Source organism: Variovorax paradoxus (genome assembly GCA_016806145.1).
In the GTDB taxonomy this organism is placed as follows: Bacteria; Pseudomonadota; Gammaproteobacteria; order Burkholderiales; family Burkholderiaceae_C; genus Variovorax.
Map to the genome: position 1 here is coordinate 2,101,485 of CP063166.1, position 449,748 is coordinate 2,551,232.

A 449,748-nucleotide genomic window follows, 5' to 3' on the forward strand; every position below is an offset into this window, starting at 1 on the left:
GCTCGAATCGGGCCTGTCGCGCAAGGACTCGCTCTACGAGGTGGGCCGCGCCTCCGACGTGCTGCTGTTCGCGGCCAACCAGGCGCTGGTCGACGATGGCCAGGTGTTCTCGTGCGACCTCACGCACCACGGCAAGAGCCGCAAGGTCTACACGCTGCGCGAGCCGCTGCAGGGCGCGATCACGGCCATCACGCCGTTCAACCATCCGCTCAACCAGGTGATCCACAAGGTGGCGCCGGCCATCGCCACCAACAACCGCATCGTGCTCAAGCCCAGCGAGAAGACGCCGCTGGCGGCCTTCCTGCTGGCCGACATCCTCTACGAGGCCGGCCTGCCGCCGCCGATGCTGTCGGTGCTCACCGGCGACCCGCGCGAGATCGCCGACGAGCTGCTGACCAACGCCGACGTCGACCTCGTCACCTTCACCGGCGGCGTGCCGATCGGCAAGTACATCGCGGCCAAGGCGGTCTACAAGCGCCAGATCCTCGAGCTCGGCGGCAACGACCCGATCATCGTGATGGACGATGCCGACATCGAGGAGGCGGCCACGCTCGCGGCCAGCGGCTCGTACAAGAACTCGGGCCAGCGCTGCACCGCGATCAAGCGCATGCTGGTGCACGAATCGGTGGCCGACCAGTTCGTCGAGCTGCTGGTGGCCAAGACCCGCGCATTGAAGTACGGCGACCCGATGGATCCCGACACCGACATGGGCACGGTGATCGACGAGGCCGCCGCGAAGCAGTTCGAGGGCGTGGTCAACGAGGCCATCGCGGCCGGCGCGAAGCTGCTGTACGGCAACGAGCGCCGCGGCGCGCTGTATTCGCCGACGGTGCTCGACCGCGTCGACCCCGGGATGACGGTGGCCAAGCACGAGACTTTCGGTCCCGTGTCGCCGGTGATCCGCTTCAAGACCATCGACGAGGCGATCCGCATCTCGAACGGCACGGCCTACGGCCTGTCGTCGTCGATCTGCACCAACCGGCTCGACCACATCACGCGCTTCATCCGCGAGCTCAACGTCGGCAGCGTCAACGTGCGCGAGGTGCCGGGCTACCGGCTCGAACTCACGCCCTTCGGCGGCATCAAGGACTCCGGCCTGGGCTACAAGGAAGGCGTGCTCGAGGCGATGAAGAGCTTCACCAACACCAAGACCTACTCGCTGCCCTGGTAACCATGAGCCTGAGCCTTCCCGACATCGTCGGCCTGTTCGAAACCAAGGGCCATGCCCAGTACGACGGCGAGCCCGTCACCCAGCTCGAGCATGCGCTGCAATCCGCGCACCTGGCCGAGCAGGAGGGGGCGGACAGCGCGCTGATCGCCGCCTCGCTGCTGCACGACCTGGGCCACCTGCTGCACGACTTCGGCGGCACGCCGACGCAGCAAAGGCTCGACGACCTGCACCAGTACCGCTGCCTGCCGTTCCTGCGCGCGCTGTTCGACGTGGCCACGCTGGAACCGATCCGGCTGCACGTGGACGCCAAGCGCTTCCTGTGCGCGCGCGAGCCCGGCCACCTCGAGGCACTGTCGCCCGATTCGCAGCGCAGCCTGCAGCTGCAGGGCGGCGTGTTCGATTCGGCGCAGGCCAGTGCCTTCGAGGCGCTGCCCTACGCGAAGGACGCGGTGCGGCTGCGGCGCTGGGACGACACGGCCAAGTGCGCCGACGCGAAGACGCCGGACCTCGCGCATTACGTGCGGCACCTCGAGGCCGCGTTGAAGCCCACCGCCATCGCCGCATGAGCGGTACGCCACCGGTCGTGCTGGCGCGCCGCCCGGCGACGCGGGAAGACATCCCCTTCCTGCTCGCGCTGCGGCAGCGCACGATGAACGGCCACGTGGTGGCCTCGGGCGCCGAGGTCAGCGATGCGCACCACATGGCGCGGCTGATGCACCGCTTCGAATGCGCCGAGGTGCTGCTGCACGAGGGCGAGCCGGTCGGCCTGCTCAAGGTGTCGCGCGATCCGCACGAATGGGTGCTGATCCAGATCCAGCTCGCGCCGCGCTATCAGGGCGGCGGCATCGGCACCGGGCTGCTGGCCGAGGTCGTCGCCGAGGCCGAACGCGCCGGCGTGGACCTCACGCTCAGCGTGCTCAAGGCGAATCCGGCCCGCGCGCTCTACGCGCGCTTCGGCTTCCTCGTCGAGCGCGAGTCCGAGTTTTCCTACGAGATGCGGCGCAAGCCCTGACCACCTACGAAGCCGCCATGCGCCCCTTCTGGATCGAACAGGCCCTCTTCAACGACGGCGACCTCGCGCCCGCGCTGCAGGGCGAATGCGAGGCCGACCTCTGCATCGTCGGCGGCGGCTTCACCGGACTGTGGACCGCGATCCAGGCCAGGCAGCAGGCGCCCGCGCTCGACATCGTCATCCTCGAGAGCGACCTCTGCGGCGCCGGCGCGAGCGGCCGCAACGGCGGCTGCCTGCTCACCTGGTCGGCCAAGTTCCTGACCCTGCGCCGGCTGTTCGGCGAGGACGAGGCGGTGCGCCTGGTCAAGGCCTCGGAGGCGGCGGTGCAGCACATCGCCGACTTCTGCGCCGCCCACGGCATCGACGCCGAGCTGCGCCAGGACGGCACGCTCTACACCGCCACCTCGCCGGCCCAGGTCGGCACGCTCGATCCGATGATGCGCGCGCTCGAAGCGCGCGGCATCCATTCCTATCGCACCTTGCCGCCCGAGGAAGTGGCGCGGCGCTCGGGCTCGGCGCGCAACCTCGCGGGCGTGTACTCGCCGATCGCGGCCACCGTGCATCCGGGCAAGCTGGTGCGCGGGCTGCGGCGCGTGGCGCTGGCGATGGGCATCCGCATCCACGAGCGCACGCCGATGCTCGATTTCTCCACCGGCCATCCGGTCGTGGTGCGCACGCCGGCCGGCAGCGTGCGCGCGAAGAAGCTGGTGCTCGCGATGAATGCCTGGATGGCCAGCCGCTTCGCGCAGTTCGAGCGCACCATCGCCATCGTGTCGAGCGACATGGTGATCACCGAACGCTGCCCCGAGCTGCTCGAGCGCAGCGGCCTGACCGACGGCGTGTCGGTGCTCGATTCGCGCACCTTCGTCTACTACTACCGCGGCACGGCCGATGGCCGCCTCATGCTGGGCAAGGGCGGCAATACCTTCGCCTGGGGAGGGCGCATGGCCAAGGTGTTCTACGAGCGCTCGCCCTACGAGGCCGAGCTCACGCAGGCGCTGCGTTCCTTCTTCCCGGCCCTGAGCGAAACGCCCATCACCGCGAGCTGGAACGGCCCGTCCGACCGCTCGGTCACGGGCTTCCCGTTCTTCGGCCGGCTCGACGGCGCGCCGCACATCTACTACGGCTTCGGCTACTCGGGCAACGGCGTCGGGCCGACCTACATGGGCGGGCAGATCCTGTCGTCGCTGGTGCTCGACCAGGACAACGCCTGGACGCGCAGCCCGATCACAAAGGGGCCGCTCGGCTACTTTCCGCCCGAGCCGGTGCGCTACGTGGGATCGATCGTGGTGCGCAATGCGATCCGCCGCAAGGAACTCGCCGAGGACGAGAACCGGCAACCGTGGCTGGTGGACCGCATGCTCAGCAAGCTCGCCAACGCCGCGGGCAAGGCCGACAAGGCCTGACCCGAGGCGGCGGGCCGGGCGGGCCCGCACGTCATGGCACCCGTCTATGATCCGCGCGCCGCATGGGAGCGGCAGGCATCACAACACGAAGACGAGGAGAAGGCATGACATATTTCAAGGCCGTGCGCCGCCGCACGTTCTGGCTGGGCGCGTTGCTGGCCGTCGCGAGTCTTGTCGGCTGCGGAACGCCGCCGACCTACAAGCTTCGCCCCGTCACCGGGCAGTCGCCGGGGACTTTCTCGCTGGCCCATTCCAAGGTGGTCGAGGACGAGCGCCATGGGACGCGTCATCTGGATGCGGCCAAGAGCATCGTCTACTCCCAGAACTTCGGCGGTGGCGGCGCGGCCCTTGGCCTGCTGCTTGGCCCGTTGGGCGTGGCGGCCAACATCAGCATGATCGACAGCAACACCGAGGCGGACGCCGTGCGCCTGCGAGGCAAGCTGACGCTGGCGCCACGGGAACTGTTCCTCGCGGCCGCGACGCAACAGGGCCTGGAGGTCGTGGACGATGCCGCGGCCGGCGCGACCGGCGCGGCGAGCCGCACGCTGGCCACGCCCTACCTGTTCGTGAGCAAGACCGACAACGACCGCCTGCTGACCGCGGCGGCGGTGCGGCTGGAGTACGGGCAGGGCGCCGACCAGTGGTCGGGCGTCTACATGTACCAGCTGCCTTCGTCGTACCAGCTGGACGACCTGGCCCGCCTCACGCCCGAGATGCAGGCCCGCCTGGGCACGGAGGCGGCCCAGGGCTTCTCGGCGCTCGCGGCCTTCATCGCGAAGGAAGCGCCGCAGCAGGACGGCCAAGCCAAGGGCGGGACCGAGAGAGACTTCAGCTACAAGTCGGATCTGCTGACGCCCCGCATCGAGATCGAGATGAATGGCCGGTTCATCGCGCGGTCCGGCGACCTGATCTGGTTCAGGAGCTTCGGCGGCGTGTATGCCGTGCGCACCTCGAACATCAAGGTCATGTCGGGCGGAGTCTGATCAGTTGGTTTCCGCCAGCGCGTCGCCCAGCGCATTGATCATGCGATCGATCTCCGCCTTCTCCGAGATGAACGGCGGCGCGAGCTGGATGGTGTCGCCGCCGTAGCGCACGTAGAAGCCCTTCTTCCAGCAGTTCATCGCGATCTCGTAGGGGCGGCGCGCCGGTTCGCCGGGCAGCGCGGCGATGGTGAGGCCGGCCGCGAGGCCGAAGTTGCGGATGTCGGTGACGTGCTTGCTGCCCTTGAGGCTGTGCACGGCGTTCTCGAAATGCGGGGCCAGCGCCTTCACGCGCGCGGGCATGTCTTCCTTCTGCAGCACGTCGAGCGCGGCGATGCCGGCGGCGCAGGCCACCGGGTGGGCCGAGTAGGTGTAGCCGTGCGGGAACTCGAGCATGTAGTCGGGACCGCCCGCGGCCATGAAGGTGTCGTAGATCTCCTTGCTGGCGATCACGGCGCCCAGCGGCTGCGCGCCGTTGGTGATCTGCTTGGCGGCATTCATGATGTCGGGCACCACGCCGAAGGCATCGGCGCCGGTGAGGGTGCCGCAGCGGCCGAAACCGGTGATGACCTCGTCGAAGATCAGCAGGATGTTGTGCGCGGTGCAGATGTCGCGCAGGCGCTTGAGGTAGCCCTGCGGCGGGATCACCACGCCGGCCGAACCGGCAAAGGGCTCGACGATGACGGCCGCGATGTTCGAGGCGTCGTGCAGCGCGATCAGGTCGAGCAGACGGTCGGCCAGCTCGGCGCCGTTCTCGGGCATGCCGCGCGTGAAGGCATTGGCCGCGAGCTGGGTGTGGGGCAGGTGGTCGGCCTCGACGCCCTGGCCGAACAGCTTGCGGTTGGCGCCGATGCCGCCGACCGAGATGCCGCCGAAGTTGACGCCGTGGTAGCCCTTCTCGCGGCCGATCAGCCGGGTCTTGCTCGCCTGGCCCTTGGCGCGCCAGTAGGCGCGCGCCATCTTGAGCGAGGTGTCGGCGGCCTCGGAGCCCGAGCCGGTGAAGAAGACGTAGTCGAGGCCGGCGGGCGTGAGTTCCTTGAGCCGGTTGGCGAGCTCGAAGGACAGCGGATGGCCGAACTGGAAGGCCGGCGAATAGTCGAGCTTCGCGATCTGGCGGCTCACCGCCTCGGTGATCTCGGGGCGGCCGTGGCCCAGGCCCGAGCACCACAGGCCCGAAAGGCCGTCGAAGATCTTGCGGCCTTCGTGGTCGGTGAAGTAGGCGCCCTTGGCCTCGACGATCAGGCGCGGGTCGGCCTTGAACTGGCGGTTGGCGGTGTAGGGCATCCAGTGCGCCTCGAGCCAGGCGGCATCGGTGCGCGGGGCCGGGTGGGCGAGTTCGGGCGTGGCGAGGGTCATGGGTGCGTCCAGGTTGGGGTGGTAAAGGTGACGCGCCGATTGTTGGCAAGCCATTCAGTGTGGAGAATGGCGCAATATCAATGTTCACTTGACGATCCATGCAAGTAAAAGAAGGCGCCTCCACGGCCCGCAGCCGTGCCGTGCTGGGCCAGCTCAGCGACATGGACCTGCGCCTGCTCAAGGTGTTCAAGAGCGTGGTCGACTGCGGCGGCATGGCGGCGGCCGAGCTCGAGCTCAACATCGGCACCTCGACCGTGAGCCGCCACGTGAAGGACCTCGAGACCCGGCTCGGTCTGGTGCTGTGCCGGCGCGGCCGGGCCGGCTTCGCGCTCACGGCCGAGGGCCAGCGCGTGTACGACGAGACGCTGCGGCTCCTCGCTTCGGTCGATGCCTTCCGCGGCAGCATCGACGACATCCACAACCGCATGGGCGGCCAGCTCGAGGTGGCGCTGTTCGACAAGACCGCGACCAATCCGCAGGCACGCATCGGCGAGGCGATCGCGCGTTTTGCCGAGGTGGCGCCCGAGGTCAGCCTGGCGGTGCACGTGGGTTCGATCAACGCGATCGAGCAGGGCGTGCTCGAGGGCAACTTCCAGATCGGCATCATCCCGGCGCACCGCAGCTCGAAGAGCCTGGTCTATGAGGAGCTCTTCGGCGAGACCATGCTGCTGTACTGCGGCCGCGGCCATCCGCTCTTCGAGGCCAGCCATGCGAAGCTCACCTGGCTAAAGCTGCGCGAGCACCATTTCGCGGGCCTGGGCTACCACTCGCCCAACATGGAGCTGAGCCACCGCGCGCAGCTCTCGCGCAAGGCCACGGGCTTCGACCAGGAGGCGATCGCCACGCTCATCCTGTCGGGGCGCTTCCTGGGCTTCCTGCCCGACCACTATGCGCAGGTGTTCGAGCAGCGCGGACTGATGCGCCCGGTGCTGCCCGAGCGCTTCCATTACGAATGCCGCTTCGTGAGCCTGCTGCGGCGTTCGCCGAAGCCTTCGCGCGCGGTGCTGGCGTTCCAGGCCTGCCTCACGGCGGCGCACCGCGGGCGCTAGCCGAACCGTTCAGGCTGAGCTTGTCGAAGCCCTGCGCGGCGCTTCGATCCTTCGACAAGCTCAGGACAGGCCGAGCTCAGCGCGAACGGATTCCCGTCGACGCTCAGCGCTGCGCGTTGGGCACCAGAAGATGCTTGGCGCCGATGTGCGCCTCCATCTCGTGCATGTGCTGCTCGGCATCGACCATGTGCTCGCTCATCAGCCGGTGCACCGTCGCGGCGTCCTCCTTGCGGTAGGCCGCCAGCAACTGCGTGTGGTAGTCGACGTTGGCCTCGCCGAAGTGGTGATGGTCGAGCGCCTTCTTGTAGACCACGAGGTCGCGCAGCAGGTCGTTGAGGAAGCGGCACATGAAGGACAGCACCGGGTTGGGGCAGGCCTCGGCCAGGATGGTGTGGAAGGCCAGCTCGGCCTCGCGCTGGATGCGCAGCTCGTCCTCGGAGGTCGGCTCCTTGGTGCACAGGCGCACGTTCTCCTCGAGCCGCTCGAGCATTTCGGGCGTGAGCCGGCCCACCACGCTGACCGCGAGCTCGGGCTCGAGCGCCTTGCGCAGCTGGTAGATATGGTGGCCGTCGAGGTGGTGGAAGTGCAAGAAGTTGCGCAGCGGCTCCGACGCATGCTCGACCGACACCTGCTGCAGGTAGGCGCCGCCGCCGGGCCCGGTGCGGATCGAGATCAGGCCGCTGACCTCGAGCGCCTTGAGCGCCTCGCGCACCGTGCTCTTCGAATAGCCGAACAGCTCGATCAGTTCCTTCTCGTTCGGCAGCCGGTCGCCGGGCTGCTTGCGCTCGGCCACGATCCAGCGCTTCACGTCCTCGACGATGACGTCCGAGAGCTTTTGTCGCTTCGGGCGGTGTTGCCCCACTGTCATGCCCACGCTCGATGTCCCTCGGGAGATGCGCGGAATGCGCAACAGCGGGCGATCTTACCCAGGGCCTCCGCGCGCATCGGCGTGGTGCGCGCGGGCGGGGCCGGGGGCCTGCGGAGTCGGTGTTTTCTGGGCACGGGGATTGCTAACGGGTTTTTACCAGCATATTAATCCTATTTATCCGCTTAAATTCGCCGCGACCGCGGACGCCCATCCCTCTCCACCCTCACCACGACGGAGTTCCTCTTGCAACGCAGACACCTTCTCCAACTGGCCGCCCTGTCGGCCGCTCCCGCTTCCCTGCTGGCCGGCCGCTCGGCCTTCGCGCAATCGGCCGAGGCGATCCGCTTCGGTTGCCCGGTGCCGATGTCGGGCGCCTTCGCGGCCAACGGCAAGTTCGCCGACCTCGGCATGAAGCTGGCGATCGAGCAGTACGGCAGCGTGCTCAAGCGCCCGCTGGCCTACACGGTGCTCGACACCGAGGGCAAGCCCGCGACCGCGGTGCGCAAGGTGCAGGAAGCCTCGCAGCAGCAGGGCGCCAAGTTCTTCGCGGGCGGCATCCTGTCGTCGGAAGCGCTGGCCATGGGCAAGGAGGCCGAGAAGGCCGGCGGCCTGTTCATCACCACCGCGGGCGCCGACGAGATCACCGGCAAGGACTGCAACCCCGCCACCTTCCGCTGGTCGGTGCCCACCTTCGGCGCCATCGAGCAGACGGTGCGCCCGCTGGTCGCGCAGATGCCCAAGGCCAAGCGCTGGTACACGATCACGCCGCAGTACGTGTTCGGCGACGGGCTCCTGAGCGCGGCCAAGACCATCTTCCAGGAGAAGGGCATCGAGCACGTGGGCAACAGCTACCACTCGCTCAACGAGAAGGAGTTCAGCGGCTACCTCACCAATGCGATGGCGGCCAAGCCCGACGTGCTGCTGCTCTTGAACTTCGGCGCGCAGTCCTCGGCCGCGCTGCGCCAGGCGGTGAGCTTCGGCATGCACAAGAACATGACGATCCTGATGGCCTGGGCCTCGGGGCTCGAGCAGTTCGACGAGCTCGGCGCCGACCTCTGCGACGGCGTGTACTTCGGCGCGCAGTACTGGCACACGGTGGATGCGCCGCTCAACAAGGAGCTGGTCAAGCGCACCGCCGACAAGCTCAAGATCGTGCCCAACTACAGCCTCGCGGGCTCGTACATCTGCACCAAGATCCTGATCGACGGCATCGTGAAGGCCGGCACGGTCGACCAGAAGGCCGTGATCGCCGCGCTCGAGGGCATGAAGTTCGACGGGCTCACGGGCGGTGAGGAGATCCGCAAGGCCGACCACCAGGTGGTGAAGGACTACTACCTGCTCAAGGGCAAGGCCAAGTCGAAGATGAAGGACGCGGCGGACTATGTCGACGTCGTGAGTTCGGGCAAGTCCTTCCTGCCCGTCGACAAGACGGGCTGCAAGCTGGCCTGACGCCGCTTCCGTTCGCACACCTTCTCCACCGTTCGCCCTGAGCCTGTCGAAGGGCTGTTCGCGCCTGCGCCAGGCTTCGACAGGCTCAGCCCGAACGGTGGTGGGGAATGCAGCCTGCACGGTCGTCGTGCGGGATCGAACGGATCCTGAAAACCGGAACCCCCATGTCCGTCTACCTGCTCCAGACCATCAACGGCATCGGCATCGGCATGCTGTACTTCCTGCTGGCCGTCGGCCTGTCGATCGTGTTCGGCCTGCTGCGCTTCGTGAACTTCGCGCACGGCGCCTTCTACCTGCTGGGCGCCTACCTGTGCTTCCAGGCGCTGCAGTGGGGCCTGAACTTCTGGGCCGCGCTGGTGCTGGTGCCGCTGGCCGTCGGCGCGCTCGGCTGGCTGGCCGAGAAGCTGCTGCTGCGCCGCGTCTACGCGAAGGCGCATGAATTCCACATCCTCGTCACCGTGGGCCTGGCGCTCGCGGTGCAGGAGATCGTGATCGTCTTCTGGGGCCCGCTGGGCAACAGCGTGCCCACGCCCGACCTGCTGCAGGGCGTGGTGATGTGGGGCAGCTTCATCTATCCGAAGTACCGGCTGTTCGTGATCGGCTTCACCGCCGTGCTCGCGGTGCTGCTGTGGTGGGTGCTCGAGGGCACGCGCCTGGGCAGCGCGGTGCGCGCGGGCAGCGAGTCGACCGAGATGGTCTCGCTGCTCGGCATCAACGTGTTCCGCGTCTTCAGCCTGGTGTTCGCGCTCGGCGCGGCCACGGCGGCGCTGGCCGGCGTGCTGGCCGCGCCGATCCGCGGCGCCGAGCCCTTCATGGGCGTGGAGGCGCTCGGCGTGGCCTTCGTGGTGGTGGTGATCGGCGGGCTCGGCAGCTTCGGCGGCGCGCTGGTCGGCGGCCTGCTGATCGGCATCGTGCAGAGCCTGATGAGCACCCTGTGGCCGCCCGGTGCGAGCCTGATGATCTACATCGCGATGGCGGCCGTGCTGCTGCTGCGCCCGCATGGCCTGCTCGGCCGCAGAGGATGAACGCCATGCCCAGAAAAATCACTTTCCTGCTGGCACTGGTCGTCACGCTGGCGCTGCCACTGTTCATGCGCTCGGGCTCGCTCGCGAGCGAGGTGCTGATCTACGCGCTCGCCGCGCTCGGCTGCAACCTGCTGCTGGGCTACACGGGCCTGCTGTCCTTCGGCCAGGGCATCTTCTTCGGCCTGGGCAGCTACACCATCGCGATCCTGCTCACGCGGCTTTCGCTGCCGATGCCGCTGGCGCTGCTCGCGGCCATCGGCATGGGCGCGCTCGGCGCGGCGCTGGTCGGCTGGGTCGCGATCCGCCAGCGCGGCACCTACTTCGTGATGCTCACGCTGGCCTTCGCGCAGATGTTCTATTTCGTGGCCTACACGGCCTCGGGCCTGACCGGCGGCGACAACGGCCTGCTCGACGTGCCGCGCCCGGCCTTCATGGACACGCCGTGGAAGTACTACGCCTTCGTGGCCGTGATGTTCCTGATCGCCTTCGGCCTGCTGCTGCGCGTGACCGACTCGGTGTTCGGCCGCACGCTGCTGGCGATCCGCGACAACGGCGACCGCGCCGCCGCGGTGGGCTACGACCTGCGGCGCTTCAAGCTGCTGGCCTTCGTGATCTCGGGCGCCGTGACCGGCCTCGCGGGCGGGCTGCACGCCATGATGACCGGCATCGCGCCGCTGTCGAACGCCGAGTACCACACGAGCGAGATGATCCTGGTCATCACCGTGATCGGCGGCACCGGCAACCTGTTCGCCTCGGTGCTCGGTTCGGCCTTCTACGTGCTGCTGGCCGACTGGCTCTCCACGCTGTGGCCGCGCTGGCTGCTGCTGCTGGGGCTGCTGCTGATCGGCGTGAGCATCGGCATGCAGCGCGGCCTCTGGGGGCTGGGCGAGAGCGCCTGGCGACGCATCTTCGGGAAGGGCGCGCAAGGCGCCGGCGCCTCCGGCGCGCAGGGAGAAAAAGCATGAGCGACGTCCTCATCGAAGCCGCCGGCGTCACCAAGCACTACGGCAAGTTCGCCGCGCTCGGCGGCGTCGACCTCCAGATCCGCCGCAACACCGTGCACTCGGTGATCGGCCCGAACGGCGCGGGCAAGACCACGCTGTTCCACATGCTCACGGGCACCGGCACCACCACCGGCGGGCGCATCCTGTTCGACGGCCACGACGTGACGCGCGAGCCCGACCATCGCCGCGTGCAGCGCGGCATGGCGCGCTCGTTCCAGGTCACGAGCCTGTTCGGCAGCCTCGCGGTGCGCGAGAACCTGCGCGTGGCGGCGCAGGGCATCGCGCCGCGCCAGGCCATGAACTGCTGGCGCGCGCCGGTCGGCGAGCTGGCCTGCAAGGCGATCGTGGACGAGGTGCTGCAGCGCGTGGGCCTCGAGCGCTTCGCCCACGTGCCGGCGGCCGAGCTGTCGCACGGCCAGCAGCGGCGCCTCGAGGTCGGCATGGCGCTGGCCGCGCGGCCGAAGGCGATCTTCCTCGACGAGCCGACCTCGGGCATGGGCATCGACGACCTCGACGACATGAAGCAGCTGATCCGCGGCCTGCGCGAGGAACACACCGTGGTGCTGATCGAACACAACATGAACATCGTGATGGACATCTCCGACACCGTGACCGTGATGCAGCTGGGCCGCGTGCTGGCCGAGGGGCTGCCGGGCGACATCCGCGCCGATGCGCGCGTGCGCAGTGCCTACCTTGGCAACATGATCACGGGAGGCAAGGCATGAGCGGCGCGAACATCCTCGAGGTCGAGGGCCTGCATGCGCACTACGGCAAGAGCCATGTGCTGCAGGGCGTGTCGCTGCGCGTGGGCGAGGCCGAGCTGGTGACGCTGCTGGGCCGCAACGGCGCGGGCAAGTCGACCACGCTCAAGAGCATCGCGGGCGCGGTCACGCCCACGGCCGGGCGCGTGCGCTTCCAGGGCGCCGACATCGCGGGCCAGCCCGCGCACCGCATCGCCGCGCGCGGCGTCTGCCTGGTGCCCGAGCATCGCGGCATCTTCAAGCTGCTCACGGTCGAGGAGAACCTGCTGCTCGGCCAGCGGCGCGAATCGCCGTGGCAGCTCGACGACATCTACCGCATCTTTCCGCGCCTGAAGGAGCGGCGCCGCAACGGCGGCGGCCAGCTCTCGGGCGGCGAGCAGCAGATGCTGGCGATCGGCCGCGCGCTGATGAACCATCCGCGCCTGCTGATCCTCGACGAGCCGGTCGAGGGCCTGGCGCCGGTGATCGTGGAGGAGATCGTCGCGCAGCTCCAGACCATCAAGGCCGCGGGCGTCGCGATCCTGCTGGTGGAACAGAACCTCGAGGTCTGCGTGCAGCTCGCCGACCGCCACTACATCGTCGAACAGGGCCGGATCGTGCACGAGGCCGGCAATGCCGCCTTCATGGCCGACCACGACGTGAAAGACCGCTACCTGGGCGTGGGCCTCGCCTGAGGCGCATTCATCGATTCAGAGAAAACCATGACATCACACACCGAACTGCGTATCGACGGCCAGCGCCTCTGGCGCTCGCTGATGGAACTGGCGCGCCTGGGCGCCACCGAGAAGGGCGGCGTCTGCCGCATCGCGCTGACCGAACTCGACCGCCAGGGCCGCGACCTGTTCGTGCGCTGGGTGCGCGAGGCGGGCTGCGAGGTGCGCGTCGACGCCATCGGCAACATCTTCGCGCGCCGCGCCGGCCGCAACGCCGCGCTGCCGCCGGTCACCACCGGCAGCCACATCGACACCCAGCCCACGGGCGGCAAGTTCGACGGCAACTACGGCGTGCTGGCCGGGCTGGAGGTGATCCGCTGCCTCAACGACGCCGGCGTGCAGACCGAGGCGCCGATCGAGGTGGCCGTGTGGACCAACGAGGAGGGCTCGCGCTTCGTGCCCGTGATGATGGGCTCGGGCGTGTTCGCCGATGCCTTCACGCTCGAGCATGCGCTCGCGCAGCGCGACACCGAGGGCGTGAGCGTGGCCGAGGCGCTCGCGGCCATCGGCTACGCGGGCGGCGTGCCGGCTTCGGCGGCTTCGTCGCCGGTCGGCGCCTACTTCGAAGCGCACATCGAGCAGGGCCCGGTGCTCGAGGCGCACGAGCGCGTCATCGGCGTGGTCGAGGGCGCGCTGGGCCAGCGCTGGTACGACGTGGTGCTGCAGGGCATGGAGGCCCATGCCGGTCCCACGCCGATGGAACTGCGCAAGGACGCGCTGCTCGCGGCTGCCGAGCTGGTGACCGAGGTCAACCGCATCGCGCTGGCGCATGCGCCGCACGGGCGCGGCACGGTCGGCTGGATCGATGCCTATCCGAACTCGCGCAACGTGATCCCGGGCCGCGTCAAGCTCAGCGTGGACCTGCGCGCGGCCGACGACGTGGTGCTGTCGGCGATGGACGCCGCGCTCAAGGCGGCGGTGCAGCGCATCGCGGGCACGTCGAAGGTCGAGGCGACGCTCGAGCAGGTCGTGTACTTCCCGCCGCAGCCCTTCACGCCGGCGCTGGTGTCCGCCGTGCGCGAAGCGGCCGAGGCGCAGGGCCTGGGCTGGATGAACGTGATCAGCGGCGCCGGCCACGACGCGGTGTACCTCGCGCGCGTGTGCCCCACGGCGATGATCTTCGTGCCCTGCCGCGACGGCATCAGCCACAACGAGATCGAGGACGCGCAGCCCGATCACCTGGAGGCCGGCTGCAACGTGCTGCTGCAGGCGATGCTTCGCAGCGCCGGGGTGGCCGCATGAAGGTGCTGATCGCGCGTCTCAACCACGAGACCAACACCTTCTCGCCCGTGCCCACGCCGCTCGCGGCCTTCGGGCCCGACGGCCCGACCGTCGGCCAGCAGGCCTACCGCGACAACAAGGGCATGCGCACCGCGATGTCGGCCTTCATCGACCTGGCCGAGGCGGCCGGCGCCGAGCTGGTCACGCCGGTGTCGGCCTCGGCCAACCCGAGCGGGCCGGTCGATGCGCACGCCTACGACCTGCTCACGCAGTGCATCGTCGACGCGGCGCCGGGCTGCGACGCGATCCTGCTCGACCTGCATGGCGCGATGGTGGCCCACAACAGCGCGGACGGCGAGGGCGGCCTGCTGCTGCGGCTGCGCGCGGCCGCGCCCGGCGTGCCGATCGGCGTGGCGCTCGACCTGCATGCCAACGTCACGCCCGCGATGGTGGAGAACGCCGACGTGATCGTCGGCTTCAAGACCTATCCGCACGTCGACATGTACGAGACCGGCGAGCACGCGGGCCGGCTGCTGCTCGACCTGCTGGCGGGGCGCGCGCGGCCCGCGATGCGCTGGCATTCGCTGCCGCTGATGGCCCACACGCTGCGCAGCGCCTCGTACACCGGCGCGATGCAGCGTGCCATCGATGCCGCGCGCGCGGCCGAGGCCGCGGGCGAATCGCTCGCGGTCTCGATCCTCGCGGGCTTCTCGCTGTCGGACATCGAGGCGCCGTGCATGAGCGTGATCGTGGTCGACGCGCAATCGGGCGAGCGCGCGCAGGCCACGGCCGACCGCATCGCGGCGCAGATCTGGCGCGAGCGCGAGGCCTTCGTCTACGACAGCGAGCCGCTGGCCGACTCGGTTGCGCGCGCGAAGCAGCTGGCCGAAGGCGCCGAGCGTCCGGTGCTGCTGCTCGACCATGGCGACAACTGCATGTCGGGCGGCAGCTGCGACACCATGGACGTGCTGCAGGAAGCGCTGGCGCAGGGGCTCGATGGCATCGGCGTCGGGCCGCTGTGCGATCCCGAGGCGGTGGCCGAACTGATCGCGGCGGGCGAGGGCGCGCGCGCGACGGTGGCGCTGGGCAACAAGGTCTCGCTGGCCGGCATCGGCCGCGAGAACGCGCCGGTGCGGCTCACGGGCACGGTGCGCACCATCTGCGACGGCGAGTACGTCATCACCGGACCGACCTACACCGGCCAGCGCGCCAGCATGGGTCGCACCGTGCTGTTCGACATCGGCGCCGCGCGCATCGTGGTCACCGAGCGCACGCAGGAGCCGTGGGACATCGGCGTGTTCGAATGCGTGGGGCTCGACCCGCGCCAGGAGCGCTTCCTGCTGCTGAAGTCGCGCATGTACTGCCGGCCGGTGTTCGAGCCGCTCGCGGCCGCGCTGGTGGAGTGCGACAGCCGTGGCGTGACCAGTTCGGACTACGGGCTGTTCCCGTTCGGCAAGGTGCGGCGGCCGGTGTTTCCGCTCGACCCGATCTGAAGGCTTTCATGACCTCCCACGTCATGGACCCCAGGCGCCGCTGAAACGACCATTCCTTCACCCCGCAACGTCGCGGGCATCCACCGAAGGAATCGTTGCCATGAACACCGCCGCACACGACCCCGCCGCCATCGCCCAGGGCTACATCGCCGTCTGGAACGAGACCGATCCCGCGCGCCGCGCCGCGCTGCTCGAAGCCGGCTGGTCGGCCGACGCGCAGTACGTCGACCCGATCATGCAGGGCAGCGGCCATGCGCAGATCAGCGCGCTGGTCGGCGCCGTGCACCAGCGCTACCCGGGCTTCCGCTTCAACCTGCTGGGCAAGGCCGACGCGCACGGCGACCATGTGCGTTTCTCGTGGACGCTCGGGCCGAGCGGCGCCGAGGACCTGATCCAGGGCACCGACTTCGTGCGGCTGGACGCGGGCAAGCTGCGCTCGGTGACGGGCTTTCTCGACAAGGTGCCGGTCGGCGCCTGAGCGGCGCGGGTATCGAGTCTCCCTCCCCCGCTGGGGGGAGGGTCGGGGTGGGGGCACCGGGCGGTCGAAACGGCCTCGGCGCTGCCACCGCTGCGTGCCCCCATCCCGGCCTTCCCCCAGAGGGGGAAGGGGCAAGACCCAATTCAGTCGGCGCCGCCGCTCCCTCGGCCGCGCCAGAGCTTGCGGTAGACCGTGGCGCGGCTGATGCCCAGCGCGCGCGCCGCCTCGGCCACGTTGCCTCGGGCATCGGCCACGGCCTTGCGGATCAGCGCGGTTTCCACGTCGCGCAGCCGCGGGCGGGCCTCGGGCGCGGCGGCACTGGCACGGCTGCCGTCGCCGCGCTGGGGCCGCACCTGCACCCGCAGGCCCGACCACAGCGGCACCTCGAGCACCGCGTCGCCGCGCCGCGCGGCATCGAACAGCATGTCGAGCGGCAGCGCGAACAGGTCATTGCAATGCAGGCCGCTCTGGCTGCGCGCCAGCGGCTGATGCAGCATTTGCCGCGCCGCAGCATTGGCGCCCGTGACGTTGCCGCCGCCGTCGATGCACAGCAGGCCCTCGGCCGCCTCGCTGGTGGGGCAGCCGGGCCAGGCCAGGCGCAGCAGCATCTCGCAGGGCGCGCGCAGCACCAGCGCGTTCTCGATGCTGCGCGCCGACAGGGTTGCGAGGTGGCGCAGCTCGGGCCGCTCGGCCACCTGCACCCCGGTCAGGTCGAGCATGCCGATGCAGTCGCCCTGGGGACCGAACAGCGGCGCGCCGGCGCAGCTGTAGACGCTGGTGTCGTCGAAGAAATGCTCGCCGCCATGCAGCCAGACCGATTCCTGCTCGGCCAGCGCGGTGCCGATCGCGCTGGTGCCGATGGCGCGTTCCGACAGGTCGACGCCGATGCGTGCGATGTTGCGCGCGTAGCGGCTGGCGTCGTCGGTGCCGTCGGGCAGCACGCCGACGTCGACCACGATGCCCTCGGCATCGGTCAGCACGGCGAAATAGCGGGTGTCGGCGATGGCGCGCGACAGGCGATCGATCACCGGACGCGCGGCCGACACCAGCGCGCGGTTGCGTTCCGCCACCGCGCGCTGGGCGCCGCGGCCCACCGGCTCGAAGCTCACGCGCTGCTGCGGCTGCTGGCCGGCCTCGATGCAGCGCTGCCAGGAGCGGGCGATCCAGGGTTCGATGCGGGTACCGGGCGGGATGCGCAGATCGGCGGCGTCGCCATGGATCAGGGCCTGTCGGGCCTGGGCGATGGCCAGCGAGCGCTCGGGTGTCGGCAGGGCGTTGGAAGCGAGCATCGGTTTGCGGGGCGCGTGGGACGCCCGTTTTTTAGGACCTGCCGAACGGCAAGCTGTTTCATTTTGAGAATTTCAGGCCCCCGGCGCAAGCGCCGAGGGTTTTGCCTAGGATAGTGCAGGGGGTCGGCATCCAAGATGCCCTCGGGGCCCGCCCGTGCCGCCACGCGGCAGCGAGGTTCGGGCCTGTCAGCCATCACCCTTCACGGAGACAGCCACATGCAGGTAGCCCTCAAGGTCAACGGCCGCTCGGTCACCGTCGACGCGCCACCCAACACCCTTCTCGTGCACGCGATCCGCGAGCACCTCCACCTCACCGGCACCCACGTCGGCTGCGACACCGCCCAGTGCGGCGCCTGCACCGTCCACGTCGACGGCCGGGCCGTCAAGTCGTGCAACATCCTGGCCGCCCAGGTGGCCGGCGCCGAGATCACCACCATCGAGGGCGTGGCCCAGCCCGACGGCACCATGCATCCGATGCAGGCCGCGTTCAAGGAATGCCACGGCCTGCAATGCGGCTTCTGCACCCCGGGCATGGTCATGAGCGCCATCGACCTGTGCACGCACCACCCGAAGTCGAGCGAATCCGAGATCCGCGAGCTGCTCGACGGCAACCTGTGCCGCTGCACCGGCTACCAGAACATCGTCAAGGCGGTGCAGATGGGCGGCGAGGCCATGGCCTCGGGCAACCCGGTTCCGGTCAAAGCCACGGCCGCGGCCTGAGGAGAGCGACATGGGTGCCTCCGACTTCGCGAACCTGCCGCACATCGGCGACGCGCTCCGGCGCAAGGAAGACTACCGGTTCCTGACCGGGGCGGGCAACTACACCGACGACATCACGCTGGCCAACCAGTCGCACGCGGTGTTCGTCCGTTCTCCGCACGCGCATGCGCGTGTCGTCTCGGTCGACATCGCCGACGCGCTCACGATGCCCGGCGTGGTCGGCATCTTCAGCGGCAAGGACATCGAGGGCAAGATGGGCGGGCTGCCCTGCGGCTGGCTGATCAACAACCCCGACGGCACGCCGATGAAGGAGCCGATGCACCCGATCCTCGCGATCAACAAGGTGCGCTACGTCGGCGACCACGTCGCGATGGTGGTGGCCGAGACGGTCGAGCAGGCGAAGAACGCCGCCGAGGCCGTGGTGGTCGAGTACGAGGTGCTGCCCGCCCTCGTCGGCGTGGCCGACGCGGCGAAGAAGTCCGGCGGCGTCACGATCCACGACGAGGCGCCCGACAACCAGTGCTACAAGTGGGCGCTGGGCGACAAGGCGGCGGTCGATGCCGCCTTCGCGGGCGCCGCGCACGTCACGAAGCTCGACCTGGTCAACAACCGGCTGATTCCCAACCCGATCGAGCCGCGCGTGGCCATCGGCAGCTACAGCCGCGGCACCGACGACTACACGCTCTACGTGTCGAACCAGAACCCGCACGTCGAGCGCCTGCTGATGACGGCCTTCGTGCTGGGCCTGCCCGAGCACAAGGTGCGCGTGATCGCGCCCGACGTGGGCGGCGGCTTCGGCTCGAAGATCTTCCTCTACGCCGAGGACGTGTGCCTGACCTGGGCCGCCAAGCAACTCAACCGCAACATCAAGTGGACGGCCGAGCGCTCGGAATGCTTCCTGTCGGACGCGCACGGCCGCGACCACGTGAGCCATGCCGAGATGGCGATGGACAAGGACGGCAAGTTCCTCGCGATGCGGGTCCACACCGACGCCAACCTCGGCGCCTACCTGTCGACCTTCTCGACCGCGGTGCCGACCATCCTCTACGCCACCCTGCTCGCGGGCCAGTACACCACGCCGCAGATCTACGTCGAGGTCGATGCCTGGTTCACCAACACGGCACCGGTCGACGCCTACCGCGGCGCCGGCCGGCCCGAGGCCACCTACCTGCTCGAGCGGCTGGTCTCGCGCTGCGCCTGGGAGATGAACCTGGGCCAGGACGAGATCCGCAAGCGCAACTTCATCACCGCCTTCCCGTACCAGACGCCGGTGGCGCTGCAGTACGACACCGGCGACTTCCATGCCTGCATGGACAAGGCGCGCAAGCTGGCCGAGGTCGAGGGCTATGCCCAGCGCAAGTCGGCCAGCGAGGCGGCCGGCAAGCTGCGCGGCATCGGCTACTCGAGCTACATCGAGGCCTGCGGCATCGCGCCGTCGAACATCGCGGGCGCGCTCGGCGCGCGCGCGGGCCTGTTCGAGTGCGGCGAGATCCGCGTGCATCCGACCGGCAGCGTGACCGTGTTCACCGGCTCGCACAGCCATGGCCAGGGCCACGAGACCACCTTCGCGCAGGTGGTGGCGGCGCGCCTGGGCATCGCGGTCGACGCGGTCGACGTGGTGCACGGCGACACCGGCCGCGTGCCCTTCGGCATGGGCACCTACGGTTCGCGCTCGATCTCGGTCGGCGGCGCGGCCATCATGAAGGCGCTCGACAAGATCGAGGCCAAGGCCAAGAAGATCGCCGCGCACCTGATGGAGGCGAGCGACGCCGACATCGAGTTCGCCAACGGCGAGTTCACGGTCAAGGGCACCGACAAGAAGATCCCGTTCGGCCAGGTGGCGCTGACGGCCTACGTGCCGCACAACTACCCGCTCGACAAGCTCGAGCCGGGCCTCAACGAAACCGCCTTCTACGACCCGACCAACTTCACCTTCCCGGGCGGCACCTACATCTGCGAGGTCGAGGTCGACCGGCAGACCGGCGAGGTGCGCGTGGACCGCTTCACCGCGGTCGACGACTTCGGCACGATCATCAATCCGATGATCGTCGAGGGCCAGGTGCATGGCGGACTGGTGCAGGGCATCGGCCAGGCGCTGCTCGAGAACTGCGTCTACGACAACGAGACCGGCCAGCTGCTGACCGGCAGCTTCATGGACTACGCCATGCCGCGCGCCGCCGAGTTCCCGCAGTTCAAGCTCGACACCGTCTGCACGCCCTGCACCCACAACCCGCTGGGCACCAAGGGCTGCGGCGAGGCGGGCGCGATCGGCTCGCCGCCGGCGGTCATCAACGCCGTGCTCGATGCGCTGGCGCCGCTGGGCGTGAAGGACTTCGACATGCCGGCCTCGTCGAGCCGCGTCTGGGAAGCGATGCAGAAGGGCAGCGGCAGCGCCGCCAGCGACCCGGTGGCGCCGCAGCCCGCGCTGGCCGCCAGCACGCAGGGCCGTCCGGCCGCCTGACCCACCCCCTCCCTACAAATAAAGAAGGAACCACCCCATGTACGCCTTCACGTTCGAACGGCCCGCGGCCCTGGCCGACGCCGTCAAGCTGGCCGAAGCCGGCGGCAAGCCCCTGGCGGGCGGCCAGACCCTGCTGGCCTCGATGAAGCTGCGCCTGTCGGCGCCCGAACAGCTCGTCGACCTCGGCGGCATCAAGGAACTCACCGGCATCCGCAAGGACGGCGACGCCATCGTCATCGCTGCCATGTCGCGCCACCTCGACGTGGCCAACAACGCCGAGGTGAAAGCCGCCTTCCCGGCGCTGGCCGACCTGGCCTCGCGCATCGGCGACCGGCAGGTGCGCGCGATGGGCACCCTCGGCGGCTCGGTGGCCAACAACGATCCGGCCGCCTGCTATCCGAGCGCGGTGCTGGCAACCGGCGCGACCGTGGTCACGAGCAAGCGCGAGATCGCGGCCGACGATTTCTTCCAGGGCCTGTTCACCACGGCGCTCGAAGAGGGCGAGCTGATCACCGCGATCCGCTTCCCGATCCCCAAGCGTGCGGTCTACGAGAAGCTGCGCCAGAAGGCCTCGCATTTCCCGCTGGTCGGCGTGTTCCTCGCGCAGTACGAAAGCGGTGTGCGCGTGGCCATCACCGGCGCGGGCAACGGCGTGTTCCGGCACGCGGGGCTCGAGGATGCGCTCAACAAGAGCTTCACCGCGGCCGCCGCGGCCGGCGTGAAGATCGACGCCGGCGAGCTCAACACCGACCTGCACGCCACGGCGGCCTACCGCGCCAACCTGATCAACGTGCTGACGCAGCGCGCGGTGACGAAGGCGCTGGGCTGATCCAGCAGCCGTCGAACACGGGCTGACCGGACGCGAAGAACGCGAAGGTTTCGCGAAGGGCGCAAAAGAACATCCGAAGAAGTTTTTCGGTTTCCCTTTCGCGCCCTTCGCGAAACCTTCGCGTCCTCTGCGTCCGGATGTCCGCTTCCCGGCGTCCTCCCTGCGGCCGTGCATTACCCTAGGCCATGACCTTCGAGACCATCGACTCCCTCACCGACGGCCTGCTGCGCGCCGGCTACTACGCCGACCGCCGGCTCGCGACCGCCGTGTTCCTCGCGCTGAAGCTGCAGCGTCCGCTGCTGCTCGAGGGCGAGCCCGGCGTGGGCAAGACCGAACTCGCGAAGGCGCTGGCCAAGGCGCTGCAGCGCGAGCTGCTGCGGCTGCAGTGCTACGACGGCCTCGAGCAGCGCGAGGCGCTCTACGAATGGAACTACGCGGCGCAGCTCTTGCACATGCGCGCGGTCGAGGCCTCGGGCGCGGTGCGCGACGTCGAGGCCGAGGTCTACCAGCCGCACTACCTGATCCGCCGCCCGCTGCTGCAGGCGCTGCAGGCGCCGGCCCCGGGCGCGGTGCTGCTGATCGACGAGGTCGACCGCGCCGACGAGCCCTTCGAGGCCTTCCTGCTCGAGTACCTCGGCGAGTACCAGGTCAGCATTCCCGAGCTCGGCACCATCCGCGCCGAGGTGGCGCCGGTCACCATCCTCACGAGCAACCGCACGCGCGAACTCAACGACGCCGTGAAGCGGCGCTGCCTCTACCACTGGCTCGACTATCCCGAGCGCGAACGCGAACTGGCCATCGTGCGCGCCCAGGTGCCGGGCGTGGGCGAGAAGCTGTCGGCGCAGGTGGCCGACTTCGCCGCCCGCCTGCGCAGCGCGCCCTTCGTCAACGCCTTCCAGCGCGCGCCCGGCATTGCCGAGAGCGTGGAGTGGGCGCGCGCGCTGATCGCGCTCGACACGGTCGAGCTCGATCCCGAGGTGGTGTCCGACACCGCCGGCATCCTGTTCAAGCAGCGCGACGACGTGGCGGCGCTGACGCGCGAGCTGGCGAGCGAGCTGCTGAAGCCGGAACCGGAGCAGGCCGGCGCGTGAGATGAGGCCGCGATGCAGCAACTAGGCGACGCCCGCACCGGCAAGCTGGCCGGCAACATCGCCGCCTTCGGCCGGGCGCTGCGTCGCGCGGGCGTGCGCACCGACGCCGCGCGCATCGCGCTGGCCGAGGAGGCCGCCACGCTGGTCGGCGTGGAGCGCAGGATCGACCTGAGCGCCGCGCTCGAGGCCGTGATGGTCAGCCGTGAGCAGGACCGGCTGGTGTTCCGCGAACTGTTCGACGCCTGGTTCCGCGACCCCGAGCTCGCCAACAAGCTGCTCGCGCAGATGCTGCCGAGCGCCGAGGGCAAGGCCGAGCCCTCGAAGCGCCGGCCGCGCGTGCGCGAGGCGCTGGCCGCGCCGCGCGATCCGCACAAGCCGCCACTGGCCGCCTTGCCCGACAAGGAAGTCGAGTTCGACGCCGCCATAACCGCGAGCGACCGCCAGCGGCTTCACCATGCCGACTTCAATGCGCTGGGCGCGGCCGAGTACCGGCTGGTCGAGCGGCTCGCGCGCGACATCTCGCTGCCCGTGCCGCGGCTGCCGACGCGGCGCCTGCGCCCGGCCGGCGAGAGCGGCCGCCATGCGCGCATGCACTGGCCCGGCGTGCTGCACGAGGCGGCGCGCACCGGCGGCGAGATGCTGCGGCTGCCGCGGCTGGCGCGGCGCGAACAGCCGCTGCCGCTCTTGGTGCTGGTCGACGTGTCGGGCTCGATGGAGCGCTATGCGCGGCTGCTGCTGGCCTTCCTGCACGCGGCCACGCGGCGCGCGGGTCGGCGCGACGTGTTCGCCTTCGGCACCGGGCTGACCGACCTCACGCCGGCCTTCCGGCTGGCCGACACCGACGACATGCTGGCCACGGCCAGCCTCGCCATCGACGATTTCGCGGGCGGCACGCGGCTCGGCAGCTCGCTGGCCGAGCTGCGCCAGCGCCATGCGCGCCGGCTGACCGGCCGCCGCACGCTGGTGCTGGTCATCAGCGACGGGCTCGACACCGGCGAGCCGGCCCAGCTCGCGCAGGAACTGCAGTGGCTCAAGCGCCATTCGCGCCGGCTGCTGTGGCTCAACCCGCTGCTGCGCTTCGAGGGCTACGCCCCTTTGGCGCGTGGGGCCGGCGTGCTGCACCGCCATGCGGACGCGATGCTCGCGGTTCACAATCTCAGCGCGCTCGAACAGCTGGCCGCGAGTCTCGCGGCGCTGATGCGGTCGGGGCGCTAGCGTTCTCCCGGCCGCGACGCGACAGGATCACAAGAAGGAAAGACCACCATGGAAATGCTCGGTAACCGCCGGCTCGCCATCACCCAGCAGCAGGCCTGGGAGGCGCTCAACGACCCGGAAACGCTCAAGAAGTGCATTCCCGGCTGCGACAAGTTCGAGCTGACGGGCGAGAACACCTACAGCGTGGGCCTCGCGGTCAAGATCGGCCCGGTGTCGGCCAAGTTCAGCGGCAAGGTGATGCTCTCGGACATCGTCGCGCCCGACGGCTACAAGCTCAGCTTCGAAGGGCAGGGCGGCGTGGCCGGCTTCGCCAAGGGCTCGTCGAGCGTGACCTTGCGGCCGCTGGCCGATGCCGCGCCGGCGGCGGCGCCCGCGGACGCCCCGGTGGCCGAGGGCGCGGAGAGCGCGCCCGCCGCCGCCCCGGTCGGCTGCGAGCTCGACTACACCGTGCAGGCCCAGGTCGGCGGCAAGATCGCCCAGCTCGGCCAGCGCCTGATCGACGGCGCGGCCAAGTCCACGGCCGACGATTTCTTCAAGCGCTTCGAAGCCGAAATGCAAAGCCGCTACGGCCCGCCGCCGGCGGCAGCGCCCGAGAATGCGGAGGCGCAGGCCGAGAAGACCGGCGCGGTGGCCGGCTTCATGAAGAAGATCGGCCTCGGCAAGAAATCGGACAAGGACGCCGAGCCCGGCACGGGCGGCGATTCCTCCAGCGGCGGCTGAGGCGGCCGCAGGATCCGGCTCCCAGGAAAGAAGACGCGATGGAAAACCTCGACGTGATGGTGCTGCGCACGCTGCGCGACTGGCGGCGTGCCGGCAAGCGCGCGCTGCTGACCACGGTGGTGCGCACCTGGGGCTCGTCGCCGCGGCCCGTGGGCTCGATCATGGCGCTGGCCGAGGACGGCGCGGTGGTCGGGTCGGTCTCGGGCGGCTGCATCGAGGACGACCTGATCGCGCGCTACAGCCATGCCCACGGCCAGGCCGAGGAGGTGCCGCTGGGCGCGCCGCCCGCGCTGGTGAAGTACGGCATCACGGCCGACGAGGCGCATCGCTTCGGCCTGCCCTGCGGCGGCACGCTCGAGCTGCTGCTCGAGTACGCGCCCGACGCGGGGGCGCTCGACACGCTGGTGTCGCAGCTCGAGCAGGGCCGGCTGATGCGGCGCACCGTCGAGCTGGCCACGGGCGTGGTGCGGCTCGAGGAGGCCAAGGCGCCCGACGAACTCACGGTCAACGACACCGAACTCGCCAACACCTTCGGCCCCGAGTACCGCATGCTGCTGATCGGCGCCGGCCAGCTCGCCGAGTACCTCGCGACTATGGCCAAGTTCAGCGGCTTCGCGGTCACGCTGTGCGATCCGCGCGCCGAGTACCGCACCGCCTGGTCGCTGCCCGGCGTGCAGATCACCACCGAGATGCCCGACGACGCGGTGCTGGCCTTCCGGCCCGACCGCCGCAGCTGCGTGGTGGCGCTCACGCACGACCCCAAGCTCGACGACCTCGCGCTGCTCGAGGCGCTGCAGAGCGACGCCTTCTACGTCGGCGCCATCGGTTCGCGCCGCAATGCCGACGCGCGGCGCGACCGCATGATCGAGCACTTCGACCAGACCGCCGAATCGCTGGCGCGGCTGCGCGGGCCGATCGGCATCTACATCGGCAGCAAGACGCCGCCCGAGATCGCGGTCAGCGTGATGGCGGAAATTCTCGCGGTGAAGAACGCCGTGCCGTTGCCGCGCGAGATGGAAGTGGCGCGCGCCAAGGAACGGCTGCTGCCGGCCTGAGCCGCAGGGGTCTATTCGACGCCGAGCAGGTCGTAGATGCGCCGCACGTAGAGGCCGAACTCGGCGCTGGTCTTGATGTGCAGCGTGCGCGGCGCGGGCAGCTCGATCGGAAAGAAGTCGGCCATGCGCGCCGGCCCCGCGGTGAGCACCGCGCAGTGCGAGCCGAGGAACACCGCCTCCTGGATGCTGTGCGTGACCACCACGAAGGTGGTGCGGCTGCGCTCCCAGATCCGCAGCATTTCGAGGTTCATCTTCTCGCGCGTGAGCGCATCGAGCGCGCCGAAGGGCTCGTCCATCAGCACCAGCTTGGGTTCGTGGATCAGCGCGCGCGCGATCGCGGCGCGCTGCTGCATGCCGCCCGAGAGTTCGTAGGGCCGCTTGTCGGCGAAGCCCGCGAGGCCGACCATCTCGAGCAGCTCGTGCGCGCGTTGCGTCGCGGCCTTGCGGTCGAGGCCGAGGATGTCGGCCGGCAGCAGCACGTTCTCGAGGATGGTGCGCCACTTCAAGAGCAGCGGCTGCTGGAACACCATGCCCACGTCGCGGCCCGGCTCGAAGGCCTGGCCGCCGCCGATCTCCAGCGTGCCGCCGTCGTGGCCGTGCAGTCCGGCGAGGATCTTCAGCAGCGTCGACTTGCCGCAGCCCGAGGGGCCGACCAGCGACACCATGTCGCCCGCGTGGATGTCCATCGTGACGTCGGAGACCGCGAGGAACTCCTGGTCGCGGCGGCGATAAACCTTGCGCAGGCCGCGCATGCGGATTAACGGCACTTCGACCTCCGCGCGAGCGTCCGAGCGAACGGCGGCCTCGGTCATGCCAACCACCGTGCGAGGTTGTCGCGCACGAAGGCATCGTCGGCGAGGTCGCCGTGCGCGGCGTACACGCGGTCGATCTCGGCCGATTGGCCCGCGCCCAGGCCCTCGGCCGGATCGAGGCACCAGATGCCCTCGAGCAGGCCCTGGCGCCGCAGCACCTCGTGGCAGCCCGCGATGCAGCCGTGGAAGTTGTTCGCCACGTCGAAGAAGGCGGCGTTGCAGTCGGTCACGCGCGCATCGAGCGCGAGCAGCTCGGGGCCCAGCGTGCCCTGGCCGGCCGCCAGCTCGGCCTGGATGCGTGCGAGCAGCTGCACCGCGCCCGCGGTCCACACCGACCAGTGGCCCAGCAGCCCGCCGCGAAAGCGCACCTGCACCGGCGCGCCGTCGCGCATGGCCGCGAAGGGCAGGGCGAGGTCGAGCACGATGTGGTCGTCGTTGCCGGTGTAGAGGAACACGCGCTCCTCGGCGCGCGCCTCGATCACGCCGCGCACCACGTCGATGGTGCGGTAGCGGTTGAAGGGCGCGACCTTGATCGCGAGCACGTTCGGGATCGAGGCGAAGCGGCGCCAGAAACCGCTCGACAGCACCGGGCCGCCGACCACGGTCTGCAGGTAGAAGCCGATCAGCGGGATCTCCTGCGCCACCGCCTCGCAGTGGGCGATCAGCGCGTCTTCCGAGGCGCCGGCCAGCGCGGCCAGGCTCAAGAGGCCCGCGTGGTAGCCGAGCGAGACGGCGGTGCGCGCCTCGGCGCTCGCCTGCGCGGTCGGGCCGCAGAGGCCGGCGATCATCGCCATCGGGCGCTCGCTCCAGGCCAGGCGGTCGGCCATCGCGGCCTCGAGCACCTCGGCATAGAGGCCGCGCTCGCGGATCGCGAACTGCGTGGTGTGCACGCCGACCGCGAGCCCGCCCGCGCCTGCATCGACGTAGTAGCGCGTGAGCGCGCGCTGCCGCCGGCGGTCGAAGCGGCGTTCGGCATCGAGCGCGAGCGGATGGGCCGGGATCACGGTGCCCTTGGCGAGCAGCGCGAGCACGTCGGCGGGCAGGTCGGAGCGGTTCAATGGCATGTGCGAAGTCCTCAGCCGAACTCGGGGCCGGCAATGGCGTGGATGAACGAGGGATGACCGGCCGGCGCCGCCGTGCCCGCGGGCGGCAGCGCCATGCGCGCGAAGCCGCGCTGGGGCTCGAAACCGGCGGCGCGCAGTGCCTGCGCGAGTTGCGCGCGGCCGTCGGGCACGTCGATCAGCACCGGGCCGGCGATACCGGCGAGCGCGCGCGGCAGCAGCGCGCGGGCATGGGCTTCGTCGGCCGCGAGCAGCGGGCCGACGTGATGGGCGACGCGGCCCTCTCGCACGACGGCGAAGGCGCGGCCATCGCGCACGCAGCGGCTGCCGGTGCGCGCGAGCAGGTCGGCGAGCACCTGGGGGCGGGCGAGGCCCAGGGCCTCGGTGTCGAGCGCGGCAAGCGGTGCGGCATCGGGCCGGTCGACCGGCGCCGCATCGGCCGCCTGCGCGAGCGCCTCGCGGCGCCAGCGCGTGAGCCGCCACAGCGGTGCGAAACCGAAGCTCGCATAGAGCGGCTCGCCCTGCGGCGTGGCATCGAGCATCGCGACGCGGCCCTGCGCGCGCACGCGCTCGAGGCAGTGCGCGAACACCGCGCGGCCCAGGCCCTGCCCGCGCGCGGCGGGCGTCACGAGGATCATGCTGATCCAGGCGGCGCCGGGCTGGTTGCGCGGCGCGTCGGCCGCGCGCTCCAGTGGCAGCACCGCGCCGCTCGCGACGATCGCGCCTGCGCCATCGCGTATCGCATGCACGCTGCCGAGCCGCTCGAACAGCCGCCAGTCCGCCGCGAGCTGGTTCCAGCCGCTGGCCGCGACCAGCGCGTCCAGCTGCGGCAGGTCGCGCGGCGAGAGCGCGTCCAGCGTTTCGACGGGGGCGGTGGCGGGCACGGTGTCTTCCCTCAGTATTTGCCGTCGCGCGATTCGAACTTGGTCGGCTTGCCGTACTGGCGCTGCTCGCGCGCGATCCAGTCGGCGACCCAGCCCACGAGCTGCGACAGCGGCACGCGCGGATAGCCGAACAGCCGCTCGGCCTCGCCGGTGTTCATGAGCCAGGCGGTGGGCGCCTCGCTGCCCGCGATCTGCACCGGCTTGCCGAAGCGGCGGCCGAACTCCTCGGCCAGCCAGCGGATCGAGGTGGTCTCGGGGCCGCTCACGTTGAGCGGCGAGGTCGGCACCGTCGCGGCCGCGAGGCAGCGCAGCGCCTGCGCGTTGGCGTCGCCCTGCCAGATCACGTTGACGTGGCCCATGGTCACGTCCACCGGCTCGCCGCGCCAGACCTTGCCGGCCACGTCGGCCAGCACGCCGTAGCGCAGGTCGATGGCGTAGCTCAGGCGGAACAGCCGGCCCGGCGTGCCGTGGCGCTGCGAGAAGTACTCGAACATGCGCTCGCGGCCCACGCAGGAGTTGGCGTATTCGCCGGGCGGATTGGGCGCCTCGCTCTCGTGCGCGCCCTGGCCGATCACCGGCACGAAGGGATAGACGCAGGCGGTGGAGAAGGCCACGATGCGCGAGCCGCTGAAGTGCTGCGCCACCAGCGCCGGCACGTGCGCGTTCATGGCCCAGGTCAGCGGGTTGTCCGCATCGGCGCCGAACTTGCGCCCGGCCATGAAGACCACGTTGGGCGTGCGCGGCAGCTTCGCGATCGCCTCGGCGTCGAGCAGGTCGCAGGCCAGGGTCTCGATGCCGTGCGCCTCGAGCGCCTCGCGCACGCCGGCCTCGCTGAAGCGCGCCACCGCGATCACGCGCCGGCCCGGCATCGCGTTCTTCGCCAGTCGCGCGAGCGTCGGGCCCATCTTGCCGCCGACGCCGAGCACCATCAGGTCGCCGTCGATGCGCGCCATGTCGCGCAGCAGGTCGCGCGAGGGCGTGGCGAGGTAGTCCTCGAGCGCGGCCTCGGTGTCGAAGCGTTCGGGGAAGGGGAGGTCGTCGAGCACGGGCGTGGTGGTGTTCATTGGATTCGGGCGTCCTGGGTGATGAAGAGGCGCTCCAGCAGCAGCACCAGCAGGTAGAGCAGCACGCCCAGGCCGGTGATGAGGAGCACGGCCATGAAGACCGCGGGGGTGTCGAGCGAGGCCTGCACCTGGATCATCAGGTAGCCCAGGCCGCGCTCCGACGCGATGAACTCGCCCACCACCGCACCCGCGACCGCGAGGATGGTGGCGACCTTCATGCCCGAGAACACGTAGGGCAGCGAGCCCGGCAGCTGGATGTAGCGGAACAGCTGCCAGCGCGAGCCCTTGAGCGCGCGCACCAGGTCGAGCAGCTCGGGCTCGGTCTCGTTGAGGCCGCGGATCGTGGTCAGCAGGATCGGGAAGAAGCACAGGCTGAAGGTGATCAGGATGTTCGGCCCGATGCCGTAGCTGAACCACACGATCACCAGCGGGCCCATCGCCACCTTCGGGATCATGTTGAGCGTGACCAGCAGCGGGAAGGCCACCAGCATCAGCCGCCGGCTGGTGACGAACAGCAGCGCGCAGAGGATGCCGAGCACCAGGCCCAGCACGTAGCCGCCGAACACCTCGAGCGCGGTGACGCCGGTGTTCATGAGCCAGGCGTGCTGCGGATTGGCCAGGGTGGCGAGCACCTTCGACGGCGCCGGCAGCACGAAGGGCTGGATCTGGAAGGCGCGCACCGCGAACTCCCACAGCAGCACCGCCGCGACGTGCACCGCGACCACCACGGCCCAGCGCTGCCAGGCGGGGCGTTCGCCGGACAGCGGCGCGGAGCTTGCAGTGGGCGGGGAGGCGCCGTCGGATGCCGTCATCTCAATTCCTGTGGAAGGAAACAATGCGGCGGATCATAGGCAGGCTGGCCGATCGAGTCAACCAACCAGTTGATAAAAAGCGGCGCGAGGGCCGCGGGCGCTCAGGGGCGCAGCGCGTTGAGCGCGAACTCGATCACGTGGCGGCGGCGCTTGAGCAGTGCGCCGCGTGCGTCCAGCGGCGTGCCGAAGATGGCCGACAGCGTGTGGTTGTTCGAGAAGAAGAAGTAGGAGATGCCGGCGATCGAGATGTAGAGGTTGATCGCGTCGAAGTCGGCGCGGAACACGCCCGCGGCCACGCCGCGCTCGAGCGTGGCCTCGAGCATCTCGATGAAGGGCGAGTGCATCTTCTGCAGCCGCTCCGACTCGTGCAGGTGCTCGCCGCGGTTGCGGTTCTCGTCGGCCAGCATGGCGATGAACTCGGGATGCTCGGCCAGGTAGTCGAAGGAGAAGGCCACCAGCTGCGCCATCGCCTCGCGCGGCTCGAGCGCACCGAGCTCGAGCTTCTGTTCCTTCTCGCGGATCTCGGCATAGACCGATTCGAGCGCCACCAGGTACAGCCCCTGCTTGCTCTCGAAGTAGTGGTAGACGAGCTGCTTGTTCACGCCCGCGGCGGAGGCGATCTCGTCGACGCGCGCGCCCGCGAAGCCCTTGGTCGCGAACTCGGCGACCGCGGCGGCGATCAGCGCCTGCTTGGCGGCGACGGGGTCGCGCTCGCGGCGCGTGGCGACGGGGGCTGCTGGTGTGGCGGCGGGTGCGGCGGCGGACTTGCGGGAGGTGGCGGAAGGCATGGTCGGATTCTGTCTCCAGGGCGGGAAGGCTTCGATTGCCTATCAACCAAACAGTTGGTAATATGAATTTCAGGATCTGTTTGTACCTTCTTTTGGAGTGAGCTGCATGAAAAAGCTGTTGTCGGTGGCTGGCGCCGCCGCCGTTCTCGCGCTGCAGGGCCCCGCGGCATTCGCCGCCGATTCCATGAGCCTGATGCTCAACTGGACGCCCACGGCGGACCATGCGCCGCTCTACTACGCGAAGTCCAAGGGCTGGTATTCGGAGGCCGGCATCGACCTCAACATCGAGGCCGGCAAGGGCTCGGCCGTGTCGGCGCAGCGCGTGGGCACGGGCGGCAGCGAGCTCGGCATCTCCGACCTGCCCACCACCATCCAGGCCCGCGGCAAGGGCGCCGACGTGAAGGCGCTGATGGTGATCTACGCCAACAGCCCGCAGGGCTTCTACTGGCTCAAGTCCTCGGGCATCCAGGGGCCGAAGGACTTCGCGGGCCGCAAGATCGGCAATCCGCCGGGCGACGCCGCGCGCCTGATGTGGCCGGCCTTCGCGAAGAAGACCGGGCTCGATCCGGCCAGCGTGAGCTTCGTCAACGTGAGCCCGCAGGCCAAGGTGGCGGCGCTCAAGAGCAAGTCGGTCGACATCATCAGCGACTTCTACAACGAGCACGACCTCAAGGTGCGCGAGTTCGGCGACGACCTCGGCTTCCAGCCCTGGCGCACGGCCGGCGTGAACGTCTACGGCAACTCGCTGATCGTCAACGGCGCCTATCTTGCGAAGAAGCCCGAGCAGGTGAAGAAGTTCGTCGCCGTCACGCAGCGCGCCTACGAGGCCTGCGTGAAGGACTTCGCGCCCTGCCTGCAGGCGCTGACCGCGAGCGTGAGCGGCCTGTCGCCCGACAACCAGCGCGACCAGTGGGAGCGCATCAAGCAGCTGATGCGCGACGACACCACCACCAAGGTGGCGCTCGGCGCCTTCGACGGCGCGCGCGTGAAGGCCGACTACGAGCTGGTCTCGTCGCTGATCGGCATCGAGAAGCCCTACGACCCCGCGCTGCTGTTCAGCAACGACTTCCTCGACAAGAACGTGCGCATGGCGCCCTGAGCGCCTTGCGCGCCCGCGGGCCTTCAGCCTTGGTAGGGCGGAATCGGCGCCTGGTCCGAGGGCGCGGGCGGCGGCACGTCGCCGTGCTTCTGCCGTTCGCGGAACAGCGCGGCGCGCATCAGGAAGATGGTGGTGACGGGCGTGGTGAGCGCCACGAACAGCGCGATCAGGGTCGCGTGCAGGAACAGGCTGTGGCTCTGCACCGAGAAGTAGACGATGGTCGCGACCATCATCGACCACACGCCGCCGGTGGCGCCCAGGGTGGGCGCGTGGATGCGGCGGAAGAAGCTCGGCAGCCGCACCAGGCCGAAGGAGCCGATGGCCGCGAAGGCCGCGCCCAGCACCGCGAACACGCCGGTGACGACCTCGGCCCACAGCGGCAGCGGGCCCACGATGAAATCGCTCATTCGATCACCTCCCCGCGCAGCAGGAACTTGGCCATCGCCGTCGAGCTGACGAAGCCGAACAGCGCGATCAGCATCGCGGCGCCGAAGTAGACGTCGCTCGCGTAGACGATGCCCAGCGTCAGCATCATCAGCATGCCGTTGATGTAGAGGCAGTCGAGCGCCATCACGCGGTCCTGGGCGGTGGGGCCGATCAAGAGGCGCGCGACGGCGCACAGCATCGCCACCGCGAGCAGGAACAGCGCGAACTTGAGCGACCAGAAGAGGATGGGCGTCATGATTCGAAGATCTCCATCAGCGGACGTTCGTAGCGGCTCTTGATCTGGGCGATGAAGGCCGCCTCGTCGTCGAGGTCAAAGACGTGGATCAGCAGGGTGCTGCGGTCGAAGGCCACCTCGCCCCAGGCGGTGCCGGGCGTGAGGCACATGATCATCGCGAGCACGGCGAGGCCGTTGGGGTCGCGCAGGTCGAGCGGTATGCGCAGGAAGTTCGAATGGATCTGGTCGCTGCGGCGCGTGAGCAGCGCGCGCGCCACCGCGAACACCGACAGCGACATGTCGTAGAGCACGACGCCGGCCAGCCGCAACGCCACGCCGGGCCGGCGCATGCGCACGGTGGCGGGCCGCAGGCCCTTGGTCAGCAGCGGCACGGCGACGGCCAGCAGCAGGCCCGACACCAGCGTGCTGGCCTCGAGCGACTGGTTGAGCAGCAGCCAGACGACGAGCAGCGCGACCGACAGCGGCGGGGAGGGGATCAGGCGCTTCATGGCGTGCCGGCCTTCGCATCGCCCTTGGGCGCCGGGTTCGGCACCTGCCGCGCGCCCATCACCGCCTCGCGGTAGGCGCTCGGCGTGCGCAGGCCCTCGGCGGTGGCCATCGCGTGGCGCAGCACCGGCTCGGACCAGACGGTGAGCGCGATGCAGGCCGCGATCAGCCCGGCCACCGGCAGCACCTCGAGCGCGGGCAGCGAGGGCAGGTTGGCATGCGGCTGGGTCCAGAAATGGCGGATGCCGGTGCGGGTCAGCGCGATCAGCGCGAGGAAGCCCGAGGTGATCAGCAGCACGAGGAAGGTCCAGTCGGCAACGGTGAGCGCGGCGCTGTTGCCCATCAGCCCCGAGAGCATCGCGAACTTGCCGACGAAGCCCGACAGCGGCGGCAGGCCGGTGAGCAGCAGCGTGCAGATCATGAAGCTCAGGCCCAGGAAGGCCACGCCGGCCGGGATGGCTCGGCCGTAGAGCGCCTGCGCGTTGTCGTCGAGGTTCACGTCGTCGAGCGCGCGCAGGTCCTCGGCCAGGAAGGGCGCATTGCCCGCGGCCTCGTGCGGCGCCACGCTCATGCCGGCGTTGCGCCAGCGCTCGATCATGTCGATCAAGAGGAAGAAGGCGGCCACCGCGAGCGTGGAGCTCAGCAGGTAGAACAGCGCGCCGGCCCAGACATCGGGCTGGCCCAGCCCGACCGCGGTGAGCAGCGTGCCGGCCGAGATCAGCACGCTGAAGCCCGCGAGGTTCGACAGCCGCTGCGTGCCGACGATGCCGATGGCCGCGACGAACAGGGTGGCGAGGCCGGCGCCGATCAGCACCACCTGGCCGAACTCGGCCGAGGCGCCGGTGTCGGGCGCGAACAGCACGGTCCACAGCCGCAGCACGGTGTAGACGCCGAGCTTGGTGAGCAGCGCGAACACCGCGCCCACCGGCGACACCGCCGCGCTGTAGGCCGGCACCAGCCAGAAGTTGAGCGGCCAGGCCCCGGCCTTGGCGAAGAAGGCGGTGAACAGAATGGCCGCGGCCGCGTGCACCAGGCCGCGGTCGCCGGGCGCGAGCTGGGCGATGCGCAGCCCCAGGTCGGCCATGTTGAGCGTGCCGGTGGCGCCATACAGCATGGCCGCGCCGATCAGGAACAGCGAGGAGGCGGCGAGGTTGATCGCGATGTAGTGCAGCCCGGCCTGCACCCGCAGCCGGCCCGAGCCGTGCAGCAGCAGGCCGTAGGAGGCGGCCAGCATGACCTCGAAGAACACGAACAGGTTGAACAGGTCGCCGGTGAGGAAGGCGCCGTTCAGGCCCATGAGCTGCAGCTGCAGCAGCGGATGGAAGTGCACGCCCGCGCGGTCCCAGCGCGAGGTGGAGTAGATCGAGGCGGCGAAGGCGATCACGCCGGTCAGCGCCACCATCATGGTCGAGAGCCGGTCGGCCACCAGCACGATGCCGAAGGGCGCGCGCCAGTTGCCCGGCAGATAGACGCCGATCGAGCCCGGGCCGCCGCCGGTGTCGGCCGCGTTGACCCAGCGCAGCAGCGCGAGCGCGGCCATGAGGCCCACCAGGCCCGAGACGACGCTGAGGAAGGACTTGGTGCGGCGGCGCTGCTCGCCCAAGAGCAGCATCAGCGCGGCCGTGAGCATCGGCACCAGGATCGGCACCGCCACCAGGTGCGGCATGCTGATCTCGAGCAGCTGGTCGAGCAGGCGGAAGAGCTCGGTCATTCGCGCGCCTCTTCCTGTTCCTGGCGTTCCTCGCCGTCCACGTGGTCGGTGCCGGTCAGGCCGCGCGAGGCCAGCAGCACCACCAGGAACAGCGCGGTCATCGCGAAGCCGATCACGATCGCGGTGAGCACCAGCGCCTGCGGCATCGGGTCGGCCGTGTTGGCCAGCGTGGCCGCGAAGCCGGGGATCAGCACCGGCTCGCTGTCGACCTTGAGCCGGCCCATGCTGAAGATGAAGAGATTGACCGCGTACGAGATGAGCGTGAGGCCCATGATGACCTGGAAGGTGCGCGGACGCAGCAGCAGGTAGACACCCGAGCCGGTCAGCACGCCGATCGCGAGGGCAAGCACGATTTCCATACTAGGCTCCCCCCCAGGCTGCGCGCACTTCGTGTCGCTTCGCCAACCCCCTACCGGGGGCGGCATCGATCGCCCGGCAAAGCCGGATCGATGATGCCCCGCGCAACACGGCCTTCCGCTTTTTGCGGGGAACACCGCGGAACCGGCTTTGCCGGGCCGCTGGTGTTGCCCCCTTGAGGGGGGAGGCGGCTACACGAAGTGAGCAAGCAACGGGGGTGGTCATTGTTCGGCCTGCTCGTCGGCCCAGCGATGGCTGCGCACCGACTGGTGCGCGAGCGCGGTGAGGATCAGCATGGTGGCACCGAGCACCAGCGCGAACACGCCGATGTCGAAGAACAGGGCACTGGGCACGTGGATGTCGCCGAGCACCGGCAGGTGCAGGTGGGCGGTGTGCGTGGTCAGGAAGGGGTAGCCGAAGAAGACCGCGCCGCTGCCGGTACCGAGCGCGAACAGCAGGCCGATGGCGATCCAGCGGCGCGGGTAGATGCGCAGGTGCTCTTCCACCCACTCGGTGCCGGAGACGATGAACTGCAGCACCAGCGCCACCGACATCACCAGCCCCGCGACGAAGCCGCCGCCGGGCGCGTTGTGGCCGCGCATGAAGAGATAGACCGCCACCAGCACCGACAGCGGCAGCAGCAGGCGCACCAGCACCGCGGGCACCATCAGGTAGCCGACGGCGGTGTCCTTGGCGCGGCGCGGGTTCAGCAGGTCGCTGCTGCCGTCGTCGGCCTGGGCGCGCTGCTGCGGCGGCAGCGCCATCGATTCGACCGCGGGCCGGAAGCGGCGCAGCAGCGCATAGACGGTGAGCGCCACCACGCCGAGCACGGTGATCTCGCCGAAGGTGTCGAAGCCGCGGAAGTCGACCAGCATCACGTTGACCACGTTGGTGCCGCCGCCCTCGCTGAGCGCGCGCTCGAGGAAGAAGGGCGAGATGCTCTGCGGGAAGGTGCGCGTCATCATGGCCCAGGCCAGCGCCGCCATGCCGCAGCCCGCGACGGTGGCCACCAGCAGGTCGCGGCCGCGCCGGCCCCAGGGGCGCAGCCGCGCGCTCGCGGTCTGCACCGCGTCCTTGCTGCGCATCGGCAGCCAGCGCAGCCCGAGCAGGATCAGCACCGTGGTCACGGCCTCGACCACCAATTGCGTGAGCGCGAGGTCGGGCGCCGAGAACCAGATGTAGGTGACGCACGAGACCAGGCCCGCGCCCGCGGCCAGCATCAATGCGGCGAGCCGGTGGAACTTGGCCTGCCAGGCGGCGGCCAGCGCGCAGACGCCGCCGATCAGCCAGGTCATGGCGAACATCGGCGAGAAGGGCAGCAGCTCGCGCGTGCCGGCGGCCGCGGGTGTCTGCTTGAGCGCGGCGAAGGCGCCGGCCACGGCCACCACCACGAGCAGCAGCAACTGGGTCTGCATGCGGCGCGTGCCGAACAGGCGGCGGCTGCGCCGGCCGGCCTCGCTCAGCAGCGCGATCAGGTGCTCGAAGATCACCTGGCCGTCGAAGCGGTGCAAGAGCGGCGTGTTCTCGAGGCCGCCGGCCGCGCGCTGGCGGCGCTGCAGCAGGTACAGCCCGGCGCCGCCCGCCAGGGCGACGAAGCTCATCAGCAGCGGCAGGTTGAAGCCGTGCCACACGGCCAGGCTGTACTCGGGCAGGATGCCGCCGACCACGGGCGCCGCCGCGGCCGCGAGCATCGGGCCGACCGACCAGGCCGGCGCCACGCCCACCACCAGGCAGATCAGCACCAGCAGCTCGACCGGCACGCGCATCCAGTGCGGCGGCTCGTGCGGCGGCTTGGGCACCTCGTTGCCGCAGGGCGCGCCGAAGAACACGTCGAACACGAAGCGCGCCGAGTAGGCCACGCTGAAGATGCCGGCCAGCGTGGCGATCAGCGGCAGGCTGAGGTCGACCCAGGGCGTGGCCTGGATGAACACCGTCTCGGCGAAGAACATCTCCTTCGAGAGGAAGCCGTTGAGCAGCGGCACGCCGGCCATCGAGGCGCTCGCGATGATGGCCAGCGTGCCGGTGATCGGCATCAGCTTCATCAGGCCGCTGAGCTTGCGGATGTCGCGCGTGCCGGTCTCGTGGTCGATGATGCCGGCGGCCATGAAGAGCGAGGCCTTGAAGGTCGCGTGGTTCATGACGTGGAACACCGCCGCCACCGCCGCGAGCGGGCTGTTGAGGCCCAGCAGCAGGGTGATGAGGCCGAGGTGCGAGATGGTCGAGTAGGCCAGCAGCGCCTTCAGGTCGCGCTGGAACATCGCGATGAAGCCGCCGAGCAGCAGCGTGATGGCGCCCGCGCCGCCCACCAGCCAGAACCACTGCTCGGTGCCCGAGAGCACGGGCCACAGCCGCGCCATCAGGAACACGCCGAGCTTCACCATGGTGGCCGAGTGCAGGTAGGCCGACACCGGCGTGGGCGCGGCCATGGCGCGCGGCAGCCAGAAGTGGAACGGGAACTGCGCGCTCTTGGTGAAGGCGCCCAGCAGGATCAGCACCAGCGCCACCGGGTACAGCGCATGGGCGCGGATCACGTCGCCCGAGGCCAGCACCACGTCGAGCTCGTAGCTGCCGACGATGCGGCCCAGCACCAGCACGCCGGCCAGCAGGCACAGCCCGCCCGCGCCGGTGACCGTGAGCGCCATGCGCGCGCCGCGCCGGGCATCGCGCCGGTGGTGCCAGTAGCCGATCAGCAGGAAGGAGAACAGGCTGGTGAGCTCCCAGAACAGCACCATCTGGATCAGGTTGCCCGAAAGCACCACGCCCATCATCGCGCCCATGAACGCGAGGAAGAAAGAGAAGAAGCGCGGCACCGGGTCGGAGGCCGACATGTAGTAGCGCGCGTAGAGCACCACCAGCGTGCCGATGCCCAGCACCAGCATGCAGAACAGCCAGGCGAAGCCGTCCATGCGGAACACGAGGTTCAGGCCCAGCGCGGGCAGCCATTCGATCTCGTGGCGCAGCACGTTGCCGTTGGCGAGCCGCGGGAAGAGCCACGCCGTCTGCACCGCGCAGCCCAGCGCGACCAGCCCCGCGAGCGTGGACTCCCGGTTGCGCGCGTTCGACGGCATCAAGGCCGCCAGTACGCTGGCAAGGAACGGGAGTGCGACGAGCAGGACGAGGGGCATTGCGGTCGATTCTATCGGCCGCCTCTATGGAGGACCCTATCTATAACCGCAGGACATAAGGCGGTTTTTGGGCCGGCGATCAGGCCGAGAAGGCCTGCACGGTGCGCAGTCCAAGCCAGGTCATGCACAGCGAGCCGCCCAGGTGCAGGGCGATGGTGCCCATGGCGAGCCCGACGCGGCCGGCGGTCAGCATGCCCACCACTTCGGCCGAGAAGCTCGAGAAGGTGGTGAGGGTGCCGAGGAAGCCGGTGATCACCATCAGGCGCCAGGCCGGGTTGATGTCCGGCAGGCCGCTGAACACGCCGATGGCCACGCCGATCAGGTAACCGCCGATCAGGTTCACCGCCAGCGTGCCCCAGGGCAGGACGCCGCCGGGGTTGAGCCACAGGGCGAAGCCCCAGCGCAGGAGGGCGCCGACACAGGCGGCGAGGCAGATGACGACGGCGTTCAGCAGCATGGCGGCGATTATCCGCAGGCCGCCGCGGGCGCTGCTAGCGCTCCTTGCCCATCACGACGTCGGGCAGGATGGTGACGATGCTCGGGAACAGCGTGATCAGCGCGATGCACAGCACGAGGCAGAAGAAGAACGGGATCGCCGCCTTGGCGATCACGTTGCTGTCCTTGCCCGTCATGTTCTGCAGCACGAAGAGGTTGAAGCCCACCGGCGGCGTGACCTCGGCGATCTCGACCAGCAGCACGATGAAGATGCCGAACCACACGAGGTCGAAGCCCGCCTTCTGGATCATCGGCAGCACCACCGCGCTGGTCAGCACGATCATCGAGATGCCGTCGAGCGCCGTGCCCAGCACCAGGTAGACCACGACCAGCGCCCCGATCAGCGCGTAGGGCGACAGGTGCATGCTGTCGACCCATTCGGCGAGTTCGCGCGGGATGCCGGTGAAGGCCATGGTCTTGGTGAGGAAGGCCGCGCCCGCGAGGATGAACATGATCATGCAGCTGGTGCGCGTGGCACCCATGAGTCCGTCCTTGAAGTTCTTCCAGGTCAGGCTGCGGCCCCAGGCCGCGATGGCCAGCGAACCGAGCACGCCGAAGGCCGCGCATTCGGTGGCCGTGGCCCAGCCCGCGACCAGCACCCAGACGATGAAGACGATCAGCAGCGCGCAGGGAATCAGGTTGCCCGAGAGGCGGATCTTCTCCATGAAGGTGGTCGGCGGATCGGCCGGCGGCACCTTGTCGGGATTGCGCAGGCTCCACCAGCCGATGTAGCCCGAGAACAGCAGCATCAGCAGGAAGCCCGGCAGGAAGCCGGCGAGGAAGATGCGGATGATCGACGCGTCGGCCGCCACGGCATAGACCACCATCGTGATCGAAGGCGGGATCAGGATGCCGAGCGTGCCGGCCGTGGCGAGCGAGCCGATCGCGAGCTTCTCGTTGTAGCCGCGGCGCTTGAGCTCGGGCAGCGCGACCTTGGCGATGGTGGCGCAGGTCGCGGCCGAGGAGCCCGAGACCGAGCCGAACACGCCGCAGCCCAGGATGGTGGTGTGCATCAGCCGGCCCGGCACGCGATTGAGCCAGGGGCGCAGGCCCTCGAACATCTCCTCGCTGAGCTTGGTTCGAAAGAGGATCTCGCCCATCCAGATGAACAGCGGCAGCGCCGCGAGCTCCCAGCTCGCATTGCTTTCCCAGAAGGCAGAGAACAGGTTCTTGCCCGGCAGCGTGTTGGTGAAGAAGGCCTGGCCGACCCAGCCGACGATGGCCAGCGTCATCGCGATCCAGACGCCGCCCGCGAGCAGCAGCAGCATGATCCCGAGCAGCAGGGCGCCCATCCAGAGGTTTTCGAACATCGGGTGTCTTGGGTGTTGTTGTGGGTGTTCGAAGACTCAGACGTCGGAGGAGAAGTCGCCCGCGGCGTGGCGTTCTTCTATGGCGCGCTGGTAGCTGGGCTTCTCGCCGCGCAGCACGCCCACGAGCTCGTCGATCATCGCGATCAGCAGCAGCCAGCAGCCGATCACGAAGGTCGACTGCGGAATCCAGATCGGAATCACGACCAGGCCCGTGGCCATCTCGGCGAACTCGTAGCTCTCCCAGGTGAAGCTGGTGGCCCAGTAGGTGAGATAGGACACCGAGACCGCCGCGATCAGCAGGCAGGTGACGTCGAGCACGCGCCGCGTCTTCGGCGGCACGGCCTCGAGCAGCAGCGTGACGCGCACGAAGTCGCCGTGGCGGAACGCATGGGCCATCGCGAAGAAGGCCGCGGCCGCGCAGAGCCACGCCACCACGTCGTTGAGCCCGCTCACGTGCCAGTTCATCTGCCGGCCCACGCCGGCCAGGATCATCAGCACGAAGATCAGGAACACGCAGAACGCGCCGAGCGCGCCGGCGCCGTCGTAGAGGCGGTCCAGGAATTTGCGCACGGGCTACTTTTTCTTGTACGCGTCGACGATGGCTTGACCGTCGGGCCCGGCCGCCTTGAGCCAGTCGGCCTGCATGATGCCGCCGACCTGGCGCATGTCGGCATCGAGCTTGGCCGAGGGCTTGTGGATCTTCATGCCGCGCTCGGCGAGCAGGCGCTTGTACTCGTCGTTCTTCTCGATCGCGACCTTCCAGCCGCGGGCTTCCGCATCGGCCGCGGCCTTGGTGACGGCGGCCTTGGTGGTGGCGTCGAGCGCGTCGAAGGCCTTGGCATTGACGAGGATCGCGTTCTTCGGGATCCAGGCCTGCGTGTCGTAGAAGTTCTTGATGTGCTCGAAGGTCTTGGTGTCGTAGCCGGTCGAGCCCGAGCTCATGTAGCTTTCGATCACGCCGGTGGCCATGGCGGCGCTGAGCTCGGCCTGCTGGATCTGCACCGGCTGCGCGCCGATCAGTTCGGCGATCTTGGCGGTGGCCGGGCTGTAGGCGCGCCACTTGATGCCGCGCAGGTCGGCCACCGAGCTCACTTCCTTCTTCGAATAGATGCCCTGCGGCGCCCACGGCACCACGAACAGCACCTTGATGCCCTGCGCGGCCAGCAGCTTCTCCATCGCGGGCTTGGAGGCTTCATAGAGCTTCTTCGCCTCGGGGTAGGTGGTGGCGAGGAAGGGCACACCGTCGAGCGCATAGATCGGGTTCTCGTTGGCGAAGTTGGCCAGCAGGATCTCGCCGGCCTGCGCCTGGCCGCTTTGCACCGCGCGCTTGATCTCGGGCGCCTTGAACAGCGAGGCGTTCGCATGCACGGTGACCTTGAGCTTGCCGCCGGTGGCCGCATCCACGTCCTTCGCGAACTGCGTGATGTTCTCGGTGTGGTAGTTGGTGGCCGGGTAGGCCGTGGGCAGATCCCACTTGGTTTGCGCGAAGGCCGCGGCGCCGAGGGTGAGGCCTGCGAGGGCCAGGCCGAACTTGTGATTCATGTGCGCGCTCCGGATGTAGTGAAAGCAAAACGAAAGAAAAGCATACGTGCAAATTCCGGGCCACTTGCTGAGGCCTTTCCCTGCGTGTTGCGCGGTGGCGGCACCGTGGCGGCATGGGTTGACGCCCATGAAAAAGCCGCCCCGGAGGGCGGCTCGTTCGCGGGACTAAGACCCCGTCATTCCTTGGCCGCGACCTTCGCGGGCTTGCCGGCCTTGGGCGCGGCGGCCGGTGCGTCGCCGCCCGCGTAGGCCTTGCCGTTGACCGTCAGCCCTTCGGCCGAGAGCTTGGCCGCGGCCTTCTCCTTCACGCCCTTCACGCGCTGCATGAGATCGGCCCAGTCCTTGAACTCGCCCTGCTTGCGCGCGTCGAGGATGCGTTTGGAAAGCGCGGGTCCCACGCCCTTCAACCCGTCGAGATCGGCTTCGCTGCCCTTGTTGACATCGACCGCCGCGAACGATGCGGCAGCGAACAGCAGGGCGGCCGTGGCCACGATTTTCTTGAACATGTTTGAACTCCCTCGTTGATACTTTTGATGCGCCGACAAGACGTCGGCTTCGGCTCAACGAGGGCTCGGAACGGGGCGTTGACGGCTGGGCGCCAGCGGCCACCATTGTTCAGCAAGGTGATCGAAGGTCTCGCCTCCGAGGTCGATCAGAGCTCTTCGACGCGGCGCGGTGGATAGCTGTCCCAGGCCTGGCAGCCGGGGCAGTGCCAGAAGTACTGGTGCGCCTCGAAGCCGCAGGCCGCGCAGCGGTAGCGCATCAGCGGCCGCGTGGCCTGGTCGAGCGCGCGCTGCACCTGCGGATGGAACTGCTCGTGCTCGAAGCGTTCGCCCGCGAGCCAGCGCGAGGCCGCGACCAGCGAGGGCTGGTGCGCGAGGTGCGCGATGTAGCCGTCGCGTGGCACGGGTGCTTCGCCCTCGGCCTCGGGCGTGGTGCCGGCGGGCGCGCCGCCGAGCGCGATCAGTGCTTCGAGCACGTCGATCGACGGCGATTCGGCATAGCGGCGCTGCAGCAGCGCGAGCGCCTCGGGTTCGCGGTGGGCGGCCACGGCCGCCTGCTGCAGCGCGGCGGCATACAGCGGCAGCGCGAGCGGCGCGGTGTCGCTCAGCGCCACCAGGGTGTCGAAGGCGGCGCCGGCTTCGCCGCTGCGCAGTTGCAGGGTCGCGGTGTCGATCGCCGGGCGCGGCGCCTGCGGCGCCTGGGCCACGGCCTGTTCGAGCAGGCGGCGCGCGGCCGCGAGGTCGCCCATGCCGACCTGTTCGGCGGCCTGCTCGCACAGGTGGTGCGCGCGGCGCGTGCCGTAGCTGGCCTGGTCGGATTCGTCGAGCTTGCGCGCCACGTCGGCGGCCTGGCTCCATTCGCGCGAGCGCTCGTAGATGGCCAGCAGCGCGAGCCGCGCCTCGTTCTCGTAGCGCGTGCTCTCGAGCTTCTGCAGCGCGGCCTCGGCGCGGTCGAGCAGGCCGGCGCGCAGGAAGTCCTGCGCCAGCGCATGCTGGGCACGCTCGCGGTCGCTGCGGCTCAGGTCGCCGCGGCCGAGCAGGTGCTCGTGCACGCGCACCGCGCGCTGGTATTCGCCGCGGCGGCGGAACAGGTTGCCGAGCGCGAAGTGCAGCTCCTGCGTGTCGGGGTCGTTCTGCACCGCCTCGATGAAGGCGTCGATGGCCTGGTCCTGCTGCTCGTTGAGCAGGAAGTTGAGCCCGCGGAAGTAGGCCTTGGGGGCCTGGCGGTTCTCGAGCTTGAGCTGGCGGATGTCGAAGCGGGAGGCCAGCCAGCCGAGGACGAAGGCGACGGGCAGGCTGATCAGCAACCAGCTGGGATCAAAGTCCATGTTGGCGTACGGCGGGAAGGTCGGTGGCGGCGATGGTCGGCGCCGGGGTTGCCGCCGGCGCGGCGGCCGGGGCGGAGGAGGCGGCGGCATTGCCCGCGGAGACGGCCGGCAGCTGGGCCGCGGCGCTGCGGTGCTTCCACCAGCCCGGCAGCATGCCGAGCGCGCCCACCACGAGGCCGCCCGCGAAGGCGGCCAGCACGACCAGCACCAGCGGCGCGCGCCAGTAGGTGCCGAAGAAGAAATAGACGGTCGCGTCGTGCTGGTTGTTCAGCGCGAAGGCGAAGAGCGTAAAAAAAATGGCTGCCTTGAGCAGCCACAGGAGGTATTTCATGCGCGGTCCCGTTGGCGGGACGATTCTACGTTTGCACCTGCGCCGAACGGTCCGCGCCGATGGAGGGGCCGTCGGCGGCTGGACTCAGGCCTTCGGCGTCGTCTTGATGCCGAGTTCGGCGCTGCGGGCGTCGACCGCCTCGCGCAAGGCCTTGCCGGGCTTGAAGTGCGGCACGCGCTTCTCGGGAATCTGCACGCTCTCGCCCGAGCGCGGGTTGCGGCCGATGCGCGGCGGACGCCGGTTGACCGAGAAGCTGCCGAAGCCGCGGATCTCGATCCGGTGCCCGCGCACCAGGGCATCGCTCATCGCGTCGAGGATGGTCTTGACGGCGTATTCGGCATCCCGGTGGGTGAGTTGCGCAAAGCGCGCTGCGAGTTCTTCGACGAGGTCAGAGCGGGTCATAGGTCAAAGCAAAAAGCAGGGGCGAAAAAAAAGACAGAGAGGCCACCAGGGCCTGCTCTGTCTTCGGGCGACGGCTTACTTGTCGCTGTTGTCCAGCTTGGCGCGCAGCAGGGCGCCCAGGCTCGTCGTGCCCGCGTTCTCGCGTGCCGACTGCTGGCTCAGGCTGGCCATGGCGCCTTGCTCGTCGACCATGTCCTTCTGCTTGATCGACAGCTGGATGTTGCGGGTCTTGCGATCCACGTTCACGACGATGGCCGTGACTTCGTCGCCTTCCTTCAGCACGTTGCGGGCATCTTCGACGCGGTCGCGCGAGATTTCCGAAGCACGGAGGTAGCCGATGATGTCCTCACCCAGGTCGATCTCGGCGCCGCGGGCGTCGACCGTCTTGACCTTGCCGGTCACGATCTGGCCCTTGTCGTTGACCGTGGTGAAGGTGGTGAACGGGTCGCTGTCGAGCTGCTTGATGCCCAGCGAGATGCGCTCGCGGTCCACGTCGACGGCCAGCACGATCGCTTCGACTTCCTGGCCCTTCTTGTAGTTGCGAACGGCGGTCTCGCCGGCTTCGTTCCACGAGAGGTCCGAGAGGTGAACCAGGCCGTCGATGCCGGCAGCCAGACCCACGAACACGCCGAAGTCGGTGATCGACTTGATCGGGCCCTTGACGCGGTCGCCACGCTTCGTGTTCTGAGCGAACTCTTGCCACGGGTTGGCCTTGCACTGCTTCATGCCCAGGCTGATGCGGCGCTTGTCTTCGTCGATCTCGAGGACCATGACTTCGACTTCGTCGCCCAGCGAGACGATCTTGTTCGGAGCGATGTTCTTGTTGGTCCAGTCCATTTCCGAGACGTGCACCAGGCCTTCGATGCCGGGTTCGAGCTCGACGAACGCGCCGTAGTCGGCAATGTTCGTGACCTTGCCGAACAGGCGGGTCGATTGCGGGTAGCGGCGCGAAACGCCCATCCACGGGTCGTCGCCCATTTGCTTCAGACCCAGCGAGACACGGTTCTTCTCGGTGTCGAACTTGAGGATCTTGGCGGTGATTTCCTGGCCGGCCTGAACGACTTCGCTCGGGTGGCGGACGCGGCGCCATGCCATGTCGGTGATGTGCAGCAGGCCGTCGATGCCGCCGAGGTCCACGAACGCACCGTATTCGGTGATGTTCTTGACCACGCCGCGGACAACAGCGCCTTCCTTCAGGGTTTCCATCAGCTTGGCGCGTTCTTCGCCCATGCTGGCTTCGACCACGGCACGGCGCGACAGCACGACGTTGTTGCGCTTGCGGTCGAGCTTGATGACCTTGAATTCGAGGGTCTTGTTCTCGTACGGGGTCAGGTCCTTGATCGGACGCGTGTCGATCAGCGAGCCCGGCAGGAACGCGCGGATGCCGTTGACGAGCACCGTGAGGCCGCCCTTGACCTTGCCGCTGGTGGTGCCGGTGACGAAGTCGCCCGATTCCAGCGCCTTCTCGAGGGCCAGCCACGAAGCGAGACGCTTGGCGGTGTCGCGCGAGAGGATGGTGTCGCCGTAGCCGTTTTCAACGCTGCCGATGGCAACGGAAACGAAATCGCCGGCCTGGACTTCGAGCTCGCCCTTGTCGTTCTTGAACTCTTCGATCGGCACATACGCTTCGGACTTCAGACCGGCGTTGACGACGACGTGGTTGTGTTCGACACGCACGACTTCGGCCGTGATGACCTCGCCGGTGCGCATTTCGGAACGCTTCAGGGACTCTTCGAATAAGTCGGCAAAAGATTCAGACATTTATGGTTCCTTCCGTCAGGCAGGGTTGGCAGGCGCTCTTGCGACATTGCATGCGACTGCGCTGGATCTGGAGACGGCGGTTGGTTGTGGGCGGAAGCCCGGTTGGTTGAACAACCAGAAGGCCGGTGCGCTGTCGCGCGAAGGGAGCCTTCTGGAGCGGTAGGCGCCCCCCGGAACACCCGGTGGGCGCGAGCCCTTCAAGCGGACTTGAAAGGCTGCACTTGTTGCCACCAGTCCAACACCGTGTCGATCGATTGCTCGATCGAGAGCTGGGAGTTGTCGAGGTGGCGCGCGTCCTGCGCCGGCTTCAAGGGGGCGACGCTGCGGGACGAGTCCCTGGCGTCGCGCGCCTCCAGGTCGGAGCGAAGACTGTCGAGTGTAGTCGAAATACCCTTTGAAATCAACTGCTTATGGCGCCGTTCGGCACGCTGGGCGGCGCTCGCGGTCAGGAACACCTTGAGCGCGGCGTCGGGGAAGATCACCGTGCCCATGTCGCGGCCGTCGGCCACCAGGCCCGGCAGCCGGCGAAAGCGCTGCTGCAGGCCCAGCAGGGCCTCGCGCACGGCCGGCAGCGTGGAGACGCGCGAGGCGTCCATGCCGGCGGCCTCGGAGCGGATCAGCTCGCTGACGTCCTCGCCATCCAGCAGTACCTTGCCCTCGACGAACTGCAGCGGCAGGGCGGCGGCCAGGGAGGCGATCCGTGCCTCGTGCGCGGCATCGGCGCTCAGGCCTGCGCGGCGCATGGCGAGGCCGGTCACGCGGTAGAGCGAGCCCGAGTCGAGGTAGTGGTAGCCCAGCAGGCGCGCCACTTCGGAGGCCAGGGTGCCCTTGCCCGAGGCGGTCGGCCCGTCGATGCTGATCACCGGGATGTCGGCGGCCGTGGAGACCGAGAACAGGGTCTCGAAGTAGTCGGGGAAGGTCTTGGCGACGCAGTGCGGCTCGAGGATGCGCACCGGCACCCGCGCCGGGTTGAAGGCGGCGAGCGAGAAGCACATGGCGACCCGGTGGTCGTCGTAGGTGCGGATGCTCGCGGGTCGCCAGCCGGCCGGCGCCAGCGGATGCACGCGGATGAAGTCGGGCCCGGCCTCGACCGTGGCGCCGAGCTTGCGCAGCTCGTTGGCCATGGCGTCGATGCGATCGGTTTCCTTGACGCGCCAGCTCGCGATGTTGCGCAGGGTGCTGGGGCCGTCGGCGTAGAGCGCCATCACGGCCAAGGTCATCGCCGCGTCGGGAATGTGGTTGGCGTCGAGGTCGATGGCCTTGAGCGGCCAGGCGCCGCGGCGCACCGCGAGCCAGTTCGGGCCGCTGTCGACCTCGGCGCCCATCTGGCGCGCGGCGTCGACGAAGCGGATGTCGCCCTGGATCGAGTCGGCGCCCACGCCCTCGATCCGGATGCCGTCGGGCCCGGACGCGGCCGTCGCGATGGCGCCCAGCGCGATGAAATAGCTGGCCGACGAGGCGTCGGCCTCGACATGGATGTCGCCCGGCGAGCGGTAGCTGCTGCCGGCGGGAATCGTGAAGCGCTCCCAGCCGTCGCGCCGCACCGCGATGCCGAAGCGCGCCAGCAGGTTCAGCGTGATCTCGATGTAGGGCTTGGAGATCAGCTCGCCGACCACCTCGATCGTGATGTCGCTTGCCGCTGCGAGGGGCAGCGCGAGCAGCAGGGCGGTCAGGAACTGGCTCGAGACGTCGCCGCGCACGCGGATCGGGGCGTCGAGCACCAGCTCGCCGTGCGGCACCGGGTGGATGCGCAGCGGCGGATAGCCGGGGTTGCCGAGGTAGTCGATGCGGCAGCCCAGCTGGGTGAGGGCGTCGACCAGGTCGCCGATCGGGCGCTCGTGCATGCGCGGCACGCCGCGCAGTTCGAACTCGCCGCCCAGCAGCGACAGCGCCGCCGTCAGCGGCCGCATCGCGGTGCCGGCATTGCCGAGGAACAGCGACAGCAGCTCGGTGTTGCCGATCTCCCGGCCGCCGATGCCGGTGATGCGCACCAGCGTGCCGGCCGGCTCGACGCCGCAGCCCAGCGCGCGCAGCGCATTGAGCATGACGCGGGTGTCGTCGGAATCGAGCACGTCGTGCAGGGTGGTGGTGCCGCTCGCGAGCGCGGCCAGCAGCAGCACGCGGTTCGAGATGCTCTTGGAGCCGGGCAGCTGCACCGTGCCCGAGGCGCCGGTCAGCGCGGGGAGATCGAGGAAGGCCGAGGCGTACATCTCAAGCGTCCTGCTGCGAATCGGGCGACGACGAGGCGCCGGGCTGCCAGGCGGCCCGCACGCGGCGGGCGCGCTCGATCGATTGCTCCAGGGCCTGCGACTCGCCCCCGGCCATGGCGTTCTCCATCTCGAGCAGCGCGGCGCGGAAGGCGCGCGACTGCGCCAGCACCTGCTCGCGGTTGGCCAGCAGCACGTCGCGCCACATCACGGGATCGCTCGCGGCGATGCGCGAGAAATCGCGAAAGCCCGGACCCGCCAGGCCCAGGAAGCGATCGCCCTGCGGCTGGCCGGCGAGGCCGTTGACGTAGGCGAAGGCCAGCAGGTGCGGCAGGTGGCTCACGGCGGCGAAGGCGCCGTCGTGCTCCTCGTGGGTCATGGTGAGCACGTTCGCGCCGATGCCGCTCCAGACCTGCGAGGCACGCTGCACGTTGGAGCGCAGCGTCGACTTGATCGGGGTGAGCACCACGTGGCGCCCGGTGAACAGCGAGGCCTCGGCATGTTCGATGCCCGAGACCTCCTTGCCCGCGATCGGGTGCGCCGGCACGAAGTTGCCGAGCTGCCCCTGCAGGCCGCGGCGCGCGGCCTCGATCACGTCGCCCTTGGTCGAGCCGACGTCCATCACCAGCGCGTCGCTGCCGATGCCGTGGCGGATCGCCTTGAAGGTGGCTTCCGAGGCCGCCACCGGCACGGCCAGCAGCACGATGTCGGCGCCCGACACCGCCAGCAGCGCCGAGGGCGCGGCGACGTCGATCACGCCGAGCTGCCTGGCCTTCTCGGTGGTGGAGGGCGACTTGCTGTAGCCCACCACCCGTTTCACCAGCCTGGCGCGTTTCAGCGCCAGCGCGAAGGAGCCGCCCATCAGGCCGCAGCCGATCAATCCCAGTTGCTCGAACATGTGCTTGCTTGCGACGGACTCAGGCCTTGACGGGGTAGGCGCCGAGCACCTTGTAGAACGCGCAGAGACCGCGCAGTTCGGCCAGCGCCGCGGCCACGTTCGGCTGCGAGGGATGGCCGTCGAGGTCGATGTAGAAGTAGTACTCCCACTGCCCGGTGCGCGCGGGGCGCGACTCGAAGCGGGTCATCGACACGTTGTTGAGCTTCAGCGGCACCAGCAGGTCGTGCACCGCGCCCGGCCGGTTGGGCACCGACACGATCAGGCTGGTGCAGTCGCGGCCCGAGGCGGGCGGCATCGCGAGCGTCTGCGGCAGGCAGATCACCGAGAAGCGGGTGCGGTTGTAGGAGTCGTCCTGAATCGCGTGGGCCACGATGTGCAGCCCGAAGCGGGTGGCGGCGCGTTCGCCGGCCAGCGCCGCGAAGGCCGGGTTGGCGGCCGCGAGGCGCGCGCCTTCGGCATTGCTCGACACGGCGCGGCGCTCGGCATGCGGCAGGTGCTTGGCCAGCCAGCTCTGGCACTGGGCCAGGGCCTGCGGATGGGCCAGCACGGCCTCGACGCCCTCGAGCGAATTGCTGCTGCGCAGCAGGTGGTGGCGCACCAGCAGGCTGACCTCGCCGACCACGTGGGTGGGCGAGTGCAGGAACAGGTCGAGCGAGCGCGTGACCACGCCCTCGGTCGAGTTCTCGACGCCGACCACGCCGTACTGGGCGCTGCCGGCGGCGGTGGCGTGGAAGACCTCGTCGAAGTTGGCGCAGTAGATCAGGTCGGCCGCGCCGCCGAAATACTCGATGGCGGCCTGCTCGCAGAAGGTGCCTTCGGGGCCGAGCACCGCCACGCGCTGCGGCGACTCGAGCGCCAGGCAGGCTGACATGATCTCGCGCCAGATGGCCGCCACGTGCAGGTCCTTGAGCGGACCGCCGTTGGTCTTCTGCATCTTGTCGATGACCTGGGCCACCCGGTCGGGGCGGAAGAAGGGCGTGCCTTCGCGTTTCTTCACTTCGCCGACCAGCTCCGCCACATGGGCCCGCTCGTTGAGCAGGCGCAGCAGTTGCTGGTCGAGCGAATCGATCTGCACGCGCAGATCGGCGAGGCTTTCGGAGTTGTCGGGGGAGGAGGGCTGGGTAGGAGCTGGAGCGGTCATCGGTGAGGTTCGCGCGCGTCTAGGCGTGCGACCGCTCGAATTCTCGCATGTAGCTCACCAGGGCCTGCACGCCTTCCAGGGGCATGGCGTTGTAGATGCTGGCGCGCATGCCGCCCACCGACTTGTGGCCCTTGAGCTGCAGCAACCCCGCAGCGCGGGCGCCCGACAGGAAGGCCTCGTTGCGGGCTTCGTCGTGCAGGAAGAACGGGATGTTCATGCGCGAGCGGCAGCCCGGGTCGATCTTGTTCAGGTAGAAGGACGACGCGTCGATGAAGTCGTACAGCAGCTTCGCCTTGGCGATGTTGCGCTGCTCCATCGCGGCCACGCCCGTCAGCGCGCCTTCGGTCTGCTCGCGCAGCCACTGGAACGTGAGCCCCGCCATGTAGATGCCCCAGGTCGGCGGGGTGTTGTACATGGACTGGTTGTCGGCCACGGTCTTGTAGTTGAACGCGCTCGGGCAGATCTCGAGGGCATGGCCCAGCAGGTCCTCGCGCACGACGACGATCGTGAGCCCGGCCGGGCCGAGGTTCTTCTGCGCACCGCCGAAGGCCAGGCCGACGCGGCTCCAGTCGACGCCGCGCGAGGCGACGTGCGAGGAGAAGTCGATCACCAGCGGCGCCTTGCTGCCGAGGGCGGCGAGGTCGGGCAGCTCGTGGAATTCGATGCCGTTGATCGTCTCGTTGCTGCACAGGTGCACGTACGCGGCATCGCCGGACAGCTGCCAGCTCGCGGGATCGGGCAGGCGCGTGTGCTGGTCGTCGGCGTTGCTCGCGGCCACGCGCGCGCTGCAGTAACGCTGCGCTTCCTTGTGCGACTTGATGCTCCAGCTGCCGGTGACCACGAAGTCGACCGTGCTGCCGCGCGACAGGTTCAGCGGCACAATGGCGTTCTCGCCGAGGCCGCCGCCCTGCATGAACAGGATCCGGAAGTTGGCGGGTACCGCCAGCAGCGCGCGCAGGTCGGCTTCGGCCTGCGCGTAGATCTCGCCGAACTCCTTGCCGCGATGGCTCATCTCCATCACGCTCATGCCGCTGCCGTGCCAGTCGAGCATTTCGGCGGCGGCGCGTTGCAGCACCGCCTCGGGCATGGCGGCGGGGCCCGCGGAGAAGTTGTAGGGGCGCGAGCCGGCCGGGGTCTGCAGGGCGTGCGGGGCGTTCACGTCACTTCTTGGCGGGAGCCTTGGCCGGTGCCTTGGCGGGTGCCGCTCCTTCGGTCGGAGCGCCCAGCGCCTTGGCGACGCTGGTGTCGAGCGCCTGCATCTTCGGTTCGATGGAGGCGCGGGTCTCGGCCACCAGCTTTTCCGTCAGCGCGGTCTGCATCTTGGGGTTCAGGTCCTGGTACTTCTTGCTCAGCGGCGAGTTGATCCAGGCCAGCAGCTGCTTGAGTTCGTCTTCGGTGAAGGACTGCTCGAGCAGCGGCGTCAGCGTGGTCGGGGCCAGTTGCACGGCCTTGTCGCGCACGATCGGATAGGCGTCGTCGTAGTACTTCTTGAGCTCGGCATCGGCGGCCTTGGCGGCGGCTTCGCGCTTGGCTTCGGGCACCTGGGTCTGCAGGTACTGCGAACCGGCCTGCGCGATCGGGGCGCTCGACTGCTCGACCAGGCCGCGGGCCAGGGCTTCGATGCCGGGGCGCTGCAGATCGAGGAACTGCTTGATGAGCGTGGCCTTGTCCTGCGCCAGGGCGCCCATCGAACTGCCGGCCAGGGCGACGGTCAGGAGTGCGAGCTTGATTTGTTTTTTCACTGAGGATTCTCCGTTGAAGATGTGGAAGTGTCGTCTGCGCCGGGCTCGGGTTCGCCATTGGCATCGTTTTCGACGATACGTTGCAGCCCGCTGAGTTTGGCACCTTCGTCGAGCCCGATCAGCGTAACGCCTTGCGTCGCGCGACCCAGTTCACGAATCTCGGCGACCCGGGTGCGCACCAGCACGCCCTTGTCGGTGATGAGCATGATCTCATCGTCCGAATGCACGAGTGTGGCGGCAACGACCTTGCCGTTTCGCTCACTCTGTTGAATAGCGATCATGCCTTTGGTTCCACGGCCGTGGCGCGTGTATTCGGTAATGCTTGTTCGCTTTCCGTAACCATTTTCGGTGGCTGTGAGCACGCTCTGCTGCTCGTCCTCGGCCACCAGCATGGCGATCACCCCCTGGCCTTCCTCGAGCATCATGCCGCGCACGCCGCGCGCGTTGCGGCCCATCGGGCGCACGTCGTTCTCGTCGAAGCGCACCGCCTTGCCGCCGTCGCTGAACAGCATCACGTCGTGCTTGCCGTCGGTGAGGGCGGCGCCGATCAGGTAGTCGCCCGCATCGAGGTCGACCGCGATGATGCCGGCCTTGCGCGGGTTGTTGAACTCGTCGAGCGTGGTCTTCTTGACCGTGCCCATCGAGGTCGACATGAACACGTACTGGTCGGCCGGGAAGTTGCGCTTCTCGCCCGTGAGCGGCAGCGCGACGTTGATCTTCTCGCCCTCGGCCAGCGGGAACATGTTGACGATCGGGCGGCCGCGCGAGCCGCGCGAGCCCGCCGGCACTTCCCACACCTTGAGCCAGTAGAGCCGGCCGCGGTTCGAGAAGCACAGGATGTAGTCGTGCGTGTTCGCGATGAAGAGCTGGTCGATCCAGTCGTCTTCCTTGGTGGTGGTGGCCTGCTTGCCGCGGCCGCCGCGCTTCTGCGCCCGGTATTCGCCGAGCGGCTGGCTCTTGATGTAGCCGCTGTGCGAGAGCGTCACCACCATGTCGGTGGGGGTGATCAGGTCTTCGGTCGAGAGGTCGAAGGCGCTGTGCTCGACGAGGCTGCGGCGCGCGCCGACCTTCGACTGGCCGAACTCCTGCTTGAGGGCGCCGAGCTCGTCGCCGATGATGGTCGAGACGCGTTCCGGCTTGGCCAGGATGTCGAGCAGGTCGTCGATCTCGGCCATGACTTCCTTGTACTCGGCGACGATCTTGTCCTGCTCCAGGCCGGTCAGGCGCTGCAGGCGCATCTGCAGGATTTCCTGGGCCTGCGTCTCCGAGAGGCGGTAGAGGCCGTCGTTGCCCATGCCGAACTCGCGCTCGAGGCCTTCGGGGCGGTAGTCGTCGGCACTGATCACGCCGCCGTCGGCGCGCGTGCGCGTGAGCATCTCGCGCACCAGCTTGCTGTCCCAGCTGCGCGCCATCAGCTCGGCCTTGGCGACCGGCGGGGTCGGGGCGTTGCGGATGATGGCGATGAAATCGTCGATGTTCGCCAGCGCCACCGCCAGGCCTTCGAGCACGTGGCCGCGGTCGCGGGCCTTGCGCAGGTTGAAGACCGTGCGGCGCGTCACCACTTCGCGGCGGTGCTGCAGGAAGACCTCGATCAGGTCCTTGAGGTTGCACAGCTTCGGCTGGCCATCGACCAGCGCCACCATGTTGATGCCGAAGGTGTCCTGCAGCTGGGTCTGCTTGTAGAGGTTGTTGAGCACCACCTCGGGCACTTCGCCGCGCTTGAGTTCGATGACGAGGCGCATGCCCGACTTGTCGGACTCGTCCTGGATGTGGCTGATGCCCTCGATCTTCTTCTCGTGGACCAGCTCGGCCATGCGTTCCTGCAGCGTCTTCTTGTTGACCTGGTAGGGGAGCTCGTCGACGATGATCGCCTGGCGCTGGCCGCGGTCGATGTCCTCGAAGTGGCACTTGGCGCGCATCACGACCTTGCCGCGGCCGGTGCGGTAGCCGTCCTTCACGCCGTTGATGCCGTAGATGATGCCGGCCGTGGGGAAGTCGGGCGCGGGCACGATCTCCATCAGCTCGTCGATGCTGGCCTGCGGGTTGCGCAGCAGGTGCAGGCAGGCGTCCACCACTTCATTGAGGTTGTGCGGCGGAATATTGGTGGCCATGCCGACCGCAATACCGCCGGAGCCATTGACCAGCAAATTCGGCAGCCGGCTCGGCAGCACGGCCGGTTCTTTTTCGGAGCCGTCGTAATTGTCCTGGAAATCGATCGTTTCCTTGTCGATATCGGCCAGCATTTCATGCGCGATTTTGGCCAGCCGGATTTCCGTATACCGCATTGCGGCCGCGTTGTCGCCATCCACGGACCCGAAGTTGCCCTGGCCGTCGACCAGCATGTGGCGCATCGAGAAGTCCTGGGCCAGCCGCACGATGGTGTCGTAGACCGACTGGTCGCCGTGCGGGTGGTACTTGCCGATCACGTCGCCGACGATACGGGCCGACTTCTTGTACGGCCGGTTCCAGTCGTTGTTGAGCTCGTGCATCGCGTAGAGCACGCGGCGATGCACCGGCTTGAGGCCGTCCCTCGCGTCGGGAAGGGCGCGGCCCACGATCACGCTCATGGCGTAATCGAGATAACTGCGGCGCATTTCCTCTTCGAGACTGATGGGCAGGGTTTCTTTGGCGAAGGACGTCATTGAGCGAGAGGCTGGCGGCAGGAAGGCGAAATTTTACGCTGTGAGGGGTGTCGCACCGCCGCAACACAAGGACTCTATTCCGCCTCCGTCCTACGCTTCGTGGCCGCCGTGCGGCCTGTTTGCCAAAGACCCTATGGCACAATCGCCTCAACGTTTTGGGTGGTGGTCACTTAAAGCGTCCTTGATTCGCAGCGCGGCTGCGGCTTTTTCCCCAAGAGGAGAACCATGAAGAAACTGAATAAAGTGGCGATGATGTTTGCAGTCGCTGCGCTCGCCACTGCCGCCGGCGCGCAGACCCGTGTCACCGCTGCGAATGGCGGTCCTACGATCGACAACTGGCAGAACGGCACCGGCGAACTGGTTTGGAAGAACGGCACGAACGAACTGTGCTGGCGCGATGCCAACTGGACGCCCGCCACGGCTGCTGCCGGTTGCGACGGCGCTCTGGTTCCCCCGGCTGCCGCCGTTCCCACGGCTCCTGGCGTGGTTCCCCCGCCCGTCGCTCCCGCTCAACCCCCGGCCGTTGCCGCTTCGAAGGTGACCTTCGCTGCCGACGCATTCTTCGACTTCGACAAGTCGGTGCTGAAGCCTGAAGGCCGCGCGAAGCTGACCGACCTGGTCGAGAAGATTCGTGGCGTGAACCTCGAAGTGATCATCGCCGTCGGCCACACCGACTCGATCGGTTCGGACGCCTACAACCAGCGTCTGTCGGTGCGTCGCGCCGAAGCCGTCAAGGCCTTCCTGGTCTCGAAGGGCATCGAACGCAACCGCGTCTACACCGAAGGCAAGGGCGAGAAGCAGCCTGTGGCTGACAACCGCACCAAGGAAGGCCGCGCCAAGAACCGTCGCGTGGAAATCGAAGTGGTCGGCACCCGCGCCAACTGATAGCTCGATTCCATCGACCATGAAACCCCGCCTCGGCGGGGTTTTTTTATGCCTGAATCAATGCAGGCAGAAAGCTTTCAAACGGGCCCATTCGTCATGGGCCGGTCATCGTCCGTTTCATAATCCGTCATATGACAGAAAACGTGAATGCCGATCCCGCCGAACTCGCCAAATTTTCGGAGCTGGCCCACAAGTGGTGGGATATGGAGGGCGAATTTCGCCCTTTGCACGAAATCAATCCTTTGCGCCTGGAATGGATTGAAGGTATTGCGCCGATTTCCCAGCGGCGCGTCGTCGATATAGGCTGCGGTGGCGGAATTCTTTCGGATTCGATGGCCCGCAAGGGCGCCGACGTGCTCGGTGCCGACCTCGCGGGCAAGGCGCTGAAGGTGGCGCAGCTGCACGCGCTCGAGGCCGGCACGCGCGGCGTGAAGTACCGCGAGGTCAGCGCCGAGGCGCTCGCGGCGGAGCAGCCCGGCAGCTTCGATGTCGTCACCTGCATGGAGATGCTCGAGCACGTGCCGGACCCGGCGTCGGTCATCCGGGCCTGCGCCACGCTGGTCAAGCCCGGCGGCTGGGTCTTCTTCTCGACGATCAACCGCAACCTCAAGTCCTTCATGCTCGCGATCGTCGGCGCCGAGTACGTGATGGGCATGCTGCCGCGCGGCACCCACGAGTACGCGAAGCTGATCCGGCCCAGCGAGCTGGCGGCCTATTGCCGCGCCGCGGGTCTCGACGTGCGGCACACGCGCGGCCTCGAGCACAACCCGATCACGCGGCGTTACTGGCTCAGCGCCGACACCAGCGTCAACTACATGTTCGCCACGCAGAAGCCGGCGGAGGCCCAGGCATGAAGGGCGTGCCGACCCGTGCCGTGCTGTTCGACCTCGACGGCACGCTGATCGACAGCGCGCCCGACCTGGGCGCCGCCGCCGACCAGATGCGCACCGCCCGCGGACTGGCGTCGTACCCGCTCGAGCGCTACCGCCCCATGGCCGGCGCGGGCGCGCGCGGCATGCTCGGCGTGGCCTTCGGCATCACGCCCGATGCGCCCGAGTTCGATGCGCTGCGCGAGGAGTTCTTCGTGACCTACGAGCGCTGCATGTTCAACACGCAGGCCTTCGATGGCGTTCCGCCGCTGATCGAGGCGCTGGTCGCGCGCGGGCTGCGCTGGGGCGTGGTCACGAACAAGTCGAAGCGCTTCACCGAGCCGCTCACGCAGGCGATGCCGCTGTTCGCGAGCGCGGGCGCGGTGGTGAGCGGCGACACCACGCCGCATGCCAAGCCGCATCCCGAGCCGCTGCACGAAGCGGCCCGGCGGCTGGGCATCCCGTCCGAGCATTGCATCTACGTCGGAGACGACGAGCGCGACATCATCGCGGGCCGCGCGGCGGGCATGCGGACCGTGGCCGCGGCCTACGGCTACATGGGCGCGCAGGCCGATGCGACCCGCTGGGAAGCCGATGCCTTGATAACTTCTCCGGGCGAACTCTTGAAACTGCTGGATAGCGCCTAAAATAGGCCCCTTGGGGCTGCACTGGTTTCGACGCGGGTTCGGAGTCGCAGCGGGGCATGTCGAGCTGAATGCGCTCGTGAAACAGATTCAAACAAACTAACTGCAAACGACGAACGTTTCGCACTCGCTGCTTAATTGCCAGTGAGCCTTGCAACAGCAGGCCGATGGGCTGGGCAAGGGGGTTCTGAGCAATCAGTGCCTCCCGGCTGCAAGGATAATTACATCGGCTGGCTTCGATCCGGGTACCTTGGGTCGGGGCAAGAAAATAGGGTGCTGGCGTCCGGTGTAGCGTGCGACTGCGCGACTCCGGAAGCGAGACTTAAATCAGATCGCTAAACATGTAGAACTGCGCGATGAAGGCTTGCGGACGGGGGTTCAAATCCCCCCAGCTCCACCACATTGCCTGAGGCTGGCCCGGACCGATCCGGGCATGGCGACCCGGGAGGCCTTCCCGGGTCGGCCACACGGCCAAACCTTACCTTCCATGGATCCGACATGCGCTTCACCTGCGTGAAGCGCGCGTACGTGCCTGATCAAAGAGCGCAAGGGGAGGCGGCAATGCCGCATGCCCGGTCTCGACGGTGCCGAGCCCAGGTGGCCGTCGGCCAGGCGTGTTATCGCGCCAGTCGGTCGCCGTCGCTGCCCGGCTTGGGCATCGGGCCGTTCGGCCCGCGTTCGGCGCGGATGGCCGACATGACGGCAACCAGCATCGCCCCGACGGCGACACCGGCCAAAAAGACCGACAGAACGAAGGATGGATCGGAGAGCTGCATGGTGTCAGAACGCCGATTTGTACACCCAAAGACCGCATAGGGCGCCGCTGGCGCGGAAGGTCGCGGCATTGTCTTACAGGCGGCCCTCGCAGCACGAGCGCCCTCCTGGACAACCCGACCCGGGCTCTTTTCGCCGTCGTGCAGGGCTATATTCGGCGGGCACCGACGCGCGCCGATCGCGCGTTCTTCCCTCGCATCTTCATCTAAAAGGCTGCCCGTGCCCGATTCCCTGACTTCGGTTCTGACGAGCTACTACGACGCGGTGCCCTACGACTCGCACCCGTTCCCGCAGACGGCGGTGGAGCACCTGGAAGCCACGGCATTTCTCTTCGGCCTCGAAACGCCTCCGCCCGCCGGCGCGCGCGTGCTCGAGCTGGGCTGCGCGGCGGGCAACAACCTCATTCCCTTCGCCGAGCGCCATCCGGGCGCGCGCGCGCTCGGCCTCGACCTGTCGTCGGTGCAGATCGCGCAGGGCGTGAGCGCGATCGAGCGGCTGGGCCTGTCGAACGTCGAGGTGAAGACCTTCGACATCGCCGAGGTCGACGCCTCGCTCGGCCAGTTCGACTACATCGTCTGCCACGGCGTCTACAGCTGGGTGCCGGGCCCGGTGCAGGATGCGATCCTGCGCGTGTGCTCCGAGAACCTCGCGCCGAACGGCGTGGCCTACGTGAGCTACAACGTCTACCCGGGCTGGAAGGCGCGCGAGATCGTGCGCGACGCGATGATCCTGCGCGGCGGCCCGCGCGACACGCCCGAGGAGAAGCTCTCCTATGCCCGCGGGATGATCGAGTTCCTCGCGCAGTCGGCGCGCCCCGACAGCGTGCTCAAGAAGACGCTCGACGAAACCGCGCCGATCGTGCGCGACGGCGCCACCTCGTACCTGCTGCACGAGTTCCTCGAGCCCTGCAACGCGCCGTGCTACTTCAAGGAGTTCGTCGCGCGCGCCGAGAGCCATGGCCTGGCCTACCTGGCCGAGGCCGAGCCCTCGACGATGTTCGTGCAGAACTATGGCACCCAGGTGCGCGATCCGCTGCTGCGCGAATGCGGTGGCAGCCAGGTGCTGATGGAGCAGTACCTCGACTTCCTGGTCAACCGCACCTTCCGCCAGACGCTGCTGGTGAAGCAGGACCGGGCGCGTCACATCCGCTACCGGCTCGACGCCACGCGCATCCGCGGCCTGCTGTTCGCGGGCGTGTTCCATGGCGAGAACGGCGCGCCGCTCACGCTCGACACGCGCGAGCAGAACTGCACCGGGATCCGCAACGTCACGGTCACCCTGCGCCAGCCGCTGCACAAGGCGGTGGCGCATGCGCTCGACAGCCATTACCCGCAGGCGCTGAGCGCCGACGCGCTGATCGCCTGCGTGCTGCCGCTGCTCGGCCAGCCGCGCGAGGCGGTCGAGCCCGCGGTGATGGCGATGCTCGAGGAGATGCTGATCCTCGGCGCGCTGCGCATCCGCCGTACGCCCGTGCCCTCGGTGGCGCAGGTACCCGCGCGGCCGCAGGCCCCGGCCTCGGTGCGCAATGCGCCGGGCCTGGCGCCGGGCCAGGCGCCTTCGGTCACTGTCTGCAATGGCTGGCACGAGACGGTGGCCCTGTCGCTGCTCGAGCGCGCGCTGCTGCCGCTGCTCGACGGCACCCGATCGCACGAGGCGCTGGTCGAGCACCTCGAGACCGAGGTGCGAGCCGACCGCCTGCGCTTCGTGCGCAACGACGAGCAGATGACCGATCCCGAGGCGCTGAGCGCCTTCGCCCGCGAGCAGGTGGCGCTGGCGCTGCGCGACCTGCGGCGCAAGGCACTGCTCGCCGGCTGAACCCTCCCAGACACTCCCAGGCTCCACAACCAACCACATCTCAAGAGGAGACTTCCAGATGCATCGACTTCCATCGACCCCTCAACTGCGCGCGGCGATCGTCGCCGTGCTCGCGCTGGCCGCCGGCGCTTCCCAGGCCGCGTCGCAGGCGCCGGTCGCGGCCGAACACGGCATGGTGGTGAGCGCCCAGCACCTCGCGTCCAAGGTCGGCGTCGACGTGCTCCAGCGCGGCGGCAATGCCGTCGACGCGGCCGTGGCCGTGGGCTACGCGCTCGCGGTGGTCTACCCGGCCGCGGGCAACCTCGGCGGCGGCGGCTTCATGACCGTGCAGCTGGCCGACGGCCGCAAGACCTTCCTCGACTTCCGCGAGAAGGCGCCGCTGGCCGCCACGGCCAACATGTACCTCGACAAGGACGGCAACGTCATCAAGGGCCTGAGCACCAACGGCCACCTGGCCGTGGGCGTGCCCGGCACGGTGTCGGGCATGGAGTACGCACGCGAGAAGTACGGCACGAAGAAGCGCGCCGAGCTGATCGCGCCGTCGATCCAGCTCGCCGAGAAGGGCTTCGCGCTCGAGCAGGGCGACATCGACATGCTCTGGACCTCGACCGCCGACTTCCAGAAGGACCCGGTGTCCGGCGCGATCTTCCTGAACAAGGGCGAGCCGTTCCAGGTCGGCCAGAAGCTGGTGCAGAAGGACCTGGGCAAGACGCTGCGCGCGATCAGCCAGAACGGCACCGACGGTTTCTACAAGGGCTGGGTGGGCCAGGCGATCGTGGCGTCCAGCCAGGCCGGCAAGGGCATCATCACCCAGGCCGACCTCGACCAGTACAAGACGCGCGAGCTGGCGCCGGTCGAGTGCGACTACCGCGGCTACCGCGTGGTGTCGGCACCGCCGCCGAGCTCGGGCGGCGTGATCATCTGCGAGATGCTCAACATCCTCGAGGGCTACCCGCTCAAGGACCTGGGCTTCCGTTCGGCCCAGTCGGTGCACTACCAGATCGAGGCCATGCGCCATGCCTACGTCGACCGCAACAGCTACCTGGGCGACCCCGACTTCGTGAAGAACCCGCTCGACCGCCTGCTCGACAAGGGCTACGCCGAGAAGATCCGCGCTGCCATCGATCCGAAGAAGGCCGGCGTCTCCAAGGACATCAAGCCCGGCGTCGCGCCGCACGAGGGCAGCAACACCACCCACTACTCGATCACCGACCAGTGGGGCAACGCGGTCTCGGTCACCTACACGCTCAACGACTGGTTCGGCGCCAAGGTCACGGCCGCCAAGACCGGCGTGCTGCTCAACAACGAGATGGACGACTTCACCTCGAAGGTCGGCGTGCCCAACATGTACGGCCTGGTGCAGGGCGAAGCCAATGCCATCGCCCCGGGCAAGCGCCCGCTGAGCTCGATGAGCCCGACCATCGTGTCCAAGGACGGCAAGCCGGTGTTCGTGGTCGGCACGCCGGGCGGCAGCCGCATCATCACGGCCGTGCTGCACACCATCCTCAACGTGGTCGACTACGGCATGAACGTGCAGGAAGCCGTCGATGCGCCGCGCTTCCACCAGCAATGGCTGCCCGACGTGACCAACGTCGAGACCTTCGCGCTGAGCCCCGACACCCGCAAGATCCTGACCGACATGGGCCACAACCTCGGCGTGCCGCAGCCGGCCAACCACCTGGCGGCGATCATCGTGGGCGCGCCCACGCTGGGCGGCAAGCCGGTGGGCAACAACCGCTTCTACGGTGCCAACGACCCGCGCCGCAACACCGGGCTGGCCGCGGGCTACTGACCGCCGCGAGGAGGGTGGCGGGCCGGTCCGCGCCTTCTGAGACACTCCAGGGCGGCCGCGCGCGAAGCGCGGCCGCCTTTTCTTTTCGCCATGCAACTGCAAGACATCCTCTATTCCCAGGGCTTCGGCACGCGGCGCGTGTGCGCGGGCCTGGTCCAACAGGGCCTCGTGACCGTCGCCGGCGCGGTGGTCGACGATCCCGCCACCGATCTGGACGCGGAAGGCCTGCAGTTCACCGTGCAGGGCACCGCCTGGGCCTACCACGAGAAGGCCTACCTGATGCTGCACAAGCCGGCCGGCACCGAGTGCTCGCAAAAGCCCTCGACCTACCCGAGCATCTACACGCTGCTGCCGTCGCCGCTGCGGCTGCGGCCCAACAAGGGCGCGGTGCAGGGCGTGCAGGCCATCGGCCGGCTCGACCAGGACACGACCGGCCTGCTGCTTTTGACCGACGACGGCCAGTTCATCCACAAGATGGGCTCGCCCAAGCACCATGTGCCCAAGGTCTACGAAGTGACGGCCAAGCACCCGATCGACGACAAGCAGATCGCCCGCCTGCTGGCCGGCGTGGTGCTCGACGACGATCCGAAGCCGGTGCGCGCGGCCGCCTGCGAGTCCGACAGCCCGCTGCACCTGCGGCTGACGCTGACCGAGGGCAAGTACCACCAGGTCAAGCGCATGCTGGCCGCGGTGGGCAACCGCGTGGAGGCGCTGCACCGCTCGCGCATCGGCACTGTGGCGCTGCCGGCCGACCTCGCGCCCGGCCAGTGGCGCTGGCTGGCGGCCGACGAGGTCGCCGCCCTGCGCGCGCCGACGAAATAACTGCCGACCGACCGCCTTTTCGGCGGCTGGCGGTCAGCCAGCGGTCGGTTCGGATCGTTAACATTCGAAGCCCTTTTCCGGAACTTCCCTTGCGTCTTCCTGCCCCGACCGGCCGCGCCGCGGCCCTGTTGCTTGCCTGCCTGACCAGCGCGATCGCCTTCATGGCTCCCGTCGCCGCCTCCGCAGCCCCGCCAGAACCTCCGCCGATCTTCGTGCTCAACTCGCTCGACGCCAGCGTCAGCGTGATCAATCCGCTCGACTGGACCGAGAAGCAGCGCATCGCCACCGGCAAGGAGCCGCACCACATCTACATGACGCCCGACGAGAAGTCGGTCATCGTGGCGAATTCGGCCGGCGACTCGCTGACTTTCGTGAATCCGCGCACGGCCGAGGTCCAGCGCGTGGTCTACGGGATCATCGATCCCTACCAGCTGCAGTTCTCGCGCGACATGAAATGGTTCGTGACCGCGGCCAACCGGCTCAACCACGTCGACATCTACCGCTGGGACGGCAAGGACCTGAAGCTCGCCAAGCGCATCGCCACCGGCAAGACGCCCAGCCACATCTGGATCGACAACACTAGCACCATCGCCTACGTGACGATGCAGGACAGCGACGAGCTGATCGCCGTCGACCTGCCGACGCAGACCGTCCGCTGGCGCATGGCCACCGGTCCGATGCCGGCCGACATCTACGGCGTGCACAACGACAAGACGCTGCTCGTGGGCCTGACCGGCAGCGACGGCGTGCAGGTGTTCGACGTGGCGGGCGCACAGCCGAAGCTGGTGGGCAAGATCCCGACCGGCAAGGGCGCGCACGCCTTCCGCTCGGCCGGCGACGGCAAGAGCGTGTTCGTGAGCAACCGGGTGGCCAATTCCATCAGCCGCATCGACCTCGCCACGCTCAAGGTCACCGACACCTACCCGGTGCCCGGCGGCCCGGACTGCATGGACGTGTCGGCCGACGGCAAGACCCTGTACGTGACCTCGCGCTGGGCCAAGAAGCTCAGCGTGGTCGACCTGGCCAGCGGCAAGGTGGTGCGGCAGGTGAATGTCGGCCGTTCGCCGCACGGCGTCTGGACGCTCGATCATGCGAAGCGCCTCTAAGCTGCGCCGGCGTACGGCCACGGGGCTCGTCGCGCTGCTGGCCACCGCCATCGCGATGCCCGCGGCCTGGGCCCAGGCGCCGGCGAGCTGCGAGAAACCCGTCTACCTGACCTTCGACACCGGCCACATGGGCATCGCGCCGCTGGTGGCCGAGGTGCTCAAGCGCCAGCAGGTGCACGTCACCTTCTTTGCCGCCGCCGAGCGCACCCAGACCGAGGGCGACAGCCTCGACAACCACTGGGCCGCCTGGTGGAAGGCGAGGGCGGCCGAGGGCCATGAATTCGGCTCGCACACCTACGACCACGTCTACTGGCGCGGCGACCTCAAGGGCGTGACGCCGAGCTTCCGCGTCAAGCCCTCCGCGGGCGCGTTGGCCGGGCGCGAATTCACCTGGAGCGCGGCCGAGTACTGCGCCAACATCCGCAAGGCCTCCGAGCGGCTCGAGCTGATCACCGGCAAGAAGCCGCTGCCGCTGTACCGCGCGCCCGGCGGCAAGACCTCGCCCAAGCTGCTGGCCGCCGCGCGCGACTGCGGCTATGCGCACGTGGGCTGGGCGCCGGCGGGTTTTCTCGGCGACGAGCTGCCGAGCGAGAAGTTCAGCAACGAGAAGCTGCTCACGCAGGCACTCGACACCATCCGCCCCGGCGACATCCTGCTCGCGCACCTGGGCATCTGGTCGCGCAAGGATCCGTGGGCGCCGGCGAACCTCGAGCCGCTGATCGTCGGCCTGAAGGCCAAGGGCTTCTGCTTCCAGACGCTGCGCCAGCATCCCGACTACCGCGCCTGGATCGCATCGCACCCCTGAGGCGGTTTTCGTGATCGACTGGCTGACGGATCTCTTCTCCTCGCTGCAGGGCTGGTTCTTCGAAACCGTCGTGCAGCCCTTCGTCTATGCGATCGGCCTCGGCGGCTGGACCGAGGACGCCTTCGACGCCACCGGCTGGCTGCTCGTCGGCCTGATCCAGATCGTGGTGCTGGTCGCGCTGATCGGCCCGCTGCAGCGCTGGCGCGCCGTGGAGCCGGTGACCGACCGGCGCGCGATCCGCATCGACGTGCTCTACACGCTGATCCACCGGCTGGGGCTGTTCCGGCTCGCGATGTTCTTCACGCTGCAGCCGGTGTTCGACGACCTCATGGGCAGCCTGCGCGCGGCCGGCTGGGGCACCTTGCACCTCGACGAACTCTGGCCCGGCGTGACCGACGTGCCGGTGGTCGCGTTCGCGATCTACCTGGTGGTGCTCGACTTCGTCGGCTACTGGATCCACCGTGGCCAGCACCAGTTCAACTGGTGGTGGGGGCTGCATTCGCTGCATCACTCGCAGCGCCAGATGACCATGTGGAGCGACGACCGCAACCACCTGCTCGACGACATCCTGCACGACACCCTGATCGTGATCGTGGCGCAGTTGATCGGCGTGGTGCCGGGCCAGTTCATCGCCTTCGTCGCCTTCACCCAGTTGAGCGAGAGCCTGCAGCACGCCAACCTGCGCCTGAGTTTCGGCGCCCTCGGCGAGCGGCTGTGGATCAGTCCGCGCTTCCACCGGCTGCACCACAGCATCGGGCTGGGCCACGAGTCGCACGGCAAGAGCACGCTCGGCGGCCACAACTTCGGCGTGCTGCTGCCCTGGTGGGACATGATGTTCGGTACCGCCAACTTCGAGAACCGCTACGACCCGACCGGCGTGCGCGACCAGGTCGAGCCCGATGCCGCGGGCAAGCTGCGCGACTACGGCCAGGGTTTCTGGACCCAGCAGTGGCTGGGACTGAAACGCATGGTCGGGCGCGGTTGAGCGCGGCTTCTCTCCAGCTGGCTCACCCGCGCGCGGCGTGCGCGCGAACCGGCGAATCGCCCGGCCGCCGGCTCTGGCTTCACGGCCGCGCGGGGCGCGCCGGGTTATCCTCCCGCCCGATGCGCCTGCTCCTCGACTCCTTCTGGCGCGCGGTGGCCTATTGCATGCTGCCGCGCGTGATCGTGCTGTCGTTGCTGCCGCTGGGCCTAATGGTGGTGCTGGCCGCCGTCTTCGGCTACTTCTATTGGGATGCCGCGGTCGCGTGGACGCGCGGCGCGCTCGAATCCTGGCCGCTGCTGGCCAGCTTCTGGAGCTGGATCGGGCGGCTGTTCTCGGGCGATGTCACCTCGATGCTGGCGCCGCTGGTGGTGGTGTTCGCCGCCACGCCGCTGATCGTGGTGCTGGCGCTGGTGATCGTGGCCGGCTTCATGGCGCCCGCGCTCACGCGGCTGGTGGCCGAGCGCCGCTTTCCCTCGCTCGAGCGCAAGAAGGGCGCCTCCTTCTTCGGCAGCGTGGCGCGCTCCATCGGCCTGACCGTGCTGGCGCTGCTCGCGCTGGTGGTCTCGATGCCGCTGTGGCTGATTCCCCCGCTGGTGCTGATCCTGCCGCCGCTGATCTGGGGCTGGCTCACCTACCGCGTGATGAGCTTCGACGCGCTGGCCGAGCATGCCAGCGCCGAGGAGCGCGCCACCTTGCTGCGCGCGCACCGGCTGCCGCTGCTGTGCATCGGCGTGCTCTGCGGCTACCTGGGCGCGGCGCCCAGCATCGTCTGGGCCTCGGGCCTGTTGTTCGCGGCCGCCTTCTTCGTGCTGGTGCCGCTCGCGATCTGGATCTACACCCTGGTCTTCGCCTTCTCGGCCCTGTGGTTCGGCCACTACTGCCTCGATGCGCTGGCGCAGCTGCGCGGTCAGCGCGCGGCCGCCATTCCGGGCGACCCCACCGCCATCGAGGCCGACCAGGCCGTTCTCTCCCAATGGAAATCCCCATGACCCGTGAATTCGGCCTGATCGTCGTCGGCGACGAGATCCTTTCGGGCAAGCGCCTCGACAAGCACATGCCCAAGGTGATCGAGCTGCTCGCGGCGCGCGGCCTGCAGTTGGGCTGGGCCGAGTACGTGGGCGACGTGCCCGAGCGCATCACCGCCGCGCTGGCGCGCGCCTTCGCCTCGGGCGACGTCGTCTTCTCGACCGGCGGCATCGGCGCCACGCCCGACGACCACACCCGCCAGTGCGCCGCCAAGGCGCTGGGCGTGCCGCTGGCGCTGCATCCCGAGGCCGAACTGCTGATCCGCGAGCGCATGCAGGACACGGCGCGCGAGCAAGGCGTGCCCTACGAGCCCGACCGGCCTGACAACATCCACCGGCTCAACATGGGCGTGTTTCCCGAGGGCGCCCGGATCATCGCCAACCCCTACAACAAGATCCCGGGCTTCAGCGTCGGCGACGTCCATTTCGTGCCCGGCTTCCCGGTCATGGCCTGGCCGATGATCGAGTCGGTGCTCGACGGGCTTTATGCCGATCTTTTCGTCCAGACCCGGGTCATGGAGAAGTCCGTGATCGTTTTCGGTGCCATGGAAGCCACCCTCACGCCCCTGATGCAGGCGATCGAGGCACGCCATGCGCGCATCAAGGTTTTCAGCCTGCCGAGCGTCGATCACCCCCAGTACGGCCGTCATATCGAGCTCGGCGTCAAGGGCGACCCGGAACTGCTCGACGCGGCCTATGGCCAGCTCATCGAAGGTCTGCACACTTTTAATGCGCAACTTGGCCCAGAATTGGTGCGTTGATTTCGATGGCACCAATTTGGTGAATTCGGCCGAGTTTCAGGCCTCCAAAGTGCCCGCCGCCGGCTGTTGATCGCAGGCGACAATGGCACAGAAACTGCATCCCGCATCCCTGTATTCCCAACCACCCATCCAACTCAGGAGAAATTGATGGCAAAGACCGTCGCCGACGTCATGAAGCTCGTGAAGGAAAACGAGGTCAAGTTCGTCGACTTCCGTTTCACCGACACCCGCGGTAAAGAACAACACGTGACCGTGCCCGTGTCGCACTTCGACGAAGACAAGTTCAGCTCGGGCCACGCGTTCGACGGCTCGTCCATCGCCGGCTGGAAGGGGATCGAAGCCTCGGACATGCAGCTCATGCCCGACCCGAACACCGCCAACATCGATCCCTTCTTCGAAGAGACCACGATGATCCTGACCTGCGACGTGATCGACCCGACCGACGGCAAGCCGTACGAGCGCGATCCCCGTTCGCTGGCCAAGCGCGCCGAAGCCTACATGAAGGCTTCGGGCCTGGGCGACACGGCCTACTTCGGTCCGGAACCCGAATTCTTCGTGTTCGACGGCGTGCGCTGGAAGAACGACATGTCGGGCTGCTTCGTGAAGATCGATTCCGAAGAAGCCTCGTGGAACACCGACAAGGAATACGAGCACGGCAACACCGGCCACCGTCCCGCGGTCAAGGGCGGCTACTTCCCGGTTCCCCCGGTCGACAGCTTCCAGGACATGCGTTCGGAAATGTGCCTGGTGCTCGAATCGCTGGGCATCCCGGTCGAAGTGCATCACCATGAAGTGGCCAACGCCGGCCAGATGGAACTCGGCACCAAGTTCAGCACGCTGATCCAGCGCGCCGACTGGGTCCAGCTGCAGAAGTACGTGATCCACAACGTGGCCCACGCCTACGGCAAGACCGCCACCTTCATGCCCAAGCCCATCGTCGGCGACAACGGCTCGGGCATGCACGTGCACCAGTCGGTCTGGAAGGACGGCAAGAACCTGTTCGCCGGCGACGGCTACGCAGGTCTCTCGGACTTCGCGCTGCACTACATCGGCGGCATCATCAAGCACGCCCGTGCCCTGAACGCCATCACGAACCCCGGCACCAACAGCTACAAGCGCCTGGTGCCCGGCTTCGAAGCCCCGGTGAAGCTGGCCTACTCGGCCAAGAACCGCTCGGCCTCGATCCGCATCCCGTTCGTGGCGAATCCGAAGGGCCGCCGCGTCGAAGCGCGCTTCCCCGATCCGCTGATGAACCCGTACCTCGGTTTCGCCGCGCTGCTGATGGCCGGTCTCGACGGCGTGGAAAACAAGATCCACCCGGGCGAAGCCGCGAGCAAGGACCTCTACCATCTGCCGCCGGAAGAAGACGCGCTGATCCCGACCGTCTGCCACAGCCTCGACCAGGCCCTGGAATACCTGGACAAGGACCGTGCATTCCTGACCAAGGGCGGCGTGTTCACCGATGCCTACATCGACGCGTACATCGAGCTGAAGATGCAGGAAGTCACGCGCTTCCGCATGGCCACGCACCCGGTCGAATTCGACATGTACTACTCGCTCTGATCGCGGTTTCCCCGCTCGGAGTAACACGAAAGGACGGCCTCGGCCGTCCTTTTCATTGGGGCCGGAACATCCTGGCATCGGAGGCGTCGAATTGCATGAAAATGCGCCTTTTCGCGCTCTCCCGGACCCTCGAGGCCCCCAAGATCCCATGAAGACCGCCGCACCACTTCTCCTGCTGACCGCCTCCCTGTTCGCCCTGTCGGCGCTCGCGCAGGAGCGCGTCTGGCGTTGCGGGAACGAATACACCAACAACGCCACCGTCGCGCAGCAGCGCGGCTGCAAGGTGATGGAGGGCGGCAACGTCACCGTCGTGCAGGGCGCCTCGCGCGCCGCGCTCGGCGGTGCCGCGGGCTCGACCTCCGCGGCCCGTTCGCCGGCCGGCAGCCCGCGCGTCGAGGGCGCCGACCAGCGCGCGCGCGACGGCGAGGCGCGCTCGGTGCTCGAGTCCGAACTGCGCAAGGCCGAATCGCGCCAGGCCGAGCTGCAGAAGGAATACAACAACGGCGAGCCCGAGAAGCAGGGCAGCGAAGGCCGCAACTACCAGAAGTACCTCGACCGCGTGGCCGAGATGAAGGCCGAACTGGCCCGCAACGAAAGCGACATCGCCGGCATCCGCCGCGAGATCAGCCGGCTGCCGGCTCCCAAGAACTAACCCGTTCCTGCATCGGCAGGACGAACACCACAGGATTTCCATGGCTTTCGGAAAGAAGGCGGCAAGCGCCAGTCCGCGCTTTCAGGCCTTCGACCTGCTGTCGACCCTGATCGCGGTCGTCAACAGCAAGGGCTCGGTGCTGTTCGCCAATGCCGGTCTCGAAGACGCGCTCGGCACCTCGCGCCGCACGCTCGAGGGCTCGCAGTTCGGCGCCTGCTTCCACGAACCCCAGGTGCTGCGCACCGCCATCGACGGCGCCAGCGCCAACGACTTCGCCACCCTGCGCTACGAGGCCTTCCTGCGCCGCGTCAACCACGAGCTGATGCCGGTGCAGGTCACGCTGGCCAAGGGCGAGAAGGCCGGCGAACTCATCGTCGAGATGCTGCCGCTCGAGCACCAGGTGCGGCAGGACCGCGAGGAGCGGCTGCTCGACCAGGCGCAGGCCAACAAGGAGCTGATCCGCAACCTCGCCCACGAGATCAAGAACCCGCTCGGCGGCATCCGCGGCGCGGCGCAGCTGCTGCAGATGGAGGTCGAGTCGCGCGACCTCATCGAATACACCCAGGTCATCATCCACGAGGCCGACCGGCTGCAGACGCTGGTCGACCGCCTGCTGGCGCCGCACCGCCGGCCGCACGTGGTGGGCGACGTGAACATCCACGAGGTCTGCGAGCGCGTGCGCTCGGTGATCCTGGCGGAATTCCCGCGCGACCTGCACATCGAGCGCGACTTCGACGTCTCGATCCCCGAGTTCCGCGGCGACCGCGAGCAGCTGATCCAGGCCACGCTCAACATCGTCCACAACGCCGCGCAGGCCCTGGCCGAGCGTCGCGCGGCGGGCGATGCATGCATCACTTTCAAGACCCGGGTCGCGCGCCAGGTGATCTTCAACAAGCAGTGGTATCGATTGGCACTGGAATTGCATGTCATCGACAATGGACCGGGCGTGCCGGACGCGATCAAGGACCGAATCTTCTATCCGCTGGTGTCGGGCAGAGAGGGTGGTACAGGGCTGGGTTTGACGCTCGCACAGACTTTTGTGCAACAGCATCACGGCGTGATCGAGTGCGACAGTGTCCCGGGCCGAACCGATTTCAAGATATTGATTCCGCTGCCCTAGCAGCCACCGGCAACAAGGAGATGCATGAAGCCGATCTGGATAGTTGATGACGACCAATCGATCCGCTTCGTGCTGGAGAAGGCCCTGCTTCGGGAGGACCTCCCGACCCGCAGTTTCACCAACACGCGCGAAGTGCTGGCGGCCCTCGAACAGGCCGCCGAGGACGAGCAGCAGGGCCCGCAGGTCCTGGTGAGCGACATCCGCATGCCCGGCGGTTCCGGGCTCGAGCTGCTCGACAAGATCAAGGCCAAGCATCCGGGCCTGCCGGTCATCATCATGACGGCCTTCTCCGACTTGGACAGCGCCGTCTCGGCGTTCCAGGGCGGCGCCTTCGAATACCTGCCCAAGCCCTTCGACCTGCCGCGCGCGGTCGAGCTGATCCGCCGCGCCGTCGACGAGAGCCAGCGCGAGGAAGTGGCCGAGGAACGCATGGTCGCCGCGCCCGAGATGCTCGGCCAGGCGCCCGCGATGCAGGACGTGTTCCGCGCCATCGGCCGGCTCTCGCAGAGCAACGTCACGGTGCTGATCACCGGCGAATCGGGTTCGGGCAAGGAGCTCGTGGCGCGCGCGCTGCACAAGCACTCGCCGCGCGCCAACGGCCCCTTCGTCGCCATCAACACCGCGGCCATCCCGAAGGACTTGCTCGAGAGCGAACTCTTCGGCCACGAGCGCGGCGCCTTCACGGGCGCGCAGACCATGCGGCGCGGCCGCTTCGAGCAGGCCGAGGGCGGCACGCTGTTCCTCGACGAAATCGGCGACATGCCCTTCGACCTGCAGACGCGCCTGTTGCGCGTGCTCAGCGACGGCCACTTCTACCGCGTGGGCGGCCACAACTCGGTCAAGGCCAACGTGCGCGTCATCGCGGCCACCCACCAGGACCTCGAGCAGCGCGTGAAGCTCGGCGGCTTCCGCGAAGACCTGTTCCACCGCCTCAACGTCATCCGCCTGCGCCTGCCCGCGCTGCGCGAACGCGGCGAGGACGTGCCCGCGCTCACGCGCCACTTCCTGCAACAGAGCGCGCGGCAGCTCGGCGTCGAGCCCAAGCGCATCTCCGATGCGGCGCTGGCCAAGCTCGCGGGCTTCAACTTCCCCGGCAACGTCCGCCAGCTCGAGAACATCTGCCACTGGCTGACCGTGATGGCGCCGGCGCAGCTGATCGAGGCCAAGGACCTGCCGCCCGAGGTGCTCGCGACCGGCGGCGCGCCAATGCTGTCGCCCGACAGCCATGCGGGCGAGCCCGTGGCCCATGCGACAGCCGCCGTGCCCGTGGCGCCGCATGCGTCCACGCCTTTCGCGGGAGCGGCGGTCGACAGCGTGGTGCCGGCACCCGCCGTCGCGGCGCACGCGCCGGCCGACGCTTCCGGCAACTGGGAGAGCGGCCTCGAGGCCGAGGCCCAGGCGCTGCTCGCGGCCGGCCGCACCGACGTGTGGGACGTGCTGTCGCGCCGCTTCGAATCGCGCCTGATCCTCACGGCGCTGTCGAGCACGCGCGGCCGCCGCATCGAGGCCGCGCAGAAGCTCGGCATCGGGCGCAACACCATCACGCGCAAGATCCAGGAACTCGGCATCGAGTGATGCCGGTCGAGCCCGCGGCCTCGGCGCCGCGCGGCTCGTCTTCCCGCCGAAAGACTCAGCGGCTTCGTTGTCCCTGCGTCAGCGAATCGAGCTGGAACTTTCCGCTCTTGTCCCAGAGCCAGGTGTCGATGTAGGTGTGGCCGCCCAGCTTGCCCGGGTTGGGCAGCGGCGAGGCCGCCTTGATCAGCTCCTCGATCATCGGCGGCACCTCGGGCGCATGGCTCGGGATGCGGCTGAAGGTGACGCCCGTGACCTTGCCGCTCGCGTCGATGTCCGTCTCGACCACCACCACCGCATACACCAGCGGCGGGATCTTGCCCTTGTAGATGCGCTGCGCGTACTTCGTGTAGATGTGGCGCGCGCCGATCTTGCGGTAGGCGCGCACCACCGGCGTCTGCGTCGTGATGAGGCGCACCGTGGGCACCTCGGACTTCGCGGGCGGGCCGTCGTCGGGCGCGGTGGCGGTGCCGCCGGGGCTCGCGGGCGTCTCGCCGCCGCTCGCGGTCTTCTTGTCGAACACCCCGCAGGCCGCGAGCGACAGCGCCAGCAAGGCGACGGTCGCGGTCCTGGCGATCGCCACGCCGGGCTTCCTTGCCTCAGCCACCGAGATCCACATCGAGCACCACCGGCGCATGGTCGCTGGGTTTTTCCCATTTGCGCGGCACGCGGTCGATCACGCAGCCCCTGACCTGCGGCTTGAGCGCGTCGCTCACCAGCACGTGGTCGATGCGCAGTCCGCGGTTCTTCTGGTAGCCGAGCATGCGGTAGTCCCACCACGAGTAGCTCTTCTCGGGCTGTTCGAACATCCGGAAGCTGTCGGTCAGGCCCAGGCCGAGCAACTGCTTGAAATGGTCGCGCTCCTCGGTCGTGTGGTGGATGGTTTCCTTCAGGCCCACCGGGTCGAAGCTGTCGCGGTCCTCGGGCGTGATGTTGAAGTCGCCCAGCAGCACCAGGTTCGGATTCGCGGCCAGTTCGGCGCGCAGCCATTCGCGCAGCGCGTCGAGCCACTTCATCTTGTAGGCGAACTTGTCGCAGCCCGGCGCCTGGCCGTTGACGAAGTAGCCGTTGACCACGCGCACCGGCCCGCGCGGCGTGTCGATGGTGGCGGCGATCACGCGCGACTGGTCGTCGGTGAAGCCGCCGATGTTCTTCACCACGTCGCGCAACGGCGCGAGGCTCAGGATCGCGACCCCGTTGTAGGTCTTCTGGCCGAACACCGCCGCGTCATAGCCGGCCGACTTGAGGATCTCGAGCGGGAACTTGTCGTCGCTCATCTTGAGTTCCTGCAGGCACAGCACGTCGACCGGGTTGGCGATCAGCCAGTCGAGCACGTGCTGCAGGCGGGCGGTGAGGGAGTTAACGTTCCAGGTGGCGATCTTCATGGGGTGGGTGAGCTGTCGTTGATCGACAACTGCTGAAGTGTGGGGTGGGCCTCGCGGCCGGCGTGTCCGTGGTTATACCGAAACGCGCGGGCGCCACCGCCCGATCGACTAAGATGAGAACCATTCGTATTCATGAGGCCGCGATCCCCGCACGCCGTTCGGAAGAATTAACGCCGATTCCGCCCTTCACCCGCACCCCCATGCACATGTCCAAGCCCTCTACCGCGGCCACCACGGCTGGCTGCTGGGCTGGCTGCGCGGCAGGCTGGGCAATTCCTTCGACGCCGCGGACCTGGCGCAGGACACCTTCCTTCGCATCCTCACGGCGCCCGACCACACGCCCGAGAAGCAGGGCGACTGGCAGCTGCGCGAGCCGCGTGCCTACCTGACGGTCGTCGCCAAGCGCCTGCTCGCGAACCTGTATCGGCGGCGCTCGCTCGAGCAGGCCTACCTCGATGCGCTGGGCGCAATGCCCGAGCCGCTGGCGCCGTCGCCCGAGCAGCAGGCGATCATTCTCGAAACGCTGCAGGAGATCGATGCGATGCTCGACGGCCTCGCGCTACCGGTGCGGCAGGCCTTCCTGATGGCGCAGCTCGAAGGGCTGGGCTATGCCGAGATCGCGATGCGGCTGGGCGTGAGCGAGCGCACGGTGAAGCGCTACATGGCCGAGGCGATGGCGCACTGCATCGTGCTGGCGGTATGAGCGCGGCGAGTATGCCGCGCGTGGTGGTCGACAAGGCCGTGGCCACGCAGGCCGCCCAGGGCTTCCTGCTGCTGCAGTCGGGCGAGGCCACGGCCGCCGACCGCACGCGCTGGATGCAGTGGCGCGCGGCCGATCCGGCCCATGAGGATGCCTGGCAGCGCGCCGAGCAGGTGAGCCGCAAGTTCGGCCTGCTGCCGGGCGCGCTGGCGATGCCCGCGCTGGGACGCACGGTGCGGGCCGACCGCCGCGCCGCGGTCAAGGCGCTCGCGCTGCTGCTGGCCGCGGTGCCCGCCGGCTGGGTCGCATGGCGCGCCTCGCCGGCGCGCGAATGGCTGGCCGACCACCGCACTGCCACGGGCGAGCGGCGCGAAGTGCGCCTGCCCGACGGCACGGGCATGCAGCTCAACACCGCGACGGCCATCGACGTGGCCTACGACGCCACGCTGCGGCGGGTGCGCCTGCGCGCGGGCGAGATCCTCGTCGACACCGCACCCGACCGCGTGCCCGCCGGCGACACCGCCTACCGCCCCTTCGTGGTCGACACCGCGCAGGGACGGCTGCGTGCGCTGGGCACGCGCTTCGTGGTGCGGCAGCACGAGGACCGGCGCAGCCACGTGGGCGTGCTCGAGGGCGCGGTCGAGGTCCGGCCCGACGATGCCCACGGCCTCGCGGTGGTGCTGCGCGCCGGCGAGCAGGCCGGCTTCTCCGCCTCGGCGGTCGATGCGCCGCGCGCGCTCGATGCCGGGGCCGACGATTGGTCGCGCGGCGTGCTGCGCGTGAAGAACATGCGCCTGCACGACTTCCTCGCCGAGCTCGGCCGCTACCGGCCCGGGGTGCTGCATTGCGATCCCGCGGTGGCCGAGCTGCGCGTCTCCGGCGTCTTCCAGCTGCGCGACACCACGCCCGTGCTCGACAGCCTGCCGCAGGCCTTGCCGGTACAGGTGCTGTCGCGCACGCGCTATTGGGTGACGGTGGCTGCGGCCGGCGGCTGAGGGCGCGCAAGCGCGCCGGGCCGGCCGGCGAAAAAAAATCCGCCGCGCCGTGTCCCTTTTCTTCTTCTCGCGTGTGAAGCCTTGAGGAACAGCCACTTCACACCTTCTTGCGAGAGATCTCCCCATGGCCCGTCGCCCTCCGTTCTTCTTCGATTCCCGCATCGCGCGCGCGGTGCATGGCGCCTTGCTCGCCATGGCCTGCGCCGCCGGCGGCAGCGCGGCCCAGGCGCAAGGCGCCGACGCCGCGGCCCAGGCCGAGCAACCCAGGAGCTACAGCATCGCCGCCGGCCCGCTCGACGACGCGCTCGCCAGCTTCGCCGCCGCCGCGGGCCTGAGCCTCACGATGCCGCCGGCCCTGGTGCGGGACAAGCGATCGCCAGGCCTGCAGGGCAGCCATGGCGTGCGCGAAGCCTTCGCGCGCCTGCTCGCGGGCTCGGGGCTCGAGGCGGCCGGCGGCGCGGGCGGTGCCTACGTGCTGCGCCCCGCCGCGGCCGGCACCGGGAGCGATGCCGCGGGCGCCACGCTCGCGCCGATCACCGTCACCGCGGCCCCGGTGCGCAGCGCCACCAGCGAGGGCACGCACTCCTATGCCGCGCCGCTGCTGACGATCGGCAAGGGTGAGCAGGCGGCGAAGGACATCCCGCAGTCGGTCAGCGTGCTCACGCGCCAGCGGCTCGACGACCAGGGCCTCGTCGACCTGCGCGACGCGGCCAATGCCGTCACCGGCGTGGTCGGCGTGAAGGGCGTGGGGCCGGGCATGGTGCTGTCGTCGCGCGGCTTCCAGATCGATGCCTGGCAGTACGACGGCGTGCCGGTACCGCGCAACTGGTATTCGCTGGGCAACTGGGCCACCGAGGCGCTGGTGTTCCACGACCGCCTCGAGGTGCTGCGCGGTGCCGCGGGCCTGCTGCAGGGCACGGGCAGCCCGGGCGGCGCCGTCAACCTGGTGCGCAAGCGCGGCCAGTCCGAGAAGACGCTGGTGCTGACCGGCAAGGCCGGCAGCTGGAACCACTACGGCGCACAGCTCGACGCGGGCGGGCCGCTCAATGCCGAGGGCACGCTGCGCGGGCGCGTGGTGCTCGACGAGGATCGCAGCCACTCGTTCACCGATTTCGTCTGGAGCCGCACGCGTTCGCTCTACGGCGCGATCGACTACGACCTCTCGCCCGACACCACCCTCGGCCTCGGCATCAGCCAGGTGAAGGGCAGCGGCCGCCCGATGCTGCGCGGCTTCCCGCGCTATCCCGACGGCAGCGACATCGGGCTGCCGCGCTCGGTGTACACGGGCGCCTGGTGGAATCGCCACGACAGCGAGCAGACCACCCTGTATGCCGACCTGGAGCATCGCTTCAACGCGAACTGGAAGCTCAAGGCCTCGGCGCTGCGCATGAACGAGCGCAATGCCTCGCAGCACCAGCGCATGCACGGCAACGTGCAGCCCGACGGCAGCGGATTGAGCTTCGCCGACTGGGACAACCTGTTCGATTCGAAGAAGGCCGGGCTCGACGTCTACGTGCGCGGCCGCTTCGAGGCGCTGTCGCTGGAGCACGACCTGACGGTCGGCGCGAACTACGCCAAGTACACCTCGAAGGACCGCTTCGGCCGCCGCTTCACGAGCGGCGGCAACATCTTCGCGCCCGACCACTACCGGCCGGCGCAGAACTACGAGACCATCCTCGCGGCGGGCGGCACCCAGAGCCACACCGCGTACGACATCAGCCAGTCGGGCCTGTACGGCAGCTGGCGCGTGAAGCTCGCGGAGCCGCTGACGGCCATCCTCGGCGCGCGCGCGAGCTGGTACGACTACCTCTACGCCGACCGCACCCGCGACACCCGCAGCACCGTGAGCACCAACGCCAGGATCACGCCCTATGTCGGCCTGGTGTTCGCGCTCGACCGGCAGTGGTCGGCCTACGGCAGCGTCACCGAGGTGTTCGAACCGCAGTCCGAGCGCGCGCTGAACAACGAGCCGCTCAAGCCGATCACCGGCCGCAACTACGAGCTGGGCCTGAAGGGCGAGCTGATGGACGGCCGGCTCAATGCCTCGCTGGCCGTGTTCCGCTACGACCACCGCAACCGCGCCGTGACCGATTACGACAACGGCTACGCCTGCGACGACTGGTACTGCTACAAGTCCTCGGGCAAGGTGCGCAGCCAAGGCTTCGAGGCCGAGCTCAGCGGCGAGATCGCGCCACGGCTGCAGCTCACTGCCGGCTACACCTACAACACGACGAAATTCCTCGAGGACCCCGACAACCAGGGCCAGGTCTTCAGCCAGTGGACGCCGCGCCACATGCTGCGCGTGTGGAGCGACTACCGGCTGCCGGGCGCATGGAGCCGGCTCAGCGTGGGCGGTGGCTTCACGGTGCAGAGCAGCACGCTGGGCTACGACCGCTCGTTCAAGGTGCCGGGCTTCATGGTGTGGAGCGCGCGCGTGGCCTACCAGGCGACGCCCGAGCTGAGCCTGGCGCTCAACGTCTACAACGTGTTCGACAAGCGCTACTACATCCCGGCCTTCAACGAGACCAACGGCAACAACAACTACGGCGACCCGCGCAACCTGATGTTCACGGTGAAGTACACGCCCAGGCTCTGAGCTGCGGGCGATGAGGCGGCTCAGCGGGCGCTGAACATCGAGAAGCGTTCGCGGATCTGCTCCAGCAGGTAGGCCGCCGCCGCCGACAGCGGCCGCCCGTCGCGCACGACCAGCCGCACCTTCGCCTTGCGGCACAGTGCATGCGCGAGCGGCAGCGCGACCAGCTGGCCGGCCTCGATCTCGGCCGCGGCCGCGAGGCCCGCGCCGACGAAGCTCACGCCGTCGGTGGCGCGCACGAAACGCTTGAGGCCGGCCACCGAGTTGCTGCAGAAGGTGGGATGCAGCTTCACGTGCTCGGCGTAGGCGAGCAGCTCCAGCAGCCGGCCGACGCCGTAGCCCGGCGGCATCAGGCCGAGCGGATAGTCCATCACCTGCCGGATGTTCAGCGGGCCCGCGAGCCCGGCGAGCGGATGGCCGTGGCGCACCAGCAGCTTCATCGGCGCGGCGGCGCTCGCCGCGAACCGCAGCCGCGCATCCGACTCGGGGTTGTAGGCCACGCCGATGTGCGCGGCATCGTCGGCCAGCGCCTCCATGAGATCGCTGACCGGCAGCGCGTCGACCGTCACCGACAGCCCGGGATGCGCGGCGCAGAAGGGCGCGACCACCTGGTCGAGCAGCCCGTCGATGAAGCCCTCGCTCGCGACGATGCGCACGCTGCCCGCATCCATCGACTCGATGGCGCGCAGCCGTTCGCCCAACTGCTCCTGGTGCGCCTGGCAGCCGCGCCAGTAGTCGACCAGGTGCGTGGCCGCATCGGTCGGCGCGACGCCGCGCGCCTGCCGCTCGAACAGCACCACGCCGATCTCCTCCTCGAGCAGCGCGATCTGCCGCGTGATGACCGACGGCGCCGTGTTGAGCGCATCGGCCGCGCCGCGGATCGAGCGCTGAACGAAGACCTCGCGGAAGTAGCGCAGGCGTTTCTGGTTGATCTCGCGCATGGCGGCGGCTCCTTTGTGCGTTGCTCGATGGGCAACGAAGTGCGTCGGAAATTGCTGTTGCTCGAACTCATGCTAGCCCAAACAATTTGCCGCATGCATCGCGTGGATGCAGCGAGGCGGTACCGGGCGAGCCGCTTCCTCGATGACGTTCCCGAGCCCGCTTCGAACCCACCGGAGAATCCATGAAAGACACCTGTTCGCGTGGCGGGGCCCATCGCCCGGCCCGTGCCATCTCACGCTCCATGGCCCGCGTCGTGCTCCTCGCCGCGGCGGCCGTCGCGTCCGTCGCCTCGGCCTGGGCCGAGACCTTTCCCTCGCGTCCCGTGACGATGCTGGTGGCGTTCCCGCCCGGCGGGCCGGCCGACGTGCTGGCGCGCGCCATGCAGCCGGCGATGGCCAAGGCGCTGGGCCAGCCGATGGTGATCGAGAACCTGCCGGGCGCGGGCGGCGCGCTCGCGGTGCAGCGCATGCTGAGCCGGCCCGCCGATGGCTACACGCTGATCATGGGCTCGCCCAACGAGGCGATCCTCGCGCCGCTGTCGAACGCATCGGCGAAGTACAAGCCCGAGGAGCTCGCGCTGCTGGCGCCGATCTCCAGCCATCCGCTGGTGGTGATGGCGCGCAACGACCTGCCCTACGGCTCGCTCGAGGAGCTCATCGCGGCCACCCGCAAGCCCGGCGCGCAGAGCCTGAGCTTCGGCAGCCCGGGCCACGGCTCGATGTACCACATCGTCTCGGAGTACCTGGCGCAGGCGACCGGCGCGCGCCTGCTGCAGGTGCCCTACAAGGGCGCGACGCCGATGCTGCAGGACCTCGTCGGGCAGCAGATCGACATCACCATCCTGCCGAACCTCGGCGCCTCGATCCAGCTGCTCGAGAGCCGCAAGATCAAGGCCCTCGAGGTGCTCGACACCCGGCGCATGCCCACGCTGCCCGAGGTGCCCGCCATCACCGAGAGCGGCATCGCGCGCAAGAGCGAATTCGTCCATTCGGTCTGGCTCGCGGTGATGGCGCGCGCCGGCCTGCCCGACGACCGGGCGCGTGTGTTGCTGGCCGCCTCGCAGCAGGCGATCCAGTCGCCCGAGATGGCGAAGGCGCTGGCGCAATCGGGCGTGCAGCCGATGAAGCCGCAGCCGCTGGCCGAGTCGGCGCGCTTCTATGCCGACGAGACCGCGAAGTTCAAGAAGATGGCGCGCTCGATCCAGCTCGCCGCGCAGTGAGCACACCAGCCATCGAAGCACAAGCACCGAAAGCCTCCCGTGAGAATCCTCGTCGCCGGTTTCCAGCACGAAACCAACACCTTCGCTCCCACCGTCGCGTCCTACCGCAGCTTCGTGAACGGGGAGGACTTCCCCGCCATGGCGCGCGGCGGCGCCATCCTCGATCTGCTCGGGGTCAACCTGCCGGTCAGCGGCTTCATCCACCACGTGCGCGATGAGGGCCACGAGGTGCTGCCGGTGATCTGGGCCGGCGCCGGCGCCTCCGCGCACGTCACGACCGATGCCTACGAACGCATCGCGGGCGAGATCGTCGAGGCCGCGAAGATGGCGCGCTTCGACGCCATCTACCTCGACCTGCATGGCGCGATGGTCGCGCAGCACCTCGACGACGGCGAAGGCGAGCTGCTGGCGCGCGTGCGCGCCGTGGTGGGGCCGCGCATGAAGATCGCGGTGTCGCTCGATTCGCATGCCAACGTCACGCGGCAGATGCTGGCGCTGGCCGACGGCGTCGTGGCCTACCGCACCTATCCGCATGTCGACATGGCCGACACCGGCCGCCGTGCCGGCGAACTGCTGCTGGCGCTGTGCGCCGCGGACCGGCCGGCGCATTGCGCGGTGCGGCGGCTGCCGTTCCTGATCCCGGTCAACAGCATGTCGACCATGATGCAGCCCGCGCGCGGCGTCTACGACCTGCTCGAGACGCTGGAGCAACGCGACGGCGTGCTCTCGCTGTCCTTCGCGCCGGGCTTCCCCGCGTCCGACTTTCCCGAATGCGGGCCGGTGGTCTGGGGCCATGGCTTCGATGCCGAACGCACCGAGCGCGCGGTCGATGCGCTGTTCGACCGCATCGCGCATCCCGAGGCGCAGTGGGCCGTGCGCTTCGAGACGCCCGAGGCCGCCGTGGCGCGCGCGATGGCGCTGGCCGCCACGGCTTCGCGCCCGGTGATCCTGGCCGACACGCAGGACAACCCGGGCGTGGGCGGCGATTCGAACACCACCGGGCTGCTGCGCGCGTTGCTCGCGCTGGGCGCGCGGGAGGCCGCCATCGGCCTGATCTGCGACCCCGCCGCGGCCGCCGCCGCCCACGCGGCCGGCATCGGTGCCCGCATCGACATCGCGCTGGGCGGATGCCCGCAGGTGCCGGGCGATGCGCCACTGCGCGCGCGCTTCGAGGTCGAGGCGCTGGCCGACGGGCGGCTGGTGTATGGCGGGCCGATGTTCCATGGCAAGCAGGCCGAGCTCGGGCCGATGGCATGCCTGCGCATCGACGGCGTGCGCGTGGTCGTGAGTTCGGCCAAGGCGCAGCTGCTGGACCGCAACATGTACCGCGCCGTCGGCATCGAGCCGGCCGCGATGAAGATCCTGGTCAACAAGAGCTCGGTGCATTTCCGCGCCGACTTCGCGGCGATCGCGCACGAGATCCTCGTGGTGCGCGCGCCCGGTCCCTTCATCGCCGATCCCGCCGACCTGCCGTGGACCCGGCTCGGCCCCGGCATGCGGCTGCGGCCCGAGGGACCGGTCTTCGGTGGCGCGCCACCGGCGCAGGCCTGAGCGCCGGGGTGGAGGAGGGGAGCGGGGGCGGCGCGATCGGACATTCGTCCAATGGCGCGAAAGGACGCCGCGGCCGACAGTAGCGGCTCCCGTCACTTCCTTCCAGAGACCCTCCCATGAAGCACTTCCAACGCCTCCAGCTCGCCGCCGCCCTCGCCGTCGGCCTCTCGTTCTCCGTCACGGCCGCCAGCGCGGCGGGCCCGGCCGCGGCCGCCGCCACCAGCGCATCGCCCAGCGTGGTGCTGGTGCACGGCGCCTTCGCCGACGGCTCCGACTGGGCCAAGGTGATCCCGCTGCTGCAGGCCAAGGGCGTCAACGTCGTCTCGGTGCAGAACCCGCTGACCTCGCTCGAGGACGACGTGGCCGCGGCCAAGCGCGCCATCGATGCCCAGCCCGGCAAGGTGGTGCTGGTCGGCCACTCGTGGGGCGGCACCGTGATCACCGAGGCCGGCGGCAACGACAAGGTCGCCTCGCTGGTCTACGTGGCGGCCTTCGCGCCCGACGCGGGCCAGAACTCGGGCGAGCTCGGCAAGGACTATCCGGCGCCGCCCGGCTTCGCGCACATCGCGGCCGATGCCTCGGGCTTCCTGCGCCTCACGCCCGAGGGCATGAGCAAGCATTTCGCGCAGGACCTGCCGGCCGCGACCACGCGCGTGATGGCCGTGACGCAGGGCGCGATCCAGGCCAAGGCCTTCGAGCAGAAGGTGTCGGCCGCCGCCTGGAAGACCAGGCCCTCCTGGTACATCGTCAGCAGCGCCGACCACATGATCCAGCCCGCGCTGCAGCGCGACATGGCAAAGCGCATCGGCGCGCACGTGACCACGCTGAACACCAGCCACGTGCCGCAGCAGTCGCAGCCCGCGAAGGTGGCCGAGGTGATCCTGGACGCGGTGCGCCAGTCGAAGTAAGGTGCCGGCGCCCGCCGCCTACCGGACCCATTGCCTTGCAGCCCATCGCCCACGTCCCGCTCTTCGATGCCATCAAAGCGCTCGCCTTCGTCGGCGACCTCAGCATGGGCCAGCCCATCGACCATTCGGCGCGCGTGGCGTGGATCGCCGCGAGGCTGGCGCAGGCAATGGGCCGGGACGAGGCGGCGCAGGGACACGCGGCCTGCGTCGCGCTGCTGCGCTGGTCGGGCTGCACCGCCAACGCGCCCGAGTTCTCCGACCTGCTCGGCGACGATGTCGGCGGGCGCCGCGCGATGCTCGCGACCGCTTCGGCGCGCGAAGCGGCGGCGTTCGCGGGCACGGTCGGCTCGTTGGCCGAGATCCATTGCGAGGTGTCGGGCGAGATCGCGCGCTTCCTCGGCCTGCCCGAGGCGGTCGAGCGGCCGCTGCGCCACATGTTCGAGAACTTCGATGGCAGCGGCAAACCGGCGGGCCTGGCCGCGCCGCACATTCCGGAGGCGGTGTACCTGGCCACGCTCGCGGGCGATCTCGAGATCTTCTCGCGCACGCACGGCCTGCAGAGCGCGCTGCGCCAGATCGACGAGCGCGCCGACGGGCGCTATCCCGCGGCGCTGGTGCAGGTGGCGCGGCAGCACGCGGTCGACTGGCTGCATGCGCTCGACCAGGGTGCCGCGGCCGACCTGCAGGCGCCCGAGGGCGCGCTGCGCGAGGCGCTCGCGCCGCTCGAGCTGATCGCCGACGTGATCGATCTCAAGCTGCCGTGGATGACCGGCTTCTCGCGCCGCGTGGCCGAGGCGGCCGCCGCCTGCGCCGCGGGCCTGGGGCTCGATGCCGCGGCCTGCGAGCAGGTGCGGCGCGCGGCGCTGATCCACGGCATCGGCCGCGCCTCGGTGCCGAACGCGGTCTGGGATTCGCCCAAGCTGCGCAGCGAGGCCGACAAGGAGCGGCTGCGCCTCGTGCCCTACTGGACCGAACGCGCCGCGCGCCGCATCGAGACCTTGCGCTCCGAGGCCGAGATCGCTTCCTTCGTCGACGAGCGGCTCGATGGCTCGGGCTTCTTCCGCGGCGTGAAGGGCGCGGCGATCGGTACGGCCGAACGCGTGCTGGCCGCGGCGGTGCACTGGGTGCTGCTGCACACGGCCGCGCCGGGCCGGCCCGCGCTGGCGGCCGAGGAGGCGCAGGCGCAATTGCGTTGCGAGGCGGAGCAGGGCCGGCTCGATGCGGCCGCCGTCGCCGCGTTGACCGGGCACGCATCGGTGGCAGCGAAGACGCCCGTCGCGGAAAGCGATGCCAGCGCCTTGCTCTCGTCGCGCGAGGTCGAGGTGCTGGGCCGCATCAGCCTCGGCGAGAGCAACAAGGAGGCGGCGCGCACGCTCGGCATCAGCCCGAGCACGGTGCGCGCGCATCTCGAGAACATCTTCCGCAAGCTCGGCTGCACCACGCGCGCGGCCGCGACGCTCAAGGCGATGACGCTCGGGCTGCTCTGAGCTTTCAGCCCGGCTCGGGGCCGGTCTCGGGCGCGTTGCCCGTCATCATCTGGCTCAGCAGGCCGCCGAGGGCCTCGCGCTGGGCGGTATCGAACATGCGCAGCAGATGCAACTCGGCGGCGGCATGCTTGGGCATCGCCTCGTCGGCCAGCCGCATGCCCTTGGCCGTGAGCTTCACCAGCACGCCGCGGCCGTCGTCGGGATGGATCGAGCGCTTGACCAGCCCTTCCTGCTCGAGCCGCTTGAGCAGGTTCGACAGCCCGCCCGAGGTGAACAGCAGCGTGCTCTGCAGCCGCGAGGGCGACAGCCGGTAGGGCGCGCCGGCCACGCGCAGGGTCGCGAGCACCGCGTACTCCTGGTACTTGATGCCGAAGGGCTGCAGCACCGCGTTGATGGTGCGCAGCACCACTTCCTCGAGCCGCAGCAGCCGGCCGACCACCGCCTTGCCGCTGCTGTCGATGTCGGGCCGCTCGGTGCGCCATTGCCGGATGCCGCGCTCGACGAGGTCGGCGCCGGTCGCGGGTTGCAAGGCCTCGGGCGCGGCAACCTCGAGCGCTTCGCGCGCCTTGGCACCGCGGGATCGCGGCGGGCTCTTCGATGCATCGTCCTTGTGCTGCATGGCGTCCTTTCGATGGCGATTTCCGTGCGTTCGCGATGCGTCTTGGTGCATCGCGCGGCAGCGGGTTGGTACCTATCTTAAATGCCTTGCGTTTATCTTTTGCAAAAGATAAAGTGAATCGCATCGCGCTTCGATCCCCTCCAGCCTTCGCTCTCACAGGAGTCGCCTCCATGAAAACCGCGCTCGCACGTTGCCTGTCCCTGGGCTTTGCCTCCTTGCTGATGTCGGGTGCGCTGCACGCCGAGGAGCTGGTGGTCGGCATCTTCGGCGGCTCCTTCGCCGACGACTCGAAGACCTGCCACATCGCCTCGTTCGAGAAGAAGACCGGCGCCAAGGTGGCGCTCAAGCTCGGCAGTTCCTCGCAGTTCGCCGCGGCCATCCGCGCGACCGGCGGCAAGTCCGACTTCGACGTGGTCTACATCGACAACTCGCTCGCCGCGCAGCTCAAGAACGAGAAGCTGCTCGAGACCATCGACAAGTCGAAGCTCGCGAACGCCGCCGACATCTCGCCGCGCGCGCTCGACAAGGACGGCCAGTACATCGTGTTCATGACGGGCGCCACCGTCATCGTCTACGACACCAAACAGATCAAGACCCCGCCCACTTCCTGGGCCGACCTCGCCAGGCCCGAGTACGACGGCCGCCTCGCCATCGGCGACATCAGCGGCACCTCGGGCTCGCAGTTCCTGATGGCGCTCAACCGCATGAAGGGCGGCGAGCTGGGCAACATGGATGCCGGCTTCGCGGCCGTGAAGCCGATCGCCAAGGCCTCGGTCACGCTCTACACCCAGGCCGACCAGATCGTCTCGCTGTTCGAGCGCCAGGAGATCGCCGCCGCCGTCTGGTACCCCGACCGCGCGGGCTCGGCCATCGACAAGGGCCTGCCGCTCGCGATCGTCTATCCGAAGGAAGGCGCGGTCGGCATCCTGCCCGCGCTCGTGATTCCCAAGGGCGCGAAGTCGCCGGCGCTCGCGCTCAAGTACATCGACGAGGTGCTGTCGAAGGAAGGCCAGGCCTGCTTCGCCGAGCGCAAGTACGCGGGCCCGGTCAACACGCAGGTCAAGCTCAGCGACAAGGCCGCGAAGATCGTTCCGTACAAGGAGACCTTCGACAAGCTCTGGCTGCCCGATCCCGAGCAGGTCGCGAAGTCCATGCCCGAGTGGACCCGCCGCTGGCAGCGCGAAGTCGCGCGCTGAGCGCCGCCGCCGTCCCTACGATTCCGTAAGCCCAATGCCCGCACTCACGCTGGAGCGCCTCGAGAAGCGCTACCCCGGACACGTCGCCGCCTCCTCGGTCTCGCTGTCGGTCAACGACGGCGAATTCATCTCGCTGCTCGGCCCCTCGGGCTGCGGCAAGACCACGGTGCTGCGCATGGTGGCGGGCCTGATCGAGCCCACGGGCGGCCGCATCCTGATCGACGGCCGCGACGTCACCGCGCTGCCCACCAACAAGCGCAACATCGGCCTGGTGTTCCAGTCCTATGCGCTGTTCCCGCACATGAGCGTGGTCGAGAACGTCGCCTTCGGCCTGCGCCGCCAGGGCGTGCAGGGCGCGGAGCTTACGCGCCGCGTCGAGCAGGCGCTGGCCAGCGTGCGTCTCTCGGCGCTGGGCGACCGGCTGCCGCGCCAGCTCTCGGGCGGCCAGCAGCAGCGCGTGGCGGTGGCGCGCTCGATCGCGCCGCGCCCGAGCATCCTGCTGTTCGACGAGCCGCTGTCCAACCTCGATGCCGCGCTGCGCGACGAGATGCAGATCGAGCTCAAGCGGCTGCAGCGCGAGGTCGGCATCACCACGCTGTTCGTCACCCACGACCAGGGCGAGGCCATGTCGATGTCCGACCGGGTCTGCGTGCTGGCCCACGGGGTGGTGCAGCAGTTCGACACGCCCGAGGCCATCTACCACCGCCCGGCCACCGGCTTCGTCGCGAGCTTCATGGGGCGGCCCAACCGGCTCGGCGGCAAGCTCGCGCGCGCTGGCGGCGCCGCGGCCACGGTGCAGCTGCGCGACGGCCCGGTGCTCGCCGTGGCCCAGGCCGAGGGCATCGCCGATGGCGCCGCGGTCGACGTGGTCGTGCGCCAGGAGGACATCCGCTTCCTCGGCGCGCAGGACGTCTCCGACGCCGCGAACCTGCCGCGCTACGAGGCCCGCGTCGCGATGCGCTCCTTCGTCGGCTCACGCGTGCAGTACCTGCTGGCCCTCGGCGGCATCGAGCTGATCGCCGAGGCCGCCACCAACGGCCCGCATGCCGGCCTCGAGGTCGGCGCGCCGGTCGGCGTGGCGATCGATCCGCGCCACGTCTACGTGAACGCCGCGGCATGACATCGCGCCACACCGCCGGCGCCTTGCTGGCCTCGCCCCTGCTGCTGGTGCTGCTGCTGGCCTTCGTCGCGCCGGTGCTGCTGATGGTGCCGCTGAGCCTGCATCCCTACGTGCCCGGCAGCGGCATCGCCAGCGGCTGGACGCTGGCCAACTACACCAGCATCCTCACCGACGAGTACTACCGCGAGGTGGTGCTGCGCACGCTGGTGCTGGGCTTCGGCGTCACCGCGATCTGCCTCGTGCTCGGCTATCCGCTGGCCTACTACATCGCCAACGCGGGCCCGCGCATGCGGCTCGCGCTGACCATGCTCGTGATCTTCCCGATGCTGCTCAACCTCGTGGTGCGCTCCTTCGGCTGGATCGCGCTGCTGGCCAACCGCGGCCTCATCAACAACCTGCTGATCGACGTCGGCCTGATCGAGCGCCCGATCCGCATGATGTTCAACCTGTTCGGGCTGCTGGTCGGCATGTCGCACATCTTCCTGCCCTTCATGGTGCTGATGCTGGTGCCCGCGATCCAGGCGATCCCGAAGGACGTGCAGTCGGCCGCCTACACCCTGGCCGCGAGCCGGCTGCGCGTGTTCTGGTCGATCACGCTGCCGATGAGCGCGCCCGGCATCCTCTCGGGCTCGATCCTGGTGTTCGTGCTGACCATCAGCGCGCTGGTCACGCCGCGCATGCTCGGCGGCGCCACCTACAAGGTGATGGCCACCTTGATCTACGACGACTTCCTGCAGACGCTCGACTGGCCGGCCGGTGCCGCCATGTCCTTCGTGCTGACCGCGCTCACGCTGGCCGTGATCGCGCTGTCGAGCCGCCTGCTCAAGCGCTGGGGAGGCCAGGCATGAGCACCTCGACCGAAACGCAGCGCCAGGGCCTGGGTCTCGCCGCCACCGCGATCGCGGTGGTCGTGTTCCTGCAGATCCCGGTGCTGGTGGTGGTGCTCGCGGCCCTCAGCAAGACTGCCTACCTCACGATCCCGCCCAAGGGCCTGACCCTGCACTGGTTCGAGGTGGTGCTGCGCGATCCCGAATACCTCTCGGCCGCCTGGACCAGCCTCTGGCTCGCCACCGCCTCGACCGCCGCCGCGCTGGTGCTCGGCCTGATCGCCGCCTATGCGATCCACCGCCGCATGGTGCCGGGCGCGGCCGCGCTGACCTCGCTGTTCATGGCGCCGCTGGTGCTGCCCTCGGTGGTGCTCGGCGTGGCGCTGTTGCAGTACTACACGATGACCGGCCTGCGCGGCAACTCGCTGGGCCTGTGGCTCGCGCACGTGGTCATCACCGTGCCCTACGTGGTGCGCGCCAGCCTCGGCAGCCTGGCGGCGGTCGACGAGTCGCTGGAAGACGCGGCGCGCGTGCTCGGCGCCGATGGCTTCACGAGCTTCCGGCTGGTCACCCTGCCGCTGGTCAAGCCCGGCCTGGTGGCCGGCGGCCTGTTCGCCTTCATCACCTCGCTCGACAACGTGCCGGTGTCGGTGTTCCTGCTCTCGGCGAGCCAGACCACCCTGCCGGTGAAGATCTTCACCTCGGTGGAGCAGGGCGTCGACCCCAGCGTCGCCGCGGTCTCCACCCTGCTGATCGTGGCCACCGGCATCGTGCTGCTGCTGGCCGAACGCTGGACCGGCTTCCACAAGCACGTCTAGACCCTTCTTCCTCTTCTTCCCCAGGACTTCGCGATGCCCACCACGAGCAAAGGCTTCCCGCTCATGCTGACCTTCGACCTCGACGCCGAGACCATGTGGACCGGCCGCGATCCCGCGAACGCGCAGCGGCCGATCCTGATGTCGCAGGGCGCCTACGGCTGGAAGGTCGGCATGCCGCGCATCCTGAAGCTGCTGGAGCGCTACGGCATCCACTCGACCTTCTTCGTGCCGGGCGAGGTGGCCGAGAAGCATCCCGAGCTGATGCGCGAGGTGATCGACCGCGGCCACGAGGTGGCGCACCACAGCTACCGCCACCGCTGGATCGTCGGCCTCACGCCCGAGGAGGAGCGCGAGGAGATGGAGAAGGGCCTCGAGGTGCTGACCCGCCTGACCGGCAGCCGCCCGCGCGGCTGGCGTTCGCCCGCGGCCGAGTTCAGCGCCATCACGCTCGACCTCATCAAGGAGTACGGCTTCGACTACTCCTCGAACTTCTTCGACGACGACTCGCCCTACCTGCTCGAGATCGGCGGCCAGCGCACCGACATCGTCGAGCTGCCGTTCCGCTGGGTGCTCGACGACGCACCCTTCTTCCAGTACTCGATCACGCTGCCCGGCCGCACCCTGCAGGCGCCCTCGGCCGCGCTCGAGGCCTGGAAGAGCGAGTTCGACGTGCTGCATGCCGAGGACCGCATGATGATGGTCGGCATGCATCCGCAGATCATCGGCCAGCCCTCGCGGCTCAAGGTGCTCGAGGGCCTGATCGAGCATGCGCTCGCGCATTCCGACGTGTGGATCGACCGCTGCGACCGCATCTCCGACGACATGCGCCCGCGCCTGCGGGCCGCGGTGGCCGCATGAACGCCGCCGCCACCCCGGCGCCGCGCCACCTGATCGTGAGCGGCGGTGCCAGCGGCATCGGCCTCGCGGTCGCGCGCATGGCGGTGGCGCGCGGCGCGCGCGTGGCGCTGCTCGACCGCGACACCGCCGCGCTCGCCGACGCCGTGCGCCGGCTCGGCGAGGCGGCGCTGGCACTCGAATGCGACGTGAGCGACGCGCCGGCCGTGCGCACCGCGGTGGACCGCGCCGCGCAATGGCTGGGCGGCGTCGACGCGCTGGTCAACTCGGCCGGCATCGATGCGCTCAAATCGCTCGAGGCCACCAGCGACGAGGAATGGGCGCGCGTGCTGGCCGTCAACCTCACCGGGCCGATGCTGGTGTGCCGCGCCGCGCTGCCGCACCTGCGCGCGGCCGGGGGCGGCAGCATCGTCAACATCGCCTCGGGCGCCGGCCTGCGGCCGCTGCCCAACCGCACCGCCTATTGCGCGAGCAAGGCCGCGGTCATCATGTTCGGCAAATCGCTCGCCATCGAGACCGCGGCCGACGGCATCCGCGTCAACGCGGTCTGCCCGGGCGCGATCGACACGCCGCTGTTCCGCACCAGCTACGAGAACGCCGACGATCCCGAGCGCGCGCTGGCCGAGATCCGGGAACGCTATGCGCTCGGCCGCATCGCCGCGCCCGAGGAGGTGGCCGAGGCCGTGCTCTACCTCAGCGGCCCCGGCGCCAGCTACATCACCGGCACCGCGCTCGCCGTCGATGGCGGCCGCACCTTCCACTGAAAGGCCCGCGATGACGTTCGACAGGCGCGTGGCGGTGGTCACCGGGGGCGGGCAGGGCATCGGCGCCGCCGCGGTGATGGAGTTCCTGGGGCGCGGCGCGCGCGTCGCGGTGCTCGACCTCGATTGCGCGCCGCTCGACGCGCAACTGGCCGGCGACGGCGTCGCGCCCGGCCTGGCCTCGCGCTGCCTGCGCGTGAGCGGCGACTGCACCGACGCGGCGGTGGTCTCGGCTTTCTTCGACCGCGTGGAATCGGCCTTCGGCCCGGTCGACATCCTCTTCAACAACGTCGGCCAGAGCGCGCGCGAACGCGGCGCGCCCTTCGTCGAGTCGCGGGAGGAGGTCTGGCGCTTCGTGCTCGAGGTCTCGCTGCTCACGGCCATGCGCGCCTCGCGCCGCGTGGCGCCCGGCATGAAGGCACGCGGTTTCGGCCGGATCGTCAACATGAGCACCGACGCGGCCTTCGTCGGCGACGTGGGCCTGGCCGACTATGCGGCCGCCAAGATGGGCGTGGTGGGCTTCACGCGCTCGCTGGCGCGCGAGCTCGCGCCGCACGGCGTCACGGTCAATGCCGTGTGCCCCGGCGCGATCCGCACCCGCGCGCACGACCAGCTGAACCCCGAGGTGCTCGCGCGCATCGTGGCCGACACGCCCGCGGGCTTCATCGGCACGCCACGCGACGTGGCCACGGCCGTGGCCTTCCTGGCGGGCGACGACGCCCGCTTCATCACCGGCCAGACGCTGCTGATCGACGGCGGCCGCTGGATGCTCTGACTTCCGACTTCGAGGAACGACCATGGATCTGATGGACCACGGCGCCGTGGCGCTGGCCGCGCTGGTGCGGCGCAAGGAGGCCTCGCCGGTGGAGATCGTGCAGGCCGCGCTCGCGCGCATCGAGGCGCGCCGCGAGATCAACGCCTTCATCACCGTGACCGCCGACCAGGCACTGGGCGCCGCGCGCCGCGCCGAGGCCGCCGTGATGGCCGGCGAGCCGCTGGGCCCGCTGCATGGCATTCCCTATTCCGTGAAGGACCTGACGCTCACGGCCGGCGTGCGCACCACCATGGGCTCGGCGATCCACGAGGACTTCGTGCCCAAGGACGACGCGGTGGCCGTGGCACGCGCCAAGGCCGCGGGCGCGATCCTGATCGGCAAGACCCTCACGCCCGAGTTCGGCCACAAGCAGGTGCCGACGGCGCCGCTGTTCGGCCGCACGCTCAACCCCATCAACCCGGCCTACACCCCCGGCGCCTCGAGCAGCGGCGCCGCGGCCGCGGTGGCGGCCGGCATGGGACCGCTGGCGCTGGGCACCGACGGCGGCGGCTCGATCCGCATTCCCGCCGCCTGCTGCGGCATCGTCGGCCTCAAGGCCACGCTCGGCGTGGTGCCGCATCTGCAGGCGCCCGACCTCTATTCGGCCAACTCCTTCACCGGGCCGATGGCGCGCGACGTGGCCGACACCCGGCTGCTGTTCGAGGCCATCGCGGGCTTCGACGCGCGCGATCCCTGGGGCGCGGGCTGCGCGCCGCCGTGCCGTGTCGCGCCGGTCTCGCTGCGCGGCCTGCGCGTGGCCTGGCTGCCGAGCGCGGGCAACCGCGTCGATCCCGAGGTGGAGGCCATCGCGGGCGCGGCCGTGCAGGCGATGGCGCGCGAGGGCGCCAGCGTCGAGACCGTGCAGCTCGATTTCGTTTCGCTCGAGAAGCATTTCCTGGTCGTGCTGCAGTCGCTGCTGGCCGCGCGCGTGGGCGCCAACCTCGAGCGTTTCGGCAATCGGCTCGATGCCTCGCTGATCGACGCGGTGCAAAAGGGCCGCCGCCACACGGCCGTCGACCTGCACGAGGCCACCTTCGCCAAGACCCGCTGCTTCAACGAGCTGCAGGCGCTGTTCGAACGCTTCGACGTGCTGGTGTCGCCCACGCTGTCGGCGCCGCCGCTGCCCATCGACAAGGACGTGAGCGGCGAGATCGAGATCGCCGGCCGGCCCGCGGGCACGGTGCGCGGCGCCTGGTATCCCTACACCTACCCGATGAACCTCACGGGCCATCCCGCGCTGTCGATGCCCTGCGGTCGCAGCGCCATCGGCCTGCCGATCGGGCTGCAGCTCGTGGGCCGCTGGTACGACGACCACTATCTGCTCGATGTCGCAGCGCTGGTCGAGCAGGCGCTCGGTTGAGCGATCCCCTTTCTTCTTTCACCGCGAGGTCTTCCATGCCGTCCTTCCTCCGCCGATCCCTTGCCGTCGCGGCCTTCGCGGCCTGCGTCCTTCCGGCTGCCCAGGCCCAGTTGCCACCGGGCCTCGCGGGCGGCAACCTGCGCATCGTCGTGGGCTATGCCGCCGGCGGCGCGGCCGACACGGTCGCGCGCCTGTATGCCGAGCAGCTCAAGGACGCGGGCTTCGGCAGCATCGTGGTCGACAACAAGCCCGGCGCCTCGGCGCGCCTGGCCTGGGACACGGTGAAGAAGGCCAAGCCCGACGGCCTCACGCTCTACCTAGCGCCGTCGCCGCTGCTCACCATCCTGCCGCTGACCTACAAGACGCCGGGCTACGACGCCGACAAGGACCTGGTGCCGGTCGCGCTGCTGGTCGAGATTCCCACCGCGGTCGTCACCGGCGCCGGTCAGCCCTACAGCTCGATGAAACAGTACGTCGAATGGGCGAAGAAGAACCCGAGCAAGGCGACGCTGGGCCTCGCCACCATCGGCAGCTCGGGCCACCTGGGTGCCTTCGCGCTCGCCAAGGCACAGGGCTTCGAGCTCACGCCCGTGGCCTACCGCGGCGCCTCGCCGATGCTGATCGACGTGGTCGGTGGCGAGCTGTCGATGGGCTGGGATGCGGCCGCCAGCATGATGCCGCTCTACAAGGGCGGCAAGATCAAGTTCCTGGGCTTGAGCGGCGACAAGCGGCTGCCGGCCTTGCCCGACGTGCCCACGGCCAAGGAGCAGGGCTTCGGCGAGTTCGTCGCGGCCACGAGCTGGTATGCGGTCTATGCGCCTGCGGGCACGCCGGCCGCCGTGCTGTCGGCACTGGAGCGCGGCTTCCTCGCGGCGGCGGCCAAGCCCGAGCTCGCGCGCAGCCTCGAGGCGGCCGGGCTGGTCGCCCATGCCGAGGGCCGCGCCGAACTCGCGCAGCGGGCGCAGCGCGAGCGCAGGAACTGGGAGCCGATCGTCAAGGCGGCCGGCATCGTCATCGACGAATAGCACGCACGAAGGCTCGATGTCCATGTCCACGATCTCAGACGATTCGCTCTTCTTCACGCCCGCGACCGAGCTGGCCGGCCTGATCCGCGCGCGCCAGCTCTCGCCGGTCGAGCTGGTGACGGCGGTGCTCGCGCGCGCCGAGCGCCTGCAGCCCACGCTCAATTGCTTCATCACCCTGACGCCCGAGCGCGCCCTGGCCGAGGCCCGCCGCGCCGAGGACGCCATCGTGGCCGGCCGGCCGCTGGGCGCGCTGCACGGCCTTCCGTTCACCGTGAAGGACCTGGTCAACACCGAGGGCGTTGCGACCACCTTCGGCACCGTGATCCACCGCGCCAACGTGCCCGCCGAAGACGCCGTGAGCGTGGCGCGGCTGCGTGCCGAGGGCGCGATCCTGATCGGCAAGACCACCACGCCGGAGTTCGGCTCGGGCCCGCTGACCAACTCGCCGCTGTTCGGCAGCACGCGCAACCCGTGGAACCTCGCGCGCACCTGCGGCGGCTCGAGCGGCGGCGCGGCAGCCGCGGTCGCGGCCGGCATCGCGCCGCTCGCGGTCGCCACCGACGGTGGCGGCTCCACGCGCATCCCGGCCGCCTGCAACGGCGTGGTCGGCATCAAGCAGTCGGTCGGCGTGATCCCGCACAGCCAGGCGCAGGACCTCTACGGCAACCAGACCTACGTCACGCCGATGACCCGCACCGTGGGCGACACCGCGCTGATGCTGCAGGCGATGGCCGGGCCGTCGCCGGTCGATCCCTGGTCGATCGGCCTGCGTTCGCACGACTACGTGGCGGCCGCGGCGAATACCGGCGACCTGCGCGGCCGGCGCGTGCTGTGCTGCGCCGCGCCGCCGGGACGGCCGGTGTCGGCCGATGTGGCGCGCAACTTCGAGGCCGCGCTGCGCACGCTGAAGGACCTGGGCGCGCGCATCGAGCACTTCGACGGCGAAGGCTTCGAGGTCGAGCCGATCTGGCGCGCGATCAACCACACGGTGTGGCGCGCGCGCTTCGGCCCGCTGGTCGAGCGGCATCCCGACAGCTTCAGCGAGACCTTCCGGCGCCAGGTCGAGTCGGCGGCCGGCGTGAGCGGCGTCGAATACCAGGAGGCGATGTTCGCGCGCTCGCAGCTGTTCAAGCGCGTGCAGGCGCTGTTCGAGCGCGCCGACCTGCTCGCGATGCCCACGCTCACGCGCTCGGCGGTGGCGCTCGAGCAAGACCTGTTCGCGCCGCTCGACATCGATGGCCAGCCCTACGAGAACGTGCGCGCGCACTGGTATCCATGGACCATGCCGTTCAACATGACCGGCCATCCAGCGATCAGCCTGCCGAGCGGTTTCGGCGGCGACGGCATGCCGCTGGGCCTGCAACTCGTGGGCCGCTTCCAGGACGACGCGGCGCTGCTGGGCGCGTCGGCGGCCTTCGAGGCCGCCACGGGATACGCCGCGCGGCGGCCCGAACTTCCTTGAGGAGGGCCGCCGATATCATCGGCGCATGAAGCAACACACCCGCTGCAGCTGGGCCGAGGGCGATGCCCTGATGAGCGCCTACCACGACGCCGAATGGGGCGTGCCCGAGCGCGATCCGCGCATGCTCTGGGAGACGCTGATGCTCGAGGGCTTCCAGGCCGGCCTGGCCTGGATCACCGTGCTGCGCAAGCGCGACACCTTCCGCGAGGCCTTCGCGGGCTTCGATCCGAAGAAGGTCGCGCGCTTCGACGAGAAGGACATCGAGCGGCTGATGGGCAACCCCGGCATCATCCGCGCGCGCGCCAAGATCGAGGCCACCATCCGCGGCGCCCAGATCTACAACGAGATGGCGGCGCGCGGCGAGAGCTTCACCGACTTCTGCTGGTCCTTCACCGATGGCAAGGTCATCAAGAACGACGGCAAGACGCGCACCGTGTCGTCCGAGCTGTCCGAGCGCGTGTCGAAGGAGCTCAAGAAGCGCGGCTTCAAGTTCGTCGGCCCGACCATCGTCTATGCCTGGCTGCAGGCGGTGGGCATCGTCAACGACCACGACGCGGCCTGCTTCCGGCGCGCGCAGGTCGCCAAGGCGGGCTGAGCGGCTTTTCTCGTCGCCTCTATCGTCTCTTCCGACGATGCGGCACCCACCGGGCCGCGACAAGATCGTTCTCCACACAGACCAGGCCGCCCGCGGCCAAGGAGACGGACGATGCCGGGCCCATTGCAAGGATTGCGCGTGATCGAGATGGCCGGCCTCGGCCCCGGTCCCTTCTGCGCGATGCTGTTCGCCGACATGGGCGCCGAGGTGCTGCGCATCGAGCGGCCCGGCACGCCGCGCAACCCCCACGACATCCTCGCGCGCGGCCGCAGCCTGCTGCAGATCGACCTGCGCGCCGAGGGCGCGGCCGCCACCGTGCGCGACGCCATCGCGCGCGCCGACGTGCTGATCGAGGGCTTCCGCCCCGGCGTGATGGAGCGCCTGAGCCTCGGTCCGGCCGACTGCCTCGCGCTCAACCCGCGCCTGGTCTACGGCCGCATGACCGGCTGGGGCCAGCATGGCCCGCTCGCGCAGGCGGCCGGCCACGACATCAACTACATCGCGCTGAGCGGCGCGCTGCACGCGGTCGGCCGCGCGGGCGAGCCGCCGGTGCCGCCGCTCAACTACGTCGGCGACTTCGGCGGCGGCGCCATGTTCCTGGCCTTCGGCATCCTCGCGGCGCTGCACGAGGCCAAGGCCTCGGGCCAGGGCCAGGTGGTCGATGCCGCCATGACCGACGGCGCGGCGCTGCTGTCGGCCATGATGTACGGCTTCAAGGCGGCCGGCCAGTGGAGCAACCAGCGCGGCGAGAACATGCTCGACGGCGGCGCGCCCTTCTACGACACCTATGCCTGCGCCGACGGAAAGTACGTGGCCATCGGCGCCATCGAGCCGCAGTTCTATGCGCTGCTGCGCGAGCGCTGCGGCATCGCCGACGACCCGGTGTTCGACGCCCAGATGGACACCGCGCGCTGGCCGCTGCTCAAGCTGCGCATGGCCGACCTGTTCCGCACCCGCACGCGCGACGAATGGTGCGCGCTGCTCGAGGGCAGCGATGCCTGCTTCGCGCCGGTGCTCGACTGGGACGAGGCGCCCGCGCATCCGCACAACGTGGCGCGCGGCACCTTCGTCGAGGTCGACGGCATGGTGCAGCCCGCGCCCGCGCCGCGCTTCAGCCGCAGCGCGCCCAGCGCGCCTTCGGCCGCGCCGCGCGAGGAGGGCGCGGCGCTGCTGCGGCGCTGGGGCGTGGGCGAGGCTGCCGCGCCGTCGCTGCGCGCGGCCTGAGCGCCGCCCGCGCACGCATCGGCAAGACGCAGGAGGGCCCATGTACCTGACCCAGTCGCTTCACAAGGGTCGCCGCGAGAAGGGCGAGGCCACCGCCATCGTCAGCGGCGCGCACCGCCTCGGCTTCGGCGAATTCGTCGACCGCGTCGCGCGGCTCGGTGCCGCGCTGCGGCAGCTCGGCATGGGGCGCGGCGACCGCGTGGGCATGATGAGCCTCAACTCGCACCGCTTCGTCGAATACTTCTTCGGCACCTGGTGGGGCGGCGGCGTCGTCAACCCCGTCAACATCCGCTGGAACCCGAAGGAGGTCGCCTACTCGCTCGACGACTGCGACACCCGCATCCTGCTGGTGGACGACCTGTTCGCGCCGCTGGTCGGCGAGTTGCGCCGGCTCTCCACGTCGCTGCGCACCGTGGTCTATTGCGGCGAGCGCGAGGTGCCCGAGGGCATGGTCGGCTACGAGGCGCTGATGGCCGGCACCGCGGCCATCGACGACGCGCCGCACACCGGCGACGAGCTCGCGGCCGTGATGTACACCGGCGGCACCACCGGCCGGCCCAAGGGCGTGATGCTGAGCCATGGCAGCCTCTGCATCGATGCGCTGGCCACCGTCGCGGCCCTGCCGCGCGATGGGCACGAGGCGGTCTCGATCGTCGCCGCGCCGATGTTCCACGTCGCCGGCTGCGGCATCGCGATCCAGAACCTGCTGCGGCTGGTGCCCATGCACGTGGTGCCGATGTTCGACGAGCTGGCGGTGCTCGACACCCTGCAGCAGGCGCGCGTCACCGAGATGTTCCTGGTGCCGACCATGATCAAGCGCGTGATCGAGCATCCGCGCTTCGGCGAGTTCGACCTGTCGCGGCTGAAGCTGCTGTTCTACGGCGCCGCGCCCATCGACGCCGCGCTGCTCGACCAGGCCATGCGCGCGCTGCCGGCCACCGCCTTCGCGCAGGTCTACGGCATGACCGAGCTGTCGCCCGTGGTCACGGCGCTGCCGCCGCGCTGCCATCTGCCGGGCCCCGACCGCGAGCGCCTGTTGCGTTCGGCCGGCACGCCGATCGCCATCGCCGAGGTGCGCATCGTCGACGGCGAGGACCGCGAGCTGCCCGCGGGCCAGGTCGGCGAGATCGTCGCGCGCGGGCCGATGGTGATGCAGGGCTACTGGAACAAGCCGGCCGAGACCAAGGCCGCGCTGCGCGGCGGCTGGATGCACACCGGCGACGGCGGCTACATGGATACGCAGGGCTTCGTCTTCGTGGTCGACCGCATGAAGGACATGATCGTGAGCGGCGGCGAGAACGTCTACTCGGCCGAGGTCGAGAATGCCATCGCGCAGCTGCCGCAGGTGCTGATGTCGGCCGTGATCGGGGTGCCCGACGATAAGTGGGGCGAACGCGTGCATGCCGTGATCGTGCGGCGCGAGGGCATGGCGCTCGAGGCCGAGGCCGTGATCGCACACTGCCGCGCGCAGATCGCGAGCTACAAGTGCCCGCGCAGCGTGGAGTTCCGCGATGCGCTGCCGCTGTCGGCCGCGGGCAAGCTGCAGAAATTCCAGCTGCGCGATCCGTACTGGGCCGGCAAGCAGCGCCGCGTGGGTTGAAGCCACGCACAGAACATCAACGAAGAGACGAACGAGGACACGCCGAACATGACGATCGATTTCCGCCGCTCCTGGAGCGATGAGGACCTGGAGCGCTACCGCGACACCGTGGTGCGCTTCATCGAGACCGAGATGGTTCCGAACGACGAGGAGGCGCGCAAGCGCGGCCACGTCGGCCACGAGATCTGGCGCAAGGCCGGCGCGCTCGGCCTGCTGTGCGCCGACATCCCGGACGAGTACGGCGGCGCCGGCGGCGACTTCCGCCACGAGGCCGTGTTCTACGAGGAGGCCGCGCGCCGCGGCCTCAGCGGCATGGCGACCTCGGTGCACAGCATCGTTGCGCACTACTTCCTCAACCACGGCACCGAGGCGCAGAAGCAGCACTACCTGCCGCGCATGGCGCGCGGCGAACTGGTCGGCGCGGTGGCCATGACCGAGCCCGGCGCCGGCTCCGACCTGCAGGGCGTGCGCACGCGCGCCGAGAAGAAGGACGGCGGCTACGTCATCAACGGTTCCAAGACCTTCATCACCAATGGCTTCCTCGCCGGCGTGGTGCTGGTGGTCGCCAAGACCGATCCCGCGCAGGCCGCCAAGGGCACCTCGATCCTGATCGTCGAGACCGAGGGCTGCGAGGGTTTCCGCGTCGGCCGCGTGCTCGACAAGATCGGCATGAAGGCGCAGGACACCTCCGAGCTCTTCTTCGACGACGTGCGCGTGGCGGCCGATGCCGTGCTCGGCGGCGTCGAGGGGCAGGGCTTCTTCCAGCTCATGGGCGACCTGCCCTACGAGCGCACCATCATCGGCGTCAGCGCGCTCGCCACCATGGAGGGCGCCTACCAGGCCACGCTCGACTACGTGCGCGACCGCAAGGCCTTCGGCAAGCCCATCGCCGAGTTCCAGAACACCAAGTTCAAGCTCGCCGAGATCGCGACCCAGATCAAGGTCGGTCGCGCGTTCATCGACCGCTGCGTCGAGGAGCTCGTCGCCGGCACGCTCGACACCGCCACCGCCTCCATGGCCAAGCTCTGGGGCTCGGAGGCGCAGGGCCGGGTGGTCGACGAATGCCTGCAGCTGTTCGGTGGCTATGGCTTCATGAACGAGTACGTGGTGGCGCGCATGTATGCGGATGCGCGGGTGCAGCGGATCTACGGCGGGACCAACGAGATCATGAAGGAGGTGATCTCGCGGGCGTTGTGAGCGGGCCCTAGCGGATCACTCCCAGCCGCCGCGCGATCGCCACCGCCTGCGTCCTGCTCTTCGCATCGAGCTTCATGTTGATGTTGCGCAGGTGCGTGCGCACCGTGCTGTCCGACACGAACAGCTTCTCGGCCATCGCGCCGTTCGAATAGCCCTCGGCCAGCAGCTGCAGCACGCGGATCTCCTTGCGCGTCAGCGGCTCGCAGGCCGCCAGGGCGTCGGTGCCCGCGGCCTCGGCGCTCTCCGCCTCGCCGCCATCGGGCAGCACGACCGGCCCGGCCGCCTGCAGCAGCCGCTGCACGTACTCGCCGAGGATCGGGTCGCTGCTGCCGCGCGCGGTGGCGCTGTCTTGCAGCGCGTTCGCGAAGCGCTGCACCAGCAGCGCGGCGGCCGGGCCCTCGTCGAGGATCAGGCGCATGTAGCCCTCGTGGCTCGCGGTCTGCAGCACCTCGGCGGCTTCGGCGATGGCCTCGGCGATGCTGCCCGCGCGCTGCAGCGCCAGGGCGCGCAGCAGCCGCAGCTTGAGCACGCGCCGCAGCCGCGCGGCGGCGAGGGCCGCATGCAGCTCGGCGTCGATGGTGTCGAGGGCCGCGCGCGCGTCGCCGAACGCGATCTCCCAGCGCGCGCGGGCCAGGGTCAGGTAGTCGAGGTCGTGCGCGGGCAGGCGCTGGATCTTCTCGCGCGCCCACAGGGCCGGGTCGTCGGCGCGCGCGAGTTCGTCGTGCGCGGCGGGACCGTTGCCCTGCAGCAGCAGCATGCGCGAGCGCTCGAGCTTGGCGCCGGCCACCACGCGCGGCAGCTGGCGCTGGTGGCCCAGGTACTCGAGCTCGGTCAGGGCCTGGAACGCGGCATCGATGTCGCCGGCATGGAAGGCGATGCGCGAGCGCATCGCGTGGCTCAGGATCATGTGGTCGGGCAGGCCCACGTCGCGCGCCAGCGGCAGGTAGACGTTGAGCAGGTGCTCGGCCTGCAGCAGCTGGTTCGACTCGTAGACCGAGCCCGCGTAGAGCACGCCGGCCCAGGCGTTGCCGTGGCTGTGGTTGTACGAGACCGCATGCGTCGAGTCGACCGCCATGCGAAAGCGCGCGGTGGCCTGGCGCAGCCGGCCCTCGTGCAGGTCGAACAGGCCGGCCAGCGACTCGGTGTACATGCGGTTGAAGGTGCTGCTGCCCTGCTGGCGCCGCGCGGCGTCGAGCAGGCGCTGCGCCTCGTGCTGGTCGCCGCGCACCGCGAGGATGTGCGCCATCGCGTTGAGCAGCACGCTGTCGGCGAAGGGCAGGCCGGTGGGCAGCCGCGCCAGGCTCAGGCGGCCGGCCTCGTAGGCCTCGTCGTGCCGGTCCTGCATCGCCAGCAGCAGCGGGATCAGCGTCTGCGCGCTCGCGCGCACCGCGGGCGTGGGGCTGTCGAGGCAGCCCGAGCTCTCGAGCTGCTGCATCGCCTGCCAGGGGCCGTGCGTGAAGCAGGTGGCCCACAGCGCGATCGGCTGCAGCGCGGGATGCTCGCGCAGCTGGTGCTCGGGAATGGCCGAGAACCAGCGCGCGAGCATGCGCATGCGGCCCTGCTCGAGGAAGCGGCCGGCATAGCTGTCGAGCAGGGTCAGCGCATGCGGATGGTCGCCGCCCTCGATCGCATGGTCGATCGCGGGCACCGGCCGCTGGCGCGATTCGTACCAGCCCGAGGCCGCCAGGTGCAGCCGCGCGATCTCGCCGGGCATCTCGCGCGCGAGCCGCGCGCGCAGGAAATCGGCGAACAGGCTGTGGTAGCGCCAGGCGCCGTCGCCGTCCGCGGCGCCGCTCACGGGCGTCAGGAACAGGTTCGCCGCGGCCAGTTGCTCGAGGATGGCCGCGCTGTCGGCGCGCGGGTTGAGCGCCTGGCACACCGAGGCATCGAGCTGGCGCAGGATGCTGGTGCGCAGCAGGAATTCGCGCACCTCGGCGGGCTGCTGCGCGAGCACGTCCTCGGCCAGGTAGTCGGCCACCGCGCGGTCGGAGCCCGAGAAGCGCTCGATGAAGCCGCTTGCGCTGCCATGGCGCTCGAGCGCCATCGAGGCCAGCCAGAGCGCGGCGATCCAGCCCTCGGTCTTGCGGTGCAGCTGCGCGAGCAGTTCGTGCGGCAGCGCCGGTGCCGCGGCGTCGCCGGCGTGCGGGCGCAGGCCGAAGAAGGCGCCGGTCTCCTCGAGGCTGAAGCGCAGCCGGTCGGTGTCGATCTCCTCGAGCTGGCCGCGCGCGCGCAGCCGGCCCACGCCGAGGTCGGGCAGGCCGCGCGAGCCGATCACCAGCTTGCCGCCGCGCGGCAGGTGCTCGACGATCTCGCGCACCAGTCCGATCACCGCGGGTTCCTGCACCACCTCGAAGTCGTCGAGGAACAGCACGAAGGGCGCGTCGTGCGCGGCCAGCGCGGCCACCGCGTCGAAGGGCGTGTGGGCGCGCGGCTCCTCCACGCCGAGGCGCTGCACGGCCTCGCCGAGGCCGGCGAGGAAGCGCGAGACGTCGTTGTCGGCGCGGTCCAGCGTGATCCAGGCGGTGGCGGTGCCGCGCGCCTCGATGCGCTCGCGGCTTTGCGCCATCGCGGTGGTCTTGCCGAAGCCCGCGGGCGCGCGCACCAGCACCAGCTTGACCGCGCTGGCCGCGATGCGTTCGGAGATCGCGTCGCGCAGCACCTGCGTGGCGGCGAAGGCCGGCGGGCTGAGCTTGGTCTCGAGGATGCGGGCGGAAGGAGCGGACGACATCGCGAACGGCGGAGTGGGGCGCGGGCCGTGCGGTCGCCGCGGGGGAAAGCGGATACCGTCGGTTCCGACGATGCCCGCGTCGATTCTGCTTCCTAAACTGGCCGGCGCCAAACCATCCAGCAAGGACCTCCGAAGATGCAACTCGATTCCCGCATTGCCGCCGTCGTCACCGGCGGCGCCTCCGGCCTCGGCGCGGCCACCGCGCGGCGCCTGGCCGGGCATGGCGTGAAGGTCGCGCTGTTCGATCTCAACGCGGCGCAGGGCGAGGCGCTCGCGGCCGAGATCGGCGGCGTGTTCTGCCAGGTCGATGTCACCTCCGAGACGCAGGTCGACGCGGCCTTCTTCCGGGCGCGCGCCGCGCACGGCCAGGAGCGCGTGCTCGTCAACTGCGCGGGCACCGGCAACGCGGTGAAGACCGCGAGCCGCGACAAGGCCACGGGCGAGATCAAGCACTTTCCGCTCGCCAACTTCGACCGCATCATCCAGATCAACCTGGTGGGCACCTTCCGCTGCATCGCCAAGTCGGCCGCCGGCATGCTCGCGCTCGACATGCTCGAGGACGGCGAGCGCGGCGCCATCGTCAACACCGCCTCGGTGGCCGCGCAGGACGGCCAGATGGGGCAGGCCGCCTACACCGCCTCGAAGGCCGGCATCGTCGGCATGACCCTGCCGATCGCGCGCGACCTCATGAGCGAGGGCATCCGCGTCAACACCATCCTGCCGGGCATCTTCGACACGCCGCTGCTGCAGGGCGCGCCCGACAACGTGAAGGCCGCGCTGGCGGCCTCGGTGCCGTTCCCGAAGCGGCTGGGCAACCCGGCCGAGTACGCGGCGCTGGCCGAGCTGATGATCACCAACGGCTACTTCAACGGCGAGAGCGTGCGGCTCGACGGCGCGATCCGCATGGCGCCGCGCTGAGGCCGCGCGGCTTCACGCTTCCTCGGCCGGCTCCTCGGCCCCGCCCTGGCGGTCGTCCACCTTCTGCATGTTGTCGAGGATCTTCAGCAGGTAGTGCAGGGTGTGGGTCACGTCGTTGACCGAGAAGCCCTCGAGCACCTGCTCGTAGTAGGCGTAGATCTTCGGCTGCGCCTCGACCACCCACACATGCTGTCCCGACTCGCTCATCGTCACCAGGCGTGAGCGCCGGTCGCGCCCGTCGGGCGCGGTCTTCACATGGCCGTCGCGCTCCATGCGGCTCAGCAGGCCCGAGAGGTTCTGCCGGCTCACCTTCAGGTAGCGCGCCAGGTCGCCCACGCTCATCCCCCCCTTCGCCTCGTCGCGCGACAACGCGCCGAGCACCGCCCATTGCTGCGTGGTCAGGCCTTCGTTCTCGACCGCGCGGGTGCCTGTTTTATGCAACATGTTGGCACATTGGTAGAGGCGAAAGAAAACCCTGTTGGCCAGCGCCATGCGGGCGGAAGCGTCATTTTCATTAGGGGAAACCATAGATATCTTCGTGAACTGGGTTGCACGGCGAAGCTATGCCAACGCATAATACGTCAACATCTTTACCTAAATGCCGATTGGAAGCCGGCGCGACCGGCCAACGATAGCAAGCCCGCGGATCCAAGGAGAACCTGATGCAACGATTCGAAGACAAGACAGTGGTCGTCACCGGCGGCGGTGGCGGCATCGGCGGCGCGACCTGCCGCCGTTTCGCGCGCGAAGGCGCGCGGGTGGCGGTGCTCGACCTGAACCCCGGCGCCGCCAAAACGGTCGCCGCGCGCATCGAGGCCGAGGGCGGCCGCGCGCTCGCGCTGCGCTGCGACATCACCGAGCGCGCGAGCGTCGATGCCGCGGTGGCCGCGGTGCTCGAGCGCTTCGGCGCGATCGACGTGCTGGTCAACAACGCGGGCTGGGACGTGTTCCGGCCCTTCACGAAGACCGAGCCCGCGCAGTGGGAGAAGCTGATCGCCATCAACCTCACGGGCGCGCTGCACATGCACCACGCGGTGCTGCCGGGCATGGCGGCGCGGAAGGCGGGCCGCATCGTCAACATCGCTTCTGACGCGGCGCGCGTGGGCTCCTCGGGCGAGGCCGTGTACGCGGCCTGCAAGGGCGGGCTGGTCGCGTTCACCAAGACCATCGCGCGCGAGCATGCGCGCCACGGCATCACCGCGAACGTGGTGTGCCCGGGCCCGACCGACACCGCGCTGTTCGCCGACTACAAGGAAGGCGCGGGCAATCCGGAGAAGCTGATGGAGGCCTTCACGCGCTCCATCCCGCTGGGCCGCATCGGCCAGCCCGACGACCTGCCGGGCGCGATCCTGTTCTTCGCGAGCGACGACGCGGCCTTCGTCACCGGCCAGGTGCTCAGCGTCTCGGGCGGCCTGACGATGAACGGCTGACCCCGGCCCATACGGATTCCCAAGGAGCAAGACATGCAGTTCGAAGACATCCTCTACGACGTGCGCAACCGCGTGGCGTGGATCACCATCAATCGGCCCGAGAAGATGAATGCCTTCCGCGGCCAGACCTGCGACGAGATCATCCGCGCGCTCAACCGCGCGGGCTACGACCGCGAGATCGGCGCCATCGTGCTGGCCGGTGCCGGCGAGAAGGCCTTCTGCACCGGCGGCGACCAGTCGGCGCACGACGGCAACTACGACGGCCGCGGCACCATCGGCCTGCCGATGGAGGAGCTGCACGATGCGATCCGCAACGTGCCCAAGCCCGTGATCGCGCGCGTGCAGGGCTTCGCCATCGGCGGCGGCAACGTGCTGTGCACCATTTGTGACCTGACCATCGCCTCCGAGAAGGCCGTCTTCGGCCAGGTCGGCCCGAAGATGGGCTCGGTCGACCCGGGCTACGGCACCGCCTTCCTGGCGCGCGTGGTCGGCGAGAAGAAGGCGCGCGAGATCTGGTATCTGAACCGCCGCTACAGCGGCGCCGAGGCCGTGGCCATGGGCCTGGCCAACGCGGTGGTGCCGCACGAGCAGCTCGATGCCGAGGTGCAGCGGTGGGCCGAGGAGATCTGCGAGCGCAGCCCCACGGCGATCGCGATCGCCAAGCGCAGCTTCAACGCCGACACCGCGCACCAGGCCGGCATCGCGGGCATGGGCATGTACGCGCTCAAGCTCTACTACGACACCGAGGAGTCGCGCGAGGGCGTGAAGGCGCTGCAGGAACGGCGCAAGCCCGAGTTCCGCAAGTACGCGAAGTAGCCGCGCAGCGAAGAACACCGCGATGAACCCCTACATCGACGACGACCTCGCCGCGCTGGCCGAGCATGCGCGCCGCTTCGCCACCGGCCGCGTGGCGCCGGGCTTCCTCGAGCGCGACGCCACGCGCGTGCTCGACCGCGCGCTGATGCGCGAGATGGGCGAGATGGGTTTCATCGCGCCCGAGCTCGCGGAGGAACACGGCGGCCAGGGCATGGGCTGCCTCGCTGCCGGCGTGATCCACGAGGAGATCGCGCGCGCCGACCTGAGCCTGAGCTACATCAACCTGCTGGCCTCGCTCAACGGCCAGATCCTGGCCGAGCACGGCCGCCCCGAGGTGGCGGGGCCGTGGCTCCAGAAGCTCACGCGCGGCGAAGCGCTGTTCGCGATCGCGCTGACCGAGCCGCGCGGCGGTTCGGACGCGGCCAACCTGCGGCTGCGCGTGGAGCGCGCGGGCGACCACTACGTGATCAATGGCGAGAAGACCTCGATCTCGGCGGCCGACCAGGCCGACGCGGTGGTGGTGTTCGGCCGCACCGGCCCGGTGGAGTCGGGCGCGCACGGCGTGACCGCGCTGCTGGTGCCCGCCGACGCGCCCGGCCTCACGCGCAACCGCTTCGACTGCCACGGCCAGCGCGCCATCGGCCGCGGCTCGCTGTTCTTCGAGAACGTGCGCGTGCCGCTCGACCACCGCCTGGGCGAGGAGAACCAGGGCTTCGTGCAGGTGATGCAGGGCTTCGACTTCTCGCGCGCGCTGATCGGCCTGCAGGTGCTGGCGGTGGCGCGCGTGGCGCTCGAGGAGACCTGGGACCACGTGGCGCAGCGCGAGGCCTTCGGCAAGCCGCTGTCGGCCTTCCAGGGCGTGTCGCATCCGCTCGCCGACTTCGACACCCAGGTCGAGGCCGCGCGCCTGCTGTGCCTGCAGACGCTGTGGCTCAAGGACCGCGGCGCGCCGCACACGGCCGAGGCCGCCATGTGCAAGTGGTGGGCACCGAAGCTGGCCTACGACGCGATCCACCAGTGCCTGCTGATGTTCGGCCATGGCGGCTACGACCGCGGGCCGATGGAGCAGCGGCTGCGCGACGTGCTGGGCTTCCAGATCGGCGACGGCACGGCCCAGATCATGAAGACCATCGTGGCGCGCACGCGCGCCGGGCGCTCGGCCGTGCCGGCCTGAGCCTGGTCTTGCCCCGGTTTCGCACGACAACGAGGAGACACGACATCATGGAATTCGACGCCGTACTGCTGCCGCCGCGCCGCGCGCGCATGATCGCCGAGGGCCTGTGGCACGACCGCACCATCAACGACGCGCTCGATGCCTGCATCGCGGCCACGCCCGACAAGTTGGCGCTGAGCGCGATGCGCATCGAGGACGGTTCCATCCAGCGCTTCAGCTACCGCGAGCTCGACCGCATGGCCGACCGCATCGCGGTGGGCCTGTCGCGCCTGGGCGTGGGGCGCGACGACGTGGTGGCCTGCCAGCTGCCCAACTGGTGGCAGTTCACGCTGACCTACCTGGCCTGCTCGCGCATCGGCGCGGTGATCAATCCGCTGATGCACATCTTCCGCGAACGCGAGCTCTCGTTCATGCTGAAGCACGGCGCGGCCAAGGTGATGATCGCGCCGGCGCGCTTCCGCGGCTTCGACTTCGAGGCCATGGTCACGGGCCTGCAGCCCGCGCTGCCCGCGCTGCGGCAGGTGGTGATCGTGGGCGGCGCGGGGCCGAACAGCTTCGACGCCTTGCTCTCGGGACCGGCCTGGGAAGAGGCGCCCGATGCCGCGGAGATCCTCTCGCGCGGCCGGCCCGGGCCCGACGACATCATGCAGCTGATCTACACCTCGGGCACCACCGGCGAGCCCAAGGGCGTGATGCACTCGGCCAACACCACCATGGCCAACATCGTGCCCTATGCGCAGCGCCTGGGCCTGGGCGCGGACGACGTGGTGCTGATGGCCTCGCCGATGGCGCACCAGACCGGCTTCATGTATGGCCTCATGATGCCGATCATGCTCGGCGCCTCGGCCGTGCTGCAGGACCTCTGGGACCCGAAGCAGGCCATCGCCGCGATCAACGCCGAGCGCGCGAGCTTCACGATGGCTTCCACGCCCTTCCTCTCGGACCTCGCGAAGACGGTGGCCGAGACCGGCACCGAGGTGCCGTCGCTCGAGGTCTTCCTCTGCGCGGGCGCGCCGATTCCGGGCGCGCTGGTGGAGCAGGCGCGGCGCGCGCTCGGCGCCAAGATCGTCTCGGCCTGGGGCATGAGCGAGAACGGCGCGGTCACGCTGACACGGCTGGACGACGACGACGAGCGTTCGATCCAGACCGACGGCTGCCCGCTGCCCGGCGTGGAGATCCAGGTGGTCGACGTCGACGGCCAGCGCCTGCCTCCGGGCGAGGTCGGCCGGCTGCTGCTGCGCGCCTGCTCCAACTTCGGCGGCTACCTGAAGCGCCCGCAGCTCAACGGCACCGATGCCGACGACTGGTTCGACACCGGCGACCTCGCGCGCATCGACGAGCGCGGCTATGTGCGCATCGCGGGCCGCACCAAGGACGTGATCATCCGCGGCGGCGAGAACATCCCGGTGGTCGAGATCGAGTCGCTGCTCTACCGCCACCCGGGCATCGCGATGGCCGCGATCGTGGCCTATCCCGACGAGCGCCTGGGCGAGCGCGCCTGCGCGGTGGTGGTGCCGCGGCCCGGCTGCCGGGTCGACCTGCCGTCGATCTCGGACTTCCTCAAGGCGCAGAAGGTGGCGCTGCAGTACATCCCCGAGCGGCTGGTGCTGCGCGAGACCATGCCCTCGACGCCCTCGGGAAAGATCCAGAAATTCAGGTTGCGCGAGCTGTTGCGCGCGGACGAGGCGGGCGCGGTGGGCTGAGCCCGGCGCGGACCCGAGAACGACAGCACCCTTCAAAACACAACGGAGACAAGACATGGCCATTTCGTTCCTGGCCCCGGCGCGCCTGCGCCGGGCCTTCGTCGCGCTCGGCTGCCTCGCGCTCGCGGGCGCCGCCTTCGCGCAGTCGCCCGCGGCCTGGCCCAGCAAGCCGATCCGCGTGGTCGTGGGCTTCGCGCCCGGCGGCAGCACCGACGTGATGGCGCGCATCCTTGCGCAGTCGCTGACCGAGTCGCTGGGCCAGACCGTGCTGATCGACAACAAGCCCGGCGCCAGCGGCAACATCTCGGCCGCCGAGGTGGTGCGCGCCGCACCCGACGGCCACACCTTCCTGATCGCGCCGACCTCGGTCGAGACCGCGAACCCGTCGCTGTTCAAGTCGACCCTGCTGCCCTCGCGCGACCTGTCGCCGGTGGCGACCGTGGGCCGCACGCAGATGTACCTGGTGGCCAAGCCGCAGATGAACGCGAAGGACGCGCGCGAGCTGGTCGCGCTCGCGCGCGCCAAGCCCGGCACCTTCTCGTACGCCTCGGCCGGCACCGGCACGCCGCCGCACCTGGCCTGCGAGCTGTTCAAGCAGGCCACCGAGGTCTCGGCCACCCACGTGCCGTACCGCGGCGCCGCGCCCGCGCTGCAGGACGTGCTCTCGGGCCAGGCCGACTTCGTCTGCGATCCGGGCATCGCCTTCCCGCACATCCGCACCGGCAAGGCCAAGCTGCTGGGCATCGTGAGCGCCAAGCGCTCGCCGTTCTTCCCCGAGGTGCCGACCATCGGCGAGCAGGGCTTCCCGGGCGCCGACCTCGACATCTGGTTCGGCATGTGGGCGCCCAACGGCACGCCGCCCGAGGTGCTGGCGCGCATGAGCCGCGAGATCGGCAAGGCGCTCGCGCAGCCCGCGCTGAAGTCGCGCTATGCCGACCTGGGCGCGGAACCGGTGGCGATGGACACGCCCGAGTTCCGCAAGCTGCTGGCCGAGGAGGGCGCGGTGCTGTCCGCGCTGATCGCCCGGCAGAAGATCGTGGTCGACTGAACGGGAGCCGCCCCGCATGCAGCCGGAAGCACCGATCCTCGTGCGCACCGAGGGCCGCGTCGGCGTCGTGACGCTGAACCGCCCGCGGCAGATGAATGCGCTCAACGACGCGCTGATGGACGCGCTCGGTGCCGCGCTGCTGGCCTTCGATGCCGATCCCGGCATCGGGGCCATCGTGCTGACGGGCGACGAGCGCGCCTTCGCGGCCGGCGCCGACATCGCGGCGATGGCCGAATGGGACCATGCCGAGGTGGTCGCGCGGGAGTTCATCACGCGCAACTGGGAAACCATCCGCCGCGTGCGCAAGCCCGTGATCGCCGCGGTGGCCGGCTTCGCCTATGGCGGCGGCTGCGAGCTCGCGCTGGCCTGCGACATCGTGCTGGCGGCCGAGTCGGCGCGCTTCGCGCTGCCCGAGGTCAGGCTCGCGATGCTGCCGGGCGCGGGCGGCACGCAGCGGCTGCCGCGCGCCATCGGCAAGGCCAAGGCGATGGAGATGTGCCTGGGCGCGCGCGTGCTCGATGCGCACGAGGCCGACCGCTACGGCCTGGTGTCGCGCGTCGTGCCCTCCGCCTCGCTGCTCGACGAGGCGCTGGCGCTGGCCGCGCGCATCGCCGGCTTCTCGCTGCCGGCGCTGGTCGCGATCAAGGAGTCGGTCAACCGCGCCTGGGAGTCCTCGCTGTCCGAGGGCATCCTGTTCGAGCGCCGGCAGCTGCATGCGCGCTTCGCGACCGAGGATGCGCGCGAGGGCATGCGGGCCTTTCTCGCCAAGCGCGAACCGGTGTTCCGCCACCGCTGAGCCGCGCCCAAAATCGTCCGATCCGACGACGCCCGCCGTATCCTGGGGGCCAACAATTCCCAGAGTCCCATCGAAGCCCCAGGAGAACCCATGCCCGAAGCCTATATCGTCGCCGCCGCCCGCACCGCCGGAGGCCGCCGCAACGGCCGCCTGGCCGGCTGGCATCCCGCCGACCTCGCCGCCCAGGTGCTCGACGCGCTGGTCGCGCGCACCGACGTCGATCCCGCCGCCATCGAGGACGTCATCATGGGCTGCGTCGGCCAGGCCGGCGAGCAGGCCTCGAACATCGCGCGCAACGCGGTGCTGGCCTCGCGCCTGCCCGAGTCGGTGCCGGCGACCTCGGTCGACCGCCAGTGCGGTTCGTCACAGCAGGCGCTGCACTTCGCGGCCCAGGCCGTGATGTCGGGCAGCATGGACGTGGCGATCGCGGCCGGCGTCGAGAGCATGACGCGCGTGCCCATGGGCCTGCCGACCACCTTGCCGCTGAAGAACGGGCTGGGCTTCTACGTCAGCCCCGGCATGCAGAAACGCTATCCCGGCGTCGAGTTCAGCCAGTTCACGGGTGCCGAGATGATCGCCGCCAACTACGGCATCGCGCGCGCCGAGCTCGATGCCTATGCGCTGCGCAGCCACCAGCTCGCGGCCGCGGCCACGCGCGCCGGCCATTTCGAGCGCGAGATCGTGCCGGTGGCGGTGCGGCTGGCCGACGGCGGCGAGCCCGGCGAGATGCATGTGGCCGACGAAGGCATCCGCGGCGACGCGACGCTCGAGAGCATCGGCGCGGTCAAGCTGATCGCCGAGGGCGGGCGCGTGACGGCCGCCACCGCGAGCCAGATCTGCGACGGCGCCAGCGGCGTGATGGTGGTCAACGAGCGCGGGCTCAAGACCCTCGGGCTGAAGCCGCTCGCGCGCATCCACCACATGAGCGTGATGGGCCACGACCCGGTGATCATGCTCGAGGCACCGATCCCGGCCACGCAGCGCGCGTTGCAGAAGGCCGGCATGAAGATCTCCGACATCGACCTGTTCGAGGTCAACGAGGCCTTCGCGCCGGTGCCGCTGGCCTGGCTGCAGGTGACGGGCGCCGATCCAGAGCGGCTCAACGTCCACGGCGGCGCCATCGCGCTCGGCCATCCGCTGGGCGCCTCGGGCACCAAGCTCATGACCACGCTGGTGCATGCACTGGGCCAGCGCGGCAAGCGCTACGGGCTGCAGACCATGTGCGAGGGCGGCGGCATGGCGAACGTGACGATCGTCGAGCGACTCTGAACGCGGGGCGCTTCAGCCCAGTCCGTTCCAGTCGCAGCGCAGGCGGTGGCGCTGGCCCGCGAGGGTCAGCGTGCCGCGCTCGTCGGCGATGCGCAGCGTTGCGGTGCGAGACGGCCGGTCGACGCTGGTGCCGCTCGCCTGCACGGTGCGGCGTGTGTAGTCGATGGACCGGCGCCGCGGCGTGAATCGTTCGGACGAAAGCTCGCCGTGCTGCTCGCGCGCGACGATCAGCGCCGTCAGTTCGCCCGTCGACAGGCTGAACTGCACCTCGACCGCGTAAGGCCGTCCTTCGCAGGACAGGCTGCCGTTGGCGAAGGCCGGCGCGGCGCAGGCCAGCCAGGCGGCCGCGCAGAGGATCGAGGCACGCGGCCTCGCGATGGTCGGCTTCCGCATTTCAGGCAGACAGACAGGGCAACTGCATCGGCCCGATGTGGCGCGCGTGCGGGTCGGTGATCTGGGCGATGAGCATGGACATGGGGCGGGCATCCGGTGGTTGCGCATCATCACGCAGATTCCGTTCCCACGGTGCGCCCTCAATCGTCCGTTCCGACGATGCCGCCCTGGCGCGCTGCTGCCACGATGCGGCGGCCCCAGCACAGGAGACGCCCCCATGTTCGGATTGATGCAGGACCGCCCGCTCTTGATCTCGTCGCTGATCGAGCATGCCGCCACCTTCCACCCGCGCACCGAGATCGTGGTGCGCAGCGTCGAAGGGCCGATCGTGCGCACCGACTACGACGCGCTGCACCGCCGCGCGAAGCAGGTGGCCCACGCGATGGCGCAGCTGGGCATCGCGAGCGGCGACCGCGTGGGCACGCTGGCCTGGAACACGCACCGGCACCTGGCGCTGTACTTCGGCGTCTCGGGCGCGGGCGCGGTGCTGCACACCGTCAACCCGCGGCTCTTTCCCGAGCAGATCGACTACATCGTGAACCACGCCGAAGACCAGGTGCTGTTCTTCGACATCGGTTTCGCGTCGCTGGTCGAGAAGCTCGCGCCGGGCCTGCGCTCGGTGCGCGCCTTCATCGCGATGACAGACCGCGCCCACATGCCGGCCATCGACGTGCCGAACCTGCTGTGCTTCGACGAGCTGATCGATGCGCAGAGCGAGGACTACGAGTGGCCCGAGTTCGACGAGCGCACCGCTTCGTCGCTGTGCTACACCTCGGGCACCACGGGCAACCCCAAGGGCGTGCTCTATTCGCACCGCTCGACCGTGCTGCACTCGCTGATGGAGTGCACGCCCGACACCTTCGGCGTGAACTCGGGCATGACCCTGCTGCTCGCGGTGCCGATGTTCCATGCCAATGCCTGGGGCATGCCGTACGCGGCGGCGATGGCCGGCGTCAAGCTGGTGATGCCCGGCCCGCACCTCGACGCGCAGAACCTCTACGAGCTGATGCGCGACGAGAAGGTCAGCATCTCGCAGGCCGTGCCCACGGTGTGGCTGATGCTGTTCCAGTATTTCGATGCCCATCCCGAACTCGATCCGCGCGCGCTGGGCTTGAAGCGCATCGGCCTCGGTGGTGCCGCCACGCCGCGCAGCATGATCGAGCGCTTCGAGCGCGACTTCGGCGCCGACTTCGTGCAGGGCTGGGGCATGACCGAGACCAGTCCGATCGGCGTGATCGGCAACCTGCTGCCCAAGCACGCGGCCTTGAGCGAGGACGAGAAGATCGGCATCAAGATGAAGCAGGGCCGCGGCGTCTGGGGCGTGGCGCTCAAGATCGTCGGCGAGGACGGCCGGCGCCTGCCGCACGACGGCAAGGCCTTCGGCCACCTGCATGTGCGCGGGCCCTGGATCGCGAGCGGCTACTTCCGCGGCGAGGGCGGCAGCGTGCTCGATGCCGACGGCTTCTTCCCGACCGGCGACGTGGCCACCATCGATGCCGACGGCTATGTGCAGCTGGTCGACCGCGCGAAGGACGTGATCAAGTCGGGCGGCGAATGGATCTCCTCGATCGACCTCGAGAACGCGGCCAGCGCCCATCCGGCGGTGGCCGAGGCCGCGGTCATCGGCATCCCGCATCCGAAGTGGACCGAGCGGCCGCTGCTCATCGTGGTGAAGCGCCCCGGCAGCGAAGTGACCGCTTCGCAGCTGCGAGATTTCCTCGCGCAGCGCGTTGTCAAGTGGTGGCTGCCCGAGGATGTGGTCTTCGTCGACAGCCTGCCGCATACGGCCACCGGAAAGCTGCTCAAGACCCGCCTGCGGGAAATGTTCAAGGGATATGTCGCGACCAAGTCGGTTTGATGACTTGTTCGATTTTTCTGTGGACAACTCTGTGGGTTGTGCGGGGAGCGGATTCGCGAAGCGAGGATTGGCGGGGCTTCCCGCCACATTGCCTGTTGAATAGGCAGGGGCTCGCGAGGGTGCAAAAAAGAGGGCGAGGCCCCGGCTTCGCGTCCAAAAAATCGTGGTAAGGCGGCGGAGATCCGGGGACGGTTTCAGCGCTGCAGTGCATCGCGCAAAAAGGCGAGCATGCGTGGCCACGATGCACTGCGTGCCCGCGCATTGCCCTCGGGCGTGCCGCCCATGTCCATCGTTTCGCCGGATATCGCATGGGTCGAGCGCGTCATGGTGGTCGGCGCGTTCGGCCAAGCGATCGAATGGCCGGCGCGCGGATAGCTCAGGTGCTCGGCGCGGTGCGGGAATCTTTTTTCGAGCAGCCGCTGCAGCGCGAAGTCGGCGAGGTCGGTCGACGGCCACAGGCCATCGGCCTCGCCCGAGATCAGCAGCACCGGGCCGTTGATGTTCTCGACCCGTATCGAGGTCTGCTCCAGCAGCGCTTGATCGCGCAGCGGGATCAGATACCAGTCGAAGCTGTCTTCTCGCGCGAGACCCCTGGCGACGGCCTCGTCCCACTGCGCATGCGTGAGCGTCGAGGCGAAGGCGATCTCCTGGCCGCCGAGCGTCCACGCGCCATGGCCGCTCGCGGGATAGGCGGGCCACACGATGCCGCTGGGCACATAGCCGATCACGCAGCCGATGGCGGGAAAGTGCGCGCCGAGCAGCAGCGCGAGTTCGCCACCGCGCGACACGCCCACGGTGCCGATGCGATCGGCCATCACGCCGGGCTGTTGGGCCAGCCATTCGAGCGCCGTGCCGAAGTACTCGAGCGGTATGCGGTCGAGCGTGGGTGGCAGGCCGTCGGCCGCGAAGTAGGCGAGTGCGAGCGCCGCGAAGCCGTGCGAGGCGAGCAGCGCGGCCATCTCCTGCGACCACGCCAGGCTGCCGTTCGATCCGCCGAGCACGAGCACGGCCGGATGCGGGCCCGTGCCCGCGGGTTCGAACAGCTTGCCGACGAGGCCGCGTTCCCTGACCTCGCGTTGCCGCACGCCGTCGCCGACATACACGCGGCGGATCGAGGCCGCGGTCGACGCCTCATCGTTGCCGCGCACTGCGCGCAGCGTGGCGGTCAGCGGATCGTCGCTCAGGCCCGCGATGCCGCCGACGCGTTCGGGCGGCACCGGCGCGCGCGACCAGAACAGGCCCATCGCGTCGACGCCGTGGTAGCTGCCCGCGACCGGCGATTGGCGCGTGGCATCGACCGTGCCGTTGGCATCGGCCACGAAGAAGGCTTCGGACTGCAGCACCTCGTGGCCGAAGCGGCTGCACAGTTGGAGCGCGACGCGCTCGCCGGGTGCGAGACCGCGCAGGCGGATCTCCAGCGACTGGTCGACGAGGCACTGCGACGGCAGGGAATCGAATTTCATGCCCGCATTGTCCCCGCGCCACCTTCGGCGCACCTTCAGAAGAACTCGTCGAGCAGGCAGTAGAACGCGATGCGCTCGGCATCCGGCGCGATGCCGTAGCGTTCGAAGAAGGGCGCGGTCCAGGCCTCGCCGAGGTTGAAGCCGATGCTGCGCGCGGCCAGCGCGAGGTCCTGCCAGCGGTCGGCCACGCCGACGCGGCCGCAATCGATGAAGCCCGTGAAGCCCTCGGCGGTCGCCATCAGGTTCGGCAGGCAGGCGTCGCCATGGGTCACGACGAGGTCCTCGTTCGCGGGCCGTGTCGCGCGCAGTTGCTCGAACAGATCGATGGCGGTCCAGCCCGCGCGCTCGTCGTCGAAATCGCTCTCGTCGACCTGGCCTGCCACGGCGCGCACGTGCGCGTCCTCGATCCGGTGCGCCAGGCGATGGTCGAAGGGGCAGGTGGCGATCGGCACCCGGTGCAGCAGGCGCAGCGCATCGGCCAGGCGCGAGACGATCTCGGCCGGGCCGAACGGGCCCGACGCGAGATCGCGGCCTGGCACGGCGCGCATCAGCAGCCAGTGGCGATCGTGTTCGAGTGCGTGGTCGACGACCGCGGGCGCGGGCAGGTCATGGCGCGCGAGCCATTCGAGCCGCGCGATCTCGCCCGGCAGCTCGGCAAAGGGACCGGCGGGTTCGGACTTGAGGAACAGGACCTCGGCGTTGGCGGCTTCGATGCGGAACACATCGGCGCCCGATTCGCCGATCGTCTGGCGCTGCCAGCGGGCGTCGGCCAGGCGGGCGCGCCAAGCGTGAGGAACAGGGGGAAGGGGATTCAAGCGCAAAGGACTCCAGGCGTGGCGCGGATGGCGCGGCACGCATCGTCGTCGCTCGCGCCCGGCTTTTCAAGCAAGCCACCAACGGCCCCCAGGCCGTTGCGCGCTAGTCCTTCTTCGACGCGTCGGCGGCTTCTTCTTCCGCGTGGCCCAGCACGATCTGGCCTTCGGTGACGAAGCGGTCGAACTCGATGCGCGGGATCGCGGCGGTCAGCGGATTGCTGTCCTCGGTCCAGGTCAGCACCACGCTGTCGTCGGCGACCAGCGCCTGGCAGACGCCTTCGGGAATGCGGATCTGCGGGCCATCGCCCGCGCGGAACTCGACCACGCCGACGATGCGGGCGTCGAGGCGTGAAGTGGCGGTGGTGTTCATGTCGTGGAGGTCCTCGGTTGGGAAGACCGAAGCCTCGACGAAGGGCTGGCGGGCCGGCGTGGGACGACATCGCCGGTGCGCGCAGGAGCGGCATGGCGAGGCCTTTGGTGTTGTAGGCGCATTCCTTCAAGGGGATGCGAAATCGTCCTCGCAAAGGCGACGGCACGGCGCGCTCTAGTCGGCGCGACGAAACAAGATGCAACCCGCTGGAGACAAGAGAGATGAACTTCGAAGGAATCTATTGCTTCGACACCGCCACGGTGCGCTTCGCGTTCTACCCGCACGGTCCGCAGGGCCAGCGCGTGCTGGCGGAGATCACGGAAGACGCGCTGCACGATGAATTCGGCGTGCGCGAGGGTGGTCCCCAGCTGCTCGAGGCCTGCCGCGCCTACTTCGACGCGATCGAGGCCAAGGCCCGCGAACGCTATCGCGACGAGCCGCACTGCCTGATCTCGCTGACCTCGGAAGACTTCGTCCGCATTCCCCGCTGAGGCGGGTTGCTCAGGCCGCGATCAGCGGCATCCATTGCATCGCCGCCGCGCCGATCGCGGTCTGCGCGCTGACGCAATGCCACAGCGGCTGCGTGTTGTCGATCGTCGCGCGCGCATCGGTGCGCAGCCGTCCGCGCCACGAGCGCGCGAGCACATAACCCCCCATCAGCAGCAGCACCGCGAGGTGGAAGCCCTGGTAGCCCAGCAGCATCGCCACGCTCGCACTCCAGGCCTGCGCGCGCGGATCGAGGCCGGACCCCGCATGGCTCCAGAGGTCGACGCCATAGCCCGCGGCCGCGCAGGCCATCGCGAGCGCGACCAGCCAGCGCAGGCCGCGCTGCCGCGCCGCATCGTCATGGCGCAGGCCGCGCGCCGCGAACACCAGCGCGAGCGAGCCCGCGAGCATCAGCAGCACGGCCGCGGCGGGCCAGCGCAGCGCCGGCAGCGCGGCACCGGGCGGCGGGCAGACCTCGGCCGCCATCGACACATGCACGTGCGCCCACAGCAGCGACGCGAAGATGCTCATGTCGACCGCGACCAGCACCACCATGCCCCACCATGAATGCGAGGCCCGGCCGATCGCGCCGACCGGCAGCCGTCGGCCGTGGCCCACATCGGCCATGGGCACGGGCGGCGGGCGGTCCGACCCCCAGAGCCAGAACACGATGGCCGCCACCGCGAGCACGCCGCACAGCCCCGCGACCAGCACCTGCTCGACCGTCAGCAGCAGGAAGAAGCCGGCCGTGCCCGCGGCCGCCACCAGCGGCGACCAGCCGTCGGTGGGCAGGCGCAGCAGGTGCAGCGGGCGCGCATCGCGCGGGCTTGTGACCAGCGTCTCGCGGCCGCCGAAGACCGTGCCCGGCAGCCAGTGGCGGCCTTCCTCGACCTCGCGCGCCAGCGTGAGCCGGCGCCACAGCGGATAGCGCGAGGCGATTTCGGGAATGCTGCGCACCGCGTACTCGCGCGCGGGCAGCCATTCGAGCGTGCCGGCGTTCCAGGGGTTGCCGTGTTCGCGCTCGGGCTTGCGCAGCGTGCGCGCCACGTCGACGACGAACAGCAGCACGCCCGCGGCGAACACGAAGGCGCCGATGGTCGACAGCAGGTTGAGCTCGTTCCATCCGAGGTCGCCCGGGTAGGTGTAGATGCGCCGCGGCATGCCCATCAGCCCCGCGATGTGCATCGGGAAGAAGGCGAGGTTGAAGCCGCCGAACATCAGGCCGGAGACCCAGCGCCCGCAGCGTTCCGAAAGCCGGTGGCCGTTGAACAGCGGCGCCCAGTGGTAGAGGCCCGCGAACACCGGGAACACCATGCCGCCGATCAGCACGTAGTGCAGGTGCGCGACGATGAAGTAGCTGTCGTGCGCCTGCCAGTCGAAGGGCAGCACCGCCACCATCACGCCGGTGAGCCCGCCCAGCACGAAGATGAAGTGGAAGCCCAGCAGGAACAGGGTGGGCGCATCGAGCCGGATGCGGCCGCTCCAGAAGGTGGCGATCCACGAGAACACCTGCAGGCCGCTGGGCAGCGCCACCGCGAAGCTCGCGGCCGACACCAGCCGCAGCGACCAGGTGCCCAGGCCGGCGGTGAACATGTGGTGCACCCACAGCAGGAAGCTCAGGGCGCCCACGGCCATCAGCGCGATCACCACCGCGCGGTGGCCCACCAGCGGCGTGCCCGCGAGCGTGGCGGCCATCATCGAGACCAGGCCCGCGGCCGGCAGGAAGATGATGTAGACCTCGGGATGGCCGAAGAACCAGAACAGGTGCTGCCACAGCACGGGATCGCCGCCGCGCGCGGCGATGAAGAAGGGCCAGTCGAAGGCGCGCTCCATCTCGAGCAGCAGCGTGGCCGCGATCACGGCCGGGAACGCGAACACGATCATCAGCGCGCTGACCAGCATCGCCCACGCGAAGATCGGCATGCGCGCGAGCGTCATGCCCGGCGCGCGCGTGAACAGGATGCCGATGATCAGCTCGATCGCGCCCGCGATCGCCGAGATCTCGATGAAGCCGATGCCCAGCAGCCACCAGTCGGCGCCGCGCCCCGGCGAGAACTCCTTGCCCGTGAGCGGCGGGTACATGAACCAGCCGCCGTCGGGCGCCTCGCCGAAGAACAGCGTGCCGAAGAACACCAGGCCGCCGATCGCATAGGCCCAGAACGCATAGGCCGACAGGCGCGGAAAGGGCAGGTCGCGCGCGCCCAGCATGCCCGGCAGCAGGTAGACCGCGATCGCCTCGACGATCGGTACCGCGAACAGGAACATCATCACCGTGCCGTGCATGGTGAAGAGCTGGTTGTAGGTCCTGGGGTCGACCAGGTCGTTGTCGGGCACGGCGAGCTGCGCGCGCATCACCAGCGCGAGCACGCCGGCGAGCACGAAGAACAGCATCGCGGTCGCGATGTAGAACACGCCGATCTGCGTGTTGTTGACGGCCGAGAGCCGGCGCCAGCCCGAGGGCGGGCGCCAGGCGCGCTCGAGCGCGTCGCGCCCGGCATCGGGTTGCGGCGCGTTGGCGGCAGGGTCCAGGGGCGTGTTCATGGCGGTGCTCATTGCAGCTGCGCGAGCCAGCGCGCGATCGATTGCAGCGTGGGCTCGTCGATCCGTTCGTGCGAGGAGGGCATGCGCGCGCCGGGCTTGGCCTCTTGCGTGTGCGCGACCCAGGCCGCGAGCTGGTCGGGCGTGTTGGGCACGGTGCCGGCGCCGAGGTAGAGCCGGCTGCCGACATGCGTGAGGTCGGGGCCGAGCCGGCTCTCCTCGCTCACGCCGCGCACCGTGTGGCAGGCGTTGCAGCGGTTCGCGAGGAAGGCGTCGCGCCCGCGCGCCAGATCGGGTGCGAGGGGGGCGCTCGCGGGCCGCGCCTGCGCCGCGAGCCAGGCCTCGAAGGCCGCGGGTTCCTCGGCCACCACGTGCAGCGCCATGCGCGCATGCTGCTCGCCGCAGTATTCGGCGCACTGGCCGCGCCAGGCGCCGGGCCGGTCGGCCTGCAGCAGCAGGTGCTGCACGCGGCCCGGCAGCATGTCCATCTTGCCGCCGAGCGCGGGCACCCAGAAGCTGTGGATCACGTCGGCGCTCGTGAGGCCGAAGTACACCGGCCGGCCCGCGGGAATGCGCACCTCGTTCGCGGTGCGGATCTCGGCGCCGCTGGCCGGGTCGCGGTAGCGCACCTCCCACCACCACATGTGGCCCGTGATGCCGATCACCAGCGCGTCGGCCGGCGGCACCGGGCGCCACGCGGGGCGATGGCGCTCGCCGTAGAAGAACAGCGCCACCAGCACCACGGCCGGGAACGCGAGGCCGCCGCCATAGAGCCACCAGCGCGCCTGCGCGCGCGGCATCGCGCGCGGCGCGTGCCGGCGCGCGCGCCGCACCGCGAGCGCGAGCAGCGCCATCACGAGCAAGAAGATCGCGGCGGCGCCGCCGATCAGCACCCAACTGACCTCGAGCAGCATGTCGGCCACCGGTCCCGCGGCATCGAAGGCCGAAGGCGAGGGCGGCGCGGTGGTGGGCCGGCTCATTCGAGCGCCAGCAGGTAGGCCGCCATGTCGCGCGCATCGCGCGGCGACACGCCCATCGACGGCATCGTGGTGCCCGGCACCAGCGCGGCCGGTGCCTCGATCCAGCGCGCCAGTGTCTCGGGCCCGTTCGGCAGATGGCCCGCGATGTAGCTGCGGCGACCGAAGGCATCGAGCGGCGGCGCGAGGCTGGCGCGCGCCGCCGGCACCTGCGGGATCGCATGGCAGCTGCCGCACTGGTATTGCGCGAGCAGTTCGCGCCCGCGCGCCAGTTGGGCCGCGGGCGCATCGCCGTACGGAAGCGGCGCCGCCGGCCCGAACGCGGGCGGGCCGCGGCCCGAAAGCTCGCAGCCGCCCGCGAGCCCGACGGCCGCCATCGAGAGCGCGGCCAGTGCGGCGCGGCCGCGGCGTGCGCGGGGCGGCGGGCGAGCGTGCGGCGCGAGGGGCATGGCCGATTCTTGCGGGGTCGGACGCGGTTTGCGCCGACAGGGCGGCCCGCACCCGCGTCGGACAATGCCGCCACATGAATGCGCCCAAGACCGTCGCGCTGACCCTGGCCGCGCTGGCCGGCGGCGCCGCGATCGGCGCGGCGGTGATGGTGTGGGGCGGCGTCTACGACGTGGCTTCGAACGTGCAGCACACGCAGCCCGTGTATTCGCTGCTCGAGACCGCGATGCGCCAGTCGGTGCGCTGGCGCGCGCGCGGCATCGAGGCGCCGCCACTGGGCGATGCGCGGCAGCTCCAGCAGGGCGCCGCCTGCTATCGCGCGCGCTGCGTGCAATGCCATGGCGCGCCGGGCGTGGCGCAGGACGACATCGGCAAGAGCATGCAGCCGCTGCCCGGCCCGCTGGTCGATGCGCGCCAGCGCTGGAGCGCGCGCGAGCTCTACTGGCTCACGCGCAACGGCATCAAGATGAGCGGCATGCCGGCGTGGGAATACCGGCTCTCGGACCAGGAGCTGTGGGCCGTGGTGGCCTTCGTCGAGCGGCTGCCCGACATGACGCCGCAGGCCTACGCGCAGGCCACGGCCTTCGAGCCCGTGCCCGGCACGCCGCGCAGCGGGGCGACTGGCACCGCGATCGGCTGCAACGCGCTGGCCGCGCAGCCCGCCACGCGGCCCGGCGATGCATTGCGCGGCCGCACCGCGCTGACGCAGTACGCCTGCAACGCCTGCCATGCGATTCCCGGCGTGACCAGCTCGCATCCCCACGTCGGCACGCCGCTGGCCGGCATCGGCGGGCGCGGCCTGATCGCGGGCCGGCTCGCGAACACGCCCGAGAACATGGTGCGCTGGCTGCGCCACACGCGCGAGGTCGATCCGCTCACGGCCATGCCCGAGATGGGCGTGACCGAGCAGGACGCGCGCGACATCGCGGCCTACCTGGGCACGCTCGACTGAAGCGCGGGAGCGCTCCCGGCGACGGGCCAGGCCGGGCCTTGTCCTACGCGCGCGCGCCGGCGGCTTTCCAGAATGGGTCCGACCATCCGATCCCTCCCGGAAGGAGAACCCCATGACATCGAAGACCGCCGCCAAAGACCCCAAGGACACCAGCAAGGCTTTTCCGTTCCCCACCGCCGAGTCGCACGGCAAGCCCGCGCCCGAGCACGACAAGCCCACGCACGAGGCACCGAGCGAGGACGCACTCGACAGCGGCGTGGAGGAATCCTTTCCCGCCAGCGACCCGGTGTCGGTGACCGTCACCAAGGTCAAGCTGCCGCCGGGCAAGGCCAAGGCCGATTCCTGATCGGCCCGGCGCGCAGTTCCCGCGGCATGGCCCCCGGACTACGCGCACAAGCGCTCGCGGCGACTGTCGCTCGCGCTGGCCGGTTCCGATGATCGGTCCACGATGCCACAGACCGCCGCCACAGCCACACTCCCTGCCGAGGCGGACCACACCGACGCCGCCTCCGTTCCCCAAAGTCTCTGGCGCCGCTGCAAGCGCTGGGCGTTGCCCGTGCTCGGCATCGTGGTGCTGGGCCTCTTGCTCTCGCACGCGCACAAGGTCGACTGGGCCGGTGCGTGGCAGGCGCTGCAGCGCTATCCGTTGTGGCTGCTGCTCGGCGTGCTCGCGCTCTCGACCGCCAGCCATGCGCTCTATGGCTGCTTCGACCTGCTCGGCCGGCTGCACACGCGGCACAAGCTCGCCGCCTGGCGCACCTGGGCCATCGCGGTCACGAGCTATGCCTTCAACCTGAACCTCGGCTCGCTGGTGGGCGGCGTCGCGATGCGCGCGCGGCTCTATGCGCGCGCCGGGCTCGACGAGGCCACGGTGGCGCAGATCGTCGGCCTCAGCCTTGCGACCAACTGGCTGGGCTACGGCCTGCTGGCCGGCGGTCTGTTCGCCGCGGGCGCGATCGACCCGCCGCGTCAGGCGCACCTGGGCGTGGTGGCCTTCCGTGCCATCGGCGTGCTGATGATCGCGCTCGCAATCGGCTACGTGATCGCCTGCGGCCTGACGCGCGGCAAGCGCTGGACCCTGCGCGGGCGCAGCGTGCAGCTGCCCTCGGCGCGGCTCGCGCTGTTGCAGATCTCGCTGTCGGCCTGCAACTGGGCGCTGATGGGCGCGGCGATGTACCTGCTGCTCGGGCAGAAGGTGCCGTACGCGACCACGCTGTCGGTGCTGATGGCGGCCTCGATCGTGGGCGTGTTCACGCCCATTCCGGCCGGGCTCGGCGTGCTCGAGGCGGTGTACCTCGCGCTGCTGTCGGGCAGCGTGCGGCAGGGCACCCTGATGGGCGCGGTGCTGGCCTATCGCGCGCTCTACTACCTGCTGCCGCTGGGCGGTGGGGTGCTGATGTACCTGCTGCTCGAGCGCCATGCGTCGACGCATCCGGATACCGCCGCGGCCGATGCCGCCGCTACTTGACGGCCTCGCTGCCGGTCCGCGGCGGCGGCTGCCGAGGCTTGTCCTGCTTGTCGTCGGCATAGGTCGAGACGCTGAGCTGGCCATCGCTCTCCATGCGCGCGACCCGCACCTTCGCGATGTCCTCCACGCCCTGTTCGCGCAGCTTGGCCCCGAGCTCCTCGAGCGTGATCATCTGCCGGCGCAGCGCGCGATGAACGGGCCGGCCATGCTTCACGATCACCTCGGCCGGCGGATCGAGGAAGCGCGACACCGCCTTCACGTGGTAGCCGAGCCAGTCGAGTCCGAAGTTCCAGGCGATCAGCGTGCTCAGCAGCACGAAGCCGTCGCCCAGGGTCTTGTAGTCGCCCTGCATGCCGTTGCTCGCCGCGTCGGCCACCAGCACGACGAACAGCAGGTCGGCCACGCCGAGCGAGCCGACGTCGCGTCGCAACACGAAGCGGAACACGACCAGCAGGAACCAGTAGACGGCGCTGCCGCGCAGCACCATTTCCCACAGGGGCAGTTCGGGCGTGAGGAGGGCGGCGAGTTCGGACATGCGGGCACTGTGGGCAAGGTGCGCGCGCGCGGGGCGTCGGCGGGACGCGCGATCGCTTGCAGGCGGCGACGAAAAGGCTTCGGCTTGTGCGAGCAAGGGGCCGCTTCCTACGCCGTGGGCCGCAGGGCGGGTGCAGCGTGGCCACAGGCGGCCGTCGCTGGCCCGTGGTGCCTTGGCGATGCCCGCGTTCTCCCGTTGCAGATTGCGAGGTCCGGCATGCATTGCGTTTCGACTCCCAGCCACTCCCTCCGAGCGCGTAACCGCGCGATCGCTTGCGCCCTCGTGCTCGGTGGCGCGGCCGTCGCCGTCCCCACGGCCATCGCGGCCGAACCCGCGGTGCGGCTCGCCCAGGCCGCCCAGGCGCCCGCGAACCCCGCGCCCGTCGGCGCCTTGAGCGCACCCGACCGCAGCCTGATGACGCTGGCCGCGGGCGCCGGTCTCTACGAGGTGGAGGTCTCGAAGCTCGCCGCCGCCAAGGCCGTGAGCTCCGAAGTGAAGGACTACGCGCTGATGCTGGCGAAGCACCACGGCGAATCGAACCAGGCGCTGCGCCAGCTGGCCGCGCGCAAATCGGTGCCGCTGGTGGCCGAGATCCCGGCCGACAAGAAGGCGCGCGTCGAGGCGCTGCAGGGCCTCTCGGGCGAGGGCTTCGACCGGGCCTATGTGGACCGTGTCGGCATCCAGGACCACGAGGCCGACATCCGCCTGTTCGAGAACATGGCGCGCGACGCCAGCGATCCCGACCTGCGTGCCTTCGCCGAGAAGACGCTGCCGGTGCTCAGGACGCACCTGGACGCCGCGAAGACGATGGCGAGCAATCGGCGCCCGGCGCAGACGCCGGCGTCGCAGTGACACTCGTCCCCGCATGGCGCGCACCGCCGCACTGAAGCGCTACAAGGAAAAGCGCAATTTCGCCATCACGCCCGAGCCCGCCGAGGGCGGCGAGTCGCTGCCCGGCGCATTGCAGTTCGTGGTGCAGAAGCACTGGGCGCGCAGCCTGCACTACGACTTCCGCATCGAGATCGACGGCACCATGAAGAGCTGGGCCGTGCCCAAGGGCCCGAGTTACGACCCGCACGACAAGCGCATGGCGATGCATGTGGAAGACCATCCGGTGTCGTACAACGCCTTCGAGGGCGAGATTCCCGCGAAGCAGTACGGCGCGGGCAAGGTGATCGTCTGGGACAAGGGCTTCTGGGTGCCGCTGGGCGATGTGCGCAAGGACTACCGCGCGGGCCACATCAAGTTCGAGCTGCATGGCCACAAGCTGCGCGGGCGCTGGGCGCTGGTGCGCATGAAGGCGCGCAAGGAGGGCAGCGGCGATCCGTGGCTCTTGATCAAGGAGCGCGACGAGCTCGCGCGCGAGGCCGCGGACTTCAGCGTGGTCGACCAGTTCCCCGACAGCGTGGCCGCGCTCGCGATGCCGCAGGCGAGCACGGTGTCGAAGCCCGTCGCGAAGAAGGCGGCGCGAACACGCGCCGGGTGGCCCGAAGAAGCCGTCGAGGCCGAGCCGCCAGCCAGGCTCGCGCCGTTGCTCGCCACGCTGGTCGACGGGCCGCCGCCGAATCCAGGCGACTGGCTCTACGAGATCAAGTTCGACGGCTACCGGCTGCTCGCGCGCATCGAGGGCAAGCAGGTGCGCCTGTTCACGCGCAACGGCCATGACTGGAGCGATCGCATGCCGCACCTGGTGCGCGCGATCCAGCGCATGAAGCTGAAGCCGGGCTGGCTCGACGGCGAGATCGTCGTGCTCGACGAGGCCGGCCGCACCGACTTCCAGGCGCTGCAGAGCGCCTTCGACAGCACGCGCACCCAGGACATCGTCTATTTCCTGTTCGACCTGCCGTACTACGGCGGCCACGACCTGCGCGCCGTGCCGCTGGTCGAGCGGCGCGCGCTGCTCGAGCGGCTGCTCGCCGATCCGCCGCCCGAGATCCGCTTCAGCGCGGTGTTCGACGCACCGCCCGAGGACATCGTGGCCTCGGCCTGCCGCATCGGGCTCGAGGGCGTGATCGGCAAGCGGCGCGACAGCGCCTACCGCTCGCGCCGTTCGCCCGACTGGATCAAGCTCAAGTGCGCGCGCAGGCAGGAGTTCGTGGTCGTCGGCTACACCGACCCGCAGGGTTCGCGCACGGGCTTCGGCTCGCTGCTGCTCGGCGTGCACGACGACCACGGCGAGTTGGTGTTCTCGGGCGGCGTGGGCACGGGCTTCAACGAACGCATGCTGGGCGAGATCTTCGCGCGGCTCCAGCCGCTCGCGGTCGACAAGAGTCCGTTCAAGCAGCGCATCGAGAACGAGCGCCGCGCGCACTGGGTCAAGCCGGTGCTGGTGGCCGAGGTCGCGTTCTCGGAATGGACGCAGGATGGCCATGTGCGCCACCCGGTGTTCCATGCGCTGCGCAGCGACAAGCCCGCGAAGCAGATCGTGCGCGAGGCGCCGGTGGCCACGCGCGCGGCGGACCGGGCGCCGGCGAAGACCCAGGCGAAGACCCCGACGAAAGGCCCGGCCGCCACCTTGCCCGCCAACTTCAAGGTCTCGCATGCCGACCGCGTGGTCGATACCTCGACCGGCATCACCAAGGTCGAGGTGGTGCGCTTCTACGGCCTGGTCGCGCCGCTGATGATGGAGCATTTGCGCGGCCGGCCGGTGTCGCTGGTGCGCGCGCCGCGCGGCATCGGCGGGCAGCTGTTCTTCCAGAAGCATCTCGAGGACGGCAGCATCGAGGGCATCCGCCAGCTCGACCCCGCGCTGTGGCCCGCGCATCCCGCGCTGATCGAGGTGGCGGCGGCGCTCGGCCTGCCGGGCGCGGCGCAGATGAACGTGATCGAGCTGCACACCTTGAACGCCGTCAAGTCCGCGATCGACAAGCCCGACCGGATGACCTTCGACCTCGACCCCGGCGAAGGCGTCGACTGGCCCGTGATGCTGCAGGCCGTGGAGCTGATGCGCGTGATCCTGGTCGAGCTCGGGCTCGTGCCCTTCTGCAAGACCAGCGGCGGCAAGGGCCTGCACGTGGTGGTGCCGCTGCGCCGCGTGCACGGCTGGGACGCGGTGAAGGATTTCTCGCAGGCCATCGTGCGCCACATGGCGCGCACCCTGCCGCAACTCTTCGTGGCGAAGAGCGGACCCTCGAACCGCGTGGGCCGCATCTTCATCGACTACCTGCGCAACGGCTTCGGCGCGACCACGGTCAGCGCCTGGTCGGTGCGCGCGCGGCCGGGCATGGGCGTGTCGGTGCCGGTGGCATGGGACGAGGTGCCCGACCTGCGCGGCGGCGCGCACTGGACCTTGCGCGACATCCACACGCGGCTCGATCGCGGCAATGCGCCGTGGGAGGGCTATGCGAAGGGGGCGCGCAGTCCGAATGCGGCGATGAAGATGCTCGGCTTCGACGCGAAGAAGGCCGGCGGCCGCGGCCGCTGACCCGGGGCCCCCGGCGCGGTCAGAAGGCGTGCCGGATGCCGACGTCGTAGCCGGTCGCGCCGCGCGGCTCCATGCCGCCCTTGGTCACGTAGGCCGCCTGCGGAAAGATCGCCGGCAGGCTCAGCACCAGCGGGGTGACACCCATCACGCCCGGATTGTTGTGGCCGTCGCGGATGCCGATGCGCGCCACCGTCGCATAGAGCGCGGTGCGCCGGGACAGGTTGTGCACGTAGCCCAGCGCCAGCTTGTCGACCGAGGCGTTGCCGCCGGGCATGCCGTTGCCGTTGCTGAAATTCACGCGCGCGAACGAGGCGCGCACGACGCCCGGCCCCACCGGCATGTTGAGTCCGGCGACGAAGCCGTCGTAGCGGTCGGTGACCCGGCTGCCGAACGGGCCGGCGTCGTCGCGCGCATTCCGCACGCGGGACCATTCGCCGAACAGCTTCACCGCGCCGAAGTCGTAGGAGCCGCCGAGGTTCAGGCTCCTGATCTTCTCGCCGCCGGGCGCGGCGCTCACGAGCGTGCTCTCGCCGTAGCCCAGCGCCACGTCGGCCGGACCGCCGGTCCATCCCACGCGCGCGCCGGCATAGCGGCCGCGGCCGGACGGGCTGTCGCTCGCGTCGCTCGCCTTCACGTTCTCGTGCAAGGCGTACTGCACCTGGCCGTAGAAGCCGCCGAGCCCCGGCGGCAGGAAGTAGCTGAGGGCGTTGCTGGTGCGCAGGTAGCTGTCGGTGCCGGCCGAGAGCGCGCCGTTGAGCAGGCCGCCGGTGGCGAGCGCCCGCGAGGCGGCGAGGTTGCTGTTGACCACGGCGATCAGGTTGGTGCCGACGCCGTTGACGCCGAAGGGATCGAACACGCCGTCGTTCCAGAACGAGGCGGTGTAGTCGCGGCCCAGGCGCAGTTCGCCGAACGGTCCCGAGAGGCTCAGGGTGGAGCGGCGGCCGAAGTTGCCGATGCCGCCGCCGTTGTCGTTGGCCAGCGGCGCCTCGAGCCAGAAGCCGGCCGCGAGGCCGCCGCCCAGGTCCTCGGTGCCGCGAAAGCCCAGCCGGCTGGACGCGTAGCCCGAGGGCGAGAGCGCGGTCTGGCTCTGCGTGATCTGGCGCGGCGCCGCGAGGCCCCAGGACCGGCTGCGGGTGCTGTAGTGGCTGATGCCGGCGTCGATGACGCCGAACACGGTGAGGGCGGATTGCGCGGCGGCACCGCCCGTGGCGGCCAGCAGCGACAGGGCCAGCGTGGTGGTCTTCATGGCGGGCCTGCTCAGGGAACCAGCACGGTCGATCCGGCCGTCTGGCGTGACTCGAGCGCGCGATGGGCCTGCGCCGCATCGGCGAGCGCGAAGCTGCGTTGCGGCTCGCTGACGATGCGCCCGGCCAGCACGTGGTCGAACAGCTCGCGCGCCATCCCGAGCATGTGGGCGCGCGGCTGGATATAGTGCGCCATCGCCGGCCGCGTCATCCACAGCGAGCCCTTGGCCGCGAGCAGCTGCGAGTCGATCACCACCGAGCCCGAGGAGGTGCCGTTGCTGACCAGCGTGCCGCGCGGCTGCAGGCAGTCCAGCGAATCCATCAGCGTGTCCTTGCCCACCGAGTCGTAGACCACCGGCACGCCGCGGCCGCCGGTGATCTCGCGCACGCGCTCGACGGTGTTCTCGCGCGCGGTCACGATGACGTGGGCGCAGCCGGCGGCCCGGGCGAGCGCCGCCTTCTCGTCGGTGCCGACGGTGCCGATCATCGTGACGCCCAGGGCGCGCGCCCACTGGCAGGCGATCAGGCCGACGCCGCCGGCGGCCGCGTGGTAGAGGATGGTCTCGCCGGCCTGCAGCGGACGGACCTGGCGGAACAGGTACTGCGCCGTCATGCCCTTCATCATCAGCGTGGCGGCGGTGCGGTCGGGGAGGCCTTCGGGCAGCGGGATCAGCACCGCGGCGGGCATCACGCGGACCTGCGAGTAGGCGCCCTGCGGACCCGTGAGGTAGCCCACGCGGTCCCCGGCCTTGACCTCCGTCACGCCGGGACCGACGGCCTCCACCACGCCGACCGCGTCCGAGCCCAGCCCGTCGGGCAGCGCCAGCGGATAGCGGCCGGTGCGGAAGTAGATGTCGATGAAGTTGACCGCGATGAAGCTGTGGCGCACGCGCGCCTGGCCGGGGCCGGGGTCCGCGACCTCGACGTTCTCGAGCCGCAGGACTTCGGGACCGCCGGTCTCGTGGAAGCGGATGGCTTGGGGCATGGCGATGTCTCCTCGTTGTTCTGGATGGTCTTCAGTTCAGGCGGATGTCGTAGCGCTTGACGATGCCGGCGTTGCGGGTGAACTCCTCGCGCAGTTCGTCGCGGGCCTGCGCGGGGGTGCGGTCGGCCATCGGCTCGAAGCCGGCGTTGGCCACGCTCGCACGCACCGCCGGGTTGGCCGCGACCTTGCGCAGCACCGCGTGGATCTTCTCGACCAGCGGCGCCGGCATCTGCGAGGACGCGATCACGCCGGTCCAGTTGGCGAAGTCGAGCGCCGGGTAGCCGAGTTCGGCGAAGGTGGGCACGGCGGGAAATTCGGGCAGCCGGGCCTGGGTCGCGACCGCCAGCAGCCGCACCCGGTTGGCGGCGATCAGCGGCCGGGCCGTGACCGAGCCGTCGAACATCAGCGGCACCTGGCCGCCCATGACCTGCGCCAGCGCGGGCGCGGAACCGGGGTAGGGCACATGCTGCATGTCGAGCCCGGCCGCCTGGTTGAGGATGGCGCCCGCGTACTGCGAAGCCGTGCCGGCGCTGTAGGAGGCATAGGAGACCTGGTCCGGATGGGCCTTCACATAGGCGATCACCTCCTTCGCGTCCCTGGCCGGGAATTGCGGCGAGGCGATCAGCAGCAGCGAGGAGCGCGCCATCAGCGCGACCGGCTGCACGTCCTTGAGCGGATCGAAGCCGCCCCTGAGCACGTGCGGTACCTCGGTGAGCACGTTGCTCGCGGTCATCATCAGCGTCTGGCCGTCGGCCGGCTGGGACAGCAGGTACTTCACGGCGATCGCCCCGCCGGCGCCCGGCCTGTTCTCGACCACCACCGGCTGGCCGATGTCGCGCGCGAGCTGGTCGCCCACGATGCGCGCGAGCACGTCGATGGTGCCGCCGGGCGGCGCGGGGACGATCATCTTCACCGGCTTGTCGGTGTAGGCATGGGTCCAGGGCGAGCCCAGCGCCGACGCGGCGGCGACGAGCAGGGCGGCGAGATGCATGAGGCGCGGCATGGCTGCTCCGGTGCGTGAAGCTTCAGGCGGCCTTGCGCAGGAAGCCCTGCTGGCCGCCGTTGCGGTTGGGCGCGAAGCCGTTGGCCCGCAGCGTCTCTTCCACCGTGTCGTGGAAAACGCCGATCTGCGAGATCTCGCGCGCCTGTTGCGCGGTGGCGATCGGGCGGCCGAATTCGCGCGCGATGCGCACCAGCTGCTCGACCTGCGCGGCGGTGCCGATCTTGGCGGTGCGCGACTGGTTCCAGAGGTTGTCCTCGGTGCCGCAGCGCACGTGCAGGCCCATGGCGATGCCCATCATGTTGACCGGCAGCACGTTGAGCACCGAGCTCTCCACCGTGAGCACCGCGCCGTCGGGCACCGCGCGCACGAAGTTGGCGAGGTTGTAGATGTTCGGCGCGTCCATGCCGCCGCCGATCGCGACCCAGTTGAGCACCAGCGGACCCTTGTAGACGCCGCGGCGCATCAGCCGCTCGACCGACTCGAAGCTGTTGATGTTGTAGCACTGGAAGGCGCTCTGGATGCCCGCGGCCGTCAGGCGGCGGATGTGCTCCTCGGCCCAGCCCGGTTGCGCCGGCACCGTCATCTCCTTGTAGGCATTGAAGACGACCGGGTCCTCCATCGAGGTGCCGCGGATGTCGCGCAGGTCGAACTGCTCGAGGATGTTCATCTGCGAGGTGTTGACCGTCACCGTGACCTGGTCCGGCTTGGGGTCGAGCTCGGCCAGCATGTGGCGCGTGTCGTCCGACAGCCACTTGGCGGCCGCTCCTTCGCTCTCGGGCGCGAACGAGATCGAGCCGCCGACCTGGATGATCATCTCGGGCACGCGCGCCCGCACGCCGGCGATCAGCTCGTTGAACTTGGACAGGCGCTTGGAGCCCTTGCCGTCGAGTTCGCGCACATGCAGGTGCAGCACGGTGGCGCCGGCTTCGTAGCAGTCCACCGCCTTCTGGATCTGCTCGTCCATCGTCACGGCGATCTCGCCGGGAAAGTCCGAAGGCAGCCAGGACGGCGCGTAGGGGGCGGCGGTGATGATCAGCGGCTGCTGGTTTTCGGGGAACAGGTGACCGTCGAGGAAGTTCATCGGGGGCTCCGGGGATGCGGGTGGTTCGAAGGGGAGGGGAGGCTCAGGCGGTCGGCGTGCCGACGATGCCGGCGCGTTCCATCTTGCGGTGGCAGGGCGGGTAGTCCATCACCGCGTAGTGCTGCGTGGCGCGGTTGTCCCAGATCGCCACGCTGTCGGGCTGCCAGCGCCAGCGCACCTGGTACTCGGGGATGGCGGCCTGGTTGATCAGGTACTGCAGCAGCGCCGACGCGCCCTGCGTGAAGTCCTGGCCGTAGCGCACGTTGGCGGGCGTGTGGAAGTTGGTGAAGTGCGTCGTGAAGCCGTTGACGTACAGCACCCGCTCGCCGGTCTCGGGATGGATGCGCACCACCGGGTGCTCCGCATCGGGATAGCGGGCCTTGAGCGCGAGGCGCTGCGCGATCGGCATCGCCGCGCCGAAGGTGCACTCGATGCCGTGGCGGGCGCGCAGCGGCGCGATCAGCTCCTTCACCTGCTCGGGCAGGCGCTCGTAGGCCAGCGCCATGTTGGCCCACATCGTGTCGCCGCCGACGGGCGGGCACTCGACGCAGCGCAGCACGCAGCCCATCGGCGGTGCCTCGCGCCAGCTGGCGTCGGAATGCCAGCTGTTCTCGTAGCGGTCGTTGGGCGCGTCCGGCGTCTTGTAGATGCGCACCAGCCCCGGGTGCTCCGGGTCGCTGCCGGCGACCGGATGGTCCTCCAGTTCGCCGAAGCGCCGCGCGAAGGCCACGTGCTCGGCCCGGCTGATCTTCTGGTCGCGCAGGAACAGCACCTTGTGCCGCAGCAGCAGCGCCCGGATTTCCTCGAACAGGCCATCGTCCCGGGCCGCGTCGGCCAGGCTGACGCCGCTGAGCTGGGCGCCGATGGCGCAGGTCAACGCTTCGATGCGCATGTCTTGTCTCCGTTCTTTGTGGCGGTCCGACCGTCCCGGCCTCCGGGGTGCGGGCATGGGGCAACTGTAGGAGCCGGCCCCCCGCGGCGCTTTGCATTCGGTGCCAATCGCTGTGCATTTGGTGCCAGAATTCCCGCCACCCTGGAAAGGCTCGGCATGACGGCACTCGTGCGCGCGGCGGCGCTGACGAACTTCTCGGAGCTCGCGCAGGAGCTCGGCCACGACCCCGGCGCGGCGCTGCGCCGGGCTGGGCTGCGCGCCAGGATGCTGCGCGAGCCGGACCAGTTGATCGAGGCCGACCGCGTGGCCCGCCTGTTCGAGGACGCGGCGCGCGACACGGGCTGCGAGTCCTTCGGACTGCGCATCGCCGCTCGGCGCCAGCTATCGAACTTCGGTGTGCTGAGCCTGCTGCTGATGCACCAGCCGACCTTGCGCCAGGTGCTGCTCACGCTGATCGAGCATCTGCACCTGCTCAACGAAAGGCTGGCGATCCAGGTCGAGGACGTCGGCAAGCTGGTGCTGCTGCGCGAGGAGCTGGCCGTGTCGGTGCCGGCGCGGCAGTCGATCGAACTCGCGATCGGCGTGCTCTATCGGATGTGCGCGGCCTTGCTGGGCGACCGGTGGCATCCGGCCAGCGTGAGCTTCAGCCATGGGCCGCCGGCCGATGCGTCCTTTCATCGCCGCTTCTTCCAGTGCCCGGTCGAGTTCGACGGCAGCTTCAACGGACTGGTGTGCCGCGCGGCGGACCTCGACGTGCCCAATCCGGGCGGCGATCCGGTGCTGGCGGCCTATGCGCGCAAGCTGATCGACACCGTCCCCGGCGAGCGCGAGCGCGCGATCGACCAGGAGGTGCGCAAGGCCATCTACCTGATGCTGCCGGCGGGGCGGGCCACCTGCAAGTCGGTGGCGCAGGGCCTGGGGCTCAGCATGCGCACCTTGCAGCGCCAGCTCGATGCGCGTGAACTGACCTTCAAGCAGCTGGTCAACGACGTCCGCCAGGAACTCGCGCGGCGCTACGTGGCCAATGGCCGCCACAGCCTGGGCGAGGTGGCGGCGATGCTGGGCTACAGCACGCACAGTGCCTTCACCCGCTGGTTCGGCACCCAGTTCGGTTGTTCGCCCGAAGCCTGGCGTGCTACAGCTCGATGAACGCCGACGTTGCCTTGTTGAGCGCCAGCATGCCCTTGGCCGTGATGCTCTCGACCTGGGCCAGCTGGCGGATCGCGCGGCCCTGGGGATGGCGCTCGGACGGGGGAATGAAGGCGGTCACGAGGTCCGCGGCGCGCAGCACGCGCAGCTTGTCGATCTCGGCGGGCGCGTGCACGACGTATGGCAATTTCTGCTCGGCGATGGTCCGAAGAAACTCCATGGGCATATGCCGTCTCCTTGAACGTTGATGGCAATGGGTTCGTGACATTGTGCGCAGAAACTCTTAGGACAGCCTAAACCCTGCGCCGGTCGTGCCTATGTCAGGTGGGGTCCGGCAGTACGGAAGCACTCTTTTTCATGAAGCGTCGCGCGTGGCGCGGCGCTTGGTTTCCAGCGGTGTCGCGAGCGCCCGTCAGAACATGCCGTTCGAATTGGCGCGCTGGATGTTCGGTGCGAGCCAGGGGACCGAATTCTTCGGATCGCCCACGGGCTGCAGCGTGTCCCAATGCTCGACCGCCTTGCCGTCGGCATCCATTTTGTAGATGTCGACGCCGGCGATCCCGCGGTCTTCGGGATCGTCGTTGAACAGGTTCAGGAACTCCACGTGGGCCCACACGTGGTCGCCGATGGCGGCGATCTTGTGGACCACGACGCGGGCCAGCACGCGCTCCCGGGTGAGCTTGCCGAAGAATTCACCCAGGGCCTGCGCGCCATCTCCGATCAGGGGGTTGTGCTGGATGTAGGCGGCGCTGACGAAGCGGTGCACCGACTCTTCGGCCTTCTTCTGGTTGATCACCAGTTCGTAGAAGCCCAGGATGTTGTTCTTGTTGCGCACGGCGCGGCTGTCGCTCGGGTCGACGAGTTCGATCATGTTTGTTTCTCCCTGCATATGAAGCGTTGATCCATGGAAGGAATCCGGAAAAACTCGTTTCGAAAGTTTTTCTGGAGACCGCCAAGGAAGCTATCACCGCGGTTGGCTGGAAGAGAGGGAGCATCGGCCCCGTGCACGCATCGATCGTGCGGGCCGTCACGCTCGGGGCCGGGAATTCTTGTGCACCGCGGCGCGAGCGCGCCGCGCGCGGCGTCTCAGCGCGCGGCCTGGGTCTGGGCCTGCATCGGCCACGCCGTCGTATCGGGCGCGATGAGGTGCCACAGCACCGGATCGATGCCCTCGAAGGTGGCGCGGTAGCGTTCCGACAGCCGGCCTTCGCCGGTGACGTCGCGGATCACGATGCCGTCGATGCGCCCGGGGTTGTCGCGCAACACCCTGGCGTAGATCTCGGGATCGGCCTCGCCCGAATCGCCGACCAGCACGAAGCGGCGCTGCGGGAAGTCGGCCAGCAGGCGCGCGATCACGCCGAGCTTGTGGGCGCGCGAATCCTCGTCGCCCGGGATCAGCGTGCGCCAGGTCGTGCTCTCGCGCAGGTGCATGCTGCCGGGCGGAAAGCCCGCCTCGCGCACGAACTCCGCGAGCGGCGGATAGAGCTGGATCGGGCTGGCCGACAGGTAGTGGAAGCGCGTGTCGGGCGCCTGCGCGAGCGCGCGGTACCAGCCGGCCATGTGCGGCGCGGGCTCGAAGCGGCGCGCGAAGGTGTTGAGCAGCATCTCGCGCCGCTCGCGCACCTGGGTGCGCTTGATGGTGTCGTCGATGTCCGAGATCACCGACAGGCCCTGCGCCGGCACGATCAGCGCGCGGCCGCGGAAGCGGTGCAGCAGCTCGCCGGGGCCGGTGACCGCGTGGAACTCGAGCCACTGCTGCGCGGGCGACAGCCGCGGCACCTCGATCACCTGCCGCACGTTGACGCGGCCGTCGGCGCCGGAGGGCGGCATGGTCTTGCGCCCGGGGCTGCCATCGAACTCCACGTCGAACACCTTGCCGTCTTCCGACTCGGCATGGAACAGCGCGGTGCGCTGGTTGAAACGCAGCTGCGCGGCCGGCGAGAGCTTCTTGAGATTGAGCCCGAGGTAGCGAGCGAACGCGGCATTGAGCCCCCAGCGGCGCTCGCGCTCGTAGACCCAGGCGTGGATGTCGACCTCGAGCCGGCCGTCGTCGGTGGGCCGCGCGGTGCCGTTCATGAACAGCGCCTCCTCGTCGGGCTCCAGCGGCTCGGCCGCCAGCGCAGGCGTGAGGCCGCCGGCCGCCAGCGCCGCGCCGGCCAGCAGCAGCGTGCGGCGGCGCGGCGCCAGCGTCATGCGCCGGCCGTGACGCGCTCGTACGTCACGAAGCTGAAGGCCAGGCCGTCCTTGGCCGACACGTGCGACTCGCGCTGCGTCTCGCGCCAGGCGCTGGCGTCGAGCACCGGCGCGAAGGCATCGCCCTCGTAGTCGCGTGCGATCTCGGTGACCAGCGCGCGCCGGGCGAAGGGCTCGGCCTCGGCGTAGATCTGCGCGCCGCCGATGACCCAGACATCGGGCGCCTCGAGCCGCTCGCAGACCTCGAGCGCCTCGCGCAGGCTGCCCGCGCGCTGCGCGCCCTCGGCCTGCCAGCCGGCCTGGCGCGTGACCACGATGTTGCGGCGCCCCGGCAGCGGCCGGAAGCGCGGCGGCAGCGAGTCCCAGGTCTTGCGGCCCATGATCACCGGCGCGCCCAGCGTGCGCGCCTTGAAGTGCGCCATGTCCTCGGGCAGGTGCCAGGGGATGGTGTTGCCGGCGCCGATGACGCCGTTGGCGGCGCGGGCGAAGATGAGATTGAGGTTCATGGGGCGCGAAGCAGGTTCGAAACCGGCCGATTCTGACCGCATCCGCGCCCGCCCGGCCCCGAACGGCTCAGACCGCCACCGGCGCCTTGATCGGATCGTGGTGCCGGTAGTCCTCGAACTCGAAGTCCTCGTACCGGTAGTCGAAGATCGAGTCGGGCCGGCGCTTGATGCGCAGCGTGGGATAGGGGTAGGGCTCGCGGCTCAGTTGCAGCGCGACCTGCTCGGCATGGTTGCTGTAGATGTGGCAGTCGCCGCCGGTCCAGATGAAGTCGCCGACGTCGAGGTCGCACTGCTGCGCCATCATGTGCGTGAGCAGCGCGTAGCTCGCGATGTTGAAGGGCACGCCGAGGAAGATGTCGGCGCTGCGCTGGTAGAGCTGGCAGCTGAGCCGGCCGCGTTCGCCGTCGTTCTGCGGCGGCGCCACGTAGAACTGGAAGAAGGCGTGGCAGGGCATCAGCGCCATCTTCGAGAGCTCGGCCACGTTCCAGGCGCTCACGATGATGCGGCGCGAATCGGGGTTGGACTTGAGCGTCTTCACGACCTCGGCGATCTGGTCGATGTGGCCGCCGTCGGGCGTGGGCCAGCTGCGCCACTGCACGCCGTACACCGGGCCCAGGTCGCCGTCCTCGCGTGCCCACTCGTCCCAGATGGTGACGCCGCGTTCCTTGAGCCAGTTGTTGTTGCTCGAGCCGGTCAGGAACCACAGCAGTTCCTGGATGATGGACTTCACGTGCACCTTCTTCGTGGTGACCAGCGGGAAGCCCTCGTTGAGGTCGAAGCGCATCTGGTGGCCGAACACGCTCTTGGTGCCGGTGCCGGTGCGGTCGCTCTTGTACACGCCGTGGGTGTCGACGTGGCGCATGAAGTCTTCGTACTGGGAGCGGATGGGGCGTTGGGTCATGGCGGTGGAGGGCGGCGGCAACGGCGCGCCCGGGACGGCGGGGCTGGAGCCCCGAATCTTATTCGGATGAGGGGCCGGCGGCTGGCCGGGCAGGCCAAGACTATAAGATGAGAACTATTCTCAACATTCCGCAAGCGCAACCCGTGTCCGCCCCGGCCCTCGACGACAGCCTCCAGGTGCTCTACCGCAGCCATCACGGCTGGCTGCAGGCCTGGCTGCGGCGCCGGCTCGGTTGCGCCGAGGATGCCGCCGACCTCGCGCACGATGCCTTCGTGCGGCTGCTGGCCGCGCGGCCGCCGCAGGCGGTGCCGGTCGAGATGAAGGAGCCGCGGGCCTACCTGACGACGGTGGCGCGCGGCCTGCTGATCGACCGCTTCCGCCGCGCCGACCTGGAGCGCGCCTACCTCGCCGACCTCGCGGCGCTGCCGCCGGCCCTCTATCCCTCGCCCGAGGAGCAGCTGCAGGCGGTGCAGGCGCTGCGCGCTCTCGATGCGCTGCTCGCGAGCCTCACGCCGAAGACCCGCGCCGCCTGGCTGCACAGCCGGCTCGACGGCATGACCCATGCCGAGATCGCGGCGCAGCTCGGCGTGTCGGTGCCGCGCGTGCGGCAGTACCTGGCGACGGCCGCGCGCCGCGGCTACGAACTGCGTTTCGGCGTCGCGCTGCCGGCAGCGTCGGCATGAGCGCGCAGGCCTCGGCGTCGCTGCCGGTCTCCGCGGCCGTGCTCGACGAGGCAATCGGCTGGCAACTGCGCATGGGCTCGGGCGAAGCCGACACGCGCGATGCCGAAGGCCTGCGCCGCTGGCTCGACGCCCACGCCGACCACCGGCGTGCCTGGGCCCAGCTCGGCGAACTCGATGCACAACTGGCGCCCGCGCGCAGCGAGGCCGTGCGTTCGGCGCTGGTGCGCCGCGGCGCCGCGCGGCGCTGGAAGCAGTCGGTGGGTGTGCTGGGGCTGCTGGCCGCGCTGCTGCTGGGGCTCGGGGCCGTCGACCGCTTCGAACCGCTGGCCACCCTGAGCGCCGACTACCGCACCGGCACCGGCGAGCGGCTCACCGTGGTGCTGCCCGACCGCAGCGTGCTGCACCTCGACACCCGCAGCGCGGTCGACCTGGCCTTCGATGGCAGCCGGCGCGCGATCGTGCTGCGCGCGGGCGAGATCGCCATCGAGACCGCCCATGGCGACGCGGCCGAGCAGCGCCCCTTCGTCGTGCTGACGCCCGAGGGAAGCCTGCGCGCGCTGGGCACGCGCTTCGTCGTGCGCCGGCTCGACGACGGTGCCGGCACCCGGCTCACGGTCACGCAGTCCGCGGTGGCGGCCCGGCCGGCCGCCTGCGCCGCCGATCCGGCCCGGGCCTGCGAAGGCGAACGCGTCGTGCAGCAGGGCCAGAGCCTGGAACTGCACGCCGATGGCGTCGGCACTCCCGGCCCCGCGCGCCCCGACGCCGATGCCTGGAAGGACGGCATGCTGGTGGTCGACGACCAGCCGCTGGCCGAGGTGGTGGCCGAACTCGCGCGCTACCGGCCCGGCCATCTCGCGGTCGACCCGCGCGTGGCCGGCCTGCGCGTGACCGGCACGCTGCCGCTGGACGACACCGACAAGGCGCTGCTGGCGCTCACCGCCGCGCTGCCGGTCGAACTCGTGGGCGGCACGCGCTGGTGGCTGCGCATCGAGCCGAGGCAGGCGCCGCGCTGAAGCCTGGATCGGGCGGCGCCGGCTTTTTTTCGGCCACCCCCTCTCACTTTTCGAAGCTCGTCCGGCAAGCAGGAAGAGAACCCTCGTCCTTCCCCTGCCTGGAGTCCCGCCTTGTCCTCGTCCTTCCCGTTCCGTCCGACCCCGCTCGTCGCCGCGCTGCTCTTCGCCACCGCCGCGCCGGCCCTGCTGCCGACCGTGGCCCGCGCGCAGGCGCAGGCCGCACCCGTGCTGCGCGACTACGACCTGCCGTCCGGCCCGCTCGGCGCCACGCTCAACCGCATCGCGCGCGAGGCCGGGCTGGCGCTCACGGTCGATGCCGCGCTGGTCGGCCAGCGCGCCTCGGCGCCGGTGCGCGGCCGCTACGACGCGCCGCAGGCGCTGCGCCGCGCGCTGGCCGACAGCGGCCTCGAGCTGCTGCCGACCGACGCGGGCGGCTACACCGTGCGCGCGGGCGCGCCGGCCGCGTCCACCGCGCCGCAGGTGGTGGCGCCCGCGCCGTCGGCCATGCTCGCCGAGGTGCGCGTGAATGCCGAACGCGCCGCCGGCGGGCCGGCCGATGGCTACATCGCGCGCCGCAGCTCGGCCGGCACCAAGACCGACACGCCGGTCCTCGAGACGCCGCAATCGATCTCGGTGGTCACGGCCGAGCAGATCGAGGCCCAGCAGCCCACCAGCCTGGTCGACGCCTTCAACTACACGGCCGGCGTGAGGCGCTCGGAAGGCGCCGACCGCACCACCGACTCGTTCGTGATCCGCGGCTTCCAGGCCGGCGCCGGCACGGGCAGCCTCTACCGCGACGGCTCGAAGTTCATGGTCAACGCCTACGACGGCCAGCAGGAGCTCTACGGGCTCGAGCGCGCCGAGGTGCTCAAGGGCGCGGCCTCGCTGCTCTACGGCACGGCCGCGCCCGGCGGCGTGGTCAACACCGTGACCAAGCAGCCCACGGCGGAGCCGCTGCGCGAGCTCGGCGTGGAGCTCGGCAACCGCGACCGCCGCCAGATCAAGGGCGACTTCGGCGGCAAGCTCGATGAGCAGGGCACGCTGAGCTACCGGCTCACGGGCCTGGTGCGCGACAGCAACACCTTCATCGACCACGTGCCCGATGACCGGCGCTTCCTGTCGGGCGCGATCCGCTGGCAGCCGAGCGCGGCGACCTCGCTCACGCTGCAGGCGGAGTACCTGCGCAACCGCACCGACTACGTGTACGGGCTGGCCGGCGGCATCACGATCCTGCCGAACATCCACGGACCGGTGCCGAGCAGCCGCTACACCGGCACGCCGGGGCGCGACCGCTACGCCGGCACCAACACCGCCGTCGGCTACCGCTTCGAGCATGCCTTCAGCGATCGCCTGAAGCTGCGCCACAGCGCGCATGCCTTCCGTTCGGAGGTCGACTTCCCGAGCACCTCCGCCTCCGGCGTGAGTCCCGACGGCGCCAGCTCCACCTCGCACGAGTCCTACGACCGCCGCGACCGCTCGCGTGCGCGCACCACCGACACCTCGCTCGAGTACCGCGTCGACAGCGGCCCGGTCGCGCACACGCTGCTGGCCGGCGTGGACACCACCTACCAGTCCTACACCACGCGGCGCGCGTCGCGCGAGATCGCGACCCAGTTCAATTACTACGCGCCGAACTACGTCTACGTCGCGGGCGCGCCGGTGCCGAACACCTACTTCCCCGACATGGCCGGCAACGCCACCGGGCTGTACCTGCAGGACCAGATGAAGATCGCCGGGCGCTGGGTGGTGGTGCTCGGCGCGCGGCACGACCGCGTCACCGACCGCCAGGTGCCGGTCGACGGCGAGACCGCGAACTCGAAGGAGAAGACCTCGGCCACCACCGGCCGCGCCGGCCTGGTCTACCTGGCCGACAACGGGCTCGCGCCGTTCGCGAGCTTCAGCCAGTCGTTCCAGCCGCAGAGCGGCGTCGACCGCATGGGCGCGCGCTTCGAGCCCACGCGCGGCGAGCAGTACGAGCTCGGCCTGCGCTACCAGCCGCCGGGCAGCGACACCCTGCTGAGCGCCGCCGTCTACCAGCTCCGGCAGCAGAACGTGCTGTCGACCGACCCCGTCGACACCGGCTTCTCGGTGCAGACCGGCGAGGTGCGTTCGCGCGGGCTGGAGATCGAGCTGCGCACGCGCATCGGCCGCTCGGCCAGCCTGATCGCCGCCTATGCCTACACCGACGCGCGCGTCACCGCCGACACCACCGCCGCCAACGTCGGCAAGCGGCGCGGCAACGTGCCCTACAACACCTTCTCGGCCTGGGGCGAGTACGACTTCGGCGCGGCCGGCGCGCCGGGCCTGCGCGCGGGGCTGGGCGTGCGCTACGTGGGCGCCTCCACCGGGCTCTACGTGAACGGCATCGTGCCCTCGTACACCGTGTTCGACGCGATGGTGTCGTACGACACCGGCCACTGGCGCTACGCGTTCAACCTCACCAACCTGGCCGACAAGGCCTACATCGCCTCGTGCACCTACGGCTGCTTCTACGGCGAGCGGCGCAAGGCGGTGGCCTCGGCCACCTACCGCTGGTAGGGCGCAGCGCTTAGCATCGTGGGCATGAGCGAACACACCCATGCCCACGGCGATGACCACAGCGAGCTCGACGAGATGGACTTGCGCGTGCGCGCGCTCGAGAGCGTGCTCACCGAGAAGGGCTACATCGAGCCGGCCGCGCTCGACGCGCTGATCGACACCTACCAGACCCGCATCGGCCCGCGCAACGGCGCGCGCGTGGTGGCCAAAGCCTGGGTCGACCCGGCCTTTCGCGACTGGCTGCTGGCCGACGCCACCGCGGCCATCGCCTCGCTGGGCTATACCGGCCGCCAGGGCGAGCACATGGTGGCGGTGGCCAACAGCGACGATCAGCACCACATGGTGGTCTGCACCCTGTGCAGCTGCTATCCGTGGCCGGTGCTGGGCCTGCCGCCCACCTGGTACAAGAGCGCGCCCTACCGCTCGCGCGCGGTGCGCGACCCGCGCGGCGTGCTCGCGGATTTCGGCACGGTGCTGCCCGAGACCACGCGCATCCGCATCTGGGACTCGACCGCAGAGGTGCGCTACCTCGTGATTCCGCAGCGGCCTGCGGGCACAGAGCAGCTGGGCGAGGAGGAGCTCGCGGCGCTGGTGTCGCGCGATTCGATGATCGGCACCCGGCTCGCCGATGCGCCGGGGCAGGGGAGCCAGCCATGAGCTACCAGACCCAGGCCGACCTCGGCGGCCGCACCGGCTTCGGCGCGGTGCAGCCCGAGCCTGAGGGCGAGCTGTTCCATGCCGACTGGGAGCCGCGCGCGCTGGCGCTGGTGCTCGCGATGGGCGCCACCGGCTCGTGGAACATCGATGCGAGCCGCGCCGTGCGCGAGACCTTGCCGCACTACCTGCAGCTGAGCTATTACCGGATCTGGCTCGCGGCGCTCGAGCGTCTGATGATCGAGCGCGGTCAGCTGTTCGAGGACGAGATCGCGCAGGGCCGCATGCTGCATGCGCCCGCGCCCGTCAAGCGCGTGCTGCATGCGGCCGACGTGGCCGCGGTGCTGGCCCGGGGTTCGCCCACCGAGCGGCCGGCCGCGGCGCCCGCGCGCTTCGCGATCGGCCAGGCGGTGCGCATGCGCGCGGGCCGCGTCGACCATCACACGCGGCTGCCGGGCTATGTGCAGGGGCGGCGCGGCACCGTCGAGCGGCTGCATGGCGCGCACGTGTTCGCCGACAGCAATGCGCAGGGCGCGGGCGAGGCGCCGCAGTGGCTCTACACGGTGGTGTTCGAGGAGGCCGAGCTCTGGGGCTCGCGGGCGCAGCAGCTCTCGGTGTCGGTCGATGCCTGGGAAAGCTACCTGGAGGCGGCCGAATGACGCAGTACCCCGACGGGATGCTGGCCCCCGGCATGCCGCGCGACGCCGACGGCCCGGTCTTCGGCGCGCCCTGGCAGGCCCAGGCCTTCGCGATGACGCTGGCGCTGCACCAGAAGGGCCTGTTCAGCTGGAGCGAGTGGGCCGAGACCCTGGCCGCGCAGATCCAGGCCGCGCAGGCCGCGGGCGACCCCGATGCGGGCGACACCTACTACCGGCACTGGCTCGCCGCGCTCGAGACGCTGGTGGCGCGCAAGGGCGCGAGTTCGCACGACGAGCTGGCGCGCTACCGCGAGGCCTGGGACCACGCGGCCGATCGCACGCCGCATGGGCAGGCGATCGAGCTGCGGCCTGGCGACTTCGGGCATTGACGTCGCGTGTCGCCAGCTTGATCGGCGGGGCCACGTCAATAGTCCAACAGCTGTTGGACAAATGCCGCGCCCGACAGGGCGTCGGCGTCAGACCCGGATCACCCGCCCCGGATTCAGGATGTTCTTCGGATCGAGCCCGCGCTTGATCGCGCGCATCATCTCCAGCGCCACCGGCGACTTGTGCTTCTCGAGCGTCTCGACCTTGAGCGAACCCACGCCGTGCTCGGCCGAGAACGAGCCGCCGAACTTCTCGACCGCCTCGTAGACCAGCGTGTTGATGCGGTCTTCCTCGTTCTTCAGGAAGGCCTTGGTATCGACGTTCTCGGGCGCCTGCACGTTGTAGTGCAGGTTGCCGTCGCCGAGGTGGCCGAAGTTCACCAGCCGCACGCCGGCGATCTCGCGCGCCAGCAGCGCGTCGGTCTCGGCCACGAAGGCCGGGATGCGCGAGACGGGGATCGAGATGTCGTGCTTGATGTTCAAGCCTTCCTCGGCCTGCGCGAGCGGGATGCTCTCGCGGATGTGCCAGAGCTGGTGCGCCTGCGCGAGGTTCTCGGCCACCACCGCGTCGATCACGCAGCCGTCCTCGAAGGCGGTTTCGAGCAGGGCCTCGAAGCGCGCGCGCGCATGGTCTTCCGATTCGCTGTCGGAGTTCTCGAGCAGCACGCAGTAGGGCACGTTCTCGTCGCCGATGAAGGGCACGCGCAGCTGCGGCATGTGCTTGTCGACCAGGCTCAGCGCGAACTTGCCCATCACCTCGAAGCCCGTGAGGCCCGGGCCCAGCTGCTTGTGGGCCAGGCCCAGCAGCGTGACCGCGTGGTCGAGCGAGGGCACGGCGGCCCAGGCCGTGAGCTGCGCGGCCGGCAGCGGGTAGAGCTTCATGGTCGCGGCCGTGATCACGCCCAGCGTGCCCTCGCTGCCGACGAACAGGTCGCGCAGGTCGTAGCCGGTGTTGTCCTTGCGCAGGCCGCTGGTGCCGTGCCAGATCTCGCCCTGCGGCGTAACCACTTCCAGGCCCAGGCAGAGCTCGCGCGTGTTGCCGTAGCGCACGACCTGCGTGCCGCCGGCGTTGGTCGCGAGGTTGCCGCCGATGGTGCAGCTGCCCTCGGCCGCGAGGCTCAGCGGGAACAGGTAGCCGGCCTTCTCGGCGGTCTCCTGCAGGGTCTGCAGGATGCAGCCCGACTCCACCGTCATCGTGAGGTTGGCCGCGTCGATGTTGCGGATGGCATTGAGTCGCTGCAGGCTCAGCACCACCTGGGTGCCGCTGTCGTCGGGAATGGAGCCGACCGCCAGGCCGGTGTTGCCGCCCTGCGGGATGACGGCGGTGCCGGCCTCGGCGCAGGCCTTGACCACCTCGGCCACCTGCTGCGCATCGGCCGGGCGCACCACGGCCAGCGCCTTGCCGCGCGAGCGCTTGCGCCAGTCCTGTTCGTAGGCCGTGAGGTCGCCCTCGTTGAGCAGGTGGTTGGCGCCGACGATGGCGCGCAGCCGCTCGAGCAGGGCGGCGGAAGAAGCGGACGTGGTCATGGGGTGGAAGCCTCCAGGGGACGGGCGGCGGCCTTGGCGTGGCGCAGCCGCAGGCGGACGTGCCAGGCGCAGGCGACGAAGAGCACGAGGCACAGCAGCACCTCGGCCAGCGCGAGCAGCTGGCTGATGCCGTTGGTGTCGCTCCAGGCGCGCACCACGCCCTCGGTGAAATAGAGCCAGACCATCAGGCTGACCCAGCGGTAGGTGTACATGCGGTTCTTCAGCAGGCCGGCGAGCGGGATCGCGAGCGGCAGCACCTTGAGCGCCATCAACGAGCCGCCGGGGCGCAGCGGTGCCAGCCAGAGTTCCCAGGCCAGGCCCAGCACGATCAGCCCGGCGAGGCTGCCGACCGCGAGCCAGCGGGTGGTCGCGACGGAGGAGGGCGGGGGCGGGGAGATGGACACGGGCTGGCGACGGTGAAGAGAGGAAAGGGGAGCGATCCCGGCGAGCGCCGCGTGGCGAAACGGAAAAGGCGGATGGCATGATACCGGCCATGAATCGTCGTCAGCTCTGGAGGGATCTCTCCCGTTTCCCCTGGCGAAACACCGCCGCGGTGCTCGGGGAGCGTTTTCGCGAGGACCGCCTCGGCCTCACGGCCAGCAGCCTGACCTTCACCACGACCATCGCGATGGTGCCGTTCTTCACGGTGGCGCTCGCGCTGTTCACCGTGTTCCCGATGTTCGCCAAGATGCAGGGCCGCCTGCAGCGCTGGCTGATCGAGAGCCTGATCCCCGAGAACATCGCGCGCCAGGTGCTGGGCTACCTCAACCAGTTCGCGAGCAAGGCCAGCGGCCTGGGGATCGCGGGCCTGATCGTGCTGCTGATCACCGCCATCGCGCTGATCCTCACCATCGACAAGACGCTCAACAACATCTGGCGCGTGCGCTCGCCGCGGCCGTTCGCGCAGCGGGTGCTGATCTACTGGGCCACGATCACGCTCGGGCCGCTGATCCTGGCGGTGAGCCTGTCCACCACCTCCTACGTGTTCGCGGCCTCGCGCGACGTCGTGGGCGTGAGCGTGGTCAAGCTGTTCTTCGACGCCTTCGAGTTCGTGCTGCTGGCCGCCGGCATGGCCTCGCTCTACCACTACGTGCCCAACACCAACGTGCGCTGGTCGCATGCCTGGGCCGGCGGCGTGTTCGTGGCGGCGGCGATCGAGATCGCCAAGCGGGTGCTGGGCTACTACCTGAGCCTGGTGCCGACCTACTCGGTGCTCTACGGCGCCTTCGCCACCTTCCCGATCCTGCTGGTGTGGATCTACGTGGCCTGGGTCATCGTGCTGCTGGGCGCGGTGATCGCGGCCTACCTGCCGAGCATCCTGACCGGCGTGGCCCGGCGCGGCGGCGGTGCCGGCTGGCCGATGCAGCTGGCGCTCGAGGTGCTGCAGCAGCTCGCCCGGGCCCGCGCGACGCCCGACAAGGGCGTGGGCGCGGCGCGGCTGGTGGCCTCGATGCGCGTCGACGCGCTGCAGTTGGTGCCGGTGCTCGAGACCCTGGTGGCGCTCGACTGGATCGCGCCGCTGGCCGAGGACGGCGATGGCGGCGACCCGCGCTACGTGCTGCTGGCCGACCCGTCGACGCCGATCGAGCCGCTGCTCGAGGCGTTGCTGATGCCCAAGGCCGAGCCGCTCGAGGACCTGTGGCAGAAGGGGCCGCTGCGCTCGCTGCGGCTGGGTGACGTGCTATTGATCTAGGAGCAAGGCTCAGATCTTCACGCGGCCCAGCCAGATGTCGCGGTACATCGCCCAGTCGCCCATGAAGCTGTAGAGCGGCCGCTTGAACGAGGCCGGCTTGTTCTTCTCGAAGCCGAAATGCCCGACCCAGGCGAAGCCGTAGCCGACCAGCAGCCCGGCCAGCAGCCACAGCGGATGGAGCGTCAGCACCAGCATCGCGAGGCAGGCCAGCGACAGCGTGGAGCCCGCGAAATGCAGCCGCCGGCAGGTGCGGTTGGCGTGTTCGGTCAGGTAGAAGGGATAGAACTCCGCGAAGCTCTTGAACTGGCGCGGATCGACGCTCGCGGGCGCGGCGCTGCCAGGGGTGGTGGCGGTGGAGGTGTTCATCGTGCGTCTCCTGCGCCCCGGAGGGGCTTTGTCCATAATAGCCACGACCTTCCGGGCGCACCACCCGGGTCTTTCTTCTCCTTTCTGCCCACGTACGAGCCTTGAGCGCCCTGCCTTCCACCCCCGATTCCGCCGCGCCGGCCGGCGGCGCGCCCTGGGTCGTGTGCCTGTGCGCCGAATGGTGCGGCACCTGCCGCGACTACCGGCCGCTGTTCGAGCAGGTGGCGCGCGCGCATCCCGGGCTGCGCTTCGCCTGGGTCGACATCGAGGACCATGCCGACATCGCCGACGAGTTTGACGTCGAGACCTTCCCGACCCTCCTGGTGGCCGATTCCGCGGGCACGCGCTTCCTCGGTCCGCTGCTGCCGCATGCCGAGACGCTGTCGCGCATGCTGACCGCGCTGCCGGCGCCCCAGCCCTCGAGCCTGCATGCCGAGCTGATGGTGGCGGTGCTCGAGAAGAAGCCCGCGCTCTTTGCAGTGCCGCGGGCGGCCTGATTGCGCGATCTCGTGCTGAGCGACATGTACGACTACACGGCGGTCGAGCCGCAACTCACGGGCTTCGACGCCTGCTTCTTCTGCCTCGGCGTGTCCTCGGTCGGCATGAAGGAGGACGCGTACCGGCGCGTGACCTACGACCTCACGCTGGCCGCCGCCACCGTGCTCGCGCGGCTCAACCCGCGGATGACCTTCGCCTACGTGACCGGCTCGGGCACCGACAGCAGCGAGCGCGGCCGCAGCATGTGGGCGCGCGTGAAGGGCGCGACCGAGAACGCGCTGCTGAAGCTGCCGTTCAGGGCCGCCTACATGTTCAGGCCCGGTGCGATCCAGCCGCTGCACGGCGCCAACACGAAGACGCCGCTGTACAAGGCGGGCATCGTGCTGCTGACGCCGGTGTTCGGGCTCGCGCGGCGGCTGTGGCCGCACCTGGTGACCACCACCGAGAACATGGGGCTCGCGATGCTGGCGGTGGCGCGGCACGGGGCGCCCAGGCAGGTGCTCGACCCCGTCGACATCAACGAGCTGGCCGCGCGCGGCTGAGGCCGACCCCGACCCCGACCCCGACCCCGACCCGTTCAGGCTGAGCTTGTCGAAGCCCCGCGCGAGGCTTCGACAAGCTCAGCCTGAACGGATGGGGCGGCGTCTCTTTCAGCGCGACACGAAATCCCGCAGCGCGAACAGCACCGCGTCGGGCGCCTCGCTCATCAGCGCGTGCCCCGCGTGCACCGTCACCGTCCGTCCGTCGCGTGCCTTGGCGGCCAGCGCCTTCACGGCGCGCGGCGGCGTCATCTGGTCGGCGTCGCCGAGCAGGAACAGCACCGGGCACTGCAGCTTCTCCATCGCCGCCTCGCCGCCCGCATAGTCGTTGCAGGCCTTGAAGCCGACATGGAACACGTTGACCTCGCGGTTGCTCGCGAGCACGCGGCGCATCAGCGCGCGCGAGCTGCCGTAGAGCCAGGTGCCGGGGCCGAGCGCCGAGGGCGGCGGCGCCAGCAGCGCATGCGAGAAGGTGTTGACCATCGCGATCGCGCGCTGCGGGTCGTTGAGCGAGCTCTCGAGCAGCGCCGGCGACACCACCATCGGGTAGGCGCTGCCGACCATCGCCAGGTGCGTCACGCGCTCGGGCGCGCGCGCGGCCGCCTCCAGCGCGATCAAAGAGCCGAAGCTGTGGCCGATCAGCGCCGCCTTCCGCACGCCCGCCGCGTCGAGCAGCGCGTGCACGAACTGCGCGGCCTCCTCGACGCTGGCCGGCGGCGGGCCCTCGCTCTTGCAATGGCCCGGCAGGTCGACCGCGAGCACGTTCCAGCCGTGGTTGGCGAACCAGCGGCTCTGCAGGATCCAGACGCTGTGGTCGTTGAGCACGCCGTGGATGAAGACCACGGTGGGCTTGGCGGCATCGAAGGGCTTGCCGCCCGTGTAGCAGTAGGTGGCGTGGCCGTTGACGGTGTAGTGCATGGTGTCAGGCCCCCGCTTTCTCGGCCGCCTTCAGGGCGCGCTTCAGGTCGTCGATCAGGTCGGCCGGATCCTCGAGGCCGATCGACAGCCGGATCGTGCCCTGCGAGATGCCCGCGCCCGCGAGCGCCTCGTCGGTCATGCGGAAGTGGGTGGTGCTGGCCGGATGGATCACCAGGCTGCGGCAGTCGCCCACGTTGGCCAGGTGGCTGAAGAGCTTGAGCGATTCGATGAAGGCCTTGCCCTGGGCGCGGCTGCCCTTGATGTCGAAGCTGAACACGGCGCCCGCGCCGCGCGCGCCGTGGCGCAGCAGCTTCTGCGCCAGCGCGTGGCTCGGGTGCGACTCGATCAGCGGATGGCCGACGCGCGAGACGAAGGGATGGGTGGCGAGGAACTCGACGATCTTCTGCGTGTTGTCGATGTGGCGCTCCATGCGCAGCGGCAGGGTCTCGATGCCCTGCAGGATCAGCCAGGCGGTGTGCGGGCTCATCGCGGCGCCGAAGTCGCGCAGGCCTTCGCGGCGCGCGCGCAGCAGGAAGGCGCCGACCGTGCTCTCCTCGCTGAACACCATGTTGTGGAAGCCGTCGTAGGCCTGGGTCAGCTCGGCGAATCTGCCGGACTTCTCCCAGTCGAAGCTGCCGCCATCGACCACCACGCCGCCGATCACCGTGCCGTGGCCCGAGAGGAACTTGGTGGCCGAGTGGTAGACCAGGTCGGCGCCGAAGTCCAGCGGCTTGATCAGGTAGGGCGAGGTCAGGGTGGAGTCGACCAGCAGCGGCACGCCGGCCTCGTGCGCGATCTCGGCCACGGCCGGGATGTCGAGCACGTCGAGGCCGGGGTTGCCCACGGTCTCGCCGAAGAACAGCTTGGTTTCGGGCCGCACCGCGGCGCGCCAGCCGTCGAGGTCGTTGGGCTTCACGAAGGTGGTCTCGATGCCGAAGCGGCGCATCGTGTAGTGCAGCAGGTTCTGCGAGCCGCCGTACAGCGCGGTGCTGGCCACGATGTGCGAGCCCGCGCCCATCAGCGTGGCGATGGAAAGGTGCAGCGCCGCCTGGCCGCTGGCGGTGGTGATCGCGCCGATGCCACCCTCGAGCGCCGACACCCGCTGTTCGAGCACCGCGTTGGTCGGGTTGCTGATGCGCGAGTAGACGTGGCCCGAGCGCTCGAGGTTGAAGAGGGCGGCCGCATGGTCGCTCGACTCGAAGACGAAGGAGGTGGTCAGGTGGATCGGCACCGCGCGCGCGCCGGTCGTGGGGTCGGGCGAGGCGCCCGCGTGCAGCGCGAGGGTGTCGAAACCGGGGTCGGAATAGCCGGGCATGGGGTCCTTTCTGGAGAGGCGCTTTGGACCGGTGGCGTCCGCTGCGTGACAGCGACAAACCGGGCCGTGGAGGTCGGCGCCGATTGTGGGCTATATTCAAAAAAGGCAGGCCGCCAGGAAAGACAGAGTCCGAGAGGAGCACACGATGAAAGTCACCGACATCCTTCGCGTCAAGGGCAACACGCTCTTCACCATCACGCCAGACGATCTGCTGGCCGAAGCCGTCAAGACGATGGCGGACAAGGACATCGGTTCGCTGGTCGTCATGGAGCATGGCGACCTCGTGGGCATGCTCACCTTCCGTGAAGTGATCGTGACCATCGTCGCCAACGGCGGCCAGGTCGGCGGCACGCTGGTGCGCAAGGCCATGGACGACGCCCCCGTCACCTGCACCCTCGAAACCGACCTCGACGAAATCCGCCGCATCATGCTCGAGCGCCATGCCCGCTACATGCCGGTGATGGACAAGCGCATGCTGATGGGCGTGATCAGCTTCTACGACGTGGCCAAGGCCGTGGTCGACGCGCAGAATTTCGAGAACAAGATGCTCAAGGCCTACATCCGCGACTGGCCGGCGGAAGACGAGAAGAACTGAAGCGCCGCAACGCGGCGATCGGCGCGGTCAGTGGATGGCCGCGTACATGATCGCTTCCTGCGTCGCCTCGGTGGCCGAGAATTCCGTCACCACCTTGCCCTGCTTGGCCACGAGGATGCGGTCCGACAGCGCCATCACCTCGGGCAGGTAGGAAGAGATCACCACCACCGCCTTGCCGGCATCGGCCAGCCGGTTGATCTCGGCATGGATCTCGGCGATGGCGCCCACATCGACCCCGCGCGTGGGTTCGTCGAAGATCACGATGTCGGGCTCCTGCACCAGCGACTTGGCGATCACCACCTTCTGCTGGTTGCCGCCCGACAGCTCGATCACCTTCACGTCCTTGCCGATGGCGCGCACATTGAGCAGCCGGCTCCAGTGCTCGCCCACCGAACGCGCCTTCGCGCCCGACACCAGCCCGCGCGCGCCGGCCAGCTTGCCCTGCAGCCCCATGTAGATGTTCTGCGCGATCGACATGGTCTCGAAGAAGCCCTCGAACTTGCGGTCCTCGGTGATGTAGGCGATGCCGTCGCGCACCGCCTGGCGCGCGACGCGGTAGCGCACCGGCCGGCCGCGCAGCAGGATCTCGCCGCCATGGAAGAAGTCGCGCTTGATCAGCCCGGCCACCACCTTGAAGGTCTCGGTGCGGCCCGCGCCCACCAGGCCGAACACGCCGGTGATCTGGCCCGCGAACACCGACAGCGAGTTGTTCTTGACCATCGCCGCCATGCGCAGGTTGCGCACCGACAGCAGGCAGTCGCCCTGCGGTCGCACCTGGGTCTTCTTCTGCCCGTAGAGCGTCTGCGAGAGATCGCGCCCCACCATCGCCTGCACGATGCGCTCGCGATCGAAATTCACCTTGTCGTCGGTCACCACGTGGCGGCCGTCGCGCAGCACCGTGATGCGGTCGGCCAGCAGCAGCGCCTCCTCGAGCGCGTGCGAGATGAAGATCACCGACACGCCGCGCGCCTTGAGGTCGAACACCAGGTCGAAGAAGTACTTCTTCTCCTCGGGCGTGAGGCTGGCCGTGGGCTCGTCGAAGATGATGATGCGCGCCTTGTGCAGCACCGCGCGCGCGATCTCCACCATCTGCTTCTTGGCCGCGCCGAGCATGCCCACGGTGGCGGTCGGGTCGACGTAGAAATTGAGCGACTGCAGGAACTGCTGCGCCGAGATGTAGACGCCGCGCAGCCGGTTGAAGAAGGACTCCTGGCCCAGGAACAGGTTCTGCGCCACCGTCATCGTCGGCACCAGGCTGGTTTCCTGGAACACCATCGCGATGCCCTCGTGGCGAGCCTCCAGCGGCGTGCGCAGCTGCACCGGCCGCCCTTCCACCAGCATCTGGCCCGCGCTCAGCGGCACCACGCCGGCCATCACCTTGGTCAGCGTCGACTTGCCGGCGCCGTTCTCGCCGAGCAGCGCATGGATCTCGCCGCGGCGCAGCGTGAAGTCGACGTCCTCGATGGCGGGCACGCCCGCGTATTTCTTGGTGGCCTGGCGCAGCTCGAGCATGGTCTCGTGCGCGGCCGGCGCGCCCGTTTCAACGGCCACGGTGTCGGCGCTGGTATCGCGGGCATTCATCGCGCGGCTCCCTGTTCCTCGGCGGTCATGCGCACCCGCAGCAGCCGGCCGCCGCCTTTCGAGGCCGCGAACAGCGCCCCCCCATGCTCGGCCACCGCGGTGATGCCGTGGTGGCGGCCGTCGACCTGGCTGTGCAGCGAGGACACGACCTGGCCCTGCGCATTCACGCGCACCACCAGCCCGTAGGAGCGCGGCGGCGCCCAGGGCTTGAGCACGCCCATCTGCTTGACGCCCGCGCCCTGCAGCGGCTCGAGGAAGCTGTGGCCCGACGAGAGCGCCGGCGCGATCCAGTAGCGCGGATCGATCTCGGCCACCATGCGGCGGCGGTAGGCCTCCTCGCGCAGCACGAATTCCACCAGCTGCGTGCGGCAGACGAAACAGCTGAGCCAGAAGCCGCCGCCGGCCGCCGCAGCCATGCGCGAGGGATAGCCGGGCAGGTCGGCCACGCGCGGCGCGGTGCCGCCCGATCCGAGCGCGAGCACGCGATGCGCCCAGCTCTCGCCGACCAGCACCGTGCCGCCCGCCTGCGGCAGCACGCCGAAGGCATGGCGCAGCCCGGCCGATAGCTGCTGCGCGGCACCGCCGCCCGGCGCCCAGGCGCAGACGCGGCCGCTCGCGCCATGCGCCATCAGGTCGTGGCACCAGCGTTCGGGTGCATGCTCGGCCGATCCCTCGGTGAAGAGCCAGCGCCGGCCGGCCTCGTCCCAGGCCAGCGCATTGACGCAGCGCAGCGCGCGGCCGCCGGCCTCCGTGAGCGTGTGGGCGGTGGCGCCGTCGGGTGCGAGCAGCAGCACCTGCGTGCCGCCGAGCGCCAGCGCGAGCCGTCCACCCGGCGCCGCGGCCAGCGCCGTGATCGGGCGCTCGAAGCGCCGCAGCTCGACGGGCACGCCTCCGTCGAGCCGGTACAGCGCATGTCCGGCCGCAATCCACAGCACGCCGTCGGCCACGGCGAGGTCGTCGATGTCGGCGAGCTCGGCCACCACCTCGGCGTTGTCGAGCGCGCGGTTGGGCTTGAGCACGCCGTCCATCACCGGCACCGTGATGGCGGCGCTGCCGCGCCCGAGCAGGCGGTCGGTGAAACCGCGAAGGGTGTCGAGCATCAGGCTGCCCTCCAGCGCCGTTCGTACTGCACGAAGTCGGGGTCGGCGCCCTCGAGCTTGTAGCGGCCGATGCGGTTGTTCGAGATGCCGCCCAGGTAGAGGTGGCCGCGGTGCTCGCGCATCGAGGTGATCATCGGGTGGTTCTCGCCGCCCAGGTCCCACAGCGTCTCGAGGATCTCGCCGGCCTCGCTGAACTTGAGCACGCAGCCGGTGTTGATGTTGGGGAACAGCCATTCGTCCACCGGCACGCGCGTGGCCATGCGGCGGCGAAAGCCCGGCATGCGCATCGCGAGGTCGTAGGCCGGGCAGCGCATGCCCACCAGCGCGAGCCAGTAGTGGCCGTCGGAGGCGAGGTTGATGTTGTCGGGATAGCCGGGCAGGTTGTCGATCACCATCTGCACCTGGCCGGCCTTCGGCCCGTCGAACCAGTAGCGCTTGATGCAGCAGCCCCAGGTCTCGGCGAACAGGATCGACTGGCCGTCGCTCGCGATCGCGATGCCGTTCGGGAAGCGCAGCCCGCGCAGCACGGTGCGCGTCGAGCCGTCGCGCGGATCGAAGCAGACGATGCGCCCGTTGCCGCGCGCCTCCAGCCCGTCGACCGGCCACTCGTGCATCTCGTAGCGCACCGTGGCCTCGCTGAAGAAGATGCGGCCGTCGTCGGCGATGTCGAGATCGTCGGCCAGCCGCAGCCGGCTGTCGTCGTTGATCGAGGTCCAGCTGCGGTTGGTCTCGTCGGTCACGCGCTCGACCTTGCGCTCGGGCGTGACGCGGTACAGGCCCATGCCGCCCACGCACACGTGCAGGTTGTCCTCGCGGTCGAAGGCCAGGCCCAGCGGCTGGCCGCCGATGTGGGCATAGACCTCCATGCGCTCGTAATCGGGCGCGAGGAAGCGGATCACGTCGCCATGGCGCGAGCCCGCATAGAGGTTGTCGTCGCGGTCGAGGATCACGTCCTCGGGCGACTCGATGCGGCCCAGGCCGATCAGCGTGACGTCGCGCAGCTTGTTGTTGACCGCGTAGACGCTCGCGCCGTCGCCGCTGCTGGCCGGTGCCGGCGGCAGCGCGAAGTAGGTCGGGCTCACGTAGACCTTGCTGATGATGCGCTGGCGGTTCTTGAGCCAGCGCACGTCGATCACGGCCGCCAGCACCAGGATCGCGGCCAGCACCATGCGGATCACACCGCCGGGCGCCGACATCGAGGTCAGGCCGTTGGTGATCAAGAGCACCAGCAGCGTGCCGACCAGCGCCTTGGCGACCGAGCCGCGCCCGCCGCCCAGGCTGATGCCGCCGAGCACCGCGGCCGTGAGCACCAGCACCTCCATGCCCACGCCGATGTCGGCGCCGGCCGTGGCCAGCCGCGAGGCGAAGAAGCAGCCGGCCGCGCCGCACAGCGTGCCCGAGGCCACGTAGCACAGCGCGACCGTGCGCCGCACCGCGATGCCGCTGTTGTAGGCCGAGCGGCGCGAGCCGCCGATGGCCATGATGTGCCAGCCCGCGCGCAGCCGCGTGAGCAGCACATGGCCGGCGATCGCCACCGCCGCGTAGGCCCAGGCCACCGTCGGCAGGCCCAGCAAGGTGCCGTTGCCCAGGAAGTCCCAGGCCGGCGAGTCGGGCAGCGAGCCCGCGATCGCGGTCGAGTACTGCAGGCTCAGGATCTCGTAGAACGAGCGGAAGATGATCAGCGTGATGAGGGTGGTGAGGAAGGCGCGCAGCCGCAGGTAGCCGATCAACACGCCATTGACCGCGCCCAGCAGCGCGCCGACGGCCAGCGTGGCCAGCACCGACGCGCCCATCGGCCACTTCAGCACGTGCATGCACATCAGCGCGCAGAAGTTGGTGAGCGCGAAGATGGAACCCACCGACAGGTCGATGCCGCCGACGATCATCACCAGCGCCAGGCCGAGCACGATGAAGCCGATCTCGCCGGCCTGCCGCAGCGTGTCGGCCAGCACCACCGGCGACCAGAAGTTGCCGATGAGCTGGCCCGAGGCCAGCAGCACCGCCACCAGCAGCAGCACCGGGATCGCGGTCTCGGTCCAGCGCTTGGACAGGATCTCGCCGACCCAGTGGTCGGGCCACCAGCGGTAGCGCAGGCGCGTGAGGGTCTCGTTCATCGGTGCGGCTCCGGCGTCGGCGTCACTTGGCGGCGGTGAGCTTCCAGCAGGTGCCGTCGGCACCCGCGTTCTCCTTCGTGATCGGGATCAGCGTGGTGTAGATGTTCTGCTTGGCCGCGCCGGGCTTCATGCCGCCCTGCACCAGCCACTTGATCATCGCGGCCATGTTGGCGGCCTGCGTCGGCACGTCGTAGCTCACGTCGAGGTCGAAGGCGCCCGACTTTACCTGGTCGCAGGCACCTTTCTGCTCGCCGCCGCCCGAGGTCGCGAGGTAGACCTTGCCGGTCAGGCCCGCTTCCTTGATGGCGGCCGCGGTACCGATGTCCATGCCGTCCCAGAAGCCGACGATGCCGCACAGGTCGGGGTTCTGCTTGAGCACCGTCTGCGTCAGGCCCTTGGCCTTGGCCGCGTCCCAGTCGGCGGCCTGGTTCGACACCACCTTGATCTGCGGGTTCTTCGCCAGCACGTTCTCCACGCCCTTGAGCGTGTAGGCGCTGGTGGCCGCGGTCGGCGCGCCCTGCACGATGGCGATCTTGTTCGACTTGCCCTTGCAGGCCTGCACCACCGCCTCGGCATTGCGCTCGCCCACGTCGACCCAGTCGGCGCCCACGAACACGGTCGAGGGCTGCACCGAGCGCATGTTGATCTGCACCACGTAGATGCCGTCTTCCTCGGCCTTCTTGATCAGCTTGGCGTAGGTCTGCACGTCGGGGTTGTGGATCACGATCACCGCGGGCTTCTCGGCCATCAGCGCGGTGAAGGCCTGCGCGCCGGCGTTGGTGTTCCAGTTGGGATCGCGCGCCACCACCTTCATGCCGGCGGGCTCGAGCTCCTTCTTGAGGCCGTTGTACCAGCCCTGCGCGAGGTCGAAGCCCATGGCCACCGGGATGTAGCCCACGGTCTTGCCGGCCAGCGACTTCTTGTAGCCGTCGCGGAAGGGCTCGTCGAGGCCCTTGCCCTGGGCGGCCGCGTGCTGCGATACGGCAACCAGTGCCAGCGCGATGCCCGCGAGCTTCGCGGATGCGGCGAGTGTGCGAACGAAGTGCATTGCATGTCTCCTTTTTTCGGTGGTCTCGGATGACGCCAAAATCGCCTGGCGCCCGGCTTCGGAAAACAGGTGGATCCGCGCGCGGACCCCGGGGATCAGATGTCGCCCTGCTGCGCGGTCTCTTCGTTGCGCGGGTTGAGCATGGAGTCGATCAGGATCGCGGCCAGCAGCACCACGCCCTTGACGATGTTCTGCACGGAATAGGAGAGGTCCATGATCGTCATGCCGTTGAGCATGGTGCCGATCAGGAGCGTGCCGATCACGACGTTGAACACGCCGCCGCGTCCGCCCGACAGGCCGATGCCGCCGAGCACGACCACCAGCACCACGTCGTAGATCATGGTGGAGTTGAAGATCCGCGTCGGCATGCTGCTGACCGAGGCCGCCATCACCACGCCCGCGAACAGCCCGATCAGCGCCGCCAGCACGTACTGCAGCAGCACCATCGGCCGCGTCGGCAGGCCGGTGGCGCGCGCGGCGAAGGGGTTGTCGCCGATCGCGTAGACGAAGGCGCCCGCGCGCATGCGGCGCAGGAAGAAGGCCATGGCCGCGGCCGCCACGCCGAACATCACGACCGGTGTCGGCACGCCGGCCAGGGTGCCGCGGCCCAGCCAGGCGGCCGGGTCGAGCGCGGCCGGCCACTGGACCACCTCGAGCTGGAAGAAGTAGGCCTGGCCCAGTCCCGCGAGAAAGAGGCCCGAGGCCAGCGTGGTGAAGAGCGACGGCACCTCGGCATAGGCGATCAGCCAGCCGTTGACCAGCCCGAAGGCCAGCGCCAGGCCCAGCGCGATCGGGAAGGCCGAGCCGAGCGAATGGCCGTTCTGCACCAGCTGCAAGAGCAGGCCCGAGGGCACGGCCAGCGCGGCGATCATCGAGATGTCGATGCCGCGGCCGATCACCACCACCGCCATGCCCAGCCCCAGGATGCCGAGGAAGGCCACGTTCTGCACCAGCGTGAGCAGGTTGTCGATCTGCGCGAAGCCCGGCAGGAACGCCGCGAAGCCCGCGAACAGCAGCGCGAACAGCGCCGACACGATGCCCTGCTGCGTGGCCTTGAATTTCTTCGTCGTCATGGTGTGGCGCCCCGCTTCAGCTCAATGCCGCGTGCAGCGACTGGCGCAGCTCGCGCTTCATGACCTTGCCGTTGAGGTTGCGCGGCAGTGCCTCGGTGCCGACGGTCCAGGTCTCGGGCACGGCGTAGTCCGACAGCCGCTCGGCGCAGAAGGCCTGCAGGGCCGCGGCCTGGGTGCGCTCGTCGAGCTCGCTCACGCAGACGAAGGCATGCACGCGCTCGCCGAGCACCGCGCAGGGCACGCCCACCAGCGCGGCCTCGACGATCTGCGGATGCTCCATCAGCGTGTTCTCGACCGTGGCGCAGAAGATCTTGTAGCCGCCGCGGTTGATCACGTCCTTCTTGCGGTCGAGGATGCGCACGTAGCCGTCGGCGTCCATGCTGCCGATGTCGCCCGAGCGCCAGTAGCCGCCGCGGAATTCGCTGGCCGTGGCCTGCGGGTTGCGCCAGTAGCCGGGCACCACCATCGGGCCCGCGATCCAGATCTCGCCGACCTCGCCGCGCGCCACCTCGTTGCCGTTCTCGTCGACCACGCAGATCTCGCCGCAGGGCACGGCCAGGCCCACGCTGTCGCGGTGCTCGGCCGTCATGCCGGGCGGCATGATGGTCGCGGGCGAGCAGGTCTCGGTGGCGCCGTAGGCGTTCATCAGCGTGAGGCCCGGCAGCCGCGCCGCGATGCCCTCGATGGTGGCGGTGGGCATCGAGGCGCCGCCGTAGGCACCGATGCGCCAGGCCGAGAGGTCGTGCGCCTGCAGGTCCGGCAGCAGCAGGCACAGGTTGTACATGGCCGGCACCATGATCGTGTGCGTGATGCGCTCGGCCGCGGCCAGCCGCGCGAACTCGGCCGCCTTGAACTGCGTCATCAGCACCGCGCAGCCGCGCGCATGCAGCATGGTGTAGAGCTGCGCCACCAGCCCGGTGACGTGGCTCAGCGGCACCGCCACGATGCTGCGGTCCGATTCGCCCAGGCTCATCGCGTGCACGAAGTGCATCACCGAGTGCGCGATGTTCAGGTGCGTGAGCATCGCGCCCTTGGGCTTGCCGGTGGTGCCCGAGGTGTAGAGCAGCACCGCGAGGTCTTCCTCGGCGGCCGCGTGCGCGCTGGCCAGCGGCTCGGCCTGCATCAGCGCCGTGAAGGATTCGAAGCCAGCCTGCGCGGCGCCGGTGCAAAAGCGCAGGCGCAGCAGCGGCAGCGCCTCGGGCGAGGGCACCAGCGCCTGCAGCTCCTGCGAGCAGACGATCGCCACCGCCTCGGCGTCGGCCAGCGAGAACTCGAGCTCGGCCGTGCGCGCCCGAGCGCTCACCGGCATCGCCACCGCGCCGAGCCAGGCGCAGGCGAACACCGCGATCGCGAACTCGGGGCCGTTCGAGAGGTAGAGCGCCACCCGGTCGCCCGGCCGCACGCCGCGCTGCGCGAGGCCGCCCGCGCACTTGGTGGTGGCATGGTGCAGCTCGCGCCAGCTCAGGCGCAGCGTGTCGCAGACCAGCGCCTCGCCCTCGGGCGAGAGCCGCACCGCGTCGGCCAGCATCTGGGCCACGTTGGCGGGCCGCTCGGCGAAGCAGCGCACCACGCGCTCGTTGAAGTGCACTTCACGTCGCATCTTGGGCATGGAATCTCCCCACTGGGACCACGAGGACGCGGAGGTCTGCGAGGGCCGCAGCTCCGTCGGGGCGCTGAGCACGCCGTGCATGAGCATCTCGATGCAGTGCCGCACGGCATCCTGCAGGCTGCGCGCCGGATGGCTGTCGGGCCGGTACCAGCGGCCGATGCCGCTGAGCGCACCGACCACCGTGTACGAGGCCATCGCCGCGTCGCCGCGCGCGATCCAGCCCTCGGCCATGCCGGCCTCGATCAGCGCGCGGAACTCGGTGTCGATCTCGCCCTTTAGCGCGCGCAGCTCGCGTCGCCGCGGTTCGGCCAGCGGGTCCTCGCCGACGCGGATCACGCACAGGCCGAAGTCGCTGGTCACGATGCCCGCGTAGTTCTCCATCGCCACGCGCAGCCGCTCGCGCGGCGGCAGCCCGCGCCGTGCCGCCTCGAGGATGCCCGCGCGCAGCGCCTCAAGCCCGCGCTGCACGCACTCGAACAGGATCTGTTCCTTGTTCTCGACGTAGTGGTAGACGGTCGGCTTGGTCACGCGCAGGGCGCGCGCGATGTCGTCGAGCGAGGTGCCCTGGAAGCCCTTGGTCGTGAACAGGCGCGCCGCCGCCAGCAGCACCGCGTCCTTCTTGGCATGGCGGTCCTGCTGCCGCTCTCCGCGGCTTTGCCAAGGCGATTCGACCAGCTCGGTAGACATTCGACTCCTGCGGCGACGACCAGGGACCGATGCCGCGCGGAGGCCGCGTGGCGCCTTGAAAACCGGGGGTTACTCGAAAGTACCCTGGTTGACTGGCGCGATTATTCGGAGCGTCGGAGGAGGGCGGTTCGGGGAATTTCCCTTAGCTGCGGCGCACCAAAAAATCCGCGGGGTTCAGGCGCGCGCAACGGACAGGCGCCCTCGCAGCCAGCGGTTCATGGGCTCGCTGTAGCAGCGCGCAATGGCGTCGCACAGGGCCATCGACAGCAGCAGGTAGCCGCCGAGCAGCCACATCCTGTCGCCGCCGATCGCGAGCGCGGGCGGGAACAGGGTCCGCAGCAGGCCGAGCACGATCAGGTGGAACAGGTAGAGCTCGTAGCTGCGGCGGCCGAACCATCCGAAGGCGGTGGAGAGCCAGCGAAGGCGTGCGGGCGCGGTGCCGTGCGTGGATCGATCGCGCATCGTCGCCAGCAGCACGGCCGTGCCCAGCGCCATCGCCGTGACGCCGAGCACATGGCTCTGCGCGATCGGCCACCGCAGGTAGAGGAACGCCATGGCGATCGCCACGGCCCATTGCAGCAAGGTCTTGAGCCGCGCGGAGAGCGCGATCGAGTCCGCGAGCAGCGCGGTGCAGCAGCCGATCGCAATGCCGTCGAAGGCCGCGAAGTAGGCATAGAGGTAGCCGCCTTCGTCGTCCTGGCGATGGAAGCGGTAGACCGGCGCCAGCACCGCGATCGCGAGCCAGAAGGCGATCAGCCGGCGCTCCCGGCGCAGCAGCGCGCAGAGGATCGGGAAGAAGAGATAGAAGACCTCCTCGACCGACAACGACCACAGCACGCCGAGCGCGTAGTTGGTCCAGCCGTACTTGTCGACCACCACGTTCATCCAGAAGGTCAGCGAGGCGAGGTTGACCAACCACAGCGGCAACGCGGTCGCACCTGCCGGCGCCCGGTTTTGGAAGATGACCACGCCCGCCCAGGCCAGCAGGTTGACCGCGACCAGCAGGAGCAGCAGGCACGGCACGATGCGCGCCACGCGCAGGCCGTAGAAGGCGCGCGCCTTCACGTCCCGCAGCGCGCCCCAGCGGCGCCGCGCGTTCGAGGTGATCAGGAAGCCCGAGATCACGAAGAACATCGTGACGCCGTAGTTGCCGTTGCGCGCCACCGCGCGCACCGCTTCCCAGCCGAGGAGTTGCGACAGCACGGTGCCGTCGAGACGGTAGGCGATGTTGAAGTGGTGGAACAGCACCAGCAGGATCGCGATGCCGCGCAGCACGTCGATGCGCGTGCTGCGTGGTCCGGTGCTCGGCGCCGCCGTCATCTCGCGGCGGAACCGATCAGCGCGGGCAGGGCCGGCAGCAGCGCGTCGCGCGTGCGGACGCCCGGTGTGGTCGCCTGCTTCCGGTCGTCCTGCGTCAGCCGCGCGAACACCACGGTGCGCTCGCCGCGCGTGGCCCAGCCGACATACCAGCCATAGCCATGGGCTTCGTCGAGCGAGCCGTCGGCCTTCTTCGGGTAGGCCGCGCCGGTCTTGCCCTGCACGGTCCAGCCCTCGGGCAGCTCGGTCGTCTCCATCGAACGCCGCGTCAGCTCGATCGCGCGCGGCGACACCGGCAGCCGGTTCGACAGCAGCTTGCGCAGGAACTCGACCTGCTCGCGCGGCGAGATGCGCAGCGACGACGCGACCCACGAACGCTCGAGCCCGTTGTTCTTTCCCGGGTCGCCCGACACGTTGGCGTTGCCGTAGTCGAAGTCCTTCGCATAGCGCGCGAAGCGTTCGGCACCCAGCGATTCGGTCACCCGCTGCGAGAACCAGAACACCGAGAGCTTGAGCCAGCGTTGCGGGTCGGTCGGCTGCTTCCAGCCTTCGACCCAGGCCGGATAGCCTTCCTTGAACGGCAGCACGGGGTCGTGTTCGTTCTGGAGGAAGCCCGCGTCGAAGCCCATCAGCGCGATCGCGATCTTGAAGGTGGAGGCAGGGGTGACGCGTTCGTCGCAGCGGCCTTGCTTCACGATGAACTGGCCGGTGGTCGCGTCGGCGATGGCGGTGCAGAGGGTGCGGGCGTGGGTGGTGGCGGCGAGGGTGGCGAGCAGGGCTGCGGACAGGAGGCGAAGCGGTCTTTTCATGGGAGGGACGGGGATTGGTCCGTGATCGTAGAAAAGGCCGGGCTTCGTGTCCTCCGACTGGCAAGCGAGGGACGTCTCGGCCGTAACGCGTGTAACGCCGAAGGGCCCTCGCTAGCTCGCGGGCCTCGAAAACACATTCACCAGACTCCCATCCGGATCGCGAAGCAGCAGCGACAGGTTGCCCCACGGCATCGTGGTCGGCCGCATCACGACCTCGGCCGTTTCCTCCATGCGCGCCAGCGTCCCTTCGACATCGGCGACCTCGAACTCGAGGATCGCCGAACGGTTCGATGCGGCCGTGGCGGCCCCGGCGTTGAAGCGCTGCACGAGCTGCTCTTCGGAGATGGCCAGCGTCGCGCCCGCCAGCCGGATCTCCGCGAAGCCGTCGGCCAGGCGGGTGGCCTCGGTGCCCGAGAGGCGCGCGTAGAACGCAACGAGGGCTTCGAATTGTTGGGTGACTAGACGCACGGATGCAAACTTCACGCCGATCTCCTGATGAATGAACGATGGCGCGATCTTAGGAAGAGGGCATGTCAGATTCCGGCAGTATCGTGCGGCCGCTTTCCTTCACGCGCTGCTGCCAGGCCTTGAGCAGCGCCTGGCGACGCTGCGGGTAGCGCACATCGAGCATCTCGGCGGCGACGATGCGGTCGGCGCGGAAGTTGCGGAAGTCGTTGCGCAGTTCGCACCAGGCGCTGAGCACGCGCGACTGTTCGAAGTACACGAGCGCGAAGGGCCAGATGACGCGTTTCGACGCGGTTCCGTCGGGATCGCTGTAGCCGATCCGCAGCTTGTGCTCGGCACGGATGGCGGCGCGCAGCAGGTCGGGCTCGACCGCGGCCGGTGCGCGCTTCGCACCCGCGGCCACGAGCAGCGCGGAGGCCTCGAGTTCGCGCTTCAGTTCGGGCGGCAGCACGGCGGCGATCTTCGCGAGCGCATCGTGCGCGCCGCCCGACAGGGCCTTGTCGCCGCGGTCCGCCACCCAGCGCAGGCCCAGCGCGAGCGCCTCGATCTCCTCGGGGCCGAACATCAGCGGCGGCAGCACGTAGCCCGGCTTGAGCACATAGCCCAGGCCGGGCGAACCTTCGATCAGCGCGCCCTGCGACTGCAGGCTCGCGATGTCGCGGTACAGCGTGCGCAGGCTGATGCCGAGCTGCTCGGCCAGGGCCTGGCCGCTGAGGGGCCGGCGATGGCGGCGCAGGGTCTGGACCAGGGCGAGCAGGCGTTCGGAGCGGGACATGCGTGCGGCCCTCTAGAGCTGGCTCTGCGGAATCAACGGCCCCAGCAGCCTCAGCTTGAAGCGCTGCCACGCCGTCGTCTCGGGCGGCACGTCGAACACGCGCGTGTCGTCGTCCTGGTCCACCCATTCGACGTTGCGGCCCTTCGCATCGAGCCGCAGCCGGTAGAAGCTGCGCGTGTCGGCGAAGCTCTCGAGCTGGCGCGCCATGTCGGGGCTGTCGATGATCAGGCCGAGCTCGGTGTTGAGCCGTGCCGAGCGCGGGTCGAGGTTCATCGAGCCGAGGAAGACCTGGCGATGGTCGACGATGCCGTTCTTCATGTGCAGCGCGCCGGTGCCATGGCCGAACAGGCCGAGCTTGCCGCGGTGCACGCTCAGCGAGGGGCTCAGTTCGTAGATCTCGACGCCGGCCTCGAGCAGCCGATGGATGTGCGGCCAGTAGCCGACGTAGACCCAGGGCTCGTCGGTGGAGGCCAGCGAGTTGGTGACGAGCTCGACCTGCAGGCCCGCGGCCCGCGCCTCGGCGAGGCTGGCGACGGCGGCGTCCGAAGGCACGAAATAGGGCGAGACCATCTTGATGGTCCGCTGCGCGGTGCGGAACCAGCGGATCACGGCCTCGGTGACGGTGCCCTTGTTCGAGTTCTCGCGCTCGTTCCAGCCTTGGGTCTTGGTCAGCGGATCGAACAGCACGCGCGCATCGGCCGCGAGCAGCGGACTGAGCCTGCGCTCGGCCAGCTCGAAGGGCAGGTTCATCATCGGCACCATCTCGAGCGGGATCGAGGCCGGCTCGCCCTCGGTCGCGTTGGGGATGATGCCGTCGGCCGGGATGCGCGGCGCCTGCGGCGGCCTGGCCGTGGCGGTGCGCTCCTCGAAGGCTTGCCGCAGCTGCGCCGGCGACAGGCTGCTGCGCGCGATGCGCTGCACGGGATAGACGGCCTCGCTGTTCCAGTAGTGGTCGAAGGCGTCGGAGAGTTCGCGCACCACCGAGCCCGCGGCGAACACGTCCATGTCGATGAAGTTGCTGGCGCTGGCGTTCATCACGTACTCGTCGGCCATGTTGCGCCCGCCGGCCACGGCGGCGGCGTTGTCGGCCACGAACAGCTTGTTGTGCATGCGCCGGTTGATGCGCTCGAAATCCATCGCCGAGGCGGCGAAGCGCGTGAGGTCGCTGCCGCGGCCGGCCGGGAAGGGATTGAACAGGCGCACCTCCACGTTCGGATGGCTGGCCAGGCCGAGCAGCAGCTCGTCCTCGCCGGTGGTGTAGAGATCGTCCACCAGCAATCGCACGCGCACGCCGCGCGCGGCGGCATCGCGCAGCGCGCGCATCAGGGCGCGGCCGGTGTTGTCGCCGGCCAGCAGGTAGTACTGCACGTCGAGGCTGCGGGTGGCGAGCTTCGCGAGCTCGATGCGGCTGGCGAAGGAGGTCGGGCCGTAGGGCAGCAGGCGAAAGCCCGATGCGTTGCCCGGTGCCAGTGCCTGCTGCGCGATGGCGTTCAGCGGCGTGGCGGCGTAGTCGGCGATCGCGGCGACGGGCGCCTGTGCGACGGGCGGCGGCAGGCTGGCGCAGGCGCCGAGCAGGGCGGGCAGCAGCAGGGCGGCGAGCAGCAGGCGAAGGCGCGGGAGCGGGGACGCGGTCGGCATGGGGTCGATCTCCGAAGGCCGGTGACGGTGCGGCGATCGATCATGCGCCATGGCGGCCGCGCCGCGCTCATTCCTTGATGTTGGCCGTCTGCACGATCTTCTGGTTGCGCGCGTACTCGGCCTGCACGAAGCGGCCGAAGGCTTCGGGCGTGCCGCTGCCCGGCAGCGCGCCCTGCTCGGCGAGCTTGGTTCGCACGCCTTCCTCCTGCAGCACGGCCTCGAGTTCCTGGTGGAGGCGCGCGACGATGGCGGGGGGCGTCTTCGCGGGCGCGAAGATGCCGGTCCAGCTCACCATGTCGAAGCCCTTGAGGCCGGGCATCTCGTCGAAGGTGGGCACGCCGGGCAGCGAGGGCAGGCGCTTGGTGCCGGTGATGCCCAGCGCCTGCAGCCGCTTGCCGCTGACGTGCGGGATGGCGCTGGTGCTCACGAGCATCGCGAGGTCGACCTGGTCGCCGATCACGTCGGTGGCGATCTGCGCGCCGCCGCGGTAGGGCACGTGGGTCACGAAGATGCCGCTGCGCTGCTTGAGCAGTTCCATCGCGAGCTGCAGCACGGTACCCACGCCCGAGGTGGCGTAGTTGTATTTGCCGGGCGCGGCCTTGGCGAGCTGCACGAAGTCGGCGTAGCTCTTCGCGGGCAGGCCGGGGCGCGCCACCAGCACCATCGGCGCGGTGTTGAGCAGGCCGACCGGCGCCAGGTCCTTGAGCGGATCGAAGCGGAAGGCCGAGGGGTTGACCAGCCGGCCGATGGCGATCGCGCTGTCGGGGCCGACCACCAGGGTGTAGCCGTCGGGCGCGGCGGCCACGGCCTTGGCCACGCCGATGGCGCCCCCGGCACCGGCCACGTTGTCGATCACCACCGCCTGCTTGAGCCGCTCGGCCAGCCGCGTGGCGACCAGGCGCGCATTGACGTCGACGCTGCCGCCCGCGGTGTAGGGAACGATCAGCGTGATCGGCATGGCCGCGGGCCAGGCCGGCTGGGCCGAGGCCAGGGTGGGCAGCAGGGCGGGCAGCGCGGCGCAGAGCGTCGCGGCCACGAGCAGGGGACGGCGGAGGTGGTTCATGGCGGGCTTCAGGCGTGGGCTGGGGAAGAGGGTGGCGCATCGCCGAGGCGGCTGCGCAGGTGGTCGAAGGCATCGCTCCATTGCGCGTGCCAGTCGCGGCGCTGCGTCTCGTCGATCCAGGCGCCGTCGAGGCCGTTGAGCATGAAGCCGCGCAGGTCGTCGAGGCCGAAGCCGAAGTCGCGCACCATCATCAGCCAGGCCTGCGTGGGCGTGACCTTGTGCAGGGTCGGGTCGTCGGTGTTGGGATGGATGCGCAGGCCCAGGCCCGGCATGCGGCGGATCGGATGGTCGAGCGCCCAGCGCTCGGGCGGCAGGGTGCGCAGGTAGTAGGAGTTGGTCGGCACCACGGTGAACAGCACGCCGCGCTCGGCGCATTCGCGCGCGAACTCGGGCGCGTCGACCACGGTGTAGCCATGGTCGATGCGGTCCACGCGCAGCACGTCGAGCGCGGTGCGCACGTTGGTCCAGGGCATGCCGAACTCGCCGGCATGCGCGGTGGTGCGCAGGCCGACCTGCCGCGCGCGCGCATAGGCCTCGGTGAAGAGCTCGGGCGGGCGGTCGACCTCGCGGTAGTCGATGCCGATGCCGATCGCTTCGTCGCAGCGGTTCGCGGCCATCCACTCGACCATCTCGAGCGCGGCCGCGGGCGAGGCCTCGCGGTCGATGGCGCCGATCAGCCGGCCGTCGATGCCGAACTGCTGCTTCGCGTCGCGGATCGCGCGCACGATCGCGCCTTGCGCGAGCGCATAGGGGATGCCCGACACCTGCACCGTGCCGGTCGGGTTCCACGAGAACTCGGCATGGCGCACGTTGTGCTGCGCCGCGTCCTGCAGGTATTCGAACGTGAGCTGGTGCAGGTCGTCGGGGCTGCGCACCAGCTCGGCGTCGAGCGCGCGCAGCACGCGCAGCACGCCCACGGGCTTCTCGCCGCGCGTGTAGAAGCCCTCGATCTCGTCGGCCGCCAGCGGCGAGCCGGCGCGCAGGTTGAGCTGCTTGAAGGTCTCGTGGCGCACGGTGCCGAACAGGTGGCAGTGCAGCTCGACCTTGGGAATGGCGCGCAGCAGGGCTTCGAGGTCGAAGCCCGGGGCGGCGGAAGACGGGCTGGCGGAGGGGCTGGCGGTCATGCGGGCCAGTCTAGTGAGGGCGAGGCGATAAGGAAAATTTTGAATTTCTATAATTTGATTCGCCCGATCTATAAGCATGGCCACCTCTTCGCGCGTTCCCAAGCCCTTGCCGGCGCCCGAACCGGCCGCGTCCTCGCTGCCGCTGCGCGCGCTCACGTTGCGCCAGCTGCAGTGCTTCTCGGTGCTGGTCGAGGAGGCGCACTTCGGCCGTGCCGCGCGGCGGCTGGCCATCACGCAGCCCGCGCTCAGCAATGCGATCAAGCAGGTCGAGAAGCTGCTGGGCGCGCAACTGCTCACGCGCTCCACGCACCGCGTCGAGCTCACGCCGCTGGGCGCCGAGGTGCTGGCGCGCACCGACTTCCTGGTCCACACGGTCGAGGTGGCGCTGCGCGACATCGAGAGCACGGTGCGGCGCGGCCGTGCCTTCGTGCGCATCGGCGTGATCCCCTCGGCCGCCGCGCGCGTGGCCGCGGCCGCGAGCGAGTTCGCGGCGGCGCATGCCGAGCGCCTCGGCGAAGTCGAACTGTCGTGGCGCGACGCGCCCTCGACAGCGTTGCTCGCCGAGCTGCGCAACGGCCAGCTCGACATGGCCGTGGCCGCCATCACCGAGCCGCCGGGTGGGCTCGAATGCGTGGACCTGTTCCGCGACCCACTGGTGCTGGTGGTGCGGCGCGACCATGCGCTGGCCGCGGCCGGTGAGACCGAATGGGAGCGGATCGGCCGCGAGCGGCTGGTGCTGTTCGAGAGCGGCAGCATGCCGGCGCTCGGCAATCCCGCGCGCGCCCAGTTCGCGCAGGGGCTCGAGCCCTTGCGCGTGAGCTATTCCGAAACCCTCTATGCGCTGGTGCGCGGCGGCCAGGCGCTCGGGCTGATGCCGCGCCTGTACACGGCCTCGCTGCGCGATCCCGAACTGGTCGTGCTGGCGCTGTCGAAGCCGCGCATCGAACGCCGCGTGGTGCTGGCCTATCTGCCCGGGCCGATGCGCAACGTGGCGGCGCAGGCGCTGATCGACTTCCTGCGCGAGCGCCTGCCGCAGGCCGGCGAAAGGCCGGTTCGGCGGGTCGCGAAAGCTTCGCGTGCCCACCGAAAACCGTAGTGCTCAGTGCTCGGAATATCGTTGTAAAGGTTAACGAATTGTCTCCCGCGTGAGGTATCTGCCGCTAAGATTTCCCGGTCATGTCTCGCCCGCTCATCGCGCTCGTCCTCGCGGTCCTTCTGTGCTGTCAGGCCGTGGTGGTGTTCGCGCAGATCCTCGTCGAGGCAGGCATGCATCGCGACCTCGTGGCGCAGACGCTGTGGTCCGATGCCTCGGCCTCCCCCGATGACTATCAGCGCGGCGCGGGCACGTCCGTCTCCGCTTCGGCCGCCGCCGACGACACGGACATCGGCCACGGCATCGAGATCCTGTTCGAGGGCTACGTGCTCGAACTGATCGTGTTGCCCGTGGCGCTGCCGCGCTCCTTCGCCTTCTTCTCCTCCAAGACCTTCTTCGCGCCGCCCAAGCGGCCGCCGCGCCTTTCCTCCGTCCTCGCCTAGGTCCGGCTTCGTGCCCGGACCGCGCTGCCGCTTCGGCGTGCAGCGCCCGCGCAGCCATTGCGCATCGCCCGCCGCGCGCGGGCCGGCGCCACCGTTCGCGGTGGCCATCCATCCAGAGGAACCGAGGAGAGAGAGCCGTGAAGCATTCCAAGGACGTCATGTTCGCCCGGCTGGCGAACTTCAAGATCGACATCGACGCGCTGCGCGCGCATTTCCTGGACCATGTGAAGACGCTGCCGTCGACGCCCTACCGCGACAACCGCGTCGACTACATCGGTTGGGCGGTGACCAGCCGCGATGGCACGCTGATCGACGGCATCCGCCGCATCAATCCCAATGCCGCCATGCCCAGCCGCGGCACGCAACCCACCGATGCCTGCTCGGGCAGCCTCGCCGAGGTGATGGGCGCGCTGTCCGCGCTCGGCCTCAAGCCCTTTCGCGCGCGCATCATGCAGCTCGAGAGCGAAGGCGACGAGATGCCGCTGCACACCGACGCCGTGCGCGAGGCCTGGCGCCTGCACGTGCCGATCGTCACCAACCCCAACTGCTTCTTCGAATGGCAGCGCGCCGACGGCAGCATCGAGAGCGTGCACCTGCCGGCCGACGGTTCGGCCTGGCTGGTGCGCGTGGACGTGCACCACCGCGCCGTCAACCGCAGCAACCAGCCCTCGAGCCGGGCCCACCTGCTGATGAGCCTGGAGACGCCGCCGCCGATCGGCATGCTGACCACCCCCTGGCTGCCGGTGGTGCGCGAGGCCGAAGCCGTCGCGCTGGCGGCTTGAGCGATGTGGCGGGAAGAAGCGCCCTCCGAAGCGATCGCCACCGAGGCATGGAGCTCGGTCGCCGACATGGACGCCACGCTGGCGGCCTTCGCGCGCGCGGACCAGCATGAGCTGAGCCTGTATCGGCTGCGCCGCGCCCTCGGCGAGGGCCATGCGTTCGAGAAGGACATCGCGCTGCGCTACCACGAGGCGCTCGTGCTGTCGGGCAACGTCGCGGCGGCGCTCGAGCTGCGCGCCGGCGAGGTCTGGGCGCGCCACTTTCCCGCCCAGGGCGTGATGGATGCGAGCGCGGTGCAGATGATCGCGGGCCAGATCGATGGCCATGCGGCACGGCTGGGCCAGGTCCTCGAGGCCTTTCCTTTCGCCTTCGCGAGTTTCCTCGCGGGCCTCAAGCGGCACCAGGGCGCGAGCTACCGCAGCCTGGCCGGCGTGGCCCGGCCGCTGTTCGAGCATCGCGCCTTCGCCGACCCGCGCGATCGCACCGCGCTGATGCTCGCGGTCGAGGGCTTCCGCGGCTATGGCGAGGACCTGCGGCGCGAGATGCTGGTCGAACTCTTCCAGAGCTGCGACCACGAGACGCTGTGCCGCTTCTTCCAGAGCGTGCTGCCGGCGAACGGCGCGCTGCTGCGCGCCTTCGCGAACGATCTGCTGGACGACCCGCAGGGCCTGCGCTGTCTCAGCGACGCGGCGATCTGCCGGCTGCTGATCCTCGGCTACGGCCTGTTCGACGAAGCGCTGTACGAACGCATCCTCGCGCAGGTGCGCAGCCTGCCGCCGGCCGAGGGCGGCAAGCAGGCGAGGCAGGCACGCGCGAGCGCGAGGATCGCGCGCGCCTTCGAATCGGGCGCGGCGCGGTCCGATGCAACCGCGCCGGCCACCGGCGCGCCGCTGCGCATCGCCGTGTGCGTGTCGGGCCAGATGCGCGGCTACGCGGCCGCCTTCCAGACCTGGAAGCACCTGGGCCTGGACGGCCACCAAGTGAAGTACTTCGTCCATACCTGGGAGGACACGGGCTGGCGCTTTCCCGATCCGATGTCGGGCAACGGCGTGGACCGGATCTTCAAGTTCGCGCCCTTCGCCGAGGCCTACCGGCAGGCCGGCTTCCGCTACGGGCTGGCCGCGATGAAGAAGGCCTATCCGAACTTCTTCGCCAGGCTCGAGGTGTCGTCGACGCTCGGCGAAGCGGACCTGCGCGCGGTGTACGGCACCGATGCGGTGGTGGCGATCGAGAACCACCGGCGGCCCGAGTTCGAGCACGACACGAACAACCAGCTCAAGATGTTCTACAAGATCCAGGAAGCGCACCGCCTGATGCTGCAGGACGGTGGCGACTACGACCTGGTGATCCGCATCCGGCCCGACCGCGCCTTCCGCGCCGGCACGGCCGCGCCCGACTGGGCCGGCATGGCCGAGGCCTGCCGCCGCCAGCGGGTGCTGTTCTTCAACCACCTCGCCGTGACCAAGACGCTGTATGCCGGCGACCAGTTCGCGGTCGGCTCGCCCGAAGCCATGGGCTGCTATGCCAACACGCTGGGGCTGCAGACCCAGGCGATCCGCGAGAACTGGTTCGGCTTTCCGAAGCGGCTGCGTTCGCACTGTTCGCTCGCGCATGCGCTGCTGTTCCAGGGCGTGCGGCGGCGGCCGCTCGAGCACATCCATGCCGTCGAGGCCGTGCCCGCCGCCGCCTATGGCCGCGGCGAGCTGCGCGCGATGCTGTCGGCCGACCTGCCCGCGGGCCCGGTCAGCGAGATGGACCGCCTGCTGTGGAACGCCCTGGCCGGCGCGGCGCCGCGGTGACACGGGTGCGTCGCATGCAGGCCGTGCTGGCCCTGTCGGTGCTGTGGGGCCTGTTCCTTGGCTTGCTGCCGGGCGCGGCGCGCGCGCAGGACCAGGCCGACCGCGAACCGGGCCTGCAGCAGGGGCCCGAAGGCGCGGGTTGCCGCGTCTCGAAGAACGCGCACCGGCTGGCGCTGACGCAGCGCCACGAGTTCAACGGCATCCGCGTCTTCTATGCGCTCGACGGACCGCATGCGCTCTACACCGGCGTCGACCTCAACGGCAATGGCGTGCCCGACATGGTCGAGGACGCCGCGCTGCACCTGGACACCGTGCGCCGCATCTACCTGGCCAACGGCTTTCGCGATCCGCTGCGCAGCCCGCGCTTCCGCCAGGCCGAGACCATCGACATCGACCTGCTGAACTTCGATGCCTACAGCCCCGGCGTCGCGGACAAGCGCGGGCTCGCGTTCTCGGCCGTGATCCGCTACCCCGACAGCCGCGCGCGCGCCGACCGCTGCGCGCTCTCGATGGCGATCAACTCGGCGCTCGCGGGCAACCACGAGCGGGTGAAGGACTACCTGATCCCGCACGAGCTGTTCCACCTGTTCCAGTACGGCCACGCGATGTTCCGCGCCAGCTGGTACCTCGAGGGCATGGCGAAGTGGGCCGAGTGGGTGACGCTGGCCGAGAACCGCCGCAACGCCACCTTGTGGAGCACGCCGCTGCCGGCCACGCCCACCGAACTGCGCGCGCGCGTGTTCGCCAATCCCAATCCCTACGACGTGCGGCATTTCTGGAACCGGCTGGCCGAGCTCGCCAAGGCCGGCGAACCGCCGATGGCCATGCCCGAAGAGCTGCGCGCGCGCCGCTTCGCCGATGGCAGCCCCGTGGTGCGCGACGAGATCTGGCGCGGCCATGCGCTGATGCTGCGCATCCTGCAGGCGCTGGGCGAGGAGACCGAGGCCGTCGCGCGCGAGCGCGGTCTGCCGCCGTACCAGTGGCCCGATGCCGACCAGCGCGACACGGCGCACAACCCGCGGCTCATGCGCGTGGTGCAGCGCGCGGTGGCCGCCGCCGGCATACGCAACAACGACGAGATCGCGCGCTTCCTGGCGATCGACCCGGCCGCCGCGAACCGGAATTAGAGGAGCCCCGCTTGAAACGCCTGATCTTCGACCTGGACCACACGCTGTGCGTGGCGGAACAGAAGGACTACCCCAATGCCCGCCCGCGCGAGGACATGATCGAGCGGCTGCGCAGCTACCGCGAGCAGGGATTCGCGATCTCGATCTACACCAGCCGCAACGTCAACAGCTTCGGCGGCAACGTCGGCCGCATCAACGCCCACACGCTGCCGATCATCATCGACTGGCTGGCCCGTCACGACGTGCCCTACGACGAGATCCACGTCGGCAAGCCCTGGTGCGGCGAGGAGGGCTTCTACGTCGACGACCGCGCGATCCGACCGTCGGAGTTCCTCAAGTACAGCCGCGAGGAGATCGACCGGCTGCTGGAGCACGAGAAGTGATCGTCGTCACCTCGGCGGCCTACGTCGACTCCGAGCTGCAGTCGGAGTTCGGCCGCCTGCCGCCGGCCTTCCTGCCGGTGGCCAACCATCGGCTGTTCGTGCACCAGGCCGAGCTGCTGGCGCGGCATTTCCCGGGCGAGCCGATCTATCTCTCGCTGCCCGAGAGCCATGCCGTCTCGCACCGCGACGCGCAGGCGCTCGAAGCGCATGCGATCCAGGTGCTGCGCGTGCCCGACGGGCTCACGCTGGCCGATTCGCTGCTGTTCTCGATCAACACCATCGGCCGCTACGGCGACGGCATGCGGCTGCTGCTGGGCGACACGCTGATCAGCGACCTGCCGACCGGCTGGGACTGCCTGAGCGTGGCCGAGTCGGCCGACGACTACGACTGGCAGGTGGACCACGGCACGGAGACCGCGGTGCGCGTGTGGTGCGGCTACTTCGCGTTCCAGTCGGTCAGCCGGCTCGCCAAATGCCTGGTGGCCGCGCGCGGCTCGTTCGAGCGCGCGGTCTCGGCCTACGACGAGGCCTGCTACCTGCAGCGCGTGCAGACCGCGCAGTGGTCGGACTTCGGCCACGTCAACACCTTCTACCGCTCGCGCGCGCGCATCACCACGCAGCGCGCGTTCAACGACCTCGCCATCGGCGACCGGCGCGTGCGCAAGACCGGTTGCCAGCCGCGTAAGCTCGAGGCCGAGGCGCGCTGGTTCGACGCACTGCCGCCGCGGTTGCGCGTGTATGCGCCGCAGCTGCTCGACCGCGGCGCGGTCGAGGACGGGGGCGGCGGCTATGGCTACGAACTCGAGTACCTGTGCATGGCGCCGCTCAACGAGCTCTACGTGCACGGCCGCAACTCCACGGCCTTCTGGTCGCGCGTGTTCAGGCACCTGGCCGACTGGCTGGCGGCCTGCCAGACGGCCATGCCGCTGGGCGAGCGCGAGTGCCAGGCGGTGGCGCAGGACAGCCGCGGCATGCTGGGCGACAAGACGCGCGCGCGGCTCGATGCCTATGCAACTGCGAGCGGCATGAGCCTGTCGGCGCCCACGCGGCTCAACGGGCGCGCGCTGCCCTCGCTGGCCGAGATCGTCGAGCGCTGCCTCGAGACCGCGGCGCGCGTGCCGCTGGTGCCGGGCGTGATGCATGGCGACCTGTGCTTCAGCAACATCCTGTTCGACACCCGCTCGGACTGCATCAAGCTGATCGATCCGCGCGGCCTCAATTTCCGCGACGAGCCGCGGCTCGTCGGCGACCTGCGCTACGACCTCGCCAAGCTCGCGCATTCGGTGCTGGGCCTGTACGACTACATCGTGGCCGACGCCTTCGAGATCGACGACGGGACGGGGCTGGATTTCCGCCTGCGCATCCATGCCGACGAGGACGTGGCCGCGATCCAGAAGCTGTTCGCGGCGCTGCCGCTGCTCAACGGCATGACCGCGCGCCACGTGGCGCCGATCACTGTGCTGTTGTTCCTGTCGATGCTGCCGCTGCACCAGGACGCGCCGCGCCGCCAGCGCGCGATGCTGGCCAATGCGCTGCGCCTTTACGAACAGATGGAGCACTGAGCGATGTTCGTGATTCCGATGATGGGCAAGAGCCGCCGCTTCACCGAAGCCGGCTATGCGCTGCCCAAGTACCGGCTGCCGCTGCACGGGCGCACGGTGTTCTTCCATGTGGTGAAGTCCTTCGAGCGCTACTTCCAGGACGACCTGTTCCTGTTCGTGGTGCGGCGCGATCACGACGTGGTCGAGTTCCTGGTGCGCGAACTGCAGGCGCTGGGCGTCAAGTCCTTCCACATCGTCGAGCTCGACGGCGACACGCTGGGTCAGGCCGACTCGGTGCACCGCGGGCTGCAGGCGCTGCGCAGCGAGGAGGCGGTCTACGTCTTCAACATCGACACCATCCGGCCCGGTTTCCGCAAGTCGGCGCTGGCCGATGGCGCCGCGGGCTACCTCGAGGTGTTCGAGGGCGAGGGCGAGCACTGGTCCTTCGTCGAGCCCGGACCCGATCGCTCGGTGCTGCGCACCACCGAGAAGGAGCGCATCTCCAACCTGTGCAGCGACGGCCTCTACCACTTCGCCGATGCGCGGGTCTTCGACGAGGCCTTCGAGCACCAGCAGCGCCACCAGCTGCTGACGCGCGGCGAGTACTACATCGCGCCTTGCTACAACGCGCTGATCGAGCGCGGCGCGCGCGTGGCCTACGAGCTGATCGGGCCCGAGCAGATCGTCTTCTGCGGCACGCCGCAGGAGTACGAAGCGGCGGTCGCCCGGCGCTGGGAATGACACCGGGACGAGGGACAATGCGCGCAGCCATCGCATCGCCAGCCGATGGAAGCCATGTGAGGAATCTTCGATGAGTCTGGGTGAACTGCTCGCGTGCGCGAAGCCCGCGGTGGCCGCGACGTGGGCCGAGTGCATGGAGGCGTCTGCATCCGAGGGTGCGGGCGTGTTGTTCCTGTCGGCCTGCAACGCCAAGGACCGCGCGCACGTGGTCACGGTACGCGGCAAGGCCTTCGACGAGGTCTGGCGCCGCGGCGCCCAGCTGCTGCAGGTCTGGCTGCGCAAGCAGAGCACGGCGCCGATCTGGCTGCGCGCGGACGTGGTCCACACGGTGCAGGCGATGAACTGGAAGGGACTGCAACAGGCGTTCTCGACCACCAAGCGCAACTACTTCCGCAGCGGCATCGCCTTCGACGCCGAGCTGTCGGTGGCCATGCTCGAGCAGGACATCGGCGCCCATGCCGTGCTCTACGACGGCAAGTTCGACGAGGCCGCGCCCAATGCGGCGAACCTCAAGCTGTTCGGCAAGCACCGCTACGGACGCGAGCTGAGCTGGCCCACCGATCCGCAGCAGCCGGTGTGGGTGTTCGACACGCGCGCCGTGTTCACCGACGGCAAGGAGGCGCACCGCATCGAGCACGAGGGCGTGGGCCGCGGCTATCGCCGGCTGCCGGCCTGGAACGCGCCGCGCGTGCGCCAGATCGTCGAGACCAGCACCGCCTACCTTGCGCGCCAGGTCAAGAGCTCGGGCGCCTATCACTACGGCTGGTTTCCCTGCTTCGACCGCGCCATTCCCACCTACAACGCGCTGCGCCATGCGAGCTCGACCTATGCGCTGATCGAGGGCTGGGAGCTGACGCGCAAGCCCGAGCACAAGGCGGCGATCGACCGCGCGCTGGGCCACCTGACGGGCGAGCTGATCCGGCCCGCCACCTTGCCCGATGGTTCGCAGGCCGCGTTCTTGGTCGACATCGAGGACGAGATCAAGCTCGGTGGCAATGCCGTGTGCCTGCTCGCGATGGTCAAGTACACCGAGCTCACGGGCGAGCAGGCCTACCTGCCGCTGATGGAACAGCTCGCGCTCGGCATCCTGCACATGCAGGACCCGGCTAGCGGCCGCTTCGTGCACGTGCTCCACCATCCCGACCTGAGCGTGAAGGAGGAGAACCGCATCATCTACTACGACGGCGAGGCCGCCTTCGGGCTGATGCGGCTGTACGGTCTGACGCGCGACGAGCGCTGGCTGCGCGCGGTCGAGAAGGCCTTCGCTCATTTCATCGAGGCGCGCCACTGGGAGGCGCACGACCACTGGCTCAGCTACTGCGTCAACGAGCTCACGCTGTACCGGCCGGAAGAGCGCTACTTCCGCTTCGGGCTGGACAACGTGCGCGACCACCTCGAGTTCGTGCTCAACCGCATCACCACATTTCCGACCTTGCTGGAGCTGATGATGGCGGCGCAGAAGATGGTGACGCGGCTGCAGGCCGACCCCGCGCATGCGCACCTGCTCGAGGGCTTCGACATCGAGAAGTTCTACCGCGCGCTCGAGCAGCGCGCGCGCTACCTGCTCACGGGGCACTTCTGGCCCGAGCTCGCGATGTTCTTCCGCAATCCGCAGCGCATCGTCGGCAGCTTCTTCATCCGCCATCACAGCTTCCGTGTGCGCATCGACGACGTGGAGCACTACCTCTCGGGGTACGTGGCGTACTGGAAATACCTGGAGGCGGGTGGACGGCCGGCGCAGCCGCAGGTGACGGCGCGAGCATCGATCCATCCCTGACCGTTCGGGCTGAGCTTGTCGAAGCCTCGCGCGGCGCTTCGACAGGCTCGGCGTGAACGGTCGATGGGGCTCGATCCTTCGAGAGCGAAACGACTCAGTGCAGCTCGGCCGCCGCGTGGATGGTCTCGCGCACGCGCGGATAGATCTGCGCGTTCCACTTGCTGCCGCTGAACACGCCGTAGTGCCCCACGCCGGCCTGCAGGTGGTGGGCCTTGAGGTAGGGCCGAACGCCGGTGCACAGGTCCTGCGCGGCCACGGTCTGGCCCACGGCGCAGATGTCGTCGCGCTCGCCCTCGACCGTGAGCAGCGCGGTGCGGCGGATCGCGGCCGGGTTCACGGTGCGCTCGCCCACGGTGAGCCGGCCGCGCGGCAGGTCGTAGGTCTGGAACACGCGCTCCACGGTCTCGAGGTAGAACTCCGCGGGCAGGTCGTTGACCGCGAGGTATTCGTCGTAGAAGTTGCCGATGGTGTGGGCCTTCTCGAGCTCGCCCTCGACCAGGTGGCGGTACATGTCCTCGAACTGCTTCTTGTGGCGCTCGGGGTTCATGCTCATGAAGGCCGCGAGCTGCAGGAAGCCCGGGTACACGCGCCGCATCGCGCCCGCATGCGGCCAGGGCACGTGGCTGATGAGGTTGCGGCGGAACCAGTCGATGGGCCGGTCGGTCGCGAGGCGGTTCACCGCGGTCGGGTTGATGCGGCAGTCGACCGGTCCGGCCATCAGCGTGAGGCTGCGCGGGGTGGCGGGGTTGTCGTCCTCGGCCATGAGCGCGGTGGCGGCCAGCGCGGCCACGCAGGGCTGGCACACCGCGACCATGTGCACGCCGGGGCCGACGGCCTCGAGGAAGGCGATGAGCTGCAGCGTGTAGTCGTCGAGGCCGAAGCGGCCCTGCCACAGCGGCACGTCGCGCGCGTTGTGCCAGTCGGTCAGGTAGACGTCGTGGTCGCTCAGCAGGGTGCGCACGGTTTCGCGCAACAGGGTGGCGAAATGGCCCGACAACGGTGCGACCAGCAGCACGGGCGGGTGCGTGGGGTGGTCGCCGTCCTTCCTGAAATGCAGCAGGGTGCCGAAGGGCGCGCTCAGCGCCACCTCCTCGTGCACCGCGACCTCGTCGCCGTCGACCGGCACGCTCGCGATGCCGTAGGGCGGCCGGCTGTGGGTGAGCCGCATGCGCGAGAACACCTCGCACTGCGCCGCCAGCCGCCGCTGCATGGTGCGCTCGCTGCCGTCCTGCCAGAGCGCGCGCGCCATGTACTGGGAGGCGAGCCGCAGCGGGGAGAGCAGGTCGGCCTGGTTCTGGTAGACGCGGTAGAGCATGGTTGTGGTGCGTTGTCTGCGCAGAGGCAAGTTGCGGGCCAAGGCCGGGCGCACCGGGATGGAACGGGTGGCACAGGGCTTGCACGTCGCAGCCCACCGGCGGCGCTTGCCGGCACCAAGGAGCACACCCGATGGCCAAACCCGTTCTCACCATCAGCAGCAAGAACTACGGCGCGTGGTCGCTGCGCGGCTGGCTGATGTGCAGGCTGGCGGGCCTGGACTTCAGCGAGAAGATCATCCCGCCCGACGACCCGGCCATGAAGGCCGAGATGCTGCTGCTGTCGTCCTCGATGCTGGTGCCATCGCTGCAGCACGGCTCGGTCAAGGTGTGGGACACGCTCGCCATCGGCGAGTACCTCAACGAGATCAAGCCCAAGGCCGGCCTGCTGCCCGCCGACGTGGCGGCCCGCGCCCACTGCCGCGCGATCTGCGGCGAGATGCATTCGGGCTTCGCGGCCATGCGCGGCGCGCTGCCGATGAACATCAAGGCCCGCTTCAAGAACTTCAAGGTGTGGTCGCGCGCGCAGGCTGACATCGACCGCATCGTGGCGATCTGGCGCGAATGCCTGAAGGCCTACGGCGGCCCCTACCTGTTCGGCGGGCAGCCGGGCATCGCCGATGCGATGTACGCGCCCGTGGTCACGCGCTTCCTGAGCTACGACGTGGCGCTCGACAGCGCCTGCACGGCCTACTGCAAGCGCGTGATGGAACTGCCCGCGATGAAGGAATGGGTGGCGGCGGCGAAGCAGGAGCCCGACGAGATCGACGAGCTCGACGCCGAGTTCTAGCTCAGTGGCGGAACATCCGCAGGTCGAGCGCGCTCTCGTCGCCCAGCCACATCGCGTGATCGGTGTGGTCGGCGAGGTCGTTGCCGGTCAGGCCGTGCACGAAGACGTCGAGGCCGTCGCGGTGGCTGTCGAGCCAGCCGATGACCGTGTCGAACTCGGCCGCGTCGAAGGCGAGCTGGCAGCTCCAGTGCGGATGCGGGCCGACTGGGCGCTCGTGCACCCGGCCCACCACCACCATCAGCTCGCGGCCCGCCTGCTCGCACAGCGCGCGGGCCTGGGCCACGGTGGCGGGGCCGAAATAGACGTGGGCGTGGTACTGCGGGTAGAGGTTCTCGGGGCGGCGCGGCATGGTGGGGCGATTGTGGCGCGGGCGCGGATCACCTGTCGCTGAGAAGGTCGCCGGGAAGGTCGTCGGGCAGCCGGAAGCTGCCGCTGTAGCGGAACACGTCGCCGAACCAGCGGTGGCGCAGCAGCATGCGCATGCTGAAGGCGTCGGGGTCGCGCGGGTCGGGCCGCTCCTCGACGTAGGCCGTGCCCATCAGCAGGCCCAGCGGCAGCGGGATGCGCAGGCGGCCCAGGCGCCAGACGTAGCCGCGGTCGCGGAACACCAGCGCGCCTTCTTCGGCGCTCACGGCCAGCCGCATGCCGATGCCGAAGCGCACGTACTCGATCACCAGCGCGCCGTCGGCCGCCTCGTGCTCCATGTGCGAGCGGAAGTGGAAGGGCGCGCGGCCCGCGAAGCGGAAGATGCGGTCCCAGTAGAGATGCGGGTCGTCGGGCCGGCAGCGGTAGTGGACCTCGATCGGCACCGCGCGCCCGGTGTAGGGCACGAGGGCACCGAACAGCCTGCCGAGGGGCATCAGCAACGCGGCCCAGGGCGCATGGTGGACCTCGTGCATGGTGCCGCGCACGCAGACATGGTCGTTCGAATGCGGCGCCATGGTGTAGTGGCGGCGGATCGCGTCGCCCAGCCGGTCCCAGTCGGGGCCGAGCGCTTGCTGGAAGACCGGACGAATGTCGTGGTTCATGGCTGGATGATGGCGCCAGCGGTGGCCGTGCCTTCGCTGCGGGCCTTGTAAAAGCGCAGGATGTTCTCGGACGCGTCGTTCAGCAGCAGGTGCATGACGCGGTCGGCATACCAGTTGAAGCTGGTGCTCAGCCGCCACGAGACCTCCACGCGCAGCTCGGTGCCGCCGTCGCGCGGCGTCAGCGTGTAGGTGGCATCGCGCAGGTCGAAGTACTGGCCGCCGATCATCACGTGGTCGTCGAGCGCGCCGGCCGGAAAGGAGTCGGGCGAGAAGCGGAAGCGCCATTGCAGCCTGCGGTTGGGTTGCCAATCGGTGATGACCTCCTCGAAGTGCACGTTCTTCTGCCACTGCACCTGGCGCACGCGGCCCTCGGGCGTGTCGACCGTGACGCCCGACACCGGCATCGGCACGCCGGCGCGGTAGGCCCAGGCGCCGTCGACCTCGGCCGGGCGGATGTCGCGCGCGGCGTTGAGCTCGTGCCATACGCGTTCGGCCGGTGCGGCGATGTAGAGCGTGCGCGAGGTGTTCGAGAAGCGGTCGGGGTTGGGCAGGTTCGGCTCGATGGCGCCGAGCACCAGCGGCAGCAGCGCGAAGCCGTAGAGGGTCTGCTTCGGCCAGTGGGTGATGCGGCACACGATGCCCATGGCCAGCCCGCCGACGCTGCCCATCACCGCGAACAGCGGCACGATGAAGACGGCGCAGATCAGGCCCTCGATGAACACCACCAGCGTGCCGCCCACGAACAGCGCGGTCGCGACCCAGGGCGCCCACAGGTAGTACCCCCAGCTGCGCCGCTCGATGCGCTCGGCCAGGTACACCGTGACCGCGCCGCACACCGCGGGCGCCAGGTAGACGAAGGAGCCCAGCATGGCCGAATAGGCCTTGCCGGGGCCGCCGCTGAAGACCAGGCGCAGCACGAGCGCGATCGCGGCGCCGATCGCCATCGGCCAGAACCAGCCGAAGGGCATGCCGCGCACGGGCTTGTTCGCAGGCGGCTCGTCGTTCGTGGCGGGCTCGATGGGCGCCAGCTCGGTCAGCAAGCGGTCTTCGGGATCGGTGTGCATGGAAGTCCTCTTCTCCTCGATGTGTTCGTTCGTCCGCTCAACTGGCGCGCCGCGTGGCGCTGACCATGCAGTAGTCGAAGTCGCGCCAGAACAGGCCCAGCGCGAGCGCGCAGTAGCTGGCCACGATGTGCTTGCGGCGCCAGGGGCTCAGGCTTCCGCGTGCCTTCCAGAGTTCGGCCAGCGTGAAGCGGGTGGCGAGCGCGGGGATGTGCAGCGCGCTCGGCGCGACGCGCCAGCGCAGCGAGCGCACCTCGATGTCCTCGAAGCCGTGTTCGCGCAGCGCGGCCGTGAACTCGTCGCGCACGGCCAGTGTCGGCACGGCCCAGCTGTCGGCCCACAGGCGGTGCAGCCAGCGCGCGAGGCGGCCGGGCTCGCGGCGCAGCAGGAAGCCGTCGACCACCACCAGCCGTGCGCCGGGCCTGAGCAGGCGCGCGGCCTCGCGCGCGAAGTCGGCCTTGGCGGTGCCCTCGGCATAGCAGGCGCTCTCGAGCGCCCAGGCGCCGTCGGCCTGCGCGGCCGGCAGGCCGGTGCGCGTGTAGTCGGCCTCGATGTGGGCCATGCGGTCGGCCACGCCGGCCCGCGCATCGAGGCGCTCGGCGATGCGGTTCTGCACCGGCACGTTGGTGACGGTCACGGCGTAGAGGCGCGGGTCGTCGCCGACCAGCGTGCGCGCGGTGGCGCCGGCGCCGCAGCCCAGGTCGAGCACGCAGCGGCGGCCGTCTTCCGTCGGGCGCTCGCCGAGCCGCAGCGCGCGGCCGACCTCGCGGTTCATCTGGACCAGCATGCTTTCGCGGCGCAGCGGATTCAGGCCCGCTCGCCAGTAGCCGAAGTGCATGTTGTAGCTGGGGCTCCAGGCGCGGTAGTCGGTGGCGACCTCGGTGAAGTAGTCCTGGGTGTCGGCGCGGCTGACCGGGGCCGGGGCAGCGGCGGCCCGCGGCAGGTGGAAATCGGGTTGGAAGACGCTGGGCATGCGATGGACTCCTGGTCGGAAATGCGGTGCGGATGTCAGAGCCGGCACTGGTCGTCGGCGCAGGTGCGCGAGGCCTTCGCGGCCGGGCCGGCGAGCAGGGTCACGAGCCAGTCCGGCAGGCGCTGGCGGTTGCGCGCCAGCGCGGCATAGGCGCGGTCGGCCAGCGGCGCGACCAGCGGCAAGTCGAGCAGGGCGCCGCCGTTGGGCAGGCCCACCGCCTCGCGGCAGGCGCGGATCGCGGGCACGCCGACCCGCACGCGGCCGGCGGCATCGACCGCGTGGATCGCGGTCATGAGCGCGTCGCGCGGCGCCGGGCCGGCATCGAAATCGGGCGGCGAGCAGTCGACCAGGACGAGCCGCGCGGCCGCGCCGCGCGCCTTCATCGCGCCCATTTCGGCGGTGCACAGGCGGCAGGTGGCGTCGTAGTAAACGGTCAGAGGGTAGGCGATGGCGGTGTGTCGGGACATGGTGTTCTTTGTTCTCGATATTTCTGTCAAAACAGAAATGAATGGGCAAAAAAAGAGCCGGCCTCAGATCATCGGCAGGCTCGCATGGTGAGCGTCGGGATCGTCCTTGCCGGCAGCGGGCGCGGGCGCGTCGCCGCGCACGAACTTCTGCACGCTCGCGCCCAGCGTCAGCACCTTGTCGAGCGTGCCGGGCGACAGCCGCAGCATCTCGTCGGCCCAGGTGGCGAGCTTGGCCATCAGGTCCATGGTGGAGCGGATGCGGTCCTGTGCATCGGCCGATTCCTTCTGGAAGTCGGGGCTCGCGACGACCTCGCGCAGCATGCGGATGGTGGGATCGAACTCGCGTTCCTTGCGCTCGCGCACGACGGTGCGGAACAGCTCCCAGACGTCGACGCTGGTCTCGAAGTAGTCGCGCCGGTCGCCCAGCATGTGGGTGACGCGCACCAGGTTCCAGGCCTGCAGTTCCTTCAGGCTGTTGCTTACGTTGGAGCGCGCCACGCCCAGGGTGTCGGACAGCTCCTCGGCGTGGATCGGCTTGCCGTGCACGAACAGCAGCGCATGGATCTGCGAGACGGTGCGGTTGACGCCCCACATGGAGCCCATCTCGCCCCAGTGGAGGACGAACTTGCGTTGGATGTCGGTGAGTTCCATGCGCTGGAGTCTAGGACTTCCGAAATTTCTGTCAAGAAAGAAATCAAAAAACTGCCGAAGTCTGAGCGAATGGTGAAATACTGTATGTTTAAACAGTGAAACGACCGCGAAGGAGTCGCGCCATGCCACCCGCCGCCCACATCCCCATCCATGCCATCAAGGGCCGCGGCGCCGCCACGCGGCTCGCGCACCGCTTCTCGAAGGACGAGCGCGATGCCTTCGACGACGGCTGGGGCACGCTCGAGGAGAATGCGGCCGAGGCCGACGAGCTCGAGCCGCTGGCCACCGAGGTGCGCTTCGAGGACGTGAAGTCGGCCCTGAACGAGAACGACTCGCCGGACATCCACTTCGACCGCTCGATCAACCCCTACCGCGGCTGCGAGCACGGCTGCATCTACTGCTTCGCGCGGCCCACGCACAGCTACCTCAACCTGTCGCCGGGGCTGGACTTCGAGACCAAGCTGATCGCCAAGCGCAACCTGGTCGAGGTGCTGCGCCGCGAACTGGGCCGCAAAAGCTACCGGCCCAGCCACCTCGCGATCGGCACCGCCACCGACTGCTACCAGCCGATCGAGCGCGAATTGCGCATCACGCGCTCGGTGATCGAGCTGCTGTCCGAAGCCAACCATCCCTTCGGCCTGGTGACCAAGTCCAGCGCGGTCGAGCGCGACCTCGACCTGATCGCGCCGGCCGCCGCGCGCGGGCTGGCGGCCGTGTACGTGACCGTGACCACGCTCGACGGCGACCTGGCGCGCAAGCTCGAGCCGCGCGCCGCGGCGCCGCACCGTCGGCTGCGCACCATCCGCACGCTGGCCGAGGCCGGCGTGCCGGTGGGCGTGAGCGTGGCGCCGCAGATCCCGTTCGTGACGGAAGACATGGAGCAGGTGCTTGAGGCGGCCTGGGAGGCGGGCGCGCGCAGCGCCTTCTACACGATGATCCGGCTGCCCTGGGAGGTGGCGCCGCTGTTCAAGCAGTGGCTGGCGCTGCACTACCCGCAGCGCGCCGACCGCATCATGGCGCGCATCCACGACGTGCGCGGCGGCAAGGACTACGACGCCGACTTCGCCACGCGCATGAAGGGCACGGGCCTGTGGGCCGACCTGCTGCGCCAGCGCTTCGAGAAGGCGACCGCGCGCATCGGCTTCAACCGCGAGCGCATCGCGCTCGACCTCAGCGCTTTTCGGCCACCTGGCGACCCGGGGCAGGGCAGCCTGTTCTAGCGGCGAGCGCGGCGTCCGCGTTGCCGTCGCCGCACCAGTCGCCGCCCAGCGCCTTCACGAGGAACACCGAGGTCAGCAGGCGCTGGCCCTGCAGCTGCGCGGCCTGGCGCTCCACCGTCAGCAGCGACTGCTGCGCGGTGATCACGTCGAGGTAGGTCGAGGCACCGCCCTCGTAGCGGCTGTTCGCCATGTCGAGCACGCGCCGCGCGGCCGCCACGGCCGATTGCGCCTGGGCGGTGGCGCGCTCGAGCGCCGCAAGGCCGTCGATGCCGTCCTGCACTTCCTGCATCGCGGTCAGCACCACGCGGCGGTAGTTGCCCACGTTGGCTTCGTAGCCGGCCTTCGCGAAGTCCACGCCCGCGCGCACGCGGCCGCCGTCGAACAGCACCTGCGTGGCCGACACGCCGACCGACCACAAGAGGCTGGGCGCATCGAACAGCGATTCGATCAGCCGGCTGTCGACGCCGATCGTGGGCGCGATCAGGATGCTCGGATAGAAGGCCGCCGTCGCCACGCCGATCTGCGCATTGGCCGCGGCCATCGCGCGCTCGGCCGAGGCCACGTCGGGCCGGCGCTCGAGCACGTCCGAGGGCACGCCCAGCGGCACCGCGGGCGGACGGATCTCGCGCAGGTCGGTCGCCAGCGCGAACGAGGGCGCGGGCGTGCCGGTCAGGGTGGCGAGCGCATGTTCGTACTGCGCGCGCTGCTTCCTGAGCACGTCGACCTGCGTCAGCGTGGTCTCGAGCAGTGCCTGCTGCTGCGCCACGTCGAGGCCCGAGACGGCGCCCAGGTCGTGCCGCGACGTCACCAGCTCGAGCGCGCGCCGCTGCAGCGCGATCGAGCGCGTCAGCACGTCGAGCTCGATGTCGGTGGAGCGCAGGTTGAAATAGCTGCTCGCCACGTCGGCCGACAGCAGCAGCCGCGTGTTGGCGAGGTCGGCGGCCGACTGCTCGGCCGAGGCGGTCGCGCCTTCCACGCTGCGCTGCACGCGGCCCGCGAGATCGAGCTCGTAGCTGGCGTTGAGCGAGAGCGCGAAGTCGTTCTGCACCGTCGAGAAATTGGAGGCGTTGTAGTTGGTCAGCGGCCGGTTGGCCGAGATCTTGAGCCGCGAGGCGCGCGTGCCCAGGCCGAGCTGCGGGTACTGCGCGGCCGAGCTCGAGGCCAGCGTGGCGCGCGCCTGCGCGAGCCGCGCGCCGGCGATGGCGAGCGTGGGGCTGCCGGCCACGGCGCGGTCCTGCAGCGCGTCGAGCTGCGCGTCGCCGTAGCGCTTCCACCACGGGCCCTTGTCGGCGATGTCGTTGGGCGTGCCTTCGCGCCACGGTGCCTCGAGCTTCCAGCTCACGGGCAGTGGGGTCTCGGGCGCCTTGTAGTCGGGACCGACCGCGCAGCCCGCGGCCAGCATCACGGCGGCGAGCGCGATCGCCGCGAGGGCGGGGCGGCGCATGGTCACGCGGGTTCCTTCTTGGCCGCGGCCGGTGCTGCAGCCGGCGCCGCGCCCGGCTTGGCCCCATCGGCCGGCGCATCGGGCGCCACCGCGACCATGTCGCCATCGGCCAGTGAATCCGAGGGGTTGAGCACCATGCGGTCGGTGCCCGCGAGCCCGTCGACCACCTCGACGTTCTCGCCGTAGTTGCGGCCCAGCGTCACGGGCCGCAGGCCGACGCGGCCCTGCGCGTCGACCACCGCCACGCGCGTGCCCTCGGCACGGAACAGCAGCGCATTGGCCGGCACGGTGATGGTGCCGCTCGCGGCCAGCGGCAGCTCGACCTGCACGTAGGCGCCCGGCAGCAGCGCGCCGTCGCGGTTGGGCAGCGAGACCTCAACCTGCATCATGCGCGTGGTGGTGTCGATGGCGCCCGCGGTGCGCGCGACCTGGCCGCTGAACTTCTGGCCGCGCAGCTCGGCCTGCGTCACCACCACCGGCTGCCCGGCCTTCACGAGCTGGGCATAGGCCTGCGGCACGTTGATGTACACGCGCAGCGGATCGGTCTGCGCCAGCACGAACAGCGCGCGGCCCGCACCGCCGCCGGCCCCGGCATCGATCAGGTCGCCGGTGTCGACGTTGCGCCGCGTGATCACGCCGGAAAACGGCGCGACCACGCGCTTGAAGCCCTCGGTCTGCCGGAGCCGCTGCACGTTGGCATCGGCGGCCGCCACGTTGGCGGTGGCCTGCGCGACCGCGCTGCGGCGCTCGTCGAGGTCCTGCTGCGAGACCACGTCCTTCTTGCGCAGGTTCTCCCAGCGCGCGGCCGTGCTCTGCGCGAGCTCGAGGCCCGAGGCCGCCTGGTTGCGCGCGGCGATGGCCTGCGACAGCTGCTGGTCGATCTCGGGCGTCTCGATCTCGGCCAGCAGCTCGCCCTTCTCGACGCGGCTGCCGATGTCCTTGGTCCAGCGCTTGAGGTAGCCGCTGGCGCGCGCCGAGATCGGCGACTGCACGTAGCCCTGCAGCGTGCCCGGCAGCGCCAGCTTCTGGCCCCCGGTGGGCGTGCGCGGCAGCGCGGTCTGCACGTATTGCTTTGCATGCTCGACCGAGCTGGCCTGCAGCTCGCGCGCGTTGGCGATGCGCACGAACACCGTGCGTGCCGCGCCGAGCGCCAGCAGCACGAGCACGATCAGCACGAGCCAGCGGGTGCGCCGCACGATCTGGCGCCGCCGCAGCAGTTCGGGGCCGTCGCCGTCGTCGCCGGCGATGGGGTGGATGGCCAATGCCGAATGGCGTTGCTCTGTCATGCGCTAGACGGCGCGGGGCCGTTTCCGTGGCGGGCCGCGCGGCCGTGGGAGGGCTGGGTGCGCGGCGGGTACAACAAGTCGAACAGGGTGTCGAAACGATCGGATGGCGCGGGCATCGCTCAGTGCTCCTGCGCGGTGGCGCCGGCCGGCGGATGGGCGCCGCCGCCGTGCGCGGCGCGCCGGTGCGCGAGCCAGCTGTGCACGCCCGCATAGACCGCGGGCACGAAGAACAGCGTCGACACCGTCGCGAACAGCAGGCCGCCGATCACGGCGCGGCCCAGCGGCGCGTTCTGCTCGGCGCCTTCGCCCAGGCCCAGCGCCATCGGGATCATGCCGATGATCATCGCCAGCGCCGTCATCAGCACCGGGCGGATGCGGGTGGCGCCGGCCTCGAGCGCGGCCGACAGCGGCGGGATGCCCGCGGCCAGCCGTTCGCGCGCGAAGGACACCATCAGGATCGAGTTGGCCGTGGCCACGCCCATGGTCATGATCGCGCCCGTGAGCGCGGGCACGCTCAGCGTGGTGCCGGTGATGAACAGCATCCAGGCGATGCCCGCCAGCGCGGCGGGCAGGGCGGTGATGATGATCGCGGCGTCGAGCCAGGACTGGAAGGTCACGACGATCAGCAGGTAGACCAGCACGATCGCCATCGCCAGGCCCACGCCCAGGCCGATGAACGAGGACTGCATGGTCTGCACCTGGCCGCGGATGTCGACGCGGCTGCCGCGCGAGAGCTTGGGCCGCATCTCGTCGACGAGCGCCTGCACCTTGCTCGCCACGCTCGCGAGGTCGGTGCCCTGCACGCTGACGTAGACGTCGATCACCGGCGCGATGTTGTAGCGCGACTGGATCGCCGGCTGGCGCGCCGCGCGCGCGTCGACCAGGTTGCCCAGCAGCTGCTGTGCGCCGCCGGGCGTGGCCGCGCCGGGCGCGCCCACCGGAATGTTGAGCAGCGAATCGAGCGAGTCGACGTTGTACTGCGGCGTCTGCACCGCGATGCTGTAGACCACGCCGTTCTGCGGATTGAGCCAGTAGGCCGGCGCCGTCTGCGAGCTGCCCGACAGCGCGATCAGCACGTTCTGCCCCACGTTGGAGGCGGTCAGGCCGTACTGCTGCAGCCGCGAGCGGTCCATCGTCAGGTCCACCGAGGGGCCGTCGAGGCGCTGGTGCACGTGGGCGTCGACCGCGCCCGGGATCTGCCGGATCGCCTTGGTGAGCTCGGCCGCGCGCGCCGCGTTGCCCGCGATGTCGTTGCCGCTGAACTGCACGTCGATGGCCGCCGGCAGGCCGAAGTTGAGGATCTGCGTGACGATGTCGGCCGGCTGGAAGAAGAACTCGATGCCCGGGAAGCGCTTGGGCAGCTCGGCGCGCAGCGTGGTCACGAACTCCTCGGTCGGCCGGTGGCCGTCCTTCAGCGACATCAGGATCTCGGCGTCGAAGGTGCCGATGGTGCCGGCGTTGCTGTACGACAGGTTGATGCCGCTGTTCGGCACGCCGAGGTTGTCGAGGATGGTCTCGAGCTGGTCGGGCGGCACCAGCTCGCGGATCGCGGCCTCCACCCGGTCGGTGAGGCGCGCGGTCTCCTCGATGCGGGTGCCGGTGGGCGCGCGCATGTGCAGCCGGATCTGGCCGGCGTCCACGGTCGGGAAGAAGTCGCGGCCCAGCGCCGGATAGAGTAGGCAGGACAGCAGGCAGAAGCCGAGGAACACCGAGATGAAGCCGCCGCGGCGCGACAGCAGCGCCGACAGCAGCAGCGTGTAGGCGCGGCGCACGCGCTCGAAGCGGCGGTCGAAGGCGCGGTACACGCGCTGCAGCGCGCTGGGCTTCGCGTTCTCGTCGGCCTGCTGGCCGTGCACGCCGCCCATCAGCAGCATCACCAGCGTGGGCACCAGCGTGCGCGACAGCAGGTAGGAGGCCAGCATCGCGAACACCACGGCCTCGGCCAGCGGCACGAACAGGAAGCGCGCCACGCCCGAGAGGAAGAACATCGGCACGAACACGATGCAGATGCACAGCGTGGAGACGAAGGCCGCATTGCCGATCTCGCCGGCGCCGATCTCGATCGCCTCCTTGAGCGGCGTGCCCATGTGCAGGTGGCGCTCGATGTTCTCGATGGTCACGATCGCCTGGTCCACCAATATGCCGACCGAGAGCGCGAGCCCGCCCAATGTCATGAGGTTGAGCGTTTCGCCGAGGCCGTAGAGCACCAGGATCGAGGCCAGGATCGACAGCGGGATGGTCAGGCCGATGATCAGCGTGCTGCGCCAGTTGCCGAGGAACAGCAGCACCATCGCGGCGGTGAGCGCGGCGGCCAGGATGGCTTCGAACACCACGCCCTTGACGGCCGCCTTCACGAACACCGACTGGTCGAACAGCGGCGTGATCTTGATGTCCTGCGGCATGGTCTGCGCCGCCACCGGCAGCATCGCGCGCAGGTTGGCCACGATGTCCAGCGTGGAGGCGCCGCCGTTCTTGAGCACCGACAGCAGCACGCCGCGCACGCCGTCCTGGCGCACCACGTTGGTCTGCGGCGAGAAGCCGTCGCGCACGTAGGCCACGTCGCGCACGTAGACGGTGGCGCCGTTCACGGTGCGGATCGGCAGGTCGTTGAGGCCCGCGATCGCATCGGGCGAGCCGTTCATGCGCACGCCGTACTCGGTGGCGCCGAACTTGGCGGTGCCCGAGGGCAGGATCAGGTTCTGCGTGTTGATCGCGTTCACCACGTCCGACGGCGACAGGCCGCGCGCCTGCAGCGCCTGGGTGTTGAGGTCGACCGAGATCAGCCGGTTCTTGCCGCCGTAGGGAAAGGGGATCGCCGCGCCCGGCACCGTGATGAGCTGCGGGCGCAGCTGGTTCACGGTGGCGTCGAACAGGGAGTTCTCGGAGCGCGTCGGGCTCGACAGCGCGAGCTGGATCACGGGCACGCTCGAGGCCGAGTACTTGATCACCAGCGGCGGCGTGATGCCCGGCGGCAGCTGCCGCACCTGGGCCTGCATCGAGGCCACCACCTGCGAGATCGCCATCTCGATGTTGGCGGTGGGCTGGAAGAAAACCTTGATGATCGACACGCCCGCGAGCGACTGCGATTCGATGTGCTCGATGTCGCTGACGGTGGTGGTCAGGCCGCGCTCCACCTGGCCCGAGATGCGCTGGCCCATCTCCTGGGCCGGCAGGCCGGTGTAGTTCCAGATGACCGACACCACCGGGATATTGATCTCCGGAAAGATGTCGGTGGCCATCCGCAAGAGGACGAAGGGCGTGGCCAGCACGATCAGCATCGCCATGACGATGAAGGTGTAAGGACGACGCAACGCGAGCTGAACCATGGACGGGTCTCTCTGCTTCCGGCGAAAAAAGGTTTCGCATCATAAGGAAGTAGTTTTAAGTTTGTTTAACTTGGTTACTTCGACCTCTTCGATGCGCTTTTCGGAGCGCTTCCGGCGACGCATGGAGCGTGCCGGGTGGGGTGACGATGGCTATTCCTGTGATTGAGTAAAGCTCATAAATAAGAGCCGAGAGCCAGGTTGTTGGCGGCTGACTCCATAGTTTTCAGTGGCTTGTGATTGAGTAGTACTCAATTTATCTTCTTCCATCTGCCATGAGCCAGACCGATCCTTCCCCCACCGCTGCCGCGCTGCCCGAACGCTGCGTCATCGTCGTCGACGCCGCCTTGCCGCCGGGCCTGGCCGCCAATGCCGCGGCCGTGGTCGCGCTGACCGTGGGCCAGCGCCATCCGGGGCTGGTCGGCGAGCCGCTAGTCGATGCCTCGGGACGGACGCATCCCGGCCTGATCCCGATCGGCATCGCGGTGCTCGGCGCCTCGCAGGAGGAACTCGCGGCCGTGCGGCAGAAGGCGCTCGCCAGCACCGAGTGCGACGTGATCGACTTCCCGGTGCAGGGCCAGCAGACCACCAACTACGCGGCCTTCCGCGAGGCGGTGGCGGGAGTGCCGGCCGAGGCACTGCGCTACGTGGCGGTCGGTTTCGTCGGCGAGCGCAAGCCGCTGGGCAAGGTGGTGTCGAAGCTGGGCCTGCTCGGGCAGTAGGCGGAGGTCACGCCGGCGCGTCCAGCGCGAGACGCAGCCGGCTGACGTTCGGGTTGCCCGGGTCGCGCTGCACCTTGAAGCCCAGCTTGCGCGCCAGCGCGATCATCGCGAGGTTGTCGTAGAGGGTGATGTCGGCCAGTTCGCGCACGCCCGCGGCGCGCGCCGCCGAGATCAGGCTGCGCATCAGTTTCTCGGCCAGCCCCTGGCGCTGCCAGGCATCGGCGATCACCACCGCGAACTCGGCCACCTCGGTTGTTTCGGGCGTGTCGCCGCGCACGTAGCGCACCACCCCCATCTCCTGCTCGGCGCCATCGACCTCGAGGGTGGCGATCAGCGCGAGCTCGTGCGCGTAGTCGACATGGGTCATGCGCCAGAGCTCGTCGGGCTGCGGCTTGCGCGGCGAGAGCAGCCGGTGGTAGCCGGTGCGGTCCGACAGGCCCGCGACGAAGGCGGTGTGCATCGCAAGGTCGTCGGCATGGATCGGGCGGATGCGTACCGCGCGGCCATCGCGAAGCCGCCAGTCTTCGACCAGGTGCGCGGGATAGGCGTGGGGTGCGGCCGGTGCTGCCATGGCGGGGGTTGTGCCATGGCGGCGGGCCGCGGGTCAATCCGGGTTCAGCCGATGACTTCCGGCCACTCCGTGTGGAAGAACTGCCCCTCGGGCTTGTCCACGCGCTCGTAGGTGTGGGCGCCGAAGAAGTCGCGCTGCGCCTGCAGCAGGTTGGCGCTGAGGCGCTCGGTGCGGTAGCTGTCGTAGTAGGCCAGCGAGGCGCTGAAGGCCGGCACCGGGATGCCGTTGCTCACGGCCAGCGCCACCACCTCGCGCCAGTTCTGCTGGGTGCGGTTGAGCAGGTCCTTGAAGAAGGGATCGAGCATCAGGTTGGCCAGCGCCGGATCGGTGCGGAAGGCGTCGGTGATGCGGTTGAGGAAGCGCGCGCGGATGATGCAGCCGCCGCGCCAGATCGCCGCGATGCGGCCGAGGTCGAGGCCCCAGCCCTTCTTGTCGCCCATGGTCTTGATGAGGTCGAAGCCCTGGGTGTAGCTGATGACCTTGGAGGCATAGAGCGCGTCGTGCACCTTGGCCACCAGCGCCTTCTTCTCGAGCGAGAGCTCGACCTTCGGGCCCTGCAGCAGCTTGCTCGCGCCCACGCGCGCCTTCTTCTGCGACGACAGCACGCGCGCCTCGACCGCGGCGTTGATGGTGCTGATGACCACCGCGTTCTCGGCCGCGTTGATCAAGGTCCACTGGCCCGTGCCCTTCTGGCCGGCCTTGTCGAGGATCACGTCGACGATGGGCTTGCCGGTTTCCGGGTCCTTCTGCTCGAGCGCCTTGGCGGTGATCTGGATCAGGTAGCTCTGCAGCTCGCCGTCGTTCCATTCGTTGAAGATCGCGGCCATCTCGTCGGTCGTGAAGCCGGCGGCCTTGAACAGGCTGTAGGCCTCGCAGATCAGCTGCATGTCGCCGTACTCGATGCCGTTGTGCACCATCTTCACGTAGTGGCCGGCGCCGCCCGGGCCGATGTGGATCACGCAGGGCTCGCCGTCGACCTTGGCCGCGATGCTCTCGAAGATCGGCTTCATCACCTCCCAGGTCGAGGCCGGGCCGCCCGGCATGATCGACGGCCCCTTGCGCGCGCCTTCCTCGCCGCCCGAGACGCCCGCGCCGATGAAGCGCAGGCCCTTGCTCGAGAGGTAGGCGTCGCGGCGCTCGGTGTCGGTGTAGAGGCTGTTGCCGCCGTCGATGACGATGTCGTCCTTGTCGAGCAGCGGGATGAGCTGCTCGATCACCTGGTCGACCGGCGCGCCGGCCTTGACCATGATCTGGATCTTGCGCGGCTTGGCGAGGCTCTGCACGAACTCTTCGAGCGTCTTCGCGCCCACCAGCTTCTTGCCGGGGTTGGCGGCGATGAAGGCCTCGGTGGTGGCTTCGGTGCGGTTGTAGACGCTGACCTGGAAGCCGCGGCTTTCCACGTTCAGCACGAGGTTCTGGCCCATCACGGCCAGGCCGATCAGTCCGAAGTCGCTTTTGTTGGTGGTGGTCATGGCCTGGGTGTTTCCTTCCTTGTGCGCACGCCGGCGGCGGCCGGTGCGCGGGGTTGATGCAGCAGGCCATTGTGCCGACCGGCCGTCGGCCGCGTCGTCAGCCGCCGCCTATAACCGGGCCGGCTTCCCGGGCGAGCCCGCTTGGCAAGCCCGGCCGGCTTCGGTATGTTGCTGCCGACCCATCCTCGGGGAGAACCCTCCATGCCCACCCAGTCCCTCGCCGAAGCCCACCGTCCGCCGGCCGCGATCGAGCGCTGGTCCACCGACGCGGTGCCGCCCGCGCAGCGGCTCGATTACTGGGTCGGCGCGGTCTGCGAGGGTTTCCTCGAGATGGAGGTGACCAGCCCGCAGGCGCGGCATTTCGATGCCATGCTCGAATCGGCCCCGCTGGGCACGCCGGCGCTCGGCATCGGTGTCAACCGCGTGCGCGGCAGCGCGCAGGATGTCTACCGCACGCGCCGCGCGATCGAGCGCAGCCACAGCAACTTCTACTACCTGCTGTGCAAGACCGACAGCGCCTGGAGCGTCGAGCAGGAAGGGCGCAGCGCACGCATGCTGCCGGGCGACGCGGTGCTGGTCGATTCGCGGCGCAGCTACGCCTTCCACTTCGTGCAGTCGGCCGACACCGTCTCGCTCGAGCTGCCCACGGCCTGGGTCGAATCGTGGCTGCCCGACGCGCCGGGCCAGCTCGCCTGCCGCATCGACGGCAGCGCGGGCTGGGGCAGCGTGCTGAGCCGCTTCGTGCAGCAGCTCACGCCCGAGGCCGCGGGCGCGCCGCCGCTGCCGCCGCGCCTGCTGGCCGACCAGCTCGGCGGACTGCTCGCGCTGGCCACCGGGCCGGGCGTGGCCGCGGCGGTGGAGCCGGGCGCGCGCGCCGCTGCGCCGGCGCGTGCTCGAGGCCACGCGCGAGCGCCACGCCGAGCCCGGCCTCACGGCCGAGGCGGTGGCGCGCGAGCTCGGCATCTCGCAGCGCAGCCTGCACCGCTGCCTGGCCGAGCGCGGTGAAGGCGGGGAGGGCGGCACCACCTTCGCCACCGCGCTGCTGGGCTTTCGCATGCAGGCCGCGCGTCGCATGCTGGGCGACGCGCGCTTCGACCGGCTCGCGGTGGCGGAGATCGGCTTTCGCGTCGGCCTGCGCGACGCCTCGCATTTCGTGCGCCTGTGCCGCCAGCAACTGGGCGCCACGCCGGGCGCGCTGCGGCGCCTGCGCTGAGCTGGCGCGAATCGGCCATCGCGCTGGCGGCCAGCGGCCAGCGGCGCGGCGGCGGGATTCCTACAGTCGCTGCGTTTGATCGCCAGCAACCCGCATCCACCCCTCGAGGAGACCCCCATGTCCGACACCTATGTCCTGATTCACGGCGCCTGGCACACCGGTGCCGAAATGGAGGCCGTCGCGAACGGCCTGCGCGAGGCCGGCCACACCGTGCACTGCCCCACGCTCGCGGGCAACCGGCCCGGCGACGACCGCGCGAAGATCGGGCTGGCCGACGCGATCGATTCGGCGCTGCAGTACATCGAGGAGAAGAATCTCTCGCAGCTGCGGCTCGTGGGCCACAGCTATGGCGGGATGGTGATCACCGGCGTGGCCGACCGCCTCGCGCAGCAGCCGGGCCGGATCGCGCGGCTGGTGTACGTGAATGCCTTCGTGCCGCAGCCCGGCGAGTCGCTCAACGACATGGTGCCGCCGCATTACGTGGCGCTGTTCGACGCGGTGGCGGGCGCCAACGACCAGGCCGTGACGCTGCCCTTCGAGATCTGGCGCGATGCCTTCATCAACGACGCCGACATGGCGCTCGCGCGCTCGGCCTACGAGCAGCTCAACCCGCACCCGTACCGCACCTTCACCGACAAGATCGTGCTGAGCCAGCCGATGGCCGCGCTGCAGGTGGGCAAGTCCTACGTCAACTGCCAGCAGGACATCGCGCTGCCGCACAGCCTGCCGTGGCATCCGCGGCTGTCGGAGCGGCTGGGCCTCTTCAGGCTGGTCGAGTGCCCGGGCAGCCACGAGATGTTCTTCTCGAACCCGAAGCGGCTCGCGCAGGCGATTCTCGAGGCGGGGCGGGACTGAGGCGTGGTGCAAGAACCGTTCGGGCTGAGCTTGTCGAAGCCTCGCGCGGCGCTTCGACAGGCTCAGCGTGAACGGTTGTGCGGCGCTTCGACAAGCTCAGCGCGAACGGTTGTGCAGCGCTTCGACAGGCTCAGCGCGAACGGTTGTCCTGCAGCGCGTCGAACACGCGGATCGACGCATAGGCATCGTTGGCCGCATAGCGCAGCTGTGCCTCGCTGAGCCGGTGGCTGGCCCAGTTCGAGGTCGTGGCCTTGCGCGACTTCGCGAAGCGCTGGCCGAACACCAGCGCCACGGCGGTCTTCACGCCGACCGAGCGGCGGTAGCCGCGGCGGCGGAACTCGTCGTCGATGTCGTGGACCGCGCGCGGCTCCACCTTGAGCTTCTGGCGGATCAGCGAGAGGTCGCTCGAAAGGCCGAAGCCCACCTTGCGCAGCGCCTCGGAACCGATCAGCGCGCCCAGCACCTCGTTGCAGTCGGTGCGATGCAGCTGGAACAGCCATGCGGTTTCGCGCGTGGCGAACTGCACCAGGTGCGGGCCGGTCGAGACCTCGTTCCTGGCGAAGGTGGGCTTGGACTCGGTGTCGAAGCCGACCACGCCCGCGGCCAGCAGCGCGGCGGCCGCGCGCTCGGCGTCGTCGCGCGTGGCGACCAGCACGATGTCGTTCAGGCCCAGGCCCTCGAAGGGCTCGAGCAGCGCGATCTCCTCGCGCTCCGGCAGAGGGGGCAGAGAGGTCTGGGGTGTGCGTGGTGCGTTCAACGGGGAGTCGCCTTTCGGGCCTTTTTCGCCGACGCGGTCTTCCTGGCCGGTGCGGCCTTCTTCGCGACGGTTTTCTTCGCAGCCACCTTCTTCGTGGCGGGGGCTTTCTTCGCCGCGGCCGCCTTGCGCATCGCCTTCGGCACCGTGCCCGAGCGCAGCGCGGCTTCGTAGGCGCGCCGGCCCCACAGGGCCGCTTCCTCGCGATCCTCGAACAACTCGGGCGGCGCCTCGCGGTAGGACATCGGCATCTGCTGGCCCTGCCGTTCGTAGGTGAAGGGCGCCAGGTTCAGGCGGTCGAAATGCGCGGCGCTTTCGGCGTCGGACTTGAGGTAAAGCGTGTCGCGTATCACCAGCGCGAACATGCGGCCTTCGTGATAGATGCCGAAGCCGCTGAACATGCGGCGGATGTCGATGCGGCCCAGGCGCTCGAAGGTTTCGTGCAGGCTGTCGGCGAAGGCGTTCTTCATGGGTGTCAGGCCGTGATCTCGATGCGGTTGCCGTCGGGGTCGAGCACCACGCTCTCGTAGTAGCCGTCGCCGGTGCGGCGCGGGCCGTCGAGCAGCGGATAGCCGTCGGCCTGCAGCCGGCGGCTCAGCGCGTCGACGGCTTCTTCCGAGCCCACGCTGATCGCGAGATGGGTCCAGCCCATGCGCTGCGCGCCGGGTTCGGCCGCCACCGGCGACAGCGTGCTGGTGGTCATCGCCTCGATCCGGGCGCCGTCGCCCAGGCTCAGGAAGCAGGAGGCGAAGCCCTTCTTCGGATTGACGTAGCCCTCGCCGGCGGCGGCGCCGAAGTAGTCGACGTAGAAGCGCTTGCAGCGTTCGAGGTCGGTGGTCCAGAGGGCGATGTGGTCGATGCGCATGGTGAAGAAGACGACGTGAGGGTTCAGGCCTTGCGCCAGGGCGCGCGCGCCGGGTACCAGTGGTAGCTGATTCGTTCGCGTCCGCTGGTCGGATGCCGGTCGACCGTGCCGCGCGCGAGGCCGTAGCGTTCGTAGAAGCGCTGGGCCGCGGTGTTGGTGAGCGCCACGTGCAGCCGCCAGCCGGTGGGCATGCGCACGCAGGCCTCGTCGAGCAGCGCCTGGCCCAGGCCCTGGTTGCGCAGGTGCGGGTCGACGAACAGCTGCGCTACGTACTCGCGCCGGTCGTGCAGCACCATGAAAGCCAGCACCTGCGCATCGCGCTCGGCGATCACCACCTCGGCCGGTGCCACGAACTCGGTGCGCACGCGCTGCAGCCAGTGGGCGATCGGCTCGACCGTGGCCGCGCCCGGGTGCGAGGCCGACCAGGCCCGGCGCCAGATGCCGGCGAGCACCATGTCCTCCTCGGCCGCGCCGTCGCGCAGTCGCAGGTGGAAGGCGGGCGTCTGGGCGTCGGACATGGCGGTTCGTCAGCCGCGCAGCACCTGCGCGTGGTGCGCCAGGTGGTCGGCCATGAAGCTCTGGATGAAGTAGTAGCCGTGGTCGTAGCCCGCGTGGCGCCGCAGCGTGAGCGGCTGGCCGGCGGCGAAGCAGGCGGCCTCGAAGGCTTCGGGGTTCAGCTGCTCGGCGAGGAATTTGTCGGCCAGGCCCTGGTCGACCAGGATGCCGTGCGGATAGGGCGCCGCGGTCTGCGACTGCATCAGCGCGCTGGCATCGTGCGCGAGCCAGGCCGCGCGGTCGTCGCCGGGTTCGCCGAGGTAGCCGCGCAGCGCCTTGTCGCCCCAGGGGCACTGGGTGGGCGCGCAGATCGGCGCGAAGGCCGACAGCGAGAGGAAGCGCCCCGGATGGCGCAGCGCCAGCGTCAGCGCGCCGTGGCCGCCCATCGAGTGGCCGAAGATGCCCAGGCGCGCGGTGTCGATCGCGAACTCGCGGCCCACCAGCGGCAGCAGCTCCTGCACGATCCAGCTCTCCATGCGCCAGTGGGCGGCCCAGGGCGCCTCGGTGGCGTCGAGGTAGAAGCCGGCGCCGATGCCGAAGTCCCAGCTCGCGGTGGCGCCCGGCAGCGCTTCCATGGCCGCGCCGCGCGGGCTGGTGTCGGGCGCGATCAGCGCCAGGCCGAGGCTGGCGGCCATGCGCTGCGCGCCGGCCTTGATCGCGAAGGTCTCCTCGTTGCAGGTCAGGCCCGCGAGGTACAGCAGCGCGGGCACGCGCTCGTTGGCGGCCTGCGGCGGCAGGTAGACCGAGAAGCGCATCGGCAGGCCGATCTCGTGCGAGGCCTGTTCGTAGAAGCCCTGCACGCCGCCGAAGCAGTGGTGTTCGGACAGGGTCTTGAGCAGATCGGTCATGCGGCGCCTCGCACCAGTTCGAGCACCGCGTCGGCGAAGGCGCGCGGCGCCTCCTGCGGCAGGTTGTGGCCCGCGCCCGGCACCAGCCGGTGCGAGCGCGGTCCGCTGAAGCGCGCCGCATGCGCCGCGGCCTCGGCCGGCGGCCGCACGCCGTCGTCGATGCCGTCGAAGGTGATCGCGGGCACGCGGATGACCGGCTGCGCGGCCAGCTGGCGATCGATGTCGGCATAGTCCGGATCGCCCGCCACCAGGCCATAGCGATGGCGGTACGAGTGGATCACGACCTCGACGAAGTCGGGATGGTCGAAGGCCGCGGCGCTGCGCTCGAAGGTGGCGTCGTCGAAGCGCCAGGTCGGCGACCACAGCTTCCACAGCAGCTTGGCGATGGCCTTGCGGTCCTTCTGCAGGCCGGCACGGCCACGCTCGCTGTGGAAGTAGTACTGGTACCAGAGGCTGTGCTCGTTCTCGGGCGTGTCGGGCTCCATCGCCTTGGCGATGTTCTGGATGTTGTAGCTGTTGAGCGATACCAGCCCCGCGCAGCGCTCGGGCCACAGGGCCGCCACCACGCAGGCCGCGCGGCCGCCCCAGTCGTAGCCGGCGAGCACGGCGCGCTCGATCTTCAGTGCGTCGAGCAGCGCCAGCAGGTCGGCGCCGAAGGCCGCCTGTTCGCCCGAGCGCGGCGTGTCCTTGCGCAGGAAGCGCGTGCCGCCATAGCCGCGCATGTACGGCACGATGGTGCGGCAGCCCTCGGCCGCGAGCAGCGGCGCGACCTCGGCATAGGTGTGGATGTCGTAGGGGAAGCCATGCATCAGCAGCACGGGCGGTCCGTCGGCCGGGCCGCTCTCGTGATAGGCGACCTCGAGCACGCCGGCTTCGATGCGGCGCAGGGGCTCCATGCGTTCCATGGTCGGCACCCGCGGCGTCAGTAGAGCACCACGCCGCGGATCGACTCGCCGCGCTTCATGAGGTCGAAGCCGTCGTTGATCTTCTCGAGCGGCATGGTGTGGGTGATCAGGTCGTCGATGTTGATCTTGCCTTCCATGTACCAGTCGACGATCTTCGGCACGTCGGTGCGGCCGCGCGCGCCGCCGAAGGCCGAGCCTTCCCACTTGCGGCCGGTGACCAGCTGGAACGGCCGCGTGCTGATCTCGGCGCCGGCCTCGGCCACGCCGATGATGATGCTGCGGCCCCAGCCCTTGTGCGTGCACTCGAGCGCCTGGCGCATCACCTTGGTGTTGCCGATGCACTCGAAGCTGTAGTCGGCGCCGCCGTCGGTCAGCTGCACGATGGCGTCGACCACGTTCTCGGTGTCCTTCGGGTTGATGAAGTGCGTCATGCCGAACTTGCGCGCCATGGCTTCGCGCTCGGGGTTCAGGTCGACGCCGATGATCTTGTCGGCGCCCACCATCTTCGCGCCCTGGATCACGTTCAGGCCGATGCCGCCGAGGCCGAACACCACCACGTTGGCGCCGGCTTCCACCTTGGCCGTGAAGATCACCGCGCCGATGCCGGTGGTGACGCCGCAGCCGATGTAGCAGACCTTGTCGAAGGGCGCGTCCTCGCGGATCTTGGCCAGCGAGATCTCGGGCGCAACCGTGTAGTTGCTGAAGGTGGAGGTGCCCATGTAGTGGGCGATGGGCTTGCCGTCGAGGCTGAAGCGGCTGGTGCCGTCGGGCATCAGGCCCTTGCCCTGGGTGCCGCGGATCAGCTGGCACAGGTTGGTCTTGCGCGACAGGCAGAACTTGCACTGGCGGCATTCGGGCGTGTAGAGCGGAATGACGTGGTCGCCCTTCTTGAGGGTGGTGACGCCGGGGCCGACGTCGACCACGATGCCGGCGCCTTCATGGCCGAGGATGGCGGGGAAGATGCCTTCGGGGTCGGCGCCCGAGAGGGTGTAGTAGTCGGTGTGGCAGATGCCGGTGGCCTTGATCTCGACGAGCACTTCGCCGAATCGCGGGCCGTCGAGGTCCACGGTTTCGATGGTCAGCGGGGCTCCGGATTTCCAGGCGACGGCGGCTTTGGTTTTCATGGCGTGTTCGGGGAGGAGGGAAGGAGGGGGGAAGGAGAGGGAGGAATTGGAGGGCCGGCAGGCGGCGCGAGGCCCCAAGGATACTCAGGCGGGGCCAGCGGGGAAGATACCCGACATGCCGATGAACCCGGGCAGGTGTCGGAAATCCCAGACCCAGTGCCGCAGGGCGGGAAACTCGTCGAGCGAGATGCCGCCTTCGCCGGCCAGCGCCACGTACGGAAAGCAGGCCAGGTCGGCGATCGTCGGCTCGGTCGCCGCGGCCAGCCAGCGCAGGCCCGTGCTGGCCTGCTCGGCGAGGTGGTCGTCGAGCACGCGGAACACGGCCCGCGCGCCTGCGCGGCAGGCCTCGATGTCGAGATGGCGGTAGCCGAGCGCGTCGTGCAGCCGCGCGGCCGAGGCGGTGCGCGTGATCTCGTCGGCCGTGGCGAGCCACATCGCGACCTGGCCGCGCAGCTTCGGATCGTCGGGGTACCAGCGCCGCTGCGCGTCGTGGCGGCTCGCGAGGTAGACCAGGATGGCCTGCGCATCGCGCAGTACGAAGCCGTCGTCCTCGATCACCGGGATCTGGCCGAGCGGATTGAGCTCGGCGAGGAACGCGGCCGACTTGTGGGCGCGCCCCGGGTGGAAGTCGACCGGCACGATCTCGTGGGGCACGGCCAGCCAGGCCAGCAGCTGCCGCACCTTGAAGCAGTTGCCCGAGAGCGGGTAGTCGTGGAGTTTGAGCAGCGTCGTCATGCGGCGGCCCTCGTGCCGAATCGCATGCCGCGTTCGCGCAGCCAGCGGCGGTAGGTGACGGAGGCGGTGTCGCCGCGCGTCGGCGTCTCGGCGCGGCCTTCGAGCGGCATGCGCTTGAAGGCATGGTTCTCGAGGATCGGCTTGTCCTGGCCGAAGATGGTGTGCTGGAACGCGATGAGCTCGGCGTCGCTCGACACATCGTCGAAGTACGCGATCAACGCGTGGGCGATCACGTGCTCGTCGTCCAGCGGCTGGAGAAACAGGCAGATCGCGTCCCGTGCCTCGGGACGCAGGCTCGACTTGTAGAGCATGGCCGAGAAGGGCTGCATCACGCGGTAGGTGTAGCGCACGTCGGCGCCGCTGTCGTGCGCGGCCGAGGCGCGCGGCTGCCAGAAGCGGCAGTCGGTGGCCCAGATCTCGCCGGTGGCGGGCTCGATCGTCACCCGGTACGGGGCGACCTCGGTGTGCGGCACCTTGCCGAGGTAATCGGCATGCACGAAGGGAAAGTGCGCCATGTCGAGGAAGTTCTCGATCACGCGCAGGCCCGACACCGCGACGCCGATGCCGCCGCAGTCGACGAGGCGGCGCCCGGGCTCGGTGTATTCGGGAAACTCGAACAGCGGCCGCGCGGGCCGGCCGCTGGGGCAGACCCAGAGGTAGCCGTGGCGCGACTGCACGGAAAGCGGCTGCGCGCCGAGCCGGCATTGCGGCGTGCCGTCGGCCTCGGCCCACAGCGAGAGCGTGGCGCCGAGCAGGCAGGTGGTGTAGGGCTGCCGCTGCGAGCGGCCGGCGAGCGCGCTCGCGGGGCCGACGACCAGCCAGTCGTCGAGCATGTTGGGGTCGTCGGTGACGAAGGGCATCGTGCTTCCTTCAGGTCTCGGTTGGTTCGATGTCGCCGCGCAGGGTCCGCGCGGCCGCGTGCAGGGTCTTCATGGCCTCGGAGCCCGGGGCGGTCTCGGCCCACAGGTGGATGAAGGCCAGCTGCGGCTGCGCGTCGAGCAGCAGCGCGACGGTCGGCGCGCCGCCGAGCATGCCGCGCCATGCGCCTGGGGCGGCGCCGGCCGCGAAGCCGTGCCGGACGAGCGCCTCGCGCACCTGTTGCGCACCGGCGCGCAAGGTCAGCGTGCGACAGAAATGCCAGCCGGCCGGCACGGCATCGGCCAGCGCTTGCGGCGCCGATGTCGTCATCGAGCCCTCGTGCGCCAGGTTCACCCACACCATGCCCGCCGCGTCGACCGCGCCGAACACCCTGGCGCAGACGTTGCGCGGCGCGGGCATCGCCGGATGGGCGGGAATGCCGACGCACTGCCCGTTGCCCGCGGCGTACTGCCAGCCATGGTAGGCACAGGCGAGGCGGTTCTCGACCACCTGGCCGAGCGTGAAGCGCACGCTGCGGTGCGGGCAGCGGTTCTCCCAGGCCTGGGCCGCGCCGTCGGCCGAACGCCAGAGCGCGAGCTCCTGGCCCTCGGCGAAGCCGGCGACGATGTTGGCGCCGGGGCGCAGGCCGGCCGAAGGGGCGACGGGGTGCCAGGGGGACGCGGTGGGATGGGTCATGGGGTTCTCCGTGGGGCATGGCATAGCATTCGCCACGCCCGCGCCGACCGTACCGTGTCCCGCCCTCCGATGAAAGCCACATGCAGAGACGCAACTTTTCATTTCTGAAACGGACCACCTTCGCCTACAGGGAGCGCGCGTGACCGGCATCGACCTCGCGCTGGTGCAGGCCTTCGTGCTCGTCGTGCAAAGCGGCAGCCTCACGCGGGCCGAGAGCCTGTCGGGCGTGTCGAAGGCCACCTTGAGCCGGCAGCTCACGCGGCTGGAGGAGCTGCTGGGCGCGCAGCTGCTGATGCGCAGCTCGCGCCGCATCACCGCGACCGAGGCGGGCCGTGCCTTCTTCGTGCGCTGCGAGGACCTGCTCGGCGAGGTCACGGGCCGGCTCGAGACGGCGCGCACCGAGATCCAGGAGATCACCAGCGGCGTGTCGGGCAGCCTCTCGCTGCTGTCGGACACCCAGTTCAGCACTTCCTTCGTGTGCCACGTGGTGAAGCTGTTCCTGGAGTCGCATCCCAATGTGCGCTGCCAGCTCGATGCGGCGAGCCGGCCGAACGCGCCGGGCATCGGCGACGTGGACTGCTATGTGTGCTCGGAGCCGCCCGATGCGCCGAACCTCGTCGCCAAGCTGCTGGGACAGCTGAACTACGGCCTCTACGCGAGCCCGCAGTACCTCGAGTGCCACGGCACGCCGCGCGCGCCCGACGATCTCGCGGCGCACCGGGCGATCGTGATGCGGGAGGCCGCGGGGCCGTCGCAGGTGCTGCTGGTGTCGGGCGCATCGGGCCGTCATGCCTACCGGCCCGAACCCGCCTTCGAGACCAACGACCACTGGGTGATGAAGACCTTCTGCATCGACGGCCTGGGCATCGCGCTGCTGCCGGCCTTCTTCGTGCGGCCCGAGCTGGCGCAGGGCGTGCTGGTGCCGGTGCTGCCGCAGTGGCAGCCGCAGCCGCGGCCCATCTACTGCGCCTACCAGCGCCAGCGCTACATGGGGCAGAAGCTGCGCGCCTTCGTCGACCTGATGGCGCGCTGCGTGGTCGACATCGACGCGTACAACCACTACGTCGGCTCGCCCGCGGCGCGGCGGGGCAGGGCCGGTGCCAGACCATAATGGCGGCCCGTCCGACGCGTGCCGCCAGCCCGATCCATCATGAAGAAAATCCTCGTCCTCAACGGCCCCAACCTCAACCTCCTGGGCACGCGCGAGCCCGAACAGTATGGCCGCGACACGCTGGCCGACGTGGAACGCCTGTGCCATGAAACGGGCGCGAAGCTCGGCGTGGCGATCGAATGCCGCCAGACCAACCACGAAGGCGTGCTGGTCGACTGGATCCAGGAAGCGGGCCGCGAGGTGGCGGCCGGCACCATGCTCGGCGTGGTGATGAACCCGGGCGCCTACACCCACACCTCGATCGCGCTGCACGACGCCATCAAGGGCGCGAGCGTGCCGCTGATCGAGCTGCACATCTCGAACGTGCATGCGCGCGAGGAGTTCCGCCACCGCTCGTACATCTCGCCGGCGGCGCGCGGGATCATCGTGGGGCTGGGCGTGAAGGGCTACACGCTGGCGATCGCCGCGCTGGTGCCCTGAACCTCGGCTAGTACAGCGCCCGCGGCGCCGAGGCCTTCCAGCTGCGGCTGATGCGGCCCTGCGCATCGACGCTCTCGAGGTGCACGTCGAAGCCCCACAGCCGCGCCACGTGCTTGAGCACCTCCTCGGCGTCGTCGTGCAGCGGCAGGCTGTTGCGCTGCGTGTGGCGCAGCGTCAGCGAACGGTCGCCGCGCATGTTGACGTTCCAGACCTGGATGTCGGGCTCGCGGCTGCCGAGGTCGTACTGGCGCGACAGCGATTCGCGCAGCGCCTGGTAGCCGCTGTCGTCGTGGATCGCCGAGACCTCGAGCTCGGATTCGCTCTGGTGGTCGCGGATCGCGAACAGGCGGAAGTCGCGCATGGTCTTCGGGCTCAGGAACTGGCCCACGAAGCTCTCGTCCTTGAAGTTGCGCATCGCGTAGTCGAGCGTGGCCACCCAGTCGCTGCCCGCGAAGTCGGGGAACCAGCGCCGGTCCTCGTCGGTGGGCTTCTCGCAGATGCGGCGCAGCTCGGTGTACATCGCGAAGCCGAGCGCGTAGGGGTTGATGCCGCTGTAGGCGCGGTGGCCCACGGGCGGCTGGAAGATCACGCCGGTGTGCGAGCTCAGCCACTCCATCATGAAGCCGTCGTCGAGCTGGCCGCGGTCGTACATGGTGTTGAGCAGCGTGTAGTGCCAGAAGGTGGCCCAGCCCTCGTTCATGACCTGGGTCTGGCGCTGCGGATAGAAGTACTGCGCGATCTTGCGCACGATGCGCACCACCTCGCGCTGCCAGGGCTCGAGCAGGGCGGCGTTCTTCTCGATGAAATAGAGCAGGTTTTCCTGCGGCTCGAGCGGAAAGCGCGGCGCCGATTCCGAGCCGGCGTTCTGCTCGCTGCGCCGCGGCAGCGTGCGCCAGAGGTCGTTGACCTGCTGCTGCATGTGGCGCTCGCGCTCGGCGCGCTGCGCACTCTCCTGCGCCAGCGAGCGCTTCTGCGGACGGCGGTAGCGGTCCACGCCGTAGTTCATCAGCGCATGGCAGGAGTCGAGCAGCTTCTCGACTTCATCGACGCCATGGCGCTCCTCGCATTCGGCGATGTAGTGCCGCGCATAGACCAGGTAGTCGATGATCGAGGACGCATCGGTCCACATGCGGAACAGGTAGTTGCCCTTGAAGAAGCTGTTGTGGCCGTAGGCCGCGTGCGCGATCACCAGGGCCTGCATGGCCATGGTGTTCTCCTCCATCAGGTAGGCGATGCAGGGATCGGAGTTGATCACGATCTCGTAGGCCAGCCCCATGTGGCCGCGGCGGTAGTTCTTCTCGGTGGCGATGAACTGCTTGCCGTACGACCAGTGCCTGTAGATCATCGGCATGCCCACGCTGGCGTAGGCATCCATCATCTGCTCGGCCGTGATGATCTCGAGCTGGTTCGGATAGACGTCGAGGCCGTAGCCGCGCGCGGTGCGCGCGATCTCGGTGTGGTAGCGCTCGATCAGGTCGAAGGTCCAGTCCGAGGGGCTCGGCAGCCGCTCGAGCCTGCCCTGCGGGATGGTGGCGGCGGTCGGCAGCGGCGGTGCCGAAGGAGGGCGGTCGGCGGAGGTCATGCGCTGGCTCCTTCCTTCTTGAACAGGTCGCGGAACACGGGGTAGATGTCGCTGGCCTCGGACACCTTGCGCATCGCGAAGTTGGGCTCGATGCCCTCGAGCTGCGCGTATTCCTGCCACAGGTTCTGCTCGGTCTCGGCCACCTGCACGTAGGCGTAGTAGCGCACCTTCGGCAGGATGTGCTCCTCGAGCAGCTGGCGGCAGCGCCCGCTGTCCTGGTGCCAGTTGTCGCCGTCGCTGGCCTGCGCGCCGTAGATGTTCCATTCGCCGCTGGGGTAGCGCGCGCGCACGATCTCGTCCATCAGCACCAGCGCGCTCGACACCACGGTGCCGCCGGTCTCGGTGGCATGGAAGAACTCGTCCTCGCTGACTTCCTGCGCCTGCGTGTGATGGCGCAGGAACACCAGGTCGATGGTCTCGTAGTGCCGGGTGAGGAACATGTACAGCAGCATGAAGAAGCGCTTGGCCATGTCCTTGCGCGCCTCGTCCATCGAGCCCGAGACGTCCATGAGGCAGAACATCACGGCCTTGGCGCTGGGAACCGGCGTCTTCACGCGGTTGCGGTAGCGCAGGTCGATCGGATCGATGTAGGGCACGTGGCGCGCGGTACGGCGCAGCTCCTCGATGCGCGCCTCGGTCTCGGCGATCTCGTTCTGGATGAAGGGCTGCGTGGCCTGCGGATGCGCCTTCAGGTGCAGCAGGTGCGCCTCGAGCCGGCGCAGCTCCTTGCGCGGTTCGCCGCCGAGCGCGATGCGCCGGGCCAGCGCGCCGCGCATCGAGCGCACCACGTGCAGGTTGTTGGGCGTGCCGTCGCTGGTGAAGCCCGCGCGGTGGCTCTTCCATTCGGGCACGTCGGCGATCTGCGTGCGGATCAGGTGCGGCAGCGCGAGATCGTCGAAGAACACGCGCATGAACTCCTCGCGCGTGAGGTGGAACACGAAGTCGTCGTTGCCCTCGCCGCTGTCGCTGGCCTCGCCGCTGCCCGAGCCGCCGCCCTGGCCGCCGTCTGGGCGCTTGATGCGGTCGCCGCGCACGTACTCCTGGTTGCCCGGGTGCACGTACTCGCGGTCGCCGCCGCGCGCATGGCCGAAGACCGGCTCCGACACATCGTGGCGCGGCAGCGTCACATCCTCGCCCTGTTCCAGTTCGCGGATGTTGCGGCCGCTCACGGCCCGCCGCACCGCCTCCTGGATCTGGCCGCGGTAGCGCCGGAGAAAGCGCTCGCGGTTGCCGATGGACTTGTTCTTGCCCGAGAGCCGGCGGTCGATGATCTGCTGCAGGATGGCCACGATGGTTTCAAAGCTCCTTGCAAAACGATGGGCGTTGGCGTGCGCCGGTGGCGCGCGCGACGGCTACGAACTCTTGCGCACGCGCAGGTACCACTCGCACAGCAGGCGCACCTGCTTGGCGGTGTAGCCCTTCTCGACCATGCGCGTGACGAAGTCCTCGTGCTTCTTCTGCTCGTCGGCGCTGCTCTTGGTGTTGAAGCTGATCACCGGCAGCAGCTCCTCGGTGTTGGAGAACATCTTCTTTTCGATCACCGCGCGCAGCTTCTCGTAGCTGGTCCAGGCCGGGTTGCGGCCGTTGTTGCCGGCCCGCGCGCGCAGCACGAAGTTGACGATCTCGTTGCGGAAGTCCTTCGGGTTGCCGATGCCGGCCGGCCGCTCGATCTTCTCGAGCTCTGCGTTGAGCGAAGCGCGGTCGAAGACCTCGCCGGTGTCGACGTCGCGGAACTCCTGGTCCTGTATCCAGTAGTCGGCGTAGGTCACGTAGCGGTCGAAGATGTTCTGGCCGTACTCGCTGTAGCTCTCGAGGTAGGCGGTCTGGATCTCCTTGCCGATGAACTCGGCATAGCGCGGCGCCAGCAGCTCCTTGATGTAGCTGATGTACTTCTGCTCGACCTCCTGCGGGAACTGCTCGCGCTCGATCTGCTGCTCGAGCACGTACATCAGGTGCACCGGGTTGGCGGCGACCTCGGAGCTGTCGAAGTTGAAGACCTTCGAGATGATCTTGAAGGCGAAGCGCGTGGAGACGCCGCTCATGCCCTCGTCGACGCCCGCGTAGTCGCGGTACTCCTGGATCGACTTGGCCTTGGGATCGGTGTCCTTGAGGTTGTCGCCGTCGTAGACCTGCGACTTGCTGAAGATGCTCGAGTTCTCGGGTTCCTTCAGCCGCGTGAGCACCGACAGCTGCGCCATCATGCGCAGGGTTCCGGGCGCGCAGGGCGCCTGGGCCAGCGAGGAGTTGCGCACCAGCTTCTCGTAGATCTTGATCTCCTCGGACACCCGCAGGCAGTAGGGCACCTTGACGATGTAGATCCGGTCGAGGAAAGCCTCGTTGTTCTTGTTGTTGCGGAAGGCCTTCCACTCGCTCTCGTTGCTGTGGGCCAGCACGATGCCGTCGAAGGGGATCGCGCCGAAGCCCTCGGTGCCCTTGAAGTTGCTTTCCTGCGTGGCGGTCAGCAGCGGATGCAGCACCTTGATCGGCGCCTTGAACATTTCCACGAACTCCAGCAGGCCCTGGTTCGCGAGGCACAGGCCGCCCGAGTAGGCGTAGGCGTCCGGGTCGTCCTGGGCATAGGTCTCGAGCTTGCGGATGTCGACCTTGCCGACCAGCGAGGAGATGTCCTGGTTGTTCTCGTCGCCGGGCTCGGTCTTGGCCACCGCGATCTGGCGCAGCACCGAGGGGTAGCGCTTGACTATCTTGAACTGGCGGATGTCGCCGCCGTACTCCTCGAGCCGCTTGACGGCCCAGGGCGACAGGATGCGCTGCAGGTAGCGGCGCGGGATGTTGTATTCCTTCTCGAGGATCTCGCCGTCCTCGGCCGCGTCGAACAGGCCGAGCGGCGATTCGTTCACCGGCGAGCCCTGGATCGAGTAGAAGGGCACGTGCTCCATGAGCTGCTTGAGGCGCTCGGCGATCGAGCTCTTGCCGCCGCCGACCGGGCCCAGCAGGTAGAGGATCTGCTTCTTTTCCTCCAGGCCCTGCGCGGCGTGGCGGAAATAGGACACCACCTGCTCGATGGCCTCCTCCATCCCGTAGAACTCCTTGAACGCCGGATAGATCTTGATGACCTTGTTGGCGAAGATGCGCGAGAGGCGGGAGTCGTTGCGGGTGTCGACCAGTTCGGGGTCGCCGATGGCCTTGAGCATGCGCTCGGACGCGGTGGCGTAGGCCATCGGGTCTCGTTTGCAGAGTTCCAGGTATTCCTGCAGCGAAAGGACTTCCTCGCGAGTGCGCTCGTAACGCGCTGCAAAGTTGCTGATCACATCCATGGTCACGCCTCCGTCAAGTCAGCGGGCCTTTAAAGCCCGAAATCCTGCAGTCCGAAAGCGTCGCATCTTTTGAAAAGGTGTGGCCGCCCAGGGCTGCATGCCTTGGAAAACTCCCTTAAACACAATCTGCACAATCAGCATAAAGCAAAGAGTGCACCCAGGAAATAGTTGTTAATTCAGAACCACAGTCACGAGTAAAGTTCAACAAAAAATTCGTGCACGAGTTTGCGAATTCCAGCTAAATTCCCAGGTTCCGCAAACCGGTTCGGGTAAACCAGTCTGCCAGTGAAAATACCTATGGCAATCGACATATGCGTCCTTTGCGTGTTTTAACGGCAAGCACCTCCTATTGAGCCCACTGACTCAAAAAAACAACGCTGTCCTTCAATAACGCGGCAGCTCCCGTTTGGGTTTATTGCTCATTCAAAAAATATCTAAAAGCAATCTACGCGCCATCTTTTGATGAGCGGCGCGCGCGCTGCGGCGTGGGAAAGCGCGCCAGTTGCGAGTCGGAGGGAAGCGGGAGAACGCGCCGTTGTGGTGCGTGGCACCGAAGGCGTTCGAGGGGCACCGTTCGCGTGCGTGGACGCAAACAAAAGGCCGCAGGGGCCTCGAGGCCGTGGCGCACCCCTCGTGCGCCACGGTTCAGCACGGCAGGGCCGTGCGTTTCGTCCTCAGCTGAAGAATTCCTTGGCCTTGTCGAACCAGCCCTTGTCGGTGGGACTGTGCTTCTCGCCGCCCTTCTTGAGCGACTCGTCGAGTTCCTTCAGCAGCTTGCGCTGGTGCTCGGTGAGCTTCACCGGCGTCTCGACGCGCACGTGGCAGTAGAGGTCGCCCGGATAGCTCGAGCGCACGCCCTTGATGCCCTTGCCGCGCAGGCGGAACTGCTTGCCGCTCTGCGTGCCGTCGGGAATGTCGATGGCCGCGTTGCCCTTGAGCGTGGGCACGTTGATCTCGCCGCCGAGCGCCGCGGTGGTGACGCTGACCGGCACCACGCAGTGCAGGTCGTCGCCGTCGCGCTCGAACAGTTCGTGCTTCTTGAGCCGGATCTCGATGTAGAGGTCGCCGGGCGGCCCGCCATTGGTGCCGGGTTCGCCGTTGCCGGTGCTGCGGATGCGCATGCCGTCGTCGATGCCGGCCGGGATCTTCACTTCCAGCGTCTTGTTGTTCTTGATCTTGCCCTGGCCGTGGCAGGTCGCGCAGGGCTCGGGAATGATCTTGCCGCTGCCGTGGCAGGTCGGGCAGGTCTGCTGCACGCTGAAGAAGCCCTGGCGCATCTGCACCGCGCCTGCGCCGTGGCAGGTGGTGCAGGTGATCGGCTTGGTGCCCGGCTTGGCGCCGGTGCCCTTGCAGGTGCCGCAGTCGTCCCAGCTCGGAATGCGAATCTGGGCTTCCTTGCCCTCGGCCGCTTCCTCGAGCGTGATCTCCATCGCGTAGCTCAGGTCGCTGCCGCGGAACACCTGGCGCCCGCCGCCGGCGCGGCCGCGGCCACCGCCGCCGAACACGTCGCCGAAGATGTCGCCGAAGGCTTCCGCGAAGCCGCCGAAGCCTTCCGCGCCCGGGCCGCCGCGCATGTTGGGATCGACGCCGGCGTGGCCGTACTGGTCGTAGGCCGCGCGCTTCTGGCCGTCCGACAGCATTTCATAGGCTTCCTTCACCTCCTTGAACTTGTCCTCGGCGTCCTTGCTGGTGTCGCCGTGGTTGCGGTCCGGGTGGTGCTTCATCGCGAGCTTGCGATAAGCCTTCTTGATTTCGTCGTCGCTCGCGTTCTTGGGAACGCCGAGGGTTTCGTAGTAGTCGCGTTTGGTGGCCATGGCAGGTTCGGTCGGGCGGCGGGGCGGTCTTCAGGTCTCTTCGGGAACGGGGATCGATCGAAGCGAGAAAGGCTGGAGCACCCTTCCAGGTGTTCCAGCCCCGTTCGACCGAGCGGACGATCAGTCCTTCTTCTTGACTTCCTTGACCTCGGCGTCGACCACGTTGTCGTCGGCCGGGGCGCTGCTCGCAGCTTCCGCGCCAGCCGAGGCACCCGGGCCGGCGGCGGCACCGGCCGCGGCCTGCGCGTCGGCATACATCTTCTCGCCGAGCTTCTGGCTCGCGGTCATCAGCGTGTTGGTCTTCTCTTCGATCGCGGCCTTGTCCTCGCCCTTGACCACGTCCTCGAGTTCCTTGATCGCGGTCTCGATCTTTTCCTTCTCGCCGGCATCGAGGCTGTCGCCGTGCTCGCCCAGCGACTTGCGCACGCTGTGGACCATGGCCTCGCCCTGGTTGCGGGCCTGCACCAGCTCGACCTTCTTCTTGTCCTCGGCCGCGTTGAGCTCGGCGTCCTTCACCATGTTCTGGATCTCGTCCTCCGACAGGCCCGAGTTCGCCTTGATGGTGATCTTGTTTTCCTTGCCGGTGCCCTTGTCCTTGGCGCCGACGTGCAGGATGCCGTTGGCGTCGATGTCGAAGCTCACCTCGATCTGCGGCGTGCCGCGCGAAGCCGGCGGGATGCCCTCGAGGTTGAACTCGCCGAGCAGCTTGTTGCCCGCGGCCAGTTCGCGTTCGCCCTGGAACACCTTGATCGTCACGGCCGGCTGGTTGTCTTCCGCGGTCGAGAAGGTCTGCGCGAACTTGGTCGGGATCGTGGTGTTCTTCGTGATCATCTTGGTCATCACGCCACCCATGGTCTCGATGCCCAGCGACAGCGGGGTCACGTCGAGCAGCAGCACGTCCTTGCGGTCGCCCGAGAGCACCTGGCCCTGGATGGCGGCGCCGACGGCCACGGCCTCGTCGGGGTTCACGTCCTTGCGCGGGTCCTTGCCGAAGAAGGCCTTCACCTTCTCCTGCACCTTGGGCATGCGGGTCATGCCGCCGACCAGGATCACGTCGTTGATGTCGCTCACGCTGATGCCGGCGTCCTTGATGGCCAGGCGGCAGGGCGCGATGGTGCGTTCGATCAGCTCGTCGACCAGGCTCTCGAGCTTGGCGCGCGTGAGCTTGATGTTCAGGTGCTTCGGACCGGTGGCGTCGGCCGTGATGTAGGGCAGGTTGACGTCGGTCTGGGCGCTGTTCGACAGCTCGATCTTGGCCTTCTCGGCCGCTTCCTTCAGCCGCTGCAGCGCGAGCACGTCCTTGCTGAGGTCGACGCCCTGTTCCTTTTTGAACTCGCCGATGATGTAGTCGATGATGCGCTGGTCGAAGTCCTCGCCGCCGAGGAAGGTGTCGCCGTTGGTCGACAGCACTTCGAACTGCTTCTCGCCATCGACGTCGGCGATCTCGATGATCGAGACGTCGAAGGTGCCGCCGCCGAGGTCGTACACGGCGATCTTGCGGTCGCCCTTGTCCTGCTTGTCGAGGCCGAAGGCCAGCGCCGCGGCGGTGGGTTCGTTGATGATGCGCTTGACGTCGAGGCCCGCGATGCGGCCGGCGTCCTTGGTGGCCTGGCGCTGGGCGTCGTTGAAGTAGGCCGGCACCGTGATCACGGCTTCGGTCACGGCTTCGCCGAGATAGTCTTCGGCGGTCTTCTTCATCTTGCGCAGGATGTCGGCGCTGACCTGCTGCGGGGCCATCTTCTTGCCGCGCACTTCCACCCATGCGTCGCCGTTGTCGGCCTTGGCGATGGTGTAGGGCATCAGGTCGATGTCCTTCTGGACTTCCTTCTCCTCGAACTTGCGGCCGATCAGGCGCTTGATCGCGTACAGCGTGTTCTTGGGGTTGGTGACGGCCTGGCGCTTGGCCGAGGCACCGACCAGCACTTCACCGTCTTCCTGGTACGCGACGATCGAAGGCGTGGTGCGCGCGCCTTCCGAGTTCTCGATCACGCGCGTGGTGTTGCCTTCCATGATCGACACGCACGAGTTGGTGGTGCCGAGGTCGATGCCGATGATCTTTGCCATGTTCTGTACTCCTGAAACCTGAAAAATATGTTGTTATGAACTTGTGGATAACCCGGGTCTATTCAAGGGAAGAAACGGGGTTTTCCTGTGGAATTCGTGTGGACGAGAGGGGAAGGGCGCAGCGGCTTACTTCGGGGCGCTGACGGTGACCAGCGCGGGGCGCAGCACGCGCTCGGCGATGGTGTAGCCCTTCTGCAGCACGCCCACCACGGTGTTCGGTTCCTGGTCGGCGGGCACCACCGAGATCGCCTGGTGCTGGTGCGGATCGAACTTGCTGCCGGGGGCCGGCGCGATCTCGATCACCTTGTTGCGCTCGAGCGCGCTCTTGAGCTGGCGCAGGGTGGCTTCGGCGCCTTCGCGGATCTGCTCGGGGGTGGCGTCCTTGATGGCGAGACCGGCCTCGAGGCTGTCGGTCACCGGCAGCAGGCTCTCGGCGAAGGCTTCGACCGCGAACTTGCGGGCCTTGGAAATTTCGTCGTCGGCGCGGCGGCGGGCGTTCTGCACATCGGCCTGCGCGCGCAGGTACTGGTCGGCCAGTTCGGCGTTCTTGGCCTGCAGGGCGGCGAGCTCGCCCTGGGCCGCGGCCAGTGCGTCCGCCTCGTTGGCGGCTTGCGCGGCCTCCAGCTCTTCAGGGCTGGGTTCGCCTTGCAGGGTTTGCGAATTCGGGGCGGATTGTTGCGGATCGGACATCTTTGAAGCGGATTGATCGATGGGCTGGAAACAAACGATTGCGGGCCAGTTGGGGCCCTCCGAAGGCTTTTCAAGCGAAAAAATGCGGCCAAAAGGGCCGCATGGGCATGAAAAAGGCCCTTCGCAGGGCCTTCGAGCCGAGGGCCCGCGCTCGATCAGTGGGTGTCGAGCAGCTCGACGTCGAACTTCAGCGTGGCGTTCGGCGGGATCACGCCGCCGGCGCCGCGGGCACCGTAGCCCAGCGAAGCCGGGATGATCAGCGTGCGCTGGCCGCCGATCTTCATGCCGGCCACGCCTTCGTCCCAGCCCTTGATGACCTGGCCGGCGCCGAGCGAGAAGGCGAACGGGTCGTTGCGGTCGCGGCTCGAGTCGAACTTGGCGCCCTGCACGCCGTCGTTGTAGAGCCAGCCGGTGTAGTGCACGTGCACGTGGTGGCCGGGCTTGGCTTCCGCGCCGTCGCCGACGACGGTGTCTTCGTATTGCAGGCCGGAGGGAGTGGTGGGCATGGTGAACGCTCCTTGCGTCGGTATGTTCGCGAGATGAAAGAAGGGCATCGATCCGGGGATCGAAGGCGCGGAGTTTACCGAGGCCGGAGGACGGCGCTTGCCGGACGGGGCGCCGCGGGGGTCAGTCCGCGCTTGGCGGCGGGGTCGGCGACGAAGGCGGGGAGGGCGGCGGCGAGGAGGGCGAGGGGGTGGAAGCAGTCGAAGGGGACGGCGGCGCGGGCGGTTGCGGCGCGGGCGCGGCCGGCGGCGCCGCGGCCGCGGGCAGCGCGGCGGCCGGTTGCGCCGCCGCCTTCTTGGCCTGGCCGAGCTGCCACTTGCTCGCGAAGGCCTGCAGGTCGGACAGCCGCTTGAGCAGGTCCTGGCCGCTGAGCGTGAGGCTGTAGCCGTCGCCGCCGTGGCTCACCACGCCGGCTTCGCGCAGTTCCTTGATCCGGGTGTTGAGGGTGTTGGGAGTGATGCCGCCGACGCTGTCCTGCAGCAGCCGGAAGGTCTGGGCATGGCCGTCGCGCAGGGCCCAGAGCACACGCAGCGCATAGCGGGCTTCGAGCAGCGCGAGCAACTGGCTGATGGCTGCGTTTTCCTTGGAACTCATCGTCATCATCTCCTCTGCGATCTGTGCTGCGCGGGAGGCCGGCTGGTGGGCAGTGCCTCGGCCTCGCTCTTTTTTGATGGTTGGCGGACCGCTGTCCGGCCTTCGCTCCGGCCGGGGACTATAGCTCAAATGATTACGATGCTACTAGTTTTATAGCTGTGGGCGTACGCTGCATGCGGCTCCAGAGACAAAGCGTCACATCTTCGAAAAATTCGCCATGGCTTCGCCCAGCCGGATGGCGCGCGTGGGCGCCCATTCGGAATTGAACGCCACCGCGGGCGCGGGGAACAGCATGACGACGGTCGAGCCGAGCAAGAAACGGCCCATCTCCTCGCCCTTGCGCAGTTCGATCCGACGGTCGTCGTAGCGCCATTCGCGCAGCTCGCCGCCGCGCGGCGGGTTGACCACGCCGTGCCACACGGTCGCCATGCTGCCGACGATGGTGGCGCCGACCAGCACCAGCACGAACGGGCCGTGGGCCGATTCGAAAACGCAGACCACGCGCTCGTTGCGCGCGAACAGCCCCGGCACGCCGCGCGCGGTGGTCGGGTTGACCGAGAACAGCTCGCCCGGCACGTGGATCATGCGCAGCAGCCGCCCGTCGCAGGGCATGTGGATGCGGTGGTAGTCGCGCGGACTCAGGTACAGCGTGGCGAAGCTGCCGTGCGCGAACTGCGCCGCGAGCGCCGCGTCGCCGCCCACGAGCGCCGTGGTGCTGTAGTTGTGGCCCTTGGCCTGGAAGATCTGGTCGCCCTCGATCGCACCGAACTGGCTGATCGCACCATCGACGGGACAGATCAGGTCGGTGTCGGCGAGCGGGCGCACGCCGGGCTTGAGCTCGCGCGTGAAGAACTGGTTGAAGCTCTTGTAGTGCGCGATATCGGGTTCGAGCGCCTCGTTCATGTCGACGCCGTATTTGTCAACGAAGCGCCGGATGATCCAGGTGGTGACCGCTCCCCGCTCCTTGCCCGCGACCCAGCCGGCGAAATTGGTCAGTGCCTGCTTGGGGAACAGGTATTGGGGCAGGACAGCGGAGCGATCAGACACGTGCGGAGCTTCTGGTTCTTGGATGGGAGGGGCATTCTATAAAGCGGGCCCGGCCCGGGGCGTAGGAAACTTCCCTCGGGATTTCGCGGGGAGCGAATTGCGCGGAATTCGGCGGCCGCGCCGCCGAAGACCGTTTTTCTGCCTGCTAGTCGGGCTTGATCCCCGCCGCCTTGATCACCTGCGCCCATTTCTCGACCTCGGCCTTCTGGAAGGCCGCGATCTGCGCCGTGCCGAGGTCGGTGGGCTCCATGCCGAGGTCGGTGGGCTCCATGCCGAAGCCCTTGAGCTTGTCCTGCATCTCCGGGGTCGCGAGGATGGTGCGGATCTCCGTGTGCAGCCGCTGCACCACCGGCGCGGGCGTGCCCGCGGGCACGAAGATCGCCTGCCACGACACCACCTCGAAGTCCTGCAGCCCCGCGATGCCCGACTCGGCCACCGTCGGCACGTCGGGCATCGAGGCCAGCCGCTTCGCCGAGGTGACGGCGATCGCGCGCAGCTTGCCGCTCTGGATGTGCGGGCCGGCCACCACCGTGGTGTCGAACATCATGTCGACCTGGCCGCCGATCACGTCCTGGATCGCCGGGCCGCTGCCCTTGTAGGGGATGTGCGTGAACTTCACGCCCGACTTGTAGGCCAGCAGTTCCAGCGCCAGGTGCTGCGAGGTGCCGGTGCCGGCCGAGGCCGACGAGAGCCCGCCCGCCTTGGCCTTGCTCGCTTCGAGCACGTCCTTGAGCGTCTTGTGCGGGCTCGCCTGGTTCACCACCAGCACCACCGGGTTGGTGCCGATCAGCGTGACCGGCGCGAAGGACTTCTGCGGGTCGTAGCCGAGCTTCGGATAGAGGCTCACGTTGATCGCGTGCGAGCTGATGGTGCCGCCCACCAGCGTGTAGCCGTCGGGCGCGGCGCGCGCGCCGATCTCCGAGCCGACGCTGCCGCCGGCGCCGCCCTTGTTGTCGATGATGACGCTGGTGTTGAGCACCGGGCCGAGCTTCTGGCCGATCAGCCGGCCCAGCACGTCGGTGGTGCCGCCGGCCGGGAAGGGCACGAGGTAGGTGATGGCCTTGCCCGTCGGCCAGTTGCCCTGGGCGAAGGCGTGGGGCAGGGCGGCGAGCAGCGGGGTGGCGAAGGCGCTGCGGATCAGCGTGCGGCGTTGCATGGCGATGTCTCCTTATGGTTGTGGCGAAAGGGTTCAGGGCAGATCGACGATCTCGATCCAGTTCGGGTTCTTGCCCACCGCGAGCCGTTGCGCGGTGCCGAGCGCGCCGGTCGCGGCATCGATGGTGTGCAGGGTCAGGCCATGCGATTCCTGTCCGGCCGCGATCAGGTAGCGCCCGCTCGAATCGATCGCGAAGCCGCGCGGCGTCTTCTCGGTCGGCGTCTGGCCCAGCGGCTGCAGCCGGCCGCTCGCCGCGTCGACCCGGAACGCCGACAGCGTGCTCGAGGTGCGCTCCGAGGCGTAGAGGTGGCGGCCGTCGGGCGTGAGGTGCAGGTCGGCGGCCCAGGGCTTGCCGGCGAAGCCCGCGGGCAGCGTGGTCGTGCTCTGCTCGAGCTTCAGCGTGCCGCGCTCGGCATCCCAGGCGTACACGTGCAGCGCCGCATCGAGCTCGTCGAGCAGGTACAGGTGGCGCTGCGCCTTGTCCCAGACGAAGTGGCGCGGCCCGGCCTGCGCCGCGGTGCGCGTGAGCGGCGGGTCGTTCGGCGAGAGCAGTCCCTTCTCCGCATCGAAGCGCCAGGCCGAGAGGTTGTCGCCGCCCAGGCTGGTCGCGAGCACGAAGCGGTTGTTGGCGTCGGCATGGATCGCGTGCGCGTTCGGCGCCGTCTGCACCAGCTGCTGGATCGCGCCCACCGTGCCGTCCTTGCCGATCGCGTTGACCGAGATCTTGCCGCCCTGGTAGGAGGCCGCGAACAGCCAGCGGCCGCTGGCGTCGAGGTCGATGTTGGCCATGCTGTCGGCCAGCGGCGCCTCGCCGAGCTTCTGCAGCCGGCCGGTGGCGGCGTCGATCGCCAGCGTGGCCACGCGGAACGGCTGCGAGCGCAGCGCCGCGTAGAGCAGGCGCTTGTCGTGGCTCACCGCCATCGGCATCACCGTGCCGCCGACGGCGAGCGTCTGCACCGGCGCCAGCGTGCCCTTGTCGCGGTCGAGCGCGAGCACCGAGATCTCCTGGCTGTCGGCGTTCGCCACGTAGACCCAGGTCGCGGCCTGGGCCTGCCACGCGGCCGCCGACAGCAGCGCTGCCGCGGCGACGCGCCGCGCGCGATGCGTGGCTGAGCTCATTGAAATACCTCCGTGCTTCGCACTGCGGTGCGAGCTTGCTTGGGGCGGCCCGGCGCGGCGCTCATGGCTTGATGTTGAGCTTGGTGATCAGCGCCTTGAAGTAGGCGTTGTCCTTGGCCAGCGTCTCCTTGAAGGCCGCGCCGTCGGTGTAGACGTAGCCGAGGTTCTGCTTGTCCATCACCTCGTGCATCAGCGGCTCGGCCGCGGTCTTGGCCGTGATCTCGCGCAGCCGCGCCATCACCTCGGGCGGCGTGTTCTTCGGCGCGCCCAGACCGCGCCAGGTGCCGATCGTGAGGTCGATGCCGCGCTCCTTCGCGGTCGGCACCTTCTCGAAGCCCTTCACGCGCTGGTCGGCCATCACCATCAGCACCTTGAGCTTGCCGCCCTGCACATGGGTCGTGACTTCGGCCGGGCTCACGGCCACGGCGTCGATGTGGCCGCCGAGCAGCGCGAGCACTGCGGGCGCCGCGCCCTGGAACGGGATGTGGCCGAACTTGGTGCCGGTCTTGTCCTCGAGCGCGGCCGCGGCCAGGTGCCAGATCGAGCCGTTGCCCGAGTTGCCGACGTTCACCTTGCCCGGGTCCTTCTTCGCGGCGGCGAGGAAGTCCTCGATCGTGTTCCACGGCGAGTCGGCCTTCACCGTGATCGCGGCCGGGTCGGCATTGAGCTGCGCGATCGGCTGGAAGTCGTCGTAGTTGAACTTCGCGAGACCCAGGTGCGGCAGCGTGAGCAGCTCGACCGTGAGCACCGCGAGCTTGTAGCCGTCGGGCCTGGAATTGATCACCTCGGTCCAGCCGATGGCGCCGCCCGCGCCGGGGCGGTTGACGATCACGATGGGCTGCGAGATGTGCTTGCGGCTCGCGTCCGCGAAGGCGCGCGCCAGGCCGTCGGTGCCGCCGCCGGGCTGGTAGGGCACCAGCAGCTCGATGGTGCGGTTCGGATAGTCGCTGGCCTGCGCCGAGGCCGTGCCGGCCAGGCCCAGCGAGAGCGCGGCCGTCGCCGAGAGGGCGGCGAGGCCGCGGAGGAAGTCGCTTCTTTTCATGTTGTCTCCAGTGGTTGTTGTCTCGAAAACTCAGGGCATGTACTGCCCGCCATTCACCTCGATGACCTGCCCCGTGACATAGCCCGAGAGCTGCTCCGAAGCGAGGAAGAGAAAGGCGCCCACGCACTCCTCGGGCTCGCCGAGGCGGCCCATCGGGATGCCGGCCCTGAAGTTCTCGAGCATCGCGGGCGTGGAGAAGCGGTCCTGGAACGGCGTCTGGATCACGCCCGGCGCCACCGCGTTGACGCGGATGCGGTCGCCCACCAGTTCCTTGGCCAGCCCATGGGTGGCCGTGCTCACGAAGCCCTTGGCGCCCGCGTAGAGGTAGGCGGCGGGGCCGCCGCCGGTGCGTGCCGCGACCGAGGTCACGTTGATGATGTTGCCGCTGCCCTGCTGGCGCATCAGCGGCACCGTCTCGCGGCAGAAGGCGAGCACCGAGCGCGCGTTGACATGCAGCACCTCGTCGAACAGCGCATCGTCGAACTCGGCGATCGGCACCCGCTTGACCAGGCTGCCGGCGTTGTTCACCAGCACGTCGATGCGGCCAAATTCGCTGGCGGTGCGCTGCACGCAGTCGCGGATCGCGGCCGTGTCGCGCACGTCGGCCTTGACCGCGAAGGCGCTGCCGCCGGCGGCGCGGATGGTCTCGACCACCTGGTTCGCGGCATCGGCCGAGCTGTTGTAGTGCACCGCCACGCGCATGCCGCGCGCGGCGAAGGCGATGGCCACCGCGGCACCGATGCCGGTGCTGGCGCCGGTCACGAGGGCGGTCTTGTTCCTGAGGTCTTCCATGGGGCTTCCGTCGTTGGAGAAAAAGGCCCGGCCGTCGCAGCGGCCGGGCGGTGGGTCACTTGGGGGCGATGCCCGCCACGCTCGGCGAGCGGTACTCGAGCACCCACTTGATCGTGAGCGGCGCAGCCAGGCTGAAGGCCGGCGTGCTGCAGCGGATGCTGGTCTTCAGCGCGCCGGTCGGCGTGTTGTAGTCGGCGTTCTCGCGCACGTCGACCGCCGCGCAGTCCTGCAGGCCCTCGATCTCGAAGCCCTGCACGTCGCCGTTCGCGAACGCGAAGCGATTGCCGCCGAGCGCGCTGGCGCCGTCGGAATAGCTGCCGAACTCGAGCTCGAGCTTCGCGATGTCGAGGGCGGCCGATGGCGTGTAGGTGTCGACGCGCGTGATCCGGCCGGGCTCGAAGGTATAGCGCGTGCTCGAGGTGATGCGCGTGTCCTTGATCGGATCGTTGCCCGAGGTGGCGCGGTCCATCGCATCCTGGTCGTAGCTCACGGTCAGCACCTGGCCGGCTTCGGCGATCTTCAGATTCTTCTGGTAGGCCGCGGGTATCAGCGGCTGCGAGCCCGTCGCCACGGTGAAGCGCGGCTGCAGCTGCGGCCACTGGGTGTCGGCCACGCCCGAGAGCATGTTGTAGGAGTGGGGGATCGCGAAGTAGGGGTTGGTGTAGTGGTAGGTCTTCGCACCGTTGACCACCGGCAGGCTGATCACGCGCAGGCCGTCGCGGTAGGTCACCAGGCCGCGGTCGTAGGTCGATGCTCCGCCGTCGAAGCCCGCGAACTTCGTGAGCGTGGCGCGCGGCTGGCTGTCGAGGTAGGCCAGGAAGGTCTGCGTCGACACCGGCGCCTTCTGCGCGTAGCCGGCCGACTTCCAGAGGTTGTTGGTGTAGATCAGCTGGTGCGACAGGCTCAGGTTCTCGCCCAGGATGCGTCCCTTGCCCCGGTAGCTGTCGGTGCGGCGACCTTTGAACCACATGTTGAGCGAACCCAAGTCGGCGTCGTACCAGAACTCCACGTACTTGGCCGCGATGCGCGTGGCGAAGGCATAGGCGATCTGCTTCTCCTCGTCGTTCAGCACGTTCATGTGCTCGGCCGCCGACAGCACCTCGGCGAAGGCCGTGTCGGCATAGCCCGCGAGGCTGCGGCCGTAGTCCACGCCGTTGCCGGCCGGGTTCATCCGCACCTTGATCAGGTCCACCGACTGGCGCAGCCAGCCCTTGAGCAGGGCCTCGTCCTCGGCCGACACCGTCATGCCGGTCTCGATCAGCCGCTGCATGATCTCGCCGATCAGCAGCACGCTGTAGCGGTCGAAGCGGCCGCCGCCGTCGGTCTCGTCGGAGAAGCCGAAGGCCGAGAAGGTCTTGTAGTGGTTGATCATCTTCTGCAGCAGCGCCTCGCTGGCCTCGGGGCCTTCCCAGCCCATGAGGTGGCGCAGGCGCGCGATGCTGAAGGCGACGCCGTAGTAGTTGGTCGGCAGATCGATCAGCGAGTAGTCGGCGGGGCGTACGAAGGCGGTCCAGTTGAGCTGGGTCTTGAGCTTGGCGAGCGTCGCCGCACCGATGGCCGGCTTGGCGCCATCGAGCAGGCCGGCCTTCTTGAGCTTCCACAGCGCCGACATGTAGTAGTAGATGCCCCAGCTGTCGTTGGTCATGTCGACCGTGGTGTCGGCGATCTCGCGGTAGCCGTCGAGGTACGACGCGTACTTGGGATCGCTGGCGGGCGTGTTGAGCAACAGGTACGAGAAGCCGATCGCCACCTTGCCGGGCAGGAACTTGTCGCCGCCCTTGAACACCTCCACGTCGAGTATCTTGGTGTTCTCGCCTTGCGCGCGCACCTGCTTGAACAGCCGGTCGAGCGTCGGCAGCAGATGGCTGCCCACGATCTCGTCCATCGGCGTGTTCGACAGCTTCGGCTGCGCCGCCTGCACTTCGGGCGGCACCGGCGTCTCGGGGGCCTCGGGCGGCGGGCTGTTCGCCGCCGGCGGCAGCGGCACGAACGAAGCGCCACCACCACCGCCGCCGCCACACGCGGCCAGCAGGGCGGCGCCTGCGATCATGCTCGCCACCAAACGGGTTCTTTGCATCCTCGGTCTCCTCTCTCGGTTGAAAGAAGGACGCCCGGCTCCCTTTGCCGGGTCGTCCGGAATGCCCGCGCCTGCCTCTTTTTTTTCAGGTCACGGGAGCCGGGTTGAAGAGCACCAGCGCGTTGTGCAGCTGCCAGTGCTCGGCCCAGGTCTTCTTCCGGCCGCTGGCGACGTCGAGCATCAGGCGGAACAGCTCCCAGCCCACCTCCTCGATCGTGGCGTCGCCATCGGCGATGCGGCCCGCGTTCACGTCCATCAGGTCGTGCCAGCGGCGCGCGAGGTCGCTGCGCGTGGCGACCTTGATGACGGGCACCTCGGCCAGCCCGTAGGGCGTGCCGCGGCCGGTGGTGAACACGTGCAGGTTGATGCCGGCCGCGAGCTGCAAGGTGCCGCAGATGAAGTCGCTGGCCGGCGTGGCGGTGTAGATCAGGCCCTTGTGCGTGGCCTTCTCGCCGGGCGCGAGCACGCCCGAGATCGGCGCCGAGCCCGACTTCACGATCGAGCCCATCGCCTTCTCGACGATGTTCGACAGGCCGCCCTTCTTGTTGCCGGGCGTGGTGTTGGCGCTGCGGTCGACGCGGCCCTTCTGCAGATAGTCGTCGTACCAGGCCATCTCGCGGATCATGGCCTCGGCCACTTCGGGCGTGCTGGCGCGCGCGGTGAGCTGGTCGATGCCGTCGCGCACCTCGGTGGTCTCGGAGAACATCACGGTGGCGCCCGCGCGCACCAGCAGGTCGGTGCAGAAGCCCACGGCCGGGTTGGCGGTGACGCCCGAGAAGGCGTCGCTGCCGCCGCACTGCACGCCCACCACGAGCTCGCTCGCGGGCACGGTCTCGCGCCGGCGCGCGTTCAGCCGCGCGAGGTGCTGCTCGGCCTGTCGCATGACCGAATCGATCATCGACATGAAGCCCACGTGTTCGTCGTCCTGCAGGCAGACCACGTCGAGGTCGGCATCGCGACCATCGGCGATCGGGATGCTGCCGGGCGGCAGCAGGCGCTCGGGCTGCAGCTTCTCGCAGCCCAGGCTCACCACCATCACCTCGCCGCCGAAGTTCGGATTGAGGCTGATGTTGCGAAGGGTGCGGATCGGCACGATCGCGTCGGGCGCGTCGATCGCCACGCCGCAGCCATAGCCGTGCGCGAGCGCGACCACGTCGTCGACGTTCGGGTACTTGGGCAGCAGCTCGCGCTTGATGCGCTGCAGCGCGAACTCGGTGACGCCGGCCACGCACTGCACCGTCTGCGTGATCGCGAGGATGTTGCGCGTGCCCACCGAGCCGTCGGCGTTGCGGTAGCCCTCGAAGCTGAAGCCCTCGAGCGGCGCCATCGGCGGCGGCTTGACGGTGGCGATCGGCAGGCCGTCGAGCTCGGGCGCGGTCGGCATGCGCATCACGCGCTCGTGCACCCAGCTGCCGCGCGGCAGCGCCTTCTGCGCATAGCCGATCACCACGTCGTAGCGCCGGATCGCCTCGCCTTCGGCGAGATCGACCAGCGCCACCTTGTGGCCCTGCGGCACGTTGTCGACCAGCGCGAGGCCGTCGGCGAACACCGCGCCGGCCTTCAGGCCGCCGTCGTTGGCGACGATGGCGACGTTGTCCGCCGGATGGATGCGGATGTACAGGGGAGGGCGCACGGGCTCGGTCATCAGCGCACGACCATGAACAGGCTGGGCAGCCAGGTCGAGAAGGCCGGCACGAAGGTCACGACGCCGAGCGCGAAGATCAGCGCGCCGTAGAACGGCCAGATGGTCCGCATCACCTGGCCCACCGACACGCCGCCGATCGCGCAGCCCACGAACTGGGTGGTGCCCACGGGCGGCGTGTTGAGGCCGAGCGCGCAGTTGATCAGCATCACCACGCCGAACTGCACCGAGCTCATGCCGTAGTGCTGCGCGATCGGCAGGAAGATCGGCGTGCACAGCAGGATGGTGGCCGCCATGTCGAGGAAGGTGCCGAGCACGAACAGGATGATGTTGATCAGCAGGAAGATCATCCATGGCGTGGTCGTGACCTGCGACAGCATCTGACCCGTGAGCTCGGCCACGCCGTAGAGGCTGATCAGGTAGCCGAAGGTGCTCGAGATGCCGATCAGCAGCAGGATCACGCCGGTGGTGCGCACCGCCTTCGACGCCGCCTTGATGAAGTGCTCCCACTTCAGCGTGCGGTAGACGAAGATCGTGAGCGCCAGCGCATAGAGCACCGCCACGGCCGCCGACTCGGTCGCGGTGAACACGCCCGAGAGAATGCCGCCGAGGATCAGCACCACGATGAACAGGCCCGGCAGCGCCGCGGCGAGCGAGCGCCCGACGATGTCCCAGCCCGGGAAGGTGCCAGCGGGGTAGCCGCGCTTGACCGCCACCAGGTAGGCGGCCGCGAGGTTGCTGATGGTGAGCACCGCCGCCGGCAGCAGCGCCGCGAGGATCAGCGCCGCGATCGACACCTTGCCGCCCGCGGCCAGCGAATAGATGATCAGGTTGTGGCTGGTGGGCATCAGCGCGCCGACCAGGGCCGCGTGGGTCGTCACGTTGACCGCGTAGTCGGCGTGGTAGCCCTCCTTCTTCATCATCGGGATCATCACGGCGCCCATGGCCGAGACGTCGGCCACCGGCGAGCCCGAGACGCCGCCGAACAGCGTGCAGGCCACCACGTTCGACATGCCGAGGCCGCCGCGCACGTGGCCCACCAGCGCGCGCGCGAAGTTGACGATGCGGTCGGCGATGCCGCCATACAGCATGAGCTCGCCCGCGAAGATGAAGAACGGGATCGCGAGGAACGAGAAGATGCCCATGCCCGAGGTCATCTGCTGGAAGCCGACCGCCAGCGGCAGGCCTTCGTAGAGCAGGGTGGCGAGCGCGGACAGGCCGATGGAGAACGCCACCGGCACGCCGAGCAGCAGGAGCAGCGTGAACGAGAGGCAGAGGATGAGGAGCGGGATCGTCATGATGGCGGCTTATCCCCAGGCGGGTTCGACTTCGCGGCCCTGTGCGAGCGCGATGAGGTGTTCGATGGAAAACAGGACGATCAGCACGCCCGAGACGGTGGCGGGAACGTACTTCCAGCCTTCGGAGATCCACAGCGTGGGCAGCCGGTATTCCCAGACCGAGGCGGCCAGCTCGGCGCAGTTCCAGGCCATGGCGGCGCCGAAGATCAGGATCAGCGCGTGGATCAGGTATTCCATCTTCAGCCGCAGCCAGTCGGGCGCGAGCACGAGGAAAGATTCGAGGCCGATGTGGCCGGCGTCGCGCACGCCCACGGCCACGCCGAGCATGGTGACGTAGAGCACCAGCAGCAGCGCCAGGCTCTCGGCCCAGGTCGGCGTGTTGTTGAGCACGTAGCGGCCGAACACCTGCCAGCTCACCGCGCAGATCACCGCGACGAGTCCGAGGATGCCCAGCCACATGCAGGCACGCGCGAGCGTGCGGCAGAGTTTGGTGTACATGAGGTCTTCCTTCTTTCTCCCTCCCCCTCTGGGGGAGGGCAGGGGAGGGGGCAGGCGGCGCCTCCGTCGGGCGCTGCGGTGCCCCCATCCCGGCCTTCCCCCAGTGGGGGAAGGAGCCGATCAACAGGCCGATGCCGCGAGGCGGGCTACTTCGTGTCCTGCACCCGCTTCACGAGGTCCTTGAGCTTCGCGTCGGTGATGAACTTGTCGTACACCGGCTTCATCGCGGCCTGGAACGGGGCCTTGTCGACCTCGATGATCTCGGCGCCGCCGGCCTTCACGGTGGCCAGCGACTTGACCTCGCGCTCTTCCCACTGCTTGCGCATGTAGGGCACCGACTCCTTGGCGGCCTGGCGGATCCAGCCCTGCTCCTCGGTGGAGAGCTTGTCCCACACGCGCTTGGAGAACAGCAGCATCTCGGGCGCCATCGAGTGCTCGGTCTTGCTGTAGTACTTGGCCACCTCGAAGGCGCGCGCGCTCTCGTAGGTGGGATAGTTGTTCTCGGCGGCGTCGATCAGGCCGGTCTTCAGGCCGGTGTAGACCTCGCCCATGGGCATCGGCGTGGCGTTGGCGCCCATGGCTTCGAGCATCGAGACCCACAGGTCCGACTGCTGCACGCGCACCTTCAGGCCCTTCATGTCGGCGAAGCTGCGCACCGGCTTCTTGGCCGTGAACATCGAGCGCGCGCCGCTGTCGTAGTAGGCCAGGCCGACGAAGCCCTGCTTCTCGCAGGACTTGAGGATCTCCTCGCCGATCGGGCCGTCGAGCACCTTGTGCAGGTGGTCGACCGAGCGGAACAGGAAGGGCATGGTGGGCACCTGCGTCTCGGCGCAGATGTTGTTCATCGGCGCGATGTTCACGCGCACCATCTGCAGCGCGCCGATCTTGGTCTGCTCGATGGTGTCCTTCTCGCTGCCGAGCGCGCTGTTGTTGAAGACCTTGATGCTGTGCTTGCCGCCCGACAGCGCCTTGAGGCGCTCGCTCATGAACTTGACGGCGGTGACGGTGGGGTAGTCGTCGGGATGGATGTCGGCCGAGCGGAACTCGGTGGCGCTGGCGGCCAGGGTGGTCAGCATGGCCGCGGCGCCGACTGCAAGTGCGATGAGTGTCTTCTGGAGTTTCATGTCTGTCTCGTCCTCTGATCGTTGGTTGTCGTGAAAATGAAAGCGCAAAGACTCAAGTAGCCAATCAAGTGCCGTACATCGGCTCGGGAAACCCCGTGACGCCCGGCCGCAGCGCGAACACCCCGCCGGCCAGCGGCTGGTCCGACAGGTCGGTGTTGCCCGGCCGGATCGAGGTGACGAACAGGGTGTCGAGGCCCGGGCCGCCGAAGGCGCACATCGCGGGCTTCTTCACCGGCACCGCGAGCGAGCGGTCGAGCCGGCCCCCGGGCGTGAATCGGTGGACCAGGCCGGCATCGTTGCCGCAGATCCAGTAGCAGCCCTCGGCATCCATCGCGGCGCCGTCGGGGCGGCCGGGCAGGGGCTTCATGTCGACGAACAGGCGGCGGTTCGACGGCGTGCCGCTGGCGGTGTCGTAGTCGAAGGCCCAGACGGCCTGCACGCTCGGGTGCGAATCGGACAGATACATCGTGCGGCCGTCCGGGCTCCAGGCCAGGCCGTTGGGCACGATCAGGTCGTCGAGGCGCAGAGCGGCGTTCGCATCGCCCCGGCCATGGCTGTAGAGGCGGCCGACGCGCGCGCCGGCGGCCATGTCCAGCAGCATGCTGCCGGCCCAGAAGCGGCCCTGGCGATCGCAGCGGCCGTCGTTGAAGCGCATCGCGGGCGCCGCGTGCTCGACCGGCGCGACCGAGGTGGCGGCCAGCGTGCCGTCGGCCCGTGGTTCGAGCGAGAACAGGCCGCTCTCCATGCCCGCGATCCAGGTGCCGGGCCGGTCGGCGCGCGGCGCGATGCAGGCGATCATCTCGGGCGCGGTCCAGCTGGCATGGCCCTCGCTCGCATGCCAGCGGTGCAGCGCGCGCGCCGGGATGTCGACCCAGTAGAGCGCCTGTTCGGCCGCCTGCCAGACCGGGCTTTCGCCGGTGCCGTTGCGCGCGTCGAGAACGAGTTCGGCCTGCATGCTGGGCGTGCCGCTCAATCGCCGAACGGGCCCTGCGCCGTGAAGGCGCCGCCCTGGTAGATCGCGTTGGGATCGGTGGGGGCCACCGGCGGCTGTTGCTCGACCTTGTCGCGGAACACCTCGGAGCCGTCCTGCGGCACGAAGCCCAGGTGCGCGGCCGCCGAGTTGTCCCACCACACGTCGCGGTTGGCCGACATGCCGTAGACCACCGTGTGCTTCACGTCGGGCGTGAACAGCGACTTCTCGATCAGCGTCGTGAGGTCGCGGTAGCTGAGCCAGGTGCTCATCATGCGGCGGTTCGCCGGCTCGGGGAACGAGGAGCCGATGCGGATGCTCACGGTCTCGATGCCCCAGCGGTCGAAGTAGAACTGCGCCATGTCCTCGCCGAAGGACTTCGACAGGCCGTAGTAGCCGTCGGGCCGGCGCGCGGCATGGGCGTCGATGTGCTCGTCCTGCCGGTAGAAGCCGATCACGTGGTTCGAGCTCGCGAACACCACGCGCTTCACGCCGTGGCGGCGCGCGGCCTCGTAGACGTTGAAGATGCCCTTGATGTTGGCCTCGAGGATCTCCTCGAACGGCCGCTCGACCGACACGCCGCCCAGGTGGACGATGGCATCGCAGCCCTCGACCAGCGCATGCACCGCGGCCTTGTCCGCGAGGTCGCAGGGCACCACTTCCTCGCTCGCGTCGGCGGCCGGCGCGAGCGCCGCGATGTCGGACACGCGCAGCACGCCCGCATAGGGCTTGAGCCGTTCGCGCAGCACCTTGCCGAGGCCGCCGGCCGCGCCGGTCAAGAGCAGCCGGTCGAGTTTCTTGTTCGATTCCATCCGTCGCTCGTCCTTACAGCTTGGTGATGCGCTCGGGCAGGTCGCGGCCGTGGTACTTCTTGTAGATCGCGTTGAGCTTGCCGTTCTTCTGGTTCGTCACGACCCAGTTGTTGATCCACTCCTTGAGCTTGGGCTGCTCCTTGTTGAGCGCGATGCCCAGGTCGAAGTCCTTCTGCGAGAACTTCAGCTCGAGGTTCTTGGCCGGGGCCTGCTTGATCATCTCGCTGAGGTTCGAGGGCGTGCTCGAGAACAGGTCGATCTGGCCCGTGACCATCGAGGTGATCAGCGTGGCGTCGTCCTCGTAGCGCACGATCTCGGCGCCCTTGGCCTGCTGGGTGGTCAGCGTGTCGTTGACGGTGGCGCGCGTCAGGCCGATGCGCTTGCCGCTGAGGTCGGCGTAGTCGGCGACCTTGATGCTCTTGGGGCCGCCCACGATGATGCTGATGACGGCATAGGGCGTCGAGAAGTCGACCACCTTTTCGCGCTCGGGCGTGATCGACAGGTCGGCCACCACGATGTCGGCGCGCTGCGCCTGCAAGGTGGGCACGCGCGCGGCATTGGTGACCGAGACGATCTCGAGCTTCACGCCGAGGTCCTTGGCCAGTTGCGTGGCGGTGTCGACGTCGGAACCGGTGGGCTGCAGGTTGGCGTCGGCGAAGCTGAACAGCGGCGTGCCCATGGCGATCGCGACGCGGATCTTGCCGGCCTTCTTGATGTCGTCGAGCTGGTCGGCCATGGCGGCCTGTGCCACGCCGGCCACGAGGGCCAGCGCGATGCAGCTGCGGGTGAAGGCTTTGCCGAGTTTCATGAATATCTCCTGGTGTGGTTTGGTATGGGAGTAAAGAGAAAGACCCGGGCTGCCTGTCTACAGCCCGTTGTTCAGGAAGGCATGCAGCTCCGGCGTGCGGGGCGCGTCGAGCATCTCGCCGGGGCCGGTTTCCCACACGGTGCCCTGGTGCATGTAGATGATCCGGTCGGCCACGCGCTTGGCGAAGGCCATCTCGTGCGTCACCAGCAGCATGGTCATGCCGCCGGCCGCGAGGTCCTCCATCACGCGCAGCACCTCGCCGGTGAGCTGGGGGTCGAGCGCCGAGGTCACCTCGTCGAACAGCATGACCTTGGGCGACATCGCGAGCGAGCGCGCGATGGCCACGCGCTGCTGCTGGCCGCCCGAGAGCTGCTCGGGATAGGCGTCGGCCTTCTGCTTGAGGCCCACCTGGTCGAGCACGCGGATCGCGACCTCGGCGGCCTCGCCGCGCGAGAGCTTCTTCACGTGGCGCAGCGCCAGCATGATGTTCTCCTGCACCGTCAGGTGGGGGAACAGGTTGTAGCTCTGGAACACGATGCCGACCTCGAGCCGCAGGCGCTTGAGGTCGACCGCGGGATCGTCGACGCGGATGCCGCAGACCTCGATGCTGCCGCGGTCGATCACCTCGAGGCGGTCGATGCAGCGCAGCGCCGTGCTCTTGCCCGAGCCGCTGGCGCCGATGATGGCGATCATCTCGCCCTTGGCGACCTCGAACGAGACGCCCTTGAGCACCTGGTTCGCGCCGAAGCTCTTGTAGACCTGGTCCAGGCGCACGATGGGCGAGGAGCCCGGGACCTGCGCGGCACCGCCGCCGGCCGTGCCGACGCTGGCGTCCATGTAGGGGGTGCGCAGGGATTCAACGATTGGCGACATTGAGCTTCTTCTCCATCGCTTCGCTCCAGCGCGACAGCGGATAACACAGGGCGAAATAGAAAGCGCCGACCAGGAGGAAGACCAGGAAGGGCTGGAAGATGGTGTTGTTGATGATCTGGCCGGCGCGCGTGAGCTCGACGAAGCCGATCACCGAGGCCAGCGAGGTCATCTTGATGATCTGCACCAGGAAGCCGACCGTGGGTGGTAGCGACAGGCGTACCGCCTGCGGGATGATCACCAGGCGCAGCGTCTGCCAGCGCGTGAAGGCCAGGCATTCGGAGGCTTCCCACTGCGGCTTGGGCATGGCCTCGACGCAGCCGCGCCAGATGTCGCCGAGGTAGGCGCTGACGTAGATCATCATCGCGATGCCGGCCGCGATCAGCGAGGGCAGCGCGAGGCCGTAGACCGAGAGGCCGAAGTAGACGATGAACAGCAGGATCAGCAGCGGGATGCCCTGGATGCACTCGATGTAGACCAGCGCGAGCCAGCGCAGCCAGGGCCGCGGCGAGATGCGCGCGAGCATCAGGCCGAAGCCGCCGATGGCGCCGAGCGCGAAGGCGATGGCCGAGAGCACCAGAGTCCAGCCGATGGACTGCACCAGGTACATCAGGTGCGTGAAGGTGAAGTGGCCGATGCTCACGCCGCACCCCCATGGATCGCAACGGCGGCTGCTGCAGCGGGCTGCGCCTTGCCGGCCTGCGCGGCCGCGCGGCGCACGACGCGGCGGCGGCGGAACATGTACTCGCCGAGCGCCCAGGTCACGAGCTTGATGAACAGCGACAGCACCAGGTAGAGGGCAGCGACCACGATGTAGGTCTCGAGCGAGCGGAAGGTGTCGGACTGCACGGTGTTGGCGATCGCCGTGAGCTCCTCGGCCGAGATCTGCGAGGCCATCGCCGAGGCCTGCATCATCAGCAGGAACTGGCTCGTGAGGGCGGGGTAGACCTTCTCGATCGAGGGCTGCAGCATCACGTGCCAGCCGATGCGCCACTTCGACAGGCCCAGGCACTCGGCGGCCTCGATCTGGCCGCGCGGCACCGACTCGAGGCCGGCGCGGATGATCTCGGCCGCGTAGGCCGCGATGTTGATCACCATCGCCAGCACCGCGGCCGCGAAGGTCGGCATGCGCAGGCCGAAGCTCGCGAGGCCGAAATACAGCAGGAAGATCTGGACCAGGAACGGCGTGTTGCGCACCACCTCGATGTAGATCGAGCAGGCGCGAGACAGGGGCCGGATGCGGCTGCGCTTGGCGAACGCCACCAGCGTGCCCACGCACACGCCGATCACGACGGCCAGCGCGGTCATCTTCAGGGTCAGCCATGCCCCGTTGACGAACACGGGCCAGTACGATGCCAGCGGAGAGAAATCGAGCGAATACTTCATGCGAAAGCCGCTTCCGGAGCACCACCCGCGGCGGTGCGAAAAGGGCGCTTGGACAGTTTTTGAGTGATAGGTTATCTGTTGTCGTACAACTGACGGGAGATTATGATCGTGGCCATGGACCAGACGACTGCGGGTAATCCCTTGGTTTCCGAAGCGCCGGAAGCCGGCGCCTCCGCCACGAGAGGCGCCGGCGCCTTCGTGGGGCGGCCGCGCCAGCGCGCGCGCGGGCTGGCGCACGGCCTGGTGGAAGACCTGGGCGAGAAGATCCGCAGCCAGGCGCTGCGGCCGGGCGACAAGCTGCCGACCGAGTCGGCCATCATGCAGGCCTATGGCGTGAGCCGCACCGTGGTGCGCGAGGCGCTGTCGAAGCTGCAGGCCGGCGGGCTGGTGGAGACCTTGCACGGCGTCGGCACCTTCGTGCTGCAGCCACGCCCGGGCGGGGTGTTCCGGCTCGAGCCGGGCGAGATCGCGACCTCGGTCGACGTGCTGGCCGTGCTCGAGCTGCGCATCAGCCTCGAGACCGAATCGGCGGGGCTGGCCGCGAGCCGCCGCACCGAGGAGCAACTGGTCGCGATGCGCCAGGCGCTCGACGATTTCGAGCACAACGTGACGGTCTCGGGCGACACCGTGGCGCCCGACTTCCGCTTCCACCTGCAGATCGCCCAGTCGACCGGCAATCCCTATTTCGCCGACATCATGCGGCACCTGGGCACGACGATCATCCCGCGCACCCGCATCAGCGCGATCCGCCACCAGGAGGGCGGGGCCTACCTCAGCCGCGTCAATCGCGAGCATGAGGAGATCTATGCGGCGATCGCGCGACGCGACCCCGAATCGGCGCGCGCCGCGATGCGCATCCACCTGACCAACAGCCGCGAACGGCTGCGCATGGCGCAGGAAGCCGCGCAGAAGAAGGCGGAAGCCGCCAAGTCCTCCGATAACTAGTCCATTGAACCCCTTTCGGGGTTCGTGATGCTGGACAACTTGTTTTTCTAGTTGTACGATGACTGATAACTCGCGAGATTCACGAGCGAGGCGATCAAGTGACCGAGACAACTGGAGGCAGAGGATGACCATCAAACGCCGCGGCGCGCTCAGCGCCGCACTGGCCACGACGCTGGCCGCAAGCCTGCCGGGGTTCGCCCTGGCGCAATCCGGCGCCGCCAACTGGCCCGCCAAGCCGCTGCGCATCGTGGTGCCGTACCCGCCCGGCGGTTCGTCGGACATCATCGCGCGCGCCATCAGCCAGCCGCTGTCGGAGGCGCTGAAGCAGCCGGTGATCGTCGAGAACAAGCCCGGCGCCAACGGCAACCTGGGCGCCGACTTCGTCGCCAAGTCCGCGCCCGACGGCTACACGCTGCTCTTGTGCGACGTGGGCGCGCTGGCGATCAGCCCCTCGGTCTACACCAAGCTGTCCTTCGATCCGTCGAAGGACCTGCGCGGCGTGACCATGCTGGCCTATTCGCCGCACCTGCTGGTGGTGCATCCGTCGGTGAAGGCCAACAACCTCAAGGAATTGGTGGCGCTGTCGAAGACCTCCGAACTGAATTTCGCCGTGACCGCCACCGGCAGCGCGCCGCACCTGGCCGGCGTGGCGCTCGAGCGCGCCAGCGGCGCCAAGTGGACCTACGTGCCCTACAAGGGCGGCGTGCAGGCGGTGCAGGACACCGTCTCTGGCCAGACCCAGGTGCTGATGAACGGCATGCTCGCCACCCTGCCGCAGGTGCAGGGCGGCCGCCTCAAGGTGCTGGGCGTGTCCAAGGCCACGCGCATGCCGCTGATCGGCGACGTGCCGACCATCGCCGAGCAGGGCGTGCCCGGCTACGAATCGGGCACCTGGCAGGGCGTGCGCGTCGCGCGCGGCACGCCCGAGGCCATCGTGCAGCGCCTCAACAAGGAACTGATCGCCGTCATCCGCACGGCCGACATCCGCTCGCGCCTCGCGGGGCAGGGCGCCGAGGTGGTGACCATGACCCCGGCCGAGGAGGAGCAGTTCTTCAACAAGGAACGCGCGCGCTGGGCCAAGGTGGTGGCCGACGCCAGCATCAAGCTCGACTGAACGCGCTCGCCGCTTCCAACCCTTTCTTCATTTCTTTCACTGGACGTTTTCTTCGATGAACCCGCAAGAACTCAAAAACATCATGGGCTCCGGCCTGCTCTCGTTCCCGCTGACCGACTTCGATGCCAACGGCGACTTCGACAAGAAGGGCTACATCGAGCGCCTCGAATGGCTCGCGCCCTACGGCGCCAGCGCGCTGTTCGCGGCCGGCGGCACGGGCGAGTTCTTCTCGCTGACCGGCGAGGAGTACCCCGGCATCATCCAGACCGCGGTCGACACCTGCCGCGGCAAGGTGCCGATCATCGCGGGCGCCGGCGGCCCCACGCGCTTCGCGATCCAGTGCGCGCAGGCGGCCGAGAAGGCCGGCGCGCACGGCATCCTGCTGCTGCCGCACTACCTGACCGAAGCCGGCCAGGACGGCATCGCCGCGCACGTCGAGGCCGTGTGCAAGAGCGTGAAGTTCGGCGTGATCGTCTACAACCGTGCCACCAGCCGCCTCAAGCCCGACACGCTGGCGCGCCTGGCCGAACGCAACCCGAACCTGGTGGGCTTCAAGGACGGCGTGGGCGACATCGAGGCGATGGTCGCCATCTACCAGAAGATGGGCGACCGCTTCGCCTACCTGGGCGGCCTGCCCACGGCCGAGGTCTATGCCGCGGCCTACAAGGCCATGGGCACGCCGGTGTATTCGTCGGCCGTCTTCAACTTCATCCCGAAGACCGCGATGGACTTCTACAACGCCGTCGCCAACGACGACCTGCCGACCCAGCACCGCCTGCTGAAGGACTTCTTCATGCCCTACCTCGAGCTGCGCAACCGCGTGCCGGGCTACGCGGTGAGCATCGTCAAGGCCGGCGCCAAGATCGTCGGCCACGACGCCGGCCCGGTGCGTGCGCCGCTGACCGACCTCAAGCCCGAAGAGGTCGCGCAGCTCGCCGCGCTGATCGAGAAGCTGGGCCCGCAGTAAGCGGCGCCGCCGTCGAACGAGAAGCAAAGACAAAACACCGGAGATGACGACATGCTGAAGAAACTGTTCCTCGTTGCCGCCGCCGCGGCCCTGTTCTCGGGCTGCGCCAACGTCATGCCCACGGGTGGCGGTAGCGCCTCCGATGCGGCCGACGTGGCCGCGGCCGCCGAGCGCCTGCGCATCGCGATGGTCGACCCGACCCGTCCCGCGCTGTCGGCGCTGGTGGCCGACGAGCTCAGCTACGGCCATTCGGGCGGCAAGGTCGACACCAAGGAAAGCTTCATCGCCGACCTGCTCGACGGCAAGTCCGACTTCGTGACCATCACCATCACCGAGCAGACCGTGAAGGTGGTCGATGCCCGCACCGCCATCGTGCGCCATGCGCTGGCCGCCGACACCAACGACTCGGGCAAGCCCGGCAAGGTGGCGCTGAAGATCCTCGGCGTGTGGCAGAAGCAGGGCGGCAACTGGAAGCTGCTCGCGCGCCAGGCCGCGCGCGCCTCCTGATGTGCGAGAGGCACGCATGAAGCGCAGAGCATTGCTCGCGGCCGGCCTGGTCGGCCTGGCCGGTGCGGCCTGGCTGCCGATGGCCGCCTTCGCCCAAGGCGACTGGCCGCTGCAGAAGCCCGTGACCGTCATCGTGCCGTTCCCCGCGGGCGGCTCCACCGACATGGTGGCGCGCGCGCTGGCGCTGCAGCTGCAGACGAAGCTCGGCGGCAGCTTCGTCGTCGACAACCGGCCCGGTGCCACCGGCACCATCGGCACCGGCTTCGTCAAGCGCGCCGCACCCGACGGTTACACCCTGCTGGTGTCCTCGCTCGGCGCCTTCGTCGTCACGCCGCATCTGCAGAAGAGCGTGCCCTACGACGCGACGAAAGACTTCGACTACATCAGCGTGCCGGTGCAGGCGCCCAACGTGCTGGTGGCCAATGTTGCGCGGCCCGAGAAGACCGTCGACGAGGTGCTCGCGCTGCTGCGCAAGACGCCGGGCAAGGTCTCGTTCGCGAGCTCGGGCAACGGTTCGTCCGACCACCTGTCGGCCGAGCTGTTCTGGCAGCAGACGAAGACCGAGGGCGTGCACGTGCCCTACAAGGGCGGCGCGCCGGCGGTCAACGACCTGCTCGGCAACCAGGTCGACTTCTCGTTCCAGAACGTCAATGCCGTGCTGCCGCACATCCGCGCCGGCAAGCTGCGCGCCATCGCCGTCACCGGCGACAAGCGCTCACCGGTGTTGCCCGATGTGCCCACGCTGGCCGAGGCCGGCGTGAAGGGCGCCGAGGTCTATTCGTGGCAGGGCGTGGCCGCGCCGCGCGGGCTGCCGCCGGCCACGAAGAAGAAGCTCGCCGATGGCGTGGTGGCCGCGATGCAGGATCCCGAGACGAAGAAGCGCATGCTCGAGCAGGGCCTCGAGATCGTCGCGAGCACGCCGGATGAATTCACCGCCTTCCAGGCGCGCGAATGGACGCGCTGGAAGACCCTGATCGAGACGCGCCACATCACCGCCGATTGACGCGTGCCGAATTGCACCAGGCCCACACATCCGTTCAGGCTGAGCCTGTCGAAGCCCGCGCGCGGCGCTTCGATCAGCTCGGCGTGAACGGTCCTGTCCATTCGAATGCAGCTCCGCATGAGCCTGCTGTCCTGAACTGACACCACACCCATGACGCTCCCGGACTCCCGTTCCTCCACCCCCGTCGTCACCGAGATGCAGGTGATCCCGGTCGCGGGCCGCGACAGCATGCTGATGAACCTCAGCGGCGCGCACGGTCCCTTCTTCACGCGCAACCTGCTGATCCTCACCGACAGCGCCGGGCGCACCGGCGTGGGCGAGGTGCCCGGCGGCGAGAAGATCCGCCAGACGCTCGAGGACGCGCGCGCGCTGGTCGTGGGCCAGCCGATCGGCAACCACAACGCCGTGCTCAACGCCATGCGCCGCGAGTTCGCCGCGCGCGACAGCGGCGGGCGCGGCCTGCAGACCTTCGACCTGCGCGTGACCATCCACGCAGTCACGGCCGTCGAGGCCGCGCTGCTCGACCTGCTGGGCCAGTTCCTCGAGGTGCCGGTGGCGGCGCTGCTCGGCGAGGGCCAGCAGCGCGACGCGGTGCAGATGCTCGGCTACCTGTTCTACGTGGGCGATCGCGAGAAGACCGACCTGCCCTACGACAGCGACCCCGGCGCCGCCGACGACTGGTTCCGCCTGCGCCACGAGGAGGCCATGACGCCCGAGGCCATCGTGCGCCTGGCCGAAGCCGCGCATGCGCGCTACGGCTTCACCGACTTCAAGCTCAAGGGCGGCGTGCTGCGCGGCGAGGAAGAGGTCGAGGCGATCCGCGCGCTGCACGAGCGCTTTCCGCAGGCGCGCGTCACGCTCGACCCCAACGGCGGCTGGCTGCTGGCCGACGCGGTGCGGCTGTGCCGCGACCTGCATGGCGTGATGGCCTATGCCGAGGATCCGTGCGGCGCTGAGGGCGTGTTCTCGGGCCGCGAGGTGATGGCCGAGTTCCGCCGCGCCACCGGCCTGCCCACGGCCACCAACATGGTCGCCACCGACTGGCGCGAGATGGTGCACAGCCTGTCGCTGCAGTCGGTCGACATCCCGCTGGCCGATCCGCATTTCTGGACCCTGGCCGGTTCGGTGCGCGTGGCCCAGCTGTGCCAGGCCTGGGGCCTGACCTGGGGCTCGCATTCGAACAACCACTTCGACGTCTCTCTGGCCATGTTCACGCACGTGGCGGCGGCCGCGCCGGGCAAGGTCACGGCCATCGACACGCACTGGATCTGGCAGGACGGCCAGCGCCTGACGAAGGCGCCGCTGCGCATCGAGGGCGGCTTCGTGAAGGTGCCCACGCGCGGCGGCCTCGGCGTGGAGCTCGACATGGATGAAGTCAAAAAAGCTCATGACCTCTACTTGAAGCATGGCCTGGGCGCGCGCGATGATGCGCAGGCGATGCAGTACCTGATCCCCGGCTGGCGCTTCGACAACAAACGGCCCTGCATGGTCCGTTGAGACCGCCGGCCTCACCCCTCATTCCGTTCTTTCCGCAGCAACAAGGATGCATTCCATGCAGAACCACGACAACCTGATCGGCGGCGAATGGCGCGCCGGCGCGAGCTACAGCCCCAACGTCAACCCCAGCAACCTCGGCGACGTGCTGGGCCACTACACGCAAGGCGACGCGAGCCATGTCGAGGCGGCCGTGGCCGCCGCCACCGCCGCCTTCCCGGCCTGGGCCACGGGCAGCGTGCAGGCGCGCTCCGACGCGCTCGACAAGATCGGCACCGAGATCCTCGCGCGCAAGGAGGAACTCGGCACGCTGCTCGCGCGCGAGGAAGGCAAGACCCGCGCCGAAGGCATCGGCGAGGCCACGCGCGCGGGCCAGATCTTCAAGTTCTTCGCGGGCGAGTGCCTGCGCCTGTCGGGCGAGCTGCTGCCCTCGGTGCGGCCCAACATCGGCGTGGAGATCACGCGCGAGCCCGTGGGCGTGGTCGGCCTGATCACGCCGTGGAACTTCCCGATCGCCATTCCCGCCTGGAAGATCGCGCCCGCGCTGGCGTTCGGCAACTGCGTGGTGCTCAAGCCCGCCGACCTGGTGCCGGGCTGCGCCTGGGCGCTGGCCGAGATCATCAGCCGCTCGGGCATTCCGGCCGGCGTGTTCAACCTCGTGATGGGCCGCGGCAGCGTGATCGGCGATGCGCTGGTCAACCACCCGGGGATCCATGCGATCAGCTTCACCGGCTCGGTGGGCGTGGGCCGCAACATCGCGGTGCAGTGCGTGAAGAACGGCAAGAAGGTGCAGCTCGAGATGGGCGGCAAGAACCCGCAGGTGGTGCTCGACGACGCCGACCTCGCGCAGGCGGTGGAGCTGAGCACGCAGAGCGCCTTCTACTCGACCGGCCAGCGCTGCACGGCCTCGAGCCGGCTGATCGTCACCGAGGGCATCTATCCGAAGTTCATCGCGGCGATGAAGGAACGCATGGCCAAGATCAAGGTCGGCGACGCGCTCGCGCAGGGCACCGACGTGGGCCCGGTGTCCTCGAAGTCGCAGCTCGAGCAGGACCTGGAGTACGTCGACATCGGCAAGGCCGAGGGCGCGGTGCTGGCCGCCGGCGGCGAGCGCCTGAAGCTCGAGACCGACGGCTACTACATGTCGCCGGCGCTGTTCAGCGAATCGGCCGCGTCGATGCGCATCAACAAGGAAGAGATCTTCGGCCCGGTCGCGAGCGTGATCCGCGTGAAGAACTACGAGGAGGCGCTGGCCACGGCCAACGACACCGAGTTCGGCCTGTCGGCCGGCATCGCGACCACGTCGCTGAAGTACGCCACGCACTTCAAGCGCCACAGCCAGGCCGGCATGGTGATGGTGAACCTGCCGACCGCGGGCGTGGACTACCACGTGCCCTTCGGCGGTCGCAAGGGGTCGAGCTATGGTCCGCGCGAACAGGGGCGCTATGCGCAGGAGTTCTTCACCACGGTGAAGACGGCCTACACGCTGGCTTGAGGCAGCGTTCGCGGCCGTGCCTTCAGCGCAGCGGCCGCAACCCCATCGCCACCCACAGCCCCGCCACGCTCGCGAGCGCCACGATCGCGGCGGCGGCCGGCCAGCCCAGCGCCTCGACCGCGCCACCGACCAGCACCGGGCCGATCATCTGGCCGACGTTGTTGCCGGTCATCAGCAGGCCGACCGTGAGCGGCGCGAGCCGAGGCTGTGGCGCGGCCCGTTCGGCCGAGGCCAGCAGGGTCGCGGGCAGCAGCCCGCCGGCGCCCGAGAACAGCAGGCACAGCACGAAGGTCGGCAGCGCCGCCAGCAGCGGCAGGAAGATGCCGAGCGCGGCGATGCCCATGGTGGCGGTCGCGGCCGCCACCAGCCGCCAGCGCGGCGTGCCGCGCGCCAGCAGCAGGCCGGCCGAGAGGTTGCCGCCCACGTTCGCAAGGCAGGCCAGCGCGCTCAGCAGCCCGGCCGTGGCCACGCTCGCGCCCATGCGCTCGATCAGCAGCACCGGCAGGAAGTTGAACAGCGCGAAGAACTGCAGGCTGTAGATCGCGAAGCACAGCGCGAGCCGCAGCGGCGCGCGCGCCGCGAGCGTGCGGGCCGTGTCGCCGGCGACATCGCGCCACGACAACCGGCGCGCGTCGCGCTCCCCGCGCGGCACGGCTGCCAGCACCAGCGCCAGCAGCACCAGCGCGAGCACGCCGTTCGCGAGCCAGAAGCCGCGCCAGCCCGCGAGCACCGAGCCGACGAAGAATGCGATCGCGATGCCGACCGGCATGAAGCAGCTCCAGATCGCGAAGGCCAGGTCCTTGGCGGCGGGCGCGACGATGCGCTGCAGCAGCGAGGGCCCGGCGATCACGATCAGCAGGAAGCCCAGGCCCTCGACCACGCGCGCGAACAGCAGCGCGGCCAGGCCGCCGGCCAGCGCGCCGATGGTGCTGCCGACCGCCAGCGCCAGCAGGCCGATCACTAGCAGCCGACGGTCGCCCGCGCGCGCGATCCAGGCGCCGACCGGCACCGCGCCGAACACGCCGAGCAGCGAGAACACCGCCATCAGCCAGCCGATCGCCGACAGGCCGAGCCCGAAGTCCTCGCGCAATTGCGGCACCGCGATCGCGACCTTGCCGACCTGCAGCGCGGCCATCACGCCCGCGGCGACGACCAGGGCGACGCCGGTCCAGGCTGTGGTGGTGGAGGAAGAGGCGGAGGAGGGCAGCGGCGCGGACGTGGAATGCATGGGCGCCAGTCTGGCCTTCGAATCCGATCGATGAAAGCAAATAATATCGGTCGACTTCATCGATCGAACCGATCGACTCGCATTGCTCGAAAAAGGAGACGCCCATGCTGGATGCGCTCACGCTGTCCCAGATGCAGATGTTCGTGGTGGTGGCCGAGACCGGTAGCTTTCGCGCGGGCGCGGACCGGCTGCACCGCGTGCAGTCGGCCGTGAGCCAGGCGGTCGCCAACCTCGAGCAGCAGCTGCAGGTGCAGCTGTTCGACCGCTCGGGCCACAAGCCCATGCTCACGCCCGCGGGCCAGGCGCTGCTGGGCGACGTGCGGCAGATCCTCGCGAAGGTCGATGCCTTGCGCGCCCGCGCGCAGGGGATCGAGCAGGGCATCGAGCTCGGCCTCTCGATCGCGGTCGACACGCTGTTCCCGATCGACCTCGTGGCAACGGCCATCCGCGGCGTGCATGCGGTGCATCCGGGCATCGCGATGCGCATCGAGTACGGCTCGATGGGCGCGCCGGTCGAGGCGCTGCACGGCGGCCGCTGCGACATCGCGATCTCGGCCTTCTCGCAGCTCGACGAGCGCATCGCGCGCGAGTTCCTGATGCCGCTGTCGATGGTGGCGGTGGCGGCCGCCGCGCATCCGCTGGCGATGCTCGCGAGGAAGAAGGTCCGCGGCTCGCTCGACGACGCGGCCGCGCGGCACCTGCAGATCGTGGTGGAGGATGCGAGCGCGCTCAGCGCGGGCCAGGACTTCGACGTGCTCTCGGCCACCACCTGGCGCGCGGGCGACATGCAGATCAAGCTCGCGTTGCTGCGCGCCGGGCTCGGCTGGGGAAAGATGCCGTCATGGCTGGTGGCGGCCGACGTCGCCGCGGGCACGCTGGTGCAGTTACCGGTGGGCCGCCTCGGCGTGGACGGCGAAACCGGCCACCGCGCCTACTTCTGCCACCGCGCCGACAAGCCGCTGGGCGTGGGCGCGCGGTTGCTGCGCGAGGGCCTCAAGGCACTGTCGATGCCGGCGGCGCGCGCCGGCGCCGGCGCAGCCAGAACTCCACCAGCTCGAACACGCCCTCGCTCAGCAGCGCCAGCGCCGCCGCCGGCAGCGCGCCCGCCACGAGCAGCTCGCGGTCGTTGAGCGCGAGCCCGGTCACGATGCGTTCGCCGAAGCCGCCCGCGCCGATGAAGGCCGCGATGGTCGCGGTGCCGATGGCGATCGCCGTGGCGGTGCGCACGCCCGCGAGCAGCGTGGGCAGCGCCAGAGGCAGCAGCACCAGCCGCAGGCTCTGCTTCGAGGTCATGCCGAGCGCGGTGCCGGCCAGCCGCAGGCCGTTGGGCACCTCGGCCAGGCCGGTCACGGTGTTGCGCATGATCGGCAGCAGCGAATAGAGCGTGAGCGCGATCAGCGCGGGCAGGGTGCCGATGGCACCGAGCATCGAGATCAGCACCGCGAGCAGCGCCAGCGAGGGCACGGTCTGCATCAGGCTCGCGACGCCCAGCACCAGGGCGCGCAGCCGCAGGTGCGGAAACACCAGGATCGCGATCGGCACGCCGATGAGGATCGCCACGCCCACCGACAGCGCCACCAGCAGCAGGTGCTGGCGCGCGAGCTGCCAGAGGTCGGGGCCGAAGAGCTTGGCCGTGAAGCCGCGCCGCGTGTCCTGCGGCGCCGCGCCGTCCTTGCCGGCGCTCGCGAGGAAGTCGCGCGCGATGGTGTCGAAGGGCACGCTCTGCAGCTCGGCGCGCGCGTTCATCGCGATCATCGCGTGCTCGTCGACGCGGCCCTCGAGCTTCTGCAGCGCGGCCCAGGCCCGCGGCAGGCGCTGCGGCAGGTCGAGCTTGTAGAGCACCACCGCGTCGTAGCGCGGGAAGTACTGGCGGTCGTCCTCGAGCACGCGCAGGCCCAGGTGGTCGATCTTGGCGTCGGTGGTGTAGATGTCGATCACGTCGACCTGCTTCGCGCCGATCGCGTCGTAGGCCAGGCCGTGGTCGAGGCCGGTGGGCGTCTGCGTGAAGCCGTAGCGCGCGGCCAGGCCCTTCCAGCCGTCGGCGCGGCCGATGAACTCGTTCGACAGGCCGAGCTTCAGCTCGGGGTGCTTCGCGAGGTCGCCGAGGCTGCGCAGCCCGAGCCGGTCGGCATCGGCCGCGCGCACCGCGAGCGCATAGCCGTCGTTGAAGCCCAGCGGTATCGCCACGCCCAGCCCCAGCGGCGCGAGCGAGGCGTTCATCTGCTCGCGCGTGGCCGCGGGCGAGCCCTTGAGGATCTCGAGCGCGATGGTGCCGGTGTATTCGGCATAGAGGTCGATCGCGCCCGAACGCAGCGCCTCGTAGACGATCGCCGTGTTGCCCAGGCCCTGGCGCACCACCGGCTTGTTCGCGAGGTGCGGCGCGGCGGTCTGCGCGAGCAGCTCGGCCAGGATGTACGACTCGGTGAAGCGCTTGGAGCCGACGCGCAGCGTGCCGTCGTCGGTGGCCGCGCGGGCCGGTGCCGCCGACCACAGGCAGGCGATGACTGCCAGCAGCACGAGCACGAGGGGCAGCGCGACGCGCCGGAGGGAGTGGGGCGGGTGCATCGCGGGCAGTGTATAGACAAGCCCGTGCGCGGCGTACCCGTCGGCGTCCTACAGCCTGCCGTGCGCGGCGCCGATGCGGCGCGGCCCTGGGCGCGGCCACACTGGGTCCATGAAGAAGTCCACGACCGCGAACAAGAAGCCGAAGCCCGAACCGGCAACGCCCAGGAGCAAGCGCGAGGCCGGCGAGTCCGCGTCGCGCATCGATCTTCCCGGCCCCGACGTCCACGGCCTGCGCGAACTGCCCAAGCTGCAGGTCGACGGCTACAGCCTGCAGTTGCGCGACAACGAGGGCTTCATCGGCGACCAGGCGAGCCAGACCGCGTTCCGCGCGCTGCTCGAGCGCTGGCGCCGTAAGCACCGCAGCGACGGCACCGATCCGCTGGGCCTGCGGCATTCGCGCGACATGAGCAAGAAGGAGCTCGACCGGCTGCTGCGCGGCCAGAAGGTCAGCGACGCGGCCAACGTGATGCACAGCGCGATCGGCGAGTTCGCGCAGGAGCTCGCGGCCGTGATCCAGCGCTTCCTGCGCCAGCCTTCGTGGGAGAAGGTCGAGCGCATCGTGGTGGGCGGCGGCTTTCCCGAGAGCGAGGCCGGCGAGCGCGCGATCCTCGAGGCCGGCGCCATCCTCGAGGAGATGGGTGTGCACGTGCAGCTCGGCCGGCTCTCGCACGAGGTCGACGACGGCGGGCTGATCGGCTGGGTGCACCTGACGCCGCCCGAGATGCTCAAGAAGCACGACGCGATTCTCGCAATCGACATCGGCGGCACCAACGTGCGCTGCGGCATCGTGAAGACGCGCCACCGCAAGGCGCGCGACTTCTCGCTCGCGAAGGTGGTGCGGCGCGAGAAGTGGCGCCATGCCGACGAGAAGCCCAGCCGCACCAACTTCGTCGAGCACGTGGCCGGCATGCTCGAGGACATGGTGCGCTATGCCGAGCGCAAGAAGATCCGGCTCGCGCCCTTCATCGGCATCGCCTGCCCGGGCCTGATCCGCAAGGACGGCTCGATCGCGCGCGGCGCGCAGAACCTGCCGGGCGATTGGGAGAGCGAAAACTTCCATCTGCCGAGCGCGCTGTGGCGCCGCATGCCGATGATCGGCTCGGGGCCGACGCTGGTGCTGATGCACAACGACGCGGTGGTGCAGGGCCTGAGCGAACTGCCGTTCATGCGCGATGTCGGGCACTGGGCGGTGCTGACCATCGGCACCGGGCTGGGCAATGCCAGCTTCACCAACCGCAAATGACTAGACCGCCAGTGCCCGCCGTCTGAGCCGAAGGAAGCTGAACACGGCGGCGCTCGCCGCGCACGCGGCACCCAGCCACAGCGCGTACACCGCGCCATTCGTGCTCGACACATGGAAGCAGGCCGCCACCAGCGCCGCGCCCGAGGACTGGCCCAGCAGGCGCACCGTGCCGACCATGCCGCTGGCGCCACCGCTGCGCGAGGCCGGTGCCGAGCCCATGATGGCGCGCAGGTTCGGCGACTGGAAGAAGCCGAAGCCCGCGCCGCACAGCGCCATGCGCCAGACGATGCCGGCTACCGTGGGATGCGGCGGCAGCAGCGCCAGCGACAGCAGGCCCAGCGCCAGCAGCGCCAGACCGACGCCGCAGAGCATGCCCGACTCGTAACGGTCCGACAGGCGCCCGGCCACGGGCGCCATCGCGGCCACCACCAGCGGCCACGGCGTGATGAGGAAGCCGGTCTCGACCTGCGAGTAGCCCAGCAGCGCCTGGAACAGGAAGGGCAGCGAGATGAAGGCCAGCGCCTGCGCCGCGAACGAGCACACGGCCGTGGCCGCCGACAGCGCGAACACGGGATTGCGCAGCAGGTCCACGGCCAGGATCGGCGCCGGATGCCCGGACTGGCGCTTGAGCAGCCAGGCCAGCAGCCCGAAGCCCAGCACCGCCTGCACGATCACCGACTCGACGGTGGCCTGGTGCGCGGCCTCGGTGAGCGTGGAGGCCAGCAGCGCCAGCGCGGCGGCGCACAGCAGCGCGGCCAGGCCGTCGAAGCCGTGGCCGTGGCGCTCGGTGGCCGGCAGGAAGCGCAGGCCGTAGAACACCGCCACGGCGCAGATCGGCACGTTGATCAGGAACAGCCAGTGCCACGAGCCGAGCAGCAGCACCAGCGATGCCGCCGTGGGCCCGCCCGCGAAAGCCAGCCCCACGACGAGCGCGTTCACGCCCAGCCCGCGCCCCAGCATGCCCGAGGGGTAGATGACGCGCACCAGCGCGCCGTTCACGCCCATCACGCCGGCGGCGCCCAGGCCCTGCACCACGCGCCAGCCGACCAGCGCGGGCAGCGAATCGGCCAGGCCGCAGCCCAGCGAGGACACGGTGAACAGCACCAGGCCCCAGAGGAACACGCGCCGGTGGCCGAGCACGTCGCCGAGCGCGGCGGCCGGCAGCAGCGCGGCCACCATCGCGAGCTGGTAGCCGCTGACGACCCAGGTCGAGGCGGCCTCGCTCACGCGCAGTTCGTTGGCGATGGTGGGCAGGGCGGTGTTGGCGATCGCGGTGTCGAGGCTGGCCACGCACACGCCCAGCATGACGGCGAGCAGCGAACCGAAGCGTTCGTGGGCCGGCAGGCCCGGGCCGACCGCATGGATCTCTTGACGGGAAAACAGGGAGGCCATCGCTCGCGGAAAGAAGAGGGCTGCGGCGTCCGGCGACGCCGTGGGAGACGCGAAGGCTAGTCCTAAGTGGAAACCCTTGCAGGCGCTCGGGGAAGCGCGTCGCGGGCCTCCCGGGCCCGCCCGCCGCTCATTCGGGCTTGGCGCCCGTGGCCGCCACCACCTTGCCCCAGCGCGTGATCTCGCTGCGCACGAAGGCGCCGAACTCGTCGGGGCCGGTGCCCATCGGCACCAGGCCCTCGTCCCTGAAGCGCTCGCGCATGAGCTCGGAGCCCAGCGCGGCGCGCGCGGCGTCGGCGATGCGCGCCACCAGCGGCGCGGGCATCTGCGCCGGTCCGAACAGGCCATACCACGAGCTGTACGCATAGCCGGGCAACACCTCGGCCACGGCCGGCACGTCGGGAAAGGCAGCCAGGCGCTTCTCGCTCGTCACGCCCAGGGCCTTGAGGCGCTTCGCCTTCACGAGCTGCTGTACCGTGGCGACGCCCGCGAAGGCCAGGTCGATCTGTCCCGCCACCACGTCGGCGATGGCCGGCCCGGTGCCCTTGTAGGGCACGCCCACGATGTCGATGCCCGCGTCGCGCTTGAGCATCTCGCCCGCCAGGTGGTTGGCGCTGCCCATGCCCGCGATCGCCACGTTGAGCTTGCCCGGTTCGCGCCTGGCCAGCGCGATCAGCTCGCGCACGTCGTTGGCCTGGAGCGTGGGCCGCGCGATCAGGATGGCCGGCAGGCTGGCGATGCCGGCGAGCGGCGTGAAGTCCTTCAGCGGATCGAAGGGGAGGTTCGAGTACAGCGAGGCATTGATGGCGTGGCTGGTGTAGCTCAGCAGCAGCGTGCTGCCGTCGGTGGGCGCCTTGGCCACGGCCAGCGCCGCGATGTTGCCGGCCGCCCCCGGGCGGTTCTCGACGATGAACTGGTGGCCCAGGCGCGTGGTGAGCTCCTGCGCCAGCGCGCGCGCCACGATGTCGGTGCCGCCGCCCGGTGTCGCGCCCACGAGCAGGCGCGTGACCTGCTGCGCGCGAACGCCGAAGCTCGCGAGTGCCGAGGCGCTGGCGCCCGCGGCGATGAATCTGCGTCGAAGCATGCTTGTCTCTCTTTCGTTGTCATGGGGGGCCAGGCCGGCCGGTGCCGGCGCGCGGTTCAGGCCAGGGCGTCCGCCGCCAGCCGCTTCGGCCGCCAGGGCTCGAGCCGCATGTTCAGGGCCTGGGCCTGCCGTTGCTCGTAGGCCAGGAACTCGGAGGTGATCGCGCTGCCGCGAACGCCGCCGCGCACCGCGCCGGCGCGCACATCGCCGTAGTACTCCTCGAAGGCGGCGGGCAGCGGTTGCGACGAGGGGATCGCGAGCCACAGGCGCAGCAGGTGGCGCTTGTCGTCGGGCGCCTCGAAGTCCTCGAAGGGCGTGCGCGAATGCAGGGTCACGTAGTTGTTGAGCAGCTGCAGGTCGCCGCGCTCCAGGGTCATGGAGTAGCACAGCAGCGGGCTCGGCATCAGCTCGTCGAGCAGGTCCAGGGCCTCGACCTGCAGCGGCGTGAGGCGCGGCACCTCGGGGAAGTCGCGCTGCGCCGCATCGGTGTTCTTGCGGTTGGTGCGCGCGGCGAAATGCACCGGGTCGCTGCCGAAGATCGGGCAGCGGTAGAACGGCGGCTGCGACGGATCCTGCGTGCCCTGGTAGCTGTGGAAGAAGGGTTGCTGCAGCACCGGGATCAGGTCGGGGCGCAAGCGCTGCACCTCGTCGCGCAGCCGGATCGAGCTGATGACCTTGCTGGTGCCGCCGCTCTTGGCCGTGCGCCGGCACAGCAGGCCCACCACGTCGCACGAGTCCTGGTGGAAGTCGAGGCCGGCGCTGGTGTTGTAGCCGCGCCCGCCCTTGACCTTGTAGTCGCCGCCTTCGTCGCGCACGTCGTTCATGACCTGGCTGGCGCGGTTCTGCGTGCGGCCGACGCCCATGTGCAGGCTCATGCCCCAGTAGGCGGTGCGCGTCTCGTCCTCGCTCCATTCGTCGACCGGGAAGCCCTTGAGCAGGCACATGCCCCAGCGGCCCTGCGTGGTCGCGACGGCGCGGGCCAGCGCTTCGCGCGAAGCCGCGGGCAGCGGGAAGTCGGCCTGCGTCATCGAGAGCAGCGGCTTGCCGAGCGCGGCCGCATGCCGCAGCGCCGAGCGAAAACCGTCGACCTCCGTCTCGCTGAGGCGCTGGATCCAGGAGCTGTCCTGGCGCACCTCTTCGGCGGTCCAGGCGAGGGGGGCGGCGGGTTGCGTGTCTTTCATTCGATCGGGTCCTCGGGTGTCGTTCCAAAAAGTCTAGGACTGCGCGATGCAAAGAAAAAGCGACACTATTTCAAGTCTTAGATAAGGAAATTTGATGAAGATCGATGCCTTCTCCACGCTCGATGCCGTGTTGCGCGGCGGCACGCTCGCGGCTGCCGCGCACGAGATGAACCTCACGCCCAGCGCCATCAGCATGCAGATGAAGCAGCTCGAGGCCTACCTGGGCCAGCCGCTGTTCGACCGCTCGGGCCTGCAGGTCAGGCCGATGAAGCTGGCGCACGAGGTCTCCTCGGTCATGCGCGATGCGCTGCAGCAGCTCGAGTCGCTGCGCAAGCGCGCGAGCGTGAGCATCGAGGGCAGCGTGCGGCTCGGCGTGATCGAGTCGATGCAGCCCATCGTGCTGCCCGCCACCATGCGGCTGCTGCGCGAGCGCTATCCGCGGCTGGAGCTGCGCCCGGCGCGCGGCCGCAGCGCGTCGCTGATCGCGGCGGTGAAGGCCGGCGATCTCGATGCGGCGCTGGTGGCGCAGCCCGAGAGCGGCGGTTCGGCACGGCTGCGCTGGCAGCCGATGCTGCGGCGCGAGCTGGTGCTGGTGGCGCCGCCCACGGCCACCGAAAGCTCGGTGGCTGCGCTGTTCAAGCAGTACGACTGGATCCGCTACGACCGCTCCACCGTCACCGGCACGCTGGCCGCGCGCTTCGTAAGCACGCAGGTGCGCAAGAAGCGCGGCACGCTGGAGTTCGACAGCACGCCCGCCATCGTGGCCATGGTCAGCGGCGGCCTGGGCATCTCGGTGGTGCAGATCGCGGACCCGGGGCTGGTGGCGACCTACCCGGTGCGCATCGTGCGGCTCGGCCGCGGCGCGCCGATGCTGCAGCTGTCGCTGGTCACGCGCAAGACCGACGACGACAGCCGCACGCTGGCGGCCATGCGCGAGGCGATGCACACGGCGCTGATGACGGCGCAGCGGCAGCGCAGCGACCGGGGGATGTAAGAAAGGCCGCCCTACAGGTCCTCGGGCCGCAGGCCGCCCTCGACGCGCACGCCGCCCGACACCGCCGCGATGTTGCCGGCCGCGTCCGAGGCGCGCACCTCGATCACCGCATGGCCCGCGCGCGCGGGCGTCCAGCTGCACACATAGGGCGCGGCGCGCAGCGTGCAGACGGTACGGCCGTCGGCGATGAACTTGAGCTCGGCCACCGCCACGTTGTCGGCCGCGCTCGCGGCCAGGCGCAGCGGCAGGCCGGCCGCGGCGGTCGGCGGCGCGACGAAGGCCACGGCGGGCGGCAGCGTGTCGGCCGGCGGGTTGACCATCACGTTGGCCGAGGCCACCGCCGTGTTGCCGGCCGCGTCCATCGCGATCACGCGGATGGTCTGCATGCCGGGCGCGGTCGGCGTCCAGCTGCAGGTGTAGGGCGGCGCCGTGAAGCTGCAGATCGGCAGGCTCTGCGCGCCCATCACCTTGAGGCCCCACACGCCCACGTTGTCGACCGCCACCGGCGCCAGCGTCACCGGCTGGCCCACGGTGGCCATGGCCGGGGCGGCCAGCGAGACCACCGGCCTGTGCTCGTCGGGCAGGCCCAGCGGCAGGTCGATGGAGAACATGGCCTGGCCGCGCACCGCCTTCTGCTCGAAGGCATCGAAGATGGTGAACCAGCTCGCGCCCGGCGCGCGGCCCGGTGCCTGCGCCTTCACCAGCAGATTGGTCTTGCCGACCGCGAAGCAGGTGAAGCCGCAGCGCCAGTCGAAGACGAAGCGCCCGCCGGCGTCAGACACGCCCTGCGCGATCGGTTCCAGCGGCTTGCCCGCGCCCGGATCGCGCCACACCCAGACCTGCGCGCCGGGCAGCGCCGCGCCGCCTTCGCGCTCGCTCACGCGCACCTGGGTGGCGGTGGTCCCGGCCATGAACTTCGAGCTGCCGAGCTTGGGCCAGTTGCTCCAGTCGGTGTCGAGGTTGGCCTTGGTACCCTCGGTGAAGCGGATCATCTCGAGCGTGGCGACGCGGTTGGCCGCGGGGTCGAAGCGCTCCTCGAACACCGTGCCCAGCAGCGGGTCGAGCCGCCAGTGCTGGCGCGGCCACCAGTAGCGGTCGGCGGGCTTGGTGAGGTCGAGGTCGGCCTTGGGCGCGACCTCGGTGGTGTCGGCCACCGCGATCGCGTTGTAGTACTCGCCCGAGCCGGCGCCGAACACGTGCTCGAGCTCGTGCAGCAGGGTCTTGAGCTGGCGTCCGAGGTAGTCCTTCTCGGTCGACTCGACGGCGCCGGGCGCGATGGCGCGCGACAGGCGCAGCGGGTCGTGGATCGCGGTCCAGTTGAGGTTCCAGGTCGCGCCGCGCGCCGGAAAGGTCCAGCTCATCGTCAGGCCGCCATGGCTGTAGCCGCGCGTCGACTTGTTGATGCAGACCGCGATCTCGCCGTTGACCAGGCCGTTGAGGCTGCATTGCGGTGCCTGGGCCGGTGCGATCCATTGCAGGTCGGCGGCGGGATCGAAGCCGAAGCCGCGCACCGATTCGCGCGTGAAGACGGTGTTCACGTCGGCCACGTACTGCGCCAGCCGGCGGCCGGCCTCGGCGCCGCCGATCTCGGCCGCGAGCTGCGGATCGACGAAGAACTTCAGCCGGTGGACGCTGGCGGTGCCACGGCCGATCTCGTCGAGCACGACCGCGCCCGAGGGCGATGCGACCAGCAGGGTCACCGCCCCCAGCAGGGCGGCGCACAGCCGGCGTGCGCCGGCTTGCAGCGAGGAGAAGGCTCGCATCGGTCTTCCCCGCGGCGGGGGCGCAAAGCGCGAACGGTCGGCGCCGGGAGCCGGCCGTTCGCCGTGCGCGACCCCCGTCGGGCGGCCCTGCGATGCAGGGGGTGCCGGGAGCGCCGATCGGGCCGCGCCTCAGGGGCGCGCGGGCAAGACCCATCCGTCAACTACCGAAACCGGTAGTAATTCTAGATGGATTGTGTGTTTGTGTTTCAAACGTTGTTGCAATGTATCAAATTGGCGGCCCCGATGCCGCCGCGGCGACCGCTTCCTGGGGCGGCGCGCTGCCCAGCGCCTTGCAGACCGCGACCCAGTCCACGGCCAGCCGGCTGCGGCTCTGGGCCCGGTCGCGCTGGGCCTGCAGCAGGGTGCGGCGGGCATCGAGCGCCACGCCGAAATCGGTGAGCCCGCCCGCGTAGCGCGCCTGCGCGAGCGCCAGCGCATCGGCGCTCTCGCGCTCGCGCTCGGCCAGCTCGGCCTGGCGGCGGCGCTCGGCCGCATAGGCGCTGAGCGCGCCATCGATCTCGTGCCAGGCCTTGAGCACCGTCTGCTGGAAGGCGACCGCCGCTTCCTGCTGCTGCAACTCGCGCAGGGTCACGGTGCTGCGGCGCCTTCCCATGTCGAAGATCGGCAGGCTCAGCGAGGGGCCGACCTGCCACTGCCGGCTGCCCCAGTCGCCGAAGCGCTCGTGGCCCACCGATTCGTTGCCGAAGCGCGCGCCCAGCGTCACGCGCGGATAGAGCTCGGCCACCGCCACGCCCACGCGCGCGGTGGCCGCATGCAGCTGGGCCTCGGCGGCGGCGATGTCGGGTCGGCGCCGCGCGAGTTCGGCCGGCAGGCCCAGCGCGAGTTCGGGCAGGGCGCGGTCTTGCGCGGTGGCATCGGCCGGCGCCGCGAGCTCGGCATTGAGCGCGCCCGGCGCGGCGCCGAGCAGCAGCGTGATCTGGTTCATCGCCTGCGCTTCCTGCTGCAGCAGTGCCGGGATGCGGCCGCGCAGCTCGGCCAGCAGGCCGCGCTGGCGCACCGGGTCGAGCTCGGTCACGAGGCCGCCGCGCGCGCGGGCCTGCACCAGCTCGAGCGACTCGCCGACGGCCGCGAGGTCGGCGCGCGCCAGCTGCAGCTCGCGCTGGCTGCCGCGCAGCTCGACGTAGTTGCGCGCGACCTCGGCCTGCACGCTGAGCTGCGCCTGCCGCAGCAGCGCGGCCGAGGCGGCGCTGTCGGCATCGGCGGCCTCGACCGCGCGCCGCACGCGGCCCCAGAGGTCGATCTCCCACGAGGCGTCGAAGCCGGCCTGGTAGAGATCGAAGGGCTGCGACAGCGAGCGGATCAGCTGCTCGCGGTTGCCGGCCGACGAACCGATCGCGTCGATCATGCGCGTGGCCGCGCCGCTCTCGCTCTGCCGCTGGCGGTTCACGCCGGCGCTCGCCTCGAGTTGCGGCCCCCGCTGCGCCGCGGTGGCGCTGCGCTGCGCGCGGCTCTGCGCGAAGCGCAAGGCGGCCGTCTGCAGGTCGTGGTTGGCCGCGAGCGCGCGTGCCTGCAGGCTCTCGAGCAGCGGATCGCCGAAGGCCTTCCAGTCGCTGGCGGCGGCCGAGGCGCCGGCGCGCCGCTCGGCGCCCAGCAGCGCATCGGCGCCGCCGTGCCAGGCCGACCAGTCGGCTGGGGCCGACGGCTCGGCGGGACGATGGTCGGGGCCGACCGCGCAGCCCGACAGCGCGAGGGCGAGCACCAGCGGCGCGAGGGCATGATGGATGGACATGTCTTCTTCTCCAGACGTGGGATGGCGCGCGTTCAGGCGAGCCGGTTCCGGAACAACCAGGCGGCGAGTGGCAGCGTGACCACGGCGATGACCGAGAGCGGAACGAGATTGGCCGCCACCGTCGAGAGCCCGACGCCCTCGAGGTAGACGCGCTGCACCAGGTCGATCGCGAAGCGCAGCGGATTGGCCAGCGTCGCCATCTGCAGCAGCTCGGGCATGTTGCGCACCGGCGTGGTCAGGCCCGACAGCAGCATCATCGGCATCAGCAGCACGAAGGTGTAGAGCATGGCCTGCTGCATGTTGGCCGACACCGCCGAGATCGACAGCCCGATGCCCACGCTCGCGACGGTGAAGAACACCAGCCCGGTGTAGAGCGTGAACAGCGAGCCCGCCATCGGTATGCCGAACCAGAAGCGCGCCACCAGCAGCACCAGCGAGGACTGCACCAGTCCGACCAGCACCGGCGGCAGCGCCTTGCCGACCATGATCTCGAGCGGCGACATCGGCGTCACCAGCAGCTGGTCGAAGGTGCCCTGTTCGCGCTCGCGCGCCACCGACAGCGCGGTCAGGAGCAGCGTCTGCACCATGCTGAGCGCGGCGATCATGCCCGGCAGCAGGTTCCAGCGCGTCTCGAGGTTGGGGTTGAACCAGGCGCGCGACTCCACGGCCAGCGGCGCCGGCGCCATGCCCGCGCGGCTGCGCAGCTCGGCGTTGTAGCGCTCGACCACCGCGCCCACGTAGCCCGCGGCCGAGCCCGCGGTGTTGGAGTTGCGCGCATCGAGGATCAGCTGCACCGGCGCGCGCTGGCCGGCCGCGAGCCGCTGCTCGAAGTCGGGGCCGAGCTGCACCACCAGCAGCGCCTTCTGCGTGTCGATGATCTCGCGGATGTCGGCCTGCGTGCGCAGCGTGGCGACGCGGTGGAACACACCGGTGCCGTCGAGCCGCGCGACCAGCTCGGTGGCCGCGGCGCCATGGCTCTGGTCGAGCAGCGCATAGGGCACGTTGCTCAGGTCGTAGGTGGCGGCATAGCCGAAGATCAGGCTCTGCATCAGCGCCGGCACGACCAGGATCACGCGGCTCGCGGGGTCCTTGAGGATCGCGAGCAGTTCCTTGCGGCAGAGGTTGGCGATGCGCAGCAGGAAGTCGAACATGGTGCGGGTCCTTTCAGTCCAGGCGCTTGCGCGTGACCGCGCGCGCCAGCGCCAGCAGGCCCACCGCATAGGCGGCGAGGATGGCGCAGTCGCGCCAGATCAGCGGCCAGACGTCGCCCGCGAGGAACAGCGTCTTGACCAGCTCCATGAAGTAGGTAGCCGGCAGCGCATGCCCGATCACCTGCACCGCCAGCGGCGTGTTGCGCAGGTCGAACAGGAAGCCCGACAGCATCATCGAGGGCAGGAAGGTGGCGATCAGCGCCACCTGGCTGGCGAGGAACTGGTTGCGCGTGATCGAAGAGATCACCAGGCCCAGGCTCACCGCCACGACCAGGTAGAGCATCGAGCTCAGCACCACCACGACCAGCGAGCCGTACATCGGCACCGCGAACAGGAAGCGCGCGGCCAGCAGGCACAGCGCCAGCCCCAGCATGCCGACCGCGAAGTAGGGAACGATCTTCGCCAGCAGGATCTCGACCGGCCGCACCGGCGTGACGAACAGCGCCTCGAGCGTGCCGCGCTCCCATTCGCGCGCCATCACCAGCGCGGTGAGGAAGGCGCCGACCAGCGTCATGATCAGCACGATCAGCCCCGGCACCAGGTACCAGGTGCTGGTGTTGGCGGCGTTGAACCACATGCGCTGCTCGACCGTCACGCTGCCGATGGCGGGCGCGGCGCTGGCGTTGCCGCCGCGGTCGGCCTGGCGCAGCGCCGACTGGCCGATGGCCGCGTTGAGGTACTGCAGCACGATGGTCGCGCGGCCCGCGTCGGCGCCATGCACAATCACCTGCACGCGCGCCTGGCCGGCCGCGAGCGTGCGCGAGAAGTCCGAGGGCACGCGCACGATGGCGTCGATGCGGCGCTCGCGCATCAGCTGCTCGGCATCGTGCATCGAGGCCAGCGGTATCGGTGCGAGCGTGGGCGAGAGCTGCAGCCCGGCCATCGCCTCCTGCGCGCCGGGCGAGGCGTCCTCGAACACGATCGCCACCGGCGCATGCTTGACGTCGAGCGACATGCCGTAGCCGAAGATCAGGATCAGCACCATCGGCAGCAGGATGCCGATCGCGAGGTTGCTGCGGTCGCGCAGCAGCTGGCGGAACTCCTTGCGCGTGAGCGAGACCAGGCGGGACCAGAAACCGCTCATGCATGCACCTTTTCCTTTCGCGCCTTCTCGACGATGCCGATGAAGGCCTGCTCCATGTCGATGCGGCGCGCATCGTGCTCGCCGTGCTCGTCGCCCAGCGCCTGCGCGCGCACCTCGCGCGGCGTGCCGATGGCCAGCAGTCGGCCCGCGTCCTGGATCACGATGCGGTCGCAGTACTCGGCCTCTTCCATGAAGTGGGTGGTGATCACGACCGTGGTGCCGGCCTCGGCCAGCGCGGTGATGCGGCGCCAGAACTCGCGCCGCGCGAGCGGGTCGGCGCCGCTGGTGGGCTCGTCGAGGAACAGGATCTCGGGCTCGTGCAGCAGGCCGGTGGCCATCGCCAGGCGCTGGCGGTAGCCGCCGGGCAACTGGCCGCTGGGCGCGTCGATCTCGCGCGCCAGGTCGAACTGGCGCAGCACCGCGTCCATGCGTTCGCGCAGTCGCGCCCCGCGCAGGCCGTAGGCACCGCCGAAGAATTCGAGGTTCTCGCGCACGCTGAGGTTGCCGTAGAGCGCGAACTTCTGCGAGACGTAGCCGATGCGCCGGCGTGCCTGCGCGCGCGCATGGCGCAGGTCGACGCCGGCCACGCGCAGCTGCCCGCCGCTGGCCGGCAGCAGGCCGCAGAGCATGCGGAATGTGGTGGTCTTGCCCGCGCCGTTGGGGCCCAGCAGGCCGAAGATCTCGCCGCGGCGCACGCTGAAGCTGGTGCTGGCGACGGCGGTGAAGTCGCCGAAGCGGCGCACCAGGTCCTTGACCTCGATGACGGTGTCGCCGGGCGTGGAGGAGGAGGGCACCGGCTGCCGTGCGATCGGCTCGGCGGGCTTCGGTGCCGGGTCTTCCTGCGTGCGCAGCAGCGTCATGAAACCGTCCTCGAGCCGCGGCGCCACGGGCTCGGCGGCCGCGCCATCGAGCAGTTCGTCGATGCCTGCCTCGTTGGCGTCGTCGCGCCGCACGAAGCGCACCTCGCCGCCCTGCGGCACCGCGTCCACGATCTCGGCGCGCGCATCGAGCAGCCGGGCCTGCAGCCGTCGCGGCGGCTCGCCGGCCGGCGGCGCCGCCACGAAGCACAGGCCCCGCGCGCGGTCGCGGATCTCTTCGGGCGCGCCCTGCGCCACGAGCCGTCCCTCGCGCAGCACGAACACGCGCGCGCAGCGCTCGGCCTCGTCGAGGTAGGCGGTGCTCACGATGACCGAGAGCTTCTCGTCGTCCACCAGCTGCTGCACGATCTGCCACAGCTCGCGCCGCGACAGCGGATCGACGCCCACCGTGGGCTCGTCGAGCAGCAGCAGCTCGGGCGAGCGCACCAGCGTGCAGGCCAGCCCGAGCTTCTGCTTCATGCCGCCCGAGAGCTTGCCCGCGGGCCGGTCGGTGAAGCGGCCGAGGTCGGTCATCTCCATCAGCCGGCCGTAGCGCGCGCGCCGCTCGTCGCGCGGCACGCCGTGCAGGTCGGCATAGAGGTCGAGGTTCTCCTGCACGCTGAGGTCGTCGTAGAGGCCGAAGCGCTGCGGCATGTAGCTGATGCGGTCCTGCACCGCCTGCGGATCGGCGGCCACGTCGATGCCGAGCACGCGCAGCTCGCCGGCATCGACGCGCAGCAGGCCGGCCATCAGCCGCAGCAGCGTGGTCTTGCCTGCGCCGTCGGGGCCGACCAGCGCGGTCAGCGTGCCGGGCGGCACCTCGAGCGCGATGTCGTCGAGCGCGTGCACGGTCTTCTTCGCGGGCTTGACGACGAAGCGCTTGTGCAGGCCGCGCGCGAGGACGGCGGGGGAGGGGCTCGGCATTCAGCGCCCCTTCCGGGTTTTGCTCCTTCCCCCTCTGGGGGAAGGCCGGGATGGGGGCTGTGGGCGGTGAAACGGCTCGCAGCGATGGTGTGGCCCGGAGCCCCCACCCCGGCCCTCCCCCAGCGGGGGAGGGAGGAATGCGCAGCGGTGATTGGTGAACAGCATCACCGGCCCGTCGTCGAAGCGGAGTCCAGCCGCAGCGTCACCGTGGCCGGCATGCCCAGTCGCAGCCGGTCCTCCCTGTCGTCGACCATCACGCGGATCTCGTAGACGAGGCTGCTGCGCAGTTCCTCGGTCTGCACGGTCTTGGGCGTGAACTCCGCCACCGAGGCGATGTAGCCCACCTTGCCCGCGATCGCGCGATCGGGCTGGCTGTCGGTGGTCACGCTGGCTTCCTGCCCGGCCTGGATGCGGCCAAGGTCGGGTTCGGCCACGTAGGCCCGCACCCACTTGGGATCGGTGATCGCGAGCGTGAAGGCCGGCCGCTGCGGCGAGGCCATGTCGCCAGGCTCGAGCAGCCGCGCGCGCACCACGGCGTCGATCGGCGCCTTGAGCTCGCCCTCCTCGAGCTCGTGCTTCATCAGCGCGAGCTCGGCGCGCGCCGCCTCGAGCTGGGCCTGGGCCTGGCCGATGTCCTCCTTGCGCGGCCCGCTCACCACCAGCTGCCGCGCCTTGCGCGCGTTGTCGAGCTGGGCCTGCGTGACCTTGCGCCGCGCCTGCGCGCTCTCGAGGTCCTGCTGGCTCACCGCGCGGCCCGCGGTCGACTGGCCGATGGCCTGCAGCCGCGCGAGCTGCTGCGCCGCGAGCTCGGCATCGGCCTGGGCGGCGCTCACCTGGGCCTCGGCCTGCGCGATCTCCTCGGGCCGGCTGCCGGTCTTCAGCCGCAGCAGCGCCTGTTCCTGCACGCCGATGCGCGCCTGCGACTGCGCCACGCGCAGCGCCAGGGTGCGGGTGTCGAGCCGGCCGATGACCTGGCCGGCGCGCACCCGGTCGCCCTCGCGCACCGCGAGTTCGGCCACGCGCTCGCTGCCGCTGAAGGCCAGCGATACCTGGCGCAGGTCGACGTTGCCGTGGAGCACGATGCGGTCGGACGGTGCCGGCGAGCGGCCGAGGTACCAGGCGCCGGCGGCCGCGGCGGCCAGCACGACGACGGCGAGGGCGATCAGGGGTTTCTTGTTCATGGCGTTTTTCGGGCGAAAGCGGAAGGAGCGGCCGGATCGTATCAAATTCAAATTTGAATTTGAAGTAGGCCGGAAGTTGGGGTAGGCTCGCGCCATGGCCAGCCGCTCCCGTTCTCCTCGTCCGACCGCTTCCTCCGCACCGCCCGCCGCCGAGGCCGAGTCGACCGCGCGCGCGCCGCGCGCCGACGGCAACACGACCCGCGCGCACATCCTCGAGACCGCGGGCCGGCTGTTCGCCGAGCGCGGCTTCGCGGCCAGCACCAGCAAGGAGATCTGCACGCGCGCCGGCACCAACATGGCGGCGGTCAACTACCACTTCGGCGGCCGCGACGGCCTCTACGAAGCGGTGCTGGTCGAGGCGCACCGCCAGATCGTCAGCGTGGACGAACTGGTGGCGCAGGCCGGCAGCGGCGCCGATCCGCGCGAGCGGCTGCGCGCCTTCCTCGGCCACCTGGTCGAGATGGGCCACCAGCCGCAGGCGCCCTGGGGCTTTCGCGTGATGCTGCGCGAGGCGCTGTCGCCGTCGAGCGCGCTGCCGGTGCTGATCCAGAAGGCGGTGCTGCCCAAGGCCAAGGTGGTGCGCGGGCTGATCGGCGAGATCATGGGCCTGGCCGACGACCATCCCTCGGTGCAGCGCAGCGTGATGTTCACGGTGCTGCCGTGCATCGTGCTGATGGTCGCGCCCAAGGAGCTGGGCCAGCGCGTGCTGCCCGCGGTGCGCGAGACCGAGGCGCTGGTCGACGACCTGATGCGCTACGTGCTCGCGGGTCTCGAGGCGGTGGCGCGGGAAGCGGGCGGCCAGACCGCCGCCGCGCCCGCCGCGCCCGTCAAAGCTGGAAGGCGACGGTGAGCAGCAGCCCCTCGGCCACGTCGCGCAGCAGGCCCGGGCGCCGCGCGCGATAGGCCTCGCCGGCCGAGGCCGTGGTCTCGATCCACTCGGCCAGCCATTCGATCTCGTGCTCGCCGTAGAACACGACATTGGCCTCGTGGTTCAGCAGCAGGCTGCGCAGGTCGAGGTTGATCGAGCCGCACATCGCGAGCTGGTCGTCGACCACCACCGCCTTGGCATGGGCCATAAACGGCAGCATGCGAAAGCTCACGCCGGCGCGCGCCAGATCGCGCATGGCGCGCGCGCGCACGAAGTCGGCCAGCCGGTGGTTCGACTGCGCGGGAATCGCGATCGTGACCTGCACCCCGCGCCGCGCGGCCAGCCGCAGCGCGTCGCGCAGGCCGTCGCCGGGCACGAAGTAGGGCGTGATCGCGAGCAGCCGGTGCTCGGCACGGAAGCAGGCGTCGATCAGCAGCGCATGCGCGGTGTCCTCGGTCTGGTCGGGGCCGCTCGGCAGGAACTGCGCCATCGCGGCACCGGGGCCCTCGGGCACGTCCTCGGCCGTGATGGCACGCGGCTTGCGGCTGCGCACCGAGGCCCAGTCGTGGTCGAACTGGCGCGCCGCGGCGGCCGCCACGCTGCCGCGCAGGTCGAACGAGAGGTCGTGCCAGGCCTCGGGATGGGCGGCGTCGCCGTTGAAGTACTCGCAGGCGAGATTGCGCCCGCCCGACCAGAGCCAGCCGTCGTCGGCGATGGTGAACTTGCGGTGGTTGCGCAGGTTGCGCGGGCCGATGCGGCGCAGGCTGAAGAAGGGCCGGAACACCGCCACCTCGCCGCCGGCCGCGCGCAGCCGGTCGAAGTGGTGGCGCGGCAGCGTGAGCGCGCCGAAGCCGTCGAGCAGCACGCGCACCTTGATGCCCTCGCGCGCGCGCCGCGCGAGCCGCTCGATCACCGAGCGGCCGAGTTCGTCGTTGCCGATGATGAAGGTGCAGACGTCGAGCCGCTCGCGCGCGCCATCGATCACCTCGAACAGCGCGAGCCGCGCATGCTCGCCGTCGGCATGCAGCCGGATCGCGCTGCGCCCGGGCGGCGCCAGGCCGAAGCTCTCGATCAGGTCGGCGGCCCAGTGGCCGGCCAGCGCCGAGCGCGGCGGCCGCGGCGAACCCGCGGGGCGCAGCTTGCGCTGGCCGAACAGCAGGTACATCGGCAGGATCAGGTAGGGCAGCAGCACCAGGCCCATGACCCACGCGATGGCGGTGGTGGGCGCGCGCTGCTCGCGGCGTGCGCGGGTGGTCAGCACGTAGACCAGCAGCGCGAAGGTGACGACGAGGAAATGCTGGGACGGAGAGGGAAGCCAGTCGAACCCGTTTTTCGGCATGGGCCGATGATGCCTGAGGCCGCCGCGCGCCGCCGCGCTTGCCCCCTCAGCGCCGAAGGAAGGCCGGCACGCCGCGGCCCTGCGAGGCCAGGAAATCCATCATCGGGTCGACCACCGCGCGCACCGCGGGCCGCTCGCCGACGCGGTCGCGCCAGGCCACGAGCCGCGGCGTCTCGGCGGTCATCCCCGCGCCCTTGCGATCGGCGAACACATGGGCCATGTAGAAGGCGATGTCGGCATAGCCGTAGTCGCCGGCCAGGAACGCGCGGTCGTCGGCCAGCAGGGTGTCGAGCTGGCCGTAGAAGCGCGCGCAGGCGGCGCAGGCCTCCACCGCGGGCGGGCTCTGCATCGCCTCCTGCAGGCCGAAGAGCCTGACCACCTGCGGGAAGAAGACCTCGTCCGAGCGGTGCTCGAGCTGGCGCGCGCGGGCCCGCGCGGCCGCTTCGGCGGGCCACAGCGCGGGCTGCGGATGCCGGTCCTCGAGGTACTCGAAGATCTGGGTCGAGTCGAACAGCTCGACCGCGTCGTCGATCAGCACCGGCACCTGGCCCTTGGGGTTGATGCGCAGCACCTCGGGGTGCCTGGGGCTGTAGTTGTCGTCGCGATCGAAGGGCACCATCACGAGCTCGAAGGCGATGCCTTTCTCGAGCGCCGCGATCTGCACCTTGGCGCCGAACATGCTGAGGGGGCCGGAGAAGATGTGGGTCGTCATGGCCCCGAGTTCAGCAGAAAGCGCGGCTCAGGTCGATCCCCAGACTTCCTGCGCGGTCTCGACCACCAGCCGCAGCTTGGCGCGCTGCGCCTCGACCGCGATGTTGTTGCCGTGCACCGTGCTCGAGAAGCCGCACTGCGGCGACAGCGCGAGTTGCTCGAGCGGCGCGTACATGGCGGCGTTCTCGATGCGGCGCTTGAGCTCGTCCTTGTCCTCCATCTGGCCGAACTTGGTGGTCACCAGGCCCAGCACCACGGTCTTGCCCTTGGGCAGGAAGCGCAGCGGCTTGAAGTCGCCCGAGCGCGCGTCGTCGTACTCCATGAAGTAGGCGTCGAGATCCATCTCCTGGAGCAGCGCCTCGGCCACCGGCTCGTAGTTGCCGGCCGCGGCATGGGTGCTCTTGAAGTTGCCGCGGCACAGGTGCATGGCCAGCAGCATGCCCGGCGGCTTCTGCGCCACCACCTTGTTGATGAACGCGGCGTAGCGGTGCGGCAGTTCGTTCGGGTCGTCGCCGCGCTTGCGGGCCGCCTCGCGCATGTGCTCGTCGCAAAGGTAGGCGAGGTTGGTGTCGTCCATCTGCACGTAGGTGCAGCCGGCCGCGGCCAGCGAGCGCAGCTCGTCGCCATAGGCCTGGGCCACGTCGTCGTAGAACGCGGGGTCGAGCTCGGGGTAGGCCTCCTTGCTGATGCCGGCGCGGCCGCCGCGGAAGTGCAGCATGGTCGGCGAGGGGATCGTGACCTTGGGCGTGCGGCCGGCCGAGACCTGGCTCTTGAGGTACTCGAAGTCGGCCAGCTGGATGTTCTTGACGTGGCGCACCTTGTCGATGACGCGCATCGCGGGCGGGGCCAGTTCCTCGCTGCCGTCGGGCTTGCGGATCGTGACCGGGATGTCGGTCTTCACGCCGCCGAGCTGGTCGAGGAAGTCGATGTGGAAGTAGGTGCGGCGGAATTCGCCGTCGGTGATGCTCTTGAGGCCGATGTCTTCCTGGAACTTGACGATCTCGGCGATGGCCTTGTCCTCGACCGTGCGCAGTTGCTCGGGCGTGATCTCGCCCCTGGCCTTCTGCTCGCGCGCTTCGAGCAGGTATTGGGGACGCAGGAAGCTGCCCACGTGGTCGTAGCGGGCGGGCAGGGTGGCGTGCTGGGACATGAGGATGGAACTCCGGCTTGTCTGAACGAAAGGGGGTGGAACGGAACATCGTATCGCCTTGTGCGGCGACGTCGATGTGTACAGAAGACTCGGTGTTTTCCCTTGATTCGGCCGAATCGGCTGGAAATTCTCGTGTTTCTGTATACATTGAGTATCCATGGACACGCGATCGCCCCATTTCCCGCTCAACGCCTGGTATGCCGCCGCCTACGACGTGGAGGTGCGGCATGCGCTGCTGCCGCGCACGGTCTGCAACCAGAAGCTGGTGCTGTTCCGCCGCACCGACGGGCAGGTGGCCGCGCTCGAGGACGCCTGCTGGCACCGGCTGCTGCCGCTGTCGATGGGGCGGCTCGAGGGCGACGAGCTGGTCTGCGGCTACCACGGCCTGGTCTACAACAGCCAGGGCCGCTGCACCCACATGCCGAGCCAGGAGACGCTCAACCCCTCGGCCTGCGTGCGCAGCTTCCCGGTGGCCGAGAAGCATCGCTTCATCTGGATCTGGCCAGGCGATCCGGCGCTGGCCGATCCCGCGCTGGTGCCCGACATGCACTGGAACGACGACCCGGCCTGGGCCGGCGACGGCAAGATGATCCGCGTGAACTGCGACTACCGGCTGGTGGTCGACAACCTCATGGACCTGACGCACGAGACCTTCGTGCACGGCTCCTCGATCGGCAACCGCGAGGTGGCCGAGGCGCCCTTCGTCGCCACCCATGGCGACCGCTCGGCCACCGTCACGCGCTGGATGGAGAACATCGAGGCACCGCCGTTCTGGGGCGGGCAGATCCGCCATGCGCGCGGCTACGCGGGCAAGGTCGACCGCTGGCAGATCATCCGCTTCGAGGCGCCGTGCACGGTCAACATCGACGTCGGCGTGGCCGAGGCCGGCAGCGGCGCGGTGCCCAAGGGCGGCAACCCGGGCGACCGCGGCAGGGGCGTCAACGGCTACGTGCTCAACACCATCACGCCCGAGACCGACAAGACCTGCCTCTACTTCTGGGCCTTCGCGCGCAACTACTGCCTGGGCGAGCAGCGCCTCACGCACGAGCTGCGCGAGGGCGTCTCGGGCATCTTCCGCGAGGACGAGCTGGTGCTCGAGGCGCAGCAGAAGGCGATCGACGAGCATCCCGACCACCGCTTCTACAACCTCAACATCGACGCCGGCTCGATGTGGGCGCGGCGGCTGATCGACCGCATGGTCGACAAGGAGCGGCCCGCGCGCGCCGCGATCCCGATCCGCGTCGACCAGCGGCAGGCCGCATGAAGGTCGCCGCCAGCAGCAGCGCCGGCGAGCCCGGCGACAGCGGCGCCTCGCAGGCCGTGAAGGCGCAGCTGCGGCTGCGCGAGATGATCCTGGCCGGCGAGCTGCCGGGCGGCGCGCGCATCGCCGAGGTCGCGATCTCCGAGCAGCTCGGCGTGTCGCGCACGCCGGTGCGCACCGCGCTGATGCGGCTCGAGCAGGAAGGCCTGCTCGAGGCCCTGCCCAACGGCGGCTATGCGGTGCGCACCTTCTCCGAACGCGACGTGGCCGACGCCATCGAGCTGCGCGGCACGCTCGAGGGCCTGGTCGCGCGGATCGCGGCCGAACGCGGCGCGGCGCCAGTGGTGCTGAGCGAGGCGCGCGGCTGCCTGCAGCGCATCGACGAGCTGCTGCGCGAGCCCGCGCTCGACGACGCCGCCTTCTCGCGCTACGTGACGCACAACGAACGCTTCCATGCGCTGCTGTGCGAGATGGCCGGCAGCCCGGTGATCGCGCAGCAGCTCGAGCGCGTGATCAACCTGCCGTTCGCCTCGCCCTCGGGCTTCGTGATCGTGCAGGCCAATTCGCCGGCCGCGCGCGACATGCTGGTGATCGCGCAGGACCAGCACCTGCAGGTGCTCGACGCCATCGAGTCCGGCGAGGGCTCGCGCGCCGAGGCGCTGATGCGCGAGCACAGCCGCATCGCGCGGCGCAACCTGCGCGAGGCGCTGCATGGCGCGCCCACCGAGCAGCAGCGTCCGCTGCCGGGCGTGCAGCTGATCCGCCGCCGCGGCTGAGCGGCTTCCTTCTTTCTTTCCGGTCCTGGTTCCCCGATGAAAAGCGATCTCCAATGGATGCAGGCGCAGGTGGTGGCGCTGCGCGACCTCACGCCCACCGTGCGCGAATTCGAACTGCGGCCCGAGGCGGGCACGGCCGGCGGCCACGAGCCCGGCGCCCATCTGCAGGTGCGGGTGACGAGCGCGCAGGGCCAGTTGCAGACGCGCTCGTATTCGCTCGTGGGGCAGGGCGAGCACGGCGGCTGGCGCATCGCCGTCAAGCGGCTCGACGACGGCCGTGGCGGTTCGCTCGCGATGTGGCGACTGGCCGTCGGCGACCGCCTGCAGGTCAGCGCGCCGCAGAACCACTTCGCGCTCGACCTGTCGGCGCCGGGTTACCTGCTCGTGGCGGGCGGCATCGGCATCACGCCGCTGGTGGGCATGGCGCAGCGGCTGAGCGCCCATGCGCGGCGCAGCGGCGTGCCGCTGGCCATGCACTACGGCGCGCGCCATGCGGGCGAGTTCGCCTACCTCGACGAACTGCGTGCATCGCTCGGCGAGACGGCGTTGCGGACGCACGAAGGCGCCGCGGCCATCGACCTCGCGGCCGCCATCGCCGCGCTGCCCGCGGGCGGCCAGCTCTACACCTGCGGCCCGGCGCCGATGCTCGAGGCCGTGCAGCGCGCCTGGGCGGCGGCCGGCCGCGCCGCGGCCGACCTGCGCTTCGAGACCTTCGGCAGCAGCGGCCGGCTGGCCGCGCAGGCCTTCACCGTGCGCGTGCCGCGGCACGACCTCGCGATCACCGTGCCGGCCGACTGCTCGCTGCTCGATGCGCTCGACGCGGCCGGCGTGCAGACCCTGTGGGACTGCCGGCGCGGCGAATGCGGGCTGTGCGCGATGGACGTGCTGGCGGTGGACGGCGAGATCGACCACCGCGACGTGTTCCTCAGCGCGCACGAGAAGCAGGCCACCACCCGCATCTGTGCCTGCGTGTCGCGCGCGGTGGGGACGCTCACGCTCGATTCCGCGTACCGCGCGGACGCCTGACCGGCACCGATCCACCCCGTTGCGCGATCATCGCGCAGTTCATTTGTCTATCGCGCAACAAAGCGCCGCGCGGGCCCGCGCCTAGGTGAAGGCCCGCGACAAGGAATGTTGCAAAGTGTTGAAAAATAGGCCGATTCCGCTCGTCGCCCCCAAAGGAGAACTCATGCAAAGGCGTCAACTCATCCAGTCCGCGAGCCTCGCCGCGCTCGCGCTTTCCGGCGCGCTGTCCGTCACGGCCGTCCAGGCCCAGGACAACAAGTTCAAGATCGGCCTGATCCTGCCGATGACCGGCCAGTCGGCGTCGACCGGCCGCCAGATCGAGGCCGCCGCGCGTCTGTACATGGCGCAGAACGGCGACACGGTGGCCGGCAAGAAGATCGAGCTGATCGTCAAGGACGACACCGGCCTGCCCGACGTCACCAAGCGCCTGGCGCAGGAGCTGGTGGTGAACGACAAGGTCAACGTGCTCGCCGGCTTCGGCCTGACGCCGCTGGCGCTCGCGGTGGCGCCGATCGCCACCCAGTCGAAGACGCCGCAGGTCGTGATGGCAGCCGCCACCTCGAGCATCACCGAGGCCTCGCCCTTCATCGTGCGCAGCGGCTTCACGCTGCCGCAGGTGTCGGTGCCGATGGGCGATTGGGCGCCGAAGAACGGCATCAAGACGGTGGTCACGCTGGTCAGCGACTACGGCCCCGGCAACGACGCCGAGAAGTTCTTCAGCGAGCGCTTCGCGCTCAACGGCGGCAAGGTGATCGACAAGCTGCGCGTGCCGCTGCGCAACCCCGACTTCGCGCCCTTCCTGCAGAAGGTGCGCGACGCCAAGCCCGACGCGCTGTTCGTCTTCGTGCCCTCGGGCGCGGGCGCGGCGGTGATGAAGCAGTTTCTCGAGCGCGGCATGGACAAGGCCGGCATCAAGCTGATCGCCACCGGCGACGTGACCGACGACGACCAGCTCAACGACATGGGCGACGGCGCGCTCGGCGTGGTCACCTCGCACCACTACTCGGCCGCCCATCCCTCGGCCGCCAACAAGAAGTTCGTCGAGGCCTTCGAGAAGGCCAACCCCAAGCTGCGCCCCAACTTCATGGCCGTGGGCGGCTACGACGGCATGCGCGTGATCTACGAGGCGCTCAAGACCAGCAAGGGCCAGGGCGGCGGCGAGGCGCTGCTGGCCGGCATGAAGGGCCAGGTCTTCGAGAGCCCGCGCGGCCAGGTGCTGATCGACGCCCAGACCCGCGACGTGGTGCAGGACGTGTACCTGCGCAAGGTCGAGAAGAAGGACGGACAGCTCTACAACGTCGAGTTCGACGTGATCAAGGGCGTCAAGGATCCGGGCAAGGCAAAGTAAACACGGGATCGAGCAGCCGGACGCAGAGGACGCGAAGGTTGCGCGAAGGACGCGAAAGAAACTTCATTTGAATTCTTTCGCGTCCTTCGCGTAGTTTTCGCGTCCTTCGCGTCCGGTCAGCCCGCATTCAGCAGCCGCGAACAAGCGCACATGCTCACCATTCTTTTCGACGGCATCGCCTACGGCATGCTGCTGTTCGTGCTCGCCGTGGGGCTGGCCGTGACGCTGGGGCTGATGAACTTCATCAACCTCGCGCATGGCGCCTTCGCGATGGCGGGCGGTTATCTCACCGTGTTCGCGATGCAGAAGTTCGGCGTGCCGTTCATGCTGTGCCTGCCGCTGGCCTTCGTGGTCGTGGCGCTGGCCGGCGCGCTGCTCGAGCGCACGCTCTACCGGCCCATGTACGGCAAGCCGCACCTCGACCAGGTGCTGTTCTCGATCGGGCTGGCCTTCATGGCGGTGGCGGCCATCGACTACTTCGTGGGCTCCTCGCAGCAGAACGTGCAGCTGCCCGAATGGCTGCGCGGGCGCACCGAGCTCGGCGACGGCGCGCTGATGCTGGGCATGGGCCATTACCGGCTGTTCATCATCGCGGTCTGCGCGGTGCTCACCGTGGTGCTGCAGCTGATCCTCTCGAAGACCCGCTTCGGCAGCCGGCTGCGCGCGGCGGTCGACGACCCGCGCGTGGCCGCGGGCCTGGGCATCAACGTCAACGTGGTGTTCCTGCTGACCTTCGCGGTCGGCTCGGGGCTCGCGGGGCTGGGCGGCGCGCTCGGCGCCGAGATCCTCGGCCTCGACCCGACCTTCCCGCTCAAGTACATGATCTATTTCCTGATCGTGGTCTCGGTCGGCGGCACCTCCTCGATCACCGGGCCGCTCGCGGCCGCGCTGCTGCTGGGCATCGCCGACGTGGCCGGCAAGTACTTCATTCCGAAGATGGGCGCCTTCACCGTCTACCTGCTGATGATCCTGATCCTGATGTGGCGCCCGCAGGGCCTGTTCACGCGCAAGGGAGGCCGCTGATGGGCGCGCCTTCTTCCTCCTCCGACTTCCAGTCGCCGCTGCTGCGCAAGGCGCGCTGGCATCCGGTCGAGTTCGTCGTGTGGGCCGTGGCCTTCGCGCTGCCGCTGATCACGCCCTCGCACTCGCTGCTGGTCAACGAGATCGCCATCGTCGCGCTGTTCGCGATGTCGCTCGACCTGATCCTCGGCTACACCGGCATCGTCTCGCTGGGCCATGCGGCCTTCTTCGGCTTCGGCGCCTATGCCGCGGCGCTGTTCGCCAAGCTGGTGATGCCCGACCCGACCGTGGGCCTGCTGTTCGCCATCGTCGTGTCGGCGCTGCTCGGGCTGGTGGCCAGCGTCACCATCCTGCGCGGCAGCGACCTCACGCGGCTGATGGTCACGCTCGGCACCGCGCTGCTGCTGCTCGAGCTCGCCAATAAGCTCGACTGGCTGACCGGCGGCGCCGACGGCCTGCAGGGCGTGGTGATGGGGCCGGTGCTCGGCCTGTTCGAGTTCGACCTCTACGGCCGCACGGCCGCCTGGTATTCGCTGGCCGTGATGCTGGTGCTGTTCCTCGTCATGCGCCGGCTCGTGCATTCGCCTTTCGGCGCCACGCTCAAGGCGATCCGCGACAACCGGCTGCGCGCCATGGCGATCGGCATCCCGGTGGTGTCGCGGCTGGCCGTGATCTACACCGTGGCAGCCGGCGTGGCCGGCGCCGCGGGCGCGCTGCTCGCGCAGACCACCGGCTTCGCCTCGCTCGACGTGCTGGCCTTCGACCGCTCGGCCGACGTGCTGCTGATGCTGGTGATCGGCGGCGTGGGCTGGCTCTACGGCGGCGTCGCGGGCGCCATCGTCTTCAAGCTGCTGCAGACCTGGCTGTCGTCGGTGACGCCGCAGTACTGGATGTTCTGGATCGGCCTGATCCTGGTGCTGCTGGTGCTCGTGGGCCGCGATCGTCTGCTCAAGCCCTGGACCTGGTTCGGTGCCGGCAAGAAGGGCGGTGCGGCATGACCGACACCGTGCTTTCCACCCATGGCCTGGTGATGCGCTTCGGCGGCATCACCGCCACCAACAACGTCTCGATGGAGCTCAGGCGCGGCGCGCGCCATGCGCTGATCGGCCCGAACGGCGCCGGCAAGACCACCCTGATCAACCAGCTCACGGGCGTGCTCACGCCCTCGGAAGGCCGCATCACCTTGCTCGGCGAGGACATCACGCGCCTCGCGCCGCACAAGCGCGTGGCGCGCGGGCTGGTGCGCACCTTCCAGATCAACCAGCTGTTCGACTCGATGACGCCGCTCGAGACGCTGGCGCTGGTCGTGTCGCAGCACCAGGGCATCGGCGCGCAATGGTGGCGCCCGCTCGGCGCGACGAAGGCGGTGGCCGAGCGCGCGGGAGAACTGCTCGAGCAGTTCCACCTGGCCGACGTGGCGAATCAGCAGACGAAGCATCTGGCCTACGGCAAGCGCCGGCTGCTCGAGATCGCGATCGCGCTGGCCTGCGAGCCGCGCGTGCTGCTGCTCGACGAACCCGTGGCCGGCGTGCCCGCGGGCGAGCGCGAGGAGCTGCTGCAGACCGTGGCCGCGCTGCCGGCCGACGTGTCGGTGCTGCTGATCGAGCACGACATGGACCTGGTGTTCAGCTTCGCCGACCGCATGACGGTGCTGGTCAACGGCACCCTGCTGACCGAGGGCGATCCCGAGGCCATCGCCAACGACCCGCGGGTCAAGGAGGTCTACCTCGGCCATGGACAGTCCGCGGAGGCCGCCCATGTCTGAGCTGCTGCGCATCGAGAACCTCAGCGCCGGCTACGGCGAGGCCGTGGTGCTGCACGACGTGTCCTTCGCGCTCGGCGAGGGCCGCACGCTCGCGCTGCTGGGCCGCAACGGCACCGGCAAGACCACGCTGATCAACACCCTCGCGGGCGCCACGCGCCAGCACGGCGGCAGCATCGCGCTCGGCGGCCAGGCGCTGCACCGGCTCGCGCCGCACCAGCGCGCGGCGGCCGGCATCGGCTGGGTGCCGCAGGAGCGCAACATCTTCAAGTCGCTCACCGTGCACGAGAACCTCACGGCCGTGGAGCGGCCCGGGCCGTGGAATCCGCGCCGCGTCTACGAGATGTTCCCGCGCCTGGCCGAGCGCAAGACCAACCTCGGCACGCAGCTGTCGGGCGGCGAGCAGCAGATGCTGGCCGTGGGCCGCGCGCTGGTGCTGAACCCGAGGCTGCTGCTGCTCGACGAGCCGCTCGAGGGCCTGGCGCCGATCATCGTGGAGGAGCTGCTGCGTGCCATCCGCCGCATCACGCGCGACGAGGGCCTGGCCGCGATCGTGGTCGAGCAGCATCCGCAGGCGATCCTCGCGATCTCCGACGAGGCCGTGGTGCTCGACCACGGAACCGTCGTGCATGCCGACAGCGCGGCCGCGCTGCGCGCGCAGCCGCAGGTGCTCGATCGCTTGCTGGGCGTGGCGCGCTAGACGGTCGACGCCTCGGCCGGAAAGACAAGGAGACACAAGACCATGACGATCCGGAACACGACGATGCGACGAACCGCCGGCCTGTCGGCCCTGGCGGTCGCCGCGGGCCTGCTCGCCGCCTGCGGCACCGGCGGGCCTTCCGTGCCGCAGAGCCTGAGCCTCGGGCCCGACCCCGCCGCGGCCTGCGCGCGCCTCGCGGCACCGGTGCCGCCCGGCGCGATCGGCCTGCCCAGCGGTGCGGCGACCATCGACTCCGCCACCCTCGTCGCGGCCGCGCCGCTGGCGGTGGCCGAGCGCGGCCCGAGTCCGGCGGCGCGCATCACGCCGGCCACGCCCGCGCATTGCCGGCTGCTCGGGCGCATCGCGCCGCGCGATGCCGCGGCGCCGCCTATCGGGTTCCAGGTCAACCTGCCGCTGGCCTGGAACGGCCGCAGCCTGCAGTACGGCGGCGGCGGGTTCAACGGCGTGCTGATCACCGGCCTGGCGCTGGTGCCCGCGGCCCGCTTCGACCAGCCCGCGCCGCTCGCGCAGGGCTACGTGACCTACGGCACCGACTCCGGCCACCAGAACGTGGCCGGCCAGCCGCCGCAGGCCTTCGCGCTCAACGACGAGGCGCTCGAGAACTTCGCGCATGCCTCGTACAAGAAGGTGCGCGACGTGGCCGTGGCGCTGATGCAGCGCGCCTACGGGCAGGCGCCGCGCAAGCTCTACTTCATGGGCAGCTCGGAGGGCGGGCGCGAGGCGCTGACCATGGCGCAGCGCTATCCGCGCGACTTCGACGGCATCTTCAGCCGCGTGCCGGTCATCAACTGGACCGGGCTGCAGCATGCGGGCACGCGCAACGGCATCGCCACCTTCGGGGAGGGCTGGCTGCGGCCCGCGCAGGTACAGCGGGTGCACGAGGCCGTGCTCGCGGCCTGCGATGCGGCCGACGGCACGGCCGATCGCATCGTGTCGAACCCGGTGGCCTGCCTGCAGCGCTTCGATGCGGCCAGCCTGCGCTGCGCGGCGGGCACGCGCGGGGACGACTGCCTCAACGACGCGCAGGTGCAGGCGGTGCGCACGCTGCGTTCGCCGTGGCGCTCGCCCGTACCGCTGGCCAACGGCATCGCGGAGTACCCGGGCTGGGGCATCGGCGGCGAGGCCACGCCGGCCTTCGCCTCGATGGGCGGCTGGAACGCCTGGTGGACCGGCAGCGCCGCGCCGACCGTGCCGCCGCAGCCGAGCAACGGCATCGCGTGGTTCTACGGCAGCGGCGCGCTGCAGTACTTCTATGCCCGCGATCCGTCGCTCGACGTGCGCAACTACCGCGCCGAGGACCATGCGGCGCGCATCGCCGCCGTCTCGCGGCTGATGGATTCGACCGACCCCGACCTCGGCGCCTTCAGCGCGCGCGGCGGCAAGCTGCTGATGCTCGAGCACATGGCCGACTATGCGCAGAGCCCGTTCGCGGGCATCCGATATCACGAGTCGGTGGTCGCGCGCATGGGCCGCGCCGAGGTGGACCGCTTCATGCGGCTGTACACCGCGCCCGGCGTGGACCACGTGGGCAGCGGGGCGCCGGCCAACGTCGACATGCTCGGCGTGCTGGTCGACTGGGTCGAGCGCGGCCGCGCGCCCGCCGGCCTGCAACTGCTCGAGCAGGAGGTGCAGCCGCCCTTCAGGACGGTGCGCGCGCGCCCGTTGTGCGAATGGCCGCTGTGGCCCCGCTACGTGGTGGGGGGCGATGCGGCGCAGGCGGCGAGCTTCCAGTGCGTGCGCTAGCGTCGGGATCCGACGGGTCCTTCTGGTGCAGCGCTCAGATCGCGCAGCCGTCCGGGCCGCAGGCCGGCGTTGCCGACGAGGTTGAGGCGGGCGCGGCGAAGCTCGTGAGCTGCGCCTTCCACGCGTCCGGCCGGCCCAGCCACGGGCCGATGTCGACCCGGCTCGCGCCGCCATCGGGCCGTGCGAGCACGAAGGTCGGAAAGCCCTGGCCGCCGACGCGGCGCAGCAGCGCGCGGCTGGCCTCGATGTGCCGCGCGGTCGCCTCGCCCGACAGCCGCTCGAAGGCCGCGGCGAAGGCTTCGCCATAGAAACCCAGTTCCACGGCCAGCGCCTGGAGCACGTCGGCATCGGCGATGCGTCGGCCCTCGGCGTAGTGCGCGCGCTGCACGCGATGCGCCATGTCGAGCGCGCCGCCCGTGCGCAGCGACTCGGCCGCGAGCATCGCGGTGGTCGGCGGTTCGGAGTCCATCACGGCCGCGCCGTCGCGCAGCAGGCCCTCGAAGTAGGCCTCGCCGAAGGGCTGGCCCGTGAGCTCGGCGATGCGGCGGTCGTGCGGCAGCACGTAGTCGCGCCACTGCGGCGTGATGGCGCGGCGATTGGCGCCGGTCATCATGCCGCCGCCATGCAGTTCGACCCGCAGGCCTTGCACTTCGCGCGCCGCCTCGACCAAGGGTGCGGCGGCATAGCACCAGCCGCACAGCGGGTCGAAGATGCAGTGCAGGGTGGCGCCGTCGTGGCTGCCCGGGTTCATTGCGGCCATTTCATTTCTCCCTTGATGACCTTCGCGCTCAGTTCGAGCGAGGAGGCGTCTTCCAGCTTGGGGTAGCGCTTCTTCATCGCGGCGATCAGCGCGGCCGAGTCCTTGGCCTTGGCGGCCTCGGTTTCGAAGGCCTGCAGGTAGGCGCGCGTGAAGTTCACCGAGGCGAGCGTGGAGGGCGCCGAGCCGTCGGCGTTCGGCAGGTAGTGGCCAGGCACCACGGTCTTCGGCTTGAGTGCGGCGATGCGGTCGAGGGTGCGGCGCCAGTCGCGGCGCGACTCGGGCGTCTGCGTGTCGGCCACCCACAGGTGGATGTTGGCCGACACGGGCACGCCGCCGACCACGGTCTCGAGCGAGGGAATCCAGGCGACGGTGCGCGCGGGCGTGGGACCGACGACCTGGATCTTGCGGCCCTCGAGCTCGATCGTGTCGCCCGCGAGCGGCTCGGGCACCACCAGCGACTGCGGGGCGTTGTCCTTGAGGATCGGACCCCAGTGGGCCAGCTTGCCGTCCTTCGAGGCCTGGATCGCGGCCACGGTCTGCGGCGTGGCGACGATCCTCGCGTCGGGGAAGGCGGCGTGGATCACGTCGAGGCCGAAGTAGTAGTCGGGGTCGCTGTGGCTGATGTAGACGGTGGCGAGCCTGCGGCCGCCGGCCTGGATCTTCTTCACCAGCGCCTGGGCGTCGTTGCGCTGGAACTGGGCGTCGATCAGCACGACCTCCTTCTCGCCCGAGACGATGCTCGAGGAGACGGGGAACAGCGAGGCCGCGCCCGGGTTGTAGACCTCGAGCGTCAGCGGTGCGGCGGATGCGGCGAGACCGAGGGTGGAGAAGGTGGCGAGCGCGGTGGCGGCGATGAAGCGGCGGCGGAACATGGCGAATCTTTCTGCGCAGGAGGGTGTGACAGGTGAGCCCGCAGTGTGGATGGCGCCGAACGAAACAAAAACCGGCTCCCGCGCAAAGGATCGTTTCGGAATCCGGACGAATGAACCGGCTCAGTCGCGCCGCGCCAGCTTCTCCAGGTGCGCCACCAGCAGTTGCGCCGCGGGCGAGAGCGAGGCCTCGTCGCGAAAGCAGATCGCGAAGCGGCGCTTCGCCCACGGGTCGGCCAGCGGCATCAGGCGCAGGCCGTAGGCCTCGGTGAAGGGCTGCGCCACCTCGGCCGGCACCACGCTGATCGCGAGGCCGGCGCGCACCACGCGCAGCGCGGCGTCGAAGTTCGACACCAGCACGCGGTGCACCAGCGGCTTGCCCGCGGCCGTGGCCTCGCGCGCGAGCAGCAGCTGCACCGCGCTGAGCGCGGGCATGCCGACGAACTCGTGGTCGAGCAGTTGCTCGAAGCGCACCGCGCGCATCCGCGCCACCGGGTGCGAGGGATGGGCCACCACCGCGAGGTGATCGCTGCGGTAGTCGCGCCGCTGCAGGCCCTCGAGGTCGGCCGCGTCCCAGCACAGGCCGATCGAGGCCACGCCCTCGCGGATGCCGCGCACGATCTCGGGGCTCACGCGCTCTTCCATGTCGACGCGGATGTTGCGGTGCGCCGGGTCCTGCAGGAAGTCGGCCACGTCCTCGGCCAGCGACTCGGCCATCACCGAGGCCGAGGCCAGCATGCGCACGTGGCCGCGCATGCCGCCGGCATAGGCCGCCATGTCGCGCTCGATGCGGTTGACGCTGCCGAGCATGGCGCGCGCATGCTCGAGCAGGGTTTCGCCGGCGGCCGTGGGCACCACGCCGCGGCGGCGCCGCACGAACAGCGGCGTGCCCAGCGTGTCCTCGAGCTGCGCCAGCCGCTTGCTGATGGCCGAACCGACGATGCTGGCCTGGGCGCCGGCGCGCGCGATGCTGCGGGTCTCGCAGACCGAGACGAACAGGCGCAGGGTGGTGAGGTCGAGATCGCGCATGGCGTCGGCTCCGTGGTTTTCGTGGTGTTCCGATTCGGAACGGATCGGCTTCCGAAATATAGCTTCTGCATCGAATCGGAAAGTCTAAGAATCGAGCCGATTCCAGACACCCACGGAGACACCGCCTTGACCGAACTTTCCGAACCGGCGCGCCCGCACGCCTTCCTGCCGCCGCGCGCCACCGTGCGCGAAGTGGGCCTGCGCGACGGCCTGCAGAGCATCGCGCGCACCCTGCCCACCGCGCACAAGCGCGAATGGATCCGCGCCGCCCACGCGGCCGGCCAGCGCGAGATCGAGGTCGGCTCCTTCGTGCCCGCGCGGCTGCTGCCGCAGCTGGCCGACACGGCCGAGCTGCTGGCCTTCGCGAAGACCCTGCCGGGCCTGTTCGCCTCGGTGCTGGTGCCCAACCTGAAGGGCGCCGAGCGCGCCATCGAGGGCGAGGCCGACCTGCTGGTGGTGCCGCTGTCGGCCAGCCATGCGCACAGCCTCGCCAACCTGCGCAAGACGCCCGACGAGGTGGTGGCCGAGGTCGGCCGCATCCGCGCCGCGCGCGATGCCGCGGGCTCGAGGACGCTGATCGAGGGCGGCGTGGGCACCGCCTTCGGCTGCACGCTGCAGGGCCCGGTGGCGCCCGAGGAGGTGCTGCGGCTGATGCAGGCGCTGCTCGACGCGGGTGCCGACCGCGTGAGCCTGGCCGACACCGTCGGCTATGCCGATCCGGCGATGGTGCGCCGCCTGTTCGAGCGCGCGCGGGCGATCGCGGGCGAGCGGCTGTGGTGCGGCCATTTCCACGACACGCGCGGGCTGGGGCTGGCCAACGTCTATGCGGCGCTCGAGGTCGGCATCGCGCGCTTCGATGCCTGCCTGGCCGGCATCGGCGGCTGCCCGCATGCGCCGGGTGCCAGCGGCAACGTCGACACCGAGGACCTGCTGTTCATGCTGCAGAGCATGGGTGTGGCCACGGGCGTCGACCTGCGGCAGCTGCTCGCGCTGCGCGAGCGCGTGGCGCAATGGCTGGACGGCGAGACCCTGCAGGGCACGCTGTGGCGCGCGGGCTTCCCGAAGACCTTCGCGCAGGAAGAGGTGGCGGCATGAGCACGTCCCAGGACAAGCCTCTGCCGCTGGCCGGCATCCGCGTGGTCGAGTTCACCCACATGGTGATGGGCCCGACCTGCGGCATGGTGCTGGCCGACCTCGGCGCCGAGGTCATCAAGGTCGAGCCGATCGAGGGCGACCGCACGCGCCACCTGCTGGGCGCGGGCGCGGGCTTCTTCCCGATGTTCAACCGCAACAAGAAGAGCATCGCGCTCGACCTGCGCCATCCGCAGGGGCTCGAGGCCGCGCTGCGCCTGTGCGCCGGCGCCGACGTGGTGGCGCAGAACTTCAAGCCCGGCACCATGGGGAAGTACGGCCTCGACTACGCGGCGCTGCGCCGGCTCAACCCGCGGCTGGTGTACGTCAACCACACGGGCTTCCTGCCCGGCCCCTACGAGCACCGCACCGCGCTCGACGAGGTGGTGCAGATGATGGGCGGGCTGGCCTACATGACCGGCCGGCCCGGCGATCCGCTGCGCGCGGGCACCAGCGTCAACGACATCATGGGCGGCATGTTCGGCGCCATCGGCGCGATGGCCGCGCTGATGCAGCGCGGCCAGACCGGCGAGGGCCAGGAGGTGCACTCGGCGCTGTTCGAGAACAACGTGTTCCTGGTCGGCCAGCACATGCTGCAGTACGCGATCACGGGCCAGGCCGCGGCGCCCATGCCCGAGCGCATCTCGGCCTGGGCGCTGTACGACGTGTTCACCGTGAAGGACGGCGAGCAGATCTTCCTGGCCGCGGTCAGCGACGCGCAGTGGCAGAGCTTCTGCGACGCCCTGGGCTTCGACGACCTCAAGGCCGACCCGGCGCTGCGCACCAACAACGACCGCGTGCGGCTGCGCCCGACGCTGCTGGCGGACCTGCGCGCGCGGCTGGCCTCGCGCCCGGCGGCCGAGCTGTCGGCGCTCTTCGAGGCGCGCGGCCTGCCGTTCGCGCCGATCGTGCGGCCCGAGGACCTCTACGGCGATCCGCACCTGCTGGCCACCGGCGGCCTGGCCGACATCCGCCTGCCCGACGGCGAGCGCGCGGGCCAGACCGCGCAGACCACGCTGTTCCCGATCACCCTGGGCGGCGAGCGCCTGGGCGTGCGCCTCGACCCGCCGACGCTGGGCGAGCACACGCGCGAGCTGCTGGCCGAGCTCGGCTACGACGAGGCGCAGATGCAGGCGCTGCTCGACGACGCGGCGGTGGCATAGACCGGTTTTCCTTTCCCCCACTACAACGAGAGACAAGACGATGCCCAACCAACTGCCTTCCTTCCTCAACCGCCGCGCGCTGCTGGGCCTGGGCGCCGGCGCGGCCGCGCTGGCCGCCTGGCCCGCCTGGGCGCAGGGCGACCGGCCCGTGCGCTTCATCCTGCCGATCAGCGCGGGCTCGGGCGTGGACGCCATCGTGCGCGCCGCCACGGTCGCGCTCGGCAAGGCCTTCGGCCAGCCGGTGGTGGTCGAGAACCAGCCGGGCGCGGGCGGCATCACGGGCACCTCGACCGTGGTCAAGGCCGTGCCCGACGGCTTCACCTTGGGCATGGTGTCGAACAACCACGTCATCAACCCGGCGGTGTTCAGGAAGATGCCCTTCGACCCGATCGCCGACGTCACGCCGATCAGCGTGGTGGGCGCCACGCCGCTGGTGCTGGCGGTGAACCCGAAGCTGCCGGCGAAGAACGTGAAGGAGCTGGTGGCGCTGCTGCGCGCCAAGCCCGAGGGCTACAACTACGCCTCCTCGGGCAACGGCACCATCATCCACCTGGCGGGCGAGATGTTCATGGACGAGGCCGGCGTGAAGGCGCGGCACATCCCGTACAAGGGCACGGGCCCGATGGTCACCGACATGATCGCGGGCCAGGTCGAGATGGGCGTGGTCGCGCTGCCGGCCGTGCAGCCGCACCTCAAGAGCGGCGCGCTGCGCGCCATCGGCCTGTGCGGCCCGGCGCGCTCGCCGGCCGCGCCCGAGATGCCGACCGTCGCCGAGCAGGGGCTGCCGAACTACGTGGTCGAGGGCTGGTTCGCGGTGATCGGGCCCGCGAAGATGCAGGCCGCCGACGTGCAGCGCGTGCACGACGCCGTGGCCGCGGCCTTCGCGAGCGCCGAGGTGCGCGAGGCGATGGACAAGCAGGGCAACCTCATCAAGCCGACCACGCCCGAGCAGGCGGCCGCCTATTTCCGCAGCGAGGCGGCGCGCTACGCGGCGCTGGTGAAGAAGGCCAACGTGGTGCTGGAGTGAGCGCGCGGTACATGCGCGGGCCCGCGCGGCCGCGGGCGATCAGTGCTCGGGCCGCACCGCGCGGTAGAGCGCGCGCACGAAATCCGACTGGGTGATCATGCCGGCCAGCCGCTTCTCGGCGTCGATGATCGGGATATGGTGGTGGCCGCCCTCGGAGAACAGCGGCACCAGGTCGACCACGGGGCGGTCGGCGCTGGCCACGCGCACCTGGCGCGTCATGATCTGGCCCACCACCTCGGGCTTGTTCGAGACCACGGTGCGGGTGGCGCGGATGAAGTCGCGCAGCCGGCCTGCGATGCCCTCGTGGTGCGCCAGGTCGAGCTGGCGGAAGAAGTCGGCCTGCGTGACGATGCCCACCACGCGGCGCGTGCGGTCGACCACCGGCAGCGCCTTGATGCGGCGCTCGTGCATCAGCGCCCAGGCCTCCTGCAGCGGCGTGCCGAACTCCACCGTGATCGGCGTGCGCGACATGATGTCGTCGCAGTGCAGCGTGCCGAGCCGCCGCTTGTAGCTTTCGAGCTCGGTCTGCTGGATCAGCGACTCGAGGTCGTCGCGGCTGATGTCGAGCACCTGGTTGTAGCGCGCGAGCACGGCATCGATGTCGGCCTGGCTGAAGCGCGCGTCGGCGCGCGGCGGCTGCGCCACCTGCACGTGCGGATAGCGCCGGCCGGTGAAGCTGTTGTAGGCCGCGCCCGCGAGCACCAGCAGCAGCGAGTTGACGAAGAAGGGGAAGAAGGCCGACGACAGGTGCGTGGTGTGGGTGAGCACCGCGAGCAGCGCCGCGGCGCCGCCCGGCGGATGCAGGCAGCGCGCGACGAACATCAGGCCGATGGCGCCGCCGACCGCGACCGCTGCGGCCACGGCCGGGTCGGGAATCCAGTTGACGCTGGCGATGCCCACGATGGCCGACAGCGTGTTGCCGCCCACCACCGACCAGGGCTGCGCGAGCGGGCTGGCCGGCACCGCGAACACCAGCACCGCGCTGGCGCCCAGCGGCGCGATCAGCCACACGGCATTGCCGCCGAGGGTCTGCGCGATCCAGCGGCAGATCAGCGCGGTGATCAGCAGCCCGATAGCCGCGCCGCCCATGGCGCGCAGGCGCTCGCGCGCATCGACGGTGGTGCGGCCCGGCAGCCAGGCGCGCAGATAGACGAGGAGCTTGTGGGCGGAGGACATGCGGATCGAAGGGGGTCTCTGTGTTGTTCTTGTTCGTTCGCCGGCCGCCGCTTCAGCCCTCGTGGGCGACGCGCCGTCCGATGTCGGGCCAGCGGCCGTGCAGCCAGACCCAGGCCACCAGGCCGATGGCCAGCATCAGGGTCGAGGTGAGCGCGAGCGCGAGCGTGGAGTGCATCACCAGCGGCGCGACCGCGCCGGCCACGATGCCGTTGGCGGTGGAGCCGATCACGGCCTGCAGCGAGGAGGCCATGCCGCGGCGTTCGGGGTGCAGATCGAGCACCAGCAGCGTGACCACCGGCACCATCAGCGCCCAGCCGAAGGCGAACACCGCGAGCGGCCACAGCGCCCAGGCCACGTGGGCGTGGAAGAAGGTGTTGGCGACCACGTTGACCACCGAGGTCACCAGCATGATCAGGAAGCCGTCGCGGATCTGGCGCTTGGGCGCGACCTTGCCGGCCATGCGTCCGCTGGCGCGCGCGCCGAGCATGATGCCGCCGATGGTCAGCAGGAAGAACCAGAAGAACTGCTGCGGCTGCAGCGCGAGGTGGTCGCCGAGGAAGGCCGGTGCTGCCAGCACGTAGAGGAACATGCCGTTGAAGGGCACGCCGCTGGCGAAGGCCAGCAGCAGGAAGCGCGGATCGGAGCACAGGTCCCAGTAGCCGCGCAGCAGGTGCTTGACCTGGAACGGCTGGCGGTGGCTGCGGTGCAGCGTCTCGGGCAGCAGCTTGTAGTTGGCGGCGAACAGCACCACGCCCACGGCCACCAGGAACCAGAACACGGCGTGCCAGCCCGCGTGCACGAACAGGAAGCCGCCGACGATCGGCGCGATGGCGGGCGCCACGCCGAAGTAGATCGTGACCTGGCTCATCACGCGCTGGGCCTCGGCGGGCGGGAACATGTCGCGGATCACCGCGCGCGAGACCACGATGCCCGCGCCGGTCGACAGGCCCTGCAGGCCGCGGAACAGCACCAGCTGCGTGATCGTCTGCGACAGCGCGCAGCCCAGCGAGGCCAGCGTGAACACCGCGAGACCCCACAGCACCACCGGCCGGCGTCCGAAGCTGTCGGACAGCGCACCGTGGAACAGGTTCATGAACGCGAAGCCGAACAGGTAGGCCGAGAGCGTCTGCTGCATCTCGGCCGGCGTCGCGCCGATGGATTGGGCGATGCCCGAGAAGGCGGGGATGTAGGTGTCGATGGAGAAGGGCCCGAGCATGCCGAGCACCGCGAGCAGCACGGCCAGCGCCCAGCGCGGGGCTTGCCAGAGTTTGTCTGCATCGGGATTCATGATGAGGATTGCTCCATTCTTCTTGTCTGTGCGTCTGTCGCAGAGGGGCCCAAAAAAGAAAGCGCCCTTGCGGGCGCCTCCTTGTCGGGGAAATACCGGGAGACCGGCTCAGAGCGTATCAATAAAGCTGCGCAGCTTGTCCGAACGCGACGGATGCTTGAGCTTGCGCAGGGCCTTCGCCTCGATCTGGCGGATGCGCTCGCGCGTCACGTCGAACTGCTTGCCGACTTCTTCCAGCGTGTGGTCGGTCGACATCTCGATGCCGAAGCGCATGCGCAGCACCTTGGCTTCGCGCGGCGTCAGCGAGTCGAGGATGTCCTTGACCACGTCGCGAAGACCCGCCTGCATCGCGGCCTCGATCGGGGCCGTGTTGCTGCTGTCCTCGATGAAGTCGCCCAGGTGCGAATCGTCGTCGTCGCCGATGGGGGTTTCCATCGAGATCGGCTCCTTCGCGATCTTCATGATCTTGCGGATCTTGTCTTCCGGGATCTCCATCTTGGCGGCCAGGATGCCGGCGTCGGGCTCGAAGCCGAACTCCTGCAAATGCTGGCGCGAGATGCGGTTCATCTTGTTGATGGTCTCGATCATGTGCACCGGGATACGGATGGTGCGCGCCTGGTCGGCGATCGAGCGCGTGATGGCCTGGCGGATCCACCACGTGGCGTAGGTCGAGAACTTGTAGCCGCGGCGGTATTCGAACTTGTCCACCGCCTTCATCAGGCCGATGTTGCCTTCCTGGATCAGGTCGAGGAACTGCAGGCCGCGGTTGGTGTACTTCTTGGCGATCGAGATCACGAGGCGCAGGTTGGCCTCGATCATTTCCTTCTTGGCATCGCGCGAGGACGACTCGCCCTCGTTCATGCGCTTGTTGATGTCCTTGAGCTCGGTCAGCGGCACCACCACGCGCGACTGGATGTCGGCCAGCTTCTGTTGCAGTTCCTGCACCGGCGGAATGTTGCGCGCGAGCACGGCGCTCCAGGGCTTGCCGGCGGCGGCCTGCTTCTCGACCCACTTGAGGTTCAGCAGGTTGGAGGCGATGCGGTTGCCGTTCTTGTCGAAGCCGCTGAAGTCGCGGATGAACTCGTCCTGCGGGAAGCCGCACTTGTCCACGATGATGCGGCGCAGCTCGCGTTCCTTCTTGCGCACGTCGTCGACCTGGGTGCGCACGAGGTCGCACAGGCGCTCGATGGTGCGCGCGGTGAAGCGGATGGTCATCAGCTCGTCCGACAGGGACTGCTGGGCCTTGGTGTACGAGGGCGTGCCGTAGCCTTCCTTGTCGTAGACCTTGTGCACCTTCTCGAACATCTCGGCGATGCGGTCGAAGCGCGAGAGGGCCTCGTTCTTGAGTTCCTCGAGCTTCTTGGTCAGCGCCTTGGAGCCGCCCTTGCCGTCGTCGTCGTCTTCCTCGTCGAATTCGTCGAAGTCTTCCTCGGCCACGTAGTCGTCGGCCTCGTTCGGGTTCGAGAAGCCGTCGACGATGGTCGAGATGACGACCTTGCCTTCACGGATCTCGCCGGCCAGGCGCAGGATCTCGGCGATGGTGGCGGGGGAGGCCGAGATGGCCTCCATCATCGCCATCAGACCGCCTTCGATGCGCTTGGCGATCTCGATTTCGCCTTCGCGGGTCAGCAGTTCGACCGTGCCCATTTCGCGCATGTACATGCGCACGGGGTCGGTGGTGCGGCCGAATTCGCTGTCCACCGTGGAGAGCGCGGCTTCGGCTTCTTCCTCGGCTTCTTCCACCGTGGTCGCGGTGGGGGCGGTGTTGTTCAGCAGCAGGGTCTCGGCGTCGGGGGTCTGCTCGTAGACGGCCACGCCCATGTCGTTGAGCATGGTGACCACGACTTCCATGGTCTCGGCGTCGACCAGCTTGTCGGGCAGGTGGTCGGAGATTTCGCCGTGCGTCAGGTAGCCGCGGGTCTTGCCCAGCGTGATCAGGGTCTTCAGGCGCGAGCGGCGCTTGGCGAGGTCTTCCTCGGACAGCACGGTCTCGTCGAGGCCGAATTCCTTCATCAAGGCGCGTTCCTTCGCCTTGCTGATCTTCATGCGCAGCGGCTTGACCTTCTCTTCGGTCGTCGCAACGGCAGCCGCGGGTTCGTCACCGGCCAGGTCTTCCTCGATGTCCGACAGGTCGACGTCGCTCTCGGGCGCATCCTTGTCGGCCTTGGGCTTGCGGCCGCGCTTGGCGCCGGTGGCGGGAGCGGCGGCGGCGGTGCTGGCGGCCTTGGGCGGGCGGCCGACCTTCTTGGCGGCGGGGGCCGCAGCGCCTGCGGCAGCCGTCTTGGCGGCCGTCTTCTTGGTGTCGTCGGTGGTGGTCGTCGATTTCGTGGGCACGGTTTTCACTTTCGTTGCGGCTGCCGCCTTGGATGCGGCTGCACCCGTCTTAGTTGCCGGCAAAGCGGCCGCTTTCAACGGTTTTTCGGCTGCAGGCTTGGCGGCGGCGCTTTTGGCGGGTGAAGGAGCAGGCTTCTTTGAACTGGGCATACGACCTCGTTACAACAAGAATGGACAAGCGGGATCACACGAAATCACACGGGCGCGGTCCGCGAGGACAGCGCCGCCAGCCCGGCACGGCCGGACAGGAACAATTGGGAAAAGAGGAATAAATCCTCAATAGGCAAGATGTCGGGCGATCATTTGGTGTGCAGTCCTTGCGGGTATTGGCCCTTTCCAGCGGGGTTGCCGTGGAGTGCGTTGCGCGAGGGGCCGGTCCGGAGGTGCTGCTGTCGCTCTTGCCGATTTCGCCAGTTGCGAAGCCCTACATTATAGCGTCTTGCGCAAATTTCAAGCAATTACACCGTCTTGGGCCGCATGCGGGCGCGCAATTCGAGCCGCCGCGCCTCGAGCGCCTTGTAGCGCTCGAGCGCCCGCGGGTCCTTGCCGACGGCCGCGATGGCCTCGCTCTGCTGGAACTTGAGGCGGTCGTCGAGCATGAAGTCGAGCACGCTGCCCAGCTCGCGCGCGGCCTCGGCCAGCAGATCGTTCTCGCTCGCTTCCGGATCGACGGGCGGGCCGCCTTCAGACGCCGTCATCAGCTTCTCGGCCAGCGCCTCGAACTCCTGGCCGCGCATGCCCTCGCGCAGCGCGGCCCACGACTGGGCGCCGTGCTCGTGAAGCTGGCTGTCGAGCCAGGTGAAGAGCGCGCCGTGCGGCCCGGGCAGCTCGCACAGCATCAGGTGCACTTCGTGCGACAGCGGCTCCCACTGCGCCATGTTGGCGAGCAGCAGCCGCACCGCGATGTCGGGCCGGCTCAACGGCTGGCTGCGCCCGCGCATCGGTTCGCGCGGCGGCTCCTTGCGGCCGAAACGCTTGTTGAACGGGCGCTTCTTGCTATCGTTTTCGTAGTAACGCTCGCGCTCTTCGTAGACCGGCGGCTCGGGGAAGTAGCCGTCGTCGTCGGGTGGGCGCTCCTGGCTGCGCTCGGCCTGGCGCGAGGCAGCGCCGCCGCGCGGTGCCGCGGCCGTGGCCCAGAGGTCCGACAGCGCCGCCGCGTCGAGCTGCACCAGCGTCGCGATCTCGCTCAGCAGCTGCCGCTTGAGGGCGCCGTCGGGCAGCGCGCTCCACAACGGCCGCACGTTGCTGCTCATGTGGGCGCGGCCCTCGGCGGTGCCGAGGTCGCAGCCCTCGCGCGCGGCCTCGATCATGAAGCGCGACAGCGGCGTGGCTTCCTGCACGAAGCGCGCGAAGGCGTCGGCGCCGAATTCGCGGATGAAGCTGTCGGGATCGTGCTCGGCCGGCAGGAACAGGAACTTGATGCTGCGCGTGTCGGTGGCATAGGGCAGGGCGCCGTCGAGCGCCTTGCGCGCCGCGCGACGGCCGGCGGCGTCGCCGTCGAAGCTGAACACCACCGATTCGGTGAAGCGGAACAGCTTCTGCACGTGCTCGGTGGTACAGGCCGTGCCCAGCGTGGCCACCGCGTTCGGAAAGCCGAGCTGGGCCAGCGCCACCACGTCCATGTAGCCCTCGGTGACCAGCGCGTAGCCGCGGTCGCGGAAGGCGGCCCGGGCCTCGTAGAGGCCGTAGAGCTCGCGGCCCTTGCTGAAGACCGGGGTTTCGGGCGAATTCAGGTACTTGGGCTTCTCGTCGCCGAGCACCCGGCCGCCGAAGCCGATGCATTCGCCCTTCACGTTGCGGATCGGGAACATCACCCGGTCGCGGAAGCGGTCGTAGCGCTTGGCCTCGCTGGCCTCGACCTGGCCGTCCTCGGTGTTGACGATCACCAGGCCGCTCTCGGCCAGCAGGGGGTCTTCGTAGTCGGGGAACACGCCCGCGAGCGTGCGCCAGCCCGGCGGCGCGTAGCCGATGCCGAACTGCTTGGCGATCTCGCCCGAGACGCCGCGGCCCTTCAGGTAGTCGATGGCGCCCGGCGCCTGGCGCAGGTGCTTGCGGAAGGCGTCGCCGGCCTTCTCGAGCACGTCGGTCAGCGTGGCCTGCTTCTGGCGCTGGCTGGCAGCGCGGGCGCGCTCGGCCGGCGAGGCGTCGTCCTCGGGCACCTGCAGGCCGTACTGGCCCGCGAGGTCGTGCACGGCCTCCACGAAGCCCATGCCGGCGTGCTCCATGAGGAAGCCGATGGCGTTGCCGTGGGCCCCGCAGCCGAAGCAGTGATAGAACTGCTTGGTCGGGCTGACCGAGAAGGAGGGCGATTTCTCGCCATGGAAGGGGCACAGCCCCATGAAATTGGCGCCGGCCTTCTTGAGCTGCACGTAGCGGCCGACGATTTCCACCACGTCGGCGCGCGCGATGAGTTCCTGGATGAATGAAGCGGGGATGGTCATGTAGGCGGGGAGCGGCAAATCATACGCAAGCCGTGGGTCCCCCGCGACCCGGCGGCATACTGGCGGCGACCGACCCTCCCGCCCGCATGACGACGATCAATCCGCTGAAACACGCCGCCCCGCTGTTGCGCCACCCGCTGCGCTTCGGCTGGGACGCCCTGAAGGAGTTCCGCGCCAACCAGGGGCTGCTGCTGGCCGGCGCGGTGGCCTATTACGCGCTGCTGTCGATCGTGCCGCTCCTGATCGTCAGCGTGATCGCGCTGTCGCACGTGATCGACCAGGCCGAGCTGCTGCGCACCATCGGCCGGTACCTCGAATGGCTGCTGCCGGGGCAGTCGAAGGCCATCGTGGCCGAGCTCTCGAGCTTCCTGGACCACCGCGACGTGCTCGGGCCGGTGCTGCTGGTGACGATGGTGTTCTTCAGCTCGCTGGCCTTCAGCGTGCTCGAAAGCGCGATGGCGGTGATCTTCCATCACCGCAAGGCCGACCACAAACGCCATTTCCTGGTGTCGGTGGCCATGCCCTACGTCTACATCCTGTGCCTGTGCGTGGGGCTGCTGCTGGTCACGCTGGTGTCGGGCGCGTTGCAACTCGTGGGGCAGGAGAGCGTCGACCTGCTCGGGCGCAGCTGGTCGCTGTCGGGCGTGTCGGGGCTGCTGCTGTACCTGCTGGGACTGGGCGGCGAGATCTTCATGCTGACCTCGCTCTATCTCGTGATGCCGGCCGGGCGCATGTCGCTGCGCCACGCGCTCTTGGGCGGCATCACCGCCGCTCTGCTGTGGGAGGCCACGCGGCGAATCCTGATCTGGTACTTCTCGACGCTGTCGCAGGTCAACGTCGTCTACGGCTCGCTGACCACGGCAATCGTGGTGCTGCTGAGCCTGGAGATCGCGGCCACGCTGGTGCTGCTGGGTGCCCAGGTGATCGCGAACTACGAGCGCCTGGACCGCACCGGCAGCACCCGCGTGCGGCCGTCCTCGGTCAGCGCGGAGGGAGTCGAATCGCTCCGTCCAGCCGGATCACCTCGCCGTTGAGCATGTCGTTCTCGATGATGTGCTTGGCGAGCTTCGCGTAGTCGGCCGGGGTGCCCAGGCGCGAGGGGAAGGGCACGCTGGCGGCGAGCGCGTCCTGCACTTCCTGCGGCATGCCGAACAGCATCGGCGTGCCGAAGATGCCGGGGGCGATCGTCATGTTGCGGATGCCGTTGCGCGCCAGGTCGCGCGCGATCGGCAGCGTCATGCCGACCACGCCGCCCTTCGAGGCGCTGTAGGCGGCCTGACCGATCTGGCCGTCGTAGGCCGCGACCGAGGCGGTCGAGATCAGCACGCCGCGCTCGCCCGTGGCTTCGGGCTCGTTCTTGCTCATGGCGTCGGCGGCCAGCCGGATCATGTTGAAGCTGCCGATCAGGTTGACCGTGACGGTCTTGCTGAACACCGCCAGCGCGTGGGGGCCGTTCTTGCCCACGGTCTTCTCGGCCGGTGCGATGCCGGCGCAGTTGATCAGGCCGACCAGCTTGCCGAGCTGCAGCGCGGCGGCCACCGCGGCCTGGCCGTCGGCTTCCTGGCTCACGTCGCACTTCACGAACACGCCGCCGATGTCGCGCGCGACGGCTTCGCCCTTGTCGGCCTGCATGTCGGCGATGACGACCTTGGCGCCGTTGCCGGCCAGCATGCGCGCCGCGCCTTCGCCGAGGCCCGAAGCGCCACCGGTCACGATGAAAACCTTGCCGTCGATCTGCATGTAGGAGTCTCCTGAGGAAGAAAAGCCTTGCATTATCGAAGACGGCCCGGCGTGAGGCGGTTTCGGCGCGCGCATAAAAAAAAGGCCCCGTCCGAAGACGAGGCCCTGAATTGGATCCGTGAGGACCCAAGGAGACAACTGGTGGTGGTCGGCGGCTCAGCGCTTGCGCGACGAAGCGGTCGCGGTCTTGGCAGCGGCGACGGCTTGCGTGGACACGGCGTTGAAGTTGGCTTCGGCGACGTCCGACGCTTGCTTGACGGCCTTTTGCACCGATTCGAAAGCGTTGTTGGCGGCGGCGACGGCGCTCTTCAGCACGGCGACGGCGGTTTCCGAACCGGCGGGAGCATTCTTCGAAGCGCTGTCGACCAGGCCGACGAAGGCTTGCTGGGCTTCGCTGGCCTTCGATTCGAAGGCCTTGGTGAATTCGGCGCCGGTGCCTTGGGCGATTTCGTACAGGTGGCGGCTGTAGGCGGCGGTCTTCTCGGCCAGGGGCTGGAACAGGCTGGCTTGCAGCGTCAGCAGTTCTTGCGCGTCCTTCACGCTCAGGGCGGCCTGGGCGGTGGTGGCGGCTTCCGACAGGGCGGCCTTGGAGGCGGTCACGTTGAGTTCGACGAGCTTCTCGACGCCTTCGAAAGCCTTGGTGGTCAGGCCGAACAGGGTTTCGAGGTTGGCTTTTTGGGCGGCGAGGATCTGGTCAGCGGTCAGGGCCATTTGGAATCTCCGGAAGGGATGATGGTTGGTCTATTCACGTGCGCTGCGCCTCGTCGGCTTTGTTGCGGTGCAGCATGGGCTCAAGTATAGGCAGCTGAAATCTCCGGGCAAGGGGTTTTTGTTGCTTTGCAGCAATTTAGAAGGCGCTTTCTAAAACCGGCCGGCCGCTCTTGAACCGCAATGGCGGCCGCGGGTGTCGCGCAGTCGCCTGGAGCCGGCGAAGGCCACTGGCAGAATCTCGCGCGATGACGACGCCCGCCTCCCCCGCCTCTCCCAGCGCCAAGCCCGTGCCGCAGCCGCGCGCCAGCTACCCCGTCTTCCGCAGCATTCCCACGCGCTGGATGGACAACGACATGTACGGCCACGTGAACAACGTCGTCTACTACAGCTGGTTCGACACGGCGGTGAATGCGCTGCTGATCGAGCGCGGTGCCCTCGACATCCACCAGGGCTCGACCATCGGCTTCGTGGTCGAGACGCAGTGCAACTACTTCGCGCCGCTGGCCTTCCCGCAGACCGTGGAAGCCGGCATCCGCGTGGCGCAGGCCGGCCGTTCCAGCGTGCGCTACGAGGTCGGCCTGTTCGCGCAGGGCGCCGACACCGCGGCGGCCCAGGGGCATTTCGTGCATGTCTACGTCGACCGCACGACCCAGCGGCCGGTGCCGCTGCCCGAGGCGCTGCAGCGCGTGGTCGATTCGCTGCGGGCCTGAACTCCAGTAGAAACGGCGCCCTTCAAGGCGCCGTTGTCGTGCGAGATTAAGAGAAGAGACTTACTTCTTGGCCATCGCCTTGATGTCGGCCTTGCCCTTGTCCTCGTCGGCCTTGGCCTGCTTCACACAGGCGGACTTGGCATCGCCGGTCTGGTCGTCGCACTTTTCCTTCGCGACTTCATAGGTGGCCTTCACCTTTTCCTCGGCAACCTTGCGGGCGTTGCTGTCGCTGGGCTTGAACTGTTGTTCGAGTTCGGCCTTGGCAACGTTCTCCTTGCCCTTGGCTTCCTTCTGGCAGACGTCCTTGGCGTTGTCCTTCATCGTGTCGCACTGGGTCTTGGCGACCTTGTAATCGGCCTCGATCTTTTCCTTGGCGACCTTGTGCTCGTCCTTGTTCATCTGGGCGCCGGCCTGGGTGGCGACGAAGCAGGTGGAGGCGAGCGCGAGCATGAGCAGGTGTTTCTTCATTTTGGAGTTCTCCTAGTCGATGGGTGAGGGAAGGCGTGCGTCAGGACATCAGTAGCGTTCGAACCAGAGCGCGTCGGGCGAGCGGCCGTCGCGCGATTCCCAGTCCTTGACCTGCTTCTCGGCCTCGTCGCGGCTGATGCCGTGACGTTCCTGGATGCGGCCCAGCAACTGGTCGCGCTTGCCGGCGATGACGTCGAAGTCGTCGTCGGTCAGCTTGCCCCATTGCTCCTTGACCTTGCCCTTGAGCTGTTTCCAGTTGCCTTCGATGGTGTCCTTGTTCATGCGCATCTCCTTGAGAGGTTGATTCGGCGGTCATTTCGCCGCCGTGAAAACACTGTCTCCAGGTGCATTCACCCCAGCGGTAGGACGTGCTGGGCAGGGTCCGTAGGCACAGGCCGACGGGGGCCGTGATAATCGAGTGATGCCCGGAAAAACTCCGGGCCGGGACGACCGAGAGAGACAACGCGCGCCGCACCATGATCATTCACAGCCTGCTCGACACCGACCTCTACAAGTTCACCATGATGCAGGTCGTGCTGCATCACTTCCCGGGGGCGCGCGTCGAGTACCGCTTCAAGTGCCGCAATCCGGGCGTCGACCTCGCGCAATTCGCCAGCCAGATCCGCGAGGAGGTGCGCAGCCTCTGCTCGCTGCAGTTCCGCGATGCCGAACTGGCCTACCTGCGCTCGATGCGCTTCATCAAGAGCGACTTCATCGACTTCCTCGGGCTGTTCCGGCTCAACGAGAAGTACATCAACATCATTCCGCAGCCCTCGGGCGAGCTCGAGATCCGCATCCAGGGGCCGTGGCTGCACACCATCCTGTTCGAGATCCCGGTGCTGGCGATCGTCAACGAGGTCTACTTCCGCAACACGCAGAAGCGCCCCGATCTCGACGAGGGCCGCCGCCGCCTCGAGACCAAGATCGCGCAGCTGCAGGAAGCCGGCCTCGGCGACCTGAAGATCGCCGACTACGGCACGCGCCGCCGCTTCTCGAAGGACTGGCACGAGGAGGTGCTGCGCACCCTCAACGCGCGCCTGGGCGCGGTGACCTCGCCGCCCGCCAACTCGCAGCCCGGCGGCCGGCTGCCGCAGCTCGCGGGCACCAGCAACGTGCTCTATGCGATGAAGCTCGGACTGATCCCGCTGGGCACCATGGCGCACGAATACCTGCAGGCCTGCCAGGCGCTCGGTCCGCGGCTGCGCGACAGCCAGATCTTCGGCTTCGAGAGCTGGGCGCGCGAGTACCGCGGCGACCTGGGCATCGCGCTGTCCGACGTCTACGGCATGAGCGCCTTCCTGCGCGACTTCGACCTCTACTTCTGCAAGCTGTTCGACGGCGCGCGCCACGACAGCGGCGATCCGTTCCAGTGGGGCGAGCGCATGATCGCGCACTACCTCGCGAACCGCGTCGACCCGCGCACCAAGACGCTGATCTTCAGCGACGGCCTCACGGTGCCGCGCACCATCGAGCTCTACCAGCAGTTCCGCGGCCGCTGCCAACTGGCCTTCGGCATCGGCACCAACCTCACCAACGACCTGGGCTACGAGCCGCTGCAGATCGTGATCAAGATGATCCGCTGCAACGACCAGCCGGTGGCCAAGCTGTCCGACACGCCGTCGAAGAACATGTGCGAGGACGAGAAGTACCTGGCCTACCTGCGCCAGGTGTTCGAGATCGAGCAGCCCGCCGCTTGATGGCCGCGGCATTCGACGGCAGCACGATCTCGCCGCTGTGGGGCGTGCCCTTCGGCGGCATCCTGCTGTCGATCGCCTTAATGCCGCTCTTCGCGCCGTCCTTCTGGCACCACCACTCCGGCAAGGTCTCGGCCGCCTGGGCGCTGGCCTTCCTGCTGCCCTTCGCGGCGCTGCACGGCCCGGCGCTCGCGGGCACGCAGCTCATGCATGCGCTGGTGGCCGAGTACATCCCGTTCATCGTGCTGCTGACCGCGCTGTTCACGGTGGCCGGCGGCATCCACATTCGCGGCAACCTGCACGGGGCGCCGGGCCTGAACACCGCCATCCTCGCGATCGGCGCGGTGCTCGCGAGCTTCATGGGCACCACGGGCGCGTCGATGCTGCTGATCCGCCCGCTGATCCGCGCCAACGACAACCGCGTGCACCGCGTGCACGTGGTCGTGTTCTTCATCTTCATCGTCTCGAACGTGGGGGGCTCGCTCACGCCGCTGGGCGATCCGCCGCTGTTCCTCGGCTTCCTCAAGGGCGTGGACTTCTTCTGGACCGCGCGCAACATCCTGCCCGACACGATGTTCGTGCTGGGCGTGCTGCTGGTCCTGTTCCATCTGATCGACCGCCACTACTACCGCAAGGAAGGCATCCTGCCGGTCGACCCCACGCCCGACACGCGCGGCATCGGCTTCGACGGCGCCGCCAACTTCTGGCTGCTCGCGGGCGTGGTGGCGCTGGTGCTCATGAGCGGTTTCTGGAAGCCGGGCGTGCACTTCGACGTGGCCGGCACCGAGGTCGGCCTGCCTGGGCTGCTGCGCGATGCCGGGCTGATCGCCATCACGCTGGTCTCGCTGAAGATCACGGCGAAGTCGGTGCACCAGGCCAACCAGTTCGAATGGGGCCCGATGGCCGAGGTCGCCAAGCTGTTCGCGGGCATCTTCCTGACCATCATCCCGGTGATCGCGATGCTCAGGGCCGGCACCCAGGGACCGTTCGGCGCCGTCGTCTCGGCGGTCACGCGGCCCGACGGCCAGCCCGACCCGGCGATGTACTTCTGGGCCACCGGCATCCTCAGCTCCTTCCTCGACAACGCGCCGACCTACCTGGTGTTCTTCAACACCGCGGGCGGCGATCCCGTGGCGCTGATGACCACCTACGCGACCACGCTCGCGGCCATCTCGGCCGGCGCGGTCTTCATGGGCGCCAACACCTACATCGGCAACGCGCCCAACCTGATGGTCAAGGCCATCGCCGAGAGCCGTGGGGTGCGCATGCCGAGCTTCTTCGGCTACATGGCCTGGTCGATGGTCATCCTGCTGCCGCTGTTCGTCCTCTCCACCTTCCTTTTCTTCCGCTAGCGAGACAAAGCCCATGAGCAAGCCCAAGATCCTGGTCGCCCGCGCGATCTTCCCCGAGACCCTCGAGCGCCTGGCGCAGCATTTCGAGATCGAGTCGAACCAGTCCGACGAGAGCTGGACCAGGGAGCAGCTCGCCGCGAAGCTGCAGGGCAAGCAGGGCGCCTTCACCACCGGCAGCGAGCGCATCGACGCGGCGCTGCTCGATGCCTGCCCCGACCTCAAGATCTGCGCCAACATGGCGGTGGGCTACAACAACTTCGACGTCGACGCGATGGCCGCGCGCGGCGTGGTCGGCACCAACGCGCCCGACGTGCTGACCGAGACCACCGCCGACTTCGGCTTCGCGCTGCTGATGGCCACCGCGCGCCGCATCGCCGAGAGCGAGCATTTCCTGCGCGCCGGCAAGTGGCAGAAGTGGAGCTTCGACATGTTCGCGGGCTCCGACATCCACGGCGCCACGCTGGGCATCATCGGCATGGGCCGCATCGGGCAGGGCATCGCGAAGCGCGGCGCGCACGGCTTCGGCATGAAGGTGATCTATCACAACCGCTCGCGGCTCGACGCCTCGCTCGAGGCCGAATGCAAGGCCAGCTATGCGAGCAAGGAAGAGCTGCTCAAGACCGCCGACCACGTGGTGCTGGTGGTGCCGTACTCGGCCGCCTCGCACCACACCATCGGCGCGGCCGAACTCGCGCTGATGAAGCCCACCGCCACCTTGGTGAACATCGCGCGCGGCGGCATCGTCGACGACGCGGCGCTGGCCGCGGCGTTGCGCGAGCAGCGCATCGCCGCAGCGGGGCTCGACGTGTTCGAGGGCGAGCCCAAGGTCCATCCCGACCTGCTGACCGTGCCCAACGTCGTGCTCACGCCGCACATCGCGAGCGCCACGGTGCCCACGCGCAAGGCCATGGCCGGGCTCGCGGCCGACAACCTGATCGCCTTCTTCACGGGCAAGGGCCCATTGACGCCGGTCACGCCGTTGGCCGCCAAGTAAAAGAAAAGAAAGCGCCCCGCGATCCCCTTGGAACTCACCGACTTGATTCTTCTGGCCCTGGCGGCCGTGGCCGTCATCCAGCTCGTGCTCTTCGTCTGGCTGCTCGCCCGCCGGCCGCCGCCGCCCGACCATGGCGAACTGCTCGCCGCCAACGAGCGCACCGAGCGCGAACTGCGCCGCGAGATCGCGGAGAGTTCGCGCGGCGGACGACAGGAAACCGCGCAGGCCTTCGCCACCTTCCAGCAGTCGCTCGTGATGCAGGGCGCCGAGGCCACGCGCACGCAGAACGCCCAGCTCGACGCCTTCGCGCTGCAGCTCGCCGCGCTGCAGAAGACGCTGGCCGACACGCTGGCCTCGCAGCTGCAGGGCCTGTCGGAATCGAACGCGCGCCGTCTCGCCGAGGTGCGCGCCACGATGGAGAGCCAGCTCACGCAGCTGCAGCAGGGCAACGCCGCCAAGCTCGACGAGATGCGCAAGGTCGTCGACGAGAAGCTGCAGAGCACGCTCGAAGCGCGCCTCGGCGAGAGCTTCCGGCAGGTGGCCGAGCGGCTCGAGCAGGTGCACAAGGGGCTGGGCGAGATGCAGACGCTGGCCGTCGGTGTCGGCAGCCTGCAGCGCGTGCTGACCAACGTGAAGACGCGCGGCATCTTCGGCGAGGTGCAGCTCGAGGCGCTGCTCGAGCAGGTGCTCACGCCCGAGCAGTACGCGCGCCAGGTCGAGACCAAGCCGCGCAGCGGGCAGCGGGTGGACTTCGCGATCCGCTTCCCGGGCCGCGGCGACGAGGGCGCGCCGGTCTGGCTGCCGATCGATGCCAAGTTTCCGCGCGACGACTACGAGCGCCTGATCGAGGCCCACGAGCAGGCCGACGCGGTCGCCGCCGAGCTCGCCGCCAAGGCGCTCGAGGCGCGCATCCGCGCCGAGGCCAAGTCCATCGCCGAGAGCTACCTCGCGGCGCCGCACACCACCGATTTCGCGATCCTCTTCCTGCCGGTCGAGAGCCTCTATGCCGAGGTGCTGCGGCGGCCGGGCCTGATGGACGCGATCCAGCGCCAGCACCGCGTGACCCTGGCCGGGCCGACCACCTTGCTCGCGATGCTCAACAGCCTGCACATGGGCTTTCGCACGCTGGCGCTCGAGCGCCAGGCCTCCGAGGTCTGGAAGGTGCTGGGCGCGGTCAAGACCGAGTTCGAGCGCTACGGCGAATGGGTCGAGCGCGTGAAGGAACAGGTGGCCAAGGCCTCCGACACGCTCGACAAGGCCGATACCCGCGCCAAACAGATGCGCCTGGCGCTGCGCAAGGTCGAGGCGCTGCCCGAGGGCCAGGCGCAGGCGCTGCTGCCGCCGCTGGCCGCGGGCACCGAAGGCATCGACGCCGACCCCGACACCGGCGGCAAGCCGTGAAGGGCAGCGAACTGCTGCGCGTCATCGGCGCGCAGGTCTGCCTCCACGCCACCATGGCCGGCATGCGGCTGGCCACGCCGCTGCTGGCGCTGCAGCAGGGCTACAGCGCAGCGGCCGTCGGCGTGCTGATCGCGCTGTTCGCGCTGACCCAGGTCTTCCTCGCGCTGCCGGCCGGGCGCTTCGCCGACCGCCACGGCTTCAAGCGGCCGCTGCTGCTGTCGGTGGTCGCGGCTTCCCTCGGCGCGGGGCTGGTCTTGGCGTTCCCGGTTTTTCCGGCCATGTGCGTGGCGGCGCTGCTGACCGGCGGCGCCACCGGCGCGACCGTGATCGCGCTGCAGCGCCACGTCGGCCGCTCGGCCACCACGCCGACCGAGCTCAAGCGGGTGTTCAGCTGGCTCGCGATCGCGCCCGCGGTGGCGAACTTCGTCGGCCCGTTCCTGGCCGGGCTGCTGATCGACCACGCGGGCCGCGCGGCGGCCGACATGCTGGCCTTCCGCGTCTGCTTCGCCGCCATGGCGCTGCTGCCGATCCTGTGCTGGCTGATGGCGCGCGGCGCCCACGAGCCGCCGCCCACGCCGCCGCTGCCCGGCGCGGTGCGCACGCGCGCCTGGGACCTGCTGCGCGAACCCATGTTCCGCCGCCTGCTGTTCGTGAACTGGCTGCAGTCCTCGAGCTGGGACGTGCATGCCTTCGTGCTGCCGGTGCTGGGACACGAGCGCGGCATCAGCGCCTCGGTGATCGGCTCGATCCTCGGCGCCTTCGCGATCGCGGCGGCCGTGATCCGCATCGTGCTGCCGGCGATCGCCTCGCGCGCCTCCGAGCGCAGCGTGATCCTGAGCTCGACCCTGGTCACGGTCTGCGTCTTCCTGGTCTATCCGCTGCTGCCGACGGCCCTGAGCATGGGTGTGTGCTCGGTGGTGCTGGGCTTCGCGCTCGGCGCGGTGCAGCCGATGGTGATGAGCATGCTGCACCAGATCACGCCGCACAGCCGCCATGGCGAGGCGCTGGGGCTGCGGCTGATGACCATCAATGCATCGAGCGTGGCGATGCCGATGCTGTTCGGTTCGCTGGGTGCGCTGATCGGCATCGGTGGCGTGTTCTGGGTCGTGGGCGGCGTGGTGGCGCTCGGCGCGCGCGCCACCTGGGGCTTGCAGGTGCGCGAGGAGGGGCACTGAACGGCCCCGAAGCCACGGCCGCCTTCCGGGAGACCCTGATCCAGATAAGATCAATTCTCATCTGATTGACAAGATAGTGACTTGAAGTCAGTATCGCCGCCTCCTCAACGAATCCCGAAGGCGGTCCCATGGACTCCCCATCCCGGGCGGCGATCGACGATCCGCGCCGCCGGTTCGCGCTCGTCGCCGCGGTCTATCTCGGCAGCTTCATCGCCACGCTCGACGTGAGCATCGTCAACGTCGCGCTGCCCACGCTGCAGCGCGCGCTCGCCACCGACCTCGCGGGCCTGCAGTGGGTGATCGACATCTACGCGCTGTGCCTGTCGGCCTTCATGCTGTCGGCCGGTCCGCTGGGCGACCGCTACGGCCGCAAGCGTGCCTGGCTGGCCGGCGTGGTGGTGTTCACCATCGGTTCGGCGATGTGCGCCATGGCCGGCAGCCTGAGCACGCTGCTGGCCGGCCGCGCGGTGCAGGGCATCGCGGGTGCGCTGCTGATCCCGGGGGCGCTGTCGATCCTGGCCCATGCCTTTCCCGAGCCGGCGAGCCGCGCGCGCGTGATCGGCGGCTGGTCCTCGTTCACCGCCATCTCGCTGATCCTCGGGCCGATGCTCGGCGGCCTGCTGGTGGACCACACGGGCTGGCAGAGCATCTTCCTGATCAACCTGCCGATCGGCCTGCTGACCGTGGGCCTGGGGCTCTGGGGCATCCGCGAGACCTCGCACCCCGAGCATGCGGCGCTCGATCCGGCGGGGCAGGTGCTCAGCGTGCTGTGGCTCGGCGCGCTGACCTTCGGGCTGATCGCGGCCGGCGAGCACGGCTGGCTGTCGGGGCGCACCACGGTGTCGCTGGCGCTGGCGGCGCTGGGACTCGTGCTGTTCCTCGCGGTGGAGGCGCGCGTGCAGCGGCCGCTGCTGCCGCTGGGCCTCTTTCGCGACGCGCGCTTCTCGGTCACCAACTTCGCGTCCTTCGTGCTGGGCTTCTCGGCCTACGCGAGCCTGTTCTTCTTCTCGCTGTTCCTGCAGCAGGTGCAGGGCTGGTCGGCCACCGACACCGGCTGGCGCATGGTGCCGCAGTTCGTCGCGACCGGCATCGTGTCCTCGCAGTTCGGCCGGCTGTCGCGGCGCCATGGCGTCCACGCGCTGATGGTGGCGGGCTACGGCCTGATCGGCGCCGCGATGCTCGCGATGACGCTGCTGGCGGCCGACACGCCGTACGTGATGCTCGCGCTGCTGTTCGTGGTGCTCGGCGCCGGCACGGGGCTCGCGGTGCCGGCCACCAGCACGGCGGTGATCGCCTCGGTGCCGGCGCAGCGCTCGGGCATGGCCTCGGCCACGATGAATGCGCTGCGCCAGGCCGGCATGCTGATCGGCATCGCGCTGCTCGGCACCTTGATGAGCAGCCGCGCCACCGCGCTGCTGGCCACCGCGCTCGAGCACGGGGGCCTGCCGGCGGCGCGCGCGCAGGAAATGGCGGTGGCCGCCGTGGCGCGGCACGACACCGCCGCGCTGGGCGCGCTCGATCCTTCGCTGACCCATGGCCTGGTGTCGGCCGCGCTGGCCGGTGGCTTCCATGCGGCCGTGGCCTGTGCCGGGCTGGCCGGCCTGCTGGCGGCCGGGTTGCTGCTCGGCGTCAGGCCGCGCACCGCCGCGCTGGCGGCCCGCGCCTGAGGAGCCATTCTCCATGCCCGCCGCGCGCGTGCCGCTGCGCCTGTCCGGGCGTCGCCTTCCCGTTCTTCGTTCCCGGACCGTCATCAAGGAGTTGTCCATGATCCATCACGAACTCGGCCAGTGGCCGCTGGTCATCAGCGTGTCGTCGGGGTTGCAGACCCTCGAGGACATGCAGGTCTTCACCGAGGACTGGAACCGCTGGCTCGACCGTGGCGAGCCTTTTGCTTCGCTGCGCGTGTTCGCCGACGCCGACGCGCTGGTGCATCCCGAGGGCAGCGCGCAGCGCGCGAAGCAGTGGCTGCAGGCGCGCGGCGCCGACATCCGGCGCCATATGATGGGCATGGCCAGCGTGGTGCCGCCCGATCAATACGAGAAAATCCGCAAGATGAATGTCGAGAAGCTCTTCGGCGTGCCGGCCGACACCTTCGCGCGCACCGACGAGGCCATCGCCTGGCTCGGCGAGCGCGTGCTGGCGCCGCGCGGCCAGGCGCTCGACGCGGCCGCGGTGAACGCGGCCATCGCGGCGGCACGTGCCGCCGCAGCCACAACCTGAGGGAACCGAATGACGACGGGGCGCCGCACCACCACTTCTTCCACGCCCGATGCGGCGGATCCGCCCGCGTCTTCCGAAGCGGCCGAGCCGCGCCGCCGCGTGAAGGCACCCGAGACTCGCGCGGTGGCGCTGATGGACGCGGCCGAGCGGCTGTTCATCGAGAAGGGCATCGCCACCACCAGCATCGACGACATCGCGGCCGGCGCGCAGGTGGCCAAGGGCACCTTCTACCTGTACTTCCCCTCGAAGGAGGCGCTGCTCGGCGCGCTGCAGCAGCGCTTCGTCGACAGCTTCTGCGCGCGGCTGCAGGAGGCGATGGACCGCCACCGTCCCGAGGACCACCATGGCCGCATCAAGGCCTGGGTCGAGACGGGGCTCGCGACCTACCTCGACAACGTCGCGCTGCACGACGTGGTGTTCCACGAATACCGCCCCGAGGACCGGCGCATGCGCAACGACAACGCGGTCATCACGCAGCTGGTCGGCCTGCTCAGGCGGGGCGACGCGGCCGGCGTGTGGGAGGTCGAGGACCCGACGCTCACGGCCGTGATCCTTTTCAATGCGCTGCACGGCGTGGCCGACGATGCCGTGGCCATGGGCCTCGCGACCGGGCCGGGGCCCGAGCGGCGCCGGCGCGCCAAGGCGCTCACGCGCTTCTTCGAGCACGCGCTGCGGCCCGATGACGACGATGGCGACGACGAGGCCGCCTAGTCCCCGAGGCGCGGTCCGCGCCCGCTCGGATCAGAGCTTGTAGAAGCGCTTGATCGCTTCCCACGCGTCTTCGGGCGCGTCGACGTACTCGAAGAGCTTGACGTCGCCGGGCGAGATCACGCCTTCGTCGACCAGGAAATCGAAGTCGATCAGGCGCTTCCAGTAGTCCGCGCCGAACAGCACGATCGGCACCGGCTTCGACTTGCGCGTCTGCACCAGCGTGATCACCTCGAACAGTTCGTCGAGCGTGCCGAAGCCGCCGGGGAACGCCACCAGCGCCTTCGCACGCATCATGAAATGCATCTTGCGGATCGCGAAGTAGTGGAACTTGAAGCTCAGCGCGGGCGTGACGTAGGGATTGGCCGCTTCCTCCATCGGCAGCGCGATGGCCAGGCCGACCGACAGGCCGCCGGCCTCGTGCGCGCCGCGGTTGGCCGCCTGCATGATGCCGGGGCCGCCGCCGGTGCAGATGAAGAGCTTGTCCTGCGGCTCCTTGTCCTCGCTGTGGCGCGCGACCAGCTTGCCGAAGGTGCGCGCCTTCTCGTAGTAGTGCGAGCTGCGCGCCAGCCGGCGCCAGCGCTCGGCCGCGGCGGTGTCGCCGGCCTTGTCGGCCTCGACGATCAGCGCGGCGGCTTCTTCCTCGCTGCGAAAGCGCGCGCTGCCGAAGACCACGATGGTGTTCTCGATGCCGTGGGCGCGCTGCTCGAGGTCGGGCTTCATCAGCTCGAGCTGCATGCGCACGCCGCGGGTTTCGCGGCGCAGCAGGAACTCGGGGTCGGCGAAGGCGATGCGCGAGGGATCGGGATCGAGCGGCAGCCCCTGGTCGGCATGGGACTGGAGCGTGGCCCAGGCATCGGCGAGGCGCTTGTCGTGAAGGTCGTGCGTGCTGTTGGTCATAAGGATGGGATTGTGCAGCGCGGGATTCGTTGCGTGCGGACGGGCCGCAAAGACAAAAGGCTCCTTGCGGAGCCTCTTGCGGGTGGTGGTCAGCCGGGGAAGGCGGCGCTCAGACGCGCTTGCGGTATTCGCCGGTGCGCGTGTCGATTTCGATCTTGTCGCCTTGCGAGACGAACAGCGGCACGGGCACTTCGAAGCCGGTGGCGATCTTGGCGGGCTTCAGGACCTTGCCCGAGGTGTCGCCCTTGACGGCCGGCTCGGTCCAGGTGATTTCGCGCTCGACGCTGGTCGGCAGTTCGACCGAGATCGCCTTGCCGTCGTAGAACACCACTTCGACGGCCATGCCGTCCTCGAGGTAGTTCAGGGCGTCGCCCATGTTCTCGGCTTCGACTTCGTACTGGTTGTAGTCGGCGTCCATGCAGACGTACATCGGGTCGGCGAAGTAGGAGTAGGTGCAGTCCTTCTTCTCGAGCACGATCTGGTCGATCTTGTCGTCGGCCTTGAAGACCACTTCGGTGTTGAAGTTGGCGATCAGGCTCTTCATCTTCATGCGCACGGTGGCGCTGTTGCGGCCGCCGCGGCTGTATTCGGTCTTGAGCACGACCATCGGATCCTTGCCGTGCATGATGACGTTGCCGGCGCGGATTTCTTGAGCGATTTTCATATCAGGGTCTCTGGATGTAAGCCGCTCGGTGCGCGGAGCTTCCAGAATCCGGGCAGGAGTGCCGGTTGGAAAAAGCCCCGCGGTACATGTCCCGCGGCAGGTTCAGCGGAGTGCATCTCGAACCCCCAGGAAGTTCCCAGGATCCGGGCCGAAATCCGCAAAGCCCGCTATTTTAGCTTTTTCCGGCGACGAAATGCTGCAGTTGGGTCACGAGATCGTCCTGCGCGAGCAGGCGATCGCGCCCTGGGGTGACCGCGAGACGCCATTCCTCGCCGATGTCGGCGAGTGACAGCGCCGCGTCGCCGAAGCCGTTCCAGGCGTGGTGGAAGCGCCGCATCGAGGCCGGCGCTTCGAGCCAGTCGAGCCAGGCGTTCAGCTTCACGTGGTGCGCATCGTCGTCCTGTTCGTAGATCTGCCAGACCAGCGGCGCGCCGGCCCAGAGGGCGCGCACCAGCGAGTCCTCGCCGCGCACGAAGTTCAGGTCGCAGGTCCAGAGCAGGTGGTCGAAATCGGGCTGGTCGAGGTGCGGCAGGTATGAAATCGATAGCGCACTCGCGTGGCTGGGCGAGCGTTCGAGCCCTGGTGCGCTCGAAAGGCAGGCCTTGACGGCTTCGGTCGCCCGGCCCGGCGTCACCAGCAGCCGGGTCGGCGTGGCGTCATCGGCCAGTTGCGTCAGCAGCGCGGTCAGGGCCGGCGGCTCGTAGCAGAACAGCGACACCAGCCGTTCGCCTTCGCGCCAGGGCAACTGCCGGCGCGCCAGCCAGTCGGTGCGATCGAAGGCCGCGCGCCGCCGCGCCAGGTCCGGCTCGCGCAGCAGGCCGCCGGTGGCCGGCGTGAAGCCTGGATAGAAGAAGCGCTTGGTGAGCCCGGCGCCCGGCTCCCTGAACACCGGCGAGGGCAGGCCGTGCAGCCGCTCCACATAGGGTTCGGCCGAAAGGTATTCGAGGTTGATCCAGGCGCGCGGGGCGCCATCGGCGGCCGAAGCTGCGGCGAAGCGCGCGATCAGCGCGGGTGCCGGATCGCAGCCGAATGCTTCGATCAGCACCCGCGGCGCCGGCTCGGCCGCGGCCGCGCTCACCGCGGCCGGGTCGCTCCAGTCGATCACGCGCACGCCCGCGCAGTCTTCGGGTGCCATCCAGGCCAGCGCGCTGGCGTCGTCGACCCAGAGCCGCACCGCTTCGCCGAGGCCGGCGAGCTGGCGCGCGAGCCGCCAGCACACGCCGAGGTCGCCATGGTTGTCGATGACCTTGCAGAAGATGTCCCAGTCGCGTTGCATGGCCGCGAGTGTGCACCTTGTGCCTTTCTTCTGAATGGCTCTCGCGCGGGGCCGTCGCTATGCTGGCCGCGCACCACAACCACAACGGAGAGAGCGAATGAGCCTGAAGAAGATCCGCGCCCACCATCCCGGCGCCGCCTTGCCCGCGACCTCGCGACTGCGCACGTTGCGCGGCGCGCTGGCCCTGTCCCTCGCGCTCGGCGGCCTCGCCACGGCAGCGGCCCAGACGCTCACGCCGCAGCAGCAGCGCTTCCGCGAGATCTACAAGGAGCTCATCGAGATCAACACCACGCACTCGGTGGGCGACAACACGCAGGCCGCGCGCGCGATGGAAAAGCGCCTGGTCGAATCGGGCTTCGCACCCGGCGATATCCAGATCTTCGAACCCTTCCCCAAGAAGGGCAACCTCGTGATGCGCTTCAAGGGCGACGGCTCGAAGAAGCCGTTGCTGCTGCTGGCCCACATCGACGTGGTCGAGGCCCGGCGCGAGGACTGGAAGACCGACCCGTTCAAGCTGCAGGAGTCGGGCGGCTACTTCACGGCGCGCGGTTCCATCGACGACAAGGCCATGGCCTCGGCGCTGGTGTCGGTGCTCGGGCAACTGAAGCAGGAGGGCTTCAAGCCCAGCCGCGACATCATCCTCGCGCTGACCGCCGACGAAGAGCGCGGCGACGCGCTGAGCAACGGCGCCTTCTGGCTCATCAACAACAAGCCCGAGCTGCTGCAGGCCGAGTTCGGCATCAACGAGGGCGGCGGCGGCGAACTGCGCAACGGCAAGCCCAATCTGCATCGGCTGCAGGTGGCCGAGAAGATGTACACCACCTACATGCTCGAGGCGCGCGATGTCGGCGGCCACAGCTCGGTGCCGACGAAGAGCAACCCGATCTACGCGCTCTCGGCCGGCCTGGAGCGGCTGGGCAACTACGCCTTCCCGATCAAGCTCGCCGACGTCACGAAGACCTATTTCGCGCGCAGCGCGCCCTTCGCCACCGGCCAGCTGGCCGAGGACATGCGTGCCATCGGCACCGGCAACCCCGATGCCGGCGTGCTCGAGCGCATGACGGCCAACCCGGCCTACAACGCCCAACTGCGCACCACCTGCGTGGCGACCATGGTGCAGGCCGGCCATGCCGAGAACGCGCTGCCGCAGTCGGCCAAGGCCACGGTCAACTGCCGCATCCTGCCGCACGACGATCCCGACGAGGTCGAGCGCCTGCTGACCCAGGCCGTGGGCAACGACAAGATCGTGGTGCGCAACCTCGGCAAGCCGCTGCGCAGCCCGGCGTCGCCGCTGCAGGGCGACCTGGTGAAGACGGTGGAACGGCTGACCGAGCAGATGTGGCCGGGCGTGCCGGTGATTCCCGCGATGAGCACGGGCGCCACCGACAGCCGCTTCCTGCGCAATGCCGGCATTCCGATGTACGGCGTGACCGGCATGTTCCTCGAGCCTTCGGATGCGCGCGCCCACGGGCTGGACGAGCGCATCGAGATCCAGCGGCTCTACGACGGGCGCGAGTTCCTCTACCGGCTGGTGAGCGAACTCGCGAAGTAGGCGCCGCCGGGTTCCTGGTCTCGATCAGGGCGTGAAGGTATCGCCGAGCACGATGCCTTCGCGCCGCGGATCGGCGCCACCCGTGAGCACCGGCTGGCCGCCGACGTTGGTGCGGATGATGGTGCTGATGCCGCTGGACTGGGCGCCGAAGTTGACCGTGTGGCCGAGCGCGCGCAGGCCGGTGATCAGCGGATCGTTGTTGCCCGAGTTCGAGGTGTCGATGGCGGGGTGTTCGCCGCCGACGTTGGTGGGCGAGAACGTGTCTTCTGCTTTCGCCTTGCTGTTGGTGGCGCCGAAATCGACCAGCGAGGTGGCCTGCTGGGCATCGAGGCCCCAGTCGAGCGCGCCGACCAGCGTCTTCACCACGTACTGGATGATCGTCCCGCCGCCCGGTGAACCGGTGCCCATCACGAACTCGCCCATGCTGCCGTCGGCGTTCTTCTTGAACACCAGGGTCGGCGCCATCGTGCTGCGTGGGCGCTTGCCCGGCTCGACGCGGTTGGCGATCTTGATGCTCGGGTCCTTGGCGTCGTTGGGGTCGGCCGAGAAATCGGTCAGCTGGTTGTTCAGCAGGAAGCCCTGGGTCATGTGGAACGAGCCCATCGAGGCTTCCACCGTCGTGGTCATCGTCACCACGTTGCCCTGCTTGTCGACCACGGTGAAGTGGGTGGTGCCGCGCTCCTCGGTCTTGTCGATGCCCCGCGGTACGCTGTCCAGTTTGCCGGGGTCGGCCAGGCCCATGCTCTTGGTCAGGCTGATCAGGCCCGCCCGCTCCTGCAAATAGGACTTGCGAAGCATCTTGTCGGGCGAGCCGCCAGGCAGCGGCACGAAGTCGGTGTCGGCCACGTACTTGTCGCGGTCGGCATAAGCCAGGCGCTCGGCCTCGCTCACCAGGTGCACGCCCATCACGCTGGGCTTGCCGCCCTCGAGGTCGATGGCCGTCGGCTTGTACTGGCCCATGTCGAAGTTCTCGAGGATGCCGAGCGCCTGCACCACCGCGATGCCGCCCGAAGAGGGCGGCGACATGCTGCAGATGTAGTAGTCGCGGTAGGTGCCGCAGACCGGATCGCGGCGCTTGGCCACGTAGTTCGCCATGTCGGCCATGGTCGTCTTGCCGGGCGTGATGGCCGAGCCGTCGACGGCCTTCGAGACCGCGATCTTGTCGACGATGCCCTGGGCGATCGCGCCGGTGTAGAACGCGTCCGCGCCCTGCGTGGCGAGGGTCGTGAGGGTCTTGGCATAGGCCGGGTTCCTGAGCCGCGTGCCCAGCGCCTTCGGCGTGCCGTCCTCGTTGAAGAAATAGGCGGTCGCGTCGGCATCGCGCTTGATGTCGGTAGCCGCACCGGAGATGGCCGTGGCCATGCGGCCGCCGATCGGGAAGCCGTCGGAGGCCAGCGTGATGCCGTAGCCGAACAGGTCCTTCCACGGCAGCTTGCCATGGTCCTTGTAGGCGATGTCGAGCATGCGCACGGCACCGGGCGTGCCGATGGAGCGGCCGCTCGCGCGCAGCCGCGAGGTGGGCTGCGGCGGATTCTTGTCGCTGACGTCGTTGATGTAGCGCAGGTAGTTCTCGGTGGCCGCGGCGGGCGCCATCTCGCGTCCGTCGTAGGCCTGCACCTTCTTGGTCTTCGCGTCGTAGTGCAGCATGAAGGCGCCTCCGCCCAGGCCGCTGGACTGCGGCTCGACCAGGCCCAGCACCACCTGCACCGCCACCGCGGCGTCGACCGCGCTGCCGCCGGCCTTGAGGATGTCGCAGCCCGCGCGCGTGGCCAGAGGATGGTTGGCCACCACCATGTAGTTCTTCGCATAGACCAGCTTGTGGCCGACCACGTAGCCCGAGGCCGGCTCGGGTGCCGCCGGGTCGCCGGGGTCGCCCGAGCCCACCGTCACCGGCGTGCCGCTGTCGCCGATCAGGCAGCCCTTGTCGGCCGCCGGGGGAGGCGGCGCCGGCGGGTTGGCCGCATTGATGGCGGCGATCGCCGCGATCAGCGCCGCATTGTCCTGTCCGCCACCACCGCCGCCGCAACCGGCAACGGCCAATGCGAGCGCCAAGGGCGAAAGCGCCCGCCAGCTCAGCGGCTGAATCTTCTTCGTCATGGAGAGTTTTCCCGAATAGTTTTGATGGAACGACGCGGGCGCTCCTCGTGCCCGCATCCCATCATCTGCAGATTCCGTTCCACCCACCTCGGGGTTTGCGCGGGGCCGGCCATGGCACCCGCCGCCGCGCGCCACAATAGCCGCCATGTCAGACGTGCATTCCGATCAACTGCTCAGCGAAGTCGCGGCCCTGCCGCAGCTGCCGGGCGTCTACCGCTACTTCGACGCGGCCGGCGCCGTGCTCTACGTGGGCAAGGCGCGCAACCTCAAGAAGCGGGTCGCCAACTACTTCCAGAAGAGCCACGGCGGCACGCGCATCGGCCACATGATCTCGAAGATCGCGCGCATGGAGACCACCGTGGTGCGCTCCGAGGCCGAGGCGCTGCTGCTCGAGAACAACCTCATCAAGACGCTCAAGCCGCGCTACAACATCCTGTTTCGCGACGACAAGAGCTATCCCTATCTCAAGATCGCCTCGCACCAGTTTCCGCGGCTGGCCTACTACCGCGGCGCGGTCGACAAGAAGCATCGCTACTTCGGGCCGTACCCGAGCGCGTGGGCGGTGAAGGAGTCGATCCAGCTGCTGCAGAAGGTGTTCAAGCTGCGCACCTGCGAGGACACGGTGTACGCCAACCGCACCCGGCCCTGCCTGCTCTACCAGATCAAGCGCTGCACCGGTCCCTGCGTGGGCCACATCTCGACCGAGGCCTACGCGCAGGACGTGGCGAGTGCCGAGGCCTTCCTGCGCGGCGACACGCAACTGGTGCTCAGCAAGCTCGAGCAGCGCATGACCTCGCACGCCGAGAAGCTGGAGTTCGAGCAGGCGGCCGAGCTGCGCAACCAGATGTCGGCGATCTCGCGCGTGCTGCACCAGCAGTCGATCGAGATCGCTTCCGACAAGGACGTGGACATCCTCGCGGTCAAGGTGCAAGGCGGCAAGGCCTGCGTGAACCTGGCCATGGTGCGCGGCGGCCGCCACCTGGGCGACCGGCCCTACTTCCCGGTGCACGTCGAGGACGCCTCGCAGATGCACCATGGCGAGCTCGACATCGACGAAGGCGAGGGCGCGCCTCCCGCCGCCACCGATTCGGTGGAGGTGCAGGTGCTCGAGGCCTTCATCGCGCAGCACTACATCGACGTGCCGGTGCCGGCCACGCTGGTGCTCAGTGAGACCGTGGGCCGCGAGCTGATCGAGGCGGTGTCGCTGCAGTCGGGCACGCGCGTGACGGCCGTGTTCCAGCCGCGCGAGCAGCGCCGCCACTGGCTCGAGATGGCCGAGAAGAACGCCAGCCTGCAGCTGGCGCGCCTGCTGGCCGAGGAGGGTTCGCAGCAGGCCCGCACCCGCGCGCTGGCCGATGCGCTCGAACTCGCGAGCGAGGACCTCGACAACTTCCGCGTCGAATGCTTCGACATCTCGCACACCGCGGGCGAGGCCACGCAGGCCTCGTGCGTGGTGTTCGAGCACCACGCGATGCAGAACAAGGAATACCGGCGCTACAACATCGACGGCATCACGCCCGGCGACGACTATGCGGCGATGCGCCAGGTGCTGCACCGGCGCTACGGCAAGCTGGCCGAGGCGATGGCCGCCGAGACCGAGGCGCTGCCGCCCGGCGATGCCGAGAGCGAAGGCGCCGAGGGTGCGCCGGCGCCGGCCCGGGCCCGCGGCGCGCGCATGCCGGAACTGGTGCTGGTCGACGGCGGCAAGGGCCAGGTGTCGATGGCGCGCGAGGTGTTCAGCGAGCTCGGCCTGCCGCTGTCGCTGATCGTCGGGGTCGAGAAGGGCGAGGGCCGCAAGGTCGGCCTCGAGGAACTGGTGTTCGCCGACGGCCGCGAGAAGGTCTACCTGGGCAAGGATTCGGCGGCGCTGATGCTGGTGGCACAGATCCGCGACGAGGCGCACCGCTTCGCCATCACCGGCATGCGCGCCAAGCGCGCCAAGGTGCGCGTGGGCGGCAGCCAGCTCGAGGACATCCCGGGCATCGGCCCGAAGCGCCGGGCCCGGCTGCTGCAGCGCTTCGGCGGCATCCGCGGCGTGGCGGCAGCCAGCGTGGAGGACATCGCCTCGGTCGAGGGCATCGCCTTCGACCTGGCCGAGGAAATCTACCGTGCGCTGCACTGAACTCGCCGGCGCGGGAGCGGGGCGCCGGCACGGCTTTGCCCCCGTTCTCGAATCCATCGTTTTCGCGTGACACAATCGAGCGCATGTTCTGGACCCTGCCGACCATCATGACCTGGACGCGCATCGTCGCGATCCCCCTGATCGTCGGCGTGTTCTACCTGCCCATCGCCGACCCGATGCGCAATGTGATCGCCACGGTCATGTTCATCGTGTTCGCGGCCACCGACTGGCTCGACGGCTTCCTGGCGCGCAAGCTCAACCAGACCTCTGCCTTCGGCGCCTTCCTCGATCCGGTGGCCGACAAGTTCCTGGTCTGCGCCTCGCTGCTGGTGCTGGTGCACCTGAACCGGGCCGACGTGTTCGTGGCGCTGATCATCATCGGCCGCGAGATCGCGATCTCGGCGCTGCGCGAATGGATGGCTCAGATCGGCGCCAGCAAGAGCGTGGCGGTGCACATGATCGGCAAGGTCAAGACGACCGTGCAGATGGTCGCGATCCCGTTCCTGCTCTACGACGGGCAACTGTTCGGCTTCATCGACACCGGCCTGTGGGGCCAGTGGCTGATCTGGGTCTCGGCCGTGCTCACCGTGTGGTCGATGGTCTATTACCTGCAAAAGGCCATTCCCGAGATCCGGGCCCGGGCCAAATGAGTTCCGCCTCGGCCCGCGAGGCGGGCTGGTTGCGGGCGATGCCCGCGGTCTTCGTGCTGATCTGGAGCACCGGCTTCATCGTCGCGCGCTACGGCATGCCGCATGCGCCGCCGTTCAAGTTCCTGGCCGTGCGCTTCGTGCTCTCGTTCCTCTGCTTCGGCCTGTGGGTCGCGCTTGCGCGCGTGGCCTGGCCTTCGACCCGGGCGCAGTGGGGACACCTCGCGGTCACCGGCATCCTGATGCAGGCCGGCTACCTCGGCGGCGTCTGGGCCGCGGTGCGCGCGGGCATGGGCTCGGGGCTGGTCGCGCTGCTGGTCGGCATCCAGCCGGTGCTGACCGCGATCTGGATGTCCTTCAACGGCGGGCGCGTGTCGCCGCGGCAGTGGCTGGGCCTGGCGCTGGGCTTCGCCGGGCTGGTGCTGGTGGTGTCGCGCAAATTCGGCGATGGCGCGGAAGTCAGCGCGGCGACCATGAGCCTGGCGCTCATGGCGCTGGTGTCGATCACCGCGGGCACCCTTTATCAGAAGCGCTTCGTCGCGCCCTGCGATGTGCGCAGTGCGAGCGCGGTGCAGATGGCGGCTGCCGTGGTCGCGACCCTGCCGTTCGCGCTGCTCGAGCCCGAGGCCATCGCATGGAACGCGCATTCGATCGGCGCGATGGCCTGGTCGGTGCTCGCGCTCTCGCTGGGCGGCAGCTCGCTGCTCTACATACTGATCCAGCGCGGCACCGCGACCGCGGTCACGAGCCTGCTCTACCTGGTGCCGCCTTGCACGGCGCTCATGGCCTGGCTGCTGTTCCGCGAGCAGATCACGCTGACCACGCTGCTGGGCACGGCGCTCACGGCGGTGGGCGTGAGCCTGGTGGTGCGCGCGGCTCGCTGAGGCGCGGGGCTTTCGCCTAGCGCGCGGGCTTCCAGGGCTCGCCGCGAAAGCGTTCGGCCAGGTGGTCGACCAGGAGCCGCACCCGCCGCGGCGTCTTCGGCCGCCAGGGCGCGATCCAGTGGATGTCGGCATCGGGCATCGCGTACTGCGGCAGCACCCGCACCAGCGCGCCCGAGGCCAGCTGCGGCGCGATGTCCCAGAGGCTGCGCAGCATGATCCCGTGGCCCGCCAGGCACCAGTCGCGCACCATCTCGCCCGAGTTGCTCGACAACGGGCCCTGCACCCGCACGCGCGCCGTGCTGCCGTCGCGGCCGTGCCGCAGCGACCACAGCGCATATTCCTGCCGATGGATCTCGCCGTTCTCGCGCGCGACCAGGCAGTCGTGCGTGGCCAGGGCCTCGACGCTGGCCGGCGTGCCGCGGCGCGCGAGGTAGGAGGGCGCGGCCGCGAGCACGCGCTGGTTGCGCGCAATGCGGCGCGAGACCCAGTCCGAGGCATGGCGCTGCTGCACCGCCCACAACCACAGCGCGCCGTCGTAGCCTTCGGCGCCCAGGTCGGGCAGGCGCTCGGTCAGCTGCAGCTCGATGCGCAGGGCCGGGTGGGCGGCCTGGAATTCCGCCAGCGCAGGACCGAGCCAGCGCCGGCCGAAGCCGAAGGTGGCGGCCAGCCGCACCGCGCCCGTGAGCTCGTTCTGGCGCTCGCCGAGCTCGCCCTCGAGCGCCGCAAAGCCTTCGAGCAGCTGCTTCGCATGCCGGCACACGGCCTCGCCCTCGGCCGTGACACTGAGCCGCCGCGTGGTGCGGTCGAACAGCCGCTGGCCCAGCCGCGCCTCGAGCGCGCCGAGCCGCTTGGTGACCACCGAGGGCACGACGTCGAGCGCGCCGGCCGCGCCCGCGAGGCTGCCGTGTTCGCGGATGGCGAGCGCCAGTTGCAGGTCGCCGCGCTCCAGTGCCAATGAATTCATGCCAGAACGGAAAGTATGAATTGGCCGATTGTTGCTTGATGGACCCCGGTGCGCAACGCACAATCGCCGCGTGACCGCCTCCTTCCTCGACTTCCCCGTCTTCGACATCGAACGCGATGGCGTGCGCGTGCATGGCCGCATCGGCGGCAGTGGGGCACCCCTGCTGTTGCTGCACGGACACCCGCAGACGCACGCGATCTGGCACCGTGTCGCGCCCGCGCTGGCCGAGCGCTTCACCGTGGTGGCGATCGATTTGCGCGGCTACGGCGATTCGGGCCGGCCCGCCGCCGATGCCGCGCACGAGAACCACAGCAAGCGCGCGATGGCGCTCGATGCGCTCGCGGCGATGCGCCACCACGGCTTCGAGCGCTTCGGCGTGCTCGCGCACGACCGCGGCGCGCGCGTGGCGCACCGGCTCGCGGCCGACCATCCGGCGGCGGTCGAGCGCATGCTGCTGCTCGACATCGCCCCCACGCTCGCGATGTACGAGCACACCTCGGAAGCCTTCGCGCGCGCCTACTGGCACTGGTTCTTCCTGATCCAGCCGCCGCCGCTGCCCGAGGCGCTGATCGCCTCCGACCCGGTGCGCTACGTGCGCAGCGTGATGGGCGGGCGCCATGCGGGGCTCGCGCCGTTCGCGCCCGAGGTGCTTGCGGAGTACGAGCGCTGCGCGGCCATCCCGGGCAGCGCCGAATCCATCTGCGAGGACTACCGCGCCTCGGCCGGCATCGACCTCGATCACGACCGCGCCGACATCGCCGCGGGCGCGCGGCTCGCGATGCCGCTGCGCGTGCTGTGGGGCGCGCACGGCGTGGTCGGCCGCGCCTTCGACGTGCTGGCGCTGTGGCGCGAGCGCGCCGACCGGGTCGAGGGGCATGCGCTGCCCTGCGGCCACTACGTTCCCGAGGAGGCGCCGGGCGAACTGCTCGCCGAGGCACTCGACTTCTTTGCACCGCTCATCCCATCGGAAGGACCCAGACCATGACCACCCACAGAATCGCAGTCATCGCCGGCGACGGCATCGGCAAGGAAACCACACCGGAGGGCGTGCGCGTGCTCGATGCGGCGGCGCGCAAGTTCGGCATCGACCTGAAGTTCGATCACTTCGACTTCTCGAGCTGGGACTACTGCGAGAAGCACGGCAAGATGCTGCCCGACGACTGGAAGGACCAGATCGGCGGCCATGACGCCATCTTCTTCGGCGCGGTCGGCTGGCCCGAGAAGATCGCCGACCACATCTCGCTGTGGGGCTCGCTGCTGCTGTTCCGCCGCGAGTTCGACCAGTACATCAACCTGCGTCCCGCGCGCCTCATGCCCGGCATCGTCGCGCCGGTGGTGCGCCGCGACGGCTCGCCGCGCCAGCCCGGCGAGATCGACATGTACATCGTGCGCGAGAACACCGAGGGCGAGTACTCGAGCATCGGCGGGCGCATGTACGAAGGCACGCCGCGCGAGATCGTGGTGCAGGAGACCGTGATGTCGCGCGTGGGCGTGGACCGCGTGCTCAAGTTCGCGTTCGAGCTCGCGCAGTCGCGGCCGAAGAAGCACCTGACCAGTGCCACCAAGTCGAACGGCATCTCGATCACCATGCCCTACTGGGACGAGCGCGTGGCCGAGATGGCGAAGGCCTACCCGGGCGTGACGCTCGACAAGTTCCACATCGACATCCTCACCGCGCACTTCGTGCAGCGGCCCGACTTCTTCGACGTGGTGGTGGCGAGCAACCTGTTCGGCGACATCCTGTCCGACCTGGGGCCGGCCTGCACCGGCACCATCGGCATCGCGCCGAGCGCCAATCTCAACCCCGAGCGCACCACGCCCTCGCTGTTCGAACCGGTGCACGGCTCGGCACCCGACATCGCAGGCAAGGGCATCGCCAACCCGATCGGCCAGATCTGGTGCGGCGCGATGATGCTCGAGTTCCTGGGTCACAAGGACGCGCACGACGCGATCCTGTCGACCATCGAGAAGGTACTCGCGCCCGGAAGCGGTGCGCCGCGCACACCCGATATCGGCGGCACGGCGAGCACGAGCGACCTCGGAAAAGCGATCGCCGAAGCCTTGTGAGACGGCCGCGGCCCGGTCGGAAAAAGGTCTTCGCGAAACGCCCCTAGAATCGCGCGCTCCGCTGCGCCGCACGGGCTGATGTCGTATTGACACCCCGCAGGCCAGTGGTTGTAATCCCCGATGGCAGCGCGCTGCCGGGGCGTCAGGCCTGCCAAGCTTCCGCGTCGGATCACGCCGCGACGGACTCGCCAGCCGACGAAAGCCGACCAACTTTTTTCTACAAGGGGCCCTTGTGAACAAGACCGAACTGATTGAGCACATCGCAAAGAACGCCGATATTTCCAAGGCAGCCGCCACGCGCGCGCTCGAATCCACCATCGGCGCCATTCGTACCACGCTCAAGAAAGGCGGCTCCGTGTCGCTCGTCGGTTTCGGCACTTTTGCAGTCGGTAAACGTGCGGCGCGTACGGGTCGCAATCCGCGCACCGGCGACGCGATTAAAATCAAGGCCGCCAAGATTCCGAAGTTCCGTCCCGGCAAGGCCCTCAAGGACGCGTTGAACTAAGTCGACGACGAGAACTCGGAAGAAAAGTATTCCCGGTGGGGTGCTTAGCTCAGCTGGTAGAGCGGCGCCCTTACAAGGCGTAGGTCGGGGGTTCGAGCCCCTCAGCACCCACCACCCACCCGATGCAAAGGCGAACAACGGTTCGCCTTTTTTATGGCCGTCCGACAGCCACCGCCTGAGAGTGTCCAAGCATGTTTGATTTCTTCCGCAAGTACAACAAGATCATGATGATTGTCTTGTTCTTGCTGATCATCCCGTCGTTCGTGCTGTTCGGCGTCGAGCGCTACCAGGGCTTCTCCAAGGACGAGGCCGTCGCGCATGTCGACGGCACCAGCATCACGCGGCCCGAATGGGATGCGCAGCATCGCGTGGAAACCGACCGCATCCGCCAGCAGTCGCCCAACGTCGATCCGCTGGTGCTCGACTCCGATGCGCTGCGCTACGCCACGCTCGAGAAGATGGTTCGCGACCGCGTGCTGACGGTGGCGGCCAACAAGGCCAACATGACGGTGTCCGAGGAGCGCCTCTCGCGCATCTTCGCGCAGGACCCGGGCCTCGCGACCTTCCGCACGCCCGAGGGCAAGTTCGACCGCGACGCCTTCCAGCGCGTGACCGGCCGCACGCCCGAGCAGTACGAAGCGTCGATGCGCGCCGAGCTCGCCACGCAGCAACTGCTGCTGGGCGTGTCGGGCACCACCTTCACGCCGCCCGCGCTGGCCGCCGCCACCATCAATGCCTTCTACGAACAGCGCGAGATCCAGGTGTCGCGCTTCGCGCCCGAGGGCTTCGCATCGAAGGTCACGGTCAGCGATGCCGACATCGAGACCTACTACAAGGACCACACGGCGCAGTTCCAGGCACCCGAGCAGGCAAGCATCGAGTACCTGCTGCTCGACCTCGAGGCGGCCAAGAAGAACGTGACGGTCAACGAGGCCGAGCTCAAGAGCTACTACGAGCAGAACACCTCGCGCTTCGGCACCAAGGAAGAACGCCGCGCGAGCCACATCCTGATCACCGCGGCCGCCAGCGCGCCGGCGGCCGATCGCGCCAAGGCGAAGGCCAAGGCCGAGCAACTGCTGGCCGATGTGCGCAAGGCGCCCAACACCTTCGCCGATGTCGCGCGCAAGAACTCGCAGGACCCGGGCTCGGCCGAGAAGGGCGGCGACCTCGACTTCGTCACGCGCGGCGCGATGGTCAAGCCTTTCGAAGACGCAATGTTCGCGCTGAAGAAGGGCGAGATCAGCAACGTCGTCGAGACCGAGTTCGGCTATCACATCATTCGCCTGGACGACATCAAGCCGGCCGTGGTGCCGCCGTTCGAGCAGGTGCGCGCCACCCTCGAGAACGACTACCGCGCCCAGCAGGCCACGCAGGAATTCGCCAAGGCCGCCGAGACCTTCACCGATGCCGTGTACCAGCAGCCCGACAGCCTGAAGCCGGCCGCCGAGAAGCTCAAGCTCACGATCCAGACCGCGACCAACATCGGCCGCACGGCCGCGCCCGGTGCGACCGGACCGCTCGCGAGCCGCAACTTCCTGAGCGCGCTGTTCTCGCCCGATTCGTTGAGCCGCAAGCAGAACACCGAAGCGATCGAGGTCGGCACCAACCAGCTCGCCTCGGGCCGCGTGACCCAATACTCGGCCGCGCATCCGATTCCGCTGGCCGACGTGAAGGACAAGATCCGCGCGCAGCTCGTCACCGAGCGCGCGGCGGCGCTCGCGAAGACCGAGGGCGAAGCCAAGCTCGCGGCCTGGACCACGAAGGCCGATGGCGCCAATTTCTCGGCGCCCGTCACCGTGTCGCGCACCGATGCGAAGGCACAGCCGGGCGTGGTGGTCGAGGCCGCGCTGCGTGCCGACGCCAGCAAGCTGCCGACCCTGGTCGGCGTCGACCTCGGCACGCAGGGCTATGCCGTGGTGCGCGTGACCAAGGCCGTGCCTCGCACCGCGCCGACGGCGGAGGTCGCGAAGCAGGAGAACGCGCAGGTCGGCCAGTCGATCGCGGCCGCCGAAGACGCTGCGTACTACAACCTGCTGAAGGACCGCTACAAGGCCGAGATCCTGGTGCCGCGTCCCGCGACCGACGGACTGCCGTTCGCCGGCGCACGCTGACCGGTCGCGCCGCGAGGCGCTCCCTCATCCCCTTCGCGGGCCGCCTGGTGCGGCCCGTTGCTTTTTCGGTCTCGCGTGGGACAAGCGCCAGGGTCGCTTCTTGCCAGAATCCGCGCATGGGAACTCTCTACCTCGTGCGCCATGGCCAGGCCAGCTTCGGCGCGGCCGACTACGACAACCTGAGCGAACTGGGCCACAGGCAGTCGGTGCGGCTCGGCGAGTACTGGCGCGAGCGCGGCATGCGTTTCGACGCCGTGATCACCGGCACCCTGCGCCGGCACCGGCAGACCTGGGAAGGCATCGCGCAGGGCCTCGGCCTGACGCGCGACGACGTGCTGCCCTGGCCCGGCCTCAACGAGTACGACAGCGAGGCGGTGATCGCCACCATCCACGAAGGCAAGCTCGAGAAGCCCGATTCGCCCGAGATGTACCGGCATCACTTCCGTCTGCTGCGCGAAGGACTGGGTGCGTGGATGCAGGGGCGCACGAAGCCGGTCGGCATGCCCAGCTACGTGGACTTTCTCGCGGGCGTGACCACCGCGCTCGATCACGTGCGCGACAAGCACCACGGGGCCAAGGTGCTCGTGGTGTCGAGCGGCGGGCCGATCAGCACGGCGGTGGGCCATGTGCTGGGCACCAGCGCCGAGACCACGATCGAGCTCAACCTGCGCATCCGCAACTCGTCGGTGACCGAGTTCGCCTTCACGCCCAAGCGCCACATGCTGGTGACCTACAACACGCTGCCGCATCTCGACGGGCCGGCGTACGAGGACTGGGTCACCTATTCCTGAAGCAGGCCTTCGCGCTCAGGCCTGCCAGACGCCGTAGCCCGCCTTGCGCAGGGCGATGCCGAGCTCGACTTCCATCGAGCGCGCGTCTTCGTAGTTCATCGGGTTGTAGCGCTCGTAGAGCGCGGGCAGCAGGTGCAGGCCGTAGTCCTGCACGAAGCTGTTGGCCTGGATGCCGGCCTTGTGCTTGTCGAAGCGGATGTCGGGATCGAGCCCGGTCATGCCCACGTAGACGAAGGGTTTGCCGAGCTGGTAGTCGGGATTGGCCCGGCGAAAGCGGGCGATGTTCCAGACGCGGTCGTCGAGTTCGACCACGTAGACATGATGGTGCGCGCGGGGTTTGCGTGGCATCGGCCCCGCCCGATGTTGCGACGGCTCAGCTCTTGCGCTTGATGAGGCCGTAGAGGATCAGCAGCACGATCGCGCCGAGTACCGACGCGATGAAGCCGGCGCCTTCGCCGGCGGTGTACCAGCCGAGCGACTGGCCCACGTAGGTGACGATCAGCGAGCCCGCGATGCCGATCAGCGTGGTGACGATGAATCCGGCGGAGTCGTTGCCCGGCTTGACGGCGCGTGCCACCAGACCTACGACGAAGCCGATCAGGATGGTCCAGACGATGCTCATGAGTGATCCCTTGGTTCGTGAATGAAGCGGCGCCCGCATGGCAGGGCGCGGCCATGATAGCGGCCGGATGCTTCGCGCGGGCGCGCCGCAAGCGCATGTCGGCGAATCGGGATGCGGGGCTGCGCGATTTGGCGCCGCAGGCTGCGGCCGGCCCGCTGTGGCGTCCTACAGGGTGGTCGAGAACGGGACGCTATACCTTCGGCATGCTCGAAAAGTTGCCCGAAGTCATCGGCCAGGCCCTGCACGGTGTGCGCGCCGGCCTGGACAAGATCGTTTTCAACACGCTCGGCCTGCGCGAAGGCATGGCCACCATCTCGCTGACCAGCGTGGCCTTTGCCGACCATGCGCCCATCCCGCCGCGCTACACGGCCGATGGCGAAGGGTTGTCGCCGCCGCTGCAATGGGAGGGCGTGCCGCAAGGCGCGGCTTCGCTGCTGCTGGTGGTGGAGGATGCGGATTCGCCGACGCCCAATCCGCTGGTGCATGCCATCGTCGTCAGCCTGCCGCCCGGCGACACCCGCCTGGTCGAGGCGGCGCTGCCGAGCCAGGGCAACGAAGGCCAGGACACGGTGCATGCCGGACGCAACTCCGGATTGCAGGCGGCCTGGCTGCCACCCGATCCGCCACCGGGGCACGGCGTGCACCGCTACGCCTTCCAGCTGTTCGCGCTCGACCGCGCGCACGAGTTCTCGGTCGCGCCCGGACGGGACGAGGTGGTCGACGAACTGAAGGCGCATGCGATCGCCAGCGGGCTGCTGATCGGCACCTTCGAGCGCTCGGATGGCTCGATCCGCCAGAAGGACGCCGCGCATGAGGAAGCGCCGCAGGTGGCGCCATCGGGCCCGCTGGCGGCGGGCTGAGTGGTCCGCGCGCATCATTCTTTCGAACCGGGGTCGGGCGAGCGTCTTTTATGGCTATAATCGTGGACTCTATTACGGTGGCTGTAGCTCAGCTGGTAGAGTCCCAGATTGTGATTCTGGTCGTCGTGGGTTCGAGTCCCATCAGCCACCCCATATGAATTCCCAAGAAACGGCCCTGGAGCGATCCAGGGCCGTTTTTCTTTTGGGCTTGCCTAAAGCGTTTTCCGTACACCTCGCCCATGCGCGAAGGGCGGGCGAATGCATTTCTTTCTGGCCCTTCATTAAGCGCGAGCCGTCCGAAACGGTATCAAGACGTTCAATTTTCTGGCCTCCGCGTGGCGGGCAGTCTTTCAAACCCCCGATCAGGCGCCGATCATGCCCAAGAACGGGGCGTTTTACCCTTGGGCTGTTGTAAAACGCCAAGCGCCCCGGATTTTTCTGCGCGGGCTTGCTCAAAATCAATTGCAAACTGAATTAAACTGCGGGCGTTTTCATTTACAGGAGTCAGCCAATGGCCTCGACGCTCGCAGATATCAATTCCCAGATCCAGAAGCACGACGAACAGATCGCGCAATTGCGCAAGCAGGCCGAAGAGCTGCGCAACCAGGAACGTGCCGGCGTGATCGAGGACATTCGCAGGAAGATCGCCGACTACGGTTTGACCGCGTCGGATCTGAAGCTCTCGGCCGGCCGCGCCGTGACCGCCAAGCGCGCCGCCAGCACGCCGGCGCCCAAGGCCGCCGCCAAGTACCGCAGCCCGACCGGCGAAACCTGGTCCGGCGGCCGTGGCCGCAAGCCGCGCTGGGTGACCGAGGCGCTGGCCGCCGGCAAGTCGCTGACGGATTTCGAGATCAAGTGAGCGTGGTGCGCGAACCCGCGCCAGCCGACTCCGCAATAAAAAAGCCCGCGCATGCGGGCTTTTTTATTGCGGGCATGGGGTCCAATCTCCTGCTGCCCCGCGTTGTGGCGATCAGTTCACCATCACGAGCTTTCCCTTGACGCCGCGCGAACCCATGTGCGCGTAGGCGGCTTTCAATTCGGCCATCGGCATCGTGCTGTCGATCACCGGCTTGATCTTTCCCTGCCCATACCATTGCGCCAATTCGGCCATCATCTGCGCGTTGGCCTTGGGTTCGCGCCTGGCGAAATCCCCCCAGAACACGCCGACCAGCGAGGCGCCTTTCAACAGCGTGAGGTTCAATGGCAGCGAGGGAATCGGGCCCGACGCAAAACCCACGACCAAATAGCGGCCGCGCCATCCGATCGAGCGAAATGCCGGCTCCGCGAAATCGCCGCCGACCGGGTCGTATATGACGTCGGGGCCTTTGCCGTCGGTCGCGGCCTTGATGGCATCCCTGAAACCATTCGGCAGCGCATGCGTGGTGTAGTTGATCGTCGCGTCGGCGCCGATCGAACGGCACAGCTCGCATTTCTCGTCGGTGGAAGCGGCCGCGATCACGTTGGCGCCGGCCGCCTTGGCGATCTGGATGGCCGCCGTGCCCACGCCGCCCGCCGCGCCGAGCACCAGCACGGTTTCGCCGGCCTTGAGCTGCGCGCGGTCCATCAGCGCATGCCACGAGGTCGCGTAGATCATGATGAAGGCGGCCGCGTCGACGTGGCCGAAGCCCTCGGGCAGCGGCATGCACAGCGCCGCGGGTGCCAGCGTGTGGGTGGCGAAGCCGCCGGTGCCCGAGAGGCAGGCGACGTTCTGGCCGACCTTGAGGTGCGTGACGCCTTCGCCCACGGCCTGCACGATCCCCGCGTACTCCGAGCCCGGCACGAAGGGCAGCGGGGGCTTCATCTGGTACTTGTTCTGCACGATCAGCAGGTCGGGGAAATTCAGGCTCGCGGCCCGGATCTCGATCAGCACCTGGCCCGGGCCGGGTGTCGGCGTGGGCAGCTCTTTCCAGGTGAGCGCGTCGACGCCGACGGGGTTCTCGCAAAGCCATGCGTGCATGCTCGGTCTCCTTCGAAACGGGTAGTAATGTTGAGGCAATGAAGCGCGCGATGATAGGCGTCGCCCTTGCGTGTCCTTGTCCCTGCTGCGACGCACCCGACGCCTACAATCCGTTGCACCGCACCGCATCATGAAGATACTCATTTCCAACGACGATGGCTTCCAGGCGCCCGGCATCGTCGCACTGCACGACGCGCTCAAGGACCTGGCCGAGGTCGAGGTGGTGGCCCCCGAGCACAACAACAGCGCCAAGTCGAACGCGCTGACGCTCGCGGCGCCGCTCTACGTCCACACCGCGCACAACGGCTTCCGCTACGTGACCGGCACGCCCGCCGACTGCGTGCACATCGCGCTCAAGGGGCTGCTCGGCTACCGGCCCGACCTCGTGGTCTCGGGCATCAACAACGGCGCCAACATGGGCGACGACACCATCTATTCGGGCACCGTCGGCGCGGCCATGGAGGCCTACCTGTTCGGCATTCCCGCGATCGCGTTCTCGCAGATCGAGAAGGGCTGGGCCCATGTCGATGCGGCCGCCCAGGTGGCGCGCCGGCTGGTGCAGCGCATCGAGCGCGAGCGCATGCTCGAGGGCGGCGCCTTTCTTTTGAACGTCAACGTGCCGAACCGGCCGTTCGACGAGCTCAAGCCGGTGAAGGTGTGCCGCCTGGGCCGCCGCCACGCGGCCGAGAAGGTCATCACGCAGGAAAGCCCGCGTGGCGACACGATGTACTGGATCGCCGGCGCGGGCAGCGCCAAGGACAGCGGCGAGGGCACCGACTTCCATGCCACGGCCGAGGGCCACGTGGCGCTCACGCCGTTGCAGATCGACCTGACCGACCACGCCAACCTGGGCCAGTGGCGCGACGCGGTGGTCCGGCTCGCCGACTGACATGGCGACCCAACGGCCTGGATTTCCGGCTCGCCTCGCGCCCACCGTCTCGGCTTCGACGCCGGCTTCGTCAGCGCTGCGCGGACGGCAGCCCGCGGTGCCACCGAAGCCGCCAGTCCACTCGACGCCCTCGATGGCCTCCGACGCGGTGCGTGCGCGCATGGTGCAGAAGCTGGCCGCGCAGGGGATTTCGGATGCGCGCGTGCTGCGCGCCATGGGCGCGGTCGAGCGGCATCGCTTCGTCGACAGCGCGCTGGTCAACCAGGCCTATGAAGACACCAGCCTGCCGATCGGACTGGGCCAGACCATCTCCAAACCCAGCGTCGTGGCGCGCATGATCGAACTTTTGCTTGCGGCCCCGGCTCTGACCGGCAAGCCGCAGGACCGTCTGGGGCGCGTGCTCGAGATCGGCACCGGTTGCGGCTACCAGGCCGCGGTGTTGAACCACGTGGCCACGGAGGTCTACAGCATCGAACGGTTGCGCGGCCTGCACGAGCGGGCACGGACCAATCTGCGGCACTTCCGGCTGGCCACGGTTCACCTGATGTTCGGCGACGGCATGGTCGGCTATGCCAAGGGCGCGCCCTATGCGGGCATCATCGCCGCCGCCGGTGGCGAGGCGGTGCCCGAGGCCTGGATCGAACAGCTCGCGGTGGGGGGGCGGATCGTCGCGCCGACGCACTCGGCGAAGGGCGGCCAGGCCCTCGTCGTGATCGACAAGACGGCCCGCGGTCTCGAGCGCCTCATTCTTGAGGCGGTTCACTTTGTCCCCCTAAAATCGGGCGTTGCTTGAAGGAATAACAAATGCAGGGTTTTGGCAATCGGAGTTGGTACGCTGGCGTCACGTTGGCCGTCGTGCTCGTGATCGCGGGGTGTTCCACGCCGCGCGGCCCGGCACCGGTCGAAGACCGCGGCACGATGACCCGCGCCCCCGGCGCGGCGGCGCCCGTCCCGGGCGGTCCCACCATCACGACCGACGCCTCGGGCAAGCCGCTGGCCGGCATCGAGAACTTCGGCAAGCCGGGCTACTACGCCGTGCGTCCCGGCGACACCATCCGCCGCATCGCCAACGAGACCGGCCAGACCTGGCAGAACCTCGTTCGCTGGAACAACATCGACAACCCCGACCTGATCGAGGTGGGGCAGGTGCTGCGCGTGATCCCGCCTTCGGGCCCGGGCTCCACCGTGGCGGCCGTGCCGTCGGCCCCCAACGAGAACGGCGTCGTCACCAAGCCGGTGACGCCGCAGCCCGCGGTCGTGCCGGGCGTGGCAGCGAGCGGCGCCGCCGCTGCGGGCACCAAGCCGCCGGTCACGGCCTCGCCTTCGAGCCCGGCTGCATCGGGTGGCGATGAGGACATCGGCTGGATCTGGCCCGCCCATGGCTCGCTGATCGCGGGCTTCGACGATGCGAAGAACAAGGGCTTCGACATCAGCGGCAAGGCCGGCGACCCGGTGCTGGCCGCCGCCGACGGCCGCGTGGTCTATGCGGGCGCGGGCCTGCGCGGCTACGGCAACCTGATCATCCTGAAGCACAACAACACCTACCTCACGGCCTACGCGCACAACCAGACGCTGCTCGTGAAGGAAGACCAGTCGGTGCAAAAGGGTCAGAAGATCGCCGAGATGGGCAACAGCGATGCCGATCGCGTGAAGCTGCACTTCGAGATCCGTCGCCAGGGCAAGCCGGTCGATCCGGCGCGCTACCTCCCGAATCGGTGATGCCATGGCCGGTTCCCGCCCCCGTCGCACGCTGCCCGTGCGCCGGGCGGTGGGCAACGAGGCCGAACCGGCGATCGGTGGCGAAACGTCGCCGCCCGCCTCATCCCCCGATGACTTGATCGCGCCCGAGCCGAGCGCCGAAGCGCTCGCGCGTACCGGTGACGACACGGCCGACGCGCTCACCGTCTACCTGCGCCGCATCCGGCGCACCGAGCTTTTCACCCCCGAGCAGGAATACGCGACCGCCTGCGCCGCGCGCGCCGGCGATTTCGCGGCACGCCAGTCGATGATCGAGCACAACCTGCGGCTCGTGGTCAACATCGCGAAGGCCTACCTCCACCGCGGCGTGCCGTTTTCCGATCTCATCGAGGAGGGCAACCTCGGCCTGATGCACGCGATCACCAAGTTCGAGCCCGAGCGCGGCTTCCGCTTCTCGACCTATGCGACCTGGTGGATACGCCAGTCGGTCGAGCGCGCGCTGATGACCCAGTCCCGCACGATCCGCCTGCCGGTGCACATCGTGCGCGAGCTGCAGCAGGTGCTGCGCGCGCGCCGCACGCTCGAGAGCGATCCCGAGTTCCTGGCGCGGCGGCCCGACGGGGTGCGCGTGGAAGACGTGGCGGCGCTGCTGGGCTCGGACGTGCAGTCGGTGGCCGACCTGCTGGCGCTGGCCGAGACCCCGCGTTCGCTCGATGCGGGCGAGTCGCGTGGCGAGGAGAGCTACGCGCTGTCCGATTCGGTCGCGGCCGACAACGAGGAGAGCGACCCCACGGGCGCGACGCAGGCGCACGAGGTCGAACGCCTGCTTGACGGCTGGGTGGCCGCGCTCGATGCGCGCGAGCGCGAGGTGCTCGAAGGCCGCTACGGACTGCACGACCGCGAGCCCGAGACGCTCGAGGTGCTCAGTGTGCGGCTGTGCCTGACGCGTGAGCGCGTGCGCCAGATCCAGAACGAGGCGCTCGCCAAGATGCGGCGCCAGCTCGCGCGCTCGGGCGTGGGGCGGGACGCCTTGTTCTAGCCTTGCCGGGCGCCGCGCGAGGGACTCTTCCCACGCTGAGACAATCGGGGGATGACGGAATCCATCAAGAAAGATAAATCCCCCACGGACACACCCACGAACGCAGGCGGCGAATGGCTCCACGTGGAATCGCTGGACCTCGATGCGCAGGGCGTGGCGCACAAGGCCGACGGCATGGTCGTGTTCATCGAGGGCGCGCTGCCCTTCGAAGAGGTGCAGCTCAACGTGCATCGCCGCAAGAACAACTGGGAGCAGGGCACGGTCACGCAGATCCGGCGCGAGTCCTCGCAGCGCGTGCGGCCCGGCTGCCCGCACTTCGGCCTGCACACGGGCGCCTGCGGCGGCTGCAAGATGCAGCACCTCGATGCCGCGGCGCAGGTGGCGGTGAAGCAGCGCGCGCTCGAGGACAACCTCTGGCACCTCGGCAAGGTCCGCCCCGAGAACCTGCTGCGTCCGCTCGAAGGCCCGGCCTGGCACTACCGCTACCGCGCGCGCCTGTCGGTGCGCCACGTGGTCAAGAAGGGCACGGTGCTGATCGGCTTCCACGAGCGCAAGAGCCGCTACCTGGCCGACATGCAGGTCTGTCCCGTGCTGCCGAAGCAGGTCAGCCAGATGCTGATGCCGCTGCGCGCGCTGATCGCCTCGCTCGATGCGCGCGACACCTGCCCGCAGATCGAACTGGCCTGCGGCGACGCGCCCGGCACCCAGGCGCTCGGCACCATCGCGCTGGTGCTGCGGCACCTCGAGCCGCTGTCGGATGCGGACATCGGACGCCTCAAGGCCTTCGCCGCGAAGAACGAGCAAGTGCAATGGTGGCTGCAGCCCAAGGGGCCCGACACGGTGCGGCTGCTGGAGGAGGGCGGCACGCCGCTGGCCTACGGGCTGCCCGAGTTCGGCGTGACGATGCCGTTCCGGCCCACCGATTTCACGCAGGTCAATCCGCACATCAATCGCGCGCTCGTGGGCAAGGCGCTGCGCCTGCTCGACGTGCAGTCCGACGAACGCGTGATCGACTGGTTCTGCGGCCTCGGCAACTTCACGCTGCCGCTGGCGAGCCGCGCGCGCGAGGTGCTGGGTATCGAGGGCAGCGACACGTTGGTGGCGCGGGCCACCGACAACTTCCGCAGGAACCAGCCCGCGACCGCCGCGCGCCGTGCCCTGTCGCCGGCTTCGTTCGTGGCGCGCAACCTGTTCGAGATGACGCCCGAGATGCTGGTCGCCGACGGACAGGCCGACAAGTGGCTGGTCGACCCGCCGCGCGAGGGCGCCTTCGCACTCGCCAAGGCGATGGCCGACCTGCACCAGCAGCCCGAGCTGCGCACGGGCGGATGGACGCCGCCGAAGCGCATCGTCTACGTGAGCTGCAATCCGTCGACGCTCGCGCGCGATGCCGGCTTGCTGGTGCACCAGGCCGGCTATCGCTGCACGCATGCGGGCGTGGTCAACATGTTCCCGCACACGGCGCACGTGGAATCGATCGCGGTGTTCGAGCGCGAATGAGGCGGTTCCGACGCCGCAATGAGGAAGGGCCCCGAAGGGCCCTTTCTTTTTCACCGATCGATGGCCGCGGGGCCATCGAAGGAGGAGCAAGCGTCAGTCGCGTTCGCCGCCCGCGAGGCCCAGCAGCGCCAGCAGGCTCTGGAACACGTTGAACAGGTCGAGGTACAGGGCGAGCGTCGCGCTGATGTAGTTGGTCTCGCCGCCGTCCATGATCTGCTTCAGGTCATAGAGCATGTAGGCCGAGAAGATGCCGATGGCCGCGACCGAGATCGCGAACATGCCGGCGGTCGAGCCGACGAACACGTTGATGACCGCGCCGACCATCAACACCATCGCGCCGACGAACAGCCACTTGCCCATGCCCGACAGGTCGCGCTTGATCACGGTGGCCAGCGAGGCCATCACGAAGAACACGCCGGCGGTGCCGCCGAAGGCCGTCATGATCAGATCGGGACCGTTCTTGAAGCCCAGCACCATCGAGATCAGGCGCGAGAGCATCAGGCCCATGAAGAAGGTGAAGGCCAGCAGCACCGGCACGCCGGCAGCCGAGTTCTTGGTCTTCTCGATCGCGAACATGAAGCCGAAGGCACCGCCGAGGAAGACGATGAGACCGAGCCCGCCGGTCAGCGAGCGGGTGATGCCGGTCTGCACGCCCAGCCAGGCGCCCAGCACGGTGGGCAGCAGGCTCAGCGCCAGCAGCCAGTAGGTGTTGCGCAGCACGCGTTGGCGGTCAGCCTGCGGCAGCACCTGGCCGTAGCCGCTGGAAGTGTCGAGGGTTGTAACGCGGTCGTTCATGGCCGAAGCTCCTGTGGTTGCTGCCTTGGCAGTTGGGCCGATTCTAGGAGTCTGCAAGACCGGGGCCCCCAAAGACCGTATGGGGGGTGTTCCTTAGACGGCGCGCCGTCCGACAGGGGGAGGCGCTTCGCTTCAGCGGACCGGTATGCTCGGGGGTTCGACGCAACAAGACCTTGATCACCATCATGCAAACCAAATCATTCCTTGAACTCGCCGATGTCAAGCTGATCGCCGCCGCCGCCGAAGCCGAGGCACTCAAGAACAACTGGGCTGTGACCATCGCCATCGCCGACGACGCGGGCAACCTGCTGTGGCTGCAGCGCCTCGACGGCGCGGCCGCGCTGTCCTCGCACATCGCCCCGGCCAAGGCCCACACGGCCGCCATGGGTCGTCGCGAGAGCAAGGTCTACGAGGACATCATCAACGGCGGCCGCACCGCGTTCCTGACGGCACCGCTGGTGCACGGCCTGCTCGAAGGCGGCGTGCCGATCGTGAAGGACGGCCACGTGATCGGCGCCGTGGGCGTGAGCGGCGTGAAGTCGAACGAAGACGCGCAGGTCGCCAAGGCCGGCATCGCTGCACTGGGTCTCTGAGATCCGGCATGGGCGCATGGGCGCCCTGCACGAACGAAAACGCCGACTCGAGAGTCGGCGTTTTTGATTGGACGTTCAGCGTGAAAAAAAGCTTGGCTAGTCGGCGAACCGTTGGCTAGCAAAAAACGACCCTTCGGAGAAATGAATCTCCTGGAGTCGCCCCACGATGAAACTTGCGCGAGGGGCGGGCTGACCGGGACCTACTTGGTCAGGATCAGCTTGCCCAGTTTGGTGGCCTGCAGGCGGTACAGCGAACCGTTGTGCATGATGCCGACGGTCTTGCTGCCCTTGAGCAGCTCGGTGCTTTCGACCATCGGAACCGGTCGTTGGGCCTGGATGGTGGCGTGACCGCCGCCCGATTGATCGAGCGAAGGGTGGCTCAGAACAGCAAAGGCGTTGGTGGTGGCTGGCATCTCGGGTTCCTCTTATCGAAGCGATGACTGAATGATAATAATTCTCATCAAGAAGTCAATCGCCGCGATGAAAAATTTTGTGACCCGCGCGGCAGTTATTTCGCGTCGGGTTCGGTGATGAATCCGATCTTGCGCACGCCGGCTTCGCGCGCCTCCGACATCGCCTTGGCCACGCGCTCGTAGCGCACCGCCTTGTCGCCGCGGATGTGCAGTTCGGGCTGCGGCTCCTTGGCGGCCTCGGCGGCAAGGCGGGTGGGCAACTCGCTGTCGGAAATCTTCTGATCGTTCCAGTAGTAGTCGCCCTCGGCCGTCACGCTGAACAGGATGTTCTCGGGCTTCGGCTGCTCGGGCTCGCTGGTGGCGCGCGGCAGGTCGATGTTCACCGCGTGCTTCATCACCGGCACGGTGATGATGAAGATGATCAGGAGCACCAGCATGACGTCGACCAGCGGCGTCATGTTGATCTCGTTCATCACCTCATCGGGTTCGTCTTGGGTTCCGAAAGCCATGATGCTCAGCCCTTCTTGAGCGGAACCACGATCGATTCGGCGCCGCTCTGGACGCGGGCACCGGTCACGAAGTAGGCGTGCAGGTCGTGCGCGAAGGCATTGAGCTTGGTCAGCACGAACTTGTTGCCGCGCACCAGGGCGTTGTAGCCGAGCACGGCGGGGATGGCGACCGCGAGGCCCAGGGCCGTCATGATCAGCGCTTCGCCGATCGGACCCGCGACCTTGTCGATCGTGGCCTGGCCGGCCGAGCCGATGCTCATCAGCGCGTGGTAGATGCCCCAGACGGTACCGAACAGGCCGATGAAGGGCGCGGTCGAGCCGACCGAGGCCAGCACGGCCAGGCCGGTCTGCAGGCGCGCGGTGAAGGCGTCGATGCCGTTGCGCAGCGAACGCGTGATCCAGTCGCTGACGTCGAGCGCGTCATGCAGGTGCGCCTTGGTGTTGCGGTGGTGGGCGGCGGCTTCGCGGCCCTCGAGCGCCAGGGCGCGGAAGGGGTTGCTGTCGTCCTTGCCGAGCTTGTTGAGCGCGGTGGCGAAGTCCTCGCTGTGCCAGAAGTCCTGCGACTGCTTGGCGAGACGCTTGTAGCGGATGACGTCGAGCGCCTTGACGATGATCACGATCCACGACGCGAGCGACATGGCGATCAGCAGCACCGCGACGGCCTTGGTGACGAAGTCGCCTTGGTGCCAGACATTCATCAAGCCAAATTGGGAATCCATAGGGGTCTCAGTTACTTAGGTTGGTTGAAAACGATGGGCGCGGGCAGCATGAAGAGGGTCTCGTCGCTCGCGTTCGGATAGTTGCTCACGGTCACGGACGACTTCAGCACCGCATCGCGGGCGGCGCGGTCGAGGCGGTCGAAGCCGCTGGACTTGAGGATTTCGGCGCGGCGCACGACGCCGTTGCGGTTGAAGTACACGGCGATGGTCACCGTGCCCGATTCGCCGAGCCGCGAGCTCAGCTGCGGATAGACGGGCGCCGGCTGGCGCAGCCACTGCGCCTGCGCGGCCGTCACCTCGACCACCTTGGGCGGTGCGGGCGGCGCCGGCGGAGGGCCGGCGGCGCGGGAGGCGCGGGCGGCGGCGAGGGCGGCGTCGTCGGTGCGGGCGGCGGCGGTTCCGGATCGCCCACCGGCGCTTGCGGCGCCGGCGTGGGCTTGGGTTCGCGGATGGCCTGCGGACGCGGCGGCGGCGGTGCCTTCACGCGCGGCTGGGGCGGCGGTGGAGGAGGGGGCGGCGGCGGAGGCGTGGGCTTCGGCGGCTCGATGAACTGGCTCATGATCTCGACCGGGATCACCACTTCGGCGGCCCGGCGGAGCAGGCCGCTCTGCAGCGCCCAGAGCGCGGCGGCGTGGAAGACGATCACGCCGCCGGCAATGGCAGCATTGCGCGAGAGGCCGAGAAAGGTAGGAGGGGGGGCAAAGCGGTCAGACACGATCAACCATTCGAGTGCGAGCACGTGGTCACGTGCCCCGATTGCAGCAAAACCGCTACGACGACGTCTACTTCTATTTACGAAGGATCCACCAGACGGAGCCCGCCACCAGGATCAGGCTGCCGCCGAGTGCAGAGACGAGTTCCATGCTTTGCTTTCCTTGATGGAGTTGGCAAGCTGGATCGACTTCGGTTCCGATTCGCAGTGCAGGGCCGCGACCGGGTGCGAAGCGCTGCACTGCGCGACGATATCGCGCGCACATCCTTCACATTGGCCACACTGGGTGGCCACGCCGAGTTCGAATTGCACTTCGTCGAAGGTCATCCCCGCGCGCACATGGCGTGCGATTTCGCGGTCGGAGACTCGGCGGCAAATGCAAACGATCATGGCTGTGAAAGCGGCAGTTTGGCTGGCTATTGGATGTAGTGATTATAAATAAGAATCCCTCGCATTTGCAATAACTATCGTATTCGCCAGCGGCCGGCGTGACAGCTATTTGCTATGAGGGGGCCACCGCCTATATCTCCGACCAGAGCCGAAGCAGGTTGTGGTAGTGGCCGGTGAGGGCCACGGTTTCCTCGGATTCGCCCAGCCGGGCGCGCAGTTTCTGGATGTTCTGGTCCAGTTCGAACAGCATCGAGCGCTGCTGGTCGTTGCGCACCATGCTCTGGGCCCAGAAGAAGGCGCACACGCGCGCGCCCCGGGTCACCGGGTGCACGCGGTGCAGGCTGCTCGACGGATACAGGATCAGGTCGCCGGCCGGCAGCTTGACCTCGTGCGAGCCGTAGGTGTCGACCACCTCGAGCTCGCCGCCGTCGTAGTCGTCGGGGTCGCAGAGAAACAGCGTGCACGACAGGTCGGTGCGCAGCGGCTGCTCGCTGCCGGGCACGGCGCGCACCGCGCCATCGACGTGCAGGCCGTAGTGCTCGCCACCCTCGTAGCGGTTGAACAGCGGCGGCACGAAGCGCGCGGGCAGGGCGGCCGAGAAGAACAGCGGGTTGCGCGCCAGCGCGGCCAGCACGGTCTTGGCGAGCTCGCGCCCGACCGGCGAATGCTCGGACAGCTGCCGGTTGCGCTTGACCTGCGCGCCCTGGTCGCCGACGGTCTCGCGCCCGTCGACCCACTGGGTGGCATCGAGCGTGGCGCGCATCCTGCGCACCTGGTCCGGGCTCAGCACTTCGGGCACATGCAGCATCATCTTCGGGAACTCCGGAAGGAAAAAAGCCCCGGCGCGGGCCGGGGCTCGAGTGTCGCACCGCGGCGCACCGGCCCTGGCCGGCGGCTCGCCGTGGCGAACGATCAGAACGCGAAGTTCGCCGTGACCTTGAACGAGCGCGGCGTGCCCGGCGTGTAGCGGTAGCCCGACTTGTTGATGGCCGCCACGTAGTCCTTGTCGAACAGGTTGTAGACGTTGAGTTGCAGGTCGACGTTCTTGTTGATCCGGTAGGACGCCATGGCGTCGACCACCCAGTACGACTCGACGTAGGCCGGCGTACCGACCGCGCCGTCCGTGCCGCGGTACAGCTTGCCGTTGTAGCGCGCGCCGCCACCGATCGTCAGGCCGAACGGAAGCTGGTAGGTGGTCCACAGCGTGAAGGCGCGCTTCGGCGTGTAGGCCAGCGAGGTCGAGCCGTCGGCCAGCACCGAGGGGCCGCTGAGCACGCGGGTGTTCATCGTCGTGAAGCCGGTGGTCACGCCCCAGTTGTCGGTGATCGCGCCCGACACGCCGAGCTCGATGCCTTGCACGCGCTTCTTGCCGGTCTGGTAGTACTGCTGCGAGATCGAGTCCTGCACCACTTCGTTGCTGACGTCGGTGCGGTAGAGCGCGGCCGTCAGCGCGAGGCGCTTGTTGAGCACGTCCCACTTGGTGCCGAGTTCGTAGGTCTTGGCCTTCTGCGGCAGGAAGTCGGTGCGCGCGGCGCTGTTGCCGCTGCCGCCTGCGGCGAGCTGGAAGTTGGCGCCGCCCGGGGGCTGGGCCGCAGTGCCGTAGGCCGCGTAGACGCTGCTGTTCTCGGTCGGCTTGTAGACCAGGCCGATCTTGCCGGACCACAGGCTGTCCGAGAGCTTGAGGCGCGTCGGCGTGATGGTCGCGGTCTGCGGGTTGTTGCCGGTGCGTGCCAGGGTCAGCGCGGTCGCGTCGTAGTCGGTCGAGTAGTGGTCGTAGCGCAAGCCGCCGGTGAGCTGCCACTGTTCGTTGAACTTGATCGTGTCGAAGGCGAACAGGCCGATCGTGTCGGTGCTGCCGTCGGAGCCGGTGCCGTTGGGGAGCCGGTTGTAGCCGAGCACGTTGCGATCGGGCGCATACAGGTTGGCGGCGGGCCACGAGCCGGCCGGCGCGAAAGTGGTGCCGACGGTCGAATAGCCGGCCGCGTAGTAGTTGTTCGCGCGCTGCGTTTCGCGGATGAACTCGAGGCCGCCGTTGAAGGTGTGGCTGATGCTGCCGGTGTTGAACTTCGCCGAGACGCTGGTCTGGTTGGTGAAGATCGTGTTGGCCTGGTCCTTGTTGGTCGGCAGGTTGCGCGTGATCGTCCAGGTCGCGGGATTCGTCGGCACCACCGTGTTGATGAAGCCGGAGTTCACCGCGGGCAGCTGGCCGACGCCGGCCGTCGACGCGGTGAGGCCGCCGCCCATGAACGCGGTCAGCATGTAGTCCTGCTGCGTCTTCGCGTAGCGGGTGGTGTTGCGGATCGTGATGTCGGGCGTGAGGTCGTGTTCGACGCGCGCGGTGAACATGTCGGTGGTGACATGGTCGAAGTCCGAGCTGGTGCCGTAGAAGTTGCTCGAGTCGACGCGCTGCGCGTAGTTCAGGTAGGTGCGGCGGGCGAGGCCGCTGCGGATGGCCGTCGCATCAGGCGTCGAGTAGCCCGGCAGCCCGATCGTCGGCACGCCGCCATCGGGCACGTTGTTCTGCTTGACGTGCACGTAATCGAGGTACACGCGCGTCGGGCTGTTCAGGCCGAAGGCCAGCGAGGGCGCGATCGACCAGCGCTTGTTCTTCACGAAATCGCGGCCGGCCACGCCGGCGTCCTCGGCCACGGCGTTCAGGCGGAAGGCCGCGCCGATGCCGTTCTCGCCGCTCAACGACTTGTTCCAGTCGATGCTGCCGCGCTTGAAGTCGGCGCTGCCGAAACCCAGCGAGCCCGTGAAGCTGTCGTCGAGCTTGGGCTTCTTGGTCACGAGGTTGATGTAGCCGGTGGGCGAGGTGCGGCCCACGTCGGTGCCCGAGGGGCCCTTCACGACTTCGACCTGGTCGATGTTGAAGGTGTCGCGCGAGATCGAGCCGAGGTCGCGGATGCCGTCGACGAAGATCGCGCTCGAGCTGTCGAAGCCGCGCATGAACACCGCGTCGCCCGTGTTGGTGTTGCCGTTCTCCCCGAGGAAGAAGGTGCCCACGCCGGGGGTGTTGCGCAGTGCTTCGGTCAGCGTGGTGGCGCCCTGGTCGCGCAGCACCTGCTCCTTGATCACCTGCACGGTCTGCGGCGTGTTCACCAGCGGCGCCGTGAACTTGGTGTTGGCCGAGTTGTCGGCCTTGAAGTCGGAGGCGACCGAGCCCTCGACGCGGATCTCGGGCAGCACGCGCGAAGGCTGCTGCTGCTGGGCGAAGGCGGGGGCGGAGAGGGCGATCAGCGTGGCGGCTGCGGCGCCCGAGACCTGGGGAACGGCGCGCGCGACAGCGTGCTTCCGGCTCTTGATATAGGAGTTGGCCATGAAGGTTCTCGAAAATGAAAAAACGGCCCTGAGAACTCGACTGGCGATGCCCTGCGCGTGTGCCGTAGAGGCACCGGGGGCTGGCTGGGTGAGTTGACCTGCGGAAGGGCGAAGGTAAAAACCGTATCAAATGATAATGTTTATCAATACGGGTCTTAGAACTTATGCCCGCAGGCGCTTTGTAAAGTAGATACTTTGTTGCACTGAAGCAACTCGCATGCTGGGGGAATTGTTGACGGCGCGCAGATGCTGGTGGGCGTCGCCCTCCAGTGCCACGCAGGCCGGTGGCTTCCGTGCCTCAGTACACGTCGCGCCTGTAGCGCCCCGAGCCGACCAGCTCGGCCCACAGCGCCTCGCCCGCGACCTGCCGCAGCGCTGCATCGACGCCCGCTGCCATCCCCTGCAGGCTGCCGCACACGTACACCGCCGCGCCGCGCGCAAGCCAGTCGCGCAGCGCATCGGCGCGCTGCAGCAGCCGGTGCTGCACGTAGAGCCGTTCGGCCTGGTCGCGCGAGAACACCATGTCGAGCTCCGCCAGCGCGCCCTCGCGCTGCCAGGCCTCGATCTCGTCGCGGCAGAGGAAGTCGTGCGCCGCATGGCGCTCGCCGAACACCAGCCAGTTCTCGTACCGGCCCGCCGCGACGCGCGCGCGCAGATGGGCGCGCAGGCCGGCCAGGCCCGTGCCGTTGCCGATCAGGATCAGCGGACGCGAGGCGTTGCCCTCGAGGCGAAAGCCGCGGTGCGGGCGCAGTCGCAGCGCCACCGTGTCGCCGATGGCCAAGGTCGAGGTCAGGTGGCCCGAGGCCATGCCCAAGGTGCCGTCGGGATGCTGTTCCTGCCGCACCAGCAGCTGCAGTTCGCCGTCGGTGGGCAGCGAGGCGATCGAGTAGTCGCGCGGCCGTGCCGGATCGCTCGCGACCGCCATCTGCACCAGATCGCCCGAGTCCCAGGCCGGCATCGCGCCGGCCTGCGGCACCAGGCCGAGCAGGAACACCGGCGCGCCCGCGCTGCCGGGGTTGAGCAGGTTGCGATGCGCGAGGCGCCATGGAACGAAGGCGCTGCTTTCTTGCTCGTCAGGCGCGACCTCGGCATCGCCCCACTGGGCATGCCACGCGGCCAGCGCCTCGGGATCGCCGTTGTCGACCTCGACGCGCGCGAAGGAGGGCGTCGCGCCCCGGACTTGCAGCCAGTCGTCGAGCTGGCGCCCGAAGCCGCAGAAGTTCGCGTACTGGCGGTCGCCCAGGGCCAGCACCGCATAGCGCAGCGCGGACAGGTCGGGCTGTTCGGCCATTGCCTTTTCGGCGAACAGGCTGGCGCCGTCGGGCGCGTCGCCTTCGCCGTAGGTGCTGGCCACGAAGACGGCCTGCCGCGCGTCGCGCAAGGTGGCGGCGTCGAGGGCGTTGAGTTCCATCACGCGCACCGGCGTACCGGCCGCGCGCAGGCGGCGCGCGGTCTGCCAGGCGATGGCTTCGGCCTGGCCGGTCTGGCTGGCGAACAGCACCAGCGTCGATGGCACCGTGCCGTCGCCCGCCAGCGCCTGCGCGGCGCGCGCGGTGGCCGCGACGGCGCGGCGCTCGCGCGTGTAGATCGCCAGGCACATCGCGCCGTAGGCGGCCACGGTGGAGCCCGCGGCCAGCGCGCGCAGCAGCGTGTCGTTCATGCGGCGGCGGTCCGTTCGGTCCAGGCCGGGGTCGCGCGCGGGCTCGGCGGTCCGTCGCCCTGTGCCGCATGCGCGACGAACAGCGCCGCGATGTCGCGCGCCTCGGCGAAGGCGAAGCCTTCCTCGGGACCGAGCACCGTCAGCACGGTGGCCAACGCATCGGCGTGCATGCACTGCGCATGCAGCACCGTGACGCTCGCGAGCCCGGCTGGCACGGGTTCGCCGCTGCGCGGATCGATGGTGTGCGACCAGCGGCGGCCTGCGTGCTCGCGCTGGTGCCAGCGGTCGCCGGAGGTGGCGATCGCGAGGCCGTCGAGCGCCACGTGCACCGGCGCGGGCAGTTCGCCGTCGACCTGCACGCGCCATGGCTGTCCGTCGGGGCGGCGGCCCACGCCGCGCAGTTCGCCGCCGATCTCGAACAGGAAGTTCTCGAGGCCCAGCGCCTGCAGGGCCTCGACGCCGTGATCGACCGCGAAGCCCTTGGCGATGCCCGACAGGTCGAGCGCGAAGCCGCCGGGCTGGGTCAGCGTGGCCGTTGCGTCATCGGCCATGGCGAAGGCGAGCTTTCGCCAGCCCGTGCGCTCGCGTGCCGCTTCAAGGGCGTCCGTGTCGATGGGGCCATCGTGCGCATCGGGGCCGAAACCCCAACTGGCGACCAGTGCGCCGACCGTCGGATCGATCGCGCCGCCGCTGTCCTCGGCCCATTGCAGCGCGCAGGCCATCACGCGCGCGAACTCGGCCGACAGCGTGTGCCGCGTGCCCGCCGGCGCCCGGTTGAAGCGCGAGATCTCGGCGTCGGCCTCCCAGTGGCTCATCTGCACGATCACGCGCGCGAGCGCCGATTCGACCGCCTCGCGCACGTCGGCCAGCGGCCGCATGCCGGGGTTGTCGAAGCGCAGCGACCAGGTCGTGCCCATGGTCCGGCCGGCCAGCTGATGCAGGCGGGCCGGATCGGCGCGGCGCGGCACCGCCGCGTTGGCGTAGCCGTCGTGCCAGGAACTGCGGGAGGCGAAAGAAATGCCCAAGGCGCTGCGCGAAACGTCGCTCGGGATCAGGGCATCACTTCGAGCGTGGCCGCATAGCTCAGGCGGCGCTCCTTGGCGTTCGGCACGGTGGTCTTGTTGTCGCGCGTGGACACGTCGAGCCAGTACATGCCGGCGCTCGGCCAGGTCACGCTGAACTGGCCCTTGTCGTCGGTCTTGACCTTGAACTCCTCGAGCTTGTCGCGGTACTGCGTGTTGCCCGCGGTCACCGTGACCTCGAGGTCCTTGGCGGGCTGGCCGTCCAGGTGCAGCGTGAAGCTGGCCTTCTCGCCCTTGGCGAGGTCGGTCGGGCTGCCGGTGGAGATCAGCTCCAGGCCCTGGCCGATCGGCTTGAGCGCCGAGGGCTTGCCGACGGTGACGAAGGTCTCGATGCGGCCCGAGGACTGGGTGATGGTCACGTCCTGCGCATCGGCCGGGATCTCCTTGGCGATGGTCTCGGGCGTGCCGCGCGCGCGCTTGTTCTGGCCGGTGGCCTTGTCCTTCCAGCTCGCGAAGGCGCCGCCGTTGATCACGGCGATGCGGTAGGTGCCGGCCTGCGCAACCGGCACGTCGAACACGTTGCGCTGCTTGAGCTTGGCCTCGCTCTCGGGCTTGACGGCGCTGCCGTCGGGCGCGGTGATCTGCAGGCCTTCGAGGCGCAGCGGCGCATGGTTGGCGACGAACAGGTCGTTCGACACCGCGGCGTCGACGCTGACCGTGTCGGCCTTCGAGAACACGGTGCCCGAGGGCAGCAGCCAGGCGTTGTGCGCCTGGGACAGCGGGGCGATGGCGACGAAGGCGGCGGCAATGGCGGCGGCGCGCAGGCGGAGGATGTTCATGGCGATTCCTTGAAGGTGAGCGGCGAAGGTGCGGGGCGGTGTGGCGGTCAGGGCTTGAGCTCGAGCTTGATCTCGCCCAGTTCTTCCTTGCCCGAAGCGGTCGGCTGCGAGGCGCTGGTCGGTGGCCACTGGAACGGGATGCTCACGACCTCGCGGCCGCCGACTTCGCGCGCGGCTTCCACCACCAGCTTGTAGCTGCCCGGCGCCAGTTGCGGCATCGGCGCGCTGCCGTCGGTGAAGCTCAGCTGGTGCTTGCCCGCGGGCTTGGTCGCGCCGGTCACGCCGTCGATCGGCACCGACAGGTCGCGGCCGCCGCGGCGCCACCACTGGCGCATGTCCTTGAGCCACTTGGTGCCTTCGCCCTCGGGGTTGTTGGTCTTGGTGCGCACGTCGTACCAGACCGCCAGCGTGCCGGCCACGGTGTTGTCGGCGCGCTCGATCCAGGTCGCGATGTAGGGGCGGTGGTATTCCGACACGTTGAGGCGCGGCACCTCGATGTTGACGCCGAGGCTGGCCGAGAAGGCCGGGGCGGCGAAGAGCGCCGACATGGCGAGCGGTGCGAGCGAGTAGCGGATGTGCACGGGAGGAACCTCTTTCTTCGAAGCGGACGGAACGAGAGTCAATGAATGAAAAGCAGCGCGAGCAGCACCGGCACCACCAGCCCCATGCCGACCATCGGCCAGGTGAAGGGACGGTTGCCCGCGTGCATCTTGAGGATGAACAGGCCGGTGATCGAGAACACCAGCGCGGCACCCGCGAAGATGTCGATGAACCAGCTCCAGGCGGTGCCGGTGTTGCGGCCCTTGTGCAGGTCGTTGAAGTAGGAGAGCCAGCCGCGGTCGGTGCGCTCGTATTCGGCCTCGCCGTCGGCCAGGCTCAGGCGCAGCCAGGCGTCGCCGCCGGGGCGGGGCAGCGACAGGTAGATCTCGTCGTCCGACCATTCGGCCTCGCGGCCGGCGGTGTCGATGTCCCAGCGCTGGCGCACCCAGGACTGGAGTTCGGCGGGCAGCGCGGCCTTGCCCTTGATCGCCTTGTTCGACTTGACCTCGGCCATGGCCGCTTCGAGGCGGGCGCGCAGCGCCTCGTCGATCGTCGCGTGCAGCCGCGTGACCTGCGGCTTGCCCTCGATCTGTCCCGCGTGGTTGAGCGTGAAGCCGGTGACGCTGAACAGCACCATGCCGATCAGGCAGATGGCGGAGCTGACCCAGTGCCATTCGTGCAGGGTTTTGAGCCAGTAGGCACGGCGGCGGTTGTCGGGAGAGGCGGCATTCATTGGCGGCCGGCATTTTAGGCGCGCAAATGAGAATTGATTTCGTTTGGCAATCGGGGACGACCCGTGCCGAGGGTATCGATCCGGCCGGATCGAAGGTAAATCCTTCGTCTTATGCTATCAATTAAATAGCATGTGAAGTTTGGTAAAGCGAAAACGCCGGGCCAAAAAAAGCGGGACCGAAGTCCCGCAGTTGTTCATGGCGTGCCGTGTGGCTTGCGAGGGCGAGGCTTACTCGAGTTCGCCCATCTGCGATTGCAGGTAGTTCTGCAGGCCGACGCGGTCGATCAGGTCGATCTGGGTTTCGAGGAAGTCGATGTGCTCCTCGGTGTCGTCGAGGATTTCCTGCAGCAGGTCGCGCGAGACGTAGTCGCGCACCGATTCGCAATGCGCGATGCCGTCCTTGATCGTGGCCTGCGCGCCGGTCTCGGCGCCGAGGTCGCAGCGCAGCAGTTCGGGCACGTCTTCGCCGATGTTCAGCTTGCCCAGGTCCTGCAGGTTCGGCAGGCCGTCGAGCATGAAGATCCGGTCCATCAGCTTGTCGGCATGCTTCATCTCGCCGATCGATTCTTCGTATTCCTTCTTGGCCAGCTTGTCGAGGCCCCAATGCTTGAGCATGCGGTAGTGAAGGAAGTACTGGTTGATCGCAGTCAGCTCGTTCTTGAGCTGCGCCTGCAGATGCTCGATGACCTTGGGATCGCCCTTCATGGTGTTTTTCCTTGTTATGAAAGCAGTAAAGGCCGCGATTGTCGGAGCGCGAAGGAGGGTGGCGCAAGCAAAGCCATGCATTCGCGCTCTGCATGCGTTTGATGCTGATACACGTTCGTATCCGGAGGGCGAGCCATGCCGCCAGGCATGCGGCCCGCCCATCGCAAGACATAGGGGGCTGCAATGCATTTAATAGCTATGAACTATTGAAAGATGCCATTTGGTAGCTATACTCATGGTTCGCTTCTTTCATCACCACCAAGGAAACCAGCAATGTCCCTGATCAACACCCAAGTCCTGCCCTTCAAGACCCAGGCCTACCTCAACGGCAAGTTCATCGATGTGTCCGACGAGACGCTGAAGGGCAAGTGGTCCGTGCTGATCTTCATGCCGGCTGCCTTCACCTTCAACTGCCCGACCGAAGTCGAAGACGCCGCCGACAACTACCCCGAGTTCCAGAAGCTGGGTGCCGAGGTCTACATCGTGACCACCGACACGCACTTCTCGCACAAGGTGTGGCACGACACCTCGCCGGCCGTCGGCAAGGCCAAGTTCCCGCTGGTGGGCGACCCGACCCACACGCTGACCAACAACTTCGGCGTGCACATCCCCGAAGAAGGCCTGGCACTGCGCGGCACCTTCGTGATCAACCCCGAAGGCATCATCAAGACCGCCGAAGTGCACTCCAACGAGATCGCCCGCGACGTCAAGGAAACCCTGCGCAAGCTCAAGGCAGCCGTCTACACCGCCGCCCACCCGAACGAAGTCTGCCCGGCCAAGTGGAATGAAGGCGACAAGACCATCGCCCCGTCGTTCGACCTCGTCGGCAAGATCTAAGGCGCTCCGCGCGAAAGCCCGGGCGCTCACGAGGCCCCCGGGTTTTTTTGTCCCCAATTGATAGTTTCCAGTTATCGAAAGAGAGTCCCTCATGCTCGACGCCAGCACCAAAGCCCAATTGAAGAGTTACCTCGACCGCGCCACGCAGCCGATCGAGATCGTCGCCTCGCTCGACGACAGCAAGGCCTCGGACGAAGTGCTGTCGCTGCTGAAGGACGTGGCCGAAGCCTCGTCGCTGGTCCGCCTGAGCGAAAGCCGCGACGACAACCACCGCAAGCCCTCGTTCTCGGTCAACCGCCCGAGCGAAAACCACGGCCCGCGCTTCGCCGGCCTCCCGATGGGGCATGAATTCACCTCGCTGATCCTCGCGCTGCTGCAGATCGGCGGCTACCCGCCGAAGGTGGAGCAGGCCGTGCTCGACCAGATCAAGGCGCTCGACGGCGATTTCGAGTTCGAGATCTACGTCTCGCTGACCTGCCACAACTGCCCCGACGTGGTCCAGGCGCTGAACCTGATGGCGGTGCAGAACCCGCGCATCCGTACCACGATGATCGAGGGCGGCACCTTCCAGGAAGAAGTGAAGGAACGCCAGGTGATGGCCGTGCCCACCGTGTTCCTCAACGGCACCGAGTTCGGCCAGGGGCGCATGAGCCTGGAAGAGATCCTCGCGAAGATCGACAACAGCGGCGTCGAGCGCGAAGCCAAGAAGATCGCCGCCAAGGACCCGTTCGACGTGCTGATCGTCGGCGGCGGCCCCGCGGGTGCCGCGGCGGCCGTGTACGCGGCGCGCAAGGGCATCCGCACCGGCGTGGCTTCCGAGCGTTTCGGCGGCCAGGTGCTCGACACCATGGGCATCGAGAACTTCATCTCGATCAAGGAGACCGAGGGACCGAAGTTCGCCCATGCGCTCGAGGAGCACGTGCGCGACTACGAGGTCGACATCATGAACCTGCAGCGCGCCAAGGCGTTGATTCCGGGCGAGGGCTTGATCGAGGTGCAGCTCGAGAGCGGCGCGTCGCTCAAGAGCAAGTCCGTGATCATCTCGACCGGCGCGCGCTGGCGCAACATCAACGTGCCCGGCGAGCACGAGTTCAAGAACAAGGGCGTGGCCTACTGCCCGCACTGCGACGGCCCGCTGTTCAAGGGCAAGCGCGTGGCGGTCATCGGCGGCGGCAACTCGGGCGTCGAGGCGGCGATCGACCTGGCCGGCATCGTGGGCCATGTCACGCTGATCGAGTTCGACACCCAACTGCGCGCCGACGCCGTGCTGCAGCGCAAGCTGCACAGCCTGAAGAACGTCGACGTGTTCACCAACGCGCAGACCACCGAGATCACCGGCGACCAGAAGGTCAACGGCCTGGTCTACAAGGACCGCGCGACCGGCGAAGCCAAGCGCGTCGACCTCGAGGGCGTGTTCATCCAGATCGGCCTGGTGCCCAACACCGACTGGCTCAAGGGCACGATCGAGCTGTCGAAACACGGCGAGATCGTGGTGGATGCCAAGGGCCAGACCTCGGTGCCCGGCGTGTTCGCCGCGGGCGACGCGACCACGGTGCCGTTCAAGCAGATCATCATCGCGGCCGGCGACGGCGCGAAGGCGGCACTCGGTGCATTCGATCACCTGATCCGCACTTCAGCCCCAGCCTGAGTGGGTGCATCGGCGGCCAGATGAGAATTGTTCTCATAAAATAGTTTTCAGAGGCTCGCGCGCCGCGCATCGCGGCGAGAACACCAACAAAAGGGAACCGAGCCTCCCGCCGCCAGCCAGGTCAGCCGCGCCGCTTCCGCCGCGCCGAGGTCCAGCAAGCCGTTGTTCATTCCAACGCTTGCCGGACCTTTTTTCGTGGCCGCCACCTCTACCCGTCCTTCGCGCTTCGCGCGCTCGTCTTCCTCTTCTTCCCGACCCGCGCGCGCGCGCCGCGCGCTGCTGCCCTGGCTGATCGCCAGCGGCTTCGGTGCCACGGCACCGGCCTGGGCCCAGCAGCCGCCGCAACAGGTCGCCGCGCTCGGCGAGATCGTGGTCAGCGGCTCGCGCTCCGAACAGGAGAAGGACGCGCTGCCGGTCAGCGTCGAAGTGCTCAACCGCGAGACGATCGAATCGAAGCAGATCAACGACATCCGCGACGCGGTGCGCGACCTGCCGAACGTCTCGGTCAAGCGCTCGCCGGCACGCTTCGGCCTCGCCCAGGGCAACACCGGCCGCGACAACAACGCCGGCTTCAACATCCGCGGCCTCGACGGCAACCGCGTGCTGCTGCTGACCGACGGCATCCGCACGCCGCGCAGCTATGTCTTCAGCGCCAACGCCTTCGGCCGCGACTACTTCGACATCGGCCTGATCGAGCGCATCGAGATCCTCAAGGGCCCGGCCTCCGCGCTCTACGGCTCCGACGGCCTCGCGGGCCTGGTCAATTTCATCACGCGCGATCCGTCCTCGTTCCTGCGCGACGGCAAGCGCTTCGGCGGCAGCGCCAGCGTCGGCTACAGCGGCGACGACAACGGACGGCGCGCCGGCGTCACGCTCGCGGGCAAGCCCAACGAGACCTTGCAGTGGCTGCTCTCGGCCAACCTCGGGCGCTCGCACGAGCTCGAGAACCGCGGCAGCTACAACGCGCCCAACGCCGACCGCACCACGCCCAACCCGCAGCGCGACCGCAGTGGCGCGCTGCTGGCCAAGGTCATCCTCACGCCGAATGCCGACCAGCGCCACGGCTTCACCTTCGAGCACATCGAGAAGACCAGCCGCTACGACCTGCTGTCGGGCCTCGCGAAGCCACCCTATGCCTCGACCTCGGTGGTCGGCCTCGACGCCCGCACCGACCTGCAGCGCGACCGCTTCACCTACGACGGCCGGCTGCGCCTGAATTCGGTCATGGCCGACAGCCTGCAGGCCACGGTGAGCTACCAGAAGTCGAAGTCGCGCGAGTACATCTTCGAGGACCGCTTCAGCGCCGCCGACCGTTCGCGCGACGTGACCTACGACGAGAGCACCTGGCAGTTCGGCCTGCAGGTCGACAAGCTGGTGCGCACCGGCGACTGGGCACAGAAGATCACCTACGGCTTCGACTACGCGCGCACCAACGTGGAGAACCTGCAAACCGGCCTGGTGCCGCCTGCCGGCGAGAGCTACCCGCTCAAGCGCTTCCCCGACACGCGCGAGACCTCCTCGGCCTTCTATGTGCAGGACGAGTTCATCCACGACCGCTGGAGCATCACGCCAGGCATCCGCTTGGACCGCTTCTCGCTCGATGCCGACCAGGCCGGCTTCAACGCGCAGGCGGTCTCGCTCTCGGGCTCGGCGGTCTCGCCCAAGCTCGGCGTGCTGTTCCGCGCCACGCCGCAATGGAGCGTCTACGGCAACTACGCCTCGGGCTTCAAGGCGCCGAACGCGTTCCAGGTCAACAACTTCTTCGAGAACACGATCTCGGGCTACCGCACCATCCCGAACCCCAACCTCAAGCCCGAGAAGAGCCAGAACGTCGAGCTCGGCGTGCGCGGGCGCACCGGCGTGCTGAACTTCGACGTCGCCGCCTTCACCGGCAACTACAAGGACCTGATCGAGAACGACCGCCAGGTCGGCGGCGTGTTCGGCTCGCGCGTGAACCCGGCCACCTTCCAGTCGGTCAACATCGGCCGCGCGCGCATCAGCGGCTTCGAGGTCAAGGGCGAGCTCGACTTCACCGACAACGGCAATGGCTTCTCGGTGCCCTTCGCCTGGGGCCAGACGCGCGGGCGCGATCGCAGCAACGACCGGCCGCTGAACTCCATCGATCCGCGCAAGATCAACCTCGGCCTGGCCTACAAGGCGCCGGCCTGGTCGGTGCGGCTCGACGCGGTGCACCATGCGGCCAAGAAGCGCTCCGACGTGGATGCGGCCGAGATCACCACCGGCGGCGTGCAGTTCCTCACGCCCTCGGCGACCACGCTGGACCTGAGCGCGCAATGGCGCATCAGCCGCGACCTGCGCCTGAACGCCTCGATCACGAACCTCACGAACAAGCGCTACTGGATGTGGAGCGACGTGCGCGGCCTGACCTCCACCGCGCTGATCCGCGACGCCTACACGCAGCCGGGACGCAGCTTCAACGTCTCGCTCGTGGCCGATTTCTGAGCCACCCAATCTCACACAGGAAGGACCACAGACGATGAATGCCGACGACATCCGCCACCGTTTCGCCGAGCTGCGCGCCAAGGGCATGCGCCACAAGGACGCCGCCGCCGCCATGGGGCTGGCCGAGGGCGCCGCGATCGCGGCCCATGCGGGCGCGCACGACCAGGCCCTGCGCGCCACGCCGCTGCGCGGGCCGTGGCTGGCGCTGCTGCAGTCGCTCGAGGCCTGCGGGCCGCTGCTGGCGCTCACGCGCAACGAGACCACGGTGCACGAGAAGACCGGCATCTACGAGAAGCTCTCGGGCGGCGAGGCCATGGGGCTCGCGCTCGGCGAGGCGATCGACCTGCGGCTGTTCTTCAGCCGCTGGCACGCGGGCTTCGCGGTGGACGAGGCGGCCGCCAATCCCGGCGTGCCGTCCTCGCTGAGCCTGCAGTTCTTCGACGCGCACGGCCTGGCGGTGCACAAGATCTTCGTGCGCGAGGCCACCGACCGCGGCGCGCTGCAGGCGGTGATCGATGCGCACGCGGCGCCGGAGCTGCAGGTGGCATTCAAGCCGGCCGAGCCCAAGCCCGCGCCGCGTGCCGACGCCGCCATCGACGCCGGCGCGCTCGCCGAGGCCTGGCGCGGCATGCAGGACACGCACGAGTTCTTCGGCCTGCTCAAGAAGTTCGATACCGAGCGCCAGCAGAGCTTCCGGCTCACCGAGGGCGAGTTCACGCAGCGCGCCGCGCTGCATGCGGTGGGCGACCTGCTGCAGGAAGCGTCCTTCAGCGGCACGCCGATCATGGTCTTCGTCGGCAGCCCCGGCTGCATCCAGATCCACACCGGCCCGGTGGTGCGCGTCGAGCCGATGGAGATGCCGGCGCGTGGCGACGCCGCGCCGATGCGTTGGCTCAACGTGCTCGACCCCGGCTTCAACCTGCATCTGCGCGAGGACCGCATCGCGAGCGTGTGGATCGTCGAGAAGCCCACCAGCGACGGCCACGTGACCTCGGTCGAGGCCTTCGACGGCGAAGGCGAGCTGATGGCGATGTTCTTCGGCGCGCGCAAGCCTGGCGTGCCCGAGCGCGAGGACTGGCGCAAGCTGGTGCGCGGGCTCGCGCGGCTGTCCGCGACGGCGCCGGCAGCCTGATCGCTCGAACGTTTTTCTCCTTGCCCCACGTTTTTTCTCCATGACCGAAGAACGCATCTCTCCCTTCCTCGTCCGCCGCCGCGACGCATTGCGCCTCGCCGCCGCGGCCTCGCTCGGCGCCGCCGCGCTGCCCTTGTTCGCCCAGTCGCCCGAGGCGAAGAAGCTGCCGCGGCTCATCACCGTGAGCGGCGCGATCACCGAGGTGGTGTACCTGCTCGGCGCCGAGGGCCAGCTCGTCGGCACCGACACCACCAGCCTCTATCCGGCCGCGGCGCGCGGCACGCCCAAGGTCGGCTACATGCGGCAGCTCTCGGCCGAGGGGCTGCTGTCGCTCAAGCCCGATGCCGTGATCGCCACCAACGAGTCGGGGCCGCCGGTGGTGCTCGACCAGGTGCGCTCGGCCGGCGTCGAGGTCGAGATCGTGCAGGCCGACCACAGCTGGGGCGAGGTGCAGCGCAAGATCCAGGTGGTGGGACGCGCCGCGGCCCGCGAGGCGCAGGCGCGCGCGCTGCAGGTGAAGCTCGATGCCGAATGGGCCCAGGTGCAGCAGCGCGTGGCAGCCGCGCAGGGCCGCAAGCCGCGCGTGCTATTCGTGCTCTCGCACAGCGCGAGCCCGCAGGTGTCGGGCGAGAAGACCGCCGCGCACGCGGTGATCGGCTATGCGGGCGGCGTCAACGCGCTCGGCGGCTTCGAGGGCTACCGCCCGATGACCGCCGAGGCCATGGCCACGGCCGCGCCCGACATCGTCATGACCAGCGACCAGAGCATCGAGGCCCACGGCGGCGTCGAGCGCTTCTGGCAGCGGCCCGAACTGGCGCTCACGCCCGCGTTCAGGAAGCGCTCGCTGGTCACGCTCGACGCCTTGCTGTTGCTGGGCTTCGGCCCGCGCATGCCGGCGGCGATCGCCGAGCTGCATCCGAGGTTCATGGCCGCGGTGGCATGAGCCAGCGCTTCCCGCCGCGGGCCGTGGTGGCCGGCTGCGCGCTGCTGCTCGCCTTCGCGCTCGCGCTCGGCGCGGTCTCGGGCGCCTACGCGATCAGCCTGCCGCAACTGTGGAAGGTGCTGGCCTCGCTGGGGCAGGGCGCCGCGGCCGACAGGTCGCCCGAATACCTGGTGTTCGTCAACATCCGCCTGCCGCGCCTGGTGCTCGGCGTGGCGGCCGGCGCGGGCCTGGGCATGGCGGGCACCTTGATGCAGGGGCTGTTTCGCAACCCGCTGGCCGATCCCGGCCTGGTGGGCATCAGCAGCGGCGCCGCGCTCGCGGCCGGCGTCACCATCGTGCTGGGCGCGTGGTTCATGCCGGTGCTGCCGCGCACGCTCGGCAGCTGGACGCTGGTGGTGATGGCCTTCGGCGGCGGCCTCTCGGTCACCTTGCTGATCTACGCGCTGTCGCGCAGCGAGGGCGGCACGCGCATGGCGCTGATGCTGCTCGCGGGCATCGCGGTCAATGCGCTGGCGGGCGCGGGGCTTGGTTTCCTCAGTGTGATTGCCACCGACGAACAACTGCGCAGCCTGCAGTTCTGGCTGCTCGGCAGCCTGGGCGGCGCGCGCTGGAGCGCGGTGATCCTGGTCGGCGTGGCGGTGCTACTGTCCTGCGTGGCAGCGGCCTCGCTGGCCGCGCCGCTCAACGCGATCGCACTCGGCGAATCGCAGGCGGCGCTGCTGGGCGTGGACGTGGAGCGCATCAAGCGGCGCGCCATCGTCGTCACGGCGGTGGCGGTGGGCGCGGTGACGGCCACCACCGGGATCATCGGCTTCGTCGGCCTGATCGCGCCGCATTGGGTGCGCATGGTGGCCGGGCCCGATCACCGCGTGGTGCTGCCCGCCTCGGCGCTGCTGGGCGCGGCGCTGGTGCTGGTGGCCGACACGGTGGCGCGCACCGCGATGGCACCGGCCGAGCTGCCGCTGGGCGTGCTCACGGCCTTCATCGGCGTGCCGATGTTCCTGCTGATGCTGCGGCATTTCCGGGGGCGCATATGAAGGCGCCGGATCTGGAACTTGGATTGCGCTGCGAGGACGCCGAGGTGCGCATCGGCGCCAAGGCGCTGCTCTCGCGGGCCACGGTGCGGCTGGCGCCCGGCCGCGTGACGGCGATCCTCGGCCCCAATGGCGCGGGCAAGTCGACCTTGCTGTCGGTGCTGTCGGGGCAGCGCGAGCCCACGGCGGGCCGGGCGCTGCTCGACGGCCGGCCGCTGCGCGCCCACGGCATGCCGGCGCTCGCGCTGCGGCGCGCACTGATGCCGCAGGAAAGCGCGGTGGCCTTCGACTTCAGCGCGCGCGACGTGGTCGCGCTGGGCCGCTATCCGCACCGGCTGGCACCCGCGCCCGACGAGGACGCGATCGTCGCCGCGGCGATGGCGCTGACCGACGTGTCGGCGCTCGCGCCGCGCGTCCTCAACACGCTGTCGGGCGGCGAGAAGGCGCGCGTGCACATGGCGCGGGTGCTGGCGCAGCTGTGGCATCCGCGCGCCGACGGGGCCGCGCGCTGGCTGCTGCTCGACGAGCCGACGGCCGCGCTCGACCTGGCCCACCAGCATGCCGCGATGCGGCTGCTGCGCGGCTGGGCCGGGCAGGGCGTCGGCGTGGTGGTGGTGCTCCACGACCTGAACCTGGCGCGGCGCTATGCCGACGAGGTGGTGGTGCTGGGCGTGCCCGATGTCCCTGGCGGGTTGTGCCAGGGCCCGACCGCCGAAGTGCTGGCGCCGCCGCTGATCGAGGCGGTCTGGCGCATGCCGTGCCAGAGCGTGGTCGGCGCGGACGGGATCGAGCAGTACCTGTTCGGCTAGAAGCCGCCGTCCGGGGCGTTCAGTAGTTCAACCGCTCCGGCCGCAGCTCCTGCAGGATCGTGGTCGCGATCTCCTCGATCGACTTGGTGGTGGTCGAGAGCCAGCGGATGCCGGCGCGCCGCATCATGGCCTCGGCCTCGCTGACCTCGTGGCGGCAGTTCTCGATGCTGGCGTAGCGCGAATTCGGCCGGCGCTCGTTGCGGATCTCGCTGAGCCGTTCGGGCTGGATGGTCAGGCCGAAGATTTTTTTGCGATGTGGAATGAGCGCCGGTGGCAGCTGGCGGCGGTCGAAGTCTTCCGGAATCAGCGGGTAGTTCGCCGCCTTGAGGCCATGCTGCATCGCCAGGTAGAGCGAGGTGGGCGTCTTGCCGCTGCGGCTCACGCCCACCAGGATGACGTCGGCGCCCTGCAGGTCGCGGTTGCTCTGGCCGTCGTCGTGCTGCAGGCTGAAGTCGATCGCGGCGATGCGGTCGTTGTACTCCTTGCTCTTGCTGACGTCGCTGAAGCGGCCGATCCGGTGGTTGGACTTCATCGCCAGCTCGATCTCTAGCGGGCGCACGAAGGTGCCGAACATGTCCAGCAGCATGCCCTTGCAGCCGGTCTCGATCACTTCCAGCACGTCCATGTTGGCCAGCGTGGTGAAGACGATCGGGCGCACGCCCTCGAGTTCGGCCGTGTGGTTGATCTGCCGCACCGCCTGGTGGGCCTTGTCGACCGTGTCGGTGAAGGGCATCCGCACATGGCGCGGTTTCATCTCGAACTGGGCGAGCACGGCGTTGCCGAAAGTCTCGGCCGTGATGCCCGTGCCGTCGGAAACGAAGAAGACAGTTCGTGTGTGCATGGTCTGGCGGTGTTGTCCTGCGACGCGCGCGGCCCCGGCGCGCCTACAATCCGCCCCATTATCGGGATTCCGCCCCTCGGCCCCCACCGTATCTTTCCTTCCATGCCCACCGCGTCCGCACCCAAAGCAACGACAACGATCGTGCCGCGCCGTCCGCATGGAATGCAGCAGGTTTCAACTTCTGGAGCTTTCCCATGTCTGCACTTTTCGACGCGACCGCCCTGGTCGTACCGTTTGAAAACCTGAGAATGACCGACGTCGAGGCGGTTGGCGGCAAGAACGCCAGCCTCGGCGAGATGATCTCGCAGCTGCCCCAGGGCGTGCGCGTGCCCACGGGCTTCGCGACCACCGCCCATGGCTTTCGCCAGTTCCTGGCCCACGACGGGCTGGCCGACAAGATCAGCAAGCGCCTGGCCGCGCTCGACACCGAGGACGTGCGCGCGCTGGCCACCGCCGGCGCCGAGATCCGCGCCATGGTCGAGGCCCAGCCGTTCCCGGCCGACCTCGAGAAGGCCATCCGCGACGCCTTCGCCGCCCTGAGCGCCGGCAACCCGCAGGCCTCGTTCGCCGTGCGTTCCTCGGCCACCGCCGAAGACCTGCCCGACGCCTCCTTCGCCGGCCAGCAGGAGACCTTCCTGAACGTCGTCGGCATCGAGGACGTGCTGCACAAGATGAAGGAGGTGTTCGCCTCCCTCTACAACGACCGTGCCATCAGCTACCGCGTGCACAAGGGTTTCGCCCACGACGTGGTGGCGCTGTCGGCCGGCGTGCAGCGCATGGTGCGTTCCGACCTCGGCGCGGCCGGCGTGATGTTCACCATCGACACCGAGTCGGGCTTCGAGGACGTGGTGTTCATCACCTCCAGCTACGGCCTGGGCGAGACCGTGGTGCAGGGCGCCGTGAACCCCGACGAGTTCTACGTCCACAAGCCCACGCTCAACGCCGGCAAGCGCGCGGTGATCCGCCGCAACCTGGGCTCCAAGCTGATCCAGATGGAGTTCGCCACGCCCGAGGAGAAGAAGGCCTCCGGCAAGCTGGTCAAGACCACGGACGTGAAGGCCGAGCAGCGCAACCGCTATTCGCTGACCGACGACGAGGTCGAGCAGCTCGCGAAGTACGCGCTGGTGATCGAGCAGCACTATGGCCGACCGATGGACATCGAGTGGGGCAAGGACGGCACCGACGGCCAGATCTACATCCTGCAGGCGCGCCCCGAGACGGTGAAGAGCCAGCAGCAGGGCAAGGCCGAGCAGCGCTTCAAGCTGCTGGGCCGCGGCGCCGTGCTGGCCGAGGGCCGCGCGATCGGCCAGAAGATCGGCACCGGTCCGGTGCGGCTGGTCCACAGCATCAGCGAGATGGACAAGGTGCAGGCCGGCGACGTGCTGGTCACCGACATGACCGACCCGAACTGGGAACCGGTGATGAAGCGCGCTGCCGCCATCGTCACCAACCGCGGCGGGCGCACCTGCCACGCGGCCATCATCGCGCGCGAACTGGGCATTCCGGCCGTGGTCGGCTGCGGCGACGCCACCGACCTGCTGAAGGACGGCACCCTGGTCACCGTGAGCTGCGCCGAGGGCGACACCGGCTACATCTACGACGGCCTGCTCGAGACCGAGGTCACCGAGGTCCAGCGCGGCGTGATGCCCGAGATCGACATCCAGCTGATGATGAACGTCGGCAACCCGCAGCTGGCCTTCGACTTCGCGCAACTGCCCAACCACGGCGTGGGCCTCGCGCGGCTCGAGTTCATCATCAACAACAACATCGGCGTGCACCCGAAGGCGATCCTCGACTATCCGAACGTCGACAACGACCTCAAGAAGGCCGTCGAGTCGGTGGCCCGCGGCCACGCCTCGCCGCGCGCCTTCTACGTCGACAAGGTGGCCGAGGGCATCGCCACCATCGCCGCGGCCTTCTGGCCCAAGAAGGTGATCGTGCGCCTGTCGGACTTCAAGTCGAACGAATACCGCAAGCTGATCGGCGGCAGCCGCTACGAGCCCGAGGAAGAGAACCCGATGCTGGGCTTCCGCGGCGCGGCGCGCTACCTCAGCGAGGACTTCGGCCAGGCCTTCGCCATGGAATGCGAGGCGCTCAAGCGCGTGCGCAACGACATGGGCCTGACCAACGTGCAGATCATGGTGCCTTTCGTGCGCACGCTGGGCCAGGCCGAGCGCGTGACCGGCCTGCTGGCCAAGTACGGCCTCAAGCGCGGCGACAACGATCTCAAGCTGATCATGATGTGCGAGGTGCCGAGCAATGCCATCCTGGCCGAGGAGTTCCTCGAGTACTTCGACGGCTTCTCGATCGGCTCGAACGACCTGACCCAGCTCACCCTGGGCCTGGACCGCGACTCGGGCCTCGAGCTGCTGGCGGCCGACTTCGACGAGCGCGACCCGGCCGTGAAGGCCATGCTGAGCCGCGCCATCAAGGCCTGCAAGGACAAGGGCAAGTACGTCGGCATCTGCGGCCAGGGCCCCTCGGACCATCCCGACTTCGCGCTGTGGCTGGCGGAGCAGGGCATCGAGTCGATCTCGCTCAATCCCGACAGCGTGATCGACACCTGGCAGCAGCTCGCCAAGCGCTGAGCCGGCCCGACCTGCGGGAATCCCCATGCGGGGATTCCCGTGTCAGGCGGGTGTCAATCTCTTGGATTGACGTTTCCGGTGTCAGACTCGTGAAATTCATCACGAGTCGGCGTTGACCGGACTTCCGTGGCGTGCGGCGCCCCCGCTCGCGGCGGTAGCCGGCCGGCAGGCCGTCGGGAGACACGCATGATTCTTGTCAAGACGGAGACCGGCCAGCAGGTCCTCAAGGACCGCTCGGTCCCGCTGTCGCCGCGGCAGCGCACCGCCTTCATCCTGTTCGACGGCAAGCGTTCGGTCGACGACGTGATCGCCGCCGGCGCGGGCATCGCGCGCGAGGACATCGACCAGATGGTCGCGCTGGGCCTGCTGAGCCCGCCGGGCGGCACCGTGGCGGAGGCGCCGACCGCGGATTCCGCCGAGGCGGCGCCCAAGGCCTCTTCCGGCCGCAGCAGCCAGCAGCGCTACACCGACGCCTATCCCATCGCCACGCGGCTCACGGCCAGCCTCGGGCTCAAGGGCGTGCGGCTGAACCTGCAGGTCGAAGGGGCGGGGGGCTACGAGGACCTCGTGGCGCTGGCGCCGAAGATCCGCGCGGCGGTCGGGCCCGAGAAGGCCGAGCCGCTCGACCGGGCGCTGTACGACTGAGTCCTGCGGCCTTCCGGGCCTTGCCAGGCGCTCGATTTGGCGTTTCGCCGAAGTTATGGCTACAATAGCCGGCTTTGCCTTGCCACACTGCGCCGACGCTGCGGGTGGCTTCAACCCCTTCTTCCGGGCAAAAAGCGGAAGAAGAAACCCACAAGGAGTGCCATGCGTCACTACGAAATCATTCTGCTGATCCACCCGGATCAAAGCGAGCAAGTTCCGGCCATGCTGGAGCGTTACAAGGGCCTGATCACGACCGGCGGCGGCAAGATCCACCGCGTCGAGGACTGGGGCCGTCGTCAACTGGCTTACCAGATCAACAAGCTCAACAAGGCGCACTACCTGTGCGTCAACATCGAAGCCGAACAGGCCGTGATGAGCGAACTGGAACACGCCTTCAAGTTCAACGACGCCGTGCTGCGCCACCTGACCGTTCAGAAGAAGAAGGCCGACACCGGTCCTTCGTCGATGATGAAGACGGTCGAGCGCGAAGAAGCCCGCAAGGCTCAACAGGCCGAATACGCCGCCGCCAACAACAACAACTGATGTCGGCGTGAGTGCTGCCGCTGCGGCGGCAACCGGGGTCAACCAGCTTCTGCTGTCCGCCCATGTTGCCGAACTCGGTGCCTTGCGATTCACCCCGGCCGGCTTGCCCGCCATCGACCTGAAGCTCGAACACGAGTCGATCCTTCAGGTGGCGGGACAGTCCAGGCAGGTGAAGACGGCCCTCAAGGCCGTTGCGTTCGGCGCCATCGCCGAGCGGCTCGCAAAGCAGTCGATGGGAAGTCTCTGGCGATTCCAGGGGTTCCTCTCGACACCGGCCAACGGCAAGCTTCCGGTCCTGCACATCCAGGATTTTCAGCAAGATTAATTTTCGACAAGAGGTCCCACAATGGCCACGTTCAAGAAATTCAACAAAGACAAGCGCCCGAAGCGCAACACCCAGTCGCTGCTGTTCAAGCGCAAGCGTTTCTGCCGCTTCACCGTCGCTGGCGTCGAGGAAATCGACTACAAGGACATCGACACGCTGCGTGACTTCATCAGCGAAAACGGCAAGATCATCCCGGCCCGCCTGACCGGCACCCGCGCGATCTACCAGCGTCAGCTCAACACCGCGATCAAGCGTGCCCGCTTCCTCGCCATGGTCCCGTACAGCGACCAGCACCGCGTCTAAGAAGGAGACACAGCATGCAAGTCATTCTTCTGGACAAGGTCGTCAACCTCGGCACCCTCGGTGAAATCGTCAAGGTCAAGGACGGTTACGCCCGCAACTTCCTGATCCCGTCGGGCCGCGCACGCCGCGCCACCGCCGCCAACAAGGCCGAGTTCGAAGCCAAGCGCGCCGAACTCGAAAAGGCAGCAGCCGCCAAGCTGGCCGAGTCGCAAGTCCAGGGCGAAAAGCTCTCCGGCACGACCGTCAAGCTGACGCAGAAGGCTGGCGTCGACGGCCGCCTGTTCGGCTCGGTCACCAACAGCGACATCGCTGAAGAACTGGGCAAGCAAGGCTACAAGGTCGCGAAGTCGCAAGTTCGCCTGCCGAACGGCCCGATCAAGACCGTCGGCGACACCACCGTCAGCGTCTCGCTGCACACCGACGTGGTGGTCGACATCAACGTGACGGTCTACGGCGAAACCGCCTGATCGTTCCGGCGCATCCCAGATGCGCTGCCAGAAGCCGCCTTCGGGCGGCTTTTGTTTTTTGTGCCGCCGGCGGAAGTTGTCCCGCCCGCTGCACCGGAAGTTCACCTGTTATTCACAACCTTGTCCACGTGACGCCGCGGGGTGCGCGGGCTAGCATGGAGGGTTGCAAGGAAGCCCATGGCCGCCGTCTTCTCCTACGCCGACAACGATCCCTCCGACCGCCAGGTCGCGCAGCTGCGCATCCCTCCGCATTCGATCGAGGCCGAGTCGAGCGTGCTGGGCGGCCTGCTGCTCGACAACACGGCCTGGGACCGCATGGGCGACCTGCTGGTCGACGGCGACTTCTACCGCCATGAGCACAAGCTGATCTTTGCCGCCATCGGCGGCCTGATCAACGGCAGCAAACCGGCCGACGTGATCACGGTCTACGAGCAGCTGCAGACGCTCGGCAAGGCCGACGAGAGCGGCGGGCTGGTCTACCTGAACTCGCTCGCGCAGTACGTGCCGAGCGCGAGCAACATCCGCCGCTACGCCGAGATCGTTCGCGAGCGCTCGATCCTGCGCAAGCTGGTCTCGGCCAGCGACGAGATCGCGACCAACGCCTTCAATCCGCAGGGCAAGACGGTCGACAAGATCCTCGACGAGGCCGAGCAGAAGATCTTCAACATCGGCGAGGAAGGCACGCGGATGAAGCAGGGCTTCCAGAGCATGGATGCCCTGGTGGTCGAGCTGCTGGACCGCGTGACCGAGATGGCCGACAACCCGAACGACATCACGGGCGTTCGCACCGGCTTCTACGAGTTCGACAAGATGACCTCGGGCCTGCAGCCCGGCGACATGATCGTGCTGGCCGCCCGTCCGTCGATGGGGAAGACCTCGCTGGCGATCAACATCGCCGAGCACGTGGCGCTCAACGAGGGACTGCCGGTGGCGGTGTTCTCGATGGAAATGGGCGCCTCGCAGCTCGCGGTGCGTATCGTCGGCTCGATCGGTCGTATCGACCAGGGCCACCTGCGCACCGGCAAGCTCACCGACGAGGAATGGCCGCGCCTGACCGAGGCGATCGAGAAGCTGCGCACCGTCTCGCTGCACATCGACGAGACGCCGGGCCTGTCGACCAGCGAGCTGCGCGCCAACGCACGCCGGCTCGCGCGCCAGTACGGCCGCCTCGGCCTGATCGTGGTCGACTACCTGCAGCTGATGTCGACCAGCATGTCGGGCGACGAGAACCGGGCCACGGCCGTGGGCGAGATCTCGCGCGGTCTGAAGATGCTGGCCAAGGAGCTCAAGTGCCCGGTGATCGCGCTGTCGCAGCTCAGCCGCGGCGTCGAGAGCCGCACCGACAAGCGCCCGATGATGAGCGACCTGCGCGAATCGGGCGCCATCGAGCAGGACGCGGACATCATCATGTTCATCTACCGCGACGACTACTACAACAAGGAGTCGAAGGAGCCGGGCGTGGCCGAGGTGATCATCAGCAAGCACCGGAACGGCCCGACGGGCACCGTCAAGCTGGCCTTCCTGAAGCCCCTCACCAAGTTCGAGAACATGGCGATGGGCAGCGACGACTTTTGAGCTGGCGCCTTCAGCGCGGTTCGGCGGAGCGCGCGAGCGCGACGCCCGCATCGGGCGCGGTCGGCACGCCCTCGGGCCAGCGCTTCTGCAGCCGCTTCGCCTCGGCCGCCTCGGCCTTCACCTGGCGCAGCATGTCGGCCATGGTCTTGCCGGGCTCGTCGCGAAAGCGCTCGGCCAGCACTTCGACCGCGTCGATGCGGTCGATGCGAAAGCCGCGGAAATTCTCGCGCAGCTCGCACCAGGTCGACAGCGTCCAGACCTTGCCCCAGTAGAAGCAGCCCAGCGGCCGCACCGTGCGCTCGCTGGGCTCGCCCGCCACGTCGCGGTAGACCAGGTGCAGCTTGTGGCGCGACTGCACCGCTTCGCGCAGCGTCTGCAGGCGTTCACGCAGCAGGTCGCTCAGCCCCAACGCGGGCGCGTAGAGCGCCAGCGCCTCGGCCGACACGCGCGCCGAGGGCGGCAGCACCGAGAGGATCTTGCCGAGCCCGGTCTCGATATCGCGTGCCATCGCCGGGTCGACCCAGCTCTGCGCGAGCCGGGCCGCGGCCACCAGCGCCGAGGCCTCGTCCTGCGTGAACATCAGCGGCGGCAGTTCGAAGCCCGCGCCGAGCCGGTAGCCCACGCCGGCCTCGCCCTCGATCGGCACGCCCTGGTGCTGCAGGTCCGCCACGTCGCGATAGACCGTGCGCTCCGACACCTCGAGCCGCTCGGCCAGGAAGGCGGCCGTGGTGAGGCGCCGGCCGCGGATCAGCTGGACGATCTGGAACAGGCGATCGGCGCGGCGCATCAGCGCTCGCTCTTCGGGATGCTCATGCCACTCCGATGTGGATCTCTACCTTGTCCGGCCCCTCGTAGGCTTCGAAATCGCTGCGGTAGCGGCGCGCGATCTCCGGGTGCGCCTCGAAATACTGCCAGATGCGCTGCCAGGTGGCGATCACCATCTGCGGCATCTCGCCCTGGCCGCTGAAGACCAGATAGTCGCCGGCCTCGATGGCCACGCTGTCCGCGCCGCCCGAGACGGCCACGCCCGCCGTCAGGTCGAAGGGGCCGTGGGCATCGGATTCGTAGGCGGCATAGACGCCGAAGATGCGCGTGTCGCCCGTGCGATGCGGCGTGGCTTCGTAGGTCTGCTCGCCGAAGAAGCGTCCCCACAGCGCGCCGATGCGGGCGGTCGCGGGGTCGCTCTCTTCGCGATTGGTGGTGCGGACCGTGAGTCCCGCGACCTGGAAGGCGTCGTGGTGCCGGCGCTCGGGTTCCATGGTGTTCTTCTCCTGCAGGTGTGATCCTGGTTCGTGTCGTTCAGAGGGCCAGCGTTTTCAGGTCGGCCTTCATGCAGCGGGCAATCCATGCCATGTCGTCATCGCCGACGTCGAACATGCCGAAGCGGAACTTGTAGCCCCATTGCTTCGGGTTCTCGATGAAGGCGAGGCGCTCGATCATCGGCGCGATCGGTGTCTCGTGCGCGACGGCATAGCGCACGTCGCGGCGCCAGGGCACGAAGCCGCCGCCCATGTCGAATTCGTAGGCCTCGCCGGGCTGCACGATGCCGATCGACACGAAGCTCTGCAGCCTGTCCGTGCCGCCGAACACCGTGGCCGGCGAATAGTAGGCCACGCGGTCGCCCGCGGCGACCCGCCGGAGCGGGCCCGCCTTGCCGTGGCAGGCCTGCATGAAGCCCAGCGGTCGGTGATCGCGCCCGCGCCGGGCGTGCTCGGCGCTCGCGACTGCAATCCAGTTGCGCTGCGGCATGGCGCTTCAGGCAAGGGCGTGCAGGCCGACTTCGTTGCCCTCGGTGTCGCGCAGGTGGGCGATGAAGCCCATGCCGGGCGGCAGTGCCGACTTGGGCGCGACGATCTGCCCGCCGGCCGCCTCGATGCGCGACAGCACGGCGTCGATGCTCGGTGCGCAGTCGAGGTAGATGCGGATGCCGGTGCCCGTCTTCGCCGCGCCCTTCGCGCCGGCTTGCAGGGCGCCGCCGGTCGCGGGATCGTCGTAGGGGAACACGGCCAGCGGGTCGCCGCCGAGGGTCTCACGGCGCAGCTTGCGGCCGAGCACGGTTTCGTAGAAGGCCTGGGCACGGTCCAGGTCGGCCACGGGGATCTCGAACCAGCTGATGGTCTTGGACATGAAGGGCTCTCTTTCGTTGGTGATGAGGAGCCTCGATGGTGCGGACCGGCTCCTGACAACGTCTTGTCAGGAGCCGGGCATCGCGGGACGAAGAAAAGCCCGCGCTGCTCGGGGGAGCAGGCGCGGGCTCGAGGCCGGCGAGGGGCGCTGCCTTAGAGCACGTCGCTCGCGAAATCGGCAAGCCGCGAGCGTTCGCCGCGCGCCAGCGTGATGTGCCCGCCGTGCGGCCAGCCCTTGAACTTGTCGACCGCGAAGGTCAGGCCCGAGGAGCCTTCGGTGAGGTAGGGCGTGTCGATCTGCGCGAGGTTGCCCATGCAGATGATCTTGGTGCCCGGGCCCGCGCGCGTGATCAGCGTCTTCATCTGCTTGGGCGTGAGGTTCTGCGCCTCGTCGATGATCACGTACTTGTTGAGGAAGGTGCGCCCGCGCATGAAGTTCATGCTCTTGACCTTGATGCGGCTGCGGATCAGCTCGTTGGTGGCCGCGCGGCCCCATTCGCCGGCACCGCCGCCGTCGCCCTTGGCGAGGAACTCGAGGTTGTCGTCGAGCGCGCCCATCCAGGGGCCCATCTTCTCCTCCTCGGTGCCGGGCAGGAAGCCGATGTCCTCGCCGACGCTCACGGTGGCGCGGGTCATGATGATCTCGGTGTAGCGGCGGTCGTCGAGCACCTGCGTGAGGCCCGAGGCCAGCGCCATCAGCGTCTTGCCGGTGCCGGCCGTGCCGGTCAGCGTGACGAAGTCGATCTCCGGGTCCATCAGCAGGTTCATCGCGAAGTTCTGCTCGCGGTTGCGCGTGTTCACGCCCCACACCGCGTTCTTGCCCGAGCTGTAGTCCTTGAGCGTCTTGAGCACCGCGGTCTTCTCGCGGATCTCGGTGACGCGCGCGTACATGCTCGGCTCGCCGGGCGCCTCGAAGTACACGAACTGGTTGATGTACATGTTCGGCACGATCGGGCCGCTGACGCGGTAGAAGGTGCTGCTGCCGCTCTGCCAGCTCTCCACCGTCTTGCTCTGGCGGGTCCAGAAGTCGGGGGGCAGGGCGAGCGAGCCCGAATAGAGCAGGTCGCCGTCTTCCAGCGTCTTGTCGTTCTGGTAGTCCTCGGCGTCCAGGCCCAGCGCGCGCGCCTTGACGCGCATGTTGATGTCCTTCGACACCAGCACCACCTCGCGCTTCGCGCGGTCGGGCGATTCCTTGGCGTGGAGGTCGCGCAGCGCGTGCACCACGCCGAGGATCTGGTTGTCGGCCTTGCCCTGGGGCAGGCTCAGCGGCAGCGCGTAGTCGAGCGGATCGGTCTGGAAGAACAGCTTGCCGCCGGCCTCGCGATGGCCGGTGGTGTCGAGCTTCAGGCCCTTGGCGATGTCGGCGTCCTGCGCGGCGGCCAGGGCGTCGAGCGTGCGGCTGGTCTGGCGGCCGTTGCGCGCGACCTCGGTCGTGCCCTTCTTGTGACCGTCGAGCTCCTCGAGCACGATCATCGGCAGGTAGATGTCGTGTTCCTCGAAGCGGAACAGGCACATCGGGTCGTGCAGCAGCACGTTGGTGTCGAGCACGAAGAGCTTGGCGGGGCCGCTCGAGCGGCTGCGCTTGGGCTTCGGCGCCGGCTGCGGCGCGGGCGCCTCGGCACGCGGGGCTTCGGCCGGTGCCGAACGCGTCAGGGCCTGCTGCTGGGGCGCCGCCGGGGTCGGCGCGGGTGCGGGCGTCGAGCGGGGCTTGCGGCGGGGGCGGGCAGCGGGTGCCGACGGCGCTTCGAGGCCGCCGCCGGGGACTTCGGCCGAATGCCGGTCGAACAGCTCGAGTGCTTGCGGTCCGCTCGGCGCCTCGGTCTCGGCGCGCGCGTCGCCGGACCGGCGGGACCCCCTGTGCGAAGAACGGGCGGGCGCGTCAATCGCGTCCGGAGAGAGCAGTGCGGCACGTCTCGTGGGGGCGGGGGGCAGTGGCATGTGTCAGGTCGCTCGCAAAAAAGTGGGTACCAGAAAACGAAAAAGCCGCCTGAAGACCCAGGCGGCTTTGTTCGGAGGATGCGGTCGTGGAGCTCAACAGCATGCGGCCATTATGCACACCGCCTCTGGGGCGTCGGCGCCACTTTACGCCGTTTGTTGGACATTCCCCACGCGGCGGCGCAATTGCGCACCACTGACACGCGGGTGAAACCTTCGACCAGGCAGGCCCGAAAGCCTCAGGCCGGCTTCTTCAGGGTCTTGACGGCCTTGAGGACTTCGTCGACGTGACCCGGCACCTTGAGGCCGCGCCATTCGGCCTTCAGGATACCGTCGGCGCCGATCAGGAAGGTGCTGCGCTCGATGCCCTTGACCTTCTTGCCGTACATGATCTTGTTCTTGACCACGCCGAACATGTGGCACATCTTCTCTTCCGTGTCGGCGATCAGTTCGAACGGCAGTTCGAGCTTGGCCTTGAATTCGTCGTGCGACTTCATGTTGTCGCGCGAGACGCCGAACACCGTGGCGCCGGCCTTTTCGAAGTCCTTGTAGCGATCGCGGAATTGCATGGCTTCGGTCGTGCACCCCGGAGTGTTATCTTTCGGGTAAAAATACAGGACCAGGACGTGGCCGAGGTGCGAGGTATTCGAGACCTTGAGGCCACCGGTGGCGTTGGCGTCGAATTCGGGAATGGGTTTGTTGACAACGATCGCCATGAAACTTGTTTTCTCCGTTTGTTTCCACTGCCCGAGCCTGCCTGTGTCGAGCTGAAGGCGCCTTTCGGTGCCGCTCGCCAAAATCTCGGGTCCTCGGTTGATGGAAGATTGGTCGTTGCTAACTCTGGGTGCCCGGTGGCCCCCAGAAGGAGCGCGCCCGGCGGTTTGCAACCCGAGATTTTACCCCGAAAACCCCTCTCTCAGCCACCCGCGGGCCGCTCGACCAGCAGGGCCGCGACCACGTGGCGGCCTTCGCCGGCCAGGATGTTGTAGGTCCGGCAGGCCGCGGGGGTGTCCATGGTCTCCACGCCGGTGCGTTGAGCCATCAGGGGTTTGATCCACGCGGGCTGCGGGAAGCGGATGCGTGCTCCGCTGCCGAAAATGATCAGTTCCGCGCCCAGCGCGGCCAGTTGGGCGAAGTGCTCGGGGCCCAGGTCCTCGAAGCGGCTGCAGTACCATTCGAAGCGCTCGCCGCGCGAGCCGACGACCACGCTGCCCTCGACTTTTTCGTTGTTGATGGCGACCCAACCCGGGCCGTGCGCGGTGAGGGTCTGGGTGTCGGATTTGTCGGGCTGGAGCTTCATCGGGGCACTGGGAACTGTGGTCAAATTATAGGTTTTCCCTAGTGACACGAGGCCCGCCAGGGCCTTTGCAGGTCGCGCAGCGATCCCCGCCGTTGTCACGACTTCCCGCAACTTTCTTGCATGAACCGCGCCCGGGAGGGCCCTTTGAAGCAGCTCAAGAAATCGGCCAAGCTGGCCAACGTGCTCTACGACATTCGCGGTCCGATCATGGATGCGGCGAAGCAGATGGAGGAGGACGGCCAGAAGATCATCAAGCTCAACATCGGCAACCTCGCCGTGTTCGGTTTCGATGCGCCCGAGGAAATCCAGCAGGACATGATCCGCAACCTGCCCACCTCGGCCGGCTATTCGGACAGCAAGGGCGTCTTCGCCGCGCGCAAGGCGGTGATGCACGAGACGCAGAAGCAGGGCATCACGGGCGTGACCCTCGACGACATCTACCTGGGCAACGGCGCCAGCGAGCTGATCGCGATGTCGACCAACGCGCTGCTCGACGACGGCGACGAGCTGCTGCTGCCGGCCCCCGACTACCCGCTGTGGACCGCCTCCACCAGCCTGTCGGGCGGCACGCCGGTGCACTACCTGTGCGACGAGGCCAACGGCTGGATGCCCAATCTGGCGGACATCCGCGCCAAGATCACGCCGCGCACCAAGGGCATCGTGGTCATCAACCCGAACAACCCGACCGGCGCGCTCTATTCCGACGCGCTGCTCAAGAGCATCGTCGAGATCGCGCGCGAACATGGCCTCGTGATCTTCGCCGACGAGGTCTACGACAAGGTGCTCTACGACGACGTGAAGCACACGGCGATCGCCAGCCTGTCGACCGACGTGCTCACGCTGACCTTCAACTCGCTGTCCAAGAGCTACCGTTCCTGCGGCTACCGCGCCGGCTGGCTCGTGGTGTCGGGCGACAAGCGCGCCGCGCGCGACTACATCGAGGGCCTGAACATGCTCTCGAACATGCGGCTGTGCGCCAACGTGCCCGGCCAGTGGGCGATCCAGACCGCGCTCGGCGGCTACCAGAGCATCAACGAACTGGTGGGCGAGGGCGGCCGGCTGCGCCGCCAGCGCGACCTGGCCTACGAGCTGATCACCGCGATCCCCGGCGTGAGCTGCGTCAAGCCCAGCGCCGCGCTCTACATGTTCCCGAAGCTCGACCCGGCGGTCTATCCGATCGCGGACGACCGCCAGTTCTTCCTCGAGCTGCTGAAGGAAACCCGCGTGATGCTGGTGCAGGGCACCGGCTTCAACTGGGCCACGCCCGACCACTTCCGGATCGTGTTCCTGCCCCACGAGGACGACCTGCGCGAGGCGATCAACCGCATCGCGAAGTTCCTGGAGCAGTACCGCCTGCGCCGCAAGACGGGATCATGAAAGCCGCCTGCGCCGCCGCGGCCCTGTCGCTCGCCGCGTTGTCCGCCTCGGCCGCAGGGCCCGCTGCCAAGGCGCCGGTGTCCTTCACGCACAACGACTGGGAGCTGGCCTGCGACAACACGCGCACCTGCCGCGCGGCCGGCTACCAGTCCGAGAACGGCGCCAACGAGCCGGTCTCGATGCGCATCACGCGTGCCGCCGGGCCGGGCACCGCGCTCGAGATCGACCTGCAGATCGGCGCCGACGACATCAAGGGCCCGCTGCGCCTGGCGGTCGGCAAGGCCGTGGTGCCGGGCCTGAAGAACGATGCCCTGAGCCTCGATGCCGCCCAGATCCGCGCCGTGCTGCCCGAGCTGCTCAAGGCCGACAGCGCCAGGCTCACGGCCGGCGGCGGCCGCGAATGGCAGCTCTCGCTCTCGGGCCTGAACGCCGTGCTGCTCAAGATGGACGAGGCCCAGGGCCGCATCGACACCCCCGGCGCGCTGGTGCGCCCCGGCGGCAAGGCCGAATCGACGGTGCCGGCGGCCGTGCCCGCGCCGGTCGTGCGCGCGTTCCAGCCCGCGAAGCCGAAGCCGGGCGACGATGCGCTGGCGGCGCGCATCTTCCCCTCGCTCGATCTCAAGAAGGCGCTCGAGTACTGCAACAACAGCGAGAAGGTCGACCCGAAGTCGCTCGAGGTGCACCGCCTCACCGCCACCAGGGTGCTGCTGTCGCTGGGTTGCGGCATGGGTGCCTACAACTACTCCAGCCTGCAATGGCTCGCCAACGACAAGCCGCCCTATGCGCCGGTCGCGCTCGAGGCCAACGGCGAATACGACGACAAGGACGCCAGCATCACCTCGAGCTTCAAGGGCCGCGGCATCGGCGACTGCTGGTCCAGCGAGACCTGGCATTTCGACGGCCAGGCCTTCGTGCGCACGGGCGCTGAGAGCGACCATATGTGCCGCGGCTTCGCCGGCGGCGCCTGGTCGCTGCCGCGCTACGTCAGCCGCGTCGTGAGCGCCGCGCCGTCCACCACCCCATCCAAACCATGAACGCGACTCTCCCCATGAAACCCATCCAAGTAGGCCTGCTCGGCGCAGGCACGGTCGGCAGCGGCACCTTCAAGGTGCTCCAGCGCAACCAGGAGGAAATCAAGCGCCGCGCCGGCCGCGGCATCGAGATCACCATGGTGGCCGACCTCGACACTGCGCGCGCCCGCGAAGTGGCCGGCGACGGCGTGAAGGTGGTCAGCGACGCGCGCGAGGTCATCGCCAACCCCGACATCGACATCGTGATCGAGCTGATCGGCGGCTACGGCATCGCCAAGCAGCTGGTGCTCGAGGCCATCGCGGCCGGCAAGCACGTGGTGACGGCCAACAAGGCGCTGCTCGCGGTGCACGGCACCGAGATCTTCGCGGCGGCGCATGCCAAGGGCGTGATGGTGGCCTTCGAGGCCGCGGTGGCCGGCGGCATCCCGATCATCAAGGCGCTGCGCGAGGGCCTCACGGCCAACAGCATCCAGTGGCTGGCCGGCATCATCAACGGCACCACCAACTTCATCCTGTCCGAGATGCGCGACAAGGGCCTGGACTTCGCGACCGTGCTCAAGGAAGCGCAGCGCCTGGGCTATGCCGAAGCCGATCCCACCTTCGACATCGAGGGCGTCGACGCCGGCCACAAGGTCACGCTGATGAGCGCGCTGGCCTTCGGCATCCCGGTGCAGTTCGACAAGGCCCACATCGAGGGCATCACCAAGCTGGCCGCGCAGGACATCAGGTACGCCGAGCAGCTCGGCTACCGCATCAAGCTGCTGGGCGTCACCAAGCGCACGGCCAAGGGCATCGAGCTGCGCGTGCATCCCTCGCTGGTGCCGAGCAAGCGCCTGCTGGCCAACGTCGAGGGCGCGATGAACGCGGTGGTGGTGCATGGCGACGCCGTCGGCACCACGCTCTACTACGGCAAGGGCGCGGGCAGCGAGCCCACCGCCAGCGCGGTGATCGCCGACCTGGTCGACATCACGCGCCTGCACACGGCCGATGCCGCGCACCGCGTGCCGCACCTGGCCTTCCATCCCGATGCGCTGAGCGACCTGCAGGTGCTGCCGATGGCCGAGGTGGTCACCAGCTACTACCTGCGCCTGCGCGTAGCCGACCAGGCCGGCGTGCTGGCCAAGGTCACGGGCCTGCTCGCGACCGCCGGCATCAGCATCGACGCCGTGCTGCAGCGCGAAGCCGACGAGGTCGGCGGCGAGGGCTCGACCCAGACCGACCTGATCATCCTCACGCACGACGCGCGCGAAGGCACGGTCGACGAAGTCATGGCCGAGCTGCAGGCGCTGCCGACCGTGCTCGAGCCCATCGTGCGCATCCGCAAGGAAGAGTTGAAGTGAACTACCTGAGCACCCGCGGCCATCCCGACCGCAAGCGCTTCTGCGAAATCCTGCTCGAGGGCCTCGCGCCCGACGGCGGCCTCTACCTGCCGGAAAGCTATCCGCGGGTCGACACCGCAACGCTCGCGAAGTGGCGTTCGCTGTCCTATGCCGAGCTGGCCTTCGAGATCCTGTCGCTCTACATCGACGACATTCCGCCGGCCGACCTGAAGGCGCTCTGCGCGAAGACCTACACCGCCGAGGTCTTCGGCTCCGAGGAGATCGTGCCGCTGCGCGAGCTCGAAGACGGCGTCTACCTCGAAGCCCTGTCCAACGGCCCCACGCTGGCCTTCAAGGACATGGCGATGCAGCTGCTGGGCAACCTGTTCGAGTACGAACTGGCCCGCCGCGGCGCCGAGCTCAACATCCTGGGCGCCACCAGCGGCGACACCGGCAGCGCGGCCGAGTACGCGATGCGCGGCAAGAAGGGCGTGCGCGTCTTCATGACTTCGCCCGACGGCCGCATGAGCCCGTTCCAGCAGGCGCAAATGTTCAGCCTGCAGGACGAGAACATCCACAACATCGCCATCACGGGCGTGTTCGACGACTGCCAGGACATCGTGAAGGCGGTCTCGAACGACCTGGCCTTCAAGCGCAAGTACCGTATCGGCACCGTCAACTCGATCAACTGGGCGCGGCTGCTGGCGCAGGTCGTCTACTACTTCGCCGGCTACTTCCAGGCCACGGCGAACGACGAGCAGCCGGTGAGCTTCACCGTGCCCTCGGGCAACTTCGGCAACATCTGCGCCGGCCACGTGGCGCGCATGATGGGCCTGCCGATCCACACGCTGGTGGCCGCCACCAACGAGAACGACGTGCTCGACGAGTTCTTCCGCACCGGCGTCTACCGCGTGCGCGGCGCCGCCGACACGCACGAGACCTCGAGCCCGTCGATGGACATCAGCAAGGCCAGCAACTTCGAGCGCTTCGTGTTCGACCTGGTCGGCCGCGACAGCGGCAAGCTGCGCCGCCTGTTCGTCGACGACCTGGGGCGCCAGGGCTTCTTCGACCTGAGCGCCGATCCGGCCTTCGCGCAGGCCGCGTCGCGCTTCGGCTTCCGCAGCGGCCGCAGCACGCATGCCGACCGCCTCGCGACCATCCGCGACACCGAGAAGCGCTTCGCCACCCTGGTCGACCCGCACACCGCCGACGGCCTCAAGGCCGCGCGCGCGCACCTGGCGCCGGGCGTGCCGATGGTGGTGCTCGAGACCGCGCTGCCGATCAAGTTCGCGGCCACGCTGGTCGAGGCCCTGGGCGAGGAGCCCGCGCGGCCCGCGAAGTTCGAGGGCATCGAGGCGCTGCCCAAGCGCGTGGTCAAGCTGCCGGCCGATGCCGAGGCGGTGAAGGCCTACATCGCAGAGCACTGCGACTGAGCGATCGACACCAGGGGTGGCCAGGCGGCCGCCCCGGTCGGCAAATCAAAGCTATCCCCTGAATAGCATCGGAGACATCGGATGAAAGTGGTCGGCTTCGCCGGTTACTCGGGCGCCGGCAAGACCACGCTGGTCGAGCGGCTGATTCCCGTGCTCAAGCGCGCCGGACTGCGCGTGTCGGTGGTCAAGCACGCGCACCACAAGTTCGACATCGACCATCCGGGCAAGGACACCTGGCGCCACCGCGAGGCCGGCGCCTTCGAAGTGGTGGTCGCTTCCGACCGTCGTCTGGCGCTGATGCGCGAGTTCGAGACCCCGGTCGAGCTCGACGTGCACCAGCTGATCGCCGAGCTCTACAGCGGTGCCGACTGGGTGCTGGTCGAGGGCTTCCGCCACAGCGACCTGCTCAAGATCGAAGTCTGGCGGCCCACCGGGCAGGACGAGGCGCCGCGGCCACCGCTCTATCCCGAGGATCCCTTCGTCGTCGCGATCGCCGCCAACGCCAGCCTGCCGGTCCCGACCGAGCGGCCCGTGCTCGACCTCGACGACGCCGAGGCCATCGCGCGCTGGCTGATCGACAGCGGCGAGCGCTTCGACTACAACCCCGAGCACCATGGCTGACTCTCCCGCTGTCCCCTTCGCCGCCTCCTCGCGCCGGCCGCCGCTGCTGCCGCTCGACGACGCGATCGCCCAACTGCTCGCCAAGGCCCGGCCGGCGCTGCCGTCCGAGCTGGTGAGCACCTTCGATGCCGACGGCCGCGTGCTGGCGGAAGACCTCGTGGCCGGCCTCACCGTGCCGCCGCGCGACAACAGCGCGATGGACGGCTATGCGCTGCGCGTGGCCGACTGCGCCGCGCCCGGCGCGCTGCTGAAGGTGGCGCAGCGCATTCCCGCCGGCACGGTCGGCACGCCGCTCTTGCCCGGCACCGCGGCGCGGATCTTCACGGGCGCGCAGATTCCCGAGGGCGCCGACGCGGTCGTGATGCAGGAAGACACCGCCGCCGTCGCCGAGGAGGGTGGCCTGGGCAGCGTGCGCGTCGAGATCGTGCCCGCGGCCGGCCAGTGGATCCGCCGCGCTGGCGAAGACGTGGCGGCCGGCGACGTGGTGCTGCGCAAGGGCGAGCGCCTCACGCCCGCCGCATTGGGGCTGGCGGCCAGCATCGGCTTCGACCGGCTGCCGGTCGCGCGCAAGCCGCGCGTGGCGCTGCTGTCCACCGGCGACGAACTCGTGATGCCCGGCGAGGTCGCGCCCGAGGCGATGAAGCCCGGCGCGATCTACAACTCCAACCGCTTCTTCATGCGCGCGCTGCTGCACCGGCTGGGCTGCGAGGTGCACGACCTCGGCATCGTGCCCGACCGGCGCGAGGCCACCATCGAGGCGCTGCGCGAGGCGGCCGAGCACAACGACCTGATCATCACCACCGGCGGCGTGTCGGTCGGCGAGGAGGACCACATCCGTGCCGCGCTGCAGGCGCTCGGCGAGATCGAACTGTGGTCGCTCTCGATGAAGCCCGGCAAGCCCTTCGCCTACGGCTCGATCCCGCGCTCGGGCCGGCGAGACGCGCAGGGCCACTGCCATGTCACCGGGCTGCCCGGCAACCCGGTGTCGAGCTTCCTGACCTTCCTGATGCTGGTTCGGCCGTTCCTGCTGACGCTGCAGGGCGCGAGTCGGGTCACGCCCCAGCCGGTGCGCATGCGCGCCGACTTCGACTGGCCGCGCGCCGACAAGCGCCGCGAGTTCCTGCGCGCGCGCCGCAATGCCCAGGGCGGGCTCGACCTGTTCGGCAACCAGAGCTCGGGCGTGCTGACCTCGATGGTCTGGGGCGACGGGCTGGTCGACAACCCCTCGGGCCAGACCATCCGGGCCGGCGATCCGGTCGAATTCATTCCCCTCGCAGCCCTGCTGTCCTGACGCGCATGAAGGTCCATCTCCGTTATTTCGCCTCGGTGCGCGAAGCGCTCGGCAAGAGCGACGAAACCATCGACACCGCGGCGCCCACGCTGGCCGCGCTGCGCGACGAGCTGATCGCGCGCGGCGGCGCTTACGCCACGGTGCTCGCGCGCGGCCGCGCGCTGCGCATGGCGCTCGACCACACCATGAGCGACGAGGCCGCGGCCCCGCACGAAGGCTGCGAGGTCGCGTTCTTCCCGCCCGTCACGGGCGGCTGAGAGCCGCGTCCAGCGCCACCAGGCGCTCGCGCAGCGCGTCCGAGGCACGCGTCATCGGCGAGCGCAGCTCGTCGCGCAGCGCGCCCTGGTGCGCCAGCAGAGCCTTCAGCGGGCCCGGATTGGCTTCCGCGAACAGCCCCTCGACCAGCGGCTGCAGCGGCTGCCACAGCGCGCGCGCCTCGGCCAGCCGGCCCTCGCGCAGCAGCGCGATCAGCCGCACGAAGCGCGCCGTCTGCACATGGCCGCTGGCCGCGATCGCGCCCACGCCGCCCTCGGCCACGGTGCCGAAGATCTGGCCGTCCTCGCCCGCGAGCACCTGCAGCCGGCCATCGGCGATCACGGCGCGGGTCTTGCCCGCGTCGCCGCCGCAGTCCTTGATGCCGCGGATGCGCGGGTTGGCGGCCAGTGCCAGCAGCGTGTCGCGCGCGATCGTGGCGCCGGTGCGGTAGGGGATGTCGTAGATCAGCAGCGGCGCGTCGCTGGCCTCGGCGATGGCGCCGAACCACTCGAGCAGGCCGGCCTGCGAGGGCCGGATGTAGTGCGGCGCCGGTACCAGCAGGCCCGCGAGCGGGCGCTGCGCGAGCCGGCGCACCCAGGCCGTGGTCTTGCCCAGGTGGTAGCCCGAAAGGCCCATGATCAGCGGCAGGCCGCCCGCGGCTTCGGCCACCGTGTCGAGCGCGGCGAGCTGCTCGGCCTCGTCGAGCGCCGCGGCCTCGCCGGTGGAGCCGCAGACCACGAAGCCGGCCACGCCATCGGCGGCCAGGCGGCGCGTGAGCGCGGCCAGCGCCGCATGGTCGAGCGCGCCGTCGCGAAACGGGGTCACGAGGGGAATCCACAGGCCCGAGAAATCGGGAATGGCGGTGGCGGAAGAGGGTTGGTTGGCGGGCACGCGGGCGTCCTTTCGACGATCGACCGATGGAAGGAACCATCGTCCGATGCGCGCGCAACCCATGCGGGGCCAGTGCCTGTGCCGGTTCCGTCGCTCATCCGACGACGGAACCGAAGCTCCGGTCAGACGAGCTTTGGTTTTTTGGCTTTGCCGCCCAGGCGCGCGCCGTTCGTGCCTTCGGTCGAAGGTGCGGGCGAACGTGCGGTCAGGGCGAACATGGGGCTGGAGTTTAGCCGCGCGCGCCGCGGTGCCACAATTTGCACATGGCATTTCCGCAACGCGTCACCATCCAGACGGCCGATTTCGATCTCGGCGCCGAAGTCGCCGCCCTGCGCGCGAGCGATGCGCGCATCGGCGCCGTCTGCAGCTTCATCGGCACCGTGCGTGACCGCAACGACGGTGCGGATGTCGCGTCGATGGAGCTCGAGCACTACCCGGGCATGACCGAGAAATCGATCGAGGCCATGATCGACGAAGCGCACGAGCGCTTCGACATCCTCGGCGTGCGCGTGATCCACCGCGTGGGCCTGCTGCAGCCGCTCGCGCAGATCATGATGGTGGCGGTGGCCTCGGCGCATCGCGGCGAGAGCTTCCAGGCCTGCGAGTTCCTGATGGACTACCTCAAGACCCAGGCGCCGTTCTGGAAGAAGGAGCAGACGCCCGAGGGCGCCCGCTGGGTCGATGCGCGCGTCGCGGACGACGCGGCGCTCGCGCGCTGGGGCATCAGCGCGTCGAACGCCTGAGCTCGCTCACAGCGGCTTGAAGCCGCTCGACTGGATGATTCGTTCCCAGGTCTGCGTGTAGCTGCGCACGCGGCCCGCGAACTGGCCCTGCGGCTCGTAGCCGACCGTCAGGCCCAGCGTGGTGAGCTTCTGCTTCACGTCGGGCATGGCCAGCACCTTCTGCAGCGCCGCGCCGTACTTGTCGATGATCGGCTGGGGCGTGCCCACGGGCGCGAAGATGCCGTAGTAGGGCAGGTCCTCGAGGTTCGCGAAGCCCAGCTCGGTGAAGGTCGGCACGTTGGGCAGCAGCGCCTGGCGCTTGGCGCCGATCGAGGCCACGATGCGCAGCTTGCCGGCCTTGTGGTTCTCGATGAAGTCGGGCACCGAGGCGATGCCGGCCGTGATCTGGTTGCCCAGCATGTCGGCCGTCATCGGCGCGCTGCCGCGGTAGGGCGCGGGCTGCACGTCGATCTTGTACTTGTCCGAGATCATCTTCACGAGGAACTCGGGGATCGAGGCCGGCGCCGGGATGCCGATGGTCTCCTTGCCGCCCTTCTGCGTGCGCACCCACTTGACGTACTCGTCGATGCTCTTGGCCGGCGTGCCGCCCGACACGGCGAGCACGTTCGCGAAGGTCGCGAAGCCAGCCACGGGCACGAAGTCGGTGGCGGGATTGAAGCCCGGGTTCTTGACCACCTGCGGCAGGATCGAGATCGTGTGGTCGTGCGTGAGGAACAGCGTGTGGCCGTCGGCCGGCGAGGACTTCAGCACCTGCGCGGCGATCTGGCCGCCCGCGCCCGCGCGGTTCTCGACCACCACCGGCGCGCCGAGCTCGTCCTTGAGCTTCTCGCCCAGCGTGCGCGCGATCGCGTCGGTGCCGGCACCGGCCGGGAAGCCGACCAGGATGCGGATCGGCGTGCCGCTCTGGGCCTGCGCCAGCCCGGCCATGCCCAGGGCAGCCGCGAAGAGGCCCACGCTGAGCGCGCGGCGCACCGGTTGGACGCGCTGCATTGAAAAAACCATGATCGACTCCATTCGAGAAGAGAGAAATGCCTACGGGCGGAAGGGTGCGGGCATCGTGCAATAGCCGTGCCCGCCGCGCGGGCCCGGTCCGCAACCTTGAATCGTGCCCGAACAGCCCTATTTTGGATGCAGGAATACCACCATGCGACAAGACAAACTCACCACCAAGTTTCAGGAAGCGCTGGGCGACGCGCAGTCGCTCGCGCTCGGCAACGACAACGCCTACATCGAGCCGGCCCACCTGCTGGCCGCGATGCTGCGCCAGGACGACGGCCCGCGCGCGCTGCTCGAGCGCGCCGGGGTCAACGTGCCCGGCCTCGCACAGGCCGCCGAGGCGGCCATCAAGAAGCTGCCCCAGGTGCAGGGCCACGACATCGTGCAGGTCGGCCCCGAGCTCGGCAAGCTGCTGCAGGCGACCGAGAAGGAAGCCCTCAAGCGCAACGACCAGTTCATCGCGGGCGAACTCTTCCTGCTGGCCGTGGCCGACAGCAAGAGCGACGTCGGCCGGATCGCCAAGGAGAACGGCCTCTCGCGCAAGTCGCTCGAGTCCGCGATCGACGCGGTGCGCGGCGGCCAGGGCGTGAACAGCGCCGATGCCGAAGGCCAGCGCGAGGCACTCAAGAAATACACGCTCGACCTGACCGAGCGCGCGCGCCTGGGCAAGCTCGATCCGGTCATCGGCCGCGACGAGGAGATCCGCCGCGCGATCCAGGTGCTGCAGCGCCGCACCAAGAACAACCCCGTGCTGATCGGCGAGCCCGGCGTGGGCAAGACCGCCATCGTCGAGGGCCTCGCGCAGCGCATCGTCGCGGGCGAGGTGCCCGATTCGCTCAAGGGCAAGCGCGTGCTGTCGCTCGACATGGCCGCGCTGCTCGCGGGCGCCAAGTTCCGCGGCGAGTTCGAGGAGCGGCTCAAGACCGTGCTCAACGAACTCGCGAAGGACGAGGGCCAGACCATCGTCTTCATCGACGAGCTCCACACCATGGTCGGCGCCGGCAAGGCCGAAGGCGCGATGGACGCGGGCAACATGCTCAAGCCCGCGCTCGCGCGCGGCGAGCTGCATTGCGTGGGCGCCACCACGCTCGACGAATACCGCAAGTACATCGAGAAGGACGCCGCGCTCGAGCGCCGCTTCCAGAAGATCCTCGTGGGCGAGCCCAGCGTCGAGGCCACCATCGCGATCCTGCGCGGCCTGCAGGAGAAGTACGAAGTGCACCACGGCGTGCAGATCACCGACCCGGCCATCGTGGCCGCGGCCGAGCTCTCCGACCGCTACGTCACCGACCGCTTCCTGCCCGACAAGGCCATCGACCTGATCGACGAGGCCGCGGCCAAGATCAAGATCGAGATGGACTCCAAGCCCGAGGTGATGGACCGCCTCGACCGTCGCCTGATCCAGCTGCAGATCGAGCGCGAGGCCGTGCGCCGCGAGAAGGACGAGGCTTCGCAGAAGCGCTTCGGCCTGATCGAGGACGAGATCGCCAAGCTGCAGAAGGAGATCGCCGACTACGACGAGATCTGGCAGGCCGAGAAGGCCCAGGCCCAGGGCAGCGCGCACGTGCGCGAGGACATCGACAAGATCAAGTTCCAGATCGAGGAATGGAAGCGCAAGGGCGACTTCAACAAGGTCGCCGAGCTGCAGTACGGCCAGTTGCCGGCGCTCGAGAAGCGCCTGAAGGAAGCCGAGGCCAGTGAGGCCAGCAAGGGCAAGTCGAGCGCGCCCACGCTGCTGCGCACCCAGGTCGGCGCGGAAGAGATCGCCGAGGTCGTGGCGCGCGCCACCGGCATCCCGGTCGCCAAGCTGATGCAGGGCGAGCGCGACAAGCTGCTCGTGATGGAAGACAAGCTGCACGAGCGCGTGGTGGGCCAGGACGAGGCCATCGGCGCGGTCGCCAACGCGATCCGGCGCTCGCGCTCAGGCCTGTCCGACCCGAACCGTCCCACGGGCTCGTTCCTGTTCCTCGGCCCCACGGGCGTGGGCAAGACCGAGCTCTGCAAGGCGCTCGCGGGCTTCCTGTTCGACAGCGAGGACCACCTGATCCGAATCGACATGAGCGAGTTCATGGAGAAGCACTCGGTGGCCCGTCTGATCGGCGCGCCGCCCGGCTACGTGGGCTACGAGGAGGGCGGCTACCTGACGGAAGCCGTACGCCGCAAGCCCTACAGCGTGGTGCTGCTCGACGAGGTCGAGAAGGCGCACCCGGATGTGTTCAACGTGCTGCTGCAGGTGCTCGACGATGGCCGCCTGACCGATGGCCAGGGCCGCACCGTGGACTTCAAGAACACGGTGATCGTGATGACCAGCAACATCGGCTCGCCGATCATCCAGGCCATGGTGGGCAAGCCGGGCGAGGAGATCAAGGAAGCGGTGTGGGACGAGCTGAAGAACTACTTCCGCCCCGAGTTCCTCAACCGCATCGACGAGACGGTCGTGTTCCATGCGCTCGACGCGAAGAACATCGAGGCCATCGCCGCGATCCAGCTCAAGGTGCTGCAGTCGCGGCTCGCGAAGATGGACCTGGGCCTCGAGGTGTCGCCGGCCGCGCTGGCCGAGATCGCCAAGGTCGGCTTCGACCCGGTGTTCGGTGCCCGTCCGCTGAAGCGCGCGATCCAGCAGCGCATCGAGAATCCGCTCTCGCGGCTGCTGCTCGACGGCAGCTTCGGGCCGAAGGACACGATCGAGGTCACGACCGACCCGATCCGTTCGCCAGGCCAGTTCGGCTTCGCAAAAGCAGGAAATCCCGGAAAAACCGGGGAACCTGCGGCCGAAGCCTCGGCCTAAGATGGAATGATGAACTTCATTCTTCGCGTGATCCTCGTGATGCTGGGCCTGGTCTTCGCGGCCAGCCTGGCGGTTGCCGTGGTGCTGCTGGCCGCGGTGTGGGGCGTGCGCTACGCCTGGGGCCGTCTCACGGGCAAACCCGTGACGCCGTGGGTGATGCGCTTCAACCCGCGTTCGGGCTTCGAACGCTTCCGCAGCGCCGCCCGGCCGGCCGAACCCTCGGCCGCCGACGTGGCCAATGCGCGTGCACGTGGCGAGCCGGTGCGCAGCCCGCTGCTGCGGGATCGCGGCGGCAACGTGACGGACGTGCAGGCACGGCCTGCCACGCGCGGCGAGTAATCGACTGCAACTTTTTCGGATCGCGAAAGGCCGGCCTCGAGCCGGCCTTTTCCTTTCTGGCGGCCTTCAGGCGTACAGCGCCTCGATCTCGCCCGCATAGGTCTTGTTGATGCTCGAGCGCCGCACCTTCATGGTGGCGGTGACCTCGCCATCGTCGTGGTCGAGCTCCTTGGTCAGCAGGTGGAAGCGCCGCACCTGCGCCACCTGCGCGAGGCGCGCGTTGCCGCGCTGCAACTCGGCATCGATCAGCTCGCGCACGCGCGGCAGCTCGACCAGCGAACGGAAGTGGGTGAAGGCCAGGCGCTGCGCCTCGGCCCATTTGCCGACCGTCTCGTAGTCGATCTGCACCAGTGCCGAGACGAACTTGCGCCCCTCGGCGATCACGATGCATTCCTTGACGTAGGGGCTGGCCTTCATCGTGTTCTCGATCTCCGAGGGCGTGAGGTTCTTGCCGCCCGCCGTGATCATGATGTCCTTGAGCCGGTCGACGATGCGCAGTTGCCCGCCTTCCTCGGCCACCACGTCGCCGGTGTGCAGCCAGCCGTCGCGGATCGAGGCGGCCGTGGCTTCGGGGTTCTTGTAGTAGCCACGGAACACCATCTCGCCGCGGATCTGCAGCTCGCCCTGGTCGCCCACGCGGTGCTCCACGCCCTCGGTCGCCGGCCCCACGGTGCCCACCTTCACCTGGTCGAGCCGGTGGCCGCTGACCATGCCGGTCGATTCGGTGAGGCCGTAGACCTCCACCAGCGGCACGCCCAGCGTGCGGAAGAAGCGCACCACGTCGGGCGGGATCGGCGCGGCGCCGGTCAGCGCCACGCGCGCGTTGCGCAGGCCGATGAAGTTCTGCAGCGCGCGCAGCACGCTCCAGTACGCCAGTCCGAAGCGCAGCCGCTCGCTCTGGGTCCACTGCGCGCGCGGCTTCTCGGCCAGCGGCGCGCAGGTGGCGAGCGCGCGGCGGTAGAGCGCCTGGCGCAGCCGGCCCGTGTCCTGCATCTTGATGCTGATGGAGGCATGCAGCTTCTCCCAGATGCGCGGCACGCCGAGGAACATGGTGGGCGCGACCTCGCGCAGGTCTTCCTGCACGGTGCGTATCGATTCGCCGAAGTTGACCTGCGAGCCCAGGTACAGCGGCACGAAGCTGGTCAGCATCTGCTCGGCCACGTGGCACAGCGGCAGGTACGACAGGTGGGTGGTGCGCGCATCGAGCTGCAAGCGCTCGACGATGCCCGGCACCACGCCGCGGATGTTGCGCCACGAGATCATCGCGCCCTTGGGCGCGCCGGTGGAGCCCGAGGTGTAGATCATGAGACCGATGTCGTCGAGCGACTGCGCGGCCAGCGCGGCATCGACGCGCGCATCGCCCTCGCGCGCCTGCAGCGCCGCACCCGCCGCCTCGAGCTCGGCGAAGCTCAGGAGGCGCTCGCGCGCCTCGGCACCGTAGCTCGCGAGGCCCTTGGTCTCGATCACGACGATGCGGCGCAGCCGCGGCAGCGCGTCGATGGCCTCGAGCACCTTGTCGGCCTGCTCCTGGTCCTCGCAGACCACGATCTCGATGTCGGCATGGCCGATCACGTAGGCCACCTCGTTGGTCGGGCTGGTGGGATAGACGCCCACGGTCACGGCGCCGATCAGGCCCGCGCCCATCTGCGCCAGCACCCATTCGACGCGGTTCTCCGAGATCACGCCCACATGGCCGCCGCGCGCCAGGCCCAGCGCAGCGAAGCCCAGGCCGACATGGACCGCGCGCCGGTGGTAGTCGGCCCAGCTCAGCGGATGCCAGATGCCGAAGTCCTTCTGGCGGATCGCGATGCGCGCACCCTGCGCGCGCGCCTGCTCGCGCAGCATCTGCGGCAGGCTTCGTTCGGGGAGGGGATGCGTCATGACAACCAGCGCTTGCGCCGCTTGTAGTGCTTCAATTCGCGAAAGCTCCTCGATTCGCCGGCACCGCCGACGCCCAGGTAGAACTCGCGCACGTCGGGGTCGGCCGCGAGCCGCTCGGCGCTGCCGTCGATCACGATCTTTCCGTTCTCCATGATGTAGCCGCTGTCGGCCACGGCCAGCGCGAGGCTGGCGTTCTGCTCCACCAGCAGCATCGACACGCCGCGCTCGGCGTTGATGCGCGCGATGATCCCGAAGATCTCCTCCACCAGCTTGGGCGAGAGCCCGAGCGAGGGCTCGTCGAGCAGGATCAGCTGGGGCTCGGCCACCAGCGCGCGGCCGATCGCGAGCATCTGCTGCTCGCCGCCCGAGAGGTAGCCCGCGAGGCCGCGGCGCCGTTCGTGCAGCCGGGGGAAGTAGGCATAGACGGCGTCGAAGTCGCGCGAGTGCGCGCCGCGGCCGGCGCGCGCGTAGGTGGCGGCCACGAGGTTCTCCTCGACCGTCAGGTCCTCGAACACGCGCCGTCCCTCCATCACGTGCGCGAGGCCGCGCCGCACCAGCTGCTGCGGCGCGAGCCGCTCGGTGGGCTGGCCGTCGAAGGCGATGCGCCCGGCCTCGAGCACGCCGTCCTCGAGCGGCAGCAGGCCCGAGATGGCCTTGAGCGTGGTCGACTTGCCGGCGCCGTTGCTGCCCAGCAGCGCCACGATCTGCCCGCGCGGCACGGCCAGCGACAGGCCGCGCAGCACCTGCACGACCTTGTTGTAGACCACCTCGATGTTGTTGACCTCGAGGATCGGGCCGCCGCCGCCATTGTTCATCGCCGCCGTCCGCTCACTTGTCGAGCGAGATCCAGTCGGATGCCGCCACCATCTTCTGCGCCTTCATGTCGGCGCGGTAGACGCGGCCCACCGGAATGGAGTTGCCCTTGATGGTGATCGGCACGCCGATCAGGCCGCCGGTGTCGAAGTCCTTGATGCTGTTGAGCGCGGCCTTGAGGTTCTTGCCGTCCAGCGGCTTGCCGGCATCGAGGGTGCGCTTGGCGGCCTCGGTGAACAGCATGGCGGTGAGGAAGCCCTGGGTGTAGGCGGTGCTCTGGTACTCGGGGCGCATCGCGCGGATCTTCTCGAGCATGGGCGCCTTGGCCGAGGTGTCGTAGTAGTAGCGGTAGGGCATGACGCCCATGAAGCCATCGCCGGCCTCGCCCATCTTCATGACGGTGGAGCTGTCCATGGTCCAGAAGGTGCCCATCCACTTGGTGGTCATGCCCATCTGCTTGCCCTGCTGCACGAACTCTGGAATGGGCGCGAGCACGTAGCCGTGGAAGATGGTGTAGTCGGGCGCGGCGCGGCGCAGCTTGATGACCTCGGTCGACACGTCGACGCTGCCGGCGGGCGTCATGATCTTGACGGGCACCGTGAGGCCCAGCTTCTTGGCGGCGGCCTCGCTCGACTCGATGGGGTCGCGGCCGAACTCGGAATCGGAATAGACGAAGGCCACCTTCGCGCCGGGCTTCTCCTTGGCGATGTGGCGCAGCAGGATGCCGATCATCTCGGTGTAGTCGGGGCCGACCAGGAACTGGTTCGGGTACTTGGCCGGGTCGTTGAGCTCGGTGGCGAACGAGGCGCCGGCCATCAGGATCTGGCCGCTGCGGTCGAGCTCGGGGTTGATGGTCTTCGAGAAGCCGGTCGAATCGCCGTAGTAGAGGTTGACCTTGTTCTGGCTGGTGATCTTCTTGTAGGTGGCGACCGAGACGTCGACCTTGTAGCCGGTGTCCTCGGGCACGTAGCGCAGCTTGCGGCCCTTGATGCCGCCGCCGTCGTTGACGATCTTCACGTAGTCGGCGATGCCGGCGTTGATGCCGATGCCCGCGAAGGCGAACACGCCGGTCATCGGGATCGAGCCGCCGATGACGATGTCCTCGCCCGACTGGGCATACACGCTGAGCGGTGCTGCGAGCGCGGCGCCGGCGGCCACGATGAGTTCGCGGCGGCGCAGGACGGGGGTCTTCTTGTCGGATGCCATGCTTCGTCTCCTTGTCAGTTCTTGAAAGGCCACAGATGAAAGAAACGGCGGATGCGCCGCCACACTTCGGCGAGCCCGTGCGGCTCGAACACCAGGAAGCCGACGATCAGCAGGCCGAAGACGACCGTGCGCACCGGCGACAGGAAGACGGTCATCTCGTGGCCGCCCGGCAGCAGGTCGAACACCAGCTTGAGCAACTCGGGCACCATGGTCATGAAGACTGCGCCGAGGATGCCGCCGAGGATCGAGCCCATGCCGCCGACGATGATGGCGGCGAGGAAGAAGATCGACATCAAGAGCGGAAAGCTCTCGGGCGTGACGACGCGGAAGAAGTAGGCCCAGAGGCCGCCGGCCACGCCGGCATAGAACGACGAGAGGCCGAACGAGAGCAGCTTGTAGCGCAGCAGCGGAATGCCCAACACTTCGGCCGAGATGTCGCGATCGCGGATGGCGATGAAGGCACGGCCCACGCGGGTGCGAAACAGGTTGGCCGCACCCAGCAGCATCAGCACGGTGATCGGCAGGATCAGCCAGTACAAGCGGAACGAGGTGTCGAGCGCGATGCCGAAGAGCTGCGCGGGCGGCAGCGACAGTCCGGTGGTGCCGCCGGTGAGCTTGAGATTGGCGAACAGGAAGTGGGTGATGAACGAGGCCGCGATGGTGGCGATGGCGAGGTACAAACCCTTGACCCGCAGCGAGGGAATGCCGACGACGAGACCCCCCACCATGGCCACGACGCCGCCCGCGAAGAGGTTGAACAGGAAGGGCGTGCCGTATCGAATCTGCAGGATGGCGACGGTGTACGCACCGAGTCCCATGAACGCGGCCTGGCCCATGCTCACGAGGCCGGTGTAGCCGGTGAGGATGTTGAGGCCGGTGGCGCTCGCGACGTTGATGGCGACGAGGCAGGCGAGGTAGAGCCAGTAGTCGCTGGCCATGAAGGGAAACAGCACGAGCAGCGCGGCGCCGACCCACAACCAGGTCTTCTGGGTGCGGGAGTCGAACAGCGCGGCGTCGGCGATGTAGCTTAGTTTGAGGGTGCCTATGCGCATCGGTTCACCTTTGGATGAGGCGCGAGGATGCGTCGGGGCGCGTGCACAGGACGCCGGGTACTTCCCTCCGCGAATGTCCCCCGCCCTTCGGGCTCCTCCTTGATTTCGCTGCGGGAAGCACCCGGCATCCTGTGCACGAGAAGCGCAGCGGTGGTGCGGCCGGTTCGACCAGCGTGTCCAGGCGCACGTCGATGGGGTACTCCCCGCAGCGAAATCAAGGAGGAGGCCGCAGGCCGGGGGACATTCGCGGAGGGGAGTACCCCGTCGGCGTGAGCCCGCCCCGAACAAGACGATTGCAAGAAGGAAGAGACCCTCATTCAGAGCCTCTCGATCTCATGCGTACCGAACAACCCGTAAGGCCGGATCATCAGCACGATCACCAGCACCACGAAGGTCGCGAGCAGCTTGTATTCGCCGCCGAGGTAGGACCCGGCCAGCGCCTCGACCAGGCCGATGAAGAGCCCGCCCACCAGCGCGCCGAGCACGCTGTCCAGACCGCCCACGATCACCACCACCAGCACCGAGAGGCCGAAGATCCCCATCGACGAGGAGATGCCGCCGATCGCGCCGACCACGATGCCCGCGACCGCCGCGATCATCGCCGAGGCCACCCAGGCCAGCGAGAACACGCGCGGCACGTTGATGCCCATCATGTAGGCCGCGCCCTGGTCCGACGCCGTGGCACGCAAGGCCACGCCGCCGCGCCAGAAGCGGAACAGCAGCAGCACCAGCACGATCAGCACCAGCGCCGCGAGCGCGCCGTAGGCCACTTTGGGGGCGAGGAAGGCTTCGCCCACCATCACCGGCGCGCTCGGCATGAACTCGGGCAGCCGGCGCTGGTCGGCGGTCCAGACGATCTCGACCAGGCCCACCAGCACAGAGGCCAGCCCCACCGTCACCATGAAGGCCGAGATCGGAGGTTCGCCCAGCAGCGGGCGGATCATCGTGCGCTCGATCACCGCGCCCAGCAGGCCCGTGCCCAGCACCGAGCCCAGCACCGCGAGCCAGATCGGCAGCGAGAAGGTCGCGGCGAAGGCGAAGAACAGGTAGGCGCCGATCATCAGCATCTCGCCGATCGCGATGTTGACCACCCGCGTGGCTTTGTAGACCAGCACGAAGGCCAGCGCAGCCAGCGCATAGAGCCCGCCGCCGGCCAGGCCGGTCAGTGCGATCTCGAACAGGTAGGCCCAATCCATCACGCCACCGCCGTTGCGGTTGTCGTTGCCGCGGTGGCCGCGGCCTGGCCGCGCAGCCTGCGCCGCAGCTCGCCCACGTCGCCCGCGCCCAGGTAGGCGCGCACCACCTCGGGATCGGCCTGCACCTGCGCCGGCGTGCCCTGCGCGATCACCTGCCCGAAGTTGAGCACCACCACGTGGTCCGACAGGTCCATCACCATCCCCATGTCGTGCTCCACCATCAGCACCGTGATGCCCCATTCGCGACGCACGTCGAGGATGAAGCGCGCCATGTCCTCGGTCTCCTCGCGGTTCATGCCGGCCACCGGCTCGTCGAGCATCAGCACCTTGGGGCGCATCGCGAGCGCGCGCGCCATCTCCACGCGCTTTTGCAAACCGTAGGGCAGGGCGGCCACGCTGGCGTGGCGGATGTGGTCGATCTCGAGGAAGTCGATGATCCGCTCCTCGATGTCGCGGCGCAGCTCAGCCTCCTCGCGGCGCGCGCGGCCCAGGTAGAACAGCGCGTCGAACACGTTGGCCTTCAGGTGCACGTGGCGGCCGAGCTTGATGTTGTCGAGCACCGTCATGCCGCGGAACAGCGCGATGTTCTGGAAGCTGCGCGCCAGCCCGAGCGCGGCGCGCTTCGGTGCCGGCAGCCGCGTGATGTCCGCGCCCTCGAAGACCACGCGGCCGGCAGTCGGCCGGTAGAAGCCCGAGACCGTGTTGAACAGCGAGGTCTTGCCCGCGCCGTTGGGACCGATCACCGCGGTGATCGAGCCGGGCTGCACGTCGAAGCCCACGCCGCTGAGCGCCTTCACGCCGCCGAAAGCCAAGGTGAGCGTCTCCACGCGCAGCACGGGCGCGGCGGCGCTTCCGTCGGCGGGCGAGGTTGCGCGCGGGCGCTCGGTGTCGGCGTGCATGGCGTCGAATCGTGTCCTGTGTTCGGGCTTCTGGACGAGAAGAGAAAAAAGCAAGTGAGCGATGCGCCGCCGCCTCAGGGTTCCTCCGGCATCCGCATCGCGGGCTACTTGCCCGTAGAATTTCTACTCCTCGGTAACGTCCGCGATCTTCCAGACGCGACTTCGCCGCGGCATCAGGACTTACCCCTGCGCGCAAACCCGGATCGCCCCATGACCCTCACCAAGCGCCGTGCCTCCGCCGCCAAGGCCTCTGCCATCGAGGCCGCCGACGAATCGCCCTGGGTGCCCTCGGCCCAGCGCGCGATGCAGCGCGAACTCAAGCGCCAGGCCGTGCTGCAGACGGCGGCGCAGCTGTTCAACGAGCGCGGCTTCCACGCCACCTCGCTCGACGACATCGCCGAGCGGCTGCACGTGACCAAGCCCACGCTCTACTACTACGTGAAGAGCAAGGACGACATCCTGCTCGAGTGCGTGCGCGCCGCGCTGGGCATGATGCAGGAGGGCATCGACGAGGTGCGCCGCAACGGCGGCCGCGCGCTCGACCAGCTCATGGCCTGCATGCGCAGCTACTCGGCCATCGTCTGCGAGGAGTTCGGCAAGTGCGTGATCCGCATCGGCGAGGACCCGCTGCCCGAGCCGCTCAAGAAGGAGCTGCGCCGCCTCAAGGCCGGCATCGACCACGAGTTCCGCCGGCTGATCGACGAGGGCATCGCCGAGGGCTCGATCGCGCCCTGCGACCCGAAGATGGCCGCCTTCATGCTGGCCGGCGCGCTGAGCTGGATCGGCCGCTGGTACCGGCGCGACGGCGACCTCACGCCCGAACAGATCGCCGACCAGGCGATCGCGCTGCTGCTCAACGGCGTGCTGCAGCAGGTGCCCGCGGCACCGGCGCGCCGCAAGCCGCGCGCGACCGCCGCCTGAACTTCCCATGCCATGGAGCCGACAACGATGAACGACACCACCACCCCCGACACCGCGCTCGAGATCGGCCGCGAAGGCGCGGTCGCCACGCTGCGCTTCAACCGCCCGGCGGCACTCAATGCCATCGACGTACCGATGGCGCAGGCCTTCCTCGCGGCGGTGCGCGCCATCGCGGCCGACCGCTCGGTGCGCGCGGTGCTGCTGAGCGGCGCCGGCAAGGGCTTCATGGCCGGTGGCGACCTCGCGCTGCTGAGCGCCGATCCGCAGGGCGGCGCGGCCGCGCTGATCGGCCCGCTGCACGAAGCGCTGGAAGTGCTCGCCACCATCGACGCCCCGGTGGTCGCGCAGGTGCACGGCGTGGCGGCCGGCGCGGGCCTGAGCCTGATGCTGCAGGCCGACTTCGTGCTCGCGGCCGAGGGCACGCGCTTCAACCTGGCCTACGTCAACATCGGCGCGAGCTGCGACGTCGGCGCCTCGTGGGCGCTGCCGCGCTGGGTCGGGCTGCGCCGCGCGCTCGAGATCGCGATGCTCGGCGACATGCTCGAAGCGGCCGAGGCCGAGCGCATCGGCCTCATCAACCGCGTGCTGCCGGCCGCTGCGCTGGCCGGCGAGGCGATGGCGCTGGCGCAGCGCCTGGCCAACGGGCCGACCGTGGCGCTGGGCCAGTTGCGGCGGCTGATGCGCGGCAGCTTCGAGCGCGAGCTGCCGGCGCAGCTCGCGGCCGAATCGGCGGCCTTCCAGGTCTGCGCCGCGAGCCAGGATTTCCGCAGCGGCGTCGACGCCTTCTTCGCCAAGAAGCCGGCGCGCTTCGAAGGCCGCTGATCCCTTTCTTCCTTTTCTCGTTCATTTCATCCAGGAGCAGTTCATGACCTCTCGCGAGATCTTCGTCGTCGGCAGCGCCCGCACGGCCATCGGCACCTTTGGCGGTTCGCTGAAGGACGTGCCCAACACCCAGCTGGCCACCACCGCGGTCAAGGCCGCGATCGAGCGCAGCGGTGTCGCGCCCGCGGCCATCGGCCACGTGGTGATGGGCAACGTGATCCCCACCGACACCAAGGACGCCTACCTCAGCCGCGTCGCCGCCATCGATGCCGGCTGCCCGATCGAGACGCCGGCCTTCAACGTCAACCGCCTCTGCGGCTCGGGCCTGCAGGCCATCGTCTCGGCGGCGCAGGCGATCGCGCTGGGCGACTGCGACATCGCGATCGGTGGCGGCTCCGAATCGATGAGCCGCGGCCCGTACTTCGACACCGCCGCGCGCTACGGCGCGCGCATGGGCGACGTGCAGCTGCTCGACTACATGCTCGGCATCCTCCACGACCCGTGGGAGAAGATCCACATGGGCATCACGGCCGAGAACGTGGCCGCGCGCTACGGCATCACGCGCGAGCAGCAGGACGCGCTGGCCGTGTCCAGCCAGCAGCGTGCCGCGGCCGCCATCGCCGCGGGCCGCTTCAAGGAGCAGATCGTTGCGGTCGAGGTCAAGACGCGCAAGGGCGTGGTGGTGTTCGACACCGACGAGCACGTGCGCGCCGACACCACGGTCGAGACGCTCGCCAAGATGAAGCCGGCCTTCAAGAAGGATGGCCTGGTCACGGCCGGCAATGCCTCGGGCATCAACGACGGCGCCGCCGCGCTGGTGCTGGCCGAGGGCGCGCGCGCCAAGGCCGAGGGCCTGAAGCCGCTGGCGCGGCTCGTGGGCTATGCGCACGCGGGCGTGGAGCCGGCCTACATGGGCATCGGCCCGGTGCCGGCCACGCGCAAGGTGCTCGAGCGCACCGGCCTCAAGGTGAGCGACTTCGACGTGATCGAGTCGAACGAGGCCTTCGCGGCCCAGGCCTGCGCGGTGATCCAGGAACTGGGCTTCGACCCGGCCAAGGTCAACCCCAACGGCTCGGGCATCTCGCTGGGCCATCCGGTGGGCGCCACGGGCGCGATCATCGCGGTGAAGGCGATCGCCGAGCTGCACCGCGTGCAGGGCCGCTATGCGCTGGTCACGATGTGCATCGGCGGCGGCCAGGGCATTGCCGCGGTGTTCGAGCGCGTCTGATCGCGGGGCGAGGAACAGAAGCCGGGGTGTGGCGGCATCCTCCACAAGGAGGAGGACCCGACGCCATGCCCCCGCTAATCTTCTGCCTGCCCGGAGAGGAGGAGCGAGTGATCGAGGAGAGGACTCCGGGTGTGTGCAGCGCGTCGGGCGGGGTGGTCTGCCCGACGCGACATGCCTCTCACCACACCGCTCTGCCTTGCTTCCCGCTTCGCCGCACCGCGCACAATGCAGCCCGTGCAGCACCGTCCCCCCATCTTCGTCGACGAATCCGAGATCGATTTCAGCGCGATCCGTGCCCAGGGCGCGGGCGGGCAGAACGTCAACAAGGTCTCGAGCGCGGTCCATCTGCGCTACGACATCCGCGCGAGCTCGCTGCCAGAGGACCTGAAGGAACGGCTGCTCGCGCTGCGCGACAGCCGCATCACGCAGGAGGGCGTGCTGGTGCTCAAGGCCCAGCAGCACCGCAGCCAGGAGATGAACCGCGCCGATGCCATCGCGCGCCTGCAGGCAGTCGTCGACAGCGTGGCGACGGTGCCGCGCGCGCGGCGCGCCACCAAGCCCACCTACGGTTCGAAGCAGCGCCGGCTCGAAGGCAAGAGCCAGCGCTCGCAGGTCAAGAGCCTGCGCGGACCGGTCCGGGGGGACTGAGCGGCGCCGTGCCGCCGCGCAGCCGCCGGATCTGCAGGCTCAGGCCCACCGCATAGAGCACCAGCAGCACGCCGGTGATCGCCTTGAGTTCGGGCGCATCGGGGCTCGCCAGCAGTGGCGCGCCGAGCGGCAGCCGCGTCAGCGTCTCGGTGAAGGTCGGAATCCAGTGAAACATGAAGGTGGCGGAGTAGGCCGCCAGCTCGGCATGGCGCGCGAAGCGCCCGAACAGCCGCCCGCGCCCGGCCTGGAAGCCGATGGCCAGCGCCAGCAGCGTCACGATGCCCAGCACGTGCGGCCGGCCGAAGCCGCCATGCTGGAAGATGCCGAAGCCCGTGAGGCAGGTCAGCACCGTGGTCCAGACGTAGAGCCGGCCGAGGCCGGTGCGCCAGGAGATCTCCTTGTGGCGGATCAGGGCCAGCGCCCCGGCCGCCAGCGCCACCAGGCTGATCGCCGTATGGACGATCCCCAACGAAGTCAACCCCAGCCAGACCGTTGCCGCCATGTGCTGCTCCTCATGTTTCGTGGTGCGCGCGATTCTGTCGTGTTCGGCCGGTTTTGGGGAGGGCCGGTTAAGTCCTGCTTAAACCTGCGTCATGGCGCTGCTTGCACAATCGAGCCCATGACCGCTTTCCCCATGCACTGGCGGCCCGCGCGGGCTGTCGCCCTCGCGCTGGCGCTGGCCGCGGGGCTGCTGGCCGGATGCGGACCCGAGCGTGCCGCGCCGGCCAGCGCGGCGGCCGGCGTGGCGCCCGAGCTCAAGTGGGAGGAACTGATCCCCAAGAGCTGGGACCCGACCCAGCGCTACCGCAACATCAGCCTCGAATCGCTGCGCGACAACGACCCGCGCGCGATCCAGATGCTCGACGAGATGCGCGCGGTCTGGGACAACGCGCCGGTGAACGTGGCGCTCGACGGCGTCGACGGCCGCCTGACCGGCTTCGTGGTGCCGCTGGATGCCTCGCCCGACGGCATTCGCGAGTTCCTGCTGGTGCCGTACTTCGGCGCCTGCATCCACACGCCGCCGCCGCCGGCCAACCAGATCGTGCGCGTGATCGCCCACGAGACGGTGAAGGGCCTGCATGCGATGGACACGGTGCACGTGCGCGGCACCCTGCGCGCGGCGCGCTACGCCTCGGCCGACATGGGCGTGAGCGGCTACGAGATCCGCTCGGCGGCGGTCGAGCCCTTCGTCGCCAAGGCGCAGTAGGCGCAACAGGCGCGCGGCGCGGCTCAGTCCGCGAGCCGCTCGGCCAGGAAATCCAGGAACGAGGTGATGCGCGCCGACAGCTGCGTGTTGCGGTAGTAGACCGCGTTGACCGGCTGGCGCACGTCGACCGTGTCCTTCGCCAGCACCTGCACCAGCGCGCCGCTCGCGCGGTCGGCGGCGGTCATGAAGTCCGACAGGCACACCATGCCCACGCCGGCCAGCGCGAGCTGGCGCAGGGTCTCGCCGCTCGAGGCCGCGAGGCTGGGCGCGATCTGCCATTCGTCGCCATGCGGGCCGCGCAGCGGCCAGCGGTTGAGCGACTCGGGCTGGGTGAAGCCCAGCAGCGTGTGCGTGGCGAGCTCCTCCACCTTGCGCGGCCGGCCCTGGGCCTCGAGGTAGCCCGGGCTCGCGAGCACGCGCAGCCGGTGCGTGCCCAGCGGGCGTGCATGCAGCGTGGAGTCGCGCAGCGGGCCGATGCGGATCGCGATGTCGGTGCGGCGTTCGAGCAGGTCGATCGGCAGGTCGTCGGTGTCGAGCTCGAGCTCGATCTGCGGATAGCGCCGGCGGAACTCGGCCACCAGCGGCACCACCGCATGCAGCATGTAGGGCGAGGCGGCATTCACGCGCAGCCGGCCCGCGGGCTGCCCGCGACGCGAGGCCATCTGCTCCTCGGCCTCGTCGATGGCGTCGAGGATGGCGCGGGTGCGCTGCAGGAAGGCCGCGCCTTCCTCGGTCAGCTCGAGCCGCCGGGTGGTGCGGCGCAGCAGCGTGGTGTCGAGTTTCTGCTCGAGCCGGCTCAGCGCGCGGCTCACGCCCGAGACCGTCTGCGAGAGCTGCTCGGCCGCGGCCGTGATCGAGCCGGTGTCGACCACGGTGCGGAAGGCCAGCAGTTCCTCGATCGTGGTCTTCATGGGCGCTCGTTCAGTGCGCGGCCTGGGCCTCGGCCGGCAGCGGCACCTCGATGCGCGGCACCAGCGCCGCCAGCGCCTCGCCGTCGGTGCGGTAGCTGAACAAGAGCGGCCCCGGCGCCAGCAGGCCGGCGCGTTCCAGCACCTGCATCGCGGGCAGCTTGAGGCCGCTCAGGTGCAGCCGCACGCCGCGCGACTCGAGCATGCGGCGGATCGAGCCGAACACCTCGGCGCCCGTGATGTCGATGCGGTTGATCGGCTGGGCGAACAGGCACACGTCGGTGAGGTCGGGCCGGTCGGCGAGCGCCACCGTGAGCGCGCGCTCGAGCGTGGAGGCCGAGGCAAAGTCGAGCTCGGCGTCCATGCGCAGCGCATGCAGGTGCGGCGCCAGCGGCGGCAGCTTCCACAGGTGGCGGTCGCGCAGACTGCCGTCGGGATGCAGGCCGACCTCGATGATGCGCGGATGCAGGTGGCGGTACATGTAGTTCGCCAGGCTCGCGAGCAGGCCGCCGAGCACGCCCCAGTAGATGCTGGGCGCGGTCGCGATGGTGAGCACGAAGGTGCCGATGGCGATACCGGCCTCGAGCCGCGAGATGCGCCACAGCGCCGTGAAGCTCGAGGGCTTGACCAGCCCGAGGATGGCCGTCACCACCACCGAGGCCAGCACCGCCTGCGGCACGTGGTAGAGCAGCGGCATCAGCCACAGCAGCGCGCCGGCCACCACCACCACGCTGAACAGCGTGGCCCAGCCGGTCTGCGCGCCCGCGTAGAGCGTGATCGCCGAGCGCGAGAACGAGGAGCTGGTGGGAAAGGCGCCCGTGAAGCCCGAGGCCAGCTTGGCCAGGCCCTGGCCGATCAGGTCCTGGTTCTCGTTCCACAGCGTGCCGGCGCGCGCGTTGTCGACCTTGGCACTCGAGGCGGTCTCGAGAAAGCTCACCAGCGTGATCATCAGCGCCGGCAGCACCAGCGCGCTGAAGGTGCCGGCCGGCAGCAGGCCGGGCCAGTAGAAATCGGGCAGGCCCGAGGGCAGGCTGCCGACCACCGCGCCGCCGCGCAGCGCATAGCTGATGCCCCAGCTCAGCGCGGCCGCGCCGGCCACCAGCGCCATGGTGGTGGGAAAGCGCGGCACGAAGCGCTTGCCCAGCCACAGCACGGCGATGCCGCCGAGGCCGAAGGCGATGGCCGTGAGGTCGGGAAGCGGGCCGTCGCCGCTGAGCACCTGCGGAATGGTGCGCCCGGTGAAGCCCAGGAGCGCCGGCAACTGCGAGATCGCGATCAGCACCGCCGCGCCCTGCGTGAAGCCGATCAGCACCGGCGAGTTCACCAGCCGCAGCATCCAGCCGAAGCCGCCCGCGCCCAGCACGATCTGGATCGCGCCCGACATCAGCGTGAGCCACACCGCCATCGCCACCCATTCGGGGCTGCCGGCCACCGCCAGCGGCGCGAGCGAGGCGCCCACGAGCAGGCTGGTGAGCGCGGTCGGACCGACCGACAGCCGTTGCGAGGAACTGAACATCACGGCGATCAGCGCCGGGAGCAGCGCCGCGTAGACGCCCGTGACCAGCGGCATGCCCGCGAGCGCGGCATAGGCCACGCCCTGCGGGATCACCATCAGCGCGACGGTGATGCCGGCCATCGCCTCGCCGCGCAGCAGCGCGGCAGAGGGGCGCGGCCAGCCCAGGCAGGGAACCCAGCGCGCCAGGCGCTGGCGCAGGGAGGGGGAGGAAGCGGAAGTGGCGGGTGGCGGCGTCATGGAAAGCGGGCGGTCGCGCACGCGGGGCGTGGGCGGGCGCGGCGGGGAAACGAAGGGAGGAGGGCGGAAATGCCGCGACCGCCCGATGTTAAGTGCGCCGCCTCGCCGCGGGCAGCGCGGTTTACCCCGGGCGCGGCGCGCGGCGCGCCTCTACAGCAGCCTGGTGGCGTTCTTCAGCACGTAGTCGCAGCCCTTCTCCTTGACCTTCGAGCTCAGCAGCTTGAAGTTGAGCGTCTGGCCGTCGCCGCCCTTGAGCAGTCCCTTGGCGCCGCTCGCGAAGCCGCTCTGCTGCTGCTTCTGGCCGGTGATCTTGGCCAGCAGCTTGTCCTTGACCGAGGCTGCGTCGCCGCCGCCCAGGTAGTTGTTCTTGATGCAGTACTGCAGCACGCCGGCCGCGTTGCCGACGGTGCTGTTGCCGATCGCGGGCATCGAGAAGCCGAGGTTCTCGGCCAGCCCGCCGGCGCCGCTGCTGCCGCTGTTGCCGCCGGCGCTGGTCGCCGCGCCGCCGCCCATCTGGTTCCTGAGCTGGTCGAGCAGCTTCGATTCGGCGTTCGCCGAGGCGCCGGCCGCGAGCAGGGCGAGCGCGATCAGGGTGGAACGGAACTTCATGGCGACCTCCTTGGTGCGAATGGATATGCGGGCACAGCATACGCCGCCGCGGTGGCGCGAGGAGGTCGCCGAGCTGCCCTCCTCAGCGCGTGCGCGCGGGCCGCTTCGGCAGCAGCGGCTCGCTCACGCCCGCCACGCCGACCAGCCCGAGCACCGTCACCAGCGAGTTCTGCGCGCCCTTCCAGCCGTCGGTCACGTCGATCCATTCGCTGAGCGCGTGGAAGCCGCCGGTCTTGCCGCCGCCGCCGACGATGATCGCGGGGATGCCCAGCGCCATCGGCACGTTGGCGTCGGTGCTGGCGCCGGTCAGCAGCGTCTTGTGGCCGAAGGCCGCGTTGGCGCGCGTGGCGGCCTCGACGATCACCGAATCGGGCGGCGTGCGGCCACCGGGCCGGTCGCCGATCAGCTTGGTGCTCACGCTCAGCGTGTTCACGTTCCAGCGCTTGTTCTCCTCGGCCACCGCTTCGTCGAGCGTCGCGAGGATCTTCTTCTCGGCCTCGAGCAGCGAGCCCATGTCGTCGGAGCGGATGTCGATCGCCATGCGCGCGTCGGGCGCGATGGTGTTGACCGAGGTGCCGCCGCCGACCGTGAAGGTGGTCTTGGGGAAACTCGGCGTGCGCACCTCGGCGATCTTCGCGATGGCGCGGCCCATGCCGTGGATCGCGCTCGGCACCTGGCCGAAGGCGCCGTAGCTGTGGCCGCCCGGGCCCTTGAAGCTGACCTCGTAGCGGTGGCTGCCGGTGCCGAGGATCAGCACCGTGCCGTCGGCCGCCGGCTCGAGGCCGACCATGCCGTCGATGTCGAGGTGGTCGCGGAAGATCGCCTTCATGCCGCGCAGGTTGCCCAGTTCCTCCTCGCCGACGTTGCCGACGAACAGCAGGTCGCCCTGGGTCTGGACCTTGTTGTCGTTGAGCACCTTGAGCCAGGACAGCAGCACCGACAGGCCGCGCGTGTCGTCGGAGATGCCCGGGGCGTAGAGCTTGCCGTCGCGTTCCTTGACCTTCACGTCGGTGCCGGCCGGAAACACCGTGTCGAGATGGGCCGAGATCAAAAGCTTCGGGCCGTTGCCCGTGCCCTTGCGCAGCCCGACCACGTTGCCTTCTGCGTCGATCTTCGCGTCCGACAGGCCCAGCGCCTTCATGCGCGCGAGGAAAGCCTCGGCGCGCTTCTGTTCCTTGAAGGGCGGCGCCTCGATCTCGGTCAGCAGCTTCAGGTCCTCGACCGAGCGCTCGTGGTCGGCCTTCACCGCCTCGAGCAGCTTCTGGACCGCGGGCGCGGCCATCAGCTGCGTGTAGGCCCGGTCGATGTCGGGCCGCACCTGCGGCGGGTTGGCGATGGCGCCGCCCTGGGCGAGGGCCGCGCCGGCGGCGCAGAGCAGGGCGAGGGCGATGGGAGCGAGGCGAAACGACGAGCGGGGCATGCGGGAGGTCCGGGCGATGGACGTCTGGGTTGAAAGAAAAACCGTCGTGTCATCGATTCGTCACGAAGGGCCGCCGGCGATTCTTATCGGGGGATGAGCATCGCGCTCGGGTTTAATCTTTTTCGCTGTCAGTTTTTCTAACGATGACGATGAAACGCCACATCCCGAGCACGCGCGCGCTGCTGGTCTTCGACGCGGTCGCGCGCCACCACGGCGTGAGCCGCGCCGCCGAGGAGCTGTGCCTCACGCACAGCGCCGTGAGCCAGCAGCTGCGGCTGCTCGAGACCCAGATCGGCGTGCTGCTGGTGCAGCGTTCCGCGCGCGGCACCACGCTGACCGAGGCCGGCCGCCGCTACCACGGCCAGATCGCGGGCGACCTGCTGCGGCTGCAGGACCACACGCTCGAGGCCATGGCCCGGCGCACCGACGGCCTGCGGCTGATCGTGGGCGCGGTGCCGGTGCTGGCCGAGGGCTGGCTGCTGCCGCGGCTGCCGGGCTTCACCGCGCGCCAGCCGGGCTGCAGCCTGCACCTGCAGGTGTTCCCGACGCTGCTCTACATGGAGGACATGCCCTTCGATGTCGGCGTGCAGTACGACGACGCCGTGTGGCCGGGCGCCGAGGCGCGGCCGCTGATGCCCGAGGCCTGCGTGGCGGTCTGCGCGCCCGGCGCGGCCGGCCGGGACCGGATGGCGCGCGGCGATTTCCGCGACGCGCGCCTGCTTCATCTGCGCACGCGGCTTGGCGCCTGGGAGGAGTGGTTCGCGCAGGCGCCGGCAGCGACGCAGGCGCCCGACAACCTCGTCGCCGGCCATCGCTTCGACCTGTTCTCGATGCTGCTCGAGGCGGTGCGCGCCGAGCTCGGCGTGGGCCTGGTGCCGCGCTATTTCGTGGAGCGCGCGCTGCGTTCGGGCGAACTGGCGCTGGCTTGCGAGCACGAGGCGCCGTCGCGCCGCGGCTACAGCGTGTTCGTGCCGCCGAACCGGGCGGCCGATCCGCTGGTGACGGCCTTCGTCGAATGGATCTGCGAGCTGCCCACTGCCTGAGCGGGCAGGGCCTCAGGCGCGACGGAACAGCAGCACCGAGTTCGTGCCGCCGAAGGCGAAGGAATTGCTGATCGCCGCCTCGAGCGCGGGCGCGTCGGCGTCGCCCGGCGCCACCAGGTTCAGCGCGCAGTCGGGATCCGCCTGGCCGCCGTTCACGTTGGGCGGCAGCAGGCGTTCGCGCAGCGCGAGGATGGTGATGACCGCCTCGAGCGCGCCGGCGCCGCCTAGCAGGTGGCCGTGCAGCGCCTTGGTCGAGCTGGTGCGCAGGCCGTCGAGATCGTCGCCCCAGACCGCGGCCAGTGCGTTGCGCTCCACCGCGTCGCCGATGCGGGTGGCGGTGCCGTGCGCGTTGCAGTAGCCCACGTCGCGCGGCGCCAGGCCGGCCTGGCGCAGGGCCGAGCGCAGCGCGCGCGCCTGGCCGGGCGCGTCGGGCTTGGTGAGATGGGTGGCGTCGCTGCTCAGGCCCCAGCCGGCGAGCAGCGCATGGATGCGCGCGCCGCGACGGCGCGCGCGCTCGGCCGACTCGAGCACTACGAAGGCCGCGCCCTCGCCGAGCGCGAAGCCGCTGCGGTCGGCCGCGAAGGGCCGGACCGCCCGCGCCGCCTCGCCGGGCTGGAAGCCGGCCAGCGTCATCATGGCCTGCCAGGCCAGCACCACGCCGGGCACGATCAGCGCTTCGCTGCCGCCCGCGATGGCCAGATCGACCTCGCCGCGCTGGATCGCCTTGGCGGCCTCGGCGATCGCCACGGACGACGAGGCGCAGGCTACCGAATAGGTGAGCACCGGGCCCTGCACGCCCTGGCGCATCGACACGTGGGCGGCCGGCGCATTGGGCATGAAGGCCGGAATGGTCAGCGGCGACACGCGGCCGTTGCCGCGGTAGGCGGCCTCGAGCGCGGCAGCGCCGCCCATGCCGCAGCCACCGTAGACGCCCACGCGCTCGGCGTCGAGGCCGCTGTCGGCGAGGGCGGGAATGCCGGCATCGCGCATCGCGAGATCGGCGGCGGCCACCGCGAGCTGGCTCACGCGGTCGACGCCCGCGAGCTGCAGCTTGGTGAACCAGCGGCTCTCGTCGAAGGCGACGGTGGCGGCGGCGGCCGGCTTGGGGAGTTCGGGGAACACCGGCGCGATGGCCGAGCGGCCCTGCAGCAGGGCCTCGAACAGGGTGTCGGGATGGTCGCCGTGCGGGGCGACGACGCCCAGCCCGGTGACGGCGACCTCCGAGGGCGTGTTCACGCTGGCTTGGCGGCGCGGACCTTGTCGACCAGCACGGCCAGTTCGGCCAGCGTGTCGATGTTGGCGTCCTCGTCGGGCATGGTGATGCCGAAGTGGTCTTCGATGGCGAACAGGAATTCGGCCAGCGCCAGCGAATCGAGCCCGCCTTTCTCCCGCATGGAGGCATGGGGGTCGAGCGTCGACGGTTCGATGCCGTACTTCTCCTGGATCAGGTCCTGCAATTCCTTCAGCGAACTCATCGTGCGATGCCTGTGGTCTCTCTTGCCAGCCGCTGATCGATTGCAATCGATCCCTTCCTCGCTCGGCGTATGTCTAGGGTCGGTGAGCGCCAATGATATCCGCTCCCACCGCAGGGACATGCCGGCCGGAAGGGGGAATCAGCGTGCTCGGTAACCCGGACGCCAGCGCAGCGAGGGCAGCGCGAAGGCCAGGCCCAGCAGCGCGCCGGCCAGTGCATCGAGCGCCACGTGCTGCTTGACCGCCAGCGTCGACCAGGCGATGGCCGCGAACCACAGCCAGTTCAAGAGCCGCGGCCACAGCGGCGTGCGGGCCTCGCGCAGCACGTGCTCGAGCCGCACCGCGGTGAAGATCGCCACCGCCACGTGCATCGAGGGGCAGGCGTTGCCGGCCGCGTCCACGCCCTGCAGCATCTCGAAGCCCGGATAGCCCGAAACGTCGATGGCCAGAGGAGGTATCTGCGTCGGCCACAGATAGAACAGGCCCAGCCCGGTGAGGCACAGCCCGCCGACCCAGAGGCCGTAGACCAGCAGCTCGCGGAAGTTCGGCTGCAGCCCGGGCGCCACGCCCACGTAGAGCCACAGCGACAGGTAGGCGCCCAGGAAGTGCGGCTGGAACGGGACCAGCGCGTCGAGCGCGGTCAGCGGCATCACCGTGACCGGGAAGGCCGGGTTGCGCAGCAGGTGGAAGTAGCCGATGAAGAACAGCCAGGTGAAGACCGTGGTGCCGACCGCTTTCAGGATGAACAGGCTGCGCACGCGGCGCCCGATCTCGGCGCCCCAGGTGGGCGTGGCCGGCGCGGCGGGCAGGGGCAGGGGGAGCGGTCGGTTCATGGCGGGGTGGCGGCGATCTTGCCAGAGCCCCGTGACCGCCCGGCGCAAAGCACCTCAGGCGTGGGCGGACGAGGGGCCGCGCTTGCGATGCTGGAACGAAGTCGGCGAGCGCCCGGTGGCGGCCTTGAACATCGCGCAGAAGGCGCTGTCGGTGGCGTAGCCGCTGGCGGCCGCCACCTGGCTCACCGCCATGCCGCGTGCCAGCAGCGGCAGCGCATGCGCCATCACCGCCTGCTGGCGCCATTGCTGCCAGCTCATGCCGAGCTGGTCGCGAAACATGCGCGCCACCGTGCGCTCGCTGGCGCCGATGCTGGCGGCGCGTTCGGCCAGGGTGGCGCGGTCGGCCGGGTTGCGCAGCAGCGCCTCGCAGAGCTGGCGCAGCCGCTTGTCGGCGGGCAGCGGCACGTCGATGCGGATCTGCGTGGCGCGCTCGAGCTCGTCGACCAGGAGCGGCGCGATCATGCGTTCGCGCTGCGGCGCATGCGCGTCGGTGGGTGGCAGGCCGTCGGGCGTGGTGTCCAGCGCCAGCATCAGCGCGCGCAGCAGCGGGCTGATCTCGAGCACCTCGCATTTCTCCCAGGCCGGGCCCAGCCAGGCATGCAGGTAGATGGTGCGCAGCTCGGCGTCCTCGATCAGCATGATGCTGTGCGGCATGTCGGCCGGCACCCAGACCGCGCGCGAGGGCGGCACGATGTAGCTGCCGTCCTGGGTGTTGAGGCGGATCACGCCGCGGGTCGAGAAAGTGAGTTGCGGCCACGGATGCTGGTGCAGCTCGACGAAGGTGTCGGCGCTCAGGAAGTGTTCCTTGGCGCGCAGCGGCCGCACCGCGTCGGGCGCGTACAGGTGCGGCGTGAGCGAGGCCACGCTGGTGACCGGCGCGGGCACCGGGGCCGCGCGCGGCTTGTCGGGGCGCAGGGCGCCGTCCGCAGGGGTGGGGGGCTCGCTTGGCATGGTTTCGACAAATGTTGTCGCGGTATCGCCATTCTGCCGCCGGGCCCGGACATAGCATCGGGGCTTGCCCCGGTTTTTTGTAGCAATCCATGTCTTCCTCCGCCTCGACAACTCCCGACGCCACCGCCCCGACCACCCTGCGCAAGGACGCCCAACTGATCGGCCTGGTCGGGCTGGCGCATGCGATCAGCCACTTCAGCCAGCTGATCCTGGCGCCACTGTTTCCCTGGCTCAAGGACGCCTTCGGCGTGAGCTACACCGAGCTGGGCGCGGTGCTGACCGTGTTCTTCGTGGTCTCGTGCATCGTGCAGGCGGCCTCGGGCTTCATCGTCGACAAGCTGGGCCCGCGGCCGGTGCTGTTCGTGGGCCTGGGCGCGCTGGGGCTGGCCGCCTTCGGCTACGCGGCGGCGCAGAGCTACTGGATGCTGCTGCTGTGCGCCGTGGTCGGCGGCATCGGCAACGGCGTGTTCCACCCGGTCGACTACACGCTGTTCAACCGCAAGGTCGCGCCCACGCGCCTGGGCCATGCCTACAGCGTGCATGGCATCACCGGCAGCCTGGGCTGGGCGCTGGCGCCGGCCTTCGTGGTGCCGATCGCCATCGCCACCTCGTGGCGCGTGGCGCTGGCGTCGGCCGGCGTGCTCGCGATCGTGGTGCTGCTGGTGCTGTGGGTCTACCGCCGCGTGCTCGACCTCGACGTGAAGGCGGTGCACAAGGCCACCGGCCAGGGCGAGGCCGCGACGGGCGGGCAGTTCGACTTCCTGCGCATCCCGGCCGTGTGGATGTGCTTCGGTTTCTTCTTCTTCTATGCGGCGGTGATCAGCGTGGTCCAGACCTTCGCGCCGGTCGCGGCCGGCCACCTGCACGCGGTGCCGGTCGGCGTCGTGGCGGTGTGCCTGACGGTCTACATGGTGGCGAGCTCGGCCGGCATGGTGGCGGGCGGCTTCCTGGCCTCCGATCCCTCGCGCTGCGAGCGCATCGTGGGCCTGGGCTTCGGCATCGCCGCCGCGCTGGCGCTGGTGCTGGCCTTCGCCGACTTCCCGCCGCTGGTGGTGCCGGTGCTGTTCGGCGCCATGGGCTTCGTCTCGGGCGTGGCCGGTCCCTCGCGCGACCTGCTGGTCAAGCGCTCGACGCCGCCCAATGCCACCGGCCGCGTCTACGGCGTGGTCTACGCCGGCCTCGACATCGGGCAGGCCGTGGCGCCGCTGATCTTCGGCCGCCTCATGGACCATGGCCAGTACGTGGCCGTGATCGTGGGCCTGGCGCTGGTGCAGGGCGTGCTGATCGCGAGCGCCTTCAACGTGACGCGCGTGCGCCGCACGGCGCTGGTGCCGGCCTCGGCCTGAGTCCCTTCTCTCGCAGGGGGCGGCCGATATCATCGGCCGCATGCAGGCCTTGTATCTCTATGTGATCGTCGGCGCGGTGCTGGCGGGATTCGTGCAGGGCCTCTCGGGCTTTGCGTTCAGCATGGTGGCGATGTCGGTCTGGGCCTGGACCCTCGACCCGCAGCTCGCGGCCATCCTCGCGCTGTTCGGTGGCATGACCGGGCAGCTGATCACCGCCTTCAGCGTGCGCCGCCGCTTCGATCGGCACCTGTTGTGGCCCTTCGTCGCCGGCGGCCTCGCGGGCATTCCCTTCGGCGTCTGGCTGCTGCCGCACCTCGACGTCGAGCTGTTCAAGGTCTGCCTTGGCGCGGTGCTGGTGCTGTGGTGCCCCGCGATGCTGATGTCGCAGCGGCTGCCTCGCGTGCGCTTCGGCGGCCGGGTGGCCGACGGTGTGGCCGGTGCCATCGGCGGCGCGATGGCCGGCATCGGCGGCTTCTCGGGCGTGGTGCCCACGCTGTGGTGCACCCTGCGCGGCTTCGAACGCGACACCCAGCGCGCGGTGATCCAGAACTTCAACCTCACGATGCTGGTGGTGGCCTTCGCGCTGCACGTGGCGCGCGGCGGCGTCGCCGTGTCGACGATCCCGCTGCTGGGCCTGGTCGCGGTGGCCGTGTTCGTGCCGGTGCAGCTCGGCGCGCGGCTGTACATCGGCATCAGCGAGGCCACCTTCCGCAAGATCGTGCTGAGCCTGCTGACGGCCTCGGGCGTGGCGATGCTGGCCTCGGCGCTGCCGGTGCTGCTGCGGCGCTGAAGAAAAGTCGCGGAACCTTCGCGGGAGGACTGCCTCCAAACCGGCCCGGGGCCTTTCACGGCCCTTTCGTTTTTTCCGGAGCGTCCCCCCGAAATGCGCCTTTGAGCCTTCCTTGATCGCCGCGATGCATGACCACCGTGCATCGCCTTGCCAACGATTCATCGGAGGGCCGCATGGCTCATCGCACGCACGCACCGCGCCCGGGTTCAGGGCCGGACGCTTCCTTTTCTCTTTCCGCCACCGCCGGCTTCGAGCTGCGCCACGCCAGCCTCGCGCTGCCGGGCGGGACCCTGCTGTTCGACGATCTCCACGAGACCTTCCAGCCCGGGCGCATCGGGCTGGTCGGGCGCAATGGCGCCGGCAAGTCGATGCTGCTCGACCTGCTCGCGGGCCGGCGCGAACCCACCGCTGGCGCGATCGTGCGGCCGTCGCGCTGCGTGCACGTGGCGCAGAACGCCGGCGCCGCGCCGGATGTGGACCTGGCCGCGCTCGCGGGTCTCGCACGGCCTTTCGCCGCGCTCGCGCGCATCGAGGCCGGGCAGGGCACGCCCGCCGACTTCGATGATGCCGAGGGCTGCTGGGACCTGCCCGCGCGCTTCGCGGCCGCGCTCGCCGACGCGGGCCTGCCCTTCGCCATCGATCGCCGCGTCGACAGCCTGAGCGGCGGCGAGCGCACCCGCGTCACGCTGGCCGGTGCCTTTCTCTCGGGCGCCGATGCGCTGCTGCTCGACGAGCCTAGCAACCCTCTCGATGCCGATGCGCGGCGCTGGCTGCGCGAGCGGCTCGCGGCCTGGCGCGGCGTGGTGGTGGTCGCGAGCCACGACCGCGAACTGCTCGAGGGCATGGACCGCATCGTCGAGATCACGCCGGCCGGCGGCTTGCGCGGCTGCACCGGCGGCTGGCAGGCCTACAGCGACTGGCGCGAGCGCGAGGCCGACGCCGCGCAGGCCCGGCTCGCGCATGCGCGCCACGAGCGCGACGCCGCCTTGCGCGAACTGCGCCGGCAGCACGACGCGCAGCAGCGGCGCAGCGCACGCGGCGCGGCCTGGGCGCGCGATGTGAATCTAGGCGGTCTCCACCTGGGCCGCCTCAAGGGCAATGCCGAGGCCCATGCGGGCCGCGAGCACGAGCGCCAGCGCGAGAGCCGCGCGGCGCTCGATGCCGCGGTGCGCGAGGCGGCCGCTGGCGTGGCGCCAACGTCGGCGATTGCGCTCGCATTGCCGGACTCGGTGGTTCCCGCCGGGCGCCGCGTGCTGTGGCTCGAGGGGGCGGTGCCCGCGCAGCCGGCCGGCGCGAAGCCGCTGGACCTGTGCCTGCAGGGCCCCGTGCGCATCGGCATCGGCGGCCCCAACGGCTGCGGCAAGACCAGCCTGCTGCGCATGCTCGCGGGACGGCAGGCGCCGATCGCCGGGCGTTGCGAGGCTCCGCTGCGCTCGGCATGGCTCGATCAGGACGGCGGCGCCGCGATGCCGCCCGATCGGTCGTTGCTGCAGCAGCTCGATGCGCTGCATTCCCCGCTGTCCGAAGGCGAGCTGCGCACCCGGCTCGCGCTGCTCGGGCTCGGTGCGAGCGAGGTGCTGAGGCCGCTCGCGCAACTGAGCGGCGGCGAACGGCTCAAGGCCGCGCTGGCCTGCGCGCTGTGGCGCGGCGAACCGGCCGAGATGCTGTTGCTCGACGAGCCCACGAACCATCTCGACATCGCCTCGGTGCTCGCGCTCGAGCAGGCGCTCAAGGGCTTCCCGGGCGTGCTCGTCGTGGCCTCGCACGATGCGCGCTTCCTCGACGCGCTTGCGCCGACCCATCGCCTGGCGTCCAGCGGCAACGGCTGGACGCTGCGCGAATCGGACAGCCCTTAGGCCGCAGGCAGGATCTCGCGCACCCGCTCCCAGGGCCGGCACATCAGCGTGCCGCGCGGCGACACCACGATCGGGCGCTGCAGCAGGATCGGATGCTCGACGATGAAGCCGAGGATCTGGTCGTCGCTCCACGTCGGGTCGTCGAGCTTCAGCGCGGCGTACGGTTCTTCCTTGGTGCGCAGCAGCTCGCGCGCCTTCAGGCCCATCGCGTCGGCGAGCTCGCGCAGCTTCTTCTTCGACGGCGGCGTCTTCAGGTACTCGACGATCTCGGGCTCCACGCCGCTTTCGCGGATCAACGACAGCACGTTGCGCGAGGTGCTGCAGTTGGGCTTGTGGTAGATCGTCATCGGGTAGTCGGTGGTGGCTTCTTTGCGGGTCATGGCGCGATTATCGGAAGCCGCGGCGCGACGCGCGTCACTCGCCGCGTTCCCAGCCCGGCGTGAACGGAAAGCGCTCGGCCCAGAACGCGGCCAGCCGCGGCTCGGCGTCGACGCGCTTCACCACCTCGGCCATGCGCGGCGCCTCGCGGTAGAAGCGCTCGCGCCAGGGGGTCCAGCGCGACATCACGGTCACGTAGAGGTCGAGCATGCCGATGCGCTCGCCGAGCAGGTAGGGCGAGGGCGCGGCGATCTGCGTGTCCATCAGCCGCCAGCAATGGGCCACGCGCTCGGCCGATCGCTCGAGCATCGCGGGCTGCGCCGCCTTGTCGGGCACCAGGCGCGCGGGATCGTCGCGCACCCAGAACATCGAATAGATCGCGGCCGGCAGGTAGACCATCCAGCGCAGGTACTGCGCGCGCAGCGCATCGCCGGGCGCGGGGCAGAGGCCGGCTTCGGGATGGCGGTCGCCGAGCCAGAGCAGGATCGCCGCGCTCTCGGTCATCAGCTCGCCCGAGGGCAGCACCAGCGCAGGCACCTGGCGCATCGGGTTGAGGTCGGCGATGCGCTCGCGCTCGGCATCGCCTTCCCAGGTCGCGATGTCGACCGTGTCGACCCGGTCGCCGAGACCGATCAGCGTGAGCGCCGCATGCACGGGCGTGGCGCCCGAGCCGGGCGCGCCGTAGAGCGTGTAGCGACCGGGCGCGGCGGAGGGCGATGAGGTGGGGGATGACGGGGAGGCCATCCGCCCAGACTAGCGCGCCGGGGTTCAGGCCGCCAGCAGCGTTTCGACCTCTTGCAGACCTTTCAGCGTCTTGACGCAGGCCTCGGCCACCTCGGAACCCTTGACCGCGAAATGGCGGTGGAAGTACTTGCGGTGCTCCACGTGCTCGTGGAAGTGGTGCGGCGTGAGCACGGCCGAGAAGATCGGCACGTTGGTCTCGAGCTGCAGCGACATCAGCGTGCTGACCACCGTGCTGGCCACGAACTCGTGGCGGTAGATGCCGCCGTCCACCACCAGCGCGCAGGCCACGATGCCGGCATAGCGGCCCGACAGCGCGAGCCGCTTGGCATGCAGCGGGATCTCGAAGGCACCGGGCACGTCGAAGACGTCGATGCGATCGCGCGGCACGCCCAGGCGCTCCATCTCCTCGAGGAAGGCGTCGCGCGCCTGGTGGACGATGTCGGAATGCCACTGCGCCTCGACGAAGGCGATGCGCTGGCCGCGCGGCGCGTCCGTCGCGGCGATGGCGGAAAGGGGAAGGTCGTTGATCTGACTCATGGTGTGCCTCTTCAAAAGCAGGTTTCCTGAATCAGGGCGCACGAAACCACGGAGCAGACCGCACGCTCCACGGAAGAAGCGCGCGGGCCGGCCCGCATTTCGCGCTCTCTTTCATCCGGACTGTGACCGTCGGCCCCGGAATCGCACCGGGTCTGCTGACCCCGCGGCTCGTTGCAAGCCACGGGCGCTCGCGGGCTCATGCGGCGCCTTCGGTTCGAAGAACGCCGCCATCACCGCCGGTGGGGAATTGCACCCCGCCCTGAGAACGCTTGCCCCGGCTCGCACCGGGGCGGGGGCGATTCTAGGCAGGCGGCGCGCCCGGCCGTGTCGCGCACGGGCCAAGACCCCAGGCCGCCGGGGGTGGCCCGCGGCCGGCTCAGCGCGCCGAGAGGAACTCGGCCATGCGCCCGAGTTCGTCGTCGAGCGCCGCGCGGAAGGCCGCGCCGTGCGGCTTGCGGCCCTCTACGTAGCCGAAGACGGGCTGCGGCCGCCCCTCGGGCGCGCTCACGTTGGCCCAGCCGATCACGCGGTCGTGCCACAGCAGTGGCAGCGCGTAGTAGCCGAACTGGCGCTGCGGCGCGGGCGTGTAGGCCTCGAACTTGTAGGTCCAGCCCCAGAGCAGCTCGAAGCGGCGGCGGTCCCACACCACGGGGTCGAAGGGCGCGAGCAGGCGCACCGCGTCGTCGGGCGCATGGCGGCGCGAGGCCGGGTTCTCGTCGGCCGGCCAGTACCAGGTGGTGCCGTCGATGCGCAGGCTCGCGAGCTCCTCGCGCGCGAGGCGCAGCGCGGCCTGCGTCTGCGCCGACAGGTGCGGCGCGCCGTAGCCGAGCAGCCGCACCAGGTAGGTCAGGCTGCCGGCCGGCAGCGGCGCGTACTTGCGCACGATCAGTTCGATCAGCGCGGCCGCGCGGCGCGCGCGGCCGGCCGGGCTCTCGTCGGCCGGCGCATGCTCGACCGCCTCGTAGATGCGCGTGCCGCTGTCGCGCCGCACCACGCGCAGAAGACCTCGGTAGTGCATGCCGTCGAGCAGGTGCGTCGACGCATTGCCCGAGCCGCCCCAGTAGTTGCGCATGCGGCCGTGCGCGAAGTGCTGCTCGACCTCGCGCGGATGCACGCGCCCGCGCTCGCGCACGAAGGCCAGCACCTCGGCGGCCTTGCGCCGCGTCTCGGCGTCCCAGGGCTCGGCGGCCTCGCGCGGATGCATGAGCGCCAGGTGCTCGCGCGGCAGGAAGCCGTAGTTGACCAGGCAGTCCTCCTCGATCGCGAGCCGCGTGTAGCGGCGCTCGAGGTCGCCCGCGCGGTAGTCGTTGACGCGGTGGCGCAGCGTCAGGTCCTGCGCACGTGCCGGCGCGCGGATCGGATCGGCCTGCACGAAGCCGAGCTTCTTGATCGCGCCGGGGAGCGTGGTGGGCTTGAACAGGGTGCGCGCCACGGCGTAGCGGCGCAGGTCGTCGAGGCTGGGGGCGGGCATGGGCGCATTGCAGCACAGGCCGCCATGGCCTGCTCGCCCCCGGGGCCGGGCTCAGACCGCGCTGCGATGCCGCTCGATGCAGACGTCGAGCGTCTCGGCCCCCGGCCGCTGCCACCAGTCGAGGTTCGAGAAGATCTCGACCTCGCTGAAGCCCGCGAAGCCGGCGTCTTCGACCCAGCCGCGGATCTTCTTGAGCTCGACCACGCCGTCGCCCATCATCCCGCGGTCGGACAGCAGGTCGCGCGTGGGCGTGAGCCAGTCGCAGACGTGGTAGGCCAAGAGGCGCTCGCGGCCCGCGCGCGCGATCTGCTGCTGGAGCTTCGGGTCCCACCACACGTGGTAGATGTCGAGCGCCACGCCGAGCATGCCGCTCCTGCCGGCATCGAGTTCGTCGCAGAGGTCGAGCGCATGCTCCAGCGTGTTGATGCACGCGCGATCGGCCGCTTGCATGGGGTGCAGGGGCTCGATGGCCAGCGGCATGCCGACCTCGCGCGCGTACTCGAGCGAGGCCGCGATGCCGTCGCGCACCTCGGCGCGTGCGCGGGCGATGTCACGGTAGGCCGCCTTGCCGTCGAGCGCGCCGGGCAGCGCGCCGACCACCAGCACGAGGCAGGGCGCATCGAGCGTCTTGGCCTCGTCGATGGCGCGGCGGTTGTCGTCGAGCGCTACTTTCAGACCCGCGGCATCGGGCGCCGGGAAGAAGCCGCCGCGGCAGTAGCCCGAGAGGCCGATGCCGTGCGCCTTCAGTTGGCGCGCGATCTTGTCGATGCCGACGGCCGCGACCTGGTCGCGCCACGGGCTGATGGCGCGGATGCCGCGCTCGGCGCACTGGTCGACGATGCGGTCGAGCGGCACCTCAACGCCCGACTGCTTGCGCACCGTGGCGGTGTTGATCGAGAGCCAGTCGTGGTTCTGCGAGAAATCGCGCATGGACGGGCTCACTCCACGCCGTGCAGCGACAGCAGCGTCTTCATGCGCCGCACCGCGAGCTCGGGCTGCTCGAACAGGTTGGCTGCGTCGGCCAGCCGGAACAGCTCGGCGAAGTGCTGCAGCGAGCGCGTGCTCTGCTGGCCGCCGACCATGGTGAAGTGCTTCTGGTGGCCGTTGAGCCAGGCCATGAAGACCACGCCGGTCTTGTAGAAGCGCGTGGGCGCGGCAAAGATGTGGCGCGACAGCGGCACGGTGGGGCCGAGGATCTCGTGGAAGCGCTCGACGCGGCCCGCGGCCAGTTCGCCGAGGGCGGCGCTGGCGGCCGGCGCGATGGCATCGAAGATGCCCAGCAGCGCGTCGCTCTTGCCGTGCGTGGGATGGCTGCCGTGGCCGTCGCCCGCGATCAGCTCGGCGTAGTTGAAGTCGTCGCCGGTGTACATGCGAACGCCCTGGCCGTCTGGACCGCCGGTGGTCGGCAGGCGGCGGCGCATCGCGATCTCCTTGTCCTTGTCGAGCAACGAGATCTTGATGCCGTCGACCTTGTCGGGATGGGCCGCGATCACGCCGAGCGCGGTCTCCATCGCGGCATCGACGTCCTTGGTGCCCCAGTAGCCGGCCAGCGCGGGGTCGAACATCTCGCCGAGCCAGTGCAGCACCACGGGCTGCTTCGCCTGGCTCAGGATGCGGTCGTACACGCGCTCGTAGTCGGCCGGGCTCTTCGCCACGCGCACCAGCGCGCGGCTGCACATCACGATCAGCTTGCCGCCGAGCTTCTCGATGGCGGCCATCTGTTCCTCGTAACCGCGGATCACGTCGTCGACGCTCTTCACCGCATCGAGGTCGAGGTGGTCGGTGCCGCAGCCCGAGGCCACGAGCGCGCCGGGGATGTCGCTGGCGGCATCGATCGAACGGCGGATCAGTTCGAGCGAGGTCGGCCAGTCCAGGCCCATGCCGCGCTGCGCGGTGTCCATGGCCTCGGCCACGCCCAGGCCGAGCGCGTAGAGGTGGCGCCGGTAGGCGAGGGTGGCGTCCCAGTCGACCGCGCATTGCAGCCAGGGATCGATGGCCGCGAGCGGGTCGGCCACGACGTGCGCGGCCGAGTAGGCGATGCGGTCGAAGCGAACGCCCGCGGGCGGCTTCGGCGGCGTGCTGCCGCGCAGCGCGTAGTCGGCGAGCGCGCCGCCGGCGGTGGGGAGCTTGAGCGAGAGGGCCATGCGGTCGGGTCTCCGGGTCTCAGACCTTCAGCGCGGGCACGTCGACCCAGCGGCGGTCCTGCCACGACTCGAGCGCGGCCTCGACCAGCTGCACGCCCTTGGCGCCCTCGGGCAGGGTCCACTTGTAGGGTGCGTCCTCCACCACGTGGCGGATGAAGTGTTCCCACTGGATCTTGAAGCCGTTGTCGTAGAACTGCGAGTCAGGGATCTCCTGCCACTGGTCGAGGAAGTTCATGGTCTGCTTCTCGTCGGGGTTCCACACCGGGCGCGGCGTGGCCACGCGCGACTGGGCGCGGCAGCTCGACAGGCCGGCCACGGCCGAGCCGTCGGTGCCGTCGACGTGGAAGGTCACGAGGTCGTCGCGGCGCACGCGCGTGACCCAGCTCATGTTGATCTGCGCGATCACCGGCTCGCCGTTGTGGCCGGTGAGCTCGCAGGTGGCGTAGGCGGCGTCGTCGGCCGTGGCCTCGTAGGGCTGGCCGGCCTCGTCCCAGCGCTTCGGGATGTGGGTGGTGCCCAGGCACGACACCGACTTGACCTCGCCGAACAGGTTGTCGAGCACGTAGCGCCAGTGGCACATCATGTCGAGGATCATCCCGCCGCCGTCTTCCTTGCGGTAGTTCCAGCTCGGGCGCTGGATCGGCTGCAGGTCGCCCTCGAACACCCAGTAGCCGAACTCCAGGCGCACGCTGAGCATGCGGCCGAAGAAGCCGGCGCGGCGCAGCATGTCGAGCTTGCGCAGGCCGGGCAGGAACAGCTTGTCCTGCACCGCGCCGTGCTTGAGGCCGTGCTTCTCCTTGGCTTCCTCGGCCAGGCGCGCGATCTCCACCGCCTCGTTGAGGTTGGTGGCGATCGGCTTCTCGCAGTAGACGTGCTTGCCGGCGCGGATCGCCTTGGCCAGCAGGGTGGGGCGCATCTGCGTGGTGCCGGCGTCGAAGAAGACGGTGTCGTCCTTGTTCTCGAGCGCCTTGTCGAGGTCGGTGCCCCAGCGCTGGATGCCGTGGGCCTTGGCCAGTGCCTCGATCTTCTCGGCGTTGCGGCCGATCAGGATCGGATCGGGCATCACCTTGTCGCCGTTCGACAGCGTCACGCCGCCCTGGGCGCGGATGGCGCAGATCGAGCGGATCAGGTGCTGGTTCATGCCCATGCGGCCTGTGACGCCGTGCATGATGATTCCTAGACGTTGGGTGGGCATGTTCTTTCCTTGAGTGAGAGAGGGGGACAGAGAAGCGCTGCTTCAGTAGACGGAACGCATGGCGTCCCACGAGATGCCCGCGCCGGGCTGGCCGGTGGCGAAGCCGGGCGCGGAGACGAGCGAGGACAGGGCGAGCTGTCCGCCGCGGATCGCGAGGCGCACCGCGCCATCGCTGGATTCGTAGAGGTCGGGGTGGGCGCGCAGCAGTGCCTGCTGCTCGGCCTCGGGCACGGCCGCGAGGCCGTTGACGTAGTGGTGGCCGTTGCGCTCGACGTGCGAGAGGCCGAGCCAGCTCACGAGCGCCAGGTCCTGCTGCACGCCGAGGCCGGCCTGCATGGTCAGGTCCTCGCCCGAGAGGAAGTAGCGCGTGCCGTCGTCGGCCGCGTTCCAGCGCGCGCAGCGCGCCGCGTTGACGGCCGACTTGTAGAAGCCCTTGCAGCTCTTGCTCGACACGCCGGTGTAGCCGAGTTCGCGCGCCCGCACGAAGGCGTCGAGCGTGGCGTCGGATTCGTCGATGAGCAGCGGGATGCGCCGGCCGAGCGAGCGCACGTCGCGCTCGAGCGCGGCGTCGCGCCGGATCGGCTGCTCGACGAACGCCGTCTTCTTCGCGAGCGCCCACAGCGCGGGCGTGGACAGCAGGCGGTCGAGGAAGGCGCCGAAGGCATCGGCGTCGGCGTACTGCTCGTTGCCGTCGAGCGTGACCAACTGCGCATGGCCGTCGATGACGCGCGCGATGCGCTCGAGCCGGTCGATGTCGCGCGCGGTGTCGCCGCAGAGCTTGAGCTTGAAGTGCGTGAGGCCGTAGCGGCGCACGGCGGCCACGAGCGTGGTGGGCAGGCCGTCGGCGGGCGCATCGGGCCATGCATCGTCGTCGTCGATCGCGTCGGCCAGGCCCACGGTGTGGCGCGCGGCGATATGGTCCGAGGGGCGCTGTTGCGCGAGGAAGCCGGGCATGTCGAAGCCGGCGAGGTCGTCGGCCAGGCCGCTGCCCGCGATGTCGATGCCGCCGAGGTTGGCGCTCATCGCGGCGGCGAAACCGGTGCCGGCGTGCAGGCACAGCGCATCGAAGATCGCGCGGTCGACCAGTGCCGGGCCGTAGCCCGCCACCAGCGGCTGCAGGCCCTTGGCACGGGCGCGCGCCATCAGCGCGGCGTAGTTGGCGGCGAAATGCGTCCACGCGGTCTGGGCATCGGCCTCGCCGGTGTAGGCCTCGCGCGCGTCGCGCAGCGCGAAGCGCAGCTGCTCGAAGTTCTGTTCGTTGGTGAGCGCGGGGTTCTTGTCGAACCACTTGGGCACCATCATCTCGGCCGCGCAGCCGCTGGACGTGCGGCCGTCCTCGAAGCGGAGGCGCGCGCGCACGTAGACCTGCGGGCAAGCGGTGACGGTGGCGGCGCCGAAGCGGAACGGCAGTCGCAGCGCGACATCGCGCTCGGCGAAGCGGATCTCCTCGACGTGGAAACGGGGCGCGTCCATGGCTTCGCTCTCAGTGGTCCAGGATGCCCTGCGAGAAGAAATGCGCGCGCACCAGCTTCGTGTAGTGGCCGAACTCAGTCGAGGCCATCATGTCCAGGGTGCGGGCGCGCGGCAGCTCGATGTCGTAGACGGCCGCGATCGAGCCGGGGCGCTCGCTCATCACGATCACGCGGTCCGACAGGAAGATGGCCTCGGGGATGCTGTGGGTGATCAGCATCACGGTCTTCTTCGAGGCCATCCAGATGCGCTGCAGCTCGAGGTTCATCTTCTCGCGCGTCATCGCGTCGAGCGCGCCGAAGGGCTCGTCCATCAGCAGCACCGACGGGTCGTGCAGCAGCGCGCGGCAGATCGAAGCGCGCTGCTGCATGCCGCCCGAGAGCTGCCACGGGTATTTGCGCTCGAAGCCCTTGAGGCCGGCCATGGCCATCAGCTCGTGGGCGCGCGCCCTGGCGGCGTCCATCGGCAGGTGGCGCATCTCGGCCTGCAGCAGGATGTTGTCCTCCACGCTGCGCCAGGGCAGCAGCACCGCGCTCTGGAACACGATGCCCACGTCCTTCTGCGGTCCCTGGATCGGCTTGCCCGCCAGCGTGAGGCTGCCGCCGCTGATCGGCAGCAGGCCCGCCACCATCTTGAGCAAGGTGCTCTTGCCGCAGCCCGAGGGGCCGACGACGGAGACGAACTCGCCTTCCTTGATGGCGAAGTCGAGCGGCTTCAGCGACTCGACGGGGCCATCCTTGCTTTGGTAGATCTTCGAGACGCCGCGCGCTTCGATCAGTTGGACTGGAGACATGGAGCGTAGTAAAGGACGAAGCGAACGAGGTGACGGGGCGCTTGCGGCGTTTTCGGGGAACACCGCGGAACCGGCTTTGCCGGGCCGCTGGTGTTGCCCCCGGTAGGAGGTGGGAGAAGCGACACGAAGTGCGCGGAGCCTGGGGGTGAGCTGTTTACGGCAGGAAATCGAGCGTCACGTAGTCTTCTGGTTTGCCGCGCGTCGAGGCGTCCATGCCGCCGTACTGCACCAGCAGGTCCAGCGACTCGTTGACGTTCTTCATCGCCACGCGGAAGGGGCGCTGGTTCGCCGTGTCCTTGGTGTGATAGAGCGCCACGCTCTGCTTCATGCCCACGATCAGCGTGTCGCGCACGCCGGCCTTGGGGTTGGCCTTGAGCATCGCGTCGACCGCGGCCTCGGGGCTCTTCTCGGCGGCTTCGGCGGCCTTGGTCGAGGCGCGCATGAAGCGCTTGACCAGGTCGGGGTTCTCGGTCAGCAGGTTCTTGTTGGCGATGATCCCCGAGCTGATCTGGTTTACGCCCGAATCGGCGAAGCGGATCGGCGACACCGGCTTGCCGGTGGCGTCCTGCAGCTTGATGGCCTGGTCCATCACGTAGCCCAGCAGCATGTCGGCCTGGCCGTTGATCACCGCGTTGAGCTTGGTCTGGCCGTCGCCCGAGACGATCTTCACCTGGTCGGCCTTGATGTCGTTGACCTTGAGGAACAGCGGCCACATCTGCGACATCGAGTCGCCGGGCGTCACGGCCACGGTCTTGCCGATGATGTCCTTCGGCGTCTTGATGTTCTTCTCGCTGAAGCCCATGACCGACATCGGGCTGACCTGGAACAGCACGCCGGTGGACTTCAACGGCGCGCCCTTGGCGGCGGCCTTGATCATGGTCGTGACGTCGATGTAGCCGAAGGTCGCCGACTTGGCGGCCACCGCCTGCGCGGTGACGGCGGAGCCGCGGCCTTCCTGGATGTCGAGGTCGATGCCTTCCTCGGCGTAGAAGCCCTTTTCCTTGCCGAGGAAGAAGGGCGCGTGCTCGCTGTAGAGATACCAGTTGAGCATCAGCGTGACCTTGTCCTTGGGCTTGTCGCCCTGCGCATGCGCGGGGGCGATGGCGAAGGTGGCGAGCGCGGCGGCGGCGAGCAGCGAGGGAAGCAGTTTCTTCATGTCTTGTCTCCGGGAGAGTTGTTGGCTTGGGGCGAAGGAACCAGGAAGGGGCACTCAGTTGGCGTGGCGCTGCGAGGCGTGCCAGGGGATCATCACGCGCTCGACCAGGTCGACCGCCACGAACAGGACCACGCCAATGCTCGAGAGCACGACCAGCGCGGCGAACATCAGCGGCAGGTCGAAGTTGCCGTTGGCCACCTGCAGCACGTAGCCGATGCCCGAGTTGGAGCCGACGAATTCGCCGACCACCGCGCCGACGACGGCCAGCGTGACCGAGACCTTGAGGCCGCTGAAGATCTGCGGCAACGCCTGCGGCAGGCTGATCTTGAAGAAGGTCTGCAGCCGGCTCGCGCCCATCGAGCGCGCGAGGTCGAGCATGTCGGGCTCGACCGACTTGAAGCCCATCACGGTGGAGACCACCACCGGGAAGAAGCCCAGCAGGAAGGCCGAGATCACCTTGGGGAAGATGCCGAAGCCAAACCACACCACGAACAGCGGCGCGATCGCCACCTTGGGGATGCTCTGCGAGAACACCAGCAGCGGATAGACGTACGACTCGACCAGCCGCGAGTAGGCGATGACCATCGCGATCGGGATGCCGATCACGATGGTGAGGCCGAAGCCGCCGAGCGTGGCCAGGGTGGTCTTCCAGCTCTCTGTCAGCAGGCGCGGCCATTCGTTGACCAGCTGCTTGACCACCTCCCACGGCGGCGGGATCAGGTAGGCCGGAATCTTGAAGAGGCGGATCGCGAGGTCCCACAGCACCAGCAGCAGCAGGATCAGCAGGAAGGGGCGCAGCGCCGGGGAGAGCAGGAGTTTGCGGATCATGGAGAGCGCGCCGGTGGCGGCGCGGGGCGTTCGGTCGGAAGTCGGTGGGCTGCGAAAGAAGCGGGCGCTGTCGCGAGAGGCCTTACTGCTGGACCGCGAGGCCGGCGGCCTTCACGAGCTCGGCGTTGCTCGCGATCTCCTGCTTGATGTAGGCATCGAACTGCGCGGGCTTGAGCGTCCAGGCATCGGCGCCGAGCTTGAGGAAGCGCTCCTTCACCTCGGGCGTGGCGAGGGCCTTCGCCACTTCGTCGTGCAGGCGGTCGACCACGGCGCGCGGCGTCTTCGCGGGCGCCATCATTCCGATCCAGAAGTTGAACTCGGAGCCGGGCACGCCGGCCTCGGCGGTGGTGGGCACGTCGGGCAGGGCGGCCGCGCGCTTGGGCGAACCCACGGCGAGCGCCAGCAACTGGCCTTCCTTGATCTGGCCGATGACCGGCGCGATCGGCGAGAAGTAGTAGTCGACGCGGCCCGAGAGCACCTCGGTGACGGCCTCGCCCGATCCCTTGAACGGGATGTTGGTCGCGTCGATCTTGGCGGCCATCTTGAACTTCTCGGCGTTCAGGTGCGTGGCGCTGCCCTGGCCGGCCGAGGCGAAGTTCATGCTGCCGGGCTTGGCGCGCGCGGCGGCCAGCAGCTGGGGCAGGGTCTTGATGTTCTTCGAGGGCGCGATCACCAGCGCGTTGGGCAGCGAGGAGATCGGCGTGACGCCCGCGAAGTCGTTCACCGTGTCGAAGGGCAGCTTGGCGAAGGTGGACGGGCTGACCGTGTGCGACGACGAATGGATCATCACCGTGTAGCCGTCGGCCGCCGCCGTGGCCACCGCCTGCTGGCCGATGGTGCCGCTGGCGCCGCCGCGGTTCTCGATCACCAGCGGCTGGCCCATGCTCGCGCCCATCTTGTCGGCGATGGCGCGGGCAATGATGTCGGTGGTGCTGCCGGCCGCGAAGGGCACGATCACGCGGATCGGCTTGCTGGGGTAGGCGGCTTCCGCGCCGGCGAGGGCGGGGAGCAGGGCGCCCAGGCCGACGATCGCGGCCAGCGTGGCGTTGCGTGCGAATTGCTTCATGGGTCTTTGTCTCCGCGCGGCGGGGCCGCTGGTGTCGTTTCGAGCTCAATTCACCAATAAGTGAATTACCGATTCTAGGAACGCGGGCGCGGCAGCGTCAACGGGTGGGCCCTGGTGGATACCCGTAGATCGGGACGGCGATGGGAGGCGTCTCGCGCGGCGATGGCGCGCGGCCCCGTCGCCGCGAGAGGCGCGGCGCGAGGCGGAGAAAGGGCTTGTCAGTGCAGCACGTAGCCGAGCACGAGGTCGGTCATGTGCGAGAGGCGTTGCGCCATCGCCTTGGGCGCGCGCAGGTCACGGCCGAAGATGGCCGAGAGCGTGTGGTTGTTCGAGAGGTAGAAGTAGCACAGCGAGGCGATCGAGATGTAGAGCTGCACCGGATCGACGCCCGCGCGGAACAGGTTGTCGCGCCGGCCGCGCTCGAGCACGGTGTCGAGCAGCTGCACCAGCGGCGAGTTCATCTCCTGGATGCGTTCCGAGCGCTTGAGGTGCGAGGCCTGGTGCAGGTTCTCGCTGTTGAGCAGGGTGATGAACTCGGGATGCTCGAGGTAGTAGTGCCAGGTGAAGGACACCAGCTGGCGGATCGCCTCGACCGGATCGATCTCGTCGAGGTGCAGCCGCTGCTCGGCCTCGCGGATGTCGGCGTAGGTGCGTTCGAGCACGGCGAGGAACAGGTCGTCCTTGCTGCCGAAGTAGTAGTAGATGAGCCGCTTGTTGAGGCCCGCGCGCTCGGCGATGCTGTCCATGCGGGCGCCGGCGAGGCCGCGCGCCGAGAACTCGTCGCGCGCCGAGGCGAGGATCGCGAGCTGCGAACGGTCGGCATCGCGCGAGCGGGGTTCCAGCGTGTCGGGGGCGGTGGCCTTCATGGCGCGAATTTAACCATTTGGGGAATTAAAACAAGGGAGGCGGGGCGGGCGCACATAATCGCCGCGGACAAAGTGTTGGAGTTCTACTGCTCATGAGTACATCACAACCCGCAGGCCACCTGATCGTCGAGTGCCTGCTCGAACAGGGCATGGAGATCGCGTTCGGCGTGCCCGGCGAGAGTTTCCTCGCGGTGCTCGACGGCTTCCATGCCTACGGCGAGCGCGCGCGTTTCATCGTCAACCGGCAGGAGGGCGGCGCGGCCTTCATGGCCGAGGCGCACGGCAAGCTCACGGGCCGTCCCGGCATCTGCTTCGTGACGCGCGGCCCGGGTGCCACCAATGCCTCGATCGGCGTGCACAACGCCTTCCAGGATTCCACGCCGATGGTGCTGTTCGTCGGCGACGTGGGCAGCGATTTCCGCGACCGCGAGGCCTTCCAGGAGGTCGATTACGGCAGCTTCTTCGGACCGAGCACCAAGGGCTTCGCCAAGCGCGTGGAGCGCATCGACGATGCGAACCGCATCCCCGAGTACATCGCGCGCGCCTTCTCGACCGCGATGAACGGCCGCCCCGGCCCGGTGGTGCTGGTGCTGCCCGAGGACATGCTGCGCAGCGAGACCGCCGCGCGGCCGCTGCCGCGGGTGGAGGCGGTCGAGCCCTGGAGCGACCCGGGCGCGCTGCGCACCCTGCGCGAGCTGCTGCTGAAGTCGCGCCAGCCGCTGGTGATCGCCGGCGGCGGCGGCTGGACCGCGCAGGCCGCGCAGGCGCTGCAGCGCTTCGCCGAGAACTGGCGGCTGCCGGTGGCCAATGCCTTCCGGTTCCAGGACACCTTCGACAACCACCATCCGCTCTATGCGGGCGACGTCGGCATCGCGATCAATCCGAAGCTGGCGCAGCGCGTGAAGGACGCCGACCTGATCCTCGCCATCGGCCCGCGCCTGGGCGAGATGACCACCGGCGGCTACACGCTGCTCGAGGCGCCGAAGGCGAAGCAGACGCTGGTGCACATCCATGCCAGCGCCGAGGAGCTCAACCGCGTCTACCAGGCCGACCTCGCGATCAACGCCGGCATGAGCGCCGCCGCGCGCAGCATCGAGGTGCTGAGCGCGCCGCCCACGCTGCCCTGGGAGGACTGGGCGCTGCAGGCGAACGCCGACTACCAGGCCTGGCTCGAACCGCAGCCGCTGGCCGGCATGCCGGCGGAAACGCCGCGCGGCGCGGTCGACATGGCGGCGGTGGTCGCGACGCTGCAGCAGCACCTGCCGGCCGATGCCACGATCACCAACGGCGCCGGCAACTTCGCGAGCTGGGTGCATCGCTACTTCCGCTACCACGGCCTCGCCAAGGGCCACAAGACGCAGCTGGCGCCCACCAGTGGCGCCATGGGCTATGGCGTGCCGGCCGGCATCGCCACCAGCCTCGCGACCGGCCGGGTGGCCTTCACGATCGCGGGCGACGGCGATTTCCTGATGACGGGCCAGGAGCTGGCCACGGCCGCGCAGCATGGCGGCAAGAGCATCGTCGTGCTGCTGAACAACGGCATGTTCGGCACCATCCGCATGCACCAGGAGCGCGAGTACCCCGAGCGCACCAGCGGCACCGCGCTGCGCAATCCCGACTTCTGCGGGCTGGCGCGCGCCTACGGCTACGCGGCCGAGCGCGTGACCGAGACCGCGCAGTTCGAGGCCGCGCTGCTGCGCGCGCTGGCGTCCGACACCGGCACGCTGATCGAGATTCCGCTCGACCCCGAGGTCATCACCACGCGCGGCACGCTGTCGTCGATCAGGCGCGCGGCGCAGCAGCAGGCGCGGAGCTGAGCGCGGCGCGATGCCTCGCGACCTCCGCGCGCAGGGCTGCGGAGCGCAGCTCGAACACGTCGAACAGGCCGAGCGCCTCGAGCGCGGGGATCAGGCCGACGAGGTCCTCGTGCGCGGCCTGACGCTGCGCCTCGCCGGCCTGGGCATCCTCCAGCACGCGCACGTTGGCGAGGAAGGCACCGACCGAGCCCTTGCGCACGGGCTGGCCGTTGAGGACGGCAAAGTTCTGGTCATCGGGCAGGACATCCTGGGCTTTCATGGCGGTTCCTTGAGGAAGAGAGGGAAGGGTGGATCGAAGGCTTCGATGCTAGGCAGGCGCTGCGTCGCGGGCTTGCGGCGCGGTGCCAATCGGTATCGCCATCGGGCCATGTCACGGATGGAGCGATGCGATGGCTGAGCCCATGGTGCGGCTCGATCTCAACGCCTACGAGGCGCCGCGCACCACGGGCGCGCATGCGCACGAGGAAGGCCAGCTGTTCGCGTTGCGCGCGGGCCTGCAGCTGATCGAGACGAGTGCGGGGCGCTGGGTGCTGCCGCCCGGATGGATCGGCTGGATCGCGCCGCGCTGCGCGCACGCGGCGCAAAGCCATGGCGCGACGGCCGGGTGGAGCCTCTATCTCGATCCGGCGCTGACGACGGCCTTGCCCGCGCAGCCGCATGTGTTCGCGTCGACGCCGCTGATCCGCGAGCTGGTGGGGCGGCTGGTGTCGCTCGGCGAAGAGGGGGAGGCAGCGCGCCGCCTGCGGCTGGTGGGAGTGCTGGTCGACGAACTGGCGGCGGGCACGCGGACCTCGCTGCATCTCGCGCTGCCGCAGGAGCGGCGCCTGCTCGCGCTGGCCACCGCGCTGGCCGACGATCCCGCGCGCGACGACACGATCGAGCAATGGGCCGATCGCATCGGCATGGCGCGCCGCACGCTCACGCGCCGCTTCGCCGCCGAGACCGGCCTGAGCTTCGCGCAGTGGCGCCAGCAGGCGCGGTTGCTCAAGGCGGTGCAATTGCTGGGCGTGGGCGAGCCCGTGACGACGGTGGCGCTGACGGTGGGCTACAGCTCGGTGAGTGCCTTCATCGAGACCTTCCGGCGTCACTTCGGCTGCACGCCCTCGCGCTTCTTCGCGCACGATGCCGGCGCTTCGCGCTGAGGCGATCGCGAAAAGTACGGACGAAAAAAAGCCGGCTGTCGCCGGCTTTCCTGATCGGCCCGGAGGCCGTTCGAGTGGTGCGCTTACTTGACGTGCTTGCCGATCAGCGCGGCCAGTTCGAACATCGACACTTGGGCCTTGCCGAAGATTTCCTTCAGCTTGGCGTCGGCGTTGATGTTGCGCTTGTTGGCCTTGTCTTGCAGGTTGTTCTTCTTGATGTAGTCCCACAGCTTGCTCACGACGGCGGTGCGCGGCAGCGGCGTCGAACCGACCACGGCAGCCAGTGCGGGGCTGGGGGTCAGGGCCTTCATGAAGGCGGCGTTCGGGGTGCGCTTCTTGGCGGGAGCCTTTGCAGCAGCCTTCTTCGCGGGTGCAGCCTTCTTGGCGGGAGCAGCAGCCTTCTTCGCCGGTGCGGCAGCCTTCTTCGCAGGAGCAGCAGCCTTCTTCGCCGGTGCAGCGGCCTTCTTCGCGGGAGCAGCAGCCTTCTTCGCGGGAGCAGCGGCCTTCTTAGCCGGCGCTTTCTTGGCCGGAGCCTTCTTTGCAGTTGCCATGGTTGATTTCCTTTTTTGGTTGAACGTCACCAATGAAAAACAGGGTCTCCACTGGCATCGCGGATGCTAAATGAGAAAAAACGCGTTTCCAAGGGAAAAAGCGCTTTTTTCATTGGAGGTTGTTGTTTTTTCAGAGGGGAGAGCGCCCGTTTTGCCTGCGGCGCGCGGGCCAGGTCGCCAGGAAGACGCCTGCGAGAGCGAGCGCGAACGCGAACAGCTGCACCAGGGAGAGGCTTTCCCCGAGCACGAGCACGCCCACGAGCGCTGCGCTCACGGGCAGCATCACCGCGAAAACACCGGCCTGCGCGGCGGGAATGTGGCGCAGTCCGGTCATCCAGAGCCACACCGTCCAGATGCTCGCTGCGAGTGCGTAGGCGACCAGCAGCAGCCAGAGGCCGGGGCGCACCGCGGCGAAGTCGAACTGCAGCGCGAACCAGACGCCCAGCGGCGTGCTGAGCACGAAGCCCCAGAGGTTGATCAGCGAGGAGATTCGCTTGGGTCCCAGCCGGCCGGTGAGCGACTTGCCGATCACCGCATAGGCGGCCTCGCAGAGCACCGCGCAGAACACCAGCAGGTTGCCGAGCCACGGCGTCGACGAGGAGGCGCCCGTGCCCGGGTGCGCGCTCGCATGCGCAGGCGCGAGCGCGAGCAGCCCGATGCCGATCGCCGCGCAGAGGATCGCGAGGCCGATGCGCAGCGTGATGCGCTCGCGCAGGAACAGCCAGCTCGCCACCGCGACCGCCGCCGGGATCGACGCCATGATCACGCCCGCCGAGACCGCGCTCGTGAGGCTCACGCCGAACAGCATGCAGATCGAGAACAGGAAATTGCCGAGGAAGGACTCGAGGAACACCAGCCAGCGCGTGCGCGCGGTCATCGGTGCTTCGTCGGGTGCGCGGCGCAGCCAGTGCGGCATGGCGAGCGCCGCGATGCCGAAGCGCAGCCAGGCCAGCAGCAGCACCGGGAAGGCCGCGACCAGCGGCTTGGAGAGGGCGACATAGCAGCCCACGAGCGACATGCTCAGCGCGAGGCAGCCGTAGGCCATGAGCCGGCCTGGGGCGGGTGCGGCGGGGTTCAATAGACTGGGGTGATTTGGAGAAAGGAAGCATCGATGATGCCGCAATCGACGCATGCGCCGGGCGTGCGCCACGTCTTCGTCTACGGCACCTTGCGCGCGGGCGGGCGCAACGACATCGCGCGCTTCGCGCCGCTGCCGCTCCGCGTGGCCGACGCCGAGGTCGCGGGCACGCTCTACGACCTCGGCGCCTATCCGGGCATGGTGCTGGGCGGCGAGGGCCGCGTGAAGGGCGAGATCTACGCGATCGATGCGCAGGTGGAGGTCGCGCTCGACCGGCTCGAGGAAGTGGCCGACGACGATTCGGGCGAGTACATCAAGCGCTGGCTGCGCGTGCAGGCCCGCGACGGCCGCGCGTTCGATTGCCTGGTCTACGAGATCCATCCGTCGCGCATCGAGGGTCACGCGGTGATCGCGGGCGGCGACTGGATCGCACATTCGCGGCGTTGAGGGCGCGCGTTCCGGCCCGCGTTTTTCACAGACGAAAGAGTGATTGCGCATCGTGAAAATCGCCGCTGCTGCACCGCAGTATTTTTTCTCAATATGAGAAAGTTGTTTTCTCATTGAGAAATATCTTCGTAAGTTATTGATTTTGTTGGGGAAAAAATATGTCTTCTATAAGACATAAGAGTGGGCGACGCGATTACAGTAAGCCCATGGCCGCAGCGCCGAAACGCTCGAAACCAACCCTTCAATCAACTCACGGAGTGACCATGCCCCAGACCCTCACCGAACAACTCAGCCGCGAACAGCAGATTGCCGCCCTCGAGAAAGAATGGGCCACGGACGCCCGCTGGAAGGGCGTGAAGCGCGGCTACAGCGCGGCCGACGTGGTGCGCCTGCGCGGTTCGTTCCCGATCGACTACACGCTCGCCAAGCGCGGCGCCGAGAAGCTCTGGGACAAGATCAACGGCGGTTCGAAGAAGGGCTACGTGAACGCCTTCGGCGCGATCTCCGCCGGCCAGGCCATGCAGCAGGCCAAGGCCGGCCTCGAAGCCGTGTACCTGTCGGGCTGGCAAGTGGCCGCCGACGGCAACAGCTCGGAAACCATGTACCCCGACCAGTCGCTCTACGCGTACGACTCGGTGCCCACCATGGTCCGCCGCATCAACAACACCTTCCGCCGCGCCGATGAAATCCAGTGGGGCCGTGGCGTGAACCCGGGCGACAAGGAATTCATCGACTACTTCCTGCCGATCGTGGCCGATGCCGAAGCCGGTTTCGGCGGCGTGCTCAACGCCTTTGAACTGATGAAGAACATGATCGCCGCGGGCGCCGCCGGCGTGCACTTCGAAGACCAGCTGGCCGCCGTCAAGAAGTGCGGCCACATGGGTGGCAAGGTGCTGGTGCCGACGCGCGAAGCCTGCGAGAAGCTGATCGCCGCGCGTTTCGCCGCCGATGTGCTGGGCGTGCCCACCATCGTGCTGGCCCGCACCGACGCCGAAGCCGCGAACCTGATCACGTCGGACCACGACGCCAACGACAAGCCCTTCCTGACCGGCGAGCGCACCTCGGAAGGCTTCTACCGCGTGAAGAATGGCCTCGAGCAGGCCATCAGCCGCGGCGTCGCCTACGCGCCCTATGCCGACCTGGTGTGGTGCGAAACCGGCGTGCCCGACATCGGCTTCGCCCGCGAGTTCGCGCAGGCCGTGCATGCCGCCTGCCCGGGCAAGCTGCTGTCGTACAACTGCTCGCCGTCGTTCAACTGGAAGAAGAACCTGGACGACAAGCAGATCGCGACCTTCCAGGAAGACCTCTCGGACCTGGGCTACAAGTACCAGTTCATCACGCTGGCCGGCATCCACGTCAACTGGTACAACACCTTCAAGTTCGCGCACGCCTATGCACGCGGCGAGGGCATGAAGCACTACGTGAACATGGTCCAGGAGCCGGAATTCGCGGCGCGCGAACAGGGCTACACCTTCGTGTCGCACCAGCAGGAAGTCGGCGCGGGCTACTTCGACGACGTGACCACCGTGATCCAGGGCGGCCAGTCGAGCGTGAAGGCACTGACCGGTTCGACGGAAGAAGAGCAGTTCCACTGAGCGACTGACTCGACATTCGCTGTCACCTGAAGCCCGGCCGCGCGCCGGGCTTTTTTTCGTGCGTGCGAATGCCGGCTCGCCCAGGCGGACTTCGCGTGCCGCGGCGCGGTCGGCGCGCCGAGCGGCTAGAATCATGGGCTCCACTGTCAGTCAACAAGGGCGAGAAAGGCACTTTGGTTATGACACCGCGAACTACCCCGCAAGCCATCTGCGGTGTTTTCTTCTTCGAAGGAAGCGCCCGCTAAACCGCGCGCGCTGGTTCGAGCCAGCTTCCCTGCCACAGCAAAGCGCGGTCATCCACCGCGCTTTTTTGTTTTTCGCCCGAGGTTTTTCATGATCCACATCACGCTTCCCGACAACTCGCAGCGCGAGTATCCCGGCCCGGTCTCGGTGGCCGACGTCGCCAAGTCCATCGGCCCCGGCCTCGCCAAGATGACGGTGGCCGGCAAGGTCGACGGCCGGCTGGTCGACGCCAGCGACATCATCGACCACGATGCCAAGCTCCAGATCATCACGCCCAAGGACGACGAGGGCCTGGAGATCATCCGCCACTCGACGGCCCACCTGGTCGGCCACGCGGTCAAGCAGCTCTATCCGACGGCCCGGATGGTGATCGGCCCGGTGATCGAGGAGGGCTTCTACTACGACATCGCGTTCGAGCGCCCCTTCACGCCCGAGGACATGGCCGCGATCGAGGCGCGCATGCGCGAGCTGATCGCGCAGGACTACGACGTGGTCAAGAAGATGACGCCGCGCGCCGAGGTGATCGAGGTCTTCAAGTCGCGCGGCGAGGACTACAAGCTGCGCCTGGTCGAGGACATGCCCGACGAGCAGGCCATGGGCCTGTACTACCACCAGGAATACGTCGACATGTGCCGCGGCCCGCACGTGCCGAACACGCGTTTCCTCAAGGTCTTCAAGCTCACGAAGCTGGCCGGCGCCTACTGGCGCGGCGATGCCAAGAACGAGCAGTTGCAGCGCATCTACGGCACGGCCTGGGCCGACAAGAAGCAGCTCGACCAGTACATCCAGCGCATCGAGGAAGCCGAGAAGCGCGACCACCGCCGCCTCGGCAAGGAACTCGACCTGTTCCACATCGACGAAGTGGCGCCGGGCGTGGTGTTCTGGCATCCCAAGGGCTGGGCGGTCTGGCAGCAGGTCGAGCAGTACATGCGCGGCATCTACCGCGACACGGGCTACTGGGAAGTGAAGGGTCCGCAGATCCTCGACAAGAGCCTGTGGGAGAAGACGGGCCACTGGCAGAACTACCGCGACAACATGTTCACGACGGAGTCGGAGAAGCGCGAGTACGCGTTGAAGCCGATGAACTGCCCGGGCCACGTGCTGATCTTCAAGAGCGACCTGCGCAGCTACCGCGACCTGCCGCTGCGCTACGGCGAGTTCGGCCAGTGCCACCGCAACGAGCCCAGCGGCGCGCTGCACGGGATCATGCGCGTGCGCGGCTTCACGCAGGACGACGGCCACATCTTCTGCACGGAGGACCAGATCCTCGACGAATGCATCGCCTACACGGCGCAGCTGCAGAAGGTGTACGCGGACTTCGGCTTCACGGACATCCTCTACAAGGTCGCGACGCGGCCCGAGAACCGCGTGGGTTCGGACGAGCTCTGGGACAAGGCCGAGCACGCAGTGATGGAATCGCTGCGCCGCTCGGGCGTGGAGTTCGTGATCGCTCCGGGCGACGGCGCCTTCTATGGCCCGAAGATCGAATACACGCTGCGCGATGCGATCGGCCGTCAGTGGCAGTGCGGCACGATGCAGGTCGACTTCAACACGGCCGAGCGCCTGGGTGGCGAGTACGTGACGGAATCGAGTGGCCGCGCGCACCCGGTGATGCTGCACCGTGCGATCGTCGGCAGCCTCGAGCGGTTCATCGGCATGCTGATCGAACACCATGCCGGCGCGATGCCCGCCTGGCTCGCTCCGGTGCAGGTGGCGGTGCTCAATATCAGCGAAGGACAGGCCGATTACGCCGCGCAAGTTGCGAAAACGCTGCAAAATCAAGGGCTTAGGGTCCAGCTCGATCTGCACAACGAGAAGATTACGTATAAAATACGCAAGCATTCGTTGCAAAAGCTCCCTTACATCGTTGTCGTGGGCGACAAGGAAAAGGAAGCTGGCGCCGTCGCAGTGCGCGCCCGGGGCAACCAAGACCTCGGTGCAATGTCCCTCGAATCGTTCGCGCAACGGCTCGTCCAGGATGTTGCTGACAAGCGTTGATTTGTCGTCGAAACACCCCACATGTTTCTGCCAAATGTACCGCTTGCCCGCGAGGACTGAGCGGCTTTCGCTACTCTTTTTGTAGCAAAACTTAGAGGATACCAACCATCGCTACTGCATTTCGCGACCGCCGCCACCGCGAGGAACGCCAACATCGCCTGAACCGGGAAATCATGGCCCCGGAAGTCCGCCTGATCGGCCCGGATAACGAGCAATTGGGTGTTGTGAGTCTTGCGGAGGCCTTGCGTCTCGCCGGTGAGCAGGACGTGGATCTGGTGGAGGTCGTCGCGGCGGCCAATCCACCGGTGTGCCGCCTGATCGAGTACGGCAAGTTCAAGTACCACGAGCAGAAGAAGGCGGCCGAGGCGAAGTCCAAGCAGAAGGTCATCGAGGTCAAGGAAATCAAGTTCCGGCCCGGTACCGACGATGGCGACTACAACATCAAGATGCGCAACATCCGGCGCTTTCTTGAGGATGGCGACAAGTGCAAGATCACGCTGCGCTTCCGGGGGCGCGAGATCACGCACCAGGAACTCGGTCTGGCCCTGCTGCAGCGCATCCGCGACGAGCTCGGCGACACGATCCTCGTCGAGCAGTTTCCGAAGCTCGAAGGCCGGCAGATGATCATGATGATCGCGCCGGGCCGCAAGAAGCCCGGTGGGGCTCCGGCCAAGCCGGCGACGGAAAACGCGGCGGCACCGGCTCCGGCTGGCGCCTGAGCGAACAAAGATCCGGTCGGGTCCGGCGGTGCGAGTCGCTGGCTTGATCGGATGTGAGAATTCGAAGGGATTTCGCCGATCGCCGGCGCGCGCTGCAAGGCAAGCGCGGGCGGTGGCGGGATGAAGAAGTGTCTCGGGGCCAACAAGTCCATGGAGTTCATCCACGGCGCCTCACGAGCACAAATTAAAGGAGCATTCACATGCCCAAAATGAAGACCAAGAGCAGCGCGAAGAAACGTTTCCGCGTTCGTCCCGGTGGCACCGTCAAGCGCGGTCAAGCCTTCAAGCGTCACATCCTGACCAAGAAGACCACCAAGAACAAGCGTCACCTGCGTGGTGCGGTGTCGGTGCACGAAACCAACATGGTTTCGATGGCCGCGATGCTGCCCGGCATGGGCATTTGATCAACTGACGAACAAGGAGTACTCACATGCCTCGCGTCAAACGTGGTGTAACGGCTCGCGCCCGCCACAAGAAAGTTCTCGCACTCGCCAAGGGTTTCCGCGGTCGCCGCGGCAATGTCTTCCGCATCGCCAAACAGGCGGTGATGAAGGCAGGCCAATACGCCTACCGTGACCGCCGCACCAAGAAGCGCGTGTTCCGTCAACTGTGGATCGCGCGTATCAACGCCGCCTCGCGTGAACTGGGCCTGACCTACAGCCAGTTCGCCAACGGCATCCGCAAGGCCGGGATCGAGATCGACCGCAAGATGCTTGCGGACATCGCCGTGCACGACAAGGCCGCTTTTGCGGGCATCGTGGAGCAGGTCAAGGCCAAGCTGGCTGCTTGATTCTGCACAGCGGGTAACCGTCCCCGGACAGTTTCCTGCGCCCACGGCACAAGGGCTGGCGCTTGAAAGAGCACCAGCCCTTTTTTATTTTTCCCCCGAAGAAATCTGTTGTTGCTATGAACGAGTTGGACTCCCTGGTCGACACCGCACGTGCCGCCTTCGCGCAGGCGAAGACCCCCGCTGAGCTCGAGAACGCCAAGGCCCAGTTCCTGGGCAAGTCGGGCCGCATCACCGAGCTGATGAAGGGCATGGCCGCGCTGAGCGTCGACGAGAAGAAGTCGCGCGGTGCCGCCATCAACGTGGCCAAGCAGGCGATCGAGTCCGCCCTGAACGAACGCCGCCAGCAACTGGCCGACGAGGAACTCTCGCAGCAGCTGCGCGCCGAGGCGCTCGACGTGAGCCTGCCCGGCCGCCGCCGCATCCCCGGCGGCCTGCACCCGGTGAGCCGCACCCTCGAGCGCATCGAGGAGATCTTCTCGAGCATGGGCTTCGACGTGGCCGACGGTCCCGAGATCGAGAGCGACTGGCACAGCTTCACCTCGCTCAACAACCCGCCGAACCATCCGGCGCGTTCGATGCAGGACACCTTCTACGTCGACCTGAACGGCGAGGACGGCATCCCCTACAACCTGCGTCCGCACACCAGCCCGATGCAGGTGCGCTACGCCCACCAGCACATCAAGAAGTACGCGGCCGAGTTCGCGGCCGCGGCCGCCGACACCACCGGCACGATCAAGGCGCCCGAGATCCGCGTGATCGCGCCGGGCCGCACCTACCGCGTCGACAGCGATGCCACCCATTCGCCGATGTTTCATCAGTGCGAAGGCCTGTGGCTCGGCGAGAACGTGAGCTTCAAGGACCTCAAGGTCGTCTTCACCGACTTCTGCCGCACCTTCTTCGAGCGCGACGACCTCGTGCTGCGCTTCCGGCCGAGCTTCTTCCCGTTCACCGAACCGAGCGCCGAGATCGACATCCAGTTCCAGAGCGGCCCGCTGGCCGGTCGCTGGCTCGAGGTGTCGGGTTCGGGCCAGGTGCATCCGAACGTGGTGCGCAACATGGGCCTCGACCCCGAGCGCTACATCGGCTTCGCTTTCGGCATGGGCCCCGACCGCCTCACGATGCTGCGCTACGGCGTGAACGACCTTCGCCTGTTCTTCGACGGCGACCTGCGCTTCCTCTCGCAATTCCAGTGACCCGCTGACGCGCGAGACGAAACGAGACCTTCCACACCAGAAAAACAGATCGAGATCGAAGAGATGCAATTCCCGGAATCCTGGCTGCGCGAGTTCTGCAACCCGCCCATCGACAGCGCCGAACTGGCCGAAACGCTCACCATGGGCGGCTTCGAGGTCGAGGAGCGCCGGCCGGCGGCGCCGCCCTTCACGCGCATCGTGGTGGGCGAGATCAAGGAAGCCGTCCAGCACCCGAACGCCGACCGCCTGCGCGTGTGCCAGGTCGACGCGGGGCAGGGCGCCTTGCTCAACATCGTGTGCGGCGCGCCCAATGCGCGCGTCGGCATCAAGGTGCCGTGCGCGCTGGTGGGTGCCGAACTGCCGCCCGGCGAGGACGGCAAGCCGTTCCTGATCAAGCTCGGCAAGCTGCGCGGCGTCGAGAGCCAGGGCATGCTGTGCTCGGCGCGCGAACTGCAGCTGAGCGAAGACCACGGCGGCCTGCTCGAACTCGCGGCCGACGCGCCCATCGGCGTCGACGTGCGCGAAGTGCTCAAGCTCGACGACACGCTGCTCACGCTCAAGCTCACGCCCAACCTCGCGCACGGCCTCAGCGTGTACGGCGTGGCGCGCGAACTCGCCGCGCTGACCGGTGCGCCGCTCAAGCCGCGCACCGTGGCGCCGGTCGAGGCGGCCTTCGCCGACAAGCTCCCGGTGAAGGTCGAGGCGCCCGAGCTCTGCGGCCGCTTCTCGGGCCGCATCGTGCGCGGCGTCGACACCAAGGTCGCGACCCCGGCCTGGATGGTCGAGCGCCTCGCGCGCTGCGGCCAGCGCAGCGTGACGCCGCTGGTCGACATCTCGAACTACGTGATGTTCGAGTACGGCCAGCCCAGCCACATCTTCGACCTCGACAAGATCCACGGCGGCCTCACGGTGCGCTGGGGCAAGGCTGGCGAACAGCTCAAGCTGCTCAATGGCACCACGATCACGGTCGACGACAAGGTGGGCGTGATCGCCGACGACCGCGAAGTCGAATCGCTCGCAGGCATCATGGGTGGCGACGCCACCGCGGTCTCGGACGATACGCGCAACATCTACGTCGAGGCCGCGTTCTGGTGGCCCGAAGCGGTGCAGGGCCGCTCGCGCCGCTTCAACTTCTCGACCGACGCCGGCCACCGCTACGAGCGCGGCGTCGACCCGAGCCGCACCGTCGAGATCATCGAGCGCATCACGCAGCTGATCGTCGAGATCTGCGGCGGCCAGGCCGGCGCCATGGACGACCAGATCCTGCGCGTGCCCGAGGCGCTGCCCGTGACGCTGCGCGTGGCGCGCGCCGCGCGCGTGATCGGCATGCCGCTGACCCAGGCCCAGTGCGTGGACGCGCTGCGCCGGCTGGGCTTCGCGCTGACCGAAGGCGATGGCACGCTGACCATCGTGCCGCCGCCGCACCGCTTCGATCTGCTGATCGAGGAAGACCTGATCGAGGAGGTCGCGCGCCTGATCGGCTTCAACAACCTGCCGACCACCGCGCCGCTCGCGCCGATCACCGCGCGCGTGCGTCCCGAGGCGCAGCGCAGCCGTTTCGCGGTGCGCCGCGGCCTGGCCGCGCTGGGCTACCAGGAAACCATTAACTTCAGCTTCGTCGAAGCCGACTGGGAGAAGGAGCTCGCGGGCAACGACAACCCGGTCAAGCTGCTGAACCCGATCGCGAGCCAGATGAGCGTGATGCGTTCGTCGCTGCTCGGCTCGCTGCTGCAGGTGCTCAAGTTCAATCTCGACCGCAAGGCGCCGCGCGTGCGCGTGTTCGAGGTGGGCCGCGTGTTCCTGCGCGACGACGGCGTGGTCACCACCGACAGCACCGTGCGCGGCGTGCATCAGCCGATGCGCGTGGCCGGTCTCGCCTGGGGCGATGCCGACGAAGCGCGCTGGGACGGCAAGGCGCAGCGCGTCGACTTCTACGACGTGAAGGGCGATGTCGAGGCGCTGCTCGCGCCGCTGGTGCCGCGCTTCGAGCCTGCCGAGCATCCGGCCCTGCATCCGGGCCGCTCGGCGCGCGTGACGATCGACGGCAAGGCCATCGGCTTCGTCGGCGAGCTGCATCCGCGCTGGCGCCAGAAGTGGGACTTCGCGCAGCCCGCCGTGCTGTTCGAGCTCGACCTCGATGCGGTCACCGCGCGTCCGGTACCGGTGGCGCAGGCCGTGCCCAAGCACCAGGCGGTCGAGCGTGACATCGCGGTGGTGGTGGCCGAAGCCGTCACGCACGATGCGCTGATCGACGCCATCCGTTCGACCGGTGCCGCGCAAGGCCTGCTGCGCGACGCGGTGCTGTTCGACATCTACCGCCCGCAGCCCGCGCGCGACGGCACGGTGGCCGCGGCCGGTGGCCTGCAGCCCGGCGAGAAGAGCATGGCGGTGCGCCTGAGCTTCCAGGGCGACAGCGCCACCCTGACCGACGAGCAGGTCGAGCCGGCCGTGCGCGCCATCGTCGATCAACTGGCCGCGAAGGTGGGCGGACGCCTGAGAGGATGACCCGAATGAATGCCGTCGAATTCACGCTCGAAGCACTCGAGACGCCCGCGCTCACCAAGGCGCATCTGGCCGACCTGCTGTTCGAGCAGATCGGCCTGAACAAGCGCGAGTCCAAGGACATGGTCGAGGCCTTCTTCGACCTGGTCGCCAACAGCCTGATCGAAGGCACGGACGTGAAGATCTCGGGCTTCGGCAACTTCCAGATCCGCGTGAAGGCGCCGCGTCCGGGCCGCAATCCGCGCACCGGCGAAGCCATTCCGATCGGCGAGCGGCGCGTCGCGACCTTCCACGCGAGCGCGAAGCTCAAGGAACAGATTCACGGGAACATCGATCCGAACGCCTCTCCCGAGGTCGAGTGGAGCCTGGGTTCCGAATAAGGCTTGTTCGTGCGCGCTTCCGTGGAGTAACCTCTGAGGTTTGCCGCGCGCAGAGTTGATTTCAATGGAGAACATGGCCGACAAGGCACTCCCGCCCATCCCCGTCAAACGCTACTTCACCATCGGTGAGGTCGGCGAACTCTGTGGGGTGAAACCGCATGTGCTGCGCTACTGGGAGCAGGAGTTCACGCAGTTGCGCCCGATGAAGCGGCGCGGCAACCGGCGCTACTACCAGCACCATGAAGTGCTGATGATCCGCCGCATCCGCGACCTGCTCTACGACCAGGGCTTCACGATCAGCGGTGCGCGCAACAAGCTGCAGGAACTGGTGCAGCACGAACGCGACCGTCGCAAGGCGGGCGAGGTTCCGCTCGAGGGCATGGAGGCCGTCGAGATCGATCACGAGGCGTTCGAGGCCGCGCTGCACGACGAAGAAGCCACGCCGAGCGCGGCCCGCAGCGTCGACCTGTCGCAGTTGTTGCAGCTTCGCCGCGAGCTTTTTGAAATTCGTGAGTTGCTGACCGTCGGACGCTGAAAAGAGAAGGCTATAATCGAGAGCTTCGGTGTGTGGCGCAGCCTGGTAGCGCACTTGCATGGGGTGCAAGGGGTCGAAGGTTCGAATCCTTTCACACCGACCAACAATCATCGCGAGATGGAACAACGGGTCAGAGCCACAAGCTCTGACCCGTTTTTTTTTGTCGTGTTCGAGACGTGCTCGTTTCGTAGAGCCGCGATCAACCGCGCGATGAATCCGGCGCGCTCAGCTCGCCGTTCCACGAATTGAAGAGGTAGCCGTCCGTCGCATCCTGCAGCGTCGCCTGCACCTCGATCAGCGTGTTGATCTCGTCCAGCGTCTCGTCGAGGTCGTCGATGTCGATCTCGAAACGGGCATTGCATCTGCGCATGGCGGCGGCATGCGCCGTACCTTCTGCGATCTCGATGGCTTCCGCGTTCACGTGCGGCGCGGCGGACAGCCTGATCCGTAGGGCGGGGCCGTCGTCTTCCCACTGGACGACGAGCGCGTCGCCGTCGGCGGCGACGTCCAGGCCTTGCTCGGTCAGCAGTCGCGCGGCCTCGTTCAGATCGGGGCTGGAGGCGCTCGATGCGAAGAAGACCATGGAGACGTCGTCGGCCATAGGCGGATGTTCCTCGGGACCTGAATGAGAAGCGGCCATTGTGCCGGCCCGACCGGGCCACTACTCGAGGACTACGCCGTCGCGCGGACCTCGAAGAAGGCCTCGTCCGTATCGCCCAGATCCCGGAAGCCCGCGGTCCTGGCCGTGTCGTAGGCCTTGGCCCAGCGGCGCGCGAGCGCGATGTCGGCCTTCGAGAGTTCGTTCTCGCTCGATTCGCTCGCGTTCTGGAAAGCGCGCAGCGCCGGCAGTACCTCGCTGCCCAGTTGGCGCTCGAGCTCGCGCTGGAAACGCCGCTGCGCTAGGCCGATGGCTTCGTCGGTGGCGTGTGCATAGTCGGCGAGGAGCACCTCGTAACCGGCGTGAGGCTCGGTATCCGGCTCCGCGGAAGACCGTGCTGGCCCTGCTTTCTGCCGCGCCGGCGGTGCTTCTTCGAAAGGCTCGGGATGGGCGCCATCGACGATGGCCGGTTGATGGAACAGCTCAACTTGGGTCATGGCAAGAATCGGCGTGGAAATACTGTTTGAATATACAGTGATTTCGCCGCGAGCAGGTGTCCGAAAAGCGTGACGCCGATTCATGCCGCCTGAAGCCGCGCGCCCGCTTCATATCGCCGCCATCCCTTACCTGCCGTGACAACTCCGCCGATGCCTGACATGTTCCTGAGACCTTGTCGCGAGAATAATCCCGCACTCAAGAAAAAAATGGACATCCGATGCAGCACATCGAAATCCTCAAGAAGGACGGCATCGTTGCACGCCGCCACATCCAGGACCCGGAAAATGGCGAATGGCCCGCGTGGGTGACTTTCGAGAAGGAAGGCCAGGCATCTCGGCGCATCCGCCACGGCATCGGCACCTTCAGGTCCGAGGAAGAGCTTCTCTCGAATTGCGTCGCCTTCGCCCATCGCATGATCGACGAGGGAAAGACGGGCTTTCGCCTCTGAGCGGCGGGGCCTCGACGCCGGGCCCTCGCACTCCCAGGCTGCGCCCGCGTTCGCGGCGTCGCGCCTGGCGCATCACCGTTGCGCCGCGCCTCTCAGAGGCTGCCGAAACCCGTCTGTCCGATGACGACGTGCTCGCGCTGAGCACGAGGCTTCGGCTGCCGTCGCGGCTTCTCCGCCCGCAGGATGGCCAGCATGGCCATGAGGGCGGCGCCAGCACCAATGCCGGCGATGAAAACGAAAGCGATGAAGAAAGGGTCGGATGCTCGCATGCGGTCCTAACGTAAGTTCGCACCCCACGGTTTACAGGGGGTTACACCTACACGTTGTACCGCAAGCCAGCAGGGACCGGAAGAGCAGAGCTCCCACCCGTGACTGGCGTGCTACAGAAGCCTTGCCTGCTTGGGGCGGGCTCGGCGCGGAAGCTTCCTGCTGCCCAGGCTCGTCAGGGCCCGTTCGACGGCCCTTTGCGGCAACAGCTGCGACTTGCCGCAGTTCCCGCAGCGGTAGGGTTTCAACCACGGGAAGAAGCGCATCCAGGCCTGTTGCGGGGCGCTGTTCAGATGCTCGATGCTGCAAGGGCAGGGCGAAAACGGGTTGGCCATGAGATCCCCGGCGAGGGCGCGGTGTTGCGTGGTCCCTGGGCGGCTCTCCGGCCATCCGCCGGGAATTGTTGCAGTGCATTGTTAAGTCTCTCTTAGAGGCGCCCGCTGCCATCAGGCCCGTCCTTCCCGGTTCGAGCGCATCGGCGCCATGCGCCCCCGCACCAGGCTGCGCCAGGCCCATTCGAGCGGGCCGAGCCGGTAGCGTCGCAGCCACCAACAGCTCGCGGCGGCCTGCAGCGCCAGGATCGCCATGCAGGCGATGGCCATGCCCGCCACGCCGAACTTCGGGCACAGGCCCGGGCCGACGCCGTAGAAGAGGCTCAGGCCCGCCAGCAGTTGCACGACGCCGTTGCTCCAGGCCATGCGCCCGAGCGGTGTCAGCTTGCGCAGCCGGCGCCGCCAGGCGGTGCGCTGGAACAGCAGCACGAAGGCCGCGATGCAGAAAAGCGCCGCGGCCGCGTGGAGCAGGCCGGCCGTGAATCGACCGGCCGGAACCTGCGACGCGAGCAGCCAGCCCGTCGCGAGGCTCGCCAGCGGCAGCCAACGCCAGAACCGTCGATGGGCCACCGACTGCCGCAGCACCTGCGCATGGCCGAAGACCAGGCCGGCCAGCAGTCCCGCCAGCACGAGGAGCGGCCACGAGACGGCGGCGCCCGCGAAGTCGGACGGCGCGAAGCCGCGCAGGGCCACGGCCGGCGCGCCGAACAACGCAAAGCCGCGCAAGGCATCGACCAGTTCGAGCCGGCGCGGTCTGGCGTCTTGCGCGATGGCGGCAGGCCCAGCGATCGACCAGGTCGAGGCAAGAGGAAGAGACGGCGTGGCGAGTCCGAGGGTCATCGATGTGCGGCAGGATCTGCGAAGCGATGGAGGGAACCCGGTGCGGCGCGGCAGGCCGCCAGGTGCGGGACGCGGCAGCCGTGGGAGAGAGGCGCGTCGGCCCCGATGCTAGGCAGGCGCATTGCCTCAACATTACGCAGGCTGCATGGGGTCGCCGCCTCGTGGTAGAAACCGCCGCCCGCATCGCCTTCCGGTGCGGCCATCCCCTTGCCACATCCCTCCGCTTCGCCCGCCACCTTGCCCGCAGGCCGCATCGGCCGCGCCTGGCCGATCGCCTTCTGGGTCACGCTCGGCTTCGCGCTGCTGCTGGGCGGCTGCGCGGGCCTGCCCACCGAGGTCGCGCGCCGGTCGTCGGTGACGATCCCGAACGGCGCCGACACCACGCTCGGCCGCCTCGTGACGGCGACCGCGCCGCGCGGCGAAGACGAGCCGCTCAGCGGCTTCCGCCTGCTGCCGATGGCGCAGTTCTCGCTGCATGCGCGCATCGAACTGATCCGCCGCGCCGAGCGTTCGATCGACGTGCAGTACTACCTGGTGCAGAACGACGAGACCGGCCGCTACCTGCTGCGCCACCTGCGCGATGCGGCGAAGCGCGGCGTGCGCGTGCGCCTGCTGGTCGACGACCTCTACACGGCCGGCGCCGATCCGCTGTTCCTGGGCCTGGCCGCACATTCGAACGTCGAGGTGCGGATGTTCAATCCCTTTCCCGCCGGGCGCGAGCACTTCGGCACGCGCTGGACCGCGTCGCTGCTCGACTTCAACCGCGTTCACCGCCGCATGCACAACAAGCTGTTCGTGGTCGACGACACGATGGCGGTGATGGGCGGGCGCAACATCGCCAACGAGTACTTCCTGCGCGACGGCGGCTCGAACTTCATCGACATCGACACGCTGGTGGCCGGGCCCGTGGTCCACAAGCTCTCGTCGCTGTTCGACATCTACTGGAACAGCCCCTACGTCTATCCGATCGAGTCGCTGGTGTCGGCCGACGGCGCCTCGCCGCAGGCACTGCGCTCGCGCTTCGACGAGCTCACGAGCGGGCCGGGCACGCCCGAGCCCGAGCAACCCTCGGCCACCGACCTGCTGGGCCACCATCCGCTGGCGGCCGACCTCGACGCGGGCCAGCTGCAACTGGCCTGGGCGCGCGCAGAGGCCTACGCGGACGCGCCCGCGAAGGCGCTGGCACCCGAGGAGAGCCGCGGCGCGCCGGCCGACGTCTCGCCCGACAGCGTGCAGTTCAACCTGCAGCGCCATCTGCGCGGCGCGCGCACCGAGATCATGCAGACCACGCCCTACCTGATCCCGGGCCGCGGCGGCATGGAAACCATCCGGCATGTTCGCGGCAACGGCGTGGGCTACATCATGGTCACCAACTCGCTGGCGGCCACCGACGAGTCGCTGGTGCACATCGGCTACCGCCGCTACCGCGCCGAGATGCTGCGCCTGGGCGTGGCGCTCTACGAGCTCAGTCCCAAGCGGGTCGAGCAGAGCCGGCGCTTCGGCATGTACGAGACCTCGAGCGGCCGGCTGCACGGCAAGTCGGCGGTGATCGACGGGCGCACGGTCTTCATCGGCTCGATGAACTTCGATCCGCGCTCGGTGCTGCACAACACCGAGATCGGCCTGTTCATCTTCAGCCCGCAGATCGCGCAGCAGCTCAACAGCCTGATCGGCTTCATCCGGCTCGACGGCGCCTACCAGCTGCAGCTCGGGCCGCGCGGTGGCATCGAATGGGTGAGCCCGGCCGCGGGCGATGGCGCCGACACCATCCTGCACACCGAGCCGGAGACGAATTTCTGGGCGCGCTGGCGGCTCGAGCTGCTCGCGCCGCTGGTGCCCGAGAGCCTGCTGTGAGGCCCGCCTACTGCTGCAGGCGGCCGCTCAGGTAGGGCTCGGGATCGACGGCCACGCCGTTCTTGCGGATCTCGAAACGCAGCTTCACGCGGTTGGCGTCACCGCCCGATCCCATCTCGGCGATCTTCTCGCCCTGGCGCACCACCGCGCCTTCCTTCACGAGGATGGTGCTCGCGTGGGCATAAGCGGTGAGGAAGGTGTCGTTGTGCTTGACGATGACCATGTTGCCGTAGGCCGCGAGCTCGTTGCCCACGTACACCACGCGGCCGTCGGCCGAGGCCACGATCGGGTCGCCGAGGTTGCCGGCGATGTCCACGCCCTTGTTGCGCACGCCGTCGAAGCGGCCGATGGTGGTGCCGGCGGCGGGCCGGATGAACAAGGCCTGGCGCTGCGGCGGCGGGGTCGCGGTGCGGCCGGGCTGCTGCATGGGCGGCAGCGGCGTGGTCGTGCAGGCGGCGATGCCGGCGGCGAGCAGCGCCGCGGCGCCGATTCGGAAAACAAAAGTCTGAAGGTGCATGGCGCTCGGTTGGAACGGGGACGTTCTGAAGGGTTCCCTCGGATCCCGGGGCCGTGCGGCCCGGTCGGTCGATGCTAGCAAAGTCGTCGGACGCTTCCCTCCAGGCCGGCAGGGATTTGGCGCGCGCGAACGATCGCGCGGCCTCGGGCGATCACTTCAGCGGGATCGGCGTGCCGCGGTCGATCGGCACCGCGGTGACGCTGTTCTTCGGCGAGCCGTCGATCAGCAGGTCGGAGTAGGTGAGGTAGACCAGCGTGTTGCGCCGCGCGTCGACCATGCGCACCACGCGCAGCCGCTTGAACAGCACCGACAACCGTTCGCTGTAGACCTCCTCGCGCTTGGGCAGCGGCTGCGTCACGTTCACCGGGCCGACCTGGCGGCAGGCGATCGAGGCCTCGGCCTTGTCCTCGGCCACGCCGAAGGCGCCCGCGATGCCGCCGGTCTTGGCGCGCGAGACGTAGCAGGTCACGCCGTTGACCTTGGGGTCGTCGTAGGCCTCGATCACGATCTTGTGGTCGGGGCCGATCAGCTTGAAGGCGGTGTCGACCTCGCCCACGGTCTCGGCGCGCGCCGCGGTGGCGGCCAGCAGGGTGGCGGCGAACGCGAGCGCCGCGCCGCGTCGAAGGGAGATGGCGTGCTTCATCGGGTCAGACGATGTCGATCGTGTGGACGCGGTCGAAGCTGCCGCGGCGCCGATCCTCGAAGTAGTGCTGCAGCGCCTCGCGCACCGTGCGAAAGGCGATCTCGTCCCAGGGAATCTCGTCCTCGGCGAAGAGCTTCGCCTCGATGGTCTCGTGGCCCGGATCGAAGCGGTCGTTCAGCAGACGCGCACGGTAGAACAGGTGCACCTGCCCCACGCGCGGCACGCTCATCACGGCGAACAGGCCCTCGATCTCGAAATTCGCACCGGCTTCCTCGTCGGTCTCGCGCGCCGCGCCCTGGGCCGTGGTCTCCTCGAGCTCCATGAAGCCTGCCGGCAGCGTCCACTTGCCCCAGCGCGGCTCGATGTTGCGCTTGCACAGCAGCACCTTGTCGCCGAGCACGGGGATGGTCCCCACCACGTTGAGCGGGTTCTCGTAGTGGATCGTGTTGCAGGCCGGGCAGACGGCGCGTTCCTTGGTGTCGCCGTCGTCGGGCACGCGGTAGACCACCGCGGTGCCGCAGTTCTTGCAATGCTTGATGGGGATGCGCAGCAGCATGGGGCGGGCGTGCTCGCGGCCTCAGACGATCTTGACGGTCAGCACGGGCAGGCCGGCGACTTCGCCCACCAGCGTGTCGCCCGCGACCACCGCCGCCACGCCTTCGGGCGTGCCGCTGTAGATCAGGTCGCCGGGTTGCAGCTCCCAGGCGGCCGACAGGTGCTCGATTGTCTCGGCCACGTTCCAGATCAGCTTGCTCACGTTGCTGCGCTGGCGATCGCTGCCGTTCACCTGCAGCGAGATCTCGGCCTTCTCCGCGTCGCCGGCCTGCGCCACCGGCACGATCGGGCCGATCGGCGCGCTCTGTTCGAAGCCCTTGCCGATGTCCCAGGGGCGGCCCTGCTTCTTCATCTCGTTCTGCAGGTCGCGGCGGGTCATGTCCAGGCCCACGGCGTAGCCGAAGATGTGCTTGTGCGCGTCGGCGGCCGAGATGTTCTTGCCGCCGGTGCCGATCGCCACCACCAGTTCGATCTCGTGGTGCAGGTTCTTGGTCAGCGTGGGGTAGTCCACGGTGCCGGTCTGGCCGGCCTCGACCACCACGGCGGCGTCGGCCGGCTTCATGAAGAAGAACGGCGGTTCGCGGCCGGTGAAGCCCATTTCCTTGGCGTGATCTTCGTAATTGCGGCCCACGCAGTAGATGCGGTGCACCGGGAAGCGGGCGGTCTGTCCGACGACGGGAACGGAAACGGTCGCGGGCGGGGCGAAGACGAACTCGGAGGCCATGGAAAAGTATCCTTTGGAGGCGAAGCGGGAGAGGGGGAAGCCGGCAGTGTGCCAGAGGCGCCGGCCGGCCGCCGGGGCGCCGAGGGCGGCCATCGGGGTATGCGGGCCGAGGTGCCGCGTTCAGGGCGCAGAATACGGCCCGTTTTCCGCCCCCGACCGCTTCGCTCCTCCTCATGCCCCTTCGATTCGGAAAAGCCGGCAAGGCCCAGGCCTGCAACGATCTCGGCAACACGCGCCAGGACGATGGCGACGAGGACGGCGCGCTGCAGGCCTATGCCGAGGCCAGCAGCCACCGTCCCGACTGGGCCGTGCCCTGGTACAACGCCGGCCTGATCCACAAGTACCGCGGCGACTGGGCCGCCTCGCTCGAGGCCAATGCGCGCGCCGTGCAGTGCGACCCGGGCAACGAGGGCGCGGTCTGGAACCTCGGCATCGCCGCCACCGCGCTCGGCGACTGGGCCACGGCGCGGCGCGCCTGGCGCCTCTACGGCATTCCGCTGGCCGAGGGCGAGGGCCCGGTCGACCATTTCGCCGGCCTGGCGCCGATCCGCGTGCATGGCGACGAGGCCAGCGAGGTGCTGTGGGCCGACCGCATCGATCCCGCGCGCGCGATCCTGCGCAACGTGCCCTTGCCCAGCTCGGGCCACCGCTACGGCGATCTCGTGCTGCACGACGGCGCGCCCAACGGCTACCGGCTGCACCAGGGGCGCGAGGTGGCGGTGTTGGACGCGCTCGCGCTGATCGCGCCCTCCGACTACGCCACCTTCGAGCTCTGGATCGAGGGAGCGTCGCAGGAAGAGGTAGACACCCTGATCGCGCGCTTCCATGAAGCCGGCGACGGCGCCGAGAACTGGAGCCTGGGCATTCGCATGCTCTGCGCGGCCTGCTCCGAAGGCCGGCCGTACGGGGACGGCGAAGGCCACGAACATCCGGCCGACCAGACCGTGGGCCCGCGCGGGCCCTGGCGCCTGGGCCTGGCCGCGCGCGGGGAGAGCGCCGCGCGCGCCCCGCTCGACGCCTGGCAACGGGAACATCCCGCGGCCACCCTTCGCGACCTGCGCTGCGTGCTTGCCGCAGTGCCCCGCTCCTGAATCGCACCGACGCTATCCTCGAAACCATGACCATGAAGCTGCACAACTACTTCCGCTCCTCCTCCTCGTTCCGCGTTCGCATCGCGCTCAACCTCAAGGGGCTCGACTACGAATACATCCCCGTGCACATCGCGCGCGGCGAGCACCGCACCGGTCCGTACGCGGCGATCTCGGCCGACAACCTGGTGCCGCTGCTCGAGGATGACGGCGAGCGCTTCTCGCAGTCGCTGGCGATCATGGAGTACCTCGACGAGGTGCATCCCGAGCCGCCGCTGCTGCCGAGCGATCCCGCGGGCCGCGCCCATGTGCGCGCGCTGGCGCAGTCGATCGCCTGCGAGATCCATCCGCTGAACAACCTGCGCGTGCTCAAGTACCTCGTGAAGGACCTGAAGCTCGACGAGGAAGCCAAGAACGCCTGGTACCGCCACTGGGTGCGCGACGGCATGCTGGCCTTCGAGCGCCAGCTCGCACAGCAGCCCGCCAGCACCTTCTGCTGGGGCGACAAGCCCACCCTGGCCGACTGCTGCCTGGTGCCGCAGGTCTTCAACGGCCGCCGCTTCGACTGCGACTTCAGCGGCCTGCCGCGCAGCATGGCGGCCTTCGACGCCTGCATGCAGCTCGACGCCTTCCAGCGCGCGCAGCCCTCGCAGTCGCCCGACGCGGAGGCCTGATGGCGCTGCCCTGGCTGGTGCCCGACTGGCCGGTGCCGGCCCACGTGCGCGCCGTCTGCACCACGCGCGAGGGTGGTGTTTCGCAGGGGCCCGAGGGGCGTTACGCCAGCCTCAACCTCGGCGACCACGTCGGCGACGACGCGGCCCATGTCGCGGCCAACCGCGCGCGGCTGCGCGAGGCGATCGGCGCGCGGCCGGTGTTCCTGCAGCAGGTGCACGGCACGGGCGTGGTGTCGCTCGACGCGGCGGGCGTGGCCGACGGCACCGCGGCCGATGCCTGCACCGCCACGGTGGCGGGCGCGGCCTGCACGATCATGGTCGCCGACTGCCTGCCGGTGCTGTTCTGCGATACCGAGGGCCGGCGCGTGGCGGCCGCCCATGCGGGCTGGCGCGGGCTCGCGGGCGGGGTGCTGGAGCAGGCCTTCCGCGCCTTCGAGGACGACGGGCAGTCCGGCGGCGACGTCATCGCCTGGCTCGGCCCCTGCATCGGCCCGTCGGCCTTCGAGGTCGGCGCCGAGGTCAAGGCCGCCTTCGAGGCCCATGCGCCCGAGGCCGCCGGCTGCTTCCGGCCGGGCGCCGCGCCGGGCAAGTGGCTGGCCGACCTGCCCGCGCTCGCGCGTCAGCGGCTGCGCGCGCTCGGCATCGAGCGGATCCACGGCAACGACGGCGGCGATGCCTGGTGCACCGTGCGCAATGCCTCAGGGTTCTTTTCGCACCGGCGCGACGGGGTCAGCGGGCGTTTCGCCGCGCTGGTCTGGAAGGTCTGAATGCCCGGCCTGCGCCGCCAGCTCCTCGGCGGCCGCGCGCCGCGCCGCCTCCTGCGCGGCCCGTTCCTTTTCCTTCAGCGCCCGGCGCCGCGCGGGCGTGCTCATCAGGTAAACCACCAGTGCCACGGGTGCGAGCCCGTACAGTAGAAAGGTGATGATGGCGCCGAGCACGGTGCCGGTGGTGTTGGTGGCCTCGGCCACCGCCATCATCAGCACCACGTAGAGCCAGCCGATCACGACGAGATGAATGAACATTGGGGAAGGAGAGCGGGGCGAACGAAAGAGGAAGTAAAGCGTGTTTCCACACCGGCCGTGCGATGACGGCCACCGGGGTCCGGACCGCGCCGGCGCGGCGTTGTGAGCGTCTTGCGAATGCAGCATACTCAAACGACGCAAAGCCATCCGGATCGATTTCAGGCGAGGAGCAGGAGACACCATGACGAAAGCAACGGGGGCCGACGCGTTCGAACCCTTTCAACAGGCGCTCACCCAGGGGTGGCGCAAGGCGCTGGAGTCCTTCCAGCAGCCGACCGGGCAGGGCGCCTGGACCGGCAATGGCAAGCCCCTATGGCAGATGCCCGAAATGCCCGGCATCCCCGGCATGCCCCCCCTGGGCACGATGCCGGAATTGCCCAAGTTCTCGATCGATCCCGCGGCACTGCAGGCCATCCAGCAGCAGTACCTCGCGGAAGCCACCGCGCTCTGGGGCCAGGGCTTCGGCGCCAAGCCCGAGGGCGACCGACGCTTCGCCGGCGAGGCCTGGAGCGGCAACCCGCTGTCGGCCTTCTCGGCCGCGATCTACCTGCTCAACGGCCGCACGCTGCTGAAGATGGCCGAGGCCATCGATGCCGACGAGAAGACCAAGGCGCGGCTGCGCTTCGCGGTCGAGCAGTGGATGGCCGCTTCTTCGCCGAGCAATTCGCTGGCCTTCAATGCCGAGGCGCAGAAGAAGGCGATCGACACCCAGGGCGAGAGCATCGCCAAGGGCATTCAGAACCTGCTGCACGACGTGCGCCAGGGCCACCTGAGCATGACCGACGAGAGCGCCTTCGAAGTGGGGCGCAACGTCGCCACCACCGAGGGCGCGGTGGTGTTCGAGAACGCGTTCTTCCAGCTGCTCGAATACAAGCCCCTGACCGCCAAGGTCTACGAGCGCCCGTTCCTGCTGGTGCCGCCGTGCATCAACAAGTTCTACATCCTCGACCTGCAGCCCGAGAACTCGCTGATCCGCTATGCCAACGAGCAGGGTCACCGCGTGTTCGTGGTGAGCTGGCGCAATCCCGACGAATCGCTCGCGCAGGCGACCTGGGACGACTACATCGAGCAGGCCGCGATCGAGGCCATCCACCGCGTGCAGGAGATCAGCGGCAGCCCGCAGATCAACACGCTGGGCTTCTGCGTCGGCGGCACCATCCTGTCGACCGCGCTCGCGGTGCTGGCCGCGCGCGGCGAGGAACCGGCCGCCTCGGTCACGCTGCTGACCACCTTCCTCGACTTCAGCGACACCGGCATCCTCGACATCTTCGTCGACGAGCCCATGGTGCAGTACCGCGAGATGCAGCTCGGCAAGGGCGGCCTGCTGCCCGGCGGCGACCTGGCTTCCACCTTCAGCTTCCTGCGTCCCAACGACCTGGTCTGGAACTACGTGGTGGGCAACTACCTCAAGGGCGAGACCCCGCCGCCCTTCGACCTGCTCTACTGGAACAGCGACGCCACCAACCTGCCGGGCCCGTTCTACGCCTGGTACCTGCGCAACACGTACCACGAGAACAAGCTGGCCGAGCCCGACGCGCTCACGGTCTGCGGCGAGAAGATCGACCTGCGCCGCATCGACATCCCGGCCTATATCTACGGCTCGCGCGAGGACCACATCGTGCCGATCGGCGGCGCCTACGCCTCGACCCAGATCCTGCCGGGCAAGAAGCGCTTCGTGATGGGCGCCTCGGGCCACATCGCGGGCGTGATCAACCCGCCGGCCAAGAACAAGCGCAGCCACTGGATCCGCGCCGATGGCAAGCTGCCGAAGACGCAGGCCGAATGGCTGGCCGGCGCGCAGGAGCATCCGGGCAGCTGGTGGACCGACTGGTCCCAGTGGCTCAAGGGCCACGCGGGCAAGCAGATCCCCGCGCCCAAGACCTACGGCAAGGGCAAGGCCTACCAGGCCATCGAGCCCGCGCCAGGCCGCTACGTCAAGGCCCGGGCCTGACGCCCCGCATTCGCGAATTTCAAATCACCTCAACGGAGAACCTCATGGAAGACATCGTCATCGTTTCGGCCGCGCGCACCGCCGTCGGCAAGTTCGGCGGCTCGCTCGCCGGCATCGCGGCCACCGAACTGGGCGCCATCGTCATTAAGGAAGTGATCGCGCGTGCCAACCTCACGCCCGAGCAGGTCGGCGAAGCCATCATGGGCCAGGTGCTCGCGGCCGGTGCCGGCCAGAATCCCGCGCGCCAGGCGTGGCTCAAGAGCGGCGGTGCCAAGGAAACGCCCGCGCTCACCATCAACGCCGTCTGCGGCTCGGGCCTGAAGGCCGTGATGCTCGCGGCCCAGGCGGTCGCCACGGGTGACAGCGACATCGTCGTGGCCGGCGGCCAGGAGAGCATGAGCCTCGCGCCGCACGTGCTGCCGAACTCGCGCAACGGCCAGCGCATGGGCGACTGGAAGCTGGTCGACACCATGATCGTCGACGGCCTGTGGGACGTCTACAACCAGTACCACATGGGCATCACGGCCGAGAACGTGGCCAAGAAGTACGGCATCGACCGCGCCGCGCAGGACGAACTGGCGCTCGCCAGTCAGACCAAGGCCGCCGCCGCGCAGGACGCCGGCAAGTTCAAGGACGAGATCGTTCCCGTCACCATTCCGCAGAAGAAGGGCGACCCGGTCGTCTTCGACAAGGACGAGTTCATCAACCGCAAGACCAGCGCCGAAGGCCTGGCCGGCCTGCGCCCCGCCTTCGACAAGGCCGGCGGCGTGACCGCGGGCAATGCCTCGGGCCTGAACGACGGCGCCGCCGCCGTGCTCGTCATGACCGCCAAGAAGGCGGCCGCCCTCGGCCTCAAGCCGCTGGGCCGCATCGCCAGCTACGCCACCGCCGGCCTCGACCCCGCGATCATGGGCATGGGCCCGGTGCCGGCGTCGACCAAGGCGCTGCAGCGCGCCGGCTGGAAGGCCGCCGACCTCGACCTGCTCGAGATCAACGAAGCCTTCGCCGCGCAGGCCTGCGCCGTGAACAAGGAAATGGGCTGGGACATCAACAAGGTCAACGTCAACGGCGGCGCCATCGCCATCGGCCATCCGATCGGCGCGTCGGGCTGCCGCATCCTGGTGACGCTGCTGCACGAGATGCAGCGCCAGAACGCCAAGAAGGGCATCGCCTCGCTGTGCATCGGCGGCGGCATGGGCGTCGCGCTCACCATCGAGCGCTGACCCCTCGGCGCGCCGTCGTCGTCGCTCAGAGCGACATCGACGGCCGCTGCGCCATCGCCGCGCGCCAGCGCACCAGCTCGGGGTGCTGTTCCCCGGGCTTCACGCGCACGATGCGCGCGAAATCCACCGCCACCACGGCGGTGATGTCGGCCAGGCTGAAGCGGTCGGTCGCGATGAACTCGCGGCCGGCCAGCCGGTCGTTCAAGGTCTCGAAGAAATGCTGCACCCGCGCCAGCCCGCGCTGCGCGAGCTCGGGGATCTGCGCATAGTTCACCGGGCCCGGCAGCGCGCGGTCGGCCATGGCCGGCGAGCCGTTGCGCAGGGTCTCGGCGATCGCCAGCAGCCCTTCAAATTCCACGCGCCAGTGCCAGCTCGCGACCTCCGCCTTCTCAGCCGGCGTACGGCCCATCAGCGGCGGCTCGGGATGGCGCGCCTCGGCCCAGGCCGCGATGGCGGCGTTGTCGGTCAGCAGGCCGTCTTCGGCGGTGCGCAGCGCGGGCACCGTGCACTGCGGATTGATGGCGCGATAGGCCTCGCCCAATTGCTCACCACGAACCAGGTCGACCTGCACCGTCTCGTGGGCAATGCCCTTCTCGGCCAGCAGGATGCGCGCGCGGCGCGGACTCGGCGCGGTGGCGCAGTCATAGAGAATGTTCATCGTCTGTCCAACTCCTGGAACTCATTGCATGAATGGCACGACCGCCTATACGCCGCCCACTGTCTGGTCCTGGAACAAGGAAAGCGGCGGCCGCTTCGCGAACATCAATCGCCCGATCGCGGGTGCCACCCATGAGAAGGACCTGCCGGTGGGACGGCATCCGCTGCAACTCTATTCGCTGGCGACGCCCAACGGCGTGAAAGTGACGGTGATGCTCGAGGAACTGCTGGCGCTGGGCCACGCGGGCGCCGAGTACGACGCCTGGCTGATCCGCATCAGCGAGGGCGACCAGTTCGGCAGCGGCTTCGTGGCCGTCAATCCCAACTCCAAGATTCCCGCGCTGCTGGACCGCGGCGGCGCCACGCCGATCCGCGTCTTCGAGTCGGGCGCGATCCTGCAGTACCTGGCCGAGAAGTTCGGCAATGCCTTCCTGCCGACCGAGCGCGCGGCGCGCGCCGAATGCCTGTCGTGGCTGTTCTGGCAGATGGGCAGCGCGCCCTACCTGGGCGGCGGCTTCGGCCACTTCTATGCTTACGCGCCGACCAAGATCGAGTACGCGATCGACCGCTTCGCGATGGAGGTCAAGCGCCAGCTCGACGTGCTCGACCGCCGGCTGGCCGAGAGCCGCTACCTGGCGGGCGACGACTACACCATTGCCGACATCGCGGTCTGGCCCTGGTACGGCGCGCTCGCCAAGGGGCAGCTCTACGAATCGGGCGAGTTCCTGCAGGTGAGCGAATACCAGAACGTGCTGCGCTGGAACGACGAGATCGCGCAGCGCCCCGCGGCGCAGCGCGGCCGCATGGTCAACCGCGCCTGGGGCCAGCCCGAGAGCCAGCTGCACGAGCGCCACGACGCGGCCGACTTCCAGACCCGCACGCAGGACAAGCTCGACGCCAACGCGGGCTGAGCCTGTTCATCTTGTACACCGCCCGTTTTTTGAGCAAAGTGTGGATTCCCTTTATAAAACAACGACTTAAATTCGTTTTACAAGGCTCCACATGAGTTGTCCCCAAAGTTGTGCACAGAAAGTGGGGATGAAGCGGCGGAACTCAGAAGTCGCGCGCAAGTAGGCGCAGTCCCACGGAAAAGCGCCCTCAGGCGCCGGCCGCATCGGCCGCGTAGTGGCGGCACAGCGTGTCCACCAGCGCCTGCGCATACACCGGCAGCGCCGCGCGTTCCCTCACCAGCAGATAGCGCTCGCGCACGCACCAGGCGTCGCTGAGCTCGATCAGCGCGAGCTTCATGCCCTCCTGGTTGCGGCGCGCGGCCGACTCGGGCACGACGCCGATCCCCACGCCGCTGCCGATCATCCGGCACATGGCGTCGAAGCTGCCGAGCTGGATCCGCAGCTTCTGGCGCTTGCCGATGCGGTCCGTGACCTGTCCCAGGAACGCCTGCAGCGTGCTGCCCTGCTGCATGCCGATGGCGTCCTCGTCGAGCGTCTCGGCGAAGGCGATGGTGCGCAGCCGAGCGAAGCGGTGCTGGCGCGAGGTCACGAGCACCAGCCGGTCGGTGCTGAAGTGGATCGATTCCAGGCCCAGGGTGTCGACGCTGCCCGCCACGATGCCGATGTCGGCGCGCCCGTCGCGCACACCGCGCGGTATCTGAGCGTTCGGTTTTTCCTGAAGGTCGACGTTGATGCGCGGATTGGCGGCGAGGAAGGCCGGCAGGATCTCGGGCAGGAAGTCGGTCACGGCCGTGGTGTTGGCGAACACGCGCAGGTGGCCGCGCAGGCCGCCGCCGTATTCGAGCAGGTCGGAGCGCAACTGGTCGGTCTGGTTCAGCAGCAGCCGCGCGTGATGCAGGAAGGCCTCGCCCGGCGGCAGCAGGCGCACGCCGCGGGCCTCGCGCTGCAGGAGCTGCAGGCCGGCCTGGTTCTCGAGCGCCTTGATGCGCGCACTCGCCGCGGCCAGCGACAGGTGCTGCCGGTCGGCCGCGCGCGTGAGGCTGCCGAGCTCGGCCGTGGCCACGAACAGGCGCAGGTCGGTGAGGTCGAAGAGCATGGCCCGATGGTAGCCGTCGACCGCGAGGCTTCGGTCAGACCGAAGGCTGGGTTCCGAAATCGGAGATTGCGCCAGGGCGCGGGCCCGGCGCACCATGCGCCATGGCCGGGGAGCACCGCGGCCTTCACGACACACCGGAGACAGGCATGGCTTCTCGCGCAACGGCGCTTTCTTCTTCTCTTTTCTCGTGGTTCGCCGCGGCATTGATCGCCGTGCTGTCGACCGGCGCCTCGGCGCAGCCAGCGGCCAGCACCTATCCCACGCGTCCCGTCACCCTGATCGTGCCGCAGGCCGCGGGCGGCACCAACGACATCGTCGGCCGACTCGTGGGCCAGAAGCTCGGCGAGCTGCTCGGCGTCGGCGTGGTGGTCGACAACCGCCCCGGCGCGGGCGGCAACATCGGCACGCAGCTCGCGGCCAAGGCGCCGAAGGACGGCCAGACCCTGCTGATGACCATCAGCAGCAGCCAGGCGATCAACCCGGCGCTCTACCGCAACCCGGGCTTCGATCCCGAGAAGGACTTCAGGCCCGTGGGCCTGATCGGCGCCGTGCCCAATGTGCTGCTGGTCAACCCCGGTTTTCCCGCCAAGACCCTGCCCGAACTTCTGGCGCTCGCGCGGCAGAAGGGCGCGCACTACCAGTACGCCTCGGCCGGCAACGGCACGCTCAACCACCTGCTCGGCGAGATGCTCAACAGCATGGGCGGCATCTCGCTCGAGCACGTGCCCTACAAGGGCGTGGCGCCGGCCATCAACGACGTGCTCGGCGGCCAATTGCCGATCGTGTTCGCGAGCCTGCCTTCGGCGCTGCCGCACATCAAGGCCGGCAAGCTGCGCGCGCTGGCCGTCAGCGGCGCGAAGCGTTCGCCGGCGCTGCCCGACGTGCCCGCCATCGCCGAGGCGGTGCCGGGCTACGACGGCACGCTGTGGATCGGCCTGTTCGCGCCCGCCGGCGTGCCGAGCGAGGTGCTCACGAAGCTGCAGGACACCATGCACAAGGCGCTGGCCGCGAAGGACCTGCGCGAGAAGCTCGAGCAGCAGGGCGTGGAGGTCGCGCCGCCGACCTCGCCCGAACAGTTCGCGGCGCTGCTGCACGACGACCTCGGCAAGTGGGCGCGCATCGTCAAGCAATCGGGCGCCTCGGTCGATTGACCCGGATTCAGGAGAACGGATGACCCCACACGACACCCCCGCCATCGACGCCGCCGCGCTCGCCGGCCTGCAGGCCTGGCAGGGCCGCAGCGAAAGCCTGCACGACCAGATCGTCGCGAGTCCGGTGCGCGCGCTCTCGGCCACGCTCGACCGCGACGATCCCGCGCCGGCTGCCGGCACGCCGCTGCCCGCGCTGTGGCACTGGCTCTATTTCCTGCCGCACCACCGGCAGTCCGAGATCGGCCCCGACGGCCATGCCAAGCGCGGCGGCTTCCTGCCGCCGGTGCCGCTGCCGCGCCGCATGTGGGCCGGCGGCCGGCTGCGCTGGGAGGCCGGCAATCCGCTGACCGTGGGCGATACGGTGGAGCGGCGCTCGACCATCGTCTCGGTCGAGCACAAGACCGGCCGCAGCGGCGAGCTGGTGTTCGTGCTGGTGCGCCACGAGGTGCACAACGCGCGCGGCCTCGCGCTGACCGAGGAACACGACATCGTCTACCGCGCCGCGCCGCAACCCGGCGAGGCCGCGCCGCCGCCCAAGGCCGCACCGAGGGACGCCGCCTTCAGCCGCGACATCGTGCCCGACGACGTGCTGCTGTTCCGCTACTCGGCGCTGACCTTCAACGGCCACCGCATCCACTACGACCGGCGCTACGTCACCGAGGTCGAGGGCTATCCGGGCCTGATCGTGCACGGCCCGCTGATCGCGACCCTGCTGGTCGACCTGCTGCGCCGGCACACGGGCGACGCGCCGCTCGCGCGCTTCGAGTTCCGCGCCGTGCGGCCCACCTTCGACATCGCGCCGTTCCGCGTGCATGGCAAGCCGGGCGCCGACGGCGGGAGCTTCGCGCTCTGGGGCGAGGACGCCGAGGGCTGGCTCACGATGCAGGCCACCGCGGTGCTGGCCTGAGCTTCTTCTTTTCTCGGGAAATCAAGCAATGACAAGACCCCTCGACGGGATCACGGTGGTGTCGCTCGAACATGCGATCGCGGCGCCTTTCTGCACCCGCCAGCTCGCCGACCTCGGCGCGCGCGTCATCAAGGTGGAGCGCCCGGGCGTGGGCGATTTCGCGCGCGCCTACGACCAGCGCGTGGCCGGCGAGGCCTCGCACTTCGTCTGGGTCAATCGCTCCAAGGAAAGCATCTCGCTCGACCTCAAGCAGCCCGCCGCGCTCGAGGTGCTGCAGGAGCTGGTGGCCGGCGCCGACGTGCTGGTGCAGAACCTCGCGCCCGGTGCCGCGGCACGCATGGGGCTGGGCGCGCAGGCGCTGCAGGCCAAGGACCCGCGGCTGGTTGTCTGCGACATCTCGGGCTATGGCGAGGACGGCCCGTACCGCGACAAGAAGGCCTACGACCTGCTGATCCAGAGCGAGGCCGGCTTCCTCTCGGTCACCGGCACGCCCGAGGACCCCTGCAAGTCGGGCAATTCCATCGCCGACATCGCCGCGGGCATGTATGCCTACACCGGCATCCTGGCCGCGCTGCTCCAGCGCGGCAAGACCGGCAAGGGCTCGCACATCGACGTCTCGATGCTCGAGTCGCTGGCCGAGTGGATGGGCTTCCCGATGTACTACGCCTACCAGGGCGCGACGCCGCCGCCGCGCAGCGCCGCCTCGCACGCCACCATCTATCCCTATGGCCCGTTCCCTGCGGGCGACGGCGGCACGGTGATGCTGGGGCTGCAGAACGAGCGCGAGTGGAAGCTGTTCTGCGACAAGGTGCTGCTGCAGCCCGCGCTCGCCATCGACGCGCGCTTCGACAGCAATGCGCGGCGCAACGAACACCGTGAGGAACTGCGCGCCATCATCGTCGGCCTGTTCGGCGCTTTGAGCACCGCCCAGGTGCTCGAGCGCCTCGACGCCGCCCAGATCGCCAACGCGCGCATGAACGACATGGCCGGGCTCTGGGCGCATCCGCAGCTGCAGGCGCGCGAGCGCTGGCGCCAGGTCGACTCGCCGGCCGGGCCCATTCCTGCGCTGCTGCCGGCCGGGCGCCAGAGCGCCTTCGACTACCGCATGGACGCCATCCCCGCCGTGGGCGAGCACACCGATGCGATCCTGCGCGCGCTGGGCCGCAGTGAGGAGCAGATCGCGGCGCTGCGCGAGGCCGGGGCCGTATGAGCGCCCAGGCCCTGGGGCTCGCGCGCACCTTCCTGTTCGTGCCGGCCGACCGGCCCGAGCGCCATGCGCGCGCGCTGGCCAGCGGCGCCGGCGCGGTCATCGTCGACCTCGAGGACGCGGTCGCGCCCGATCGCAAGGCCGCCGCGCGCGAGGGCCTGCCCGAAGTCTTCGCCGCATTGCCCGCGGCCGGCCGCGCGCGCCTGCTGTTGCGCATCAACGCGCCGGGCACGCCCTGGCATGCCGACGACCTCGCGCTGGTCGCGCGGCTCGCGGCGGCGCGCGCCATCGCGGGCGTGGTGCTGCCCAAGGCCGAAGGCGCCGATCAACTGGCGCGGCTGGCCGAGGCCACCGGCCCCGAGGCCGTACTGGTGCCGCTGATCGAATCGGCCGCGGGCCTCGCGGCCATCGATGCGATCGCCGCCGCGCCCCAGGTGCTGCGGCTGGCCTTCGGGCACCTCGATTTCCAGGCCGACCTCGGTATGGCCTGCGACGCGCAGGAGGCCGAGCTGGTGCCGGTGCGGCTCGCGCTGGTGCTGGCCTCGCGCCGCGCCAACCTGGCCGCGCCCATCGACGGCATCGCGACCGACTGGCGCGACCCCGAGCGGCTCGCGGCCGAGGCGGCGCGCGCGCGGCGCGGCGGCTTCGGCGCCAAGCTCTGCATCCATCCCGCGCAGGTGGCTCCGGTGCATGCGGCGCTCGGGCCCGGCGCCGAGGAACTGGCGTGGGCGCGGCGCGTGGTCGAGGCCGTGGCGCAGGCCGGCGGCGGGGTCGTGAACCTCGACGGCCGCATGGTCGACGCACCGGTGGTCAGGCTCGCGCAGCGCCTGCTCGCGCTCGATGCGCAGGCGCCGCCGCGCTGAGCCTGCCCGGGACATTCATCCGTTCATCAACCCAAGGCAAGAAGAAGGAGACAAAAGACATGAATGCATCGAACCCCGCGCGTCAGCGCCGCCCCCTGCGCCTCGCCGCGGCCGCCGCCCTGGCCATCGGCCTCGTGGCCGCACCCTGGAGCGCCTCGGCGCAGGGCGCCTGGCCCGACAAGCCGATCGTGATGGTGGTGCCGTACTCGGCCGGCGGCCCCACCGACGTGGTGGCCCGCATGCTCGCCGTGCCCATGGGCAAGTCGCTGGGCCAGACGGTGGTGGTCGAGAACACGGTGGGCGCGGGCGGCACCATCGCGCCGACCCGCGTGGCCAAGGCCGCGCCCAACGGCAACACCATCCTGATCCACCACATGGGCATGGCGACCGCGCCCGCGCTCTACAAGAAGCTCAACTACGACCCGCTCAAGGACTTCGCGTACATCGGCCAGGTGATGGACGTGCCGATGACCCTGCTGTCGCGCAAGGACTTCCCGGCCAACAACTTCCAGGAGCTGCTGACCTACGTGAAGGCCAACCGCGACAAGGTCTCGCTCGCCAATGCCGGCATCGGCGCGGTCTCGCAGCTGTGCGGCATGCTGTTCGCGCACCAGATCGGCGTGCAGCTCACGACCGTGCCCTACAAGGGCGCCGGCCCCGCGCTCAACGACCTGATGGGCGGTCAGGTCGACCTGCTGTGCGACCAGACCACGCAGACCGCGCCGGTGATCAAGGACGGCACGCGCGTGAAGGTGTTCGGCGTGACCACGCCCAAGCGGCTGTCGAGCATGCCCAACCTGCCCACGCTCGACGAGCAGGGCCTGAAGGGCTTCGACGTGAAGGTCTGGCACGGCATCTACGCACCCAAGGGCACGCCGCCGGCGGTGCTCGAGAAGCTCAACGTCGCGCTGCGCGCCGCCCTGCAGGACGACATGGTGAAGCAGCGGCTGGCCGAGCTGAGCTCGGAGATCGTGCCGCTCGACAAGCAGACGCCCGAGGGCCTGCGCACCCATCTGGCGGCCGAGATCGACAAGTGGGGCAAGGTGATCAAGGCGGCCGGCGTGCAGGCCGACTGAGGCCCCCGACCGTCAGCCCGCGCGCAGCACCTGCTCGAACAGCGCGAGCAGGTGGCGCGCGAACAGGTCCATGTTCGCGGGCCGGTCGTTGCCTCCGGTTTCGACGGTGCGGCTCTCGGACACCGCGTCCGGCCCGCCGACCACCGCGAGGCAGACCCGCCCGGGCGCATCGCCATAGGGGCTGCCCGAGGGACCGGCCGCGCCGGTCTCGGCGATGCCCCAGCCCGAATGATGGCTGTCGCGCACGCGCTGGGCGATCAGCAAGGCATAGGGCTCGGTCTCGCCGCGCAGCCCGGCCATGTCCTCGGCCGTGAGCCCGAGCAGCGCGCGGCCCGCGCGTCGCGAATAGACCACCGCGCCGCCGCGGAAGTAGGCCGAGGCACCGGGGATCGCGAGCAGCGCGGCCGACACCAGGCCACCGGCCGAGGACTCGACCACCGCCACGGTCTGGCCGCGCTCGCGCAGCAGCGCGCCGACGCGCGCCGCGATCTCGCCCAGCGGCTCAGGGTTTGCCGCCTCGGGACTTACGCTGACACCTGCAGTCATACTTTGGAACTCCTTCGAAACGAAGCGAACGCAAGAGCGTATGCGCCCCGCGTGGAGAATGATGGAACAGCGCTGCGCGAATACATCGTGACACCCGATAAACACCCCAGGTCAGTGTTTTTCCCGAGACGGAGGGTGGTCCGAAACTCGCTAGAGTGAAGGCGGCCGTTCAAAGGCTTTCGACAAGTACACACAAGGAATTTCTCATGAGCAAGAAAGTTGCATATGTCACTGGAGGCATGGGTGGCATCGGAACAGCCATCTGCCAGCGTCTTCACAAGGACGGCTTCCGCGTCGTCGCCGGTTGCGGCCCCACCCGCGATTATTCGAAGTGGCTGGCCGAACAGAAAGCCCTGGGCTTCGAGTTTCACGCCTCGGTCGGCAACGTCGGCGACTGGCAGTCCACGGTCGAGGCCTTCTCGGCCGCGAAGGCAGCCCACGGCGCCATCGACGTGCTGGTCAACAACGCCGGCATCACGCGCGACCGCATGTTCCTGAAGATGACGCCCGAGGACTGGAGCGCGGTCATCGAGACCAACCTCAACAGCATGTTCAACGTTACCAAGCAGGTGGTGGGCGACATGGTCGAAAAGGGCTGGGGCCGCATCATCAACATCAGCTCGGTCAACGGCGCCAAGGGCCAGGCGGGCCAGACCAACTATTCGGCGGCCAAGGCCGGCATGCACGGCTTCACGATGGCGCTGGCGCAGGAGCTCGCGGGCAAGGGCGTGACGGTCAACACCGTAAGCCCCGGCTACATCGGCACCGACATGGTGAAGGCCATCCGCCAGGAAGTGCTCGACAAGATCGTCGCCACGATCCCGGTCAAGCGCCTGGGCGAGCCGAGCGAGATCGCTTCCATCATCGCGTGGCTGGCCACCGACGAGGGCGGCTACTCGACCGGCGCCGACTTCTCGGTCAACGGCGGCCTGCACATGCACTGAGCGAGACCAGCGCTCGAAAAGAAACCCGCTTCGGCGGGTTTTTTCATGCCCGTCCGATCCACTGCTCTCCATCGACCCGCGGCGCTTCCCGTGCACAGGGCACCGGGTACTCCCCGCAGCGAAATCAAGGAGGAGGCCGAAGGCCGGGGGACATTCGCGGAGGGGAGTACCCGGTGTCCTGTGCACGCGCCCCGAACAAGCGAACCCCGATCGGACAATCCCCGGCAAATGCAACCGCCTTGCATACGTGTAATGAACGACACCCCCACGTTCCTGCAAAATCGGCCGATGCCCCACAGCGTCTCACTCATCAACACCATCGCCGCCGGCCTCGGCCTGGCCCTGGTGCTCGGCTTCTTCGCCGCGCGCCTTCGCCTGCCGGCCCTGGTCGGCTACCTGCTGGCCGGCGTCATCATCGGTCCTTTCACGCCCGGCTTCGTGGCCGATGCCGGCATTGCCGCGCAGCTGGCCGAGATCGGCGTGATGCTGCTGATGTTCGGCGTGGGGCTGCATTTCTCGCTCGACGACCTGCTGGCCGTGCGCAAGATCGCGCTGCCCGGCGCGCTGCTGCAGATCACCGTGGCCACGCTGCTCGGCGGTGCGCTCGCGCTCTGGTGGGGCTGGAACCTCGGCGCCGCGCTGGTGTTCGGCCTGGCGCTCTCGGTCGCCAGCACGGTCGTGCTGCTGCGCGCGCTCGAGAGCCTGGGCATTCTCGATTCCTTCACCGGCCGCATCGCCGTCGGCTGGCTGGTGGTGGAAGACCTCGCCATGGTGCTGGTGCTCGTGCTGCTGCCCCCGCTCGCCGAAACCCTCGGCGGCCGCGCCGCCGGCACCGATGCCTCGCCGCTGTGGCAGACCCTGGGCCTCACGCTGCTGCAGGTCGGCGGCTTCGTCGCCCTCATGCTGATCGTCGGACGCCGCGTCTTCCCCTGGATCCTCTGGCAGGTCGCGCGCACCGGCTCGCGCGAGCTGTTCACCCTGTGCGTGGTGGCCGCCGCCGTCAGCATCGCCTTCGCCTCGGCGGCCCTGTTCGGCGTGTCGTTCGCGCTCGGCGCCTTCTTCGCCGGCATGGTCATGCGCGAGTCGCAGTTCAGCCACCGCGCCGCCCAGGAATCGCTGCCGCTGCGCGACGCCTTCGCCGTGCTGTTCTTCGTCTCGGTCGGCATGCTGTTCGATCCCTCCGTGCTGCTCGAGCGCCCGCTGCAGGTGCTGGCCGTCGTGCTGGTGATCGTGCTGGGCAAGTCGCTCGCCGCCTGCGGCCTGGTGCTGGTGCTGCGCTATCCGCTGGCCACCGCGCTCACCGTCAGCGCCAGCCTGGCGCAGATCGGCGAGTTCTCGTTCATCCTCGTGGGCCTGGGCGTCTCGCTGGGCCTCATGCCCGCCGAGGGCCAGAGCCTGATCCTGGCCGGCGCCCTGATCTCCATCGCCACCAACCCGCTGTGGTTCAGCCTGATCGCGCCGCTGCAGAAATGGCTGCATGCCCATTCCTCGTTCGCGCGCCGCCTCGAGGCACGCGACGATCCGCTGGCCGAGCTTCCGATGAGCACCGAGGCGCGCTACCTCTCGCGCCAGGTCGTGCTGGTCGGCTACGGCCGGGTCGGGCGCCGCATCGCCGCCGAGCTCAAGGCGCACGACATCCCCTACGTGGTGGCCGAGCAGAACCGCGAGCTGGTCGAGAAGCTGCGCGAGGAGGGCGGAGCCGCCGTCTATGGCGACGCGGCCGATCCGGCCGTGCTGATCCAGGCCCACATCGCGCGCGCGCGCGTGCTGGTGGTGGCCACGCCGGCCGCGCTCAACGTGCGGCAGATGATCGAGACCGCGCGCACCCTCAACCCGACCATCGAGACCGTGATCCGCAGCCACAACGAAGAGGAGGCGGAACTGCTCACGCGCGAAGTCTCGGCCACCGTCTTCCTCGGCGAGCACGAACTGGCCCAGGCCATGGCGCGCGACGTGGTACGCCGCGCCGTGGCGCCGCCCGCGCCCAACGGCGCCCATGGCACGCCGAGCGTGCCGGCCGCACCGGCCTGAACGCTCTGGTTCTAGAGGTCCTCGATCACCAGCGTGCGATAGCGCTGCGCGATCGAGTAGGGCACCGTGCGCACCACCTCCATCATGCGTTCGGCGTCTTCCTGCTCCTCGGTGCGCACCAGCAGCGCCGTGTGGCCTTCGCGCGCCAGCTTGGTGTAGGCGCGCACCGTCGCGCCCTCGGTGCCCGCGGAGGGCAGGGGGTTGTCGGCCTCGGCCACCGTCGGCGTGATCTCCGCCAGCACCGTCGCGGGCGGCAGCAGGAAGATGTCGTCCGCGCTCACGCCCTTCTCGACGAGCCCGCGGCCGACGCGCTCCGCGTCCTCGGCGTTCCCGAACATCACCATCGAATGGCCGGTGGGATAGAAGGCGCCGCCGATGGTCGCTCGCATCTTGGAATCCAGGGTGAATCGCTTCATGGGGCCTCCTGTCGTCTGGGCATGCGGCGTGCCGCGGGTGTTTGATCCATGGGCAAAACTTAGGTCGCGCACCAACGCCCGCCTGTAGGAGAAGCCCGGAAGCTGGGAACGGTGGGCGCCACCGGCTGGCGCAGGAAGCTCACAGGGTTTTCGCCGGCGGTGAACGTGATCGAGTGCACGCGCGTTGTGACAGGGCGTGTCTACGATCCGGGCGGCCCGCCCCCATCGCCAACGCCTACCTTCCAGAGCTTCGCGTGAACACCATCCCCGCCACCCTGTCGCCGTCGCCCCGCAACCTCGCGCTGACCGTTCACGAACTGGAGCCCGGCGAGTTCTATTGGGTGCTGATGGAGGCGGTCGACGATGCCGCGGGCGAGGGCGCGGTGCATTCCTACCTGCCGCTCGAGGCGGCCATCGAGCCGCATACCAGCTATTCCAATGCGCTGGTGGCCGGCGTCAGCGTGCTGCGCCGCCTGTTCGGCGCCGAAGGCCCCGGCCGCGCGCGGGACACCCGTACGCCCGACGAGCCCGCGCGCACCCGCTCCCTATAATTCCCGCCGTTCGGTGCGGCCTTTCTTCCGAGGAAGGAAGGACGCACCGGCACCACGGTTCGAAGGTGCCCCGCCCGCCATGCATGCCAGGGCCACGGGGTTAAACGGGAAGCAGGTGCGACGCGTCGATGCAAGGATCGACGCCTCCATTCCTGCGCTGCCCCCGCAACGGTCAGCGGATCTGGACGTCCTCACGCCATGCCCCCAGGGCATCGGCAGCCACTGCGCCCGCAAGGCGTGGGAAGGCGAGGGCTTCCGCAACGGCGCTGCAGTTTCGACTGCGCGCCTTTGCGCTCCGCGAGCCCGGATACCGGCCTTCGTCACCGCCTCGGACGCTGCGGGAGTGCGTGTCCGGGCCGCCGGCCGGCGAAGCGCTTGCTTTGCCCGCCGCCGGCCCCGGCCATCGATCGACTTCCCGCCGCGTCCACATTCGGTCAGAGAACCTGCGGGGACGCGGGTCGGAGGAGAAGTCAAATGGATCACGCATCGCCGTCGGGCGATCGCACGGGCGCGGCCGGCCGCCGCCCGCATCACCGCCACCGGGGCCGTCCGGCCGCCCGCCGCCTCGGCGGCATGTCCGCCGCCATCGGCCTGGCCTTCGGCGCCGGCAGCAGCTTCGCGCAGCAGGCCGCCACCAGCCTGCCGGCCGTGCAGGTCGAGGCCGGCGCCCAGGGCGCGCTCTCGCTCGCCGAGCCCACGCAGACCGGCAGCCGCCTCGGCCTCACGCCGCTCGAGACGCCCGCCAGCATCGAGGTGCTGACCGGCGAGACCCTCCGCGCGCGCGGCGATGTCTCGATCGTCGACGCCGCCACCCGCGCCACCGGCATCACCGGCTCGCCCGCGCCGGGCAACGGCGGCACCTCGATGGCCGCGCGCGGCTTCTCGGGCCATGGCTCGGTGATGCAGCTGTTCGACGGCACGCGGCTATTCGCGGGCGCGGGCACTGTCACCTTCCCGTTCGACACCTGGTCGGTCGACCGCATCGAGGTGCTGCGCGGCGCGGCCTCGGTCATGTACGGAGAAGGCGCGATCGGCGGCGCGATCAACGTGGTGCCCAAGAAGCCCACGCGCGGACCGATCCGCAACGAGGCGCTGCTGAGCTACGGCTCCGACGCCACGCGCCAGGCGGCCTTCGGCAGCGGCGGCGCGATCGATGACAAGCTTTCGTACCGCTTCGACATCAGCCACCGCGCCACCCACGGCTTCATGGCGCGCGGCGAGGGCGAGAGCCTGGCCGTCGGTGGCGCGCTGCGGCTCGACGTCTCGCCCGCGCTGCAGTTCACCCTGTCGCACGACGAGGGCCGCCAGTCGCCGCAGCGCTACCAGGGCGTGCCGCTGATCGACGGGCGCCTGAACGACCGGACCCTGCGCCAGAACTACAACGTCGACGACGCCGAGCTCAAGTACGACGACAAGTGGACCCGCCTCGACGCGCTGTGGACGCCCAGCGATGCCGTCACCGTGCACAACCAGCTCTACCGGCTCGCGAGCCAGCGCCACTGGCGCAACAGCGAGACCTACAGCTTCAATGCCGCCACGCGCCGCGTGACGCGCGGCGACTACCTCGAGATCGGCCACGACCAGGAGCAGGTCGGCAACCGCACCGACGCCACCTTCCGCCATGAACTGTTCGGCATGAAGAACCAGGTGCTGGTGGGCTTCGATGTCAACCGCATCGACTTCACGCACCTCAACGACTCGCCCTACGGCGGCCGCTCGGTGGTCGATCCCTTCGTCTTCCTGCCCGGCTACTACGCCTCGCCCGTGGCCTACACGCCGCGCTACAAGACCCGCACCCACACCCACGCCGTGTTCGCCGAGGACAAGCTGGCCTTCAATGAGCGCTGGTCGCTGGTCACCAGCCTGCGCTGGGACCATGCGAAGGTGGCGCGCACCGACCTGGCCAACGCGGCCAACAGCCTCACCAAGACCTTCGAGTACGCCACCGGCCGCATCGGCGCGGTGTATGCGCCCGATGCCTCGCAGTCCTTCTATGCGCAGCTGGCGCACGCGGCCGATCCGCTGACCTCGCTGATCAGCACCTCGACCACGCAGGCACCGTTCGACCTCAGCACCGGCAATCAGGTCGAGGTCGGCTACAAGCGCCAGCTGGCCGACAACCGCGGCGCCTGGACCGTGGCGGCCTACCGCATCGAGAAGAAGAAGCTGCTGTCGCGCGACCAGAACAACCCCACCGTTTCGCGGCAGGTCGGCAAGCAGTCGTCCGAGGGCATCGAGGCCACGCTCGACCTCGCGCTGACCCCGACGCTGCGGCTCGAGGCCAATGCGGCCAAGCTGCGCGCGCGCTACGACGACTTCAACGAGGTCGTGAGCGGCCGGCTGGTCTCGCGCGCCGGCAACACGCCGTTCGGCGTGCCCGAGGAAGCG

The 449,748-nt window shown here is 69.3% G+C and carries 428 protein-coding genes, 3 tRNA genes, 1 other RNA gene, 4 pseudogenes and 2 riboswitches (2 of these 438 running past the window's edge); of the genes and pseudogenes, 216 read left to right on the plus strand and 220 right to left on the minus strand.

Translation table 11 applies throughout. The features are described from left to right. From phnY to INQ48_09565, 5 genes are all read left to right on the plus strand, one after another. A protein-coding gene (gene phnY, locus INQ48_09545) for a phosphonoacetaldehyde dehydrogenase (protein QRF59440.1) crosses the window boundary here: on the plus strand, positions 1-1,171 show its 3' portion. Its footprint begins 278 nt before the window's first position; the window shows 1,171 of its 1,449 coding nt (coding positions 279-1,449); its start codon lies beyond the left edge, outside the window; its stop codon occupies positions 1,169-1,171. A 2-nt stretch (positions 1,172-1,173) separates the two neighbouring features. Further along, the gene (locus INQ48_09550) at positions 1,174-1,737 is read left to right on the plus strand and encodes a phosphohydrolase (protein ID QRF59441.1); all 564 of its coding nucleotides are present in this window, start codon (positions 1,174-1,176) and stop codon (positions 1,735-1,737) included. Beyond that, on the plus strand, positions 1,734-2,183 hold the full coding sequence (locus INQ48_09555) for a GNAT family N-acetyltransferase (GenBank protein QRF59442.1): 450 nt from the start codon (positions 1,734-1,736) through the stop codon (positions 2,181-2,183). The genes INQ48_09550 and INQ48_09555 overlap by 4 nt, the downstream gene beginning before the upstream one ends. Before the next feature lie 17 nt (positions 2,184-2,200). Then, positions 2,201-3,589: an FAD-dependent oxidoreductase gene (locus INQ48_09560; protein QRF59443.1), complete on the plus strand. Its 1,389-nt coding sequence runs from the start codon at positions 2,201-2,203 to the stop codon at positions 3,587-3,589. 104 nt (positions 3,590-3,693) lie between these two features. Next, positions 3,694-4,572: a hypothetical protein gene (locus tag INQ48_09565; protein QRF59444.1), complete on the plus strand. Its 879-nt coding sequence runs from the start codon at positions 3,694-3,696 to the stop codon at positions 4,570-4,572. Here the strand turns inward: INQ48_09565 and INQ48_09570 are convergent, their stop codons facing one another. Beyond that, positions 4,573-5,925 (minus strand): aspartate aminotransferase family protein, encoded by a 1,353-nt coding sequence (locus tag INQ48_09570; protein ID QRF59445.1) that lies wholly within the window; start codon positions 5,923-5,925, stop codon positions 4,573-4,575. It abuts the gene before it with no gap. A 98-nt stretch (positions 5,926-6,023) separates the two neighbouring features. On the opposite strand from INQ48_09570, the gene INQ48_09575 reads away from it, so the two are divergent. After that, positions 6,024-6,974, plus strand: coding sequence for a LysR family transcriptional regulator (locus INQ48_09575; GenBank protein QRF59446.1), 951 nt, complete (start codon positions 6,024-6,026; stop codon positions 6,972-6,974). A gap of 103 nt (positions 6,975-7,077) precedes the next feature. Here INQ48_09575 and INQ48_09580 read toward each other — a convergent pair whose 3' ends face one another. Next, on the minus strand, positions 7,078-7,842 hold the full coding sequence (locus tag INQ48_09580; GenBank protein ID QRF59447.1) for a FadR family transcriptional regulator: 765 nt from the start codon (positions 7,840-7,842) through the stop codon (positions 7,078-7,080). Between the two features lie 243 nt (positions 7,843-8,085). On the opposite strand from INQ48_09580, the gene INQ48_09585 reads away from it, so the two are divergent. From INQ48_09585 to INQ48_09620, 8 genes are all read left to right on the plus strand, one after another. Continuing rightward, positions 8,086-9,291 carry an ABC transporter substrate-binding protein gene (locus tag INQ48_09585; protein QRF59448.1) on the plus strand — a complete coding sequence of 402 codons (1,206 nt, stop codon included), beginning with the start codon at positions 8,086-8,088 and terminating at the stop codon, positions 9,289-9,291. Between the two features lie 164 nt (positions 9,292-9,455). Continuing rightward, positions 9,456-10,316: a branched-chain amino acid ABC transporter permease gene (locus INQ48_09590; GenBank protein QRF59449.1), complete on the plus strand. Its 861-nt coding sequence runs from the start codon at positions 9,456-9,458 to the stop codon at positions 10,314-10,316. Between the two features lie 5 nt (positions 10,317-10,321). Further along, positions 10,322-11,281, plus strand: coding sequence for a branched-chain amino acid ABC transporter permease (locus INQ48_09595; GenBank protein ID QRF59450.1), 960 nt, complete (start codon positions 10,322-10,324; stop codon positions 11,279-11,281). Continuing rightward, positions 11,278-12,045 (plus strand): ABC transporter ATP-binding protein, encoded by a 768-nt coding sequence (locus INQ48_09600; GenBank protein ID QRF59451.1) that lies wholly within the window; start codon positions 11,278-11,280, stop codon positions 12,043-12,045. Before INQ48_09595 ends, INQ48_09600 begins: the two co-directional genes overlap by 4 nt. Next, positions 12,042-12,755 carry an ABC transporter ATP-binding protein gene (locus INQ48_09605; GenBank protein QRF59452.1) on the plus strand — a complete coding sequence of 238 codons (714 nt, stop codon included), beginning with the start codon at positions 12,042-12,044 and terminating at the stop codon, positions 12,753-12,755. Before INQ48_09600 ends, INQ48_09605 begins: the two co-directional genes overlap by 4 nt. A 27-nt stretch (positions 12,756-12,782) precedes the next feature. After that, positions 12,783-14,036 carry a Zn-dependent hydrolase gene (locus INQ48_09610; protein QRF59453.1) on the plus strand — a complete coding sequence of 418 codons (1,254 nt, stop codon included), beginning with the start codon at positions 12,783-12,785 and terminating at the stop codon, positions 14,034-14,036. Next, entirely contained in the window at positions 14,033-15,508 is a 1,476-nt protein-coding gene (locus INQ48_09615) for a M81 family metallopeptidase (protein ID QRF59454.1), read from the plus strand. Before INQ48_09610 ends, INQ48_09615 begins: the two co-directional genes overlap by 4 nt. 100 nt (positions 15,509-15,608) lie before the next feature. Beyond that, entirely contained in the window at positions 15,609-15,986 is a 378-nt protein-coding gene (locus tag INQ48_09620) for a nuclear transport factor 2 family protein (GenBank protein ID QRF59455.1), read from the plus strand. Between the two features lie 143 nt (positions 15,987-16,129). On the opposite strand, the gene INQ48_09625 is transcribed toward INQ48_09620, so the two are convergent. Next, a complete protein-coding gene (locus INQ48_09625; protein QRF59456.1) occupies positions 16,130-17,275 on the minus strand; it encodes a GAF domain-containing protein in 1,146 nt (381 codons plus the stop codon). A gap of 216 nt (positions 17,276-17,491) precedes the next feature. Between INQ48_09625 and INQ48_09630 the strand changes: the two genes are divergently transcribed. The 7 genes from INQ48_09630 to INQ48_09660 all read left to right on the plus strand — a co-directional run bounded on the left by INQ48_09630 (position 17,492) and on the right by INQ48_09660 (position 25,366). Beyond that, positions 17,492-17,995: a (2Fe-2S)-binding protein gene (locus tag INQ48_09630; GenBank protein ID QRF59457.1), complete on the plus strand. Its 504-nt coding sequence runs from the start codon at positions 17,492-17,494 to the stop codon at positions 17,993-17,995. Between the two features lie 10 nt (positions 17,996-18,005). Further along, complete coding sequence (locus INQ48_09635) at positions 18,006-20,456, plus strand: xanthine dehydrogenase family protein molybdopterin-binding subunit (GenBank protein ID QRF59458.1); 2,451 nt, start codon at positions 18,006-18,008, stop codon at positions 20,454-20,456. Positions 20,457-20,493: 37 nt separating this feature from the next. Then, the gene (locus INQ48_09640; protein QRF59459.1) at positions 20,494-21,285 is read left to right on the plus strand and encodes a xanthine dehydrogenase family protein subunit M; all 792 of its coding nucleotides are present in this window, start codon (positions 20,494-20,496) and stop codon (positions 21,283-21,285) included. A 185-nt stretch (positions 21,286-21,470) separates the two neighbouring features. After that, positions 21,471-22,376, plus strand: coding sequence for a MoxR family ATPase (locus INQ48_09645; GenBank protein QRF59460.1), 906 nt, complete (start codon positions 21,471-21,473; stop codon positions 22,374-22,376). 12 nt (positions 22,377-22,388) lie between these two features. Beyond that, positions 22,389-23,591 carry a VWA domain-containing protein gene (locus INQ48_09650; GenBank protein ID QRF59461.1) on the plus strand — a complete coding sequence of 401 codons (1,203 nt, stop codon included), beginning with the start codon at positions 22,389-22,391 and terminating at the stop codon, positions 23,589-23,591. A gap of 48 nt (positions 23,592-23,639) precedes the next feature. Continuing rightward, positions 23,640-24,311, plus strand: coding sequence for a carbon monoxide dehydrogenase subunit G (locus tag INQ48_09655; GenBank protein QRF59462.1), 672 nt, complete (start codon positions 23,640-23,642; stop codon positions 24,309-24,311). Positions 24,312-24,349: 38 nt separating this feature from the next. Further along, complete coding sequence (locus INQ48_09660) at positions 24,350-25,366, plus strand: XdhC family protein (protein ID QRF59463.1); 1,017 nt, start codon at positions 24,350-24,352, stop codon at positions 25,364-25,366. A gap of 11 nt (positions 25,367-25,377) precedes the next feature. On the opposite strand, the gene INQ48_09665 is transcribed toward INQ48_09660, so the two are convergent. From INQ48_09665 to INQ48_09690, 6 genes are all read right to left on the minus strand, one after another. Beyond that, a complete protein-coding gene (locus INQ48_09665) occupies positions 25,378-26,178 on the minus strand; it encodes an ABC transporter ATP-binding protein (GenBank protein QRF59464.1) in 801 nt (266 codons plus the stop codon). After that, positions 26,175-27,242, minus strand: coding sequence for a dihydrodipicolinate synthase family protein (locus INQ48_09670; protein ID QRF59465.1), 1,068 nt, complete (start codon positions 27,240-27,242; stop codon positions 26,175-26,177). Before INQ48_09670 ends, INQ48_09665 begins: the two co-directional genes overlap by 4 nt. A gap of 11 nt (positions 27,243-27,253) precedes the next feature. After that, positions 27,254-28,123, minus strand: a complete 870-nt coding sequence (locus INQ48_09675) for a GNAT family N-acetyltransferase (protein QRF59466.1) — start codon at positions 28,121-28,123, stop codon at positions 27,254-27,256. Positions 28,124-28,134: 11 nt separating this feature from the next. After that, positions 28,135-29,187: an NAD(P)-dependent oxidoreductase gene (locus INQ48_09680; GenBank protein ID QRF59467.1), complete on the minus strand. Its 1,053-nt coding sequence runs from the start codon at positions 29,185-29,187 to the stop codon at positions 28,135-28,137. Then, the gene (locus INQ48_09685) at positions 29,184-29,999 is read right to left on the minus strand and encodes an ABC transporter permease (protein QRF59468.1); all 816 of its coding nucleotides are present in this window, start codon (positions 29,997-29,999) and stop codon (positions 29,184-29,186) included. Before INQ48_09685 ends, INQ48_09680 begins: the two co-directional genes overlap by 4 nt. A gap of 101 nt (positions 30,000-30,100) precedes the next feature. Further along, positions 30,101-30,787 carry a TetR family transcriptional regulator gene (locus tag INQ48_09690; protein ID QRF59469.1) on the minus strand — a complete coding sequence of 229 codons (687 nt, stop codon included), beginning with the start codon at positions 30,785-30,787 and terminating at the stop codon, positions 30,101-30,103. Positions 30,788-30,980: 193 nt separating this feature from the next. Here INQ48_09690 and INQ48_09695 point away from each other — a divergent pair, with 193 nt between their 5' ends. Further along, on the plus strand, positions 30,981-31,886 hold the full coding sequence (locus INQ48_09695) for an ABC transporter substrate-binding protein (protein QRF60674.1): 906 nt from the start codon (positions 30,981-30,983) through the stop codon (positions 31,884-31,886). 23 nt (positions 31,887-31,909) lie between these two features. Here the strand turns inward: INQ48_09695 and INQ48_09700 are convergent, their stop codons facing one another. From INQ48_09700 to gyrA, 21 genes are all read right to left on the minus strand, one after another. Continuing rightward, the gene (locus tag INQ48_09700) at positions 31,910-32,293 is read right to left on the minus strand and encodes a cation:proton antiporter (GenBank protein ID QRF59470.1); all 384 of its coding nucleotides are present in this window, start codon (positions 32,291-32,293) and stop codon (positions 31,910-31,912) included. Next, positions 32,290-32,568, minus strand: coding sequence for a K+/H+ antiporter subunit F (locus INQ48_09705; GenBank protein QRF59471.1), 279 nt, complete (start codon positions 32,566-32,568; stop codon positions 32,290-32,292). Before INQ48_09705 ends, INQ48_09700 begins: the two co-directional genes overlap by 4 nt. After that, on the minus strand, positions 32,565-33,056 hold the full coding sequence (locus tag INQ48_09710; protein QRF59472.1) for a Na+/H+ antiporter subunit E: 492 nt from the start codon (positions 33,054-33,056) through the stop codon (positions 32,565-32,567). The genes INQ48_09705 and INQ48_09710 overlap by 4 nt, the downstream gene beginning before the upstream one ends. Further along, positions 33,053-34,765 carry a monovalent cation/H+ antiporter subunit D gene (locus tag INQ48_09715; GenBank protein QRF59473.1) on the minus strand — a complete coding sequence of 571 codons (1,713 nt, stop codon included), beginning with the start codon at positions 34,763-34,765 and terminating at the stop codon, positions 33,053-33,055. Before INQ48_09715 ends, INQ48_09710 begins: the two co-directional genes overlap by 4 nt. Continuing rightward, positions 34,762-35,124, minus strand: a complete 363-nt coding sequence (locus INQ48_09720; GenBank protein QRF59474.1) for a Na+/H+ antiporter subunit C — start codon at positions 35,122-35,124, stop codon at positions 34,762-34,764. The genes INQ48_09715 and INQ48_09720 overlap by 4 nt, the downstream gene beginning before the upstream one ends. Before the next feature lie 219 nt (positions 35,125-35,343). Further along, positions 35,344-38,247 carry a monovalent cation/H+ antiporter subunit A gene (locus INQ48_09725; protein QRF59475.1) on the minus strand — a complete coding sequence of 968 codons (2,904 nt, stop codon included), beginning with the start codon at positions 38,245-38,247 and terminating at the stop codon, positions 35,344-35,346. A 79-nt stretch (positions 38,248-38,326) separates the two neighbouring features. Further along, a complete protein-coding gene (crcB, locus tag INQ48_09730) occupies positions 38,327-38,704 on the minus strand; it encodes a fluoride efflux transporter CrcB (GenBank protein QRF59476.1) in 378 nt (125 codons plus the stop codon). 34 nt (positions 38,705-38,738) lie between these two features. After that, positions 38,739-40,052 (minus strand): TRAP transporter large permease subunit, encoded by a 1,314-nt coding sequence (locus INQ48_09735; GenBank protein ID QRF59477.1) that lies wholly within the window; start codon positions 40,050-40,052, stop codon positions 38,739-38,741. Positions 40,053-40,088: 36 nt separating this feature from the next. Beyond that, positions 40,089-40,622, minus strand: a complete 534-nt coding sequence (locus INQ48_09740; protein QRF59478.1) for a TRAP transporter small permease — start codon at positions 40,620-40,622, stop codon at positions 40,089-40,091. A 3-nt stretch (positions 40,623-40,625) separates the two neighbouring features. Next, a complete protein-coding gene (locus INQ48_09745) occupies positions 40,626-41,594 on the minus strand; it encodes a TRAP transporter substrate-binding protein (GenBank protein ID QRF59479.1) in 969 nt (322 codons plus the stop codon). 176 nt (positions 41,595-41,770) lie between these two features. Next, complete coding sequence (locus INQ48_09750; GenBank protein QRF59480.1) at positions 41,771-42,100, minus strand: helix-hairpin-helix domain-containing protein; 330 nt, start codon at positions 42,098-42,100, stop codon at positions 41,771-41,773. A gap of 146 nt (positions 42,101-42,246) precedes the next feature. Next, positions 42,247-43,425 carry a lipopolysaccharide assembly protein LapB gene (gene lapB / locus INQ48_09755; protein QRF59481.1) on the minus strand — a complete coding sequence of 393 codons (1,179 nt, stop codon included), beginning with the start codon at positions 43,423-43,425 and terminating at the stop codon, positions 42,247-42,249. Next, complete coding sequence (locus INQ48_09760; protein QRF59482.1) at positions 43,415-43,756, minus strand: LapA family protein; 342 nt, start codon at positions 43,754-43,756, stop codon at positions 43,415-43,417. Before INQ48_09760 ends, lapB begins: the two co-directional genes overlap by 11 nt. 84 nt (positions 43,757-43,840) lie before the next feature. After that, entirely contained in the window at positions 43,841-44,158 is a 318-nt protein-coding gene (locus tag INQ48_09765; GenBank protein ID QRF59483.1) for an integration host factor subunit beta, read from the minus strand. Between the two features lie 75 nt (positions 44,159-44,233). Beyond that, entirely contained in the window at positions 44,234-45,919 is a 1,686-nt protein-coding gene (rpsA, locus tag INQ48_09770) for a 30S ribosomal protein S1 (GenBank protein ID QRF59484.1), read from the minus strand. A gap of 197 nt (positions 45,920-46,116) precedes the next feature. Then, complete coding sequence (locus INQ48_09775) at positions 46,117-48,129, minus strand: bifunctional 3-phosphoshikimate 1-carboxyvinyltransferase/cytidylate kinase (protein QRF59485.1); 2,013 nt, start codon at positions 48,127-48,129, stop codon at positions 46,117-46,119. A gap of 1 nt (position 48,130) precedes the next feature. Beyond that, complete coding sequence (locus tag INQ48_09780) at positions 48,131-49,024, minus strand: prephenate dehydrogenase/arogenate dehydrogenase family protein (GenBank protein QRF59486.1); 894 nt, start codon at positions 49,022-49,024, stop codon at positions 48,131-48,133. A gap of 19 nt (positions 49,025-49,043) precedes the next feature. Then, positions 49,044-50,165, minus strand: coding sequence for a prephenate dehydratase (gene pheA, locus INQ48_09785; GenBank protein ID QRF59487.1), 1,122 nt, complete (start codon positions 50,163-50,165; stop codon positions 49,044-49,046). Positions 50,166-50,184: 19 nt separating this feature from the next. Then, positions 50,185-51,252 carry a 3-phosphoserine/phosphohydroxythreonine transaminase gene (serC, locus tag INQ48_09790; protein QRF60675.1) on the minus strand — a complete coding sequence of 356 codons (1,068 nt, stop codon included), beginning with the start codon at positions 51,250-51,252 and terminating at the stop codon, positions 50,185-50,187. A 73-nt stretch (positions 51,253-51,325) separates the two neighbouring features. After that, positions 51,326-51,853 carry a DUF2059 domain-containing protein gene (locus INQ48_09795; protein ID QRF60676.1) on the minus strand — a complete coding sequence of 176 codons (528 nt, stop codon included), beginning with the start codon at positions 51,851-51,853 and terminating at the stop codon, positions 51,326-51,328. 50 nt (positions 51,854-51,903) lie between these two features. Further along, complete coding sequence (gene gyrA / locus INQ48_09800; GenBank protein ID QRF59488.1) at positions 51,904-54,549, minus strand: DNA gyrase subunit A; 2,646 nt, start codon at positions 54,547-54,549, stop codon at positions 51,904-51,906. A 225-nt stretch (positions 54,550-54,774) separates the two neighbouring features. Between gyrA and INQ48_09805 the strand changes: the two genes are divergently transcribed. The 4 genes from INQ48_09805 to ssrA all read left to right on the plus strand — a co-directional run bounded on the left by INQ48_09805 (position 54,775) and on the right by ssrA (position 57,347). Further along, a complete protein-coding gene (locus tag INQ48_09805) occupies positions 54,775-55,434 on the plus strand; it encodes an OmpA family protein (GenBank protein ID QRF59489.1) in 660 nt (219 codons plus the stop codon). Between the two features lie 131 nt (positions 55,435-55,565). Continuing rightward, the gene (ubiG, locus tag INQ48_09810; GenBank protein ID QRF59490.1) at positions 55,566-56,288 is read left to right on the plus strand and encodes a bifunctional 2-polyprenyl-6-hydroxyphenol methylase/3-demethylubiquinol 3-O-methyltransferase UbiG; all 723 of its coding nucleotides are present in this window, start codon (positions 55,566-55,568) and stop codon (positions 56,286-56,288) included. Next, the gene (locus INQ48_09815; GenBank protein ID QRF59491.1) at positions 56,285-56,950 is read left to right on the plus strand and encodes an HAD-IA family hydrolase; all 666 of its coding nucleotides are present in this window, start codon (positions 56,285-56,287) and stop codon (positions 56,948-56,950) included. The genes ubiG and INQ48_09815 overlap by 4 nt, the downstream gene beginning before the upstream one ends. 12 nt (positions 56,951-56,962) lie before the next feature. After that, positions 56,963-57,347: a transfer-messenger RNA gene (gene ssrA, locus INQ48_09820) on the plus strand. 217 nt (positions 57,348-57,564) lie between these two features. Here ssrA and INQ48_09825 read toward each other — a convergent pair. After that, positions 57,565-57,723: a hypothetical protein gene (locus tag INQ48_09825; protein QRF59492.1), complete on the minus strand. Its 159-nt coding sequence runs from the start codon at positions 57,721-57,723 to the stop codon at positions 57,565-57,567. A 217-nt stretch (positions 57,724-57,940) separates the two neighbouring features. Between INQ48_09825 and INQ48_09830 the strand changes: the two genes are divergently transcribed. The 12 genes from INQ48_09830 (at position 57,941) to ntrC (ending at position 71,742) form a co-directional block, all read left to right on the plus strand. Continuing rightward, positions 57,941-59,536, plus strand: coding sequence for a class I SAM-dependent methyltransferase (locus INQ48_09830; protein ID QRF59493.1), 1,596 nt, complete (start codon positions 57,941-57,943; stop codon positions 59,534-59,536). Positions 59,537-59,594: 58 nt separating this feature from the next. Next, on the plus strand, positions 59,595-61,328 hold the full coding sequence (gene ggt / locus INQ48_09835) for a gamma-glutamyltransferase (GenBank protein QRF59494.1): 1,734 nt from the start codon (positions 59,595-59,597) through the stop codon (positions 61,326-61,328). Positions 61,329-61,418: 90 nt separating this feature from the next. Then, complete coding sequence (locus INQ48_09840; protein ID QRF59495.1) at positions 61,419-62,150, plus strand: 16S rRNA pseudouridine(516) synthase; 732 nt, start codon at positions 61,419-61,421, stop codon at positions 62,148-62,150. 89 nt (positions 62,151-62,239) lie between these two features. Further along, entirely contained in the window at positions 62,240-63,256 is a 1,017-nt protein-coding gene (locus tag INQ48_09845) for a beta-propeller fold lactonase family protein (protein ID QRF59496.1), read from the plus strand. 55 nt (positions 63,257-63,311) lie between these two features. After that, positions 63,312-64,061 (plus strand): polysaccharide deacetylase family protein, encoded by a 750-nt coding sequence (locus tag INQ48_09850; protein ID QRF60677.1) that lies wholly within the window; start codon positions 63,312-63,314, stop codon positions 64,059-64,061. 10 nt (positions 64,062-64,071) lie between these two features. Further along, entirely contained in the window at positions 64,072-65,046 is a 975-nt protein-coding gene (locus INQ48_09855) for a sterol desaturase family protein (GenBank protein ID QRF59497.1), read from the plus strand. A gap of 119 nt (positions 65,047-65,165) precedes the next feature. After that, a complete protein-coding gene (locus tag INQ48_09860) occupies positions 65,166-66,035 on the plus strand; it encodes an EI24 domain-containing protein (GenBank protein QRF59498.1) in 870 nt (289 codons plus the stop codon). Then, positions 66,032-66,832: a competence/damage-inducible protein A gene (locus tag INQ48_09865; GenBank protein QRF59499.1), complete on the plus strand. Its 801-nt coding sequence runs from the start codon at positions 66,032-66,034 to the stop codon at positions 66,830-66,832. The genes INQ48_09860 and INQ48_09865 overlap by 4 nt, the downstream gene beginning before the upstream one ends. A 147-nt stretch (positions 66,833-66,979) precedes the next feature. Then, positions 66,980-68,395: a type I glutamate--ammonia ligase gene (gene glnA, locus INQ48_09870; GenBank protein ID QRF59500.1), complete on the plus strand. Its 1,416-nt coding sequence runs from the start codon at positions 66,980-66,982 to the stop codon at positions 68,393-68,395. 148 nt (positions 68,396-68,543) lie between these two features. After that, on the plus strand, positions 68,544-69,047 hold the full coding sequence (locus INQ48_09875) for a hypothetical protein (protein QRF59501.1): 504 nt from the start codon (positions 68,544-68,546) through the stop codon (positions 69,045-69,047). A gap of 40 nt (positions 69,048-69,087) precedes the next feature. Then, positions 69,088-70,167, plus strand: a complete 1,080-nt coding sequence (locus INQ48_09880) for a PAS domain-containing sensor histidine kinase (protein QRF59502.1) — start codon at positions 69,088-69,090, stop codon at positions 70,165-70,167. Positions 70,168-70,191: 24 nt separating this feature from the next. Beyond that, a complete protein-coding gene (ntrC, locus tag INQ48_09885; protein ID QRF59503.1) occupies positions 70,192-71,742 on the plus strand; it encodes a nitrogen regulation protein NR(I) in 1,551 nt (516 codons plus the stop codon). A gap of 55 nt (positions 71,743-71,797) precedes the next feature. On the opposite strand, the gene INQ48_09890 is transcribed toward ntrC, so the two are convergent. Both INQ48_09890 and xth read right to left on the minus strand, forming a co-directional pair. Next, positions 71,798-72,358 carry a hypothetical protein gene (locus INQ48_09890; GenBank protein ID QRF59504.1) on the minus strand — a complete coding sequence of 187 codons (561 nt, stop codon included), beginning with the start codon at positions 72,356-72,358 and terminating at the stop codon, positions 71,798-71,800. Further along, positions 72,339-73,124 carry an exodeoxyribonuclease III gene (xth, locus tag INQ48_09895; GenBank protein ID QRF59505.1) on the minus strand — a complete coding sequence of 262 codons (786 nt, stop codon included), beginning with the start codon at positions 73,122-73,124 and terminating at the stop codon, positions 72,339-72,341. The genes INQ48_09890 and xth overlap by 20 nt, the downstream gene beginning before the upstream one ends. Positions 73,125-73,290: 166 nt before the next feature. On the opposite strand from xth, the gene INQ48_09900 reads away from it, so the two are divergent. The 3 genes from INQ48_09900 (at position 73,291) to INQ48_09910 (ending at position 77,415) form a co-directional block, all read left to right on the plus strand. Further along, a complete protein-coding gene (locus INQ48_09900) occupies positions 73,291-73,827 on the plus strand; it encodes a sigma-70 family RNA polymerase sigma factor (GenBank protein ID QRF60678.1) in 537 nt (178 codons plus the stop codon). Further along, entirely contained in the window at positions 73,824-74,819 is a 996-nt protein-coding gene (locus INQ48_09905) for a FecR domain-containing protein (protein QRF59506.1), read from the plus strand. The genes INQ48_09900 and INQ48_09905 overlap by 4 nt, the downstream gene beginning before the upstream one ends. A gap of 124 nt (positions 74,820-74,943) precedes the next feature. Beyond that, positions 74,944-77,415, plus strand: coding sequence for a TonB-dependent siderophore receptor (locus INQ48_09910; protein ID QRF59507.1), 2,472 nt, complete (start codon positions 74,944-74,946; stop codon positions 77,413-77,415). A 20-nt stretch (positions 77,416-77,435) separates the two neighbouring features. On the opposite strand, the gene INQ48_09915 is transcribed toward INQ48_09910, so the two are convergent. Continuing rightward, positions 77,436-78,353, minus strand: a complete 918-nt coding sequence (locus INQ48_09915) for a LysR family transcriptional regulator (GenBank protein QRF59508.1) — start codon at positions 78,351-78,353, stop codon at positions 77,436-77,438. Positions 78,354-78,595: 242 nt separating this feature from the next. On the opposite strand from INQ48_09915, the gene INQ48_09920 reads away from it, so the two are divergent. The 4 genes from INQ48_09920 to INQ48_09935 all read left to right on the plus strand — a co-directional run bounded on the left by INQ48_09920 (position 78,596) and on the right by INQ48_09935 (position 83,519). After that, complete coding sequence (locus INQ48_09920) at positions 78,596-79,573, plus strand: tripartite tricarboxylate transporter substrate binding protein (protein QRF59509.1); 978 nt, start codon at positions 78,596-78,598, stop codon at positions 79,571-79,573. A 39-nt stretch (positions 79,574-79,612) separates the two neighbouring features. Then, positions 79,613-81,124, plus strand: a complete 1,512-nt coding sequence (locus INQ48_09925; protein QRF59510.1) for a M81 family metallopeptidase — start codon at positions 79,613-79,615, stop codon at positions 81,122-81,124. 116 nt (positions 81,125-81,240) lie between these two features. Beyond that, complete coding sequence (locus INQ48_09930) at positions 81,241-82,032, plus strand: alpha/beta hydrolase (GenBank protein QRF59511.1); 792 nt, start codon at positions 81,241-81,243, stop codon at positions 82,030-82,032. Between the two features lie 104 nt (positions 82,033-82,136). Beyond that, positions 82,137-83,519: a LuxR family transcriptional regulator gene (locus INQ48_09935; GenBank protein QRF60679.1), complete on the plus strand. Its 1,383-nt coding sequence runs from the start codon at positions 82,137-82,139 to the stop codon at positions 83,517-83,519. A gap of 4 nt (positions 83,520-83,523) precedes the next feature. Here INQ48_09935 and INQ48_09940 read toward each other — a convergent pair whose 3' ends face one another. After that, on the minus strand, positions 83,524-84,138 hold the full coding sequence (locus tag INQ48_09940) for a MarR family transcriptional regulator (protein QRF59512.1): 615 nt from the start codon (positions 84,136-84,138) through the stop codon (positions 83,524-83,526). A 170-nt stretch (positions 84,139-84,308) separates the two neighbouring features. Here INQ48_09940 and INQ48_09945 point away from each other — a divergent pair, with 170 nt between their 5' ends. From INQ48_09945 to INQ48_10010, 14 genes are all read left to right on the plus strand, one after another. Next, positions 84,309-85,334, plus strand: a complete 1,026-nt coding sequence (locus INQ48_09945; protein QRF59513.1) for an ABC transporter substrate-binding protein — start codon at positions 84,309-84,311, stop codon at positions 85,332-85,334. A 34-nt stretch (positions 85,335-85,368) separates the two neighbouring features. Continuing rightward, on the plus strand, positions 85,369-86,454 hold the full coding sequence (locus INQ48_09950; GenBank protein QRF59514.1) for an ABC transporter ATP-binding protein: 1,086 nt from the start codon (positions 85,369-85,371) through the stop codon (positions 86,452-86,454). Beyond that, entirely contained in the window at positions 86,451-87,302 is an 852-nt protein-coding gene (locus INQ48_09955) for an ABC transporter permease (GenBank protein QRF59515.1), read from the plus strand. The genes INQ48_09950 and INQ48_09955 overlap by 4 nt, the downstream gene beginning before the upstream one ends. Beyond that, complete coding sequence (locus INQ48_09960) at positions 87,299-88,099, plus strand: ABC transporter permease (protein ID QRF59516.1); 801 nt, start codon at positions 87,299-87,301, stop codon at positions 88,097-88,099. Before INQ48_09955 ends, INQ48_09960 begins: the two co-directional genes overlap by 4 nt. 33 nt (positions 88,100-88,132) lie before the next feature. Next, on the plus strand, positions 88,133-88,957 hold the full coding sequence (locus INQ48_09965; GenBank protein QRF59517.1) for a polysaccharide deacetylase: 825 nt from the start codon (positions 88,133-88,135) through the stop codon (positions 88,955-88,957). Continuing rightward, complete coding sequence (locus INQ48_09970) at positions 88,954-89,718, plus strand: SDR family oxidoreductase (GenBank protein QRF59518.1); 765 nt, start codon at positions 88,954-88,956, stop codon at positions 89,716-89,718. Before INQ48_09965 ends, INQ48_09970 begins: the two co-directional genes overlap by 4 nt. A 10-nt stretch (positions 89,719-89,728) precedes the next feature. Further along, on the plus strand, positions 89,729-90,490 hold the full coding sequence (locus tag INQ48_09975; protein ID QRF59519.1) for an SDR family oxidoreductase: 762 nt from the start codon (positions 89,729-89,731) through the stop codon (positions 90,488-90,490). A 22-nt stretch (positions 90,491-90,512) separates the two neighbouring features. Then, positions 90,513-91,889 carry an amidase gene (locus tag INQ48_09980; GenBank protein ID QRF59520.1) on the plus strand — a complete coding sequence of 459 codons (1,377 nt, stop codon included), beginning with the start codon at positions 90,513-90,515 and terminating at the stop codon, positions 91,887-91,889. A 35-nt stretch (positions 91,890-91,924) separates the two neighbouring features. Then, entirely contained in the window at positions 91,925-92,914 is a 990-nt protein-coding gene (locus INQ48_09985) for a tripartite tricarboxylate transporter substrate binding protein (GenBank protein ID QRF59521.1), read from the plus strand. A gap of 22 nt (positions 92,915-92,936) precedes the next feature. Then, positions 92,937-94,376: an amidase gene (locus tag INQ48_09990; protein ID QRF59522.1), complete on the plus strand. Its 1,440-nt coding sequence runs from the start codon at positions 92,937-92,939 to the stop codon at positions 94,374-94,376. A gap of 25 nt (positions 94,377-94,401) precedes the next feature. Further along, positions 94,402-94,971: a DNA-3-methyladenine glycosylase I gene (locus tag INQ48_09995; protein QRF59523.1), complete on the plus strand. Its 570-nt coding sequence runs from the start codon at positions 94,402-94,404 to the stop codon at positions 94,969-94,971. 111 nt (positions 94,972-95,082) lie between these two features. After that, positions 95,083-96,195: a CoA transferase gene (locus INQ48_10000; protein QRF59524.1), complete on the plus strand. Its 1,113-nt coding sequence runs from the start codon at positions 95,083-95,085 to the stop codon at positions 96,193-96,195. A 40-nt stretch (positions 96,196-96,235) separates the two neighbouring features. Further along, entirely contained in the window at positions 96,236-97,795 is a 1,560-nt protein-coding gene (locus tag INQ48_10005; GenBank protein QRF59525.1) for a long-chain-fatty-acid--CoA ligase, read from the plus strand. Between the two features lie 48 nt (positions 97,796-97,843). After that, positions 97,844-98,992: an acyl-CoA dehydrogenase family protein gene (locus INQ48_10010; GenBank protein ID QRF59526.1), complete on the plus strand. Its 1,149-nt coding sequence runs from the start codon at positions 97,844-97,846 to the stop codon at positions 98,990-98,992. 7 nt (positions 98,993-98,999) lie between these two features. Here INQ48_10010 and INQ48_10015 read toward each other — a convergent pair whose 3' ends face one another. After that, the gene (locus tag INQ48_10015) at positions 99,000-101,720 is read right to left on the minus strand and encodes a helix-turn-helix transcriptional regulator (GenBank protein QRF59527.1); all 2,721 of its coding nucleotides are present in this window, start codon (positions 101,718-101,720) and stop codon (positions 99,000-99,002) included. A gap of 135 nt (positions 101,721-101,855) precedes the next feature. Between INQ48_10015 and INQ48_10020 the strand changes: the two genes are divergently transcribed. Continuing rightward, entirely contained in the window at positions 101,856-102,638 is a 783-nt protein-coding gene (locus INQ48_10020) for an SDR family NAD(P)-dependent oxidoreductase (protein ID QRF59528.1), read from the plus strand. 12 nt (positions 102,639-102,650) lie between these two features. Here the strand turns inward: INQ48_10020 and INQ48_10025 are convergent, their stop codons facing one another. Beyond that, positions 102,651-103,166, minus strand: coding sequence for a MarR family transcriptional regulator (locus INQ48_10025; GenBank protein ID QRF59529.1), 516 nt, complete (start codon positions 103,164-103,166; stop codon positions 102,651-102,653). A 134-nt stretch (positions 103,167-103,300) separates the two neighbouring features. On the opposite strand from INQ48_10025, the gene badH reads away from it, so the two are divergent. The 7 genes from badH (at position 103,301) to INQ48_10060 (ending at position 110,874) form a co-directional block, all read left to right on the plus strand. Further along, the gene (gene badH, locus INQ48_10030; protein QRF59530.1) at positions 103,301-104,068 is read left to right on the plus strand and encodes a 2-hydroxycyclohexanecarboxyl-CoA dehydrogenase; all 768 of its coding nucleotides are present in this window, start codon (positions 103,301-103,303) and stop codon (positions 104,066-104,068) included. Between the two features lie 33 nt (positions 104,069-104,101). Then, positions 104,102-104,884: a 2-ketocyclohexanecarboxyl-CoA hydrolase gene (badI, locus tag INQ48_10035; protein QRF59531.1), complete on the plus strand. Its 783-nt coding sequence runs from the start codon at positions 104,102-104,104 to the stop codon at positions 104,882-104,884. Between the two features lie 22 nt (positions 104,885-104,906). Further along, a complete protein-coding gene (gene aliB / locus INQ48_10040) occupies positions 104,907-106,058 on the plus strand; it encodes a cyclohexanecarboxyl-CoA dehydrogenase (protein QRF59532.1) in 1,152 nt (383 codons plus the stop codon). 47 nt (positions 106,059-106,105) lie between these two features. Continuing rightward, positions 106,106-107,761 (plus strand): cyclohexanecarboxylate-CoA ligase, encoded by a 1,656-nt coding sequence (gene aliA / locus INQ48_10045; protein ID QRF59533.1) that lies wholly within the window; start codon positions 106,106-106,108, stop codon positions 107,759-107,761. A gap of 55 nt (positions 107,762-107,816) precedes the next feature. Further along, a complete protein-coding gene (locus tag INQ48_10050; GenBank protein ID QRF59534.1) occupies positions 107,817-108,809 on the plus strand; it encodes a tripartite tricarboxylate transporter substrate binding protein in 993 nt (330 codons plus the stop codon). 16 nt (positions 108,810-108,825) lie between these two features. Next, positions 108,826-109,605 (plus strand): enoyl-CoA hydratase, encoded by a 780-nt coding sequence (locus tag INQ48_10055; protein ID QRF59535.1) that lies wholly within the window; start codon positions 108,826-108,828, stop codon positions 109,603-109,605. A gap of 90 nt (positions 109,606-109,695) precedes the next feature. After that, positions 109,696-110,874 carry an acetyl-CoA C-acetyltransferase gene (locus tag INQ48_10060; GenBank protein QRF59536.1) on the plus strand — a complete coding sequence of 393 codons (1,179 nt, stop codon included), beginning with the start codon at positions 109,696-109,698 and terminating at the stop codon, positions 110,872-110,874. 12 nt (positions 110,875-110,886) lie between these two features. Here INQ48_10060 and INQ48_10065 read toward each other — a convergent pair whose 3' ends face one another. Beyond that, positions 110,887-111,267 carry a hypothetical protein gene (locus tag INQ48_10065; protein QRF59537.1) on the minus strand — a complete coding sequence of 127 codons (381 nt, stop codon included), beginning with the start codon at positions 111,265-111,267 and terminating at the stop codon, positions 110,887-110,889. Positions 111,268-111,484: 217 nt separating this feature from the next. On the opposite strand from INQ48_10065, the gene INQ48_10070 reads away from it, so the two are divergent. Then, on the plus strand, positions 111,485-113,125 hold the full coding sequence (locus INQ48_10070; GenBank protein QRF59538.1) for a long-chain-fatty-acid--CoA ligase: 1,641 nt from the start codon (positions 111,485-111,487) through the stop codon (positions 113,123-113,125). Between the two features lie 194 nt (positions 113,126-113,319). On the opposite strand, the gene INQ48_10075 is transcribed toward INQ48_10070, so the two are convergent. From INQ48_10075 to INQ48_10085, 3 genes are all read right to left on the minus strand, one after another. Next, positions 113,320-114,588: an acyl-CoA thioesterase/BAAT N-terminal domain-containing protein gene (locus INQ48_10075; protein QRF59539.1), complete on the minus strand. Its 1,269-nt coding sequence runs from the start codon at positions 114,586-114,588 to the stop codon at positions 113,320-113,322. A 35-nt stretch (positions 114,589-114,623) separates the two neighbouring features. Beyond that, positions 114,624-115,409, minus strand: a complete 786-nt coding sequence (locus tag INQ48_10080) for an aminoglycoside 3'-phosphotransferase (GenBank protein QRF59540.1) — start codon at positions 115,407-115,409, stop codon at positions 114,624-114,626. Between the two features lie 97 nt (positions 115,410-115,506). Then, a complete protein-coding gene (locus INQ48_10085; protein ID QRF59541.1) occupies positions 115,507-115,773 on the minus strand; it encodes a hypothetical protein in 267 nt (88 codons plus the stop codon). Positions 115,774-115,994: 221 nt separating this feature from the next. Between INQ48_10085 and INQ48_10090 the strand changes: the two genes are divergently transcribed. Continuing rightward, positions 115,995-116,264 carry a hypothetical protein gene (locus INQ48_10090; protein QRF59542.1) on the plus strand — a complete coding sequence of 90 codons (270 nt, stop codon included), beginning with the start codon at positions 115,995-115,997 and terminating at the stop codon, positions 116,262-116,264. Positions 116,265-116,274: 10 nt separating this feature from the next. On the opposite strand, the gene ctaD is transcribed toward INQ48_10090, so the two are convergent. Genes ctaD through INQ48_10105 form a run of 3 tightly spaced genes read right to left on the minus strand, consistent with a single transcriptional unit; the run spans position 116,275 to position 120,151 of the window. After that, on the minus strand, positions 116,275-118,812 hold the full coding sequence (gene ctaD, locus INQ48_10095) for a cytochrome c oxidase subunit I (GenBank protein QRF59543.1): 2,538 nt from the start codon (positions 118,810-118,812) through the stop codon (positions 116,275-116,277). Continuing rightward, positions 118,809-119,777 (minus strand): cytochrome c oxidase subunit II, encoded by a 969-nt coding sequence (gene coxB, locus INQ48_10100; protein ID QRF59544.1) that lies wholly within the window; start codon positions 119,775-119,777, stop codon positions 118,809-118,811. The genes ctaD and coxB overlap by 4 nt, the downstream gene beginning before the upstream one ends. Beyond that, positions 119,774-120,151 carry a c-type cytochrome gene (locus INQ48_10105; protein QRF60680.1) on the minus strand — a complete coding sequence of 126 codons (378 nt, stop codon included), beginning with the start codon at positions 120,149-120,151 and terminating at the stop codon, positions 119,774-119,776. The genes coxB and INQ48_10105 overlap by 4 nt, the downstream gene beginning before the upstream one ends. Before the next feature lie 146 nt (positions 120,152-120,297). Here INQ48_10105 and INQ48_10110 point away from each other — a divergent pair, with 146 nt between their 5' ends. The 3 genes from INQ48_10110 to INQ48_10120 all read left to right on the plus strand — a co-directional run bounded on the left by INQ48_10110 (position 120,298) and on the right by INQ48_10120 (position 122,641). Beyond that, positions 120,298-121,173, plus strand: coding sequence for a c-type cytochrome (locus INQ48_10110; protein ID QRF59545.1), 876 nt, complete (start codon positions 120,298-120,300; stop codon positions 121,171-121,173). Positions 121,174-121,285: 112 nt separating this feature from the next. Beyond that, positions 121,286-121,519 (plus strand): hypothetical protein, encoded by a 234-nt coding sequence (locus tag INQ48_10115; GenBank protein ID QRF59546.1) that lies wholly within the window; start codon positions 121,286-121,288, stop codon positions 121,517-121,519. A 102-nt stretch (positions 121,520-121,621) separates the two neighbouring features. After that, positions 121,622-122,641, plus strand: coding sequence for a UPF0104 family protein (locus INQ48_10120; GenBank protein QRF59547.1), 1,020 nt, complete (start codon positions 121,622-121,624; stop codon positions 122,639-122,641). Here INQ48_10120 and INQ48_10125 read toward each other — a convergent pair. Then, on the minus strand, positions 122,634-123,176 hold the full coding sequence (locus tag INQ48_10125; GenBank protein ID QRF59548.1) for a DUF421 domain-containing protein: 543 nt from the start codon (positions 123,174-123,176) through the stop codon (positions 122,634-122,636). The genes INQ48_10120 and INQ48_10125 overlap by 8 nt on opposite strands. 282 nt (positions 123,177-123,458) lie before the next feature. Here INQ48_10125 and INQ48_10130 point away from each other — a divergent pair, with 282 nt between their 5' ends. Together INQ48_10130 and ligD are read left to right on the plus strand one after the other, a co-directional pair. Then, on the plus strand, positions 123,459-124,028 hold the full coding sequence (locus tag INQ48_10130) for a DUF4142 domain-containing protein (protein ID QRF59549.1): 570 nt from the start codon (positions 123,459-123,461) through the stop codon (positions 124,026-124,028). Positions 124,029-124,041: 13 nt separating this feature from the next. Further along, complete coding sequence (gene ligD / locus INQ48_10135; GenBank protein QRF59550.1) at positions 124,042-126,600, plus strand: DNA ligase D; 2,559 nt, start codon at positions 124,042-124,044, stop codon at positions 126,598-126,600. 19 nt (positions 126,601-126,619) lie between these two features. Here ligD and INQ48_10140 read toward each other — a convergent pair whose 3' ends face one another. From INQ48_10140 to INQ48_10160, 5 genes are read right to left on the minus strand one after another with little or no spacing between them, the layout of a single operon-like run. Then, positions 126,620-127,846, minus strand: coding sequence for a porin (locus INQ48_10140; protein QRF59551.1), 1,227 nt, complete (start codon positions 127,844-127,846; stop codon positions 126,620-126,622). A gap of 11 nt (positions 127,847-127,857) precedes the next feature. After that, positions 127,858-128,829, minus strand: coding sequence for a quinone oxidoreductase (locus tag INQ48_10145; GenBank protein ID QRF59552.1), 972 nt, complete (start codon positions 128,827-128,829; stop codon positions 127,858-127,860). 31 nt (positions 128,830-128,860) lie between these two features. Beyond that, positions 128,861-129,832: a tripartite tricarboxylate transporter substrate binding protein gene (locus tag INQ48_10150; protein QRF59553.1), complete on the minus strand. Its 972-nt coding sequence runs from the start codon at positions 129,830-129,832 to the stop codon at positions 128,861-128,863. Positions 129,833-129,854: 22 nt separating this feature from the next. Then, positions 129,855-130,913 carry a 3-keto-5-aminohexanoate cleavage protein gene (locus INQ48_10155; GenBank protein ID QRF59554.1) on the minus strand — a complete coding sequence of 353 codons (1,059 nt, stop codon included), beginning with the start codon at positions 130,911-130,913 and terminating at the stop codon, positions 129,855-129,857. 43 nt (positions 130,914-130,956) lie between these two features. Then, the gene (locus tag INQ48_10160) at positions 130,957-131,805 is read right to left on the minus strand and encodes a TauD/TfdA family dioxygenase (protein ID QRF59555.1); all 849 of its coding nucleotides are present in this window, start codon (positions 131,803-131,805) and stop codon (positions 130,957-130,959) included. 156 nt (positions 131,806-131,961) lie between these two features. Between INQ48_10160 and INQ48_10165 the strand changes: the two genes are divergently transcribed. Then, complete coding sequence (locus INQ48_10165) at positions 131,962-132,954, plus strand: AraC family transcriptional regulator (GenBank protein ID QRF59556.1); 993 nt, start codon at positions 131,962-131,964, stop codon at positions 132,952-132,954. Here INQ48_10165 and INQ48_10170 read toward each other — a convergent pair. The 5 genes from INQ48_10170 to INQ48_10190 all read right to left on the minus strand — a co-directional run bounded on the left by INQ48_10170 (position 132,941) and on the right by INQ48_10190 (position 136,554). Continuing rightward, a complete protein-coding gene (locus INQ48_10170; GenBank protein ID QRF59557.1) occupies positions 132,941-133,180 on the minus strand; it encodes a hypothetical protein in 240 nt (79 codons plus the stop codon). The genes INQ48_10165 and INQ48_10170 overlap by 14 nt on opposite strands. Before the next feature lie 186 nt (positions 133,181-133,366). Next, positions 133,367-133,825: a nuclear transport factor 2 family protein gene (locus tag INQ48_10175; GenBank protein ID QRF59558.1), complete on the minus strand. Its 459-nt coding sequence runs from the start codon at positions 133,823-133,825 to the stop codon at positions 133,367-133,369. Positions 133,826-134,040: 215 nt separating this feature from the next. Next, positions 134,041-135,147 carry an App1 family protein gene (locus INQ48_10180; protein ID QRF59559.1) on the minus strand — a complete coding sequence of 369 codons (1,107 nt, stop codon included), beginning with the start codon at positions 135,145-135,147 and terminating at the stop codon, positions 134,041-134,043. Further along, positions 135,144-135,653, minus strand: coding sequence for a dihydrofolate reductase (locus tag INQ48_10185; protein ID QRF59560.1), 510 nt, complete (start codon positions 135,651-135,653; stop codon positions 135,144-135,146). Before INQ48_10185 ends, INQ48_10180 begins: the two co-directional genes overlap by 4 nt. A gap of 67 nt (positions 135,654-135,720) precedes the next feature. Further along, the gene (locus tag INQ48_10190; protein ID QRF59561.1) at positions 135,721-136,554 is read right to left on the minus strand and encodes a thymidylate synthase; all 834 of its coding nucleotides are present in this window, start codon (positions 136,552-136,554) and stop codon (positions 135,721-135,723) included. 107 nt (positions 136,555-136,661) lie between these two features. Here INQ48_10190 and INQ48_10195 point away from each other — a divergent pair, with 107 nt between their 5' ends. From INQ48_10195 to INQ48_10220, 6 genes are all read left to right on the plus strand, one after another. Continuing rightward, a complete protein-coding gene (locus INQ48_10195) occupies positions 136,662-137,237 on the plus strand; it encodes a sigma-70 family RNA polymerase sigma factor (protein ID QRF59562.1) in 576 nt (191 codons plus the stop codon). Further along, on the plus strand, positions 137,234-138,250 hold the full coding sequence (locus tag INQ48_10200) for a FecR domain-containing protein (protein QRF59563.1): 1,017 nt from the start codon (positions 137,234-137,236) through the stop codon (positions 138,248-138,250). Before INQ48_10195 ends, INQ48_10200 begins: the two co-directional genes overlap by 4 nt. A 111-nt stretch (positions 138,251-138,361) precedes the next feature. Beyond that, complete coding sequence (locus INQ48_10205) at positions 138,362-140,788, plus strand: TonB-dependent siderophore receptor (GenBank protein QRF59564.1); 2,427 nt, start codon at positions 138,362-138,364, stop codon at positions 140,786-140,788. 24 nt (positions 140,789-140,812) lie between these two features. After that, positions 140,813-141,445, plus strand: coding sequence for a nitrile hydratase subunit alpha (nthA, locus tag INQ48_10210; protein QRF59565.1), 633 nt, complete (start codon positions 140,813-140,815; stop codon positions 141,443-141,445). Then, positions 141,442-142,101 carry a nitrile hydratase subunit beta gene (gene nthB / locus INQ48_10215; protein ID QRF59566.1) on the plus strand — a complete coding sequence of 220 codons (660 nt, stop codon included), beginning with the start codon at positions 141,442-141,444 and terminating at the stop codon, positions 142,099-142,101. The genes nthA and nthB overlap by 4 nt, the downstream gene beginning before the upstream one ends. Further along, on the plus strand, positions 142,098-142,469 hold the full coding sequence (locus tag INQ48_10220; protein ID QRF59567.1) for a nitrile hydratase accessory protein: 372 nt from the start codon (positions 142,098-142,100) through the stop codon (positions 142,467-142,469). Before nthB ends, INQ48_10220 begins: the two co-directional genes overlap by 4 nt. Before the next feature lie 87 nt (positions 142,470-142,556). Here INQ48_10220 and INQ48_10225 read toward each other — a convergent pair whose 3' ends face one another. Then, the gene (locus tag INQ48_10225; protein QRF59568.1) at positions 142,557-143,993 is read right to left on the minus strand and encodes an FAD-binding oxidoreductase; all 1,437 of its coding nucleotides are present in this window, start codon (positions 143,991-143,993) and stop codon (positions 142,557-142,559) included. Then, positions 143,990-144,397, minus strand: coding sequence for a DUF2069 domain-containing protein (locus tag INQ48_10230; protein ID QRF59569.1), 408 nt, complete (start codon positions 144,395-144,397; stop codon positions 143,990-143,992). The genes INQ48_10225 and INQ48_10230 overlap by 4 nt, the downstream gene beginning before the upstream one ends. A gap of 77 nt (positions 144,398-144,474) precedes the next feature. Here INQ48_10230 and INQ48_10235 point away from each other — a divergent pair, with 77 nt between their 5' ends. Next, entirely contained in the window at positions 144,475-145,686 is a 1,212-nt protein-coding gene (locus INQ48_10235) for a YihY family inner membrane protein (protein QRF59570.1), read from the plus strand. A 9-nt stretch (positions 145,687-145,695) separates the two neighbouring features. On the opposite strand, the gene INQ48_10240 is transcribed toward INQ48_10235, so the two are convergent. Beyond that, positions 145,696-146,052, minus strand: coding sequence for a DUF962 domain-containing protein (locus INQ48_10240; GenBank protein QRF59571.1), 357 nt, complete (start codon positions 146,050-146,052; stop codon positions 145,696-145,698). A gap of 101 nt (positions 146,053-146,153) precedes the next feature. Between INQ48_10240 and INQ48_10245 the strand changes: the two genes are divergently transcribed. Then, positions 146,154-146,549, plus strand: a complete 396-nt coding sequence (locus INQ48_10245; protein QRF59572.1) for a thioredoxin family protein — start codon at positions 146,154-146,156, stop codon at positions 146,547-146,549. Further along, positions 146,550-147,092, plus strand: a pseudogene (locus tag INQ48_10250) (epimerase). A gap of 108 nt (positions 147,093-147,200) precedes the next feature. On the opposite strand, the gene INQ48_10255 reads toward INQ48_10250, so the two are convergent. Both INQ48_10255 and INQ48_10260 read right to left on the minus strand, forming a co-directional pair. Next, the gene (locus tag INQ48_10255) at positions 147,201-148,007 is read right to left on the minus strand and encodes an alpha/beta hydrolase (protein QRF59573.1); all 807 of its coding nucleotides are present in this window, start codon (positions 148,005-148,007) and stop codon (positions 147,201-147,203) included. A gap of 4 nt (positions 148,008-148,011) precedes the next feature. Continuing rightward, positions 148,012-149,322 carry an O-acetylhomoserine aminocarboxypropyltransferase gene (locus INQ48_10260; GenBank protein QRF59574.1) on the minus strand — a complete coding sequence of 437 codons (1,311 nt, stop codon included), beginning with the start codon at positions 149,320-149,322 and terminating at the stop codon, positions 148,012-148,014. A gap of 145 nt (positions 149,323-149,467) precedes the next feature. Here INQ48_10260 and INQ48_10265 point away from each other — a divergent pair, with 145 nt between their 5' ends. Next, positions 149,468-149,917, plus strand: coding sequence for a CBS domain-containing protein (locus INQ48_10265; protein ID QRF59575.1), 450 nt, complete (start codon positions 149,468-149,470; stop codon positions 149,915-149,917). Positions 149,918-149,944: 27 nt separating this feature from the next. Here INQ48_10265 and INQ48_10270 read toward each other — a convergent pair whose 3' ends face one another. From INQ48_10270 to INQ48_10330, 13 genes are all read right to left on the minus strand, one after another. Further along, entirely contained in the window at positions 149,945-151,429 is a 1,485-nt protein-coding gene (locus INQ48_10270; protein ID QRF60681.1) for a sugar ABC transporter ATP-binding protein, read from the minus strand. 65 nt (positions 151,430-151,494) lie between these two features. After that, entirely contained in the window at positions 151,495-152,598 is a 1,104-nt protein-coding gene (locus INQ48_10275; protein QRF59576.1) for a strictosidine synthase, read from the minus strand. Further along, positions 152,598-154,712 (minus strand): SMP-30/gluconolactonase/LRE family protein, encoded by a 2,115-nt coding sequence (locus INQ48_10280; GenBank protein QRF59577.1) that lies wholly within the window; start codon positions 154,710-154,712, stop codon positions 152,598-152,600. Before INQ48_10280 ends, INQ48_10275 begins: the two co-directional genes overlap by 1 nt. A gap of 22 nt (positions 154,713-154,734) precedes the next feature. Beyond that, complete coding sequence (locus INQ48_10285; GenBank protein QRF59578.1) at positions 154,735-155,760, minus strand: sugar ABC transporter substrate-binding protein; 1,026 nt, start codon at positions 155,758-155,760, stop codon at positions 154,735-154,737. 95 nt (positions 155,761-155,855) lie between these two features. Then, complete coding sequence (locus INQ48_10290; GenBank protein QRF59579.1) at positions 155,856-156,833, minus strand: ABC transporter permease; 978 nt, start codon at positions 156,831-156,833, stop codon at positions 155,856-155,858. Between the two features lie 16 nt (positions 156,834-156,849). After that, entirely contained in the window at positions 156,850-159,129 is a 2,280-nt protein-coding gene (locus INQ48_10295; GenBank protein ID QRF59580.1) for an AMP-binding protein, read from the minus strand. Between the two features lie 174 nt (positions 159,130-159,303). Continuing rightward, positions 159,304-160,449 (minus strand): acyltransferase, encoded by a 1,146-nt coding sequence (locus tag INQ48_10300; protein ID QRF59581.1) that lies wholly within the window; start codon positions 160,447-160,449, stop codon positions 159,304-159,306. Beyond that, positions 160,446-161,255, minus strand: a complete 810-nt coding sequence (gene blaOXA / locus INQ48_10305; protein ID QRF59582.1) for a class D beta-lactamase — start codon at positions 161,253-161,255, stop codon at positions 160,446-160,448. Before blaOXA ends, INQ48_10300 begins: the two co-directional genes overlap by 4 nt. Before the next feature lie 111 nt (positions 161,256-161,366). Then, entirely contained in the window at positions 161,367-161,738 is a 372-nt protein-coding gene (locus tag INQ48_10310) for a VOC family protein (protein QRF59583.1), read from the minus strand. Positions 161,739-161,772: 34 nt separating this feature from the next. After that, positions 161,773-162,495, minus strand: a complete 723-nt coding sequence (locus INQ48_10315) for a YafY family transcriptional regulator (protein QRF59584.1) — start codon at positions 162,493-162,495, stop codon at positions 161,773-161,775. A gap of 12 nt (positions 162,496-162,507) precedes the next feature. Continuing rightward, positions 162,508-164,133 carry a phospholipase D family protein gene (locus tag INQ48_10320; protein ID QRF59585.1) on the minus strand — a complete coding sequence of 542 codons (1,626 nt, stop codon included), beginning with the start codon at positions 164,131-164,133 and terminating at the stop codon, positions 162,508-162,510. A gap of 67 nt (positions 164,134-164,200) precedes the next feature. Beyond that, on the minus strand, positions 164,201-165,196 hold the full coding sequence (locus tag INQ48_10325) for a tripartite tricarboxylate transporter substrate binding protein (GenBank protein ID QRF59586.1): 996 nt from the start codon (positions 165,194-165,196) through the stop codon (positions 164,201-164,203). Between the two features lie 8 nt (positions 165,197-165,204). Beyond that, on the minus strand, positions 165,205-166,320 hold the full coding sequence (locus INQ48_10330; protein ID QRF59587.1) for an adenosine deaminase: 1,116 nt from the start codon (positions 166,318-166,320) through the stop codon (positions 165,205-165,207). A 76-nt stretch (positions 166,321-166,396) separates the two neighbouring features. On the opposite strand from INQ48_10330, the gene INQ48_10335 reads away from it, so the two are divergent. The 9 genes from INQ48_10335 to INQ48_10375 all read left to right on the plus strand — a co-directional run bounded on the left by INQ48_10335 (position 166,397) and on the right by INQ48_10375 (position 176,004). Continuing rightward, complete coding sequence (locus INQ48_10335) at positions 166,397-167,416, plus strand: LysR family transcriptional regulator (GenBank protein ID QRF59588.1); 1,020 nt, start codon at positions 166,397-166,399, stop codon at positions 167,414-167,416. Positions 167,417-167,496: 80 nt separating this feature from the next. Continuing rightward, positions 167,497-167,856, plus strand: coding sequence for a hypothetical protein (locus tag INQ48_10340; GenBank protein ID QRF59589.1), 360 nt, complete (start codon positions 167,497-167,499; stop codon positions 167,854-167,856). Between the two features lie 158 nt (positions 167,857-168,014). Continuing rightward, complete coding sequence (locus INQ48_10345; GenBank protein QRF60682.1) at positions 168,015-168,638, plus strand: aspartyl/asparaginyl beta-hydroxylase domain-containing protein; 624 nt, start codon at positions 168,015-168,017, stop codon at positions 168,636-168,638. Positions 168,639-168,641: 3 nt separating this feature from the next. Beyond that, entirely contained in the window at positions 168,642-170,435 is a 1,794-nt protein-coding gene (locus tag INQ48_10350) for a hypothetical protein (protein ID QRF59590.1), read from the plus strand. Beyond that, entirely contained in the window at positions 170,402-171,562 is a 1,161-nt protein-coding gene (locus tag INQ48_10355; GenBank protein ID QRF59591.1) for a hypothetical protein, read from the plus strand. Before INQ48_10350 ends, INQ48_10355 begins: the two co-directional genes overlap by 34 nt. 11 nt (positions 171,563-171,573) lie before the next feature. Then, positions 171,574-171,945 (plus strand): capsular biosynthesis protein, encoded by a 372-nt coding sequence (locus tag INQ48_10360; GenBank protein ID QRF59592.1) that lies wholly within the window; start codon positions 171,574-171,576, stop codon positions 171,943-171,945. Next, positions 171,942-173,507, plus strand: a complete 1,566-nt coding sequence (locus INQ48_10365) for a phosphotransferase (protein QRF59593.1) — start codon at positions 171,942-171,944, stop codon at positions 173,505-173,507. The genes INQ48_10360 and INQ48_10365 overlap by 4 nt, the downstream gene beginning before the upstream one ends. A gap of 3 nt (positions 173,508-173,510) precedes the next feature. Next, on the plus strand, positions 173,511-174,227 hold the full coding sequence (locus INQ48_10370; protein ID QRF59594.1) for a glycosyltransferase family 2 protein: 717 nt from the start codon (positions 173,511-173,513) through the stop codon (positions 174,225-174,227). A gap of 70 nt (positions 174,228-174,297) precedes the next feature. Beyond that, complete coding sequence (locus INQ48_10375; protein QRF59595.1) at positions 174,298-176,004, plus strand: Mur ligase; 1,707 nt, start codon at positions 174,298-174,300, stop codon at positions 176,002-176,004. Positions 176,005-176,098: 94 nt separating this feature from the next. On the opposite strand, the gene phaZ is transcribed toward INQ48_10375, so the two are convergent. Next, positions 176,099-177,319 (minus strand): polyhydroxyalkanoate depolymerase, encoded by a 1,221-nt coding sequence (gene phaZ, locus INQ48_10380; GenBank protein QRF59596.1) that lies wholly within the window; start codon positions 177,317-177,319, stop codon positions 176,099-176,101. Positions 177,320-177,450: 131 nt separating this feature from the next. On the opposite strand from phaZ, the gene INQ48_10385 reads away from it, so the two are divergent. Further along, positions 177,451-178,107, plus strand: coding sequence for a glutathione S-transferase (locus tag INQ48_10385; GenBank protein QRF59597.1), 657 nt, complete (start codon positions 177,451-177,453; stop codon positions 178,105-178,107). A gap of 1 nt (position 178,108) precedes the next feature. On the opposite strand, the gene INQ48_10390 is transcribed toward INQ48_10385, so the two are convergent. From INQ48_10390 to INQ48_10415, 6 genes are all read right to left on the minus strand, one after another. Next, positions 178,109-178,456, minus strand: a complete 348-nt coding sequence (locus tag INQ48_10390; protein QRF59598.1) for a DOPA 4,5-dioxygenase family protein — start codon at positions 178,454-178,456, stop codon at positions 178,109-178,111. 28 nt (positions 178,457-178,484) lie between these two features. Further along, the gene (locus tag INQ48_10395) at positions 178,485-179,135 is read right to left on the minus strand and encodes a DUF4166 domain-containing protein (protein ID QRF59599.1); all 651 of its coding nucleotides are present in this window, start codon (positions 179,133-179,135) and stop codon (positions 178,485-178,487) included. Then, positions 179,132-180,199 (minus strand): SRPBCC domain-containing protein, encoded by a 1,068-nt coding sequence (locus tag INQ48_10400; GenBank protein QRF59600.1) that lies wholly within the window; start codon positions 180,197-180,199, stop codon positions 179,132-179,134. The genes INQ48_10395 and INQ48_10400 overlap by 4 nt, the downstream gene beginning before the upstream one ends. A 37-nt stretch (positions 180,200-180,236) precedes the next feature. Beyond that, positions 180,237-181,169, minus strand: coding sequence for a methyltransferase domain-containing protein (locus INQ48_10405; protein ID QRF59601.1), 933 nt, complete (start codon positions 181,167-181,169; stop codon positions 180,237-180,239). Between the two features lie 35 nt (positions 181,170-181,204). Continuing rightward, positions 181,205-181,636 carry a DUF393 domain-containing protein gene (locus tag INQ48_10410; protein ID QRF59602.1) on the minus strand — a complete coding sequence of 144 codons (432 nt, stop codon included), beginning with the start codon at positions 181,634-181,636 and terminating at the stop codon, positions 181,205-181,207. 63 nt (positions 181,637-181,699) lie between these two features. Next, positions 181,700-182,287, minus strand: a complete 588-nt coding sequence (locus tag INQ48_10415) for a MarR family transcriptional regulator (GenBank protein QRF59603.1) — start codon at positions 182,285-182,287, stop codon at positions 181,700-181,702. Between the two features lie 122 nt (positions 182,288-182,409). Between INQ48_10415 and INQ48_10420 the strand changes: the two genes are divergently transcribed. Continuing rightward, the gene (locus tag INQ48_10420; GenBank protein QRF59604.1) at positions 182,410-183,507 is read left to right on the plus strand and encodes a PA0069 family radical SAM protein; all 1,098 of its coding nucleotides are present in this window, start codon (positions 182,410-182,412) and stop codon (positions 183,505-183,507) included. On the opposite strand, the gene INQ48_10425 is transcribed toward INQ48_10420, so the two are convergent. The 3 genes from INQ48_10425 to INQ48_10435 all read right to left on the minus strand — a co-directional run bounded on the left by INQ48_10425 (position 183,458) and on the right by INQ48_10435 (position 189,563). After that, complete coding sequence (locus INQ48_10425; GenBank protein QRF59605.1) at positions 183,458-184,951, minus strand: efflux transporter outer membrane subunit; 1,494 nt, start codon at positions 184,949-184,951, stop codon at positions 183,458-183,460. The two genes, INQ48_10420 and INQ48_10425, sit on opposite strands and share 50 nt — an antisense overlap. A 2-nt stretch (positions 184,952-184,953) precedes the next feature. Continuing rightward, complete coding sequence (locus INQ48_10430; protein QRF59606.1) at positions 184,954-186,237, minus strand: efflux RND transporter periplasmic adaptor subunit; 1,284 nt, start codon at positions 186,235-186,237, stop codon at positions 184,954-184,956. A 119-nt stretch (positions 186,238-186,356) separates the two neighbouring features. After that, the gene (locus INQ48_10435; GenBank protein ID QRF59607.1) at positions 186,357-189,563 is read right to left on the minus strand and encodes an efflux RND transporter permease subunit; all 3,207 of its coding nucleotides are present in this window, start codon (positions 189,561-189,563) and stop codon (positions 186,357-186,359) included. Between the two features lie 272 nt (positions 189,564-189,835). On the opposite strand from INQ48_10435, the gene INQ48_10440 reads away from it, so the two are divergent. Next, positions 189,836-190,282, plus strand: a complete 447-nt coding sequence (locus INQ48_10440; protein QRF59608.1) for a DUF2000 domain-containing protein — start codon at positions 189,836-189,838, stop codon at positions 190,280-190,282. Between the two features lie 7 nt (positions 190,283-190,289). Here the strand turns inward: INQ48_10440 and INQ48_10445 are convergent, their stop codons facing one another. Both INQ48_10445 and gnd read right to left on the minus strand, forming a co-directional pair. Further along, positions 190,290-190,853 (minus strand): GNAT family N-acetyltransferase, encoded by a 564-nt coding sequence (locus INQ48_10445; GenBank protein ID QRF59609.1) that lies wholly within the window; start codon positions 190,851-190,853, stop codon positions 190,290-190,292. Between the two features lie 44 nt (positions 190,854-190,897). Continuing rightward, a complete protein-coding gene (gene gnd / locus INQ48_10450) occupies positions 190,898-192,325 on the minus strand; it encodes a decarboxylating NADP(+)-dependent phosphogluconate dehydrogenase (protein ID QRF59610.1) in 1,428 nt (475 codons plus the stop codon). Between the two features lie 201 nt (positions 192,326-192,526). Here gnd and INQ48_10455 point away from each other — a divergent pair. Together INQ48_10455 and INQ48_10460 are read left to right on the plus strand one after the other, a co-directional pair. After that, positions 192,527-193,538, plus strand: a pseudogene (locus INQ48_10455) (helix-turn-helix domain-containing protein). 117 nt (positions 193,539-193,655) lie between these two features. Beyond that, positions 193,656-194,393, plus strand: a complete 738-nt coding sequence (locus INQ48_10460; GenBank protein ID QRF59611.1) for an alpha/beta fold hydrolase — start codon at positions 193,656-193,658, stop codon at positions 194,391-194,393. A gap of 130 nt (positions 194,394-194,523) precedes the next feature. Here the strand turns inward: INQ48_10460 and INQ48_10465 are convergent, their stop codons facing one another. The 10 genes from INQ48_10465 to INQ48_10510 all read right to left on the minus strand — a co-directional run bounded on the left by INQ48_10465 (position 194,524) and on the right by INQ48_10510 (position 201,733). Beyond that, positions 194,524-195,150 (minus strand): 3'-5' exonuclease domain-containing protein 2, encoded by a 627-nt coding sequence (locus INQ48_10465; GenBank protein ID QRF59612.1) that lies wholly within the window; start codon positions 195,148-195,150, stop codon positions 194,524-194,526. Then, complete coding sequence (locus tag INQ48_10470) at positions 195,147-195,617, minus strand: TfoX/Sxy family protein (GenBank protein QRF59613.1); 471 nt, start codon at positions 195,615-195,617, stop codon at positions 195,147-195,149. The genes INQ48_10465 and INQ48_10470 overlap by 4 nt, the downstream gene beginning before the upstream one ends. Positions 195,618-195,622: 5 nt before the next feature. Beyond that, positions 195,623-196,012: a VOC family protein gene (locus INQ48_10475; GenBank protein ID QRF59614.1), complete on the minus strand. Its 390-nt coding sequence runs from the start codon at positions 196,010-196,012 to the stop codon at positions 195,623-195,625. Positions 196,013-196,035: 23 nt separating this feature from the next. After that, positions 196,036-196,530, minus strand: a complete 495-nt coding sequence (locus tag INQ48_10480; GenBank protein ID QRF59615.1) for a GNAT family N-acetyltransferase — start codon at positions 196,528-196,530, stop codon at positions 196,036-196,038. 9 nt (positions 196,531-196,539) lie between these two features. After that, positions 196,540-197,415 carry an S-formylglutathione hydrolase gene (fghA, locus tag INQ48_10485; GenBank protein QRF59616.1) on the minus strand — a complete coding sequence of 292 codons (876 nt, stop codon included), beginning with the start codon at positions 197,413-197,415 and terminating at the stop codon, positions 196,540-196,542. Then, the gene (locus tag INQ48_10490) at positions 197,412-198,320 is read right to left on the minus strand and encodes an alpha/beta hydrolase (protein ID QRF59617.1); all 909 of its coding nucleotides are present in this window, start codon (positions 198,318-198,320) and stop codon (positions 197,412-197,414) included. The genes fghA and INQ48_10490 overlap by 4 nt, the downstream gene beginning before the upstream one ends. Before the next feature lie 17 nt (positions 198,321-198,337). Next, positions 198,338-199,444 carry an S-(hydroxymethyl)glutathione dehydrogenase/class III alcohol dehydrogenase gene (locus INQ48_10495; protein QRF59618.1) on the minus strand — a complete coding sequence of 369 codons (1,107 nt, stop codon included), beginning with the start codon at positions 199,442-199,444 and terminating at the stop codon, positions 198,338-198,340. 84 nt (positions 199,445-199,528) lie between these two features. Next, positions 199,529-200,170 (minus strand): glutathione S-transferase N-terminal domain-containing protein, encoded by a 642-nt coding sequence (locus INQ48_10500; GenBank protein ID QRF60683.1) that lies wholly within the window; start codon positions 200,168-200,170, stop codon positions 199,529-199,531. A 5-nt stretch (positions 200,171-200,175) separates the two neighbouring features. Continuing rightward, entirely contained in the window at positions 200,176-201,039 is an 864-nt protein-coding gene (locus INQ48_10505; GenBank protein ID QRF59619.1) for an aromatic ring-hydroxylating dioxygenase subunit alpha, read from the minus strand. 10 nt (positions 201,040-201,049) lie between these two features. Next, positions 201,050-201,733, minus strand: a complete 684-nt coding sequence (locus INQ48_10510; GenBank protein ID QRF59620.1) for a Rieske 2Fe-2S domain-containing protein — start codon at positions 201,731-201,733, stop codon at positions 201,050-201,052. A gap of 139 nt (positions 201,734-201,872) precedes the next feature. Here INQ48_10510 and INQ48_10515 point away from each other — a divergent pair, with 139 nt between their 5' ends. Together INQ48_10515 and aroQ are read left to right on the plus strand one after the other, a co-directional pair. Then, positions 201,873-202,844 carry a LysR family transcriptional regulator gene (locus INQ48_10515; GenBank protein ID QRF59621.1) on the plus strand — a complete coding sequence of 324 codons (972 nt, stop codon included), beginning with the start codon at positions 201,873-201,875 and terminating at the stop codon, positions 202,842-202,844. Between the two features lie 39 nt (positions 202,845-202,883). Further along, complete coding sequence (aroQ, locus tag INQ48_10520; protein QRF59622.1) at positions 202,884-203,324, plus strand: type II 3-dehydroquinate dehydratase; 441 nt, start codon at positions 202,884-202,886, stop codon at positions 203,322-203,324. A gap of 7 nt (positions 203,325-203,331) precedes the next feature. Here aroQ and INQ48_10525 read toward each other — a convergent pair whose 3' ends face one another. The 24 genes from INQ48_10525 to INQ48_10640 all read right to left on the minus strand — a co-directional run bounded on the left by INQ48_10525 (position 203,332) and on the right by INQ48_10640 (position 230,488). Next, positions 203,332-204,870 (minus strand): SpoVR family protein, encoded by a 1,539-nt coding sequence (locus INQ48_10525; protein ID QRF60684.1) that lies wholly within the window; start codon positions 204,868-204,870, stop codon positions 203,332-203,334. Between the two features lie 32 nt (positions 204,871-204,902). Next, on the minus strand, positions 204,903-206,195 hold the full coding sequence (locus INQ48_10530; GenBank protein ID QRF59623.1) for a YeaH/YhbH family protein: 1,293 nt from the start codon (positions 206,193-206,195) through the stop codon (positions 204,903-204,905). A 63-nt stretch (positions 206,196-206,258) separates the two neighbouring features. Then, a complete protein-coding gene (locus INQ48_10535) occupies positions 206,259-208,181 on the minus strand; it encodes a PrkA family serine protein kinase (protein QRF59624.1) in 1,923 nt (640 codons plus the stop codon). A 674-nt stretch (positions 208,182-208,855) separates the two neighbouring features. Next, positions 208,856-209,995: a molecular chaperone DnaJ gene (gene dnaJ, locus INQ48_10540; protein QRF59625.1), complete on the minus strand. Its 1,140-nt coding sequence runs from the start codon at positions 209,993-209,995 to the stop codon at positions 208,856-208,858. A 120-nt stretch (positions 209,996-210,115) separates the two neighbouring features. Next, the gene (gene dnaK, locus INQ48_10545) at positions 210,116-212,059 is read right to left on the minus strand and encodes a molecular chaperone DnaK (GenBank protein QRF59626.1); all 1,944 of its coding nucleotides are present in this window, start codon (positions 212,057-212,059) and stop codon (positions 210,116-210,118) included. 126 nt (positions 212,060-212,185) lie between these two features. Next, the gene (gene grpE / locus INQ48_10550) at positions 212,186-212,749 is read right to left on the minus strand and encodes a nucleotide exchange factor GrpE (protein QRF59627.1); all 564 of its coding nucleotides are present in this window, start codon (positions 212,747-212,749) and stop codon (positions 212,186-212,188) included. A gap of 155 nt (positions 212,750-212,904) precedes the next feature. Beyond that, positions 212,905-213,255, minus strand: a complete 351-nt coding sequence (locus tag INQ48_10555) for an FKBP-type peptidyl-prolyl cis-trans isomerase (GenBank protein ID QRF59628.1) — start codon at positions 213,253-213,255, stop codon at positions 212,905-212,907. A gap of 121 nt (positions 213,256-213,376) precedes the next feature. After that, the gene (locus tag INQ48_10560; protein ID QRF59629.1) at positions 213,377-213,847 is read right to left on the minus strand and encodes a helix-turn-helix transcriptional regulator; all 471 of its coding nucleotides are present in this window, start codon (positions 213,845-213,847) and stop codon (positions 213,377-213,379) included. A 195-nt stretch (positions 213,848-214,042) separates the two neighbouring features. Then, on the minus strand, positions 214,043-214,894 hold the full coding sequence (psd, locus tag INQ48_10565; GenBank protein QRF59630.1) for a phosphatidylserine decarboxylase: 852 nt from the start codon (positions 214,892-214,894) through the stop codon (positions 214,043-214,045). 145 nt (positions 214,895-215,039) lie between these two features. Beyond that, on the minus strand, positions 215,040-216,050 hold the full coding sequence (locus INQ48_10570; protein ID QRF59631.1) for a tripartite tricarboxylate transporter substrate binding protein: 1,011 nt from the start codon (positions 216,048-216,050) through the stop codon (positions 215,040-215,042). A 33-nt stretch (positions 216,051-216,083) separates the two neighbouring features. Next, positions 216,084-217,169 carry a beta-propeller fold lactonase family protein gene (locus INQ48_10575; protein ID QRF59632.1) on the minus strand — a complete coding sequence of 362 codons (1,086 nt, stop codon included), beginning with the start codon at positions 217,167-217,169 and terminating at the stop codon, positions 216,084-216,086. 61 nt (positions 217,170-217,230) lie between these two features. Further along, on the minus strand, positions 217,231-218,211 hold the full coding sequence (locus tag INQ48_10580; GenBank protein ID QRF59633.1) for a tripartite tricarboxylate transporter substrate binding protein: 981 nt from the start codon (positions 218,209-218,211) through the stop codon (positions 217,231-217,233). A 30-nt stretch (positions 218,212-218,241) separates the two neighbouring features. Continuing rightward, the gene (locus tag INQ48_10585) at positions 218,242-219,003 is read right to left on the minus strand and encodes an SDR family oxidoreductase (GenBank protein ID QRF59634.1); all 762 of its coding nucleotides are present in this window, start codon (positions 219,001-219,003) and stop codon (positions 218,242-218,244) included. Between the two features lie 55 nt (positions 219,004-219,058). Further along, positions 219,059-221,080 carry a hypothetical protein gene (locus INQ48_10590; GenBank protein QRF59635.1) on the minus strand — a complete coding sequence of 674 codons (2,022 nt, stop codon included), beginning with the start codon at positions 221,078-221,080 and terminating at the stop codon, positions 219,059-219,061. Positions 221,081-221,165: 85 nt separating this feature from the next. Further along, entirely contained in the window at positions 221,166-222,725 is a 1,560-nt protein-coding gene (gene garD, locus INQ48_10595) for a galactarate dehydratase (protein QRF59636.1), read from the minus strand. Further along, positions 222,725-224,020 carry a TRAP transporter large permease gene (locus tag INQ48_10600; protein QRF59637.1) on the minus strand — a complete coding sequence of 432 codons (1,296 nt, stop codon included), beginning with the start codon at positions 224,018-224,020 and terminating at the stop codon, positions 222,725-222,727. Before INQ48_10600 ends, garD begins: the two co-directional genes overlap by 1 nt. Positions 224,021-224,029: 9 nt before the next feature. Further along, positions 224,030-224,518, minus strand: a complete 489-nt coding sequence (locus INQ48_10605; protein QRF59638.1) for a TRAP transporter small permease — start codon at positions 224,516-224,518, stop codon at positions 224,030-224,032. A gap of 146 nt (positions 224,519-224,664) precedes the next feature. Beyond that, complete coding sequence (locus INQ48_10610; GenBank protein QRF59639.1) at positions 224,665-225,642, minus strand: TRAP transporter substrate-binding protein; 978 nt, start codon at positions 225,640-225,642, stop codon at positions 224,665-224,667. Positions 225,643-225,706: 64 nt separating this feature from the next. After that, a complete protein-coding gene (locus tag INQ48_10615; GenBank protein QRF60685.1) occupies positions 225,707-226,597 on the minus strand; it encodes an SMP-30/gluconolactonase/LRE family protein in 891 nt (296 codons plus the stop codon). Between the two features lie 14 nt (positions 226,598-226,611). Further along, on the minus strand, positions 226,612-227,424 hold the full coding sequence (locus tag INQ48_10620; protein QRF59640.1) for an NAD(P)-dependent oxidoreductase: 813 nt from the start codon (positions 227,422-227,424) through the stop codon (positions 226,612-226,614). 13 nt (positions 227,425-227,437) lie between these two features. After that, positions 227,438-228,232 carry a transporter substrate-binding domain-containing protein gene (locus tag INQ48_10625; GenBank protein QRF59641.1) on the minus strand — a complete coding sequence of 265 codons (795 nt, stop codon included), beginning with the start codon at positions 228,230-228,232 and terminating at the stop codon, positions 227,438-227,440. A 57-nt stretch (positions 228,233-228,289) separates the two neighbouring features. Next, a complete protein-coding gene (locus INQ48_10630; protein ID QRF60687.1) occupies positions 228,290-229,009 on the minus strand; it encodes an amino acid ABC transporter ATP-binding protein in 720 nt (239 codons plus the stop codon). Between the two features lie 79 nt (positions 229,010-229,088). Continuing rightward, positions 229,089-229,712 (minus strand): amino acid ABC transporter permease, encoded by a 624-nt coding sequence (locus INQ48_10635; protein QRF60686.1) that lies wholly within the window; start codon positions 229,710-229,712, stop codon positions 229,089-229,091. 29 nt (positions 229,713-229,741) lie between these two features. Next, positions 229,742-230,488, minus strand: coding sequence for an amino acid ABC transporter permease (locus tag INQ48_10640; GenBank protein QRF59642.1), 747 nt, complete (start codon positions 230,486-230,488; stop codon positions 229,742-229,744). Between the two features lie 114 nt (positions 230,489-230,602). Here INQ48_10640 and INQ48_10645 point away from each other — a divergent pair, with 114 nt between their 5' ends. From INQ48_10645 to INQ48_10675, 7 genes are all read left to right on the plus strand, one after another. Further along, the gene (locus INQ48_10645; protein ID QRF59643.1) at positions 230,603-231,433 is read left to right on the plus strand and encodes a FadR family transcriptional regulator; all 831 of its coding nucleotides are present in this window, start codon (positions 230,603-230,605) and stop codon (positions 231,431-231,433) included. Between the two features lie 124 nt (positions 231,434-231,557). Then, on the plus strand, positions 231,558-232,547 hold the full coding sequence (locus INQ48_10650; GenBank protein QRF59644.1) for a tripartite tricarboxylate transporter substrate binding protein: 990 nt from the start codon (positions 231,558-231,560) through the stop codon (positions 232,545-232,547). Positions 232,548-232,602: 55 nt separating this feature from the next. Further along, the gene (gene kdgD / locus INQ48_10655) at positions 232,603-233,514 is read left to right on the plus strand and encodes a 5-dehydro-4-deoxyglucarate dehydratase (protein ID QRF59645.1); all 912 of its coding nucleotides are present in this window, start codon (positions 232,603-232,605) and stop codon (positions 233,512-233,514) included. A 51-nt stretch (positions 233,515-233,565) separates the two neighbouring features. Beyond that, positions 233,566-234,021, plus strand: a complete 456-nt coding sequence (locus tag INQ48_10660; protein ID QRF59646.1) for a nuclear transport factor 2 family protein — start codon at positions 233,566-233,568, stop codon at positions 234,019-234,021. Positions 234,022-234,037: 16 nt separating this feature from the next. Then, positions 234,038-235,024 carry a tripartite tricarboxylate transporter substrate binding protein gene (locus INQ48_10665; protein ID QRF59647.1) on the plus strand — a complete coding sequence of 329 codons (987 nt, stop codon included), beginning with the start codon at positions 234,038-234,040 and terminating at the stop codon, positions 235,022-235,024. A gap of 150 nt (positions 235,025-235,174) precedes the next feature. Next, positions 235,175-236,521, plus strand: coding sequence for a glucarate dehydratase (gene gudD, locus INQ48_10670; GenBank protein ID QRF59648.1), 1,347 nt, complete (start codon positions 235,175-235,177; stop codon positions 236,519-236,521). A gap of 55 nt (positions 236,522-236,576) precedes the next feature. Continuing rightward, positions 236,577-238,013, plus strand: coding sequence for an aldehyde dehydrogenase family protein (locus INQ48_10675; protein ID QRF59649.1), 1,437 nt, complete (start codon positions 236,577-236,579; stop codon positions 238,011-238,013). A 22-nt stretch (positions 238,014-238,035) separates the two neighbouring features. Here INQ48_10675 and INQ48_10680 read toward each other — a convergent pair whose 3' ends face one another. After that, positions 238,036-239,241, minus strand: coding sequence for an MFS transporter (locus INQ48_10680; GenBank protein ID QRF59650.1), 1,206 nt, complete (start codon positions 239,239-239,241; stop codon positions 238,036-238,038). A 104-nt stretch (positions 239,242-239,345) separates the two neighbouring features. On the opposite strand from INQ48_10680, the pseudogene INQ48_10685 reads away from it, so the two are divergent. Beyond that, positions 239,346-240,257 (plus strand): annotated as a pseudogene (locus INQ48_10685) (LysR family transcriptional regulator). Here the strand turns inward: INQ48_10685 and INQ48_10690 are convergent. Beyond that, the gene (locus INQ48_10690) at positions 240,235-241,806 is read right to left on the minus strand and encodes an ABC transporter permease subunit (GenBank protein QRF59651.1); all 1,572 of its coding nucleotides are present in this window, start codon (positions 241,804-241,806) and stop codon (positions 240,235-240,237) included. The pseudogene INQ48_10685 and the gene INQ48_10690 overlap by 23 nt on opposite strands. 109 nt (positions 241,807-241,915) lie before the next feature. Between INQ48_10690 and INQ48_10695 the strand changes: the two genes are divergently transcribed. After that, a complete protein-coding gene (locus INQ48_10695) occupies positions 241,916-243,049 on the plus strand; it encodes an ROK family protein (GenBank protein QRF59652.1) in 1,134 nt (377 codons plus the stop codon). Here INQ48_10695 and INQ48_10700 read toward each other — a convergent pair whose 3' ends face one another. From INQ48_10700 to INQ48_10710, 3 genes are all read right to left on the minus strand, one after another. Beyond that, the gene (locus INQ48_10700; protein QRF59653.1) at positions 243,050-244,441 is read right to left on the minus strand and encodes an MFS transporter; all 1,392 of its coding nucleotides are present in this window, start codon (positions 244,439-244,441) and stop codon (positions 243,050-243,052) included. A gap of 127 nt (positions 244,442-244,568) precedes the next feature. After that, complete coding sequence (locus INQ48_10705; protein QRF59654.1) at positions 244,569-245,522, minus strand: tripartite tricarboxylate transporter substrate binding protein; 954 nt, start codon at positions 245,520-245,522, stop codon at positions 244,569-244,571. Between the two features lie 56 nt (positions 245,523-245,578). Continuing rightward, positions 245,579-246,703, minus strand: coding sequence for a TauD/TfdA family dioxygenase (locus tag INQ48_10710; protein QRF59655.1), 1,125 nt, complete (start codon positions 246,701-246,703; stop codon positions 245,579-245,581). Between the two features lie 94 nt (positions 246,704-246,797). Here INQ48_10710 and INQ48_10715 point away from each other — a divergent pair, with 94 nt between their 5' ends. Next, a complete protein-coding gene (locus tag INQ48_10715) occupies positions 246,798-247,697 on the plus strand; it encodes a LysR family transcriptional regulator (GenBank protein ID QRF59656.1) in 900 nt (299 codons plus the stop codon). Positions 247,698-247,708: 11 nt separating this feature from the next. Here the strand turns inward: INQ48_10715 and INQ48_10720 are convergent, their stop codons facing one another. The 6 genes from INQ48_10720 to INQ48_10745 form a co-directional block, all read right to left on the minus strand. Beyond that, positions 247,709-249,460: a hypothetical protein gene (locus INQ48_10720; GenBank protein QRF59657.1), complete on the minus strand. Its 1,752-nt coding sequence runs from the start codon at positions 249,458-249,460 to the stop codon at positions 247,709-247,711. Between the two features lie 226 nt (positions 249,461-249,686). Next, positions 249,687-251,210 (minus strand): efflux transporter outer membrane subunit, encoded by a 1,524-nt coding sequence (locus INQ48_10725; GenBank protein QRF59658.1) that lies wholly within the window; start codon positions 251,208-251,210, stop codon positions 249,687-249,689. A gap of 32 nt (positions 251,211-251,242) precedes the next feature. Beyond that, positions 251,243-252,361, minus strand: coding sequence for an ABC transporter permease (locus INQ48_10730; protein ID QRF59659.1), 1,119 nt, complete (start codon positions 252,359-252,361; stop codon positions 251,243-251,245). Positions 252,362-252,374: 13 nt separating this feature from the next. Then, positions 252,375-253,505 carry an ABC transporter permease gene (locus tag INQ48_10735; protein ID QRF59660.1) on the minus strand — a complete coding sequence of 377 codons (1,131 nt, stop codon included), beginning with the start codon at positions 253,503-253,505 and terminating at the stop codon, positions 252,375-252,377. After that, positions 253,502-255,286, minus strand: coding sequence for an ABC transporter ATP-binding protein (locus INQ48_10740; GenBank protein QRF59661.1), 1,785 nt, complete (start codon positions 255,284-255,286; stop codon positions 253,502-253,504). The genes INQ48_10735 and INQ48_10740 overlap by 4 nt, the downstream gene beginning before the upstream one ends. A 164-nt stretch (positions 255,287-255,450) precedes the next feature. Continuing rightward, a complete protein-coding gene (locus tag INQ48_10745) occupies positions 255,451-256,467 on the minus strand; it encodes an HlyD family efflux transporter periplasmic adaptor subunit (protein ID QRF59662.1) in 1,017 nt (338 codons plus the stop codon). A 94-nt stretch (positions 256,468-256,561) separates the two neighbouring features. Between INQ48_10745 and INQ48_10750 the strand changes: the two genes are divergently transcribed. After that, positions 256,562-257,317: a CerR family C-terminal domain-containing protein gene (locus INQ48_10750; protein ID QRF59663.1), complete on the plus strand. Its 756-nt coding sequence runs from the start codon at positions 256,562-256,564 to the stop codon at positions 257,315-257,317. On the opposite strand, the gene INQ48_10755 is transcribed toward INQ48_10750, so the two are convergent. From INQ48_10755 to INQ48_10765, 3 genes are read right to left on the minus strand one after another with little or no spacing between them, the layout of a single operon-like run. Beyond that, positions 257,295-258,674: a PLDc N-terminal domain-containing protein gene (locus INQ48_10755; GenBank protein ID QRF59664.1), complete on the minus strand. Its 1,380-nt coding sequence runs from the start codon at positions 258,672-258,674 to the stop codon at positions 257,295-257,297. The genes INQ48_10750 and INQ48_10755 overlap by 23 nt on opposite strands. Before the next feature lie 46 nt (positions 258,675-258,720). Continuing rightward, entirely contained in the window at positions 258,721-259,386 is a 666-nt protein-coding gene (locus tag INQ48_10760) for a glutathione S-transferase family protein (protein QRF59665.1), read from the minus strand. Between the two features lie 27 nt (positions 259,387-259,413). Then, complete coding sequence (locus tag INQ48_10765) at positions 259,414-260,535, minus strand: 5-methyltetrahydropteroyltriglutamate--homocysteine S-methyltransferase (GenBank protein QRF59666.1); 1,122 nt, start codon at positions 260,533-260,535, stop codon at positions 259,414-259,416. 157 nt (positions 260,536-260,692) lie between these two features. Here INQ48_10765 and INQ48_10770 point away from each other — a divergent pair, with 157 nt between their 5' ends. From INQ48_10770 to INQ48_10810, 9 genes are all read left to right on the plus strand, one after another. Continuing rightward, positions 260,693-261,799 carry an aromatic ring-hydroxylating dioxygenase subunit alpha gene (locus INQ48_10770; protein QRF59667.1) on the plus strand — a complete coding sequence of 369 codons (1,107 nt, stop codon included), beginning with the start codon at positions 260,693-260,695 and terminating at the stop codon, positions 261,797-261,799. Next, entirely contained in the window at positions 261,796-262,572 is a 777-nt protein-coding gene (locus INQ48_10775) for a GntR family transcriptional regulator (GenBank protein ID QRF59668.1), read from the plus strand. Before INQ48_10770 ends, INQ48_10775 begins: the two co-directional genes overlap by 4 nt. Before the next feature lie 36 nt (positions 262,573-262,608). Then, positions 262,609-263,598, plus strand: a complete 990-nt coding sequence (locus tag INQ48_10780; GenBank protein QRF59669.1) for an oxidoreductase — start codon at positions 262,609-262,611, stop codon at positions 263,596-263,598. Positions 263,599-263,761: 163 nt separating this feature from the next. After that, positions 263,762-264,946 (plus strand): ABC transporter substrate-binding protein, encoded by a 1,185-nt coding sequence (locus INQ48_10785; protein QRF59670.1) that lies wholly within the window; start codon positions 263,762-263,764, stop codon positions 264,944-264,946. A 150-nt stretch (positions 264,947-265,096) separates the two neighbouring features. After that, complete coding sequence (locus INQ48_10790; GenBank protein QRF59671.1) at positions 265,097-265,969, plus strand: branched-chain amino acid ABC transporter permease; 873 nt, start codon at positions 265,097-265,099, stop codon at positions 265,967-265,969. After that, entirely contained in the window at positions 265,969-266,964 is a 996-nt protein-coding gene (locus INQ48_10795) for a branched-chain amino acid ABC transporter permease (GenBank protein ID QRF59672.1), read from the plus strand. Before INQ48_10790 ends, INQ48_10795 begins: the two co-directional genes overlap by 1 nt. After that, positions 266,961-267,731: an ABC transporter ATP-binding protein gene (locus INQ48_10800; protein QRF59673.1), complete on the plus strand. Its 771-nt coding sequence runs from the start codon at positions 266,961-266,963 to the stop codon at positions 267,729-267,731. Before INQ48_10795 ends, INQ48_10800 begins: the two co-directional genes overlap by 4 nt. Further along, positions 267,724-268,428, plus strand: a complete 705-nt coding sequence (locus tag INQ48_10805) for an ABC transporter ATP-binding protein (protein ID QRF59674.1) — start codon at positions 267,724-267,726, stop codon at positions 268,426-268,428. Before INQ48_10800 ends, INQ48_10805 begins: the two co-directional genes overlap by 8 nt. Before the next feature lie 63 nt (positions 268,429-268,491). Next, entirely contained in the window at positions 268,492-270,192 is a 1,701-nt protein-coding gene (locus INQ48_10810) for a tannase/feruloyl esterase family alpha/beta hydrolase (protein QRF60688.1), read from the plus strand. 34 nt (positions 270,193-270,226) lie between these two features. Here the strand turns inward: INQ48_10810 and INQ48_10815 are convergent, their stop codons facing one another. From INQ48_10815 to INQ48_10825, 3 genes are all read right to left on the minus strand, one after another. After that, positions 270,227-270,952: a DsbA family protein gene (locus INQ48_10815; protein ID QRF59675.1), complete on the minus strand. Its 726-nt coding sequence runs from the start codon at positions 270,950-270,952 to the stop codon at positions 270,227-270,229. Continuing rightward, positions 270,940-271,824: an MBL fold metallo-hydrolase gene (locus INQ48_10820; protein ID QRF59676.1), complete on the minus strand. Its 885-nt coding sequence runs from the start codon at positions 271,822-271,824 to the stop codon at positions 270,940-270,942. The genes INQ48_10815 and INQ48_10820 overlap by 13 nt, the downstream gene beginning before the upstream one ends. A 120-nt stretch (positions 271,825-271,944) precedes the next feature. Further along, on the minus strand, positions 271,945-272,850 hold the full coding sequence (locus tag INQ48_10825; protein ID QRF59677.1) for a LysR family transcriptional regulator: 906 nt from the start codon (positions 272,848-272,850) through the stop codon (positions 271,945-271,947). A gap of 126 nt (positions 272,851-272,976) precedes the next feature. On the opposite strand from INQ48_10825, the gene INQ48_10830 reads away from it, so the two are divergent. From INQ48_10830 to INQ48_10840, 3 genes are read left to right on the plus strand one after another with little or no spacing between them, the layout of a single operon-like run. After that, a complete protein-coding gene (locus tag INQ48_10830; GenBank protein ID QRF59678.1) occupies positions 272,977-273,945 on the plus strand; it encodes a hydroxymethylglutaryl-CoA lyase in 969 nt (322 codons plus the stop codon). Next, complete coding sequence (locus INQ48_10835; GenBank protein QRF59679.1) at positions 273,942-275,144, plus strand: CoA transferase; 1,203 nt, start codon at positions 273,942-273,944, stop codon at positions 275,142-275,144. The genes INQ48_10830 and INQ48_10835 overlap by 4 nt, the downstream gene beginning before the upstream one ends. A 40-nt stretch (positions 275,145-275,184) precedes the next feature. Then, a complete protein-coding gene (locus INQ48_10840) occupies positions 275,185-276,171 on the plus strand; it encodes a tripartite tricarboxylate transporter substrate binding protein (GenBank protein QRF59680.1) in 987 nt (328 codons plus the stop codon). A gap of 39 nt (positions 276,172-276,210) precedes the next feature. On the opposite strand, the gene INQ48_10845 is transcribed toward INQ48_10840, so the two are convergent. The 4 genes from INQ48_10845 to INQ48_10860 form a co-directional block, all read right to left on the minus strand. Beyond that, on the minus strand, positions 276,211-277,347 hold the full coding sequence (locus INQ48_10845) for an HPP family protein (protein QRF59681.1): 1,137 nt from the start codon (positions 277,345-277,347) through the stop codon (positions 276,211-276,213). Between the two features lie 52 nt (positions 277,348-277,399). Next, complete coding sequence (locus INQ48_10850) at positions 277,400-278,635, minus strand: multidrug effflux MFS transporter (protein QRF59682.1); 1,236 nt, start codon at positions 278,633-278,635, stop codon at positions 277,400-277,402. Positions 278,636-278,743: 108 nt separating this feature from the next. Further along, positions 278,744-281,119 (minus strand): RNA polymerase sigma factor RpoD, encoded by a 2,376-nt coding sequence (gene rpoD / locus INQ48_10855; GenBank protein ID QRF59683.1) that lies wholly within the window; start codon positions 281,117-281,119, stop codon positions 278,744-278,746. 308 nt (positions 281,120-281,427) lie between these two features. Beyond that, the gene (locus INQ48_10860) at positions 281,428-283,410 is read right to left on the minus strand and encodes a DNA primase (protein ID QRF59684.1); all 1,983 of its coding nucleotides are present in this window, start codon (positions 283,408-283,410) and stop codon (positions 281,428-281,430) included. Positions 283,411-283,496: 86 nt separating this feature from the next. Here INQ48_10860 and INQ48_10865 point away from each other — a divergent pair, with 86 nt between their 5' ends. Then, positions 283,497-284,444 carry a YihY/virulence factor BrkB family protein gene (locus tag INQ48_10865; protein ID QRF59685.1) on the plus strand — a complete coding sequence of 316 codons (948 nt, stop codon included), beginning with the start codon at positions 283,497-283,499 and terminating at the stop codon, positions 284,442-284,444. On the opposite strand, the gene INQ48_10870 is transcribed toward INQ48_10865, so the two are convergent. Together INQ48_10870 and INQ48_10875 are read right to left on the minus strand one after the other, a co-directional pair. Further along, positions 284,392-285,150, minus strand: a complete 759-nt coding sequence (locus INQ48_10870; GenBank protein QRF59686.1) for a 3-hydroxyacyl-CoA dehydrogenase — start codon at positions 285,148-285,150, stop codon at positions 284,392-284,394. The two genes, INQ48_10865 and INQ48_10870, sit on opposite strands and share 53 nt — an antisense overlap. 156 nt (positions 285,151-285,306) lie before the next feature. Beyond that, positions 285,307-285,861, minus strand: a complete 555-nt coding sequence (locus INQ48_10875) for a phasin family protein (GenBank protein QRF59687.1) — start codon at positions 285,859-285,861, stop codon at positions 285,307-285,309. Between the two features lie 245 nt (positions 285,862-286,106). On the opposite strand from INQ48_10875, the gene INQ48_10880 reads away from it, so the two are divergent. Continuing rightward, positions 286,107-286,571 (plus strand): acyl-CoA thioesterase, encoded by a 465-nt coding sequence (locus INQ48_10880; protein ID QRF59688.1) that lies wholly within the window; start codon positions 286,107-286,109, stop codon positions 286,569-286,571. 60 nt (positions 286,572-286,631) lie between these two features. On the opposite strand, the gene INQ48_10885 is transcribed toward INQ48_10880, so the two are convergent. Further along, positions 286,632-287,039 (minus strand): hypothetical protein, encoded by a 408-nt coding sequence (locus INQ48_10885; protein ID QRF59689.1) that lies wholly within the window; start codon positions 287,037-287,039, stop codon positions 286,632-286,634. A gap of 48 nt (positions 287,040-287,087) precedes the next feature. Further along, entirely contained in the window at positions 287,088-287,321 is a 234-nt protein-coding gene (locus tag INQ48_10890) for a CsbD family protein (GenBank protein ID QRF59690.1), read from the minus strand. A 194-nt stretch (positions 287,322-287,515) separates the two neighbouring features. Between INQ48_10890 and pncB the strand changes: the two genes are divergently transcribed. The 8 genes from pncB (at position 287,516) to INQ48_10930 (ending at position 296,586) form a co-directional block, all read left to right on the plus strand. Further along, positions 287,516-288,736, plus strand: coding sequence for a nicotinate phosphoribosyltransferase (gene pncB, locus INQ48_10895; protein ID QRF59691.1), 1,221 nt, complete (start codon positions 287,516-287,518; stop codon positions 288,734-288,736). Beyond that, positions 288,736-290,085 carry a sodium:proton antiporter gene (locus INQ48_10900; protein ID QRF59692.1) on the plus strand — a complete coding sequence of 450 codons (1,350 nt, stop codon included), beginning with the start codon at positions 288,736-288,738 and terminating at the stop codon, positions 290,083-290,085. Before pncB ends, INQ48_10900 begins: the two co-directional genes overlap by 1 nt. Positions 290,086-290,098: 13 nt before the next feature. Beyond that, positions 290,099-291,079: a D-glycerate dehydrogenase gene (locus INQ48_10905; GenBank protein ID QRF59693.1), complete on the plus strand. Its 981-nt coding sequence runs from the start codon at positions 290,099-290,101 to the stop codon at positions 291,077-291,079. A 42-nt stretch (positions 291,080-291,121) separates the two neighbouring features. Beyond that, positions 291,122-292,480 carry a DNA recombination protein RmuC gene (gene rmuC, locus INQ48_10910; GenBank protein QRF60689.1) on the plus strand — a complete coding sequence of 453 codons (1,359 nt, stop codon included), beginning with the start codon at positions 291,122-291,124 and terminating at the stop codon, positions 292,478-292,480. Continuing rightward, positions 292,477-293,655 (plus strand): MFS transporter, encoded by a 1,179-nt coding sequence (locus INQ48_10915; protein ID QRF59694.1) that lies wholly within the window; start codon positions 292,477-292,479, stop codon positions 293,653-293,655. Before rmuC ends, INQ48_10915 begins: the two co-directional genes overlap by 4 nt. 128 nt (positions 293,656-293,783) lie before the next feature. Then, entirely contained in the window at positions 293,784-295,322 is a 1,539-nt protein-coding gene (locus tag INQ48_10920; GenBank protein ID QRF59695.1) for an MFS transporter, read from the plus strand. A gap of 97 nt (positions 295,323-295,419) precedes the next feature. Beyond that, entirely contained in the window at positions 295,420-295,875 is a 456-nt protein-coding gene (locus INQ48_10925; protein QRF59696.1) for a hypothetical protein, read from the plus strand. A 9-nt stretch (positions 295,876-295,884) separates the two neighbouring features. After that, positions 295,885-296,586 (plus strand): TetR/AcrR family transcriptional regulator, encoded by a 702-nt coding sequence (locus tag INQ48_10930; GenBank protein QRF59697.1) that lies wholly within the window; start codon positions 295,885-295,887, stop codon positions 296,584-296,586. 30 nt (positions 296,587-296,616) lie between these two features. Here the strand turns inward: INQ48_10930 and INQ48_10935 are convergent, their stop codons facing one another. The 3 genes from INQ48_10935 to earP all read right to left on the minus strand — a co-directional run bounded on the left by INQ48_10935 (position 296,617) and on the right by earP (position 299,423). After that, complete coding sequence (locus INQ48_10935; protein QRF59698.1) at positions 296,617-297,483, minus strand: TIGR00730 family Rossman fold protein; 867 nt, start codon at positions 297,481-297,483, stop codon at positions 296,617-296,619. Positions 297,484-297,592: 109 nt separating this feature from the next. Next, entirely contained in the window at positions 297,593-298,147 is a 555-nt protein-coding gene (gene efp, locus INQ48_10940; GenBank protein ID QRF59699.1) for an elongation factor P, read from the minus strand. Between the two features lie 172 nt (positions 298,148-298,319). Next, positions 298,320-299,423 carry an elongation factor P maturation arginine rhamnosyltransferase EarP gene (earP, locus tag INQ48_10945; GenBank protein ID QRF59700.1) on the minus strand — a complete coding sequence of 368 codons (1,104 nt, stop codon included), beginning with the start codon at positions 299,421-299,423 and terminating at the stop codon, positions 298,320-298,322. 157 nt (positions 299,424-299,580) lie between these two features. On the opposite strand from earP, the gene INQ48_10950 reads away from it, so the two are divergent. Further along, entirely contained in the window at positions 299,581-300,975 is a 1,395-nt protein-coding gene (locus INQ48_10950) for a M20/M25/M40 family metallo-hydrolase (protein QRF60690.1), read from the plus strand. Positions 300,976-300,999: 24 nt separating this feature from the next. Here INQ48_10950 and ggt (INQ48_10955) read toward each other — a convergent pair whose 3' ends face one another. Beyond that, complete coding sequence (ggt, locus tag INQ48_10955) at positions 301,000-303,072, minus strand: gamma-glutamyltransferase (GenBank protein QRF59701.1); 2,073 nt, start codon at positions 303,070-303,072, stop codon at positions 301,000-301,002. Between the two features lie 145 nt (positions 303,073-303,217). On the opposite strand from ggt (INQ48_10955), the gene uvrC reads away from it, so the two are divergent. From uvrC to INQ48_10970, 3 genes are all read left to right on the plus strand, one after another. Continuing rightward, complete coding sequence (uvrC, locus tag INQ48_10960) at positions 303,218-305,194, plus strand: excinuclease ABC subunit UvrC (GenBank protein QRF59702.1); 1,977 nt, start codon at positions 303,218-303,220, stop codon at positions 305,192-305,194. Between the two features lie 83 nt (positions 305,195-305,277). Beyond that, positions 305,278-305,844, plus strand: a complete 567-nt coding sequence (pgsA, locus tag INQ48_10965; protein QRF59703.1) for a CDP-diacylglycerol--glycerol-3-phosphate 3-phosphatidyltransferase — start codon at positions 305,278-305,280, stop codon at positions 305,842-305,844. Continuing rightward, positions 305,841-306,725: an EamA family transporter gene (locus INQ48_10970; protein QRF59704.1), complete on the plus strand. Its 885-nt coding sequence runs from the start codon at positions 305,841-305,843 to the stop codon at positions 306,723-306,725. The genes pgsA and INQ48_10970 overlap by 4 nt, the downstream gene beginning before the upstream one ends. A gap of 16 nt (positions 306,726-306,741) precedes the next feature. Here INQ48_10970 and INQ48_10975 read toward each other — a convergent pair whose 3' ends face one another. Further along, positions 306,742-307,689: a LysR family transcriptional regulator gene (locus INQ48_10975; protein ID QRF59705.1), complete on the minus strand. Its 948-nt coding sequence runs from the start codon at positions 307,687-307,689 to the stop codon at positions 306,742-306,744. Between the two features lie 70 nt (positions 307,690-307,759). On the opposite strand from INQ48_10975, the gene INQ48_10980 reads away from it, so the two are divergent. The 6 genes from INQ48_10980 to INQ48_11005 all read left to right on the plus strand — a co-directional run bounded on the left by INQ48_10980 (position 307,760) and on the right by INQ48_11005 (position 313,163). Continuing rightward, positions 307,760-308,674: an alpha/beta hydrolase gene (locus tag INQ48_10980; protein ID QRF59706.1), complete on the plus strand. Its 915-nt coding sequence runs from the start codon at positions 307,760-307,762 to the stop codon at positions 308,672-308,674. Next, on the plus strand, positions 308,671-309,756 hold the full coding sequence (locus INQ48_10985) for a tartrate dehydrogenase (GenBank protein QRF59707.1): 1,086 nt from the start codon (positions 308,671-308,673) through the stop codon (positions 309,754-309,756). The genes INQ48_10980 and INQ48_10985 overlap by 4 nt, the downstream gene beginning before the upstream one ends. 232 nt (positions 309,757-309,988) lie before the next feature. After that, positions 309,989-310,261 (plus strand): HU family DNA-binding protein, encoded by a 273-nt coding sequence (locus tag INQ48_10990; protein QRF59708.1) that lies wholly within the window; start codon positions 309,989-309,991, stop codon positions 310,259-310,261. 38 nt (positions 310,262-310,299) lie between these two features. Then, a tRNA-Val gene (locus tag INQ48_10995) sits at positions 310,300-310,375 on the plus strand. A 77-nt stretch (positions 310,376-310,452) separates the two neighbouring features. Further along, the gene (locus tag INQ48_11000) at positions 310,453-312,372 is read left to right on the plus strand and encodes a SurA N-terminal domain-containing protein (protein ID QRF59709.1); all 1,920 of its coding nucleotides are present in this window, start codon (positions 310,453-310,455) and stop codon (positions 312,370-312,372) included. Positions 312,373-312,488: 116 nt separating this feature from the next. After that, positions 312,489-313,163: a histidine phosphatase family protein gene (locus INQ48_11005; protein ID QRF59710.1), complete on the plus strand. Its 675-nt coding sequence runs from the start codon at positions 312,489-312,491 to the stop codon at positions 313,161-313,163. Between the two features lie 15 nt (positions 313,164-313,178). Here INQ48_11005 and INQ48_11010 read toward each other — a convergent pair whose 3' ends face one another. Together INQ48_11010 and INQ48_11015 are read right to left on the minus strand one after the other, a co-directional pair. Beyond that, positions 313,179-313,511, minus strand: a complete 333-nt coding sequence (locus tag INQ48_11010; protein ID QRF59711.1) for a hypothetical protein — start codon at positions 313,509-313,511, stop codon at positions 313,179-313,181. A 25-nt stretch (positions 313,512-313,536) separates the two neighbouring features. Beyond that, a complete protein-coding gene (locus tag INQ48_11015; protein ID QRF59712.1) occupies positions 313,537-313,785 on the minus strand; it encodes a GlsB/YeaQ/YmgE family stress response membrane protein in 249 nt (82 codons plus the stop codon). 203 nt (positions 313,786-313,988) lie between these two features. Between INQ48_11015 and INQ48_11020 the strand changes: the two genes are divergently transcribed. From INQ48_11020 to INQ48_11030, 3 genes are all read left to right on the plus strand, one after another. Continuing rightward, complete coding sequence (locus tag INQ48_11020) at positions 313,989-314,645, plus strand: YbhB/YbcL family Raf kinase inhibitor-like protein (protein ID QRF59713.1); 657 nt, start codon at positions 313,989-313,991, stop codon at positions 314,643-314,645. 77 nt (positions 314,646-314,722) lie between these two features. Continuing rightward, positions 314,723-314,798: transfer RNA gene (locus tag INQ48_11025), tRNA-His, on the plus strand. Between the two features lie 358 nt (positions 314,799-315,156). Then, positions 315,157-315,504, plus strand: a complete 348-nt coding sequence (locus tag INQ48_11030; GenBank protein ID QRF59714.1) for an H-NS histone family protein — start codon at positions 315,157-315,159, stop codon at positions 315,502-315,504. 111 nt (positions 315,505-315,615) lie between these two features. Here the strand turns inward: INQ48_11030 and INQ48_11035 are convergent, their stop codons facing one another. Then, positions 315,616-316,602 carry an NADPH:quinone oxidoreductase family protein gene (locus tag INQ48_11035; protein ID QRF59715.1) on the minus strand — a complete coding sequence of 329 codons (987 nt, stop codon included), beginning with the start codon at positions 316,600-316,602 and terminating at the stop codon, positions 315,616-315,618. Positions 316,603-316,732: 130 nt separating this feature from the next. On the opposite strand from INQ48_11035, the gene surE reads away from it, so the two are divergent. From surE to rlmD, 5 genes are read left to right on the plus strand one after another with little or no spacing between them, the layout of a single operon-like run. Beyond that, positions 316,733-317,491, plus strand: coding sequence for a 5'/3'-nucleotidase SurE (gene surE / locus INQ48_11040; GenBank protein QRF59716.1), 759 nt, complete (start codon positions 316,733-316,735; stop codon positions 317,489-317,491). A 1-nt stretch (position 317,492) separates the two neighbouring features. Then, positions 317,493-318,284 (plus strand): protein-L-isoaspartate(D-aspartate) O-methyltransferase, encoded by a 792-nt coding sequence (locus tag INQ48_11045; GenBank protein QRF59717.1) that lies wholly within the window; start codon positions 317,493-317,495, stop codon positions 318,282-318,284. Between the two features lie 11 nt (positions 318,285-318,295). Beyond that, the gene (locus INQ48_11050) at positions 318,296-319,210 is read left to right on the plus strand and encodes a peptidoglycan DD-metalloendopeptidase family protein (protein ID QRF59718.1); all 915 of its coding nucleotides are present in this window, start codon (positions 318,296-318,298) and stop codon (positions 319,208-319,210) included. 4 nt (positions 319,211-319,214) lie between these two features. Beyond that, positions 319,215-320,228 (plus strand): sigma-70 family RNA polymerase sigma factor, encoded by a 1,014-nt coding sequence (locus INQ48_11055; protein QRF59719.1) that lies wholly within the window; start codon positions 319,215-319,217, stop codon positions 320,226-320,228. A 51-nt stretch (positions 320,229-320,279) separates the two neighbouring features. Then, positions 320,280-321,728, plus strand: coding sequence for a 23S rRNA (uracil(1939)-C(5))-methyltransferase RlmD (gene rlmD, locus INQ48_11060; protein ID QRF59720.1), 1,449 nt, complete (start codon positions 320,280-320,282; stop codon positions 321,726-321,728). Positions 321,729-321,821: 93 nt separating this feature from the next. On the opposite strand, the gene INQ48_11065 is transcribed toward rlmD, so the two are convergent. Continuing rightward, positions 321,822-322,523 carry a Bax inhibitor-1/YccA family protein gene (locus tag INQ48_11065; protein QRF59721.1) on the minus strand — a complete coding sequence of 234 codons (702 nt, stop codon included), beginning with the start codon at positions 322,521-322,523 and terminating at the stop codon, positions 321,822-321,824. Between the two features lie 185 nt (positions 322,524-322,708). Between INQ48_11065 and INQ48_11070 the strand changes: the two genes are divergently transcribed. Further along, positions 322,709-323,116 (plus strand): heme-binding protein, encoded by a 408-nt coding sequence (locus INQ48_11070; GenBank protein ID QRF59722.1) that lies wholly within the window; start codon positions 322,709-322,711, stop codon positions 323,114-323,116. Between the two features lie 200 nt (positions 323,117-323,316). Here the strand turns inward: INQ48_11070 and INQ48_11075 are convergent, their stop codons facing one another. The 13 genes and pseudogenes from INQ48_11075 to bfr form a co-directional block, all read right to left on the minus strand. Then, on the minus strand, positions 323,317-323,529 hold the full coding sequence (locus tag INQ48_11075) for a hemin uptake protein HemP (protein ID QRF59723.1): 213 nt from the start codon (positions 323,527-323,529) through the stop codon (positions 323,317-323,319). 95 nt (positions 323,530-323,624) lie between these two features. Next, positions 323,625-324,038 carry a biopolymer transporter ExbD gene (locus INQ48_11080; GenBank protein ID QRF59724.1) on the minus strand — a complete coding sequence of 138 codons (414 nt, stop codon included), beginning with the start codon at positions 324,036-324,038 and terminating at the stop codon, positions 323,625-323,627. Positions 324,039-324,043: 5 nt separating this feature from the next. Beyond that, entirely contained in the window at positions 324,044-324,757 is a 714-nt protein-coding gene (locus tag INQ48_11085; protein QRF59725.1) for a MotA/TolQ/ExbB proton channel family protein, read from the minus strand. Between the two features lie 11 nt (positions 324,758-324,768). After that, positions 324,769-325,472: pseudogene (locus tag INQ48_11090) on the minus strand (TonB family protein). Between the two features lie 114 nt (positions 325,473-325,586). Beyond that, the gene (locus INQ48_11095) at positions 325,587-325,859 is read right to left on the minus strand and encodes a (2Fe-2S)-binding protein (GenBank protein ID QRF59726.1); all 273 of its coding nucleotides are present in this window, start codon (positions 325,857-325,859) and stop codon (positions 325,587-325,589) included. 130 nt (positions 325,860-325,989) lie between these two features. Then, positions 325,990-326,670 carry a Fe2+-dependent dioxygenase gene (locus INQ48_11100; protein QRF59727.1) on the minus strand — a complete coding sequence of 227 codons (681 nt, stop codon included), beginning with the start codon at positions 326,668-326,670 and terminating at the stop codon, positions 325,990-325,992. A 101-nt stretch (positions 326,671-326,771) separates the two neighbouring features. After that, on the minus strand, positions 326,772-329,180 hold the full coding sequence (locus INQ48_11105; protein QRF59728.1) for a catecholate siderophore receptor Fiu: 2,409 nt from the start codon (positions 329,178-329,180) through the stop codon (positions 326,772-326,774). A gap of 298 nt (positions 329,181-329,478) precedes the next feature. Next, positions 329,479-330,840 (minus strand): flavodoxin domain-containing protein, encoded by a 1,362-nt coding sequence (locus INQ48_11110; GenBank protein QRF59729.1) that lies wholly within the window; start codon positions 330,838-330,840, stop codon positions 329,479-329,481. Further along, complete coding sequence (locus tag INQ48_11115) at positions 330,837-331,865, minus strand: FAD:protein FMN transferase (GenBank protein QRF59730.1); 1,029 nt, start codon at positions 331,863-331,865, stop codon at positions 330,837-330,839. Before INQ48_11115 ends, INQ48_11110 begins: the two co-directional genes overlap by 4 nt. Before the next feature lie 26 nt (positions 331,866-331,891). Further along, complete coding sequence (locus tag INQ48_11120) at positions 331,892-332,701, minus strand: DUF4198 domain-containing protein (GenBank protein ID QRF59731.1); 810 nt, start codon at positions 332,699-332,701, stop codon at positions 331,892-331,894. A gap of 47 nt (positions 332,702-332,748) precedes the next feature. Next, positions 332,749-333,249, minus strand: coding sequence for a DUF2271 domain-containing protein (locus INQ48_11125; GenBank protein QRF60691.1), 501 nt, complete (start codon positions 333,247-333,249; stop codon positions 332,749-332,751). A 71-nt stretch (positions 333,250-333,320) separates the two neighbouring features. Continuing rightward, a complete protein-coding gene (locus tag INQ48_11130; protein ID QRF59732.1) occupies positions 333,321-333,974 on the minus strand; it encodes a PepSY-associated TM helix domain-containing protein in 654 nt (217 codons plus the stop codon). Between the two features lie 228 nt (positions 333,975-334,202). After that, positions 334,203-334,679, minus strand: coding sequence for a bacterioferritin (bfr, locus tag INQ48_11135; GenBank protein QRF59733.1), 477 nt, complete (start codon positions 334,677-334,679; stop codon positions 334,203-334,205). A 273-nt stretch (positions 334,680-334,952) separates the two neighbouring features. Between bfr and ahpC the strand changes: the two genes are divergently transcribed. The 7 genes from ahpC (at position 334,953) to INQ48_11170 (ending at position 343,545) form a co-directional block, all read left to right on the plus strand. Then, a complete protein-coding gene (gene ahpC / locus INQ48_11140) occupies positions 334,953-335,516 on the plus strand; it encodes a peroxiredoxin (protein QRF59734.1) in 564 nt (187 codons plus the stop codon). Between the two features lie 91 nt (positions 335,517-335,607). Continuing rightward, positions 335,608-337,164 (plus strand): alkyl hydroperoxide reductase subunit F, encoded by a 1,557-nt coding sequence (gene ahpF, locus INQ48_11145; GenBank protein ID QRF59735.1) that lies wholly within the window; start codon positions 335,608-335,610, stop codon positions 337,162-337,164. A 276-nt stretch (positions 337,165-337,440) separates the two neighbouring features. Continuing rightward, positions 337,441-339,627, plus strand: a complete 2,187-nt coding sequence (locus INQ48_11150) for a TonB-dependent hemoglobin/transferrin/lactoferrin family receptor (protein ID QRF60692.1) — start codon at positions 337,441-337,443, stop codon at positions 339,625-339,627. 34 nt (positions 339,628-339,661) lie between these two features. Next, on the plus strand, positions 339,662-340,759 hold the full coding sequence (locus INQ48_11155) for a hemin-degrading factor (protein ID QRF59736.1): 1,098 nt from the start codon (positions 339,662-339,664) through the stop codon (positions 340,757-340,759). 40 nt (positions 340,760-340,799) lie between these two features. After that, the gene (locus tag INQ48_11160) at positions 340,800-341,702 is read left to right on the plus strand and encodes an ABC transporter substrate-binding protein (GenBank protein ID QRF59737.1); all 903 of its coding nucleotides are present in this window, start codon (positions 340,800-340,802) and stop codon (positions 341,700-341,702) included. Beyond that, positions 341,699-342,739 carry an iron ABC transporter permease gene (locus tag INQ48_11165; GenBank protein QRF59738.1) on the plus strand — a complete coding sequence of 347 codons (1,041 nt, stop codon included), beginning with the start codon at positions 341,699-341,701 and terminating at the stop codon, positions 342,737-342,739. The genes INQ48_11160 and INQ48_11165 overlap by 4 nt, the downstream gene beginning before the upstream one ends. Continuing rightward, positions 342,736-343,545, plus strand: coding sequence for a heme ABC transporter ATP-binding protein (locus INQ48_11170; GenBank protein QRF59739.1), 810 nt, complete (start codon positions 342,736-342,738; stop codon positions 343,543-343,545). Before INQ48_11165 ends, INQ48_11170 begins: the two co-directional genes overlap by 4 nt. A 19-nt stretch (positions 343,546-343,564) precedes the next feature. Here INQ48_11170 and INQ48_11175 read toward each other — a convergent pair whose 3' ends face one another. Beyond that, positions 343,565-344,386 carry a kinase/pyrophosphorylase gene (locus INQ48_11175; protein QRF59740.1) on the minus strand — a complete coding sequence of 274 codons (822 nt, stop codon included), beginning with the start codon at positions 344,384-344,386 and terminating at the stop codon, positions 343,565-343,567. Between the two features lie 194 nt (positions 344,387-344,580). Here INQ48_11175 and ppsA point away from each other — a divergent pair, with 194 nt between their 5' ends. The 7 genes from ppsA (at position 344,581) to dnaB (ending at position 350,832) form a co-directional block, all read left to right on the plus strand. After that, positions 344,581-346,974, plus strand: a complete 2,394-nt coding sequence (ppsA, locus tag INQ48_11180; GenBank protein ID QRF59741.1) for a phosphoenolpyruvate synthase — start codon at positions 344,581-344,583, stop codon at positions 346,972-346,974. 186 nt (positions 346,975-347,160) lie between these two features. Further along, on the plus strand, positions 347,161-347,619 hold the full coding sequence (locus INQ48_11185) for a hypothetical protein (GenBank protein ID QRF59742.1): 459 nt from the start codon (positions 347,161-347,163) through the stop codon (positions 347,617-347,619). A 162-nt stretch (positions 347,620-347,781) separates the two neighbouring features. Beyond that, complete coding sequence (gene rpsF / locus INQ48_11190; GenBank protein ID QRF59743.1) at positions 347,782-348,162, plus strand: 30S ribosomal protein S6; 381 nt, start codon at positions 347,782-347,784, stop codon at positions 348,160-348,162. 49 nt (positions 348,163-348,211) lie between these two features. Then, a complete protein-coding gene (priB, locus tag INQ48_11195) occupies positions 348,212-348,487 on the plus strand; it encodes a primosomal replication protein N (protein QRF60693.1) in 276 nt (91 codons plus the stop codon). A 21-nt stretch (positions 348,488-348,508) separates the two neighbouring features. After that, a complete protein-coding gene (locus INQ48_11200; GenBank protein ID QRF59744.1) occupies positions 348,509-348,790 on the plus strand; it encodes a 30S ribosomal protein S18 in 282 nt (93 codons plus the stop codon). Positions 348,791-348,804: 14 nt separating this feature from the next. After that, positions 348,805-349,257 (plus strand): 50S ribosomal protein L9, encoded by a 453-nt coding sequence (locus INQ48_11205; protein QRF59745.1) that lies wholly within the window; start codon positions 348,805-348,807, stop codon positions 349,255-349,257. Positions 349,258-349,434: 177 nt separating this feature from the next. Continuing rightward, positions 349,435-350,832 carry a replicative DNA helicase gene (dnaB, locus tag INQ48_11210; GenBank protein QRF59746.1) on the plus strand — a complete coding sequence of 466 codons (1,398 nt, stop codon included), beginning with the start codon at positions 349,435-349,437 and terminating at the stop codon, positions 350,830-350,832. 10 nt (positions 350,833-350,842) lie between these two features. Here dnaB and INQ48_11215 read toward each other — a convergent pair whose 3' ends face one another. From INQ48_11215 to INQ48_11245, 7 genes are all read right to left on the minus strand, one after another. Beyond that, positions 350,843-351,619 carry a YafY family transcriptional regulator gene (locus tag INQ48_11215; GenBank protein QRF59747.1) on the minus strand — a complete coding sequence of 259 codons (777 nt, stop codon included), beginning with the start codon at positions 351,617-351,619 and terminating at the stop codon, positions 350,843-350,845. A 22-nt stretch (positions 351,620-351,641) separates the two neighbouring features. Further along, positions 351,642-352,091 carry a GyrI-like domain-containing protein gene (locus tag INQ48_11220; GenBank protein QRF59748.1) on the minus strand — a complete coding sequence of 150 codons (450 nt, stop codon included), beginning with the start codon at positions 352,089-352,091 and terminating at the stop codon, positions 351,642-351,644. Positions 352,092-352,131: 40 nt separating this feature from the next. Beyond that, on the minus strand, positions 352,132-352,581 hold the full coding sequence (locus INQ48_11225; GenBank protein ID QRF59749.1) for an EVE domain-containing protein: 450 nt from the start codon (positions 352,579-352,581) through the stop codon (positions 352,132-352,134). 6 nt (positions 352,582-352,587) lie between these two features. Next, positions 352,588-352,959, minus strand: a complete 372-nt coding sequence (locus INQ48_11230) for a VOC family protein (protein QRF59750.1) — start codon at positions 352,957-352,959, stop codon at positions 352,588-352,590. Between the two features lie 152 nt (positions 352,960-353,111). Further along, on the minus strand, positions 353,112-354,896 hold the full coding sequence (locus INQ48_11235; GenBank protein QRF59751.1) for a PhoH family protein: 1,785 nt from the start codon (positions 354,894-354,896) through the stop codon (positions 353,112-353,114). A gap of 236 nt (positions 354,897-355,132) precedes the next feature. Beyond that, positions 355,133-355,609 (minus strand): peroxiredoxin, encoded by a 477-nt coding sequence (locus tag INQ48_11240; GenBank protein QRF60694.1) that lies wholly within the window; start codon positions 355,607-355,609, stop codon positions 355,133-355,135. A gap of 200 nt (positions 355,610-355,809) precedes the next feature. Beyond that, positions 355,810-356,193 (minus strand): Mth938-like domain-containing protein, encoded by a 384-nt coding sequence (locus INQ48_11245; protein ID QRF59752.1) that lies wholly within the window; start codon positions 356,191-356,193, stop codon positions 355,810-355,812. Positions 356,194-356,337: 144 nt separating this feature from the next. Here INQ48_11245 and INQ48_11250 point away from each other — a divergent pair, with 144 nt between their 5' ends. The 7 genes from INQ48_11250 to INQ48_11280 all read left to right on the plus strand — a co-directional run bounded on the left by INQ48_11250 (position 356,338) and on the right by INQ48_11280 (position 363,522). Further along, the gene (locus INQ48_11250; protein ID QRF60695.1) at positions 356,338-357,570 is read left to right on the plus strand and encodes a pyridoxal phosphate-dependent aminotransferase; all 1,233 of its coding nucleotides are present in this window, start codon (positions 356,338-356,340) and stop codon (positions 357,568-357,570) included. Next, positions 357,567-358,604, plus strand: a complete 1,038-nt coding sequence (locus tag INQ48_11255) for a DUF1176 domain-containing protein (GenBank protein QRF59753.1) — start codon at positions 357,567-357,569, stop codon at positions 358,602-358,604. The genes INQ48_11250 and INQ48_11255 overlap by 4 nt, the downstream gene beginning before the upstream one ends. A 14-nt stretch (positions 358,605-358,618) precedes the next feature. Further along, the gene (locus INQ48_11260) at positions 358,619-359,941 is read left to right on the plus strand and encodes a homoserine dehydrogenase (GenBank protein QRF59754.1); all 1,323 of its coding nucleotides are present in this window, start codon (positions 358,619-358,621) and stop codon (positions 359,939-359,941) included. Beyond that, on the plus strand, positions 359,938-361,353 hold the full coding sequence (locus INQ48_11265) for a threonine synthase (GenBank protein QRF59755.1): 1,416 nt from the start codon (positions 359,938-359,940) through the stop codon (positions 361,351-361,353). Before INQ48_11260 ends, INQ48_11265 begins: the two co-directional genes overlap by 4 nt. Before the next feature lie 81 nt (positions 361,354-361,434). Continuing rightward, positions 361,435-361,974 (plus strand): molybdopterin-guanine dinucleotide biosynthesis protein B, encoded by a 540-nt coding sequence (gene mobB / locus INQ48_11270; protein QRF59756.1) that lies wholly within the window; start codon positions 361,435-361,437, stop codon positions 361,972-361,974. After that, on the plus strand, positions 361,967-363,265 hold the full coding sequence (locus INQ48_11275; GenBank protein ID QRF59757.1) for a molybdopterin molybdotransferase MoeA: 1,299 nt from the start codon (positions 361,967-361,969) through the stop codon (positions 363,263-363,265). Before mobB ends, INQ48_11275 begins: the two co-directional genes overlap by 8 nt. Before the next feature lie 5 nt (positions 363,266-363,270). After that, on the plus strand, positions 363,271-363,522 hold the full coding sequence (locus INQ48_11280; GenBank protein QRF59758.1) for a MoaD/ThiS family protein: 252 nt from the start codon (positions 363,271-363,273) through the stop codon (positions 363,520-363,522). On the opposite strand, the gene INQ48_11285 is transcribed toward INQ48_11280, so the two are convergent. Further along, the gene (locus tag INQ48_11285; GenBank protein QRF59759.1) at positions 363,509-364,474 is read right to left on the minus strand and encodes a 4-hydroxy-tetrahydrodipicolinate synthase; all 966 of its coding nucleotides are present in this window, start codon (positions 364,472-364,474) and stop codon (positions 363,509-363,511) included. The genes INQ48_11280 and INQ48_11285 overlap by 14 nt on opposite strands. Positions 364,475-364,674: 200 nt before the next feature. Between INQ48_11285 and INQ48_11290 the strand changes: the two genes are divergently transcribed. Beyond that, positions 364,675-365,154, plus strand: coding sequence for a molybdenum cofactor biosynthesis protein MoaE (locus INQ48_11290; GenBank protein ID QRF59760.1), 480 nt, complete (start codon positions 364,675-364,677; stop codon positions 365,152-365,154). Between the two features lie 6 nt (positions 365,155-365,160). On the opposite strand, the gene INQ48_11295 is transcribed toward INQ48_11290, so the two are convergent. Beyond that, the gene (locus INQ48_11295; protein ID QRF59761.1) at positions 365,161-366,156 is read right to left on the minus strand and encodes a Bug family tripartite tricarboxylate transporter substrate binding protein; all 996 of its coding nucleotides are present in this window, start codon (positions 366,154-366,156) and stop codon (positions 365,161-365,163) included. 142 nt (positions 366,157-366,298) lie between these two features. Between INQ48_11295 and clpB the strand changes: the two genes are divergently transcribed. Together clpB and INQ48_11305 are read left to right on the plus strand one after the other, a co-directional pair. After that, positions 366,299-368,938: an ATP-dependent chaperone ClpB gene (gene clpB, locus INQ48_11300; protein ID QRF59762.1), complete on the plus strand. Its 2,640-nt coding sequence runs from the start codon at positions 366,299-366,301 to the stop codon at positions 368,936-368,938. 6 nt (positions 368,939-368,944) lie between these two features. Next, positions 368,945-369,277, plus strand: a complete 333-nt coding sequence (locus tag INQ48_11305) for a hypothetical protein (GenBank protein QRF59763.1) — start codon at positions 368,945-368,947, stop codon at positions 369,275-369,277. Positions 369,278-369,343: 66 nt separating this feature from the next. Here the strand turns inward: INQ48_11305 and INQ48_11310 are convergent, their stop codons facing one another. The 6 genes from INQ48_11310 to INQ48_11335 all read right to left on the minus strand — a co-directional run bounded on the left by INQ48_11310 (position 369,344) and on the right by INQ48_11335 (position 376,324). Further along, positions 369,344-371,158, minus strand: a complete 1,815-nt coding sequence (locus INQ48_11310; GenBank protein QRF59764.1) for an AMP-binding protein — start codon at positions 371,156-371,158, stop codon at positions 369,344-369,346. Then, positions 371,155-371,973 carry an ABC transporter ATP-binding protein gene (locus INQ48_11315; GenBank protein ID QRF59765.1) on the minus strand — a complete coding sequence of 273 codons (819 nt, stop codon included), beginning with the start codon at positions 371,971-371,973 and terminating at the stop codon, positions 371,155-371,157. Before INQ48_11315 ends, INQ48_11310 begins: the two co-directional genes overlap by 4 nt. Positions 371,974-371,986: 13 nt before the next feature. After that, a complete protein-coding gene (locus tag INQ48_11320; GenBank protein ID QRF59766.1) occupies positions 371,987-373,177 on the minus strand; it encodes an ABC transporter substrate-binding protein in 1,191 nt (396 codons plus the stop codon). 14 nt (positions 373,178-373,191) lie between these two features. After that, the gene (locus INQ48_11325) at positions 373,192-374,229 is read right to left on the minus strand and encodes a branched-chain amino acid ABC transporter permease (protein QRF59767.1); all 1,038 of its coding nucleotides are present in this window, start codon (positions 374,227-374,229) and stop codon (positions 373,192-373,194) included. A 317-nt stretch (positions 374,230-374,546) separates the two neighbouring features. Beyond that, positions 374,547-375,425: a branched-chain amino acid ABC transporter permease gene (locus INQ48_11330; protein QRF59768.1), complete on the minus strand. Its 879-nt coding sequence runs from the start codon at positions 375,423-375,425 to the stop codon at positions 374,547-374,549. Further along, a complete protein-coding gene (locus tag INQ48_11335) occupies positions 375,425-376,324 on the minus strand; it encodes an ABC transporter ATP-binding protein (GenBank protein ID QRF59769.1) in 900 nt (299 codons plus the stop codon). Before INQ48_11335 ends, INQ48_11330 begins: the two co-directional genes overlap by 1 nt. 210 nt (positions 376,325-376,534) lie before the next feature. Between INQ48_11335 and INQ48_11340 the strand changes: the two genes are divergently transcribed. The 4 genes from INQ48_11340 to arfB all read left to right on the plus strand — a co-directional run bounded on the left by INQ48_11340 (position 376,535) and on the right by arfB (position 379,943). Beyond that, positions 376,535-377,245 carry a TetR family transcriptional regulator gene (locus tag INQ48_11340; protein QRF59770.1) on the plus strand — a complete coding sequence of 237 codons (711 nt, stop codon included), beginning with the start codon at positions 376,535-376,537 and terminating at the stop codon, positions 377,243-377,245. 27 nt (positions 377,246-377,272) lie between these two features. After that, on the plus strand, positions 377,273-378,067 hold the full coding sequence (locus tag INQ48_11345; protein ID QRF59771.1) for an enoyl-CoA hydratase/isomerase family protein: 795 nt from the start codon (positions 377,273-377,275) through the stop codon (positions 378,065-378,067). A gap of 43 nt (positions 378,068-378,110) precedes the next feature. Continuing rightward, positions 378,111-379,295: an acetyl-CoA C-acyltransferase family protein gene (locus INQ48_11350; GenBank protein ID QRF59772.1), complete on the plus strand. Its 1,185-nt coding sequence runs from the start codon at positions 378,111-378,113 to the stop codon at positions 379,293-379,295. Positions 379,296-379,520: 225 nt separating this feature from the next. Continuing rightward, the gene (gene arfB / locus INQ48_11355; protein ID QRF59773.1) at positions 379,521-379,943 is read left to right on the plus strand and encodes an aminoacyl-tRNA hydrolase; all 423 of its coding nucleotides are present in this window, start codon (positions 379,521-379,523) and stop codon (positions 379,941-379,943) included. Here arfB and INQ48_11360 read toward each other — a convergent pair. Then, positions 379,909-380,445, minus strand: a complete 537-nt coding sequence (locus INQ48_11360; protein QRF59774.1) for a hypothetical protein — start codon at positions 380,443-380,445, stop codon at positions 379,909-379,911. The two genes, arfB and INQ48_11360, sit on opposite strands and share 35 nt — an antisense overlap. Positions 380,446-380,577: 132 nt before the next feature. Here INQ48_11360 and INQ48_11365 point away from each other — a divergent pair, with 132 nt between their 5' ends. Continuing rightward, a complete protein-coding gene (locus INQ48_11365) occupies positions 380,578-381,150 on the plus strand; it encodes a DUF3299 domain-containing protein (GenBank protein QRF60696.1) in 573 nt (190 codons plus the stop codon). Positions 381,151-381,173: 23 nt separating this feature from the next. Here INQ48_11365 and INQ48_11370 read toward each other — a convergent pair whose 3' ends face one another. From INQ48_11370 to INQ48_11385, 4 genes are all read right to left on the minus strand, one after another. Continuing rightward, positions 381,174-382,061 carry a LysR family transcriptional regulator gene (locus tag INQ48_11370; protein QRF59775.1) on the minus strand — a complete coding sequence of 296 codons (888 nt, stop codon included), beginning with the start codon at positions 382,059-382,061 and terminating at the stop codon, positions 381,174-381,176. A 10-nt stretch (positions 382,062-382,071) separates the two neighbouring features. Then, entirely contained in the window at positions 382,072-383,811 is a 1,740-nt protein-coding gene (locus tag INQ48_11375; protein QRF59776.1) for a SulP family inorganic anion transporter, read from the minus strand. A gap of 150 nt (positions 383,812-383,961) precedes the next feature. Further along, the gene (locus INQ48_11380) at positions 383,962-384,420 is read right to left on the minus strand and encodes a DUF2501 domain-containing protein (GenBank protein ID QRF59777.1); all 459 of its coding nucleotides are present in this window, start codon (positions 384,418-384,420) and stop codon (positions 383,962-383,964) included. A gap of 82 nt (positions 384,421-384,502) precedes the next feature. Beyond that, positions 384,503-385,840, minus strand: coding sequence for a M20/M25/M40 family metallo-hydrolase (locus tag INQ48_11385; GenBank protein ID QRF59778.1), 1,338 nt, complete (start codon positions 385,838-385,840; stop codon positions 384,503-384,505). Between the two features lie 149 nt (positions 385,841-385,989). On the opposite strand from INQ48_11385, the gene INQ48_11390 reads away from it, so the two are divergent. Further along, on the plus strand, positions 385,990-386,883 hold the full coding sequence (locus tag INQ48_11390; GenBank protein ID QRF59779.1) for a LysR family transcriptional regulator: 894 nt from the start codon (positions 385,990-385,992) through the stop codon (positions 386,881-386,883). Positions 386,884-386,895: 12 nt separating this feature from the next. Here the strand turns inward: INQ48_11390 and INQ48_11395 are convergent, their stop codons facing one another. The 4 genes from INQ48_11395 to INQ48_11410 all read right to left on the minus strand — a co-directional run bounded on the left by INQ48_11395 (position 386,896) and on the right by INQ48_11410 (position 390,074). Next, complete coding sequence (locus INQ48_11395) at positions 386,896-388,119, minus strand: beta-ketoacyl-[acyl-carrier-protein] synthase family protein (GenBank protein ID QRF59780.1); 1,224 nt, start codon at positions 388,117-388,119, stop codon at positions 386,896-386,898. Further along, entirely contained in the window at positions 388,116-388,358 is a 243-nt protein-coding gene (locus INQ48_11400; protein ID QRF59781.1) for an acyl carrier protein, read from the minus strand. The genes INQ48_11395 and INQ48_11400 overlap by 4 nt, the downstream gene beginning before the upstream one ends. Positions 388,359-388,496: 138 nt before the next feature. Continuing rightward, complete coding sequence (locus INQ48_11405) at positions 388,497-389,189, minus strand: phosphatase PAP2 family protein (protein QRF59782.1); 693 nt, start codon at positions 389,187-389,189, stop codon at positions 388,497-388,499. 54 nt (positions 389,190-389,243) lie between these two features. After that, positions 389,244-390,074: a helix-turn-helix transcriptional regulator gene (locus tag INQ48_11410; protein QRF60697.1), complete on the minus strand. Its 831-nt coding sequence runs from the start codon at positions 390,072-390,074 to the stop codon at positions 389,244-389,246. A gap of 155 nt (positions 390,075-390,229) precedes the next feature. On the opposite strand from INQ48_11410, the gene INQ48_11415 reads away from it, so the two are divergent. From INQ48_11415 to INQ48_11425, 3 genes are all read left to right on the plus strand, one after another. Continuing rightward, entirely contained in the window at positions 390,230-391,486 is a 1,257-nt protein-coding gene (locus INQ48_11415; protein QRF59783.1) for an MFS transporter, read from the plus strand. A 40-nt stretch (positions 391,487-391,526) separates the two neighbouring features. After that, positions 391,527-392,276, plus strand: coding sequence for a sulfite exporter TauE/SafE family protein (locus tag INQ48_11420; protein ID QRF59784.1), 750 nt, complete (start codon positions 391,527-391,529; stop codon positions 392,274-392,276). A 173-nt stretch (positions 392,277-392,449) separates the two neighbouring features. Then, positions 392,450-394,132 (plus strand): ABC-F family ATP-binding cassette domain-containing protein, encoded by a 1,683-nt coding sequence (locus INQ48_11425; protein QRF59785.1) that lies wholly within the window; start codon positions 392,450-392,452, stop codon positions 394,130-394,132. On the opposite strand, the gene arsC is transcribed toward INQ48_11425, so the two are convergent. The 13 genes from arsC to INQ48_11490 all read right to left on the minus strand — a co-directional run bounded on the left by arsC (position 394,129) and on the right by INQ48_11490 (position 406,789). Then, a complete protein-coding gene (arsC, locus tag INQ48_11430) occupies positions 394,129-394,512 on the minus strand; it encodes an arsenate reductase (glutaredoxin) (protein QRF59786.1) in 384 nt (127 codons plus the stop codon). The genes INQ48_11425 and arsC overlap by 4 nt on opposite strands. Before the next feature lie 34 nt (positions 394,513-394,546). Continuing rightward, on the minus strand, positions 394,547-395,254 hold the full coding sequence (locus INQ48_11435; protein QRF59787.1) for a glutathione S-transferase family protein: 708 nt from the start codon (positions 395,252-395,254) through the stop codon (positions 394,547-394,549). Positions 395,255-395,278: 24 nt separating this feature from the next. Continuing rightward, positions 395,279-395,791 carry a 6,7-dimethyl-8-ribityllumazine synthase gene (locus INQ48_11440; GenBank protein ID QRF59788.1) on the minus strand — a complete coding sequence of 171 codons (513 nt, stop codon included), beginning with the start codon at positions 395,789-395,791 and terminating at the stop codon, positions 395,279-395,281. Between the two features lie 99 nt (positions 395,792-395,890). Continuing rightward, positions 395,891-396,062, minus strand: a riboswitch (FMN riboswitch). A 105-nt stretch (positions 396,063-396,167) separates the two neighbouring features. After that, positions 396,168-397,262, minus strand: a complete 1,095-nt coding sequence (locus tag INQ48_11445) for a YcaQ family DNA glycosylase (protein QRF59789.1) — start codon at positions 397,260-397,262, stop codon at positions 396,168-396,170. Positions 397,263-397,313: 51 nt separating this feature from the next. Then, complete coding sequence (locus INQ48_11450; protein ID QRF59790.1) at positions 397,314-398,192, minus strand: sugar phosphate isomerase/epimerase; 879 nt, start codon at positions 398,190-398,192, stop codon at positions 397,314-397,316. An 8-nt stretch (positions 398,193-398,200) separates the two neighbouring features. Further along, positions 398,201-399,406 (minus strand): dihydrodipicolinate synthase family protein, encoded by a 1,206-nt coding sequence (locus tag INQ48_11455; protein ID QRF59791.1) that lies wholly within the window; start codon positions 399,404-399,406, stop codon positions 398,201-398,203. Between the two features lie 19 nt (positions 399,407-399,425). Continuing rightward, positions 399,426-400,601 carry a Gfo/Idh/MocA family oxidoreductase gene (locus INQ48_11460; protein QRF59792.1) on the minus strand — a complete coding sequence of 392 codons (1,176 nt, stop codon included), beginning with the start codon at positions 400,599-400,601 and terminating at the stop codon, positions 399,426-399,428. A 42-nt stretch (positions 400,602-400,643) separates the two neighbouring features. Continuing rightward, positions 400,644-402,074: a hypothetical protein gene (locus INQ48_11465; GenBank protein ID QRF59793.1), complete on the minus strand. Its 1,431-nt coding sequence runs from the start codon at positions 402,072-402,074 to the stop codon at positions 400,644-400,646. Between the two features lie 10 nt (positions 402,075-402,084). Continuing rightward, positions 402,085-402,864, minus strand: coding sequence for an ABC transporter ATP-binding protein (locus tag INQ48_11470; GenBank protein QRF59794.1), 780 nt, complete (start codon positions 402,862-402,864; stop codon positions 402,085-402,087). Positions 402,865-403,018: 154 nt separating this feature from the next. Further along, a complete protein-coding gene (locus INQ48_11475) occupies positions 403,019-404,020 on the minus strand; it encodes an ABC transporter substrate-binding protein (GenBank protein QRF59795.1) in 1,002 nt (333 codons plus the stop codon). 54 nt (positions 404,021-404,074) lie between these two features. Continuing rightward, complete coding sequence (locus tag INQ48_11480) at positions 404,075-404,848, minus strand: ABC transporter permease (GenBank protein ID QRF59796.1); 774 nt, start codon at positions 404,846-404,848, stop codon at positions 404,075-404,077. A gap of 82 nt (positions 404,849-404,930) precedes the next feature. Next, positions 404,931-405,914: a tripartite tricarboxylate transporter substrate binding protein gene (locus tag INQ48_11485; GenBank protein QRF59797.1), complete on the minus strand. Its 984-nt coding sequence runs from the start codon at positions 405,912-405,914 to the stop codon at positions 404,931-404,933. Positions 405,915-406,132: 218 nt separating this feature from the next. Then, on the minus strand, positions 406,133-406,789 hold the full coding sequence (locus tag INQ48_11490) for a TetR family transcriptional regulator (protein ID QRF60698.1): 657 nt from the start codon (positions 406,787-406,789) through the stop codon (positions 406,133-406,135). 83 nt (positions 406,790-406,872) lie between these two features. On the opposite strand from INQ48_11490, the gene INQ48_11495 reads away from it, so the two are divergent. After that, complete coding sequence (locus tag INQ48_11495; protein QRF59798.1) at positions 406,873-408,597, plus strand: thiamine pyrophosphate-binding protein; 1,725 nt, start codon at positions 406,873-406,875, stop codon at positions 408,595-408,597. Here the strand turns inward: INQ48_11495 and INQ48_11500 are convergent. Continuing rightward, positions 408,563-408,856, minus strand: a complete 294-nt coding sequence (locus tag INQ48_11500) for a hypothetical protein (protein QRF59799.1) — start codon at positions 408,854-408,856, stop codon at positions 408,563-408,565. The genes INQ48_11495 and INQ48_11500 overlap by 35 nt on opposite strands. A 130-nt stretch (positions 408,857-408,986) precedes the next feature. Between INQ48_11500 and INQ48_11505 the strand changes: the two genes are divergently transcribed. Then, entirely contained in the window at positions 408,987-409,739 is a 753-nt protein-coding gene (locus INQ48_11505; GenBank protein ID QRF59800.1) for a helix-turn-helix transcriptional regulator, read from the plus strand. Between the two features lie 83 nt (positions 409,740-409,822). Here the strand turns inward: INQ48_11505 and INQ48_11510 are convergent, their stop codons facing one another. Together INQ48_11510 and INQ48_11515 are read right to left on the minus strand one after the other, a co-directional pair. Beyond that, a complete protein-coding gene (locus tag INQ48_11510) occupies positions 409,823-410,290 on the minus strand; it encodes a hypothetical protein (GenBank protein QRF60699.1) in 468 nt (155 codons plus the stop codon). 130 nt (positions 410,291-410,420) lie between these two features. Next, positions 410,421-411,335 carry a DMT family transporter gene (locus tag INQ48_11515; protein QRF59801.1) on the minus strand — a complete coding sequence of 305 codons (915 nt, stop codon included), beginning with the start codon at positions 411,333-411,335 and terminating at the stop codon, positions 410,421-410,423. Positions 411,336-411,404: 69 nt separating this feature from the next. Between INQ48_11515 and INQ48_11520 the strand changes: the two genes are divergently transcribed. From INQ48_11520 to INQ48_11570, 11 genes are all read left to right on the plus strand, one after another. Next, the gene (locus INQ48_11520) at positions 411,405-411,815 is read left to right on the plus strand and encodes a gamma-glutamylcyclotransferase (GenBank protein ID QRF60700.1); all 411 of its coding nucleotides are present in this window, start codon (positions 411,405-411,407) and stop codon (positions 411,813-411,815) included. 263 nt (positions 411,816-412,078) lie between these two features. Further along, on the plus strand, positions 412,079-413,410 hold the full coding sequence (gene aceA, locus INQ48_11525; GenBank protein QRF59802.1) for an isocitrate lyase: 1,332 nt from the start codon (positions 412,079-412,081) through the stop codon (positions 413,408-413,410). A 333-nt stretch (positions 413,411-413,743) separates the two neighbouring features. Continuing rightward, entirely contained in the window at positions 413,744-415,651 is a 1,908-nt protein-coding gene (gene thrS / locus INQ48_11530; GenBank protein QRF59803.1) for a threonine--tRNA ligase, read from the plus strand. A 98-nt stretch (positions 415,652-415,749) separates the two neighbouring features. Next, positions 415,750-416,370, plus strand: a complete 621-nt coding sequence (infC, locus tag INQ48_11535) for a translation initiation factor IF-3 (GenBank protein ID QRF60701.1) — start codon at positions 415,750-415,752, stop codon at positions 416,368-416,370. A 200-nt stretch (positions 416,371-416,570) separates the two neighbouring features. Continuing rightward, the gene (gene rpmI / locus INQ48_11540; GenBank protein QRF59804.1) at positions 416,571-416,774 is read left to right on the plus strand and encodes a 50S ribosomal protein L35; all 204 of its coding nucleotides are present in this window, start codon (positions 416,571-416,573) and stop codon (positions 416,772-416,774) included. A gap of 26 nt (positions 416,775-416,800) precedes the next feature. Then, complete coding sequence (gene rplT / locus INQ48_11545) at positions 416,801-417,160, plus strand: 50S ribosomal protein L20 (GenBank protein QRF59805.1); 360 nt, start codon at positions 416,801-416,803, stop codon at positions 417,158-417,160. Positions 417,161-417,276: 116 nt separating this feature from the next. Further along, complete coding sequence (gene pheS / locus INQ48_11550; GenBank protein QRF59806.1) at positions 417,277-418,353, plus strand: phenylalanine--tRNA ligase subunit alpha; 1,077 nt, start codon at positions 417,277-417,279, stop codon at positions 418,351-418,353. A 63-nt stretch (positions 418,354-418,416) separates the two neighbouring features. After that, on the plus strand, positions 418,417-420,858 hold the full coding sequence (locus INQ48_11555; protein ID QRF59807.1) for a phenylalanine--tRNA ligase subunit beta: 2,442 nt from the start codon (positions 418,417-418,419) through the stop codon (positions 420,856-420,858). A gap of 5 nt (positions 420,859-420,863) precedes the next feature. Further along, complete coding sequence (locus tag INQ48_11560) at positions 420,864-421,235, plus strand: integration host factor subunit alpha (protein ID QRF59808.1); 372 nt, start codon at positions 420,864-420,866, stop codon at positions 421,233-421,235. Between the two features lie 64 nt (positions 421,236-421,299). Beyond that, a complete protein-coding gene (locus INQ48_11565) occupies positions 421,300-421,770 on the plus strand; it encodes a MerR family transcriptional regulator (GenBank protein ID QRF59809.1) in 471 nt (156 codons plus the stop codon). A 26-nt stretch (positions 421,771-421,796) separates the two neighbouring features. Continuing rightward, a tRNA-Pro gene (locus INQ48_11570) sits at positions 421,797-421,873 on the plus strand. A 96-nt stretch (positions 421,874-421,969) separates the two neighbouring features. Here the strand turns inward: INQ48_11570 and INQ48_11575 are convergent. Together INQ48_11575 and INQ48_11580 are read right to left on the minus strand one after the other, a co-directional pair. After that, a complete protein-coding gene (locus tag INQ48_11575; protein ID QRF59810.1) occupies positions 421,970-422,371 on the minus strand; it encodes a hypothetical protein in 402 nt (133 codons plus the stop codon). A gap of 71 nt (positions 422,372-422,442) precedes the next feature. Next, a complete protein-coding gene (locus tag INQ48_11580) occupies positions 422,443-422,718 on the minus strand; it encodes a hypothetical protein (GenBank protein QRF60702.1) in 276 nt (91 codons plus the stop codon). Between the two features lie 365 nt (positions 422,719-423,083). Between INQ48_11580 and INQ48_11585 the strand changes: the two genes are divergently transcribed. Then, complete coding sequence (locus INQ48_11585) at positions 423,084-423,314, plus strand: hypothetical protein (protein QRF59811.1); 231 nt, start codon at positions 423,084-423,086, stop codon at positions 423,312-423,314. A 92-nt stretch (positions 423,315-423,406) separates the two neighbouring features. Here INQ48_11585 and INQ48_11590 read toward each other — a convergent pair whose 3' ends face one another. Further along, positions 423,407-423,583 carry a hypothetical protein gene (locus INQ48_11590; protein QRF59812.1) on the minus strand — a complete coding sequence of 59 codons (177 nt, stop codon included), beginning with the start codon at positions 423,581-423,583 and terminating at the stop codon, positions 423,407-423,409. A gap of 444 nt (positions 423,584-424,027) precedes the next feature. Beyond that, positions 424,028-424,753, minus strand: a complete 726-nt coding sequence (locus tag INQ48_11595) for a DUF418 domain-containing protein (GenBank protein ID QRF59813.1) — start codon at positions 424,751-424,753, stop codon at positions 424,028-424,030. A 237-nt stretch (positions 424,754-424,990) separates the two neighbouring features. Here INQ48_11595 and INQ48_11600 point away from each other — a divergent pair, with 237 nt between their 5' ends. Next, entirely contained in the window at positions 424,991-426,607 is a 1,617-nt protein-coding gene (locus tag INQ48_11600) for a phospholipase D family protein (GenBank protein QRF60703.1), read from the plus strand. A gap of 7 nt (positions 426,608-426,614) precedes the next feature. Here the strand turns inward: INQ48_11600 and INQ48_11605 are convergent, their stop codons facing one another. From INQ48_11605 to INQ48_11620, 4 genes are all read right to left on the minus strand, one after another. Continuing rightward, on the minus strand, positions 426,615-427,124 hold the full coding sequence (locus INQ48_11605) for a peptidoglycan DD-metalloendopeptidase family protein (protein QRF59814.1): 510 nt from the start codon (positions 427,122-427,124) through the stop codon (positions 426,615-426,617). 151 nt (positions 427,125-427,275) lie between these two features. Further along, a complete protein-coding gene (locus INQ48_11610) occupies positions 427,276-427,767 on the minus strand; it encodes a CreA family protein (GenBank protein QRF59815.1) in 492 nt (163 codons plus the stop codon). 4 nt (positions 427,768-427,771) lie between these two features. After that, positions 427,772-428,323: an NUDIX hydrolase gene (locus tag INQ48_11615; protein ID QRF59816.1), complete on the minus strand. Its 552-nt coding sequence runs from the start codon at positions 428,321-428,323 to the stop codon at positions 427,772-427,774. A gap of 21 nt (positions 428,324-428,344) precedes the next feature. Continuing rightward, positions 428,345-429,046, minus strand: coding sequence for a fumarylacetoacetate hydrolase family protein (locus INQ48_11620; GenBank protein ID QRF59817.1), 702 nt, complete (start codon positions 429,044-429,046; stop codon positions 428,345-428,347). Positions 429,047-429,219: 173 nt separating this feature from the next. On the opposite strand from INQ48_11620, the gene INQ48_11625 reads away from it, so the two are divergent. The 3 genes from INQ48_11625 to pgeF are packed head-to-tail and all read left to right on the plus strand — an operon-like array spanning position 429,220 to position 431,575. Then, complete coding sequence (locus INQ48_11625) at positions 429,220-430,137, plus strand: tetratricopeptide repeat protein (GenBank protein QRF59818.1); 918 nt, start codon at positions 429,220-429,222, stop codon at positions 430,135-430,137. Positions 430,138-430,169: 32 nt separating this feature from the next. After that, a complete protein-coding gene (gene maiA, locus INQ48_11630) occupies positions 430,170-430,808 on the plus strand; it encodes a maleylacetoacetate isomerase (GenBank protein QRF60704.1) in 639 nt (212 codons plus the stop codon). Beyond that, positions 430,808-431,575 (plus strand): peptidoglycan editing factor PgeF, encoded by a 768-nt coding sequence (pgeF, locus tag INQ48_11635; GenBank protein QRF59819.1) that lies wholly within the window; start codon positions 430,808-430,810, stop codon positions 431,573-431,575. Before maiA ends, pgeF begins: the two co-directional genes overlap by 1 nt. Here pgeF and INQ48_11640 read toward each other — a convergent pair. Then, positions 431,507-431,830 (minus strand): hypothetical protein, encoded by a 324-nt coding sequence (locus INQ48_11640; protein ID QRF59820.1) that lies wholly within the window; start codon positions 431,828-431,830, stop codon positions 431,507-431,509. The genes pgeF and INQ48_11640 overlap by 69 nt on opposite strands. A 181-nt stretch (positions 431,831-432,011) precedes the next feature. On the opposite strand from INQ48_11640, the gene phaC reads away from it, so the two are divergent. Together phaC and INQ48_11650 are read left to right on the plus strand one after the other, a co-directional pair. After that, entirely contained in the window at positions 432,012-433,781 is a 1,770-nt protein-coding gene (gene phaC / locus INQ48_11645; protein ID QRF59821.1) for a class I poly(R)-hydroxyalkanoic acid synthase, read from the plus strand. A gap of 44 nt (positions 433,782-433,825) precedes the next feature. Then, on the plus strand, positions 433,826-435,004 hold the full coding sequence (locus INQ48_11650; GenBank protein QRF59822.1) for an acetyl-CoA C-acetyltransferase: 1,179 nt from the start codon (positions 433,826-433,828) through the stop codon (positions 435,002-435,004). A 25-nt stretch (positions 435,005-435,029) separates the two neighbouring features. Here INQ48_11650 and INQ48_11655 read toward each other — a convergent pair whose 3' ends face one another. Then, positions 435,030-435,662, minus strand: a complete 633-nt coding sequence (locus tag INQ48_11655) for a glutathione S-transferase N-terminal domain-containing protein (GenBank protein ID QRF59823.1) — start codon at positions 435,660-435,662, stop codon at positions 435,030-435,032. A 28-nt stretch (positions 435,663-435,690) separates the two neighbouring features. Between INQ48_11655 and yghU the strand changes: the two genes are divergently transcribed. Beyond that, positions 435,691-436,572 carry a glutathione-dependent disulfide-bond oxidoreductase gene (gene yghU, locus INQ48_11660; GenBank protein QRF59824.1) on the plus strand — a complete coding sequence of 294 codons (882 nt, stop codon included), beginning with the start codon at positions 435,691-435,693 and terminating at the stop codon, positions 436,570-436,572. A gap of 187 nt (positions 436,573-436,759) precedes the next feature. Here the strand turns inward: yghU and INQ48_11665 are convergent, their stop codons facing one another. Next, a complete protein-coding gene (locus INQ48_11665) occupies positions 436,760-437,668 on the minus strand; it encodes a LysR family transcriptional regulator (protein QRF59825.1) in 909 nt (302 codons plus the stop codon). Between the two features lie 146 nt (positions 437,669-437,814). Here INQ48_11665 and INQ48_11670 point away from each other — a divergent pair, with 146 nt between their 5' ends. Genes INQ48_11670 through INQ48_11690 form a run of 5 tightly spaced genes read left to right on the plus strand, consistent with a single transcriptional unit; the run spans position 437,815 to position 442,872 of the window. Next, on the plus strand, positions 437,815-438,819 hold the full coding sequence (locus INQ48_11670) for a tripartite tricarboxylate transporter substrate binding protein (protein QRF59826.1): 1,005 nt from the start codon (positions 437,815-437,817) through the stop codon (positions 438,817-438,819). 19 nt (positions 438,820-438,838) lie between these two features. Then, positions 438,839-439,726 (plus strand): MaoC family dehydratase N-terminal domain-containing protein, encoded by an 888-nt coding sequence (locus tag INQ48_11675; protein QRF59827.1) that lies wholly within the window; start codon positions 438,839-438,841, stop codon positions 439,724-439,726. Between the two features lie 28 nt (positions 439,727-439,754). Next, positions 439,755-440,936 carry a CoA transferase gene (locus tag INQ48_11680; protein QRF59828.1) on the plus strand — a complete coding sequence of 394 codons (1,182 nt, stop codon included), beginning with the start codon at positions 439,755-439,757 and terminating at the stop codon, positions 440,934-440,936. Beyond that, the gene (locus INQ48_11685) at positions 440,933-441,796 is read left to right on the plus strand and encodes a CoA ester lyase (protein QRF59829.1); all 864 of its coding nucleotides are present in this window, start codon (positions 440,933-440,935) and stop codon (positions 441,794-441,796) included. The genes INQ48_11680 and INQ48_11685 overlap by 4 nt, the downstream gene beginning before the upstream one ends. 59 nt (positions 441,797-441,855) lie before the next feature. After that, on the plus strand, positions 441,856-442,872 hold the full coding sequence (locus INQ48_11690; GenBank protein QRF59830.1) for a tripartite tricarboxylate transporter substrate binding protein BugD: 1,017 nt from the start codon (positions 441,856-441,858) through the stop codon (positions 442,870-442,872). Between the two features lie 12 nt (positions 442,873-442,884). Here the strand turns inward: INQ48_11690 and INQ48_11695 are convergent, their stop codons facing one another. Continuing rightward, positions 442,885-443,418, minus strand: a complete 534-nt coding sequence (locus tag INQ48_11695; protein ID QRF59831.1) for a CinA family protein — start codon at positions 443,416-443,418, stop codon at positions 442,885-442,887. A 206-nt stretch (positions 443,419-443,624) separates the two neighbouring features. Between INQ48_11695 and phbB the strand changes: the two genes are divergently transcribed. After that, on the plus strand, positions 443,625-444,362 hold the full coding sequence (gene phbB, locus INQ48_11700) for an acetoacetyl-CoA reductase (GenBank protein ID QRF59832.1): 738 nt from the start codon (positions 443,625-443,627) through the stop codon (positions 444,360-444,362). A gap of 288 nt (positions 444,363-444,650) precedes the next feature. Beyond that, entirely contained in the window at positions 444,651-446,393 is a 1,743-nt protein-coding gene (locus INQ48_11705) for a Kef family K(+) transporter (GenBank protein ID QRF59833.1), read from the plus strand. Positions 446,394-446,404: 11 nt separating this feature from the next. Here INQ48_11705 and INQ48_11710 read toward each other — a convergent pair whose 3' ends face one another. Next, entirely contained in the window at positions 446,405-446,809 is a 405-nt protein-coding gene (locus INQ48_11710) for a hypothetical protein (GenBank protein QRF59834.1), read from the minus strand. A 254-nt stretch (positions 446,810-447,063) separates the two neighbouring features. On the opposite strand from INQ48_11710, the gene INQ48_11715 reads away from it, so the two are divergent. Together INQ48_11715 and INQ48_11720 are read left to right on the plus strand one after the other, a co-directional pair. Beyond that, positions 447,064-447,360, plus strand: coding sequence for a hypothetical protein (locus INQ48_11715; GenBank protein QRF59835.1), 297 nt, complete (start codon positions 447,064-447,066; stop codon positions 447,358-447,360). 46 nt (positions 447,361-447,406) lie between these two features. Then, positions 447,407-447,694: riboswitch (cobalamin riboswitch) on the plus strand. A 140-nt stretch (positions 447,695-447,834) separates the two neighbouring features. Then, positions 447,835-449,748 carry the 5' portion of a TonB-dependent siderophore receptor gene (locus tag INQ48_11720; protein QRF59836.1) on the plus strand. Its footprint extends 285 nt past the window's final position, so only the first 1,914 of its 2,199 coding nucleotides appear in the window; it begins with the start codon at positions 447,835-447,837; the stop codon falls past the right edge of the window.

Bases quoted from the DNA above. Each gene is read 5' to 3' on its own strand.
- INQ48_09550 (QRF59441.1), top strand. From the start codon at position 1,174: ATGAGCCTGAGCCTTCCCGACATCGTCGGCCTGTTCGAAACCAAGGGC.
- INQ48_09555 (QRF59442.1), top strand. From the start codon at position 1,734: ATGAGCGGTACGCCACCGGTCGTGCTGGCGCGCCGCCCGGCGACGCGG.
- INQ48_09560 (QRF59443.1), top strand. From the start codon at position 2,201: ATGCGCCCCTTCTGGATCGAACAGGCCCTCTTCAACGACGGCGACCTC.
- INQ48_09565 (QRF59444.1), top strand. From the start codon at position 3,694: ATGACATATTTCAAGGCCGTGCGCCGCCGCACGTTCTGGCTGGGCGCG.
- INQ48_09570 (QRF59445.1), bottom strand. From the start codon at position 5,925: ATGACCCTCGCCACGCCCGAACTCGCCCACCCGGCCCCGCGCACCGAT.
- INQ48_09575 (QRF59446.1), top strand. From the start codon at position 6,024: ATGCAAGTAAAAGAAGGCGCCTCCACGGCCCGCAGCCGTGCCGTGCTG.
- INQ48_09580 (QRF59447.1), bottom strand. From the start codon at position 7,842: ATGACAGTGGGGCAACACCGCCCGAAGCGACAAAAGCTCTCGGACGTC.
- INQ48_09590 (QRF59449.1), top strand. From the start codon at position 9,456: ATGTCCGTCTACCTGCTCCAGACCATCAACGGCATCGGCATCGGCATG.
- INQ48_09595 (QRF59450.1), top strand. From the start codon at position 10,322: ATGCCCAGAAAAATCACTTTCCTGCTGGCACTGGTCGTCACGCTGGCG.
- INQ48_09600 (QRF59451.1), top strand. From the start codon at position 11,278: ATGAGCGACGTCCTCATCGAAGCCGCCGGCGTCACCAAGCACTACGGC.
- INQ48_09605 (QRF59452.1), top strand. From the start codon at position 12,042: ATGAGCGGCGCGAACATCCTCGAGGTCGAGGGCCTGCATGCGCACTAC.
- INQ48_09610 (QRF59453.1), top strand. From the start codon at position 12,783: ATGACATCACACACCGAACTGCGTATCGACGGCCAGCGCCTCTGGCGC.
- INQ48_09615 (QRF59454.1), top strand. From the start codon at position 14,033: ATGAAGGTGCTGATCGCGCGTCTCAACCACGAGACCAACACCTTCTCG.
- INQ48_09620 (QRF59455.1), top strand. From the start codon at position 15,609: ATGAACACCGCCGCACACGACCCCGCCGCCATCGCCCAGGGCTACATC.
- INQ48_09625 (QRF59456.1), bottom strand. From the start codon at position 17,275: ATGCTCGCTTCCAACGCCCTGCCGACACCCGAGCGCTCGCTGGCCATC.
- INQ48_09630 (QRF59457.1), top strand. From the start codon at position 17,492: ATGCAGGTAGCCCTCAAGGTCAACGGCCGCTCGGTCACCGTCGACGCG.
- INQ48_09635 (QRF59458.1), top strand. From the start codon at position 18,006: ATGGGTGCCTCCGACTTCGCGAACCTGCCGCACATCGGCGACGCGCTC.
- INQ48_09640 (QRF59459.1), top strand. From the start codon at position 20,494: ATGTACGCCTTCACGTTCGAACGGCCCGCGGCCCTGGCCGACGCCGTC.
- INQ48_09645 (QRF59460.1), top strand. From the start codon at position 21,471: ATGACCTTCGAGACCATCGACTCCCTCACCGACGGCCTGCTGCGCGCC.
- INQ48_09650 (QRF59461.1), top strand. From the start codon at position 22,389: ATGCAGCAACTAGGCGACGCCCGCACCGGCAAGCTGGCCGGCAACATC.
- INQ48_09655 (QRF59462.1), top strand. From the start codon at position 23,640: ATGGAAATGCTCGGTAACCGCCGGCTCGCCATCACCCAGCAGCAGGCC.
- INQ48_09660 (QRF59463.1), top strand. From the start codon at position 24,350: ATGGAAAACCTCGACGTGATGGTGCTGCGCACGCTGCGCGACTGGCGG.
- INQ48_09665 (QRF59464.1), bottom strand. From the start codon at position 26,178: ATGACCGAGGCCGCCGTTCGCTCGGACGCTCGCGCGGAGGTCGAAGTG.
- INQ48_09670 (QRF59465.1), bottom strand. From the start codon at position 27,242: ATGCCATTGAACCGCTCCGACCTGCCCGCCGACGTGCTCGCGCTGCTC.
- INQ48_09680 (QRF59467.1), bottom strand. From the start codon at position 29,187: ATGAACACCACCACGCCCGTGCTCGACGACCTCCCCTTCCCCGAACGC.
- INQ48_09685 (QRF59468.1), bottom strand. From the start codon at position 29,999: ATGACGGCATCCGACGGCGCCTCCCCGCCCACTGCAAGCTCCGCGCCG.
- INQ48_09690 (QRF59469.1), bottom strand. From the start codon at position 30,787: ATGCCTTCCGCCACCTCCCGCAAGTCCGCCGCCGCACCCGCCGCCACA.
- INQ48_09695 (QRF60674.1), top strand. From the start codon at position 30,981: ATGCTCAACTGGACGCCCACGGCGGACCATGCGCCGCTCTACTACGCG.
- INQ48_09700 (QRF59470.1), bottom strand. From the start codon at position 32,293: ATGAGCGATTTCATCGTGGGCCCGCTGCCGCTGTGGGCCGAGGTCGTC.
- INQ48_09705 (QRF59471.1), bottom strand. From the start codon at position 32,568: ATGACGCCCATCCTCTTCTGGTCGCTCAAGTTCGCGCTGTTCCTGCTC.
- INQ48_09710 (QRF59472.1), bottom strand. From the start codon at position 33,056: ATGAAGCGCCTGATCCCCTCCCCGCCGCTGTCGGTCGCGCTGCTCGTC.
- INQ48_09715 (QRF59473.1), bottom strand. From the start codon at position 34,765: ATGACCGAGCTCTTCCGCCTGCTCGACCAGCTGCTCGAGATCAGCATG.
- INQ48_09720 (QRF59474.1), bottom strand. From the start codon at position 35,124: ATGGAAATCGTGCTTGCCCTCGCGATCGGCGTGCTGACCGGCTCGGGT.
- INQ48_09725 (QRF59475.1), bottom strand. From the start codon at position 38,247: ATGCCCCTCGTCCTGCTCGTCGCACTCCCGTTCCTTGCCAGCGTACTG.
- crcB (QRF59476.1), bottom strand. From the start codon at position 38,704: ATGCTGCTGAACGCCGTCGTCATCTGCCTCGCCGCCTGTGTCGGCGCC.
- INQ48_09735 (QRF59477.1), bottom strand. From the start codon at position 40,052: ATGTTCGAAAACCTCTGGATGGGCGCCCTGCTGCTCGGGATCATGCTG.
- INQ48_09745 (QRF59479.1), bottom strand. From the start codon at position 41,594: ATGAATCACAAGTTCGGCCTGGCCCTCGCAGGCCTCACCCTCGGCGCC.
- INQ48_09750 (QRF59480.1), bottom strand. From the start codon at position 42,100: ATGTTCAAGAAAATCGTGGCCACGGCCGCCCTGCTGTTCGCTGCCGCA.
- lapB (QRF59481.1), bottom strand. From the start codon at position 43,425: ATGGACTTTGATCCCAGCTGGTTGCTGATCAGCCTGCCCGTCGCCTTC.
- INQ48_09760 (QRF59482.1), bottom strand. From the start codon at position 43,756: ATGAAATACCTCCTGTGGCTGCTCAAGGCAGCCATTTTTTTTACGCTC.
- INQ48_09765 (QRF59483.1), bottom strand. From the start codon at position 44,158: ATGACCCGCTCTGACCTCGTCGAAGAACTCGCAGCGCGCTTTGCGCAA.
- rpsA (QRF59484.1), bottom strand. From the start codon at position 45,919: ATGTCTGAATCTTTTGCCGACTTATTCGAAGAGTCCCTGAAGCGTTCC.
- INQ48_09775 (QRF59485.1), bottom strand. From the start codon at position 48,129: ATGTACGCCTCGGCCTTCCTCGATCTCCCCGCGCTGACCGGCGCCTCG.
- INQ48_09780 (QRF59486.1), bottom strand. From the start codon at position 49,024: ATGTTCGAGCAACTGGGATTGATCGGCTGCGGCCTGATGGGCGGCTCC.
- pheA (QRF59487.1), bottom strand. From the start codon at position 50,165: ATGACCGCTCCAGCTCCTACCCAGCCCTCCTCCCCCGACAACTCCGAA.
- serC (QRF60675.1), bottom strand. From the start codon at position 51,252: ATGCCCGAGGCGGTGCTGCAACGCGCCGCCGCCGAAATGCTCGACTGG.
- INQ48_09795 (QRF60676.1), bottom strand. From the start codon at position 51,853: ATGGGCGCCCTGGCGCAGGACAAGGCCACGCTCATCAAGCAGTTCCTC.
- gyrA (QRF59488.1), bottom strand. From the start codon at position 54,549: ATGACGTCCTTCGCCAAAGAAACCCTGCCCATCAGTCTCGAAGAGGAA.
- INQ48_09805 (QRF59489.1), top strand. From the start codon at position 54,775: ATGAAGAAACTGAATAAAGTGGCGATGATGTTTGCAGTCGCTGCGCTC.
- ubiG (QRF59490.1), top strand. From the start codon at position 55,566: ATGACAGAAAACGTGAATGCCGATCCCGCCGAACTCGCCAAATTTTCG.
- INQ48_09815 (QRF59491.1), top strand. From the start codon at position 56,285: ATGAAGGGCGTGCCGACCCGTGCCGTGCTGTTCGACCTCGACGGCACG.
- INQ48_09825 (QRF59492.1), bottom strand. From the start codon at position 57,723: ATGCAGCTCTCCGATCCATCCTTCGTTCTGTCGGTCTTTTTGGCCGGT.
- ggt (QRF59494.1), top strand. From the start codon at position 59,595: ATGCATCGACTTCCATCGACCCCTCAACTGCGCGCGGCGATCGTCGCC.
- INQ48_09840 (QRF59495.1), top strand. From the start codon at position 61,419: ATGCAACTGCAAGACATCCTCTATTCCCAGGGCTTCGGCACGCGGCGC.
- INQ48_09850 (QRF60677.1), top strand. From the start codon at position 63,312: ATGCCCGCGGCCTGGGCCCAGGCGCCGGCGAGCTGCGAGAAACCCGTC.
- INQ48_09860 (QRF59498.1), top strand. From the start codon at position 65,166: ATGCGCCTGCTCCTCGACTCCTTCTGGCGCGCGGTGGCCTATTGCATG.
- INQ48_09865 (QRF59499.1), top strand. From the start codon at position 66,032: ATGACCCGTGAATTCGGCCTGATCGTCGTCGGCGACGAGATCCTTTCG.
- glnA (QRF59500.1), top strand. From the start codon at position 66,980: ATGGCAAAGACCGTCGCCGACGTCATGAAGCTCGTGAAGGAAAACGAG.
- INQ48_09875 (QRF59501.1), top strand. From the start codon at position 68,544: ATGAAGACCGCCGCACCACTTCTCCTGCTGACCGCCTCCCTGTTCGCC.
- INQ48_09880 (QRF59502.1), top strand. From the start codon at position 69,088: ATGGCTTTCGGAAAGAAGGCGGCAAGCGCCAGTCCGCGCTTTCAGGCC.
- ntrC (QRF59503.1), top strand. From the start codon at position 70,192: ATGAAGCCGATCTGGATAGTTGATGACGACCAATCGATCCGCTTCGTG.
- INQ48_09890 (QRF59504.1), bottom strand. From the start codon at position 72,358: ATGTGGATCTCGGTGGCTGAGGCAAGGAAGCCCGGCGTGGCGATCGCC.
- xth (QRF59505.1), bottom strand. From the start codon at position 73,124: ATGAAGATCGCCACCTGGAACGTTAACTCCCTCACCGCCCGCCTGCAG.
- INQ48_09905 (QRF59506.1), top strand. From the start codon at position 73,824: ATGAGCGCGGCGAGTATGCCGCGCGTGGTGGTCGACAAGGCCGTGGCC.
- INQ48_09910 (QRF59507.1), top strand. From the start codon at position 74,944: ATGGCCCGTCGCCCTCCGTTCTTCTTCGATTCCCGCATCGCGCGCGCG.
- INQ48_09915 (QRF59508.1), bottom strand. From the start codon at position 78,353: ATGCGCGAGATCAACCAGAAACGCCTGCGCTACTTCCGCGAGGTCTTC.
- INQ48_09920 (QRF59509.1), top strand. From the start codon at position 78,596: ATGGCCCGCGTCGTGCTCCTCGCCGCGGCGGCCGTCGCGTCCGTCGCC.
- INQ48_09930 (QRF59511.1), top strand. From the start codon at position 81,241: ATGAAGCACTTCCAACGCCTCCAGCTCGCCGCCGCCCTCGCCGTCGGC.
- INQ48_09935 (QRF60679.1), top strand. From the start codon at position 82,137: ATGGGCCAGCCCATCGACCATTCGGCGCGCGTGGCGTGGATCGCCGCG.
- INQ48_09940 (QRF59512.1), bottom strand. From the start codon at position 84,138: ATGCAGCACAAGGACGATGCATCGAAGAGCCCGCCGCGATCCCGCGGT.
- INQ48_09945 (QRF59513.1), top strand. From the start codon at position 84,309: ATGAAAACCGCGCTCGCACGTTGCCTGTCCCTGGGCTTTGCCTCCTTG.
- INQ48_09950 (QRF59514.1), top strand. From the start codon at position 85,369: ATGCCCGCACTCACGCTGGAGCGCCTCGAGAAGCGCTACCCCGGACAC.
- INQ48_09955 (QRF59515.1), top strand. From the start codon at position 86,451: ATGACATCGCGCCACACCGCCGGCGCCTTGCTGGCCTCGCCCCTGCTG.
- INQ48_09960 (QRF59516.1), top strand. From the start codon at position 87,299: ATGAGCACCTCGACCGAAACGCAGCGCCAGGGCCTGGGTCTCGCCGCC.
- INQ48_09965 (QRF59517.1), top strand. From the start codon at position 88,133: ATGCCCACCACGAGCAAAGGCTTCCCGCTCATGCTGACCTTCGACCTC.
- INQ48_09970 (QRF59518.1), top strand. From the start codon at position 88,954: ATGAACGCCGCCGCCACCCCGGCGCCGCGCCACCTGATCGTGAGCGGC.
- INQ48_09975 (QRF59519.1), top strand. From the start codon at position 89,729: ATGACGTTCGACAGGCGCGTGGCGGTGGTCACCGGGGGCGGGCAGGGC.
- INQ48_09980 (QRF59520.1), top strand. From the start codon at position 90,513: ATGGATCTGATGGACCACGGCGCCGTGGCGCTGGCCGCGCTGGTGCGG.
- INQ48_09985 (QRF59521.1), top strand. From the start codon at position 91,925: ATGCCGTCCTTCCTCCGCCGATCCCTTGCCGTCGCGGCCTTCGCGGCC.
- INQ48_09990 (QRF59522.1), top strand. From the start codon at position 92,937: ATGTCCACGATCTCAGACGATTCGCTCTTCTTCACGCCCGCGACCGAG.
- INQ48_09995 (QRF59523.1), top strand. From the start codon at position 94,402: ATGAAGCAACACACCCGCTGCAGCTGGGCCGAGGGCGATGCCCTGATG.
- INQ48_10000 (QRF59524.1), top strand. From the start codon at position 95,083: ATGCCGGGCCCATTGCAAGGATTGCGCGTGATCGAGATGGCCGGCCTC.
- INQ48_10005 (QRF59525.1), top strand. From the start codon at position 96,236: ATGTACCTGACCCAGTCGCTTCACAAGGGTCGCCGCGAGAAGGGCGAG.
- INQ48_10010 (QRF59526.1), top strand. From the start codon at position 97,844: ATGACGATCGATTTCCGCCGCTCCTGGAGCGATGAGGACCTGGAGCGC.
- INQ48_10015 (QRF59527.1), bottom strand. From the start codon at position 101,720: ATGTCGTCCGCTCCTTCCGCCCGCATCCTCGAGACCAAGCTCAGCCCG.
- INQ48_10020 (QRF59528.1), top strand. From the start codon at position 101,856: ATGCAACTCGATTCCCGCATTGCCGCCGTCGTCACCGGCGGCGCCTCC.
- INQ48_10025 (QRF59529.1), bottom strand. From the start codon at position 103,166: ATGGTTTCCCCTAATGAAAATGACGCTTCCGCCCGCATGGCGCTGGCC.
- badH (QRF59530.1), top strand. From the start codon at position 103,301: ATGCAACGATTCGAAGACAAGACAGTGGTCGTCACCGGCGGCGGTGGC.
- badI (QRF59531.1), top strand. From the start codon at position 104,102: ATGCAGTTCGAAGACATCCTCTACGACGTGCGCAACCGCGTGGCGTGG.
- aliB (QRF59532.1), top strand. From the start codon at position 104,907: ATGAACCCCTACATCGACGACGACCTCGCCGCGCTGGCCGAGCATGCG.
- aliA (QRF59533.1), top strand. From the start codon at position 106,106: ATGGAATTCGACGCCGTACTGCTGCCGCCGCGCCGCGCGCGCATGATC.
- INQ48_10050 (QRF59534.1), top strand. From the start codon at position 107,817: ATGGCCATTTCGTTCCTGGCCCCGGCGCGCCTGCGCCGGGCCTTCGTC.
- INQ48_10055 (QRF59535.1), top strand. From the start codon at position 108,826: ATGCAGCCGGAAGCACCGATCCTCGTGCGCACCGAGGGCCGCGTCGGC.
- INQ48_10060 (QRF59536.1), top strand. From the start codon at position 109,696: ATGCCCGAAGCCTATATCGTCGCCGCCGCCCGCACCGCCGGAGGCCGC.
- INQ48_10065 (QRF59537.1), bottom strand. From the start codon at position 111,267: ATGCGGAAGCCGACCATCGCGAGGCCGCGTGCCTCGATCCTCTGCGCG.
- INQ48_10070 (QRF59538.1), top strand. From the start codon at position 111,485: ATGTTCGGATTGATGCAGGACCGCCCGCTCTTGATCTCGTCGCTGATC.
- INQ48_10075 (QRF59539.1), bottom strand. From the start codon at position 114,588: ATGAAATTCGATTCCCTGCCGTCGCAGTGCCTCGTCGACCAGTCGCTG.
- INQ48_10085 (QRF59541.1), bottom strand. From the start codon at position 115,773: ATGAACACCACCGCCACTTCACGCCTCGACGCCCGCATCGTCGGCGTG.
- INQ48_10090 (QRF59542.1), top strand. From the start codon at position 115,995: ATGAACTTCGAAGGAATCTATTGCTTCGACACCGCCACGGTGCGCTTC.
- ctaD (QRF59543.1), bottom strand. From the start codon at position 118,812: ATGAGCACCGCCATGAACACGCCCCTGGACCCTGCCGCCAACGCGCCG.
- coxB (QRF59544.1), bottom strand. From the start codon at position 119,777: ATGAGCCGGCCCACCACCGCGCCGCCCTCGCCTTCGGCCTTCGATGCC.
- INQ48_10105 (QRF60680.1), bottom strand. From the start codon at position 120,151: ATGGCGGCCGTCGGGCTCGCGGGCGGCTGCGAGCTTTCGGGCCGCGGC.
- INQ48_10110 (QRF59545.1), top strand. From the start codon at position 120,298: ATGAATGCGCCCAAGACCGTCGCGCTGACCCTGGCCGCGCTGGCCGGC.
- INQ48_10115 (QRF59546.1), top strand. From the start codon at position 121,286: ATGACATCGAAGACCGCCGCCAAAGACCCCAAGGACACCAGCAAGGCT.
- INQ48_10120 (QRF59547.1), top strand. From the start codon at position 121,622: ATGCCACAGACCGCCGCCACAGCCACACTCCCTGCCGAGGCGGACCAC.
- INQ48_10125 (QRF59548.1), bottom strand. From the start codon at position 123,176: ATGTCCGAACTCGCCGCCCTCCTCACGCCCGAACTGCCCCTGTGGGAA.
- ligD (QRF59550.1), top strand. From the start codon at position 124,042: ATGGCGCGCACCGCCGCACTGAAGCGCTACAAGGAAAAGCGCAATTTC.
- INQ48_10140 (QRF59551.1), bottom strand. From the start codon at position 127,846: ATGAAGACCACCACGCTGGCCCTGTCGCTGCTGGCCGCCACGGGCGGT.
- INQ48_10145 (QRF59552.1), bottom strand. From the start codon at position 128,829: ATGCCCCAAGCCATCCGCTTCCACGAGACCGGCGGTCCCGAAGTCCTG.
- INQ48_10150 (QRF59553.1), bottom strand. From the start codon at position 129,832: ATGCCGCGCCTCATGCATCTCGCCGCCCTGCTCGTCGCCGCCGCGTCG.
- INQ48_10155 (QRF59554.1), bottom strand. From the start codon at position 130,913: ATGAACTTCCTCGACGGTCACCTGTTCCCCGAAAACCAGCAGCCGCTG.
- INQ48_10160 (QRF59555.1), bottom strand. From the start codon at position 131,805: ATGCGCATCGAAGCGTTGACCTGCGCCATCGGCGCCCAGCTCAGCGGC.
- INQ48_10165 (QRF59556.1), top strand. From the start codon at position 131,962: ATGACGGCACTCGTGCGCGCGGCGGCGCTGACGAACTTCTCGGAGCTC.
- INQ48_10170 (QRF59557.1), bottom strand. From the start codon at position 133,180: ATGCCCATGGAGTTTCTTCGGACCATCGCCGAGCAGAAATTGCCATAC.
- INQ48_10175 (QRF59558.1), bottom strand. From the start codon at position 133,825: ATGATCGAACTCGTCGACCCGAGCGACAGCCGCGCCGTGCGCAACAAG.
- INQ48_10180 (QRF59559.1), bottom strand. From the start codon at position 135,147: ATGACGCTGGCGCCGCGCCGCCGCACGCTGCTGCTGGCCGGCGCGGCG.
- INQ48_10185 (QRF59560.1), bottom strand. From the start codon at position 135,653: ATGAACCTCAATCTCATCTTCGCCCGCGCCGCCAACGGCGTCATCGGC.
- INQ48_10190 (QRF59561.1), bottom strand. From the start codon at position 136,554: ATGACCCAACGCCCCATCCGCTCCCAGTACGAAGACTTCATGCGCCAC.
- INQ48_10195 (QRF59562.1), top strand. From the start codon at position 136,662: ATGAGAACTATTCTCAACATTCCGCAAGCGCAACCCGTGTCCGCCCCG.
- INQ48_10200 (QRF59563.1), top strand. From the start codon at position 137,234: ATGAGCGCGCAGGCCTCGGCGTCGCTGCCGGTCTCCGCGGCCGTGCTC.
- nthA (QRF59565.1), top strand. From the start codon at position 140,813: ATGAGCGAACACACCCATGCCCACGGCGATGACCACAGCGAGCTCGAC.
- nthB (QRF59566.1), top strand. From the start codon at position 141,442: ATGAGCTACCAGACCCAGGCCGACCTCGGCGGCCGCACCGGCTTCGGC.
- INQ48_10220 (QRF59567.1), top strand. From the start codon at position 142,098: ATGACGCAGTACCCCGACGGGATGCTGGCCCCCGGCATGCCGCGCGAC.
- INQ48_10225 (QRF59568.1), bottom strand. From the start codon at position 143,993: ATGACCACGTCCGCTTCTTCCGCCGCCCTGCTCGAGCGGCTGCGCGCC.
- INQ48_10235 (QRF59570.1), top strand. From the start codon at position 144,475: ATGATACCGGCCATGAATCGTCGTCAGCTCTGGAGGGATCTCTCCCGT.
- INQ48_10240 (QRF59571.1), bottom strand. From the start codon at position 146,052: ATGAACACCTCCACCGCCACCACCCCTGGCAGCGCCGCGCCCGCGAGC.
- INQ48_10255 (QRF59573.1), bottom strand. From the start codon at position 148,007: ATGCACTACACCGTCAACGGCCACGCCACCTACTGCTACACGGGCGGC.
- INQ48_10260 (QRF59574.1), bottom strand. From the start codon at position 149,322: ATGCCCGGCTATTCCGACCCCGGTTTCGACACCCTCGCGCTGCACGCG.
- INQ48_10265 (QRF59575.1), top strand. From the start codon at position 149,468: ATGAAAGTCACCGACATCCTTCGCGTCAAGGGCAACACGCTCTTCACC.
- INQ48_10270 (QRF60681.1), bottom strand. From the start codon at position 151,429: ATGCTCGAGCTGCGCCAGGCCACCAAGAAATACGCGGGCGTGCCCGCC.
- INQ48_10275 (QRF59576.1), bottom strand. From the start codon at position 152,598: ATGCTCGACACCCTTCGCGGTTTCACCGACCGCCTGCTCGGGCGCGGC.
- INQ48_10280 (QRF59577.1), bottom strand. From the start codon at position 154,712: ATGAACGAGACCCTCACGCGCCTGCGCTACCGCTGGTGGCCCGACCAC.
- INQ48_10285 (QRF59578.1), bottom strand. From the start codon at position 155,760: ATGCACTTCGTTCGCACACTCGCCGCATCCGCGAAGCTCGCGGGCATC.
- INQ48_10290 (QRF59579.1), bottom strand. From the start codon at position 156,833: ATGACGACGAAGAAATTCAAGGCCACGCAGCAGGGCATCGTGTCGGCG.
- INQ48_10295 (QRF59580.1), bottom strand. From the start codon at position 159,129: ATGTCTACCGAGCTGGTCGAATCGCCTTGGCAAAGCCGCGGAGAGCGG.
- INQ48_10300 (QRF59581.1), bottom strand. From the start codon at position 160,449: ATGACGGCGGCGCCGAGCACCGGACCACGCAGCACGCGCATCGACGTG.
- blaOXA (QRF59582.1), bottom strand. From the start codon at position 161,255: ATGAAAAGACCGCTTCGCCTCCTGTCCGCAGCCCTGCTCGCCACCCTC.
- INQ48_10315 (QRF59584.1), bottom strand. From the start codon at position 162,495: ATGTCCCGCTCCGAACGCCTGCTCGCCCTGGTCCAGACCCTGCGCCGC.
- INQ48_10320 (QRF59585.1), bottom strand. From the start codon at position 164,133: ATGCCGACCGCGTCCCCGCTCCCGCGCCTTCGCCTGCTGCTCGCCGCC.
- INQ48_10325 (QRF59586.1), bottom strand. From the start codon at position 165,196: ATGAACCACCTCCGCCGTCCCCTGCTCGTGGCCGCGACGCTCTGCGCC.
- INQ48_10330 (QRF59587.1), bottom strand. From the start codon at position 166,320: ATGACCGCCAGCCCCTCCGCCAGCCCGTCTTCCGCCGCCCCGGGCTTC.
- INQ48_10335 (QRF59588.1), top strand. From the start codon at position 166,397: ATGGCCACCTCTTCGCGCGTTCCCAAGCCCTTGCCGGCGCCCGAACCG.
- INQ48_10340 (QRF59589.1), top strand. From the start codon at position 167,497: ATGTCTCGCCCGCTCATCGCGCTCGTCCTCGCGGTCCTTCTGTGCTGT.
- INQ48_10345 (QRF60682.1), top strand. From the start codon at position 168,015: ATGTTCGCCCGGCTGGCGAACTTCAAGATCGACATCGACGCGCTGCGC.
- INQ48_10350 (QRF59590.1), top strand. From the start codon at position 168,642: ATGTGGCGGGAAGAAGCGCCCTCCGAAGCGATCGCCACCGAGGCATGG.
- INQ48_10370 (QRF59594.1), top strand. From the start codon at position 173,511: ATGTTCGTGATTCCGATGATGGGCAAGAGCCGCCGCTTCACCGAAGCC.
- INQ48_10375 (QRF59595.1), top strand. From the start codon at position 174,298: ATGAGTCTGGGTGAACTGCTCGCGTGCGCGAAGCCCGCGGTGGCCGCG.
- phaZ (QRF59596.1), bottom strand. From the start codon at position 177,319: ATGCTCTACCGCGTCTACCAGAACCAGGCCGACCTGCTCTCCCCGCTG.
- INQ48_10385 (QRF59597.1), top strand. From the start codon at position 177,451: ATGGCCAAACCCGTTCTCACCATCAGCAGCAAGAACTACGGCGCGTGG.
- INQ48_10390 (QRF59598.1), bottom strand. From the start codon at position 178,456: ATGCCGCGCCGCCCCGAGAACCTCTACCCGCAGTACCACGCCCACGTC.
- INQ48_10395 (QRF59599.1), bottom strand. From the start codon at position 179,135: ATGAACCACGACATTCGTCCGGTCTTCCAGCAAGCGCTCGGCCCCGAC.
- INQ48_10400 (QRF59600.1), bottom strand. From the start codon at position 180,199: ATGCACACCGATCCCGAAGACCGCTTGCTGACCGAGCTGGCGCCCATC.
- INQ48_10405 (QRF59601.1), bottom strand. From the start codon at position 181,169: ATGCCCAGCGTCTTCCAACCCGATTTCCACCTGCCGCGGGCCGCCGCT.
- INQ48_10410 (QRF59602.1), bottom strand. From the start codon at position 181,636: ATGTCCCGACACACCGCCATCGCCTACCCTCTGACCGTTTACTACGAC.
- INQ48_10415 (QRF59603.1), bottom strand. From the start codon at position 182,287: ATGGAACTCACCGACATCCAACGCAAGTTCGTCCTCCACTGGGGCGAG.
- INQ48_10420 (QRF59604.1), top strand. From the start codon at position 182,410: ATGCCACCCGCCGCCCACATCCCCATCCATGCCATCAAGGGCCGCGGC.
- INQ48_10425 (QRF59605.1), bottom strand. From the start codon at position 184,951: ATGCGCCGCCCCGCCCTCGCGGCGATCGCGCTCGCCGCCGTGATGCTG.
- INQ48_10430 (QRF59606.1), bottom strand. From the start codon at position 186,237: ATGACAGAGCAACGCCATTCGGCATTGGCCATCCACCCCATCGCCGGC.
- INQ48_10435 (QRF59607.1), bottom strand. From the start codon at position 189,563: ATGGTTCAGCTCGCGTTGCGTCGTCCTTACACCTTCATCGTCATGGCG.
- INQ48_10440 (QRF59608.1), top strand. From the start codon at position 189,836: ATGAGCCAGACCGATCCTTCCCCCACCGCTGCCGCGCTGCCCGAACGC.
- INQ48_10445 (QRF59609.1), bottom strand. From the start codon at position 190,853: ATGGCAGCACCGGCCGCACCCCACGCCTATCCCGCGCACCTGGTCGAA.
- gnd (QRF59610.1), bottom strand. From the start codon at position 192,325: ATGACCACCACCAACAAAAGCGACTTCGGACTGATCGGCCTGGCCGTG.
- INQ48_10460 (QRF59611.1), top strand. From the start codon at position 193,656: ATGTCCGACACCTATGTCCTGATTCACGGCGCCTGGCACACCGGTGCC.
- INQ48_10470 (QRF59613.1), bottom strand. From the start codon at position 195,617: ATGAAGAACGCCTTCGCCGACAGCCTGCACGAAACCTTCGAGCGCCTG.
- INQ48_10475 (QRF59614.1), bottom strand. From the start codon at position 196,012: ATGCGCATCGACCACATCGCCCTCTGGACCACCGACCTCGAACGCTGC.
- INQ48_10480 (QRF59615.1), bottom strand. From the start codon at position 196,530: ATGTCCGACGCCCAGACGCCCGCCTTCCACCTGCGACTGCGCGACGGC.
- fghA (QRF59616.1), bottom strand. From the start codon at position 197,415: ATGACCGATCTGCTCAAGACCCTGTCCGAACACCACTGCTTCGGCGGC.
- INQ48_10490 (QRF59617.1), bottom strand. From the start codon at position 198,320: ATGGAACGCATGGAGCCCCTGCGCCGCATCGAAGCCGGCGTGCTCGAG.
- INQ48_10495 (QRF59618.1), bottom strand. From the start codon at position 199,444: ATGAAAACCAAAGCCGCCGTCGCCTGGAAATCCGGAGCCCCGCTGACC.
- INQ48_10505 (QRF59619.1), bottom strand. From the start codon at position 201,039: ATGCCCTTCGTCACCGACGACCCCAACATGCTCGACGACTGGCTGGTC.
- INQ48_10510 (QRF59620.1), bottom strand. From the start codon at position 201,733: ATGACCCATCCCACCGCGTCCCCCTGGCACCCCGTCGCCCCTTCGGCC.
- aroQ (QRF59622.1), top strand. From the start codon at position 202,884: ATGAAGAAAATCCTCGTCCTCAACGGCCCCAACCTCAACCTCCTGGGC.
- INQ48_10535 (QRF59624.1), bottom strand. From the start codon at position 208,181: ATGGATGTGATCAGCAACTTTGCAGCGCGTTACGAGCGCACTCGCGAG.
- dnaJ (QRF59625.1), bottom strand. From the start codon at position 209,995: ATGGCCACCAAACGCGACTACTACGAAACCCTCGGCGTTCCCAAGAAC.
- dnaK (QRF59626.1), bottom strand. From the start codon at position 212,059: ATGGCAAAGATCATCGGCATCGACCTCGGCACCACCAACTCGTGCGTG.
- grpE (QRF59627.1), bottom strand. From the start codon at position 212,749: ATGTCCGATCCGCAACAATCCGCCCCGAATTCGCAAACCCTGCAAGGC.
- INQ48_10555 (QRF59628.1), bottom strand. From the start codon at position 213,255: ATGCCCACCACTCCCTCCGGCCTGCAATACGAAGACACCGTCGTCGGC.
- INQ48_10560 (QRF59629.1), bottom strand. From the start codon at position 213,847: ATGAGTTCCAAGGAAAACGCAGCCATCAGCCAGTTGCTCGCGCTGCTC.
- INQ48_10570 (QRF59631.1), bottom strand. From the start codon at position 216,050: ATGCAACGCCGCACGCTGATCCGCAGCGCCTTCGCCACCCCGCTGCTC.
- INQ48_10575 (QRF59632.1), bottom strand. From the start codon at position 217,169: ATGAGCTCAGCCACGCATCGCGCGCGGCGCGTCGCCGCGGCAGCGCTG.
- INQ48_10580 (QRF59633.1), bottom strand. From the start codon at position 218,211: ATGAAAAGAAGCGACTTCCTCCGCGGCCTCGCCGCCCTCTCGGCGACG.
- INQ48_10585 (QRF59634.1), bottom strand. From the start codon at position 219,003: ATGGAAGACCTCAGGAACAAGACCGCCCTCGTGACCGGCGCCAGCACC.
- INQ48_10590 (QRF59635.1), bottom strand. From the start codon at position 221,080: ATGCAAAGAACCCGTTTGGTGGCGAGCATGATCGCAGGCGCCGCCCTG.
- garD (QRF59636.1), bottom strand. From the start codon at position 222,725: ATGACCGAGCCCGTGCGCCCTCCCCTGTACATCCGCATCCATCCGGCG.
- INQ48_10600 (QRF59637.1), bottom strand. From the start codon at position 224,020: ATGACGATCCCGCTCCTCATCCTCTGCCTCTCGTTCACGCTGCTCCTG.
- INQ48_10605 (QRF59638.1), bottom strand. From the start codon at position 224,518: ATGTACACCAAACTCTGCCGCACGCTCGCGCGTGCCTGCATGTGGCTG.
- INQ48_10610 (QRF59639.1), bottom strand. From the start codon at position 225,642: ATGAAACTCCAGAAGACACTCATCGCACTTGCAGTCGGCGCCGCGGCC.
- INQ48_10615 (QRF60685.1), bottom strand. From the start codon at position 226,597: ATGCAGGCCGAACTCGTTCTCGACGCGCGCAACGGCACCGGCGAAAGC.
- INQ48_10620 (QRF59640.1), bottom strand. From the start codon at position 227,424: ATGGAATCGAACAAGAAACTCGACCGGCTGCTCTTGACCGGCGCGGCC.
- INQ48_10625 (QRF59641.1), bottom strand. From the start codon at position 228,232: ATGAAACTCGGCAAAGCCTTCACCCGCAGCTGCATCGCGCTGGCCCTC.
- INQ48_10635 (QRF60686.1), bottom strand. From the start codon at position 229,712: ATGTACCTGGTGCAGTCCATCGGCTGGACTCTGGTGCTCTCGGCCATC.
- INQ48_10640 (QRF59642.1), bottom strand. From the start codon at position 230,488: ATGAAGTATTCGCTCGATTTCTCTCCGCTGGCATCGTACTGGCCCGTG.
- INQ48_10645 (QRF59643.1), top strand. From the start codon at position 230,603: ATGGACCAGACGACTGCGGGTAATCCCTTGGTTTCCGAAGCGCCGGAA.
- INQ48_10650 (QRF59644.1), top strand. From the start codon at position 231,558: ATGACCATCAAACGCCGCGGCGCGCTCAGCGCCGCACTGGCCACGACG.
- kdgD (QRF59645.1), top strand. From the start codon at position 232,603: ATGAACCCGCAAGAACTCAAAAACATCATGGGCTCCGGCCTGCTCTCG.
- INQ48_10660 (QRF59646.1), top strand. From the start codon at position 233,566: ATGCTGAAGAAACTGTTCCTCGTTGCCGCCGCCGCGGCCCTGTTCTCG.
- INQ48_10665 (QRF59647.1), top strand. From the start codon at position 234,038: ATGAAGCGCAGAGCATTGCTCGCGGCCGGCCTGGTCGGCCTGGCCGGT.
- gudD (QRF59648.1), top strand. From the start codon at position 235,175: ATGACGCTCCCGGACTCCCGTTCCTCCACCCCCGTCGTCACCGAGATG.
- INQ48_10675 (QRF59649.1), top strand. From the start codon at position 236,577: ATGCAGAACCACGACAACCTGATCGGCGGCGAATGGCGCGCCGGCGCG.
- INQ48_10680 (QRF59650.1), bottom strand. From the start codon at position 239,241: ATGCATTCCACGTCCGCGCCGCTGCCCTCCTCCGCCTCTTCCTCCACC.
- INQ48_10690 (QRF59651.1), bottom strand. From the start codon at position 241,806: ATGCACCCGCCCCACTCCCTCCGGCGCGTCGCGCTGCCCCTCGTGCTC.
- INQ48_10695 (QRF59652.1), top strand. From the start codon at position 241,916: ATGAAGAAGTCCACGACCGCGAACAAGAAGCCGAAGCCCGAACCGGCA.
- INQ48_10700 (QRF59653.1), bottom strand. From the start codon at position 244,441: ATGGCCTCCCTGTTTTCCCGTCAAGAGATCCATGCGGTCGGCCCGGGC.
- INQ48_10705 (QRF59654.1), bottom strand. From the start codon at position 245,522: ATGCTTCGACGCAGATTCATCGCCGCGGGCGCCAGCGCCTCGGCACTC.
- INQ48_10710 (QRF59655.1), bottom strand. From the start codon at position 246,703: ATGAAAGACACGCAACCCGCCGCCCCCCTCGCCTGGACCGCCGAAGAG.
- INQ48_10715 (QRF59656.1), top strand. From the start codon at position 246,798: ATGAAGATCGATGCCTTCTCCACGCTCGATGCCGTGTTGCGCGGCGGC.
- INQ48_10720 (QRF59657.1), bottom strand. From the start codon at position 249,460: ATGCGAGCCTTCTCCTCGCTGCAAGCCGGCGCACGCCGGCTGTGCGCC.
- INQ48_10725 (QRF59658.1), bottom strand. From the start codon at position 251,210: ATGTCCATCCATCATGCCCTCGCGCCGCTGGTGCTCGCCCTCGCGCTG.
- INQ48_10730 (QRF59659.1), bottom strand. From the start codon at position 252,361: ATGTTCGACTTCCTGCTGCGCATCGCCAACCTCTGCCGCAAGGAACTG.
- INQ48_10735 (QRF59660.1), bottom strand. From the start codon at position 253,505: ATGAGCGGTTTCTGGTCCCGCCTGGTCTCGCTCACGCGCAAGGAGTTC.
- INQ48_10740 (QRF59661.1), bottom strand. From the start codon at position 255,286: ATGCCGAGCCCCTCCCCCGCCGTCCTCGCGCGCGGCCTGCACAAGCGC.
- INQ48_10745 (QRF59662.1), bottom strand. From the start codon at position 256,467: ATGAACAAGAAACCCCTGATCGCCCTCGCCGTCGTCGTGCTGGCCGCC.
- INQ48_10750 (QRF59663.1), top strand. From the start codon at position 256,562: ATGGCCAGCCGCTCCCGTTCTCCTCGTCCGACCGCTTCCTCCGCACCG.
- INQ48_10755 (QRF59664.1), bottom strand. From the start codon at position 258,674: ATGCCGAAAAACGGGTTCGACTGGCTTCCCTCTCCGTCCCAGCATTTC.
- INQ48_10760 (QRF59665.1), bottom strand. From the start codon at position 259,386: ATGACGACCCACATCTTCTCCGGCCCCCTCAGCATGTTCGGCGCCAAG.
- INQ48_10765 (QRF59666.1), bottom strand. From the start codon at position 260,535: ATGTCCCAGCACGCCACCCTGCCCGCCCGCTACGACCACGTGGGCAGC.
- INQ48_10770 (QRF59667.1), top strand. From the start codon at position 260,693: ATGGACACGCGATCGCCCCATTTCCCGCTCAACGCCTGGTATGCCGCC.
- INQ48_10775 (QRF59668.1), top strand. From the start codon at position 261,796: ATGAAGGTCGCCGCCAGCAGCAGCGCCGGCGAGCCCGGCGACAGCGGC.
- INQ48_10780 (QRF59669.1), top strand. From the start codon at position 262,609: ATGAAAAGCGATCTCCAATGGATGCAGGCGCAGGTGGTGGCGCTGCGC.
- INQ48_10785 (QRF59670.1), top strand. From the start codon at position 263,762: ATGCAAAGGCGTCAACTCATCCAGTCCGCGAGCCTCGCCGCGCTCGCG.
- INQ48_10790 (QRF59671.1), top strand. From the start codon at position 265,097: ATGCTCACCATTCTTTTCGACGGCATCGCCTACGGCATGCTGCTGTTC.
- INQ48_10795 (QRF59672.1), top strand. From the start codon at position 265,969: ATGGGCGCGCCTTCTTCCTCCTCCGACTTCCAGTCGCCGCTGCTGCGC.
- INQ48_10800 (QRF59673.1), top strand. From the start codon at position 266,961: ATGACCGACACCGTGCTTTCCACCCATGGCCTGGTGATGCGCTTCGGC.
- INQ48_10805 (QRF59674.1), top strand. From the start codon at position 267,724: ATGTCTGAGCTGCTGCGCATCGAGAACCTCAGCGCCGGCTACGGCGAG.
- INQ48_10810 (QRF60688.1), top strand. From the start codon at position 268,492: ATGCGACGAACCGCCGGCCTGTCGGCCCTGGCGGTCGCCGCGGGCCTG.
- INQ48_10815 (QRF59675.1), bottom strand. From the start codon at position 270,952: ATGGCCGCAATGAACCCGGGCAGCCACGACGGCGCCACCCTGCACTGC.
- INQ48_10820 (QRF59676.1), bottom strand. From the start codon at position 271,824: ATGTTCCGCCGCCGCTTCATCGCCGCCACCGCGCTCGCCACCTTCTCC.
- INQ48_10825 (QRF59677.1), bottom strand. From the start codon at position 272,850: ATGCGCGATCTCGACCTCACCACCCTGCGCCTGTTCGTCTCGGTCTGC.
- INQ48_10835 (QRF59679.1), top strand. From the start codon at position 273,942: ATGAGCACGTCCCAGGACAAGCCTCTGCCGCTGGCCGGCATCCGCGTG.
- INQ48_10840 (QRF59680.1), top strand. From the start codon at position 275,185: ATGCCCAACCAACTGCCTTCCTTCCTCAACCGCCGCGCGCTGCTGGGC.
- INQ48_10845 (QRF59681.1), bottom strand. From the start codon at position 277,347: ATGTCCTCCGCCCACAAGCTCCTCGTCTATCTGCGCGCCTGGCTGCCG.
- INQ48_10850 (QRF59682.1), bottom strand. From the start codon at position 278,635: ATGAATCCCGATGCAGACAAACTCTGGCAAGCCCCGCGCTGGGCGCTG.
- rpoD (QRF59683.1), bottom strand. From the start codon at position 281,119: ATGCCCAGTTCAAAGAAGCCTGCTCCTTCACCCGCCAAAAGCGCCGCC.
- INQ48_10860 (QRF59684.1), bottom strand. From the start codon at position 283,410: ATGACCATCCCCGCTTCATTCATCCAGGAACTCATCGCGCGCGCCGAC.
- INQ48_10865 (QRF59685.1), top strand. From the start codon at position 283,497: ATGACGACGATCAATCCGCTGAAACACGCCGCCCCGCTGTTGCGCCAC.
- INQ48_10870 (QRF59686.1), bottom strand. From the start codon at position 285,150: ATGCAGATCGACGGCAAGGTTTTCATCGTGACCGGTGGCGCTTCGGGC.
- INQ48_10875 (QRF59687.1), bottom strand. From the start codon at position 285,861: ATGGCCCTGACCGCTGACCAGATCCTCGCCGCCCAAAAAGCCAACCTC.
- INQ48_10880 (QRF59688.1), top strand. From the start codon at position 286,107: ATGACGACGCCCGCCTCCCCCGCCTCTCCCAGCGCCAAGCCCGTGCCG.
- INQ48_10885 (QRF59689.1), bottom strand. From the start codon at position 287,039: ATGAAGAAACACCTGCTCATGCTCGCGCTCGCCTCCACCTGCTTCGTC.
- INQ48_10890 (QRF59690.1), bottom strand. From the start codon at position 287,321: ATGAACAAGGACACCATCGAAGGCAACTGGAAACAGCTCAAGGGCAAG.
- pncB (QRF59691.1), top strand. From the start codon at position 287,516: ATGATCATTCACAGCCTGCTCGACACCGACCTCTACAAGTTCACCATG.
- INQ48_10900 (QRF59692.1), top strand. From the start codon at position 288,736: ATGGCCGCGGCATTCGACGGCAGCACGATCTCGCCGCTGTGGGGCGTG.
- INQ48_10905 (QRF59693.1), top strand. From the start codon at position 290,099: ATGAGCAAGCCCAAGATCCTGGTCGCCCGCGCGATCTTCCCCGAGACC.
- INQ48_10920 (QRF59695.1), top strand. From the start codon at position 293,784: ATGGACTCCCCATCCCGGGCGGCGATCGACGATCCGCGCCGCCGGTTC.
- INQ48_10925 (QRF59696.1), top strand. From the start codon at position 295,420: ATGATCCATCACGAACTCGGCCAGTGGCCGCTGGTCATCAGCGTGTCG.
- INQ48_10930 (QRF59697.1), top strand. From the start codon at position 295,885: ATGACGACGGGGCGCCGCACCACCACTTCTTCCACGCCCGATGCGGCG.
- INQ48_10935 (QRF59698.1), bottom strand. From the start codon at position 297,483: ATGACCAACAGCACGCACGACCTTCACGACAAGCGCCTCGCCGATGCC.
- efp (QRF59699.1), bottom strand. From the start codon at position 298,147: ATGAAAATCGCTCAAGAAATCCGCGCCGGCAACGTCATCATGCACGGC.
- earP (QRF59700.1), bottom strand. From the start codon at position 299,423: ATGCAACGCGACTGGGACATCTTCTGCAAGGTCATCGACAACCATGGC.
- ggt (QRF59701.1), bottom strand. From the start codon at position 303,072: ATGACGAAGAAGATTCAGCCGCTGAGCTGGCGGGCGCTTTCGCCCTTG.
- uvrC (QRF59702.1), top strand. From the start codon at position 303,218: ATGTCAGACGTGCATTCCGATCAACTGCTCAGCGAAGTCGCGGCCCTG.
- pgsA (QRF59703.1), top strand. From the start codon at position 305,278: ATGTTCTGGACCCTGCCGACCATCATGACCTGGACGCGCATCGTCGCG.
- INQ48_10970 (QRF59704.1), top strand. From the start codon at position 305,841: ATGAGTTCCGCCTCGGCCCGCGAGGCGGGCTGGTTGCGGGCGATGCCC.
- INQ48_10975 (QRF59705.1), bottom strand. From the start codon at position 307,689: ATGAATTCATTGGCACTGGAGCGCGGCGACCTGCAACTGGCGCTCGCC.
- INQ48_10985 (QRF59707.1), top strand. From the start codon at position 308,671: ATGACCACCCACAGAATCGCAGTCATCGCCGGCGACGGCATCGGCAAG.
- INQ48_11000 (QRF59709.1), top strand. From the start codon at position 310,453: ATGTTTGATTTCTTCCGCAAGTACAACAAGATCATGATGATTGTCTTG.
- INQ48_11005 (QRF59710.1), top strand. From the start codon at position 312,489: ATGGGAACTCTCTACCTCGTGCGCCATGGCCAGGCCAGCTTCGGCGCG.
- INQ48_11010 (QRF59711.1), bottom strand. From the start codon at position 313,511: ATGCCACGCAAACCCCGCGCGCACCATCATGTCTACGTGGTCGAACTC.
- INQ48_11015 (QRF59712.1), bottom strand. From the start codon at position 313,785: ATGAGCATCGTCTGGACCATCCTGATCGGCTTCGTCGTAGGTCTGGTG.
- INQ48_11020 (QRF59713.1), top strand. From the start codon at position 313,989: ATGCTCGAAAAGTTGCCCGAAGTCATCGGCCAGGCCCTGCACGGTGTG.
- INQ48_11030 (QRF59714.1), top strand. From the start codon at position 315,157: ATGGCCTCGACGCTCGCAGATATCAATTCCCAGATCCAGAAGCACGAC.
- INQ48_11035 (QRF59715.1), bottom strand. From the start codon at position 316,602: ATGCACGCATGGCTTTGCGAGAACCCCGTCGGCGTCGACGCGCTCACC.
- surE (QRF59716.1), top strand. From the start codon at position 316,733: ATGAAGATACTCATTTCCAACGACGATGGCTTCCAGGCGCCCGGCATC.
- INQ48_11045 (QRF59717.1), top strand. From the start codon at position 317,493: ATGGCGACCCAACGGCCTGGATTTCCGGCTCGCCTCGCGCCCACCGTC.
- INQ48_11050 (QRF59718.1), top strand. From the start codon at position 318,296: ATGCAGGGTTTTGGCAATCGGAGTTGGTACGCTGGCGTCACGTTGGCC.
- INQ48_11055 (QRF59719.1), top strand. From the start codon at position 319,215: ATGGCCGGTTCCCGCCCCCGTCGCACGCTGCCCGTGCGCCGGGCGGTG.
- rlmD (QRF59720.1), top strand. From the start codon at position 320,280: ATGACGGAATCCATCAAGAAAGATAAATCCCCCACGGACACACCCACG.
- INQ48_11065 (QRF59721.1), bottom strand. From the start codon at position 322,523: ATGAACGACCGCGTTACAACCCTCGACACTTCCAGCGGCTACGGCCAG.
- INQ48_11070 (QRF59722.1), top strand. From the start codon at position 322,709: ATGCAAACCAAATCATTCCTTGAACTCGCCGATGTCAAGCTGATCGCC.
- INQ48_11075 (QRF59723.1), bottom strand. From the start codon at position 323,529: ATGCCAGCCACCACCAACGCCTTTGCTGTTCTGAGCCACCCTTCGCTC.
- INQ48_11080 (QRF59724.1), bottom strand. From the start codon at position 324,038: ATGGCTTTCGGAACCCAAGACGAACCCGATGAGGTGATGAACGAGATC.
- INQ48_11085 (QRF59725.1), bottom strand. From the start codon at position 324,757: ATGGATTCCCAATTTGGCTTGATGAATGTCTGGCACCAAGGCGACTTC.
- INQ48_11095 (QRF59726.1), bottom strand. From the start codon at position 325,859: ATGATCGTTTGCATTTGCCGCCGAGTCTCCGACCGCGAAATCGCACGC.
- INQ48_11100 (QRF59727.1), bottom strand. From the start codon at position 326,670: ATGATGCTGCATGTGCCCGAAGTGCTGAGCCCGGACCAGGTGCGCAGG.
- INQ48_11105 (QRF59728.1), bottom strand. From the start codon at position 329,180: ATGGCCAACTCCTATATCAAGAGCCGGAAGCACGCTGTCGCGCGCGCC.
- INQ48_11110 (QRF59729.1), bottom strand. From the start codon at position 330,840: ATGAACGACACGCTGCTGCGCGCGCTGGCCGCGGGCTCCACCGTGGCC.
- INQ48_11120 (QRF59731.1), bottom strand. From the start codon at position 332,701: ATGAACATCCTCCGCCTGCGCGCCGCCGCCATTGCCGCCGCCTTCGTC.
- INQ48_11125 (QRF60691.1), bottom strand. From the start codon at position 333,249: ATGTCGGCGCTCTTCGCCGCCCCGGCCTTCTCGGCCAGCCTCGGCGTC.
- INQ48_11130 (QRF59732.1), bottom strand. From the start codon at position 333,974: ATGAATGCCGCCTCTCCCGACAACCGCCGCCGTGCCTACTGGCTCAAA.
- bfr (QRF59733.1), bottom strand. From the start codon at position 334,679: ATGAAGGGCGATCCCAAGGTCATCGAGCATCTGCAGGCGCAGCTCAAG.
- ahpC (QRF59734.1), top strand. From the start codon at position 334,953: ATGTCCCTGATCAACACCCAAGTCCTGCCCTTCAAGACCCAGGCCTAC.
- ahpF (QRF59735.1), top strand. From the start codon at position 335,608: ATGCTCGACGCCAGCACCAAAGCCCAATTGAAGAGTTACCTCGACCGC.
- INQ48_11155 (QRF59736.1), top strand. From the start codon at position 339,662: ATGAATGCCGACGACATCCGCCACCGTTTCGCCGAGCTGCGCGCCAAG.
- INQ48_11160 (QRF59737.1), top strand. From the start codon at position 340,800: ATGACCGAAGAACGCATCTCTCCCTTCCTCGTCCGCCGCCGCGACGCA.
- INQ48_11165 (QRF59738.1), top strand. From the start codon at position 341,699: ATGAGCCAGCGCTTCCCGCCGCGGGCCGTGGTGGCCGGCTGCGCGCTG.
- INQ48_11170 (QRF59739.1), top strand. From the start codon at position 342,736: ATGAAGGCGCCGGATCTGGAACTTGGATTGCGCTGCGAGGACGCCGAG.
- INQ48_11175 (QRF59740.1), bottom strand. From the start codon at position 344,386: ATGCACACACGAACTGTCTTCTTCGTTTCCGACGGCACGGGCATCACG.
- ppsA (QRF59741.1), top strand. From the start codon at position 344,581: ATGTCTGCACTTTTCGACGCGACCGCCCTGGTCGTACCGTTTGAAAAC.
- INQ48_11185 (QRF59742.1), top strand. From the start codon at position 347,161: ATGATTCTTGTCAAGACGGAGACCGGCCAGCAGGTCCTCAAGGACCGC.
- rpsF (QRF59743.1), top strand. From the start codon at position 347,782: ATGCGTCACTACGAAATCATTCTGCTGATCCACCCGGATCAAAGCGAG.
- INQ48_11200 (QRF59744.1), top strand. From the start codon at position 348,509: ATGGCCACGTTCAAGAAATTCAACAAAGACAAGCGCCCGAAGCGCAAC.
- INQ48_11205 (QRF59745.1), top strand. From the start codon at position 348,805: ATGCAAGTCATTCTTCTGGACAAGGTCGTCAACCTCGGCACCCTCGGT.
- dnaB (QRF59746.1), top strand. From the start codon at position 349,435: ATGGCCGCCGTCTTCTCCTACGCCGACAACGATCCCTCCGACCGCCAG.
- INQ48_11215 (QRF59747.1), bottom strand. From the start codon at position 351,619: ATGCGCCGCGCCGATCGCCTGTTCCAGATCGTCCAGCTGATCCGCGGC.
- INQ48_11220 (QRF59748.1), bottom strand. From the start codon at position 352,091: ATGGAACCCGAGCGCCGGCACCACGACGCCTTCCAGGTCGCGGGACTC.
- INQ48_11225 (QRF59749.1), bottom strand. From the start codon at position 352,581: ATGCCGCAGCGCAACTGGATTGCAGTCGCGAGCGCCGAGCACGCCCGG.
- INQ48_11230 (QRF59750.1), bottom strand. From the start codon at position 352,959: ATGTCCAAGACCATCAGCTGGTTCGAGATCCCCGTGGCCGACCTGGAC.
- INQ48_11235 (QRF59751.1), bottom strand. From the start codon at position 354,896: ATGCCACTGCCCCCCGCCCCCACGAGACGTGCCGCACTGCTCTCTCCG.
- INQ48_11240 (QRF60694.1), bottom strand. From the start codon at position 355,609: ATGGCGATCGTTGTCAACAAACCCATTCCCGAATTCGACGCCAACGCC.
- INQ48_11245 (QRF59752.1), bottom strand. From the start codon at position 356,193: ATGAAGCTCCAGCCCGACAAATCCGACACCCAGACCCTCACCGCGCAC.
- INQ48_11255 (QRF59753.1), top strand. From the start codon at position 357,567: ATGAAAGCCGCCTGCGCCGCCGCGGCCCTGTCGCTCGCCGCGTTGTCC.
- INQ48_11260 (QRF59754.1), top strand. From the start codon at position 358,619: ATGAAACCCATCCAAGTAGGCCTGCTCGGCGCAGGCACGGTCGGCAGC.
- mobB (QRF59756.1), top strand. From the start codon at position 361,435: ATGAAAGTGGTCGGCTTCGCCGGTTACTCGGGCGCCGGCAAGACCACG.
- INQ48_11275 (QRF59757.1), top strand. From the start codon at position 361,967: ATGGCTGACTCTCCCGCTGTCCCCTTCGCCGCCTCCTCGCGCCGGCCG.
- INQ48_11280 (QRF59758.1), top strand. From the start codon at position 363,271: ATGAAGGTCCATCTCCGTTATTTCGCCTCGGTGCGCGAAGCGCTCGGC.
- INQ48_11285 (QRF59759.1), bottom strand. From the start codon at position 364,474: ATGGGTTGCGCGCGCATCGGACGATGGTTCCTTCCATCGGTCGATCGT.
- INQ48_11290 (QRF59760.1), top strand. From the start codon at position 364,675: ATGGCATTTCCGCAACGCGTCACCATCCAGACGGCCGATTTCGATCTC.
- INQ48_11295 (QRF59761.1), bottom strand. From the start codon at position 366,156: ATGGTTTTTTCAATGCAGCGCGTCCAACCGGTGCGCCGCGCGCTCAGC.
- clpB (QRF59762.1), top strand. From the start codon at position 366,299: ATGCGACAAGACAAACTCACCACCAAGTTTCAGGAAGCGCTGGGCGAC.
- INQ48_11305 (QRF59763.1), top strand. From the start codon at position 368,945: ATGATGAACTTCATTCTTCGCGTGATCCTCGTGATGCTGGGCCTGGTC.
- INQ48_11310 (QRF59764.1), bottom strand. From the start codon at position 371,158: ATGACGCATCCCCTCCCCGAACGAAGCCTGCCGCAGATGCTGCGCGAG.
- INQ48_11315 (QRF59765.1), bottom strand. From the start codon at position 371,973: ATGAACAATGGCGGCGGCGGCCCGATCCTCGAGGTCAACAACATCGAG.
- INQ48_11320 (QRF59766.1), bottom strand. From the start codon at position 373,177: ATGGCATCCGACAAGAAGACCCCCGTCCTGCGCCGCCGCGAACTCATC.
- INQ48_11325 (QRF59767.1), bottom strand. From the start codon at position 374,229: ATGCGCATAGGCACCCTCAAACTAAGCTACATCGCCGACGCCGCGCTG.
- INQ48_11330 (QRF59768.1), bottom strand. From the start codon at position 375,425: ATGGATTGGGCCTACCTGTTCGAGATCGCACTGACCGGCCTGGCCGGC.
- INQ48_11335 (QRF59769.1), bottom strand. From the start codon at position 376,324: ATGCACGCCGACACCGAGCGCCCGCGCGCAACCTCGCCCGCCGACGGA.
- INQ48_11340 (QRF59770.1), top strand. From the start codon at position 376,535: ATGACCCTCACCAAGCGCCGTGCCTCCGCCGCCAAGGCCTCTGCCATC.
- INQ48_11345 (QRF59771.1), top strand. From the start codon at position 377,273: ATGAACGACACCACCACCCCCGACACCGCGCTCGAGATCGGCCGCGAA.
- INQ48_11350 (QRF59772.1), top strand. From the start codon at position 378,111: ATGACCTCTCGCGAGATCTTCGTCGTCGGCAGCGCCCGCACGGCCATC.
- arfB (QRF59773.1), top strand. From the start codon at position 379,521: ATGCAGCCCGTGCAGCACCGTCCCCCCATCTTCGTCGACGAATCCGAG.
- INQ48_11360 (QRF59774.1), bottom strand. From the start codon at position 380,445: ATGGCGGCAACGGTCTGGCTGGGGTTGACTTCGTTGGGGATCGTCCAT.
- INQ48_11365 (QRF60696.1), top strand. From the start codon at position 380,578: ATGCACTGGCGGCCCGCGCGGGCTGTCGCCCTCGCGCTGGCGCTGGCC.
- INQ48_11370 (QRF59775.1), bottom strand. From the start codon at position 382,061: ATGAAGACCACGATCGAGGAACTGCTGGCCTTCCGCACCGTGGTCGAC.
- INQ48_11375 (QRF59776.1), bottom strand. From the start codon at position 383,811: ATGACGCCGCCACCCGCCACTTCCGCTTCCTCCCCCTCCCTGCGCCAG.
- INQ48_11380 (QRF59777.1), bottom strand. From the start codon at position 384,420: ATGAAGTTCCGTTCCACCCTGATCGCGCTCGCCCTGCTCGCGGCCGGC.
- INQ48_11385 (QRF59778.1), bottom strand. From the start codon at position 385,840: ATGCCCCGCTCGTCGTTTCGCCTCGCTCCCATCGCCCTCGCCCTGCTC.
- INQ48_11390 (QRF59779.1), top strand. From the start codon at position 385,990: ATGAAACGCCACATCCCGAGCACGCGCGCGCTGCTGGTCTTCGACGCG.
- INQ48_11400 (QRF59781.1), bottom strand. From the start codon at position 388,358: ATGAGTTCGCTGAAGGAATTGCAGGACCTGATCCAGGAGAAGTACGGC.
- INQ48_11405 (QRF59782.1), bottom strand. From the start codon at position 389,189: ATGAACCGACCGCTCCCCCTGCCCCTGCCCGCCGCGCCGGCCACGCCC.
- INQ48_11415 (QRF59783.1), top strand. From the start codon at position 390,230: ATGTCTTCCTCCGCCTCGACAACTCCCGACGCCACCGCCCCGACCACC.
- INQ48_11420 (QRF59784.1), top strand. From the start codon at position 391,527: ATGCAGGCCTTGTATCTCTATGTGATCGTCGGCGCGGTGCTGGCGGGA.
- INQ48_11425 (QRF59785.1), top strand. From the start codon at position 392,450: ATGGCTCATCGCACGCACGCACCGCGCCCGGGTTCAGGGCCGGACGCT.
- arsC (QRF59786.1), bottom strand. From the start codon at position 394,512: ATGACCCGCAAAGAAGCCACCACCGACTACCCGATGACGATCTACCAC.
- INQ48_11435 (QRF59787.1), bottom strand. From the start codon at position 395,254: ATGGCCTCCCCGTCATCCCCCACCTCATCGCCCTCCGCCGCGCCCGGT.
- INQ48_11440 (QRF59788.1), bottom strand. From the start codon at position 395,791: ATGAGTCAGATCAACGACCTTCCCCTTTCCGCCATCGCCGCGACGGAC.
- INQ48_11445 (QRF59789.1), bottom strand. From the start codon at position 397,262: ATGCCCGCCCCCAGCCTCGACGACCTGCGCCGCTACGCCGTGGCGCGC.
- INQ48_11450 (QRF59790.1), bottom strand. From the start codon at position 398,192: ATGCGCGATTTCTCGCAGAACCACGACTGGCTCTCGATCAACACCGCC.
- INQ48_11455 (QRF59791.1), bottom strand. From the start codon at position 399,406: ATGGCCCTCTCGCTCAAGCTCCCCACCGCCGGCGGCGCGCTCGCCGAC.
- INQ48_11460 (QRF59792.1), bottom strand. From the start codon at position 400,601: ATGCCCACCCAACGTCTAGGAATCATCATGCACGGCGTCACAGGCCGC.
- INQ48_11465 (QRF59793.1), bottom strand. From the start codon at position 402,074: ATGGACGCGCCCCGTTTCCACGTCGAGGAGATCCGCTTCGCCGAGCGC.
- INQ48_11470 (QRF59794.1), bottom strand. From the start codon at position 402,864: ATGTCTCCAGTCCAACTGATCGAAGCGCGCGGCGTCTCGAAGATCTAC.
- INQ48_11475 (QRF59795.1), bottom strand. From the start codon at position 404,020: ATGAAGAAACTGCTTCCCTCGCTGCTCGCCGCCGCCGCGCTCGCCACC.
- INQ48_11480 (QRF59796.1), bottom strand. From the start codon at position 404,848: ATGATCCGCAAACTCCTGCTCTCCCCGGCGCTGCGCCCCTTCCTGCTG.
- INQ48_11485 (QRF59797.1), bottom strand. From the start codon at position 405,914: ATGAAGCAATTCGCACGCAACGCCACGCTGGCCGCGATCGTCGGCCTG.
- INQ48_11495 (QRF59798.1), top strand. From the start codon at position 406,873: ATGAGTACATCACAACCCGCAGGCCACCTGATCGTCGAGTGCCTGCTC.
- INQ48_11500 (QRF59799.1), bottom strand. From the start codon at position 408,856: ATGAAAGCCCAGGATGTCCTGCCCGATGACCAGAACTTTGCCGTCCTC.
- INQ48_11505 (QRF59800.1), top strand. From the start codon at position 408,987: ATGGCTGAGCCCATGGTGCGGCTCGATCTCAACGCCTACGAGGCGCCG.
- INQ48_11510 (QRF60699.1), bottom strand. From the start codon at position 410,290: ATGGCAACTGCAAAGAAGGCTCCGGCCAAGAAAGCGCCGGCTAAGAAG.
- INQ48_11515 (QRF59801.1), bottom strand. From the start codon at position 411,335: ATGGCCTACGGCTGCCTCGCGCTGAGCATGTCGCTCGTGGGCTGCTAT.
- INQ48_11520 (QRF60700.1), top strand. From the start codon at position 411,405: ATGCCGCAATCGACGCATGCGCCGGGCGTGCGCCACGTCTTCGTCTAC.
- aceA (QRF59802.1), top strand. From the start codon at position 412,079: ATGCCCCAGACCCTCACCGAACAACTCAGCCGCGAACAGCAGATTGCC.
- thrS (QRF59803.1), top strand. From the start codon at position 413,744: ATGATCCACATCACGCTTCCCGACAACTCGCAGCGCGAGTATCCCGGC.
- rpmI (QRF59804.1), top strand. From the start codon at position 416,571: ATGCCCAAAATGAAGACCAAGAGCAGCGCGAAGAAACGTTTCCGCGTT.
- rplT (QRF59805.1), top strand. From the start codon at position 416,801: ATGCCTCGCGTCAAACGTGGTGTAACGGCTCGCGCCCGCCACAAGAAA.
- pheS (QRF59806.1), top strand. From the start codon at position 417,277: ATGAACGAGTTGGACTCCCTGGTCGACACCGCACGTGCCGCCTTCGCG.
- INQ48_11555 (QRF59807.1), top strand. From the start codon at position 418,417: ATGCAATTCCCGGAATCCTGGCTGCGCGAGTTCTGCAACCCGCCCATC.
- INQ48_11560 (QRF59808.1), top strand. From the start codon at position 420,864: ATGAATGCCGTCGAATTCACGCTCGAAGCACTCGAGACGCCCGCGCTC.
- INQ48_11565 (QRF59809.1), top strand. From the start codon at position 421,300: ATGGAGAACATGGCCGACAAGGCACTCCCGCCCATCCCCGTCAAACGC.
- INQ48_11575 (QRF59810.1), bottom strand. From the start codon at position 422,371: ATGGCCGACGACGTCTCCATGGTCTTCTTCGCATCGAGCGCCTCCAGC.
- INQ48_11585 (QRF59811.1), top strand. From the start codon at position 423,084: ATGCAGCACATCGAAATCCTCAAGAAGGACGGCATCGTTGCACGCCGC.
- INQ48_11590 (QRF59812.1), bottom strand. From the start codon at position 423,583: ATGCGAGCATCCGACCCTTTCTTCATCGCTTTCGTTTTCATCGCCGGC.
- INQ48_11595 (QRF59813.1), bottom strand. From the start codon at position 424,753: ATGACCCTCGGACTCGCCACGCCGTCTCTTCCTCTTGCCTCGACCTGG.
- INQ48_11605 (QRF59814.1), bottom strand. From the start codon at position 427,124: ATGCACCTTCAGACTTTTGTTTTCCGAATCGGCGCCGCGGCGCTGCTC.
- INQ48_11610 (QRF59815.1), bottom strand. From the start codon at position 427,767: ATGAAGCACGCCATCTCCCTTCGACGCGGCGCGGCGCTCGCGTTCGCC.
- INQ48_11615 (QRF59816.1), bottom strand. From the start codon at position 428,323: ATGCTGCTGCGCATCCCCATCAAGCATTGCAAGAACTGCGGCACCGCG.
- INQ48_11620 (QRF59817.1), bottom strand. From the start codon at position 429,046: ATGGCCTCCGAGTTCGTCTTCGCCCCGCCCGCGACCGTTTCCGTTCCC.
- INQ48_11625 (QRF59818.1), top strand. From the start codon at position 429,220: ATGCCCCTTCGATTCGGAAAAGCCGGCAAGGCCCAGGCCTGCAACGAT.
- maiA (QRF60704.1), top strand. From the start codon at position 430,170: ATGAAGCTGCACAACTACTTCCGCTCCTCCTCCTCGTTCCGCGTTCGC.
- pgeF (QRF59819.1), top strand. From the start codon at position 430,808: ATGGCGCTGCCCTGGCTGGTGCCCGACTGGCCGGTGCCGGCCCACGTG.
- INQ48_11640 (QRF59820.1), bottom strand. From the start codon at position 431,830: ATGTTCATTCATCTCGTCGTGATCGGCTGGCTCTACGTGGTGCTGATG.
- phaC (QRF59821.1), top strand. From the start codon at position 432,012: ATGACGAAAGCAACGGGGGCCGACGCGTTCGAACCCTTTCAACAGGCG.
- INQ48_11650 (QRF59822.1), top strand. From the start codon at position 433,826: ATGGAAGACATCGTCATCGTTTCGGCCGCGCGCACCGCCGTCGGCAAG.
- INQ48_11655 (QRF59823.1), bottom strand. From the start codon at position 435,662: ATGAACATTCTCTATGACTGCGCCACCGCGCCGAGTCCGCGCCGCGCG.
- yghU (QRF59824.1), top strand. From the start codon at position 435,691: ATGAATGGCACGACCGCCTATACGCCGCCCACTGTCTGGTCCTGGAAC.
- INQ48_11665 (QRF59825.1), bottom strand. From the start codon at position 437,668: ATGCTCTTCGACCTCACCGACCTGCGCCTGTTCGTGGCCACGGCCGAG.
- INQ48_11670 (QRF59826.1), top strand. From the start codon at position 437,815: ATGGCTTCTCGCGCAACGGCGCTTTCTTCTTCTCTTTTCTCGTGGTTC.
- INQ48_11675 (QRF59827.1), top strand. From the start codon at position 438,839: ATGACCCCACACGACACCCCCGCCATCGACGCCGCCGCGCTCGCCGGC.
- INQ48_11680 (QRF59828.1), top strand. From the start codon at position 439,755: ATGACAAGACCCCTCGACGGGATCACGGTGGTGTCGCTCGAACATGCG.
- INQ48_11685 (QRF59829.1), top strand. From the start codon at position 440,933: ATGAGCGCCCAGGCCCTGGGGCTCGCGCGCACCTTCCTGTTCGTGCCG.
- INQ48_11690 (QRF59830.1), top strand. From the start codon at position 441,856: ATGAATGCATCGAACCCCGCGCGTCAGCGCCGCCCCCTGCGCCTCGCC.
- INQ48_11695 (QRF59831.1), bottom strand. From the start codon at position 443,418: ATGACTGCAGGTGTCAGCGTAAGTCCCGAGGCGGCAAACCCTGAGCCG.
- phbB (QRF59832.1), top strand. From the start codon at position 443,625: ATGAGCAAGAAAGTTGCATATGTCACTGGAGGCATGGGTGGCATCGGA.
- INQ48_11705 (QRF59833.1), top strand. From the start codon at position 444,651: ATGCCCCACAGCGTCTCACTCATCAACACCATCGCCGCCGGCCTCGGC.
- INQ48_11710 (QRF59834.1), bottom strand. From the start codon at position 446,809: ATGAAGCGATTCACCCTGGATTCCAAGATGCGAGCGACCATCGGCGGC.